This is a genomic window from Altererythrobacter xiamenensis (assembly GCF_900177715.1).
GTDB lineage: Bacteria > Pseudomonadota > Alphaproteobacteria > Sphingomonadales > Sphingomonadaceae > Erythrobacter > Erythrobacter xiamenensis.
In genome coordinates, this window is the sequence record NZ_FXWG01000003.1 from 506,764 (window position 1) to 844,154 (window position 337,391).

Below are 337,391 nucleotides of genomic sequence, written 5' to 3' on the forward strand. Positions count from 1 at the left end.
TGTTCATGCCGATGCCGAAACGCATGCGCAGCACGCGTTCTTCACGCGGCGTGAGCGAGGCAAGCACGCGGGTGACGGTTTCCTTGAGGTTCGCCTGGATCGCGGCATCGACCGGGATCACCGCGTTCTTGTCCTCGATGAAATCGCCGAGGTGCGAATCTTCCTCGTCACCGATCGGCGTTTCGAGGCTGATCGGCTCCTTGGCGATCTTCATCACCTTGCGAACCTTTTCGAGCGGCATCGAGAGACGCGCGGCCATTTCTTCCGGCGTCGGCTCACGGCCTTCCTCGTGGAGGAACTGGCGCGAAGTGCGGACCAGCTTGTTGATCGTCTCGATCATGTGGACCGGGATACGGATCGTGCGCGCCTGGTCGGCGATCGAGCGGGTGATCGCTTGCCGGATCCACCAGGTGGCGTAGGTGCTGAACTTGTAGCCGCGGCGGTATTCGAACTTGTCGACCGCCTTCATCAGGCCGATGTTGCCTTCCTGGATGAGGTCGAGGAACTGCAGGCCGCGGTTGGTGTATTTCTTGGCAATGGAAATCACGAGACGCAGGTTCGCCTCGACCATTTCCTTCTTGGCGATACGCGCTTCGCGCTCACCCTTCTGCACCATGTTGACGATGCGGCGGAACTCTTCGAGCGACATGCCGGTCTGGCTGGCAATGTCGGAAATCTCGGCACGGATGCGGTCGATCGCATCGGCTTCCTTCTCGGCGAAGGCAGCCCACTTCTTGTCCTTCTTGGCGTTTTCCTTGAGCCAAGCATCATCGAGTTCGTTGCCGACATAGGCATTGAGGAAATCGATCCGCTTGACCTTGTGGCGCTCCGCCAGACGCAGCATCTGGCCGCCAAGTGCGGTCAGGCGGCGGTTGAAGGCGTAGAGATTGTCGACCAGAAACTCGATCTTGGTCGCGTGGAACTGCATGCTTTCCACTTCGCTGGTCAGCTCTTCGCCCAGCTTTTCGTACTTGTTTTCCTTCGCCTTCGGGAATTCGTTGCCGGCAGCGAGCGTTTCGACACGCTCGGCCTGCAGCTTCTCGAAAGTCTTGAACAGTTTGGTGATGCGCGCAAAGCGCTCGATCGCGTCGGGCTTCAGAGCGGCTTCCATCTGCGCGAGGGACATGGTGTTGTCCTCATCGTCATCGTCGTCGCTTTTCTTGCTGCCGCCTTCGCCGTCTTCGTCTTCCTCATCGCCGTCTTCGTCGTCGACATCTTCGTCGTCGTCGCGGATCGAAGGGCCTGCGGTTTCTTCGGAAATTTCGCCGTCGTCGTCATCGTCTTCGGCACCTTCCGCGAGCTTGTCTGCCGGCGGTTCCTTCGAAAGCATGGCGTCGAGATCGAGGATCTCGCGCAGCTGCATGTCTTCGTTGTTGAGCGCTTCCGACCACTGGATGATCGCGTGGAAGGTGATCGGGCTTTCGCACAGGCCCATGATCATCATGTCGCGGCCTGCCTCGATCCGCTTGGCGATCGCGATTTCACCTTCGCGGCTGAGCAGCTCGACCGCGCCCATTTCGCGCAGGTACATGCGAACCGGGTCATCGGTACGTTCACCGGTGGCGGGCTTCTTGGCGGCAGCGGGCTTGGCTTCTTTCTTGGCGCCGGTCTTCTTGCCGTCGGCACCGACCTGTATTTCCGCGACTTCGGCTTCCTGCTCGGCCTCGGCTTCGGCTTCCTCGTCGTTCTCGACGATCTGGACGCCCATTTCCGACAGAGCGGTCTGGATATCCTCGATCTGGTCGGGACTCATCTCGCCCGAAGGAAGCGCGGCGTTGAGCTCATCATAGGTGATGTAGCCCTTCTTCTTCGCCTTGGTCATGAGCTTCTTGATCTGCGCCTCGTTGAGGTCGATCAGCGGAGCATCATCCTTGTCGCTTGATTTCGCTTTGGTTGCCATCTGTAACCGTTTCAGTCCGTTTCCAGGTCGGTCACCGGCTCTTCAACCGGTGCGAGATTAGTGTCCAAATCGGCCGCATTTGCGGCCTTCTTGCGTCCGAATGTCTTCAGCCGCTCTTCCAATACGCTGAGCCGTTCCCGCAGACGCGTCTGCTCGGCGAAAGCTTCTTCCGGATCTTCATCGAAACGAGCTCCGGCAGCAGCAAGCGCGGCTTTTAGTGCCGGTCTTTCGACCAGCAGAGATACGGCTTCAGCCAGTTCCTCGCGCGCATCTACCGGGTCTGTGCCCTCTCTGAGGAAGGCGTATCGATAAGGTTCCGGTGGGGCGGGAAGGCCTCGTTCGTCTGATATGGCTTCTTGTGCGCGCGAATCAAGCGTTTCCGCGTAATCGAAAAGCGATTCGACCATCTCTGTGGTTTTCGGGTCGAGCTGAGCGAGGCGACCGAGCGCTTCGGTATGCCGCTCGACTTCGTGCGGGAAGCGGGCGAGCCCTGCAAAAACTGCGCTGGTCAGCGCATCGCGCGCACCGCCCGACATGGCGCTGCGCAGTCGCGCGACGGCGTCGCTCGACAGCGACTTGGGAGCAGCCGTGCGCTGGGAAAATCCGTCCGGCTTCCATTCGCGCTGCGGGCGGGGCGGAAATGCAAAAGCAGAAAAGCGCTCGAGCAATTCGCGCTTGTAGAGCGCGCGAATGTCGGGATGCTCGATCGTTTCGACATGATCGACCAGCCGTGCCTTCAGGCCCGCCTTGTCCTCCGGCGTATTGAGCGGCTGTGCATCGCGCTCGAAACGCCACAGCGTATCGAGCAGGCTGGCGGGATCGGACAGCAGCTTCTCCATCGCGCCTGCGCCTTGCTGCTTTATCAGATCGTCGGGATCGAGCCCGGTGGGCAGACGCACGATCGACAGGCTCTTGCCCGGGCGCAGCATCGGAAGCGCACGAGAAATGGCGCGCATGGCGGCGCGCAGCCCGGCATTGTCACCGTCGAAACACAGCACGGGCACATCGACCATGCGCCACAGCATCTCGATCTGCGTTTCCGTGAGCGCGGTACCGAGCGGGGCAACGGCATCGCCGAAACCCGCATTGGCGAGCGCGATCACGTCCATGTAACCTTCGACCACCACCATGCGGTCGGTCTTGCGACTGGCCGGTCCGGCGCGGTGCAAATTGTAGAGCGTGCGGCCCTTGTCGAACAGCGGGGTGTCGGGCGAGTTGAGGTACTTCGCCACTCCGTCCCGGCTTTCGAGGATACGCCCACCAAACGCGATCACGCGACCGCGCGCATCCTGAATCGGCAGCATGAGCCGGTCGCGAAACCGGTCGTAGGGCGGCTTGTCGTCGACTTCGATGTGGAGCCCGCCCTCGACCAGCATCGGCGCTTCAAACTCGGACAGCGCGCCCTTCAGCGCGACCTTGCTGTCGAGCGCATAGCCGAAGCCGAACTCCTCGACGATGCGGCGGCTGAACCCACGTGAGCGCAAATAGTCTCGCGCGCGCTCGCCACCATCACCATAGAGGTTGGCGACATAGTGCTTCTGCGCCGCCTCCATCACGTCGACGAGGCTGGCGCGTTTTTCGGCACGCTGGGCTTCGCGCGGGTCGGGGCGGGGCACTTCCATCCCCGCCTCGCTCGCCAGCTCCTTGACCGCGTCCATGAAGGGCAGGCCGCGCTGGTCGGTCATCCAGCGGATGACATCGCCATGCGCCTGACAGCCGAAGCAGTGGTAGAAGCCCTTCTGGTCGTTGACGTAGAAGCTCGGCGTCTTCTCGTCATGGAAGGGGCAGCAGGCTTTCCACTCGCGCCCCGCACGCTGGAGCTTGGTCGTGCGCATGATGACACTCGAAAGCGTCACACGTGCACGCAATTCGTCCAGCCATTGCGGGGAAAGTGCCATACTGCCTTATCGCCCTAGAGCGGGCGCCATGTCGAGGGGGAGGGGGCCGGGAGAGCCTGACTCCACAACCTTGTCCCCGACTGGTTCAGCTGAAGCTGGATTTCACCAGTCCGCTGGCGAGGCCCATGTCGAGCGTAGCGCCGTGCCTGGCCTTAAGCTCCGCCATCACGCGCCCCATGTCCCTGATCGATTCGGCCCCGGTGCTCGCCTTGGCTTCCTCGATTGCGGCGCGGGTCTGCGCCTCGTCCATCATCTGCGGGAGGAACTCCTCGATCACCGCGAGCTCGGCCTTTTCCTGGTCGGCCAGTTCCTGACGACCGCCGTCTTCGTACATGGTGATCGATTCGCGGCGCTGCTTGGCCATCTTCTGCAGCACTTCGGTGACGAGCTCGTCGTCATTCTCCGGGGCCTTGCCGGTGCGCGCTTCGATATCGCGATCCTTGATCTTGGCCCCGATCAGGCGAAGCGTAGCGGTGCGTTCCTTGTCGCCTGCCTTCATCGAAGTGACGGTGGCGGTCTTGATATCGTCGCGAAGCATTGGTGGATCCCTTGAGATTCGTTTGAACGGGTAGATTGCCCCGCCAGATAGGGCTTATTCCGAAAAATGGAAATTGTGCCCCGATTAGTCGGTTTTTGGCGCGTATCGCAGTTGACGCGGCATGGCTGGATGGCTAGCGGCTGAGACTTAGCGACATTGCTGGAAAACCCCTTACTCGGAGCGCCCCATGGCCCTTTCCGCCACCACTCCTGCGCAACCCAAAGGTGCGACGGGAGTCCTCGTTCTGGCCGACGGAACCGTTATCTGGGGCAAGGGCTTCGGCGCTGTCGGCAGCGAAGTGGGCGAGGTCTGCTTCAACACCGCGATGACGGGCTATCAGGAGGTGATGACCGATCCCTCCTACGACAGCCAGATCGTCACCTTCACATTCCCGCATATCGGCAATGTCGGCGCGAACGAAGAAGACGTGGAAAGCCGCGGCCTCGGCGCCGTCGGCTGCATCGTGCGCGAGGAAGTGACCCCGCACTCCAATTTCCGCGCGCGTGACGAGTTCGTCGAATGGTGCGCGAAGCATGGCAAGGTCGGCCTCTCGGGCGTCGACACCCGCGCGCTGACCCGCCGCATCCGGCTGAACGGTGCGCCCAATGCGGTGATCGCGCATGATCCGCAGGGCAAGTTCGACATGGTGGCTCTGCTCAAGCAGGCGCGCGAGTTTTCCGGGCTGGAAGGGCTCGACCTCGTCCCGCGCGTCAGCCGTGAGGAAAACGAGGACTGGCGCGGCGCGCATTGGCAGCTCGGCCATGGCTATGGCGAAGGCAACGCCGTGAAGCCGCATGTCGTCGCGATCGATTACGGTGCGAAGGACAATATCTTCCGCAACCTCGTGAAGGCGGGCGCGAAGGTCACCGTGGTGCCCGCGCGCAGTTCGATCGAAGAGATCATGGCGCTACAGCCCGACGGCGTGTTCCTGTCGAACGGTCCGGGGGATCCGGCGGCGACGGGGGATTATGCGGTTCCGGTGATCAAGGAACTGCTGGAACGTGACGTGCCGTTGTTCGGCATCTGCCTCGGCCACCAGATGCTCGCGCTGGCGGCGGGTGCGAAGACGGCTAAGATGCACCAGGGCCACCGCGGCGCGAACCATCCGGTCCAGCGTGTCGGGGAGGGTTGGGGCGAAAGCACCGGCCTCGTCGAGATCACCAGCATGAACCACGGCTTCGCGGTCGATGCGGACACTCTGCCGGCAGGCGTCGAGCAGACCCATGTCTCGCTCTTCGATGGCAGTAACTGCGGGATCAGCATTGCCGGCAAGAAGGCGTTCGGCGTGCAATATCACCCCGAGGCATCTCCTGGCCCTCAGGACAGTTTTTACCTGTTCGAGAAATTCGTGGGGATGCTGGGGTGAACTTGGAGACTACCACTATCCCGAGATTGAAATTTGCCAAACGATGGCAAGTTCAAGCGCGTTGGATAATGTTTGGGGCCATGGGTTGCATTTTGCTGGCCGCGATTTTGGGTAAATTCTGGCTTGCTCTGCTTGCTGTGATGTTCGCAATGCCTGCGGCTTGGCTATTTAATCTTCAATGCCGAAAATGTTCTTGGCCTGTCTATCGAGCATTCGGGAGTGCGAAGCAGAAATATCAGCGGGACCAATTATTGGCGCCACTCAATTCGAAAATTCTTTGGAACCTGCCAGCCGCCTGCACAAAGTGCGGAACAGATTTTTCTGGCACTGATCCGGTGGAAAGTTTTTAATGCCCAAACGCACTGACATCTCCTCGATCCTCGTCATTGGCGCCGGTCCGATCATCATCGGGCAGGCCTGCGAGTTCGACTACTCCGGCACGCAGGCGATCAAGGCGCTGAAGGAAGACGGCTATCGCGTCATCCTGGTGAACTCGAACCCGGCCACGATCATGACCGATCCCGAGTTTGCCGATGCGACCTATATCGAGCCGATCACGCCCGAAATCGTCGCCAAGATCATCGAGAAGGAACGGCCCGACGCGGTGCTGCCGACGATGGGCGGGCAGACCGCGCTGAACTGCGCGCTCAAGCTCGACGAAATGGGCGTGCTCGAGAAGTTCGGCGTCGAGATGATCGGTGCCAAGGCCGACGCGATCGACAAGGCCGAAAACCGCCAGCGTTTCCGCGAGGCGATGGACAAGATCGGCCTCGAAAGCGCGCGCAGCGGCATCGCGAACACCGTGGAGCAGGCACACGCGGTGCTCGAAACCACCGGCCTGCCCGCGATCATCCGCCCCAGCTTCACGCTTGGCGGCACGGGTGGCGGCATTGCCTACAACAAGGCCGAGTTCGAGCGGATCGTGCGCGAAGGGCTCGACGCATCGCCCACCACCGAAGTGCTGATCGAGGAATCGCTGCTCGGCTGGAAGGAATACGAGATGGAGGTCGTGCGCGATCGCGCCGACAATGCCATCATCATCTGCTCGATCGAGAACGTCGATCCGATGGGCGTGCACACTGGGGATTCGATCACCGTCGCCCCGGCACTGACGCTGACCGACAAGGAATACCAGATCATGCGCACCGCCAGCATCGAAGTGCTGCGCGAGATCGGTGTCGAAACGGGCGGATCGAACGTGCAGTTCGCGGTCAATCCGGATGACGGCCGGTTGATCGTGATCGAGATGAACCCGCGCGTCTCGCGCTCCTCCGCGCTCGCGTCGAAGGCGACGGGTTTCCCCATTGCGCGCGTCGCGGCGAAACTCGCGGTCGGCTACACGCTGGACGAGATCACCAACGAGATTACCGGCGCGACGCCGGCCAGTTTCGAACCGACGATCGATTACGTGGTGACGAAGATCCCGCGCTTCGCCTTCGAGAAGTTCAAGGGCGCGAAATCGGAACTCGCCACCGCGATGAAGTCGGTCGGCGAAGTCATGGCGATCGGCCGCAACTTCCAGGAATCGATGCAGAAGGCGCTGCGCGGGCTCGAAACCGGGCTCGACGGCTTCAACCGCGTGACCGAGCTTGAAGGCGTGAGCCGCGAGGTTATCACCGCTGCCCTGTCGAAGCGTACGCCCGACCGGCTGCTCAATGTCGCGCAGGCATTCCGCGAGGGCATGAGCGTGGAGGACATCCACCAGGTGACGTCCTACGACAAGTGGTTCCTGCGCCAGATCGAGGCGATCATTCTTGCAGAAAAGCGGATCAGCGCCGATGGCCTGCCCAATGATGCGGCGGAGCTGCGCCGCCTCAAAGCCATGGGCTTTTCGGACAAGCGCCTCGCGACGCTCGCGGTGCGTTCGGTCGGTGTCGCAGGCGGTATGGCCGAGACACAGGCGCGCCGTTCCGGCCTGTTGCACGATGCGCTGAAGGTCATGGCCGGTGCCACCAGCGAGGACGAGGTGCGGGCGCTGCGCGAAAAGCTGGGCGTGCGCCCGGTGTTCAAGCGGATCGACAGCTGCGCCGCTGAGTTCGAGGCGATCACGCCCTACATGTACTCGACGTACGAAGCGCCGACCTTTGGCGAGCCGGAGAACGAGGCGGACCCGAGCGACCGGAAGAAGATCGTGATCTTGGGTGGCGGTCCGAACCGGATCGGGCAGGGCATCGAGTTCGACTATTGCTGCGTCCACGCCTGTTTCGCACTTGCCGAAGCAGGCTTCGAGACCATCATGGTCAACTGCAACCCGGAAACCGTCTCGACCGATTACGACACGTCCGATCGGCTCTATTTCGAGCCACTGACGGCGGAAGACGTGCTGGAAATCCTGCGCGTCGAACAGTCGAAGGGCGAGCTCGTGGGCGTGATCGTCCAGTTCGGTGGTCAGACTCCGCTGAAACTGGCGCAAGCTCTGGAGGACGCTGGCATCCCCATCCTCGGCACTTCGCCCGATGCGATCGACCTTGCCGAAGACCGCGAACGCTTCGCCAAGCTGGTCCACAAGCTGAAGCTGAAGCAGCCCGACAACGGCATCGCCTACAGCCGCGACGAAGCCGCCGCCGTGGCAGCGCGCATCGGTTATCCGGTGCTGCTGCGCCCGTCCTACGTGCTGGGTGGCCGCGCGATGGAGATCGTCGACAGCGAGGCGCAGCTCGATGACTACATCAAGACGGCGGTCAACGTCTCGGGCGATTCGCCCGTGCTGGTCGACCAGTATCTGCGCGATGCGATCGAATGCGATGTCGACGTCGTGTGCGATGGTCACGAAGTCCGCATCGCGGGCGTCATGCAGCATATCGAGGAAGCGGGCGTCCACTCGGGCGACAGCGCCTGCACGCTGCCGCCATACTCTCTCTCCGCCGATATCGTGGGCGAGATGGAGCGGCAGGCCGAAGCGCTGGCGAGGGCGCTCAACGTCATCGGCCTGATGAACGTGCAATTCGCGGTCAAGGACGGTGAAGTCTATCTGATCGAAGTGAACCCGCGTGCCAGCCGCACGGTGCCCTTTGTCGCCAAGGCGATCGGGCAGCCGGTCGCCAAGATCGCCAGCCGCGTGATGGCGGGCGAGCCGCTGTCGAACTTCGAACCGTTCAAGACCGATCTGCCCTATATGGCGGTGAAGGAAGCGGTGTTCCCGTTCAGCCGCTTCCCCGGCAGCGATCCGATCCTGACCCCGGAGATGAAATCGACCGGCGAAGTCATGGGGATCGATCGCAGTTTCGAAGCGGCTTTCCTCAAGTCGCAGATCGCTGCGGGCATGAATCTCCCTAGCGGCGGAACGCTGTTCGTTTCGGTCAAGAACAGTGACAAGGACCATATCGTGCCCGCAGTGAAGACGCTGATCGAGCAGGGCTTCTCGGTGATCGCCACGGGCGGGACCCAGGCGCATCTTGCCGAACAGGGTCTGCCGGTCGAACGGGTCAACAAGGTGGCGGAGGGGCAGCCGCATATCGTCGACCGGATCATCGATGGCGATGTCGACCTGATCTTCAACACGACCGAGGGCTGGCAGAGCCTGCTCGACTCGAAATCGATCCGCGCATCCGCACTGGAGGAGAAGGTGCCGTACTACACGACGGCCGCCGCTTCCGTTGCCGCGGCGAACGCAATTCGTGCGGTAAACGCAAGCCAGCTTGAAGTCCGCTCGCTCCAGGACTATTATAGCTGAACGAGTTTTAGCGTCCCTCCCGAAATTTCGACCAATCGGTGCCGCTCGGCAGATGCGGTGCTGGTGTCGAAATGTCCCGAATTCCGGGTCGAAAGGGCGGGGCGCGCTGAAGGAAGAACAGGATGGCTACGATGGAAAAGGTTCCGATGCTGGCAGAAGGCTACGAGCGGCTTACGGCCGATCTCAAGGCACTGCGCGCGGAACGCCCGAAGATCGTCGACGCGATCGAGGAAGCGCGCGCGCATGGAGACCTGTCGGAAAACGCGGAATACCACGCCGCGAAGGAACGTCAGGGCCAGGTCGAGGCGCAGATCTCCGAAATCGAGGATCGCGTAAGCCGCGCTCAAATCATCGATCCGGCTTCGCTTTCGGGCGACAAGATCGTGTTCGGCGCGACCGTCACCTTGCTCGACGAGGACGATAAGCCGGTGAAGTACCAGATCGTCGGCCAGACCGAGGCGGAAGCCAGTAAGGGCCGCATCTCCTACAACTCGCCCATCGGCCGCGCGCTGATCGGCAAGGAAGTGGGCGACGAGATCGAAGTCACCGTGCCGAGCGGCGACAAGTTCTACCTCGTCGACAAGATCGAGTTCATCTGACCCTGCAGCGAAGGCGCTCAGTCGAGCGTTTTCGTCATGGCGTAGTTGTGGATCGGTACGCTGCCACCGGCGTACTCGATCGTGAAGTCGCGCCTGTGCGAGACTCGGTAGCCAGCGCGTTGAAAGGCGGGTCGAGCGAGTTCGCTGGCCTCGGTATATAACTTCGAAATGCCCTGCCGCCTCGCGTTGAGGTCTGCCTCGGCCAGAAGCTGCCCGGCCAAGCCGCGCCGGGTATGGTCGGGATGACAATAAAGCATGTCGAGATGCCCGTCGGGTTCGAGCAAGGCGTAGGCAACGGGGCGGTCATTATCGTCAACGGCAATGAATATCAGCGCGCCCTTGGTTGCGCTCGATACGAACCTTTCCGCACCGGGATGCCGGGCCGCCCACGCCATGACTTGCGCGCGCGAGTAGGCGCGCGGCCCTATGGCGTGGATGGCAGCTCCGGTGATTTCGGCCAGTGCGCCGGCATCACCCTCGCGATATTGGCGAATGGCATAGGCCACCGGCTGTCGCGATCGTGCGTGTCAGGCTTCGGGATCGAGCAACTTGTGCAGATGCACGATCACATATTTCATTTCCGCATCGTCGACCGTCCGCTGGGCGTTTCCACGCCATGCTTCGACCGCGCGATCGTAATCGCCATAGACGCCGGCGACGTGCAGGCTTTCCGGATCCTGGAACTCAAGTTCACGCGGATCGGTCACTCGGCCGCCCATCACCAGATAGAGCTGCTGCTTTGTTTCTTTTTCTTCCATTGGAGAAATAATCCTGTCCTTGGGGAGGTATCGCCGCGCACATACGCAAAACGGCGCGACAGGCAAGCCCATCGCGCCGTTTAAAGCGGTGTGTTTAAGGATCAGTGGGTAATGCGCGAGCGCAGGTTACGTACTGTCCGGCCTGCCTTGCGCGAAGCCGATCGTGCTGCGACGCCGGTCCGGTCTGCGGCCTTGTCCGCGAAATACGCGGTGTCACGGCGCGCGCTACGAGCACTAGCGGCCATGCTCTCGCCAAGATCCTCCAGCTTGTCCTGACCGTCGCGAGCGAGGTCTCCGGCGCGGTCGATTGCATGCATCCCATAGGCGAGGGCGGCATCGGCGAACAAGGTGGCGAGCACTCCGCCACGGCGTGCCACGCGGCGGCCCGGCTTGGTCATCGCACCGATGGCGAGGCCGATGGCGATAGCGCCGCCAATGGTCGCAATAGGATGCGCCTTTACGAACTCTGTGGCGCTTTCTGCAGCATCGCGAGCGCGGTCGGCCAATGCACGTTCCTCATTGCGTTTCTCGCCTGCTTCGATCTTTTCGCGCAGTTCGGCGCGTTTCTCATCCGATGTCATCGTTATCTCCAATTATTTGTGCCTTGCTCAACCAATGCGGCGTCACAGGCTATTGTTCCGAAAGGCTTTCGGTCTCGGAACCGTCATCCTCATCTTCGTCGGAGAACAATTCCATGATGGGATTGCGCGCGAACCACAGGACTACCGCGCCGACCAACGCGGCCAGAACACCGCGGTTGTTGTCGGCAGCTTCGCCTGCTCGCTCGAGCACGTCCTTCGCGCCCTCACTAACGGGACCGAACATCCGATCCTTGAGACTTTTGCCCGACAGGTCCTGCTTCAGGTGAGCCATGTCGGCCTTGACCAGGGCACGCGCAGCATCCCGGATCGCCCGATCTTCGCGCAATTGCTGTTTCGAGCCTGCCATCAGTCGCCTTCCTCGAAAGCTTCGCCGATTTCACGCGTTGCGCTCTGTACGCGCAGCAGCATGATGACGGCGAGAAGAAGCAGAACACCGGCGACGATCAATGTCGCGCCCAGGGCGGTGACATAGGGCGTCAGCACGATGACTGCGCCCACCACGAGCGCGATCAGCGCCAGATGGACAAAGCCCAAGGCAAAAATGCCGAAAAGCGCAGCTGATTTCCCGCGATCTGCGGTAAACGCGAGCCGCGCCTTCTGGTAGGCAATCTCCGCCTCGGCGTAGGTCTTGCCGTCTTCAACGAAGGCCGCAATTTCATCAGAAAGTGAAGGTGAAGACGCTCTGGCCTCGCTCGGTTCATCGCCGAGCGAGGCTTCAGATTCATCTGCTCCCGGTTCCTGCCCTACTTGGGACAGGTCATCATCGCGCATGGATTTCCCCCGCGGTTTTCTTAATTATCCGCGGCGGCTGCCCGAGAACATACGTGCGAGAACGAAGCCGAAAATGGCTGCGATACCGACGGCGGTGCCAGGGCTCTTGCGAACGAACTCGCGGGCGTCTTCACCGATCTCGTCAACGCTCTTTGCGTCGAGCTTGGCCGAGGCTTCCTGCAGGCTGCGCGATGCCTTGCGGGCATAATCGCCATACTGTTCGCCGAAGCGGCCATCGATGTCGGTTGCGGTATCGCCCACGACCTTGCCCAGCGACGAAAGTCCGTCACTGACCTTGGTCTTGCCTTCGACGGCGAGTTCGCCCGCCTTGGTCTTGGCTTCGTTTCCGTAATTCTTGGCTTCGGTCATGAGATCACCACTCTTGGTCTTGGCTTGGGCGCGATAGGCGCCAGCACGTTCGCCAGCCTCTGCTCGTAGCGCTGCTGCACCAGCCTTCGCTTCGTCAAGCGCTGCGTTGAAGCGGCTCTTGGCTTCGGCGCGGTTATCGACGGTTTCGGTGGTCGCGGCCGGCACCTTTTTGGACGACGCCTTCTTGCTGGTCGACTTCTTCGGTTTGGTTGCGGTTTTCTTGGTTGTTGTCGCGTCGGACATGATGTGTTTCCCTCTTGCCATAGGTCGTAAAGTTATCTCTCACCGAAACGCGGTTTCGGCCCTCGGAATCACAACGCGGCTTGCGCCCGAGTGTTCCGAGGAATAGAGCGCGCGGCACATCCCATATGGGGGTGTGTTATCCGTTTACAACACCCAGACCATCGGAGCGACCCGAAATGACCGCGATTATCGACCTTCATGGCCGTGAGATTCTCGATAGCCGAGGCAACCCGACGGTTGAAGTCGATGTCCTCCTGGAAGACGGAAGCTTCGGACGCGCGGCGGTTCCCTCGGGCGCGTCGACGGGAGCGCACGAAGCGGTCGAGCTGCGCGACGGCGACAAGAGCCGCTATCTCGGGAAGGGCGTGCTCAACGCGGTCCTCGCAGTGAATACCGAGATCCGCGAACTGCTCGTCGATACCTATGATGCAGAAGATCAGCGCGACGTCGACATGGCGATGATCGCTCTTGACGGAACGCCCAACAAGGGACGCATCGGCGCGAACGCCATTCTCGGCACCAGCCTCGCAATTGCCAAGGCGGCGGCGAATGCACGCGGGCTGCCGCTCTATTCCTATGTCGGCGGCGTTTCGGCGCACGTCCTGCCGGTTCCGATGATGAACATCATCAATGGCGGCGAACATGCGGACAACCCGATCGACATCCAGGAGTTCATGATCATGCCGGTGGGCGCGGGCAGCCTCGCAGAAGCTGTCCGTTGGGGTGCGGAAATCTTCCACACGCTCAAGAAGGGTCTGTCGGACAAGGGGCTGGCGACGGCGGTCGGCGACGAGGGCGGTTTTGCGCCGGATCTCGCCAGCACGCGCGACGCGCTCGATTTCATCATGAAGTCGATCGAGCAGGCGGGCTTCAAGCCCGGTGAAGAGGTGGCCCTGGCGCTCGATTGCGCCTCGACCGAGTTCTTTTCCGAGGGGCGCTACGACATGGCGGGCGAGGGCACCTCGCTGTCGAGCGCAGAGATGGCGCAATACCTAGCCGATCTGTGCAACGACTATCCTATCCGTTCGATCGAGGACGGCATGGGTGAAGATGATTTCGAAGGCTGGAAAATCCTGACCGACCTGATCGGTAGCAAGGTCCAGCTTGTCGGCGACGACCTGTTCGTGACCAATCCCGAGCGCCTTGCGATGGGCATCGAGAAGGGGCTCGCGAACTCTCTCTTGGTAAAGGTCAACCAGATCGGCTCGCTCACCGAAACGCTCGCGGCGGTCGATATGGCGCACCGCGCTGGCTACACCTCGGTAATGAGCCACCGTTCGGGCGAGACCGAGGACGCAACGATCGCTGACCTCGCGGTCGCGACCAATTGCGGTCAGATCAAGACTGGCTCGTTGGCGCGTTCAGACCGGCTCGCCAAGTACAACCAGCTCATCCGGATCGAGGAAGAGCTGGGCGACAACGCGAAATATGCCGGTCGTGGCTGCTTCGGCGCGCTTTCCAGCTAAGGCAGGAACTTGCGCTGAAGATCGTATAGTGCGAGCGCGGCCTTTGCCGCCTCGCCGCCCTTGTCCTTCTGTGCCGGATCGGCGCGGACCAGCGCCTGCTCTTCGTTCTCTACTGTAAGGATGCCATTGCCGATGGCGATGCCGTCCATCGTCAGCGCCATGATCGCGCGCGCGCTCTCGCCCGCGACGATTTCGAAATGATAGGTTTCCCCGCGAATGACGACGCCGATGGCGACGAAGCCGTCATAGCCGCCTCCTTCGACTGCGAGCGCGATAGCGCCGGGGATTTCCAGCGCGCCCGGAACGGTCAGCACCTCTGCTTCGTGACCGGCTGCCTCGAGCGCACCGCGCGCGCCCTCGACCAGCATGTCATTGAGATGCCCGTAGAAACGGGCTTCGACGATCAGGAAACGGGCCATGGGGTCACTCCGGAATGGGATGGTGGTCGACGATGTTGAGGCCATAGCCTTCGATCGCGACGACATTGGGTTGCGAATTGCTGAGCAGGATCATGTCGTGGACGTTGAGATCGGCGAGGATCTGTGAACCGATGCCGACATTGCGAACCTCGTCCTCCGTGCTGTAATCGCCCGTTGCCGAGCGGCCGCGCAATATCACGATAACGCCCGATCCATGCTCGCCGATGGCCTTCATGGATCGTTGCAGGATGCGCTTGCGCGGGCTCTCCTGCCCCAGCACATCATCGAGGATCGAGATCGGGTGCACGCGTGCGAGGGTAGGTTCACCTGGCACCACGTGGCCCTTCTGCAGGACATAGGCTTCGCTGCCATCAACCTTGTTGCGATAGGTCAACAGCCGCCACTGGCCGCCGTAGGAGGATTCGAAGCTGCGCTCGTCGATGCGCTCGACGAGGTGATCGTTGCGCATGCGATATTCGATCAGGTCGCGGATCGTGCCGATCTTGAGATCGTGCTTGCGCGCGAAGGTCACCAAGTCGTCGAGCCGCGCCATCGAGCCGTCTTCGTTCATGATCTCGCAGATCACGCCCGAAGGGTTGAGGCCCGCGAGACGGGAAATATCGACGGCTGCTTCCGTGTGACCGGCGCGTACCAGCACACCGCCATCGCGGGCGGTCAGCGGGAAGACGTGGCCCGGGGTGACGATGTCGTCCGGCCCTTTGGTGGCGTCGATCGCGACAGAGACCGTGCGCGCGCGATCGGCGGCTGAAATGCCGGTGGTGACGCCTTCCTTGGCCTCGATCGAGGTGGTGAAGGCGGTTTGCATGCTCTCCGTATGATTACGGCTCATCGGTTCGAGGCCGAGAGCGTCGACCCGCTTGCGGTCGAGCGCAAGGCAGATCAGGCCGCGGCCATGCGTTGCCATGAAATTGACCGCCATGGGCGTTGCCATCTGCGCAGGGATAATGAGGTCGCCTTCGTTCTCGCGGTCCTCGTCATCGACGAGAATGTACATCTTGCCGTTGCGCGCTTCGTCGATGATCTCCTCGATCCCGACGAGCACGGGGCGTTCATCATTCTGCAGCAGAAACCTCTCGAGTTTAGCGAGAGTGTCTGCGGTGGGATTCCAACCGTCATCGCCGCAATCGCGCAGGGTGTTGGCATGTAGCCCGGCAGCGCGGGCAAGACCTGCCCGGGTAATTTCGCCCGAGGATACCAGGTCGCGAACCTTGTCTATGATCAATGTGCTCATGCGGCCCAACTATCACATCTGAATGTGATTGCAACCTGAGCATTAAGTCAGTGTAATGTGATTAGGTCGCGCTGGGAGAGGAGCAGCAGCGCTTAAAATCGTTGGCATTGGGAGGAAAATGGTGGACGCACTAGGGCTCGAACCTAGGACCCGCTGATTAAGAGTCAGCTGCTCTACCAACTGAGCTATGCGTCCACACGATGCCGGGCATCGGGGGCGTGGCGGCGGCTCCAAGAAGCCATCCGAATCACGCGAGGCGCTGCATATAGCGACTGTCCCGGCAAAGCCAAGGCCAGAAAGTCAGTCCCGCAAAAGAACTTCGTCGAGCACGCCGAATGCTTCCGGGGTCAGCACCACGAGCGAGCCCAGCGGATCGTGCAAATCGGGCTCTATCCGTGCCAGTCCGGCATTCTGCAATTGCCTCAGCAGACGCAGCGCGCGCGGTTGATCGACCCCCGATACCGCATGCAGCTGGCGCAGCGCGGTCGCCTTGCCACTACCCTGCCTTTTTCGCAGCAGGTCAACCAGTCTGAGCAGTTTGCTGGAGGAGTCTGCGGTGTCCTCGCCGTCTGGCCGGGACGAGGAACTCCTGTCCCACGGCATGGCAAAGCGAGGCCACGCCACCTTTCCGATTGCGACTGCGCGCATGCAAGACCCTTGTCATTCTCATGGCCGCGAGGCCCACGACAACTCGCCACGGGTTTCCTGGCAAGCCGACAATCGATCCATACATTCGGTGACTAGCGACCTTTGGAAGGTCGCAGGCAAGCGACCCGAATGAATGAGTTCCGGGTGCCTTGGTGCTGCTTGTGCAGCTTCGTTGGGCACCTTGGGCAAGCTTAGGCGGCGAAAGTTAAGAGGGTGTTGCGGGCGGGACCGGGCAGATTAGCTAGTCAGCCCAGCAGTCGACGTGGGGCTTCACGGTTCCAGCGATTGACCATCATCAAGATGCCCACGCAGATCATGTTGGTGAGCATCGAGGAGCCGCCGTGGCTCATGAATGGCAGGGGGATGCCGACGACGGGCGCAAGGCCCATAACCATCATCAGGTTGATCGAGACGTAGAAGAAGATTGTCGCGACCATCCCATAGGCCAGCAGGTGCGAGAAGCGGTCGGGCGCATCGGCGGCGACCTTCATCCCCCAGCGCAGGATAAGCGCGAAGGCGCCCAGAACGAACAATCCGCCGATCAGGCCCCATTCCTCGGCCATAGTCGCGAAGACGAAATCAGTGTGCGGTTCGGGCAGGTAATTGAGATGGCTCTGGGAACCCTCGTTGAACCCCTTGCCACCGATCCCGCCGGAACCGATCGCAATTTTCGACTGGGTGATGTGATAGCCCGCGCCCAGAGGGTCGCTTTCGGGGTCGAGAAAAGTGGTTACGCGGCGCTGCTGATATTCCTTGAGCGCGAAGAAGTAGGCGAGCGGGACTGCGACCGCTCCAACGCCCGCTCCGATCGCGAACCAGCGCATGGGGAGCCCGGCGAGAAGCATTATGACTGCTCCGCCAAATCCGATCGCGAGCGCCGTGCCCAGGTCGGGTTGCATCAGCACAAGCGCCATCGGCAGTCCGATAATGACCGAGGCCGGTACCAACGCGCGCCAGCTGTTGATCATGCCTGCGGGAAGGGTATCGTAGAAGCGCGCGAGCGTCAGGATCACCACTGGTTTCATCAGCTCGGAAGGCTGGATCCGGATCGGTCCGACCTCCAGCCAGCGCTGGCTACCGCCGCCCATTGCGCCCATCGCCTCCACGGCCATAAGCAGCAAAAGAACGCCGACATAGGCCGGGTAGGTCATAAACTTGACCAGGGGTTTCGGAAATACTGCGATGACCGATGCCATCACGAGGAATATGGCGAAGCGCAGCAGATGCGACGCTGCGAATGGCTGCATCGCACCGCCGGCAGCGGAATAGAGGACGGCCGCGCCGAACCCGACAAGCAGGAACAACGGGATCAGCATCTGCCAAGGCTGGCGTGCTACCGGCTCCGGAACGATGCTGTTCACTCAGCCGAAGCTCCGGCAGGGGTGGCGGAGTTTCCACGAGGCGCTCCGCGCGCCACGGGATCGGGACGTGGTGCAATCGCGTCTTCGGCAATATTTTCCGATTGGGTCGCGGCGATGCGCGCCTCGGCCTCGACCATGTCGAAGATTTCCTCGTCACGCCGGGGCTGCGCCACCACGGTTTCTCCTGCGGCTGCGGCATAGGCGGCGTATTTTGCGTTCAACCGTTCCTGCGCGGTGCCGCCCCACTGTTTTTCATAGGCGTGGAGCGCCTCCATGCCTTTTGCGGGATCGAACATGAAGGTCATCACGTCGCGCGCGATCGGATAGGCCGCACCCGAGCCGCCGCCGTGCTCAATCACGACTGCTCCTGCGTAGCGCGGCTTGTCGAAGGGAGCGAAAAAGATGAAGAGCCCGTGATCGCGGTATTTCCACGGTCCGCTCTTACCATCCGAGAGGTTGAGGCCCACGACCTGCGCCGTCCCCGTCTTCCCTGCCATCAGGACATCTTCCAGCGGCAGGCGGCCGCGGCCAGCGGTACCGGGGCCGTTTACGACATCGCTCATGGCCTGCCGCACATAGGCGACATGTTCGGGCGGAAAGTCGATCTCGTCAAAACCCTTGGGCTTGGTGTTCATGGTGAGCCGCGGCATGACATGCGCGCCGGTCGCGATGCGCGAGGCCATCACGGCCAGTTGCAGCGGGCTGGCCAGCATATAGCCTTGCCCGATGGTCGCGTTGACCGTGTCGAAGGCCTGCCATTCACGGTCGTATTTCTTCTGCTTCCACTCCGGGTCGGGCACGGTCCCGTAGAACTGGCTGGTAACGGGCAGCGGGAATTCCTGACCCATGCCGCAACGTCGCGCCATTGCCGCGATGGGGTCCATCCCGATGCGCTGGGCGAAGTAGTAATAATAGACGTCGCAGCTCTGGTAGATGCCCTTGGCCATGTTGACCGTGCCGTGCCCGCCACGCTTCCAGCAGCGGAAAACGCGATTACCCACGCGCAGCCCGCCGCCGCAAAAGACGGTCTCTTCGGGGTCGAGGCCTTCCTTGAGGAAAGCCATGGAGACCATCGGTTTGACCGTTGATCCGGGGGGATAAAGCCCTTTGAGCACCTTGTTGCGCAGGGGTACGCGCTCATCCTCGCGTAGCATCGAATATTCGACGCTGCCGATACCATCCGAGAAGCTGTTGGGGTCGAAACTCGGCATGGAGGCCATGCACATCAGGTCGCCGGTCTTGCAATCCATCACCACGACCGAGCCGCTCTCGAGGCCAATGCGGCGGGCCGCGTAATCCTGCAGGGGGCCGTCGATGGTAAGCCGGATCGGGTTGCCCTGAACATCCTCCCGGGTTTCGAGGTCGCGCACGATCCGGCCTGAGGCGGTGACTTCCACGCGGCGCGCGCCCGGCACACCGCGCAAGGTCTGTTCGAACTGCTTTTCCAGTCCGTCCTTGCCAATCTTGTAGCCCGGCGTGATGAGGAGCGGATTGCGATCCTCCTCGTATTCCTCGGCCGAGGCTGGTCCGACATAGCCGATCAGATGACCCACGGCAGGTCCGGTCGGATAGAAGCGCGAGAAGCCGCGCTGCGGCACGACACCCTGCATATCGGGCAAGCGAACGCTGATCGCGGCAAACTCCCGATAATTGAGGCCGCTGGCAACCTCGATCGGCTTGAAGCCGCGGGCATTCGCCAGTTCCTGCTTGATGTCCGAAATACGGCCCGCATCCAGGCCGAGCACCTTGCCAAGCTCATCGACGGTCTTTTCGGGATTCTTGAGCCGCTCGGGAATGATGTCGACGCGGAAGTCGGCCCTGTTCGATGCGAGCGGAGCGCCATTGCGGTCGAGGATCCAGCCGCGCCGCGGCGGGATCAGTGTAAGGTTGACCCGGTTGCTCTCGCTTTCCGTCCGATACTTCTCGTTCTCGGCGATGGCGAGATAGCCCAGCCGTGCCGCGAGCAGCACGCCGATACCGCCCATGCCGGCGCTGACCAGAAAGCTGCGCCGCTCGAACTCGTGTTTCAGGATGGAGGCATTGACGATTTGCCGCTTCTTCTTCCGCGGCATAGTCAGATTCTCCAGAAACGCGTCAGGCGCAAGGTATCGAGGGCAGCGACCATGCGCGAGATGATGGGGTAAAGGAGGACGGACAGCAACATTTGCGGCAGAATAGCGAAGAGGAGGTGGATGTTTGGCACAATCCCCGCGGCGGGAATCGCGAGCAGGAGATACAGGACGATGACTATACCTGCGCTGAACCAGTCCTGCCAGAATCCGCGCCACGGGAAGCGCGTTTCGACCAGTTCAAGCGCTATCATGGCGAGCGACCAGAGCAGGATTGCGCTGCCAAACGGCTGACCGCTGAAAAGATCGTCGAAAGCGCCGAGAGGCACTCCGATCCACAAGGGCATGAGACCGGGACGCATCGCTCTCCACGCCAGCAGCATGACAAAGCCGACCGGAGGAATGATCGGCATTCCGACCGCCAGCGGTAGGGCCGGCAGCAACGAGCCCAGCATTATCGACAGATAGGGCAGGGTATAGGCAAGCAGTGCGGACTGTTCGCGGTTCAGCCGTTTCCCATACTGATCGGCGCGCGCGCGAGGATTGATGCGCTCCATCAGCCTTCCGGTTCCTCGTCGCTGACTTCGACTTCAGCGGGTGTGGCGGCGCTTTCGACGGCCTCTTCCTGCCAGATCGGTTCGATCGAAACGAAGTCGGCCGCGGCGGGATCGGCGACGAGGCGCGCAATGGCACCGTCATCGGTAATCTCGGTTGCAATGGCGACCGCAACACCCGGGCGGTAGTAACCACCGGTGCCGCTCGTCACGAAGACGTCGCCTTTCTCGATCGGATTAATGCCGAGGTTGACGAGCCGGATGTTGAGCAAACCATCGCCGCGCCCCTGGGCAAAGGCAACAGTGTCGTCGATGGCGCGCCGAACCGGCAGCACGCTTTCACTATCGGTGAGGAGCAGCACACGGGCGTTGCTTGCAGAAACTTCGAGCACCCGGCCTACGACACCCTTGGGCGAGCGCACCGGCATGCCCGGCTCGACGCCCTTGTCGCGGCCCGCGCCGACATAAGCGAAGCGACGCGCGCTCGACGCGGTCGATCCGACCAGGCGTGAGACAGCGACGGCTTTGACCTCGGTTTCCTGCAGACCCAGAAGCGCGCGCAATCGAAGATTCTCTTGCTCGATCGCATCAGCCTCGGCGAGACGAACACGCGCAAGTTCGAGCTCTTCCTTCAACGCGGAATTCTGTCTGCCCGCTTTGAAATAGCCTGTGATAGTGTCGATCACACCAACGCGCGTATCGCGTGCCACAGCTGTCACCTGCCCCGCCGGCTCAACAACATCGCGGGCACCGCCGCGCAGGCCGTTGAAGGCCGAGGGCTGCCACAGCGATACCCCAAGCAGGACGGCACCGACGAGGGCACCCAGCGCCGCGACCACGTAGCCGGTGAAGATCGAATATTGCGCCCTGCGCGAATGGCCAGTGCGCCGGGATGAGGACGATGCCATGCTCCCGGACTCCTTCAGGTTCCGATCAAGCCGTCATCAGCACGCCGCGATAGATCGGGTCTTCCATGGCGCGGCCGGTGCCGATCGCAACGCAGGAAAGCGGATCTTCGGCGATGCTGACCGGAAGGCCGGTCTCTTCGCGAAGTTGTTCGTCGAGCCGACCGATGAGTGCGCCACCGCCGGTAAGAACGATGCCTTGATCCACGATGTCCGCAGCGAGTTCGGGCGCCGTATTTTCCAGCGCGATGCGGACGCCTTCGACGATTGCGCCGATGGGTTCGCTCAATGCTTCGGCGATATGCGCCTGGTTGATCGTAATTTCCTTGGGCACTCCGTTGACGAGATCACGACCCTTGATCGTGATCGTTTCGCCCACGCCGTCTTCAGGCATCCGGGCGATCCCGTAATCCTTCTTGATCCTCTCTGCAGTGGCTTCACCGATCAGCAGATTGTGGTGTCGGCGGACGTAGGAGACGATCGCCTCGTCCATCTTGTCACCGCCGGTGCGGACCGAGGTAGTGTAGGCGAGGCCGCGTAGCGAAAGCACCGCCACTTCGGTGGTGCCGCCGCCGATGTCGACCACCATCGAGCCAACCGGCTCGGTCACAGGCATGTCGGCACCGATGGCTGCGGCCATGGGTTCGAGGATCAGGTAAACTTCGGAAGCACCCGCGTTCGATGCAGCATCGCGAATGGCGCGCTTCTCGACCGAGGTCGCGCCCGAAGGCACACAGATAACAATCTCGGGATAACGGAACAGCGAACGCTTGCCATGCACCTTGCGGATGAAGTGCTTGATCATGTGTTCGGCGATTTCGATGTCGGCGATGACGCCATCGCGCAGCGGCCGGATCGCCTCGATGCTGTCCGGGGTCTTGCCCATCATCATCTTCGCATCGTCACCCACCGCCTTGACGCGCTTGAAGCCGTCAACGGTCTCGATTGCCACGACGGACGGTTCGTTGAGGATGATTCCCTGGTCTTGCACATAGACCAGCGTGTTGGCCGTACCGAGGTCGATGGCCATGTTTTGCGAACCGAATTTCAGGAGATTGGAAAAGAAGCTCATTTCTTGGTGCAAGTCCGTCGAATGGTGATGGTCAGAATCAAATTGGCGTTAGGGCGCCCGACTGATGACCGAGGTTGCGGGGTGTGCACGCTCTCTAACCAAAGGCGCGGGAAAAGGCCAAAATAATTGTTGAAGGTGAGGGGGATTTTCCACCGCTGGCCTCGATTCTATGCCGTCTGACCGCTAGCCTGCGCCACATGCCGCAAATTCGCCGCCTTCCCGAGAGCCTGGTCAACCGTATTGCCGCCGGTGAAGTGGTCGAACGTCCGGCCGCCGCGCTCAAGGAACTGGTCGAAAACGCGGTTGATGCCGGGGCAACGAGAATCGCGGTCAAGCTGGTCGAGGGCGGGCTCGGCCGGATCGAAGTGACCGACAATGGCTGCGGCATGACGCCGGACGAAATGACGCTCGCGCTCGAACGCCATGCAACCTCGAAACTGCCGGATGAGGCGATCGAGCAGGTCGCGACTCTGGGCTTCAGGGGCGAAGCGCTGCCAAGCATCGCCAGTGTTGCGCGCTTCACGCTCGAAAGCCGTCCGCAAGGTGCGGACACGGGCTGGAAGCGGGTGGTCGACCATGGCGTCGTGGTGGAAGAGGGCCCTGCGGCCTTGCCGCCTGGGACGCGTGTGCGGGTCGAGAACCTGTTTGCGAAAGTTCCTGCGCGCCGCAAGTTCCTGCGCACGCCGCGCAGCGAATATGCTGCCTGTCTCGACGTCGTGCGGCGGCTCGCCATGGCGCGTCCGGAGATCGCCTTCACCCTCGAACACGGGGACCGCAAGATTATCGGTACACAGGCGGACGAGGCTCTGGCCGACCGCGTCTCGGGTATCGTCGCACGCGAACTCAAGGACAATTCGGTCGCGATCGACATGGAGCGCCCCGGTCCGGGCGGCATGATGCGCCTGACGGGCATCGCGGGCCTCCCGACCTACAATCGCGGCGTGGCCGACCACCAGTATCTCTTCGTCAACGGACGCCCTGTGAAAGACCGCTTGCTGGTCGGCGCGGTGCGCGGGGCCTATTCGGACATGCTCGCGCGCGACCGTCACGCGGTGCTTGCGTTGTTCCTCGATCTGGCGCCCGAGGATGTCGATGTGAATGTCCATCCTGCCAAGACCGAGGTGCGGTTTCGCGATGCACGTGGCGTGCGCGGTTTTATCGTCTCTGGCCTGCGTGAGGCGCTTTCGACCGGCGACCGCCGCAGCGCGCAATCGCCCGATGCGGGGGCGATGAGCCGGTGGCAGCAGGAGCCGATGCGCGACGAACCCTCGCCGGCGCTGCATTCGATTTTCACCGGGCGCGACTGGACCGGGCCGAGAGCGGCAGTGAGCGAAGCGCGTTCCGCCTGGCGCGGAATGGAGGCGGGCGTGATGACCGCAGCCCCTGCTGCCGATTCCGCCGCGCCGATGGGCCGCGCGGAAGAGGCAGCGCCGCTGCCCGAGGATGCCGACTATCCGCTCGGCATCGCGCGCGGCCAGGTCGCCAACACTTATATCGTCGCCGAAGCCAAGGACGGGCTGGTGCTGGTCGATCAGCACGCCGCGCATGAGCGGCTTGTGCTTGAAAGGTTACGCGCTGCCGGTGCATCGGAAGCGGTCGCCCGCTCGCAGGCGTTGCTGGTGCCCGACGTGGTCGAGATGGACGAAACGGATTGCGATCGGCTCGAAGCGGCCATCGAGCAGATGGCTGGCCTCGGTCTGGTGATCGAACGTTTCGGTCCTGCGGCCATGCTGGTGCGCGCGCTCCCCCATGCGCTGGCCAAGGCGAACCCGCAAAAGCTGCTGCAGGATATCGCCGACGATATCGCCAATCACGGTGAGGCGTTGCTGTTGGGCGAAAAGCTGGAGTATGTGCTCGCTACCATGGCTTGCCACGGATCGGTCAGGGCAGGGCGGGTCTTGCGGGTCGAAGAGATGAACGCCTTGCTGCGCGAAATGGAAGCAACGCCGCGCTCGGGACAATGCAATCACGGTCGTCCGACCTGGGTGAAACTTTCGATGGAGGACGTCGAAAAGCTTTTCGGTCGCCACTAGTCGCCACAACAAGGAAAACGAGAATGAAACGGATCGCAACCGGTTTGATCAGTGCTGCCATGCTGGCGGCCATCCCAATGCCCGCCCTGGCCGAAAACCCCGACGAGACGGCGCAGATCATCGACGAGGGCCTGGGACAGTCGCAGGTCCAGCAGCTCGCGCATGAGTTGGTCGATCAGATCGGACCGCGTCTTACCAACTCGACCAACATGCGGAGGGCAGAGGCCTGGGCGGTCGAGAAGATGCGCGAACTTGGCCTGCAGAACGTGCGCAAGGAAGGCTTCGAGTTCGGTCGCGGGTGGGATTACATCGCGTCAGACGTGCGCATGATCGCGCCGCGCCCGCTCGAACTCGCCGCTCTGCCCGTCGCCTGGACCCCGGGCACCAACGGCACGATCGAGGCGGAGATCGTCGTCGCGCCAATCGCCAAGAAGGAGCATTTCGAAGCCTATCGCGGCAAGCTGGCAGGCAAGATCGTCCTGATAACCAAGCCGGGTACCGGGGATGAGCCGGGAACCGCGCCGTTCCGCCGGTTGGACAATGGCGAGATCGCCAAGCGCGACGCAATCGACCTGCCGAGCTTCGACCCCGACAGTCTCGAACGGCGTCGCGAGCAGTCGGACTATGCGCTCGAGCTGGACGAGTTCCTGCGCAGCGAAGGAGCGGTTGCCTGGGTCAAGAAGTCATACCGTGATGGCAAGCTGCTCCACGGCACAGGCTATACGTTCGAAAGCGGCAAGACGCCGAGCCTTCCCGGCTTCGAAATTGCCGCTGAAGATTACCGCCGCCTGACGCGTCTTGCCAAAACGGGGCCTGCTCCGCGCCTTTCGCTGATGGCCGAGACGCGCTTCGTCGATGACGACACGCAAGCCTACAACATCATCGGCGAGATTTCCGGCAGCGATCCCAAGGCGGGTTACGTCATGGCGGGCGCGCACTTCGACAGCTGGTTCGCCGCTGACGGGGCGGTCGATAATGGCGCAGGCAGTGTCACCGTGCTGGAGGCAGCGCGCATCCTCAAGGCAATCGGTGCGAAGCCCAAGCGGACGATCCGCTTCGCGCTTTGGGGTGCGGAAGAGCAGGGGCTTCACGGCTCGCTCGCCTATATTCGCCGCCACATGATGGAACGCGAAGGGGAAGAAGGCCTCAGCCCGCGAGAGCTGGGCCGCGAGTGGCGCTACCTCTATCCGGCGACTCCCAAGCCGGGCTATTCACAGATGAAAGCCTATTTCAACATGGACAATGGCTCGGGCAAGTTCCGCGGCATCCATGCAGAGGGGAATGTCGGGGCGGAGAAATTAATGCGCAGCTGGCTCTCACCTTTCGCAGATCTCGGCGCATCGCAGGTGGTTGCCGGCAATACCGGCGGTACCGACCACGTCTATTTTCAGGCGGTCGGACTGCCCGCCTTCCAGTTCGTGCAGGATCCACTCGACTACTTCGCACGGCTACATCACACCAATGCCGACACCTTCGATCACTTGAGGCCCGACGATCTGCGCCAGACCTCGACTGTGATGGCGGGCGTACTGCTGGCGGCGGCGAATGACGAGGATGCGCTGCCGCGCGAACCGATCCCGCAGGCCCCGCAGGATAGCGATCCGTTCGATTACAAATATCCGGACGAGGATTGAGGAGGAGCCATCGATGCGTCGCATAGTTTTTGCACTGTTCCTTCTCCCGGTGCTGGTCGCTTGCGGCGCATCCGAGGCTCCGGAAGAACCGATCGATATGGACAAGATCAACGAGGACGCGATGGGTCCGGTCGATCGCATCGAGCCGGAGCCTCTGACGTTTCGGAAGCTGTCCGAGCATGACCTTCTCGGAGCTGGCTGCAATTTCACGCCGGACGCCAGCGAGGAACCGGTGTTCGTCGTGGACCAAACGCGCGCACATTTCCTGCTCGAAAACCGCCTGGTCGGGATGTCCCCTGATGTGGGTTCAAGAGAACTGCCCTATGGCGTCCGGACCGAATATGACGGCCTGACCCATAGCGCCGAAATCTGGTTGGCGATGGATACCGCAAAGGCGCAGGATTCCGACCAGGCGGCGGACACCGAACAGGCGGCGGACACTGAACAGGCAGCGGACGCTGAACAGGCGCCGGACACTGAACAGGTTCAGTCACCCGAGGTGACCTATTATCGCGGCACGCTGGAAATCAGGGATCCGCGCGGCCGGTTTGCCTATTCGGCCACCGGGCAATGGCAATGCGGGGCCTGATCAATCCTCGATCGAAGCCTCGGGATTGCGCACGGCAATAAGCCCGTTGGACACCATCTCGAGCACGACCTCGTCGTTCTGGTTGAAGACCTGCGCTTTCGATTTGAATATGCCCATGTCGCGGCGTGACTGGCTGCGGCGCTTCTCGATCACTTCGCTTTCGACGCGCAGGGTGTCACCGGGATAGACCGGCTTCTTCCAGCGAAGATTGTCGATCCCGGGGGAACCGAGTCCCGCCTGCTTTGAAGTCTTCATGTTCTCGACCATCATCGCCATGGTCATCGCGCAGGTGTGCCAGCCACTCGCCGAAATGCGCCCGAAATGGGTTTTCGCTGCGGCTTCGTCATCGAGATGGAAGGCCTGCGGATCATACTTGTTGGCAAATTCGAGCACTTCTTCGCGCGTGACCTCGTAACGACCAAAGCTCTGGCGACGCCCGATCTCGATGTCCTCGTAGTAATTCAACGCAACCTCCCTGCGGTTCACAAGGTCGGGCGTATAAGCATCCAGACGGCCATCGCAATCATCGCGAGGTTCTCGCTGAGCGAAATAAAGCCAAGCGGCACGTCGCCGCTGCCGCCGACGCAGGCGCATTTGATGTCGCGCTTCTGCACATAGACCGCATAAAATACGCTGACGGCGCCGATCGTCCCGATCGTGAAGGCCACGGGGATCGATACGACTGGGAGGATGCGACCTGCCATCAGAACCGCGGCAAGGAGCTCGAGATAGGGATAGAGATAGGCGTAGGGCACCCAGCGCATGCCGAGCAGGTCATAGCCGACGAACATGGTCGAGAATTGCTCTACATCCTGCAGCTTGAGCATTGCCAGCATGGCCATCGAGAAGGCGACGAACCATTCGGCGGCGCGAATGGTGAAGGGCGATCCGAACGCAAACATGCTCAGCGACAGCGCCAGGAGAAGACCTGTGGCGAAAACCGCAAGGACGGGACGGTAGCTTTTGCCACCGTCATCCTTCGCTTTGCCGAAATGTTTTCTCAGCGCGTCATAGCCGCCGATTCGCTCGCCACCGATGAACGTCTGCGGCGTAGTTTGCACATCGTGCTTCGCCTTGAAGGCGTCGGTTTCCTCACGCGTGGTGAGGTGATGATCCTCTACCTCGTATCCCTCCTTTTCGAGGAGATATTTGGATTTCGTTCCATAGGGACAGACATGCTTGTCCATCACCATTCGATAGAGTTTTGCGGTTTCGGTCATCACCTCAATATATACCCCTGGGGGGTATGTTCAAGTCACGCGCGATATGCCGGCACGCGGCCTTCGCTGCCCATGTCGGGGATGATGCGATAGCGCGCGAGGATCAGGCTGAAGAGGCCGAAGATCAGCAAGCCGACCGCCACCAGCGTGAAGACGAACCCTTGTCCGGCCAGTGACGCCACGGCGTCGCCCAGCGTCTTGATCTGCCCGCTTCCGCCGGACATGAAACCGGCCTTGAAGAGCGACCAGCCAATGATGGCGAATACCACTGCGCGGGCAGAATAACCGATTCCGCCCAGCAGACGCGTTTGAGACGGGGCGCTGCCCGAAATGCGCGCCATGAAGCTGCCCGTCAGGCCCTTCTTCGCCTGATTGAACGCAGCGAGGAAGAAGGCGATGCCGAGGACGCCCAGGACAAATCCGCCGAACTCGACGGAAAGCACGCCCGCTGCAGCCTCCTGCGCGCCGCCGCCCGATCCGGCGCCTTCGCTGTTGTTGCCGGCAAACTTCCATGCCGAATAGGCGAGGGCGAAGTGGCCGATGGCGCTACCGGCATGGCCGAGGCGTTTGCCCCAGCCGACGGCGTCGCTGCCCTGGTTCTCGATATCGAACAGGAACGAGGAAAGGCGGAACAGGCCATAGGCGATGAGCCCCACGACCATGATCCAGAGGATCACTTCACCGAGGGGAAAATTCTCGATCGCGCGGAAAATGCCGTCAGTGCCCTGACTGATCTGACCCACGCTGGTGAGCGCGATGATGCCGAGCACCGAATACAGCATGGCGCGGCTGAAATAGCCCACGCGTACCAGCCAGCGAAACTTTTCCGATTTATCGACCATGGATGCCTTCCCCAAAGAGTGGTTTGGGGTGGCAACGGGCGAAACGCGCAAACGGTCCCTTAAATTGCGCCTAGACGTTGAACTTGAACAGCATCACGTCGCCATCCTGGACGAGATATTCCTTGCCCTCCTGACGCAATTTGCCCGCTTCGCGCGCGCCGCTTTCGCCGCCGAGCGAAACATAATCATCGTAGGCGATCGTCTCGGCGCGGATGAAGCCCTTTTCGAAATCGGTATGGATTTCGCCCGCGGCCTGCGGAGCCTTCGACCCTTTGGGGAAGGTCCAGGCGCGCGATTCCTTGGGGCCGGCGGTGAAGAAGGTCTGCAGGCCGAGCAGTTCGTAACCGGCGCGGATGACTCGGGCGAGGCCGCTTTCGGTGAGGCCGAGTTCGGCGAGATACTCGGCGCGATCTTCCTGCGGCATGGCCACGAGTTCGGCTTCGATCGCGGCAGAGACTACGACCGCCTGTGCGCCTTCTGCCTCGGCCTTGGCGAAGACCTGCGCCGACAGCGCGTTGCCTTCGGCGGCGTCTTCTTCCGCGACATTGCAAACATAGAGCACCGGCTTGGCGGTCAGCAGCTGGGCCTGCGCAAAGATGCGCGCCTCCTCGTCATCCTTGGGCTCGGTAAGGCGCGCGGGCTTGCCATCGCGCAGCAGGTCGAGCGCCTGGCCGAGCACGCTCGCCATGATTTTCGCTTCCTTGTCCCCGCCGGTCGCGCGCTTTGCCGCGGCGGGCACGCGCTTTTCGAGGCTTTCGAGATCGGCCAGCATCAGCTCGGTTTCGACCACTTCGGCGTCCGCGATTGGGTCGACCTTGTTCGAAACGTGCTGGATGTCGTCATCCTCGAAGCAACGTAGAACGTGGACGACCGCATCGACCTCGCGGATATTGCCGAGGAACTGGTTGCCAAGGCCTTCGCCCTTGCTCGCACCCTTCACGAGGCCCGCGATATCGACAAAGGCAAGCTGCGTCGGAATGATCTTGGCCGAACCTGCAATCGCCGCGATCTTGTCGAGGCGATCGTCAGGGACCGCGACCTGCCCGACATTGGGTTCGATCGTGCAGAAGGGATAGTTTGCAGCCTGCGCGGCCTGCGTTTCGGTCAATGCATTGAAGAGGGTGGACTTGCCGACATTGGGCAAGCCGACGATCCCGCAACGGAAACCCATCGTGAACTCCGGAAATATTGGCTTGGCGCGGCCCTTAGCGGGGAGGGCGGGCGAAAGCTAGAGCTTGTGCACCGCCATGATCAGCGGACCGTAGCCGGAATTGCCGAGCCAGTCGGTCTGCACGCGCGCCGTGACCTCGTTGATCGGGATCTGCGGCTTGTTGCCCGGATGGACAGGCAGGCGCAGCGGGCGCGTCCCCGCAGGCGCCGCAATGAGTCGAGCTATTGCGCGCGGCACGTCCATCGGATCTGCAGTGCGAGTGGTCCCGTCTTCCTTGCCCATGCGCGCGACCTGCTGCGGATAGCCTGCGGCATGAACGCCGGTCAGGCGCTCCTTCAACTGTTCGGAATAATGGTTGCGATTGACCCAGACCTCCGTCGGGTAGCCCCCCGGTTCGATGATCGTCACATCGATATTGTGCGGCACGAGCTCGTAGGCGAGTTGCTCGCTCATCGCCTCAAGCGCGAATTTCGTGGCGGAGTAATGCCCGGAATAGGGCACGATCACGCGTCCCAATTGCGATGATATCTGGAAGATCTGCCCCGAACCGCGTTCGCGCATTCCGGGCAGGACAGCGCGCGTCATGCGGTGCGCGCCAAAGACGTTGGTTTCGAAGATGAGGCGGGTCGCCTCCATGTCCTGCACTTCGACAGGCGAGGTAATCCCGATTCCGGCATTGTTGATCAGCACATCGACCTGCCCGCCGCCGAGGATGCGATCGACGGCAGCCATCGCGTCATCGATCTCGTGATCGAGCAGTACGTCGAGCCGCAGGACATGAATGTCGAGACCATCCCGTTCGGCGAGGGCTATCAGCTCTTCTGCTTCCGGACGCGGCGTGCTGCGCATGGTGGCGAAGACCTTGGCCCCGAGGCGCGCGTAATATTCCGCACCAAGCCTGCCGAAGCCCGACGAGCAGCCGGTAATGAGAATCGACTTGCCAGTGAGGTCGGGCGCGGCAGGCGCGACCATATCGCTCTGTGCGACGCTTGCGGTCGCTGCGAGCGCGCCGGTTGCGGCAGCCCCGGCAAGAAGTTGGCGGCGGTCGATCGATGGCATTGTTGCTCTCCTAAGCCGTGTCGGTTTCCGCAAAGAAATCCAGTTCATGGAGGCGTTTCTGCAGGTACCAAAGGGCAAAGATATCATAGATGGCGTGTGCCAGCATAACGGTCAAAAGGCTGCCCGTTTCCACGTAAACCACGCCGAACAACACGCCGATCGTGAAAATGATACCGGCGACGACCGGTTTCGCCATGTGAACCAGGGCAAAGATTGCCGAGCTTACGAGTATGGCAGCGACGGTCCCGATATAATCGCCGAGCAGTGTCTGAAGCCCGGCGCGGAACAGTGCTTCTTCGCTCACACCGGCGCAGATGGAAATCCACACGATCGCCCATAGTGGAAGCGGATTCTTGAGAAAGGCATAGGTCTTGCCCTGAAAGCGGACGAGCGTGTCGGTGATTTTCGGGAAGGCATAGAAGCTGAACGCTGCGCCCGCGCTCAGCAGGGCACCAAGTGCGATTCCGCGATACCATTCATGTGGGGCAGCGCTCAGAAACTGCGCGGGCTCCCTGCCTGAAAACCACCAGAGCGCAAATCCCAGCCCGGTAAAAAAGGCCGCTTGCAAACCGACAAGCGTGACGAGCTTGCCGAGCGGGATATCAGCCAGATGCACGTTTGAAGTTCGGGACCCGTCGCTCATTGCATCCGGAGCGCGACATCGCTCATGAAGCGGGGATCGTCTCCCTTGGCGAGCCATTCCGCCTCGGCCCCGATTGCCCCGAGCATCTGGACGAGATCGTCCTGCTCGGCCTTGGCGTAATTGCCCAGCACATAGCCCGAAACGCGGTCCTTGTGACCGGGGTGGCCGATACCGATCCGAACCCGCCGGAAGTCCGGGCCGAGATGCTTGTCGATGGAGCGCAACCCGTTGTGCCCCGCGGTTCCGCCGCCCTGCTTCACCTTCACCTTGAACGGGGCGAGGTCGAGCTCGTCATGGAAAACGGTCAGCGCGTCGGTCCCGAGCTTGTAGAAGCGCAGCGCTTCACCCACGCTCCGCCCGCTTTCGTTCATGAAGGTCGCGGGCTTCAACAGCAGGATCTTCTCGCTGCCGATCCGGCCTTCCTGGGCCCAGCCCTGGAACTTCTTCTGCGGCGGTGCGAAGTCGTACATGTCGGCGATGACGTCGCACGCCATGAAGCCGACATTGTGCCGGTGCATCGCATAGCGTGGTCCGGGATTTCCGAGGCCTACCCAAATCTGCATGGGAGGCCCCTAGCGTGGCCCCACGAAAATACAATTGCCGTGCACGATTCCGCTTTGTCCAAACTGAGAATTGGGAGTAATTATCGGGCGATAAATGCGAGCGGGGAACCATGGACTATTTCAAGTTTGCGTCGCTGCCGTTGATAGCACTGCTTTGCGCCTGTGCGACCTACGAGCCTGGCTGGTCCGGGCAGGGGGCAGAGCCGTTCGAAGAAGCTCTTGCAGACTGCCAGAAAACGGCAGCGGAAACTTCCGATCCCGACGCCAGAGATGCTGTCCTCGTGCGATGCATGGCCGAGAAGGGCTGGACGCGCGATTGACCAATGTCTGGGGCAAACAAAAACGCCGGAGTTCGTGAGAACCCCGGCGCCTTGGTGATTGCGTGAAGCAGACAGAGCTTAGTCTTCGCTCTTCTCTTCCTGTTCTTCGGCTGCGTCTGCATCCTCGCCCTGTTCGGTTGCGGGGACTGCATCTGCATCGACTTCTTCGTCCTCTTCGCCTTCAGCGCCTTCGCTCTTCTTGAGAGCGGACGGAGCGACGAGCGTAGCGATCGTGAAGTCGCGATCGGTGATCGCGCTCTCGCTGCCCTCGGGCAGGGTCACTTCGCTGACGTGGATCGAATCGCCGACTTCCTTGCCGGTTACGTCGATTTCGATCTCGTTCGGGATCTTGTCCGCGTCGCAGACCAGTTCGAGCTCGTGACGGACCACGTTGAGAACGCCGCCCTTCTTGAGACCCGGCGAAGCTTCTTCGTTGGCGAAGATAACCGGAACCGAGACTTCGACCTTCGCACCCTTGGCGAGGCGGAAGAAGTCGACGTGTTCGGGACGGTCGGTGACAGGGTGAAGCGCCACGTCCTTGGGCAGGGTGCGGACGGACTTGCCGTCCACTTCGATCGTCACGATGGAGTTCATGAAGTGTCCGGTGCCAAGCTGGCGGACTAGTTCCTTCGCTTCCACGTGGATCATCGTGGGTTCTTCCTTGCCGCCATAGATCACGGCGGGGACGCGGCCTTCGCGACGCAGTGCACGGGAGGCTCCCTTGCCAGCCCGTTCGCGCGTCTCGGCCGGCAGGGTCAGAGCGTCGCTCATGTCACTTACCTTTCGAATTGCATTGGTTTGTCATTCGGTCCGCCACGCCTCCAGGGATGACCATGGCGCCGAAGCGCGGGCCTTTAGTGCGATGCGGCCCGATTGGCAAGCCTGCAGTTGGGTGCGCGAGGTGGCGGGCCTGCTACTGGATTCGCGAGACGGTAAAGCCGCGCTCTTCCAGCATGGCCTTGAGCCCGTCAGGCCCGACCAGGTGCGCAGCACCAACCGCAACGAAGGGTAGCCGCCCCTGATCCATGACCCGCACGAGGTCATCCGTCCAACGCCTGTTGCGTCCGGTCAGAAGGGCTTCGCGCAATTCGGGATCGGCGAGAATTCCGCTTTCGCTGGCTTCGACCAGCGCCTCGACATCGCCCGCGAGCCAGGCGCGGCGCAGCTCTGCGGGATCGGCCGTGCGGTTTTCGACTTCTTCGACGACAGCGATAAGGAGGTCTTCCTGTTCGCTCTCGGGCAGTTGGTCGAAGATGCCCAGTTGCACCTCGGCTCCCTCGAACTCGCGAATTTCGCGTCCGGCGAATGCTGCGATCATCGCGCGATCGGCGCCGTTTTCGCTTTTGCCGCTTTCGACAAGGCGGGCGAGCATCAAAGCAGCCGCCCAGGTCTCGATCCGGTGAAAATCGGCCTCGCTGAAGTCGGAACGTTCGATCAGCCGGACGAGGTCGGGCCGGGCGGAGGGTTCGACCCGCAGGGAAAGATCGGGCTGCTCCCCACCGATCGCGAGCCTTGAAAACGTTTCGGCGAGGCCCGCGCTATCGGCAAGGTCTGCGATCTCCACCATCAGCAGGTCGGCCGCGTCGATCCTGTCTTCCAGCGTGCCGGTGCGCCAGCGCGTTCCGTCAGGCAGCGAATGGATCGTCCCGAACAGCCAACCGCGCACCGCGCCGCCGCGGTCCGAAACCTCGTACAGCAGCGGCGTCGGTGCAGCGCCATCTGACGCGGTTTCGGCCACATCCTCCCCGCAGGCACCGAGCATGGCCCCGAAGGCAAGGAGGAGCAGCCAGCGAAGCATCTACTGAACGCGTTGCGTCACGATGCCGAGATCTTCGAGAGCATCCTGGACGCTCTCTTCGCCCGCAAGGTGACCTGCGCCGACAGCGATGAATACGGTACCCGGAGTATCGAGCCGCTCGTCGATCCAGTTCGCCCAGTTGCGATTGCGCGCATAGAGCAGCTGTTCGGCGAGCGTCTTGTCGGTCATGCCTTCGTTCATGAGCTTTGCCAGATCATCGGCATCGCCCTCGAGCCACTCGGCTACCATCGCATCGAGCTGGCTCTTGATCTCGTCCACATTGTCGGCCGTCTCGACAAGAAAAGCGATCTGCGATTCCTGCGGCAACCCGTCGAACAGGCCGATCTGGAACTCGATGGTTTCGAGCGCGGCACGATCCTTCTCGCCTGCCTGATCGATCAGGATCTTCTCGACCCCTGCATCGGGCGAATAGCCCTGCTGCATCAGCGGCAGCATGGTCAGCACCATGCCGGCATACCACGGCTCGAACCGGTCGAAGGCGGCGGCGGGCATGCCGAGCTTGCCCAGCGCGGCTTCGTAGGTCGCTTTCTGCTCTTCATCGAGCAGCGAACGCAGGGTGGTATCGGCAGGCAGGATGCCCTTGGCGCCGACCAATTGGACCATCTTCGCCTCGACGCTGTCGTCCATCAGGATTTCGGTCACGATCGAATCCGAAGAGCCGAGCGCGTCGCTGATCGACGAGTTGAGCCAGTTCACCTCCTTGGGCAGCGCATGAACCGTGCCGAAGAGGTAGATCGTGGTGTCCTCGTCCGCGACTTTCCACATGGCGGGTGTGCCGGTTTGAGTTTCCCCGCCAACAGCAGCCTCGACCGCGTCTCCAGCAGCTTCGACATTGGCGGCAGCGTCGGCGGCGGCTTCGACCTCCGCGGCAGCGGCGGCCTCTTGCTCGGCATGGTGATCGGCGAGGGCCGGACCGGAGAACAGAACGGAGGACGCGCACAGCGCCGCAGCGAGCGATTTCGTGAATGTTTTCATGGAAGACAGTCCTTGGATCAATTGCTTTAATGCTAGCTGAAAAGGTCGCGCCTGTCGCCCTGCAATTTGCAAACTCCTACGTGCGACCGACCATAACCGACGGACAAGTGCTGCACTGCGGCATTGACCCTCTCGGGGCGTTGCGCCAAAGCGCGCGGCATGACAGCTGAGCCCGCCCGGAGAGATCCGACCAAGTCCTTCCAGGACATGATCCTGACGCTCCATGACTTCTGGAGCGCCCAAGGATGCGTCATCCTGCAGCCCTATGACATGCGCATGGGCGCGGGCACTTTTCATACCGCTACCACGCTGCGCGCGCTCGGGCCGGAGCCGTGGAATGCGGCCTTCGTCCAGCCGTGCCGCCGCCCGACCGATGGCCGATATGGCGAGAACCCGAACCGGCTGCAGCATTACTATCAGTATCAGGTAATCCTGAAGCCGAGCCCGCCCGACATTCAGGAGCTTTATCTCGAAAGCCTGCGCCAGATCGGGATCGACCCGCTCAAGCACGATATCCGCTTCGTCGAGGATGACTGGGAATCGCCCACGCTCGGCGCCTGGGGGCTGGGCTGGGAAGTCTGGTGTGACGGGATGGAAGTCACCCAGTTCACCTATTTCCAGCAGATGGGCGGGTTCGACTGCAAGCCGGTCGCGGGTGAGCTGACCTACGGGCTCGAACGCCTCGCCGTGTACATCCAGGGCGTCGACAATGTGTACGACCTCGCGTTCAACAAGCAGGGCGTGAGCTACGGTGATGTCTTTCTCGAAAACGAGAGGCAGATGTCGAAGTGGAACTTCGAAGTCGCCGAAACAGACGCGCTGTTCGACCTGTTCAACAAAGCAGAGGCCGAGTGCAAGAATGCGCTCGCGCATGACGTGCCGATCGCCGCCTACGAACAGGCGGTGGAGGCGAGCCACATCTTCAACCTGCTGCAAGCGCGCGGCGTGATCAGCGTGCAGGAACGCGCCAGCTACATGGGCCGCGTCCGTGACCTCGCTCGCGGATCGTGCGAAGCGTATATGGCGAAGGAAGCGCCCGTCTGGGCCGAGAAATATCCGGAGTGGTCGAAATGAGCGACTTCCTCCTCGAACTCCGCAGCGAAGAAATCCCCGCCCGGATGCAGGCGGGCGCCCGCGCAGAGCTGGAAAAGCTGTTCCGCCGCGAAATGGACGCTGCTGGTGTCGCGACAGGCGAGATCACCGTGTGGTCGACCCCGCGCCGCCTTGCGCTGATCGCGCGCGGCCTTCCCGAAGCGACCGAGGCCGTGCGCGAAGAAGCCAAGGGCCCGCCCGAGGGTGCGCCCGATCAGGCCATCGACGGTTTCTGCCGCAAGAACGGCGTCACACGCGACCAGCTGGAACTGCGCGACGTCAAAGGACGCAACACGTATTTTGCCGTGATCGAGAAACCGGGGCAGGCGACGAAAGACCTGCTGGCTGACGCCATTCCGGCAATCATCCGCGACTTCGCCTGGCCCAAGTCGATGCGCTGGGGCGCGGACTCGATCTCGACCGAAAGCTTACGCTGGGTGCGTCCGCTATCGGGCATCGTTGCGCTGCTCGGCGATGATGTGATCGAATGCGAAGTGCATGGCGTGACGAGCGGCGCTGTGACGCTCGGCCATCGCTTCCACCATTCGGGCGACATCACGATCGGCAATGCCGACGACTATGCGATGAAGCTGCGCGCGGGCCATGTGATCGTCGATCACGAGGAGCGGCAGGACGCGATACGTACCGGCGCGAAACAGGTTGCCGAAGTGGCTGGCCTCAAGCTGGTAGAAGATGAAGGTCTGGTGATCGAGAACGCGGGCCTGACCGAATGGCCAGTGCCGCTGCTCGGCCGATTCGATGAGGACTATCTCGATGTTCCGCCAGAGGTCATCCAGCTGACCGCGCGCGTGAACCAGAAGTATTTCGTGTGCGAAGACAGCGCCGGAAAACTGGCGAACGCCTTCATCTGCACCGCCAATATCGAGGCGGTCGATCCGGCTGTTGTGGTCGACGGCAATCGCAAGGTGCTCGCGGCGCGGCTGTCCGATGCGCGCTTCTTCTGGGAACTCGATCAGAAGACGACGCTCGCGGACCATGCGGAAGGCTTAAAGCGCATCACCTTCCACGAGAAGCTGGGCACCGTGGCCGACAAGGTCGAGCGCGTGGCCAAGCTTGCGCGCTGGCTCGCGGAAGAGAAGATCGTTGCAGCCGATCCCGACCTCGCCGAACAGGCGGCGCGGCTTTCCAAGGCCGACCTCGTCACAGAGATGGTCGGCGAGTTTCCCGAACTGCAGGGCCTGATGGGCGGATATTACGCCGAGAAGGAAGGTCTGCCGCAGGAAGTCAGCGACGCGATCCGCGATCACTACAAGCCGGTTGGGCAGGGCGACGAAGTGCCGACCGCACCGGTCACCGTGGCGGTGAGCCTCGCGGACAAGCTGGATACCTTGGTGGCATTCTTTTTATCTGGCGAACAACCAACTGGATCGAAAGATCCTTACGCGCTGCGACGGGCAGTCATTGCCGTTTTACGGATTATTTCTGAGAATAATCTGCGCTTCAGAATGCAAGGAGCCATTTATCAGGCGGCGCGGTGGCTGTTAGAACAGGGGCCAGGTGACGACGAGTATGCCATTCACTTTCTAATCTACGCACGCGATTTCGTGTGGACTTCGCGGATGATCATGGAAGCTGAGGATATCGGGGACAATATCGCCTCGAAGGGTCAAATTGGCTACACGCGGACCAATTGGTATCTCGGTCTTGCCTCACTTCCGACTTTCTTCGCCGACCGCCTCAAGGTTCAGCAGCGCGAAGCGGGCATCCGTCACGACCTGATCGACGCCGTGTTCGCACTAGGTGGTGAAGACGATCTCGTCCGTCTGCTCGCCCGCGTTCACGCGCTCCAGTCCTTCATGGAGACAGACGACGGCGCGAACCTGCTCGCGGGTTACAAGCGCGCGGCCAACATTCTCAAGAAAGAAGATTGGGACGGCCAAGCCTCTTCCGAACCCGAGCATACCGGTGAGGAAGATCCGCTGGCGCTCGCCGGCAAGCCCGAGTTCGACGAGGCGATGGCCAGCCACATGGGGAACGATGCTGGCGGCAACGGCCTTTCCTACTCGCCCGAACCGAGCGAAAAGGCGCTGATCGATGCGCTCGACAGCGCGGAACCCAAGGCCGCGGCAGCCGTAGAGGCAGAGGACTTCGCCGCGGCAATGTCCGCGCTGGCTTCCCTGCGCGCACCGATCGACCGGTTCTTTGAAGACGTGATTGTCAACGCCGAAGAAAAGCATGTGCGCGCAGCCCGGCTCGACCTGCTAGCGCGCTTCCGCGATGCGGTGCACCAGGTCGCGGATTTTGGAAGGATCGAGGGCTGAGAGCGGGTTTCTGTTGGTAAAGTGTCAAGCTGATCCAACAGACAAAATCTATGATCTTTCAGCGAGTTATAGAGAGTATTGAACTTGACGCGCTGTCAATTGTGTCAAGTTTGTAGGAGATAGAAGAGTGAAAACGGTCTACACCTTTGGCGGAAACGCCCCGCATGACGACCCGCGGCAGAAGGACAAGACCGTTACCGGCGGCAAGGGCGCGAACCTTGCCGAAATGGCCTCGATCGGCCTGCCGGTCCCTCCCGGTTTCACCATCACCACCGAAGTCAGCGTTCAGCACCTGAACGGGGAGGACATTCGCCCACAGCTTGAAGACAAGGTGGCGGACGCGCTCGCCCATATCGAGCAAACCGTCGGCAAGACATTCGGCGATGCCGCCGATCCGCTGCTCGTCTCGGTCCGCTCGGGTGCACGTGTCTCCATGCCCGGCATGATGGACACGGTGCTCAACCTCGGCCTCAATGACGAGACGGTGGCGGGGCTCGCGAAGGTGTCGGGCGATGAACGCTTTGCCTGGGACAGCTATCGCCGCTTTATCCAGATGTATGCGGATGTGGTGCTCGGGCTCGATCACGGGTTGTTCGAGGAAGCGCTCGAAATCGCGAAGGAAGACAAGGGCTTCTACGCCGATACCGAGATGGAAGCCGACGACTGGAAGACGCTGGTCGCGGAATACAAGCAGATCGTCCAGGACGAGCTTGGCGAGCCATTCCCCGCCGATCCGCTCGACCAGCTATGGGGCGCGATCATTGCCGTATTCGCAAGCTGGGACAGCGAGCGGGCCAAGATCTACCGCCGCCTGAATGACATCCCTGCCAATTGGGGCACGGCCGTCAACGTGCAGGCGATGGTGTTCGGCAACATGGGCGATACCTCCGCAACGGGCGTTGCCTTCACCCGCGATCCGGCGACCGGTGAGCGCGCCTATTACGGCGAGTATCTGATCAACGCGCAGGGCGAGGACGTGGTGGCGGGCATCCGCACGCCGCAATATCTGACCAGGGCTGCGCGCGAGGCTGCAGGCGCAAAGCCGCTGTCGATGGAAGAGGCTCTGCCTGATGCCTACGGCGAGCTCGCCCGCGTGTTCGACCTGCTCGAACGGCACTACAAGGATATGCAGGATATCGAGTTCACCGTGCAGCAGGGCACGCTGTGGATGCTGCAGACCCGCACTGGCAAGAGGACCGCCAAGGCCGCGCTCAAGATGGCGGTCGATATGGTGGAAGAAGGCCTCATCGACGAGGAAGCCGCCATCCGCCGCGTCGATCCGATGGCTCTGGACCAGCTGCTCCACCCGACGCTCGATCCCGATGCGGAGCGAGACGTGCTGACGAGCGGCCTGCCGGCTTCTCCCGGCGCGGCGAGCGGCAAGATCGTGCTCGATGCGGATACTGCCGAGACATGGGCGCAGCGCGGTGACAAGGTCATCCTGGTGCGGGTCGAGACCTCGCCCGAAGACATCCACGGCATGCATGCAGCGCAGGGCATCCTCACCGCGCGCGGCGGCATGACGTCGCATGCGGCGGTCGTGGCGCGCGGCATGGGGCGCCCATGCGTTTCGGGCGCCTCGGGCGTATCGATCGACGTGAAGGCGCGCACTCTGCGAATCGGCGGACGCGAGCTCAAGGAAGGCGATACGCTGACGCTCGACGGCGGCAACGGGCAGGTCATGGCCGGCGAAGTGCCGACCATCGAGCCGGAGCTTGCCGGCGATTTCGGCACGCTGATGGAATGGGCCGACAAGCACCGCCGGATGCGCGTTCGCACCAATGCCGAAACGCCTGAAGATTGCCGCATGGCGCGCCAGTTCGGGGCCGAGGGCATCGGGCTTTGCCGTACCGAGCACATGTTCTTCGATGCAGAGCGCATCAGCGCGGTGCGCCAGATGATCCTCGCCGAAGACGAGAAGGGCCGCCGCAAGGCGCTTGAGAAGCTCCTGCCCGAACAGCGCAAGGATTTCCATGAGATCTTCGAAGTCATGGTTGGCCTGCCTTGCACGATCCGTCTGCTCGACCCGCCGCTGCACGAGTTCCTGCCGCATGGCGATACAGAGTTCGAGGAACTGGCGGATGCCACGGGCTACGGCGTCGACCACCTCAAGCGCCGGGCCGAGGAATTGCACGAGTTCAACCCGATGCTGGGCCATCGCGGGTGCCGCCTCGGCATTACTTTCCCGGAAATCTACGAAATGCAGGCGCGCGCGATTTTCGAGGCCGCTTGTGATGTGAGGAAGGAAAGCGGCGAAGCGCCTCTGCCCGAAATCATGATCCCGCTTGTCGCGACGAAGCGCGAGCTCGAACTGCTCAAGGCGCTGGTCGACCGCACCGCGAAGACGGTGTTCGAGGAGAAGGGCCTCGAGGTTGACTACCTCGTCGGCACGATGATCGAACTGCCTCGCGCGGCTCTCATGGCCGGTGAAATCGCCGAGGAAGGCGCATTCTTCTCCTTCGGCACGAACGATCTGACGCAGACGACGCTGGGCGTTTCGCGCGATGACAGTGCGCGCTTCCTCGCTCCCTACGTCGAAAAGGGCATTTTCGCTCGCGATCCGTTCGTCAGCCTCGACATCGATGGTGTCGGCCAGCTGGTCGAAATGGCGGCTGAGCGGGGCAGGGCGACACGGCCCGACATCAAGCTCGGCATTTGCGGCGAGCACGGCGGCGACCCGGCGTCGATCGGGTTCTGCGAGAAGGTCGGGCTGGATTACGTTTCGGCCTCGCCATACCGCGTGCCGATCGCGCGGCTTGCAGCGGCTCAGGCTGCGCTCAAGGCTTAGCGCCAGCCAGTCAGGGTCAGGATTTCGAAGGTCTCGGTGACGCGGCCTTCGTCATCCTTGAGCGCATCGAAAGCCTCTTGCGCACGGGCAAGTCCGGATTTTCCGACAGGCGGCGCCTTGGTCTGGAGCACCGAGGTGAGCGCCTGTTCGCGTAGGTCGGCAATCATCCGGTCGAAGCTACGATAGCTCACTTTGAGATTACGCGAATCGACGACCTGGCGTTTGAACCCCGCCCGTTCGAGCAGCGCGGTCGCGGCGCGGTTGTCGATTTGCGGATGGATTCGCGGTGCCGGTCGATCGCCATCGGCAGCAAGCATGATCTTTCGAAGGGTGGGAAGGGAGCCTGCGCCTGTCATCTGGCCGATGAAAAGACCGTTATCGGCGAGTGCATTTCGGGCGTGGATCAACGCGCCCGGAAGGTCGTTGAGCGTGTCGAGCGTGCTCAGACTCACGACGAGGTCGCAAGGCTCGACAGGGTATGGTTGCTCCTCATCGAAATCGGCAATTCTTTGCATCTCGACTTCGAAGCCGCGACGCTCCAGCTCCCGCACAATTCCGCCGTTTAGCACCCCCAAGAGCAGCGCTCGCCCTTCACGCAGTCGCATGAAATCGAGACGTTCGAGAACCTCTTCCTGCATGTCCTCACGCAAGAAATCCGCGCTGTCTTCCGCATCGGACAGAGCCTCTGCCCGCTTCCACCGTGCGGCTCGGCGAACCTTGTCGAAGATTTGAGGGACTTTACGCTCTTCCATGCGAGCGCAGTGCCGCGCTTGCCATTCAAGTTCAACCCATGCGACGGAAGATCGCATGTCATTCGGGTCGCAGATTGCCGAGGGGCTCGCCCCTCTCGTGGACCTTGTCTATCCACCGCGTTGCCCGATTTGCGGAGAGGGCGTCGGCCGGCATGGCGGCCTTTGCCTGACCTGCTGGAGCGAGCTCGTCATACCGGGCGAGCCCAGCTGTTCGCGTTGCTCACGGCCCTTCGCCCCGGGCGCTCAAGAGGGGCAGGTTTGCGCCCCTTGCCTTGCCCAGCCGCCGCGTCACGACGGAGTATTTGCCGCCACGCTCTATAACGAGCCTTCTCGCAAGCTCGTGCTTGCCTTCAAGCATGGCGGAAAGATCGGTCTCGCACCGCTCTTGGCACGGCTGATCGCGGCGCGACTGCCGGAACCGACGGAGGATTCGCCGCTACTTGTGCCGGTTCCGCTGCACCGCTGGAGGCTTTGGAAGCGCGGATACAACCAGGCGGCATTGCTCGCCAGAGAGCTCGAAAAACTGGCGAAGGGGACATTCGTCCCCGACGCGCTTGTGCGGAGAAAAGCAACCCCGTCACTGGGAGGGCTTGGGCGGAAGGCTCGCGAACGCGCCCTGTCGGGTGCGATCGAGGTTCCCGCGAGACATCGTTCGACGGTGAAAGGCAGGGGCATCGTGCTCGTGGATGACGTTCTCACGAGCGGCACGACGGCCAGTACCTGTGTTTCGGCGCTGCTCAAGTCGGGCGCACGTTCGGTGCAGATCGCCTGTTTCGCCCGTGTGATGGAGGAGGCGCTGGATGTGGCGAGAATGCAGGACGGCCTGAAAAGCGAAACGCCCGAGGTCGCGAAGACCTCGGGCGCCACGTGACGAATGTCAACGAACCCGCTCTTCAGAGCTCAGCCGACCGCCCCCTAATTCGGTCGTCAGGGTCCTATCCCTCATCGTTCATACCGCAAGCGCCAGTACCCCCCGGTAGGCAACTTCCGGCCACCCCCTGAACCTGGCGCTCTGTTGGCACCGCTGTTCGGTGGACGAACCGTAAGGTCCGTAAGCCAAGGTTTCTCATTGGAAAGCCGTTCATTAAAGCGTCATCTTGATTTGTTTGTCATTTTGACCGTTTTCTGTGGTTATCCTGCAACAAATGGTCGTATGCAGGGCTCGATTTGTCCCCCATTTGCTAGAGAGAGCGCAATTGTCCCATTCAACCGATGCCAGCAAAGATCGGGAAACCGGTTCGAACTTCATGCCGAAATTCGACGATCGCGGTCTGCTTACCGCCGTCGTAACCGATTCGAGCAGCGGCGAAGTGCTGATGGTCGCGTTCATGAATGAGGAGGCGCTTGCCTTGACGCAGGAAACGGGCGTTGCGCATTTCTGGTCGCGGTCTCGGCAGGCGTTGTGGAAGAAGGGCGAGACCTCCGGCAATACCTTGCAGGTCGATGAAGTGCTGGTCGATTGCGACCAGGACGCGCTTGTTCTGCGCTGCACGCCTGCTGGTCCGACCTGCCATACCGGTGCGGTCAGTTGCTTCTATCGAAAACTGGAGGACGATGGGCTGACCCGCGTTCTCTCGTAAGGGTCAATTCTTGACGCTAACGTAAAGGTAAGCTACGACCCCGGTCATGGCTTCAGCACCAGCACAAGACTCGAACAAGGGTGAAGCGCGCAAGCACGGCGGCGCTCATCTCGATCGTCCCGACAAGCACGCGCGCGAGCAATTCTCGATCTCCGACCTTACCAGCGAGTTCGATTGTACCGCCCGCGCTCTGCGATTCTACGAGGACGAGGGCCTGATCTCGCCCTCTCGCGTCGGTCTGACCCGCGTCTATTCGAAGCGGGACCGTGCGCGACTTGCATGGATCATGCGCGCGAAGAATGTCGGTTTCAGCCTGACCGAAATCCGCGAGATGATCGATCTCTACGATCTCGATGACGGCCGGGTCGAACAGCGCCGTGTGACGGTGGAAAAATGCAAGGCGCATGTCGCCAAGCTGAAACGCCAGCGTGCCGATATCGATTCCTCGATCAAGGAGCTCAGCGAGTTCATCAAGATGATCGAAGATCTCGATTTCGATTGACCCGAAGCCGACACCACGACGAGTTTACAATACCCCCACTTCTTCCAAGGACACGCTAGATGCCCATCTACTCCGCTCCCACACGCGACACGCGCTTTATCGTCAACGAGGTCCTCGACCTTGCAAGCTACGGCAATTTGCCGGGCTTCGAGATGGCGACCGAGGATGTGACTGACGCCGTCATCAATGAAGGCGGCAAGTTCTGTTCTGAAGTGCTTGCCCCGATCAACCTGTCGGGTGACCAGCAGGGTTGCACCCGCCATCCCGATGGCAGCGTGACCACGCCGGACGGCTTCAAGGAAGCCTTCGACCAGTTCCGCGAGGCGGGCTGGGGCACGCTCTCCTCTCCCGAAGAGTTCGGCGGTCAGGGTATGCCCCACGTTCTCGGGATGGTGATGGAAGAGTTCATCTCCGGCGCCAACCAAGCCTTCGGGATGTATCCCGGCCTGACCAATGGCGCCGTTTCGGCCCTGATTGCCAAGGGCAGTCAGGAGCAGAAGGAGAAATATCTTCCGAAGATGATCTCCAACGAGTGGACCGGCACGATGAACCTGACTGAGCCGCATTGCGGCACGGATCTTGGCCTTATTCGTACCAAGGCGGAGCCCAATGGCGATGGCAGCTATGCCATCACCGGGACCAAGATCTTCATCTCCGCCGGTGAGCACGACATGGCGGAGAACATCATCCACCTCGTGCTCGCCAAGACGCCGGGCGCGCCGGATAGCACGAAGGGCATTTCGCTTTTCGTCGTTCCGAAGTTCATCGTGAACGACGACGGTTCGCTGGGCGAGCGCAACGGCGTTTCCTGTGGCTCGATCGAACACAAGATGGGCATCCATGCCAACGCCACCTGCGTGCTGAACTACGACGGGGCGACGGGCTGGCTCGTCGGCGAGGAGAACAAGGGACTCGCCGCCATGTTCATCATGATGAACGCAGCGCGTCTCGGCGTCGGCATCCAGGGTCTTTCGCAGGCAGAAGCCGCTTACCAGAACGCGGTCGCTTACGCGCTCGACCGTCGCCAAGGTCGCGCTCTCACCGGTCCTGAAGAGCCGGAGGAAAAGGCCGACCCGATTTTCGTCCATCCCGACGTCCGCCGTATGCTGATGGACGGCAAGGTGTTCACCGAGAGCATGCGTGCGCTGTGCCTGTGGGGCGCGCTTCTGGTGGACCTGAGTCACAAGGCAGCGACCGAAGAGGAACGCGCCGAGGCGGATGCTCTGATCGGCCTGCTGACCCCGGTCATAAAGGGCTACGGCACCGACAAGGGCTATGATGTTGCAACCAACATGCAGCAGGTCTTTGGCGGCCACGGCTATGTCGAGGAATGGGGCATGAGCCAGTTCGTGCGCGATGCCCGTATCGCCATGATCTATGAAGGGACCAATGGCGTGCAGGCGATGGACCTGTGCGGCCGCAAGCTGGCGCAGAACGGCGGCGCTGCGATCCAGGCCTTCTTCAAGCTTGTCGACGAGGAAATCGCTGCGGCGAAAGAAAACGAACAGCTTGCCGATCTTGCAACCCGCCTCGAAAAAGCACTGGGCGAGCAGAAGGCTGCGACCATGTGGTTCATGCAGAACGCGATGGCGAACCCGAACAACCTCGGCGCCGGGGCGCATCACTACATGCACATCATGGGGATCGTGGTGCTCGGCCTGATGTGGCTGCGGATGTCCAAGGTCGCGCTCGAAAAGCTCACCGGCGAGCCGGAAGACAAGGCTTTCTACGAAGCCAAGCTGGTTTCCGCGAAGTACTACGCCGATCGCTTCCTGCCCGATGCAGGCGCGCTGCGCCGCAAGATCGAGACCGGCAGCGAGAACATGATGGCTCTGGAAGAAGACGCTTTCCAAACCGCGGCCTGATTTCTTCGATCGTGATTTGAAAGGGGCGTTGGCGTGATGCCGGCGCCCTTTTCTATTGTCCCAGCACCTCGTCGAAGAAGCTCAGCAAGGAAGCCCAGCTCTGGCGGTCGGCGCTTTCGTTGTAGGCAGGGTGGGGGGAGCCATCGAAGGTGCGCTGGGTGGTGAAGCCGTGTTCGATCCCGGCATAGCTGTGAAAGTGCCAGTCGGCTTTCACGGCATCCATCTCTTCCCAGAATGCGAGAACCTGTTCGCGCGGGACGAGACTGTCGGCATCACCGTGACAGACGAGAATTCGCGCTGCGATAGGCTTGTCGGCGGGCAATCCCGTTTCGAGCAAGCCGTGAAAGCTGGCGACGGCAAGCAAGTCCTTCCCATCGCGTGCCATCTCTAGCACGGCCATTCCGCCGAGGCAGAACCCGATCGCCAGTTGCGGCAGATCGGGTTCCAGCTCGCGAAGCTTGGCGATCGTCGCGCGCAACCTTTTGCGCATCGCGGCAGGATCGGAACGTAGGGCCTTCATCGCGCCGAAGGCTTCGTCGGGATTGGACGGCGCATCGGGGCCGTAGAAGTCGCCGATGAAAACCGCATAGCCCTGATCGACCAGGCCCTGCGCCTTGGCCTCGACACCGGGCGTGGTGTTCATGAAGGTCGGGAAAACCGCCACGGCTGCGCGCACAGCTCCTTCGGGCTGGGCGTACAAGCCGGTGAGGGGTGTATCGCCGTCGCGGTATGCGATCTTCTCGAATTGCATCACTCGGGCAGGAAATCCGGCACCGAGAGGTAACGCTCGCCCGTATCGTAGTTGAACCCGAGCACCCGCGTGCCCGCATCGAGTTCGGGCAGCTTCTTCGCGATCGCGGCGAGAGTTGCGCCCGAAGAAATGCCGACGAGCATGCCTTCCTCGGCAGCAGCGCGGCGCGCCATTTCCTTGGCGTCTTCGGGCTCGACCTGGATGGCGCCGTCGATCGAGCTGGTATGAAGGTTGCCCGGGATGAAACCGGCACCGATCCCCTGGATCGGGTGAGGGCCGGGCTGGCCGCCGCTGATAACGGGCGAAGCCGTCGGCTCGACCGCATAGGCTTTCATATCACCCCAATGGCGCTTCAGCTCTTCCGCGCAGCCCGTCAGGTGTCCGCCGGTACCGACGCCGGTGATCATCACGTCGATCGGATCATCGGCGAAGTCGGCGAGGATTTCTTTCGCAGTCGTGCGGACGTGCACTTTCCAGTTGGCATCATTGTCGAACTGGCTCGGCATCCATGCGCCTTCGGTTTGCTCGACCAGTTCGGTCGCGCGTTCGATCGCGCCCTTCATGCCCTTTTCCTTCGGCGTAAGGTCGAAGGTTGCACCATAGGCCAGCATCAGGCGGCGCCGTTCGAGGCTCATGCTCTCCGGCATGACGAGCACCAGCTTGTAGCCCTTGACCGCTGCCACCATGGCAAGACCGATACCGGTGTTGCCGCTCGTCGGCTCGATGATGGTGCCGCCGGGCTTCAGCGCGCCGGATGCTTCGGCGTCCTCGACCATGGCAAGACCGATGCGGTCCTTGATCGATCCACCGGGGTTGGCGCGTTCCGATTTCACCCACACTTCGTGGTCGGGGAACAGGCGCGAGAGCCGGATGTGCGGTGTTCCGCCAATGGTTTCGAGAATATTTGCGGCTTTCATGTCAGGCCTCCTGGGATCGCGTGTCTGAATGGTGGTCTAGCAGTTCTTCGGGCGGATCGAAGGTTTTTGTGGTTCGCAGCACCGGGAAGATGCGGCTCCACAGCGCCACGGTGACGATTGCGCCCGCGCCTCCGGTCACAACCGCGGCGACAGGTCCTATCAGGAAAGCGAGGCTTCCGGAGAAGAAATCCCCGAACTCGTTCGAAGCGCTGATGGTGAGCAGACTGACCGAGGAAACGCGCCCACGCTTGTCGTCTGGCGTATGCAACTGGATAAGCGACTGGCGGATATAAACGCTGAACATGTCTGCCGCTCCGACAATGAACAGCATCGCGAGGCTGAGCGGCATTGAAGTCGAGAAACCGAAGATGATCGTGGCCAGCCCGAATACGAACACCGCCCAGAGCATTTTCGGGCCGACATTGCTCTTGAGCGGGCGAAAGCTGAAAATCAGCGCGGTGAGCGCAGCGCCTATGGCTGGCGCCATGGCGAGCTGGCTGAGGCCCGGCGCTCCGACATCGAGGATGTCGCGGGCATAGACCGGGAAGAGTGCCGTGGCTCCGGCCAAGAAAACGGCGAACAGATCGAGTGTGATCGCGCCAAGCACCATCTTGTTGCGCCACACATAGTGGAGCCCGTCGATGACCTGTCCGATGGGCCGCTGATCCTTGCGCACGGCGGGCTGCGGCACCTTTCCGATCAGGCTCAGCGAGATGATCGATACGAGAAATAGCGCGGCAGCAATCGCGTATGGCAGGGCTTGATCGACTACGTAGAAATACCCACCGAGAGCTGGGCCAACAATCATGCCGACTTGCCAGGCGATCGAGGACAGCGCGATCGCGTTGGGCAGAATTACCTTGGGCACCAGGTTGGGGGCGAGGGCGGACAGGGCGGGGCCCGCAAACGCGCGGGCAATCCCAAGTGCCACAGCTATCGAAAACAGCACGGGCAGGGTCATGGCGTCCTGCCATGTGACCCAGGCCAGCACGGCCGCGCAAGCAAGCTGCAGGAGAACGGTTATGCGGCCAGTGTTGCGCCGGTCGAAACGGTCGGCCGCCAGGCCGGCGAAGGGCGTAAGAAAAAATAGCGGCGCGAATTGCAGCAGCCCGATAAGGGCCAACTGGCCGGATGCCCCGCCAACCGACATCCCGCTGTCGCGCGCGATATTGTAGGTTTGCCAGCCGATGATGAGCAGCATGGCATACTGCGCCAGCGTCATCGAAAGGCGTGAAACCCAGTACGCGCGGAAATTCGCGACGTGAAACGGATGGCGCTCGGTTTGCTGTTCGTCGCTCACAAATGCGCAATGGCAGGCCGCAAAGGGCCTGCCAAGACGTCAAAATCTAGCCATGTCGGAAGCGGCGCTATTGCCGCCTTTCAAGCATTCCTTATCAGCGCGGGCGACGCAGGCGCGGATTGGGCTGCAGCGTATCGATGATCGCCATGAAATCGTCGAAACGGATAATCCGTTCGAACTGGAAGCCGGCGCGCTCGTCACGGGTCCAGATCACATAGGCCTCGATCCGGCCAACGACCGGAAGGCGGATGATTACGCGATCGCCGCGTTGCAATCTCTTCGCGTCGTCAACCATGAATCCATGGGCCGAAATGTTCGCGACATGGAGATCGATATCTCCGTGGGTGTTGTGTTCGACGATCACCGGAAAATCCACCGGATGACGCGCGGCACGGCGCAAGTCGGTTACACTCAGATTAGCTCCTGCCGTCACGGCGCATGACCCTCCGTTCTGTGTCGTTACGAACGGACTTAATGCGCCATAAAGCCTGACATTTAGTAAAGCCGCTTTTGTCTAAATTCGGGACATTTGGCCTTGTATTCTCGCCCTATTCGACGAGCAATCCGTGCTTTTTCTTGCCCAGGCTGAGGCGAATCGTTTCCCCGGCACCGGGTTGCACCAGCATTCCGGGATCGCTTACGGTCTGATCGTCCAGCTTGACCGCACCCTCCGCAATCTTGCGCTTGGCCTCGCCATTGGAGGCGGTGAAACCGATCGCGGTAAGCGCCGCACCGATCCGCATGCCCTCGGCACCGAGCGATAGCGTCGGCAGATCCTCGCCTGCGCCCGAGCCTGCAAAGGTCTCTTGCGCTGTCGCTTCTGCAGCCCGGGCGGCATCCCGTCCGCGCACCAGCGCAGTTACCTCGTTCGCGAGGATCACCTTGGCGTCGTTGATCTGGGCACCCTCGAGCGCTTCTAGCCGCGCGATCTCGTCCAGCGGCAGGTCGGTGAAGAGTTTGAGGAAACGCCCGACATCGCGGTCATCCACATTGCGCCAGTACTGCCAGAAGTCGTAACTCGGCAGCTGCGCTTCGTTAAGCCAGACCGCGCCTGCCGCGGTCTTGCCCATCTTTGCCCCGTCCGCAGTCGTCAGAAGCGGCGTGGTCAGGCCGAACAGCTCCATGCCGTCCATGCGCCGGCCAAGCTCCATACCGTTGACGATATTGCCCCATTGGTCGCTTCCGCCCATCTGCAGGCGAACGCCCATTTCCTTTGCCAGGTAACGGAAATCGTAGCCCTGAAGGATCATGTAGTTGAACTCGAGAAACGTCATCGGCTGCTCTCGTTCGAGGCGCAATTTGACCGAATCGAAGGTCAGCATGCGGTTCACCGTGAAATGCGTGCCGACTTCCTGTAGCAGTTCGATGTAACCCAGCTTGCCGAGCCAGTCGTTATTGTTGACCATTACCGCGTCGGTTGGGCCGTCGCCGAAAGTCAGAAGCTTTTCGAAAACCGTGCGTATGCCGGCGATGTTTTCTTCAATGGCTTCGTCGGTTAGCATCTTGCGACTCTCGTCGCGCCCGGTCGGATCGCCGATGCGCGTCGTTCCGCCACCCATTAGCACGATGGGCTTGTGGCGGGCCTGTTGAAGTCGGCGGAGCATCATGATCTGGACCAGGCTGCCGATGTGCAGCGAAGGTGCGGTCGCATCGAATCCGATATAGCCGGGAACGACCTGCTTGCTGGCAAGGGCATCGAGGCCCTCTGCATTGGTCATCTGGTGGATATACCCGCGCTCTTCGAGGACGCGCAGAAGATCGGACTGGTAGGTGGTCATCGTGTTCTCTTGCCTTGGGAGGGCGCGGTTAGCATGGAGAGGGGGTAATGCAAACGCATCAACTCATCGCGCACCCTTCGCATCCGCCGCTCGAGGTCTCGGGCATTGAAGCCCGCTTGCGCAGTGATGATCCGAACTGGCTGCGGATCCGCTGGCGAATAGATGGCGTCGGCGCGCTGATCCTGCCGAAGATCGGGACGAAAGCGCGCGCAGACGGATTGTGGCAGACGACGTGTTTCGAATTGTTCGTGAGACCCCAAGACGGCGGCGCCTATAGCGAATGGAACCTCTCCCCTTCCCGGCGCTGGAACGCTTACGACTTTGACAGCTATCGCGAGGGAATGCGCGAACGGGATGTTGCGCGCGAGCCAGATGGGCAACTCCACGCAGGATCGAGCTTCGTGCTGTTCGACGCTGCGATTCCGCGCGGCGCGCTGCCACGCCTGCCAGCGGATGTAGCCATAACCGCCGTGCTCGAGGAGGAGGGCGGCATAAAAAGCTACTGGTCGATCGTTCATCCTGAAGGGAAGCCCGATTTCCATCATACCGCTTGCTTCGCAGCGACAATTCCCGCAACCGACGCTCCATGAAATTCGGTATCGATCGTCTGCTGTCCGACCAAAAGCTCCTCGGTGAACTCGAGGGCAAGCGCGTCGCGCTAGTCGCCCATCCGGCGAGTGTGACCAAGGACCTTACCCATAGTCTCGACGCACTGATTGCGGCGGGCGTGAACGTGACGAGCGCGTTCGGGCCGCAGCACGGCCTCAAGGGCGACAAGCAGGACAATATGGTCGAGACCGCGGACGAGACCGATCCGCAATACGGCATTCCGGTCTTCTCGCTCTATGGCGAGGTGCGCCGACCGACCGGCCAGATGATGTCGAGTGCCGACGTCTTCCTGTTCGACCTGCAGGACCTCGGCTGCCGCATCTACACCTTTGTCACCACTTTACTCTATCTCCTTGAAGAGGCTTCGAAAACGGGAAAGAGCGTGTGGGTTCTGGACCGACCCAATCCTGCCGGCCGTCCGGTCGAGGGGACGCTGCTCGTACCCGGTAACGAAAGCTTCGTCGGCGCAGCACCGATGCCGATGCGGCACGGGCTTACGATGGGTGAAATGGGGCACTGGTTCATCGATCACTTCGGCCTCGACGTTGATTATCGCGTCGTCGCGATGGAGGGCTGGGAGCCGGACGGGCCGGGGCATGGCTGGCCGACCGATCGGATCTGGATCAATCCCTCGCCAAACGCTGCCAACGTCAACATGGCGCGTGCCTATGCCGGCACGGTCATGATCGAAGGCGCGACACTGAGTGAAGGGCGGGGGACCACCCGCCCGCTCGAAGTCCTGTTCGGCGCGCCCGATATCGATGCCAAGGCGGTGCTGGCGGAGATGTGGTCGCTGGCGCCCGACTGGATGGAAGGCTGCGCGATCCGCGAATGCTGGTTCGAGCCGACCTTCCACAAGCATGCAGGAACGCTCTGCAACGCGCTGATGATCCACGCAGAAGGGCCGTTTTACCAGCACGACAATTTCAAACCGTGGCGGATGCAGGCGCTCGCCTTCAAGGCGATCCGGACCCTTTATCCGGACTACCCTATCTGGCGCGGCACGGATTTCAAATACGAGTATACCGAAGACGTTCTCGCGATCGACGTCATCAACGGCGGGTCGTCACTGCGCGAATGGGTCGATGATCCCTCGGCCAGGCCATCCGATCTCGATGCCCTGGCGAGCAATGACGAGGCAAGCTGGATCGCGACCGTGCGCGATCACCTGCTCTACTGATCGGGCCGAGCGGATATGGACCACGAAAACCCTTCTCCGATCATGACCGAAAAGGAAGCCGAAGGCCTTCTTACGGCGAACAATCGCGATGCTGTCGCCATGCTGGCCAAGGCTGACCATCGAATGTTGGCAAGGGACCATCGCGCCGCCAGTGCCTATTATGGTCAGGTCGGTAAATTGGCTGCCACTGGCTCGGTAATCAGCGCCGATGAACTCGCACGAGCGAATAGCGCAGCACAATGGCTCGCGGTGCGATTTCGAGAACAGATCCTTTCATCCCTCGATGCCAGTGGCATGACGCAGAATGAGAGGCATCCGAGATTTCAGAAATCTCTGGAGATCATGTTCGGTCAAAGGCAGCGTGAGCCGGAATACGTCCCGTATCCGCAAATTCCGATGACCTATTTCTACCCGGATACAGAATATTGCGAGTTTTCCGACCGAACCAGTCATGCGTGGGTTTCCGAGCTCGAAGCGCAAACGGACGCCATTCGGAAAGAAGCCCTCAGCATGCTGGAAACAGCGGGGACATTCAGTGCATATGTCAAAGCAGACCAGTCCCGGCCGCAGGGCGACGTTCACGGGCTGATGGAAGACGACCGCTGGAGCACCTTCTATCTGACCGAAAAAGGCCGTGAATTACCTGAGCGGACCCGGCAATGTGCGAAGACCTGGGCAGCGATGCAGCGAGACGTTCCGCTGTGTGATGTTCCCAATCGTGCGCCGTCCGTGCTTTATTCGCTGCTCCGCGCAGGTTTTCGAATCCCTCCTCACACCGGGATGCTCAACACGAGGCTGATCTGCCACCTGCCACTGGTCATACCGGACAATTGCCGGTTTCGTGTCGGGAGCCAGACCAGGGAGTGGGTCGAAGGCGAATTGATGCTGTTCGACGATACGGTCGAGCACGAAGCGATCAACGACAGCGCGGAAGATCGGATCGTCCTGATTTTCGATGTGTGGAGGCCCGAAATCAGCGAGGCTGAGCGTAAACAGATCAGGGCGCTGTTTGACGCGGTCGATAGTTACTGATCGTCTGCCTCAGCCAGGTCGGGTCGATTGAATCTGATGTAATCCTGCGCGTCGCCATCCCATTGGAAGGCAACGCCCGGCTCTTCGTCGAGGAGGTGTATCCAGCGGTCGTCACGATTGAGGACCGCTCCCAGCGCAATGTATCGCGGTGCCGAGTCATTTGCCTGATCCGCCTCGACTTCGGCCTCGCTTCCGCGCAAACGCCAGCCGCTATCTTCGTATTCGTCACCTTCGCGCGTCATGTCGGGTGTTTCGCGGTAGAGATAATCGACGTGGCTTCGCCCTTCGACAATGCAGGCATCGACAAGACAACGCTCCCAATACTCGCGCCGTTCGGGCGTTTCAGGCCGCGGATTGTCCTTGTGAAAAGCGGTCGAAATCACGTGGGTGAGGGGGATTGCGACCGGATTGCCCGCCTCGATCAAGGACATGTCGGAAGGGTCATTGTCGAGCGTGCCATACACCACCCCATCCTCGATGCGCTCGATCAGCACCCACATACGTTCGGCATCGTATTTCGTTTCACCCTCGGTCTGGGTGAAAATCGCCTTTATACCATCGCCGGGCCTTAGAGCTTCGAGCTCTTGGGGATGCGGCATGAAAAAGGTGTAGGGCGCTTCGGCAGCGATCGGTCGCGGGTCGCGCAGCGCTATGCCAGGGGGCAATCCTCCCAGGCTCAATGCCCCTGTTTCCGGCTCAATTCGCGCATTGCATCGTCCAGACCATCGAGCGTGAGCGGATACATCCGGTCGTTGATCAGCTGCTTCATGATCTTGGTCGACTGCGAATAGCCCCACTGCTTTTCCGGCACTGGATTGAGCCAGACGGTCGCCGGATAGGTGTTGGCCACGCGCTGCATCCAGATCGCGCCGGCTTCTTCGTTCATGTGCTCGACGCTGCCGCCCGGATGGGTGATCTCATAGGGGCTCATCGCGGCATCGCCGACGAAGATCACCTTGTAGTCGTGGCCGTATTTGTGGAGGATGTCCCAGGTCTTGGTCCGCTCCTGCCAGCGCCTGCGGTTATCCTTCCATACCCCTTCGTAAAGGCAATTGTGGAAATAGAAAAACTCCAGGTTTTTGAACTCGGTAGTGGCTGCACTGAAGAGCTCTTCGCAAAGCTTGATGAACGGGTCCATCGAGCCGCCAACATCGAGAAAAAGCAACAGCTTCACCGCATTGCGGCGTTCGGGGCGCATGTGAATATCGAGCCAGCCCTGCTTCGCGGTGCCGTCGATCGTCGCGTCGAGGTCGAGCTGGTCTGCCGCACCCTCGCGCGCGAAACGGCGCAGGCGGCGCAGCGCCATCTTGATGTTGCGGGTGCCGAGCTCTTTCGTGTTGTCTAGGTTCTTGAACTCGCGCTTGTCCCACACCTTGATCGCGCGCTTGTGCTTGCTCTCTCCGCCGATGCGCACACCTTCGGGATTGTAGCCCGAATTGCCGAAGGGCGAGGTCCCGCCGGTGCCGACCCATTTGTTGCCACCCTGGTGCCGCTTTTCCTGTTCCTCCAGACGCTTCTTCAGCGTCTCCATGATCTCGTCCCAGTCACCCAGCGACTTGATCTTTTCCATCTCTTCTTCGGAAAGGAACTTCTCGGCCACAGCCTTGAGCCAGTCCTCCGGGATTTCCACCGGGTTCTGGCCGTAGTCGGTCAGGATACCCTTGAAGACCTTCTGGAAAACCTGGTCGAACCGGTCGAGCAGACCTTCGTCTTTCACGAAGGTGGCACGTGAGAGGTAATAGAACGCCTCGGGAGACTGTTCGATCACATCCTTGTCGAGCGCCTCCAGCAATGTGAGGTGCTCCTTGAAGCTCGCGGAGATGCCGGCTTCGCGCAATTCGTCGACAAAGTTGAAAAACATGGCCGGAACCTAGCCCGCAGAAACGGCGAGCGCCAGCATTTCGCGCAGGCCCTAACCAATTTAATGCTTCGATAACCAAGGTTCGTTACCGCTGTAATCAACGAACAGGGGTCGAAATTAATGAAGCCAGTAGAGATTGATCCGCAGGCCGGTACCGCACTCGATCAGATACCGGTCAAATGTGGCGATGTGACCATCGGCTGCACCGATGTCGCGGGTATTGTCGAAGCAGTCATCCAGTCCTCGAAAAATCTGCGTGCGGAACACGATGCGCTGCGCGGGACGGTGGGCGAACTCGAGGCAGACCAGGAGCGTGTCGCGCAAGCCAGCGACGAAGCGCGCTTGCTTTCGGAGCGTGCCATCGAGCGCCTGGGCGAGGGCACCGATCTCATCCAGTCCTCGCTTGGCAAGATCAACGGCGTCCTGACACTTGTCGAATCCCTGTCCCAGCACGTCACGAGTTTTGCAGCCGCGATGGAGCAGGTCCGGCGCAGCGCGCAGGACATCGACCAGATTGCCGAAACCACCAACATCCTCGCTCTCAATGCCACGATCGAAGCGATGCGCGCCGGTGACGCGGGCCGCACTTTCGCGGTTGTCGCCGGTGAGGTGAAGAGCCTCGCCAACGATACCCGCAAGGCTACAGAAGAGATTTCCGCGACCGTCGAGGCTCTCGGCATCGAGGCGAATACGGTGATCGAACGAATTGAGTCGGGCTCGAAAGCGAGCGACGAGGCGAAGGAATCGGTCGCACAGATCGAGTCCACCATGCTGAGCGTGAGCGACCTTGTGGAAGAGGTCGACAAGCAGAACGACCAGATCGCGCGTTCGACCAGCACGATCAGCGGCCATGTCACGCGTGTGCAGGACGTCCTCGACAGCTTCGACAAGGCAGCGATCGACAACGAATCCAAGCTGTCCGAAGCGCATCGACGGATGGAAGAACTCGAACTGACGGCGAGCGAGATGTTCGATCAGCTCGTCAAGGCCGGCCTTTCACCGCGCGACAGTCTGATGGTCGAAAAAGCGCAGGAAATTGCCGCGGAACTGGCCGAGGTTGCCGAGAAGGCGATCGAAAAGGGTGACCTGTCAATGAGCCAGCTTTTCGATCAGGACTACCGGGAAATTCCGGGGTCGAACCCCAAGCGCTATCGCACGAGCCTCTGTGACTGGGCAGACAAGAACTGGCGTCCGATCAACGACCGTACGGTGGCTGAGGGCGGTGACGTCATCATCTCGTCGCAGGCGGACATGAACGGTTTCCTGCCGACCCACGTCACCGCACATTCGAAAGCGCCGACGGGTGATCTTGCGCATGACACGCAATATTGCCGCAATGGCCGGATCATCCTGGAGGGGATCGACCTCGTCGCGAAGAAGACCAGCGATCCCTACACGATGGCGGTCTATCGCCAGGAAGGCGACGGCACCAATTACGTCATCGTGCGCAACATCTACGTTCCGCTCGTGATCAACGGACGCCGCTGGGGCGATTGCGAACTGGCCTACGCCTTCAACTGAGGAACAACCGGCACCTGAAGTGCCGGCTCCGATGGCCGCTGTCAGCTGGGGTTGCGGCGAGCCATGAAGGCAAGCCGTTCGAACATCATCACATCCTGCTCGTTCTTGAGCAGAGCGCCGTGGAGCGGCGGAATGGCGCTGTTCGGATTTGAATCCTGCAGAACCTCGACCGGCATATCCTCGTTCAGGAGCAGCTTGAGCCAGTCGATCAACTCGCTCGTCGAGGGTTTCTTCTTCAGGCCAGGGACTTCGCGCAGCTCGTAGAAGATATCCATCGCCTTGGTGACGAGGTTCTTCTGGATGCCGGGATGGTGCACCTCGATGATCTCGCGCATCGTGTCGCGGTCGGGGAACTTGATGTAGTGGAAGAAGCAGCGGCGCAGGAATGCGTCGGGCAGTTCCTTCTCGTTGTTCGAGGTAATGACTACGATCGGGCGCTCTTTCGCGGTGATGGTCTCATGCGTTTCATAAACGTCGAAGCTCATCCGATCGAGTTCTTGCAAGAGATCGTTCGGAAACTCGATATCGGCCTTGTCGATCTCGTCGATCAGCAGAACGGGCAGTTCAGGCGATGTGAACGCCTCCCACAGCTTGCCCTTCTTGATGTAGTTGGAGATATCGTGGACGCGTTCGTCGCCCAGCTGGCCGTCGCGCAGGCGCGCCACCGCGTCATACTCGTATAGACCCTGTTGAGCCTTGGTGGTCGACTTGACGTTCCACTCGATCAGGGGCGCGCCGATTGCCTTGGAGATTTCGTGCGCCAGCACGGTCTTGCCCGTGCCCGGCTCGCCCTTGACCAGCAGCGGGCGGCGCAAGGTAACGGCAGCATTCACCGCTACCTTGAGATCATCGGTCGCAATATAGCTTTCGGTGCCTTCGAAGCGCTGGTCGGTCATCGGTTTCCTAACTTGTGTTTCATTGGGCAATGGAACTTTACGTAAGCGTTAGGGACGGGCGAACCGCTGTGCAAGGGTGACGCTGCGTAAGCTATCCAATTGGCGAGCGCTGGCGGGCTATGCGGGTAACAATCGCGCGGCTGCTGCGTATAATCATGAAAGAGCCGCCACAAAGGGAGCGTCCATGCCGACAGAAGCCATCGCCATTTCGACCAGCGCCGGTCACGATCTTTCGGGCGCGTTGGAATTGCCCACAGGATTGGTGCGCGGTGCCGCACTGTTCGCGCATTGCTTTACCTGCACCAAGCAATCGAAGGCGGCCGTGGCGGTCTCTCGCGCGCTGGCAAAAGAGGGGATCGCCTGCCTGCGCTTCGATTTCACCGGTCTTGGGGGAAGCGGCGGCGATTTCGGTCGCGCCGGGTTTGCCACCGATGTCGCGGATCTCGTGGCGGCGGCGCAGCACATGGTCGAACGATTCGGCAAGCCTATCCTCATGGTCGGCCATAGCCTTGGCGGAGCCGCAGTACTCGCGGCGGCAGACGACCTCGGCTTCGAGCATATTGCGGCCATCGCGACCATCGGCGCGCCTTCGGACGTGCCGCACGTGCTCGAGCGGATCGAGGGCGACCTGAATGCGGTCGAGCAAGATGGAGAAGGAGCGGTTTCCATCGGTGGCCGCGACTTCGCATTGAGCCGCGAATTCATCGAGAAAACGAAAGCGATCGACCTGCTGGGCGAAGTCGCCCGTGTGCGCGTGCCCTTGCTGTTCCTCCACTCACCGACCGACAGCGTGGTTGGGGTCGAACATGCGACAGCCCTGTTCAGCGCGGCCAAGCACCCCAAGAGCTTCGTCAGCCTGATGGATGCCGATCACCTTCTGCTGGAAGAGCGAGATGCCAGCTTTGCGGCGCGAATGATTGCCACCTGGGGCGCACGCTATATCCCGATGAAGGATGACTGGCCGATGCCGGAAGAGGGCGTCGTGGTGCAGACCGGACACGGAAAGTTCGGTACGGAAGTGCATACGGTCAGCCATTCCTTCATCGCGGACGAACCGAGGAGTTACGGCGGGGACGATACCGGCCCCACACCCTACGATCTGCTGCTAGGCGCGCTCGGCACCTGCACTGCGATGACGATGAAGATGTATGCCGACCGCAAGAAGTGGCCGTTCGAGGGGACGCGGATATACCTCACCCACGAACGCGATCACGCCGAAGATTGTGAACATCCGCTCGAAGAGGGGGCTCAGGTCCAGGCCATCAAGCGAAAGATAGTGCTATTGGGCGACCGGCTGACCGAAGATCAGCGGGCAAGGATTATCGAAATCGCCGACAAGTGTCCGGTGCACCGCACGCTGGAGGGCCATCTGCACATCCATACGGAGCGCGGTTGAGCGCGCATTTCTACGCGTCGATCAGATCGCGATCGACGTCGCTTGCGTGGTTCTGGATGAAGTTGAACCGGTGTTCGGGGTTGCGGCCCATCAATTCGTCCACGAGGCGGGCGACACCGGCGCGATCTTCGAATTCCTGCGGCAGGGTGATGCGGATGAGCGAGCGCGTTTCGGGGTTCATCGTCGTCTCGCGCAATTGTGCGGGGTTCATTTCGCCCAGACCCTTGAAGCGCGCGACATCGACCTTCTTGCCCTTGAACACCGTTTCTTCCAGCTCTGCGCGATGCGCATCGTCGCGGGCGTAGCGGCTCTCCTTGCCTGCGGTGAGGCGATAGAGCGGGGGCTGGGCGAGGAACAGGTGCCCCTTGCGCACGACTTCGGGCATTTCCTGGAAGAAGAACGTCATCAACAGCGTCGCGATATGCGCGCCATCGACGTCCGCGTCGGTCATGATGATGATGCGATCGTAGCGCAGGTTTTCCGGGTCGCAGTCCTTTCGCGTGCCGCAACCCATGGCGAGCGTCAGGTCAGCGATTTCCGCATTTGCGCGGATCTTGTCGGCAGTGGCCGAGGCCACGTTGAGGATCTTGCCGCGGATCGGCAGGATCGCCTGCGTCTTGCGATTGCGGGCCTGCTTGGCGCTGCCGCCTGCCGAATCGCCTTCGACGATAAACAGCTCGGTCTCACCCTCGCCATCGCCCGAACAGTCGGTCAGCTTGCCGGGTAAGCGCAGCTTCTTCGCGTTGGTCGCGGTCTTGCGCTTGATCTCGCGTTCCTGCTTGCGCCGGAGCCGCTCGTCCATGCGCTCCATCACCTGGCCGAGCAGTGCCTTGCCGCGTTCCATATTGCCGGTGAGGAAATGGTCGAAGTGATCGCGGATGGCGTTTTCGACCAGGCGCGCAGCCTCGGGCGAGGTCAGCCGGTCCTTGGTCTGCGACTGGAACTGCGGATCGCGGATGAAGACGCTGAGCATGACCTCGCCACCGGTCATCACGTCGTCGGCGGTGATGTCCTTGGCCTTCTTGGTCTGCGTCAGCTCGCCGAAGGCGCGAAGCCCCTTGGTCAGCGCCGCGCGCAGGCCCTGCTCATGCGTGCCGCCATCGGGGGTCGGCACGGTGTTACAATACCAGCTGGTCGATCCGTCCGAGTAGAGCGGCCAAGCGACCGCCCATTCGACACGACCCTGCTCGTCCGGAAACTCCTGCGTCCCCGTGAAGGGCTGGGAGGTGACGCATTCACGTTCGCCGATCTGTTCGGCGAGGTGATCGGCAAGGCCGCCGGGAAACTTGAAGGTCGCTTCCTCGGGCACATCCTCGCTGGCGAGCGAAGGCGCGCATTTCCAGCGGATCTCGACCCCTGCGAACAGGTAAGCCTTGGAGCGGGCGAGCTTGAACAGGCGGGCCGGTTTGAACTGCCGATCGCTGAATATCTCGGTATCGGGCGTGAAGGTGACGGTGGTGCCGCGCCGGTTCGGGGTCGGGCCAAGCTCCTCGATCGGCCCGAGCGTCTGACCCTTGGAAAACTCCTGCGCATAAAGCTGCCGGTCGCGCGCGACCTCGACGCGGGTATGCTCGGACAGCGCATTGACGACGCTGACGCCGACGCCGTGGAGGCCGCCCGAGGTGGCGTAGGCCTTGCCCGAGAACTTGCCGCCCGAGTGCAGTGTCGAAAGGATCACCTCGAGCGTCGATTTGCCCGGAAACTTGGGATGTTCGTCGACCGGAATACCGCGCCCGTTGTCGGCAATGGAAAGCCGGTTTCCTTCTTCCAGCTTCACCTCGATCCGGCTTGCATGACCTGCGACGGCTTCGTCCATCGCGTTGTCCAGCACTTCGGCAGCGAGATGGTGCAGGGCGCGGTCATCGGTTCCGCCGATATACATGCCGGGGCGGCGGCGGACGGGCTCGAGCCCCTCCAGCACCTCGATAGAGGAGGAGTCGTAATCGCCGCTGGAAGCAGGCGTGCCATCAAACAGGTCTTCGGACATAGATCGAGCTATATGCCCTGCGTCTGTGCCCCCACAAGCGGGGCGCGCAGGTTATCTTCAGTCGCTGAAGCTGGTGGGTGCGTTAGCCACCACCGAAACTTCACCATTGCGAACCTCGCGAACTTCCCATGCGCGCTGGATCACGCCATTGCGGTTGAAGCGGAAGGCGCCGTCCACCCCCAGAAAGCCGCCATCGCTGTAGAGAATCCTCTTGGGAAAACGGTCACCCACGCGCCAGTCGCGCGCCACGCGCAGGGTCATCAGTACCGCGTCATAACCAAGCGTCGAAATCCGGTGCGGCGAGCCGCCGAAGCGATCCTGGTAGCTGTCGCGATAGCGCCGGAAGCGATTGTCGGAGACGGCAGAGAACAGTGCTCCGCGAAGCGCGGCGGCGCGGGTCACGGCGCTTTCGCCGCTCCACAGCTCGGTCCCGAGGATTTGCGTCCCCGCACCGTCGCCCGACTTGATCTCGCCCGCTGCCTGGGTCGCAAGCCGCGCCCCGTCGGCGATCAGGACGGTATCGTAGCCACCACGCGCCCTGAGGCGCTGTGCAGCGCTGACGATCGAGGTGTTGCCGCGCGCATAGTTTTCAGACGTAGCAAGTGAGCCGCCATATTCGCGCAGGGCATTTGTCAGGGCGCTCTCTGCACGCTGGCCATAATCGCCGGACGGCAGGAGCACTGCGAAATTGTTCGATCCGCGTTGACGGGCATAGGCTACGCTGCGCTCGATCGACTGCTCAGGGATGTGCCCCATCACGAAGACATCTTCGCTGGCGACACTGGTGTCGTTCGAGAAGGAAATGAGCGGCACGTTGTTGGGTGCTGCGACCGAGGAAACCTGCTGGACATTGTCGGCAAGCAGCGGGCCCAGAATCAGCCGGTTGCCATCGGCAACAGCCTTTTCGGCCGCGCTGCGTGCACCCTGTGTGGTGTCATAGGTGGTGATACGCAGGTTGCTCGCATTGGTATCGAGCAGCGCCATGGTCGTCGCATTGGCAATCGATTGGCCGACGCTCCCATTGGTGCCCGACATCGGAACGAGCAGAGCGATGCGATGACGCGTCTCGTCGGTCGGAAGTGCGGTGGCACTGGGTTCCGTCGTCGGTCCGGTGACCGGTCCGGTCGTATCGGGCCCCGTCTTGGGGATGATCTGACACGCCCCCAGCAGCATGGCAGTACCAGCCACCATCCAGTTGCGACGATTGAACAAATTCCGCTTCATGCTTGCCGACCCTATGCTGCTCGATCAAAAGGGAGGGGTGCAAAACACCACCAACTCTGAATCAAGCGTGTCTGAACCTCTCGAACCCGGGCTCTATATCGTTGCAACGCCGATTGGCAATCTCGGCGATGTAACGATGCGTGCTGTCGACGTGTTGAGCCGATGCGATGCAATTGCCTGCGAAGACACGCGCGTTACGGGCAAATTATTGAAGCATCTGGGGCTGTCGAAGCCGCTCTGGCGCTATGACGATCACGCCGGCGAGAACGACCGGGCAAGGCTTGTCGTGGCGATGCAAGAACAGGCCGTGGTGCTGGTGAGCGATGCGGGGACTCCGCTGGTGTCCGACCCGGGTTACCGGCTCGTCCGCGATGCAAGGGCTGCCGGTGTTTCGGTGACAAGCCTGCCCGGCGCTTGCGCTGCCATTGCGGGGCTGACGCTCTCGGGACTGCCTAACGATCGGTTCCTTTTCGCAGGGTTCCTGCCGGTCAAGGACAAGGCGCGGCGCGACATGCTGGAGGAACTGGCGGGCATCGACGCCACGCTGGTCTTCTACGAGACCGGGCCGCGCCTGGTGAAATCGCTGGAGACCATGGCGGAAATCTGGCCGTACCGTGAAGTGGCCGTGGCACGCGAGCTCACCAAGCTGCACGAGGAGTGCCGGACAGGGGCCGCCGGTGAACTTGCCGCGCATTATGGCGAGCGTCCGCCCAAGGGAGAGATCGTCCTTCTTGTGGGACCGCCAGCCGAAGAAGCAGGCGAGATCGATGCCGAGGCCTTGCTGCGCCAGGCGCTCGAAACGCTCAAGCCATCGCAGGCGGTCGCGCAAGTTGCCAAGGCAACCGGACGTGATCGCAAGGAGCTCTACACGCTGGCGATGGAAATCAAGGCGGAATGAAGCGGCAGCAGGCCGAAAGGCAGGGCCGGGAAAGCGAGCGCTGGGCGGCCACGTGGCTGCGCCTCAAGGGCGGGCAGGTCCTCGCAGAGCGGGTGAAGACGCCGCGCGGAGAGATCGACCTTATCGCGCGTAAACGCGGTCTCGTCGCGTTCATCGAAGTGAAGTGGCGCAAGAGGCGCGAAGAACTCGACCATGCGATAGACGCTTACCGCTTGCGAAGGGTGGCCGCCGCGGTGGAATGCGTCGCGCATGAATATGCTGGGGCGGGGGAAGATATCCGTGTCGACGTGATCCTCCTTGCGCCGGGCGCAATCCCTCGCCACATCGTCAACGCCTGGCAGCCATGAGGATAACACTATGAGCCTGCGTATCGCCGTCCAGATGGACCCGATCGAGAACATCAATATCGCGGGCGATTCCTCTTTCGCACTGATGCTGGCCGCGCAGGAGCGAGGGTATTCGGTCTACGAGTATCACGTGGAGAGCCTGTCGCTGGATTCCGAGGATCGCCTCTATGCGCAGTGCTATCCGGTAACGGTCCAGCGGGTCGAGGGTGATCACTTTACCAAGGGTGAGGCGCAGCGGCTCGACCTCGGGCGCGATATCGATGTCGTGCTGATGCGGCAGGACCCGCCGTTTCACATGGGTTATATCACCGCGACGCATTTGCTCGAGCGGATCCAGAACGAAACGCTGGTGGTCAATGATCCCGTCCATGTCCGCAATGCGCCTGAAAAGGTCATGGTGCTCAATTACCGGCGCTTCATGCCGCCGACGCTGGTCACGCGCTCGGTCGATGAGGCGCGGCGGTTCATGGAAGAGCATGGCGCAATCGTGATGAAACCGATCCACGGGAACGGCGGCAAGGCGATCTTCCGCATTCCGGCGGACGGCGACAATCTGACCGCGCTGTTCGAAGTCTTCAACCAGACCTGGCCCGAGCCGCACATGCTGCAGCCTTTCCTTCCCGAGGTGGCCAAGGGCGACAAGCGCATCGTCCTGGTCGATGGCGAGATCGCAGGCGCGATCAACCGTATTCCCGGCAAGGGCGAGTTCCGCTCGAACCTTGCCATGGGCGGCAGCGCGGAGGCGACCGAGCTGACCGATCGCGAGCGTGAGATCTGCGAGGCGATGGGGCCCGACCTCAAGCGTCTCGGCCTGACCTTCGTCGGGATTGACGTGATCGGCGGGAAATATCTCACGGAGATCAATGTCACGTCGCCGACCGGCATCGTCGCAATCGACCGGTTCAACGGGACCGATACGGCTGCGATGATCTGGGACGCGATCGAGCGCCGCCACGCGGCGCTGGCAGAAAGCTAACCTTTCTCGCGCGTGCCTTTACCGGCTCGGGGATGCGCATTGCGGTAATTGTCGAGCATCGTTGCGGCATCGACCTTCGTATAGATCTGGGTCGAGCCGAGCGAGGCGTGGCCGAGCAGCTCCTGCAAGCTCCTGAGGTCGGCGCCCGCACCCAGCAGATGCGTCGCGAAACTATGCCGCAAAGCGTGTGGTGTGGCGGTTTCCGGCAGGCCGAGCGCGATCCGCGCGCGCGCCATTGCCCGCTGCACCATTGCCTGGCTCAACGGACCGCCCTTGACCCCGCGAAAGAGCGCTTTGTCTGGAGAGAGCGGCCAGGGGCATCTGCGCGTGTAGTCCTCAACCGCCGCGCGCGTGATCGGAAGCGTGGGGACCATCCGTTGCTTGTTGCCCTTGCCGGTCACCTGCAGCACCTCGGCGAGAGGCGCGTCCTTGCCCTTGAGCGAGAGTGCTTCGGCTATGCGTAGGCCGGAACCATACATTAGCAGCAGCACGGCACGGTCGCGTGCGCCAACCCAGTCCTCGTTGGCGGTTCCGGCGACGAGATCTGCGATATTGACTGCATCGTCGGGCGTCACCGGGCGGGGCAGCCCTTTCTTGAGCCGCGGCCCGCGAAGGCGCGGGGCGGAAGCCTCGGTCTCACCCGCCTGCTCGCGGGCAAATTTGACGAAAGCCTTGAGCGCCGAGAGTTCGCGGGCGGCGCTCGCATTGCCGATGCCGGATTGGCGGCGGTCAGCGAGGTGGCGGCGCAGGTCGGGGCCTTCGATGCGTGAGACGGACGCCCAATCGCCGAGGTCACGTGCCTTGAGCAGGCGGTCGGCGCTGGCGAGGTAGGCGCGCACCGTATGCTCGCTTCGTCTGCGGGCATTGGCGAGGTGATCGCGCCACGCTTCGAGGAGATCAGCCGCGCTCATGCCGAGACAAGCTCGTCGGCAACCAGATCGCCCAGCAGGGCGTCGAGCAAGGGCATGCCTTCGCGGGTCAGGCCGATGCGCTCACCCTCACGCCAGACGAGGCCGAGGTTCTGGTGCAATTCGAGCTTCGCGGTATCGATCAAATTGCTGCTGGCAATGCCGAAGCGCTGCTCGATCCGAGCGAGGTCGATCCCCTCGACCAGCCGAAGACCGACCAGCAACGCCTCGGAGGCTTGCTCGGTCAGCGATAGTGCGCGCTCTTCCGCGATCCCGTGCTGCGACTTCGCGACCGCCGCGAGGAAATTCTCCGGTTTGCGGTGGCGCGTTGTCGCCATGCCGCAACGCCTGCCATGCGCGCCGGGGCCGATCCCGCAATAGTCCTCGTAACGCCAGTAGGTGAGATTGTGGCGGCTTTCCTCGCCCGGTTTGGCGTAGTTCGAGATTTCGTAGGGCGGCAAGCCCGCCGCCGCGGTCATGGCCTGCGTCAACGCATAGAGATCGGCCGCCGGATCATCGTCGAGCGGGGTGAACTTGCCGGTCCGCACATCGCTCGCAAACCGCGTGCTCGGCTCGATCGTCAATTGGTAGAGCGAGAGGTGGCCGGTGCCGTAGGCGAGTGCACGCTGAAGCTCTTCAGTCCATTGCGCTTCGGTTTGGCCGGGACGCGCATAAATCAGGTCGAAACTGACGCGATCGAACGCCTTCTGCGCCGTTTCCAGCGCTTTCTGCCCCTCTTCTGAGGAGTGCAGGCGGCCGAGAAATTGCAGCACATCGTCATCGAAGGACTGAATGCCGAGGGACATCCGGTTGACCCCGGCGCTAGCGAGCGACGTGAAATTGTTTGCTTCTACCGAGGACGGGTTGGCTTCCAGCGTGATCTCGATTTCCGGCTCGAAGCCCCACAGTTTCTCAGCCTCCGCCAGCAGTGCTCCAACGAGCGCGGGGGGCATCAGCGAAGGCGTGCCGCCGCCGAAAAAGATCGAGTGCAGTTTCTCGCCGCCTGCCAATTCCGCCTCGTGCCGCGTGTCGGCCAGAAGCGCCTCATGCCAAGCTTCCATCTCGACCGTCTCGCGGACATGGCTGTTGAAGTCGCAATAGGGGCATTTCTTCGCGCAGAAGGGCCAATGGATGTAGAGAGCGCGTGCCACGGTGGCGCGATCCTATGCTCTTTTTCGGGCCGGATTGCCAATCGTCATTGTCGAAAAACCCCACTCGTCCCAAATGTGTAACAGCCTGCGGCACCTGACCACCGTTTGGTAGCAAGTGGGTTTGACGCGGCCGCCGTTAACCTCTTTTCTAAGTTCGACGAAAGCCTTTCGGGATCAAGGGTAGGGTCATGAAAACGGGTCGAATACTGGCGCTCATGGGCGCATGCGCGGCTATTGCAGCCACGCCGAATATCTCTGCGCGCGATAACGCGCCCCGCAACAGCTTTGCGGCAGAATTGCTCGATGCGCACAATCTGGAGCGAGATCGCTTCGGCGCGCCGCGTGTTGCCTGGAGCGACAAGCTGGCGCGCGAGGCTCATGAATGGGCGCAACAGCTCGCACGGGAAGGCCGGATGCGCCATTCCACGCAAGCCGACCGGGGAGGCGCGGGTGAAAACCTCTGGATGGGGTCGGCCGGCAACTACTCGGCGAGCTTCATGGTCGAGGCTTTCGCAGCGGAAAAGCGCCACTTCAAACCGGGCAAGTTCCCGCACATATCGCGCACGGGCAACTGGCGTGACGTGGGCCACTACACGCAGGTTGTCTGGCACGACACGCGTCAGATCGGCTGCGCGGTTGTCCGCAACCAGCGCGATGATTTCCTTGTCTGTCGTTATTGGCCGGCCGGCAATACCTACGGCCACGAGATCCGCTGAGAGCTAGGTCCCGAACTGTTCGGCGGTCAGCTTTGCAAAGGCATCGGCGCGGTGGCTGATGCCGTGCTTTTCTGCCGGATCGATCTCGGCAAAGGTCTGCTCGCGGCCTTGAGGCACGAATACCGGATCATAGCCGAAGCCAAGGGTTCCGCGTGGTGGCCAGGTTAGCGAACCCGCGCATTTACCTTCGTAAACTTCGTATTCGCCATTGGGCCAGGCCAACGCCAGCACGCAATGGAAGGCGGCCGAGCGATCGACATCGGTGCCGAGTTGCTGGAGCATCCCCTCGACCTTGCCCATGGCCATATACCAGTCGCGGCCCGGATCGCCTTCGAACCACTGCCGCTCGGCCCAGTCTGCGGTATAGACGCCCGGCCTGCCATCGAGCGCATCGACCGACAGCCCGCTATCGTCGGCGAGCGCGGCGAGACCCGAAGCCTCGGCCGCCGCGCGCGCCTTGATTAGTGCGTTCTCGACGAAGGTCTTTCCTGTCTCGGCGGGCTCCGGCAGGCCCAGAGACCCTGCCGAAATGCACTTCACGCCATATGGCTCGAGCAGCGCCGAAATCTCTTTCAGCTTGCCCTCGTTATGCGTCGCGATGACGAGGCTGCCCGAACCGAGACGTCTTGTCATTTTACGGCGTCCCGCTGCGCTGCGAAGATTTCGTCGCAACCGATGCGTGCCAGGCGCAGAAGGCGAAGCAGGCCTTCTTCGTCATAGGTCGCGCCTTCGGCGGTGGCTTGTACTTCCGCAATCTGACCGCCTTCGATCAGCACGAAGTTCGCGTCCGCTTCAGCCGAGGAGTCCTCAGGGTAATCGAGGTCGAGCACCGGCGTGCCTTCGAAAATACCGCAGCTGATCGCCGCGACCTGGCCGGTGATTGGGTCTTCGGTCAGAGATCCGGCTTCGATCAGTCCGTTGACCGCGAGCCGCAGAGCTACCCAGGCGCCGGAGATCGACGCCGTGCGCGTGCCGCCGTCGGCCTGAATGACGTCGCAATCGAGCGTGATCTGACGCTCGCCCAGCTTCTTGAGGTCGACGACTGCGCGCAAACTGCGCCCGATCAAGCGCTGGATTTCCTGCGTCCGGCCCGACTGCTTGCCGCGTGCGGCTTCGCGTGAGCTACGCGTGTGAGTCGAGCGCGGGAGCATCGAATACTCACCCGTGACCCAGCCTTCACCCTTGCCGCGCAGCCACGGCGGAATGCGTTCTTCGATGCTGGCAGTGCACAGCACCCGCGTATCGCCGAAGCTGACGAGGCATGATCCCTCGGCATGTTTGGTGAAGCCGGTTTCGATAGTGATGGCGCGCATTTCATCGGGCGCGCGTCCTGAAGGTCGCATGAAATATCCTTGTACGATTCGCTTGGGCGCGGTTTGGCCGTGTAAGGCCTTGCCCGCAAGGCTTGAGGCTGGATGAGCAGTCGCTAGATAGAGATCATGTCGTCACCGCCGATTTCCGAACTGTCAGATCGCGCGAGGGATATCTTCCGCCTCGTGGTCGAAGGCTATCTGGAAAGCGGCCAGCCGGTCGGTTCGAAAACCCTGGCGAGCGATGCCTCCGTAAACCTCTCCCCAGCCTCTATCCGTTCGGTTCTGGCGGATCTGGAGCAAATCGGCTTGCTTGCCGCGCCGCATACGAGTGCAGGTCGCATGCCGACCGACAGCGGGCTACGCATGTTCGTCGATGGCATGATGCGGGTCGCAGCACCGACCGCCGAGGAGCGTGCCGCGATCGAAAAGAGGCTTGCCGAGCCCGGACCGATCGAACAGGCACTGGAACAGGCAAGCACCGTGCTGTCGGACCTTTCAGGTGCTGCCGGCATGGTCATGGTGCCTACCCGCGAAGCAAGGTTGGCGCAGTTTAGCCTCGTCAACCTCGGGCAGGGCAGGGCGCTCGCCGTGCTGGTGAGCGAGGATGGCGGTGTCGAAAACCGTGTGGTCGAACTGGGCGAGGCGATAGCACCTTCCGTGCTCGAGCAGGCGAGCAATTACATCACCGCTCGTCTCGCAGGACGGACGCTCGCCGACGCTGCCAGCGCAATGCGAGCAGAAATCAAGGCCGGAAAATCGCAACTCGATGTAGCGAGCAGGGATTTAGTCGAGCGCGGCCTAGCCGTATGGAGCGAGGATGCCGCTCAGCGGCCCGTGCTGATCATTCGCGGACAGGCCAAGCTGCTCGACGAGAGCGCGATGGGAGATATCGAGCGCATCCGGTCGTTGCTCGACGACCTCGAAAACAAGCAATCGGTGGCCGAATTGCTCGACAGCGCGCGCGATGCCGATGCGACGCGCATCTTCATCGGGAGCGAGAATCGGCTGTTTGCACTTTCGGGATCGTCGGTCATCGCTTCGCCCTATCGCGACCGCGAGGGACAGGTGGTCGGCGTGCTGGGCGTGATAGGCCCAACGCGGTTGAATTACGCGCGTGTCGTCCCCATGGTGGATCTCACAGCCCGGTCTCTGGGCAAGCTCATCGGATAGCTCTGGAAAACATACATCATGATCGACAATGACAAGCCGCACGACGAAGCGGTTGAAAAGGAACTGGAAGGCGTGCCGGAGGAAATGCTCGACGACGGCACGGAGGATGAGGATGGAAACTCGCTCGACGATGCCATCGCATCGCTTCGCGCGGATCTGGAGGCGGCCAAGCAGGACGCGCTCTACGCGCAGGCAGAAACGCAGAACGTCCGGCGTCGTCTCGAGAAGGATATGCAGGACGCGCGTGCCTATGCCGCAACCGGTTTTGCGCGCGATATCCTGAGCGTTGCCGACAATCTTGCACGCGCAATCGAGGCTATCCCCGAAAGCCTGCGCGAAGACGAAAGAATGCGCGGTCTCGTGACCGGTATCGAGGCGACCCAGCGCGAGCTCGAGAAAGTCTTCGGCCAGCACGGTATCACGCGGATCGCGGCTCAAGGCCTGCCGCTCGACCCCAACCAGCATCAGGCGATGATGGAAGTGCCGAGCGACGAGCATGAACCGGGCACGGTGGTGCAGGAAATGCAGTCGGGCTGGATGATCAAGGATCGCCTGCTGCGACCGGCGATGGTCGGCGTCGCAAAGAAGCCCGACTGAGTTTACCGGAACTTTTTGGAGAGCATGATGAGGACTGCAATCACACGGGTGGCGGTCCTCGCCTCCCTTTTCGCCGTGACGCCTGCGATGGCGGAGAGCGAGGGCGAGAAGCTCTCCGAACTGACCGAGCGCTATTACGATTACCAGGTCGAGCAATCGGGCCGGATCGAGGAAGCAAACGGGAGCACCAGTGCCGGTGCGCGGCTCTCGTCGGTGACGCCTGAGGCTCAGATTGCGCGCGCTCAGTATGCGAAAGAAATGCTTGAGGCGCTGGCCGCAATCGATCGCAATGCGCTCACCGAACGCGAGCGGATCGACGCGGCCGTATTCGAAACCCTGCTTCAGGAAGAGATCGGCGACGCGCGTTTCCGCGAGTGGGAAATGCCGTTCGATTCCGACAACAATTTCTGGAGTTATCTTGCCGCGACGCGGCCGCTCCAGACGGTCGAGGATTACGAGCGCTACATTTCGCGGATGCGCGATCTGCCGCGCTATTTCGACGAGAACATCGCCAATGCCCGCAGCGGGCTGGCGCGTGGATTTTCGGTACCCCGGGTGACGCTGGAAGGGCGCGACGCCTCTCTCGTGGCCTATGTCGTCGATGATCCTGAGGAGAGCCCGTTCTGGGGTGCATTCAAGAGGATGCCTGAGCGGTTTTCGCAGGCTGATGCCGATCGTCTGCAGGCCGCAGGCCGTGCTGCCATCGCTGACGCAGTGACGCCTGCCTATCGCGAGCTTCTCACCTTTTTCCGTGACGAGTATCTGCCGCAAACTCGCACATCGCTCGCCGCCAACGCCATGCCTGAGGGCCCGGCCTTCTACGCGCAGCAGATCAGACAATTTACGACGCTCGATATGACTGCCGAGGAAATCCACCAGATCGGCCTTGAGGAAGTCGCGCGCATTACCGCCGAGATGGAAAAGGTGAAGGCCGAAGCGGGTTTCGAAGGAACGCTGCCCGAGTTCGTCACCTTCCTGCGCACCGATCCGCAGTTTGTCGCCGACACGGGCGACGAGTTGATGGGTGTCTCCGCCTACACGGCCAAGCGCGTCGATGGAGAGCTGGCCAAGTATTTCGGCTTCCTGCCGCGCCACCGCTTTTCGATCAGGCCGGTCGATCCCGCCATCGCGCCGTTCTACACTGCCGGGCGCGGTGGCCTCGAATACTGCCAGATGAACACTTACGATCTGCCTTCCAGGCCGCTCTACAATATCCCGGCGCTGACACTGCACGAGTGCGCTCCGGGGCACAGTTTCCAGGCGGCGATCGCGCTCGAACAACCCGAAGCGCCGAAGTTCCGCCGTCAGACCTATTTCTCCGGCTTCGGGGAGGGTTGGGGACTCTACACTGAATATCTCGGCGAAGAGATGGGCATCTACCGCACGCCTTACGAGCGCTTCGGACGGCTGAGCTACGAAATGTGGCGCGCTGTCCGCCTCGTGATCGACACCGGTATTCACCACTATGGCTGGAGCCGCGAACAGGCGGTGGACTACCTCGCTACGCGCACGGCGCTTTCGGAGCATGAGGTCAATACAGAGGTCGATCGTTATATCAGCTGGCCGGGGCAGGCGCTTGCCTACAAGCTTGGCGAAATGACCATTCGCCGTGTTCGCGCGAAGGCCGAAGCGGAGCTTGGCAACGACTTCGACATTCGCAAATTCCACGATGTCATACTGTCGCTTGGCTCGGTTCCGCTCCCGGTCCTCGAGGAACGCATCGATGCCTTTATTGCCGATGGGGGGAAAGGACTTCCGGGGGTCGAATACGACTAATCTCGGAACAGGCAGGGGTTTCGTCCGTAAGTTCCGAGACAGGGACGCAAACGGAGAACTCCGATGAACAACAAGCTTTTACTCGCCCCCGCACTGGCTCTTTCCACCCTTGGCCTTGGCGCATGTGCACAGAATTACGCAGTGGAAGGTGCTGCTGCGGGTGCCGCTGCAGGCGCCGGACTTAGCGCTATTCTAGGCGAAGATATCGAGACCTATGCCCTCGCTGGCGCCGCGATCGGTGGCGTAGTCGGATATGCGACCGACAAGAACGACGAATGCGACGGCTATTATGGCGATGGTCGCTACGTCGATGACGATTGCCGCTACAACGATCGCTATGCGCGTTACTGGTAATTGAGCCAGCGAAGAGCGACGAAAGGGGCCACGCTGGCCCCCTTTTTTGTGATCAACCGCTCGAAGGCTTCAGAGCGCACCAATCGCAGCCTCATCGCTACAGAAGATAGAGGACGAGATAGCGCAAGTTGAGCGCCACGAGCAGCACGGACTGAACATGACGGTTCTTGAATATCAAGGTTGCGCCCATCATCGCGACAAGCATGACAGTCAGTCCTATGTTAAGCGGTGACAGCATTTGCGTCCTGATCTGCTCAAAGCTCAGGAGATAAAACCATTGCACGAAAACCAATCCGATGAGGATTGCCATTATCGTGCGATGGACGCGGAAATAGTGGTTGTTCAGATCTTTGAACCGGTCCGGATTTGTCGGGAAGACAAGCCTCGCCGCAAGGTAATACGCACCAGCGAACAGGATTACGCCAAGCAAGGTCGTGGGCGTGACTTCGAGTAGGGACCGGATAGTCCAGGCAAATATCCAGAACGACAGCAGATCGAGAATAACGAATAGCCCCAGCAGCGGCGTTAGCCAGCCGATTGAGAAGCGTTGCCCATCGGAAGCTGTTTCGAACTCACGCTCCAGCGTTCTGCCGAAGCCGGAAAGCAGCTCGACCAGAGACAGGCCAAGGAGCAGGGCGTAAAGCACGATGATATATTCGAAATCTGTCATGCGGCACCGGGAAAATTGACGATCAGATCGTATGCCTTGGCATCCGCGACCCCTGCTATCCGCATCCCGTTACGCAGCATGAAAGCATGGCGCACGATTTCCGCCTGCTGCTCGATACCGTAGCGGTTCAACGGCCAGCCAGGCTTGAGGCTGTAATCGTATCTGCGTGAAAAGGGCCGGACGAGTGGCAGATACCACCATCCGTGCGTCTGGGTCTGCCACACATGGGTCATTTCGTGGATGAAATGCGCCTGGCGTTGGATCTTCACCCTAGCGAAATCATCGCAATAGGCTTCGCCGCGGGGATGGAAGTGGAGGTGCCCCCAGGGCGCCATCGTGATGCGTCGTGGCTGGAACGGAAACCACTTGCGGCGGCGGATCGTGACTTTTTCGTAGTCGATCGCGTCGCCGAAGATTGTGCGGGCGAGAACAATCTCGCCGGGTGTCAGTGGCCGCTCGCCGCCAACCGGACAGCTGGGGGCGAGCGGTATTTCTTTTGATAGCGGTTCGATTGCGCTCAGCGATCTTCCCCGGCGGCGCGTACCTCTGCGGGGAAGCTGAACTTGTCACCGCCGGACACGGTCAGCGTCACTTCGGTGGTATCTCCCGGCTTGAGGTCGGGCGAGACGTTCATCGCCATCACATGCTTGGCGCCGGGCTCGAAACTGACCTTGTCGCCTTTCTTGATGCCGATCGGCAGCGCTTCCATCATCTGCACCTTGAAGTCGTACTCGCCATAGTCGTGCAGCATCGCGCTCTCGGCGTCTGCAACATCGGCACGGCGGATCGTGAGCCCGCGATCCCCTTCATACGACAGATCGAAATAGACTGCTGCCGGATTGCCCGCGACCGGTGCGAGGACCATACGCGCATTTTCGACAGACATGCCCGGAACGCCTTCAGGCTCGGCCTCGACCGGGGCTTCGTTACCCCCGCAAGCGGACACGGCAAGGCTCGCCCCTGCCAGAAGTGCGACTGCAAACCCGTTCATTTTCACTTGGATTTCTCCCCCTTTTGGATGGTGCGGAAACTAGTCCGCCTGATCCCTTGTGCCAAGCGAAACCGCACCTATATCACCCGGGTAACACACCTTTACCTAGAGCCGCCAACCGGTTTCGCCTTGGACGGGGATCCGATCGCGCGGTGTCCAACTATTGAAGAGAATGGGGAAATAATGGCCAAAGTTATCGGTATCGACCTCGGCACCACGAACTCTTGCGTAGCCGTCATGGATGGGGGTAAACCCAAGGTCATCGAGAATTCGGAAGGCGCACGCACGACGCCTTCGATCGTTGCCTTCACCAAGGACAACGAGCGTCTGATCGGTCAGCCGGCCAAGCGCCAGGCAGTGACCAATCCGGACAACACGCTGTTCGCGATCAAGCGCCTTATCGGTCGCCGGTTCGACGATCCGATGACCAAGAAGGACATGGAGATCGTTCCTTACGACATCGTCAAGGGCAAGAACGGCGATGCCTGGGTCGAAGCGGGCGGCGAAGAGTATTCGCCCAGCCAGATTTCCGCCTTCATCCTGCAGAAGATGAAGGAAACCGCCGAAAGCTATCTCGGTGAAGACGTCAAGCAGGCGGTCATCACCGTTCCGGCCTACTTCAACGACGCGCAGCGTCAGGCGACGAAGGACGCCGGCCAGATCGCCGGCCTCGAAGTCCTGCGTATCATCAACGAGCCGACTGCGGCCGCGCTCGCCTACGGTCTCGACAAGGAAGATGGCAAGACCATCGCTGTCTATGACCTTGGCGGCGGCACCTTCGACGTCTCCGTCCTCGAAATCGGCGACGGCGTCTTCGAAGTGAAGTCGACCAATGGCGACACCTTCCTCGGCGGTGAAGACTTCGACAATGAAATCGTCGAATATCTCGCAAGCCAGTTCCAGAAGAAGGAAAACATGGACCTGCGGCAGGACAAGCTTGCCCTGCAGCGCCTGAAGGAAGCGGCGGAAAAGGCCAAGATCGAGCTGTCGAGCTCGCAGACGACCGAGGTCAACCTGCCCTTCATCACCGCACGCATGGAAGGCGGCAGCTCCACCCCGCTGCACCTCGTCGAAACGATCAGCCGTTCGGACCTCGAAAAGCTGGTCGGTGACCTGATCAAGCGCACACTCGAGCCCTGCAAGAAGGCGCTCGAAGATGCGGGCGTTACCAAGGACGGCATCGACGAAGTGATCCTGGTCGGCGGTATGACCCGCATGCCCAAGGTTCGCGAAGTGGTCGAACAGTTCTTCGGTTCGAAGCCGCACACCGGCGTGAACCCCGATGAAGTCGTGGCCATGGGTGCTGCCATTCAAGCGGGCGTCCTTCAGGGCGACGTCAAGGATGTACTGCTGCTCGACGTCACCCCGCTATCGCTGGGTATCGAAACGCTGGGCGGTGTATTCACCCGCATGATCGATCGCAACACGACGATTCCGACCAAGAAGACGCAGACCTATTCGACCGCTGAAGACAACCAGAATGCGGTGACGATCCGGGTCTTCCAGGGTGAGCGTGAAATGGCGGCGGACAACAAGCTGCTCGGCCAGTTCGACCTCGTCGGCATCCCTCCGGCGCCGCGCGGCGTGCCGCAGATCGAAGTCACTTTCGACATCGACGCGAACGGCATCGTCAACGTGTCGGCCAAGGACAAGGGCACCGGCAAGGAGCAGCAGATCAAGATCCAGGCCTCGGGCGGTCTCAGCGAAAGCGATATCGACCAGATGGTCCAGGATGCCGAAAAGTTCGCTGACGAAGACAAGAAGCGTCGCGAATCCGCCGAAGCGCGTAACCAGGCCGAAAGCCTGGTCCATGCGACGGAGAAGCAGCTTGAAGAGCATGGCGACAAGATCGATGCCGATACCAAGTCGGCCGTAGAAAGCGCCTTGGCCGAAACCAAGGAAGCGCTCGAAGGCGACGATGTCGACGCGATCAATGCCAAGGCTCAGGCTCTCACCGATGCAGCCATGAAGATGGGCCAGCAGATCTACGAGAAGGAGCAGGCTTCTGCCGCTCCTGCAGGTGAAGCTGGTGAGGGCGAAGCTTCAGGCAGCTCATCGGAAGACGATGACGTTGTCGATGCCGAGTTCTCGGAAGTCGACGAAGACAACAAGGGCTGATGTCCTGATGAAAACGAAACCGCCACCGGTGCAATTCGCGCCGGTGGCGGTTAACGTTTGACGGACGGACGGGGTCGAAATGTCAGCTACTGAAATAGATTACTACCAACTGCTCGAAGTTTCCCGCGATGCCGACGGAGGAACGATCAAGAGCGCCTATCGCAAGCTCGCAATGAAGTATCACCCGGACAAGAATCCGGGATGCGGCGAGAGCGAAGCCAAGTTCAAGGCGATCAACGAGGCGTATGACTGCCTCAAGGATCCGCAGAAGCGCGCGGCATACGACCGTTTCGGCCATGCTGCCTTCCAGCAGGGCATGGGCGGCGGTGGTGGCCATCCGGGCGCCGACTTCGGCGATATCGGAGACATCTTCGAAACGATTTTCGGCAGCGCTTTCGGCGGCGGTGGCGGTGCTCGCCAGCAGCGGCGCCGCGGTGCCGACCTGCGCTACGACATGGAAATCTCGCTCGACGAGGCGTTCCACGGCAAATCGACCGAGATCGAGATCGAAGTCTCGCAAAGCTGCAAGACCTGTGACGGCTCGGGCGCGACACCAAGTACCGGCGAGCGCGAATGCAACCTGTGCAATGGCATGGGCAAGGTCCGCGCCAAGCAGGGTTTCTTCGTTGTCGAACGTCCGTGTCCGACCTGCCATGGCCGCGGAGCTGTGATCGAAGACCCGTGCAGTGATTGCCGCGGCGAAGGACGGGTGGATCGTCCGCAATCGCTTGCAGTCGAAATTCCCGCCGGCGTCGATACCGGCACACGTATCCGCCTTTCCGGCAAGGGTGAAGCAGGGCCGCGCGGTGCGCCGTCCGGCGACCTCTACATCTTCGTTCATGTGAAACCGCATGCGGTCTATCACCGCGAAGGGACGACGCTCGCTACGCGCGTTCCGATCAGCTTCACGACTGCCGCGCTCGGCGGCTCGGTCGATATTCCAGACCTGTCGGGCGAGACGAACACGGTGGACATCCCTGCTGGCATCCAGTCGGGCAAGCAATTGCGCGTTCGCGGTGCCGGTATGCCGGTCCTGCAAGGACGCGGCAGGGGTGACCTGGTGGTCGAAATCGCGGTCGAAACGCCGACCAGGCTTTCGAAGAAACAGAAGGAAATCCTTGTGGAGTTTCGGGAAACCGAAACCGGCGAGGAGTGCCCCGAAAGTCGCGGTTTCTTCGACAAGCTCAAGGACGCTTTCGGCGGTTGACGCGCTAGTCCCGTGACTCTCTCGGCGGCTGCGGATAGGCTGTGGAGAAACAGAGGAGGGGACTTTCCCATGAACCGTACTGCCGCATCGGGCTTCGCCGCCCTTTCAATCCTGCTTGCAACGCCGACGCTTGCTCAGGGTAACCTGAATGACGTGAAGATCACGGCAGAGGAGGTTGCGCCGGGCGTTGCCGTGCTGTTCGGCGCGGGTGGCAATATCGGTGTAAGTCACGGCGAAGATGCGACGATCCTCATCGACGATCAGTTTGCGCCGCTCACCGAGAAAATCGAAGCAGCTGTTGCTGGCCTCGGCGCAAGCCCGGCAGAATATGTCATCAACACCCATTGGCACTTCGATCACACCGGCGGAAACGAGAACTTCGGCAAGCGCGGCGCCAAGATCTTCGCGCATGACAATGTCCGCAAGCGCCTCAAGGTCGGTGATCCCGATGGCCGCTGGAAAATCCCACCAGCGCCTGCGGAGGCTCTCCCGGTCGTTACTTATGAGCGCGGCGTGACGCTCCACCTCAATGGCGACACGATCGACGTGATGTTTCTCGGCGGCGGTCATACCGATGGTGACAGCATCGTGCGCTGGCGCGAGAAGAACGTCGTCCACATGGGCGACCTGTATTTCAACTCGCCGGGCTGGCCTTTTATCGACGTGTCGTCTGGGGGCGGGATCGAAAAGGCGTTATACTCGATCGATAGCGCCATCGCGATGATGGACGAGGATACCAAGGTCATCCCGGGCCACGGCCCTATGTCGGACCGGGCCGGTCTCACGGCCTATCGCAATATCGTGGGCGAAGCCGTGACCCGAATCCGCGCGCTCAAGGACATTGGCGTTTCGCTCGAGGATGCGCAGGCGCGCCGTCCGCTCGACAGTTTCGAGCGGGGCGAGGGCTTCATCAGCGAGGATGAGTTCATCGCAGCGGTCTGGGACAGCCTCGACTAGTGAGCGGGGCCGAGGCGCTCCTCGACTTCCGCTCGCAACAGTTCAAGTGAGACTTCACGGCAGCGCCCGACACGCTCTTCTTCCTCGATGATGGCGATAAAGGCACGGCGTTTGAACTCGCGGCACTTGGCATCGTCGATGCCGCCGTCGACCGTCGAACAGACGAGGTCGATCATGCGCTCCGCCCCGTGCAGGCGTCCCCACAGGTAATCGTTTTCGCGATAGGCGCGGCTGAAAAATGCTCCGAAATTGTAGAACTCGGTGCCACGAAGGGTTGCACGTGTGCCCCCTTCCCGGATCGAGCGGGCATCATCCGGAGAGATGCGGTCGACCTTGATTGCATCATATTCGGACATGCCGCCTTCGCCCCTGAGCAAGGCGAGCGTCGCGACATCGTAGAACGGGAAGCCGAGGTAGGTCAGCAGCATTCGCCGCCTGAGGTTCTTGGGCATCGTCTCAAGCGCCTCGGCAAAGAGCACTTCGGCTTCCTCGTCGACTTCCGGCCGCAGCCTGTTGGCCGCGAAATAGTCGATCACTGCGCCGGGGTTCTCGAATATCTTCGCGGCGAGGGCAGGAAACTCCTTGCCGAGCGCATCGACTCCGTCGTGGCGGAAATAATGCCCGAGGATGTCGTAAATGGCCTCGCGGGCCCTATCGAGCGCCTCATCATCGATCTCCGGATCGATTTCCCAATCCCGGGCGAGCCTTCGGGCGAGCAACCGCAGGCGGCGTACGCGATAGCCCATGTCATGGATACGGAAAAAGTCGACCGCAGCATCGCTCGCACCGCCCGACGGCGCAGACAGCGTGTCCAGCCCGCGCCTCGCCAATTCAGCGCGCAGGGCATCCTCGATCGGAGCCGTATCGGGCAAAGCGAGCTGCGGGGCCGCCTCATGGACCAGTGTCGCGAGCCGCTCGATGATCGCTGCGAACTTTGTCTGCGCATAGGGCTGGAAAGCATAGCCGGCATCCTGCGCTGCCGCCTGCTGCGCCTTGGCTCGCCAGTTCTTGAGTCGCTTGGGCGTGGGGCTGTCGAGGAAAAAGGTTCTGCCGAACAGCTTCTCTACCGCGTATTCGACGTCTGGCCTTAGCCCCATAACGATCCGGCGGAGACGTTCGGCATCGCGCGATTGCTGTTCGAGAGCCTCGAGATTGTCGCGGATCGGTTGCTCGCGCGGGATGATCGAAATCGAACCGAAGATCGCGTTGAAGAAACCCACCGGACGCCCTGCTTCCTCGCGCATCGAACCAACGCGATCTGGTCTCGGATCGATATAGACGAACCGCCGGTCGACTTCGCGCTGCGCCGGACGTCCTTTCAGCGCGTCCATCGCCCCGCCGAACGGTTTGTTGATCAACACTGAGCCGTCAATCAGCGACACGGACATCTCATTGCCTCCCCGCAAGTGCGAGGGCATCACGCGGGCGAGAAAAGTTTCGCGGTTCGGCCAATGCGCGCCATTCTCCGCCGCGAGCTGGTCGATCTCTGCAACCTGAAGCGGCGGAAATGCGCCGGGGAAACTGGCCGTAGCGCGTGCTGCGAACGTCAATTCGAGTGGATCGGCAAGTGAGGATCCCGGCGCATTCTTCGCGCGGCAATGGAAGGAGATTGGCATGCGGTGCTCGGTCTCTTCCACGACTGGCGGGCTGTTCAATCGAAGATACTCGAGATGCCCGCGAAAATCGGTTGCGGTCACGAAGAGATCGACTGGGTGGCGCGGCGGCAGGAGCGAAGGCCCGCGCTCGGCCGCTTCCATTGCCATGAATGCGTCGTACAACATGTGCGAAAAGCCGATTCCCGAGAAGGGTGGCTCGAACCAGCGGCTCCGCACCAGCTGTGAAACCTTGCGCCTAACTTCCCGGCGGGTTTCGGGCGAGACACTCTCGCTGACGGCATTGCCGGGACGTTTGAGCAGCCAGTTGGCGATCGGTTGTGCCCAGAACTTTGCGTAGCGCCACATGGGCTGGGCTTCAGGATCGACCAATTCGTCGACATCGGCTTTCTTGAGCCACAGGTCGGTCAGCGGTTCGAGCGAATGACCCGAATAGACGGCTTGGGCGAGAAAGACTGCGTTGATCCCGCCCGCGCTCGCGCCCGAGAGAATATCCGGCAGGAAACGGAGCCTCAACGCATGCTTGTCTTCGATATATTCCAGTAGCTCTCGATAGACGGTATCGACCCCATGGGTGCGCCCGGCAAGGGGCGTTGCATCATGCGAATGAAACGCGCGGCTCGCGCGTGCCAGGTGCCAGATCTCCTTCGTGACGCCATGCATGTAAACGGCGAGACTGACGCCGCCATAGCAAACGAGAGCGATCCGGAGTTCCTTCTGACGCATGCCCTCCGTGTAAGGGGATAATTCAGGAAGGCAATTGCGTTCTATCTATGTTCCGGTTATCGGCGGTGCATGGCCAAGCCCAAGAAACGCTATGTCTGCCAGGCCTGTGGCAGTGTGACGCACCGCTGGCAGGGGCAATGCCCCGACTGCGCCGAATGGAACACGATGAGCGAAGAGGCCCCTGCGACGGTCTTCTCGCAGAAACACGACCTGTCGAGCGGGGGCAGGGCACTTGAATTTGTCGCGCTCAATGAGCCTGCTGAACTGCCGAAGCGTCGTCCTACCGGACTTGCCGAGTTCGACCGCGCGCTGGGCGGAGGGCTGGTGCCAGGCTCCGCCGTGCTGATGGGCGGCGATCCCGGTATCGGCAAATCGACCCTTCTGCTCCAGACTGCTGCGACCGTCGCGCGCTCTGGAGGCGAGGTGGTTTATGTGAGCGGCGAGGAAGCCTCAGGGCAGATCCGCATGCGGGCATCCCGACTGGGCCTTGCCGATGCGCCGATCCGCCTCGCTTCCGATACGTCCGTGCGCGACATTCTCACCACTCTGCACAGGATGGAGCCGCCCGCGCTGCTGGTGATCGATTCGATCCAGACGATGCATTCCGACACGATCGAAGGTGCGCCCGGCACCGTCAGCCAGGTGCGCGGCTGCGCCTTCGAACTGATCCGCTATGCCAAGGAAAATGGCGTCGCGCTCGTGCTCGTGGGCCATGTCACCAAGGATGGCAATATCGCCGGACCGCGCGTGCTCGAACACATGGTCGATGTGGTCATGAGTTTCGAGGGGGAGCGTAGTCACCAATACCGCATCCTGCGCGCACTCAAGAACCGCTTCGGCGCGGTAGACGAGATCGGTGTGTTCTCGATGGCGCAGGAGGGGTTGGAAGAAGTCTCCAATCCTTCGATGCTGTTTCTGTCTGGGCGCGATGAGCCGCTGGCAGGAAGCGCGGTCTTCCCGGCACTTGAGGGCACGCGTCCGGTGCTGGTCGAGATCCAGGCGTTGATCGTGCGGCTGCAATCGGGCGCGACCCCACGCCGTGCGGTCGTGGGCTGGGACAATGGTCGGCTCGCGATGTTGCTGGCGGTGCTGGAATCGCGCTGCGGGCTGAATTTCAGTTCCGCAGAGGTCTATCTCAATATCGCTGGCGGCTATCGCTTGTCCGATCCAGCGGCAGATCTCGCCGTGGCAGCCGCGCTGGTTTCGGCACTGGCGGACAAGCCCCTTCCCAATGGCAGCGTATGGTTTGGCGAGCTTTCGCTGGCGGGCGAAATCCGCCCTGTCTCGCACGCCAGTCTGCGCGTACGCGAAGCCGAGAAACTCGGCTTTTCAAAAGGGTTCGGCCCGAAGGATGCAAAGGCGAAGGGCGGGGCGTTAACCTACAATGGCTTGGGACAACTCGGTAATCTCGTTGACCGGGTGATGGGAACCGCATAATTCCGCCTGCCATGACGCTGTTCGACATCATCGTGCTCATCATTGTCGGCGTAGCCGCGATTGGCGGTTTCATGCGCGGGCTCGTGCAAGAAGTGTTGTCGCTGGCCGCCTGGATACTTGCGGCCTTCGCAATCTATTACCTCCACACGCCTTTGACCGAGGGGCTGCTGGAATATCTCGATACCGAGCCAACGACATCGATCCTCGCGTTCGCGTTGCTCTTGCTCATTCCCTATGCCGCAATGAAAGTTATTGCGACCAACGTCGGAGAGGCTTCTCGCAATTCGATCCTCGGCCCGATCGACCGGGTGCTTGGCTTCGGATTCGGAGCGATCAAGGGCGCGCTCATCACCGTGATCGCTTTCTCCGTTCTCGTGCTCGGTTACGACACGGTCTGGGGTTATGAGGGCCGGCCGGCGTGGATCAGCACGGCTCGGACCTATCCTGTCGTAGATGCGGGTTCACGGGAAATGGTCCAGGTGATCGCCGAGCGTCGCGAGCGCCTTCGACAAGAGGCGGATGAAGTCGAATGAACACCGGCCCTGCCGGCAAGCTCTATACGCCTGAACTGCTGGCTCTCGCGACCGAACTGGCGCATTTCCGGCTGACTGATGACCTCCCGCTACGCGGTGAAGGGCGTTCCCGCACCTGTGGCAGTACCGCCAGCCTTGGCCTCAGACTGACCGGTACGGGTTTGATCGATGCGGTCGGAATGAAGATTTCCGCCTGCGCCATCGGGCAGGCTTCTGCTGCCATCATGGCGCGCGGTCTTGGCGGAAAGACGAGTGTGGAATTGAGCGCAGTGCAGCAGCAGATCGCGCGCTGGCTGGAACATGGTGGGCCGCTCCCCGAATGGCCTGGGTTCGAAGCGATCGAGCCAGCAGGCGCGTATTCCGGTCGTCATGGCGCGATACTGCTGCCGTGGAACGCGGCGCTAGATGCGCTTTCCAAGGCAAATGTGACGGGCTAGGGCGTGAGACCAATTATCAGTCTGGCCTTTGGGGGAGGATGCTGCTGACATGACCGAGACAGCGAAACCAGCGCAACGCGAGCCAAGTGACAAGGAAATCCGGCTCGTCATCGGTGCGAGCAGCGCCGGCACCATCTTCGAGTGGTATGATTTCTTCATCTACGGCACGCTGGCCTACATTCTGAAAGATGCGTTTTACGACGTCGATAACGAGACTCTCGGATTGCTGCTGGTCTGGTCGACCTTTGCCGTTGGCTTCGCATTCCGGCCGATCGGCGCGATCCTGTTCGGCTTCCTCGGGGACAGGCTGGGACGGAAATATACGTTCCTCGTCACCGTAACCTTGATGGGCATCGCGACGGCCGGAGTAGGCCTAATTCCGACTGTTGCTACAATCGGCATAGCTGCACCCATTATCGTAATCCTGCTCCGCGTCATCCAGGGGCTGGCGTTGGGCGGGGAGTATGGCGGAGCAGCCATCTATGTCGCCGAACACGCACCGCCCGAGAAGCGCGGTTTCTACACCAGCTTCATTCAGGCGAGCGTTGCGGGCGGCTTCGTGCTGTCGATTGCAGTTGTACTTGCCTGCCGCTGGCTGATCCCGGCTGACGACTTTGTGGCATGGGGGTGGCGCGTCCCCTTCCTGCTTTCGATCATCCTGCTCGGCATTTCGCTGTGGATGCGTCTCAAGCTCTCTGAAAGCCCGGTTTTCCGGGCGATGAAGGAAGCGGGCGAAACGGCCAGGAACCCCTTTGTCGAAAGTTTCACCTACCCCGGCAACAAGAAGCGGATTTTCGTGGCACTGTTCGGCATCACCGGCATTCTGACCACGATCTGGTACACCGCGTTTTTTTCGGGGATGAGCTTCCTGCGCGGCCCGATGAATGTCGATGATCTGACGGTCGAGCTCTTGCTTTTCGTTTCCGGCCTCATCGCGATGTCGTTTTATGTGTTCGTCGGCAAATGGTCGGACCGTGTCGGACGCAAGAAGCCGATCATTATCGGCGCAGCGTTGACGCTAGTGCTGCTGTTCCCGGCTTTCTGGGGATTGGGCAGCCTCGCCAATCCGGGGCTGGAGCGCGCGGCGCAGGAAACCCCGATCACAGTTATTGGTCCGCAATGCGAGACCGATCCCTTCGCCGAATTGTTCAACCGCGAACAGACACAATGCGGCAAGGCACTGGAGACGCTCACCGCCTCGGGCGTGCCCTATACGCTGACAGAAGGCCCCAACCTCCAGCTAGCGGCGGGGGGCCAGCCCATCGCGCTTGATCCGGCGTGGTTCGAGGACGGGACGGCACGGCGCGACGGTATTCGCAGCGCTTTGAGCGAATACGGTTTCGACTTTTCCAAGCAACAACCAGATGCAGTCAATCTTCTTGGAATTGTAGGCTTGTTGCTCGGCCTGGGGATGCTCTCGGCGCTGACATACGGTTCGGTGGCGGCGCTCCTGTCGGAAATGTTCCCGCCGAAAATCCGCTACAGCTCCATGTCGATCCCCTACCACATCGGTGCGGGCTACCTCGGCGGCTTCCTGCCTTTGATCGCGGGCGTAATTGTGGCGAGCACCGGCAATATCTACTCCGGCCTGTGGTACACCTGGATCGTTGTCGCCTTTGGCCTGATCGTGGCGATCTGGGGCATTCCCGGCGGGCCGCCGCGCGACTTCGAAGATTCAGGCGATGCCCCGCCGGCATCGCCTGTCACGCCGTGAGAACGAATGGCTAACGCACCGCCGCCGACCCTGAGGCTGAAGCTCGATCGCGAGGCACTGGCGCACAACTGGACTGCGCTCGACCGCATGTCGGGCGAGGCACATGCCGGAGCGGCCGTGAAAGCCAATTGCTACGGCCTTGGCATCGACACATGCGTGCCCGTGCTGCGCGATGCGGGGGCGGAGCATTTCTTCGTCGCCCACTGGAGCGAGGTTGAGGCGATCGCGCTTCATGTTCCGGCAAAGCGTATCGCGGTGCTTCATGGTCCGCTTAATGCAGACGAAGCAACATATGCGCGCCAGACGGGTGCCGTACCGGTCATCGACTCGCTCAGACAGGCAAAGCTGTGGTCCGAAAGCGGGGGAGGGCGCTGTCACCTGATGGTCGATAGCGGCATCAACCGGCTCGGGATTTCACTCACCGAAATCAGCGATCCCCTGATCGATGCACTGGATATCGACGTTTTGATGTCGCACCTTGCCTGTGCCGACGAGGATGTGCCGATGAACGCGCGGCAGCTTGCCGATTTCCGCTCGGTCCTGCCCCGGATAAAGCACAAGAGCGCCAGTTTCGCCAATAGCGCAGGGATAGCGCTTGGCAGTGAGTACCACTTCGACCTGACCCGTCCCGGGCTCTCGCTTTATGGGGGTGTTCCTCGGGAAGAGCTGGCTGAGGACATTCGCCAGGTCGCCTATCCCGAAGCGGCGATCATCCAGACCCGCAACCTCTCTGCTGGCGAGACGGTCGGCTACAACGCGGTGTTCACTTCCGACCGTGACATGCGCGTGGGCGTGGTCTCGATTGGCTATGCCGATGGATATTTGCGTTGCTGGACCGGCAAGGGAAAGTTCGAGCACGAAGGACGAAACATTCCCGTGCTCGGAAAGGTCTCCATGGACATGGTCGTCGTGGACCTCACCGGGGCGCCCGACATTGGTGAGGGAGACTGGCTTTCGCTGCCCTATCACCTGCCTGATGCTGCGCAGCAAAGCACTCTATCGCAATATGAATTACTGACCCTGCTTGGGACACGATACGACCGCCAGTGACGGTAATGTTGCACTGCACATTGTGCAGGTGCTAAGCGATCCGAACACTGGGAGCTGCCTGAGCAGGAATTCAATGGCCAAGAAACCGAAATCCGACGGTGAACCGATCATCGTCAAGAAATACGCCAATCGCCGTCTCTACAACACAAGCTCGTCCAGCTATATCACGCTCGACGATCTGGCTGGCATGGTGCGCGAGAATATCGAGTTTCAGGTGCTCGACGCCAAGACGGGCGACGACATCACGCATTCGATCCTGACGCAGATCATCATGGATGAGGAAGCGCAGGGTGAACAGATGCTCCCCATCAGCTTTCTGCGGCAGCTGATCAGCATGTATGGCAATTCCATGCAGGCGATGATGCCGTCCTATCTCGAAGCGAGCATGCAGAACTTCCGCGAGAACCAGTCGAAGATTCGCGAGGCTTTCGAGAAGGGCATCAGCAACACACCGCTTGCCAAGATCCACGAAACCAACATGGCGATGATGCGCGGCGTTGCCGATGCATTCATGCCGAATGGTCCGGGGCGAGTAGCCGAAAAGCCGAAGGGCCAGTCGGAAGGTGACGAGATTGCTGCGCTGCGCGAGCAGATGGCCGCTATGCAAAAGAAGCTGGACGAATTGGGCAAGTGAGGCCATCGGCGTGATCTCGCCTCAAGGGGCGAGGAGCCAGTTACTACGTTCGAAGAAAGCCAGTTTACGTGTCCAATATCCGCCACGCACTCTCCGTTAAGCGCGAAGACGATTTTGCCGCCTGGTACCAGGCTGTCATTTCAGAGGCCGATCTGGCCGAGGACTCGGGCGTTCGCGGCTGCATGGTCATCAAGCCGTGGGGCTACGGTATCTGGGAGCGCATCCAGCGCCTGATGGACGACCGGATCAAGGCTGCCGGCGTTCAGAACTGCTACTTCCCGATCTTCATCCCGCTCAAGAATTTCGAGCGCGAGGCGCAGCATGTCGAGGGCTTTGCCAAGGAAATGGCGGTGGTCACGCACCATCGCCTTATTTCAGACGGCAAAGGCGGGTTGGTTCCCGATCCCGAAGCGAAGCTGGAAGAGCCACTCGTCGTGCGCCCGACATCGGAGACGATCATCGGCGATGCGATGGCACGCTGGGTCCAGAGCTGGCGTGATCTTCCGCTGCTGACCAACCAGTGGGCGAATGTCGTGCGCTGGGAAATGCGCACCCGGATGTTCCTGCGCACCAGCGAGTTCCTCTGGCAGGAAGGCCATACGGCGCATGAGAACCGTGAGCAGGCCCAGGAAGAGACAATGCGTGCTCTCGAGATGTACCGCGCCTGTGTCGAAGAAGATCTCGCTCTTCCGGTCATCACCGGCGAGAAGCCGGAGAACGAGCGCTTTCCTGGCGCTGTCGAAACCTGGTCGATCGAGGCGATGATGCAGGATGGCAAGGCGCTGCAGGCTGGCACCTCGCACTATCTCGGCACCAATTTCGCTCAGGCTGCGGGCATCAAATATCAGGACCGCGAAGGCACGGAGCAGCTCTGCCACACAACCAGCTGGGGCACCTCCACCCGCATGATCGGTGGCGTGATCATGACGCATGGCGATGATGACGGGTTGCGCGTTCCGCCGCGCATTGCGCCGCATCAGGTGGTCATTTTGCCGATGCTGCGCGACAAGCCCGAGGACGAAGCGCTGCTCGCCTATTGCGAGGAAGTGTGCGCCGGGCTCGCCAAGCAGTGGAGCATGGGCGAGCCCCTCCGTGTGCTGCTCGACAAGCGCCCGGGCAAGGCAGCCGGCAAGCGTTGGGACTGGGTACGCAAGGGCGCGCCGCTGATCGTCGAGGTCGGATCGCGCGACATGGAAGGCGGCAAGGTCGCGTTGATCCGTCGCAGCGACCTGTGGAACCTCGAGAACGGCAAGACCAATTTCGACTTCACCGACCGCGATGCGTTCATCGTAGAGGCGCCTGCCATGCTCGAACAGATCCAGCAGGACATGTTCGAAGAAGCGCGCGAGCGGCGCGATGCGAATATCAAGCGCGGCGTTACCTCGATGGAGGAGGTCGCTGCGTTCTACAGTGCGGAGACCAAGTATCCGGGCTGGCTCGAAGTGCAGTGGTCCAAGCCGACCGGCGATGCGCTCGAAAAGGTGGTCGAGACGCTCAAGGCGCACAAGCTGACGATCCGCAATGTTCCGATGAATGCGGAAGCCGTCGACGGTACCTGCATCTTCACCGGTGAACCAGCGGTTGAGCGGATCCTGATCGCCAAGGCGTACTAGTCGCCCACTACCGAGTACTTGAGTTTGCTGCGCGGGAAGCGCAACAGGGGGTCATGACAAAGCTCCTCCTTCTTGCCTCGCCCCTCGCCGTCGCCATTGCCGCCCCGCTGGCGGCGCAGGACCATCCCGCCGATAATGTCTCCGAAGAACGCCTGCGCGCCGATATCGACACGCTGGTCGGCTTCGGAACGCGTCACACCTTGTCCGAACAGGATAATCCGGAGCGCGGGATCGGGGCTGCGGTCGACTGGGGCCTTGCCGAGTTCGGACGTATCTCCGCGAGTTGCGGAGGCTGCCTCGAGGTGGTCGCGCCAGAAACGACTGTCGAAGGTCGCCGGATTCCCACACCGACCCGGCTGCGGAATGCGGTTGCCATTCAGCGCGGCACCGAGCGCCCGAGCGAGGTCGTGATCGTGCAGGGACATATCGACAGCCGCGTGAGCGATCCGCTCGACTGGCAGAGCGATGCGCCGGGCGCGAACGACGATGGCTCCGGTACGGCGCTCACGATCGAAGCGGCGCGCGTGCTGTCGCAAAAGCGCTATCCGACCACGATCATTTACGCGCTGCTGTCGGGCGAAGAGCAAGGTCTCTACGGCGGTCAGCTGATGGCCGACTGGATCGAGAGCCAGGGCTATACCGTCAAGGCGGTCTTGAACAACGACATCGTCGGTGGAAGCTGCGGCTCCGACGGCTATTGCGATCCCGACCATGTTCGGGTCTTCTCCGAAGGGCCACGCGCCGATTTGACCGACGAAGTGCGGGCAGCGCAGCGCCGTAACGGCGGCGAAAACGATGCGCCGGGACGCAACCTCTCACGCTGGCTCGATGGCCTCGCGGAGAGCACCGAGAACAGCATCGACGTGCGCCAGATCTGGCGAACGGACCGGATGGGACGCGGGGGCGACCAGATACCTTTCCTCGAGAAAGGCTATCCGGCTGTCCGTATCACCGTCGCGGTCGAGGATTACGAGCACCAGCACCAGGACCTGCGCACCGAAGATGGCACGGTCTATGGTGATACGTCGGACGAGATGGACTTCGCCTATCTTGCGAAGGTTACCCAATTGAACGTGCGCGCGCTGGACCGGCTCGCAGGTCTGCCGATGCCGCCCGCGCCAAAGGCCGAAGCGGCCGTGAGCACCTCCACAGAAGTGACTTGGGCGCCGGTCGAGGGTGCGGCAAGCTACAAGGTCTGGCTCCGCCGCACTGACGCAACCGGGTGGAACCCGGAGCCGGTTTCGACCATCGACGCGAATACTGGCCAGGCTGCTGCCGCGGCGCAAAGCAGCGGCTCGGATAGTGAGTTCGGGGTGGATGCAGTCGGCGTGGAGTTCATCGGTCTTCGCGGCGACGACTGGATCTTCGGGGTCAGCTCCTGCAACGCTGCGGGTGACTGCGGACCTGTGGCCAGCGCGGTTCCTGCAGGCGCCTTCGCACCTATTCCGCCGGCAGAGGATGACAGCAAGTAAGCGCGTCCCCATATGGCGCGCATGACAAAACAGAATAATCAGAACAAAACGAAGAAATCGCGACGTCCGCAAGGCCGCACGACCGGCATGCCGTCGAAAGAACAGATACTCGAATTCATCCAGACCTCCGACAAGCCCGCCGGAAAGCGGGAGATTGCGAAGGCGTTTGGCCTCAAGGGTCAGGAAAAGATCGCCCTCAAGCGTGTGCTCAAGGACATGGCCGAAGAGGGGATGATCGACGGGAAGAAGACTGCCTATCACCGGCTTGGCGGCCTGCCGAAGGTCACTGTACTCAAGGTCGTCGAGATCGAAGATGGCGAGGCGATTGCCGAACCGGAAAACTGGGCGCCCGATGCACCGGGCAAGCCGCCCCGCATCATCATGAAGGAGCAGCGCGGGAAGGGCGGCAAGAGCGGCAAACCCATGGCGGCGCTCAAGCGCGGCGACCGGGTGCTTTCGCGCACAGAGGAAACCGACAACGGGTGGATCGCCCATCCGATGAAGAAGCTGCCAGCCCGGACCGAAGGGCTGATGGGCGTGGTCGAGCTCGACGGCAGCGGCAAGGCCTGGCTCGCGCCGGTCGACAAGCGTATCCGCAATTCCTCTCCTATCGCCGATCTTGGCGGGGCTGAGGAAGGCCAGCTGGTCCTCGCCGAACGCGTCGGACGCTCCGAGCGATCGGGCGTGAAGGTCGTCGAAGTCGTGGGCGATCCGCTTGCCCCCAAGAGCTTCAGCCTCATCGCTATTGCCAAGCACGGCATTCCGCATGTCTTCCCGCAAGAAGCGATTGAAGAGGCGCAGAACGCCACCGAACTGACGCTGAGCGAGGACAAGCGCGAGGATCTGCGCAATGTCCCCATCGTTGCCATCGATCCCGCCGACGCGCGCGACCATGACGATGCGATCTGGGCCGAGCCCGACGGCAAGGGCGGCTTCAACGCGCTGATCGCGATCGCCGACGTGAGCTATTACGTCCGCCCCGGTGGCGCGCTCGACCGCGAGGCGCGCAAACGCGGAAACTCGGTCTATTTTCCCGACCGTGTCGTGCCGATGCTGCCCGAAGTTCTTTCGGCGGACGTTTGTTCGCTGCGAGAGGGCGAGGACCGCGCGGCGATGGCCTGCCACATCCATGTCTCGGCAGAGGGCAAGGTCACTAGCTGGCGCTTCACGCGAGCGATCGTGCGGATCCATCACAACATTGCCTATGAGGATGCGCAGGCGGCGATCGATGGCGATGAAACGCCCGATTACCTCACTCACCTCTGGGCATGCTGGAAAGCGCTCGCCAAGGCGCGGCACGAACGCGACCCGCTCGAACTGGAAATCCCCGAGCGGCGCGTCCAGCTCGATGACGAGGGCAGGATCGCAGAGATTGCCGTGCGCGAACGCCTCGACGCGCACCGGGTGGTCGAGGACTTCATGATTGCGGCCAATGTCGCGGCGGCCAAGGCGCTCGAGGCCAAGACCGCGCCGGTGGTCTACCGCGTCCATGAGCCGCCTAGCCGCGAGAAGCTGATCGCGCTTCGCGACTACCTCGCCACGATGGACCGCAAGATGGCGCTCGGCCAGGTTATCACGCCGAGCCTGTTCAACCGCATGCTAAAGGATGTCAGCGACGAGGCGGAAAAGGTCCAGGTCATGGAGGCCGTGCTGCGAACGCAATCGCAGGCCTATTACGGTCCAGCAAACGCTGGCCACTTCGGGCTTTCGCTTGGCTCATACGCGCATTTCACTTCGCCCATCCGGCGCTATTCGGACTTGCTGGTTCACCGTGCGCTGGTCGATGCCTACGGCCTGGAGCAACCAAAGCCGACTGCAAAACTCGACCTCCCGGAGGCGACCGGCCTTGCCGACCGCGACCGGCAGAACCTGCAAACCATTACCGACGCCATTAGCCAGACCGAGCGCCGCGCAATGGAGGCAGAGCGCGACACGATAGATCGCTATGTCGCTGCATGGCTTTCGGGCCGTGTCGGGGAGGTGTTCGACACCCGCATTACCGGTGTGCAGGCCTTCGGCTTCTTCGCGACGATCATGGGGCTGGGCGGGGACGGCCTTGTCCCAGTCTCGACGCTCGGCCGTGAATATTTCCGCTATGACGAGGCGGCGCAGGCGCTGATCGGTGAAGATAGCGGCACGCGCTTTGCTTCGGGTGACCGGCTGAAGCTCAAGCTGGCCGAATCCAACGCGCTTACAGGCGCTCTCAAGTTCGAGCCGGTCGATGCCGATGGCAATGCGATCGAACCGCGCGGCAACCGGCCAGCATCACGACGCGGCCCTCCCAAGGGAGGCGCGAAGGGCGGGCCGAAAACCGGCCCGAAAAAGGGCAAGTACCAGACCGGCAAGCGCGGTCGACCGGGCAACATCCGCCATCAGGGACGAAAGAAGCGATAGCGGCAGCAATCGGAACAGCGTCGCTCCTTCCTCATTGATTGGGAAAGGAGAATTTCATGCTCAAGCCCGGCCAGCCGGTACCCGATCTCGATCTGCCCCTCACTATCGATGCGCGCTTCGAATTGTCGAAGCAAAGCCCCGATGCGTTCACCATGCTAGTTTTCTATCGTGGCAAGCATTGCCCGATCTGCAAGTCATACCTGCAGGAACTGGGTGGACGGCTCGATGACTTCACCCAGCGCGGCGTCAATGTGTTCTCGATCTCAATGGACGAGGCCGACCGCGCACAGGTTGCCCATGAGGAGTGGGAGACGCACGACCTTCCTATCGCCCATTCCCTTAATGAGGAGACGGCCCGGAAATGGGGTCTCTATATTTCGGAAAAGCGTGCGGACAGCGATGAGCCCGACAAGTTCTCGGAACCCGGCCTCTTCCTGATCAAACCCGATATGACGCTGCACTTTGCGGTCGTCCAGAACGCGCCCTTCACGCGGCCCTCGCTCGACGAGCTGATCAAGGGCATCGATCACACGCTGAACAACGGATATCCGACGCGCGGAACGCTGACCTAGGAATGGTTTTCCGGCTCGTCGTAACCCTCGGGTACGATGTAGAGCGGACAGGGCAGGTTTCCGGCATTGTCGGAGAAGTGCTGAACCAGCGGCCCGGGGTGATTGCCTGAGGCCGCACCCAAGACCAGCGCTGCCACCTCCGAGTGATCGGAGAGGAATTGCGCGACCAGCTTCTGCCCACCGCCGACCATTACTGTTATCGACGGCATGATACCGCTCTCGCTGAACAGATTTCCGGCTGCGCTATGCGCCAGCATTTCGGCACGGTCGTGCGCTTCCTGCTCGATCGTCGCCTGGACGGCGCCAAACGCGCTGACGTTCTGTTGTGCGACCAGCGCGAGTATATGAACCGCACCGTCGACCGCAGCCGCCCGACGGGATGCGAAGCGCAAGGCGCTGCGCGCCTCCTTCGTCTCGTCCATGATCACCAAGAATGTGCGCATCGGGTCCCCTCGTCCATGACTATCATATCTGCTGAAATCGTATTCTTCGCAAGAACCTTGCCGCGCGCTTGTGTATAGGCCAGAGGCATGACGCTACGTAACGCTGCAAGGGGTATCGCCTGACAATGCCGATCGAAATCAAGATGCCAGCCCTCTCGCCGACCATGGATGAAGGCACGCTCGCCAAATGGCTGGTCAAGGAAGGAGACCAGGTTTCGGCAGGCGATATCATGGCCGAGATCGAGACCGACAAGGCGACGATGGAGTTCGAAGCGGTCGATGAAGGCACCATCGCGAAGATCCTTGTCGAAGAAGGCACGGAGAATGTCGCGGTCGGCGCAGTCATCGCAATGCTGGCCGAAGAGGGTGAGGACGTGAGCGACGTAAGCGCGCCTTCCGGTGATTCGGAAGCGGCTCCCGCTCCATCGCCAACTCCTTCGCCAGCGCCTGCTCCTGCAGCGAGCGATGGTCCGCCCGCCACACCGAGCGCGCGCAAGCTGGCTCAGGAGAAGGGTGTCGATCTCAATTCGATCGAAGGCACCGGCCCGGGCGGTAAGATCACCAAGGACGATGTCGAGAATGCGCCGGGTGGCTCTGCACCTGCGAGCCCCGCTGCATCGCCTGCACCGGCCCCGGCGGCCTCCGATGCCTCGTCGGGCGAGCGCATCATCGCCTCGCCGCTCGCCAAGCGGATTGCCGAGCAGAAGGGCCTCGACCTTTCGACCATCAAGGGCAGCGGGCCCAATGGCCGTATCGTCAAGGCTGACGTCGAAGACGCCGAACCGGGTGCGGCTCCAGCCAAGGAAGCTGCTGCGCCTGCACCAGAAGCGGCGCCTCCCACGCCTTCGGTCACGCCCGAGGATGGCGGTGCACCTTACGAGGAACAGAAGCTCAACAATGTCCGCAAGGTCATTGCGCGCCGCCTGACCGAAGCGAAGCAGCAGGTTCCGCATATCTACCTCACCGTGGACGTGCGGCTCGATGCGCTGCTCAAGCTGCGCAAGGAACTCAATGCCTCGCTCGAGGCGGATGGCGTCAAGCTTTCGGTCAACGACCTCATCATCAAGGCGCTCGCCCGCGCGCTGCAGCGTGAACCGCAGTGCAACGTCAGCTTCCAGGGCGATGTGATGCACCAGTATTCGCGTCAGGATATCTCCGTCGCGGTCGCTGCACCTTCGGGCCTGATTACTCCGATCATCAAGGATGCCGGGCGCAAGGGCCTCGCCGAAATCTCGACCGAGATGAAGGAGCTTGCGGGCAAGGCGCGCGACGGCAAGCTGCAGCCGCACGAGTACCAGGGCGGAACAGCCTCGCTCTCCAACCTCGGCATGTTCGGCACCAAGCAGTTCGACGCAGTCATCAACCCGCCGCAGGGCATGATCCTCGCGGTCGGTGCGGGCGAGCAGCGGCCCTATGTGGTCGACGGCGCGCTGCAGGTTGCGACGGTGATGAGTGTCACAGGCAGCTTCGACCACCGCGCGATCGACGGCGTGGACGGCGCGAAGCTGCTCGACCAGTTCCGCTCGCTGATCGAGAACCCGATGGGGCTGGTGGTCTAAGTCGCCGCCGCGAAAATAACTAGAATCCCACGAGGAAATAATGGCTGACAATTCCTACGACGTCATCGTTCTCGGCTCCGGCCCCGGCGGCTATGTCGCGGCGATCCGCTGTGCGCAGCTTGGCCTGAAGACCGCGATAGTCGAGCGCGAGCTGCTCGGCGGCATCTGCCTCAACTGGGGCTGTATCCCGACCAAGGCGCTGCTGCGCTCGGCCGAGATCAAGCACTACATGGACCACGCCAAGGATTACGGCCTCACGGTCGCGGGCGAGATCGAGGCGGACCTCGAAGCGGTGGTGAAGCGCAGCCGCGGCGTCGCCAAGCAGCTCAATCAGGGCGTCACGCATCTGATGAAGAAGAACGAGATCACGGTGCACATGGGGGAGGGGACGTTGACCGGCCCGACCAGCCTCGCCGTGAAGGGCGAGAAGGGCGAGGAGAAGCTCACCGCCAAGCACGTAATCGTCGCCACCGGCGCCCGCGCGCGCGACCTGCCGTTCGCTCCTGCCGACGGCAAGCGTATCTGGACCTATCGCACCGCGATGACCCCGCCCGAAATGCCCAAGAAGCTGCTCGTGATCGGCAGCGGCGCAATCGGCATCGAGTTCGCCAGCTTCTACAACGACATGGGCGCGGATGTGACCGTTGTAGAAATGCTCGACCGGGTGGTGCCGGTCGAGGACCACGAGGTTTCGGCGTTCCTCGAAAAGTCGCTGACCAAGCAGGGCATGACGATCATGACCGGTGCTGGCGTCGAGGATATCAAGGCCTCGGACAAGGTCGTGAAGGCAAAGATCAAGGGGAAGGACGGCAAGACCGCCGAACACGACTTCACTCATTGCATCGTCGCCATCGGCATTCAGCCCAATACCGAGAACATCGGTCTCGAGAAACTGGCCGAAATGGATCGCGGCTTCATCCAGATCGATCCCTATGGTCGCACGAAGTCGAAGGGCCTTTGGGCGATTGGCGACTGCACGCCGGGGCCTTGGCTGGCGCACAAGGCAAGTCACGAGGGCGTAACCGCTGCCGAGGCTATCGCGCAGGAACTCGGCAACACGGACGTCCACCCGCACCCGCTCGACCGCAACAACATCCCGGGTTGCACCTATAGCCATCCGCAGGTCGCCTCGGTCGGCATGACCGAGAAGGCGGCGAAGGAAGCGGGATACGAGCTCAAGGTCGGCAACTTCCCCTTCATCGGCAATGGCAAGGCCATCGCTCTGGGCGAGGCCGAAGGCTTCATCAAGACCGTGTTCGATGCGAAGACCGGCGAACTGCTCGGTGCTCATATGATCGGCGCCGAAGTGACAGAGCTGATCCAGGGCTATGTCGTTGGCAAGCAGCTGGAGACGACCGAGGCAGAGCTGATGCAGACGGTCTTCCCCCATCCCACGCTATCGGAGATGATGCACGAAAGCGTACTGGGGGCTTATGGCCGGGCTCTGCACATCTGATACACTCGAGGAGTGACCTGCGAAGCATGGGCTATCCTCGATCGCCAATAACGCGTAGCTGCTAGCGATGGCCGGTCTCCTCCTCCTTGCGTTCGTGCTGCTGGTCGCAATGGTCGTCGCAGTGCCGCTTGCCTCCCGTTTCGGTCTGGGATCGGTCCTGGGATACCTCCTCGCGGGAACCGCGCTGTCGCCCCTGCTCAGGACGCTTGGCGTCGATGTCGAGGGGCTACAGCGGTTTTCCGAGTTCGGCGTCGTGATGATGCTGTTCCTAATCGGGCTGGAGCTCGAACCCAAGAAGCTGTGGCAGATGCGCAAGCGGCTGGTCGGTTTGGGCGGCGGGCAGGTGCTTGTCACGACGCTGCTCTTTGCCGCTATTGCGTACTTTACCGAGTACAACTGGAAAACGGCGATCGCCATCGGGATGGTGCTGGCGCTGTCCTCGACCGCGATCGTCCTTCAGACCTTGCAGGAAAAAGGCTGGATGCGGACCGAGGGCGGAGAATCCGCGTTTTCGGTCCTGCTGGTTCAGGACATCGCGATCATCCCGATGCTCGCGCTTCTCCCGCTGCTCGCCATGCCGGAGCTGGCTTCCGCGGCTGGATCGGCGGGGGAGGGGCACGATGGCGGCCATGGCGGCCTCAACCTCGTTGAAGGCTATCCCGCCTGGATACAGGCGATCGTCACGCTTGCGGCAGTGGGGCTGATCGTTCTGGCGGGTACCTATCTTACGCATCCGGTCTTCCGGCACATCGCGGGTGCGAAGCTGCGGGAGTTGTTTACCGCCGCCGCGCTGATGTTCGTTATCGGTATCGCCTTGCTGATGCAGTTCGTCGGACTTTCACCGGCGCTGGGCACCTTCGTTGCGGGTGTGGTCCTCGCCAACAGCGAATATCGCCACGAGTTCGAAGCCGATATTGCGCCGTTCAAGGGCATCCTGCTTGGCCTGTTTTTCATCACCGTCGGCGCGGGTATAGATTTCGGTTTGGCGCAAGAGCAATTCGGCGAAGTCCTGTTCTGGACCGCAATCGTCATCGTCAGCAAAATCGCGATCCTATTCATCCTGGGCAGGATGTTCGACGTGCAGGGCGAAGATCGCTGGCTGTTCGCGCTTTCCCTCGCTCAGGCGGGCGAGTTCGGTTTCGTTCTGGTTGCGGCAGCGGTCGGCGCGTCAGTTTTCGGACGTGAATTGGCCGACTTGCTGCTGCTTGTCATTGCCTTTTCAATGTTGATCACGCCCCTGCTCTTCATCATTCACGAGAAGCTCGTGAGACCGCGTTACGAAGGCGCGCAACGGCGCAAGGCAGATGCAATCGAGGAAAAGAACGACATCATCCTGGCCGGCCGCGGGCGCGTCGGCGGGATCATCGACCGGATGCTCACGGCGGCCGGATACAACGCGACAGTGATCGACTACGACAGCCGCCAGATCGAGATCGTCCAGAAATTCGGCATGCAATCCTATTTCGGTGATGCCACGAGGCCGGACCTTCTGGAATCTGCGGGAATTGCCGAGGCCCGTTTGTTGATCGTGGCGCTGGACGACAAGGACCAGATCGACAAGCTCGTACGATATGCGCGCAAGAACTTTCCCGACCTGCATTTGATCGCGCGCGCCATCGACCGTGATCATGTCTATAAACTATGGTCGTTGGGCTGCCGCGATATCATTCGCGAGACCTACGACGCTTCACTCAGAATGGGTCGGTCTGCCTATGTGGCGCTGGGTCATGAGCCCAGCGAAGCGCAGGAAATGACCGATACCTGGGAGGAAACCGACCGCAAATCGATGCGCGAAGTTGCCGAGCTCTATGTCGAGGATCTGCCCGCCTGGGAGAATGAGGAATTGATGGAGCGGATCCGCGAGTTGCGCAAGGAATGGGATCCGAAACTTCGGGCGCAAATGGAAGAGATTATCGGTCGCGAGAGCAGCTGACGTATTCGCGGAAGGTCTTGCGGTTTCAGGCGACCTTGCGCTGTTCGGTCACTTCTACGGATTTCCGGAGACATTCCGAAGCCGTCTGCGGATATCCGAAGTGGAAGCCCTGAAACAGGGTAGAGCCAAGCTCTGCAAGCACGCTAGCCTGCTCTTCATATTCCATGCCCTCTGCAACGACATCGATCTTGAGCGATCGCGCGAGCGACACGATCGCAGTCACGATTGCCTTGCTCTTGATCGAACCAGCTGCAGCCGACTGGACGAAGTCACGATCGATCTTGATCATCGCGAAGTACATCCGCTCGATGTAATTGAGCGAGGAATAGCCGCGCCCGAAATCATCGAGGGCAAGCGATACCCCAAGCTCATGCAGGCTCATGAGGAGAGCTTCCAACTGCTCGTCCATTTCGAGCACGATCGACTCCGTCAATTCGAGCACGAGACGGTCGGCTGCCAGACCACTCGACGCCAGAGCCTCGACGACGGTAGCGAGGAACTCTCCTTGCGATAGTTGCAGGCTCGAGACATTGACCGTGAGCTTGATATCTTCGGGCCATTGCGCGGCATCGCTACAGGCCTTGCGCAGGATCCACGCACCCAGTTGTTCGATCAGCAGCGACTCTTCCGCGATTGGAATGAATACGCTCGGCGGTACCAGTCCGCGCTCGGGATGCTCCCAGCGCATCAGCGCTTCATAACAGGCGACTGACTGACCATCCGGTCGCACGATGGGCTGGTAGGAGATGGACATCTGGCCATTTTCCAGGGCGTTCGCCAAATCGCCGCGGAGGTTGGAGCGTTCTTCCAGCTTTGAGCGCATGGCTTCCCGGTAAACCGCATGCGTGCCGCGCCCCCGGTTCTTGGCTTCGTAGAGCGCGAGATCGGCGTTGGTCATGAGCGCGCTGGTGCTCGTCCCATCACCTGTGACTGCGGCAATCCCAACCGATGCGCCCACATTCATCTCGTGATTGTCGATGAAGTAGGACTCGCTGACCTTGTCGATAAGGCTGGTTGCGATTTCGCGAGCCATTTCAAGTATCGTTGGTGACGCCAAAAACGCCCTCCAGATGAGCCTCACATACGCACGAGCAATCGCCGTTCGGTTGATCCGATTGGTTAAGATATTAGGAATTGCGGGATCAGTAGAAAAAGCACCGATATCCGGCCATTCGAAGAGAAACAGCGCAGGAGACCGGTAGGGGAGGTAAAGTTTCGGTAAACGGCCCACACCCGAGCTGGCTCGGAAAAAAATAACTTTTGGGCAGGATTTACATCTTCGACCGTCAGCAAGGCCGCACGACAGCTTGATTCGTCGCGCTTCCGTTCAACTACCGGGTTTGCTGCGGTTTTCGGATATACGTGGCGGACAGGGTGGGATTCGAACCCACGAAGGGCTTGCACCCTTGCCGGTTTTCAAGACCGGTGCATTCAACCGCTCTGCCACCTGTCCGCTCGTCGCGCTCGCTAGCGCGGGAAGGCGCTATTGTCACCAGCCCAAACGGCCCTACAAATCGAAAAATGGGTAAGGGGACACATGAATACGCGGCCGATCCGCGTAACGAGACCATTCTGATCAACGTCAATGGCGAGCTGGTGCCACGCGCCGAGGCAGTCGTGTCGGTCTTCGATAGCGGCTTCATGCTGGGGGACGGCGTATGGGAAGGGCTGCGGCTTCACAGGGGCAAAGTTGCCTTCCTGGATGCCCATCTCGACCGGCTTTACGAAGGCGCCAAGACGATCGCGATGGACATAGGGCTTACCCGCGAAGAATTGAGGGCGCGGCTCGACGAAACGGTCGACGCCAATGGAATGCGCGGCGAAGAGGGCGTTCATATCCGTCTGATGGTGACGCGCGGAATCCGCTCGACCCCCTACCAGGATCCGCGAGTGGTTATCTCGCCTGCGACGATCGTCATGATCCCGGAGTACAAGGCACCGCTGCCCTCGGTCATCGAGGACGGAGTCCGGCTGTTTACGGTTCATGTACGTCGCGGTGACCCTGCGGTACAAGACCAGAAACTTAATTCCCATAGTAAGCTCAACTGCATAACGGCCTGTATTCAGGCAATTAATGCGGGCGCAGACGAAGCGTTGATGCTCGATCCGCAAGGGTTTGTGGCGACCTGCAATTCGACCCATTTTTTCATCGTGAGAAAAGGGGAAGTGTGGACCTCCAGCGGGGATTACTGCCTCGGCGGCATCACGCGCGCCAATGTCATCCGTGTCTGCCGCGAGGAGGGCATACCAGTGTTCGAAAAGAACTTCTCGCTCACCGATGTCTACGGCGCGGATGAGGCCTTCGTGACGGGCACTTTCGCAGGTGTCGTGCCGGCAACCGAAGTCGACGGCCGGAAGTTAACCGAGGGCAGGGGGCCGATGGTCGAGCGCTTGCAGGGGCTCTACAAGGCCCTGATGGACCGGGACGTCGCAGCGTGAGCGAAGCTATCCGGATTGCGATGTGGTCGGGGCCGCGCAACATCTCGACCGCGATGATGCGCAGTTTCGGCGCGCGACAGGACTGCGCGGTGTCGGACGAACCCTTTTATGGTGCATTCCTGAAGGCGAGCGGCGAAGCGCACCCGATGGCGGCAGAGACGATCGCCGACATGGATTGCGACTGGCATAGCGTGACGAAGACGCAATCGGGCCCTGTGCCGGGCGGTAAGCCGGTATGGTATCAGAAGCACATGCCTCACCATATGACCGGGCCGGTCAGCATTTCCGACTTCCCCGATCATCGGCACGCCTTCCTGATCCGTGCGCCCGAGCGTGTCGTCGCAAGCTATCGCGCAAAGAACGAGCTGCGAGAGCCCGAGATGCTCGGCTTTGCCAGGCTGCGCAGCTATTTCGAGGCGGAGCGCGAACGTTCCGGACGTACCCCACCGGTGGTCGATTCAGATGATATCTTGCGCGATCCTGCAGGTGTCTTGTCGAAACTGTGCGAGGCTCTGGGCATTCGATGGGATCCGGCCATGCTCGCATGGGAAAAGGGGCCTCACCCGGAAGACGGCATCTGGGGTGTGCACTGGTACGACAAGGTGAACGCTTCCACCGGATTTGGCGATCCGCCCGGTCCCTTACCCGAACTCGACGGCGTTTATCGCGACGTCGCGGAGGCATGCCGGTCCGATTACGAGGCGCTCAAGGCGCATGCGATCAGGAACTAGGTTGGCAAAAGAGGCATTTAATCGAAAAATCGCCAATCCAGTCATTGGAGTTTCATCCACGAGATGACACAATGCTTGCCATGACCTTGAAACGCCTTGCTCTTTCGCTTGCCGGTTTCGCCAGCGCAATCTCCGCCGCACCTGTCGCAGCGCAGGGGCAGGACATGTCCTTCGACGCCTATATGCAGCTGCTGATCGCGCGCGCTCGGGCAGAGGGTGTCAGCGAGACGACTATTCTCAGGATGACGAGCGATCTCACGCCGAATTATCGCGTCATCGAGCTGGACCGCGGCCAACCCGGCACACCCACGCAATCGGGTTATCCGCCGCTCGATAATTACATCTCGCGTCACGTCGACACTGCCCGGATCAGTGGTGGGCGCAGCGTCTATCGCGGCGAGCGTTCGACGCTTTCCCGCATCGAGAATGAATACGGCGTACCGGCTGAAATCATCGTTGCCATCTTCGGACACGAAACAGCTTATGGGCGAGTGAAGGGCGGGTTCGACCTCTCGCGCTCTCTTGCAACCCTTGCATGGGAAGGCCGCCGCCGGGAGCTTTTCTCCAGCGAATTCGTCAATCTGCTCAAGGTTGCTGACAAAGGCTATCCGCGCTCGATGCTGGTTGGCAGTTGGGCTGGCGCGTTCGGCAATCCGCAATTCCTGCCGAGCGTCTATCTGCGCCTCGCAAAGGACGGCGATGGTGACGGGCGCGCCAATATCTTCTCCAATAGCGCCGACACATTCGCGTCCATCGCCAACTATTTCCGCGACGCGGGTTGGCGTTCCGGGCAACCTTGGGGAGTACGGGCCTATGTACCCGCCGGTTTCGATGTCGATCGGTACAAGACGAAACTGAATGCGCAAGTCTGCCCGCGCGTCCACGAACGCCATAGCCAGTGGAAAACTGTGCGCGAGTGGCGTGAACTCGGGATTCAACCTCAGCGGCAGCTGGGCGACGACGTGATGGCAAGCCTGTTCCAGCCCGATGGGCCTGGCACTCCTGCCTGGCTGTTAACCGCAAATTATCGGGTCATCCTCGAATATAACTGCTCGAATTACTACGCGATGAGTGTGGGATTGCTTGCAGATGAGATTGCCCAATGAGTTCCTTCCACGCCTGTTTGCGCTCGCGCTGACAGCACCTCTCGCCGCCTGCGGCGTGCTGGGCGGGGGTGAGCGACCAAATTCCGCTATTTCCGTGAATGAGAACAATGCTGAGGGCCTGGCATCGACGGGTCCGGAAGCCGACTACCCCGTAGTGATCGGCGATCCCTTTACCGTTGACGGCGTGGAATATGTCCCCGCAGACAGCTGGAACTATGATGAGGTCGGCTATGCCGTGCTTGATGCTGGCAGTGGCGGGATTACCGCCGCTCACCGCACGCTGCCCCTGCCGAGCTATGTCGAGGTCACGGCGCTGGACTCGGGCAAGACCGCTCTGGTCCGCGTGGAGAGACGGGGCCCGATGTCAGGTCCGAGCCTCATGGCCCTTTCGCCCGATGCGCTTGTCCAGATCGGTGCGAAAGATGGTGACGCAGTCCGGGTGCGCCGGGTCAATCCGCCCGAGGTCGAGCGCGCCGCACTGCGCGCCGGCGAACGCGCGCCAGACCGGCTCGAAACACCGCAATCCCTGCTGGTCGTTCTGAAGCGCAAGTTGCCGGAAAGCGGGTCAGCCAGCCTCGCGCTGTCGAAGAAGCCTGTTCCAGCGCCGGCGGAGCCGGGTGTGAGTGACGCGGCGGAGGATGCGCCAGAGGCTGCTCCCGCCATCGCCGGCGCACTGCCGATTGATGCAGAGGTGGGCAAATCGGCTTTGGTGGCGGCGCCCACTGTGAATGAGCTTCCGAAACCGGAGCCAGCAAAAGATGCTCCGCCAAGGACAGAGCTCTCTGCGAAAAAGCTCGTGGTCCAGGCAGCAGCCTTTGCGAGTGAAGCCAATGCCAGGCGGGCAGCTGACGCACTTGGCGGTTTCGTTGTGCCGGGTGGCAAGTTTTATCGTGTGCAGACAGGGCCCTTTACAACCCGTGGACAGGCCAATGCCGCGCTCGCCAAGGTCAAGGCTGCCGGTTATAGCGATGCACGAGTCGCCAACGCGGGCTGACTGATTGCAGCTCCCCGCGCCTGAGGGAGCTTTCAATTGCGTTTTATCGGAGCATGTCTGGCAGCGGTATTCGCGGCAATTGCTCCTGCGTCCTTGGCTCAAACGCAGGCTTCGCAGGTTGACGAGGCTGCGCCTGCCCCACCGACGGCCGAGCAGGCGCCCATCGCGCTGCTGGTCGATGCGACGAGCGGGCAAGTCCTGCACGAACGCAATGCCGACCGGCGTTTTGTACCTGCTTCGATCACCAAGACGATGACCGCCTATGTCGCTTTCGAGCTGCTGGAAGAGGGCGCGCTCGATCCCCGTCAGACCTTCGCGGTTCGACCTGAAACTTTCCGCGAATGGAGCGGGAAGGGTTCGACCATGTTTCTCCCCGCCGATGCAAGACCCACAGTAGCGGAACTGCTGATGGCCATCATGAATATCTCGGCCAATGATGGCTCGATCGTGCTGGCTGAAGGCGCGGCGGGCTCGGTGCCGCAGTGGACCGGGATGATGAATGCCAAGGCGCGAGAGCTCGGCATGACAAACAGTCACTTCCACTCACCCAATGGCTGGATGGACGAGGGGAAGACATTCGTCAGCGCCCGGGACCTGGCGCGGTTGGCGAGGGCGCTGATATTGCGCCACCCCCAGCGCTATCGCACGTTTATCGGTAACGAGGGTTTCAGCTACAACGGGATCGCACAACCCAATCACGATCCGTTGATCGGACGGGTCGAAGGGGCCGACGGTATCAAGACCGGCTTCACGAACGAGGCGGGAAATGGCTTCCTCGGCTCGGTCGAGCGGAACGGTCGACGCCTGATAATGGTAATCGCCGCGGCCGACAGCGCGCGTGTTCGCAACAATGCGGCGCGTGATTATATCGAATGGGGCTTTGGCAATTTCAGTCACCGGACGCTCTTTGCTCGCGGCTCGACAGTCGGGACTGCACGCGTCCAGAATGGCGAAGCGCGCCATGTGGACTTGATTCCGCTTGCCCCCATTTCTGTGTCTGTTCCGAGAGGATCTGACCCGGAAGTCTCGCTCCGGATCCGTTATGAGGGGCCGCTCAAGGCGCCGATCGCGGAGGGTGACCGGGTGGCCATGCTAGAGCTGGAGGTCGAAGGAATGCCGACCTCGCAAATCCCGCTTGTGGCGGCAGAGGAAGTCGCCGAGGCGGGGATACTCGACCGGTTCTGGAACGGTATCGCGGGCTGGTTTTCATGAGCCGCGGGAAGTTCATTGCGCTTGAAGGCGGCGAGGGCGCGGGCAAATCGACGCAGGCCCGGCTGCTGGCCGACGCTCTTGAGGCGCGGGGCATCCCGGTTGTCTCCACGCGCGAGCCGGGCGGAACGCCGGGTGCAGAAGCGATCCGCTCTCTCCTTCTCGATCCTCCGGGGCAGGGATGGGGCGCCGAGGCTGAGGCGCTGCTCTTCGCTGCGGCCCGATCTGACCACGTGGCGAAGCTGATCCGCCCGGCCCTGGAACGCGGCGACTGGGTGCTGTCGGACAGGTTTGTCGATTCAAGCCGCGCATATCAGGGCGGGGCAGGTGCTTTAGGTGACGAGGCGATTGTCACTCTGCATGAAATCGGCAGCCAAGGCTTACGGCCAGACCTCACCCTTTTGATCGAGGCTGATGAAGCCCGAGTTGCCGAACGTTTGGCCGTTCGCGATGGTGACCAGTCCGACGCGATCGGCGGGCGCGACGGCGATTACCACCGCGCGGTTGCAGCCGCCTTCAGGCGCTATGCGGAAGCCGATCCGCAAGGGTTTGCCGTGATCGATGGTTCAGGCTCGCCGGAAGAGGTCCACCAACGCATCATGCAGGCGCTAAATCCGCTTTTGGGGTCGGCCTGATGGAATGGCCGAACCATACCGAGGCCTGGCGGGCGTGGCGCGAAGCTCTGTCGGGACACCGCATGCACCATGCCTGGCTGTTTGCTGGCAAGGCAGGTCTCGGAAAGCACGACTTTGCCCTGGCTGCCGCGCGCGAGCTCGTGAGCGAGGATGGAATTGCGCAGCCCGAAGGTGCCCATCCCGATATCCTCGTGCTGACCTACCTCCCCAAGGACGAGAAGGAGGAGAAAAAGCGTGAAGAGGGCAAGCCCTACGAGACCAAGCGCAGCATCTCGGTCGCACAAATTCGCCAGATGCAGCAGCGGCTTAACACGCGCCCGACGCTCGGATCGCGCCGCGCCGTCATCATCGATCCGGCGGACGACATGGAGCGGGGCGCATCCAACGCTTTGCTCAAGAGCCTTGAAGAGCCGCCGCAGGGCACGTTTTTCCTTCTGGTAACCCATCGCCCGGCGCGCCTGCTTCCGACGATCCGGTCGCGGTGTCGCCTGTTGCGCTTTCCGACGATTGGCGCTGACCAGATCGAGCGTCTCCTCGCGCAAGAGGCGCCGCAGGCGAGCGCGCCCGACCGTGCTGCTGCAATCGCCGCTGCAGGCGGGTCTTTCGGAAGCGCGCTCAATTTCCTCGAAATGGACCTGGGCGAGGTGGCGAATGCGCTGCGCAGTCTGCTTGCAGAGCCCGATACGACTTTCGAACAGCGCGGCCGACTGACGAAGGCCATCGGACCGCGCCCAGATCGCAACCGCATTCAGGCGATACTCGAACTGGCGAGGGCACTGGTGGCCGAGCAAGCAGCTACCGCGACGCCTCAAACGCGGCCCGGACTGGTCGAAACGCATGCCGCGCTGGTCGAACTTGCGGGCCAGGCCCCGACCTACAACTTTGACGCCGGTTTGCTGGTGGGCGAGATTGGCGGCTTGCTTGCACGCGCGACGGAGGCTAGCGAGCGCGCCAATGTCTGAGCCTTTCTATATCACCACCGCGATCAATTATCCCAATGGTCGTCCGCATATCGGCCATGCCTATGAGGGGATCGCCACCGACGCAATGGCGCGCTTCCAGCGCCAGATGGGGCGCGACGTGCGCTTCGTCACCGGAACCGACGAACACGGCCTGAAGATGGATCAGACCGCACGCAAGCTGGGTCGTAAGACAATTGACCTGGCCGACGAAATGTCGGGCTATTTCCGTGAGATGGCGGACAAGCTCAACCTGTCTTATGACGATTTCGTCCGCACGACAGAGCCACGCCATCATGCCGGGAGCCTAGAGCTGTGGCGCCGCATGGAGGCCAATGACGACCTCTATCTCGACCGCTATGAAGGCTGGTATTCGGTTCGCGACGAGGCTTTTTACGATGAGAGCGAACTGGTCGAAGGGGAAGGGGGCGAAAAGCTCTCGCCACAGGGCACGCCTGTCGATTGGACTGCCGAGGAAACCTGGTTCTTCCGGCTTTCCAAATATCAGGACAAGCTGCTCGCGCTCTACCGCGACAATCCCGATTTCATCCGGCCCGAAAGCCGCCGCAACGAAGTCATGCGTTTCGTCGAAGGCGGCCTCAAGGATCTGAGCGTTTCGCGCACCAGTTTCGACTGGGGTGTGCCCGTGCCCGATTCCGAAGGACACGTCATGTATGTCTGGGTCGATGCGCTCACGACCTACATGACCGGTGTCGGCTTTCCCGATACGCAAGGGGAGATGTTCCAGCGGTACTGGCCGGCGGACATCCACATGATCGGCAAGGATATCGTACGTTTCCACACGGTCTACTGGCCCGCATTCCTGATGAGCGCCGACTTGCCGCTCCCGAAGCAGGTTTTCGGACATGGTTTCCTGCTCGCTCGCGGCGGCGAGAAGATGAGCAAGAGCGCCGGTAACGTCGTCGATCCAATGGCCCTCGCCGAGCAGTTCGGCGTCGACAATTTGCGCTATTTCTTCATGCGCGAAATCGCCTTCGGCCAGGACGGCAGTTATTCGCCCGAAGCCATCGTGACGCGGGCCAATGCCGAGCTCGCCAACAGCTTCGGCAATCTCGCACAGCGCACGTTGTCGATGATCGCGAAGAACATGGACGGTGCGCTGGAGGATTTCGAACCTGCCGAGGAAGACAAGGCACTCCTGCAGACCGTGCTTAACGCGAGTTCCAAGGGGCTGCCGGAAGCATTTGAAAAGCTGGCTTTTTCAGTCGGGATCGAAGAATGGATCCGGGCGGTCTATGCCTGCAACCAGTATGTCGACGAACAAGCACCCTGGACGCTACGCAAGACCGACTTCGAACGGATGAAAGTCGTGCTGCAGACGCTGTTCCTCGCCCTGCGCGATCTGGCGATCGCGATCCGCCCGGTTGTGCCGGAAAAGGCGGACGCGTTGCTCGATCAGTTGGGTATCGCCGGCGATGCCCGCAATTACGCCGATCTCGCCGATGATGGCTGGTACAAGCGCCTGGTCGAGACAGGCTTTACCGTTGGCAAGCCCACGCCGATCTTCCCGCGGCTCGAACTCCCGGAGAATGAGGCTGCCTGATGCTTATCGATAGCCACTGCCATCTGGAGTACAAAGGGCTCGTCGATGATCAGGACGGCGTTCTGGCCCGGGCGCGCGAAGCCGGGGTAGGGGGTTTCCTCAATATCTCGACCCGCCAGAGCGAATGGGACCAGGTCGTGGGCACGGCCGAGCGCGAAAGCGATGTGTGGGCCAGTGTCGGCATCCATCCGCACGAGGCCGATGGTCATGCCGACCTCGGCGCAGAAGTGCTGCGCAAGGCGACAGAGAACCCCCGCGTCATAGCGATCGGGGAAACCGGGCTCGATTATTATTACGACAATTCGGAACGCGAGACGCAAAAGGATCTGTTCCGGATGCACATCGGTGTGGCGCGCGATACGCAGCTGCCGCTCATCATCCACACGCGCGATGCCGAGGATGACACCTTCGCAATTCTTGCGGACGAAATGGAGAAGGGCGCATTCCCGGCTCTGATCCATTGCTTCACGGCCTCCGAAGAGTTCGGGCGCAAGGTTCTCGATCTTGGCCTCACGATCTCGCTTTCCGGCATCGTGACGTTCAAGAACGCCAAGGAACTGCAGCAAGTGGCGAAGCAGGTTCCTGCCGAGCGATTGCTGGTCGAGACCGACAGTCCGTTTCTGGCACCGGTTCCGCACCGCGGGCGCCCTTGCGAGCCGGCTTTCGTGGCCGACACTGCGCAATTCGTGGCGGAGCTGCGCGACGAGCCGCTCGACAAACTGGCCGAGCAGACCACCGCCAATTTCTTCAAGCTGTTCAGCAAGGCATCGCTTTGAAGGTATTGCTTCTCGGATCTGGCACATCGACTGGCGTGCCGCGCATTGGAAACGATTGGGGCGATTGCGATCCGAACGAGCCGCGTAACCGCCGCACCCGCGTCTCGATCATCGTAGAGAGCGATGAAGGCAAGCGCCTGCTCGTCGACACGTCGACCGATCTGCGGCGTCAATTGCTCGATAATGATATCGGCAGTGTCGATGGCGTGTTCTGGACGCACGATCATGCCGATCATTGCCATGGCATCGATGATTTGCGGGTGATGCGCTATGGGCGCGGTGGACCCCTGCCGGGGTTCGCTTCGGAAGATGCCGCATATCGCCTTCGTCAGCGCTTCGGCTATGTCTTTGCTGGACAGCACGGATATCCGACCATCGTTTCGCTGGAAGTTCTTGATAGATTGCGGCTTTTTGCAGGGTTCGGGGTCGAATGGTGCCAGATGCCGCATGGTCCCGGTGAAACCACCGGATACCGTTTCGAGGCCGATGGCAAGTCTATCGCCTATGCCACTGATTATAGTGCGATAACCGATGAGATGGTCGAACTGTATGAAGGCGTCGACGTTCTTGTGAGCGACTGCCTTCGACGCGATCCGCATCCGACACATGCGCATTTGGCAATGGCGATGGAGCTTGCCGAGCGCTGCGGAGCCGGCAAGCTTGTTCTGAGCCATCTCGACAAGAGCATGGATTACGCGTCATTGTGCGAAGAGACGCCGGACAATGTCATTGTCGGCTATGACGGTTTGGAGGTTGTAGCATGAACAGCGAAACTCAATGGGTACAGATCATTGCGCTGCTTGGTTGGTTGATCCTCGTTGGCGGTGCGCTGGCTTCCTACAAACTGAGTTGGGGCAAGGCAGCCAAGCTGGCGCTGACCTGGCTGGCGATCTTTGTCGGGGTCTTCGTTTTGTTTGACCTCGTAAGAGGGGGCTGAAACCTCACTCGCGACCATACTCGTATTTAACATAATATAGATTATCATACTAAGGTTCGAGTTTCAGTGACCCAGCAAATTTCCCGCCTTCTCGCTATTATGGAGACCCTCCGTCATCCAGAGCGCGGCTGCGAATGGGACAAGGCGCAAACGCACGAGACCATCGTCCCCCATACGATCGAAGAAGCCTACGAGGTTGCCGATGCCGTTCAACGGCAGGATCACGAAGATCTGCTTGACGAGCTCGGCGATCTGCTCTTCCAGGTCGTATTCCAGGCCCGCATTGCCGAAGAAGCAGGTCGCTTCGACTTCGAGGCCGTGGCTGGCGCGATGTCGGACAAGCTTGAAGCCCGACACCCGCACATTTTCGGTGATGAAGTCATGCCCGGCGGTATGCGCGAGGAACGCTGGGAAGCTCTCAAGGCCGAAGAACGTGCTTCGAAAGGCGCACGAAGCGCGCTCGATGGCGTGGCCAATGCGCTTCCCGCACTGATGCGCGCACAAAAGCTACAGAAGCGCGCAGCACGGACCGGTTTCGATTGGCCCGATACGGACGGCCCAAGAGCGAAGGTTCACGAGGAGATCGAGGAACTTGCCGCGTGTTCTTCAGAGGCGGAACGCCATGAGGAAGCCGGAGATTTCTTGTTCGCTGCGGTCAACCTCGTCCGCGCCTATGGCATCAGCGCCGAAGATGCATTGCGCGACGCCAACGCGAAGTTCGAGCGGCGGTTCAAAGGCATGGAGAAACTGGCTGGTGAGGCCTTTGCCGACCTTACTCTCGATGAGCAGGAAGAACTGTGGCAGCAGGTAAAGTGCAGCGAACAAGCCACTGAAACTTCATAGAGTTTCGAACTGACCCAATTCCTTGGGATTGAGGCGCACGACCATTTCCCGCAGGGGCGCACCGTTCTCACCTGCCAGTTCCCGATCCGATACCACATCGCCGTGGGCATGGAGCCACGCGAGCCTGCGTCCATCGCTGACCGGGATTCGCAGGGTCACTTCCTTGGCGTGGCTGGTCAGCATCGCGCCGACTTTCTCAAGCAGCGCCTCCATCCCCTCGCCCGTCGCAGCCGAGACAAACACGACATCGTCCCGTTGTTCGGCTTGCGAAGCCAAATCTTCGCGTCGTTCCTCATCGACCAGGTCGAGCTTGTTCCAGACCTCGAGGATTGGAATGTTGCTCTCGCCATTGTCTCCGTCGATCACGCCCAGATCGGCGAGGACCGCCATGACCTGCTTGGCCTGCGCGGCATGCGCGGGGTTGGACAGGTCGCGGACATGGAGGATGATGTCGGCGGCCGTCACTTCCTCCAGTGTTGCTCGGAAGGCAGCGACGAGTTGCGTCGGCAAGTCCGAAATGAACCCGACAGTGTCAGAGAGGATCGCCTTTTCGACACCAGGCAAGGCAATGGCGCGCATCGTCGGGTCCAGCGTTGCGAAAAGTAAATCTTCCGCCATGACTTCGGCGCCCGTCACGCGATTGAAAAGCGTCGATTTTCCTGCATTGGTGTAGCCAACCAAGGCGACAACAGGCCATGGCGCGCGCTCGCGCCGTTCGCGGTGAAGGCCTCGGGTCTTGCGGACTTGCTCCAGTTCTCGGCGGAGGCGCCCCGTGCGCTGGCGGATCATCCGCCTGTCGGCCTCGATCTGGGTTTCACCCGGCCCGCCAAGGAAGCCGAAACCGCCGCGTTGCCGTTCGAGGTGGGTCCAGCTGCGTACGAGCCGGCTCTGCTGGTAGTCGAGATGCGCGAGTTCGACCTGCAGGCGGCCTTCCGCCGTCGCCGCGCGTTCGCCGAATATCTCCAGTATCAAACCCGTGCGATCGATGACCTTGCGTTTGAGCTTTTCTTCGAGATTGCGTTGCTGGATCGGGCTGAGCGCTCCGTCGACGATGACAAGCTCTGCCTCGTTCTGTTCGCAGGCGATCGCGATGTTGTCGACCTGCCCTGCCCCGAACAAGGTATTGGGGCGAACGTCGCGAACCCGTATGATCTGGCTATCGGCGATTTTCACGCCGATCGCGAGCGCGAGGCCGCACGCCTCTTCCAGTCGCTCTGCCGCGTCGAGGTCATAGCTCTGACCGGCGATGTCCGGGCACACCACCAGGGCCCGCGCACCGCGGGTTACTTCGCCCAGAAGGTCGTCATCGAAACTCAGTCTTCGTCGCCTTCCCATTCGTCGGTCAGGTCGACCGGCGCTGCAGGCTGGATCGTCGAGACCGCGTGCTTGTAAGCCAGCTGCACGAAACCGTCGCGCTCCAGCATCATGCAGAACAGATCATAGGCCGCGATACGGCCCTGCAGCATCACACCGTTCACGAGGAACATGGTCACCTGTACGCCCACATCGCTGACGCGAGAGAGGAAGACATCCTGCAGCAAACGCTGCTTCTTGTTGCCGGGCTGGCTGGCGAACTGGCTCGCATCGATTGGCTGTCCGGGCATGATCGTCGAGATCGCGTGCTTGTAAACCAGCTGTGACTGGCCGTCGCGGCGCAGCAGGATCGAGAAATTGTCGAACCAGGTGACAATACCCTGAAGCTTCACGCCCTTGACGAGGAACATCGTCACCGGTGTCTTGTTTTTGCGCAACAGGTTCAGGAATGCATCCTGCAGATTGCCCTGGCGGCTATCCTTGGCAGGGGGACTCTCGCGCTCTTCGCGCGGACGGGCAGAGAGGGTACGCCCTTCGGACATTGTGAAACTCCTTGTTTTATTGGCGGCCGCCCTTGCGGTCCGCAATCTGGCGAGAAAACCACCTTCTCGCCGTTATCACGAATCATGATGCCCCTATTTTACATCCACGGCAATCCAAGAATTGGACGGACGCGACGGGTCAGCTTTTCTGGTTTTCCTTGCGTTCGGTCATGCCGAGCAGCTTGAGCTTGCGGTGGAGGGCCGACCGCTCCATCCCGATGAAGGTCGCGGTCTTCGAGATATTGCCCGAAAAGCGGCGGATCTGGATATTGAGGTATTCGCGCTCAAAACTCTCCCGCGCCTCCCTCAGCGGCACGCCCATCATCTGCGTGAGGCCGGAGCTCGCTGCCGCCGTTTCACCGCCCGTTATCTCTGCAGGGAGCATGTCGGGCTCGACCTTTTCGAGCCGGTCCCGCGGAGCGAGGATGATCGTTCGTTCCACGACGTTACGCAGCTCGCGGACATTGCCCGGCCAATCGTAAGCCTGCAGCGCCGCCATCGCCTCCTCGGTTACTTCCGGCGGCGAAATGGCCTGCTCCATCGAATAGCGTGTGAAGAAATGCTCGGTGAGAGCCGGGATATCGTCCCGCCGCTCTGCCAGCGAGGGGATCGTCACCGGCACTACATTGAGCCTGTAGAAGAGGTCTTCACGGAAGCGCTTTTGCTCCATTTCGCCGGCCAGATCGCGCGATGTGGAGGACACGACGCGGACATCGACCCCGATCTGGCGCGAGCCCCCTACCCTCACGAAGCTCTGGTCGGTGAGAACGCGCAAGATGCGCGCCTGTGTCGATAGCGGCATGTCAGCGACCTCATCGAGGTAGAGCGTGCCGCCATCTGCAAGTTCGAGCAGGCCGGGACGCACCAGCTTGCCGTCGGCTTCTTCGCCGAACAGTTCCTGCTCGAACCGCTCGGGCGTTATGCGCGCCGAATTGACGATGACGAAAGCGCTCGTCGCACGGGGGCTCCAGCTGTGGAGCAGCCGCGCCGCCACCTCCTTGCCCGCCCCTGCCGGGCCCGAAATCAGCACACGGCTGCCGGTGTTAGCCACGCGCTTCAGGGTGGCGCGCACGGCGTTGATCGCGGTCGAATTGCCGGTGAACTCCTCACCGCGGGTAAATCCCTCGCGTAGCTGCGTGTTCTCGCGGCGCAGTCGCTCGGTCTCTGTCGCACGCTCGACGAGCAGCAGCAGGCGCTCGGCCTCGAATGGCTTTTCGATGAAGTCCATCGCTCCGCGACCGACGGCGGAAACAGCAGTGTCGATATTGCCGTGACCTGAAAAGATGATGACCGGCAATTCGGGCTCGCGCGCCTTGATAGCGTCGAGCACTTCAAGGCCATCCATCTCGCTCCCATGAAGCCAGACGTCGAGCAGGACGAGGCTCGGTCGACGTTCGTCGATTGCATTGAGCGCGCTCGTGCTATCTGCCGCCGTTCGGCAATTATAGCCTTCGTCGCTAAGCACACCTGCCACAAGGTCGCGAATATCTCGTTCGTCGTCGACGATCAGGATGTCGAGTGCCATGTCAGGTTGTTCCTTCGTATTCAGTCATCAGTTCTTGTCCTCGGCGCCGTGCTCCAGCGGGTCGCGGGCAAGCCGAAGCACGACGCGGGTTCCGCCGGCTTCATTGGTCGAAAAAGTCATGTCGCCGCCGTGCTCGTCGACGATCTTGTTGACGATTGCGAGGCCCAGGCCAGTGCCTTTCTCTCGCGTTGTCATGTATGGTTCGGTAATTCGCTCGCGTTCCTGCGGCAGCCCGACGCCGTTATCCTCGACCGTAACGGTAAGCATGGTATCGGAACTTTCCATCTTCACACCGATCCGCCCGCGATAGTCCGGCTCTTCCGTTTGTGCACGAGCTTCGACCGCCTCCACCGCATTTTTCAGAACATTGGTCATCGCCTGGCCGACCTGGTGGCGATCACAGCTGATGATCGGATCTTCGACCTCGTCGAGCGACAAGGCGAAATCGACTTGCGGATGCGCGACTTCCTGCAGGAAAAGTGCCTGCCGAAGGAGATCGACCGCGTCTTCCTGGCGAAAATTGGGCTTGGGCAAGCGGGCGAAGGAGCTGAACTCGTCGACCATTTTCCTAAGGTCGCCGACCTGGCGTATGATCGTGCCCGTCAACTCGTCGAAAAGCTCGCCGTCGATTTCGATCTGCTTGCGATAGCGGCGGTTGAGACGCTCGGTAGCCAGCTGGATTGGCGTGAGCGGATTCTTGATTTCATGGGCAATACGGCGAGCCACATCGGACCACGCGGCCTGCCTCTGGTCGAGCAACTGGCGCGTGATGTCTTCAAAGGTGATGACCTGGCCACCTTTCTCCGGTGCTAGTTTGACCGCCAGCGTGAGCAATTCCTCGCCGCGCTGGTGCGTGACGACACCGCTTGACACCCCGGATTCGGCCAACTGAGCGATCTGAGGGGAAAGACTCGCCAGATTTCGGCCGACTGGAGAGCCGCCCCCCTCCCCGATCAGGAGCGTCTGGGCAGAGCCGTTGATCAGCTGGACCCGCCCTTCCCCGTCCAGCGAGATGACCCCGGAGGTTACGGATTCCAGGACCGCTTCAGTGAATGCGCGCCGGTCATCGATCTGGCGATTGGCACTGACCAGCGCATCGGTCTGCTTTTCCAACTGCGCCGTCATCCGATTGAAAGCGCGGTTCAGAAGTCCGATCTCGTCGGCCCCTGTCCGGCCAGATACCCGAAGCGCGAAGTTCCCTGCGCCTACCTTGCGCGCAGCCCCGACCAGTTCGGTAAGCGGTTCCACCTGACGATCGGCGAACCGCAATGCAAACCACACGGCCAGTCCAACGAGCGCAAGGCTCACGACAAACAACGCCAGGTTGAAACGCAATTGCAGCGCTCGAGCCCTGCTCGCCAGCGTGTCATAGGCCGATGAAATGGACTTGGCGCGTTCCCAGGTGGTGAACAGGTCGGCTTCCGAATTGCGCGAGTTGTAGAGATAGATGCCTCCCTCGGGATCGATAGCGGCGAGCGCTTCGATACGGTTAGGGCTGGCGGAGATATTGACTGCTTCCCCGGCGGCGAGCGGTGCAAGCGAGGCACGCGCGAACCCGGTGGGATCGTTACCCTCAGTAACGTTGAAGGCTGCAGCAACGCGCATATCGTCGCCTTCCACACGCTGGAGAATGACCGTCTCGCTGAGGTCCCTCCCCTGCATCTGGAAAGCCACGACATCGACGAAGCGCTGGTCGGCAAGATCTGCCAGCGTCACCTCGTCGAGCTGGTCGAGATAATAGCGAAGGTCGCCCGCCATTGTGACGGTTTCCTGCGCCACCTCGAGCTGGTTCTGTTCGTAAAACGTATCGGCAAGCTGGCGGGTGTTTTCCATCAGACCGCGGGAATCGTCGGAAAACCAGAAATCGACGCCCGACTGGAACAGGAACGCCGCAAATGCAGCAACCAACAGGGTTGGAACGGCCGCGACCATCGAGAAGAAGAACACAAGCCTGACATGGAGGCGCGCCGTGCTGCCTGCTGCGCGTCTCAGCGCCAATCGCCGGCCCAGCAGCACGAGCAGTGCCATCGCCGGGATAAGCGTCCCGATCAGTAGTACCGCAACCTTTGCCGACGGAAGCAACTGCCCGTTGGGCGGAGCGGTGCTGAACGCGAACCAAGTGCTCCAGATGGCCAGCAACAGAGCCAGCGCGCAGAATATTTCGAGAACGAGAAATACATTGGCGCGGCGCGATGCGACTATGAAGCGTCGCCACCAGCGCGGAGAGCGCTGGGTTTCTGAAGTAGCCATGGCATCCATCGTTGCGCGTTTACAACGCTACTGTTGCAAGGATGCAAGCGAAATGTGTGGCTTTTGCGTTGAACCGGTATGTCAAAGCGGGCGCGCGAAACGGTCGGGGTCGATCGCAAGCTCTCCCAGCCTCTTGCGCAACGTATTCCGGTTGATCCCCAAGAGCCCTGCAGCGCGTAGTTGGTTACCGCCGGTCTTGCCAAGCGCGTGCTCGATCAGCGGCTTTTCGAAAGCGGCTAGAGCCGAATGATACAGCGCACCTGAAGGCGGGCTGTTGGCAGTAAGCCACTGTTCAAGCGCATGCCCAAACGCAGTTTCGGGTGAGCTGTCGGATGCGGCTTTCTCCGAACCGATGACCTCTTCGATCGTGCCGGGATCGATAACGTCTTTGCGGGACATCAGCGCGAGCCGGTACATCACATTGCGCAGTTCGCGAACGTTGCCGCGCCATTTCCGCTCGCGAAGCATCACCTTCGCTTCATCGCTGATGCTGCGGCGCGGAAGCCCCTCTTCGCTCGCGAGGTGCAGGAAATGACTGGCGAGAACGCCAATATCCTCGTTGCGCTCTCGCAGGGGCGGCACCTCGATGGGAACGACGTTGAGGCGATAAAACAGGTCTTCGCGGAAAGTGCCAGCAGCAATCATCGGTGCGAGATCGCGATTGGTAGCCGCGATAATGCGGACATCGACCGCGATTTCCTGCCGACCACCGACACGGCGGATGCGGCCCGATTGCAACGCGCGCAGGAGCCGCGTTTGCGCTTCGGCAGGCATGTCGCCAATTTCGTCAAGGAACAGCGTCCCGCCATTGGCCTGTTCGAACTTGCCGATCGCCTGGTTGGTCGCGCCGGTGAACGCGCCCTTCTCGTGTCCGAAGAGTTCGCTCTCGATCAATTCGGAGGGGATGGCCGCGGTATTGACCGCGACGAAAGGCCCGGACTTGCGAGCGCCTAGCTGATGGATGGCTTCAGCCACCAATTCCTTGCCGGTACCGGATTCGCCGGTGACAAGCACGGTCAAATCGTTGCGCAGAACGCGCGTGATCATCCGGTAGACGCCCTGCATCGCCGGACTGCGTCCGACGAGCGGCATGCCATCGCCTTCAGCCGCAGGCGAGGTGTCCGCTTCCTGCCGCTGGCCCACAGCCTGGCGAACGGCCTTGACCAGCTCATCGAGATCGAACGGCTTGGGAAAGTATTCGAATGCCTGGGTCTCGCTCGCCCTGACCGCCGTATCGAGCGTGTTCTGGGCAGACAGCACGATGACCGGCATGGTTGGATGCTGCTCGCGGACCTTGGGCAAGGCAGCGATACCGTCGCCATCTGTCAGCATGACGTCGGTCAGCATCGCGTCATAGCTGCCTTGGGACAGGAGCCTGTCGCGCGCCTCGATGCTCTCGCAATTGGCGACCGAAAAGCCCTCATCCTCGAGCGCGGCCATAATCACCGTCGCAATCGATTTGTCGTCTTCGACCAGAAGAATATCGCCGTTCGTCACGCTCCACCCTCCAGTGCACGAGGCAGGTGCAGGCGGAAATGGGTCAGGCCTTTTCCGCTATCGCGCTCATGTCCAATCCTCCCGTTCATGTCGCGCACCAGCTTGCGCACGAGAGCGAGGCCGAGGCCCTGACCCGATTTCTTGGAGCTGATGAACGGTTCGAACACATGATCGCGGATCTTCGGAGCGATACCGGCGCCATTGTCGGACACGGTAATCTCGATTGGCAGCTTGACCTTCTGGCCAAACCGTATCGCGCTGAACGCCAGGCCGCTGACGAAACGCGTGCGCACGACAACCTCCCCCTCGTCCATGGCGCTTGCTGCATCGCGCGCGTTCGAGATGAGATTGATCAGGACCTGCTCCAGAGCATCGCGATTGGCGAGGACGGGGGGAAGCGATGGATCGAACTCCTCGTCGATCCGCACCCCCTGGGTGCCCGCAGTCTGCACCGTCGCTATTGCCGACCGGATCGCTTCGTGAAGATTGACGGGCGCAACCGGTTCGGAGGCGGTGCTGCCCAATTGTTGCATCCGGTCGATCAGGCGTGCGATGCGATCCACCTCATCGGTGATCATCTGTGAAAGCCGCTTATCCTCGGGCTTCAGTTTGCGCGAGATGAGTTGCCCTGCCCCGCGGATCGCGGCGAGCGGGTTCTTGATCTCATGCGCGAGAATGCTCGGTGCGCCGAGCGATGTCGCGTCGAGTTTTTCCTCGCGGCCTTCTTCATCGCGGCGGGCATCGGAAATCGTGATGACGCGCCAACCGGGATAATTGGTCATCGGCGAAACGGTGAGATTGACCCTTCGTTCGTGTCCCGAAATCTCGAGGCCCACATTGCGCGCGACCAGGGCCCCTTCGGTATCCCGCATCCGCTCGACCACCCAGGGCTCGACCAGCTTGAGAACATCGAGCACCGGACGACCGATCATGCGCTTGGCACCGCGACCAAGCAGGTGTTCCGTCGCCTGATTGGCTTCGACGACGATCTCACGCTCATCCACCAGCATCAATGCAAAGATCAGGCTGCCGATCTGCGCCGCCGCATCGGGTCGAATGGACGCCGCTGCTTCCATCGCTTTCACGCAGCGCGCCGCCGCAGGAACGGCGTGTAGAAGCGCTCGATCTCACCCAGCACCTGATCGGGATCGTCGATGAAATTGGCGTGATTGCGGAACTCGGCCGAGCCGTGCATTCCCTTGGTGTACCAACCCAGATGCTTGCGCGCGATCTTGGTCCCGACATCGCGGCCATAGTGCTCGAGCATGGCGTTATAATGCTCGACCAGCACCTTGTACTGCTCGTCGAAGCTCGGGCTTTCGAGCATCTCGCCGGTGCGCCACCAATGCATGACCTGGCCCAGCAACCACGGTTTGCCATAGGCGCCGCGTCCGATCATCACGCCGTCCGCACCCGATTGTTCAAGTGCGGTTGCCGCATCCTCGATACCGCAGATGTCGCCATTGACGATGACCGGGATCGACACCGCGTCCTTGACCTTCTGGACGAAGGCCCAGTCGGCGCTGCCCTTGTACATCTGGTTCCGGGTGCGACCGTGGACGGTGATCATCTTGACCCCAACGTCCTCGGCGACCTTGGCAAGTTCGGGCGCGTTGAGGCTGGCATGGTCCCAGCCCATCCGCATCTTGACCGTCACCGGCACGTCGACCGCTTTGACCGTCGCTTCCATCAGCTTGGTCGCGAGCGGCACTTCACGCATCAGCGCACTGCCGGCAAAGCCGTTGACGATCTTGCGCACCGGGCAACCAAAATTGATGTCGATTATTGCCGCGCCATTGCCTTCCTGCAGCTTGGCAGCCTCGGCCATGCTTTCGGGATCACAACCTACCAGCTGCATCGAAACGGGCTCTTCGATTGCGTCCCATTCCGCCTTCTGGATCGACTGACGCGTCTCGCGAATGGCGGCCTGGCTCGCAATCATCTCGGTCACGTTGAGGCCCGAACCATAGCGCCGCACGAGCTTGCGGAACGGCAGGTCGGTTACGCCTGTCATGGGCGCGAGCACGACCGGATCGGCGATTTCGACCGGACCGATCCGGATGGGCTTGAGTGCCGGTGGAGAGGGTAGATTGCTCATAATTCGAGATGTGCCTAAAAATTGGGCAGCGCATAGTGGATTGCGCGGGGAGCGTCCAGTCCCTAAGCGCACCGGCGCGATGCAGGGCTCCACCACCCTTCCCCCTTTCGCGGCGATTGTCGTAGCCGCCGGACAAGGCCTGCGCGCGGGCAGCGAGATTCCGAAGCAGTTTCGCAAGTGGCGCGGTAAGCCGCTGGTTCGACATTCGGTCGAGGCGCTTCAGGTTCAAGGGGCCGGCCAAATCATCGTAGCGATCCCTGAAGGTGGCAAAGACCTCGCAGACCAGGCACTGAACGGGCTTGACGGATACACACTGGTAATAGGCGGCGAAACGCGCCAGCAATCGGTCCGCAATGCGCTTGAGGCCCTTGAGGACGGATCCTGCGCTCGCGTGCTGATCCATGATGCCGCGCGCCCTGACCTGCCCGATGAGGTCACTGCAAAGCTGCTCGAGGCACTTGATGATCATCCCGGCGCGATACCCGTACTACCAGTGGTCGACAGTATCGCCGTAGCCCAAGGGGGCCTGATGAGTGGCAAGGCAGACCGAGAGACGCTTCGCCGCGTGCAAACTCCGCAGGCCTTTCGCTTTATCGATATCCTCATGGCGCACCGCGCCTGGGCAGGCACGCCCGATGCCGGTGACGATGCACAAGTGCTCATGGCAAGCGGCGGCTCGGTAGCGTTGGTCGATGGCGACGAGCGATTGAAGAAAATTACCTTTGCGGAGGATTTCGTGGACAGCATTCCTGCAATCCGGGTCGGATCGGGCTTCGACGTGCACCGCCTCGTTACCGGCGAGGAATTGTGGCTCTGCGGCCTCAAGATCGAGCATGACAAGGGGCTTGCCGGACATTCGGATGCCGACGTCGCGCTGCACGCGGTGGTCGACGCGCTGCTCGGCGCGATCGGCAATGGCGACATCGGCACCCATTTCCCGCCGAGCGACCCGCAATGGAAAGGCGCGCCCTCCCCCATGTTCCTCGAGCATGCAGCCAAGCTGGTGGACGAGGCCGGATACGGTATCGGCAATGTCGATCTCACAATCATTTGCGAAGCGCCCAAGATCGGCCCACACCGGGACGCCATGCGTGGCAAGCTTGCCGAACTGCTGGGAATCGATCAGAGCCGCGTAAGCGTGAAGGCCACGACGACCGAAAGGCTCGGCTTCACCGGACGCGGCGAAGGTATAGCGGCGCAGGCCGTCGTCAGCCTCGAACGGCGCTGACAAGCGGAGTACGACAATGGATCAAGGCAGCCTCCTTCCCGCAGAGATCGACGAACTCGCCAAGCGCGTCGTCGAGGAAAATGCAGCCAAAGGTCGCAAGATCGTGCTGGCAGAGAGCTGCACCGGTGGTCTCGTTGCGGCAGCGATAACCGAGATTCCGGGATCCTCCGCAGTGCTCGACCGCGGCTTCGTGACTTATTCGAACGAGGCGAAAATGGAGAGCCTCGGCGTCGCACAGGACATTATCGAGACCTTTGGCGCCGTTTCGATCGCGTGCGTCTGGGCGATGGCACAGGGCGCGCTGGAGCGCAGCGACGCGGACGTAGCCGTTGCGATCAGCGGTGTCGCCGGGCCAGGTGGCGGATCCCAGCTCAAACCGGTTGGCACGGTGGTGTTTGCCAAGGTTGAACGCGGTGAAGAAGGTGATCCGAAGGGGGAACTCAAACAATATGGCGAGATCGGCCGTGCCGGGGTTCGCCGCGAAGCGACGATCTGCGCGCTCGAACTGCTTCTTCCTTAGCGGTTCGCTGGTGCGTTCTCGCGTCCGTAAAGTTCATCCGCACGCGCTTCGAATGCTTGAACCATCTTACGGAAAGCGCGGTCGAAATATTGCCCGGCGAGCGCTTCGAACACCGCGTTGCGGAAGGTGAACTCTACCGAAAACTCGATTTCGCACCCGCCATCTTCCAGGCAGTGGAAGAGCCACAGATTGTCGAGATTCTTGAGTGGTCCGTCGACGTAGAAAACCTCGATCCGGTCGGGCCGGCGCTTCTCCACGCGGGAGGTGAACTTCTCCCGCAGGGATTTGAACCCGACCACCATGTCGGCAACCATCTCTGTCTCTGTGTCCGACCGAACCCGCGTAGCAATGACCCACGGCAGAAACTCGCCATAGCGACCGACGTCGGCCACCAGGTCGAACATCTGCTCGCAGCTATAGGGCAGCCGCCGTGTTTCGCGGATGCCAGGCATCAGGCGTTCTTCTTGGCAGCCTGCTTTGCGAGTCTCTCGGCGCGCGCCGCTTTCATCTCGGCAAAATCATCGCCCGCGTGGTAGCTCGAACGCGTGAGCGGGCTCGATGCGACCTGCAGGAAGCCCTTGGCGCGGGCAATCGAGCCATAGGCGTCAAATGCCTTGGGGGTGACGAATTCGTCGACCTTGGCATGCTTGGGCGTAGGCTGGAGATATTGCCCCATGGTGATGAAATCGACTTCCGCGCTGCGCATGTCGTCCATCACCTGGTGCACTTCGAGGCGCTGCTCGCCGAGGCCCAGCATCACGCCCGACTTGGTGAAGATCATCGGATCGTGCCGCTTCACCTCTTCCAGCAGGCGCAGCGAGGCATAATAGCGCGCGCCCGGACGGATAGTCGGGTAGAGCCGCGGCACGGTCTCGAGATTGTGGTTGTAGACGTCGGGCCCGGCTTCGCAGATCGCTTCGACCGCTGCGCGCATCTTGCCGCGGAAATCGGGCGTCAGGATCTCGATCGTGGTGTCCGGCGTATTGCGGCGCAGCGCCTCGATCACCTTGACGAACTGCCCTGCCCCGCCATCGGGCAGGTCGTCACGATCGACGCTGGTGATGACGATGTGCTCAAGGCCCATCTTGGCTGCGGCAATCGCAGTATGCTCCGGCTCGAGCGGATCGACCGGACGCGGCATGCCGGTCTTGACGTTGCAAAACGCACAGGCGCGCGTGCAAACGTCGCCCAGGATCATCACCGTCGCGTGCTTTTTCGTCCAGCACTCTCCGATATTCGGACAGGCCGCTTCTTCGCACACGGTGTTGAGATTGAGCTCGCGCATCAGCTTGCGCGTTTCGTTATAGCCCTCGCTCACCGGCGCCCGGACTCGAATCCAGTCGGGCTTGCGCTGGCGCGGCGGGCGCGGTGCGTCGCCGTGGGACGGAGGGTTGGAGAGATCGTTCATGCGGCCCCATCTAGCGTTTGGACTTGCCAGAAACAATGGCCAGCGGCATGGCACCCGAGTGATTACCAACCAAACTCCCGAAATGAAGAGCCTGATCGAGGGCTATCACCGCTTCCGCGAACAAGGCTGGGCCGGTAGCCGCGCCCGATGGAGCGAACTGAAGGAGGGTCAGTCCCCACCTTTCATGGTCATTTCCTGTTCGGATAGCCGGGTCGATCCATCGCAGATCTTCGATGTCGATCCGGGCGAACTGTTTGTGGTCAGGAACGTGGCGGCGCTTGTCCCTCCATATGAGACGACACCGGGTCAGCACGGTGTGTCGGCCGCGCTCGAATTCGCGGTGCAGGTCCTGGAAGTCAGGGAAGTGCTGGTCATGGGGCACGGCCTGTGCGGCGGTTGCAAGGCGGCGCTGACCCAGATGATGGAAGGCGCGGATTACGGTGACGGCGCCTTTGTCCAGCAATGGATTTCGCTGCTCGACGAGGCGCGGATACCGGTCGCCAAAAAGCACGGCACCGAGAGCCGTCAGGCGGAGCTCGAGATGGAGCTCGCCGCGGTCAAGGTCAGTCTCGCCAATCTGATGACGTTTCCTTTCGTGCGCGAGAAGGTGGAAAGCGGCCAGCTCATGCTGCGCGGCGCGCATTTCGCCATCTCCGACGGTCTGCTGCATCTGCTCGACGAGGATAGCGGCAAGTTCCACGCCATCGTTTGATCTCTTGCGCTTGCCCACCAAGGGCTGCGCTGCGATAGGGCACGCATGTCTTCTACAGAACTCAAGAATATCGCGCTGCTGATCGACGCGGACAACACTACGCCACGCGGGATCGACCCGGTGCTCACCGTCATGGCCGAACTGGGCCAGGTGAACATCAAGCGGGCCTATGGCAATTTCGCAAAAAACAATCTCGCGAACTGGGGCACTATCACGCACAAGTTCGGCATTCGTCCGCAGCAGCAATTCGATCTGACAGCAGGCAAGAACGCCACCGACATGGCAATGACGATCGACGCGATCGACCTTCTCTATCAGGGCAAGGTCGATGGTTTCGGCATCATGAGCTCGGACAGCGATTTCACACCGCTCGCGACGCGGCTGCGGCAGGACGGGCTGATCGTCTATGGCTTCGGTAGCAAGAACAAGACGCCCGATGCCTTCAAGAGCGCGTGCACCCGCTTCATCGATATCGACGCCTTGATCGCAGGCGCGTCCGAAGAGGATGGGACGGCGAAGAAACCCAAGTCCGGCACCAAGGGTGCGGTGGATGAGGAACTCGTCGAATTGCTCGGCACGGCGTGGAAAGCCGCCAATCGCGACGAGGATGGATATGCCCAGCTGGGTGAGGTCGGCAGTCTCGCCGGAAACCGGTCCAGCTTCGACGTGCGCAACTATGGCTACAAGCGGTTGTCCGACCTGTTCGAAGCAATGGAGCAGTTCAAGGTCGAGCGCCGCGATAACACGCTCTACGTCAAGCGACTGCGCTGATCGCAAAATACGAGGCGCAAAACAAAACGCGCAAAGAAAAACGGCGCGGTTCCATCAGGAGCCGCGCCGCTTTCTTATAGATTGAGAAGTCGTTAGCCGCCCGTGACGGCTGCCGTCGTCGCCGGAGCCTGCTCACTTGCATATGCGGCCCAGAGACGTGCGACCGCCTGGCGGGCGCCCTGCACCTTGGTGAAGGTTTCCTGCGCTTCATCGTGCTTGCCAAGTTCGGTTTGCGCGATGCCGAGGCGAGTCAGCACCATCGGGGTATCTGCACCAGGCATGCCGAGAGCCTTCTGATAGAACTCTTCAGCCTTGGCGTACTGACCGTAGCTGAGGAAGGTGTCAGCCGCTGCCACGACGGTACGAAGGCTCGCAGAGCCGGCACGTGCGTCACGCTCGAGCGACGGCAGGTCGTTCTTGTCCATCTGGACACGGCCTGCGGCCAGTTCGCGGGCATCCTTCATGTAACCATCCGACCGATCAACCATGCCACTGGCATAGGCTTCATCGATCAGGGTCACGACTTCCTGCGGAAGCTTACGCGGATCCGCGCTATCGATATACTCGCCATACATCAGCGCATTCTGAAGCGCATCGGTCCGGCGTGCCAGACGCAGCAGGTCGAGCACGGCATCGGGCTGGAGGCCGCCACGGTTGTAGATGGTCGCCACCGCGTCACGCCAGGATGCTTCACCCGGGTACTCGGTCACGTAAAGCGTTGCATAACGATCCATTTCGCTATTGAGCGAATTGTTGATCGCAACCGACAGACCGCGACGGATCCAGGTATCGCTGACCTGCTGACCCGCAGCCTGACGTTCTGCAATTACGCCGTTGAGATAGTCGAAACCGGGCTGGATCTGGTTCTCGCTGATATAGCTTTCGAACATCATCAGGCGCAGGTCATCGGTCGTAAAGTTCTTCGTCGAACCATCCGACAGCTGGCCGGTGAAGGTGTAGTTGGCGTCGATCGCACCCTGAAGATAGGTACGCGCGCGATCGAACTGCGACTTCTGATTGGCGAGCTGGTAGGCGAAGAAGTTGTACTTGCCGACATCTTCAGCAGCCGTCTTTCCGCTTTCGAGCATGCTGGCAAGACCTGCGAGCTGCAGATCGGCGTCATTCAGCTTGCTGCCTGCATTGACTGCAACCTGCCCGGCAGTGAGCTTTTCGTCAGGGGTCGATGCCATCGCAATCAGGCCTTCGATCTGCGGCTTGAGCGCGGCGAGATCGCCTTCAGCGCTCATGGCTTCCTGGACGGGCTGGAACGCCGCGACATACTCCTTCGAGTACTCTGCCTGTGCCTGCTTCTTTTTCTTCTGAGCATAGGCAGGTTCGGCTACGCCCACCGCCGCAACAGCCGTGCCGGTCGCAAGAGCGATAGCAAGGGCGAAATGCGAGGTGCGCTTCGAACGCGTGCGCAGATTGCGATTGAAAATAGTCATCAATGGGTCTCCTGGAACTGAAAATGGCGCCCCTCTCCGGGCGCGCAAAACTGTGTCGGGGCCAATGGACCGCCTGCCAGCAATTTGCAATTCTTCCTAGCGATACGCGGCTGAATGGGCATTGAATGCGGCATTCAGACGCGGTCAGGTCCAATCGCGCAAAACCGGCCTTCTATATGTGGAAAACGACGCTTTTAGGGGGCTTTTGTTCCCTCCGTCGGTGGTGAAAGCGGCGCGCAATCCCTACATTGGCGACACGTTTTTACAACCATGGCAAAATATTAGATCGGTCCCGTTTTGAGCGACGAAAACGATACACTTACCCCGCCTTCTCCAATGGGTGACTACGAACGCATCGACATCGTCGATGAAATGAAGACAAGCTATCTCGATTACGCGATGAGCGTGATCGTAAGTCGTGCTCTGCCGGATGTGCGCGACGGCTTGAAACCGGTTCACCGCCGTATTCTGTTCGCCAGTCAGGAAGGCGGCTTCGTCGCCGGCCGGCCCTATCGCAAGAGCGCGAAAATCGTCGGCGACGTGATGGGTAACTATCACCCGCATGGCGATGCCGCGATTTACGATGCGCTGGCCCGCATGACTCAGCCCTGGTCGATGCGCGTACCATTGGTCGATGGTCAGGGGAACTTCGGTTCGATGGACCCCGATCCGCCTGCCAGCATGCGGTATACCGAGGCGCGGCTCGCCCGCGTCGCCAACAGCCTGCTCGACGATCTCGACAAGGATACGGTCGATTTCGCCGACAATTATGACGGCTCGCGCCGCGAACCGCAGGTATTGCCAGCGCGCTTCCCCAACCTGCTCGTCAATGGTGCTGGCGGGATTGCGGTCGGCATGGCGACCAATGTTCCGCCACACAACCTCGGCGAGGTGATTGATGGCTGTCTTGCCTTTATCGAAAATCCGGCGATTTCTTCGGAAGAGCTGATCGAGTACATACCCGGACCTGACTTCCCGACCGCACCGCTCATCCTCGGCCAATCGGGAGCGAGGGCGGCCTATACGACTGGTCGCGGCTCGATTCTCATGCGCGCACGCCATGAAATCGAGACCAGGAAAGGCGATCGCCAGTCGATCGTGCTCAGCTCGATTCCCTATCAGGTCGGCAAGTCCGGCCTCGTCGAGAAAATCGCCGAAGCCGCCAAGGAAAAGCGGATCGAAGGCATTTCGGACATCCGCGACGAAAGCTCCCGCGAAGGCGTCCGCGTTGTGGTCGATCTCAAGCGTGATGCTTCGCCCGAAGTCGTGCTCAACCAGATCTGGCGCTACACGCCTGCGCAGTCGAGCTTCCCGGCGAACATGCTGGCGATCCGCGGCGGACGACCGGAGGTCCTCACGCTACGCGATATCGTGCAGAGCTTCATCGGCTTCCGCGAGGAAGTCATCACCCGGCGCACCAAGTTCGAGCTCAACAAGGCGCGCGACCGTGCACATATCTTGCTCGGCCTCGTGGTGGCGGTCTCAAACCTCGATGAGGTGGTGGCGATCATTCGCGGGGCGGCCAACCCGGCCCAGGCCCGCGAACGCCTGCTGGCCCGCGAATGGCCTATCGGCGATATCGCGCAGTATATCCGCCTCGTTGAAGCGATCGAGCCGACAGCCGACGAAGCAGGTGGCACCTACCAGCTGAGCGAACGGCAGGTGAAGGCGATCCTCGAACTTCGCCTCCACCGTCTGACGGCGCTCGGCCGTGACGAGATCGGGGACGAGCTCAAGGAACTGGCGCTGGCGATTGAGGAATATCTCTCGATCCTCGCCGACCGCGTGAAGCTGTACCGCGTCATGCGCGAGGAACTGGAAGAGATCCGCTCGACCTATGCCACGCCGCGCGTGTCCGAGATCGCTCCTGCGTGGGACGGGCTCGAAGACGAAGATCTCATCGAACGCGATGACATGGTCGTGACCGTCACGCATAGCGGTTACATCAAGCGAACTCCGCTGGGGACATTCCGGGCGCAGGCACGTGGCGGCAAGGGTCGCAGCGGCATGGCGACCAAGGACGAAGACGCCGTGGTCGAAATGTTCGTCACCTCGACCCACAATCCGGTCCTGTTCTTCACCAATACCGGACGCGTCTATCGCCTCAAGGTTTGGAAACTGCCCGAGGGTGGCCCACAAACCAAGGGCCGGCCGATGGTGAACCTGCTGCCGCTCGGCGATGACGAGCGCGTCACGAATGTCCTTTCGCTGCCCGAAGACGAAAGCGAGTGGGAAGCGCTCAACATCGTCTTCGCTACCGAGCAGGGCATGGTGCGCCGCAATTCGATGGACGCTTTCACCAACGTCCCCTCGAATGGCAAATACGCGATGGGCTTCGTCGAAGGCAGCGGAGACCGGCTGATCGGCGTCGAACTTCTGACTGAGGATCAGGAAATCTTCCTTGCCTCGGATTCGGGCAAGGCGATCCGCTTCTCGGCCACCGATGCCCGTGAAACCAAGAGCCGTACCGGCATCGGTGTTCGCGGCATGAAGCTGAAGGATGGGCAGAAGGTCGTTTCGATGGCGGTGCTCGATGCGGGCGAGCGCGATACCGAGGTGCGCGACGCCTACTTGCGCGCTGCTGCCTGGAAGAACAACGATGCGGAACCGACGCTTGACGCGGAAAAGGTTGCCCAGATGGCCGAGGATGAGGAGTTTATCCTCACGCTGACGTCGCGCGGATACGGCAAGATTTCGTCTGCTTACGAATATCGCACGATCGGGCGCGGCGGTCAGGGACTTACAAATATCGGCGAACCCTCCGACAAGGATCGCAATGGTTCGGTCGTGGCGAGCTTCCCGGTCAAGCACGGTTCGCAGCTGATGCTCGTTACCGACCAGGCCAAGCTCATCCGTCTGCCGATCGCATTCCGTCACGAGGTCGAGGGCGGATTCGAGAACCATGTTGGCTTCTCGATTTCCGGACGTGGCTCTTCGGGTGTTCGGATTTTTAACGTCGCGAAGAACGAGCAGATCGTCGGCGCGGCTCTGATCGACGAAACCGAAGAACCCGAGAACGAAGCCGAGGAAGCTGTCGTCGAAGAAATGGTCGAGCGGCGCGGTGGCGGCGATGAAACTTCGCCCGACACCACTGCCCATTCAGACAAGAACATCGAAGACGAGCCAGGAGGCTAGGCATGAAGATCACACCATCGGGATCGAGCTGCGGCGCGCGCGTCGACGGGGTCGATCTCGCGGGTGATCTGTCGCCTGAACTGATAGGCAAGATTCGCACTGCCTGGCTCGAACATCGCGTGCTCGCCTTCGCCGGACAGCGCATGGATGACGATGCGCTCGAACGCTTTACTCTGGCGATGGGCGGCTTTGGCGAAGACCCCTTCTTCGCGCCGATCGCAGGGCGCGAGCACATCGCCGCAATACTACGCGAGGCTGGCGAAACCGCGCCGCTGTTCGCCGAGAACTGGCACAGCGACTGGAGTTTCCTCGATAGGCCGCCGGCCGGAACCTGCCTGCTCGCCATCGACATTCCGCCGAGCGGTGGCGATACGCTGTTCGCGAATCAGATCGCGGCCTTTGCCGCCCTCCCCGATGATCGCAAGGACGCGCTACGCAGTCTCATCGCGATCCATAGCGCCAGGCTCGCCTATGCGCCCGACGGCACTTATGGCGAGAAGGACGAGGGGCGATCCATGGCGATCCGGCCCGATGAAAGCGCCAATGCGACGCAGTTGCACCCGTTGATCCAGCCACATCCCGAAACGGGAGAAGAGGCAATCTTCTCGACGCTCGGTTACATCATCGGGATCGAGGGGATGGAGCAGCCAGAGGCCATCGCGCTGCTATCCGAACTCGCGCAGTGGCAGGTGCGAGACGAGTTCGTCTATCGCCACCGCTGGGAGCCGGACATGCTGGTCATCTGGGACAATCGCAGCGTGCTGCACAAGGCGACCGGCGGCTACGAGGGCCACCGGCGCGAACTGCACCGCACCACTATTGCTGCAGCCGCCTAGTCGTCCTCTTCGGCAAGTTCGTGCCTGAGCGTCTGCACGACGCCGGTCGCGATCATGAACTGCCCGATGTAATAGAGCGGCCAGATCGCCAGATCAGGGATCGGACTATCTGCCAGCAGGCTTTCTCGCGAGAAAATCAGCCAGTCCGACACGACAAAAAGCACCGCGCCCAACCCCACACGGTAGCGAGGGAAGTGGCTCATCCAGGCGGTTGATGCCATTCCGCCCAAGGCCAAACCGTAAAGCGCAACCGCCCAGCTCCCGCTCAGCATATAGCTGATCAGCGGCGTCCCCAGTAGCAGGACGACCGCGAGTGCCTTCTGACTGGCGCTGGTGTGTTCGCGGCGATTGCGCAGATAGAGCGTCATCGCGACCAGATGCGACAGGAAGAACAGCCCGCCACCGAGCTCGAACGACAGCTCGATACCCATGTCGCCCAGCGCCGAGAAGAACATGACAAGAGCGATCAGCGTAGCGCCCTCGCCCACGCCTCGCCGCACGGCATAGATGCCGAGCAGCGCCACACCGGTGCCCTTCAGCAGCATCAACCAGATCCCGCCGATGGGATTGTCGCGCAGGAAATAGAAGGCGATCGCGGCAGCCAGGCTGACAAGCAACCATGGTCTATGATCGACCAGAGCACGTTTCGGCATTTGCCCTCCCGTTTGATTGCGGCGACTATTGGACTTGAAGACCATGGGGGGCAAGCACTAGGTGCGGCGCATGACGCATGATGTACACATTATCGGCGGCGGGCTCGCCGGCAGCGAAGCCGCATGGCAATTGGCCCGGCGCGGCTATACAGTCCGCCTGTCCGAAATGCGCGGTTCGGGGGAAATGACCCCGGCGCACCAGACGGATGGACTGGCCGAACTCGTCTGCTCGAACAGTTTTCGGTCGGACGATGACACGAAGAACGCCGTCGGCCTGCTCCATCACGAAATGCGCCAGTTCGACAGTCTGGTGATGCGGGCCGGGGAAGTGGCTCGTGTGCCAGCGGGTAGCGCAATGGCGGTCGATCGCGATGTCTTCTCTGCCGAAGTCGAAAAGACGCTCAGTGAGCATCCAAACGTCACGATCGTCCGCGAACGGGTCGACCAGCTGCCCGAAGCCGGCATGACGATTGTCGCGACGGGGCCGTTAACCGCACAGTCGCTTGCCGAAAGCATCGTCACGGCGACTGGGCAGGAGCGCCTCGCCTTCTTCGACGCGATTGCGCCCATCGTGCACCGCGAAAGCATCGACATGTCGAAGTGCTGGATCCAGTCGCGCTGGAACAAGCGCACCGAGGCCTCGAACGAAGACGGTGATTACATCAATTGCCCGATGACGAAGGAGCAATATCTCGCTTTCCATCAGGGGCTGATCGACGGCGAGAAGACCGAGTTTCGCGAGTGGGAGAAGGACACGCCCTATTTCGACGGGTGCATGCCGATCGAGGTCATGGCCGAACGCGGTGTCGAAACCCTGCGCTACGGACCAATGAAGGGTGTCGGGCTCGATAACCCTTATGACACGAGCGAGGAACATCCGCAGGGTCGCTGGCCCTACGCCGTCGTCCAGCTGAGGCAAGACAACAAGCTTGGTACACTTTGGAACATGGTCGGTTTTCAGACCAAGCTTAAGTATGGCGCCCAGATCGAGCTGTTTCGAACCATTCCCGGGCTGGAGAATGCCGAGTTCGCGCGTCTGGGCGGCCTGCATCGCAACACGTTCCTGAACTCTCCGCTGGTACTCGACCGCCAGCTTCGGTTGCGCAACGCGCCGCATATCCGCTTTGCCGGGCAGGTGACGGGGTGCGAGGGTTATGTCGAGAGCGCCGCTGTGGGCCTGATGGCGGGTATGATGGCAGCGAGCGAATTGGCCGGGCGCGACTGGCCCGCCCTGCCGCGCTCAACCGCGATGGGGGCGCTGCTCAGCCACATTACCGGGGACGCAGAAGCAGCCACATTCCAGCCCATGAACGTCAATTTCGGACTCTTTCCGCCACTGCACGAAGTGAAGAAGAAACAGCGCAAGGAGGCCTATACCGACCGGGCCAAGCGCGACCTTGTCGAGTGGATTGCGGCGAGCGAGCCGCTACCCGCCTAACAGCGGCAACTTGGCTTCTTGGGCTTTGAGCGTTTGGGCGCCGTGGTCGCGAACTCGCGCTGCGTGAGCTTGCCATTGCCGTCTGCATCGGCTCCTTCGAAGCGATCTGCCGTGGTTACCGCCCATTCCTCGAAGGTCAGCAGGTTGTTGCCGTCGACGTCGAGCCTGCGGAAACCGTCGCTGCGGGTCGAAAGCATTTCGTTGCGGGTGATGGTGAGATCGCGATTGCGATCATAGCGGAAGAAGCGGCGCTGTTCGCGGGTCAGCTCACTCGCTTCGGGCGGTTCCGGGCCGGTCATGTCGGTGGGATCGGTCACCGGCAGTTCTTCCGGGTCGGGCGCAGCGTCCTCCACCTCGGGCGGCGGCGGCGCTTTTTCCTCGACCTGCGCGCGACTTTCCCACCAGTAGAGCCCGACACTTGAAACGATAAGGCCGAGGAACAATCCGAGTATCACTCGCCCCAATATTGCCCCCCTGAGATTGTCGTCGCCTAGTTGCCAGTCACCCCTGCTCGCAAGGCGATGAGCGCCGCAGTCCGCCCCTCCATCAGCGGGCGACCGCCGCGTTCCACAGAGCGACGGGCCAGCGCATCAAGCACGGCAAACCCGCGAAAACCGCGAGCAAAGCGTTTAGGAGAGCTACCTTGGGAACTTGCCAGACGCAGCATTAAAAGCCTTTCATCGCCCTGCGCTGTATTGGCAGCTGCATCCGCCAACGCCCAGCGGCGCAACGCCGCTCCCGCATCCGTGGGGGACGCCTCGTTCAGAGGAGCAACCAGGGTCAACATTGGAGCTATCCGCCCGTTGGCGAAATTCAGCAGCGAGCTTTCGCTGAGGGGCGGCTCTACCAGCATATGCTCCCAGCCATCGACGAGAGCCGAAAGCGCCTCCTCCTGCCCTTCCCAATGGTTGCCGATTGCATCGAGCACGGCATCACCTGTGGGACGCATAGCGACAGGGTTGGCAAACATGTCGCGCCACCAGGCGAGCCGCATCTGCCCGAGCATGGGTTCGGTAGTCTTTGCGACGATCCTGCCGAGCCGCTGATCGAGCGCAAAGTAAACCGACATTGGCGCGCGCAGGTTGCGGGCCATGTAACCGATCGCAATGCGATGCTCGGCGGCGAGCGGTTCACCTTCGATTTCTGGTAAATCCATGGCGCCGCACGGACCATCCCCAAGCTCGGCTGTCAACCAGGTTCGAAGCCCCTAAGCCCCCCGCCCAGCTACGTAAAATCCAGTATATTAGACGAAAGTTAACCGTCATCTGCAACTAGACCTATTGAGTCTCGCGATAGAGAGATCGCAGGTAATATGGACGAGGCAACCGATGGGATTTCGTAGTTTCCTGCGCAATTTACGCAGTGACAAGTCCGGCAACGCCGCGCTGATCGTGGCTTTGGGTATGCCGGCACTGATCGGCGGAACAGGATATGCCGTCGACACCGCGCAATGGTACACCTGGAAGCAGGAATTGCAGTTTGCGACCGACCAGGCCGCAATTGCGGGGGCTTATGCGCAGTCCAAGGAGATCACACAGCAGGATTACGCGACGCGTGCCGAGCAGGAGTTCGAAGCCAATCTCGCGATCACTGCGGATATTGCGTCGGAGCCGGACATTTCTCTGGCGAGCTACAATGGCGGCACCGATAACAGCGTGATCGTCCGCGCCTCGGCTACCGCCACTCTTCCCTTCAGCAGCTTCCTGACCGGCAAAGGCACGACCGTCAGCGTATTCAGCCAGGCCCGCTTTCAGCAGGGCGCCAGCTACACAAGCTGCGTGATTGCAACCGATGACGATGATGACGGCGCTATCACGATCCGTGGCAACGCGACGCTAACAGCAGGTTGCGGCATGGCTGCACTTTCCAATTCCGATCAGGCAATTATCGTTGACGGGAACCCTCAAGTCGACGCCGGTTACATCATGTCGGCAGGCGGGATCGACGATGCGCTGACCAGCCTCGGCGACAACCAGCTCCTCGAATATGTTGAGGGGCTCGAAGATCCCTATGACGACTTGACCCCGCCAGACAATCCGACGCCGCGCGAATACAAATGCCAGAACAACAGGGGCAGCAAGTTCGCCAGTCTCCAACCCGGCACCTATTCCGATCTCACGATCCAGTGCGACACGATTCTTGCCGGCGGTATCTATGTGATCGAAGGCGGATCGCTCGACATCAATGCTCAGGACGACCTGACCGGAAACGGCGTGATGTTCGTTCTGAAAGACGGCGCCAACATCAAGATCAACGGCGGATCCTCGGTAAACCTTACCGCGATGACCATCGGTGAGTTGATAGCGGCCGGCGTTTCTGCCGAAGATGCCGAAAAACTGGCAGGTATGCTGATATTCGAAGATCCGAACGGCGACGAAGCAAGCAAGGATCACGTCATCAACGGCAATGCCTCGACCGTCCTGAATGGAATCGTTTACCTGCCGAAGAGCCATGTGAGGTTCAACGGCACGGCCAGCGTGACCAGCCAGTGCTTCATGCTTGCCGCCAGCACCATCGACATAGGTGGAACTGCGGATATGACGAGCTTCTGTCCGCCCGATGAGGTGATCGACGAAACCGTTCTGACGACGAAATCGCTGGTGAGGTTGGTCGCATGATGCAGCGGCTCAGAAACTTCGGACGCGATACGCGTGGCACCATGGCTATCGAAACGGCGTTTCTCGCGCCCGTCCTCGTGACCTTGAGTATAGGCGGGTTCGAAGCCAGTCAGATGATCGCGCGACACGGTGAATTGCAGAGCGCTGCTGCAGAGGCTTCCAGCATCGTGCAGGCAAGTCCGCCCGAAACCGACGAGGAACGCGCAGTAGTCGAAGATGTGATCGAGGCATCTACAGGCCTTGCGGACAACAAGGTGACGCTCGAGTTCGCCTATCGCTGCGGTGTCGAGGAAAACTATACAAACTCGCGGCTTATCTGTCTTGGCGACGACGCGACCGATGGTGACGATATCGACGAGGGCGGCTACTCGACCGAGGAAATCAGCACCTTCATCCGTATTCGCGTGAAGGACACATACACGCCGCAATGGGTGGAGTTCGGGATCGGCGAGCCGGTCGAATACGATGTCGAGCGCACGGTGCAGGTGTCATGATGCGGGCCGCCGAGAGATTGCTCCGACTTCGTCGTGACAATGACGGTGCCGTGATCGTGGAGTTCGCCCTGATCGGGCCGGTATTTCTCGCTATGCTTCTCGGCGTGGTGCAGGTCGGCATGGGGATGCAGTCCTACAATGCGATCCGCAATGTCGCATCGGACGTGTCGCGCGACGTGATGATAGAGTACCTCACCAACAACAAGCTATCCGCCAACCAGATCAAGCAGACAGCGCTCGCGACATCGGTTTCCGCGCCCTATCTACTCGACGGTGAGAGCCTTGAGGTCGAGGTAACCGAGCCCGATACACAGCGCATTGACGGCGCAAAAGAGTTCGCGTTCACGATCAGGTACGACATCCCCTCTGTGCTCAGCTTCATGGGCTTTGAGGCGCCGACGATCGAACACAAGCGCCCGATCTTCGTGATAAAGGAAGATGCCGGTGGTGGCTCTTCGGAAGGCGAAGGCGAGGCGGAAGAATAGCTGACAAGGCGGGCCCGCTCGGCCCGCCCCATCATCGGATCAATCCTTGTAGCACACCTTCTTTGCTGCCTTCACGATGCGAGGCGCATCGATCAGCGCGAGCTTTTCGAGGTTGGCGGCGTAGGGCAGCGGCACATCCTCGTTGCAGACGCGCAGGACCGGCGCATCGAGATGGTCGAACCCTTCCTCCATGCAGATCGCAATCACTTCAGACGCGATGGAGCAGGTCGGCCAACCCTCTTCGGCAATCACCAGACGGTTGGTCTTGGCAAGCGAGGTCAGGATCGTTTCGCGGTCGAGCGGACGCAGCGTGCGCAGGTCGATCACCTCCGCATCTATGCCCTCGCCCGCCAGCGCCTCAGCCGCTTCGAGAGCAAAACCGACACCGATCGAATAGCTGACGATCGTGACGTCGGAGCCTTCGCGCATGATCCGCGCCTTGCCGATCGGCAGGACATGGTCGTCGAGGTCGGGAACGTCGAAGCTCCGCCCATAGACGAGCTCATTCTCGAGAAAGACTACGGGGTCTTCGCAGCGGATCGCAGCTTTCATCAGACCCTTTGCATCGGCCGAATCGTAAGGTGCGATCACGATCAGCCCGGGGACCGAGGCGTACCATGGCCCGTAGTTCTGGCTGTGCTGCGCGCCGACGCGTGAGGCCGCGCCATTGGGGCCGCGGAACACGACCGGGCAGCGCATCTGGCCGCCCGACATGTAGTTGGTCTTGGCCGCCGAGTTGATGATATGGTCGATCGCCTGCATGGCGAAATTAAACGTCATGAACTCGACAATCGGGCGTAGGCCGCCCATCGCCGCGCCCGTTCCGATACCGGCAAATCCGTATTCGGTGATCGGCGTGTCGATCACGCGCTTGGCGCCGAACTCGTCGAGCAGGCCTTGAGTGACCTTGTAGGCACCCTGGTACTCGGCGACCTCTTCGCCCATCACGAAGACCCGGTCGTCGCGGCGCATTTCTTCCGCCATAGCGTCACGCAACGCCTCGCGAACCGAGGTGCTGGTAAAGCTGGTGCCTTCGGGAATGTCGGGATCGTTCTTCGGTTCGGTCCTCGGCTTTTCCGGAGTCATCGAGCCATCGTCGTCCTCGCGGCCGACGTCCTTGCCCTCGCCCGGAACATCGTCGACTTCCGCCGCATCATCGGCGGTATCGCTCGATGGCGCCTCCACATCGCCAGCGTCCTCGCCTTCTTCGGCGAGCATGGCGATGACAGTGCCGACCTTCACCTCCTCGGTGCCCTCAGCAATGAGTATCTTGGCGAGCGTGCCTTCATCGACCGCTTCGAATTCCATCGTCGCCTTGTCGGTTTCGATTTCAGCGATGATGTCGCCGGAAGAAATGGTGTCGCCTTCCTGCTTCAGCCATTTCGCGAGAGTGCCTTCCTCCATTGTCGGGGAGAGCGCGGGCATCTTGAGCTCGATCGCCATCAGTATTCTCCCACCAGAACATCGGTGTAGAGTTCGGACGGATCCGGCTCAGGCGAGCTCTCTGCGAAATCGGCACTTTCGGCGACGCGCGAACGGATCGACTTGTCGATTGCCTTCAGGTCGTCCTCGGTCTTGCCCTTTTCCATCAGGATCTTCTTGATGCCTTCGATCGGGTCCTTGTGTTCGCGAACATCCTGGACTTCCTCACGGCTGCGATATTTAGCAGGATCGGACATCGAGTGACCGCGATAGCGATAGGTATTGCACTCCATCAGCACCGGGCCCTTGCCCTCGCGAACGTGCTTGAAGGCAATTTCGGCCGCACCGCGCACTTCGAGCACGTCCATACCGTTCACATCCATGCCCGGAATGCGGAAGGCGGTGCCGCGCCGGTGGAACTCGGTCTCGGCGCTGGAACGCGCCGTGCTTGTTCCCATCGCGTACTGGTTGTTCTCGACCACGAACACGATGGGCAGGTTCCAGAGGGCAGCCATGTTGAAGGTCTCGTAAACCTGCCCCTGGTTGGCTGCGCCGTCCCCGAAGTAGGCGAGGCACAGCCCGCCATCGTCGCGGTACTTGTGTGCGAGAGCGAGACCGCCGCCGAGCGAAACCTGCGCTCCGACGATGCCGTGGCCGCCGTAAAACTTATGCTCGGTCGAGAACATGTGCATCGACCCGCCCTTGCCCTTCGAAATACCGGCCTGGCGCCCTGTCAGTTCTGCCATGATGACATTGGGATCGATGCCATAGGCGAGCATGTGGCCGTGATCGCGGTATCCGGTGATCACGCTGTCGCGATCGTTGTCGAGCGCGCTTTGCAGGCCGATCGCGACCGCTTCCTGCCCGATGTAGAGGTGGCAGAAGCCTCCGATCAGGCCCAGGCCGTAAAGCTGGCCTGCCTTTTCCTCGAACCGGCGAATGAGCAGCATCTGCTCGTAGAAGGTGAGCATCTCCTCTTCGCTCGCATCATAGCGCGGGTTTTTCTCGTGCGCTTCCTGCAGGCTGTGAAGGATGAAATCGGGATTGTCGGCGGGCGCCTTCGCGCTCTTCGCTGCCGCTTTCTCAGACGCTTTGGCCAAGCTGTTTTCCTTGCGTTGCGTTAGGCCCTGGGGAGGAATAAGGCCGTCGCGGCTATAGTCACAAGCGATCGGGTTACGCAACGTCAAGCGCGTCTCTGCATACGAAAAACCGGACTGTATCGGAAGTTCGCGCTCAATCCTCGAGCGTAATCACGACCTCGTCCGGATGGACGACGTTGAGATCAGACCGCAGCAACTCGCCCACCAGGTCGGGATCGGCGGCAGCAGGGTCGAGCAGAGCCACGCGATTGCGGAGCTCGTCACGCTTTGCGGTGAGCGTATTGATCCGCGCCTCGCGCTGTTCGAGCAGCGAAGCCTGTTCGCTCCACGACAGAAGGCCGGTCGGTCCGGCGATAGCGAGAACCGTCAGGCACAACAGTCCGGCCAGAGCCAAGCCCTGCCTCACCTGCTCCCGCGGCAGCCGCTGAAAGATTCCCCCACGCTTCATATGCTCACAGAATCACAGTTAACGCCCCGAAACAAGCGTATTCTACGCGAAGTTGGCGCAATCGGGTAATTAATAAGACCAAGAGAGCCCGTTCGCATTGGGGATAGCGAGTTGCACCAGTTCGGCGGAAATGGAACCCAGCGCGCCAAAATCCGTTAACTCGCCAAAGACGGGGGTTTTAATGTTCGATATCATCAACAATCAGCTCAACATCATGTGGACCAGCTTCGTTCAGCTGATCCCGCAGATGATGATCGCCTTTGCGATCCTGCTGATTACGGGGTTGGTTGCCAGCTTTGCTGCAAAGATCGCTGACAAAATCGTCGGCAAGACCGACATTCGTCCTTCGCTGCGTAATCTGATCGAAACGCTGGTCAAACTCGGTGTCTGGCTCACCGGCATATTCGTCGCCGCCATCGTGGTCTTCCCCGGCCTGACCGTCGGAAGCCTCATCGCAGGCCTTGGTATCGGCGCGGTCGCCATCGGCTTCGCCTTCCAGGACATCTTCGAAAACTTCCTCGCAGGTGTGCTCATCATGCTGCGCGAGAAAATGCGCATCGGCGACGTGATCGAGGCAGAGGGCATTACCGGCAAGGTCGAGCATATTACCCTGCGCGAAACGCATGTGCGCAAGCTCTCGGGCGAACTTACCGTCGTGCCCAACTCGATACTGTTCAAGAACCCTGTCGAGATCTTCACCGACGAGACCAAGCGTCGTCATGAAGTCGATGCAGGGGTGTCCTACGATACCGATCTCGACGAGGCGGCCGAGGTAATCCGCAAGGCAGTCGAAAGCTGCAGCAACGTCGATACCGAAAAAGGCATCGACGTCTTCGCCTATGAGTTCGGGGCAAGCTCGGTGAACTACAAGGTGCGCTGGTGGTCAGGCTCCAAGCCGCGCGATGGGCATGAAAGCCGCGACCAGGTCGTTCGCGCGATCAAGCGGGCTCTCGATAATGCGGGGATCGAAATTCCCTTCCCCTATGTTACGCATACCTTCAAGGAGAGGGTGCCATTGGGCAAGGAACCGGGCGAACCAAACGCATAGAGCCCTTCCTTCCGCCCTCCGCTGCAAGGAGACGATGCGATGGAAGTGCTCTCATACGATCCCGCACGGTTTAATGACCTGCCCGACTACGCTTTTGCCGAGAACTGGATCGAAATCGATCTTGGCGATGGGCATACGGGCCGAATGCATTATCTCGACGAGGGGTCGAAAGCTGCGCCGCCCGTGCTTTTGTTTCACGGCGAGCCGAGCTGGAGCTTTCTCTATCGCAAGATGATCCCGGTCCTGCTCGATGCCGGTTTCAGATGCCTGGCACCTGATCTCATTGGGTTTGGGAAAAGCGACAAGCCTGATGACCAGGCCTTTTATACTTATGACAGGCATATCAGTTGGCTCAAGCATTGGCGCGAAGCGGTGGTGCCGCAGAAAGCGGCGCTCTTCTGCCAGGATTGGGGCGGATTGCTCGGTTTGCGGATGGTGGGAGAAGAACCCGACCGTTTTGCATGCGTTGTCGCAAGCAACACCTTCCTGCCTGTCGGGGGAACGCCGTCTCAAGCTTTCCTAGCCTGGCGGGAATTCGCCAAATCCTCGCCCGAGTTCAAGATAGGCGAGCTTCTGCAACGTGCGACCCAAACAGAGCGAAGCGCGGCGGAGATCGCAGCCTATGATGCGCCCTTCCCCGACGAACCCAGCAAGGCTGGCGCACGCGCGTTCCCCGCTCTCGTTCCGGTCGAGGACGGGATGGACGGAATAGCGCAGAACAAGGCAGCATGGACTGGTCTTTCCCAATACGACAAGCCATTTCTGACCCTGTTCGGTGAAGACGATCCGGTGACAGGCGGGCTTGGCGAGCAGCTTTCGAAGCGCATCAGGGGAGCCGAGGGTCAACCCCATGCCATGCTGAGCCAATGCGGACATTTCTGCCAGGAAGATCGGCCGCTGGAGCTTTCACAAGGCATCATCGACATGGCGCGCAAAGCCGGATTTCTCGCTTGAGCGAGTCACATTATCTCAGCCGCGCGCAGGAATACGGGCTCGCGGCGACCACCGCGGTCGTGACGGCCAACGCCTACTACATTCACCCGATCATCAGCGAAGTGGCTGACAGCTTTTCGGTGGGGCAAGCCGAGATCGGCATTGTCCCGGCGCTCAATCAGCTTGCGCTGGCGCTCGGCATTTTGCTGCTCCTCCCGCTCGGCGATCGCTATTCGAACCGCAGGCTCTGCATCCTGTTCGTATCGCTGCAGAGCCTCGCGATGCTGGGCATGGCACTCGCCACACAGTTTCTGGTGTTCACGGCCGCATCCACGATCCTCGGTTTCGTGACTGTCGCGCCGTATCTGCTGCCTGCATTCGCCTCGAAGCGGGTCGCACCGGAGCGGCTCGGTCAGGTCACCGCTTTCCTCACCGCAGGTGTCATCTTCGGTATTCTCGTCGCTCGCGTCGGGGCAGGTATCGTTGCCGAGCAGTTTGGCTGGCGCACAGTCTACTGGATCGCCGTCGCGCTGATGTTCGCGGTGACCTTGATGCTGCCCGTTTCGATGAGAAGTGAGACCAGCGCGGACAAGACGCCCACCGGCTCCTATCACGAGCTTGTCCTCTCAGTATTCCGCTTGACCCGCACCTACCCCGAGGTTCTCTGGTCCGCAGCAATTCAGGCGCTCAACTTCGCCATGTTCACCGCAACCTGGCTGGCCCTGGCCCTACACCTCACCAGTCCCTCGCTCGGATATGGCGTCGATACGGTGGGCTATCTCGCCGGTATCGCTGTCGTCAGCATCTTTGCGACGCCCAGGCTGGGCAGATTGGCGGACAAGATCGGCGCCCGCCGCGCGCGGGTCTACGCAGCCCTGCTCCAGCTTTTCGGTGTCGCCCTGCTCTATCCCCTGGGTTTCAGCGCATGGGCCCTGATCGTGCCGCTGGTGCTGATCAATCTCGTCGGGCCAAGCGTGGATGTAGCGGGGAGGATGACATTCCTGTCGCTCGATCCGTCGATCCGTACGCGCCTGACCACTATCTACATAGTTATCATGTTCGTTGGCGGAGGAATCGGGAGTATCCTGGGAACCTGGAGCTTCGATACCTACGGTTGGGCCGGCACTTGCGCCGCAATCTTGATGGCATCCATAGTGGTGACGGCAATGTCCATAATGGCGGAACGGAGCTGGCGCGCACGACAGGCGTAAGCCGAACCCGGCGGCCCGGTGCCTTCAGGCCAATTCGCCATGTCGGTGGATGGTGCGCCCGACAGGATTCGAACCTGTGGCCCCCAGATTAGGAATCTGGTGCTCTATCCTGCTGAGCTACGGGCGCCCGCTGCGCTCTCTATCGCCACGCCAAGCCTACCGCAATCGGAACATTGAAACCTCCGCGTCATTGGTCTTGCATGGATCAAGCACAAGACGTCATCGGGTGGTTCGAAAGCTGGGACAGGATGCAGAATGTCGCGATTGGCGCGATATTCTTTTACGCCTTCATCGTTCTCCTGGTGAGGATACTCGGCAAGCGCACGACCAGTCAGATGAACAATTTCGACTGGATTATCACCATCGCCGTGGGGAGCCTTGCTGCGAGCGGCATTCTGTTGCGCGACATCGCCATTATCGAGGCGGTTGCGGCGATAATCATTCTGGCAGCGGCACAATGGTTCACGACGTGGCTCGTCCTTCACAGCAAGCTATTTTCGCGGGTCGTGAAAGCCGAACCCACTCTGCTCACTCACAAGGGTGAGTATCTCGAAGACGCGATGAAGCGTATGCGGATATCGAAGGAAGAGATTGCGAGTGCCCTGCGTCAGCACGGCATGACCCAGCTCTCCGACGCCAACTGGGTCATTCTCGAAACCAATGGCGAAATGACCGTCATTCCGCAAAAGGACACCACGATCGAGGACGTTCAGACGATGGCCGATGTGGGTCGTCCGCAAAGCCTGCCGAACTGAACGGTTACTTCTTCAGTTGAGCTTGTCGGGCGGCGCGACCGGAAACGGCAGCGGAGCGACAGCGATCCCTTCATCGATGAGCCCCTTGGCCTCCTCGGCGCTCGCCTGACCATGGATGGGGGTCTCGTCCGCCTCGCCATAGTGCATGGCGCGAGACTTCTCAGCGAACTTGTCGCCCACCCAGGTGCTCTTCTCGAGCGCTTTGGCCTGAGCCTTGGCCAGAGCGGCAAGCGCCTTCTTGACCTCGGCCGGCATAGGCGTGTTCGAAACCGGATGCTGGTCGCTTTCGGCAACCTCGACAGGTGCCGCTTCGGATCGCGAGTTACCTTTGGCAGGGACTGCCGGCGCCATGGGAGCCTTCTCCACTTCGGCCGAGCCGCATTCCGGACACGCGAGCAGTCCACTCTCGCGCTGTTCGGCGAAATCGCCTGAAGAGCCGAACCAGCCTTCGAAGCGATGGCCGTGGTCACATATGAGGTCGTATACGATCATGTCGTTCAGATAATACGCTTACATTCTTAACTTGAGGTCTCTGACTTAGGGATTGGACGGCGATTGGCAAGGCTCGGAACTTGCGCTCTGACCTGAGCAATCCGTTCGAGGTCGATGTCGGCAAAGCCAAGTCCCGGTCCTTCCCCGGCCATATCGAGCAGGACCTCGCCCCAAGGATCGACTACCAGGCTGTGGCCATAGGTCGAACGTCCGTCCTGATGCTCGCCGACCTGCGCTGCAGCGATCACGAAAGCGCTGGCTTCGACTGCGCGCGCTCGCAACATGAGATGCCAATGCGCTTCGCCCGTGGGTACGGTGAAAGCGGCCGGTACGGAGATCGCATCGCAGCGGCGCTGCCCCAGTTCTTCGAACAGGGCGGGAAAGCGTACGTCGTAGCAGACGGTGAGGCCGAGTTTTCCGATCGGCGTATCGTCGACGGTGACGACCTCTTGGCCGGGCTCATACGCGTTGCTCTCGCGCCAGCTTTCTCCGCCTGCAAGTTCGACATCGAACATATGGATCTTGTCGTACTGGACCGGGTCGCCCCCACCTGATCGGAAGTAGACCGAGCGGTTTGCCCAGCGGTTGCCGCTTCCCTTGGTCGGCATAGACCCCAAGGCGATGTCGATGCCGATATCTTGCGCGGTCTTCGCGAGTTTCTCGGCCATCTCTGCGGGCCCGCTACTCTCGATCCAGGCGGCCGCCCGTGACCGGTCGCGGTCGAGGAGGAGCGCCATTTCCGGCGTAAACAGTATATCCGCCCCGCCCTCGCGAGCGTTCTTCGCGGCGCTGACGATGGTCTCGCAGTTTGCCTCGGGATCGATACCCGAGTTCATCTGAAGCAGAGCGATGCGGGTCACGGCGGAACGTCTCAGCCTGCCAGCAACGTGTCGAGCTTGCCATCACGTTCGAGCGCGGCAAGTTCGTCCGACCCGCCAACATAGGTGTCGCCGATGAAGATCTGCGGGACGGTGCGCGCATTGGGCGCGCGCTCCAGCATTTCCTCGCGTTTCGGCCCGCCCATGGTGATGTCGAACTCGTTGTATTCCGCCCCCTTGCTGTCGAGCAGGCTTTTCGCGCGATAGCAGAAGCCGCAGCCGAACTTTGTGTAGATGTCGATTACCGGAGTGCTCATTGTGGACCCTTGCCTGTTATTGCTCAGTTCGCGCAGCCGGATGTCTTGAAAGACCATGGGCGCAAACCTATCTTTCCTGCGTCGCCACTCGCCACAATCGGGAGCGGACGACGCAATTGCAGGATGCTCGATTAGCAGGTCCTGCACAGTGTTCAAATTGCTCAAGAGAGGATTTGTTTCTATGTCACGTATCGACCTTACCCCATATCGCCGTTCGACTGTCGGTTTCGACCGCCTTTTTGACCTCCTCGAAGGTCAGGCGCGAGCCAATTCCGGCGATAACTATCCCCCTTTCAACATTGAGCGCCGCGGTGAGGATGTTTACCGCATCACGCTCGCCGTCGCCGGATTCCGCCCGCAGGATATCGACATCACTGCCCAGCAGAACCTGCTGGTGATCCAGGGCAAGAAGCGCGAAGACGATCCGACAGGCGAAATGCTGCATGTCGGCATTGCCAACCGCGGTTTCGAACGTCGCTTCGAACTCGCAGACTATGTGCGTGTCGAAAATGCCGATCTGGCTGATGGCCTGCTCTCAGTCGACCTCGTGCGCGAAGTGCCCGAGGCGATGAAGCCGAAGAAGATCGCCGTGAATGGTATCAAGACCATTGAGAGCGAGAAGAGTGACGAGAGCGACGCCTGAGGCGCGCTGATCCGCTCTACACATACCTGGCTGAAAAGCATGGGGGCGAGCCGTAAGGCCCGCCCCCGCGACCAATAAAGTCGCCTCGTCTGGATCTGACCGTCCGGGTCGCAGAAGACGGTCAGCCCCAGATCGAGCTCATGCGCGGAAAACCGTTGTGAATGCCCCCCGCAATTTCAAACGGACAAATTGCTGTCCTCCCCCTTCATAAAACATGAAGGTCCGGCTCTTGGGGTGCGCGAAAAATGCTGATGGCGCAAGGTTTTTCTCGTCGGCTTGTACAAACACGACAGACTATTTCGCGAGAGCGTAATTTGCCCCCGTCGTGTACCTTGCGAACTGCAGCAAACCCCGGTCAGACCAATCGAGATTGCTCCACCGCAGCTTCGATAAATCGAGCGAACAACGGGTGCGGAGCGAACGGCTTCGACTTGAGCTCAGGGTGGAATTGCACACCGACGAACCAGGGATGGTCGGGGCGCTCGACGATTTCAGGCAGAAGCCCATCCGGCGACATGCCGGAAAAGACGAGGCCCTGCTTCTGAAGCGGTTCGATGTATTTCCCGTTGACCTCGTAGCGGTGGCGGTGACGCTCCGAAATTTCGGTCGCCCCTCCATAAATTCGCGAGACGTGACTGTTGCCCGCGAGCTTCGCGTCATAAGCGCCGAGACGCATGGTGCCGCCGAGATCGCCACCCGCTTCTCGGGTCTGCAATCCTTCTTCACTCATCCATTCGGTAATGATGCCGACAACCGGTTCGCTGGTTTCGCCGAACTCGGTCGAGCTCGCCGTCTCGAAACCCGCTGCGCGCGCGCCTTCGATGCAGGCCATCTGCATGCCCAGGCAAATCCCGAAAAAAGGCACCTTGCGCTCGCGTGCGAAGCGGACGCTGGCGATCTTGCCCTCGCTACCGCGCTCGCCGAAGCCCCCGGGCACAAGGATACCATGTAACGGTTCGAGCTTCGCAGCGATATCGGCATCATCGCCTTCGAACACCTCGGCATCGATCCAGCGGATGTTGACCTTGACGCGGTTGGCGAGGCCACCGTGCACCAGCGCCTCGTTCAATGACTTATAGGCATCGGGCAGGCCGACATACTTGCCGACGACGCCGATGGTCACTTCGCCTTCGGGGTGGAAGTAGCGGTCGGTGACGTCTTCCCAGGCAGAAAGATCGGGCGCGGGCGCATCATTTATCCCGAAGGCGCGCAGGACTTCGGTATCGAGACCTTCGTCGTGATACTGCTGCGGCACCGAGTAGATCGAAGGTGCGTCGAGCGCGGGAATGACCGATTCCGCGCGCACGTTGCAGAACTGCGCAATCTTGCGGCGCTCGCTGTCCGGGATGGGATGCTCTGCACGGCAAAGCAGCACGTCGGGCTTGATGCCGAGGCTCGCCAGTTCGCGGACCGAGTGCTGGGTCGGCTTGGTCTTCAACTCGCCTGCTGCCGCGATGTAGGGCACAAGCGTGACGTGGACCGAAACCGTCTGATCGGGCTCGAGCTCGTTTCGCAGCTGGCGGATCGCTTCCATGAACGGGAGCGATTCAATGTCGCCCACGGTACCGCCGATCTCGCACAGGATGAAATCGTGATCGTCCTGATCGTCGAGCGCGAAGGCCTTGATCGCGTCAGTGACGTGCGGGATCACCTGCACCGTCGCGCCGAGATAATCGCCGCGACGCTCCTTCGCGATAATATCGCGATAGACGCGGCCCGAGGTTATGTTGTCGCTCTGGCGCGCTGAAACACCCGTGAAGCGTTCGTAGTGCCCCAGGTCGAGGTCGGTCTCGGCCCCGTCGTCGGTCACATAGACCTCGCCGTGCTGATAGGGGCTCATCGTCCCTGGATCGACGTTGAGATAGGGATCGAACTTGCGAATCCGGACCTTGTAGCCACGCGCCTGCAAGAGCGCCGCGAGGCTAGCTGCCATAAGACCTTTACCGAGCGAGGAGACCACGCCGCCGGTGATGAAAATATACCGCGCCATGGGAGTCGGGCCTTAAGCGTTCAATGGGATTCGGCGCAAGCAAATTGCGATTGCGGGAGCGCCGCAATCCACAGTCACGACTGCTTGCGATGGATTATTCGGTCTGGCCGGCGAGCGGATCGTCGCTCGCAGGAGCAGGTTCGCCTGCCGGTTCTGCCGGAGCGGCCAGCGGGTCTGCCGCGCCGCCCAGCGGATCGGCCGGTGCGACATTGCGGTCGATAGTCGAGGTAATCTCGTCCGCACCGGTGGTTTCGACGGCCACCGCAGCGAGCGCGATCGACAGCGCGACAAAGGCGACTGCCAGCCACTTGGTCGTGCGGGTAAGGAAGTCTGCCGCGCCGCGCGCACCCATCAGGCCGCCCGGGCTTCCGCCGATACCGAGGCCGCCGCCTTCCGAGCGCTGCATCAGGATGACCCCGACAAGGGCTGCGGCGACGATCGTCTGGACCACGGTGAGAAAGATGAAGAGCGACATATCGATGACTTCCGGAAATAGGTTTGCGCGGCGCATTTAGGCGCCGCAGGCCATTGCGACAAGGGCGAGGCGCGCCTTATCAGCCTTCGGAGGTTTCCCCGGCGGCGAGCGCAATGCCCATGAAACTGTCTGCAGTGAGGCTTGCTCCGCCCACCAGAGCCCCGCCAACTTCGTCAGCAGCGAGGATTTCGCGCGCATTGTCGGGCTTGACCGAACCACCATAAAGAATGCGGATTTCCGCCCCCTTTTCCGCACCGTAGAGCTCGACCAGCAAGGCGCGAATGGCGCGATGCATTTCCTCGATATCTGCGACCGTCGCGGTGTTTCCGGTACCGATCGCCCAGATCGGCTCGTACGCGACCGTGAGGAGGTTGTCCGGATCCTCGATCTCGGGCAGCGAGGCACGCAACTGGTCGGTGACGAACTTCACCGCCTTGCCGGCATCGCGCGTGCTGGCGCTTTCGCCGCAGCACATGATGACCCGCATACCGGCCTTGAGCGCGGCCTCTGCCTTGGAACGGACGAGCTCGTTGCTCTCGCCGTGGCATTCGCGCCTTTCGCTGTGTCCGAGGATCACGAACTTGGCGCCCGCATCGGCCAGCATCGGAGCGGAAATATCGCCCGTAAAGGCGCCATCCTCGCCGGGATGGCAATCCTGCGCGCCAATGCCGATCTGTTCCGCTTCACGGTGAGCGGCATGGATCAGAGTGTATGGCGGCGCGATTGCCACCTCTACTTTCATGTGGCGTTGGGCTGCACGGTCGATCGCGCGTGCTTCGGAAAGCATCGCGCGTGTCCCGTTCATTTTCCAATTTCCGACTATGTAGGGCCTGAGGGCCATGCGTATTTCCTGAAATGTAAACGAATCTTGCCCTGATATAGGGCGTGGGGGGCCGCGTCCGCTAGCCGACCTTCACGATCCAGTCAAAACCGTTTGTCACCTGTTGCGGGGAGGTCGCAGGGCGGATAAAGCGCTGGACCTGTTCGGGCCATTCGCCCGCCTCTATCCACTACTTGAGTCAAGTTAGCCCCTCATGATCCAGCTTTTCCGCAGATTCTTCTCTTCCAAGATCGGTCTTGGCATCACGCTCGCCTTTCTCGGGCTGATCGCGCTGGCCTTCGCCAGCATGGACGTGTCGGGCACGGCCACGTTCGGAGGTGTATCGGGTGGCGACCGCGTGGCGGTTGTCGGCGACGAGAAAATCGGGACGGCCGATCTCAACCGCCGTGCGCAGAATGCGTTGCAAGGGATTCGTCAGGAAAACCCGACGCTCTCGATGCAGGCCTTTGTCGAACAGGGCGGTCTTGATGGCGTGCTTGAGCGAATGATCGATCGTTTTGCAATTACAGGATATGCGGACGAGTACGGTATTCGCGCGGGCGATAATCTCGTGAATAGCGAGATCCTCCAGATCCCTGCATTCCGAGGCCCTGACGGCAGTTTCAGTCAGGAGGTCTATCAGGCGGCGTTGAACCAGCAGAGCCTGACAGACGCCATGCTGCGCGATGATCTGCGCACCTCGCTGATCGAAAGGCAGATCATGCAGAGCGCCACTGCAGGCACGGCCATCCCGACCAAGCTGGCACGCAATTACGCCGCGCTGCTGCGTGAGCGCCGCGAAGGCTCGATCGCTCTGATCCCCAGCGCTGTGTTCGCGCCCGAGGGCGATCCGAGCAACGCGCAGCTGCAGGCATTCTACGAAGAGAACCGGAGCCGCTATATCCGCCCCGAACGCCGCACCATCCGCTATGCGAGCTTCGGCATCGGAGCGATCGATGCAAGCGTTGCCCCCACCCCGGCCGATATCGCAGCACGCTATGAGCGAGATGCAGAGCAGTATGCGGCAAAGGAAAGCCGGACGATTACGCAGTTGATCGTCCCGACCGAAGATGCAGCCAATGCCATCCGGCAGCGCGTGAGTGGCGGCGCTTCGCTGGAAGCGGTCGCTCGCGAAGCAGGGTTCAGCACCAGCTCTGTCGGTCCTGTCGAGCGTGGTGAACTGGCCGATAGCGCCAGCCCTCAGGTTGCCGCAGCGGCCTTCGCGGCTCCTCGTGGAAGCATTGCCACGCCGGCCCGCAGCGGTCTCGGCTGGCATGTTGTCCGCGTGGACGGGATCGAAAGCACGCCTGCGCAGACACTGGCCCAGGCGACGCCTTCGATCCGTGAGGCCTTGCTCGTCGAAAAGCGCAACGAAGCCCTCGCCGACCTGAGCTCGCGAGTCGAGGAGCAGATCGACGGCGGCGCCCCGCTCAGCGAAGTGGCCGAAGAACTCGGGATCGAGGTCAACACTTCGCCACCTTTGACAGCAGATGGCCGCGTCTATGGAGAGCAGGGCCGCGGAGCACCCGAGCAATTGCAGGATGCGGTGAGCGTCGCATTCCAGATGGATGAAGGCGAACCGCAACTCGCCGAGATCGTGCGTGGCGAAACCTTCCTCATCTTCGAAGCGGCAGACATCACGCCCTCTGCAACCGCTCCACTGAACGAGATACGGGAGCAGGTGATAACGCAGTGGCGCCTTGCAGAAGGTGCGCGTCTGGCTCGCGAAGCTGCCGATCGGGTAATGGAGCGGTTGGGCGAGGATACCACCCTTGCCGCCGCCGTTCGCCAGGAAGAAGAGCGCCTTCCGCCGGTCGATTCTATCAACCTCACCCGCGAACAGCTTGCCCAGCGTCAGCAGCGGGTGCCCGCACCGCTCGCGCTGCTCTTCAGCATGGCGCAGGGCACGGCCAAGCGCCTCGAGGCTCCGAACGATCTGGGCTGGTTCGTGGTCGATCTCGACGAGATATCGACCGATGAGGTTGCAGCGGACGATCCGATCGTTGTCGCGACGCGGCAGCAGCTCGGCGATACGCTCGCACAGGAGTATTCGTCTCAGCTGGTGGCCGCAATGCGCGAAGAACTTGGCGTCGAGAAGAACGAGAGCGCAATCGAGGCTGTCCGCAAGCAGCTGCTCGGCGAAAGCTGACCGGAGCCGGTGACCCAGTCCTTTCTGCCAGCGAATGCAGCCAATGCGACGGATGAGCTAGCGGCAGGTCGCCCTGCCCTAGTCTGGCGCAAGGTCATTGCCGACACTGAAACGCCGGTAGGCGCGGCGGTAAAACTGATCGAGGAAGGCCGCGGCGATTTCCTGCTTGAATCCGTCGAAGGCGGCGAAGTCCGCGGGCGCTACAGCCTGCTCGGCCTCGATCCGGACCTGGTTTTTCGCGCTTCCGGAGCGAACGCCGAGATCAACTGGACTTGGCAACATGATCGCGATGCGTTCGAGCCGTGCGATGGCGATGCGCTGGCCGAACTGCGCGCGCTCGCTTCGGCATGCCGGATCGAAACGCCTGAAGAATTGCCACCAGCTCTCGCCTGCCTCGTCGGCTATTTCGGATACGAAACGATAGGTCTCGTCGAAAAGCTGCCGCGTGCGCCGAAAAGCGAGCTCGACCTTCCCGACATGCTGTTCGTCCGTCCGCAGGTCATCCTCGTGTTCGATGGCCTGACCGACGAGCTTTTCTGCATCGCGCCGATCTGGTCGGTGGAGCAAGCGGATGGCGCTATCGAACGCGCGATTGAGCGCGCAGGCGAGCAGATCGACGAGGTTCTGCGTCAACTGTCGAGCGCGAGCGCACCTGACGAACGCCGCAGCGATCTACCGGACATGTCGCTAGATCCGGTGATGCCAGCAAGCGATTACAAGGCCATGGTTGCGCGGGCGAAGGATTACATCACCGCAGGCGACATTTTCCAGGTGGTGCTGGCGCAGCGTTTCACCTGCCCGTTCCTGTTGCCGCCACTGGCGCTTTATCGCGCCCTCCGCAGGGTCAACCCCTCTCCCTTCCTCTATTTCCTCGACCTGCCCGGCTTTGCGGTGGTCGGATCAAGCCCGGAAATCCTCGTCCGCGTGCGCGATGGCGAAGTCACGATCAGGCCGATTGCCGGAACGCGCCCTCGCGGCAGCGATGCGCGGGAGGATGTGGCAAACGAGCAAAGCCTGCTCGCCGACGCCAAGGAACGCGCCGAACATCTCATGCTGCTCGACCTCGGGCGCAATGATGTCGGCCGTGTGGCCGAGCGTGGCAGCGTGGAAGTCACCGACAGCTTCACGATCGAACGTTACAGCCATGTCATGCACATCGTCAGCAATGTGGTGGGACGGCTCGATGCCAGCCACGACGCTCTCGACGCGCTGTTTGCGGGCTTTCCCGCCGGAACGGTTTCCGGCGCGCCCAAGGTTCGCGCCTGCGAAATCATCGCGGAGCTGGAGCCGGAAACGCGCGGCGCCTATGCCGGCGGTGTCGGGTACTTCGCGCCGGACGGTTCGGTCGACAGCTGCATTGTCCTGCGCACCGCGGTGGTGAAAGACGGCACCATGCATGTACAGGCGGGTGCGGGAATCGTCGCCGACAGCGATCCCGACTATGAACTCGATGAATGCAAGGCCAAGGCCGGTGCGCTGATCGCTGCAGCGCGCGAAGCGGCAAGGGTCGCCAGTGAAGCGGAATACGGTCAATGAAGACAGCCCTCCCTCTCTTCGCGTTCTCCCTCGCCCTCGTTGGCTGCGACCAGCAGGGCGGAGAGCCGGTGATGCGAACCGAGATTGGCAAGGGTTCGCAGGAGATGACGACCGCGCGCCGCTCGCTATCGCCGTGCGAAGTGGTGATCTTCGAAACCGTGCCGCTGACGCATTGCGTCGCCGATCCGGCCAAGCACACCATCACCACCGTCCTCGCGAATGACGAGGGCCAGCCCTATCGCTCGCTGCGCGCTTACGGCGAAGCGCTGGGTGACGATGCGGTAAACATCGCCTTCGCCGTCAACGGCGGGATGTACGACGGCGACGGCGAGCCGATCGGTTATTACGTCGAGGATGGCGAGAGGCTGAAGGAACTGAACCGCGCGGATGGCCCAGGTAATTTCCATCTCAAGCCAAACGGCGTCTTCTTCGGAACCGATGGCAAGTGGGAAGTGCGGACCAGCGACAATTTCTACGCCAATGTCGGCGATCGCCCCCAATTCGGCACGCAGTCCGGCCCAATGCTGGTGATCGGCGGCAGGCTTCACCCTGAAATACAGGATGACGGGCCGTCAAAGGCAATCCGCAACGGCGTGGGCGTCGACGAAGAAGGCCGCGCGCATTTCGTCATCGCGGATGCGCCGCTCAGCTTCGGCCAGCTGGCGCGGTTTTATCGTGACGAACTCAAGGTATCAGACGCGCTGTTCCTCGACGGGAACGTCTCCGCCTTGTGGGACCCGCTCGCAGAGCGGCTCGATACCGGCGCCCAGATCGGCCCGTTGATCGCAGTGAAAAATCGCGAGGATTGAGGCGATGGAATACGAAAGAGCGCTGTATCCCGAGATCGAGCCGTACGAGACCGGCATGCTCGACGTGGGCGAAGGTCACAGCCTTTACTGGGAGCGTTGCGGCACGCCCGGCGCGAAACCCGCCGTCTTCCTCCACGGCGGACCGGGTGGCGGCATGTCTCCGGCACACCGTCGCCAGTGGAACCCCGAACTCTACGACGTGCTGCTGTTCGACCAGCGCGGCTGCGGCAAGTCGACGCCCTTCGCCGAGATCGAGAACAACGATACCTGGCGCATTGTCGAGGACATCGAGCGCCTTCGCAAAATGTGCGGGCACGAGAAATGGCAGGTCTTCGGCGGAAGCTGGGGCGCGACCCTCGCGCTCGCCTATGCCGAAAGCTATCCCGAACGCACCAGCGAGATCGTCCTGCGTGGTGTTTTCCTTGCTCGCGCGCAAGAGAAGAGCTGGCTCTACGAATACGGCGCGAGCGAGATCATGGCTGAGCAATGGGATCAGTTTACTGGCCTCATTCCCGAAGGGGAGCGCGGCGACCTCGTGCGCGCCTATCACAAGAGACTGACCAGCGATGACGAGGCAACGCGTCTTGCCGCTGCGCGTGAATGGTCGCTGTGGGAAGGCTCGGTCGCGACGCTGCTCCCCAATGAAGACCTGATGAGCGATTTCGAAGACCCAGCCAAGGCCGTGCCCTTCGCGCGGATCTGCGCGCGGTTCTTCCTCGAAGATTTTTTCCTCGAAGAGAACCAGCTGCTGCGCGGCATCGACAAGATCAGGGACATCCCGGGCATTATCGTCCAGGGTCGCCACGATATCTGCACCCCGCCTGCCGCCGCCTGGGCGGTGAAGAAGGCATGGCCCGAATGCGATCTCAGGATTGTCCATGATGCCGGACACAGTGCGGGCGAGCCGGGTATTATCGACGGTCTCGTGCGGGCGACCGACGAACTGGCGGGGAAGACATGATCCTCGTCATAGACAATTACGACAGCTTCACCTTCAACCTCGTTCACTACCTGATGGAACTGGGCGCAGATGTCCGCGTGGAGCGCAATGACGCGCTGACGGCGCAGGAGGCTCTGGCGACCAATGCAGCGGGCTTTCTGATTTCGCCCGGCCCCTGCACGCCGAACGAGGCGGGCGTGAGCCTCGATCTCGTCGCGGCCTGTGCGGGTGCTGGAAAGCCCCTGCTCGGCGTGTGCCTAGGCCACCAGGCGATCGGCCAGCATTTCGGCGCCCGGGTCGAGCGCGGCGGGCTGATGCATGGCAAGACTTCAGCCGTCACTCATGACAATAGCGGGCTGTTCGCAGGGATCCCCTCCCCCTATCAGGCGACGCGCTATCACAGCCTCGTCGTGCAGGATCAGCCGGACGAACTGATCGTCAATGCAACATCGGAGGATGGTTACACCATGGGATTCCGGCACCAGACGCTGCCCATACACGGCGTGCAATTCCATCCTGAGAGCATCGCCACACAACACGGCCACGCCCTGCTCGCCAATTTCATGCGGATTTGCGGCATCGAGCCCGAGGAACGATCATGAAGCGCCTGCCATCAGCCAGCGAACATCTTACCGAGAAAGAGGCCGAAGAAGCCTTCGGATGGATCCTCGACGGGGAAACCAGCGAGGAAGAGATCGCGCGCTACCTGATCGAGATGACCGAGCGCAGCGAAACCGCCGAGGAAATCGCGGGGGCAGCGCGTGCACTGCGGGCGCGCCTAATCCCGGTCGATGCGCCCGAGAATGCCATCGATTGCTGCGGCACCGGTGGCGACGGGCATCACACGCTCAACGTCTCCACTGCAGTGAGCCTGGTCGTCGCGGCCAACGGCGTACCCGTCGCGAAACACGGCAACCGCGCAGCCTCGTCAAAGTCAGGGGCAGCCGACACACTGGAGGCGCTGGGCCTCGACATGGAGGCTGCAGGCCGCACGGCCGAGAAAACGCTGGCCGAGATCGGCATCTGTTTCCTCTTTGCCAAGAATCACCACCCGGCGATGGGGCGGATTCAGCCCATCCGCCAGCGCATCGGCAAGCGCACGATCTTCAACCTGATGGGCCCGCTTTCCAATCCCGCAGGCGTGAAGCGCCAACTGATCGGCATCGCGCGCCCGGGATACGTCCCGATCTATGCCGATGCCAAGGCGCGGCTCGGGACGGAGCGCACCATGATCGTTTCGGGCGATGAAGGCCTCGACGAACTCAGCCTCGCTGGCGGCAATGAAGTTGCCGATGTTACGGGAAACGCGTTCGAAATGCGCCGTGTCGATGCTGATATCATAGGATTGCCCCATTCTCCGGTCGAAGCCATCCGCGGCGGTGATGCGACCCACAATGCGAAGGCTCTGAAGTCTCTTCTCGACGGAACACCCGGCCCCTACCGTGACGCGGTCATCTTCAACGCTGCAGCAACGCTGGTTGTCTCGGGCGAAGCGGAGAACTGGCTGGCGGGTGCTGGCATGGCAAAACGCGCACTCGACAGCGGAGCGGCATCGCGACTGCTCTCGCAATGGATCGAGATGGCGCGCTAGGACTCACGGATGAACAAGCTAGAGGAAATCTGCGCGAACAAGCGCGTCGAAGTCGGCCAGAGGCGTGCCGAACGGTCTGTCACGGCTCTCGACCACCGCGCCGCAGGCCGATCCGCGCCGCGCGGCTTCGAAAATGCCCTGCGCAAGCGCGCAAATGACGGATTCGCCCTGATCGCCGAGATCAAGAAGGCTTCCCCTTCGAAGGGACTGATCCGCGCGGATTTCCAGCCTGCGGATCACGCGCGCGCCTACGAGGCGGGCGGCGCCACTTGCCTTTCCGTGCTCACCGATGCGCCCTACTTTCAGGGTCACGAGGACTATCTGGTCGAGGCGCGAGAGGCCTGTAGCCTCCCCGTCCTTCGCAAGGATTTCATGGTCGACCCCTGGCAGGTGGCCGAAGCGCGCAGCATCGGTGCAGATGCGATCCTCATCATCGTCGCCGCGCTGGAAGATAGCGTGATGGCCGAGATCGAAGCCGCAGCGAGAGAGCGCAAGATGGACGTGCTCGTCGAAGTTCACGACGAGGCGGAAATGGAGCGTGCAGCGCGGCTCAACTCTCGCCTGATCGGCGTGAACAACCGCGACCTGAAAACATTCACCACCGATCTCGCCACGACCGAAAGGCTGGTTTCACTCGCGCCCGAGGGAACGCTGCTCGTCGGTGAAAGCGGTATCAACACGCACGCCGATTGCGAGCGTCTGGCCGCCGCCGGAGTGCGCACTTTTCTGGTAGGCGAGAGCCTGATGCGGCAGGAGGATGTCGCGGCAGCAACGCGCAATCTGCTGCAGGGTTGAGCTGTCACATTCGGGGGCTGTCCTACGCCGCGCAAAACTGGCAGAAACGCGCCATGTCCGATCGCAAACTCCCGCCACTCCGCTTCGATCTCTCACAGTCTTGCTTGGTTGAATTTCCTTCGCCAGGACAGTGTTCCATGTGTTCAATCCAGTTGGATTTGAAGGCGCGCGCATGAGCAAGCGGATGAGCAAACTCACCCATCTCGATGAGAGCGGGACGGCACGTATGGTTGATGTCGGGGCCAAGCCCGATACGGCACGTCGCGCAGTCGCTGGTGGGTTCATCCGGATGAGCGCCGAAGCTCGGGCGGCGATCGAGAGTGGCGATGCGCCCAAGGGCGATGTGCTCGGCACCGCGCGGATCGCGGCGATCATGGCCGCGAAGCGCACGGCGGAGATCATACCGCTGTGCCATCCACTCGGGCTCGACGCGGTAGACGTCGACTTCAGCCTGGAGGAAGCTGGTGTGCGCGTCACGGCAATCGCGTCGCTGACCGGCAGGACCGGGGTCGAGATGGAGGCTATGGTTGCCGCCTCGACTGCGCTGCTCACGATTTATGACATGGCCAAGGCGCTCGACAAGGGCATGGTGATCGAAGAGGTTCGCCTGCTCGAGAAGAGCGGCGGCAAGTCCGGGCACTGGGTAGCGCCCGCGTTGTGAGCGCGATGCTCACCCTCGAAGAAGCGCAATCACGCCTGCTTGCTCTGGCACCTAAGCCAGAGACGGAAACGTGCGCTATCGAAGCTTCGCTGGGACGCTATCTCGCCGGTCCGCTCAAGGCGGCCCGGACGCAACCTCCGGCGGATCTCTCGGCGATGGATGGCTATGCGATTTGCGGTCACGGCCCGTGGGTGCTTGTCGGGGAGAGCCGCGCAGGCGCGCCCTTCGACGGCGCGCTTGAACCGGGGCAATGCGTCCGCATCTCGACCGGCGCGCATATGCCTTCTGGCGCCGACCGCGTTCTCATCCAGGAAAATGCGGCGGTGGAGTTGGATGAGGTTCGCTGTACGCAGGACATGCCAGATGCTGGAAAGCACGTGCGACGTCGTGGTTTCGACTTCGCGGACGGCGACCGGCTGCTGGACACCGGGACGCGGCTCGGGCCTGCACAGATCGCGCTGGCGATGGCTGGCGGTCATGCTCATCTTGGCGTGGCGCGCCGACCGCTTGTGGCGATACTCGATAGCGGTGACGAGCTTTGCGCCGATCCGGGAGATTGTGGACCCGACCAGATACCTGCTTCGAACGGAGCGATGCTGGCCGCAATGTTGGCCCAGCAGGGCTGCGAGACACGGCGCATCGGCCCTGTCGCCGATGATATGGACGCGCTCGCTGCGGCATTGCGAGAGAGCGAAACCGCCGACATCCTCGTAACCAGCGGTGGCGCTTCGGTTGGTGATCATGACCTCATGCGCCCCGCGCTCGAACGATGGGGCGCCACGCTCGATTTCTGGAAAGTCGCCATCAAACCCGGCAAGCCGCTGATGGTGGCTACTCGCGGTAAGCAGGTCATTGTCGGCCTGCCAGGCAATCCGGTCTCGAGCTTTGTTACCGCTTTCCTCTTCGTCCTGCCCCTTGTGAGAGCCGCGATGGGCGCTGGAAAACCCTTGCCCTCGCAATGTCGCGTCGATTCAGGAGATCACCTGCCTGAAGGCGGATCGCGGCGGGAGTTCCTCCGCGCCTACTGGGACGGACAAGTGGCGCGCTGTGTCGATTCGCAGGATTCCTCGGCCTTGGCGGCATTGGCGAGTGCCAATTGCCTCATAGACCGCCCTGCCGAGGCGGCATCGGTCGAGACTGGCGAGGCAGTTGTAGCCTTCCTGCTCGAAAATGGCGGAATTGCTTGACTTAGCGAATCGCGTTTCCTACTTGTTCCACATTCGTTCACCTTATTGGTGCGCGGTTTAATGGGCGACCAAGGGAGGTTTTCGCCATGCTGACGGCAAAGCAGCACGAATTGATCCAGTTCATCCAGCAACGCCTCGAAGAGACTGGCATCTCGCCTTCTTTCGAGGAAATGAAGGAGGCTCTGGACCTCAAGAGCAAGTCCGGTGTCCATCGCCTGATTTCGGCCTTGGAGGAGCGCGGTTTCATCCGTCGCCTGCCGAACCGCGCCCGGGCGCTTGAAGTGATCAAGATGCCGGAAGATTCGACACCGGTGGGTCGCAGCCGACCGGCGAACGATGTGGTGGCGGCAGCAACGACCGTGGCTTCATCTAGGCCTGAACCGGCGAACGACGTGATCGAAATCCCACTGCATGGGCGGATCGCGGCGGGCGCGCCGATCGAAGCTCTCGAAGGTCAATCCCACCTACCGGTTCCGGCCGCATTACTCGGCCCGGGCGAACACTATGCGCTCGAGGTGTCAGGCGATTCGATGATAGAGGCTGGCATCTTCGACGGCGACTTCGCGCTTGTCCGCCGCACAGACAGCGCACGTGATGGCGAGATCGTGGTTGCCCTTGTGCGGGGCGAGGAAGCAACGCTTAAATATCTTCACAAGGACGGCGGAATGATCCGGCTCGATCCGGCCAACGGCATGTATGACCCGCAGGTCTATCGACCGGAGGAAGTGGTCGTGCAGGGCAAGCTGGCAGGACTTCTGAGGCGCTATCACTGATTTGAATGGCGTGGCGCGGGTGGCCGGGCGGTTCTCTTCAACGGGCCCCCCGCCACCACCCGTGCTCGCCCTGATGGTCAGCCACGCTGTCAATCCGTCTGTCGGCGAGGACAAGGGCTAGCCCGCCGGTCTGGTCGAGCAACTTTTCGTCAGCTTTCAACCAGCGTGGACGACATGACGCTGGCAGCCAGCGGTCGGCTATGACGATATCGGCGCGTTCACAGGCTGCCGCCAGGGCGCGTTCTTCCACACGCAGATTGCCTCGCGCCATCAACAGTTGCCAATCACGCCCTCCTGCCTCGACAGTAACGCTGCAAAACTCTCCGCTGCACCTGCTGTTCGCAAAGTCCTCCATCGCCACTGGCTCACCTTGCGCGCCTGCAAGTTCAAGCAAATTGTCCAGAGCGTAATCCGACCGACTTTCGCGTAAGCTCACAAGTTCCCCACCTTGTGAAACTATCCCCACGTGCCGACCATCTGATGAAATGAGGATGTCCGGGACTGGCGTGGTGATTAACAAGACGGTTGCAACAGTTGCCGGCACAAATCCGAATAATCTTGCCCTCCCCTTCCAAAGCGCCAGCCAGAGTCCGCCAACAACGAATAGCGCGAAGGTCAGGCCGCTCATTTGCGGCAAGAGTTTAACCGCCCCAGGCTGCTCGGCCGTGGTGTGGGCAATCCAAAGCAGAGCATCGAGGGATCGCCCGACAAGCCACCAGACGGGGCCGCCCAGGCCAGCCAGATCGAGAAACAGAGCAAGGGCAATCAGGGGCATCGACACGAATGTCACCAGCGGAATGGCGACAACATTGGCGAACGCGCCGTAAACTCCGGCACGATGGAAATGGAAAAGGACGATCGGCATCAAGGCGATCTCGATTACGAATCCGGTCGCCAGCAGCATGAGAGCTCTTCGCCCTGCCCAACGCAACCAGCCTTCCTCCCGCGGCGCCAGAAAGGCGCGCACCCTTTCGGTGTTGTGCAGCGCCACGATCGCGAGGACAGCCGAGAAGCTCATCTGGAAACTGGGGCCGATCAGCGATTCCGGCCAGAGCAGCAGCACACAGAATGCGGCAACCGCCACCATCCGCAGGGAAAGCGCATCCCGTCCCAGCGCAAGAGCGCCAAGGACCAGCAGCGCACCGATGCAGCTGCGAACCGTCGGCACTTCGGCACCGGTCAGCAATGTGTATCCTATTCCCACAAGCGCCCCGACGCCCGCTGCCACCAGCGGCAGACGTATTCGCAAGACCAGCCAAGGCCAAAGTCCCAGGAGCTTGAGAGCGAGCGCATAGGCGGCCGCGATCACCGCACTCACGTGAAGGCCGCTGATGGACAGCAGATGGGTAAGCCCCGCGTCGCGCATTGCATCCTCATCCGCCTCGCCAATGCCGCCCCTGTCGCCACTGGCAAAGGCGGCCGCAATCGACCCGGCTGCTCCGTCCAGCTCGGATTTGACGTGGGCCGAGAGGGCTCGTTGAACTGGCGCTATTCGTGCCGCCTTCGCCGACGGCTGCACAACCTCGATGTCTCCAATTACGCTCCCGGTAGCTGAAAGCCCCTTGAACCATGCCGCTCGCGCGAAGTCATAGCTCCCCGGAAGCATCGGAGATGCTGGCGGCATCAGCCGCGCCCGAAACTTGAGAATAGCGCCTTCCGCCATGGAATTGCGCGCCTTCTCGAGCGGCACATTGACCCTGATCCTGCGCGCCGAGCCGGTCTCTGCATCGCGAATTGCCAATTCCAGACGGATCCGGCCGCGCGCCGGTTGATCCTCGCGCGTCAAAACGTAGCCTTGCACTGGCATGACGCTTGGACGCTCGATCGCTTCGGCCCCGACCGTTTCCGAGCGCACCCAGATGACAAGCACACCGACGGCAAAAGCCAATCCCAGCGCCACGCACGCATTGCGCAGTCGGGCGTAATCGGAGGAGATGCCGGGTAAAGTGTGAGCTGAAAGCGCTATGAGAATGCTGGCGAACAATGCAGCGAGCCACTGCCACGGTTCGGCGAGCGCAAACCAGGCGGCGATTCCACCGGCAAACGCGACAACCAACCAGGGCCCGCGATCGAACCCAGCCCGTTCGAGGAAACGTTCCGCCAGCGCACCGACGCTGGACAAGCGCGGCGCAGTGCGCCAAGGGCGCTGCACTGCAGCATTTCCCGCGCTGGCGCCGCCCCCCAAGGGGACGCGCGGCGGATGATGCGTCGCCATGCTGCGATTGAAAGGATTGAGGATTTTATGGCAAGCGATGCTGGATTAAAAGACGGCAAGGTGGTCACGCGCTTCGCGCCATCGCCGACCGGCTTTCTCCATATCGGCGGTGCGCGTACGGCGCTTTTCAACTGGCTGTTCTCCCGTCACCACGGCGGCAAGGCCCTGCTGCGGATCGAAGATACGGACCGCAAGCGCTCCACTCAGGAAGCGATCGATGCGATCCTCGACGGCCTCGACTGGCTCGGCCTCGAATATGACGAAGCGCCGGTATTCCAGTCCGAACGCGGATCGCGCCATGTCGAGGTCGCTGAAAAGCTGCTCGAAGCGGGACACGCGTATAAATGCTTCGCCACGCCCGAAGAACTCGAAGAGATGCGCGCGGCCCAACGCGCGGCGAAAGAGCCCCAGCGCTATGACGGCCGCTGGCGTCACCGCGACCCCTCGGAAGCGCCGCTTGGCGCGCCGTTCGTGGTCCGGTTGAAGGCTCCCGAAGACGGCGAAGCAAGCATCGAGGACAAGGTCCAGGGCAAGGTCACTGTCCGCAACGCGGAACTCGACGATTACGTCATTCTGCGGGCGGACGGAACGCCGACTTACATGCTTGCGGCGGTTGTGGACGACCACGATATGGGCGTGACCCATGTCATCCGCGGCGACGATCACCTCAACAACGCTTTCCGCCAGCTTCCGATCTATCGCGCGATGAACGAGATCGAGGGCGACTGGCCGGACCCTGTCTATGCCCATGTCCCGCTCATCCACGGTCAGGATGGCGCGAAACTATCCAAGCGCCATGGTGCCCTGGGCGTTGATACCTACCGCGACGAGATGGGCATCCTGCCCGAAGCGCTCTTCAACTACCTCCTTCGCCTTGGTTGGGGACACGGCGACAAGGAAGAGATTACGCGCGAAGAAGCAATTGAGCTCTTCGGCCTGGACCACGTGGGTAAGAGCCCTTCGCGGTTCGACATCAAGAAGCTGGAAAATCTCAACGGCCATTACATCCGTGAAGCGGACGACGCTCGGCTAGCCGGCCTTGTGGCGCAGCGGATCGAGGGCGAAGTCGACGAGAAATTGCTCACCGAGGCCATGCCGGTCCTCAAGACCCGCGCGAAGAATCTCGACGAACTGGCCGAAGGTGCAGCCTTCCTTTTCGCCAAGCGCCCCCTCCAAATGACGGAGAAGGCGGGCCAGCTGCTCGACGACGACGGAAAAGCGCGGCTTGCCGTCATTTCCGAGCGTCTTGCAGCGCAAAATGACTGGACAATCGAGGCTCTCGAAGCCACTACGAAAGCAACCGCCGAGGAACTGGAACTGGGCCTCGGCAAGCTCGCGCAGCCCATGCGCGCAGCCCTTACCGGGACGACGACCTCGCCCGGTATTTTCGACGTTCTGGTCCTGCTGGGGCGGGAAGAAGCACTTGCGCGGATCGATGCGCAGGCTGCGTCGGCAGGCTGAGCGCGAATACACGAATTGAGGAGAAGAATATTGTCGGACAAACAGGCGAAACTCGATTTCGGTGGTCAGACTCACGATTTCCCTGTGCTGGAAGGTAGCACCGGACCGGATGTCATCGATATCAGGAAACTTTACGGCCAGACCGGCGCTTTCACTTTTGACCCGGGCTACAAGTCGACGGCCAGCTGCGAAAGCGCGCTGACGTATATCGATGGCGACGAAGGCGTCCTGCTGCACCGCGGTTATCCGATCGGCCAGTTGGCAGAGCAGTCGAGCTTCATGGAAGTCTCCTACCTGCTTCTCAACGGCGAACTGCCGAGCCAGGATGAACTGGACGACTTCACCTACACGATCACGCGCCACACGATGCTGCATGATCAGCTACGGCAATTCTATCAGGGCTTCCGCCGTGACGCGCACCCGATGGCTATCATGTGCGGCGTGGTTGGCGCCTTGTCCGCCTTCTACCACGACAGCACGGATATTTCTGATCCCGAGCACCGCAAGATCAGCTCGCATCGCTTGATCGCAAAGATGCCGACCATCGCCGCCTGGGCTTACAAATACGCGATCGGCCAGCCTTTCATGCAGCCGGACAACAATCTCAGCTATACAGGCAACTTCCTGCGCATGACCTTCGGTGTTCCTGCAGAGGAATATGAGGTCATCCCGGCGGTCGAGAAGGCGATGGACCGGATCTTCATCCTCCACGCCGACCACGAACAGAACGCTTCGACTTCCACCGTGCGTCTTGCCGGATCTTCGGGTGCCAATCCGTTTGCCTGCATTGCTGCCGGTATCGCATGTCTTTGGGGCCCGGCACATGGCGGCGCCAATGAAGCGGCGCTCAACATGCTTCAGGAAATCGGCACGCCCGACAAGATCCCGCACTATATCGAGCGGGCCAAGGACAAGAACGATCCGTTCCGCCTGATGGGCTTCGGCCACCGGGTCTACAAGAATTATGACCCGCGTGCGACGGTCATGCAGCAGACGCTGCGTGAGGTCTTCGAAGCATTGAACGTCACAGACCCGGTCTTCGAAGTTGCGCTGCGGCTTGAAGAAATCGCGCTCAATGACGATTACTTCAAGGAGAAGAAGCTCTTCCCCAATGTTGACTTCTATTCGGGTATCATCCTCAATTCGATCGGTTTCCCGACCACCATGTTCACGGCCCTTTTCGCTCTCGCCCGCACCGTGGGCTGGGTGGCACAGTGGAACGAGATGATTTCCGACCCCGGCCAGGTCATCGGTCGCCCGCGCCAGCTTTACACCGGCCCCACACAGCGCGACTATGTACCGATGGACAAGCGCTAAGCGCATCAAAGGGAGATCAGGGCAATGGGACGAACAATTCTGCGCTTCTTGCTGATGGTGTTCGGCGTTGCCCTGATCCTTTCCGGCGGGCTCTGGACATTGCAGGGGCTCGGGCTGGTCATGTGGCCCGCTGAAAGCTTCATGCTCGCTGACCGCAGCTGGGCATTCTACGGCATCATCACCGTTATCGTCGGCGTACTACTGATCTGGGTATCACGCCGCCTCAAACTCTGAGGAACGGCGGCATACCTCAGCTGAGGCGAGCTAGTCCGCTTTCGGTAGCAGCAAGGTAAACCGGGCGCCCTGCCCCGGCGTGCTTTCGACCGTGAGGTCGCCATCCATTGCGAGAGCAAGCCTGCGCGAGATGTAGAGCCCCAATCCCGAGCCTCCATCACCGTCGCGGCCGAGGCGCTCGAACTTGGCGAAGACCCGTCGCTGCTGGTCCTCACTGAGGCCGGGTCCATTGTCGCTCACCGACACCCCGACGATATGGTCCGCAGCCTCGAAAGCCTCGACATGGATCGAACTCGCTTCCGGTGAATAGTTGATCGCGTTGCCGATCAGATTGAGCAGGATCTGCAAGACCCGGCGAAACTCTCCGATGGCCGGAACCTCGATATCCCTGGAAGGGAGGGCGATCGCGATATCCTTGCCCGAGGCCTTCACGCCCTGAATACCGCCCGCGCGCCGGGCAGCATCGGCGAGGTCCACCAGTTCACGCGAGGTGGAGAAATCGGGCGCTTCAACGACTTCAAGATCCGCCAGATCGTCAAGCAAATCGGAAAGCAACTCGCCCGAGTAGGAGATATTGCCAGCGTAATCGGCATACTCCTTGCGCAAGGGGCCGGCGAGCTTGGCCTTGATCGTCTCCGCATTGGCAATGATCCGCTTGATCGGTTGGCGCAAGGCGGGCGTCAGAGCCTCCCCGACGAAGCGGTTCGGCTTGGACCTGTTGGCAGTGACCTCTTCGATCAGGCCGGTCGGGAGCGGATGATTAGCCACCAGCAATAGCTCGAAACCGACCGGGTCGCTGCCTGATCCACCCACAGGCAAAAGCCGCACTTGCCATTCGCGCGCGGAACCGCCGATCTTGCAGCGTGCACCATCCAGCAGCCGCCAATGCATCGGCTGTTGATGCTCGATCCCTATGAGATCGAGATATTCGGGCCAGGGTTTGCCGGGATTGAGGCGCATTGTCTCGACCAATTGTTCAAGATCGACAGCCCGCGCTTCGACCGTCAGCACGCGTTGTGATGCGTCGAGATTGGCGACAAGTTCGGCAGTGCTGCGATCGATTGCGTCGATACGTGCGAAAGTCTCGCGCTCTTCCTCGCTCGGTCCCGACTCCCGGTGCCAATTTTCCACCAGCAACTCGCAAACCGCCCCGTCATCCTCACCGCTGAGCGGATTGATGCGCACGAAGCCTGTTACGATGCTTTCCCCGTCGAAAGCGGAGAACTCCCGCGCCAGCCTGAGGCCCATTTCCCGCCCCTGCCGGACCAGGTCGAGCAATTCGGGTATGGCGAGCTTGCCGGGAATCTGACCGCCGCATCGCTCCTGCAGTTCAGCCAGCGGGAGGTCGGCGCTCAACAGGCGGTCTTCCTCATCGGTCAGGCCGCGGGCAGCAAGGATCGGATCACTTGCCATTCTAGGACCCGCTTCCGGGCATAGTAGAGGCAAGGAGTTCAGCGGCCTGTTCCTGATTGAGAGACTTGATGCCCCGAGGCGGGGAATAGTCGGGATGCAGCTGCATGAAGGTATGCGCAATCTCATCTGGCTCGAAACCGGATGCAAGAAGACCCAGAGCAAGGCGTGCCAGCTGCGATGTATGGCAGGAAAGCACCGCCATCTCGCGAGGCTGATACGAGAGGCGGGCAAGTGCCGTCGCAAACAATGCGAGCCCGCTGTGTCCGATCACGAGGCCGGCGCGTGCGCCCGAGTTCATTGTCGATACGAGGCGGCCGAGCATCCCTGTTCTACTGCCGCTTTCGTCATAGGCCGCTCGAAGCAGGCCTTCGACCTGCGTTTTCGACGCAGGGCTGACGTCCTTGGCGAAATGCGACCAGCTCCGCAGGATCTCATGGAAAAGTTCGGCAGGCAGTTCGCCCAGCGGCAGGCTCATCCGGCGATGCGCCTGAATGAAACGTGCCTGAGCAGCCAGAGTCGCCATGGCGAGTTCCGCCACCGATTCGTCATCGGACGCGATCAATTCCTGCATCATGGGCGTCAGGACCTGATCGATACCGGTCCGCTCCTGAAGCTCTTCGGCAAGCTGCCCTTCGACTGCCAGAGCGAAGGAAAAGCTCAGCAGAGCGCTACTTGCCGCCAGATGGTTGGAAAGCCGATCGACCCGATCCTGTATTTCTTCAGGATTGCGATCAGAATGCAGTGCGGCTGTCTCCGCACGTATGAGTTGGCGCGAGATATCGCCGAGCATTCCTCGGATATGCGCAAGTATGTCATCGCTGACGAGCGAAGGAGCTGTGCTGGCGAGCATATGCCCGAGCACGGGAGGCACGCCGGCGAGGGCCCTGTCGCCCTGCACCAGTTCACGGCGCAACATCTCGCCGAACTGCGTTTCTCCAGAACTGTCTATCACAGTTTCGCTCATTCTCCGCTCTTAGCGTCTCGTGGTTAACCCGCCGTTATGGAGGCTTTGGGCTTGAAAAACAGGCAGAACGCAAGTGCCATGAGCGACAATACAGCCATCGTTTCCGGTAAAACGCCAAGCCACGCGCCGGCCGCGAGAATCACGGCCAAGGTAATTCGATCGCCCCACAATGCCTGGAAGCGCGGCGCAGTTATGCGCTCGGCCAATCGCAGGAGTCCGAAGAGCACCAATGGCAGGAATATCCGCCCGCCCAACATGGGCAGGCTGGTGGGAACGGCCAGTGAAGCAATCGCAACAATATCCAGCAAGTCCTTGCCATACCTGTCGAAAGTCGGTCGCATCTCGCGGCCGAACAAGCCGTTCTTGAAACGCCCGAGCGCACGCGCAGTGGCAAGGCAAAACCCGGAGAAAGCCAGCAGAAGCATGGCAACAAGGGGATAATCTTGGCTCGCCGCGCCAATTGCGCCGAGGCCGCCCAATATGAAAGCCCCTCCGAATATCGCAGGGCCGCGCTGCAATTGCCCAGGGGAAAGCCGCCGCGCCAGCTTGGCCGCGATTGCGCGTCCGGGGCCGGTCCAGTGCACTTGAGTCGCATGAGCATCGAGCAAGGCATTTTCCCGCGCCGACACCTGTGCCGCGTCGCTCATCAGCATCCACTGGCCCGAATTCAGCCAGGCTGTGTCGAGCGCCACAGTTCTCGTTCCCGACTGTAACGCCAGCCTCAAGATCAGGGATACGCAATCGCTGTCCGGAGGCATGTCCGCCAGTTTCTCGACAATACTGCCTCGCGCGACAGTCACCCCGCCCCAGGAATTTGCCGCGTCGATCCGTTCGAAGCCGGCTGCAATGCCCGCCTCTGCCGGTAGTGTCGCGACACCGCGACCCTCGCTGAACAGGCGCTCCGCAATCGCGCGATCAGGCACAAGTCCGTCTGCAAGAACAAGAAGTTCCTGATCTGCCGACACGAGCCCCACCAGTTGCAAGGGCCCGCGAATCAGGTTGATCCGCACGCCATCTGCCTCCGCAGCCTGCTGGAGGGCCAGCAATTCCGGCGTCGGTCCATCACACAGACAAATAATCCGATTGCAACCGAGTTCGCGGACAAGATCCGCCTGCCAGGCAATGACCGGCCGCCCGCCAAGCTCGAGGAAAGCTCGCGGGACACCCGTTTCCGTACGTTCAAGTGCAGATAGCAATGCGGTGCGCAAAGCCGCTCGGTCCCCCAATATTGGAAAACCCGCTTCTTAATAGGTTCTGGGAGGCTGTGCCAAGCGGCGAAAGCGGTGTGCGCGGCTTAATTCGACTCTATTTCGCCGATTGCGTTTTCGATCTTGCGAATGACCGTCGGCTCGCCCGGAGCGCAAAGCAGCGCTTCCTCGCTCACACGGCTCAATTCGCCGGCATGGAAGCTGGCAGCAAGCCCCTTGAGGCGCATGGCAGCGATCGTCCAGTTCCCGTCGCAGCGCGACCGCTTGAGCAAATCCAGTTGCCGACGCGCGCTTTCGACGAAAGCTGTGCGCAGCTCAGCCATCAGCGCGGCATCATCGCCGGCTGCGGCTGCAAGGGTTGCATTTAGGGCTCCGCTTTCAAGGACCATTCGAGCTTCATACACCGCCCAGGGTTAAAGCGGGGTTTAACATGGCGAAAATTGCGCTAGAATCCCGATCATGTCCGGGGGATCACATATCAGGGCCGTGGGTCCAGATGCCGCGCCAGAGGCGCAGTCGCAAACACCTGAGAATACTCAGGAAGAACCGCTCAGCCTTGATGAAAGCTGGGAGGAAGACTGGGTCGAGGAAACCGTCGAGCGCCCCCGTTACGACTGGGTCATCCCGGCGATTGCTGCCGCACTGGTCCTTGCATGGACGGCGTTTTTCGGGTGGACCTTCCGCGAACCTATGCTGGCAGGCGGCACGCCTGCCGACTGGGTAATCTGGATCGTGAACTGGTCGGTGCCGGTTCTCCTGATCGGCGTTGCCTATCTTCTGGCGATGCGAAACAGCAGGCGCGAATCGAACCGTTTTGCGGATACTGCGGCTTTGCTTTCGCAAGAGGCAGGTGAGCTCGAGACGAGGCTGCAAGTGGTGAACCGCGAACTCAGCCTCGCACGCGAGTTTCTCGGGTCGCAATCGCGCGATCTCGAATCGCTCGGGAGGATCGCCAGTGAACGCATCTCGACCCATGCCGACAAGCTGCAGTCGCTTATTCATTCCAATGGCGAACAGGTCGAATCGATCGCAAGTGTCAGCGATACTGCTCTCGCGAATATGCAGAAATTGCGCGATGACCTTCCCGTAATCGCCACCTCGGCGCGCGATGTGTCGAACCAGGTCGGCAATGCCGGACGGACCGCGCATGAACAGCTCGACAAGCTCGTGGCCGGTTTTCAGCGCCTCAACGAGTTCGGGGTGGCAAGCGAGCGACAGGTCACAGCCCTTGGCAAACACGTGGGAACGACGCTCGATACGTTCGAGGCACAAGTCGCGCGACTCGATGAGTTGGCCGAGGAGCGGTTTGGCGCTCTCAAGGCGCAAAGCGAAGACTTCCGCGCCGATCTCGATAACAGGGAGGTCGATGCACTCGCAGCCATGCGCACCCGGGTCGAGGCTCTGCGCGAAGGCGCCGCAAGCCTGCGGGACGAGATAGCGGCAAACGAGGAGCGTAGCCTTGCGTCTCTGCGCCATTCGAAAGCTCAGCTTGAGGAAGAAATCACTGCCCTCGCCACTTCGCTGCGTGCACTGGACGAAGAGGCTACTGCAGCCGCTAGCGATCGGCTCTCCGCCCTTCAAAGCGCGGCGGATTCTTTCGACGAGACGCTTTCAGCGCGGGCGCTGCGGTTCAGCGATGGCATGGCGAAGCGTCAGGATGCTTTCGAAGCGCGAGAGGCGCAGGCATCCGAACTGCTTGCCCAGCGTTTGGCGGAACTGGACGATGCGCTCGACGCGCGCCGCGAAGCGCAACTGGCGGAGACAGAGAAGCTCGTGGCAAAGAGCGAACAACTTGTCGGCCGGGTTAGCGAGCTGAACGCGCTGTTCGACAGCATCGCCGCCCAGTCCGAGAATGCCGAGAAGGTGCTTGGTGGGGGGCTTGAGGACATGTCGTCGAAGCTCGACGAGAGCAGGCGCAACCTGACCGAGACGGGCAAGGCGCTGGACACCCTGACCGAGTCGGGCATCCGCATGCTCGAGATCATCCAGTCGGGAGCCAAGCAGAGCCGCGAAGACCTTCCAGCCTCGATCGAGCACGCCATATCTGCACTCGCCCGTATCGAGGAGCGCTCCATGATGCTGCGTGATACGATGGATGAGACAGCCCAGCGCGGAACGGCGATCTCCGACTACCTGGTCACCACGCGGTCGAATGCGGAAGACGCCGGCGAAAGCGTCGATGCGCTTGCCAGTAAGCTTGCCGAGAATGCTCGCCAGAGCGGCGCGCACCTAGACGAATTGCGCAAGAAGTTCGGTGAGATCGAAAGCGATGGCGAGCGTGTCCTCGCCATGTCACGCGGAGAACTGCAGTCTGCGATCGGTGAACTGGTGGAGGCATCGCGCAAGGCCTTCGAGACTATCGAGAACGACTCCGAAGAAGCGGTTGCCAGGACCGCAGACAGGATCGGCGGAATCGCCAGCGAGGCGATAGGACGCGCGATGGAAGACCAGAGCAAGGCCGCCGTCGAAGACCTCGAAATGGCGGCCTCGCGCGCATCGCAGATGGGTCGCGAAACCGCGAAGCAACTGCGCGATCAGCTGGCAAAGGTGAACGAGCTCGCGGGCAATCTCGAATTGCGGGTCAACCGAACGCGGGAACTGGCGGAAGAGCGTGTCGACAATGACTTCTCTCGCCGCATGGCGCTCATCACCGAGAGTCTCAATTCCAATGCGATCGACATCGCCAAGGCATTCTCTGCCGACATAACCGACACCGCGTGGGCGTCATATCTCAAGGGTGATCGCGGGATCTTCACGCGTCGCGCGGTCAGCTTGATCGACAACAGCGAGGCGCGCGAAATCGTGGAGCTCTATGAGAGCGACGGAGAGTTTCGCGAGCACGTGTCGCGCTACATCCACGACTTCGAAGCGATGCTGCGCTCGGTGCTTTCCACCCGGGACGGCAATGCGCTGGGTGTGACCGTGCTGGGGTCCGATATGGGCAAGCTCTACGTAGCGCTCGCTCAAGCTATCGAACGTCTGCGCAACTAGTCCCGATCGCCGAGCTGGTCTTCGAGCGGCGGCGGATCGGGGAAGAAGTTGATGTCGTCGACACCGATCCAGCCATATTCGTAATTGAGGACGTATAGCGCCGTCAGGACAATCGCTATTCCCGTCGCGCGCAAGACAAGACGGCCGGGACGGAAGTTGGCAGGTGCGCTATCCGCTTGCCCCGGCACCTTCTCCACGCCCAGTTCCTCATGCGTTTTCACCCCGAAAGGTAGCATGACGAAGGCACTCATCACCCAGAACAGGGCAAAAATCGCGAGGATCGAAGTCCAGGCCATCTCAGTCTGCTCCGCCGACCGAAATCACGCGCACCTGAGGCCGCTTGCCAGACCAGCGCTGCGCCGCACGGCGGGTCGCCAGCCTGGCAGCTTCCTCGATATCGTCGCGCGTTGCGCCGCGCTTCGACGCGAGTTTGCCAATCGCCTTGACGACATCCGTAGCCGCCTCGGAAAGAAACTCGGTCATGTCTTCATCAAGAGGCACGCCGATCGCTTCGATCGTTGGGCGATTGCGTTGATCGAGCACGACCATGATGAACCCGTCGCGAGACAGCCTGCGCCGCATGGTGATGGCCTCGCCATCGGCAGGCGCGATAATGTCGCCATCGAGCACGAGCCGCCCCGCCCGAACCTCTGCAACCTTGCCTGGCTCCCCGGGGGCGAGGCGCACAATGTCGCCATTGGATTGCGTCACCGCATGATCGATACCATTGCTTTTCCCGACGCGGGCCTGCTCGAGCATGTGTCGCATTTCGCCATGCACGGGGACGAGGATGTCCGGACGGAGCCAGCTATACAGCGCCTCGAGCTCCGGCCGGCCGGGATGACCCGACACGTGGATGAAGCTCTGGCGGTCGGTCACCATGGTGATGCCGCGCGCGGCGAGCTGGTTCTGCACCTTGCCAATCGACAACTCGTTGCCGGGAATCTGGCGGCTTGAGAAGAGCACGACGTCACCTCTGACAAGTTCGATCGGATGGCTGTTATCGGCAATACGAGCGAGCGCAGCACGTGGCTCCCCTTGCCCGCCTGTCGCAAGGATCAGGACTTCTCCGCGCGGCAGCCCCATCGCGGTGTCGAAATCGACCGTTTCGGGGAAATCCTGCAAATAGCCATTGTCCTGCGCCACTGCGATGATGCGATCGAGCGAACGCCCTGCAACACAAAGCTGGCGGCCGGTTTCGCGCGCCACTTCGCCCAGCGTCTGCAGCCGTGCGACATTGGAGGCGAAAGTGGTGACCAGCACCCGCTTGCCGGCATGTTTCGCTACTTCTTCCATCAATCCGCGATGGACCGCACCTTCCGAACCGCTTGGCTCGGGGTTGAAGACATTGGTGCTATCGCAAACCAGCGCCAGCACGCCTTCGTCCCCAATCGCGGTCAATTCTTCTTCAGTAGTGGGCTCACCGATGATCGGCTCTTCATCGAGCTTCCAGTCGCCGGTGTGAAAAACCCGCCCGTATGGCGTCTCGATCAGCAGGGCATTGCCCTCGGCAATCGAGTGCGCCAGCGGAATGTAGGTCACGTTGAAATGACCAATGTCGAAGCTGCCGTGATCCTCCTCGATCACATTGACCTCCACCTCGTCGGCGAGACCTGCCTCTTCCAGCTTGCGTATGACGAGGTCGGCCGTGAACGGGGTCGCGTATAGCGGCACGCCGAGTTCGCCCGCGAAATAGGGGACGGCCCCGATGTGGTCCTCATGCGCGTGGGTGAGCACGATCCCGAGCAGATCGTCCACGCGATCCTCGATGAACTCAAGGTCTGCAAAAACCAGATCGACGCCCGGATACTCATTGCCGGAAAAGGTCATGCCGAGATCGACCATCAGCCATTTCCCGTCGCAACCGTAAAGGTTGACGTTCATGCCGATTTCGCCCGATCCGCCAAGGGCAAGGAACAGCAGCTCTTTTTCGGGGGTGTAATTCTTCTTCATTCGCTGTCCGTTATCCGCCGACTTTCTCGGCCAGGATCGCAAGGCCCTCGATTGTCAGGTCGGCATCGACATAGTCGAAAATGTCGGTCTTCTGGTCGAAGAGGATTGCTAGCCCGCCGGTAGCAACGACCTTTGCCGGGCGCCCGATTTCCTCTCGCATCCGGGCAATCAGTCCTTCCATCATGGCGACGTGGGCCCAGAACACACCAATCAGCATCTGATCTTCGGTATTGCGACCAATCACGCTTGTGTCGTCCGGCGCCCGGATGGCAATGCGCGGCAGCTTCGCGGTCTTGCCTACCAGTGCGTCGAGCGAGAGATTGATGCCGGGCGCGATGATGCCGCCCTTATAGGTCCCGTTGAAATCGATCGCCTCGAACTTGGTCGCAGTGCCGAAATCGACGACGATCAGGTCGCCACCGTATTTCTCATGCGCTGCGAGGATATTGAGGGCACGGTCCGCGCCCAGAGAACTGGGCTGATCGACATCGATCGCAAAGGGCCAGGCCGCATCACCCTGCCCAGCGATGATCGGGGTCTTGCCGAAATACTTCTCCGCAAGCACAGTGAGGTTGTGATTGGCGCGCGGCACGACCGAAGCGAATATGAGCTGAGTGATATCTTCGCGCGCGACGCCTTCGATCTGCAAGAGCTGGAGCAGCCAGACCGCATATTCATCGCCCGTCCGGCGCGGATCGGTGGCAATACGCCAGCGCGCGCGTATCTCGCGACCTTCGAACAGGGCGAAGACGACATTTGTGTTTCCGACATCGGCGGCGAGCAGCATGGCGACCTATTCCTCTGAAGCGAGCATCACGTCGCCCGCGTGGATGGCACGGACAGTGCCATCTTCCAAGCGCAGTTGAAGGTTTCCCTGGGGGTCGAGCCCGGTAAAACGTCCCTCGGCAACCGATCCATCGGGTTCGTGAACACGCAGCGGCGTGCCATCAGGCGTCGCGACGCTGCTCCAGCGACGGATCAGAGGTTCGAGCCCATAGGTGCGCCATCGTTCGAGCTCTGTCGCGAACGCGTCAGCTAGCCGCTCGGCAAAGGTCTCGGGAGCGGGCGGAGAAGTGACATCGGCCAATGCGATAGTCGGCCGATCCGGAAGGTCCGGCTTAGCTGCGAGATTGACGCCGATACCAACGACCACTGCATCGCTCTGCGCTTCGAGCAGGATACCGCATAATTTTGCAGCATGAAGCAGGATGTCATTGGGCCATTTGAGCATCAGCTGCTGCGGATCGGGACAATAGGGCAGCAGAGCTTCGTATACCGCAAGTCCGGCCACGAGCGCCAAGGACGGTGCTGGCGGATCGCGGTCGGACACCCGAACGACGGTCGAGCCCATGAAGTTGCCCGCACCGTCGAACCATTGGCGGCCCTGCCGCCCTCGCCCCGCAGTCTGCCGCCTGGTTACGATCCAGTCGCCTTCGCCGACATGCTCGCGATTACGCAGGAGCGCCAGCAAATCGGCGTTGGTGGAGCCGGTCTCTTCGACGAAACGGATCAAATCGCGAAGAACAGCGCCGAGGCGGCCTTGTCGGCAAGGTCGGTCAGCGATGGCGTCAGCAGATAGCCGAGCGGCGAAACGATGAGGACGCAGATCCCCAGCACCGCCCAATGACCTGCACCACTCGAACCGGTGACCTTGCCCGCCGGCTCGTCGAAGAACATGACCTTCACGAACTTGATGTAATAGAATGCGCCAATCACGCTGGCCGCGATGGCGATCGCGCCGAACGCGACGAGCCCTGCTTCGACAGCTGCCTGGAACACGACGAACTTGCTGTAGAAGCCGAGGAGCGGCGGAATACCGGCAAGGCTGAACATCAGCAGCAGCAGGCTCCACGCAATCAAGGGTTTCGTTACCGATAGCCCGCTGATGTCGGCAAAAGTTTCGTAAAGATTGCCGTCCTCGTCACGCAGCATCAGCAGCGCGACAAAGCTGCCTAGCGCCATCGCCACATAGACGAAGAGATAAACCAGCATCGAACTTGCGCCCGCTGTCGTCGCCACGGCGAGGCCCAGAAGGATGAAGCCCACATTGTTGATCGAGCTGTAAGCGAGCAGGCGCTTGAGATTTTCCTGACCGATGGCACCGAGCGCGCCGATGATGATCGAGGCAAGCGCTGCGAACAACACGATCTGCCGCCAAGCATCCGCTTGCGAGCCGAACACCTCGAGAGCGACGCGCGCCGTCAGGGCGACCGCCGCAACCTTTGGGGCGGTGGCGAAGAAGGCCGTGACCGGCGTCGGCGCGCCCTCGTAAACGTCCGGGGTCCACATATGAAACGGCACGGCAGCGATCTTGAACGCGAGGCCCGAGAGAACGAAGATCAGGCCGAACAAAGCGCCGGTCGACAGTTCGCCAACGAGTGCTGCATTCACAGCGCCGAAACTGGTCGCTCCGGTGAAGCCGTAAAGCAGGCTGATACCGTAAAGCAGAATGCCCGAAGCAAGCGCGCCCAAGACAAAATATTTGAGACCCGCTTCGGCCGACTTGCGGTCATTGCGCAGGATCGATGCAAGCACATAGGCGGCCAGGCTGTTCAGCTCCAACCCGACGTATAGCGTCAGAAAATCGCTCGCCGAAACCATGATGCTCATGCCCAGCGTCGCGAAGATTATGAGCACCGGGTATTCGGCCCTCATTGCATTGAGCCGAGAGAAATAGGCCGGCGCGACGATTAGACAGCCGATCGAGGCCAGATAGATCAGCGCCTTGGCGAAGGCGGCAAAGCTATCGGCGACGAAAAGCGTGCCGAATGCCGCCGCATCCGGGCCGATCAAACCATCATGCAAGGTGGGCACAAGCAGGAAGCCTGCGCCAAACAGGGCCGCGGCCGCAACGATCGCAATCGGGCGCGCAATCTTGTCGCCACCCCAGGCGGCGGCAAGGAGCAGGGCCAGACCGGAAACGGCGAGAAGGATCTCGGGCGCTATCAGCGCGAAGGAGGCTGCAAAATCCATCAGTGGGCCTCCTCGCCCGCAGTCTCGTGAGCTAGTTCATTGGCGAAATGTCCAGTCGGCTCGCCCACGATGAGATTGCTGTCGTTTGCGGGTGTTGCGCGTGCGATCCGCGCATCGAGCGCAGCGATATCGGCGCGCATCGGGGCGAGGAAACTCTCAGGGTAGACGCCCATCCAGAGAACCGCTGCGGCAAGCGGTGCCAGCATCGCCCATTCGCGCGCGTTGAGATCGGGCATGGCCGCAGCATCTGCATTCTTCTGCTCGCCAAACGCGACCCGGCGATAAAGATAGAGCATATAGCCGGCACCCAGGATGATACCGGTGGTGCAGACCAGCGTCACCAGGGTCGAGACCTGGTAGATACCGGCCAGCGCGAGGAACTCGCCGACGAAGTTGCTGGTACCCGGCAGACCGACAGCCGCCATCGTGAAGAGCATGAAGAACAGCGCGTATTTCGGCATGTTGGTGCTGAGGCCGCCGTAGCGGTCGATTTCGCGCGTGTGCAGACGGTCGTAGATAACGCCGACGCACAGGAAGAGCGCTCCCGATACCAAGCCGTGACCGAGCATCACCATCATTGCGCCCTCAAGCCCTTGCACGTTGAAGGCGAACAGGCCGACCGTCACGATCGCCATATGGGCGACCGATGAATAGGCGATCAGCTTCTTCATATCGTGCTGAACCAGCGCGACGAGCGATGTGTAAACCACAGCGATCATCGAGAGGATGAATACGAGCCAGGCGAACTGCGCGCTCGCTTCCGGGAACATCGGCAGGCTGAAGCGGATGAAGCCGTAGCCTCCGAGCTTCAACAGCACGCCCGCGAGGATTACCGAGCCTGCGGTGGGCGCCTGAACGTGGGCATCAGGCAGCCATGTGTGCACCGGCCACATCGGCATTTTCACGGCGAAGCTGGCGAAGAACGCCAGCCAGAGCCATGTCTGAGCCGCTGGCGGGAAGTCGTATTGCATCAGCGTCGGGATGTCGCTGGTGCCGGCTTCTGCCACCACCCAGAACATCGCGATCAGCATCAGCACCGATCCGAGCAGCGTGTAGAGGAAGAATTTGTAGCTTGCGTAGATGCGGTTGTCGCCGCCCCACACGCCGATGATCAGGTACATCGGGATGAGGCCGGCTTCGAAGAAGATGTAGAACAGGAAGAGGTCCTGCGCTGCAAAGACGCCGATCATCAGCGTTTCCATGATCAGGAACGCGGCCATGTATTCGCCGACGCGGTTCTTGATCCCGTCCATGCTGGCGAGGATGCAGATCGGCATCAGGAAAACGCTGAGCATGATCAGCATCAGCGCGATGCCATCGATCCCGAGCGCATAGGAGAAGCCTGCAAAAAGCTCGGCCCGTTCGACGAATTGCCACTGCGCGCCGCCGATCTCGTAATTCGCCCACAGCAGTATGCCGAGAACGAAATTGACCAGCGTTGCCGCAAGCGCGGTCACCCGCGAGGCGCCCGCATCGAGGAAGAAGCATGCGATCCCCGCAACGAGCGGGACGAGAAGCATCAGCGAGAGGATGGGAAAGCCTTCCATCAGAAGAGGACCCAGGTAATCGCGGCGATCAGCCCGAGCAGCATGATCAGCGCATAGCTATAGAGGTATCCGGACTGCACCTTCTTCGCGCCGAGCGCACCGCGCTGTACAATCCAGGCGACGCCGTTAGGTCCGAAGCGATCGATCGTGCCGACGTCACCAAGTTTCCAGAACTGACGACCGAGCCAGAACGCAGGCTTCACGAATACGGCGTTGTAGAGCTCGTCGAAGTACCACTTGTTGTAGACGAAATTGTGTACGTAGCGGAACTGCTCGACGAACTTGCCGGGAATCGAGGTGTCCTTGATGTAGGCGAGCCAGGCGCCGAACAGGCCGAGCAGCATCACGAAGAAGGCCGAGTACTTTACCCAATAGGGCACGGCATGCATCGCATGGATCAGCGGTTCGTTATAGAAGATCGACCCGTTCCAGAACTCCGGACTGTCGAGGAAGGCAGGCGCGAAAAGCTGACCTGCGACGATCGCGCCGAGCGAAAGCACTCCAAGCGGAATGAGCATCGAGAGCGGGCTTTCGTGCGGATGATAGCCAGCGGTGCCATCGTACTCGTCTGGCGATGGAACATGGTGCTTCACGTCCTCACCGGAATTTTCCTGGATCGGCGGATTGTCCGGATGCGGTTCATCATGGCCATGCGCAACAGCGTGCTGGATATGCTCGCTATCCGCCCAGCGCGGCTTGCCCCAGAAGGTAAGGAACATCAGGCGCCAGCTGTAGAAGCTGGTCAGCAGCGCGGCGAAAACGCCCATCCAGAAAGCGAAGGTGGCAACATCGGTGCCGCGCGCAAAGGCGACTTCGATGATTGCATCCTTCGACCAGAAACCGGCGAAACCTGCCCCGAGGTGATAGATACCGACGCCGGTGATCGCGAGCGTGCCGAACATCATCGCCCAGAAGGTGAACGGGATCTCCTTACGCAGGCCGCCATAGTAGCGCATGTCCTGCTCGTGGTGCATCGCGTGGATCACCGAGCCAGCGCCAAGGAACAGCAGCGCCTTGAAGAAGGCGTGCGTGAACAGGTGGAACATCGCCGCGCCATAAGCGCCGACGCCCGCAGCGAAGAACATGTAGCCGAGCTGCGAACAGGTCGAATAGGCGATGACGCGCTTGATGTCCCACTGCGTCGTGCCGATGGTTGCAGCGAAGATACAGGTTGCCGCACCGATGAAAGTGACGAAGCCGAGTGCAATCGGCGCGGTTTCGAACATCGGCGACAGACGGCAAACCATGAAGACGCCGGCGGTGACCATCGTCGCGGCGTGGATCAGTGCGGAGACCGGAGTCGGACCTTCCATCGCGTCGGGAAGCCAGGTGTGCAGGCCAAGCTGCGCCGACTTACCCATCGCGCCGATGAACAAGAGGATGCACAGGATATCCATCGTGTGCATGCGGTAGCCGAGGAAGCCGATGGTCGATCCGGTCATGCCCGGTGCCGCCTCGAGGATCTCGGGGATCGAGGTCGTCTGGAACACCAGATAGGTACCGAAGATACCTAGCATGAAGCCGAGGTCGCCCACGCGGTTGACCACGAATGCCTTGATTGCAGCAGCGTTGGCGCTCGGCTTCTTGTACCAGAAACCGATCAGCAGGTAGCTGGCGAGGCCCACTCCTTCCCATCCGAAGAACATCTGGACGAGGTTGTTGGCGGTCACCAGCATTAGCATGGCGAAAGTGAAGAGCGAGAGGTAGGCGAAGAAGCGCGGTTGATCCGGATCCTCCTCCATATAGCCCCAGCTATACAGGTGGACGAGCGCCGAAACGGTGGTGATCACCACCAGCATGACGGCGGTCAGCGTGTCCACGCGCAGCGCCCAGTCGAAGGTCAGCGTGCCGCTTTCGACCCATTTGAGCACGGGTACGACGGTCGCTTCCACGTCGCCGCCGAGGAAACCGATGAAGATAGGCCAGCTCAGCGCGCTGGAAATGAACAGCGCGCCGGTCGTCAGCGATTTGACGACGGTGTTGCCAAGCGCCCGATTGCCCAGGCCGCCGACAATCGCAGCGAGCAGGGGCAGGAAGACGATGAGGAGGATGGAGGTCTGCACTTTTCAGCTTATCCCTTCATCTGGTTCGCATCGTCGACCGCGATGGTGCCGCGGTTGCGGAAGTAGATCACCAGGATCGCCAGGCCGATGGCGGCTTCTGCCGCGGCGACGGTCAGGACCATCATCGCAAAAATCTGGCCTACGAGATCGTTCATGAAGGCGCTGAAGCCGACGAGATTGATATTCACCGCAAGCAGAATCAGCTCGATCGCCATGAGGATCACGATCACGTTCTTACGGTTGAGGAAAATGCCGAGCACGCCCAGCACGAACAGCGCCGCGCTGACCGTGACATAGTGCTCGATGCCGATGCCTGATTCCATCATAGCTCGACTCCCTTGCCCACTTCGGGCTGTTTCATGACGGTCGCATCTTCCGGACGGCGGCGGTTCTGCTTGCCGATATCCTGGCTGCTGCGGGTCCCCTCCGGACGCTGGCGATGGGTAAGGACGATGGCCCCGATCATCGCGACGAGCAGGATGATACCGGCAACTTCGAACAGCAGGACGTAGCGACTATAGAGCAGCGCGCCGACCGCCTCGATATTGCTTTCACCCATCGGCGTGGCAGATGCCCCGTCAGCCGTTGCGAGTTCCAGCCCGCCTGCATTGTATGCGGCAAGGCCGACGAACAGTTCGACGAACAGGATCACCGCGATCGCGATGCCGAGCGGGAAGTTCTTGATGAAACCCGCCCGCATTTCGGCGAAATCGATGTCGAGCATCATCACCACGAACAGGAACAGCACAGCGACCGCGCCGACGTAAACGATCACCAGCAGCATCGCAATGAACTCTGCGCCGACGAGCACCATGAGGCCCGCACCGTTAAAGAATGCGAGGATGAGCCACAGCACGCTGTGCACCGGGTTGCGGGCCATGATGACCATGACCGCGCTTGCCAGCACGAGGGCAGCGAACAGGTAAAAGGCGAGTGTCTGAATCATGAACCCCGTTTCCAGTTCCGGCGCCGCCTAGCGATAGGGCGCGTCGGCTTCAAGGTTCGCGGCAATCGCCCGCTCCCACTTGTCCCCGTTGGCCAGCAATTTCGCCTTGTCGTAAAGCAGTTCTTCGCGAGTTTCGGTCGCGTATTCGAAATTCGGACCCTCGACGATGGCATCGACCGGGCAGGCTTCCTGGCAGAAGCCGCAGTAGATGCACTTCGTCATATCGATGTCGTATCGCGTGGTGCGGCGGCTGCCGTCATCGCGCGGTTCGCTCTCGATCGTGATCGCCTGCGCCGGGCAGATCGCCTCGCACAGCTTGCAGGCGATGCAGCGTTCCTCGCCATTGGGATAGCGACGCAGCGCATGCTCCCCGCGGAAACGCGGCGACAGCGGGTTCTTTTCGAACGGATAGTTGATCGTCACCTTGGGCTTGAAGAAGTACTTCAGCGTGAGGGCATGCGCCTTCACGAACTCCCAGAGGGTGAATGACTTGATGAGGTGAGAGACGGTGCTCATCCGTAGTGTCCAGTTGCCATGAGGTAGCCGGAAATGACGGCGACGAAGATAAGGCTCATCGGCAGGAATACCTTCCAGCCAAGGCGCATCAGCTGATCGTAGCGGTAGCGCGGAACTGTCGCCATGACCCAGCTGAACATCAAGAAGAAGAAGAACGTCTTGAGCAGGAACCAGATGATTCCCGGCACGGCGTAAAGCGGTGCCCAGTCGATCGGCGGCAGCCAGCCACCGAAGAACAGGATCGTGTTGAGCGAACACATCAGCAGGATGTTGGCATACTCACCCAACCAGAAGAGCGCGAAGCTCATCGAGCTGTATTCGGTCTGGTAACCCGCGACGAGTTCGGACTCCGCCTCGGTCAGGTCGAACGGAACGCGTGCCGTTTCTGCGAGGCTGGAGATGAAGAACACCACCCACATCGGGAACAGCAGCAGGTTGAAATAATATCCGTTGATGATCCCGAATCCGTGGCCCCGCTGGCCTTCGACGATCTCGGTCAGGTTGAAGGTACCTGCCCACAGCACGACGCAAACGAGGATGAAGCCAATCGAGACTTCATAGCTGATCATCTGAGCGGCGGCGCGCATGGCCGAGAAGAACGGGTATTTGGAATTCGACGCCCAACCGCTCATCACCACGCCGTAAACCGACAGCGAGCTGATCGCGAGGATGTAGAGCAGGCCGACATTGATATCCGCCAGCACCACGCCTGCATCGAACGGCACCACCGCCCAGGCGGCGAGCGCCACGGTGAAGGTGATGATCGGTGCGAGGAGGAAAATGCCCTTGTTGGAAGCGGTCGGGATGATGGTTTCCTGGAGGAACACCTTCAAACCGTCGGCGAAACTTTGCAGGATGCCGAAGGGACCGACCACGTTCGGACCGCGGCGCAGGTTGATTGCCGCCCAGACCTTGCGATCGACATAGATGACCATCGCAACTGCGAGCATGAGCGGCAGTGCGATCAGCAGGATACCGCTGATCGTGGCGATGAACCACGCCCATTCGTAGGACATGCCGAGGGATTGGAAGAACTCGGTCATTCCGCAGCCTCCTTCAGCTCATCGCCGTGGAGGAGTTCTGCCGAACACTGCTGCATCACCGCGCTGGCGCGGGCGATCGGGTTGGTCAGGTAGAAATCCTTGATCGGATAGCTTTCCATGACGCCTTCCGCTTTGGCATTCGCGTCGGCTTTCGGAAGGTCGCCGTAATCCGCTAGCCCTTCTTCGCCCAATGCGGGCACTTCTGCGATCATCGCGTCCTGCAACTCGCCGAAGCTGTCGAAGCCGACCTCGACCTTCAGCGCATCGGCGAGCGCGCGCAGGATCGTCCAGTCTTCCCGCGCGTCACCCGGCGCAAATACGGCCTTTTCGGCGAATTGCACGCGACCTTCAGTGTTGACGTAAGTCCCGTCCTTTTCAGCATAGCTGGCCGCCGGAAGGATGATATCTGCCGCATGCGCGCCCTTGTCGCCGTGATGGCCGATATAGACCTTGAGGCTGTCCGCGTAGGGTTCGAAATCCATCTCGTCCGCGCCAAGCGCCAGCAGCACCTTGGGCGATGCCTTGGCGATGTCGGCCATGCCGCCCTTCTGCGCGAAGCCGAGCATCAGCCCGCCCATGCGCGCAGCCGAGAAATGCAGTACGTTGAAATCAGCGCCCCAACCCTGCGCCAACGCAAGCGCCTTGCCATGCGCACCCTTGAGCGCGCCGCCACCAACGATCACCGCGCTGCGATCGGCATTCCCGAAAGTTTCGGTCACTTCCGAAGGCAGATCGTTGAGTACACCAAGGTCGCTGCCGAGGAAGGTCGCCGGGAAAGTCGTTTCCCACTCGGGACCGACTACGAAGACCTTGGCACCGCGCTTCACCGCCTTGCGCAGGCGAACGTTCAAGAGCGGCGCTTCCCAGCGGATGTGGCTGCCGACGATCAGGATCGCTTCGGCTTCCTCGATACCGGCAAGCGTCGAGTTGAAATTGACGGCGGCGAGGTTCGACACGTCGTAATCCATGCCGGTCTGACGGCCTTCGATCAGCGTCGAACCGCAGGCCTTGAGGAGCGACTTCGCCGCGAACATCGTCTCACAATCGAGCATGTCGCCGGCTACAGCCGCGATGGATTTCTTGTCCGATTTGAGCTGCTTGGCGATCGCCTTGAACGCCTCTTCCCAGCTCGATTCAGTCAGCTTGCCGCGCTTGCGCATGTAGACCTTGTCGAGACGGCGTTTGGATAGCCCGTCAACCTGGTAGCGCGCCTTGTCGCTGATCCATTCCTCGTTGACCTCGTCATTGACGCGCGGGAGCGCGCGCATGACTTCGCGGCCACGGCTGTCGAGACGGATATTCGCACCGATCGCGTCGGAGACATCGATGCTGAGCGTGCGCTTCAGCTCCCAGGGGCGAGCCTCGAACGCATAGGGGCGCGAAGTCAGCGCACCGACCGGGCAGAGATCGATCACATTGGCGCTCAATTCATGCTCGGCAGCATGCTCGAGATAGGTCGTGATCTGCATGTCCTCGCCGCGATAGAGTGCGCCGATTTCGTCCACGCCTGCGATCTCTTCGGAGAAACGCACGCAGCGGGTACAGTGGATGCAGCGGGTCATGATCGTCTTGATCAGCGGGCCCATGTATTTCTCGGTGACGGCGCGCTTGTTTTCCTCATAGCGCGAACCGCCGCGGCCATAGGCCACCGCCTGGTCCTGCAGGTCGCATTCACCGCCCTGGTCGCAGATCGGGCAATCGAGCGGGTGGTTGATGAGGAGAAACTCCATCACCCCTTCGCGCGCGGTCTTCACCATTTCGGTGTCGGTGCGGATTTCCTGCCCCTCGGTCGCTGGCAGCGCGCAGCTCGCTTGTGGCTTGGGCGGCCCGGGCTTCACTTCGACCAGGCACATGCGGCAGTTGCCGGCGATGCTCAGCCGCTCATGATAGCAGAAGCGCGGAATCTCCTTGCCGGCCATTTCGCAGGCCTGAAGAACCGTTGCGCCATCGGGGGCGTCGATTTCCTGTCCGTCTACGGTGACTTTAGGCATAATTCAGCTTTCAGGTTCCATACGCCGTAGGCGATGATAAACGGGCTCGTTCAACGCGATCTGCAACGCCTTGTGGGAAAGTTCGAGCTCCTGACCGGCAGCGACACATGGTGACAAGGCTGGCATAAGCTTCTGGATCGCCATACCCTCCTCCTTGCTGTCTTGTTCGGTCCTTAAATAATCGATCGTTGCCTGCGGACTCTTGAGGAACACACAATCTCCGAACTCCATGTAGGCCAAATATGCCGCGTCGGAACGTTCTCCTTCCGGTAGTCCGCCAAGCGAAACCAGATACCAGGGATCCGGTGCAGCAATCTGAGAAAGATCGATTTCTCGAGCCAGCTGCAACTTCACCATTTCGGCAGCGAGCGCACGCCTGAATGGTCTTTGCGTAAAGGTCATCTTTATTCCGCCAACGGGCGTATCTGAACCGCCCATGCAAACTTCAATGTCGCCCGCATTCTTTCTAATAAGTCGGAATTCTGCATCCGAACCCGGAACGGTTTCAAGGACTTTGGCCGCATAAGCTGGACCACGTTCGGCGATGCACTCGACCGTCAATTGCATCAGTTCGACGCTGTCGGTCTTGCGGATATTGCCGCCGAGACGCGTGCCGGTCCACTGCGCAGAGACGCTGGTTGCGGCCAAGACCAACACAGAAAAGCCGGCAAGATATTTGCCAAGCATCACTCCGCAGCCTCCGCGAATTTCGCGTTGTGTTCTTCGATCCGGCGCTCCAGCTCCGGGCGGAAGTGGCGAAGCAGGCCCTGGATCGGCCAGGCTGCCGCATCGCCGAGCGCGCAGATCGTGTGGCCTTCGACCTGCTTGGTGACCTGGTACAGCATGTCGATCTCTTCGATCGCGGCGTCGCCGGTGCGCAGGCGCTCCATCACGCGCCACATCCAGCCCGTGCCTTCGCGACAGGGCGTGCACTGGCCGCAGCTCTCGTGCTTGTAGAAATAGCTGAGACGCGAAATCGCGCGGACGATGTCGGTCGACTTGTCCATCACGATAACCGCTGCAGTACCGAGGCCCGAGCCGACTTCCTTGAGCCCGTCGAAATCCATCGGCGCGTCCATGATTTCCTTGGCAGGGACCAGTGGGACAGACGAACCACCCGGGATCACGGCGAGGAGATTGTCCCATCCGCCGGTGACGCCGCCGCAATGCTTCTCGATCAGTTCGCGGAAGGGGATGCTCATCGCTTCCTCGACCACGCAGGGCTGTTCGACATGGCCGGAGATCTGGAAGAGCTTGGTCCCGTGGTTGTTCTCGCGGCCAAAGCTCGCGAACCACGAAGCGCCGCGCCGCAGGATCGTCGGTACGACCGCGATGCTTTCGACATTGTTGACCGTTGTGGGGCAGCCGTAGAGGCCTGCACCTGCCGGAAACGGCGGCTTGAGGCGCGGCTGGCCCTTCTTGCCTTCGAGGCTTTCGATCATCGCGGTCTCTTCGCCGCAGATGTAAGCGCCCGCACCGCGGTGCATGAACACGTCGAAGTCGTAACCCGAGCCGCTTGCATTCTTGCCGATCAGACCCGCGTCATACGCCTCGTCGATCGCCGCCTGCAGCGTTTCGGCCTCGCGGATGTACTCGCCGCGAATGTAGATATAGGCCGCCCGCGCGCGCATGGCGAAGCCTGCGACCAGCGCGCCTTCGACCAGCTTGTGCGGATCATGACGGATGATCTCGCGATCCTTGCAGGAACCGGGTTCGGATTCGTCGGCATTGATAACGAGGAAGCTGGGACGCCCGTCGGCGCTTTCCTTGGGCATGAACGACCACTTGAGGCCGGTGGGGAAGCCCGCCCCGCCCCGTCCGCGCAATCCCGAGGCCTTGATCTCCTCGATAATGGTGTCCTGACCCTTCTCGATCAGCGCCTTGGTATTGTCCCAGTCACCGCGTTGCTGCGCAGCCTTCAGCCCCCAATCCTGGAAGCCATAGACATTGGTGAAGATGCGGTCCTTGTCAGCGAGCATCACTCAGGGTTCCCATCGAGATAGTCATCCATGTCCGTGTCACCGGTCGGCGTCTGGGCGAGCAGGATCACGCCGATGATGAACAGCACGATCCCGGCGATCAGTACGCCGTCGCCAAAGTTCATCTCGCCATGCACCATGATTCCGGCCCCGGCGAGGATGCCGAGACTGCCGACCATCATGATCTGGCGAGCATGCCTGCGCAAGGAAACGAGGTTGATCATAGATCCCCCCGCTCGCCTTGGCCGGCACCGGCGAGTTCGTCCCGCGACGGCGCATTATTTCTGAGAGCACGCAATTGCTTGAGCGCAAGCGCCTGCCCCATCAGTCCGCCGATCATCAGCGCGATGCCGAGACCGCGATCGCCACCTCCGGCAAAGGCAACGCCGGCGAGGAACAGACCGAGGCCTGCAACAGCAAGAGCGAAAACGCCGACCATTACCAGTCACCCCGATAATCGTGGTTGGCTTCGACCATTTCCTTGAGCGTGGTCGGGCCATCCTTCGGCTCCGACGTATGGCGGCCGGGCTCTTGCGTTCCGGTCTTGGGGCTTTCCCCCTTGGCCAGCGCATCGAGCACGGCGTCGAGTCGCTCGGGCGTCAAATCTTCGTAGTTGTCGTCATTGATCTGGACCATCGGCGCGGTCGCGCAATTGCCCATGCACTCAACCTCGGTAAGGGTCCAGAGGCCATCTTCCGACACATGGCCCTTCTCCATCCCGCGCTTCTTGCAGGTTTCGAACAGTCCGTCCGAACCGCGTAGCATGCAGGGCGTAGTGCCGCAGACCTGCACGTGATATTTCCCGACCGGCTTCATGTTGTACATGAAGTAGAAGGTCGCGACTTCGAGAACGCGGATCACCGGCATGTCGAGATAGGCGGCGACATATTCGATTACCGGCAGAGGCAGCCAGCCTTGCGTATCCGTTTCCTCACCGACCTGGCGCTGGGCAAGGTCGAGCAGCGGCATCACCGCAGACTTCTGACGACCCTCGGGATACTTCGCGATGTGCTTGTCCGCCGCAGCCTTGTTGGCCTCGGTGAAAGCGAAATTGCCCCAGCGCTCGCGCAGCTCGGGCGTATCGGGTGCAGGTGTACGGTCAGCCATTGCTATTCTCACTGGCACGGTAGCGGCGAGACCAAAGACCGAATCCGAAAAGGACGAATCCAGTCAGAGCAAGAAATCCACCCGCAAACCTTAGCGCGTCGAAAAGTTCCGTTCCGATCAGCATAAGAACCGCAAGGATGCCAAGCGACAGCAAGCTAAGCGCAGCATAGTACCGCCGAAATTGCATATCTGTCATACGCGTCACCGGTCACACTCCCCGAAGACGACGTCGATCGCGCCGAGAATGGCGGTCGCGTCTGGCAGCATGTGGCCCTTGCTCATGAAATCCATTGCCTGAAGATGCGAAAAGGCCGTCGGGCGGATCTTGCAGCGATAGGGCTTGTTGGTGCCGTCGCTCACGAGATAGACGCCGAACTCACCCTTGGGGCTTTCGGTTGCGACGTAAACTTCGCCCGCGGGCACGTGGAAGCCCTCGGTATAGAGCTTGAAGTGATGGATCAGCGCTTCCATCGACTGCTTCATCTTCCCGCGGCTAGGCGGCGAAACCTTATTGGCCGTGCTGGCAACCGGCCCTTGCGGCATTTGCGCGATGCACTGCTTGATGATCTTGGCGCTTTCGTAAACTTCCTTCACGCGCACCACGAAGCGGTCGTAGCAGTCCGAATTGGTGCCGACGGGAATGTCGAACTCCATCCGGTCGTAAACGTCATAAGGCTGCGACTTGCGCAAATCCCACGGGATACCGGCAGCGCGGATCATTGGGCCGGAGAAGCCCCACTTGATCGCATCTTCGCGGTTCACCACCGCGATATCGACATTGCGCTGCTTGAAGATGCGGTTGTCGAGCACGAGGCTCATCGCGTCGCCGAACAGCTCCGGCAGGCGCGTATCGACCCATTCTCCGATATCGACCAGCAGCTTCTCGGGCACGTCCTGATGGACACCGCCAGGGCGATACCAGGCCGCGTGCATACGCGCGCCGGAAGCCCGTTCGAAGAAGTTCATGCAGTCTTCGCGCAGTTCGAACACCCAGAGGTTCGGCGTCATCGCGCCGACGTCCATCACGTGGGCGCCGATGTTGAGCATGTGGTTGCAGATGCGCGTCAGCTCGGCGAACAGCACGCGGAGGTATTGGGCACGCTCGGGAACTTCGAGATTGAGCAGCTTCTCGATCGCGAGGACATAGCTGTGCTCCATGCAGAGCGGCGAGCAGTAGTCGAGGCGGTCGAAATAGGGCAGCGCCTGCAGATAGGTCTTGTGCTCGATCAGCTTTTCGGTGCCGCGGTGGAGCAGGCCGACGTGCGGGTCGATCCGTTCGATGACCTCGCCGTCAAGCTCCATCACCATGCGCAGCACGCCGTGTGCCGCAGGGTGCTGGGGCCCGAAGTTGATCGTGTAGTTGGTGATGACGTCGTCGCCGGTGGTGGGCGACTCTTCGAGCTGCATGCCGTGGCTCATGCGTCGTCCTCCTTCTCGTCCTTCTCATCCATTGCGGGCGGATCGGCCGGAGTGTCCTCGGCAGCCTTTTCATCGGCCTTGGCGCCAGCGCCGGTCTGCGCGGGGCTTCCGGTCGTTTGCGGTTCATCCACCGGCGGAATTTCGGCCTTCTCGTCACCCGGAAGCGGCGGTGTCATGCCCTCCCATGGCGACAGGAAGTCGAACTGGCGAAGGTCCTGGGCCAACTCGACCGGTTCGTAAACGACGCGCTTTTCCTCTTCGGAATAGCGCAGCTCGGTATAGCCGGTGAGCGGGAAATCCTTGCGGAACGGATGCCCCTCGAAACCGTAATCGGTCAGGATTCGGCGCAGGTCGTTATTGCCTGCGAACAGCACGCCATACATGTCGAACACTTCGCGTTCGAGCCAACCCGCATTGGGCCACAGCGTGGTCACCGTCGGCACCGGCGTCGCTTCGTCGGTCGAGACCTTCACCATTACACGGTGGTTCTTGGTCACCGAAAGCAGCATGTAGACGACTTCGAAACGCTCGGCGCGCGACGGATAGTCGACCCCGGCGATTTCCATCAGCTGCTGGTAATCATGCTCGTCGCGGAGAGTGCGCAGCACAACTTCGATCGCGTCACGCTTGACCGTGATGACGATCTCGCCGTGCTCTTCCTTGGACGTGACGACATGATCGCCAAGCGCCTTTACCAGCGTTTCGCGAACACCTTCGTTCGAGGCGAATTTCGGAGCGGAGTGAACAACAGCCATATCAGCGCGCAATCGTCCCTTCGCGGCGGATCTTCCGCTGCAGCTGCATCACGCCATAAAGGAGTGCTTCTGCAGTCGGAGGACAGCCGGGGATGTAGATATCGACCGGGACAATCCGGTCGCAGCCGCGAACGACCGAGTAGCTATAGTGGTAATAGCCGCCGCCGTTGGCGCAGCTGCCCATCGAGATGACGTATTTCGGGTCCGACATCTGGTCGTAGACCTTGCGCAGCGCAGGCGCCATCTTGTTGCAGAGCGTCCCCGCAACGATCATCACGTCCGACTGGCGCGGCGAGGCGCGCGGGGCAACGCCAAACCGCTCCATGTCGTAGCGCGGCATGTTCACGTGGATCATCTCGACCGCGCAGCATGCAAGACCGAAGGTCATCCACCACAGGCTGCCGGTGCGCGCCCACTGGAACAGCTCCTCGGTCGAAGTGACGAGGAAACCCTTGTCATTCACCTCGGTCTGCAGCGCGTTGAAGTAGTCCGCGTCAGGCTGGCGGACTTCGCCGCCCTTCGCGGTCGGTACGGCGGCATCACGCATCCGCTGCCCGTCGAGCGCGGGATTGAGTGCGGTTTCGCCGGCGAAAGCTGGGTCTTTGTCAGGGTTGATGCTCATTCCCAGTCCAGAGCTCCCTTCTTCCATTCATAGGCGAGACCGATGGCGAGGATCCCCAGGAACGTCATCATCGCGCCCCAGCCAACCCATCCGGTCTCGTCGAGGCTGACTGCCCAAGGAAACAGGAACGCCGCTTCCAGATCGAAGATGATGAAACTGATCGCGACGAGGTAGAACCGCACGTCGAACTGGCTGCGCGAATCTTCGAACGCGGGAAACCCGCACTCATATTCGCTGAGCTTCTCGGCATCGGGATTGTGCGTGCCGGTGAGGTAGGAAACACCCATCGGCAGGAACACGAAGAGGCTCGACAGCGCGAGCGCGATGAAGAGGAAGATCAGAATTGGAAGATATTGGCTGAGATCGACCACGCGGGAATCCTAGGGGCTAAAACTGCCGTGCCTCTAGGCCCCTCGCCCACGCTTCGCAAGGGCGCGAATCGTGTATTCCCTGTCGGTTATGTTGCACAAAGAGCGACACAAGCCGCTCAATCGAGGGGAAGTCGCCTGATCTGGGTGGAAAGTGCCTCCTTGCCCTGGGCCAGTTCGCCATCGACATATCGGTCCCACTGGCCATTACCGATGTAAATCAGTGCATCGCCGTCGATGCTGCCCGACAGCGGTTCGGTCCATTCCGGATTGGATTGTTCGAGAATGCGATGGCCGACGACGCGCATGCCATCCTCCGACAATTCGAATGCCGCGATGCGCATCGGACTGGTTCCGTTCTGTACCGCGATGAGCTCGTTCTTGTACCGCCACATGCCGTCGACCCCGTCGAGGATCAGCGGAAGGTCGCTGGCGAGCCGCGAGACTTTGCGGGTGGCGAGATCGACAATGGCAATTCCGTAGCGATAGTCGGAGACGTATAGCTTCGTTCCATCGGCGCTGGTGGCGAGCCCCTGAGGCGAACGGAATGTGCCGGGCGCGACAAGTTGTTCCATTTCGATCGCATCAGGACTGGCTCGGTATACTCCGCCGCCGAGCGGGTCGCTGGCATATATTCTTCCATCATCCGCGACGGTGATGTCAGAAATTGAAGCGTTGTCCGGTGTCGGGATACGAAACTCTTGGAGTCCCACACGGCCAAGCCCGATCAATCCGTGGAATTCATCCTCCGCATCGGAGCCATCGATCCGCCCGGAAGCCATCCAGATCACCTGGCCATCGGGCTGCGAAAGTCCGATTCCGCTGATGTTCGAAGCGTTTCTGGGTCGATAGCCTTCCCAAGTCTCAGTCCATTTGTGCCCGAAGACGGCCTTGTCGATCACGCTGCTTACGATCAGCCGGTCGTCGATCGGATCGTGCAGAACGCTTTCCACAAGCCGCGCATCGGAGATGACAAAATCGATAACCTCGCTTGCCGCGATGACTTCGGCTTCTGCGCGCAGACGCTCGGCCACCCTGCCCGGCGCGACCGAGCCGACCAGCTTCTCGATCTGGGTTTGCGCCACGTCGCTGAAGACGTAGCCGCGGTCATAGAGCCACTCGAGCGTCTCGAGCACCTTGTCGATCTCGCCTGCATCGATAAGCGGCTGAAGCATACGAAGCCGTACGCTGCCGCTATCGGGAAAATCGCGTGCGAGCTGTTCGAGCCCTTCGACATCGCCAATTTTCCCGGTCTCGGCATCGACCGCACGCCAAGCGGCGACAGAGGTTGCCTCTTCGGCGTCCTTCGCGACTACCGGTGCCGATAGCGCAAGCGCAAAACCTGCGATGAAAGGCCTTGCAAGACCTCTCATCACTTCATCATGGTCGCAATCGCCTTGTCCGTCGCCTTGCCATAGGGCGGCTTGAACCCGCCTAGCTTGGCGATGTCGATCTTGGGCTGGTGATAGACCGAGCGCGCATGGCTGAACTCGCGGAAGCCTTCGACCGCATGATAGGAACCGATGCCCGACGGCCCGACCCCGCCGAACGGCAGGTCTTCCATCGATACGTGGAAGATCACGTCATTGGTGGTCACGCCGCCGGAAATCGTGCGGGTCAGCACCTGCTCCTGCTCGCCCTTGTCCTCACCGAAATAATAAAGGCCGAGCGGACGGTCGTTCCGGTTCACATAGTCGATCGCTTCGTCGATCTGCTTGTAGGTCTTGACCGGCAGGACAGGCCCGAAGATTTCCTCCTGCATTACCTTCATGTCATCGGTCGCCCCGCGAATGATGTTGAGCGGCATCTTGCGCTGGTTGGCGTTCGCGAAGTCCTCGCCGCCGGGATTGACCTCGATGACCTCCGCACCCTTCTCGCGCGCATCTTCCACGAGACCGTGGAGCCGCTCGAAATGGCGGTCGCTGACGACCGAGGCGTAGTCGTCATTGTCGAGCAATGTCGGATACATATTGGCGACGCCCTGGGTGACGCCGGCGATCGCTTCGTCCTCCTTGTCGGCGGGCACATACATGTAATCGGGCGCAAGACAGATCTGGCCCGCGTTCATCATCTTGCCTAGGGCGATACGCTCGCCAGCCTTGGCGAAGTCGGCGCTGCGGCCCATGAAAACGGGGCTCTTGCCGCCCAGTTCGAGCGTTACGGGCACGAGGTTCGCAGAAGCTGCCTCCATGACGCGCCTCCCCGTTGCGGTCGAACCCGTGAACACGAGATGGTCGAACGGCAGCGAGGAGAAGGCAGCGGCGACTTCCGGGCCACCGGTAATCACTGCCAGTTCGTCGGGCGTGAAGTATTGATCGACGAGATTCTTCATCAGCAGGCTTGTTTTCTCGGTGAACTCGGACGGCTTGATCATCGCGCGGTTGCCCGCAGCGAAGACCTGCATCAGCGGCCCGAAAGCGAGATTCACCGGAAAGTTCCACGGCGACAGGATGCCAATCACACCCTTGGGCTCATAGCGTAGCTCGGCCTTCGCGCCGAGCAGGCCGAGAGGAAACTGCACCTTGCGCTTTTCGGTCCTCGCCCACTTGTCCATCCGCTTGAGCGCATCCTTGCCCGCCCCCACGGTGGAGGCGATGTCGGTAATCATCGACTGCTGCATGCTGCGATTGCCGAAATCAGCGCTCATCGTCTTGGCAAGATCCTCGCCGTGATCGCTGAGCAGCGCGATGGCGCGCTTGATCCGGTCCTTGCGCTTCGACATCGGCTCGGGCCGCTGGTCGGTGAAGGTGTCGCGTTGCAGCTTGAGGATTCGCTCCATCTCTGCACGTTTGTCGTTTGCCACGGGGACTTCCTCTCTTTTTGGTTTCAATTTGCGATGGTTCTTGCCCATGCGCGGCGCTGTGACAAGGCCATACCTCACGGCCGAGGCCGTAACGCGGCGAACCGATTGCGTTTGCCGCATTGCAGCATTAGAGCCTTGCCGCACAAACTCATAACTCAAGCAGGAATAGCCCCATGCCGCAGTTCTCCCAAGCCGATCCGATCGTCATCCTGTCTTATGCCCGCACCCCCATGGGTGGCATGCAGGGCGCACTGGCCGACGCTTCGGCGACCGAACTCGGCGCAACTGCGGTGAAGGCCGCTGTCGAGCGGGCCGGTGTGAGCGGCGACAAATTCGACCGGATCTACATGGGCTGCGTTCTACCCGCCGGCCTCGGTCAGGCCCCTGCCCGCCAGGCTGCAATCAAGGCAGGTCTGCCCAAGTCGGTTCAGGCCACCACGGTCAACAAGGTCTGCGGCAGCGGAATGCAGACCGTCATCATGGGCGCCGAAGCCCTCGCCTCCGGCACGATCGACTACGTTATCTCGGGTGGGATGGAGAGCATGACCAATGCGCCGTACCTCCTGAAGAAGCATCGTTCGGGCGCGCGGATCGGCCACGATACGGCCTACGACCACATGTTCTTGGACGGGCTGGAAGATGCCTACGAAGAAGGTCGCGCCATGGGTACCTTCGCGCAGGAAACGGCCGACGAATATCAGATGACGCGCGAGGAAATGGACGAATACTCCATCGAATCGCTGCGCCGCGCCAATGCCGCTATCGAAAGCGGCGCTTTCGCGGGCGAAGTCGTTCCGGTTACTATCTCCAGTCGCAAGGGCGATGTCACCGTCGAGCATGACGAGCAGCCCGGTCGTGGCCGTCCGGACAAGATCCCGACGCTTCGGCCGGCTTTCGCCAAGGACGGCACGATTACGGCCGCTACTTCGAGCTCGATCTCCGACGGCGCGGCGGCACTCGTGCTGACCCGCGAAAGCGTGGCGAAGGCAGAGGGCAAGGAGCCGGTGGCAAAGATTGTCGCGATGGCAGCCCACGCCCACGAGCCGGCAAAGTTCACCACCGCCCCCATCGGCGCAATCGAGAAAGTCCTCGAGCGCGCGGGCTGGGACAAGGACGAGGTCGATCTCTGGGAAGTCAACGAGGCTTTCGCCTGCGTCGCGATGTTCGCCATGCGCGACATCGGCATCCCGCACGAGAAGATCAACGTTAACGGAGGCGGTACTGCGCTCGGCCACCCGATCGGCGCGAGCGGCACCCGCATCATCGTGACCCTGCTCAACGCGCTGAAGGAACAGGGCAAGACAAAGGGTGTCGCCAGCCTCTGCATCGGCGGCGGCGAAGCGACTGCAGTTGCGGTCGAACTGACCTAGCAATTTCCGGAATGCCCCGGCCAAGGGGCTGCGTGCAAAAATCCCTCGACAATCGGCCTGCGAAAGCTGAAAATGTCCGCTTCGCGCCAGCTATGGCACAGCGGAACGGGTCGCATTGAAGAGGGGAAATGCGATGAAGAAGCTGATTGCGATTGCCTCCATTGCGGCACTGGCTGCCTGCCAGTCTGAGCCGGCTGAAGAGCCAGTCGTCGAGGAAACTGTCACCGAAGCACCCGAAGCGGTCACCGTTGCTAACGGTTCGGCTCCCGGCACCTACGAGGCAACCGCAGCCGATGGCACGGTGATGACCACCGTGATCAACGAGGACGGCACCTATACGGACAGCGATGCCGAGGGGAATGTCGTTGCGGAAGGCAGCTGGGCCGTTGTCGACGGGAAGACCTGCTTCACGCCTACGACAGAAGGCGTTGAGGCGATGTGCTTTACCGAAAGCGAGCCTGCCGAAGACGGGTCATTTACGGCAACCCCCGACGAAGGCGATCCGGTTACCGTCAGACCTGCAGCAGCAGCGGTTGAAGAAGTCGCGGCGGAATAAGCAGCCTTTAATATCAAAGCGGGCGGCCAGTTTGGCCGTCCGTCTTTGTTTAGGGATCAAGGCTCGCCCGCGCCCCACAAGCGGTCGGCCTGTACCCATCCCTTGTGTCCATCGGTGTTGAACTGGCAGAAGCCGTTCTCGCATTTTCCGAGATAGCCCACCACACCCGGTTCCGCATTCCATTTGAGCTTGGATCCCGGATCGGGTTCGGCGCGAATCGCCGCCAATCCATCACCGATGATGATGGCCGAACGTTCCGGGCTCAACAGGCTTGCGCTGACCCAGCCTTGCGCGCCATCGGGGTCTTCGACGAACCGCCAGGCCTCGACGCGACGGATGACCCTGAGCGGCAGTCCCTTGCGCTTATAGACCCACTCTATGCGATAGTCCTGGCTCGGCCCGACACGCATGTTCAGTACATCTGCCCGGATCGAGGCCCAGTAAGGCACATCGCGGTCCTGCCCATGCGCAGGAAGGCTGGCCATGGCGCAAAGGCCGGCGACAAGGAGCATGAGGAAGCGATACATCGCCATGCAGTTACTTGCCCACGGCAATTCCTTCAAGACACGTGACAGATAGCTTGACCGCCCCGCCCTACCCGTCCTAGCCCGCAGAAATGGCAGGCCACGAAGCGCATTCGAGAAAACCGATCGACGGCAAACCCAAGGTAATCGTCACGCGCCATCTCATGCCATCGGTCGAGCTACGCATGTGCGAGCTCTTCGACACGACCCTCAACACCGATGATGCGCCGATGTCTCGCGAAGAATTGATCGCGGCGATGCAGTCTGCCGACGTGCTGGTCCCGACCGTTACCGACACGATCGATGCCGATATGATCGAGGCGGCCGGAGACAAGCTCAAGCTGATCGCAAGCTTTGGAGCGGGCACCGAACATATCGATCTCACCGCCGCCGCTCGGCGCAAGATCATGGTCACCAACACCCCCGGTGTTTTTACCGATGACACCGCCGACATCGCGATGGAGATGGTGATCGGCGTCCCGCGCCGTGTTCGCGAAGGCGTGGCGTTGGTGCGTCGCGGAGAATGGACCGGATGGGCACCCTCTGGCCTGCTGGGGCGCAAGCTGGGTGGCAAGGTCCTCGGCATCATCGGGATGGGCCGGATCGGACAAGCCGTTGCACACCGTGCGAAGGCCTTCGGGCTGGAGATCATTTATCACAATCGCAAGCCCCTGCCAGAAGCGCTCGAGCAGATGTTCGGCGCGCGTCATGTGGACAGCCTGGAAGATTTGCTCGGGCAAGCGGACATCGTTTCCCTCCATTGTCCTTTGACCGAACAAACGCGCGGCATGATCGATTCCCGTCGGATCGGGCTGATGAAACGGGGTTCGTGCATCATCAACACCGCGCGCGGCGAATTGATCGATCAGGAAGCATTGATCGAGGCTCTAGCCAGTGGCCATCTCGTCGGAGCGGGGCTCGACGTCTATCCAGACGAGCCGAACGTGGACAAGCGCCTGCTCGAACATCCCAACGTCATGACCTTGCCTCATATCGGCAGTGCGACGGCAGAGGGACGCGAAGCTTCGGGCGAGAAGGTCATTGCCAACATCCGTTTCTGGATGGACGGCCACAGACCACCCGACCAGGTTCTCGAAGGGCTGGTTTAAGCCTCGGAGACGAATTTCCGCACGATCCTTGCGCGGACACTTGTGCCAGCCTCAGATTCTGTCCAATGGCCTTCAACCATTATAACGGGGTGGGGGAAGACACGTGCTTGCAAGATGGATCGCCGGGTTTGGCGCGCTGTTGACGATCGCGACTGCGGCTAGCGCACAAGACACAGTGCAGGTGGCGGTAAGCGACAGCGGCGATACCGCCTGGATCCTCACTTCCTCGGCGCTCGTCCTGATGATGACGCTCCCTGGCCTGGCGCTGTTTTACGGCGGGCTGGTCCGCACGAAGAACGTGCTGTCCGTCGTGCTGCAATGCGGAGCCATCGCTGCGGTCGCCTCGGTACTCTGGATCGTGGTCGGCTACACGCTCGCCTTCGGCGGGTTGACCAATGGATGGCTCGGTGCAGGCAATGCATGGATGATGATCGAGATGGGCGCGCTGCGCGAAGGCACGACCATGCCGGAAAGCACTTTCGGCCTGTTTCAGATGACCTTCGCCGTGATTACCCCCGCCCTGATGGTCGGCGCCTGGGTGGAGCGGGCACGGTTCGGCTGGGTAATCGGCTTTTGCGCGCTGTGGGGCCTTATCGTTTACGCACCTGTCGCGCATTGGATCTGGGGCGGCGGCTGGATGGCGCAACAATTCGGCGTGCTCGATTTCGCTGGCGGCATCGTGGTCCATACGACTGCGGGTGTCTCGGCACTGGTCATCGCCCTGCTGCTCGGCCGCAGGGAAGGTTTCCCCGAAAAACCGCTGCTGCCGCATGCGCCAACGCTCACCATGATGGGTGCGGCGATGCTGTGGGTCGGCTGGTTCGGCTTCAACGGCGGCTCTGCTTTCGCCGCGACCGACGATGCTTCGACCGCGATAATCAACACCCATGTCGCAGCAAGTGCGGCAGCGCTGACCTGGCTGCTGGTCGAGAAGTTCATGATCGGGAAGCCGACAGGTATCGGCTGGGCAACAGGCGCAATTGCCGGCCTTGCCACCGTCACTCCTGCGGCAGGCTTTATCTCCCCCGGCGCGGCAATTCTCTTCGGCATTCTGGCCGGTGTGATCTGCTACGGCGCGATCCAGCTCGTGAAGCACCGCATGAATATCGACGACTCGCTCGATGTCTTCGCGGTCCACGGCGTCGGAGGAATCCTCGGCACCTTGCTGCTCGGCATCTTCCTCGCGCCGGAGTTTGGCGGCACCGGTTACGCCGAGGGCATGGGAATGGGCAGCCAGCTTGGCGGCCAGGCGATCTCGGTCGTCATCGTCGCGATCTGGAGCGCGATTGCGAGCGCGATCATCGCGCTGATGGTAAGCCTCGTGTTTCCGATGCGTGTTTCGAGCGATGCGGAACGCGAAGGCCTCGACATCACCAGCCACGGCGAACGCGGCTGGGAGTTCGATTGAGCCCGGCCCGCGTTCGCACGTTGCGGGTGATCAGTCGCCGGTCAGGATACGCTCGACCAGTTCCTTCACCGTCGGGGTGAAATTGTTCGAGTAGAACGGGTCCTGCTTGAAGCGGTATGCGGCATGACCGGCGAAAGCGAGGTTGTCATCCGGATCACCGCCATGGGCGATGTCCTGCAGTGTCTTCTGGATGCAGAAGCTGCGCGGATCGGCGAGGCGACCGGTGGTGTGGTCGTCATGATCCTTCCAGCTTGAGAACTGGCAGTGCGACAGGCAGCCCATGCAACCCTGCTGGTCCGCGCGGATCTGCTCGGCGCTTTCGGGCGTGGTGAATACGACCGTATTGTCAGGCGTCTTGAGCGCTTCGGTGAAGCCTTCCTGCATCCACGACTGAGCCTTGCGCTGGTCGCCGGGATGGACCCAGAAATACTTCGCCTTGCCGTGATCGGAGAGTGGGATCGTGCCCTCCTCCTCGTCACGCTTGAAGATCGGGATCTGGCGCTCCGAGCGGTGCATAAGGTCGTAGAGGAACGGCGTTTTCACAGCTGACGAGTAGAACCCGGTCGGCGAGAACTTGTGCAGCAGCACATCGCCCGGCTCGACCGTCCGCAGCATGTCCTTCCAGACCTGCGGGATCGGGCTCTCCTTCGTCAGCAGAGGCCGCGTACCGAACTGGAAAGCGATCTTGCCAAGCTCGGGATTGTCGATCCAGTCGTTCCATTCGCGCAGGAACCAGACACCGCCTGCCATGACGATGGCGGTATCTTCCGAAACGCCCTCGTTGCGCATGGTTTCGCGCAGCGCCTTGACGCGCGGATAGGGATCTTCGGGCTTGGTCGGATCCTCTGCATTGGAGAGGCCATTGTGACCGCCTGCAAGCCAGGGGTCCTCATAGACCACCGCCGCCATCAGGTCAGGCACCTTCGAATAGCTGCGCTTCCACAGCGCGCGGAAAGCGCGCGCCGAGCTGATGATTGGGAGATAGTTGACGTTGTAGCGCGCGGCGATCTCGGCGAGCTTGTAAGGCATGCCCGCACCGCAGGTAACGCCTGTGACGAGGCCGGGGCAATTCTCGAGAATGCCTTCGAGAACCTGCTGCGCGCCGCCCATTTCCCACAGCACATTGATGTTGATGGCGCCCTGGCCATTGGCAATCTCATGAGCGCGCTTGACCTGTTCGGTCCCGCCTTCGATGCCATAGCGTACGAGCTGCTCGAACCGCTCCTTGCGGGTTGCCTGCGGATAGACCTGCGGGATCGGATTGCCGTCTTCGTCATAGCTGTCGGCGTTGACCGCACTGACTGTGCCGATGCCGCCTGCAGCGGCCCATGCACCCGAACTCATGTGATTGGTCGCCGATACGCCCTTGCCGCCTTCTACTATCGGCCATACCTCACGGCCGCCATAGTTGATCGGCTGAAGTCCCTTGAACAATGAAAAGCTCCCTTAACTGCCGCGCTCCGGTGGCTGCGGCTGAATATCGGCCCCGCCCTAGCTGACTGATCGCCCGAAGCGTAGGAAAAACTGGCGCACGCTTGTGGACATGCGCCCGGAGGTATCACCCCTGAAGGGCGCAGGCTTCGATTTGTTCCGGCTCCGGTCTTTCATCCGCGCGTTCGAACCGCGCGAAATAGCCGCGGATGTCCGGTTTCTCGACGAACTCGACCAGTCGGTAGCCGACGGCCTTGAACTCGCAAGTTAGCAGAAGCGGCGGAATTCCATGCTGATCGGTGGGCCGATCCGTGTCGACAACGATTACCTGTCCACCCTGCGTCAGCGCGGGCCAGAGATGCCAGAGGAACGAATAGGGTTCGGCCACTTCGTGATACATGTGAACGAGGAAAATCCGGTCGAAACTGTCGACCGGCAATTGCGGATCGGCCGGCTTGCCGAGCTTGATCGAGACATTATCGAACCGCTCGCGTTCGATCCTCTCGCCAAGCCGCCCCAGCGCATCCCGGTCGATATCCTGAGCAAGGACGCGACCGCCCTCGCCCACCCGCTCCGCCAGGCGAACGGTATAATAGCCTTCGCCCGCCCCGATATCGGCAACGGTCATGCCGGCACTGATATCGGCGAGGTCCATTACCTTTTGCGCTTCGCCACGGCTGTCGCGCACATCCTCGGTCTGGAACTGGTTCGCGGTTATTTCGGATACCGGACGGTCCGGCATTGGAAACCGCGATGCGCTGTCGGAACGGACGATGTCCGGCACGGACGGCTCACAGGCGCTCAGCGCGAACAGGACAGCAAGGATTGCCGCCGCCCTCACTATTCGACGTCCTCCACCTCGACCTTCTCGCCGGTCACGCGCTGGGCGAGCGAAGCCGCGATAAACTCGTCAAGTGCGCCGTCGAGCACATTGTCAGGTGAGGTCGAGGTCACGCCCGTGCGGAGGTCCTTCACCATCTGATAGGGCTGGAGAACATAGCTGCGGATCTGGTGGCCCCAGCCAATATCGCTCTTTTCCTGGTACTCACCCGAGGCTGCTGCCTCGCGCTCTGCCATCTCGCGCTCGAACAGTCGCGCCTTCAGCATGTTCATGGCGGTGGCGCGGTTCTTGTGCTGGCTGCGGTCGTTCTGGCTCGCAACGACGATGCCGGTCGGCTGGTGGGTAATGCGCACAGCACTGTCGGTCGTGTTGACGTGCTGACCGCCTGCGCCGCTAGCGCGGTAGGTATCGATCTTGAGGTCGCTCTCGTTGATCTCGATCTCGATGTTGTCATCGATTACGGGATAGACCCAGACCGAGCTGAAACTGGTGTGTCGCCGCGCAGAGCTGTCATAGGGGCTTATGCGGACGAGGCGGTGAACACCGCTTTCGGTCTTGGCATAGCCGTAGGCGTTCTCGCCCTTGACCAGCAGCGTAGCCGACTTGATCCCCGCCTGATCGCCGGCCTGGTATTCGACCGTCTCGACCTTGAAGCCTTTCCGCTCGGCCCAGCGGCCATACATCCGGAAAAGCATTTCGGCCCAGTCCTGGCTTTCGGTCCCGCCTGCGCCTGCGTGGATCTCGATATAGGTGTCATTGCCGTCGGCCTCACCGGAAAGCAGCGCCTGAACCTTGTCGGCATCGGCACGTTCGGCCAATCTTTCGAGGCTCTTGAGGCCATCCTCGACAACGCTTTCCTCGCCTTCAGCCTCGCCCATCTCCACGAACTCGATCGCATCGCCCATTTCGGCGGAAATCTCGTTCACGGTGTTGATCGCGCTTTCGAGCTGTTTCTGTTCACGGCTGACCGCCTGTGCCTCCTTGGGATTGTCCCAAAGAGTTGGATCCTGCACGCGCGCATTCAACTCGTCGAGGCGGCGCAGCGCCACTTCCCAGTCAAGCGACTGGCGCACCAGCGCAAGTGCGGCTTCGATACGATCAATCTGGGCCTGCCCTTCGGCACGCATAAATTATCCTTCAGTCAATTTCGCTGCCCGCTTAGCGGACAGCATGCGATTGTAAAGAAACGAGGGCGATCGTCCCGCGGATAGCTCAGTCGGCCAGCGCCTTTACCGCCGCCAGCGTCTTGGAGACATGATCGCGATAATCCATGTCCGAATGGACCATCACGATCCGGCCATCTTGCGCGATGACATAGCTTGTTCGGCTGGTGACCCCGGTGTCCTTGCCGTCACGAACAAGCGCCACGTCATAAGCCTCGATGAGCTTGGGATTGGCGACGCCCACTGCGAAGGCATCGCGGCATTCTTCGCGGCTGAACCGCTTGAGCGTTTCGATGTCGTCATTCGACATGCCGACAACGCTTGCCCCCGCCTTGCGAAACTCGGGCATTGCCTCGGCAAAGGCGTTTGCCTCCAGCGTGCACCCCTTGGTGAAAGCCTTGGGATAGAAATAGAGCACGACCGGCCCCTTCGCGAGCGCGGTACGCAGGTTGAAGCCGAAGCTTTGCCCGGCGAGCGCCGCCTGCGTCGAAAAGACAGGTGCCTTGGCTCCTTTGGGCAGCTCGGCCCAAGCGGGTGCGGCAAACATCGAGGATGCTGCCAGTGCCAGCGCGATACTCTTGAATGTCCTGCTCATATCAACCTCTCTTTCGCACGGGATTGCGCGCGTCAGTAAATGCCGCCCTGATCTTCGACGAAATCGGCGGGTTCGCCATCGCCATCGGTCACGACGACCTGCTGCTCGCCTGCGCCCTGCCTGCCGGACCGAATGAGAGCGAGGATTTCTTCTCGCTTTGCCGCAATCGCATCCTGACGCGTGGCGCGCGGTGGCTCGGTATCGGGTTTGAATGCCTCCCATATGATCGAGGCCCGGGGATCATCGCTCGGCGTTCCGTCAAACACGCGCTTGCCGGAGAGGCGATCGATCCGGACCATCCGCACGCCCGGAGGCGCGACGGCGGGCTCATCAGCCCACTTATCCTTGGTCGCCTGGACGAACTCCTTAAAAATCGGCGCGGCGGTATTGCCGCCCTGCACCCATCCGCCGAGATTGCGCGGCTGATCGTGCCCGACATAGACACCGGCGACAATCTCGGGAGAGCCACCCACGAACCATGCGTTGGTCGGACCCGAAGTCGTACCGGTCTTGCCGAACAGCGGCAATTCCAGATCGCGCAGACGGGTTGCGGTTCCGCGGGTTACCACGCCTTCGAGCATATGGACGACCTGATAGGCCGTACGGGGGTCGAGCACCTGTTTGCCCATCGGGCCGAAGCGCGGCATCGGCTGGCCGTCCCATTGCGGCATGTTGCAGCCGTCGCATTTACGCTTGTCGGCGCGCCAGATGACCTTGCCCCGGCGATCCTGCACATAATCGATGACGGTCGGTTGATGCAGCCGGCCGTGGTTGGCTAGCGCAGCATAGGCATTCACCATTTTCTCTACCGTTGTATCGCCTGCGCCCAGCGCAAAGGCGGGATAGGGCTGGTATGATCCGATGCCGACCTTCTCGAAGGTTTCGATTACGGCGGGCATTCCGGCGTCCATCGCGACGTGAACGGTCATGAGGTTGCGAGACTGTTCGAGACCCCAGCGCATGGTGTGCGTGCCGCCTCCCCCGCCGCCAAAGTTGCGGAAGCATTTTTCGCCCAGGTTCGCACCTTGGTAATAGCAGAATGTCTGGTCGGGAACTTCGCTGGCCGGGGTCATGCCATTGTCGAGACCCGTTGCGTAAACGAAGGGCTTGATGGTCGACCCGGGCTGCCGCTGCGCCTGCGTGGCGCGATTGAAATCGCTCAGCCGATGATCGAAACCGCCCTGCATCGCAAGGATGCGACCGGTTTGCACGGACTCGGCAAGGAAGCCTCCCGAGACCTCGGGGATGGTCCGCACGCGGTAACCCGAACCACTTGGAGATACGGCAATGACATCGCCTACCTTGAGCGCATCGGGAAGGCCGCTGAGCGGTGCCTCGTCACCGTTGGAAAAACCGATCGTCGCGCTTGAGCCGGAACGCTGCGTCACGACGCCAACGCGCCAATCCTTGTAGCGCACACCAAGATAGGAGCTGGCAAGCTGGCTCGCCCAGTTCCCCTCGCTGACGTCGATCGTGGCGATCGGGCCGGTCCAGCCCCTGTTGCCGTGATAGCGGAGCAGGCCGGCGCGCAAGGCTTCGCGTCCCGCTTCCTGCAGTTCGGTGTCGAGCGAAGTGCGAACCCACAGACCGCCGGCGTAGACGCTATTGGGGCTTTCTTCCGCGGTTTCGCCGAACTGGTCGATCAATTGGCGGCGCACTTCTTCGAGAAAGTAGCCGGCATCGGCCGAGCGTTCCTGCCGCTGGGTGACGAGACCAAGCGGCTTTGCCTGCGCAGCGCGCATCTGCTGTTCGTTGATGAAGCCATTGTCTTCCATCTGGCGCAGCGCAAAATTGCGGCGCTCGATCGCCAGCGCCTCGTTCGCCTTGCGGCCGTAACGCTCTGGCGCCTTGGGCAGGATGGAGAGGAACGCCATCTCATGCAGGTCGAGATCGGCGACGTCCTTGTCGAAATAGGCACGCGCAGCTGCCTGGACACCGAAGCTGCGGCGACCCAGTGGGATTTCGTTGAGATAGAGTTCGAGGATTTCCTGCTTGTCGAGCACACCCTCGATACGCCGTGCGAGGATCATTTCCTTGAGCTTGCGCGTGACCGAATACTCGTCGCCCAACAGGAGGTTCTTTGCCACCTGTTGGGTGATCGTCGAGCCACCAACTGCGCGCTCGCCGGAACCGAACTTGCTGACATAGTCGACCACGGCATTTGCGGTGCCGGTCAGATCGACCCCGCCATGGCTGAAGAACGTCTCATCCTCGACCGCGAGGAAGGCTTCGATCAATTGCTCGGGAAAATCACGATATTGCAGCTGCACGCGCCGTTCGCGAGCGTAGGAATGGACGATTTCGCCATCGATCCCGCGCACGACGGACGGAAGCGGTGTCTCGTATTCGAGCAGCGATTCAGCATCCGGCAAGCCTCGCGCAAGCAGCGCCCACGCAATGATCCAGACGAGCAGCGACACACCCACCAGCGCTGCGCCCCAGCGGAACAGGCGGCGCTCGCGCCAATTGTCGCGGAACCACGCGAGGGCCCGGGAGCTGTCACGCTTCACGCGATAGCGCACATATTCGATTGTCGATTGGTCTTCCATGATCTGGGTGGGGCCTTAGCACGGGGATTTGTCGCTACGCTAGCGCGATTGCGCTGAACGGTTTCCGAACGATCAGCCCTGCGACCGGCGCGCGAAATAGATGCGGATGGCTCGCGCCATCGTTTCGGCAAATTCTTGACGCCATTCCTCGGAAGTAAGCCGCTGCGCCTCTTCGGGATTGGTCACGAAGCCCGATTCGAACAGGACCGATGGCATGTCGGGCGCGCGCAACACGGCAAGAGCCGCGGAGCGCTTCGGACTGGGATGAAACGCCAATCGCCCCTCCCCCTCGCGCAAGATGAGCGAGGCGAACTCGTTGGATTGTTCCTGCGACCTGCGCTGCGACAATTCCACGAGGATCGAGCTTACTTCCTCGCTCTGCCCCTCGATCGATATGCCGTTGAGGCGGTCCGCATCGTTCTCGCGCGCTGCAAATCTTGCCGCTGCCTGCGACGATGCCCTGTTCGAAAGAGTGTAGATGCTCGCCCCGCCGACGTCGCTCTTCTCGCCAGCTGAATCCGCGTGAATGGAGAGGAAGAGATCGGCATCCATTCGCCGCGCTATCTCGGGCCGCTCTCCAAGCACCAGAAGCCGATCGTCGCTGCGGGTCAGTGCGATGCGCGTACCGCCCTGTTCGAGCAGTTCGTCACGCAGCGCGAGAGCTAACGCCAAGGTAATATCCTTCTCGCGCACACCCTGGCCCACTGCACCCGGATCGCGGCCGCCGTGCCCGGCATCGATTACGACGAGCGGGCGCGACGGATCATCGGGGCCCAGCACATTGGGCAGCGCAACGCGTTCTGCGGTGTCGGGCATTAACAGCCGCAGCACATATTCTCGCCCCAAAGCCGGCACCGATAGCTTCGTCCCTGTAGCGGCAAGCCCGGCGAACAGCAGCACCGGCAGCAGCACGATCAGCAGGATATGTGCGCGAAGCGTCATGACCGCATTTGGTTACGTTGTTGCGCAGGACAAACGCAATATGGTTGCGAGGCGTAATACACGATGCTAGCAGGACAAACCGGTAACGAGTTTGCCCGTTTGCACAGTTTTTACTTGCTGCGGCTATTCCTACCGAAGCCTCGGGAAACAATTTCCCAGGGCCCCGTAACAGGTTGATGCAGTGACGCGACGTTCCTCCCCGCAATTCCAGCAGCAGCGCTTGTCGCGCGCGGCGGATTACGCGGGCCGGACGGCACAATGGATGTGCAGTCTCGCCCCTGCAGACACGAAGCTTTCCTCCCCGTCGTTAATCTTCGGGGATATCCTCACATCAAAATATGCCGCGGGCGCAACGCTCCCGCCAGGCAATCATATAGACGCGCCGCCCACTCGGGATGAAACTCCCTTGCGAAGCGGCGCCTGGAGACAATTACATGGCAACGCGCATGCTAATCGACGCGCGCCACTCGGAAGAGACCCGGGTAGCGGTGCTCAAAGGCAACCGGATCGACGAATTTGATTTCGAATCTGCTGAACACAAGCAGATCAAAGGAAATATCTACCTCGCCAAGGTAACCCGAGTAGAACCATCGCTGCAGGCGGCATTCGTCGATTTTGGCGGCAATCGCCACGGCTTCCTCGCCTTCAACGAAATCCACCCCGATTACTACCAGATCCCTCATGAGGATCGCGCAAGACTGCTCGCCGAAGAGGCAGAAGCGGCTGAAGAAGAAGCGCGTCTGCGCGCCGAAGAAGAAGATCGCGGCGAAATTCCCGGCGATGAATACGATGCCGATGATGAAGAATCGGCCGAGGCGCTGGCAGAAGACCTCGCCGAGGACGGGGTCGAGGAAATCGACACCAGCGAGAAGGACAAGGTCGCAACCATCGAAGACGGACATGTCGATGGGAATGGCGATGAAGATGATGACGACGAAGATGATGATGATTCTGACTCCTCGGACGATGACAACAATCAAGGTCGTGGCCGGCGTGGGCGCGGTCGCCGGCGCCAAGGCGCCAAGAACAAGGGCGGTCGTTCGCGCTCCAAGGAAGTCGACGAAGTCCGCGCAAAGCGCATGGCGCTGCGTCGCCGCTACAAGATTCAGGACGTTATTCAGCGCCGCCAGGTACTGCTCGTCCAGGTCGTGAAGGAAGAACGCGGCAACAAGGGTGCCGCGCTGACCACTTATCTCAGCCTCGCCGGGCGTTACACCGTGCTCATGCCGAACTCGTCGCATGGCGGCGGGATCAGTCGCAAGATCAACTCCGCCAGCGACCGCAAGCGGTTGAAGCAGGTCGTCTCCGACCTCAAGCTGCCCAAGACGATGGGCCTGATCGTTCGTACGGCGGGCCTCAGCCGCACCAAGACCGAGATCAAGCGCGATTTCGATTACCTTGCGCGGCTGTGGGACGAAATACGCGAGAAGACTCTGTCCTCCACCGCCCCTGCACTGATCCACTCGGACAGCGACCTGATCAAACGTGCGATCCGCGACATCTACAATCGCGACATCGAGGAAGTCGTGGTCGAGGGTGAGGAAGGTTATAAGTCTGCCAAGCAGTTCATGAAGCTGCTGATGCCGAGCCATGCCCGAAGGGTGAAAGCCTATTCGGACCCGGTTCCGCTGTTCCAGCGGTATGGCGCGGAGGACCAGTTGCGGGCCATGTATGACCCGATGGTCCAGCTCAAATCGGGCGGCTATCTGATCATTAACCCGACCGAGGCGTTGGTTTCGATCGACATCAACTCCGGCCGTTCGACCAAGGAACACGGGATCGAGCAGACCGCGCTCCACACCAATCTCGAAGCAGCGCGAGAAATTGCACGCCAGCTGCGCCTGCGCGACATGGCGGGCCTCGTGGTGATCGACTTCATCGACATGGAATACAATTCCAACGTCCGGAAGGTCGAGCGCGCGATGAAGGACGCGCTCAAGACCGACCGCGCGCGGATCCAGGTCGGCCGCATTTCGGGCTTCGGCCTCATGGAAATGAGCCGCCAGCGTCTGCGCACGGGCGTGCTCGAAGCGACGACACGCGAATGTCCTCACTGCGACGGGACCGGTCTCGTCCGCACCGCCTCCTCGGCCGGACTTTCGGCCCTGCGTCTTATCGAGGACGAGGCGGCCAAGGGCAAAGGCACGATCATCAAGCTGGGTGCGAGCACCGAAGCGGCGATCTATCTGCTCAACGAAAAGCGCAACGATCTCGTGGAGATCGAGCAGCGCTATGGCGTCACCGTGGAAGTATGCCCGGAAGGCGAAGACGAAGGCGCCAAGATGAGCGTTTCGAGTGCGGGGCCCCGCCCCTCCGAAGCGCCGAAGTTCGATCCGATTGTCGATGATGATGACGATGACGACATCCTCGACGACGAGGATGAGAATGAGACCGACGCCGACACAGACAATGATGACGACGATGCACCGAAGAAGAAGCGTCGCCGCCGCCGTCGTGGCGGCCGAGGTCGCGGGAAGAAGCGCCAGGACGATCAATCGCAGGAAGGAGAGGACAACGACAGCAACCAGTCAACGGAGGACTCCGAGGAATCTCCCGGTGATGGTGATGACGATCAGCCGAAGAAAAAACGCCGCAGCCGCGGTGGACGCCGCCGGAAGAAGAAAGACGACGGCGAAGCGGTGAGCAAGTCCGACGCCGAGAACCTCGAAGAGGTTTCGGAACAGGTGGTCGAGGACATGCCGGTCGTCGCCGGTCCCGATGACGCACCGGAAACCGCCGAAGAGATGGCTGAGGAGAAGCCGAAGAAGAAGCGCGCTCCCCGCAAGAAAAAGGCTGACGCGACTTCGGAAGCCGATGCCGATGCCGATGCCGATGCGGATAAAACTGCGGAGGAAAAGCCGAAGAAAAAGCGCGCGCCGCGGAAAAAGAAATCCGATGATGCGACCGACGAGGTCGCCAAGCAGGATGCGGCAGCACCATCTGAAGAGCCAAAGCCGAAGCGCAAATCGCCGGCCAAGTCGAAACCCAAGGAATCTCCCGCGGAAGAAACCAAAGCAGCGGAAGCATCCAACGACGACGGTTCAGGCGACGCATCCCCCACGACAGCGGATGACGGCAAACCACGCCGCGGTTGGTGGCAGCGTACGTTTGGTGAGTAATGCGCCGGTTATGTGAGTCGATGGCGCGCGGCGCAGTGTGGCTTCAGGCCCCTGCTCTGCGCGCCACACCCCACTCGTTCCAACTGGCAAACCTGGGCGCCTTCGGGAGATAGCCCTGCCCCAGCGGTTCCACATCGAAACCCGCGCTGCGAAGCGCGGCCCCGATCGGACGCGTCAGGTGGCAGCCGCCAGCCATGCGCTTCCAGATCGGCTCGATCCGATCCTGCCATTTTGCAACATCGGTGTCGGGTGCACGCCCGTGCTCGAGAAAGAGGAGCTTTCCACCCGGCTTCAAAATGCGGCGCATTTCCTTCATTACCCTCGCCGGGTCTTCCACCGAGCACAGCGTAAAAGTGCACACAACCGTGTCGAAGCGGCTGTCGGCAAAGGGAATATCCTCCCCTGCTCCCTGCTTGATGTCGGCACGCAGCCCCTTGGCGCGGGCGCGTTCGCGTGCGGCATCGAGCAACCCGCCATGCGGATCGATACCGGAAAAGCTGGAAACCAGACTGGTCTGGTAAAATTGCTGATTGAGTCCGCCGCCACAGCCAAGCTCGAAAACATCGCCTGAAGCCAGCGGCACCAATTGCGAGCGCCGCTTCATGATCTGACCCTGACTACAAGCCATGGTGACCAGTTTCGGCATCACATGCGCGTCATACCAACTCTGTAATCCCATCGGGCATCCTCTGCCAGATCAACCATCCTGCAACTTTCTAGCGCGAAAATGCCCTCTGGGAACGCCAAAAAGGATCAGGGTCGGTAAGAGCTGATCGCTTTGGCGATCTGAGCCATGTCCGTTGAAAGCCGGTCGGCAAGCGCATCATCGTCAAGCATGGCGAAACTCGCGAACTGTGGCATCGACATACCGATACGCAATGTGCCGCCCCATTCGCCATCCTTGCGTACACTTTTGACCGGTTGACCCAGACGCAGGCCACTCAAAGCCAACTCGCGGTGGCACTTTTGTGCATCGGCAAAGGTCGCAAGGCCTGGCAGGCTGCTGACATCCACCGTCGCCAGGGTTTGCATTTCTATCGGGTGTTCGGCGGGCTCGCCAATCTCACCGGCCGCATGCGGTGCCACCAGCGACAGGCCGAGCGGTGCGAGGATCTGATCCTCGAGCGCTTGCGAGAACGCCGCGATGATCCGTTCGATCTGCGCCAAGGGCAGCTTCTGAAATCGCTCGAGCTCGAAAACGGAGGCTTCGTAGCGAAGCGCAAGCGAGATGTTCTCGCTATCGTTCAGGCTCTCGCAGCCAGCCCAGTGCGCCGGAAACTCCGCTCTCCGGAAAATGCGCGCAAATCCCTCAGGTAGCTTAGCCGCGTTTTGTACCGCCTCCCTGCGCATCAGGGCAAAGCCGTTGAACGGAGGGCCGCCCATGAACTTCGATCCGGTCAGGAATACTATGGCATCGCGATCGAGATAGTCATGCAAGGCTTCTGTCGTGATCCGTGCCTGGCAGGCATCGATCACGAAGGTCGTATTATCGGAATAGCGCTGTTGCAGAGCATCCATCTGCACGATGTCAGGCAAAATCAGTCCGGTCTTGGAGCCATGCACGACATGGATGAGCGCATGCCTTCCCGCCATTTGCGCGATCGTGATTTCCTGCTCGATCGCCTGCGCAATCTGTACACTCGATCTGGCGAGCCCGTAGCCGCAACGCACCGGGACATCGGCAAGGCTGATCGAGGCGAAACCTTCGACTTCCTGTCCCACCTCGCTTGCGAGGCCCAGCGCGGTCTCGCTGGCGAAATAGCAACCGTGGGCCGAATGGATGCAGCCGCTACCGACCTCGTCCGCACCCAAAAGGATATTGTGCACGCCGCCCGATGCTTTTTCCTGCACTGCGGCAAGCGCTACATATTCGAGATCGGTTCCGGATGGCGCGAATACCACCTCAATGTCGGAGCCGAGTCGATAAGCTGCACGGATTCGCGCGCGTATCTGTTCGAGCCAAGCAGAATATTCTGGAAAACCCTCTGCCTGCATCGCCAAGAGATGCGCAAAGGCGTCAGGCGACAAGTCGTTGGCGGTCGACGATGCATATGCCAGCGTCTTGCGCGGATAAGGCGCTGAGAAATAACGGTTGAGCCCCGACACCGGATCGAGCGTGATGCGTGCATCCCCACCGCATGAGAGAGCCTCGATCAGCTCAACCGCCTCGACAGATGCATCGACACTCCCCGCTAAATCGGGGAATATTGCGATTCTGGTGCTCATTACGTCTCGTTTCTCTTGGCGACCTTCGCGCGCCGCTTTATGGGCCTGCGCCAATTATGGAAAGGCCCAACCTCGTGCAATTCACCCATTCGCCCCTGGTGCTCGACGAAGCGACCAAGCGCGACACCCACATCCTGTTTATCGCAAAGAACGCGCTGTGGGACGGCACGGGCAGCCCTGAAGACGGCAATCACGCCAAATACCATCGCGAAATGCGCCAGGTGCTGGAGGGGCTCGGCCTGAACCTCACCATCGGCAACCGGTTCGAACATCTGCTCGAAGATCCGAATTTCGATTTCGTCTTCCCGCTCCTCAATCGCGCCGGCTTCTTCAATTCGGAGATGTTCGGCCCCCTGCTGTGCGAACGCGCGGGCATTCCCTATCTCGGCGCAAGTCCGATCCTGCGCGGCCTGTCGGACGATAAACACCTCGCCAAGCATATGGTGCGCGAGGCCGGGGTGCCGACGGCCCCTTGGGCAATATACCGCAAGGGCGCGCCGATCGATCCGGCGAAGTGCCCGCAGGGCGAGCGCTACGTGGTCAAGCCAAACGCATCCTCAGCCAGTTGGGGCGTCAACGATGCGACTGATTGGGACAGCGTTCTCGAAGCGGTGAACAGCGTCCATGCGCTCGGTCACGATGCATTGGTCGAGCCCTTCATCGATGGCAGCGATGTCGAGGTTCCGGTCGTCACCATCAATGGCGAACCCATGATCCTTCCGATGATGATCTTCCGCCAGGCCGATCCGTCGCACCTGCGGACATACCAGGAGAAGCGCGACCTGGTGGACCGCAGCCAGAAATACTCGCTCGACCCGTTCGAGAACGAGGACATGATCGCGACCATTGCCGAATACACGCGCAAGGCGATGCAGGAGTATCGCCCGTTCGATTACGGTCGCTTCGAGTTCCGGGTCAACGAAGAGACCGGCGAGGTGACCTTCCTCGAGCTCAATCTGAACTGCAATCTGTGGTCGGAAAAGGTCTTCGGTCGTGCCGCTAAACTGGCTGGCTGGACGCAAGATCAGTTGATCGAGACGATCCTCGCCGAGAGCCTGCGCCGCAACGGCCTGACGAAGGGCTAGTGGGTCTCGACCGGCGGTTTCGTCGAACCGAGAAGTGTTAGCAGCGCTGCGATAACGTCATCGGCAGGGCGCGGCTTGGCTATCACGGGAGCATCGATAGCACGAAGCGACTCGCCGACCCTATCGAGGTCGCCCGTGTGCAGGATGAACGGGATTTTCCGTTCCGACAGGCAATCTGCCGTCTTCCTGCAGGTTTCCCCGCCGCCAAGGCTCACATCGAGGATAGCACCTTCGATGTTCGATTGTTCGATGCATGAAATTGCTTCGGAATTGTCGATGGTCGTTACAGCGGCATAGCCTGCGTCTTCGAAAGCCATCTTGAGATCCATCGCGATCAATGGCTCGTCTTCGAGAATTAGAAATGTCTGCATTAGGTGGCCTATCTACTGCCGATCGGCACGGTAATTACCGCGCGCAATCCGGCCGGATTCCATTCTCGCTCCAAGGTGCCTCGCGAATGGGACAAGAGGGTATCGGCAATGTCGAAACCTGTACCACCGGGATCCGGCTCGCCCTTGATCGGCGGTCCGCCATTCTCAACCCATTCGATCTCCAGTGAATTGCGATCGAATTTGTCTTTGCGGTGGACCCAGGAAACTTCGACCACCCCGTTTTCATTGGACAGCGCGCCGTATTTGGTAGCGTTGGCCGCAAGCTCGTGCAGGGCCAATCCGATCGCCGAGATAGCGTTTGGCTCTGTACGTACGCCATTGCCGTTGAACTTTATGCGATCGCCTTCCGGATCGTAGGGTGCGAGCACAGCGCGAATCGCCTGGCCGACCTGGATCGTCCCGAGCACGGCATCATCAAGCGTCGGCTCGTAAGAACGCCCCAGCGCCTGGACCCGGTCGTTGATCTTGTTGGCAACGTTTTTCGCATCCATCGAGCGGCCGGTGATGTTCACGATGCCGCCGATAACGGCGAAGACGTTTTTCATGCGGTGCGAAATTTCACGTGCCAGCGCCTTCGCATGGCGTTCCTCTGCACGGGATTGGTGAATGTCGGTGACGTCCCATTGGCTACCGAAGAAGTAAGTGAGGTTGCCTTCTGCATCATAAATCGGGCCGAGGTGAAGCGTGTTCCAGAAGCTGGAACCGTCTTTCCGATAATTCAGAATTTCGACCACGACGACGTCTTCCTCCTGGATCGCCTCGCGGATCTTGGTGACTTGTCGTTGGTCGGTATCCGGACCCTGCAGGAAGCGGCAGTTTCGACCGATGATTTCTTCGCGGCGATACCCGGTGAGTTGCTCGAACGCCTCGTTGCAGAAGATGATGGGGTCGTCAGGCAGCCGTGGATCCGTCAGACAGACCGCCATGCGCGTCTGCGCCATGGCCTGCTCGAAAAGCAGACCACTCGCGCCTTCGAAGCCCATTCTCGTGCCCTGATTGGGGTGTATGGGACGATGGGCCTGGCCCGATCCTCTCAGACCACCCCTGCTGTCGTCGCTGCTACTCATCGAACTCTGTTTCCTGACCGACCCTTTTTTTGGACCTTCACAAAACGCCCAATTCGCAATCTGGGTCCCGGGATTTCCAAAAATCACTCCTTCAGGGCGTCCGCGAAAAAAGGTCACTTGGGCGAGCCAAGCGACCTTAGATTATTTTCGATTACGGCCACATCGGGACAATAAAAATGTGCGAACGCTCAGGCGGGAATTTCCTCGCCTTTCCAATCGAAGCACTTGCCGCTGTCTGTCGGGGTCAAGGCTGAAATAACATCGAGCAAATGGTTGGCAGACCGTTCGGGCGTGAAGAGCTGGCTTTCGGGGACGTTGCCCTGAAATGGCTCCGAGAGCCGCGTGTCTACGGTCCCCGGATGGAGACCCACCACTGTGGCTTGCTCATGGGTACGGCCCAACTCGATCGCATAGTTGCGGATGAGCATATTCAGCGCCGCCTTCGAGGCGCGATAGCTATGCCAACCGCCAAGACGGTTGTCGGAGATCGAACCGACGCGGGCGGAGAGAGCTGCAAAAACACTGCGTCGGTTGCGCGGGAAAAGCGGTAGCATGTGCTTTGCGACCAGCGCAGGTCCGACCGTGTTGAGCATGAGCGTGCGAGCCATGACCTCAGGCTCGATCTGCTTGAAGCTCTTTTCCGGCCCGCTGCCGTCGTCCAGCGTCAGAACGCCAGTCGCCACGATCACCAGAGCTGGAGGGTTCTCACCCATGCCCTCTACGGCATCGGCGATGCTGGCGGGATCATCATAATCGAAGCGGAAAGGAATGATCCCATCGCTTTCCAGCGCAGCCCCGCTACGCGATCCGGCATGGATTTTCGACACGCCGCCGGCGGCCAGCCCTTCGACCAGTGCTTTGCCAATGCCGCCGCTTGCCCCGAAGACCGCCGCGCAGCTGAAATCCTGTCCTATATCGCCCATCACCGGTAGAGCGCCGGACATGGCCAACAGGTTCCCGCTCGCTCTTTCCTTGCCGCGCTTCGCATATGCTCCTCATTTCTTTTGCCAGAACTGCGTTCCATGTGTTCCATCCAGTAGGACTTGTGTTGCACAATTGGCCACAAACACACGCTTTCCCGCCCTTGTGCCATGCGGCGAAATCGTTAGATAGGCACCAGCAATTTACCCGGGAAACCAAGCGATATGGCCACTTTCACCCTCCCCAAGAACTCGAAGATCACGGGCAAGACCCGCGAGCATAGGGCGGAAGGCGCTGGCCGCATAAAGAAGTTCAAGATCTATCGCTTTGATCCCGACAGCGGAGAGAATCCGCGGTACGACACGTTCGAGCTCGACCTCGATAATTGCGGGCCGATGGTTCTCGACGCACTGTTCAAGATCAAGAACGAAGTCGATCCGACGCTGACCTTCCGTCGTTCTTGCCGCGAGGGGATCTGCGGATCCTGCGCGATGAACATGAACGGCAAGAACGGTCTCGCCTGCACCACGGCGATCGAAGATCTAAAGGGCGAGATTCGCATCACGCCGCTTCCGCATATGGACGTGATCAAGGATCTCGTGCCCGACTTCACGCATTTCTACGCGCAATACGCCTCGATCCGTCCCTGGCTGCAGACCGTCAGCCCGACGCCGAGCGGCAAGGAACGGCTGCAGTCGCCCGAACAGCGCGAGAAGCTCGACGGGCTGTATGAGTGCATCCTGTGCGCCTGCTGCTCGACCAGTTGCCCGAGCTATTGGTGGAATAGCGACAAGTTTCTTGGCCCGGCGATCCTGCTTCAGGCCTATCGCTGGCTGGCCGACAGCCGCGACGAAATGACCGGCGAACGGCTCGACCAGCTGGAAGACCCCTTCCGCCTCTATCGTTGCCACACGATCATGAACTGCGCGAATGTCTGCCCGAAGGGTCTCTCGCCCGCCAAGGCGATCGCCGAGACGAAGAAGATGATGGCCGAGCGTCAGATCTGATCCCTTGATGGCGCTGAAAGACGACGTATTCGAGCACGGGCCCGATCCGGACAACCCCGGCTGGAATCACTGGAACCTGAAGGACGACACGCTGTTTAATGGCGCGGTGATGGGTAAGCTCATCACCCGGCGTGAAGGTGACAAGTGTCGCTTGCGGATGTTCCCGGAACGCAAGCATGAGAACCTTCAGGGCATCATTCATGGCGCGATCTCGCTCGCGTTGATCGACATATCGCTCTTCACGACCATGCATGTGGTCGGGAGCGGTAATGCCGGACCTTCTGTCACGCTGGAGCTTTCGACGCAGTTCATCGGCGGGGGTGACCCGAAGAAGCCGCTCGATGCGGTGACCGAGATCACGCGCGAGACCGGCAAGCTCGTGTTCGTGCGCGGCGAAGTGGTGCAGGAAGACGAAACGATCTGCGCCTACAGCGGCATCATCCGCAAGTTTCCGCCGCGCCCGCTCAACGCATGAGCGGAGTGCTGGCCCGCTACGAGCGGCTGGTCGAAGCCGGTGAGCTACGGCCCGATCCCGACCAGCGCAAAGCGGCCGAACGTCTCAACCAGCTGCAGAAAGAACTGGAAGCCGAAACATCGGGAGGGCTTCTCTCGCAGCTCTTCGCGCGCAAGCAATCGAACCCGCGCGGGGTCTACATGTGGGGCGGCGTCGGTCGCGGCAAATCGATGCTAATGGACCTGTTCGTCGAGACCTTGGGGATCGACGAGAAGCGGCGCGTCCATTTTCACGAATTCATGCTCGAGGTGGACCAGCGCATGCGCGCCTGGCGCGAAGCCGATCCGGGCGATCCCATCGCCAAGACGGCGCGCGACATTGCAGAGGGCGTCCGCTGCCTCGCCTTTGACGAGATGGTTGTCACCAATACGGCCGACGCAGCGATCATGGCGCGGCTTTTCACCGCACTCATGGTCGATCATTCGGTGACCGTGGTCACCACCAGCAACCGGCCACCGAAGGACCTCTACAAGGACGGTCTCAATCGCTCGCTATTCCTGCCATTCATCGATCTGGTCGAAGCCGAACTCGACGTCCTCGCGCTCGATGGGCCGGTTGACTACAGGCTCGACCGGTTGGGTGATATCGAAAGCTGGCACACCCCGCTCGGTGATGCGGCAACCCGGCAGGTGCGCGAAGCGTTCTTCCGTCTGACCGACTACAAGCCCGAGGACGCCGACCATGTGCCGAGCGGGGAATTGGAGCTAGGCGGGGGACGAACGCTCTTCGTGCCCAAGAGCCTCAAAGGCGTGGCAGTCTTCAGCTTCAAGCGCCTCTGCGGTCAGAACCGGGGATCGTCCGACTACCTCGCGATCGCCCGCAGCTATCACACCGTGATCCTCGTAGGCATCCCGCAGATGGGCCCCGACATGCGCAATGAAGCAATCCGCTTTACCAAGCTGATCGATGCGCTCTACGAGATGAAGGTCAAGCTTTTCGCGACCGCCGATGCCGAGCCCGAAGAGCTGTATCAGGCGGGCGACGGAAGTTTCGAGTTCGAACGCACCGCAAGCCGCCTCAGGGAAATGCAGAGCGACGAGTACATGGCGCGCGGCCACGGCGCGGGTTAACTGGCCGCAAGCGCTTCAGGCAGCAGCCATTCTCTCGGCCAGGCGCGCCTGGGCGGAAACAAGACGGTTCATCACCTTGAGATCCTGCTCACGCAGTTGCAGCGCGGTATCGGCCCACAGTTCCGTGATGCGATTGAGTTCTTCCAGTTCCAGCCCCCAGACATGCTTCATCGCCTTGCGCGAGCCGACCAGGCCGGCATGGCGGCGCTCGGATTTCTTGATGAAGTCGCGGCAGGCATTCACACCGTCGCCAGGTTCGGCGAGATGGTGAACGATGCCGAGGTCGTACATTTGTTCGGCGGTGAAGGTCTCGTTCGACACGATCAGACGATCAGCCATCGCGCTGCCGATCTTCCGCGAAAGCAGAGCATGTGCCCCCATCCCCGGGAAAAGACCGAACATCACTTCAGGCAATCCGAAAGTCGCAGTGCGTTCGGCGACGATGTAATCGAACGAAAGCAGCGCTTCGAAGCCGCCACCGAGCGCCGCGCCCTGCACCAGACCGATGGTCAGCATCGGAATGCCGAGCGTGTTGATGTTGCGATGGAGAATAGCGCAGCACCGATGGCCGTACTCGACCAGCGAATCGCGATCGCCCTTGCGAATGAGGGACTGGAACAAGTCCAGATCGCCGCCGAAACAGAACACATCCTGCGCCCTGCTGCCCAGGACGAGGTACCGCAAGGGCACACCACCCTCTCCGAAGCCTTGCGTTATGATGCTCTGCCAGCTTTCGAAATCGTGCAGCATGGACGGCGTAAAGCTCGGCCGGCCTTCCGGATTCATGAAAGTCCACAAGGTATTCGAAGCGTCCTCGTACAGGACGTCGAGCTCCTTGAGCTGAAATAGTTCTGCCGGAATTGTCGCGTGCAGCGCACTTTCCGCGAAGATTTCTTCCTCGCTCGACAAGGGAATGGCTCTGCTTACCGCACCATCCATTACTAGCGCCCCCAGGTCACTGAACCGGCTAGCTGATTACTAGTCAGGGTCAGAAAATCTCAAAAACCAATTCCCGCTGAACCGAATCTTGGCCTTCAGGCGCTTGCTTTGCAAATATAATTTTACATTTTAACGATAGCCGAGTCCCTGATCGGGACATCGCAGGGCCCTGTTGTGGCTAATCTACCACAGGCCATTCATTCACTGATTGCGAGACCCGACAGGGATTTTTCGAGCATGATCAATTGCCACAAGGTTCTGGAATTGTCCTGCTTTCCGGCAATATGCGCCTCGGCCAGATCGCTTATCCGGCGCGCGTCGAACCAGCCGGTTTGCGCCACCATTTCGCTTTTCGCGATGGCACGGGCACTATTTGCGAGCGGCCCGCGCAACCATTGCGCGATTGGCGTAACAAAGCCCTGTTTCGGTCGATAGAGTATGTCGTCGGGCAGATATCGCTCCATGCTCTTCTTGAGCAGATACTTGCCTGTGCTTCTCCTCACCCGCATCCGGTCGGGCAGGCTCGCCGCGAACTCGATCAAGCGATGGTCGAGCAGCGGTTCGCGTGCTTCGAGGCTGACGGCCATGCTCGTGCGATCGACCTTGGTCAGGATATCTCCGGGCAGCCAGAACATGAGATCGGCATATTGCGCACGGTCCAAGCCGCTGCGAGCTGGCGCTTCGCGCATTAGCCGGGTCAGGGCATCCTCCGCGCGATAGTTCCCGAGCACATGGCGCGCGCGATCACCATACAGGCGCTGACGCTGCGGAGCGGTGAGCACCGAAAGTCCCCGCGCGTACCCCTCCTCGCCGCTTTCCGCGAGTGCGAGCAGGGTTGCCTTGGCTCGCAATGACCGCGGCGCCCAGTCCGCCTTGGGCCAAGCGCGCCCAAGCGTACCGAAGATTGAACTGCGCAATCCGGGGGGCATGAGCGCTCTCGCCCGCTCCTCATGCGCATGGAAGACCTGCCGGCGATACCCGGCAAAGGCCTCGTCCGCCCCGTCGCCCGACAAGGCCACGGTGACGTTTTCGCGCGCAAGCTGGCATACACGCCAAGTCGGCAAGGCAGAGGCATCGGCGAAGGGTTCATCGAACATCGCCGCAATCCGGTCGATCTCGGCGAAGTCATCCTGCCCGACCGTGCGGCTGCGATGCTCCGTCGCATAGCGCTGCGCGATGGTCTCGGCATAGGATGTCTCGTCTACCGAGGCGACGTCGAAACCGATCGAGCATGTCTTTACCGGTGAGTTGCTCGCTTCGCTCATCAGCGCCACGACCGAAGAGGAATCGACCCCGCCCGATAGAAACGCGCCGAGCGGAACATCGGCGACCATCCGGCTTCTCACCGCTTCGCGCAGCAAGTGGACCAGTTCCGCCGACAGGTCAGCTTCGGAACCCTTGCGGCGCTCGGCAAAGCTGACGTCCCACCAACGCCTCGGTTCGCTCACGCGCTTGCCCTGCTCGAGCAGCATGAAATGGCCGGCGGGAAGCTTGTGCACCCCTTCGAGGATGGAGCGCGTATCGGGGACATAGCCCCAGGCGAGGAAGTCATCGACGGCCGCGAGATCGACGCGGCGGCGTAATAGCGGGTGGGCCAGCAACCCCTTTAGCTCGGAGGCGAAGGCGATGCTGCCATCGCTCAGCCGCGTGTAGAACAGCGGCTTCACGCCTAGCCTGTCGCGGGCGAGGAACAGCGTGCGCTTCTCTGTATCCCAGATGGCGAAGGCGAACATTCCGTCGAGCCGCGAAAGGCAATTGACACCCCAGCGCTGCCACGCGGCGAGGATCACCTCGCTGTCGCCATCGGTTTTGAAGCGCGCGCCCTCACGCTCGAGCTCGCGGCGCAGCTCTCGGAAGTTATAGATCTCGCCGTTGAAGCTGAGCACTGCGCGCCCGTCTGCCGAGTGCATCGGCTGGGGCGATCCTGCGAGGTCGATGATCGACAGGCGGCGATGGCCGAGGCCTATACCCGGCGCTGTCCAGACGCCTGAACCATCGGGGCCGCGATGGACCATGGCATCGCACATGCGCTCGACCCGGACGGGATCGACCGGCTTCACCGTCTCAGGATGGAATATTCCCGCAATCCCGCACATTTGGGCGGCCTAGATCAGCGCATCGGTGGCGTAAATCGCGACGAGCGCGAAAATGAGGACAAGTGCGAGAACTGCGGCAAGTGCTGTCGTGGCGCGGATGGGACGTTCCTCGGCTTTGCCCACCAGTACCTGGGCGTCGATCTGGTCGAGTGACCACCCTGCATCCTCCGGCTCACGCTCGATGAAACGCCACGCAGCGCCGAGCAGGATCGCCACGACGATGGCGAAGAAGATCCAGCCATAGAAAATGTGGTCGAAACCCTCTGCAAACTCCACCCCCTGGCTTTGCGCGATGTAGATCGTGCCCCATGCGCGCACGCCATTGGCGAGGATCGGGACGATGACGCAGGCAAGCATGAACAGCGCCCGCTTCATCCAGCTTTCGAAGGCCGTGAAGCAGACGAGCGTCCCCAAAGCGACCATGGCGACAAGGAATTTCACACCCGAACAGGCTTCGGCAACGATAAACAGGCCGACTGGAGTATCGATGAAAATGCCGTCGATGGCAGCAGGGACGCCGCTCCAATGCGTGAGCGTGATGGCGATATCTGCGGTGATCATCTGGAGCGTGGGAACGAGCTCGTCGCCGAAGGGCACGAGGAAGACCATGAAGGTGAGTGGCAAAAACAGCAAAGCGCTGGTGCGCAGACCGAGGACCGCAATCACCGCAGCCTGAAGCGCCGCAACAGCGCCCGCATGGGCAATCAGGTTGATGCCGGTGGCGCGTCCGATCAGCCACAGCGTGAGCGCGCCAAGAACCAGAGCCAGCCCGGGCAACCATGCCTTCGGTTCGATCCGAACCAATTCGTCGCGGCGCAGCGCCACGAGCCATGCGATGATCGGCGGGATCAGCAGTATGTGATTATAGGTATCGATGTTCCACCACTGGTGGAGAATCTCGCCCCATTCGCGCGCGGCAAGACCAATCAGGGCTAGCCACGCGATCGCGAGCGAGCCGAGGGGCACACGCCAACCATCGGGCAAACGCCCGGCCAGTCCGCGCTCGCGCCAGTCGTTCGAGATCACCTCAGGCTGCATCGCGCGCCTCTGCGGATGCCGCGACCATCGCATCGAGCGGGGCCAGCATGGCCGGCCAGCTGTGATGCTCCAGCACGAAGCGCCGGGCGGCTTTGCCCATGGTATGATGCGCCGTCCGGTCGGACCACAGCGCTCCGAACCGCTCCACCATCGCGTCAGCGTCGGCAGGCGCGACCAGCCAGTCCTGACCGTCCTGCGCGGCGATGCCGGTCGCGGCCTGCTCGGTCAGCAGGACCGGCAGTTCCATCGCCATCGCCTCAAGCACCTTGTTCTGCACCCCGCGCGCGATGGTGAGCGGCGTGAGTGCAATATCGGCGGCGGCGAGGAAAGGCCGGACATCGGGCACCTCCCCCCATACCGTCACACCCGGCGCGTTCGCTATCGTCAGCAAGGCAGCGGTCGGATTGCGGCCGACCACATGGTACTCGGCTTGCGGATAGCGTGTGTGCACCGCCGGCATGAAATGCTCGATCGTCCAGAGCGCCGCAGCCTCGTTCGGGCGGTAATCCATCTGCCCGGTGAAGACGAAATGCGGTCCTGGCCGCGAGGCAATCTCGCCATGCGGCTCGACAACCGAAGGATCGAAGAAGCCTGCGTCGATACCATTGCCAATCGCTGCAATGCGCGCACCTGCCGCATTACCGAGACGGGTTTGAAACACCGCCTTCTCATTCTCGCTGATCAGGAGCGTCGTATCGGCGCGGTGCGCGAGGCGTTCCTCTTCCTGCCGCAGCAAGCGCCCTTCACGGCGGTTGAGCCAGACACGCTCGCCAGCCTCGGCATAATCCTCGAACTTGACTGAATCCACGTCGCACAAGTCGACGATCACCTGTCCGGCAAAATCTTGCGGGATGTACTGCCCCATCTGACCCGAAAAGACGAAGATCGTCGTGATGTCGCGTTCGGCAATTGTGCGTGTGACCCATTCGGCGATTGTGCGATGATGAAATGCGGTCAGGCTGACCGGACGCGCCGAAAGCACCGCCTCGACACCCGCCAGGGCTAGCGGCTTCGCCCGCCGGAGGAGGCAATGGCTCGCCGCGACCTGAGCCAGATCGCCCTCGGCCTCGCGGTCTTTCTCGGTTTCCCAGAAACAGCCGACGTGCACCGGCGCGAAGCCGGCAAGGTGCTTGAGCAGATGATGTGCGCGGATCTTGTCGCCGCGGTCGGGCGGGAACGGAATGCGGTGCGCAAGGAAGAGGATATCGCCCATCACGCCAATCCGCGGGCGATATGGGGTCCGATCAGATTGGCGACGCGCAGGGGAAGCTTCTTCCACAGCGCGATCTTGGCAGCATAGGAGGCATCGGTCGGGTCGAGATCGCGCGGCTCGCTTCCGGGCGCACTCCACAGGCCATAGGTCAGTGCTTCGGGTTCAAAGCCCCAGTTCTTCTTGTATTTGAACGGACCGCTGCCGGTTTTCGAACGTCCGAAATCGAAGCGGGTCATGCCCCGCCTGCGTGCATGGAGCATCAGTTCGTAATACATCCGCTCATTGGCCTTGAGCGCGCGCGCGGCAAACACACCGCCGCCCCAGAACGGCATGACGGTTTCGCGATGATAGAAGGACAGCACGCTCGCGATCGGCTCGCCTGCATGGTGGACGGTCAGGATATCGGCATTATCGCCAAACGCGTCGAGCATCGCGTCGAACAGCGAACGGGGAAAAACAGGCGTGCCGAGATTGTGCACGCTGGCCGCATAGATCGCATAATGCGCGGCGCGATGCGGCTCGTCGCTTCCGGTCGTAACCGTCAGATCGGTATCGAGGCTCTTGCGAATGTCGGCGCGCTGTTTGCGCGGCACCCACAGCAGTTGCGCCTCTTCATCATCAGCCAAATCGGCAGCAAAATTGGCATGGCGATCGTCCCAACTATCCCAATCAGCCGGTATCGCCCCGCCCCGCAGTTCGATCGAGGCATGCGACGTGCGCACCGCATATTCCTGAACGGCGCGGCAAAGCGCCTCGCCCGTGTCCGGACCAACGGCCAGCACGCCGCCGCCAACGCCGAACCCGCTCGACACCAGCGCGCGCCCAAACAGCGGCGACTGCACAGATGACAGCGGCAACCACCCCGTCACTGTGCCGAGTTTTTCCGCCACAAGCCCCGTTGCAGCCTGCCCCGTTCCACGCTCCACCGCTTGTAGCCAGAGCGGGCGCTGGAACAGCGATCCGCCGTTATCGCGCACGAAGCCCTCGATCCGCGACGTTTCGTTCGGATCGCTCAGATCGATGGCGCGAATGCGGGTAGAATGGCGGAGCGGCGCATTCACTCGGCAGGCTCCAATTCGTCGGAGACATTGAAGCGCGTAGCGCGAGTGGCTTCCAACGTCGCGATCTCATCCATCCGGCCCCAGGCGAACTCGTTCGTGAGCGCGCGCAGCTTGCCGGCCATCCGGTTCAGATTGGTGTAGTGCCGGAAGCGCGACCGCAGCGGCGCATTCTCGACGCGCGGCTGATCGGGATCGACTTCCCAAGGATGAAAATAGAACACCGCCGGACGCCCTGCGACGCGGTTGACCTGACGGATCGCCCAGCGCGAAAAACCGTAGGGCAGGACGCGGAAGAAGCCCCCTCCCCCGGCTGCAAGGCGGCGATTGCGAAACAGGGCGGTCGTGACCGGAATCTCGATCAGCTTCGCATGCGCGATCGGCTTGAAAGCAAATCGCGGGGCCTCGGGCCAGCCATAATGGTCATGGACCACAGGCGCGACGCTGGAAGAGTAGGCATAGCCATGCTCGGCCAGCACATCGAAGGCCCAGGGGGTGCGCTGGTCGATCGAAAAGCTCGGCGCGCGGTAGCCGGTGACAGCTTGCCCCGTGGTCTCCTGCAGAATGTCGCGGGCGAGCTGGATGTCCTCGGCAAACTGCTTGGGGTCGAAGGTGAACACGCGCGCATGGTCGTAACCATGGCTCGCGACCTCGTGACCAGCTGCGACGATGCGGCGCATCATCGCCGGATGGCGCTTCGCCACCCAACCCAGCGTGAAGAAGGTCGCTTTCACATCGGCCTCGGCAAACAGGTCGATGATTGCATCGACATTGCTCTCGACGCGGGTCGCAATCGAGTCCCAGTCGTCGCGGTCGATGACGTTTTCGAATGCGCCGACCTGGAACCAGTCCTCGACATCGACCGACAGGCCGTTGACGACGGGTCGCGGCGCGTCGGACGCGGGAAAGCCGCTCATGTCGTTCATCAGGCAGCCTCGCGCGTGATTCCGTCCTCGAACCACTCGATCAGCATGGTCAGCACATGACGCAGCGATTGCTCCTGGTCTTCGAAACGCGATGCAAGCTCCGCAATCGCAGCCTTGCTCTCGTCATCGATCGGGGCGGGCTCGGTTGCCTTCGAGCGGGCAAGCTGCGCCACCGTCTGTTCGAGCTGGAGGATTCGATCGTCACGCTGTTTCAGAAGCGCAGCGATCTCGGCGCGGTTGTCAGTCTGGGGCTGAGCACTGGCGGACGCCAGCTGCGCCTTCGCGGGTGCCACGGCGCGGACAGGTGCGTTTTGAGAACCGTGCTGCGTATCGCCCGCCATTTCGGCGATGACAGCTGCAAGCATGTCGGGCGTGAACTCGGTCCGTTCTTCGACGGCGCCGAACAGCAGCATGCGGTTCATCACCTGGTTGACGCGGCGCGGAATGCCGGCACTCGCCTTGTAGAGCGCGGCGAAGAAATCAGCGTCGAGCGCCGGATTGCCCTGCCACCCGACCTGCGTCATGCGGTGTTCGACATAGGCCTGCAGCTCGCCCTGCTTCAGCGCATCGAGATGATGCGAAGCGATGATGCGCTGGCGCAGTTGTTCAAGCTCCGGATGATTGGCTACGAGTGCACGGAACTCCGGCTGACCCAGCAGCAGGCTCTGCAGCAGCGGATGCGAACCAAGCTGGAAGTTCGAGAGCATGCGCAGCTCTTCCAGCGCCTCGATATCGAGGTTCTGGCATTCGTCGACGACCAGCAGGCAGCGGCGGCCTGCGCGCGCCTCATCCTGCAGGAATCGTTCGATTACGCCGAGCGCCGTCGCCTTGTCGTGGCCCTGGACCTGGAGACCGAAGCTCTGCGCGACGACGTGGATCAGTTCCTCGCCGTCGAGCGCGCTGGTCACCACGTGAGCGATGGTCAGCTCCGCCGGATTGATGCGCCCCATCAGGTGCGCGACCAGCGTGGATTTGCCCGCCCCGATTTCGCCCGTGATGACGATGAAGCCCTCACCCTGCGCAAGGCCATAGCCGAGGTAGGACAGCGCCTTCCGGTGGGTTGCGCTTTCGAAGTAGAAATCGGGATCGGGCGTCAGCTGGAACGGGCGTCCGCTCAGGCCATAGAAATGCTCGTACACTGCAAAGCCCCTTTAGAAGTCGTAGCGAAGACCAAGCAGCCCGCTCGCTGCCTTGATGTCTTCGGGCGAAAGATCGGAATCGAGATAATCGAGCGACACTGCGGCGCGCGCCGAGAGGTTCGGTGTCAGCGTGCGGCGATACGAAGCCGACGAACCCATCGCGACGACATCGCCGCCATCGGCAAAGCCGCTCTCGAACCAGTTTACATAGCTGCCGACGGTGAAACCTGCGTTGGCACCGAGCTCGCCCGAAACCGATGTCGTGATGTAATAGCTTTCATCGGTCACGCCGTTTGCCGCAGCGAGGATCGTGCCCGGCGCAGCGATGAACTTGCGGCGGTCATAACCGGCGGCGACAGCGGCGCTGTACCTGCCGACCTGTCGCGAATAACTCGCCTGCACGCCGCGACCACGGAAGGTCGAGCTGCGGATCGAACCGAATACGCCGAGGCAGTTTGCGCCGGTTTCCCCCGCGACACATCCGCTGAAGTCGCCGGTCAGCGCGTTGCGCGTCGCTTCGAACTTCGTCGGCAGAGCGGCCAGCGAGTTGGTCAGCACGCCGCCGAAGCCGGTGACGCCGTCATAGACCGAGAGGTTGAAGGCGCTGCGCGGGCTCGGCGCCCAGGCGAAGCTGCCGTAATATGTGGTCGAGCCATAGCGGCGGCCGACATGCGCCTCGAGCGAAGTGCGGCGGCTCGGGCGCCAGATGACACCGGCATCCCAGATCAGGCCGTCGACGTCGAAGGCAATCCGGCGCGGGGCGGATGTGTCGGTTACGAAACGTCCATCGCTGCCGACAACCGGTGTACCATTGGCATCGCGCAGCACGTCGCGGCTCGATATCTCGACATCCTCGTAACCGACGCCGCCGACCACGGCGAGCGTCGGGGACACCGGCACGGTTACATCGGAGCGCCAGTGGATATCACGCACGCGCTGGTCGAGGTTTGAGATGTCTTCCTGGAAGATCCCCCCGCCTACGGCAATTCCGACAGGCAGCGGTTCACCCGGCTTGGTCGCCAGGTGCACTTCACCGCGATAGGTCACGCTGTCATCGAACACGTCGAGCGGTTCTGCGCCCGCTGTCGTCACGATCGCATCGGGCGATTCGACGCGAGTGTAACCCACGCGGCCCAGCGCGTTGACGTGAACGTCGCCCGCACGGGTGGTCACGTTGGGCCCGGCATAGGCCGAATAGATGCGGCTTTCCTGGTCTTGCACGACGAGCGGATTGGCAGAGGTGCCGCCGCTGCCGTCGACCGTGGTGCGGCTCGCCAGAGCGCCGGCCTCCAGCGTGACCGTATTGGGCACGATCGACATGTAGCCGCGCGCAACGCCGCTGATCGTGTCGGAATCGAGCTGATCGTCGCCGTAGCTGATATTTCGTTCGTAACGCAGCGAGACCGAACCGCCGCTGTTGCGACCGGTGAGGACCGCGTCGACGCCGGCCGCGACCTGGGTGTAGGTGAGCACGTCGTCGCCCGGCGAAAGCTCGGCGAGAACCACCTGCGAGACCTCGATATAGGGCGACAGCTCCACCGCACGGCCCGACTGGCCTCGTTGCGGCGCTCCGGCATTGTCCTGCGCAAGGGCGGGCGAGGCGATCATCGCCAGGGCCGTCATTGCAGCGCCGAATGAGTGAGTGAGACGCATCGGTTAGCTCCCGAAACCCTCGTAGGTGCCGAAACTGCGGCCCGAGGGAGAGAAGTGGGTTGCGTTGAGAAGAAGCTTGATGTCCGGACAGGCCGAGAGCAGCTGGTGCGCGTCTTCGAGCGCGCTTTGCCCGGTGGAATCCGCCCGTGCGACAAGCAGGGCCTGGCCGACATGCTTGGCCAGCTCTGCGGCAGGAGAAGCAGCCAGTGCAGGCGGCGTGTCGAACACGAGGAAACGGTTGGGCGCGCCCTGCGTCAGACGCCTCAGCACTTCGCTGGTGCGCTCGCTCGCGAGATACTCTGCATCGCTCGTCGTGCGAGAGCCCGAGGGCAGGACGAAAAGCCCCTCGATATCGGTCTCGAGGACGAGACTTTCGGGCGCGATCGAGGGATCGGCCAGCGTATCCATAAACCCTGCCTGCGACTCGAATCCGAGCACGCGCGGAACGGACGGCTTGTGGAAATCGGCATCGACCAGAACGACTTCAATGTCGCGCTCTGCCGCCATCGCGATTGCGAGATTGGTCGCGCAATAGGTCTTGCCCTCGCCCGAATGCGGCGAACATACGAGAATGCAGCGCGCAGCATCGGTGCCGGTTTCGCGCGCATCGCCCAGGATCTCGCGCTTCACGATGCGGAATTCCTCAAGCAGCGCGGTAACCGGGCCGTCGGGCACGATCATGCCTCCGGCGCGCAGATGCTCTCGGTCGATCGCGACATGCCCGCCAGAAAGCGCCACGCGCTGCGCTTGCGGTTTTACCGGCGCATCCGGTGTAACCGGTGCTTCTGCGACGCCTGCGAAGGGCGTTTGCCGAGCGACAGGCTGAGGAGCCTGCCTCGGCACCGGGGCTACGTTGTGCGCGGGCGGCAGATTGCGCGGCGGCGCGTTCGGGCGCAGCGAATCGAAGCCGTAAATGCCGTTGGCCCGCTCGTAGAGCGAACCGGCGGCGTCTACGGGCTTGGCACCCTTGGTGGGGATCTTGCTCTGATCGGTCATCGTCTATCCCCTCACGCCACGCTGCCGACCTGGACGAACTCGATCGCGAGCAGGATCACGAAGACCCCGCCCAGCGCCGCAGTTGCGCCCACGAATTGCTTGAACCGCTTGGCCTGGAGCGCTTTCGCGCCCTCCTTCACCGTGTGCGAAATCGATCCCACGACCGGCAGTTTGAGCGTGCGTTCGAGCTTGCTCGCAGTGCTGAAGGTCGAGCGCAGTTGGCCCATGGCGTAGGCGACACCGGCCCCTGCACCGAGGCCCGCCAGCAGCACGCCTAGCAGCAGCAGCGGACGGTTGGGCGCAGCGGGTTTGCGCGGCACCACCGGCGGATCGATCACGTCGAATTTGAGCGAGGACCGCTCGTTTTCGACCTGGCCGCGCAGGCGGATTTCCTCTCGGTCCTGCAGAAGCTCGTCATACTTGGTCTTGAGAACCTCGTAATCGCGGCTGATCCGGTTGGCTTCGGCAGCGACTTCGGGTTCGGTTGCCTGACTGCCGAGCAGTGCGGCAATGTCCGACTGAAGCGCGGCGCGGCGCGCCTGCATGGCTTCGACATTGGCCTGGCGTTCCGCGCGGATCGAAATGAGCGATGTATAGGCCGGATTGGGTGTGCCGGACGCGCTGTTCGGCCCTTCGGCCTGGACCTGGCGGCGCAGCAGCTCGATCTGGCGCGTGGTGGCCACGATATCGGGATGTTCGTCGGTCAGCCCGCGCCCGCGCAACTGGGCAAGCTGCGACTGCGCCTGCATCAGCGCTCCGCGTGCCCCGCCCGCATCGCTAGAGGTCACGATGGTGCGCGGCGTACCGGCGATCTGGCCGTTGATGGCCGCAAGCGCACTCTGCGCAGCGGCGAGGTCACCTTCGACCCCGCGCAACTCGGTGCGGACCTGCTGGATCTTGGTGGCGAGCGTGCTCGAACCGCCGATCAACTCGGGATATTGCGCTTCGAAAGCAAGGCGGCGCTGTTCGGCCGCTTCAAGCTCGCGTTTGCGATCTTCGAGCTGCTGGTCGAGGAATACCATGGTGCCCGCGACTTCGCTGCGGTTGCCGGCGATGTTCTCCTCGCGGAAAATATCGATCAGTTTCTGGACGACGTCGCGTGCGAGCACCGCGTTCTCGGCGTCGGAGAAGTCGCTCTTGCCGACGGTCGCGTTGAGTTCGAAGAGGTTGTCCTCTTCGCTCTTGATCTCGACCTTCTTCGTTAGGTCGGCGATTGCCGCGTCCATCTGGCCGCGATCCTGTATCTCTTCGCCGAGGCGCGTCGAACGGATCACCTTCTCGAGATTGACCGAACTGGCGAGCGTCTGGCGCACGCGCATGATTTCCTGCTTGCCGTCCCCGGCAATGCCGATCTGCTCGGACAGCACATCGTCGAGGTCGACATAGATACGCGCCCGCGACTGGTAGCTGTTCGGGATCATTGCCACTACGAGCCATCCGAGCAGGCACACGCTCCAGGCGACGCCAAGCGCCAGCCAGCGGCGGTGCCACACCGAATAGAGCGCGGCGCGCAATTCTTCGAAGACTTCGCTCATGCCCCCGTCAGCCCCCTCAGAACGTGCTTTCCGGGATGATGATCACATCCCCGGGCTTGAGCATGACGTTGGCCTTGCTGTCGCCGCGCTTAAGCAGGTCGGTCAGGCGCAGGCCGAACTCTTCCTGTTTGCCGCTCTGCTTGTCGAAGCGGATCAGCTTGGCGCGGTTGCCAGCGGCAAACTCGCTGAGGCCGCCCACCGCGATCATCGCATCGAGCACGGTCATGTTCGCGCGGTAGGGCAGCGAGGCCGGCTTCTCGGTCGAACCGACGATCCGAACCTGCTGGCTGAAGGTGCCGGCGAACTCGTTCACGATCACCGAAACGATCGGCTCCTGGATGTATTGCGACAGCTGGAGGCGGATATCCTCCTGCAGCATGGTCGGCGTCTTGCCGACGGCCGGCATATCGCGGACCAGCGGGATGGTGATCCGCCCATCGGGGCGAACCTGGATTTTCTCCGCGCTCAGTTCGGGATTGCGCCACACGTGGATCGTCAGCTCGTCGAGCGGACCGATCACATATTCTTCGCCCGGACCCTCTTGCAGGGCGACGAAAGAAGCGGGCGGAAGCTCCTGACCGCTACCCCCGGCACAGCCGGTGAGAGCGAGCACGGCCAGCGCGCAGCCAGCGTGAAGCGAGCGGAGTTTGAAACCTTGCATCAATGCACATCCTTGCCTTGGCATGCGGGATCGATGCGTCCGGCAGGAGCGACCTGCCTGCTCCGAACCCGCGGAACAGGCACTTTCCCTCGCTTAAAAGGGTGAACATCTCGTTAGTGATGCTAGGTCTTTGTTGTAACATTCCCGTTTCGGGACAGGGTCTTAACGCTTTCTAAACAAGCAACTCGGCAGCCGGACCCTGGCCGAGGAATTGCGCAGGACTTGCTGTCGCGCCATATGCTCCGGCGCAGAACACCGCGACGATATCGCCGACGTCGGCTCGCGGCAGGTGCGCCGCATCGGCAAGCCGGTCGAGCGGGGTGCACAGGCAGCCAATAACGTTTGCTTCCTCCTCCGGTTCGGCGGTGAATTTCGAAGCGATCGCGACAGGATAGTTGCGGCGGACGACCGTGCCGAAATTGCCCGATGCGGCAAGCTGATGGTGGAGCCCGCCGTCGGTCACCAGATAGGTCGTCCCGTGGCTTTCCTTCCGATCGACGATGCGCGTGAGGTAAACTCCGGCTTCGCCTACGAGGTAGCGACCGAGTTCGATACAGAACTCCGCTTCCCCAAGCTCGGCAGGCAAATGCGCGAGTTTCTCCCCCAGTTCTGAGCCGATTGCAGCGATATCTAGCGGCTCATCGCCCGGGAAATAGGGGATGCCGAAACCACCGCCCATGTTCAGCTTCGGCAGGGGATTTCCAACAGCGTGTGCGATTTTTCCGGCCAATTCCAAAGTCTTGGCCTGCGTTTCTACCAGTGCCTCTGCCGAAAGCGCCTGCGATCCGGCGAAGATATGCAGCCCGCGCCATTCGGCACCGTTCACGAGCGCGCGCGCGATCATTTCAGGGACCAAATCGACATCGCTGCCGAAGGGCTTGGCGCCGCCCCCCATCTTCATGCCCGAGCCCTTGATCTCGAAACTTGGGTTTACGCGGAAGGCGATGCGCGGGGTCGTCCCCATGCGCTTTGCCAGGTCCAGCGTGCGGTCGAGTTCGCCCGGGGATTCGCAATTCAGCGTCACGCCCGCCGCAATCGCAGCCTGCAATTCCTCGTCGCGCTTGCCGGGCCCTGCAAAACTGACCTTGGCAGGGTCGATACCAGCCTTGCGTACAATCTCGAGCTCGCCGCCCGAGGCAATGTCGAATCCGTCCACCAACGTCGCCATGTGCTCGAGCACCGGGCCATAGGGATTGGCCTTCACTGCGTAGTTGATGCCGAGCCGTTCGGGCATCGCGGCGCGCAATTCGGCGACACGCTGGCTCAGGCGCTCGCGCGAATAGACAAACAGCGGCGTCGAGCCCGCCTCCTCGACCAGCGCGCTGACCGGCTTGCCGCCCACGGCAAGTTCGCCGCCGATCGCCTCGAAACCTTTAGGTATGGGACCAAGCGGCTTCATTGCGAAAGCTCCTTAAGCAAGGCTGTGCGGTCGATTTTGCCATTGGGGTTGAGCGGCATGGCTTCGCGCCAGTGAATTTCCTGAGGGTTCATGAAGTTAGGCAGCTCTTTTGATAGAAGTTTTGGCAATTGCACTTCTGCATCCTGTGCACCTGGCTCTGCCCGCACCACCAGATGCACCGCATGGCCAACCCGCTCGTCGGGAATGCCGAGCGCGACCGCTTCGGCGACAAATCCGGTGGCCAGCGCCGCTTCTTCGACTTCCTGTGGGCTTATGCGATTGCCCGCGCTCTTGATCATCGCATCTCGCCGCCCGACGAAATACAGCAACCCGTCCGCTTCGCGCTTCACGCGATCCCCGGACCAGACCGCCGTTCCGCCATAGGTGCTTGCCGTCGGCGCGGGCCTGAACCTTTGGGCCGTCGGCTCGGCATCCTGCCAATAGCCATGAGCCACCAGCGGACCGCAATGGACCAGCTCACCCTCCTCACCCGGCGCGGCAACATCGCCAGCGTCATTGATCACGAGAATCTCTGCGAAGGGTATCGCGTTACCCATTGAAGTTGGATGTGAATCCACCAGTTTCGGGTCAAGGAAGGTCGAGCGGAAAGCCTCCGTCAGGCCATACATCGGAAACAGCCGCGCATCGGGAAAGATACCCCGCAAATCGCGCACCAGATCGACGGTCAACGCGCCGCCACTATTGGTCAGCCGCCGCATGGTCTGCGTCGCATCATCGCTCCACTCGAGCTCGGTCAATTGCACCCAGAGAGGCGGCACCGCTGCAAGCGTCGTCACACCATGCTTCGCACAGGCTTTCATCACGTCGCGCGGAAACAGGTAATCGAGCGGAACCACGCTGCCGCCAGCATACCAGGTCGAAAGCAGCTGGTTCTGGCCATAGTCGAACGACAGCGGCAGAACGCCGAGCGTTACGTCATCGCTTTCCATGCCGAGATAATGCGCCACGCTCACCGCACCGAGCCACATGTTCGCATGGCTGAGCATCACGCCCTTGGGCCGCCCCGTGGATCCGCTGGTATAGAGTATCGCAGCGAGATCGTCCGTGTCGGCCTCGCTCGGACCAAGGCTGCCATCATGCGCGGCGACAGCATCGAGCGCCTCCTGCTCCTCGAGCACGCGGCACCCCTCGGGAACATTGCCATCCTCCAGCGTCGCGAGCCGCGCCTTGGTCCCGATCAGCATCACCGCGCCGCTGTCAGCCAGGATATGCGCCACCTGCGCGTGCTTGAGCAGCGGATTGATCGGCACATGGACCAGCCCTGCGCGAGCCGCTGCCAGAGGCATAAGACAAGTCAGCTCGCCCTTGGCAGCCCAGGTCGCGACCCGCGCGCCCCTCTCGGGCACTTCGCTCACCAGCCACGAAGCAAGCCGCGCGACACGATGCCTTAACTCCTCATGGTTAAGGGTCTCGTGTTTGAGAACCAGCGCAGGGTCGTTTTCCCGGCCACGTTCGGCAAGATGGTCGAGCGGCAAGGGAACGGGATCAGGCGCAGATTTCATTGGGTTTCCAGGAGCGGTATCACGTGACGGCGATGAGCTACCATAAGACGGTTAACGTCTTGCAAGGCGTGTGTCAGCCTGCGCCCTCACCTTTTGAACGTTCCGAGTGGTTCGCATTGCTTGCCGACGCGGGGCTCGATCCGCTGGTGGTTCTGGCGAGTGACGACGAGGGCTCCGCCGCGCTCGCCCTCACTGAAACAGGTCACCGGATCGAGCCGCTTCGCCACTGGTACAGCTTTACCTGGCGGCAATTGGCACCGGAAGGCCCCGGCGGGGATGCGATGCTGACGGAGATTGCGCGACAGCTGCGGTCGCGTTCGCACCGCGTAACGCTGTGGCCCGTGCCGGATGAAGATGGCTCGGCGACGAGGCTCGATGCCGCATTCCGCAAGGCCGGATGGTCGGTCACACGCAAGCAGTGCGACTACAACCACGTTCTGCCCGTGAAGGGACGCAGCTTCGCCCAATATTGGGAATCGCGGGCCGGCCGGATGCGCACCACGCTCAAACGTAAGGCCAAGAAGGTAGATGTCGAAATTCTGACGCGATTCGATGCAGATGTCTGGGCAAGCTACGAGGAAATCTACTCGGAGAGCTGGAAGCCTGCGGAAGACCGCCCGGATCTGTTGCGACGCTTCGCCGAAGAAGAAGGCGCTGCCGGTCGCATCCGGCTCGGCATAGCGCGTCACGAGGGCGTCCCCGTCGCCGCGCAGTTCTGGACCGTCGAGAACGGCCAAGCCTATATTCACAAGCTCGCCCATCTCGAAAGTCACAAGCCGCTTTCGGCCGGAACGACGCTGACCGCAGCGCTTTTCGAGCATGTCATCGACGTCGATCGCGTCGACCTGGTCGACTTTGGCACCGGTAACGATCCGTACAAGGCGGACTGGATGGAAGAGGTCCGCCCGCGCTTCGAGATCGACTGCCTCGATCTGCGCCAGACCCGCAGCTGGCCTGAGTTAGCCAAGCGTAAACTGCGCCCGCTTGCACAGCGCTTTCGCCAAGGCTAAGGCGAGCGCCCGTTGACGCAGGGGATTGGCTTCAGAATGACCGGCGATACCGCAAGGAGCACTGACGAGAACGCGGAAGGCGCGAATGCCGCCGATTCCGCTGTTGGACCGAGCCGCGCCCAGATAGATCGCGAGCTCAAGTCCGTCCTGTGCGACGTGCTCGGCCTCGAACCTTCGGTCGTTGCCGAATTCGACAATGAAACCGGCCTGTTCGGACATATTCCTGAACTCGATTCGATGGCCGTCGCGGGGCTTCTCACGGAAATGGAAGATCGGCTCGACATCCTGATCGAAGATGACGACGTCGATGGTGAAATGCTCGAGACTTATGGCGGATTGCTCGCCTTTGCCGAGGCCAAGGTGATCGAGGGCTAGAGCCTTTGCTGGTCACCAGCTGGACCTGCGCGCTGCCCAATGGGCAGACAAGCGAGGAATTGGCGGTCCAGATCGATGAGAGCCGCGATGCGCGAGTGCTCGTACTCCCGGCCCTGTTCGATGAAGCCAACAAACTCAGGCGACAGGCCGTCGAAGTGATGCGTAGGCTCGATCTGGCGGGCATCGACACATTCCTGCCCGGCTTGCCGGGAATGAACGAGAGCCTCGTTCCTCTCGATAGCCTTTCCCTCACCCATTGGACCGCAGCCGCCGATGCCGCTGGCCAGCACTGCAATGCGACCCATGTGCTTACATGGCGTGGCGGTGCCATCCTCGCGCCGGCAAATCTCCCGGGTTGGCAATATGCGCCAGTGGGCGGCGCGAAACTGCTCCGCAGCATGCTCAGGGCGCGCACGATTTCCGCACGCGAGGCTGGCCGCGAGGAGACACTGGCCGAATTGCAGGAACTGGGTCGCACACAGGGCATCGAACTGGCCGGATGGCAGCTTTCGGCGGCGATGTTTTCCGCCCTTGAGACCGCCGAGCCTGTGTCTACGCCCCAGCAATTGACAATTGCTCAGTCGGATTTGGGCGGAACGGGCCTTTGGCTACGCGCAGAACCCGACGAGAACCTTGAACAGGCCGATGCGCTCGCCGAAATCATCGCACGCTCGCTAGGTGTGGGCGAGGCAGACGCATGAGCCGCCTCCATCTCCAGTTCGGCTGTGGCACGCACAAGCTTGCTGGCACGCTCGATACAGCACCCGGCACGAGCGGCTTGCTCATTGTGACGGGCGGGAATGAACTCCGGTCGGGGGCGTTCTCCGGTCAGGCCATGCTCGCGCAGCAGGTCGCAAAGGCGGGATTTCCCGTCTTCCGCTTCGACCGGCGCGGCATAGGCGACAGCGAGGGCGAGAACCGCGGCTTCCGCAAGTCGAAAAAGGATATGCGCGCTGCAATCGAAGCATTCCGCGCGATCGCTCCACAGGTGGATCGGGTCGTCGGCTTCGGCAATTGCGATGCAGCCTCGGCTCTGATGCTTGCCTCAGGGTCCGAATGCGACGCGCTGGTGCTATCGAATCCCTGGACCATCGAGGACGAAGCCGAGGGGAGCGACCTGCCCCCGCCCGATGCGATCCGTTCGCGCTATCTCGACAAGCTGCGTAATCCGGCGGAGCTGAAGCGCCTCGTCACCGGCGGCGTCGACCTCCGCAAGCTGGCGCGCGGACTGGCGTCCTCGGTTGTGTCCAGAACAGCGCCGACCGGTCTCGCCGAAGAAATGCGCGTTGGACTCGAGGCATTCGTCGGCGATACCCGTATTCTTCTCGCGAGTTCAGATCGCACCGCTCAGCTGTTCGACAACGCGTGGGACAAAGCAGACCCGCGTATTGCCCGCTGCGAAGGGGGCAGCCACGCCTATGTCGAGCCGGAAGCGCGCAAATGGCTGCTTGAGCAGATACTGGCTGCGTTGCGCAGCTAGCGCGTGAAATAGCTGGTTAGTTCCACGTGGGTCGACCAGCGGAACTGGCCGACAGGGCGTAATTTCTTGAGCGTGAATCCTGCTTCGACCAGGCGCTTGGCATCGCGTGCCCAGCTTGACGGATTGCAGCTGACATAGACCACCCGCTCCAGCGTGCTTTCCGCTATCCGGTCGATCTGATCCTTGGCCCCGGCACGAGGCGGATCGAGCAACACGGCTCCGAACCGGTTCAGTTCGTCGGGCTGCAACGGATTGCGAAACAGGTCGCGGTGAAGAGCATGGACGGGTTTCCCGCTGCGCCCGGCGGCGCTCTTGCATGCCAGAAAAGCATCGCGCGCCGCCTCCACCGCCAGCAACTTGGCCGGGTCCGCCAGCGAATATGCAAAAGTTCCGAGACCCGAAAAGAGGTCCGCAATCGGCGAGGCCCCTTGCAGCCACTCGCGCGTATCTGCGATCATCACCGCTTCTGCATCTTGCGTCGCTTGCAGGAACGAGCCGGATGGAAAGCCGACCGGCACACCGCCCAGTGTGATGGTGACCGGCTCCGGCTCCCACATCGCCTCCGGCCCGAAGCCCATGTCGAGAGTGAGACGCGCAAATCCGTTGCGCTGTGCCAGTTCGAGCGCCGCCTCCGTCGCCTCCAGCCCCTCGACCGTCAGATTTTTGAGGCCGCAGTCCACACCCTGATCGGTGAGTGTGAGTTCGACATCGACAGCGCCTTTCCCGCCATGCTTGCCGACGAAATCGCGAATAGGCGCAATCGTATCGAACAATTCGGGCGCGATGACATGACATTCTGCCAGATCGACGATGCGGTGCGAACCGCTTTCGCGAAAACCCAGCACCGCGCCGTCGGCGATGCGCATGGCATGAAGCGTTGCACGGCGCCGACTGCGCGGCGGCGAGAGATGCGTCTCCAGCACCTCTTCTGGCGTTATCTCCTGCCCCTCAGCAGCGTTCAACACCCTGTCGGTGACGAACTGCCGAAGGGTCACCTCGTCCGCGTGTTGCAGTTGGCAACCACCACACGTGCCGAAGTGACGGCAGGGCGGCGAAACGTGGTGCGGTCCGAGATCGAGCGAACCGTCAGAGCGCAGGACATCACCCGGGACCGCGCCCGAAACATGCTTTCCGTCCGCCGTGACGCCATCCCCCTTCGCGGCGATGCGGATAATTTCGGAAGTGTCGCTCAAGTGGTGCGCCTCATAGTGCGGCGGCGATAGCACCCGATACCGCATCCGCAAGCTCGTCTGCCGTAAACGCCGGTCCGCATTGCCGAGCCGCCTCGCCATGGAGCCATACCGCTTCGCGGGCAGCCTCGAATGGATCGCGTCCCGTCGCCATGCGGCTCGCTGCAATTCCCGCCAGAACATCGCCGGTTCCGGCGGTTGAAAGCCAGCTTGGAGAAGGTGTTGCGAGAGCCAATCTGCCGTCGGGCGCTGCGATAATGGTGTCAGGGCCCTTGGCGCAGACCACCATGCCGCTGACCTTGGCAAGCGCCTGCGCCCGTTCCTGCCTACCAGTAGCGACGACCGCAAATGTGCGGCAGAGTGTTTCAAGTTCCCCGTCATGCGGCGTCGCAAGAAAGCCCGCCGCTTCTCCCAGCATGTCCGGATCAAGGAGCACCAGCGCATCGGCATCAAGCACCGCCGGCCGATCATGCTTCAACACCGCGCGCAGTCGATCAGCCGCGTCGGCGTCCCGGCCCAGACCGGGGCCGGCAAGCACGGCATCAATCCGCTCATCAGCCAGATTCTGGTCGAGCGAGCCCTCGTCGATCACCAGCCCTGCAGGCGCCGCCGGATGGGAATGCGGAGCGAACAACTTCACATAGCCTGCCCCGCCCCGCATCGCGGCCTTGCTCGCCAGCAGCGCTGCGCCGGCCATTGCACCTCCCACGACCGCGCAGAGCCCGCGCTTGTATTTGTGTGCGTCATCGGCGGGTGGATTGAGCGCAGGCTTCTCGATCAGTTCCGCGGCACCGGGCGTAGCCGGGACTCCGATTTCTACGAGCCGCAATTCGCCCATGTTCGTTCTGGCGGGCAGACGCCAATGCGCAAACTTCCACGCGCCGAGAGCCAGTGTGAGATGGTAAGTGGGCAGGCGTTCGTTCAACTGGTTACCGCTATCGCTTTCGACACCGGAAGGCAGGTCGATCGCGATACGGGTGCCATGCCGCGCAGCGAGATCGCGCAGCAACAGGTGGTGCTCGGGAGAAAGCTCGCGCGTCAGGCCCGAACCGAACAGGCAATCAACCAGAACCTGACCCTTGGCATCCTTGCCCGAGCTCAGCGTATTGCCGCGAAAGGCACGGTGCGCGTTCCGCGCGGCATCGGTTTTTGGAGCGATCGGCGCGACAACCTGCACTGGAAGCCCGCGCTTGCGCAGAGTTTCCGCTATAACATAGCCATCGCCGCCATTGTTTCCGGGGCCGCACAGGACAGTGACAGAACGACTCGCCGCGACGCGCCAAACCCATTCGGCCGCGCCGGTCCCGGCAATGCGCATAAGTTCGTCGACGCTGGTGCCTTCGTCGAAGATCGCCTGCTCGGCGGCCTGCATCTGCGAAACCGTGAGAACCTGAGAGTTACTCACGGGTCGCTGTCTCCATCGGCTTCGCTGGCAGGCGGTAGCGATCTCCATCGATTGAAACTTCAAGACGGTTGCCGGAAAGATTTTGCGCCAGGGCACCAGCGCCATCGGCAGGCTCGACACCCTTGCCATCCGGAAGAAGTGTCAGCCTGCGAAAACCGCCATCGGGATGGTGAAGAATTATCTGCTGCGCGCCATCTTCGCTCGCGCGCTCCATGGTGCACACCGCTTCGAATTCTGCACCCTGCCCGAGCGCACATTCGATCGCGTCACCAGGTGTGGGCGCGCTTTCCGCGGCACATGCAACCGCACCGAACGTGGCAAAGCAGGCAAACGCAGTGCGCATATGTCAGCGCCGTTTGAGCTGCGAGATATCCCGCACCGCTCCGCGGGCCGCGCTTGTCGTCATCATCGCATAGGCCTGCAGCGCCTCGCTGACCTTGCGTTCGCGCTGTTCGGCTGGCTGGAATGCTTCGTCGCCCTTCGCCTCCATGGCTTCGCGACGCTGCGCCAGCACATCGTCCGAAACCTCGAGCATGATTGTGCGACCCGGAATATCGATCGCTATGGTGTCACCGTTCTCGACCAGAGCAATTTCACCACCTTCGGCCGCCTCGGGCGACACATGGCCGATCGACAGGCCCGACGTTCCACCCGAGAAGCGTCCGTCTGTCAGCAGAGCGCAGGCAGCACCCAGCCCCTTCGATTTGAGATAGCTGGTGGGATAGAGCATTTCCTGCATACCCGGTCCGCCACGCGGTCCTTCGTAGCGAATGACGACCACGTCGCCTTCAACCACCTGACCGGTGAGGATCGCGGTCACAGCATCGTCCTGGCTCTCGTATACCTTGGCGGGACCTGAGAACTTGAGGATGCTTTCATCCACGCCCGCGGTCTTCACGATGCAACCGTCGCGCGCGATATTTCCGTAAAGCACCGCAAGACCGCCATCCTTGCTGAAGGCATGCTCGGCGCTGCGGATCACGCCATTCTCGCGGTCGAGATCGAGTTCCGCCCAGCGACGATCCTGGCTGAAGGCGGTCTGTGTCGGCACGCCGCCCGGCGCTGCGGAATAGAGTTCGCGCACGTTGTTGTTCTTCGTACGCCCGATGTCCCAATCGTCGAGCGCATCGCCCATCGTCGGACTGTGCACGGTAGGCACGGCGGTGTGCAGCAACCCGGCTTTCTCGAGCTCCCCTAGGATCGCCATGATCCCGCCCGCCCGGTGAACGTCTTCCATGTGCACGTCCGACTTTGCCGGAGCGACTTTCGACAGGCACGGCACCTTGCGGCTCAGCCGGTCGATGTCGCGCATGGTGAAATCGATGCCCGCTTCGTGCGCAGCGGCGAGCAGGTGCAGCACGGTGTTGGTCGAACCGCCCATGGCGATGTCGAGGCTCATCGCATTCTCGAAAGCCTCGAACGTGGCGATCTTGCGCGGCAGGACGGTATCGTCATCCTCCTCGTAATACCGCTTGGCGAGCGCGACGACGAGGCGCCCTGCCCGCTCGAACAATTGCTTGCGGTCGGCGTGCGTTGCGAGAGTGGAGCCATTGCCGGGTAGCGAGAGGCCAAGCGCCTCGGTCAGGCAGTTCATCGAGTTGGCGGTAAACATGCCCGAACAAGAGCCACAGGTCGGGCAGGCATTCTGCTCGATCGCGGTGACCTCATCGTCCGAATAGGAATCGTCGGCGGCGGCAACCATGGCGTCGACGAGGTCGAGGGCGACCTCCTTGCCCTTCACCACGACCTTGCCCGCTTCCATCGGGCCGCCCGAGACGAAGACCACCGGGATGTTAAGCCGCATTGCCGCCATCAGCATCCCCGGCGTAATCTTGTCGCAGTTCGAGATGCACACCAGCGCATCGGCGCAATGGGCGTTCGTCATGTATTCGACGCTGTCCGCGATCAGGTCGCGGCTCGGCAGCGAATAGAGCATCCCGTCATGGCCCATCGCGATGCCATCATCGACAGCGATGGTGTTGAACTCCTTGGCAACGCCGCCCGCCGCCTCGACCTGCCGCGCGACCAGCTGGCCGAGATCCTTCAGATGCACATGCCCCGGCACGAACTGCGTGAAGCTGTTGGCGATGGCGATGATCGGTTTGCCGAAATCATCGTCCTTCATCCCCGTTGCGCGCCACAATCCGCGCGCGCCGGCCATGTTGCGGCCGTGGGTGGTGGTGCGGGAACGATAGGCAGGCATGCGATACTCCATTACGCTTTGGCGGCTTGCAAGGCTTTCGCAGGCCGCAATGGCAGTAAATCTATCGCAGCAACAGCCCTGCGCGAAACAGAATTTCTTGAAAGCGCCGCGTCAGCGCTTGTTTCGGGCTTTCTGGATCAGGCCCACTGCCTCAGGCCTGCGCCTTGAGCGCGAGCAGCACCCGGCCCGCAACATCGGCGACCATCGCCGCCCAGCGCGACTGCTCGGCGCGCGTTGCAATCAGGTCCTGCCTTATCTCGAGCGCGAGGTAATAGCGGCCATGCGCCTCGGCATGGCGGTTCATCGTCGCGTTCAACTGCTTGCCCGAATAGGGCTCGTTATCGCCGACATTGAGGCCGAGCTCCGAGAACAATCGGATCGCGTGACGCGCCGCGCGATCGTCTTCATTGTAGAGCAGCGCGCATTCCCACGGACGCTCCTCGTCGCTCGTCGCCAGTTCGGGCGTGAAGCTGTGCAACGAGACGATCAGTTCGGGCTGAATCTGATCGAGCCATTTGCCGAGAGCCTCATGATAGGGGCGATGATACAGCTCGAGCCGCTTCTCGATATCCGCACCGATGTTACCGGGGATGAGGTGACCGTCACTCTCGGTCGGGACGACCTTGGGATGGTCCTCCTCCCGGTGGAGATCGCAGACGAGACGGCTGACGCAGGCGATATGTGCCGCAACGCCGTGACGACGGGCGAGCCTTTCGGCGATGCCTTCGACCCCGATGTCGAGCGCGACATGCTCGTTCAGCAATTCGGCCGGTATGCCGAGGTCGATATCGTCAGGCACGAAGTTGGAGGCATGGTCGGCCACGCAGACGATTCCGCCGCGCTTGACTTCGCCGACCTGGCGATAGGGATTGTCGTCAAGGATCATCTCAAAAGACCTACCATTTGCCACCAATGCGGTTCCAGTTCCGCTAGCACCCGCGCCGCCCTGTCACGGTGCTCCACGGATTCATAGAGCGCAAAGCAGGTCGCCCCGGAACCGGACATTTCATGCATCCACGGCTCGGTATGGCCCAGCTTGGCGAGCACGTCACCGATGGCCGGGCAAATGCCGATCGCCGGCTCGCGCAGATCGTTGCGGCCTGTCTCGGCGATTTTGCGAGCCGAGCCCTTGAGGAGCGGCCCCAGATCCTCGCCGCCATTTTCGGACCAGGCCTTGAAGACCGGACCCGTGGGGAGTGGAATGCGCGGATTGACCAGCAAAACCGCCATGCCCGCCATATCGTTCTTGACCGGTTCGAGATCGGTGCCGGTGCCGCGCCCGACCGCCATTTCGCTGCGGACACAGGCGGGTACGTCTGCACCGAGGCGCGTCGCACGCTCCTCCCAGTCGTCTGGCAGTCCATGCAGATGCTCGACGATGCGGAACACCGCGCCCGCATCGGCCGAGCCGCCGCCCAGCCCCGCCGCGACGGGTAGGTTCTTTTCGAGCGTGATGTGCAGGCCCTGCGGACGCGGGAGCGAAGTCAGCGCGCGAGAGACGAGGTTGTCGAACGGATTGTCGAGCGTTCCGGCAAACTCGCCCAACGTCTCGAGCCGGTCCGCCTCGGCAGGTCGCGCGGTGAGCGTATCGCCCGCATCGACGAAGGCGAACAGCGTTTCGAGCTCGTGATAGCCGTCGTCCCGCTTGCCCCGCACATGCAGGGCAAGATTGATCTTGGCGAATGCGGTTTCGGTGAGTGTCACGCAATTGGCTTAGCGGGCGGAATGGCGCTTGTCTGCCATTCCCAACAAACTTGACACAATTGACACCCTGTCAAGCAGCCGATTTGCGCATTTCCTGTTTGAACACAGGGGCTTAATGACAAAAGGTCAACTTGACACTTTGCCTACACAAATCGCGCATTCTGGAAAACGCACAAGGAATCCGACGATGCGAAAGAGCAGCCTGTCGGATGCCAGCTTCGCGTGAAGTAGGAAAGTGATCCTCCCCGCTCGAAAAGAGGAGGATCGCCACAATCACATATTCGGATAGTTCGGTCCGCCGCCGCCTTCGGGCGTGGTCCACTCGATGTTCTGGTTCGGATCCTTGATGTCGCAGGTCTTGCAGTGGACGCAGTTCTGCGAGTTGATCTGGAACTTCATCTCGCCCGTATCTTCGTCCTCCAGCCATTCATAGACCCCGGCGGGGCAATAGCGGGCCGAAGGACCGGCGAAGACTTCCAGTTCGCTTTCCTTCTGCAATTCGAGATCGCACACCTTGAGATGGTTGCGCTGATCTTCGGCATGGTTGGTGAAGGAGAAGGCGACGTTCGTAAGCCGGTCGAAGGTGATTTCGTTATCCGGCTTGGGATAGTCGATCGGCTCGTAGAGATCGGCGCGCTGAAGCTGCTCGTAGTCGCGGTGGTGGCCCATCGAAATCGGCAGGCCGATCTTGAGCGTGCGCATCCACATGTCGATACCGCCGATGATCGTGCCCAATTCGCCGCCGAACTTGGCGACGGCAGGCTCTGCGTTCTGCACCTTCTTCAATTCGTCCGCGATCCAGCTTTCGCGCAGGGTCGCCTCGTAATCGCCGACCTCGGTGTGCTCGCTACCCGCAGCGATCGCCGCAGCGATGCTGTCTGCTGCCAGCATGCCGCTCTTCATCGCGGTATGGCTGCCCTTGATGCGCGGCACGTTGACGAAGCCCGCAGCGCAGCCGATCAGCGCGCCGCCGGGGAAGGCGAGCTTGGGCACCGACTGCCAGCCACCTTCGTTGATGGCGCGCGCGCCATAGGCCACGCGCTTGCCGCCTTCGAGATATTCGCGGATCGCCGGGTGCTGCTTCCAGCGCTGGAATTCCTGATAGGGCGAAACGTAAGGGTTCTTGTAATCGAGCGCGGTCACGAAACCGAGCGCCACCTGACCGTTTGCCTGATGATAGAGGAAGCCCCCGCCCCAGCTATCGCTTTCCGAAAGCGGCCAGCCCTGCGTGTGGATGACGCGGCCCGGCACGTGCTTGTCGGGATCGATGTCCCACAATTCCTTGATGCCGAGGCCATAGACCTGCGGCTCGCAATTCGCCTCGAGGTCGAACTTCGCCTTCATCTTCTTGGTGAGGTTGCCGCGCGCACCCTCTGCGAAGAGCGTGTATTTCGCTTCGATCTCCATGCCGGGCTGGTAATCGCCCTTGTGCGATCCATCCGCAGCGACGCCCATGTCCTGCGTGATGACGCCGGTGACAGCGCCCGCTTCATTGAACATGACTTCCGAAGCCGGGAAACCCGGGAAGACCATGACGCCCAGCGCCTCTGCCTGTTCGCCCAGCCAGCGGGTAAGATTGCCGAGCGAGCCGGTATAGCAGCCGTGATTGCTCATCAGCGGCGGCATCATAGCGTGTGGCAGCGAGTATTTCTTACCCTTCGAGAGGACCCAGTGCCAGTTGTCGGTCACCGGCGTTTCCGCCATCGGACAGTCCATCTCGCGCCATTCTGGGAAGAGCTCGTCGAGCGCCTTGGGATCGACGACCGCGCCCGAGAGGATATGCGCCCCGATTTCGCTGCCCTTTTCGAGCACGACGACCTCGAGTTCCTCGTTGATCTGTTTCAGCCGGATCGCGGCGGAGAGGCCGGCAACGCCTCCACCCACGATGACAACATCACAGGGCATCGATTCACGTTCGATATCTTCGGCGGTCGTTTCGTCTGTCATGGCGCTTTCGTCCTTGGCAAAATTCGGTGTCCAATCTTTACGCAACGCCTTGATTGCTGGGCTCTTGAAGGTCAAGACCTGCAATAGTGAGTATGACCCAGGCAAACCCCCTCGATCCGCGCGATTTTGCAGCAGCGCTCGACTGGTGGCGCGATGCCGGGGTCGATTGCGACTTCGCCGATGACGCTACGGATTGGCTGGCAGAGCCGGAGGCGGAAAAGACGCCTGAGACTGCAGCGCAATCTGGAGGTGCAGCCGCACCTGTCGCGAAACCCGCGGCACCTGAAAAAATCGATCTTTTCGCTGGCAGTCGGCCGTCAGACCTTGCCGCGTTTCACGAATGGTGGCTGACCGCGCCCGGCCTCGATCCAATCGGACCGCGTGGCCGGGTGGCACCGCGCGGGAACCCCGATGCCGATTTGATGGTCCTCGTCACCGATCCGGAAGAAAACGACGCAGAAAAACTCCTGTCCGGCCCGCAGGGGCGCTTGCTCGACCGGATGCTGACAGCAATGGGTTTTGGCGAGCAGGATTTCTACCTCGCATCGGCCCTGCCCCGCCACATGCCCCTCGCCGAAGGCAGCGCGATGGCCGACGCCGGCTATCACGAAGTGCTGATGCATCACATCGCGCTGAAAGCTCCGCACAAGATTATTGCCTTCGGCGCAAACATTTTGCCGCTTTTGGGGCACAATGCGGCGCAGGGGACTAAACCTTTACGCGAAATCAACCATGAGAGAGGCAGGGTGCCGCTTCTCGTTAGCGAGGGACTCGACAGCCTGATGGCGATGCCGCGGCTGAAGGCTCGCTTCTGGCGAAGATGGCTTGAATGGACGGACGATTGAAGATGGTACATTTGCGCGGGCGTAGAACACGTGCAGCCACAGCTTTCATGGCTCTTGCGGCCGGAATCGCCACATTCTCACCCGTTGCAGCCTCCGCCAATACCAGCGCCGAGTATTTCCGCGCCCGCATCACGGACAGCACCGTCCCCGCCCTGCTGAGCCAGGACGAGAAGGAATATTACACCAACCTCTTCCGCGCGATCGACCGCGAGCAATGGGACGAGGTCGAAACGCTGCTCCAGAACCGCAGCGAAGGGCCGCTCCACACCGTCGCCCGCGCCGAATATTACACACACGCCAATAGCCCCAAGGTGAGCGCGGAGCAGATCGCCGCCTGGCTCGAGGAAGGGACCTTGCTGCCCCAGGCCGAACAGCTCGTTCGCCTCGGCGAGAAGCGCGGGCTCGAATACGCCCCGCCCCTGCCGCAGGAACAGCGACTGGTGCGCCAGCCTTATTCGTCCAAGCGCCTCCTCCCGCGCACGGTCGAAGACGGTACGATGCCGAGCGATTTGCGCAGCGCAATCCTCGACCGGATCAAGAATGACGATCCTGACGGGGCACGCATGCTGCTCGACGGGATCGACGCGATGCTCAGTCCGCAGGCCCGCGCCGAATGGCGGCAGCGGGTCGCCTGGAGCTATTACATCGAGAACCAGGACACCGCATCGCTGAACATGGCGCAGACTGTATCAGACGGGTCTGGCGAATGGGTGGCCGAAGGCGATTGGGTCGCCGGGCTTGCGGCATGGCGCTTGGGCGATTGCGAGACCTCTGCTCGCGCCTTTGCCCGGTCGGCGAGCGGTGCGGCCAATGTGGAGCTTCGCTCAGCCGCGCATTTCTGGGCCAATCGCGCCTACACTCGCTGTCGCCAGCCCGGCGAAGCCGAGCGCCATCTCGCCTCTGCCGCGCAGTTCGACGAGACGCTCTACGGCATGCTCGCGATCGAGGCGCGAGGTCAGGACATCCCGGCGGGGCACACCACGCCCGACTTCAACAGCGCGGACTGGCAGGAGCTCCGTAGCGTGCCCAATGTGCGCACCGCGGTTTCGCTGGCGGAAATCGGGCGCACTTCGCTCGCCGATGAAGTCCTGCGCCACCAGGCACGCATCGGCGATCCTTCGCAATATGACTCGCTCTCTCGCCTCGCGCGCGATCTCGGTATGCCGCAGACGCAGCTTTGGATGGCCTATAACGCGCCATATGGCACCCGCTCCGAGCCTTCGCTGCGCTATCCGACCGCGAAGTGGAGCCCGAGCAATGGCTGGCAGGTCGACCCCGCCCTCGCCTTCGCCCATGCTCTGCAGGAATCGAACTTCCGCACCGCAGCCGTGAGCCCGGCCAACGCACGCGGGCTGATGCAGATTACACCGATCACCGTGCGACAGCACGCCGGCCGGCTGAACATGAGTGCGAGCTACGTCAATCTGAACGATCCGGAGGTCAATCTCGCCTTCGGTCAGGAAAATCTCGAGATGCTGCGCGACAGCGGCGCGACGCAGGGCCTGCTGCCGAAGATCATGGCTGCCTATAACGCTGGCCTGACGCCGGTGACCCGCTGGAACAGCGAAATCAACGATCAGGGCGATCCGCTGCTCTACATGGAATCGATCCCCTATTGGGAAACGCGCAGCTACGTTGCGATCGTAATGCGCAATTACTGGATGTACGAGCGGCAGGCGGGCGTGAAATCCTTCTCTCGTGCCGCTCTCGCTCAGGGGATGTGGCCGACCTTCCCCTATGCTAGTGGCGGGCGTGGAATACGCCTGACACGGAGCAATTGATGGCCATCGACGAAGCCCGCGAATTCAAACCCATCAACATCGCGGTACTGACGGTTTCCGACACGCGGACCGCGGAGAACGATACCTCGGGCGATATCCTCGCAGCGCGGGCGGAAAGCGCAGGTCACACGGTCGCCGCTCGGCTGATCCTGCGTGACGATGCCAGTGTCATCGCCGAGCAGCTGGATATGTGGATCGCCGATCCGAATGTCGATGCGGTGGTCTCCACCGGTGGCACCGGTCTGACCGGGCGCGACGTGACGCCCGAGGCGCTCGACCGGGTGCGTGAAGCGCACCAGGGTCGCGACATTCCGGGTTTCGGCGAGGTGTTCCGCTATCTCAGCCTGCAAACCATCGGGACCAGCACCGTCCAGTCGCGCGCCTGCGCGGTGGTGGCGGGCGGCACTTACATCTTCGCCTTGCCCGGTTCGAACGGCGCGGTGAAGGACGGTTGGGACGGCATTCTCGCCGAACAGCTCGACAGCCGAAACCGGCCCTGCAATTTCGTCGAGCTCATGCCGCGCCTCAAGGAAATCTGAGATAGACTGATGCATTTGTTCTTTGTATGTTCCGTTCATGCAAAGAGAGTCGGTCAAAGGACGCGGGGCGCAATCCGCTGAGGTTTCCACGCGGTTCGGCCTGTCCGAACGCGAGGCGGATGGCGACTGGCGCGACTGGGTGGAGACGCTGGACGGCACCCCTCCCCCGCTGCGCACCCATGTGACAGAAGAACGCCCGCGCACGATCCTCAGCTTCAACCAGTCACCCGACATCGGCTTCGACCGTTCGATCAATGCCTATCGCGGCTGCGAGCACGGCTGCGTCTATTGCTTTGCGCGCCCGACCCACGCCTATCACGACCTTTCGCCCGGACTGGACTTCGAGTCCCAGCTTTTCGTCAAGCCCAATGCGGCGGAACTGCTGCGCGAAACGCTGGCAAAGCCGAAGTACAGGCCCAAACCGATCGCCATGGGGACCAATACGGATCCCTACCAACCGATCGAGCGGCGCTACCGCATCACGCGCTCCGTGCTGGAGGTGTGCCTCGATGCGCGCCATCCGGTGACGATCACGACCAAGTCGGACAGGGTGGTGGACGATATCGACCTGCTCGCCGAAATGGCAAAGCAGCGGCTGGTGGCGGTGGCGATTTCGGTAACGAGCCTCGACCCGAAGCTTTCGGGTAAGCTCGAACCGCGCGCAGCTGCGCCTGCCAAGCGACTCATTGCGCTGGGAAAACTGGCCGAGGCGGGCATACCCACCCATTGCTCGGTCGCGCCGGTCATCCCCGCCATAACAGACGAGTTCATGGAGGAGATCGTCCAGCGCGCAGCAGCGCTGGGCGTTGATAGCTGCGGGTGGATACCCTTGCGCCTGCCGCATGAAGTCTCGCCATTATTTCGCGAGTGGCTGGAAGTTCACTTTCCCGACCGCGCGGGCAAGGTGATGAGCATCGTGCAATCGATCCGGAGCGGCAAGGACAACGACCCCAATTTCTTCTCCCGCCTCAGGCCGACGGGCGTGTGGGCGGACCTGTTCCGCTCGCGGTTTAGGGTGGCGTGCAAACGGGCGGGGCTGGGAAAGGCGAAGTTCGAGCTCGATTGCACGAAGTTCAGACCGCCTGAGGTCGGCGGCCAGATGCGCTTGCTGTAATGTCCGAATGTGGGGGTGGAAAGCCGACGCTCACACTTGTCTAGAATGAGCCTTCTGCGGCTAAAAACGTCATACAATCACGAGACTGCGCTGCGTTGGCCAATAAGGTTTATGACTAGAGCAGTGCGCCTGCCTTTCTTGCCGGGAAAGCTAGTTAATTTGCCTGCATGGGCGGGCAGTCTTTGGGCATCCAGTCGTAGCCTGCATTGATATTGAACCCTTCTTTTCTCCCCACCTTTTCAATGGGACCGCCGAAAGGGGTGACAGCCAGAGACGCACCACCGCTACCAGTTTCTAGGTGGAATAAAGTGTCGCCTCTGCAGTTGAATGTGAAATTGTAACCGAACCCAGCAAAGGGTATGTCGACCTTCTGGCCATCGATAAGACTGTAAAAGCTAGGCTGCGCGCCTTCACTTTGAACGAACAGAGGAGGATAGCCGCCTTGTGCCCGGCCAGCGTCGCCAACGCCATCAACTGACTGTGTGACCGCCGGTCCTGGAGCATTTTGACTGCCAAGGGTGTGAATATAAACTCCCTCCGTGATGACACCCTGCGGACTACCGAATATGACGACTTTGTCGTTATCCTCCGGGTGAAAAGTGACAGTCCGCAATGTCCAACCAAGGAGTGCTGGTTCCGACTGAAAAGCTTCACACGCAAGCTCTGTCGGGTGAATGATGCAAACGCTCAGAACCGGATCTCCGGCACTATCCGCTTCGAGGTAGGCCATGCGCGTCCCGTCTGGAGAGAAGGACGGCGGCCCGAGACCAAGCGAGTTCGAGTGAACTGGTTGGGGCGCAGTTATGGAAAAGCCGTTCTCAGCAGACCAAGACTGGAGCATTATCGTGTCGAAGCCGACGAGAGTTGCAATAAGGCCGGCACTGTCGACCGAGAGCTGAGGAGACCGGATTTCGTCGGCCTCATAAGCGATGACTTCGGCGGAAAAGTCTCTGTTTTTAAGCACGAGCTGATCAGGTTTATTGCGGCCGCCGAGCCTAATTCCCGCAAACTCAGGATCGAAAGCTGCCGGAGGATCGTCTCCTCCATTGCCACCACCATTACCCTTGTCCGGCGGAGGTTTGGCGAATGCGGTTGCAGAGAGAGCTGCACACAGCAGCAATGCGAGTGGTCGGGAAGTTTTCATCGACGTGCCTCACCAGTAAAGATCAGTAGATCTCTTGTCGCTGGCGACCCGAATGACCACGTTTTAGCATGAATTGTCGCAAACCCAAAATTGGCCGCCCAGCCGCGAGGACTGCTTCATTTGAGCGAAAGTTATCGTTCGTCCGAATGTCTGCTTTCGGGTCGTTAGCGGACCTAACCAAACCCGTCCCCGCCCTCGCCCGGCTTGAAACGGATCAGCCGGCTGTCGACCAGCGCGGCAGTGCGGTTGACCACCGCCTTCTGATAGTCCGGGTCCTTGATCATCTCGAAGAATGCGCCCGAGTTCGGATATTGCGCCACAAAACCATCGTGCCACTGGCGGTCATCCGGCCCCGTCACCATCGTCTGGAACGCGCCGCGCCACACGATGCTGCCGCCCACGCGGCGGAAGATCGGACCGCTGGTCTTGCCATATTCCTCATAAGCGCGCCGACCGCTCCAGCCATTGCCGTGATGCTCATGTCCTTCGGGGTATTCGGCTAGGTCGCGGTAGAGCAGCAGGTTGAGCATATGGATCGGCTCGTCACGCGGGAGGTCCTTGAACGCCTGGAAGTTTACCGGCGATGGGTCGATGTAGACGTCGCTCATGAAGCATCCTCCAGCTTGTAATCGGCGAACTGGTCGCGCAGATCCTTCTTCGAAATCTTGCCCGTCGCGGTGTGTGGAATCTCGTCGATGAACTCGACCGCGTCGGGCAGCCACCACTTGGCTACCTTGTCCGCGAGGAACTCGATAACCTCGCCCGAGGTCACTTCCGCACCTTCTTTCTTTACGACGAAGAGTACCGGGCGTTCGTCCCACTTCGGGTGGTACATGCCAACGGCAGCAGCTTCCGCCACAGCGGGATGGCCAACAGCTGCGTTTTCGAGCTCGACCGAGCTGATCCATTCACCGCCGGACTTGATCACGTCCTTCGTGCGGTCGGTCAGTTGCAGAGTCCCGTCGGGATGGATGATGCCGACGTCGCCGGTGTCGAACCAACCGTCATTGTTCACCGCGTCCTTCTCCGCCTTGAAGTAACGCTTGATGATCCACGGACCGCGGATCTGCAGCGCGCCCGAGCTTTCGCCATCGCGCGGCAGCTCGGTCATCATGTCGTCCAGATCCACCGTGCGCAGCTCCACGCCGAAGATCGGGCGGCCCTGCATCGCGGTCTTGGCGACTTTCTCTTCGAAACTGAGCTCGTCCCAGTTCCAGGTCGGTCCGCCAACGGTTCCGATGGGGCTGGTCTCGGTCATGCCCCAGGCATGCTGGACGCGCGTGCCGTTCTTCATCAGCCGCTCGATCATGAACTTCGGGCAGGCCGAGCCACCGATGGTCGCGGCCTTCAAGGGCGGCAGGTCGAGGCCTTCCTTGTCGCAATACTGGAAATGCGCGAGCCAGACGGTCGGCACACCGGCGCTATCGGTCACACCTTCGCGGATCATCAGTTCATGCAGCACCGCCGGATCGTTGACCGCGCTGAACACGAACTTGATGCCCGCCATCGCGCCGGCATAGGGCAGCCCCCAGCTGGCCGCGTGGAACATCGGGACGACCGGCAACATGACGGACGAAGCGCTGAAGTTGAACGCCGAGGGCTGCAAGCCAGCGAGAGCATGCATCATCGTCGAACGGTGCTCGTATTGCACGCCCTTGGGATTGCCCGTGGTGCCAGAGGTGTAGCAGATCATGCAGGGATCGGTTTCCGCGCCGCCGACCCATTCGAAGTCGCCGTCCTGCTCCCCGATCCAGTCTTCGAAGGCGGGCGCATGCTCGCCGCTGTCATAGCAGATGTAATGTTCGACCGTGGTCCAGCGGGACTTCATCCGGTCGACGATCGGCTGGAACGCGGCGTCGTAGCACAGCACCTTGTCCTCGGCGTGGTTGACGATGTACTCGAGCTGGTCGTCGAACAGGCGCGGGTTCACCGTGTGGAGCACGCCGCCCATGCCAGCGACACCGTACCAGCTGACGAGGTGGCGCGAGTGGTTCATGGCGAGGCTTGCCACGCGGTCGCCCTTCTTGATCCCCAGCGCCAGAAGCGCCTGCGCCATCTTCTTCGCATCGCGTTTGATTTCAGCCCAGTTGGTGCGGGTCTCGCTGCCATCTGCCCAGCGGGTCACGATCTCGCGCTCACCCGCCTCGCGTGCGGCGTGATCGATCACGTGCGTGATCCGCATGGTCCAGTCCTGCATCGCTCCCAAAGGTGCTGTGGCCATTGCTCGTCCTCTCCTTGATACGTTTGCGCTTTTCATGCCCATAGACACGCCGATTGGCAATCGTTCAGGTTGAGAGGATTTCGCAAGCTGAAAGGGGGGCGGTAACTCGCCCCCCTTTCGCGGTATTCATCTGAGTTAAGGAATGGTCGGGTCAGGCGCCGGGCCGAACGAAGTATCCCACCACTTCCCAGCCATCGTCGCCCATCAGCATGACGACGGTCTCGATCGCAGGCTTCTCCACCGCGGCAAACTTGGTCGTGAACTGCAGCACCTCGTATTCGCCTTCGGGCGCACCCGGAAGCGTGGAGGCACGGTTCACGTTCGAAAGTTCACGAGAGGTGACTGCACCAAGCGGCTGCCGCACCGGCTTCCCTTGCGCGGCCCATTGATCGGCGCTGATCTGCGACTGGAAATAGGGGCCGGCCCTGTCCCAGCTTTCCTGCCAATTGCCCTGATCGACCGCTGCGAGGAAATACTCTGCGCGAGGCAGAGAGGCGGGATCTTCAACAGCGCTCTTTTCGGCTGCGACTTCGGTTTTTGCGGCGGCAGGCGCCTGGTCGCCGGATGTGTACATGAGGCCAAGGACGGCGGCAGCAATCAGTATCGACATGATGAGCATTCCTCCTGCGAGCCAAGTGAGGCCGAAAGGCCCCGCTCGCTTCGTGTTGATGAGGCCTGCATTGTCACCGCTGTCCGCTTGCGGCGCGATCCCAATTGATGTGTGTGCAGGATTTTGGGGTGCCTTTTCCTCGGCATCCCCCAAGATTCTTGCGGCCTCGCGGCTGCTCGACACATTCAATTTGCGGCGCGCATTGCGGAGGCGATCGTTGACCGTGTGGACCGAAATATCGAGTTCATTCGCGCTCGATTTGGCGTCGTGGCCGGCGAGGAGCAGGCGCAGCGCTTCCTTCTCCTTGTCGGTGAGGTCGGCCAGCCCCTCGTTCATTACGCGACGAGACGCAGCCGCGCCTTACTGCGAAGCGGCTTGAGCTCGACCTTGTCGATGCCTTCGATCGCCGAAAGCCGCTCTGCGAGACCTCCATCGAGATGGAAATTACGGCCGAGCCGCAATTGCGGGCTGGCACCATCGGGCAACAGGAGGCTGACGATCACTTCGCCCTGCCCTTCATCGTCCTGGCCTTCCGCGCTCGCCACAAGCTCGAGCTTGAGGTCGGTCAGTGCCTCGACACTGAGCACGTCGAGCGTCAGCTGCATCCGGGTGCCGCCCTTGACCTCATCGAGCGGGCGCGCGCCGCGCACGGTTATGCGCGGGGCATCGCCGGGATTGGGAGCGTCGAGTTCGACTGTCAGCAACAGGCAGGCACCGTCTTTCGCCCATTGTTCGAATGCGGGGACGAGGCTTTCCTCGAAACACGCCGCTGAAAATTGCCCGGTGGTATCGGAGAAATCCGCGCGCACATAGTCCGCGCCGCGCTTGGTCCGAAGCTTGGCATAACCTTCGACCATGGCCGCCATGACAGCCGAGGAGCGTCCGCCCGGTGTCGCGCCCCCTTCCATCAGGCTCTGATAGGTGCGCGCGCCGTTAGCCGAGGCAACCGGCCAGAATTGCTGCACGGGGTGGGCAGAGAAATAGAAACCGAAGTTCTCACGTTCCTTCGCCATCCGGTCGGTGCGGCTCCACGGCTCGACCTCCTTGAGGCGGAGCGTATCCTCTGCTTCTCCCTCGCCACCGAACAGCCCCGCCTGCCCGCTCGAACGCTCGCGCTCTGCCGCATCCGCGACGGCAAGCAGCATGTCGGCATTCTCGAAGACCTTCGCCCGGTCCGGTTCAAGCGCATCAAGTGCTCCGGCAGCGGCCAAGCCTTCAAGCTGGCGCGAGTTCATCGCACCCTTGGGCATCCGCTCGAAGAGATCCTGCAGGCTGGTGTACGGCCCGCTCCCCTGACGCTCGGCAACCACCGCCTCCATCGCCTTCTCACCGACATTGCGGATACCGGCCAGCGCATAGCGCACGGCATAGCCAGTGTCGGTTGCCTCGACCGTGAAACGCGCTTCGGACGCGTTCACGCAAGGTGGCAACACCTCAATCCCGCCGCTTGTGCCGGGATAGCGCCGCGCATCGTCGACGAAAATCGCGAGCTTTTCCGACTGATGGATGTCGAAGCACATCGAGGCGGCGTAGAACTCTTCCGGATAATGCGCCTTCAACCACGCGGTCTGGTAGGCGAGCAAGGCGTAGGCCGCGGCGTGCGATTTGTTGAAGCCGTAGCCTGCAAACTTGTCGATCAAGTCGAACAGCTCGTTCGCGCGCTTCGGCTCGATTCCGGATACTCTCTTGCAGCCTTCGACGAAGCGCTCGCGCTGCGCGTCCATTTCCGCCTGGACTTTCTTGCCCATCGCGCGGCGCAGCAAGTCAGCATCGCCGAGCGAATATCCGGCGAGGATCTGAGCGGCCTGCATGACCTGTTCCTGATAGACGAAAATCCCGTAGGTCTCGGCCAGAATGCCTTCGAGTTTCGGATGCGGGTACTCGATCGGCACTTCGCCAGCCTTGCGCTGGCCGAACAGCGGGATGTTGTCCATCGGCCCCGGGCGATAGAGCGAGACGAGCGCGATGATGTCGCCGAAATTGGTCGGCTTCACCGCCGTCAGCGTGCGCCGCATTCCTTCCGATTCCAGCTGGAAGACGCCGACCGTGTTTCCCGACTGCATAAGGTCGTAAACCGCGGTATCGTCGAGCGGCAGCGTCGAGAGGTCGAGCTCGATCCCGCGCTTCTCGAGCAGCTTCACCGCCTTCTGCAACACCGAGAGCGTCTTCAGCCCGAGGAAGTCGAACTTTACGAGGCCCGAGCTCTCGACATTCTTCATGTCGTATTGCGTCACCGGCATGTCCGAACGCGGATCGCGGTAGAGCGGCACGAGCTGCGCCAGCGGACGGTCGCCGATCACCACACCGGCGGCGTGGGTCGAGCTGTTGCGCGGTAGACCTTCGAGCTGGAGCGCCAGATCGACGAGGCGCTTCACTTCGTTGTCATTGTCATATTCGTGCTTGAAATCGGCGGCCCCATTGAGCGCGCGCGGCAGCGTCCACGGATCGGTCGGATGGTTGGGCACCATCTTGCAGAGCCGGTCGACGTGGCCATAGCTCATCTGCAGGATGCGCCCGCAGTCGCGCAGCACGGCGCGCGCCTTCATCTTGCCGAAGGTGATGATCTGCGCGACGTGATCGTGGCCGTACTTGCGCTGCACATAGCGGATCACTTCGCCCCGCCGCGTTTCGCAGAAGTCGATGTCGAAGTCGGGCATCGACACACGTTCGGGATTGAGGAAGCGCTCGAACAGCAGGCCGAGCTTGATCGGGTCGAGATCGGTGATGGTCAGCGCCCATGCGACCAGCGAGCCTGCACCCGAACCACGGCCCGGCCCAACCGGAATGTCGTGATCCTTGGCCCATTTGATGAAGTCGGCAACGATCAGGAAGTAGCCGGGAAAGCCCATCTCGTTGATGATCCCGACCTCGAAATCGAGCCGGTCGAAATAGACCTTGCGCTCTTCCTCCGACATCTCGCCATAGGGTTCGAGCCGCGCCTCCAGCCCCTTGCGCGCGTCCTCGGCCAGCATTCTGGCCTCGCCTTCGAGGTCGCCTGCAAGGCTCGGCAGGATGGGATCGCGATAGGGCGGCGCATAGGCGCAACGCTGCGCGATCACGAGCGTGTTGGCGGTCGCTTCCGGCAGGTCGGCAAAGGCCTCCTCCATCATCGGCGCCGATTTCACGAAGGCCTGTCGGTTCGAATGCGGACGCTCCTCCGCCTCGATATGGGTCGAGTTCGCTATGCACAGCATGGCGTCATGCGCCTTGTACATATGCGGCTCGGCGAAATTGGCGGGATTTGTGGCAACCAGCGGCAGATCGCGCGCATAGGCGAGGTCGATCAGAGCCTCTTCGGCGCGCTCGGCGGCCGGATCGCCGTTGCGGGCAAGCTCGATGTAGAGCCGCTCCGGGAAGAGCGCATGCAAGCGGTCGCACAGCGCCTCGCCATGGTTCATCTGCCCTTCTGCAAGGAGCTGCGTCAGCGCGCCGTCCCCCGCTCCCGTCAGCGCGATCAGGCCATCGGTATGGCCGTTGAGGTCTTCCAGCTGGACATGCGGTTCGAACTCGAGCGGGCGCTCGAGATGCGCCTTCGACACGAGGTGGCAGAGATTGTCATAACCCGCCTCGTCCTGCGCATAGAGCGGCAGATAGTCGACCTGGCGGCCTTCCTCGTCGCGCGCCACGCCCAGCAGCGTGCCGATGATCGGCTGGATGCCCTCGGCCTTGCAGGCGCCCGCAAACATGACCGCGCCATACAGGCCGTTGCGGTCGCAGATCGCGATGGCGGGAAAGCCGCGCTCCTTCGCCAGCTTGGCAATCGCCTTGGGATCGATGGCTCCTTCGAGCATCGAATAGGACGAGAGCACACGCAGCGGGACAAAGGGGGCGAAAGGCATCGGTCGAATATGAGAAGTTCGCGCGTGATTCTCCAGCGCTTTGGCGCTTCAATTCTCCACAGGTTGAGGATAATTCTGCTGGAGCCATTGGAGACGTCGGCGATGCTCTCTCCATGGGCTGATCGAAAAGGCCTCTGCGATGGCCTGAAGGGTCGAAGCCATGGCATCCTCGCTTTCATCGCCGGTCTGATTCCGGTCGAGCAATCGGATCATTCCATCGAAGTCGTAAGCGAGCTGTTCGAGCACGAAGTATCCAACCTTCAACCCTAAACCGAGAAACTCGGGAAGATTGGCGCCGACGACGAGGTTAGGTCGATCAAACTGCATCGGCACGGTCATCACCACAGGCCAATTTTCCGGCGCAGTCATCTCGTTTGGGATCAGGCTGAAATGAACGCCATCTCCTCCGGTCGACGCAAACACGAGGGCGCTGCGCGGCTTCGCTTCATAAGGAGTTTGGTATCCCGAAGGCGCGAGCAACAGGCCCACTGCCTCTTGTGCGTCATCTTTCAGCCCCTTCAAAAGTACCCTCAGCCGCTCCAACCCTTCGTGTGCTGCGCTCTCCATTCGCCTTTGCTCGTCTAGCCGGACTTACAGCAGCTTCTCGATATCCTTCGCGATACTGGCCGGCTTGTCGGTCGAGCCGTAGCGCTTCACGACATTGCCATCTCGGTCGATCAGGAACTTGGTGAAGTTCCATTTGATCGCGGTGGTACCCAGGATGCCCTTGGCTTCCCCCTTCATCCAGTCGAACAGCGGCGAGGCATCGGGGCCGTTGACGTCGATTTTCTCCATCAGCGGGAAGGTGACGCCGAAATTGACCTTGCAGAACTCGTCGATCTCTTCGGCACTCCCCGGCTCCTGCGCCCCGAACTGGTTGCAGGGGAAGCCGAGCACTTCGAAGCCCTTGTCCTTGTATTTCTGGTAGAGCGCCTCGAGCCCGTCATACTGCGGTGTAAAGCCGCATTTGCTGGCGGTGTTGACCACCAGCAGGACGTTGCCCTTCTTGGTGGCGAGGTCGAGCTTTTCACCGCGATTGGTGGTGACGGTGAAATCGGCGATATCGGTCATTTGGCGGCATCCTGTTTCGGCTTGTAGATGAAGTCGAAACTCGTTTGCCACGAAAGGCCATGGTCCGTCGAGGCTTCTCCGTGCTGGCGCACGCTGTCATCCTCCCTCCTCTTGTAGGACATGCGGGTCAAAGCGTCTTGCCCGGCCCCCGCGCCATTGGGCCAATAGCCGGTCAGCACCATGGTGCCATCGACCACGCCGCCTTCGAAATAGACCGCGCCCGGCGCCTGTCCGACCCACTTCTGGTGCCAGCGCTGCGTCGCGACGTCATAGTGGTTAAGGCTGGTGCCGCCCTGCCCGCGCAGCGGCATCCAGCTTTCGATCACCGCGCAGCCATTGTGCTTGCGCTCGATCCGGCTGTCGGCGACCTTGGTTTCGAGATCGCGCGCGGCATAGACGTCCCACTCGCCGACCCAGAAATCGAAGCCCGCGTGCCCTTCGGTGTCGCATGCCGGTGGTGGGCTGGACGGCGGCGTAGGCGGCTGCGTTTGTACGGAAGCCGCCTGAAATATGGCAATGATAGCAGCAAGCGTGGTCGACATGGTCCCCCTCCTGATCTGAGGGGGACAAGGACTGGCCGACCAGCGCCCCGGATCAACTGCGCATCGGCCAATGCGCGATCAGCTTCGCCGAAATGCCCTTAGCTTTCGGCCTCGGCGGGGAAATCGTCACGCGTCGCAAGCATCGCGGCCTCGCTGGACGTATATTGGCGATCGCCTGCTTTCTGGATCACATATTTGCCGCGCTCTTCCTCAGGCAGGCGCGTCAAGTGACGGATCATCTCTGCGAAGGTGCCGCGGTTCAGCGCATTGGCACCATCGAAAACGCCCTGGCCGTCGTCTGCCCGGTGCAGTGAAGCACGGTCGTCCCAGGCCATGGGGCCCGATTTTTCAGGTGTGCCGTCGTAAGTACTTGGATGGTCGCTCATGATTTTCCTCCTTTGAAGAAGAAACGCAGGAGCGACCCGAAAGGTCCGCTATTCGAGCAAACCTTCGTGGAGCCGCACCACGCGGTCCATCTTGTTGGCGAGCCGCTCGTTATGCGTAGCGACAAGCGCCGCGCTGCCCTCGCCCCGGACAAGGTCGAGGAACTGGTTCAGCACCTTTTCGGAGGTTGCCTCGTCGAGGTTACCGGTCGGCTCGTCCGCCAGCACCAGAGTCGGCCGGTTGGCGAGAGCTCGGGCGACAGCGACGCGCTGCTGCTCGCCGCCCGAAAGCTGGCTGGGACGATGTTCGAGACGGTGCGCCAGGCCCAGCGCCCCGAGCAGATGCTCTGCCCGCTGATCGGCGATGGCGCGATCAACGCCGGCCACCATCTGCGGCATGACGACATTCTCGCGCGCGTTGAAATCGGGCAGCAAGTGGTGGAACTGGTAGACGAAGCCGAGATGTTCGCGGCGCACGCGCGTGCGCTCGTCCGATTCCATGTCCTCTGCCTGATTGCCCGCAATGGCGATCGAGCCTTCGAAACCGCCCTCAAGCAGGCCGACCGCTTGCAGCATGGTCGATTTGCCAGTGCCGGAAGGGCCGAGCAGCGCGACGATCTCGCCCGGCATGATGTCCAGATCGACCCCGCGCAGGACTTCGATCACGGTATCGCCCTGCTTGAAGCTGCGCTTCAATCCGCGGAGGCGCACGACCGGCGGCACGCCGGGAGTTGCAACAGCATCACTCATAGCGAAGCACCTGTACCGGATCGGTACTCGAAGCCTTGAAGGCGGGATACAGCGTGGCGAGGAAACTCAGCACCAGCGCCAGCAGCACGATCCCGATGATTTCGACCGGATCGACCCGGGCCGGCAGTTGCGAGAGGAAGCGAACCTCCGGATCCCACAGCTGCTGGCCTGTCACCGCCGCGATGATCTTTACGATCCCCTCGCGGAAATAAAGCACGATGAAGCCGAAGATCAGGCCCGCGACAGTGCCGATGGCTCCGACCGTGAAGCCGGTCGTAACGAAGATCTTGAGCAGGCTGCGCCGCGTCGCGCCCATGGTTCGCATGATGGCGATGTCGCGCGTCTTGGCGCGTACCAGCATGACGAGGCTGGAAAGGATATTGAAGGCGGCCACCAATACCATGAAGCTCAGCGCGAAGAACATTGCCACGCGTTCGACCTGCAAGGCCTCGAACAGCGAGGAATTGATCGTCTTCCAGTCGGCCACCACCGCCCTTCCCGCCACGGCTGCCTCGACAGGCGCGAGGATTTCGCCGACGTTGTCGGGATCGTCGACCGTGATCTCGATCATGGAAACCTTGTCGCCAAGGAGCAGCAGCGTCTGGGCATCCTCCATCGGCATGACAATGAACTTCTGGTCATAATCATAGATTCCGACCTCGAAAATCGCGGCGACCTGATATCCGACTTGTCGCATCGATGTGCCGAAAGGCGTTGAGCGCCCCTGCGGATTGATGATTGTTATGGTATCGCCGACCCTAGCGCCGATATTCTGCGCCAGGCGAGATCCGATCGCGACCGTGCCCGATCGCGGCTGGAGCTCGCCGATATTGCCCAGCAACACCTTGTCCGAAAGCGCGGCAATGTCGTCAGACGTGTTGCCCCGCACGAGGATACCCTCGACCCGGCCGTTGAAGGTGACGAGCAGCGGCTGTTCGATCAACGGTGAGGCATCGACTACACCCGGTGTCTGTTCGATCTCGGCAAGCACACTTTCCCAATCGTCGAGCCGTCCGCCATAAGCCTGGACGATCGCGTGACCGTTGAGTCCCACGATCTTGTCGAGCAGCTCCGCGCGAAAACCGTTCATCACGCTCATCACCACGACCAGCATGGCGACCGACAGCATGACGACGCCCACACTGATCCCCGCGACGAGCGCTATGAATGCCTCCCCCTTCCCGGGAAGGAGGTAGCGTTTCGCAATCATGCTTTCGAATGGAGAGAGGATCAAAACCCGGCTTCTTTGCTCATGCTATCCTGAACCCGCGCTGTAGGCAGCGCCCGTTGCCCGCGCAATCGCAAAACCCGCGCTATTCACGAAACAATTGTCCCGAAACATTGTGACAGCTGCCGGTTCGCCCCTTGTAATCGAGCCGTAACATCGCCATTGACCCCGGCAGGCACGGGGGCGAGCAGCGGACAGGCTTTGCCATGAATTCTAGCGATCATTTTCTGGACCTCGACGGCGACAAGCTGCGCGAGGAATGCGGCGTGTTTGGCGCGATCAACGCATCCGATGCGGCTGCGGCGACCGCACTGGGGCTACATGCGCTGCAACACCGAGGACAAGAGGCGGCGGGTATTACGAGCTTCGACGGCAAGGAGTTCTTCTCGCGCCGCGGGCTCGGCCATGTCGCGGAAAATTTCTCAACCTCCGAAGCGATTGCCGAACTGCCAGGTTTCATGGCGGCCGGCCACGTTCGATATTCGACAACGGGCGGTTCGGGCCTGAGGAACGTGCAGCCGCTCTTCGCTGATCTCGCATCCGGCGGATTCGCGGTCGCGCATAACGGCAATATCTCTAACGCACGCACCTTGCGGCATGAACTCGTCAACAAGGGTGCGATCTTCCAGTCGACCTCCGATACCGAGGTGATCATCCACCTCGTAGCGACGAGCCGCTATCCGACCATGATCGACCGGCTGGTCGATGCCCTGCGCCTCGTCGAGGGTGCCTACGCGCTGATCGTGATGACGCCGGAGGGAATGATCGGCTGCCGCGATCCGCTCGGCATTCGTCCGCTCGTCATGGGTCGAATGGGCGATGCAGTGGTCTTCGCCAGCGAGACAGTTGCATTCGATGTCGTAGGCGCTGAATTTGTGCGCGAAGTGGAGCCGGGCGAACTGATCCGCGTCGGCTTCGATGGAGAAATCGAGTCGATCCATCCCTTCGGCCAGCACAAGTCACGTCCCTGCATCTTTGAGCACGTCTATTTCAGCCGACCCGATTCGGTTTTCACGGGACGCCCCGTTTACGAGGCGCGCAAGGCGATCGGCGAACAGCTCGCTATCGAAAACCCTTGCGACGTCGACCTGGTCGTGCCTGTACCCGACAGCGGTGTCCCCGCGGCAATCGGATTCGCCCAGCAATCGGGTCTGCCCTTCGAGCTCGGCATCATCCGATCGCACTATGTCGGGCGCACTTTCATCCAGCCTTCGGACGGCGCACGCCATTCGAGCGTGAAGCGCAAGCACAACGCCAATCGCGGGCTCGTCGCCGGCAAACGGATCGTGTTGATCGACGATTCGATCGTGCGCGGAACCACTTCGATGAAGATCGTCGAGATGATGCGAGAAGCGGGCGCGAGCGAAGTGCACTTCCGCGTCGCGAGCCCGCCGACCGCCAACAGCTGCTATTACGGGGTCGACACGCCGGAACGCGCCAAGCTGCTCGCCGCGAGGATGGACGTTGAACCGATGCGTGAGTTCATCAAGGCCGACAGCCTTGCCTTCGTATCGATCGACGGGCTCTATCGCGCTGTCGGCGCCGAGGCGCGCAACAATTCCTGCCCGCAATTCTGCGACGCATGCTTCACCGGCGACTATCCGACGCGCCTGACCGATTTGACAGGCAGCCAAAACAAGGCCGCGCAGCTATCCTTTGCCGATCACAAGGCCGCCTGATTCATGACCGATAACAACAAACCACTCGAAGGGCGCCTTGCGCTCGTGACCGGCGCCAGCAAGGGGATTGGCGCTGCGACGGCAGAAGCTCTGGCGTCAGCGGGCGCACATGTCGTTCTGACGGCACGCGACGTCAAGAAACTGGAAGCCGTCGAAGATCGCATCCATGCCGCCGGCGGCAGTTCCACGATCGCTCCGCTCGATCTCGCCGAGGCCGATGGAGTCGCGCGCCTCGCATCGGCTGTTTCGGGGCGTTGGGACAAGCTCGATATCCTCGTTCTATCAGCAGCTTATTTGCCAAGCCTTACACCCGTTACACAGATCGACCCGAAGCAGTTCGGGCAGGCTCTGACGACCAATGTCATGGCGACACAGTCTCTGCTTGCAGGTTTCGATCCGATGCTGAAGCGTGCCGAGGCTGCGCGGATCATCGGTCTTACCAGCAGCGTCGGCGCTGGCCCGCGCGCCTATTGGGCGGCTTACGGCTCGACCAAGGCAGCCTTCGAAAATATTCTCGACAGTTACGCGCAAGAGGTTGAAAAACTTAGCGGTATCCGCGTCGCGATCGTCGATCCTGGCGCCACACGCACCGATATGCGTGCTCGCGCCTATCCGGGCGAAGATCCCGCGACGGTCAAGCCCGCCGAGGACGTCGCCAACCGCCTCGTCGCACTCGTCCAGGAGGACTTCCCGACCCGCCATCGCGAGCGTGTCGAAGCCGCGGATGGTTAACACCGCGCTAATTCTAATTCCTACCAATTTGGAAACGCGTTGACGCCAGAGTGGCTGATGACCGCGCAGGCGCGAAGCCTGCCGGCCTTGTTCGAGGGCAAGGTTCACACGATCGCACCATTCGGGAAAGACGCCATGCAGACAACCGACGACCGCTATCACATTGCTGCGCAGGAAGATCGCTGCGCACCGCGGACGAAGCTGACCATCCCGGCGTCGCTGCGCGCGTCTGGCGGACGCGCGTTCCAGAGCGTGGTGCATGACCTTTCGATCTCGGGCTTTTCGGCCGCGTCGATCAACCGCATGCACGAAGGCCAGCTCTGCTGGCTGACGTTGCCTGGGCTTGAATCGCTGCAGGCTCAGGTCGTGTGGTGGGACAACTGCATCGTCGGCTGCGCGTTTTCGGAGCTACTCAGCCCGATCGTGCATGACAACATCCTGCAGCGTTACAGCAGCACCGGAATCTATCGCAGCGCAATCTGATTGCGCCCTTCGGGTCGAAAAAGGCGCGTCAGTCGGCGAGTGCGATCGCTCCGACGAGTTCACCCCATTTCTGGCGGAAGTCGCTGCTGGTCGCTTTCGGCCAGTTGCTGACCACGGCCACCACGACGTTCTCTGCGGGGACGACCGTAATTGCTTGACCAAAGATACCCTGCGCGCCGTAATTGCCGCCGGGATAGGTCCACCACTGGTAGCCATAGCCGTAACCGGGCGCGCGCTCGCCAAAGCTCACTTGCGGCGCGGTTGCCTCGGCGAACCAGCCTTCGGGCACAACGTCACCGCCACCTTCCAGCGCGAACTGCCCCATGCGGGCATAGTCGGACAAGCGGATCGACAAACAGCACCCGCCGATGCTTCCGCCACGCGGGTCGCTCATCCAGAAGAGATCGCCTTCGAAACCGGCGGCATCGACGATCTTTTCCTTGGCATAGGTCGCGAGCGGTAGACCCACCGCGTTTTCGACTACCATGCCGATGAGATTGGTTTCGCCCGTCTTGTAAACCCATTTTTCGCCAGGTGCCGTCTCGCGATCGAGTTCCTTGAGTTGCGCCACCATCGCGTCGGCACCGTAGGAATTGATGAACTCCTGCATCTGCGCGACATCGCTGTTCGGATCGGTGTAATCCTCGTTCCAGGCAACGCCCGACGTCATCGTGGCAATCTGGCGCACCGTGACGCCATCATAGGCCGACCCTGCCAGGTCCGGCACGTATTTCGTCACCGGATCGTCGAGGCTGGTGATGAAACCGTCCTTCACCGCCGCGCCGAGCAGCGTCGAGGTGAAACTCTTGGCGACCGAGAAGCTGGTCCAGCGCTGTTCCGGCCCGAAGCCGAGCGCATATTCCTCGAAGCGGACCTTGCCATCCTCTAGCACCATTAGTCCGGCTACATTGCTGTCCGCCATAAACTCGCGGATCGCGGCGGTGACGCGTGGCGGGAGGCGCTCGCCTTCGGGAAGCGCGCGGGGATCGGCGGATGCCTTGACTTCGTGCCCGGCAAACCAGCTTTCCATGTCGCGGAAACGCGTGTTGCGCTGCTCGTCATTCCAGAACAGGACCTGCAGTTCGGACGGATCGCGCTCCGGCGGCGTCACAACTGTCACCGCGTTCGCGGCAGGAAGCGTCTCTACCGGTCCGGAGTAACTCGCCGTACATCCTGCCAGAGCCAGCGCCGCGACGGCGCATCCAAAAAACTGCCGCATTTTCATTCCTCTCTCAAACTTTCTTCACCAGCGTTACCTGGTGGACATCGATCGTACCGGCGCGAAACCCGCCTTCGCAATAATCGAGATAGTAGCGCCACAGCCGGACAAAGCGCTGGTCGAATCCCTCGGGCAGTTCGCCATTCTCGACAGTGCGGTCGAAGTTGGCGCGCCACTGGTTGAGCGTCCGGGCATAGTCGCGCCCGAAATCATGCTGGTCGTGCCATTCGAGGCCGCGATCTTCGGCCAGCTTGCGAAACTCGCTGGTGCGGATCAGCAGCCCGCCCGGGAAGATATAGGCCTGAATGAAGTCGGCGCTCTCGGCATATGCATCGAACAGGTCATCGGCCATCGAGATATACTGGATAGCCGCGCGCCCGCCGCTTTTGAGGTTACGCGCGACGCAATCCATGAAAGTCGGCCAGTATTCGCGCCCCAGCGCTTCGACCATTTCGACGCTGACGATGGCATCGAACTGGCCGGATGTGTCGCGATAGTCCTGCTTGAGAAAGGTAATCTGCGGGTCATGCTGCGCGCGTGCCCAGGCAAGTTGCTCGTCGGAGAGGCTGATCGCGGTGACCTGCGCCCCTCCCTCCTCGCTAAGATGATTGGCGAGCGATCCCCAACCGCATCCGATCTCCAGCACGGTCGCCGCATTACCGATCCGATCGGACAGCGACTGCCACTTGGCATGTTGCGCCTCCTCGAGGTCATCCGTTCCCTCGAACAGCGCCGAGGAATAGGTCATCGTCGGATCGAGCCATTCGGCGTAGAAATCATTGCCGAGGTCGTAATGCGCCTCGATATTGCGCTGCGAGCCAGCCTTGCTGTTGCGGTTGAAGCGATGGGCGAAATGCGCCGCCCAGCGAAATGGCCCTTTCGCGCGCCCTGTCTGACCTAGCGTGCGCGCATTATCGGCAAAGATCGCGAAGACCGGGACGAGATCGGGCGACGTCCACTCACCCGCTTCCCATGCCTGGTACCATCCGATCGAGCCGTTGGAGGCGAGGCGGAGCAGACCGCGCCAGTCCTTCAGATGCACCTCCGCCTCGAAACCGGGCGCGCGCCCGCCGAGCAACCGCGTCGTCCCGTCTGGCAGATGTCCAAGGATCGCGCCGCGCTCCAGTCCCTTGTCGACGAGGTCGAGTACTTTCTGGAAACCGGGGGCGACCATTCGCGCGAGCAGCCCGGGCGAGGACGCAAACCGCTCCCCCCCGCTGAGCAATTGATCGCCGCGATTTAGCCCCTGAGCAGTCATGCGCCCCCTCATACCCCCATCAGCAGAGGGGGCAAGCCGAGCGCTAGGATTTCATGGCGCGATAGGTTTCGAGGGCACGCTCGCGCGCTTCCTTGTGACCGATGATCTTCGAGGGGTAATCCTCGGGCTTGCAGCCGTGTTCCTCGGGGTCGTGGATCTTGTCATCCGGCAAGTTGGCAAGCTCGGGCACGTAGGTCCGGATATAGCCTGCCGCATCGAACTTCTCCGACTGGGTGAGCGGCGCCATGATCCGGCTGAACATGTTCGAATCGACGCCGGTACCCGCGACCCACTGCCAGTTCGTGCCGTTGGAGCCGTAATCGGCGTCAACGAGACAATCCCAGAACCAGCGTTCGCCATGTTTCCAGTCGATCAGCAGGTGCTTGATGAGGAAGCTCGCCGTGATCATCCGCACGCGGTTGTGCATCCAACCGGTCTGCCACAGCTGCCGCATTCCGGCATCGACGATCGGATAGCCGGTGCGGCCCTGCTGCCAGGCCTCGAGCTCTTCCTGGATCACGTGTCCGCGATTGGGATTGCGCCAGCCCATGTCGCTGTCCCACCCCTCGCGATAGCTTTCCTTGGCATAGGAAGGAAACTGGCAGATCACGTTCTGCGCGTAGTCGCGCCAGATCAGCTCTTTCTCGTAAGTCTTCCACCCCTCGCTGCGCTTGTCCTTGAACCGGTGCCAGATCTGGATCGGCGAGATTTCGCCCCAGTGGAGATGCGGCGACATCTGGCTGGTTTCATCGACCGAGGGGAGATTGCGGCCGTCCTCATATCTGTCGACTTCATCGTCCCACCAGTCGAGCCGTTCGTGCGCGGCGGCCTCGCCAACTTCCCAGAAGTCCGCAATGCCGGTCGCCCAGTTTGGCTTCGTCGGGAGAAGGTCCCAGTCTTCGAGACTGTCGCTCGCCGGCCATTCTTCAGGGGATGAGAGCGTTTCGGGCTCAGGCAGCTCGTCACGCGGCGGGAACTGCTCCTTCGTCGCCTTCGAAAACGGGGTGTAGATCTTGTAAGGGTCGCCCGAACCCGTGGTGATGTAACCCGGCGGGAAGAGGTAATTCCCGTCATAAAGCTGCAGGTCGAGTTCTTTGGCGAGCTTACCCTGTGCCTTGCGCCACCACGGCTCGTAATGGCGATTGGCGTGGACAGTCTCGGCCCCGACGGCGTTTGCCACCTTGGTGACCTCCTCAACAGCATCGCCGCGTCGCAGGACGATCCGCGAGTTGCGCGCGCCGAAACTCTTGGACAGGCTTTCGAGCGAGTGGTGCAGCCACCAGCGCGACGCGCCGCCATATTTGTGATCGCCCGCCGCCTCGTCATCGAGGACATAGACCGCGACCACCGGACCCTGTTGGGCGGCGGCATAGAGCGCGGGATTGTCGGCCATGCGCAGGTCGCGCCGCAGCCAAACGATTTGTGGTTTGGTCATTCGCCCCTCTTCGAAGTCATGCCAGACCAACGCCGTCATGCTGAACTTGTTTCAGCATAGCATCTCCACGCCATGCATGACGGTGGCGGAGCGAGTTATCCTGAAAAGAATTCAGGATGACGGTTCCGCTAGTGGTTCACATTTCACATTAGGCAGCGCGACGGAGAAGCGGTCCCGGGCGCGAGGGTCATAGAACCGCGCGTCGTGGAGTAACACTTCGCCATTTTCAGATCGCTCTAGAAGCGGCGTACGCGACCAGAACAGAAATGCTCGGGCCTGCGAATTGAGGTTGGCGATATCTTCGAGATTGCAGAAATAGGACAACTCAGGGTCGCCAAGTGTATACGCCTCCCCCGGCTCTTCAGACGGCCCGGAGTACTCCGGGACTATACGATAACGACCGTTATCCAATGGGATAATGATCTCGCGTTGCCAAAACGCGAAAGGCAACGGGCTTGCGATGGTCGGACCCACCGCACTCATATCCGTCATCCGCTCATGTGAATGGGTAATCGCCCCGTTCACCCCGATATACGCCAGCGCCACCGCGAGCGCGCTGCGTGCAGGTCGCCGCCACTCACCGCCCCGTTTCTCCCGACGCAGCGAGAACCACGTCGCAAGGCCCAACAGCGCCCACAGCCATACATCGATGATGAAGAGCGTGTCGCCGTAGAACCATTGCGACGAAAACGGCTCCAGCAGGCGGATGCCATAGACATTGAGCCAGTCGAGCGCCGGGTGCGTCAGGCAGCCGATAAAACTCAGCAGGTAAAGCCATTTGAAGTTCACCGGCAGGCGCGCCTCGGGCCGCTTGCCCCGTTTCGTCTGCCAACGGTCGAAGCCCCACAGCAGCCCGGCCAATATAAGCGGCAGCAGCACCAGCGCGGGCGGACCATGCGTGATCCCGCGGCGAAAGCCGAGATGCTCCACCCCGTCGAGCCAGAAGAAGCACGCCGCATCGACATCGGGGAGGTTCGCCCCGATGATCAGCGCCGGCATCGCCAGCCCTGTCTTCTTCTTGAGCCCCGCCTGCCCGATCAGCGCGCCGACAAGGCTGTGTGTCAGATTGTCCATTGATCGCGGGCTTTACCGCCTTTGCAGGCAAAGAAAAGGGCGACGCTGAAAACGCAGCCCGTCTCTTGCCTGATGACTGAACCTAGCCGGTGGTTTCCTGCGGGTCGAAGTTCTCGCCCCGACGCGCTGCGGTGAACTCGCGGCGGTCAAGATAGCTGTCGCCATCGATATCGTAATAGAAGAAGCTGTCTGCCGCCTTGTTGATTTCCTCGGTCTCAACATAGGGTGGCTTGGCATCGTTGGGCTCCGGCTCCGTCGGATCGAGCGGGATGGCCCAAATGGCGTATTCGGCCACCGAAAGGCGATTGCTGTCGTCGCGATCGAGGTAGCTCCATGTCATCGAAGCGCGCGTACGCATGTTGGTTTCGGAATCGCGCTCTGGCATGTCGTTGCTGGACGCTTCACCAGACGAAGCCATCGTATCGGTCGAGCTTCCCGACGCGCTGTCGCTGCCGCCGTCCGAAGGGGCCATCGCGCTGGCATTATCTTCGCGCTCGGAAGCCATGCTTTCCGCCGTATCCTGCTCGGCCATGATTTCGTCGCGATACTGACCGTATTCCTCGGCAGTCGCTTCCTCGTCAAACTGGTCGCGGCGGGCCTGTGCTTCTTCCGACAAGGTATAATCCCTGGTCATCGGATCATACTCGGTATCGTTGTCGACGATTTCGTCGATGTCATCGACAGGGGTATTCTCGACATCTTCCGAACCACATGCCGTAAGGGCGATGGCGGCACTCGAGGCGAGAATTAGCTTGGCAAATCTCATTGTAATATCTCCGTTTTCCTGCGCCACTTCGGGCGCATCAATTCATCCGATCAATGCATCGGAACGGAGATCGTTCAAAAAAAGGCGAGATCAGGCGGGCTGCAAAGCCCGCCCGAACTCCGTTACACGGGGTCCTGCGCGGTGCCGCTGACCGTCCAGGTCTGCCCGGTGCCGAGCAGCTTGGCGAGGTTCGCCTCCTTGCCCTTGGTCGCGCGCTCGCGTTCCTCGGCAACGGCGGTCTCGAAGGTCGGGCGCGGATCGTCGTAAAGCACGCCAAGCGCCATCGGGAACGGACCGAAGGGCATTTCGACCAGCATATGCGCGATTACGCGGTTGGTCGCATCGTGAACAAGCACGCCGGCCTCTTCCCAATTGTCCTCGGTCGCCTCGACAACCTTGAGGTTGAGCCCGTTACGGTCGAGCGCGATGCCCTTGTCCATGCCGGTCTTCGGATCGCCGAACAGCATCGGCTTGCCATGTTCGAGCCAGAGCTGGCGGTCGCCTGCACCCTTGGGCGCGGCGAAATCGTCGAACACGTCCTTGTTGTAGACGATGCAGTTCTGAAAAATCTCGATGAAGGCCGCGCCTTCATGCGCGTGGGCCGCCTTGAGCACATCGGGCAGGTTTTTCGACACGTCGAAGCCGCGGCCGACGAAACGCGCGCCTGCGCCCAAAGCGAAGGCTGCCGGATTGGCGGGACGGTCGAACGAACCGACCGGGGTCGATGGACTCTTCGTGCCTTCACGACTGGTGGGCGAGAACTGCCCCTTGGTCAGGCCGTAGATCTCGTTGTTGAACAGCATGATCTGCATGTTCACATTGCGGCGCAGCACATGCATCAGATGGTTGCCGCCGATCGAAAGACCGTCACCGTCGCCAGTCACCAGCCAGATATCGAGCTCGGGATTGGCGAGCTTTGCGCCCGTGGCGAAGGCAGGCGCACGACCGTGGATCGTGTGGAAGCCGTAGCTTTCGACGTAATAGGGAAAGCGGCTCGAACAGCCGATCCCGCTGATGAAGCAGGTCTTTGCCGGGTCCGCGCCGAGCTGGGGCAGCGTGCGCTGCACGGCCTTCAGGATCGCGTAGTCGCCGCAACCCGGGCACCAGCGTACTTCCTGGTCGGTTTCCCAATCCTTCAGCGTGGTTTCGATTTTTGTCATCTCGTTCATGACAGCGCCTCCTCGATGGCGGCTTCAAGCTCGTGAATGTAGAACGGCTGGCCGCTCGTCTTGGTGTAGGGCTGCGCATCGACCAGGAATTGATCACGCAGCAGCGTCTTGAACTGGCCGGTGTTCATTTCGGGCACCAGCACCTTGTCATAGCTCTTCAGCAGATCGCCGAGATTGCCGGGCATCGGCCAGATGTGGCGCACGTGGATCTGGCTGACGTCCAGCCCCTTGGCGCGGGCGCGGTTCACCGCCTGGTGAATCGGGCCATAGGTCGAGCCCCACCCGACGACCACGAGCTTGCCGCCCGCCTCGCCAACCGCGATCTCCTGATCGGGCACGGCGACGCCATCGACCTTGCCCTTGCGCAGGTCGGTCATCGTCTGGTGGTTCTCGGGTTCGTAACTGATGTTGCCGGTGAGCGAGTCTTTCTCGATCCCGCCGATGCGGTGCATCAATTCGGGCGTGCCCGGCTTGATCCAGGGTCGCGCGCCCTTGTCATCGCGCTTGTAGGGAAGCAGCGTCTCGCCATCGTCGCTGTTCTTGCTCTCAAGGAACGTGGCCGGGAACGGCTCGAAGCTTGCCGGGTCGGGCACTTTCCAAGGCTCGGCAGCATTGGCGATATAGCCATCGGTGAGCAGCATGACCGGGGTCATATACTGCGTCGCAATACGGCAGGCCTCGATCGCAACTTCGAATGCGTCGCCCGGGCTGCGCGCGGCGATGACCGGCATCGGCGCATCGCCGTTGCGGCCAAATACGGCCTGATAAAGGTCGGACTGCTCGGTCTTCGTCGGTAGGCCCGTCGACGGGCCACCGCGCTGCGAATTGACGATGACGAGCGGAAGCTCGGTCATGATCGCGAGGCCCATCGCCTCGCCCTTCAGCGCGATACCGGGGCCAGACGACGAGGTGACGCCAAGGCTGCCGGCATAGCTCGCACCGATGGCGGCGCAGATCGCGGCAATCTCGTCTTCAGCCTGGAAAGTCGTGACGTCATATTCCTTGAGCCGCGCGAGGTGGTGCAGGATCGCCGACGCAGGCGTGATCGGATAGCCGCCGAAGAACATTGGCAGTTCGGCCAGCTGCGCGCCCGCGACGAGCCCGAGCGAGACCGCTTCGGCGCCAGTGATCGTGCGGTAGAGGCCGGGTTCGCTCTCGACCGGCGGCAGGCTCGGTTGCTTGATCGGGGTCGAAAGTTCGGCAGTCTCGCCATAGGCATGGCCTGCGTTGAGCGCGGCAATGTTGGCTTCTGCGATTTCGGGCTTCGACTTGAACTTCGCCTTGAGCCAGTCCTGGATAGGCTCGCGCGGACGGTCGAACATCCACAGCGCAAGGCCCAGCGTCCACATGTTCTTGGAACGCAGCGCATCCTTGTTGCCGAGACCGAATGGCTTCACCGCCTCGATCGTCAGCGCGCTGATGTCGAAGGCGAGCAGGTCGTATTTTGCGAGGCTGCCGTCCTCGAGCGGATTGGTCTCGTATTTCGCCTTGTCGAGGTTGCGCTTGGTGAACTCACCCGTGTCGGCGATGATCAGCCCGCCCGGCTTCAAGGCAGACAGGTTCACCTTGAGCGCCGCCGGGTTCATCGCGACGAGCACATCGGGCGCGTCGCCCGCTGTATTGATCTCGCGACTGCCGAAATTGATCTGGAAAGCCGACACCCCGAAAAGCGTGCCTTGGGGAGCGCGAATTTCCGCCGGGAAATCGGGGAAAGTCGCCAGATCATTGCCGGCAAGCGCTGTCGAGAGCGTGAATTGCCCGCCTGTCAGCTGCATGCCGTCGCCACTGTCGCCCGCAAAGCGGACCACAACGGCATCGGGTTCTTGGGGGGATGCCTGTTCGGGCGTGTTGTCCACGGCTTGAGTAGCCATTCGCATTCCTTTTCGCGGCCCGGTCTTGTCCGGTGCCAGTCCATCAGAGATGCGCACCTATGCAGCGTCGCCCTCTCCCGCAATGAAGTTTTTCTCCTCATGGGCCAAATTGTCGAGTGGAAATACGGTTTAACCCTGCCTACCCTGTGCAAATAAATAGCATTTGAGAGGAAATTGCATGGCTGAAGGGCAATCTGGCGCGCAGGAACCTTATGTGCGCGAGGACGTAAAAGCGTTCCTGGCGGTTCTTGAGGCTGCGGATGGACCGGCGATCGCCGACATGACGCTGGACGAAGCGCGGCAAAGCTACGTTGCGCTGCACCAGATGGCCGATGCCCCGGCCCGCGAACTGGCAGTGATCCGCGATCTCGCCTGCCCCGGCCCCGCCGGAGACATCCCCCTCAGGCTTTATGACACGCGCAAGGAGCGCGATCCCTCACCCGTGATCGTTTTCTACCACGGTGGCGGGTTCGTGATCGGGGACCTCGATACCCACCACAATCTGTGCACCGAAATCGCGCACCAGATGGACCTTCCGGTGGTCGCGGTCGATTACCGCCGTGCGCCCGAACACCCCTTCCCCGCCGCGATCGAGGATTGCGAAGCGGCGAGCCGCTGGATTGCAAGTTCACCCGAAGCGCTCGAACGGAAGGCCACGGGCATTGTCACCATCGGTGACAGCGCAGGCGGCAACGCGACGATCGTGGTGACGCAAGCCCTGACTGAATCCGCCGCAGACGTTCCAGTGCTCCTGCAGGTTCCCATTTTCCCCTTGGCCAGCGATGCCATGGGATCGAAAAGCCTGGACGAGTTTGCCGAAGGCTTCATCCTTACAAAGGCGGCGATCGAGTTCTTCGACGCGGCCTATGCGCCGGTACGCGATGACAAGCGCGCCATGCCGATCCTTGGCGAGCACGCGGGCACGCCGCCGACCGTGCTGGTCACGGCCAGCCTCGACCCGATCCGCGATTCCGGGCGCGACTATGGCGCGGCGCTCAGTCAAGCTGGGGTCGATCACGTTTTCATCGAAGTCAAAGGCGGCACCCACAGCTTCACCAATTTGCGCCAGGGCATTCCGAGCTATCAGGCTGAACTCGAGCGCGTCTTCGCAGCGATGAAACTGATGCTGGAGCATTCGGAATGAGCGAGCTTGCTTACCGGCCCTGCGCCGGGTTCATGCTGGCCAACCGGCAGGGCGAAGTCTTCGTCGGCCAGCGGATCGATTCCAAGAACCTTGGCGCCTGGCAAATGCCGCAGGGCGGTGTCGACCCCGGCGAACATCTCGAGGAAGCGGCTCTGCGCGAACTGCATGAGGAAACCGGCGTAGGCTCTCACCTCGTCGATATCATCGGACGCATGCCCTATCCCGTCCGCTACGACTTGCCGCCCGAGCTCATTGGAAAGCTATGGGGCGGGAAATATCGCGGACAGGAACAGAACTGGTTTCTCGGCCGGTTCAAGGGCGAGGATTCGGACATCGACCTCAATGCCCATGAGCCGCCAGAGTTCTGCGAATGGCAATGGGTCAAGCCGAACGAATTGCCCGACTTGATCGTGCCGTTCAAACGCGACGTCTATCGAGCGGTGGTGAAGGAATTCATCGCGATGATCTGATCGCGACCCTTGGCTTACTGCGCCATCTCTTCCTGCCCGTTGGTCTCCGCCGCCATGCGCGGTGTGTTCGCGGTCGAAATGGTCGAAGCAAGACGGCTGGTTTCGGGGCAGGAAGATCCGCACATGCTTTCCAGCTTGGCGAGGTTCCGCTTCGCCTTTTCCAGTGCGCCCTTCTCGACCAGCGCAGCACCCTCACCCGAAATGGCGGCAAGATTGCCCGGGTCACGGTCAAGCAGCTCGCGGTAATACCGAATTGCCTTGCCCTGCAGTCCGTCACGGCGGGCCGCTTCGGCGAGATCGAGGAATAGCGGCGAATAGCCGGGATCGACCGCCAGGGCGGCCTCATACGCATCGATTGCAGCCTGCGTTTCCCCCGCAGACAGCGCAGCGCGCCCTTCTGCAATCAGCATTGCCGCACGCGCGCTCGGCTTCGGCGCATCGGCCAGACCGACACTCGACGTGACGGCGAGAGCGAGCGAAAGGGCGGCGGCGGCGGGCGCAAAACGCATGAACAACTCCTTCGGGGCAGCCATTCGGTTGGATGAAGGCCTTTCCATAACGCTTAAGCCTAACAGGCTGAATGGAGCATTGCGACAAAAAACCCGTCCGTGCCATCGTGGAACGGTGTCAGGCGTGTTCCCTTGCCATATTGCCGGCCTAACGGAAGCGCAGGCGCTTCGGCGCTCCATCCGGCATGCCGAGCAAGGAATGCATCGATCCTCGCCGCGCCTTCCTCGTCGAGCAGGGAGCAGGTCACGAAGCCGATCCGGCCGCCCGGCTTGACCAGTTGCGCCGCGATATCGAGCAGGTTGTCCTGCGTTTGCGCAAATTTCGCGAGCCGTTCGGGCGTCAGCCGCCACTTGGCCTCGGGCTTGCGCCGCCAGGTGCCGGTGCCAGAACACGGCGCATCGACAAGAACGAGATCGGCGGCGCCCGCGACATCAGACAGCGCCTCGAGCTCCTTACCTGGATCGAGCAGCAACGGTTCGATCACCGCTGCACCTGCTCGCTCGGCGCGCGGCGGCAAATTACCCAAGCGGCGCTTGTCGACATCGCTGGCAATGATCCGGCCTCGATTGTCCATTGCCGCTGCGAGTGCGAGCGACTTCCCGCCAGCCCCCGCGCACAAATCGATGACCGTTTCGCCGGGAGACGCGCCGAGCGCCTGACAGACCAGCTGGCTACCGTGGTCCTGCACCTCGATCAGCCCATCGCGCCAGGCGGGCCATTGCTCGACCTGCGTACCGCCGTCGAACCGCAGCGCTTGCGGCGCGGCAAGCGTTTCCCCGGCTTCAGGCAGATCAACAGTCGATCGATCGGATTTGAGCGCGTTCACGCGCACATCCAGCGGAGCACGACCCATCAACGCGGCAAGCTCATCTCCTGCAATGCTTGCTGCAACCAATCGCTCGACCAGCCAATCCGGAGCGACGCCGGGCTTTGCCGCTTGTTCGCTCTTACCGATCGGCGCGGGCGCGTGGGTCGAACCATCGAACAATGCGGGCAAGCTGGCGTCCTGCTCGGCGAAAGCAAGCATCGCTGCCCGGCCGCACTGGGGCATCTCACCACAAATGCGGATCGCGGAATAGACCAGTTCGCGCACCGCGCGCCGGTCTTTCGATCCGGCATAGCGGCGCTGCTTGAAATAGTCCGCGATGATCCTGTCGGCAGGCGCACCTTCGCGCTTCGCCGCCTCGATTACCTCGTCGAGGATCTCGATCGCAGCCTGGACCCGCGCGGCGGGCGTCATTGCCTTGCGCTCCCGATATCAGCGCGTCGGATAGTTCGGTGCCTCGCGGGTGATCGCAACGTCGTGGACGTGGCTTTCGGAAAGCCCTGCATTGGTGATGCGAACGAATTGCGCGCGGTTCTGCAGCTCTTCGATGGTGGCCGAACCGGTGTAGCCCATGGCCGCCTTCACACCGCCAACGAGCTGGTGGATGACGTCTGCCGCGGGGCCCTTGAAAGGTACCTGCCCCTCGATACCTTCCGGTACGAGTTTCATCGCCGAGACGTCCTGCTGGAAATAACGGTCTGCACTGCCGCGCGCCATCGCACTGACGCTGCCCATACCGCGATAGGCCTTGTAGCTGCGCCCCTGGTAGAGGAAGGTCTCGCCCGGGCTTTCCGCCGTACCCGCCAGCATCGAACCGATCATCACGGTCGAAGCGCCGGCGGCAAGCGCCTTGGCGGCGTCGCCAGAGGTACGCAGGCCGCCATCGGCGATCACGGGAACGCCCGACTTGGCGGCTTCCTCGGCGCTCTCCATTACTGCGGTCAGCTGCGGTACGCCAACACCTGCGACGACGCGCGTGGTGCAGATCGAGCCCGGACCGATACCGACCTTGACCGCATCCGCGCCCGCGTCGATCAGCGCGCGTGTAGCTTCGGCGGTAGCGACATTGCCCGCGATAACCTGGACGGAATTGGAGAGTTTCTTCGCCGCTTCGACAGCGCGCGCAACGTCCTTGTTATGGCCGTGCGCGGTATCGATGATGACCACGTCGACTTCGGCATCGACAAGCGCCTGTGTCCGTTCGAAACCCTTGTCGCCCACCGTTGTTGCCGCAGCGACGCGGAGCCTGCCCGTCACATCCTTGGTCGCCGTGGGATAGGTAACCGCCTTCTCGATATCCTTGACCGTGATCAGCCCGACGCAATGCCCGTCGTCATCGACCACAAGCAGCTTCTCGATACGCCGCTGATGCAGCATCCGGCGCGCTTCCTCCTGCCCGGTGCCGAGCGGCACGGTCGCGAGGTTTTCGGTCGTCATCAGCTCGCGCACGGGCTGGTTGGGATTTTCGGCAAAGCGCACGTCGCGGTTGGTGAGGATGCCCACCAGCTTGCCCGAACGATCGGTAACCGGAATTCCGCTGATGCGGTTGGTAGTCATCACCGCCTGCGCTTCGCCAAGCGTCGCGTCAGGGCCAATGGTGATCGGGTTGACGACCATGCCGCTTTCGAAGCGCTTGACCGCGCGCACCGCCGCGCACTGTTCCTCGATGTCGAGATTGCGGTGCAGAACGCCGATCCCACCGAGCTGCGCCATCACGATCGCCATGTCGGCTTCGGTCACCGTGTCCATCGCGGCGGAAAGGATAGGAATGTTAAGCCCGATTTCGCGCGTCAGCCGCGTCGCCGTCTGAGCCATGGAAGGCAAAACTTCGCTTTCGGCCGGACGCAGAAGCACGTCGTCGAAGGTTAAGCCGAGAGGGATGTCCATGATTGCCACTTTCTAATCGCGTAAATTCTTATCTGGGGAGATTCGTGGCGGCCCATGTAACCGCACATCGTGACAATCGCCAGAGGCTAAACGCGGCTTATTCCCCGACGGCGGGATAACGGGCGGTATCGGCAATCCGCTTCACGAGTTCCTCGTGCAGCAGCAGGTCCTCGATCGCACCGCCCAGCTCGACCATTTCCGCTTCATCACCCGCCTGGTGGTAGCGCGCGGCGAGATACGCGTTGAGCGTCTCCTCATTACCGAACGCGCTCGAAATCACCACGCTGGGAACATCGCGCTGGAGCAGCGCCCAGCCATCCTGCCTCTGCAGGAATTGCTCGGCGAGGATAGGGCTGCCGAAACCGCGCCCGCTCTCGTTCACGACCTCGCGGACAATGGTGTCGAGCGCGGTCCTGCCCTCCCCCACGAAGCCGACTGCGGTGCCGCGCGGAGCAATCGCCACTGTGTCGAAATTGAAGGCTGCGACGATATCCTCAAGCGGGACCGGCGGATTTTCGGCGAAAGCCTGCGCGCCCAGCAGTCCCCATTCTTCTGCGGTGGTCGCAAGAACATAGATATCGCGGTCATATGGACCCTGCGCGGCAAGGCGCTTGCCGAGTTCGAGCATGACGGCGAGACCGCTCGCATTATCCGCTGCGCCGTTGCACAGCCGGTCTTCGTCACCCTCGACACCGCAATTGCCGAAATGGTCCCAATGCGCGAGCAGCAGCACGGCGCCCGACTCCGGATCGGTGCCGGGCAACATGCCGATGAGGTTGGAGGATGGCACTTCGCGGCGCCGCGAGGCGGCTTCGATCACGGCCTTGGGTTGGAGCGCGACGGGAGTGAAACCGTCCTCGGATGCCTTTGTCTCGAGCTCTGACCATCGCTCCTGCCCCAAAGCCTTGGACATCGCGGCTGCGGTGGTGAAGACGCTCAATTCGTCCACGTCGAACCCGTCGAGCTGAAACCGCTCGGTGCTGCGCGCAATGCGCAGAGCCTCGACGTCTTCCTCGTCATTGACAACCGTTATGACGGCGCCGGCGCCCTTTGTGAAAAAATCGTCACGACGCGAAGCACTTTGGCCGGGATCCGCCAACAAGACGATGACCTTGCCGCGTACCTCGGCCTCCGAAACCTCGTCACCGAGCCGCCCGACGAAGAGCATGTCCGATCCGTTGACGAGGCTACGCTGCCAATTGGTCAAGACAAGCGTGTCTTCGGTATCGAGCACAACCTCGCGCCTACCGAAACGCAACCGCGCCGAGCCGTCTTCAGGTAGAGTGCTGATCAGCGGCACAGGTGCGCGCCAGGGATTGCCCGGATCATTGGTGCCCGAAACGAAACCTGCCGCTTCGAGCTCGCGCTGGAGATAGTCGAGCGTGAGCGCCTCACCCTCGGTTCCCGGGCGGCGTCCGAGATACTCGTCGCTGGCGAGCGTGGTGATATGGCCTGCAATTGCGGTTTCGAGCGCGGCAAACTCCGACTTGGGCACCTGCCCCGTCGGCACAGTGGCGCAAGCACTGGCGAGGAAGGCCAGTGCTGCGAGTATCAAGGATGAGCAAATGCCCTTGCGCATCAATGCGTCGTCCAGCCCCCGTCGATGCTCCAGTTCGCACCCGTCACATTGCCCGCTTCCTCGCGGCACAGGAACACGGCGAGCGCTCCGATTTCGGCGGGCTGCACGAACTTCTTGCTCGGCGTGGTGGCGAGCAGCACATCGTTGATTACCTCGTCGCGCGTCATGCCGCGCGCCTTCATCGTATCGGGGATCTGCCCCTCGATCAGCGGAGTCCAGACATAGCCGGGGCTGATGCAATTGGCGGTAATACCCGCCTGCGCCACTTCAAGCGCAACCGTCTTGGTAAAACCGACGATGCCGTGCTTGGAGGCATTGTAGGCGCTCTTGAATGGCGAGGCGACCTTCGAGTGGGCGCTGGCGGTATTGATGATCCGCCCCCACCCCTTCTCCTTCATAGCGGGCAGGGCGAGCCGAGTAGTGTGGAAGGCCGCGGTCAGGTTGAGCCCGATGATCGCGTCCCATTTCTCGACCGGAAACTCATCGACCGGCGAGACATGCTGCATCCCGGCATTGTTGACGAGAATGTCGAACGGCCCGTGCTCTGCCATCATCGTCTCGATCTCGCCCACGTCGAGCAAATTGGCCGCCGAATGCTGTGCCGACATCTCTTCGCAAAGCTTGGCGATCTCGGTCTCGTCTCCGAACCCGTTGAGTACGACATCCGCCCCCTCGGCATGAAGCGCACGCGCAACCGCGAGGCCGATGCCCGAAGTAGAACCGGTCACAAGCGCACGCTTACCTTTGAGGAACATTCGAAACTCCAGCCTGTTTTATTGAAAGTCCGCAGGAAAGCCTTTGCCTTCGCATTCGCTGCTGTCCAGAGTTAAAGCGTAACACGCCCAATTTCGAGGGGGGACCCGAAGTGCGATTGAATCCATTCAATACCGACAAGATCCGTGTGCGTTCCGGCGGCGGCGGAGGCGGAATGCGCCGCGCGGGAGGTGTCGGTTGCGGAACCCTCGTCATTGCGCTGATCGGCGCGGTCGTCTTCGGGCTCGATCCGATGCAGACCATCGGCGTGGTCGAAGGCGTTCAGCAGAGCGCGCCGAGCCAACCTAGAGCCGATGTCAGCGAGCAGGAACTGTGCACGAGCGGCCCCTACGCGACCGAAGCCTGCAACGCGCTCACTTCTCTCAACGAGACGTGGGCGCCCGAATTCCAGCGCGCCGGTATCGAATTTCAGGATCCGCTACTGACTTTCTACAGCGGCGGTGTGACGACCGAGGGGTGTGGCAGCGCTAGTTCGGCGGCCGGACCATTCTACTGTCCTGCGGACAGCGGAATCTACATCGACACCAATTTCTATGACGTGATGGCCCGCCAGCTGGGCGCCAGCGGCGATTTCGCGCGCTATTACGTGATGGCGCATGAATACGGCCACCATATCCAGAACCTGACCGGGCTCGCCGCGCAGGTGCGCAGCGTCCAGCAGCAGAACCCGCGTCAGGCCAACCAGCTGCAAGTGCGGATGGAACTGCAGGCCGATTGCTATGCCGGCGTTTGGGCGGGCAAGAACCGCAATCTGATCGAACCGGGCGACATGCAGGAAGGGCTGCGCGCCGCCAGCGCGATCGGAGACGATACACTGCAACGCAACTCGACCGGACGCGTAAATCCGGAAAGCTTCACCCATGGAACAAGTGCCCAACGCGTCGAAGCGCTGCGATTGGGCCTGGAGAGTGCAGATGACACGCAGTGTGACCGCTATTTCGACTTCAACTAAGTCGGTCCTCGCCGCGGCCCTGCTGCTGATCTCGGGCGCGGCTGCGGCACAGGATGACGATGAGAACGTCCGCGACCGCGAGCCCGACATGGGCGATGTCGCGACCACGCCGATTTCGGATCTCAACATCGCCAAGGACGATATTCCCGAAGTGCTGCTGACCGCCGCGAGGGGGCCCTATGCTCCCGCGAATGCGCCAGGCTGCGATGGCATCGAAAAGGCAATAGCCGATCTCGATCGCGTGCTCGGCCCCGATTACGATCTGGAAGACCATGAAGGCGACCGGTTGAGCGAAGGGCGCATCGCCCAGAGCATCGTAGGGTCCTTCATCCCCTTCCGCAGCATAATCCGCGAAGTTTCGGGAGCCGCCGATCATCAGCGCGATTTCCAGGCCGCAATCATGGCCGGGATGGTGCGCCGTGCCTTCCTGAAGGGGCTCGGCCAGGCCAGCGGTTGCCCCTACCCCGCCCGCCCTGCCTTCACCCGCATCGCAATCGATGAGGAGACCGTGATCGAGCTGGAAGAGCCGGAAGACGACAAGGCCGGAAAGCAAGAGCCCGAAGCGACCAAAGGTTAGTCGCCCCGGGCTCTCCCAAGCCGGTCAATTCGAGCGGAGGCTCAGCTTGCGGCGTAGCCTTCCGCCTCGGCCTCCTCGCGCCGGTTGACGCTAGACCAGTCGATCTTGCGCGTCGCGTACATCACGGCTGCCAGCGCAACGAAAAGCAGGATCGATCCGATCACCAGGGACCAAGCCTCGAGGTTGAGCAGGACGTAGAGCAATGCATATAGTCCGACCAGCAATCCGCCGATCACCTGCGCACGCTTCCAGCTGCCCAGCACGGCAGCACTGTAGCTCGTCAGCAGCCCGATGATCGCGGCGCTGGCGACTAGATAGGCCAGCACGAAGCCGATCATCTCGGCAAAGGCAAGCAGCATCACGAAGAACAGCACCAGACCCGCGCCGGTCAGCAGGTATTCCGCCGCCGCGACCCTTGCCCCGCCTACCACGTCAAACATCAGGAAGGCGAGAAAGGTGAAGCCGATGAAGAGGAAGCCGTATTTTACCGCGCGATCGACCCGGCTGTAGAGATCGACCGGATCGACCAGACGGATGGTCGCCGCCATGCTTTGCGGCGCTGCACCGCGCTCAGCAACTGCCTCAGGGTAAATCATCGGCGCTCCGTCCTCCTCGATGAAGGGCGCGCGTGGATCTTCTTCCATGACCATGGCCTGCCCCAATGCGAGGTTGGAGATCGACCATTTCGCCTCGAAACCGTCGCCCCCGATCGTGCGGTCATCGTCACCGGGCAGGAAGCTTCCGGCAAAGCTGGGGTGCGGCCAGCTCGAACTTGCGGTCCATTGCGTATCCTTGCCGCGCGGGACGAGGCTGAACGAGCGGCTGCCACGAAGGGTGTAGGACCATTGTACGGCAACAGGCTCAGCCGCCGACCAATCGTAGAATGCGTGGACGCCGGCACCGCCACTCGCAGCGACGCCATTGCCGGGTTTCAATGCCAGCGCCTCTCCGCCAACCGCCAGCCTGGCGTCGGTCTGCAGGCCGCGCGGGTCCGACATGCCGAGGCGGATTTCCGCTTCGTCGAGCAACAGTTGATCGCGTTCGACACCGAAGCGCGCCAGATCGTCGGGCAGGCTGAACTCGGCAGAACCCGTGAGCCCGACCGAATAGATCACCGACTTGTAGATCGCGCGTTCCTTCACGTCGGGATCGATCTTCGTATCGACCTGCTGGCGTTCGGGAGAAAGATAGAGCTCGTCGCGCACCCTGACTGTACGCGTCACCGTGCGACCGTCGACGACCTCACTCGTCACGCGCTCGTCATTATAAGGGATAACGAGCACGGGACCGGAGACGACTTGCGGCCCGGCCCAGCCTGCAGCAATCGAGTCCTGCGCCACTCTGGCCTGGTGCTGGCGATCACTGACGAGACCGTAGACCATCAGCAGCGGTATAATGAGGGCCGCGCCGACCAGCGCGGCAAACAGCAATTTCATTCCGGGGGAACGTTCGCGCGCCATGTCATCCTCCTATCGGCTGCGATGAAGCGTTGCCTATGGGCGACGAAATGAATTGCCTATGAACCTGCCGCTTGCTTGCTTCTCGCGAGAAAAAGGGCGCGGACCTCAACGATCCGCGCCCCTTAGGTTCCCGTTTGCTGCAGGGGAACTGCTTGTCCGGGCTTAGCCCTGCTTCTTGTTCCAGTTGGCGATCTGCTCGTCGAGCGCCCGGAGAACTTCCGCCTTCATGTCGGCAGTCATCTCGCTGTCCTTGGCGATGGCCTTGCGTGCTTCCTTCAGGCCGGTGAGCGCATTGGCCATGATCTCGCTGGTGCACAGCATCACGGTCTTGTGACCCTTGTCGTCGATGAACTCGCCGCCCTTGCCGTTCTTGCACTCCATGTTGATCGAGGTCACACCATGCTCGCCATTCCGGACTTCGAGAAGTGCGACGCGCGCTTCTTCCATCGCTTCCTTGATCTCCATGTCAGCTTCGGCAAGCTCCTGGCGAAGTTCTCGGCGAAGCTCTGCACGCTCTTCCGCCGTCATCTTGTGGTCACCGTCCTTGATGACGACCTTGTGCCGCTTGTGGATTTCCTTGCGCTTGCCGTCCTTGTCGACGATCACTTCGCGCACTTCCCAATTGTCGACGTCTTTATCGACATCGACATCCGCATCGGCGCTCGACTGGAATGCTATGGGCGCTAGCGGTGGCAGCGGCGCATCGGGAGCAGCGGGCGGAACCGGCGGTGCGGGCGGCACCGGAGCATTGGGGGCAGCGGGTGCGGCAGGTGGTGCCGGCGGTGCAGGCATCGCATCGCTGGCAGCGTAGCTGATCGAGGCGGTAAGCGGCAGGGCGACGAGCGCGGCCGCCATCAGGCCGCGGCCGGCAAGGCGCCGACGCGCAGAAAGATCGTTCATATTGAGGCTCCTCAAGCGTTGGATTATCGATTTATCCCCCAACACCGGACAGGCCATGGGCGCGGCGAGCGCTGCATCGGGTCCGGCTGCGAAACTGGCAATGACTGTGGCATAGGTCGCGCGGGTCGCGGCCCCGCGCCCTTCAACGACGCGCGCGTCGCAGGCGGCCTCCTGGTCGCGCCGCAGCGCAAGCCAGCCAAGCCGGCCGAGCGGATTGAACCAGTGCATTGCGAAGAGCGGCTGCGCGAGGAAGTTGACGAGCAGGTCATGCCCCTCGTGGTGGGCCAGCTCGTGCGCCAGCGCGAGATCGCGCGCCTCGCGGTCGTGATGTGCGAGAAACCCCTTCGGCAGCGCGATGACCTTGTCGCTCACTCCGAACGCAAGCGGTGAGTTGGTCGCGGGCGTTTCGATAAAGCGGACCTTGCCCTGCCGCCCCACTTCGCGCCCATTCGCGAGCATTTCGGCGCGCATCCGCGCATATCCGTTGAGCCGCGAATAAAGGAATATGGCTGCACCGATCAGCCATGCTCCGACCGCAATTTCGGTCAGCGGTAGTGAGGCGAACCAGCTTTCGGAAGCAGTGGCGACCGGCTCGGCGCCCAGCGTCAGGACGAATTGCTCTCCCTCGCTGGCGCTGGCGGCTGCAAGCGGCGTGGCAGGCAAAGCGTCCTGCGTCGGTGCCATCCATGCCGGCAGCTCGATCGGCGGCAGGACGACCCGCAGGATGGGCAGGAGCCACAGTGAATAGGCGACTTGCGGGCCAAACCAGCGCGCCACCGGGCGACGCAGGACGAGGACGAGCGCGATCAGCGCGGCGGTCCAGACGATCGTATCAAGCAGCCAGTCCATCATTGCTTGAGCTCCTTCAACAGGGCTTCGATCTCGGCAACGTCAGCGGCGCTCAGCGCCTCCTGCTCGGCGAGATGGGCGAAGAGAGTTGCAGGCTTCCCCCCGAACAGGCGTTCGACCAGGCGACGCGACTCCCCACCGACATAGTCGGCGCGGGCAATCTGCGGGGTGTAGAGAAAGCGGCGGCCATCAGGCTCTGCCGCGATGGCCTGCTTGGCCGCAAGGCGGCTGAGCAGCGTCTTGACTGTCGCGAGACTCCATCCACGCGCCTCGCAGACCGCATCGCAGACTTCGGTGGCGGAAAGCGGGCTCTTGTCCCACAGCACTTCCATCACCGCATGCTCGGCTTCGCTGATGCGCTCTGGCTTGCTTTCGTCGCTCATCGTGAAAGCGTCCTCCCGGCCCTCTGGACCATCTGAAACGGTGTTATTGATTACACCTGTAGTCATTTCGACTACGTCTGTAAACATGAAGCCTATGTGAATGGCTGTTCATCTCGCTTGCTTCTCTGCGAACGACATATCAGGATGGATCAATGACATGGATCGCAAGCCTCCTCGCCCTTCCGCTGCTTTTTCAGGCGCAAACACAGGTCGAAACGCCTGCCGAAGCCCCGCAAGAGCCAGAGCGCACGTATGAAACCACGCGCGTGGTAATCGAGACGACAATGGGCGAGATCACCGTCGATCTCGAGACCGAGAGGGCGCCGATCACTGCCGCCAATTTCCTGCGCTATGTCGATGAGGACCGTTTCGGCGGGACGAAGTGCTACCGCGCCATGCACCTCAAATGGGGCGAGCCGCCCAACGGCCTGCTCCAGTGCGGAACGCAGATGGACCCGAAGCGCGTGCTCGACGGTATCGCGCATGAACCGACCAATGAAACGGGCTTGAGCCATACGGACGGGGCGCTTTCCATGGCGCGTTACGACCCCGGCACCGCGACCGGCGATTTCTCGATCATGATCAAGGATCAGATCGGGCTCGACGCCAAGCCATCCGCCGAAGATCCCGCCCAGCGCCCCGGTTTTGCAGTGTTCGGATATGTGGTCGAAGGCATGGACGTGGTCCACGCGATCCACGCTGCGAAGATCGATCCCGACAAGGGGGAAGGCTTTCTGAAGGGGCAGCTGCTGGCCAGTCCGGTCGAGATCGTCGATATGCGCCGGGTGGAGGTGGACGCCAGCAAATAGGCGCTATTCGCCCACCGCAGGCCTGCCGACAGGTTCGGTTGCTGTCTGCGGCATACGGGCCTCGAGCGCGGCGAGCCAGCTGGCGACCCCTTCGCCGATCCGCGTTTGCGGAAGCGAAGCAGGCAAGCGGCTTTTCGCCTCCCACGAAGCGATGTCGCGATGCGCTGCCGCAGAAGCCTCATCCAGGCTCACAGGCTGGCGTAGCGCGCGATTGATCAGCGCATCGCCGAAGAACGTCCAGTCGTTCTCCGCCGCGCAGCCGAAGCTGGTGCGGCTCTCGTAGGATGCGGTCAGGATTGCAGTGTCAGGACTAGCCAGCGGCTCCACGAAAATCCCTGAATAGCATGCGCTGAGCATGAGAATTCGCCGCCTCATCCCAAGCGCCTCGAGCTCGCTCTTGAAGCGCTCGGGCGAGAGCAAGCCGTATCCGGTATCGCCATAGTGGTAAGTCAGGCCCTGCGGCACGCCGTGGCTGGTCGAGTATAGCACCAGCACATCCTCGCCCTCGTTCATGACCTCCGCGATATGCGCGAGCGAGACGAACAGCGCGCTGATCGAACCCTTTGGTAGCCCGTCGCTGCGCCCGTCGGGACCGGCGAGCACCAGCGTGCGGTTCGCGGCGTTGTATCTGCGGCCCAGCACCTTGCCCGCCTCGCGCGCTTCACGGGCGAAAACCGGATCGCTATCTAGCGCTATCGCGATAACGAATGCCTCGACCACGCCCTTCTTCGCGGGCGCGAGCTTGCGCAGCGCGGCATCGAGGACGCGCCGCTCGCGCAGCATGTCTGCGGCCGAGACATTGCGGTGAAGTTCGGGCCCGAGCTTGAGGCTCTCGCCGATTTCCTGCTGGTTGGCGCCCGAGCCGAGGCCCGGCCACGGTGCGGAATGCTCCGGCGGTTGCGCGGCGTGGCTTGCGGACACGGCCACCAGCGACACCGCCGCCGCGAGCGCGCTTGCCAATACTCCCGATGCCCTGCCCCGTCCCATGCAACCCAAGCTGCCGCGATTGGGGGCGCGGGGTCAAGAGTGAGAAGGTTCCCTTAGACTACATACCAAAGCCGATCGGGCAGACTCGGTAAGATACAGAGAGATAAGTGCAGCTGGTGTCCCCAGGAATGTCGAGCGATATGCCCCATCTAGCCCCAGCAAAATAATCACGATGCCGATAAGAAAAAATGGTAGCGAGACCATCCAGCTTTTTGCGGGAATGTCTTGGCGCCATGCAAACAGCGAAACCGGTAGATTCTGAAACTTTACAGCAAGCAATCCGCCAGCAGCGCAGCAGAGAATCAGCAATCCCGCGTAAAAGATAGATAGCTCTGCCATCGGGATGAAGATTGTGTCGGCACACCAAGGAAAGTCGCCTCGCCCCAGATCGATATCCAGGCTGATCATTTGCGAGAACCAGCTTAACCCTACGGCGCTGCAGCCAAGCAAAAAGAAGACTGGTATGGATGCAGGCGTAGCCAAGATTTGTGGGCGCTGACGGTTTCCAAAGACCCCAAGGAGAGCAGCAATTGTAGCTGCCGCAAGGATCAAACTCATGCCACTCTGTATGAGCGGATATCTCAACGTTTCTAGGGAGTAGAGTTCGTCGAACCATCCCGGGATCACGCCATTCTCATCGCAGGCATGGATCCCTTTTAGTTCATTCGCCCGGTCGAGATCGAGATATTCTGGCAAACTGTGCCCATAGGCGATGAATGCGAATCCAATCGAAACCATTGCACCCAAAGACAGTGCAGTTGCACGGCCCTTGAGGCGATCAAGCATCCGATCAATACACCCGCTTCTTCGGCTTGATGTATTCGATGTCGTCGGTCAGCGTGTAGTCGTGCACTGGGCGGTAATCGATCTTCACCGCGCCACCATTGCCGCCCCAGCCTTCGAACCACGCCACGGTGTGCTTCATCCATTCGGCATCATTGCGGTCGGGGAAGTCCTCATGCGCATGCGCGCCGCGGCTTTCCTTGCGGTTTTCCGCAGAGGCCATGGTGACATTCGCCTGCGCCATGAGGTTGTCGAGCTCGAGCGTTTCGATGAGGTCGCTGTTCCAGATCAGCGAGCGGTCGGAGACGTGAACGTCTTCCATCCGCTTGTTGACCGCCTTGAGCGCATCGACGCCTTCCGACAACAGCTTGCTGTCGCGGAAGACCGCAGCATGCTTCTGCATGGCCTTCTGCATTTCCTCGCGCACCTTCGCAGTCGGCGTGCCGCCATCGGCATAGCGGAAGTGATCGAGGCGGGTCAGTGAAAGCTCGGCGCTGTCAGCCGGCAGTTCCGGCTGGCTCGCCCCGCCGGTCAGCAATTCGTTGAGGCGGTGGCCGGTCGCACGTCCGAACACCACGAGGTCGATCAGCGAGTTCGAGCCGAGGCGGTTTGCGCCATGGACCGAAACGCAGGCTGCTTCGCCCACTGCAAACAGGCCAGGCACGACGTGGTCGGGATTGCCGTCCGGACCGATCGTCACGACTTCGCCGTGATAGTTACAAGGGATGCCGCCCATGTTGTAGTGCACCGTGGGGGTAACCGGCAGCGGTTCCTTCGTCAGGTCGACGCCTGCAAAGATCTTGCCGCTTTCGGTGATGCCCGGCAGGCGCTCCGCCAGCACCTTGGGATCGATATGATCGAGGTGCAGGTAGATGTGGTCGCCATCGGGGCCAACACCGCGCCCTTCGCGCATTTCGAGCGCCATCGAGCGCGAGACGACATCGCGCGATGCGAGGTCCTTAGCGCTAGGCGCATAACGCTCCATGAAGCGCTCGCCTTCGGAATTGGTGAGGTAGCCGCCCTCGCCGCGCGCACCTTCGGTGATGAGTACGCCCGCGCCGTAAATGCCGGTCGGATGGAATTGCACGAACTCCATGTCCTGCAGGGGCAGGCCTGCGCGCAGCACCATGCCGCCGCCGTCGCCCGTACAGGTGTGGGCGCTGGTCGCGGTGTAGTAGCAACGGCCATAGCCGCCGGTTGCAAGAACAACGGCCTGCGCGCGGAAGCGGTGGATCGTCCCGTCGTCGAGGCACATGGCGATCACGCCGACACATTTGCGGTCGGCGCCCTCGCCCGTCATGATCAGGTCGAGCGCGAAATACTCGATGAAGAAGTCCGCGTCATACTTCAGGCTCTGCTGGTAGAGCGCGTGGAGCATGGCGTGGCCGGTGCGGTCGGCCGCTGCGGCGGTGCGCTGAACCGGCGGACCTTCACCCATGTTCTGCATGTGGCCGCCGAACGGCCGCTGATAGATCGTGCCGTCGGCATTGCGGCTGAAGGGCACGCCGGCATGCTCCAGCTCGTAAACAGCTGCCGGGGCTTCGCGCGCGAGATATTCGATCGCGTCCTGGTCGCCGAGCCAGTCGGCACCCTTCACCGTGTCGTACATGTGCCAGGACCAGTGGTCGGGCGAATTGTTGCCGAGCGAAGCGGCGATGCCGCCCTGGGCCGCGACGGTGTGCGAACGGGTCGGGAAAACCTTGGAGATATTCGCTGTACGCAGGCCGCTTTCGGCAGCGCCCATGGTGGCGCGCAGACCCGAACCGCCTGCGCCAACGACGACCACGTCATAGGTGTGATCAACGATGGTGTATTTGCTGGTGTCGACCATTATGCGGCTCCTCCGACAACCGGGGTGAGCGCGAGGCGTGCCACGCTGAAGACGGCGAATGCGCCGCCGCCGATCACGGCGAGATTGAGCAAGGTGATGACTCCGAACTTGGTGCCGCTGTTGTGGACGTAATCTTCGATCAGGACCTGGAGACCCAGCCGCGCGTGCCAGAACGTGCTGATGATCAGCAGGATCATGGCGGTCGCCGGAATGGGCGCGGCGAGCCATTTGCTTACCGTTCCATAGCTCATGTCCGGCAACAGGACGAAGCTTGTGACCAGCCACAGCGCCAGCACCAGATTGCCGACCGCAGTAAAGCGCTGCAGCAACCAGTGATGCGCGCCTTCGTGCGCCGAGCCAAGCCCGCGCACCTTCCCGATGGAGGTTCCGTTACCCATGCGATTATGCCTTACTTGATCAGGATCAGGGCCCAGAAGGCCACTGTAAGAAGAATGGCGATGATCGGCGAAGCGATCGACCACATCTTGTTGGTGTCGAGCTCGTAACCTGCGCCAATGTCGAGAACGAAGTGGCGAAGGCCGCTCATCAAGTGATTGAAGAATGCCCAGCTGAGGCCGACCAGCACGATATAGCCCGGTATACTGGTCGCCACTGCCTGGAACTGGCCATAGGCCTCCGGCCCGCTTGCAAGCGCGCCCAGCCACCAGACCAGCACGCCCAGACCGACCAGCGCCAATCCATCTCCGCTGACGCGGTGGAGGATCGAGACCAGCATGTGCGGTCCCCATTTCCAGATCGATAGGTGCGGTGAAAGCGGTCTGTTGGCCATGACGTTATTTCCGGTAAATCCCTGTGTGCCCTCCCCTTAGCGGTCTCACAGCACGGTGCAAGCGGTGGACGCTCGACTCCGCATGCAAAGTTTTGGATAGGGGTTGTATGACAAGCATCTTGCTAACCGGATCGAGCCGCGGAATCGGAGCGGCAGCCAAGACTTCTCTCGAAGCGCGCGGCGCGAAAGTGATCGGCCACGCTACCGCGCAACTGGACCAAACCACGATTCCCGCCGACTTCACCGCTCCAGCCGCCCCGCAGATGTTGTGGGAAGAAGCGCTCGACCGTGCCGATGGCCAGATCGATGTGCTTATCAACAATGCCGGGCTGTTCTCCGCCAGCGAGCTCGATGCTTCCGACATCGAATGGCTCGACCGCTGGGAAGAAACCTTGCGGATAAACCTCACCGCCGCTGCTCAATTGAGCCGTTTCGCGGTCAGGCACTGGCAGGAGCGCGGCGTGAAGGGGCGCATCGTTCACGTCGCGAGCCGCGCGGCCTATCGCGGCGATTCGCCGCAGCACTGGCACTATGCGGCGGCCAAGGGCGGCATGGTCGCGATGCACAAGACCATCGCGCGGCAATATGCCTCTCAAGGCATCCTGAGCTTCGCCGTCACTCCCGGCTTCACCGATACCGCAATGGCGGGAGACTATCTCGAAAGCCGCGGCGGTGCGGAGCTGCTCAAGGATATTCCTCTGGGCCGCGTTGCAGAACCTGAAGAGATCGCCTCGATTATCACCTATTGCGCGCTCGACGCCCCCGAAAGCATGACCGGCGCGGTGATCGATGCGAACGGAGCAAGCTTTGTTCGTTAGGCCGATTTTTCCGCTGGCACTGGTAGCCGCTCTTGTCTCCTGTGCTCCACCGATCCAGCGGCCCGATCCGCTGCCCGAGCCCCAACGGATAACTCCGCAGGAATGGGCCGCGACTTGTACCGAATGGGACGAATGGGACAAACCCGCCCCGCCCTATCTGATCCATGGCTCGACCTATTATGTCGGGACCTGCGGCATCTCCGCGATCCTCATCGCTGGCGATCGGGGAAACCTACTGATAGATTCGGGGACCAGAGCGGGCGCTGCCATCGTGCTCGAAAACATCGGCAAGCTCGGCTTTCGGCCCAACGAGATTGCCAGCCTTCTTCACAGTCATGAGCACTTCGACCACGTGGGCGGACACGCCCTCGTCAAGGAGGCAAGCGGTGCGCATGTGGTTGCATCGCGCCGCGCTGCCGAGGCCCTCAGAACTGGCGAGGCCGACCCGCAGGATCCGCAACTCGGTATGCACGAGGCGATGGAGCCCGTCGGTGTCGACGTGATTGTCGACGATGGCGAGACGGTGCGCACCGAAACCGCCATGCTGATGGCCATTGCCACGCCGGGGCACACTCCCGGCGCACTAAGCTGGCAATGGAAATCCTGTGAGCGTGGCGGCGAATGTCTCTCGATCGTCTACGCTGACAGCCTCTCGCCCGTCAGCCGAGTCGATTACCGCTTCTCAGACCATCCCGAGTACATCGCGGAATATCGCGCGGGGCTGCAACGCCTGCGCGAGGTCAAATGCGACATTCTCCTCACCCCGCATCCCTCGGCAAGCAACATGGTCGAACGCGCTGCTTCCGGCTCGCTCGAAGGCGGGATGAACTGCATCCAATATGCCGATGCGGTCGAAAAGCGTCTCGATGCGCGGCTTGCCAAAGAGGCCGAATCCGAATGAGCAGCTGGAAGCTTTCCGGTTTCGCGCCCAAGCCAGTGATCCAGGCTGCGCTGCTCGCGCATGACGCAAGCGAGGAGTGGGACTTCGACATTGTCGTTTCGGGCCGCGAGGTGGCGGAGGACCGGCCGCAGGACTGGGTGATCGAGGCGTGGTATCCCAAAAAGCCAACAAAGGCGCAGCAGACAGAAATCGCGGCGCTATTCGATGGCGATGCACCGCCGTTCGCAGTCGAGAAACTGCCCGACGAGGATTGGCTGACGCTCAGCCAGCAAGGCGTCGAACCGATCCGCGCCGGGCGTTTCTATGTCCACACGCCCGAGTTTGAACCTGAAGCTGATGCGGAGAACCTCTGCGTTCCCGCCAGCCAGGCATTCGGGACGGGTCAGCATGAAACCACCGCGGGGTGCCTTGTCATGCTCGACGCGATGAAGCGTCAGGGCATCGCCGCGCGTAATATCGCCGACATCGGAACGGGAACGGGTCTGCTTGCATTCGCCGCATTACGCCTGTGGCCGCGCGCGCTCGCCACCGCCTCTGACATCGACGCGGTGTGCGCAGGCGTGGTGGCCCACAATGCCGAGCTCAATGCGGTTCCCATGGGCGCTCGTCGCGGCGAACTCACCATGGTCGTCGCTGACGGCATGCAGGACCCACTGCTGCAGGCGCGCGGACCCTATGACCTGCTGATCGCCAATATCCTTGCCGGGCCATTGGTCGAACTTGCCCCCGATTTTGGCAGAGAGGTCACTCCCGGTGGCCATGTCCTGCTGGCGGGCCTGCTGACCGAACAGGAGCCGCGTGTACGCCGCGCCTATCGCAAGGCCGGCTTCCGCCTCGCGTCGCGCCTCGTCAACGGCGACTGGTCGATCCTGTGGCTGCGCAAGCGAACCCCGCGCTGAACCTCGCCAAACGCCTCGCATTGCGGGCGCTGGCGGGGCTCGCGATTCTTGTCCTGCTGTTTTTCCTTGCCGCATGGATCGGCTCCTCCATCCCGCGCAACGGCAATTGGGAAGAGCCTGCGGACGGTGTGGAGATCATGGTCGAGACCAATGGCGTCCACACCGCGATCGTCATGCCGCTCGTCACGCCGCAGAAGGATTGGCGCATCGACTTTCCCGCGAGCGACCTCGTCGATCCGACGCGGCCCTACACGCACGTTTCGGTAAGCTGGGGCGAGCGCGAGGTCTTTCTCAATACGCCGAGCTGGGCCGACCTCACGCTGCCGACCGCTGTCGGAGCGATGATCGGTGGCGACGGACTGCTGCACGTGTCGCATTACGTACGCCCCGCGCCTTCGGAAGATGCGCGTCCGCTTACCATCACGCAGGCGCAATACGCCCGGCTCATCGCCGCGATCGAGCGCGAGATCGTTCCACCCCCGGCGCGCACATCCTACCCCGGCTACGAAAGCTACGATGTGTTCTACGACGCGCCGGGCACCTATCATCTTGGGCAGACCTGTAACCAGTGGACCAGCGATACGCTGGCCGAGGCCGGTATCGAAACCGGCTGGTGGACGCCGATGGCAGGCGGCGTGATGAAGTGGGTGCCCGCGAACCAATAGTTTTCCAGGCCTGGCGGAACCGCGCGCACATCGGGTCCATTGTCTTTGAGAACCCCCAATTTTCAAAGGACATCCCCCATGACCAAGACTCTTTTCATAACCGGCGCCTCGACCGGTATCGGAGAAGCAACCGCACGCGTCGCCGCAGAAGCCGGATGGAATGTCGCTCTGGTGGCACGCTCCGAGGATAAGCTGGAGAAGCTCGCAGGCGAGATCGGCGATGCAGCGCTGGCGATCCCCGGCGATGCGACCGATCGCGATTTCATCAAGACCGCGCTCGACAGAACCGCGTCAAAGTTCGGCCAGCTCGACGCCGTTTTCGCCAATGCGGGAATGGGCGTTGAAAAGCCGGGCGTGGAGAATGGCGACCCGCAGCAATGGCACGACATGATCCACCTCAACATTCTCGCGGTGCTCTACGCCGCGCATGAGGCGATTCCGCATCTCAAGAAGACCAAGGGCCATTTCGTCGTCACCGGGTCCAAGGCCGGGCGCGACCACATGAAGGGATCGATCTACAGCGCGACCAAGTGGTTCGTGCATGGCTTTGCCGGGAACCTTGCCGAAGAAATGCGCGAATGGGGCGGCCGCTGCACGGTCATTTCGCCCGGGATGGTCGACACCGCCTTCTTCGACGAGCCCAAGCCGACCAAAATCCAGCCCGAGGATGTCGCGAATGCCGTGGTTTTCGCGCTCGATCAGCCCGAAACGGCTTCGGTCCGCGAAATCCACATCATGCCCAATGACTAGGGTGCTTCCCCTGTAACAGGGGGTAGAAACGTGCGCGCTTCGTGAAACCGCACGGTGGCGCGCACGACCTCCTGCATCATTTCCATCCGTTCGGGCGTGGGCACCCGCGTCCGTCCGATCATGACGGCCATGGCATAGGTCCTGCCATCAGGCGCTGTCAGCAATCCGATATCGTTATAACCCGATTGCTCGCCTTCCAGGAACTGGCCGGTCCCCGTCTTGTGGCCGAAACTCCAGTCTGGCGGAACTCCGCCCTTCAATCGGTTCGGGCCGCTCTTTGTCTGGCTCAGCAGGTCGAGCAGAAACGCGGTGGATCCTGGCGACAACAGCTCGCCGCGTGACAGCATCGCCAGCGCCCTGGCTATCCCGAGAGGGCTGGCACCGTCGATCGGATCCGCAAGATAGCGCTCGAACGCCAACCTTCGCTGCCCAATCGGCACGTCATCGCGCGCATCGAAGAAGGTGTTCTCGTACGAATAGCTTTGTTTCCATTCGAGACCAGCGATTGCGCTTTGTTTGGTGCGCTCGTCGGTTCCGAACCTGACATTCTCGATGCCCCGCGCATCGAGGTAAGCCTGCACCTTTTCCGGTCCGCCTACCCGCCGCAGCAGCAGATCGTTGGCAGTGTTGTCGCTCCGCGTGATCGCCCGCCGCATCAGATCGCCATAATCCGTCGTAACGCTTCCCCGCGCTCTCACCAGATCACGGATCGGCTGGTAGAAGACGGTGAGGTCCTCGCGCCGGACGGTCACGCGTTCCGACAGGTCCAGCGTTCCTCGATCGACCGCGTCGAGCGCCGCCATGGTGACCCAGAGCTTGCTCACGCTTTGCTGGGGCAGAATCTCCTCTCCGTCAAAGTCGTAGCTGTATCCCGTTTTCGCATCGACGACCGCGATGCCGACTTCGCCGGGGAGCCCCGCGCCCAGTTCCTCGAGCTCTTGTTCGAAAGTGCGTTCCTGCTCGCTTTTGATGCGCGGTAAAGAAGACTTTTCGCTGCTGGTAACAGTGCGTGCCCCTGGCACGTCCGGTTTCCAGGTGGCCATTGCGAACACCGTGCCCAGGAAGGCGAGAAGCCCCAGAAAGAGAAGCGAAAAGCGGATTGTTTGCCCCATGTCGCTTCAACGGACGCAGCGAAGCAAGTTTCCGCAATCGCTGCAGAAACTGCGGTGCGCCGTCGCTTTCACTAACCGATCTCGAAGAGCGCGGATTCCAGCGCAGTCAATGCCGCTCGGGTAAACGCCTCCATATTCGCGATCCGCTCGTCGCTGCCGGTCTCGGTCACACGTGTGAACTCGAAGCCTTCGGGACCGACCACCGCCGCGACACTACGCCCCGCCGGCGCGCCCGAGGGGTGAGAAGACCCGCCCACCGAGCCACTTTCGGCGATACCCCATTCCGAGCCGAAGTTGTCGCGGATCGCCCTCGCCTGAAGCAGCGCATAGTCTTCGCTCGCCCCGCGCATGCCCTTGTACGCCTCGCGTGGCAGGTCGAAGAGCACGTCACGGGCGCGGAACGAATAAACCACCCCGCCTCCCACGAAAAAATCGAGCGCACCGGGTACCGTCAGCAGCGAGGCTGCGATCATTCCCCCCGTCGCACCATCGGCCACAGCGATCTTTTCTCCCCGCTCGCGCAAGAATTCCGCGATGCGCAAAGCTTGCGGGTGAAGTTCGGCAAGGATCATTGGGCGATCACCTCGACTTCGATGTTGCCCAAGAGATTGGAGTCATGCCGGACGACATCTCCCGGCTGGAGAAAATGACCGGAGCGCAGCTCATTGGCGATGAAGCGTTGCTTGATCGAATCAACGATGCCGGTTCCGGAGAACGGTCCGCCATTACCCAGATATTGCACAGCGCCCTCAATGTAATCCGCGCGCGCGGGCGGCGCGAAAATCACGCCCTCGGATGTGCCTGACATCACAGTCATATCCTCCGGGATTCGCCGATTATCGGACAATTTGTAGAAATCGCCCCCATAGTAGAACCTTGCCTCGTTCATGTCGGCGAGACTGGCTTCGACCAGCTGCCGAAAATCCTGCGTCATCTCTTCCCCTCGCGCGTCCTGGCGCGGCTCTCCATTGACGCTGGTCGTCATCCGGAGCTGATCGACAAAGCTCTTCCAGTCCTGTGGAACGACGACGAATGGACCGGAGGGGTAGAAATCGAGGCCGCTCTTCGCATCCGAGAAGCCGAAGCCGGAATCGAGATTGTCCGGGTCCGCAAGCTCGACCAGTGCATTGCGATTGGTGAAGTCGCCGCAAAGGAAAACGCCTTTGATCGCGTCGTCGAAATCCCCAAGCGAGGCGATGTCACGGTCGAACCGCATGCAAAGCTCTACCTCGTAATCGAGAAGAATGCCCGGTTGGGCGCGGACAGTCGTCCTTGCCGGAGTAGCACGCCCGAACTTTGGAAAGCGAAAGACTGCATCGCTGCTCGCTTCTTCCGCGTGCTCCGGGAAATTGGTTCCGGTTCCGATGTGGCGCTCCCCACCGGGCGCAGACGGCAGAAGGTCGGAGATCTTGAGAGAAACGCGCTCGCGGCCTTCAAGCATGGCATTATAGATCCGTTTCCAGGCGATGCTGCCCAGATCGCGCAATGGATTGCCTGTGCGGTCGGCACCAAGCGTTGCAAGGTCAACACCAGTTACCGTGTCGCCGACCAGCTCGCTCACCAGCACGGTGGCGACCTGACCATCGGGAGTGCGATAACTGGCCAGCGTCACCGCATCGGAAAGCGGCGCAATGGCCGGTTCCAGGGGAGAGTCTTCAAGGCTCGCTGGGTTACCCTTGGGATCGGGCGAAGTTGCCCAGGCGATCAACAGCCCAGCCGCCAGAAGAACCGCCCCTGCGATCAGCCATTTCGATATGCGCCTGGCCATGCCCCTCCCCTTTTATTCCCCTATCCCGCAGCCGCCACGATCTCCGCCCAGCCTGCCTCGTCGATAACTTCGATACCGAGCTCGGTCGCTTTCTTGAGCTTGCTGCCTGCACCCGGGCCAGCGACAAGCAGGTCGGTCTTGGCGCTGACCGATCCAGCAGCCTTCGCGCCCAGCCTCTCTGCTTGCGCCTTGGCCTCGTCCCGGCTCATCGTCTCCAGCTTGCCGGTGAATACGACGGTCTTGCCCGCGACCGGTGAATCCAGTGTTTCGACGATGTAAGGCGGCGGTGAAAGCTCGGAAAGCAGGTCTTCCCACACCGCCAGATTGTGCGGCTCGTGGAAGAAATCGCCGAGAGCCTCGACCACTGTCGGGCCGACGCCATCGATCGAAGTCAGGTCCTGCGCTGCATCCTCGTCACCTGCACGCGCTTTTTCTGCAGTCTCGCGCAATGCGGCAAGCTCGTGGAAGTTCTTCATCAGATCGCGCGCGGTCACCTCTCCCACATGACGGATCCCGAGCCCGAACAGCAGCCTTGCGGCATCGGGCTCCCTTTTGGCCTCGATGGAAGCCAACAGGTTATCCACAGACTTGTCCTGCCATCCTTCGAGCGCGAGAATATCCTCTCGGCGCTTCCTCAATCTGAAGATATCGGCGGGGCTTTCGAGCCATCCGAGGCCAAAGAACTGGGCGATGGTTTTCTCCCCCAATCCTTCGATATCCAGCGCCTTGCGGCTGACGAAATGTTCAAGCCTTTGAGTGCGTTGTGCGGGACAAATGAGACCGCCCGTGCAGCGCACATCGACCTCACCCTCTTCCGAAACCGCCTCCGATCCGCATTCGGGGCAGTGATCGGGGAACAAATAGGGGTCGCGCTCGACCTCTCGGGTCAGGTTATCCACAAGCTGTGGAATAACGTCACCCGCGCGCTGGACCACCACGCGGTCACCCGGACGTACGCCGAGCCGCGCAATCTCGTCGCGATTGTGGAGCGTCACATTGGTTACGGTGACACCGCCCACCATGACGGGAGCAAGCCGCCCGACCGGAGTGAGCTTTCCAGTGCGACCCACCTGGATGTCGATCGATTCGAGCGTGGTCTCAGCCTGCTCCGCAGGGAACTTGTGCGCCAGAGCCCAGCGCGGTGCCTTGGCGACGAAACCGAGCCGTTGCTGGAAGTCCAACCGGTCGACCTTGTAGACAACGCCGTCGATTTCATAGGGAAGTTGCGGACGCTGCCGCCCGATTTCGGCATAATGCTCAAGCATTTCGTCGAGCGTTTCGGTGCGCGTAAGGAAAGGCGAGACGGGGAAGCCCCAGCTTTCGATCAGCCGCATCATTGCATATTGCGTCGGCTCGGGGACTTCTGATGCTGCACCCCAGCCATAGGCCCAGAACCGCAGCGGACGCTTGGCGGTGACGCTCGCATCCTTTTGCCGGAGCGAGCCTGCCGCTGCATTGCGGGGATTGGCGAAGAGCTTGCCGCCCGCCTCTTCCTGCGCCTTGTTGAGCGCGAGGAAATCCGCTTTCGCCATGTAAACCTCGCCGCGCACCTCGAACACTTCGGGCACGCCGCCCGGCAGTTCCTGCGGGATATCCCCGATCGATGCGACATTGGGCGTTACATCCTCGCCCACCTGCCCGTCTCCGCGGGTCGCCGCGACCTTGAGTTTGCCGTTCTCGTAGCGCAGCGAGCAGGAAAGGCCGTCGATCTTGTCCTCTGCGGTGATCGCGACCATCTCCCCCTCGTCCAGCGAGAGGAACCGCCGCACGCGCGCCACCCATTCTCCGACCTCTTCGCCATTGAAGGCGTTGTCGAGGCTCATCATGCGAACTTCGTGCGTCACCTTGCTCAACGGCGAGGAGGCAACGGCATGGCCGACATTCTTCGACGGGCTGTCGTCACGCACCAGCTGCGGAAATTGCGCCTCCAGTGCAGCATTCCGGCGCACCAGCGCGTCATATTCCTGGTCGGTGATCTCCGGGGAATCTTCGGCGTGATAGAGCCGGTCGTGTTTGGCGATAGCCTTCGCGAGCCGCATCAGCTCATTGGCCGCCTCGGCCTCTGTCATGTCCACAGGGTCAGCGCCCGGGGTTTGCTCGATTCCCATGCGTCACGCTATGCATCAGCAAGGGCATCTGGGAAAGACGCCTGCATACGGGTCGCGGCTTCAATTGGGGGAGAAGACGATGACGGACCGTTATCTCAAATCACTGTTCATGGTGCTGCTGGGCCTGATGGCGCTGTTTTACGTCGGCCACAACATCATCAACCTGTCGATCGCTCACCAGAACATCGGCTACGTCCTGTCGCAGAAGGACCACGCAATCTACCCGGCGAATATCATGCCTGCCGTCGGTGATGGCCCGGCCTGGATAGTCCTTGCGGTGATCTTCGTCAGCGAGATCGCAGCGGGCGTCGTCTGTCTGTGGGGCGGATGGAAGTTATGGTCGGGGCGTAGCGACACCGCTGCCTACGCATCGGCGCTCAACACGGCGAAAATCGGCTGCGGACTTGTGATCTTCACCTGGTTCGGCCTCTTCAACGTGTTCGGCGGCGCGGCTTACAACATGTGGCAAACTCAGATCGGCCACGGCTCGATGAGCGATGCGTTCACCTTCGCTGCATTCGGATTTTTCGTGCTGATCTATCTCGGCCAGCGAGAGGCAGAGGCCTAGGCACCTTCCAGCAAGCGATCGGCTTGCGCGCGTGCTTCCGGCGTCACTTCGGCGCCGGACAGCATCCGTGCGATTTCCTCCTGACGCCCGGTCTCGTCCAGCAGCGCGACGCTGGTTTTCGTCACCGTGCCGGTGGAGCTTTTCGCGATCATATAATGGACCCGCCCGCGCGCCGCGACTTGCGGGCTGTGCGTTACCGCGAGCAATTGTCCGTCCTGAGCGAGCCGCGCCAGGCGCTCGCCAATTGCCGAAGCGACCGCCCCGCCTACGCCGCGATCGATCTCGTCGAAGATGACAGTCGCCGCGCCACCCTTCTCTGCCAGCGCGACCTTCAATGCGAGGATGAAGCGCGATAGTTCGCCGCCCGATGCGATCTTGGCGAGCGGCGCGAAATCGGCACCGGGATTGGTAGCGATGAGGAACTCGACGCTGTCGATGCCCTGCGGTCCCCATTTCTCCTCCGGCAGCTTGCCGATGGCGGTCAGGAAACTCGCTGCATCGAGCTTGAGTGGCGCGAGTTCCGCAGCCACCGCCTTGTCGAGTTTCTTCGCCGCCTTGAGCCGTGCGGCATGCACCGCTTCCGCCTTCCTGGCGTAGCGTTCGCTCGCCTCGCGTGCGGCAACCTCGAGCGCGTCGAGCTCCGCCTCCCCGCCTTCGATCGCGTCGAGCGCCTTGCGCATCTCGCGCATCTTGTGGGGCAGTTCGTCAACCTCGCAGCGATGCTTGCGGGCGATAGCGCGCAATTCGAACAGCCGGGTCTCGGCGGCGTCGAGAGCCGCGGGATCATGCACCAGCGCCTCGGCCGCGGCAGCGAGCTTGTCTTCCGCCTCGCCCGCCTCGATCACCGCGCGGTCGAGCGCCGCCAGTGCCTCGGCAAGCAGGGCGTGTTCGGGCGCAATCCGGTCGAGCCGGCGCGCTGCGACGCGCAAGGCCGCGAGCGGCGAATCCGACCCTTCCCAAAGGTGCCGCAGCTCCTCCAGATCGCCCGAAAGCTTCTCGCCCTTCTGCATCGAGGCGCGCTGTTCGGCGAGCCGAGCTTCCTCACCCGCCTGCGGTTCGAGCGCGGTCAGCTCGGTCAGATGCGCGAGGAGCAAGTCCTGATCGGCTTTGGCCTGCTCGACTTCGTCGCGCGCAGCCGTCAACCGTGCTTCCGCATCGCGCTTCGCCTCCCAGGCTTTCGCAAGGCCGATTGTATCGGTGTCGGCAAAGCGGTCGAGCAACGCGCGGTGGCCGCGCGGATTGACCAAACCGCGATCGTCATGCTGGCCGTGCAGTTCGACCAGCGCCGGGGCAATAGTGCGCAGCAGCGCAACGCCCACCGGCTGATCGTTGATGAACGCCTTGGAGCCGCCATCGGCCTTGACCTGACGGCGGATGATCAACCCCTCGCCCGGCTCGATCTCGATATCCGCGTCATCGAGCGCATCGGCCACGCTCTCGGGCAGCTTGGCAAAGTCGAAACTGGCGGTCACGCTGGCTTTCGCCTCGCCGCTGCGCACCAGCGCAGTTTCCGCCCTGTCGCCCAGCACGAGGCCCAGCGCATCGAGCAGGATCGACTTGCCCGCACCGGTTTCGCCGGTGAGCACGCCCAGCCCGCGCCCGAAGTCGAGATCGAGCGCTTCGATCAGCACGATATTGCGAATGGAAAGCCGGGTGAGCATTTCCGTCATGCTCTAGCGCAGCGCAGAGCGCGCGTCACCGCTCCGCAGCGGCCTTATATGTGGAATTTTCGGCCATGCCGGAGCAATCAACGCTTTCAATGGCCTCGTATGCTTCCCACATCGAGAGTGTGATGGCACATTCGTTGAGCCCCGACAGCACCCCGATCGCGCCCGTTGATCCCTCCCGGACAGCAATCATCGAAGCATGCGGAGGCGAGATTTTGCCTCTGGATCCGATCGGCGCCGAAGTGCGCGGCATCGACCTTGCTGCACCGAAACCACCACCGACAGAAGTGATCGAGGCGCTCGAAGCGGAAATGGCCTCGCGAGGCTTTCTGGTCTTCAAGAGCGACGAGCCGCTGCACGTAGACGATTTCCTTCGCGCGAGCTGCTGGTGGGGCGGCAGGGAATTGCACAGCACACATGGCGTGCACCCGGCCACACCGGGCGGCAATCGCCACATTTTCCGCCTCTCCAACGATCGCAGGCACGGCATCCCCGGCGTCGGTCCGCAGTGGCACAATGACGGCAGTTTTCTGGCCGAAACCTTCTCGCACTCCGGCTACCATATCGTCAGGCCTGCCGAACACGGTGGTGGCACGCATTTCGCGCATCTCGGCGCGGCGTATGACGCTCTGTCCGCCCGCGAGAAGGACTTCTGGAGCAGGCTGTCTTCGGTGAACTCCAATTCCGGCGTGGTGCATCCCTTGGTCCACAGACACGAGGTATCTGGCCAGAACTGCGTGTGGCTTCACCTAGGTATGACTGGTGCGGTGATCGAAAAGATTGCGGAAGCGGAAGACGCCTTCCGCCTGCTCGGCGCCAACGAGATGCGCGACCTGTGCGTGCGCTACAACCAGCTTCTGACCGAGGGCCTCGAACGCGGATATGCGATTGCATTCGAGTACGAGCAGAACGACTGTGTTTTCATCGACAATCTGGCAGTCGCCCACCGTGCCGCGCCCGAAGCGCATGCTTCGGTAGAGCAGCAGGGTCTGCGGATCATGCATCGCAGCACGGTGCGCGGGACTCACCCGCTGGCGCCGCTCGACGGGTTGCCGCAATTTGTCGACATTCACGGCCCCAGCCCATTTCCATCAGACGGCGTCTGGCAAGGCGGTGGGATCGGATTCCGGTGGGACGAAGCCGTCCCCATGCAGAACTGAAGCAGAGCGCCGCAGCAGCACCTGTCTTTCACGTTATTCGGCGGCGAGACCCGGTGAAGATTTTCGGCCCTCGGGGCGAACATCGGAAGCAAGCCAGGCCTGCGCCGGTGTGGGTGAGCCGATCCAGCTGACAAGAGAAAAATCATCCAGTCCGACCGGAAGGTTCGTGCCCTGATCATCCTCCCAAACGATCCGGATAATCGGGCGGAACGGTTTTGCCATCGCATCCCTGCCTTCTTCGTCCACAGTGCGACGGAAGTCGAAAGCGACCTCCTGCCAACTATCGCTCGCTGGCAATCCTTTCGACCCGAGCAATTCGCCGCGCCAGCGCGCGCTTGATTTGGCTCCGCGAGCCGGTCGTTCCTTGGCAAGAAACTCTATGCGGGCTGCTCTCGGCAAACGAAGGCGCGCCTTGAGAGTATAATCTCCGGCGGGCACGTCGCGAAGATAGCCTTGCGTGTAGAAGGCGATTGCGCCATCCGCACGCTCGGGGCGCAACATCGCGTGTTCTCCGCCTGGCTCTCCAGCGAAATCGATGGCGGCATTGGCAGCACCGAACAGGCGCTCCCATGCGCCAAAGCTCGTGGCCTGATCGAAGCTCCCCCTCGCAATAATATCACGGCCCGTGCTCGTGCTTTCACCTGAGAGGCAGGCGGGTCCAAATTGGCGCAAGCGAAACTCTTCTGCCGGGGTGCGACATGCCATCTCGGTGCTCCACTCACCTGGCCGCACGACGGCATGACCGCCGCTCAACGCCAATCTGGTGCCGCGTTCGGCGGAAAGGCCGAAAAGGCGACGCAGCGATGCTTCGCGCGCACGCCCCATTGCCGGTACGGGACGATAGTCGAGGACAGAGATCGGCACGATCTCGGCACGGATGAACCGCCCTTTCTCCAGCCACGCCTTCACGACATAGCTTACCTGCGTCCGCGCAAACTTCTGATCGAACATGAAATTGCCGATCGAAGGCGCGATCAGGCTGTCGCGATAGATCTCGATCCCCTGCACGAGGTGCGGATGGTGGCCGATGGCGAGAGGCGCCCCCTGATCGACCGCCTCACGCAACCGGCCAGTCGTGGTTGCACTGGGCCGGTCGATATATTCCGCTCCGCCGTGATACTGGATGACGGGAACGCGTTTGGCCTTTGAAACGGCTTGAACGCTGCGCCTGATCTTGCCCCGCGTAGCCAATGCCGCGCCGCCCTTCCCCGGGGTTGCAACCTGATGCGCCCCGCCAGAACCCTCCCAACCGACGAAACCGAGCAGCGAGAGTGGGTTCTTTTCGAAATCGATATTCGCAGGACGCTCCGCCTCCTCGGCATTATGGCCCGCGCCAGAGTGGGCCAGCCCGGCAGCTTCGATGGCCGCAATCGTGCTGGCAACGCCAGCCTCTCCGTAGTCGTAGATATGGTTGTTGCCGAGCGTGACGAAATCGACCCCTGCCCTTTTGAGGGCTTTGGCGTAAGCCGTTGGCGAGAAGAAGGTGATCCGCTTATTCTCCAGCGGCGGTCCCGGCGCGAAGTCGGCGATCACGGTTTCGAGATTGATCGAGGCGAGATCGGCGCTCTCGATATAAGGCTTCATCGGCGCGAGCAGAGCATCGAGATCGGCATCGAGCGACGCCTGGCGAAGCAGAACGCGCTCGCCCTTGCGCGGCTCGAAAAAGCGGCGCCCGGCCATGCTGTCTCCGCCGAAGAACAGTTCGATACGCCCCTTCTTGCGCGCGACAAGCTCGATCGCGGGAAACGAGAGGCAATCGCATGAGGAGTCGCGGATTTCGGCATTGCCGAAGGTCTGCACCATGTCGAAGATGCGTTCGCCGGTGACGTCCACACGGTAGTAGGGGGCGATGGGGACGCTGGCCGCAAAATGGCCGTCTTGCGCAAGTTCCGCAGCGGTCCCGTTGATGGTGACCAATACACCGTTGAGCTTCACGCGGTCGCGCCGCCCGTCGAGGAGTCCTGCGATGCGCACCTCTCCCGGACCGGCCTGCGCTCCACCGACCAGAGCGTCAGCCGGATGCGCGCGCAGCGTTGCCGGCATGGCAGGCAACGCCAGCATTGCGGCCAGCACGGCGAGAATGGTTAAGCGAAGCCCCCCGAACATGGGGCTGCGCCTACGGGATATTCCGTGAAATCAGGTTAACCCAGCGCAAGTTTTTCGCGCTCACGCACGCTGGCTAGTTCGCCTAGCTGGCGCTTACGCCCGCCGCGTGGTCCTGAACCAGCTCGTAGGCCTTGTCATACCATTTGCTGCCCGGATAGTTCGCGCCCAGGACAGAGGCGTATTTGACCGCCTCGCTCGGGACACCAAGCGCCAGGCTGGTTTCGGTCAGGCGGTAGAGCGCCTCTGCCGCATGGCTGGTTGTCTGGTAATCTTCGACCACGTTCTGGAAACGGAGCTGCGCGGAGAGCCAGCGACCGGACTTGGCGTAGAAGCGGCCGATTTCCATTTCCTTGCCCGCAAGGTGATCCTCGACCAGGTCGAGTTTGAGACGCGCGTCGGCGGCATATTCGGTGCCGGGGAAGCGACGATTGACCTCGGTCAGCGCGGTACGCGCCTGTTCGGTGATCTTCTGGTCGCGCTGAACGTCGCTGATCTGCTCGTAATAGGAAAGCGCGATCAAGTAATAGGCATAAGGCGCGTCCTTGTTACCCGGGTGGATCGACAGGAAGCGCTGCGCGCTCGCGATCGCCTTGTTATAGTCCTGCGTGACGTAATAGCTGAACGCGCTCATCAGCTGCGCACGGCGGGCCCAGGGCGAATAGGGGTGCTGACGCTCGACCTCGTCGAACAAGGCGGCAGCCAGGCGAGCATTACCGCGATCGAGCCGGCGACGTGCCTCGCCATAGAGCGATTCGACATCGCGCGCGACGTAAGCGACGTCTTCATTCCCGCTCCCGCCGCCTGCGCAGGCACCGAGGAACAGGGTCGAACCGACTGCAAAGGCAGCAAGGGCGGGCTTGAGCGGCAGGCGCAAATCTCTCTTCATGGCCAGCGCCTATAGCCAGCACGCGAATGAACGCCAAGTGAAGTTGCGCCCTGTTTCCCCGTTCGCGCGGCCACGTGAATGCTGCCCCGGGGCATCATCCCTAATTCCGGGTTAACTGCGAGGCTTGGCCCGATGGCAAGGTCTCGCATGCTTAATGTACAGCGGAGACCACAGGAGACCGACCGTGTTGAAACTTTTCGCCCGCGACGAAACGGGCGCCACAGCAATCGAATATGCGCTGATCGCAAGCTTGATTGCGGTAGCTGCAATCGTATCGATGAACAGCCTGGGCAACGAGATCACCTCTTCGTTCAGCAATGCCTCGAACGAGATGAGCGAAGCGAACGCCGGTATCTGACCGGCCGGGCCGAAACCGGCCCGCATCCAAGTTTAGCCTGATCAAGGCCGCCGCCCCGCGCCGGGGTGGGCGGCCTTTTTGATGCCTGAATCCGGTCGCGAACCCCGTTATGGTTAACGTGGCTTTACGTGTTTCCAACGAGTGCACGGGGGCAGGACAATCGCAAATTTCATCTGTTCTTAACTACTTATCCCTAACAGCCCGGTAAGGATTAGATCCTAGAACATGTCTCAACAGGCGGTGCCGAAATGGGCCGCCGAAGACCATAAGAGAGACATGACCATGCTGCGGAAATTCTGGGAAGACGAAAGCGGCGCGACCGCTATCGAATACGGCCTCCTCGCTGCCCTGATCGCGGTTGCCGCGATCGTAGCGCTGGAAAGCGTGGGCAACGAGCTCACCACGACCTTCTCGACCGTCTCGACCACGATGAGCGATTCCAACACGGTCTGATTTTCGACCAACGACCCCTCGCCATGACCCTTCCAGGCGAGAAAGCGGCCCGTAGCTCCCGACCCGAGCTGCGGGCCGTTTGCTTTGCCGAGGTAATTTACTCCTCCCCCATCCTCAGCGCAGCGATAAAGGCCTCCTGCGGGATCGATACGTTCCCGTACTCCCGCATCTTGGCCTTGCCCTTTTTCTGTTTTTCCAACAGCTTTTTCTTACGGGTAATGTCGCCGCCATAGCATTTCGCGGTCACGTCCTTGCGCAGCGCCGAAATGGTTTCGCGGGCGATGATCTTGCCACCAATCGCGGCCTGGATCGGGATCTTGAACAGGTGGCGCGGGATGAGGTCTTTCAGCCGCTCGCACATTCCGCGGCCGCGTTCTTCCGCAACACTCGCGTGGACGATCAGCGAGAGCGCGTCGACCGGCTCGTTATTGACGAGGATGTTCATCTTCACGAGGTCGCCTTCGCGAAGGCCGATCTGTTCATAGTCGAAGCTGGCATAGCCGCGGCTGATGCTCTTCAACCGGTCGTAGAAGTCGAACACCACTTCGTTGAGAGGCAGCTCGTAGGTGACCTGCGCACGGCCGCCGACATAGGTCAGGTCGGTCTGGATGCCGCGCCTGTCCTGGCACAGCTTCAGGATCGCACCAAGATAGTCGTCGGGCGTGTAGATCACCGCCTTGATCCACGGTTCTTCGATGGTCTCGATCCGGTTGATGTCGGGCCAGTCGGCGGGGTTGTGGAGCAGGATCTCCTTCGCATCTTCCGTCTTCGACTTGCTGAGTTGCAGGCGATAGACGACAGAAGGCGCCGTCGTGATGAGGTCGAGATCGTACTCGCGGCTCAGGCGCTCCTGAATGATCTCGAGGTGCAGCAGGCCGAGGAAGCCGCAGCGGAAGCCGAAGCCCAATGCCGCGCTCGTTTCCATCTCGTAGGAAAAGCTCGCGTCGTTGAGGCGCAGTTTGCCGATGCTCTCGCGCAGCTTCTCGAAGTCGGCGGCATCAACCGGGAACAGCCCGCAGAAGACCACCGGCTGCACTTCCTTGTAGCCGGGCAGAGGCTTGTCCGCCCCGCCCTTAACCGTGGTGATGGTGTCGCCGACGCGGGCCTGTTCGACCTCCTTGATCTGCGCGGTGATGAAGCCGATTTCGCCCGGGCCGATCTCCGGCAGGTCGGTGCGCTTGGGCGTGAAGCAGCCGACGCGGTCGACGAGGTGCTGGGTGCCGCCCTGCATGAAGCGGACGTTGAGCCCCTTGGTCAGGACGCCGTCGATCACGCGCACGAGGATGACCACGCCGAGATAGGGGTCGTACCATGAGTCGACGAGGCTCGCCTTGAGCGGTGCGTCGCGGTCGCCTGTGGGCGGTGGGATCTTCGCCACGATCGCTTCGAGCGTCTCCTCGATCCCGATGCCCGATTTCGCGCTGGTGAGCACGGCTTCGGATGCGTCGAGGCCGATGATATCCTCGATTTCAGCCTTCACCTTTTCAGGTTCAGCGGCCGGCAGGTCGATCTTGTTGATGACGGGGACGATCTCGTGATCGTGCTCGATCGACTGGTAGACGTTGGCGAGGGTCTGCGCCTCCACGCCCTGCGCCGCGTCGACGACCAGAAGCGCACCTTCGCAGGCGGCAAGGCTGCGGCTGACCTCGTAGGCGAAGTCGACGTGGCCGGGCGTGTCCATGAGGTTGAGCTCGTAGGTCTCGCCATCCTTCGCGGTATAGTTCAACCGCACGGTCTGCGCCTTGATGGTGATGCCACGCTCGCGCTCGATATCCATGTTGTCGAGCACCTGCTCGCTCATCTCGCGTTCGGTCAGGCCGCCGCATTGCTGGATAAGGCGATCGGCGAGCGTCGACTTGCCGTGATCGATGTGGGCAATAATCGAAAAATTGCGGATTTTGGAAAGGTCGGTCATTTCGCTCGCGCCATTAGCGCCAAGCGAAACGCGTGTCAGCACGAATATCGATCCGCCGCCGGGTCAGACCCCGATTTTCAGGCGCTCAGGCGGCATTGTTGGTCGGCTGGATCGCATAGGCGAACTGCGGAATGCTCTTCGTCGGATCAAGCAAGCCGCCACGCATGCCCTTGTAATCTCCCGTCGAGAGAGCCTCGAGCGGCGCACCGGCTGCAGCGAGCTCGTAAGGCGACACGCGGTGACGGGTACACAGCCCCCCTGCCCCGTCGTCGATCAACGGCAATTCGAATTCGAGACCCTGGGTGTCTCCGTTGGAGCGGATCACCGTCGCGACTGCCAACTGTCCGCCGCCCAGGTCGACAACGAACTGGGTATCGACTGGAACGTCGATCAGGCCTTCGATCAGCGCGCCCGACTTGGACAGGTTGCGCAAGGTCACCTCATAGGAGTGATCATCATGTATCACCTGGATCTTGCGATAGACCGTCCGGCGTTTGGCACGCTTGGTGCGTTTGCCCGGCTCGAGCGTCCAGGTACCCTGCGCGATCTCTTCCTTGACGTCCTCGCCCGATACCGGGTCGGAGTAGATCGCGCCCTGCAGACATTTGACCCCTGCTTCCTTGAGCAAGGCAACAAAATCCATCGTCTCGATACCGGTCGCGGTGGTCTCCATGCCCAGCGCTTCAGCCAGCGCGACAATCGCCTTGATCAGGCCGAATTCGCGGCTGTTGGGATTGGTGGCAATCGCAGTGAAGTTGTCACCGATCTTGATGTTGTTGAACGGTGCGCGGCGCAGATAGCCAAGCGAAGAGTAGCCTGTGCCAAACTCGTCAAGCGTCAGCCGCGCGCCAAGTTTGAACAGCGCGGCGAGACTCTTGTCGACCACGTTGTTGTCGCCAAGGAAGACGGTTTCCTTGACCTCCAGTTCAAGCCGGCTCGGATCGAGATCGGTATCCTGGAGAGCTTTCGAAACCGAGCTGACAAATCCCTCGGCCATGAACTGACTGGATGGAACGTTTACGGCAACGCGCAATGAAGCGGGCCACGCGGCGGCTTCCTGGCAGGCTTGACGGATAGTCCATTCGCCCACGTCGACGAGCAGGCTGCTCCCCTCGACAATGGTTTGGAATTCGTCCTCGTCGATTTCGCCGCGCTGCGGATGGTTCCAGCAAACGAGCGCTTCGAGAGTGGTGACGTTCTCGGTTTTCGAAGAAACGACAGGTTGGTATTTCAGGAACAGCTGACCTTCGCGGATCGCCTCGAGCAGATCGCCTTCAAGACGTTTGCGGAAAATCGTCTCGTTCTCGAGGTCACCGGTATAGAAACGATACTGCCCCCGCCCACCGTTCTTGGCGGCATAGAGAGCAAGGTCTGCTGAACGGACAACGGCATCGCCAGTCACGCCGTCATGCGGCGCGATCGCAATCCCGACCGAAGCGCCGATGACGCAGCGTCCTTCCTCAAGCGAATAGGGCTGTGTCAGCATCGCAATGATCTTCGATGCGATTTCACCAAGCTCGCCGCGGTCATCGCAATCGGGAACCATGATCTGGAATTCATCGCCGCCGAGACGGCCGATCTCGCAATCTCTCTCGACCGCGCGATTGAGCCGTGCTGCAACCTCCTTGAGCAATTCGTCGCCGGCGGCGTGACCAAGCGTGTCGTTGACCTGTTTGAACCGGTCGAGGTCCATCATCATGATCGCGCAATTGCGCTTGGCCTGACGGAACGCAGTCAAGGTGCTGTCGATGATCTGCGCCATGCGATGGCGATTTGACAATCCGGTCAGCGAATCGAACTTGGCGAGACGCTCGGTTTCTTCCTCGCGGCGATATTCCTCGGTGATATCCGTGCCGGTTCCGCGGAACCCTTCGAAGCGGCCATCCTTGCCCAGTAGGGGTCGGCCCGAGAGCCTGATGACCACATCGCCGCGACTGCTTTCGGGGCACACGGGAAAACCGGTGAACGCCTTGCGCGCACCCAGCTTCAGCGCAAGCGACTTGGTACGGCCGTCACCGTCGATTGCGCGGAATTGAGACTGGAGCGGCTTGCCGACCAGTTCATCGATCGAGCAGCCCATGCGATCGGCAATGGCGTCGCTTAGATAGGTGAGCGTCCCTTCGGCGTCTGTAGCCCAGAACCATCCGAGCCCCGAGCTCTCAAGTTCCTCGAGCATGGCGAGCTTGTCCGCGTCGGTCAGCGTCCCGCGGACACGACCGTTCGCCGCTTTGACAGCAGCGTTTCTTGCACCAGACAAGAGAGCCTTGAGAGGCACCCGAGAAGTCTCCTAACTCACAGCCATTCCCGTTGGGAACGGCACCTGAGTGAGGGGTAAACCCGGTTGGTTATTTTTATCCTAATTTGCTGAGTTAAATCAGTTTAGGATCTGCAAGACAGACCCGCCGCAAGCAAATAATGTGAATTGCCGGAGTTATGCTGCGCGAGCGCTCGAAGCGATCCCTGCCACCTGGCGAAAAGCACGGGGCTTGATCTGCATGGTCGCATCATCCCCGTTGCCTCTTAAGACCGCATACGGATCGTCAGGCAGCGAGGCGAGCGGTCGGCCGGCCGCTTCGATCTGATAGGGCGAGACACGGTGGCGGGTGCATAGTCCCTCTGCACCGTCGCTGATCAGCGGCGTTTCAAACTCGACGCCCTGGCTGATGCCCATGGAACGTCGCACCGTTGCAACGGCCAACTGACCTCCACCAAGGTCGAGAACGACATCAGTGCCTACCGGTACGTCCATCAGCCCTTCAATGAGCGCGCCCGTCTTGGAGAGATTTCGCAAGACCACGCTGTAGCGGTGGTCGTCATGAACCAGACCAATCCTGCGATATTCGGTCCGCCGGTCTGCGCGGTAGCGGTCAGGACCTTGCGCCTCGTAAGTCAGATCACCGCCGGCAATGCGCTCCATAAGCTCTTCATGCGTGATCGCGAAGGAGAACAACCGTCCCTGGAGAGAGGATGCGCCGAGCTTCGTGACAAGCTCGAGCTCGTCCTTGGTCTCCACACCTTCTGCAACGGTTTCCATCTTGAGCGCCGCTGCGAGACTTACGATCGAGGCGATGATCGCCGAATTGTTGTTGTCAGCGTCGGTCGAACCCCGCACGAAGCTCTGGTCGATCTTGATCTTGTCGAAAGGCGCATTGCGAAGATAGCTTAGCGAGCTGTAACCGGTGCCGAAATCGTCGAGCGCCAGCCGCACGCCCAGCGCCTTCAGTTCGGCAAACGTCCGTTGAGCCTGGGTCTGGTCGCCCATGAAGACACTTTCGGTGATCTCGAGTTCGACCCGCCGGGGCGCGATGCCTGTATTCAACAAGGCGCGTTCGACCTTCTGCGGGAAGTCCTCGTCCATGAACTGGATCGCCGAAACGTTGACGGCAACGCGCAGTTCCTGCGGCCATTCGAGAGCCTGGCGACAGGCCTCCTCGAGCGCCCATTCGCCCATCTGCTTGATCAGTCCGATATCTTCTGCAACCGGAATGAACAGCGCGGGCGATACCATTCCGCGCTCCGGATGCTCCCAGCGCATGAGCGCTTCGAGGCACTTGAGCTTCTTCGTTTCCGCGTCGACGATCGGCTGATAGTGCATCTGCAACTGACCGTGGACGAGTGCATCGCGCAGGTCTTCCTCGATCTGGCGGCGGCGTTTGACACCATCCTTGAGCTCGGAAGAATAGAAGCGATAGCTGGCTCGAACATCCTTTGCGGCATTAAGCGCCAGATCGGCCGCCTTGATGATTTCGTCGGTGTCGACGCCGTCATAGGGTGCTGAGGCGATACCAACCGACACGCCTACGATCGCGCGCATCCCGTTGACCGAATAGGGCTGTGAAAGCATCTGGATGATCTGGTTGGCCAGATCTGCCAGTTCGCCGCGGTCATCCATATCGGGGAGGATGACGAGAAACTCGTCGCTGCCGAGCCGCGCGACCTCGCCCTTGTCATCGACCAAGCGGGACAGCCGCTTGGCCACCTGCTTGAGCAATTCGTCGCCGGCCTGGTGACCGAGCGTGTCGTTTACGTGTTTGAAGCGGTCGAGACCGAGCATGATCAGCGAACAGCTTCGTTTCGTATTACGATAACTGCTCAGCTTGGCGGTAAGACGGCTCTTGATCCGCAGGCGATTGGAAAGGCCGGTCAGCGGATCATATTGCGCCAGTCGCGATGCCTCGCGCTCTCGTTCACGCGCCTCGGTATGATCCTTGGCGCTACCACGATATCCGCAGAAACGCCCCTTCGCGTCGAATTGCGGTTTTCCCGCTATCTGCCACCAGACAGGCTCTTCGGCATCGGTGATGCGTACCGTAAGTTTTGAAATCGAATTGCGCGAGCGAAGTAGAAAGGCGATCGGCCTCGGCTTGCGCCCGTCATCGCTCTCGTCGCCTTCATCGGGTTCGCACAGGTCACTGAAGTCGCAGCCGATGATTTCTTCGCTCTTGCGACCGATCTGCCTGATGGCATTTTCGGAAAGATAGGTCAGCTTGCCATCCGCGTCGGTCGACCAGAACCAGCCGAGACCGGATGTCTCAAAACTGTCGAGCATTTCCGCCTTATGGCGGTTGCGCCCTTTGGAAAAAAGACGAGAGAGACCGCCGGGCGAGTTCACGCCGCGGTTTTCAGTCCCGTTCTTTTTGCCCAAAAATCCTGGCATTCATGCTTCCCGATCGCAGACACCCGAATAGCCTGCGAGACTTCTTTTTTGTTACGGTGGGCGTGCCTAGCCAACAAACATTGCGAAAGCTCTAATGCGACCTGCGCTCTCCGGCAGGTGCGCCGTCTTTATACATACCTCGGTTTCAGATTCGGCTTAACCATAAGGGCAACTTGCATTGCGGCGGAGCCCGCGCCATTTTCGCCTGAATCGAAAAACATAATAAATCGTGAGAGGACCTGATGGCTCAAGAAACCAGGCTAGAAAACGAAGCTGCGCAATCGACCAATGCGCTGGGCCCCCTGATCGGGGTAGCTCGCGAGGATTTCGTCGGAGCAGTAGCGCTCTTGCTGCGTGAAACCGCATCCGATCCGAAACGCCTGATGCGCCATGCGAAGGAAATGGGCGAGGACATGGTCAAGATCATGACCGGGAAGTCCGAACTCGCCCCCGATCCCAAGGACAAGCGGTTCATGGATCCGGCCTGGCAATACAATCCGTTCTTCCGCGCCGGTGCGCAATATTACCTCGCTGTGCAGAAGGGCATGCGGAACTGGCTCGAAGAACTCGAACTCGACGAACTGGAGCGCAACCGGGCCAATTTCATCGCAAACATCATCATCGACGGCCTTGCTCCGACCAACACTCTCGCCGGCAATCCGGTGGCGCAGAAACAGCTGATCAATTCAGGCGGCCTGTCGCTCATCAAGGGGCTGCAAAACGCCTATAACGACATGGTCCATAACAAGGGGATGGTCAGTCAGGTCGACAAGCGTCCGTTCAAGCTGGGCGAAAATATCGCAACGTCGAAGGGTTCGGTGGTCCTGCGTACCGAGATGATGGAACTGGTGCATTATGCCCCGACAACCGACGAAGTTTACGAGATACCGCAGCTGACCATCCCGCCGCAGATCAACAAGATGTACATCAACGATCTGTCGCCCGATAAATCGGTGGTCAAATACCAGCTCGACAATGGCATCCAGACCTTCGTCATTTCCTGGCGTAATCCTTCGAAGGAACAGGGTGTGTGGGGAATGGATGACTACATCCGCTCCTGCGAAGAAGCGATAGAGGCGGTCAGCAAGATTACCGGTTCGAAGAAGGTCAACGTCTCGGCCGGCTGCTCTGGCGGGCAAACCGCCAGCGTGCTCGCATCGAAACTGGCCGCGGAGAAAAGCGACTTGCTTGGCACGCTTACCCTGATGGTGTGCGTGCTTCACCCGAAGCCTACGGATATCGAAGCAGCCTCGCTCGTTTCGGAAAACGGCATGGCTCTCGCCCGCAAGCGCGCCGAAAAGGCGGGGGTTATCAAGGCCGACGACCTGGCGCGCGGCTTCGCGTGGCTGCGACCCAACGACCTCATCTGGAACTATGTCATCAACAACTACCTGCTCGGCATGGACCCGCCGGCCTTCGACGTGCTGTTCTGGAATGCCGATGCAACCAACCTGTCTGCCAGCCTGATGGGTGATTTCCTCACCCTGTTCGAAACGCTCGCCTTCACCAAGAAGGGCGAGGTCGAGATGGCGGGTCACAAGATCGACCTGTCCAAGGTCAAATCCGACATGTTTATCCTGGGCGGCGTGACCGATCACATAACTCCGTGGAAGGCGACATATCGCTCCACCGAATTGTTCGGTTCGAAGGACATCACCTATGTCCTCAGCCAGTCGGGCCACATGCAGGCTATCCTCAACCCGCCCGGCAATCCCAAGGCGAAGTATTACGTCCAGAAAAAGAAGGGCAAGCTGCCCGCAACTGCCGACGAATGGCTCCAGGGAACCGAGGAAGTCGCCGGAAGCTGGTGGCCATTCTGGATCGAATGGATGCAAAAACGCTCGGGCGACAAGAAGCCTGCGCCCAAGGAAGTGGGGAACGCTGAGTATGAACCTCTGGACCCGGCGCCCGGTTTGTACGTAGTGGAAGAGAGATAATCAGCCCCGCGTGGCGGGTCGCAACCAAGGAATTCGTGTTTGACCGATAAAGTCGACGAAGCGCTCGAAGGAGCTCTCGACGAGGCGATGCGAGATGCGCACATCTCGATCATGCCCGTGGGCGGCCGCCAGCTGAGGGTCGCCACATGGCGGCTCGATCAGCCGAGCGAGCATTTGCCGCTGCTGTTTTTCAACGGCATCGGGGCCAATATCGAGGCGGTTGCTCCGCTGGCAGAGGCACTACCCGAACGGCCCTTCATCATGTTCGACATGCCGGGGATCGGCGGATCGCCGCAACCGGTCGTCCCCTATAATCCGGTCACGATGTCGTGGACGACGACCCAGCTGCTCGACAAGCTGGGCGTAGACACGGTCGATGTCATGGGCGTCAGCTGGGGCGGCGCAATGGCGCAACATTTCGCGATCCAGCATCCGGGCCGTACCCGCAAGCTCATCCTGGCGGCGACAACGCCCGGCATGATCATGGTTCCCGGCAATCCCTCGTCGCTCAGCAAGATGGCCGATCCGCGTCGCTACATCGACGCCGCCTTCATGGAAGAACACTTCCAGACGCTCTACGGCGGTGCGCTGGGCAAGGCGGTAAACAAGATGGAGCATATCCATCGGCTGAAGCCCCCTTCCCCGCGTGGTTACTTCTACCAGTTGCTTGCGATGATCGGCTGGACCAGTGCGCCTGTGCTGCCCTTCATGCGCAAGGAGACGCTCATCCTGATGGGCGATGAGGACCACATCGTGCCGCTGACCAATGGTTGGTTGCTCGACAAGCTCATTCCGAACAGCGAACTGGTGGTGCTGAGAGGCGGAGGACATCTCTTCCTGCTCAGCCACAGCGATGAATGCGTGGCGGAGATACACCGTTTCCTGGACGAGTCGGAACAAAGCGGCCTTTCGGAAGCGGCATAAAGCAAGGCCGAGTAAACAGGGAGAGGAACCAGGACAATGCGGCATATCGCGATCATCGGTTCCGGCCCTGCCGGCTACTACACCGCAGAAGCTGCCCAAAAGCATTGGGGTGACGACGTTCGCGTCGATATCTTCGACATGCTGCCCGTGCCCTATGGGCTGATCCGTTTCGGCGTCGCGCCCGACCATCAGTCGATCAAGGGCGTCTCGCGGCGCTACGAGAAAACCGCGCTCAACGAAAACGTGCGGTTCGTCGGAAATGTAAAAGTCGGCTCGGACATCACGATCCCCGAGCTGCAAGAACTGTATGACGCAGTCATCCTTGCGACAGGCGCACCCAACGACCGCGAGCTTGGCATTCCGGGGGAAGACCTTGGCAATGTTTTCGGCAGCGCTGCCTTCGTGGGCTGGTACAACGGCCACCCGCAATTCGCAGCGCTGGACCCCGATCTGAAGGTCAAGCATGCCGCCGTCATCGGGATGGGCAATGTCGCGCTGGATGTTGCGCGCATTCTCGCCAAGACCGAGGAAGAATTCGCCGGGTCCGACATCGTCGCGCATGCGCTCCAAGACTTGCTCGGATCGGATCTCCAGACGGTCACCATCGTGGGTCGGCGCGGCCCGCACCAGATCATGATGACGCCCAAGGAGCTGGGCGAACTCGGCTCTCTCGAGCGCGCCTCGCCAAGGGTCGACCGCGAAGATCTACCCGATGAATCCGAGGATGCGATCCTCGAGCCGGGCCTGCGCAAATCGGTCGCCCATCTGCGCAGCTTTGCGGCCATTCCCGAAGACCAGCACGCCGAAAAGCCGATTGAAATCCACTTCGACATGTTCGCAAGTCCCGTCGAGTTCGTCGGCGATGGCAAGGTTTCGGCTGTGCGCGTCGAGCGGACCAGAGTCGAAGCAGGCCGTGCTGTAGGTACCGGCGAGCAATACGACATCCCGGCAGACCTCGTCATTGCCTGCATTGGCTATCGCACGTCGCCCATCCCCGACGTGCCCTTTGACGAACGCGCGGGACGTTTTGCCAATGACGAAGGACGGATCCTGCCCGGCCTCTATTGCGTCGGATGGGCGCGGCGCGGACCGTCCGGAACGATCGGGACCAATCGGCCCGACGGGTACAGCGTCGTCGAAAAGATTGCCGAAGACCTGGAAAGCGGATCGCTCGGACGCAAAGGCAAGAAGGGCCGCGAAGGCTTCGATGCACTGGCGAACGAGCGCGGGCTCGATGTCGTGACTTTCCGCGACTGGAAAAAGATCGAGGAAGCCGAGGAAAAAGCCGCGCGCGAAGGCGCCCCGCGCGAAAAATTCGTCGATGTCGAAGCGATGATCAAGGCACGCGACTAGGTCTGATCGCTTGGCCAGCCTTCCCCCTCAGGCCGCGGTGCAACTGGAGAGCGTGACGCCGGGCGTGGGAGGCCCGATGGGTCGCACAGGCTTTGCCTGGGCCGTCTTCGAATGGGCGCGCAATCCCTATTACATCCTGATCGTGATCTATATTTTCGCGCCGTATTTCGCGCGCGATATCATCGGCGCGGATTTGCTCGCGAGTGGCGCGCTCGACGGGATGGAGGCGGAGCAAGCGCGTGCGACAGCCAATGCGCGCGGACAGGCCACGATCGCATCGGTGACGAAATGGGCCGGCATGATCGCCGCCCTTACCGCGCCCTTCCTCGGGGCGGCGCTCGATCGCGGGGGTCGGCTCAAGCCGATACTTGCCGTGATGCTGGGCGCCATCTGCATCAGTTCCGCGCTCTTGTGGTTTGCGATACCGGGCGGTCAAGGCTTGCCCGTACCGGTAATCATGGCACTGCTCGTCATCGCCTACGTCGCCTTCACCTATTCCGAAGTGACGCATAACGCGATGCTTTCCGTCGCGGGCGCTCCCGACCGATTGTCTATGATTTCGGGTCTTGGTCTCGGACTGGGAAACCTTGCAGCGACGATGATCTTCATCGCGCTCGTCCTCTTCTTCGTCCTGCCCGGCATGATCGGTTGGCCATTTGCCGTCCCGCAATTCGGTTTCGATCTCGCCAAGTTCGAACACTTGCGCATCGCGGGGCCGATCTGCGCGGTCTGGCTGGCGCTCTTCTCGATCCCCTTCTTCCGCAATGCGCGCGATCCGGGCAGGCCCGGCGCAAGCTGGAAAGCGGCGATATCGGATGGCGCGCGGAGCGTACTGCAGACCCTGCGCGAGGCCGCGCATTACCGCGAACTAATACGCTTCCTCATCGCTCGCATGTTCTACGCCGATGCCATGGCCGCGCTGCTGGCACTGGGCGCGGTCTATGTCGCATTATTCCTCGGCTGGGGTGTGCTCGAAATGCTCTGCTACGCCATCTTCGCCAGCGCATGCGCCTTTGCCGGCGGGCTGTTTGGCGGCTGGCTCGATGGCAAGGTCGGCGTGAAATATGCCCTGGTGATCGAGATCGTGGCGATGGTCGCCACTCTGGTTTTCCAGCTTTCCATCACGCGGGACAGCCTGCTTTTCGGCGCGGTCGAGAATTACCAGGTCTGGGACGGACTGGTCTTCAGGACGCTGTCCGATCTGGTCTATCTCGCGTCGATCAGCGTGGTCGCGATAGCGGCAACGGCGAGCATTTCTTCCAGTCGCGCAATGCTCGTCACCCTCGCCCCTCCCGGGCGCAGCGGCGAGTTTTTCGGGCTCTATGCCATTGCCGGGACGATCACCGTGTGGATGGGGCCGCTGCTGGTCGAATATTTTACGCTTTGGTCGAACAGCCAGCGGGTCGGCATGGCATCCATCTCGCTGCTGTTCCTGATCGGTCTTGCGATCCTGCTGTTCGTCAGGATGCCGCAGAGGCACGCGGCAGCCATTCCATAAGAGCGGCATTCACCTTGTCAGGCACGTCCTGCTGAACCCAATGCGAGGCATCGGGGAAGCGGCGAATGGTGAGGTTGTCGACGTAGTCCCCGGTCCCGTCGAGCGTGTGGATGTCGATGGCTACATCCTGCTCGCCCCAGAGCATCAGGGTCGGCACATGAACCTTGCCATCGCCGAGCTTTCGAGCGTCCGGTGTCTGGAGCAACGCGCGGTAGTAGTTGAACATGGCGGTCAGTGCGCCGTCCTGCGCAGCGGCACTCCGGTAAACTTCCGATTCCTCGCGCCCGAACTGCTCCTCGTTGACGGCGGTGCGGCGAAACAGGCTGCCAACGCGTGATGCGTTGTCGCGCCCCAGCATCATTTCCGGGAGGCCGGGCAATTGGAAGAAGAAAATGTACCAGCTCTTCTTCAACTGCCGCCAATGCTTGAGCTCACGCTGAGCACACTTGGGGTGCGGCACGTTCATGATCACGAGCCGGGTCAGCGGCCTGATCTGCTGGATCGCGAATTGCCAGGCCACGATCGCGCCCCAGTCATGCGCGATCAGCGTCACTTCCTTCGCGCCGCGCGCATCGATCAGTGCTGCGACATCCGCAGTGAGATTGTCGAGACGATAGGCCTTCATTCCATTGGGCCGATTCGTGCCGCCATAGCCACGCATGTTCGGCGCCCAGACCCGGTAGCCCATCTGTGCAAGCAACGGCATCTGGTGCCGCCAGCTGTAGTGCAGTTCCGGAAAGCCATGCAGGCATAGCGCCAGTCTTTCGTTCTTCCGGTCGCCTGCGGTCGCAACCTCAAACGTAAGTCCGTTGGCGTCGATCCACTCGATATCGATTCCGCTGTCCGGATCGGGGTTCCAGCTTGCCTGCCTGTCCATACTATCAGCTTAGCAAGACCAGACCCGCTGTGCTATGTCGGTTGCAAATAGAAATGGGAGAGAGACCATGCCTGCATTTGACCTCATCATTCGTGGCGGAACCATCGTCGATGGTACCGGAGCGGAACGCTTCACCGGAGACATCGCCGTCAAGGACGGGCTAATCGCGCAAGTCGGCGAAGTATCGGGCGACGCGGCAGAAGAAATCGACGCCAGCGGCAAGATCGTCGCGCCCGGCTTCGTCGACATTCATACGCACTATGACGGCCAGGCAACCTGGGACCAGGAAATGGCCCCGTCGAGCTGGCACGGCGTCACCACGGTGGTGATGGGCAATTGCGGCGTCGGCTTTGCGCCCGCCAAGCCCGACCGACACGAGTGGCTGATCCAGTTGATGGAGGGCGTGGAGGACATTCCCGGCACAGCGCTCGCCGAAGGAATCACATGGGAGTGGGAGACCTTCCCCGAATATCTCGACGCGCTCGAGAAGATGCCTCGCACCGTCGATATCGGCACACACGTCCCGCATGGCGCGGTGCGCGCCTATGTGCTTGGCGATCGCGAGGAACCGGGCGCTGTCCCGACTGACGAGGACATTCGTCAGATGGCGCAGATCGTGGAAGACGGCGTGCGCGCCGGGGCGCTGGGCTTCTCGACCAGTCGCACTGTGCTGCACAAGGACGTGAACGGCGTCCTCGTTCCCGGAACGACCGCCACGGCAGACGAACTGGTCGAGCTTGGCCGCGCGATGGGCCGCGCAGGCCACGGCGTGTTCGAGATGGCCAGCGACCTGCGCCGCGAGTGGAACGAGTTTCAGTGGATGGGCGATCTCAGCCGCGAAACTGGCCTCCCCGTCACCTTCGCAGCGCTGCAATCGATCGCCAAGGAACAGCCGCTCGACGAGCAGATCAGCAACATGCGCGCCGAGAATGACAATGGCGCCAACATCGTCGCGCAGATCGCACTGCGCGGCAACGGAATCATCATGGCGTGGCAGGGCACGGTGAACCCCTTCGTTCTGCGGCCCAGCTGGCAGGCGATGGCCGACCTTTCCTGGGAAGAGAAGAAGGCCAAACTGCTCGATCCCGAGTTCAAGCAAGGGCTCCTTGCCGAAGCCAACGACTATTCGGAAGTTGCAGAGGACGTAAAGGAAGTGATCTTCGCCCTCACCAATGGCTGGGGCCTGATGTTCGAGATGGACGAGGATTTCGACTACGAACCGCCACAGGATGCGACCGTGCAGGCGCGTGCCGAGGCCGCCGGTGTCGACCCGCAGGAATATGCCTACGACATGCTTTGCCGGGACGATGCGAAGGGCTTCATCTACTTCCCGATCCTCAACTATGCCGACGGCAATCTCGAGTTCCTCCACCCGCTGCAGCACAGCGACGACACGGTGAACTCGCTATCGGACGGTGGCGCGCATTGCGGCACGATCTGCGATGCGGCTTCGCCCACCTTCATGCTCCAGCACTGGGTCCGCGACCGTAAGCGCGGCGACCGCATCAGCCTGGAAAACGCCATCAAGCGGCAGTGCTGGGACACGGCGAAGCTATATGGCCTCGAGGATCGCGGCATCATTGCGCCCGGCTATCTTGCCGATCTCAACGTGATCGACATGGACAAGCTGAAGCTTGGCAAGCCCTGGCTCGCTTTCGACCTGCCAGCGGGCGGCAAGCGCCTGCTGCAGAAGGCCGATGGCTATGCCGCGACGATCAAGAACGGAACCGTTACCTTCCGCGACGGTAAATGGACGGGGGCCACGCCAGGTGGCCTGATCCGCGGACCGCAACGCATAGAAATGGCAGAGGCAGCAGAATGAAGGCAATCAAGACGGGCGCGACGCCCTCCACCCTCGATGCACTGGAATATGTAGATGTCGAGGACGCGCCCGCTCCGGGACCCGGCGAAATAACCGTCCGGGTCGGGGCAAGCTCGCTCAACTTCCACGACTATGCCGTAGTCTCCGGCATGATTCCCGCGCCCCTCGGTCGCATTCCCATGTCCGATGGTGCGGGCGAAGTGACCGCGGTGGGCGAAGGCGTCAGCGAATATGCAGTGGGCGATTCCGTCGTATCCACCTTCTTCCCCGACTGGCTCGACGGTGCGCCGCCGACGACGGCTTTCACGGGCGTCCCGGGTGACGGGATCGACGGTTTTGCCTGCGAAGCGGTCACCGCCCCGACAACTGCCTTCACCCGCATACCGAAGGGTTATTCACCCGCTCAGGCAGCAACGCTGACCTGCGCCGGCCTGACCGCATGGCGCGCGCTGTTCGTCGACAATGCGATCAAACCGGGTGACATCGTCCTGACGCAAGGGACCGGCGGCGTATCCATATTTGCGCTGCAGTTCGCCAAGATGGCGGGCGCGACTGTGATTTCGACCAGTTCATCGGGCGAAAAACTCGACCGATTGAAGGAGCTCGGCGCAGATCACCTCATCAATTACAAGGAAGTGGAGGCCTGGGGTGCCAAGGCGCTCGAACTGACGGGCGGCCGCGGTGTAGATTGCGTTGTCGAGATCGGCGGACCGGGCACGCTCGACCAGTCGATCGTCGCCACCCGCGTCGGTGGCCATATCGCGCTGATCGGCGTGCTTACCGGCTTTGCGGGCAACGTCCAGACCGGGGTGTTAATGGGCAAGAACCAACGCTTGCAGGGTCTGACCGTCGGTAGTCGCGCCCAGCAGCTCGACATGATTGCAGCGATCGAGGCCAATGGCATCGAGCCTGTGATCTCCGACACCTTCCCGCTCGAGAATCTGGCCGACGCCTTCCGTCACCAGATCGCGAACAAGCATTTCGGCAAGATCGCGGTCGAAATCTGAAGCACTTTGATCCGGCCTAGGGCTCGATCACGATGCCCTGCGCCGGATCGACGTCGCCGCCCACCATCGCGAGATAGGTCTCACGCGCTGCGTCGAGACCCTTGCGATGCTGGATCGTGACCGACCCTTCTGCGGTTTGCAGGAATCCCTGCCAAGCGGCAGCCAGGCGCTTGCCCGCTTCTTCGGGGCCGAGTTCCTTGAAAAGCTCTATGGCGTGATCCGGCGCGAAGAACAGCGTCGGCGTCGGACCTGGAAGACCCTCGGCGGAACCTGCCGGGCCGCTGCGCTCGTCGATATGGGTCACGCCGACAAGGCATGAGTATTTGAGATTGTCGCCGAGGTGCTGGTGAATCTGCACCAGCAATGCGCCGTTTCCAGCGAAATCGACCGAAACGCTAGGCTCCTGCGCCAGCGAGCCGACATCGCCATAAGCGAGCACCTCGTCATAGAGCCCGGTCGCTGTCACGAAATCGACATTGCCCGCTGACGTAAGCCCGATCCGCGTCACCTCGGGCGAGTTCTGTTTTGCGACGCTCGCAAGGCTCATCGCCGTCTTGGATGAGGCGCTGGTCAGGATCACCCGCCCTGCCCCGAACCAGTCGTTTGCGGTCATGAAATATTCGATCAAAAAGCCGGTCTTGAACAGCGGACCGAAAATCATCCGCTCGTCTTCGCGCGCAGGGTCGTGCTCGGGGTCGGCAGCGAGCCGCGAATACTGGTTATAGATCGGCGGCAACGGCGCGCGATAGTCGGTCGTGTCGACGAAGCCGCTCGCGGAAACCTTGCCCGGCATGACATCGAGATGCGTGGCCATCGGGAGATAGCCATAGACCCGCTCGCCCACGGTAATATCGGCGCAATTGCTTTCGATCACCTTCGCGTGACCCCACATGGGCACGATGCCGAAACCCTCGGGCGCAGGAAAGAAGTTCCAGTAGCCGATTTGCTCGCCCACCACCGCATAGGTGATGTTGTTAGAGGTGACCGAGAAGCTTTCGACCTCAAGCCGCACAGCCCCGTCGGCGAGCGGCGGCAGATGAACCTCGACTAGCGAAGCCTGATCCAGCGCTTTGCGGCGGACATGAACTTGAGTTGCGGTTGCAGGCGTGGTCATCGGCAAGTCTCCCTTTGAAACCTGCCTAACACCACATGCTGACTTGCGCCATTTTCTTCAGAAAATGATCAGACCCGCATCGGCATGAGGACATAGAGCGACGGACTCTTGTCGCTCTCACGGATCAGCGTCGGCGCGCCAGCATCGGCGAGATGCAGTTCGACCGTGTCGCTATCGATCTGGCTCAGGATATCCTTTAGGTAATTGGCGTTGAAGCCGATCTCGAGACTGTCCGAACCGTAGTCCGCCGCCACTTCCTCAGTAGCGGTGCCGTTGTCCGGCGATGTCACCGAGAGGATGACCTTGTCATTCTCGAGGCCCATCTTGACCGCGCGGGTCTTCTCCGTGGCGATGGTCGCAACGCGGTCGACGCCGGCGTAAAAACTCTTGGGGTCGACCTTGAGCAGCTTGTCGTTGCCCGTCGGGATGACGCGGCTGTAATCGGGGAACGTGCCGTCGATCAGCTTGCTGGTGAGCACTACGCCGCCTTCGCCGCCAAGCGTGAAGCGAATCTTGCTGGCCGAAAGATCGATCTGGACGTTTCCGTCGAGCGATTCCTCGAGCAGCTTGCGCAGTTCGGCCACCGCTTTGCGCGGCACGATGACGTCGGGCATGCCCTCGGCGCCTTCGGGGCGCGCAAGAGTGAAACGAGCGAGACGGTGACCGTCGGTCGCTGCGGCTTTCAGCACCGGCTCGTCATCATCGGTGACGTGGAAGAAGATGCCGTTGAGGTAATAACGGGTTTCTTCGGTCGAGATCGCGAAGCGCGTGCGGTCGATGATCTCGGCCAGTGTCTTGGCAGGGATTTCGAAGCTCGTCGGAAGGTCGCCTTCGACGATCACGGGGAAATCGTCCTTCGGCAGCGTCGGCAATTTGAACCGGCTGCGCCCTGCCTTGATTTCCATCCGGTTATCGGCGGTCTCCAGGCTGACCTGGCTTCCCTCGGGGAGCTTGCGCGCGATATCGAAGAGCAGGTGCGCGGAAACGGTGATCGCGCCCGGGCTTTCGACCGAAGCCGCACTCATGTTCTCGACCACTTGAAGGTCGAGGTCGGTCGCCATGACCTTGAGCGAACCGCCATCGGAGGCTTCTATCAACACGTTGGAAAGGATCGGAATGGTGTTACGGCGTTCCACCACCGATTGCACGTGAGAAAGACAACGCAGCAGCGTCGCGCGTTCGATTGTGGCCTTCATCTCTACCTTCTCATGTCCCAGATGACGCCTCGGGGCCGGAATCGCCCCTTCGCGCCGGATAGTTCGCCATCGACCTTAGCGCGCATGGCTAGAGCGGCAAGTTCACCGGGGCCAGATTGGCCTTTGTTGAGCGATTCCTTGGGGAAAAAGGAGAAATCCGGGCGACCTGCGCGGCCCAGCGCCCAACCCGGCCCTTAGCCCAGCATGGCCATCCCGCCGTTCACATGCAGCGTTTCGCCGGTGATGTACCCGGCTTCGCGGCTGGCGAGGAAAGCGACTGCTGCGCCAATATCGGCCCCCTCGCCCATCCGGCCCATCGGAATGCGCGCATTAAGCGCTTCCTTCTGCGCATCGGGCAATTGGTCGGTCATGGCGGTGCGGATGAAGCCCGGCGCGACGCAATTGGCGGTAATTCCGCGACTGGCGACCTCCTGCGCGAAGCTCTTGGTCATGCCGGTCAGGCCGGCCTTTGCAGCGGCGTAGTTCATCTGACCCGGATTGCCGGTGGCGCCCACGACGCTGGTGATGGTTATGATGCGGCCGAACCGGCCCTTCATCATCGGGCGTGCAGAAGCGCGCATCAGGCGGAAAGCCGCTTCGAGATTGATGCGGATAACCTCGTCCCACTCCTCGTCCTTCATCCGCATCGCGAGGTTGTCTCGCGTGATACCGGCATTGTTCACGAGGATGTCGATTCCGCCCAGCGTGTCGAGCGTTGCCGGAATCAGCTCCTCGACCTGCTCGGTGTTGGAGAGGTTGCAGGTGATTTCGACGTGTTCGCCGTGGTCGTGCTCGTACTTGTCATTGAGTTCGTCACGAAAGGCACGAAGCTTGGCCGCATTGGATCCAGAGATCGCGAGGCGCGCGCCCTGCGCGGCAAGCGCACGGCAGATGGACGAGCCGATCCCGCCGCTGGCACCAGTGACGAGGGCGTTCATTCCGTCGAGGCTGAACATTACGCGATCTCCTTCGCAAAACCTTCGAGGTCTTCCATGGTGATGAGGCTGGTGGTCGCAGCCTCCTTGTCGATCCTGCCGATCATCGGGCAGAGCACCTTGCCGCCCAGTTCGACGAACTGTTCTATACCATCGGCGCGCATCGCCAGAACGCTTTCGCGCCAGCGCACGCGGCCCGTCACCTGCTCGACCAGCAAGCGCTGCTCTTCGGCGGGATCAGCGACCTTGGCGGCGGTAACATTGGCATAGACCGGGAGCGCGAGCGCGCTTGGCGATGTCGCGGCCAAGGCCTCTTCCATCCGGTCGGCGGCGGGCTGCATCAGCGAGCAGTGAAACGGAGCGGATACAGGCAGCAGTATGCCGCGCTTGATCCCATGCTCCTTGGCCAGCTCGATTGCACGTTCGATCGCGCCCTTATGGCCGGAAATGACCACCTGCGTCGGATCATTGTCATTGGCGACTTCGCAAACTTCGCCCTGCGCGGCGGCTTCGGCGAGCGCCTGCGCCTTTTCGATATCCGCGCCGAGCAGAGCCGCCATCGCGCCCTCACCCACGGGAACGGCTGCCTGCATCGCCTGTCCGCGGAGCTTGAGCAGCCGAGCCGTATCCGCGAGCGAAAACGCGCCGACCGCACACAGTGCCGAGTACTCGCCAAGCGAGTGACCGGCGAGGCAGGCGCCCTTGTCCGCCAGCGAGATCCCGAAATCCTTCTCCAGCACGCGCAAGGTGGCGATGGCATTGGCCATGATCGCCGGCTGTGCATTCTCGGTCAGCGTCAGCTGGTCTTCTGGGCCGTCACGCATGATGCCCGAGAGCTTCTGCGACAGTGCTTCGTCGACTTCCTCGAACACCTCGCGGGCGGTCGCGCTTGCATCTGCCAGTTCGGCACCCATGCCGACCTTCTGGCTGCCCTGCCCCGGAAAAACGAAAGCTCTCATGTTAATTCCTATTTAATTGGCCTTGCCACCCGCGCCCTCCACCCTTCCGCCCGGATGATGTCCCGGTAGGATCCGGGCGGAAGGGTGGAGGGAGCGGGTGGACCTGCTCCCAGATCAATCACAGCCGCGGTTAGCCAGCGGTCGAGGGACTCGCAAGGCCGAAGGGCACGATCCTGTTGGCAGCGGTATGGCCGATCTCCGCCCGGCCGAGATACGGTATACCGGCGCGATTACACCAGAACTTCGCGATATCCTCAGCCTCCTGACCGAATTCGACATAGTTCTCGGGGACGTCGGTGACCTGACCCAGCCGCAAACCAGCGAGGCGGGGCAAGGTGTTGGCCAGGTGAAAAAACAGTCGGTCGACCGAGTAGAGGTGCTCGCTGACTTCTTCCACCATTACCACGTGTCCGGTGAGGTCGGGCATCATCGGCGTGTTCGTCAGCATGGCGAGCGTGATGAGGTTGAAAGCGACCGCCGGTGTCTTCCCATCGAGGCTTGGCTCCAACCCGCTGCCATCGCCGCTGAACCATTTGAGCACGCGACGCACCGCCTCGCGGCCGCGTTCGCTCCGCGCGCTGACCGGCATGGAGCCATGCACCGGCTGGCCGATATTGTAGCGGTAGAGCGCGGCGAGCAGATAGCCCATATCGGAGAAACCGACATAGGTCTTGGAGCGCGCCGCCCCATTCATTCGGGTCACCGCCGCTTCCGCAATGCGATTCGACCCGTAGCCCCCCTTGGCGAACCAGACGGCGTCATATTCGGGATCGTTGGCAAGCTCGACCAGCGCCTCCAACCGTTCAAGATCGGTCCCTGCGAAATGCCCGGCGCTTTTGAAACACTGTTCGTGGAAATAGATCGAGTGTTCGGGAAACTCTTGCGCGACGAGCGCCTCGGCAGCCTCGGCATGATCGCGGGTGATGGGCGTTGCGGGGGCGCAGACGGCAATTCGTGTCATACCGGCATCCTGCCCGCTTGTGTTGCCTCGCACAACTCAATACCGGTCCGCGCATGAGTGAATTCCCCACCTATGACGAACTTCTGGCCCGCCCCTTCTTCTTCTGCGGCATCGGCGGTTCTGGTATGTTGCCGCTGGCGCAGATCCTCAAAGGCCGCGGCGTGGACGTCGCCGGATCGGACCGCAGTTTCGACCAGGGCCGCACGCCGGAGAAGTTCGCCGCGCTCGAGCGGCAGGGCTACGAACTGCATCCGCAGGACGGGAGCGGCATCACGGCGAAGGATCAGGTGCTGGTCGCCTCTGCCGCGGTCGAGGACACGGTGCCCGAGATGGTTCGTGCGAAGGAGCTGGGCAATCTCAAGCTGACGCGCGCCGAGCTCAATTCGATCCTGTTCAACACCAGCGGCGCAGGCATCGCGGTGGCCGGGACGAGCGGCAAGTCGACCGTCACCGCCATGCTCGGCTGGATAATGCAATATGCCGGGCGAGAGCCGACCATCATGAACGGCGCGGTGATGAAGAACTTCGTCAGCGAGGATCGCCCCTATGCCAGCGCGGTCGTCGGCGGGCGCAGCATCTATGTCAGCGAAGTCGATGAAAGCGACGGCTCGATCGCGCTCTATCGCCCGGCGGTCGGCGTGCTCCTGAACGTCAGCCTCGATCACAAGAGCATGGAAGAACTGCGCCAGCTGTTCGGCGATTATCTCGAGCGCAGCCGGATTGCAGCGATCAATGCCGACGATGCAGAAGCGCTCGCCCTGCTCCCCCGCGCGAAAGAGGTCGTGACCTTCGGGATCGAGCAGGACAAGGCGCAGATCGGGATCGTGCCTGGCAGCATTGCCGACGGTCCGGTGCGTCAGGCCGCGACGGTCATCGACCGGCACGATGACAGCGAACATGCGCTGGTGCTCGGCATGCCCGGATGGCACAATCTTTCAAACGCGCTCGCCGCGATTGCGGGTGCCGCTTGCGCCGGTGTGCCGGTGGCGCTTGCGGTCGAGGCTTTGGGCAGTTTTGCCGGACTTGCGCGGCGGTTCGACGTGATCGGCGCTTCGCCCAGCGGCGTGACGGTGATCGACGATTTCGGTCACAATCCGGAAAAATGCGCCGCGACGCTCCGCACGGTCAAAAGCTCGCCCGGCCGCGTCATCGCCTTCTTCCAGCCGCATGGTTACGGCCCGCTGCGGCAGATGGGCGCGGAACTCGCCGAGACTTTCGCACGCGAGCTCGATGCGGACGATATCACCATCATGTGCGACCCGGTCTATTTCGGCGGGACGGTCGACCGGAGCGAAGGCACCGAGCGGATTATCGCCATGATCGAGGAGCACGGCGGTAAGGCGGAACACGTCCCCTCCCGCGAGGATTGCGGCACGCGGATGGTCGAACTCGCGCAGCCGGGAGACCGGATCGTCATCATGGGCGCACGCGACGACACGCTCACCACCTTCGCAAAATCGATATTGGAGCAAATCTCCGCACGCCGCTAAGCCTGCTTGCATGCACCCACGCGATTTCTCCCTCGACACCATGCTTCGCGCCAATGCGCTGCGCCTGGCGGACCGTGAAGCAAGCCTGGATGGCACTCAGCGACTCACCTGGAGCGAACTTGATCAACGCGTCGAGAACCTCGCGCGCTGGCTGCTGGCGAAGGGCATCGGCCCGGGCGACCGTGTTGCGCTGCTGCTCACCGATGGCGCGCCATTCGTTACCGCCCTGCTCGCCTGCGGACGGATCGGCGCGATCGCGGTGCTGCTCAACTGGCGGCTCGCGCCTGCAGAGATCGCGTGGATCATGGGCAACGCCGAGCCGAGCCTGACCTTCGCCAATCCGCGCTTCGAACACTTGCTTGCCGAAGGCGAGGCAGGCGAAGTGATACTGGTGGACGAGAAGCACGATCCGCAGGGCGCATTCGAGAGCATCGTCAACACCGATCAGCCTCAGCAGATCGCACCTACCCTCGCCCCCGACCGCCCGCTCTACATGATGTACACCAGCGGCACGACCGGACGGCCGAAGGGCTGCCTGCAGGCGGGCAGCGCGGTCGCGACAGCGGCGCTGGGCATGTGCACGCGGCGCGGCTGGACGCATGAGGAGCGGCTGCTCTCGGTCAATCCGCTTTTCCATGTCGTCGGCATGCAGCAGGTTGCGGCGATGATTGCTTGCGGGGGCACATTGGTTTTCGCACAGCGTGACGACGACCCGGCGGCCATGCTCGACCTGCTCCATGCCGAGCAATGCACCACCACCAGCGCCTTCCCGCAGATCCTGATGCCCTGGCGCGAGCACGAGCCTGTTCGTGACGGCCAGATGCCGCTCACCAACTACACAGGCGGTGCGGGGCCGGGTTTCGACAAGCTATACACGTTTATCGAGAGCGAGTGGGACGCACGCGTCGTCGGCGGTTACGGTCAGACCGAGATCTGCGGCTTCGCTACCGCAATCGACTATGCCGATATGCGCGAGCATCCGCGCTCGATCGGCTGGGCCATGCCGCATGTGGAGTTCGCTATCCTCGATCCTGACGGCAACGTCCTGCCCCCTGGCGAAGAGGGCGAAATCTGCATGCGCGGGCCGACTGTCATGCTCGGCTACTGGCGCAACGAGGACGCGACCGAAGCGGCGCTCGGCCACGGCTGGCTGCGCAGCGGGGATCTTGGGACGATGGACGAAAAGGGCCTCGTCTACCTGCTCGGCCGTTCGAAAGAGCTGATCAAGACCGGCGGCGAAAACGTCTATCCCGCAGAGGTGGATGCGGTCTTCGCCGCCATGCCCGAAGTTGCCGACGCGGGCTGCTGCGGCGTGCCGGACAAGCAATGGGGCGAGGCGGTAAAGGCCTTCGTCGTGCTAAAACCGGGCGAAACATTGACCCGCGAGGAGATCACCGCTCGTTTCAAGGGCCAGATCGCGGGATACAAGCGCCCTCGCTATATCGAGTTCGTCGACCAATTACCGCGCGACATGCTCGGGAAATTGCAGAGAATGGAACTGGCACAACGCCCGGTCACGGAAGACCAGGCGGCCTAGTTTGATACTTGCGGGATTATGAAGCGATGCCGCTTTGCCCGGAGAAGAGCGGACCGATCGCTAACGAGCCGAATGAGGACGTTCAGCCAGTGAAGTCTCCATTGACAGCCATCAGACTTAATAGTGAAACTGCCGTGCGCCGCGCGTCCGGCCATGACACGCTGGCAAGCGTCGCCGGACCCGCTTCAACGAGCCTCGCTTGATCCACGGTCTTCTTAAGTTTTTCGCCGAGAGCCCTTGCAAGGTGGAGTTCGTTATCGAAGAGCCAAGAACCGCGTCCCTGCATTGGATCGTCGTAAAGTTCGAGGTCGTTGAGGATTGTGTCGAGGCTCAAGCCAATCCCGTCCGGATTGGGCGTGTCCGACGCGATGACTTCTAGCGACCGAAAGAGGTCGCGTCGGTCTTCATTCCACCACTTATCGGCAAGACTTCTCATTTCTTTGGCGATGCGCTGCTTGAACAAGTCGCGCAATACACAATGTCCGCTTTCCACCCAGCTTTTGACCACTTCAATCGGTTGGCACTCCGTTACAAGCGGACGAAGTGGCGGGAGGTGACCGCCAAGCATCAAGCGGACTAGCATTCGGCCAAGGGTCATGGCATTCGTTTCCGTGGGACAGTTGGGTTCAATTGGGGGGAACACATCTCATGCTACGTTTCGTAAGTGCCGCAGCACTCGCAATAAGCCTTGCCTCGGCTGCCACGACGGCAGCTGCGCAAGAAGAAACCCTGTTGCTCAGATCCCCTGATCTATCGGCCACAAATCTCGTTTTTGCCTATGCTGGCGACATATGGATCGCCAATCGTGACGGCACCGCACCGCGCCGATTGACCTCCCATCCGGCCGATGCTCGCAATCCGCTTTTCTCGGCCGATGGATCCATGATCACCTATTCGGCGAACCATGACGGCAACTACGATGTATTCGTCGTCCCTGCCGCAGGTGGACAGCCCGCGCGCCTTACCTGGCATCCCGGTGACGACGATGTGGTCGGCTTCTCGCCGGACGGCCGGCATGTCTACTTCACGAGCGCTCGCGAGCGCCGCCACGGGCGTGCAGGTCAGCTCTATCGCGTGGCCTTGAGCGGGGGACTACCCGAAAAGGTTTCTGAAGCCCGGACCTTTGCCGGGGCCTGGTCCGAGGATGGTGAAACATACGCAAATGTGCCGGTGCGCCCAGCTTATAACGGTCTGGCTGGCGGTTCGGCCGGTTGGCGCGGTTATCGCGGCGGCGCGGCGCCGAGCATCCAGCTCATCGATTTCGATGCAGACACGGTAAGCGAGATTCCGGGAGACCGCACGACGGAGTGGGATCCCCACTGGATAGACGGCACCCTCTACGTCATCTCGGATCGCGATGACGCGCGGCTCAATGTATTTCGGCACGATGGCGGCGGTGCTCTCACCAGGCTGACCGATGAAACCGAATTCGATGTTCGCGCAATCGGGGGAGAAGGCGGCACGCTCGTCTACGAAGCCGGAGGACGCATCCATTCTTTCGATCTGGCGAGCGGCACCAAGACCACCCTCTCCATTCGTCTGCCGGCAGATCTGCCCGCGCGCCAGCCCCAATGGCACGACGTTTCGGGGCAAATCGAAAGCGTCAGCATTTCGCCCACCGGGCAACGCGTTTCCGTCACCGCCCGCGGCGAAGTATTTACCGTGCCGATCGATCAGGGAAGCATTCGCAATATCACAGCGACGCCGGGAGATCGCGATTACAGCGGCATCTGGTCGGATAAGGGCACGCAACTGGCCTATGTCGAGGACAACGGCACGCAGCAAATGCTCGTTATCGAAGACCAGACGGGGATAGGCGACAGGCGCCGCTTCCCGCTCGGAGAGCATTTCAATTCGCTCGTCGACTGGCACGGCAACCATGTGCTCTTCACCGACAACAAGTTGCGCCTGCGTGCGATCGACATTTCCAGCGGCCAGTTGTGGACGATTGCCACGGCAGCGCGGCGCGGGATCGGAGGGGTGGATATTTCACCCCAGGGCCGTTGGGTCGCCTTCACCCTCACCCAGCCAAATTACAATTCTGCGCTCTTCCTGTATGATCTGCAGCAGCGAAGCCTTCATGAAGTGACGGGCGCATGGGCAGACATTGGCTCACCCACCTTCAGCCGGGACGGAGCGCTTCTCTTCTTCACCGCATCGACCAATGCTGGCCCGACGCAGATGGGGCTCGATATGTCGACGCAGCAGCAGCCGTATCGCGCCGGCATTTATGCCGCGATCCTTGCAGCAGACGGCGAAAATCCACTGGCGCCTCAGCTTGGTGACGAAAAGCCGGATGCTGACGACAAGGATGGCGAAGACGGCAAGGAGGAGAAGAAGAAGGCAACGGTGATCGTGGATCCCGCCGGGATTTCCGACCGCATCATATCGCTTCCGGTCAACGAGGAGTTCTATTCCGACCTCGCCACCGCAGAAGATGGCTCGATTTACTACGTCAGCCTGGTGCAGCCCGGCGGCGCGACACAAGCACCAGACAATTCCGCACAATCGGGCGCTGTGCTGGGTCGTTTCGATTTCAAGGAACGAACCGCAAGCGAGCTGGCAACGGGCGTCACCAGCCTCGAGATCGATCGGGCTGGCAAGACCCTGCTCGTGGGCAAGCACGACAACAGCTACGCGACCGCCAAGGCTGGCGAGAAAATCGAACTCGAGAATCTGAGCCTGTCCGATTTGCGGATGCTGATCGATCCCGCTGTCGAATGGGCTCAGATCTTCAATGATGTATGGCGCTTTGAAAAGGCATACTTCTACGATCCCAATATGCACGGTCTCGACTGGGACGCTGTGCGCGATCGCTATGTCCGGTTCCTGCCACATGTCGGGCGGCGTGAAGATCTGAACGCGCTGATGGTCGAGATGATTGCAGAGCTTCACGTCGGCCACAATCGCGTGGGCGGCGGCGATGTCTATGACAACAGCTCGGCCAGGCCCGGACTGCTCGGTGCAGACCTCGAAGTGGCCAATGGCAGGTATCGGATCGCCAGAATCTTCGACGGCGTGCGGTGGAACCCGTTCCTCGATGCTCCGCTGGCGGAGCCGGGTGTGAACGCGCGGGAAGGCGAGTATATCCTCGCCATAAACGGCCAAGAACTGACCGGAGGTGACAACATCTTCCGCCATCTGTCGGGGTCGAAAGGCAGGCAGATCACGCTGACCCTGGGATCCAGCCCGACAGGTACGGACAGCCGCGAAGTAGTGGTCGAACCGACAGCGAGCGAATATGATCTTCGTCTTTGGGACTGGATCGAGACCAACCGCGCGCGGGTCGACGAAGCTACAAACGGCCGGGTCGCATATGTTTACATGCCGGACACCGCGGGCGGCGGCTTTACCTCGTTCAACCGGATGTTCTTTGCTCAGGCAGGTCGCGACGCGCTGATCATGGACGACAGGTCGAACAACGGCGGTCAGGCGGCAAATTATGTCATAGAATTGCTCAACCGCCCGCTGCTGGCCGGCTGGCGCGATCGTGAAGGACTTCCCTGGACCACCCCGGGCGCAGTCATGACAGGTCCCAAGGCGATGCTGATCGACCAGGATGCGGGTTCGGGCGGCGATTTCATGCCATACGCCTTCCGCTATACCGGCCTTGGCCCATTGATCGGCACCCGCACATGGGGCGGCCTTATCGGTATTTCCGCAAACCCCGGCCTGGTGGACGGCGGCGGTGTGGTCGTGCCGTTCTTCCGCTTCTACACACCGGAAGGTGAATATCGGATCGAGAATGAAGGCGTGGCACCAGACTACCGTGTCGAGCTTGATCAAATGGCGCTGGATCAAGGACGCGACACCCAGTTGGAAGCGGCCATCAGCTACATCATGGAGCAGATCGGAAACACGCCCCCACGCAATGCGGACAATGCACCGCCACCACCCACCAGGCTCGGACAATGACCTTTTCAGGGGTTGGATGCGGCGAGCGACACGCCGGCATTCCAACCCCCTTCGTGATCGGATGGGCGAACTAGAGACTTGCTAGCAACCGGACAGTCTGCAACCGACCCGATTGCGGACACACAAGAATTGAATGGGCGGAAAAGGGGCGAACGGGAAGTGAGACGCCCGTGCATGGAGTCCGAGCTGAGGGTATGTCGGAACGCCGCGCAGGGGATGCCGTTCATTAGTCATGAGAAACCTTCTTCTAGCATCAATCGCCGCATCGACCGTAACCCTCGCATCCTGCGGCGATGCACCAAGCGCAGAGGCCGATGACACGGCGACAACCCAAACCGCTTCACAGAACGACCCTTCGTCAGCCGCCGATGGCGCAGCAAATGAGCAGGACTTCGCCGCCAATTTCACGGACAGGCAAGGATATGACGACGAGGAATCGGCCAGCAAGGCGGAAGCCAGCCAAAAGGACGGCCGGCTTTCGCTTAGTCTCCCGGAAAACGTCACATCCTCCATGCTCGGCGATCGCTCTAAGAAGCTGATCGCGGTCCAGGTCATGCTCGACAAGAGCCGCCACTCGCCGGGTGTGATCGACGGCAGGATGGGCGGCAACACAGAGCGCGCAATCGAATATTACCGCGAAGCGCACAGCTTGCCCGCCGGTACGGCGGTCGACAGTGAATTGCTTGCCTCGTTGATGGACAATTATGGTGGCGACATCTTCCGGTCCTACACGATCACCGAGAAGGACGTCTCGCACCAGTTCTACGAAATCCCGGAAGAATTTCCCGCGATGGCTGAGATGGAAAAGCTGGGATACCGCGATGCCAAGGAGATGCTGGCCGAGCGGTTCCACATGGATCAGGACTTTCTGAGCGCGCTTAACCCCGATGCCGATTTTTCCAAGGCCGGGACCAAGCTGGTCATAGTCAGCCATGGCGACAACGCGCTCGATGCAGACATCGCCAGGATCGAGGTGCGCAAAGGCGAGAGCACGGTGGTGGGTCTCGATGGGGCGGGCGGGATCGTGGTCAGCTATCCCGCGACCATCGGCAGTTCGGACTTTCCGAGCCCCAGCGGGCAAATGGAAGTCGCCGCCATTGCACCTGCGCCCAATTACACCTTCGATCCCGAGGACCAGGAGTGGGGTCCGGACAAGACTTTCATAATTCCCCCCGGGCCCAACAATCCCGTCGGCGGCACCTGGATTGATCTCGGCAAGGACGGTTACGGCATTCACGGATCGCCCGATCCGCAAATGGTAGCCAAGCGTGCCAGCCATGGTTGCGTGCGGCTCACCAACTGGGATGCCGCCGCCTTCGCCAAGGCCGTGAAAACTGGCACTCCGGTCGAGTTCGTCTGACCCGACCCATTTGGGGCGGCTTGCTCACTTCAGCTGATCGCGCATAATGACCCCTTGGCATTCGCCGTGGTGGTCTTCCTCATTCTTCGAGTTCCAGTCTCTGCTCTGCGTGGGCCGCGAATGCCTGCCGCGCTTGCCAAATGCCTCCTTTTTATCTCTAGAGACTTGAGGGAAAAACGCGTTTCAAAAACAGGCGCTTGGGCTGGCCGACGCGGGAGAGGAGAATTAATGCCGGAGCGGCTCAATCGGCTTGAGGCCATACTTTCTGGGCAGCGGTGGGACTTCGCCTTCCGCCTTCATTCGTATCTCCCCCAGCGCAAGTCTGTCTGGGCAGCTTTAATTGCACTAGCGCTTCTCGGCGGCGCGACGGTGCTGAAGTTCGCTGTTGATGATGTCGCGGGCGGCCGCTTGCCACCGTTCATTTTCCTCTATCCTGCTGTTGTGCTGGCCGCCTTGATCGTGGGCGCCAGAAGGGGTTTGTTGATCACTCTGCTCAGCATTTTGATCGCCTGGCTATGGTTTCTCCCACCTCACTCAAGCTTCACCATTGAAGCGCCAACCGGCCTGCTCTCCCTTGAGATTTACGGCGTGAGCGCACTCTTCCTCACGCTGACGGTTGGGTTCGCCCGTCACGCACTGGATCTGGCCATCGCAAGCGAAGAACTCCGCGACTACGATGCGCAGGAAGCGATACACCGCATCAAGAATCTGATCGCTGTCGTTCAATCCATCGCCATGGGGACTATGAACGACACCAACGATTTGGAAGAATATCGAGAACTCCTGTCGAAACGGCTGGGTGCCTTGGCCACGGCGCAGGATGTATTGCGAAAGCGCGGCGAGGTGGCTGCTACCGTTGAAGATCTGGCGCAAGCTGCTCTAAACCCATTTCTTCCCAATCCGCGCATCAGCATCGAATGTCATGACAGCGTCACGGTCCCTGCGCGATACGTTCATGGGCTCACTTTGGCTCTGTTCGAGCTTGCAACCAATTCATCGAAATATGGCGTTCTCGCTCAGCAGTATGGTGCGATCTCGCTGACCTGTGAAAAACGCGAAGCGGAAGTCCTGCTGAAGTGGGAAGAGAGCACCGCCAGGGGCAGCGAATTGTCCACGGACGAGCCGGATAGCGGATTTGGCTGCAGGCTGATCCAAGTAGCTTTGCGCAACGATCAGGGAACGTCTGTTACGCACGAATCAGACGATCACGGCGTCCGGGCCACCTTCATTTGGCGCTGCGCCAAGAACATCTGATTCTGTTGCAGGGCCTACAGTTCCAGTGCCAGTTAATCCTGCAACTCTTTCTGCGCGCAGTTTGGAGGAGTGAAACTGATCTCGGCCAGGCGCCAGTTCGGATCATCGCCCATGAGCTCCGAGAGGGACGGGACAGACTTAGGCGGTTCGATGCCACGCACGTTGGCCAACATGTAACGACCGGACTTGCGGATGCGCACTTGAGCAGGGGCCAAAGTTTGCAACCGATAGGTTCAGGCCTCGAAGAATTCCTGCTTTGGCGGTCTCGTTTGTCAATCTTTGAATGTCAGCTGCCGGCCCAGAGCGGCTTGTTCAATAGAAGTTCTCGGATTTCCGCTTTCCACCCAATCCCCGCCGTTGGCTAAGGTCAAAAATTCGGCCGGTACCGGACTGTCCGATTCTGTTCGGAAATGCGCCGAAAGCAGATATTCTACTGCCGACCCGAAAACGGACAACCCTGCCTATGAGATCCTTGTGTTCTTTCGCTGCGAATGGAACAATGAGCCGATCGCGCAAGCAACCGCGTTTTCCGCGCTGCGCGGATTTCGCAATGGTCCGGTCAGCACGATCTCGAGGCGATATTTGCCGATCTCGCTTGTTCCGAAGTTGATGTCGCAACGCGAAGCCTGTCCTTCGATGGGGCCTGTGCATTCCTCATTTCCGCTATTTTGAGCCAGCGCCTCTTCGGCAGCTTGCATGAGCTGTTGACGCAAGGCGAACACGTCCACGTCGGGTTCGAAGGTCATTTCAAAGGCGTGCTCAATAGCCCTTCCACCGTGGGGAAGAACTTTCGCCGGGGAGCTGAACAGCAGGCTGTATGGCAGCGTAACGACCCGACCAGTGGGCACGATCGATCCCTCCCGGCTTTCGAATTCTTGCAATCGTGTAGCCAACAGATTGAGGTCCAGAACCTCGCCTTTGGTCGTGCCGATCTCGATCATGTCCCCGACCGAGAAAGCTCTGGTGAAGGTGCGCAGAGCAGCGCCTGAAAGACAGAGAATGAGTTCCTTCGTCGCTACGACGATCGCGACTGCTACCGCCGTGAGCGAAAGGGCGAAGGTTCTCAATTGCGGCGCCCAGATCATGACCAGACCTATGACTGCGATCAAGAGGAGCAAATTACGGAAGTTCGCCGTCCAACGCCGCGCTACCTGCTCGGTGAGATCATCGCGCCGCCGTAACGTCCGACCCGCGATCAGCCTTGCGGCGAGCAGGACCAGAAGAAGCGAAGCCGACGCAAACGCATCGGATGTGTAGAAGGCGGAAGGAATCTCGAAGTTCATCTTTTCTCCGTTGGGCTCGCTTTTTAGCGCAATTTTGGATCTATCCGATGACGGCCTGACTGATCGACACGGCAACACTTGTAAACCTGTGCCGTTTGCATATTTGACGGGGGTTACCGGGCCCCTCTGGCGATAGCTCTTCGTGCAATCGCGATGTCGGAACAAATGGTTTTTCAGGATCGTTTGATCGGAC

311 protein-coding genes and 3 tRNA genes (1 of these 314 running past the window's edge) are annotated in these 337,391 nt (G+C 61.5%); 132 read left to right on the top strand and 182 right to left on the bottom strand.

Annotated features, from left to right (window positions below; translation table 11 throughout):
• The 3 genes from rpoD to CCE89_RS13080 form a co-directional block, all read right to left on the bottom strand.
• On the bottom strand, positions 1-1,900 hold the 5' portion of the coding sequence (gene rpoD, locus CCE89_RS13070) for an RNA polymerase sigma factor RpoD (RefSeq protein ID WP_086438488.1). 137 nt of this gene lie to the left of the window's left edge; the window shows 1,900 of its 2,037 coding nt (coding positions 1-1,900); the start codon lies at positions 1,898-1,900; its stop codon lies beyond the left edge, outside the window.
• Positions 1,901-1,911: 11 nt separating this feature from the next.
• Positions 1,912-3,798, bottom strand: coding sequence for a DNA primase (dnaG, locus tag CCE89_RS13075; protein WP_086438489.1), 1,887 nt, complete (start codon positions 3,796-3,798; stop codon positions 1,912-1,914).
• A gap of 85 nt (positions 3,799-3,883) precedes the next feature.
• The gene (locus CCE89_RS13080; protein ID WP_086438490.1) at positions 3,884-4,336 is read right to left on the bottom strand and encodes a GatB/YqeY domain-containing protein; all 453 of its coding nucleotides are present in this window, start codon (positions 4,334-4,336) and stop codon (positions 3,884-3,886) included.
• A gap of 187 nt (positions 4,337-4,523) precedes the next feature.
• Between CCE89_RS13080 and carA the strand changes: the two genes are divergently transcribed.
• From carA to greA, 4 genes are all read left to right on the top strand, one after another.
• The gene (gene carA, locus CCE89_RS13085) at positions 4,524-5,702 is read left to right on the top strand and encodes a glutamine-hydrolyzing carbamoyl-phosphate synthase small subunit (RefSeq protein WP_086438491.1); all 1,179 of its coding nucleotides are present in this window, start codon (positions 4,524-4,526) and stop codon (positions 5,700-5,702) included.
• 68 nt (positions 5,703-5,770) lie between these two features.
• Positions 5,771-6,052, top strand: a complete 282-nt coding sequence (locus tag CCE89_RS15490; protein WP_143256048.1) for a hypothetical protein — start codon at positions 5,771-5,773, stop codon at positions 6,050-6,052.
• Positions 6,052-9,375, top strand: a complete 3,324-nt coding sequence (gene carB, locus CCE89_RS13090; protein WP_086438492.1) for a carbamoyl-phosphate synthase large subunit — start codon at positions 6,052-6,054, stop codon at positions 9,373-9,375. Before CCE89_RS15490 ends, carB begins: the two co-directional genes overlap by 1 nt.
• Before the next feature lie 122 nt (positions 9,376-9,497).
• The gene (greA, locus tag CCE89_RS13095) at positions 9,498-9,974 is read left to right on the top strand and encodes a transcription elongation factor GreA (RefSeq protein ID WP_086438493.1); all 477 of its coding nucleotides are present in this window, start codon (positions 9,498-9,500) and stop codon (positions 9,972-9,974) included.
• 17 nt (positions 9,975-9,991) lie between these two features.
• Here the strand turns inward: greA and CCE89_RS13100 are convergent, their stop codons facing one another.
• The 6 genes from CCE89_RS13100 to CCE89_RS13125 form a co-directional block, all read right to left on the bottom strand.
• A complete protein-coding gene (locus CCE89_RS13100; protein ID WP_086438494.1) occupies positions 9,992-10,480 on the bottom strand; it encodes a GNAT family N-acetyltransferase in 489 nt (162 codons plus the stop codon).
• A gap of 21 nt (positions 10,481-10,501) precedes the next feature.
• A complete protein-coding gene (locus tag CCE89_RS13105; protein WP_086438495.1) occupies positions 10,502-10,732 on the bottom strand; it encodes a DUF4170 domain-containing protein in 231 nt (76 codons plus the stop codon).
• A gap of 101 nt (positions 10,733-10,833) precedes the next feature.
• On the bottom strand, positions 10,834-11,313 hold the full coding sequence (locus CCE89_RS13110; RefSeq protein WP_086438496.1) for a hypothetical protein: 480 nt from the start codon (positions 11,311-11,313) through the stop codon (positions 10,834-10,836).
• 49 nt (positions 11,314-11,362) lie between these two features.
• On the bottom strand, positions 11,363-11,680 hold the full coding sequence (locus CCE89_RS13115) for a hypothetical protein (RefSeq protein ID WP_086438497.1): 318 nt from the start codon (positions 11,678-11,680) through the stop codon (positions 11,363-11,365).
• The gene (locus CCE89_RS13120) at positions 11,680-12,105 is read right to left on the bottom strand and encodes a phage holin family protein (protein ID WP_086438498.1); all 426 of its coding nucleotides are present in this window, start codon (positions 12,103-12,105) and stop codon (positions 11,680-11,682) included. The genes CCE89_RS13115 and CCE89_RS13120 overlap by 1 nt, the downstream gene beginning before the upstream one ends.
• A 24-nt stretch (positions 12,106-12,129) precedes the next feature.
• A complete protein-coding gene (locus CCE89_RS13125) occupies positions 12,130-12,717 on the bottom strand; it encodes a hypothetical protein (RefSeq protein WP_234990081.1) in 588 nt (195 codons plus the stop codon).
• Positions 12,718-12,893: 176 nt separating this feature from the next.
• On the opposite strand from CCE89_RS13125, the gene eno reads away from it, so the two are divergent.
• Positions 12,894-14,183 carry a phosphopyruvate hydratase gene (gene eno, locus CCE89_RS13130; RefSeq protein ID WP_086438499.1) on the top strand — a complete coding sequence of 430 codons (1,290 nt, stop codon included), beginning with the start codon at positions 12,894-12,896 and terminating at the stop codon, positions 14,181-14,183.
• Here eno and ribH read toward each other — a convergent pair.
• From ribH to CCE89_RS13175, 9 genes are all read right to left on the bottom strand, one after another.
• The gene (gene ribH, locus CCE89_RS13135) at positions 14,180-14,602 is read right to left on the bottom strand and encodes a 6,7-dimethyl-8-ribityllumazine synthase (protein WP_086438500.1); all 423 of its coding nucleotides are present in this window, start codon (positions 14,600-14,602) and stop codon (positions 14,180-14,182) included. The genes eno and ribH overlap by 4 nt on opposite strands.
• A gap of 4 nt (positions 14,603-14,606) precedes the next feature.
• Positions 14,607-15,854 carry a 3,4-dihydroxy-2-butanone-4-phosphate synthase gene (ribB, locus tag CCE89_RS13140; protein WP_086438501.1) on the bottom strand — a complete coding sequence of 416 codons (1,248 nt, stop codon included), beginning with the start codon at positions 15,852-15,854 and terminating at the stop codon, positions 14,607-14,609.
• A 119-nt stretch (positions 15,855-15,973) separates the two neighbouring features.
• Positions 15,974-16,049, bottom strand: a tRNA-Lys gene (locus tag CCE89_RS13145).
• 105 nt (positions 16,050-16,154) lie between these two features.
• Entirely contained in the window at positions 16,155-16,502 is a 348-nt protein-coding gene (locus CCE89_RS13150; RefSeq protein ID WP_086438502.1) for a hypothetical protein, read from the bottom strand.
• A gap of 245 nt (positions 16,503-16,747) precedes the next feature.
• Positions 16,748-17,818, bottom strand: a complete 1,071-nt coding sequence (gene rodA / locus CCE89_RS13155; protein ID WP_200810361.1) for a rod shape-determining protein RodA — start codon at positions 17,816-17,818, stop codon at positions 16,748-16,750.
• A gap of 41 nt (positions 17,819-17,859) precedes the next feature.
• Complete coding sequence (gene mrdA, locus CCE89_RS13160) at positions 17,860-19,935, bottom strand: penicillin-binding protein 2 (RefSeq protein ID WP_086438504.1); 2,076 nt, start codon at positions 19,933-19,935, stop codon at positions 17,860-17,862.
• A 2-nt stretch (positions 19,936-19,937) separates the two neighbouring features.
• Positions 19,938-20,489 carry a rod shape-determining protein MreD gene (locus tag CCE89_RS13165; RefSeq protein ID WP_086438505.1) on the bottom strand — a complete coding sequence of 184 codons (552 nt, stop codon included), beginning with the start codon at positions 20,487-20,489 and terminating at the stop codon, positions 19,938-19,940.
• On the bottom strand, positions 20,489-21,394 hold the full coding sequence (mreC, locus tag CCE89_RS13170; protein ID WP_086438506.1) for a rod shape-determining protein MreC: 906 nt from the start codon (positions 21,392-21,394) through the stop codon (positions 20,489-20,491). Before mreC ends, CCE89_RS13165 begins: the two co-directional genes overlap by 1 nt.
• Before the next feature lie 25 nt (positions 21,395-21,419).
• Positions 21,420-22,463 carry a rod shape-determining protein gene (locus CCE89_RS13175; RefSeq protein WP_086438507.1) on the bottom strand — a complete coding sequence of 348 codons (1,044 nt, stop codon included), beginning with the start codon at positions 22,461-22,463 and terminating at the stop codon, positions 21,420-21,422.
• A 197-nt stretch (positions 22,464-22,660) separates the two neighbouring features.
• On the opposite strand from CCE89_RS13175, the gene mutL reads away from it, so the two are divergent.
• From mutL to CCE89_RS13190, 3 genes are read left to right on the top strand one after another with little or no spacing between them, the layout of a single operon-like run.
• Positions 22,661-24,496, top strand: a complete 1,836-nt coding sequence (gene mutL / locus CCE89_RS13180; RefSeq protein WP_086438508.1) for a DNA mismatch repair endonuclease MutL — start codon at positions 22,661-22,663, stop codon at positions 24,494-24,496.
• A gap of 23 nt (positions 24,497-24,519) precedes the next feature.
• On the top strand, positions 24,520-26,130 hold the full coding sequence (locus tag CCE89_RS13185; RefSeq protein ID WP_086438509.1) for a M20/M25/M40 family metallo-hydrolase: 1,611 nt from the start codon (positions 24,520-24,522) through the stop codon (positions 26,128-26,130).
• Positions 26,131-26,143: 13 nt separating this feature from the next.
• Positions 26,144-26,719: a hypothetical protein gene (locus tag CCE89_RS13190; protein ID WP_086438510.1), complete on the top strand. Its 576-nt coding sequence runs from the start codon at positions 26,144-26,146 to the stop codon at positions 26,717-26,719.
• Here the strand turns inward: CCE89_RS13190 and CCE89_RS13195 are convergent, their stop codons facing one another.
• The 7 genes from CCE89_RS13195 to pth form a co-directional block, all read right to left on the bottom strand.
• Positions 26,720-27,184, bottom strand: a complete 465-nt coding sequence (locus CCE89_RS13195; protein WP_086438817.1) for a MaoC family dehydratase — start codon at positions 27,182-27,184, stop codon at positions 26,720-26,722.
• Between the two features lie 17 nt (positions 27,185-27,201).
• On the bottom strand, positions 27,202-27,939 hold the full coding sequence (locus tag CCE89_RS13200; RefSeq protein WP_086438511.1) for a glutaredoxin family protein: 738 nt from the start codon (positions 27,937-27,939) through the stop codon (positions 27,202-27,204).
• Between the two features lie 35 nt (positions 27,940-27,974).
• A complete protein-coding gene (locus tag CCE89_RS13205; protein ID WP_086438512.1) occupies positions 27,975-28,781 on the bottom strand; it encodes a DUF1206 domain-containing protein in 807 nt (268 codons plus the stop codon).
• 70 nt (positions 28,782-28,851) lie between these two features.
• Positions 28,852-29,952, bottom strand: a complete 1,101-nt coding sequence (gene ychF, locus CCE89_RS13210) for a redox-regulated ATPase YchF (RefSeq protein ID WP_086438513.1) — start codon at positions 29,950-29,952, stop codon at positions 28,852-28,854.
• 57 nt (positions 29,953-30,009) lie between these two features.
• A complete protein-coding gene (locus CCE89_RS13215) occupies positions 30,010-31,011 on the bottom strand; it encodes an SDR family oxidoreductase (RefSeq protein WP_086438514.1) in 1,002 nt (333 codons plus the stop codon).
• Positions 31,012-31,021: 10 nt separating this feature from the next.
• The gene (locus tag CCE89_RS13220; protein WP_086438515.1) at positions 31,022-31,654 is read right to left on the bottom strand and encodes a CPBP family intramembrane glutamic endopeptidase; all 633 of its coding nucleotides are present in this window, start codon (positions 31,652-31,654) and stop codon (positions 31,022-31,024) included.
• On the bottom strand, positions 31,651-32,217 hold the full coding sequence (gene pth, locus CCE89_RS13225) for an aminoacyl-tRNA hydrolase (protein WP_086438516.1): 567 nt from the start codon (positions 32,215-32,217) through the stop codon (positions 31,651-31,653). The genes CCE89_RS13220 and pth overlap by 4 nt, the downstream gene beginning before the upstream one ends.
• A gap of 110 nt (positions 32,218-32,327) precedes the next feature.
• Here pth and CCE89_RS13230 point away from each other — a divergent pair, with 110 nt between their 5' ends.
• Positions 32,328-32,537 (top strand): hypothetical protein, encoded by a 210-nt coding sequence (locus tag CCE89_RS13230; RefSeq protein ID WP_086438517.1) that lies wholly within the window; start codon positions 32,328-32,330, stop codon positions 32,535-32,537.
• Between the two features lie 78 nt (positions 32,538-32,615).
• Here CCE89_RS13230 and CCE89_RS13235 read toward each other — a convergent pair whose 3' ends face one another.
• The 3 genes from CCE89_RS13235 to CCE89_RS13245 all read right to left on the bottom strand — a co-directional run bounded on the left by CCE89_RS13235 (position 32,616) and on the right by CCE89_RS13245 (position 35,331).
• Positions 32,616-33,308, bottom strand: coding sequence for a 50S ribosomal protein L25/general stress protein Ctc (locus tag CCE89_RS13235; protein WP_086438518.1), 693 nt, complete (start codon positions 33,306-33,308; stop codon positions 32,616-32,618).
• 142 nt (positions 33,309-33,450) lie between these two features.
• Positions 33,451-34,335, bottom strand: coding sequence for a TraB/GumN family protein (locus CCE89_RS13240; RefSeq protein ID WP_086438519.1), 885 nt, complete (start codon positions 34,333-34,335; stop codon positions 33,451-33,453).
• A complete protein-coding gene (locus CCE89_RS13245) occupies positions 34,336-35,331 on the bottom strand; it encodes a TraB/GumN family protein (RefSeq protein ID WP_086438520.1) in 996 nt (331 codons plus the stop codon). It abuts the gene before it with no gap.
• Between the two features lie 159 nt (positions 35,332-35,490).
• Between CCE89_RS13245 and CCE89_RS13250 the strand changes: the two genes are divergently transcribed.
• The 3 genes from CCE89_RS13250 (at position 35,491) to ppdK (ending at position 41,493) form a co-directional block, all read left to right on the top strand.
• Positions 35,491-36,405: a glycine--tRNA ligase subunit alpha gene (locus CCE89_RS13250; protein ID WP_086438521.1), complete on the top strand. Its 915-nt coding sequence runs from the start codon at positions 35,491-35,493 to the stop codon at positions 36,403-36,405.
• Entirely contained in the window at positions 36,402-38,705 is a 2,304-nt protein-coding gene (glyS, locus tag CCE89_RS13255) for a glycine--tRNA ligase subunit beta (RefSeq protein WP_086438522.1), read from the top strand. Before CCE89_RS13250 ends, glyS begins: the two co-directional genes overlap by 4 nt.
• Positions 38,706-38,832: 127 nt before the next feature.
• Positions 38,833-41,493: a pyruvate, phosphate dikinase gene (gene ppdK / locus CCE89_RS13260; RefSeq protein WP_086438523.1), complete on the top strand. Its 2,661-nt coding sequence runs from the start codon at positions 38,833-38,835 to the stop codon at positions 41,491-41,493.
• Here ppdK and CCE89_RS13265 read toward each other — a convergent pair.
• On the bottom strand, positions 41,490-42,245 hold the full coding sequence (locus tag CCE89_RS13265; protein ID WP_086438524.1) for a methyltransferase domain-containing protein: 756 nt from the start codon (positions 42,243-42,245) through the stop codon (positions 41,490-41,492). The two genes, ppdK and CCE89_RS13265, sit on opposite strands and share 4 nt — an antisense overlap.
• Before the next feature lie 55 nt (positions 42,246-42,300).
• Between CCE89_RS13265 and CCE89_RS13270 the strand changes: the two genes are divergently transcribed.
• The 4 genes from CCE89_RS13270 to CCE89_RS13285 all read left to right on the top strand — a co-directional run bounded on the left by CCE89_RS13270 (position 42,301) and on the right by CCE89_RS13285 (position 46,192).
• The gene (locus tag CCE89_RS13270; protein WP_086438525.1) at positions 42,301-43,116 is read left to right on the top strand and encodes a ComF family protein; all 816 of its coding nucleotides are present in this window, start codon (positions 42,301-42,303) and stop codon (positions 43,114-43,116) included.
• A gap of 325 nt (positions 43,117-43,441) precedes the next feature.
• Entirely contained in the window at positions 43,442-43,825 is a 384-nt protein-coding gene (gene hisI, locus CCE89_RS13275) for a phosphoribosyl-AMP cyclohydrolase (protein WP_268762253.1), read from the top strand.
• Between the two features lie 46 nt (positions 43,826-43,871).
• Positions 43,872-44,327 (top strand): MerR family transcriptional regulator, encoded by a 456-nt coding sequence (locus tag CCE89_RS13280; protein ID WP_086438527.1) that lies wholly within the window; start codon positions 43,872-43,874, stop codon positions 44,325-44,327.
• Between the two features lie 59 nt (positions 44,328-44,386).
• Positions 44,387-46,192, top strand: coding sequence for an acyl-CoA dehydrogenase C-terminal domain-containing protein (locus tag CCE89_RS13285; RefSeq protein WP_086438528.1), 1,806 nt, complete (start codon positions 44,387-44,389; stop codon positions 46,190-46,192).
• A 52-nt stretch (positions 46,193-46,244) separates the two neighbouring features.
• On the opposite strand, the gene CCE89_RS13290 is transcribed toward CCE89_RS13285, so the two are convergent.
• The 5 genes from CCE89_RS13290 to tyrS all read right to left on the bottom strand — a co-directional run bounded on the left by CCE89_RS13290 (position 46,245) and on the right by tyrS (position 50,938).
• A complete protein-coding gene (locus tag CCE89_RS13290; RefSeq protein WP_086438529.1) occupies positions 46,245-46,943 on the bottom strand; it encodes a dienelactone hydrolase family protein in 699 nt (232 codons plus the stop codon).
• Positions 46,943-47,860, bottom strand: a complete 918-nt coding sequence (gene cysK, locus CCE89_RS13295; RefSeq protein WP_086438530.1) for a cysteine synthase A — start codon at positions 47,858-47,860, stop codon at positions 46,943-46,945. Before cysK ends, CCE89_RS13290 begins: the two co-directional genes overlap by 1 nt.
• A gap of 1 nt (position 47,861) precedes the next feature.
• A complete protein-coding gene (locus tag CCE89_RS13300) occupies positions 47,862-49,160 on the bottom strand; it encodes an MFS transporter (RefSeq protein WP_086438531.1) in 1,299 nt (432 codons plus the stop codon).
• A 94-nt stretch (positions 49,161-49,254) separates the two neighbouring features.
• On the bottom strand, positions 49,255-49,593 hold the full coding sequence (locus CCE89_RS13305) for a PilZ domain-containing protein (RefSeq protein ID WP_086438532.1): 339 nt from the start codon (positions 49,591-49,593) through the stop codon (positions 49,255-49,257).
• 115 nt (positions 49,594-49,708) lie between these two features.
• On the bottom strand, positions 49,709-50,938 hold the full coding sequence (tyrS, locus tag CCE89_RS13310) for a tyrosine--tRNA ligase (protein WP_086438533.1): 1,230 nt from the start codon (positions 50,936-50,938) through the stop codon (positions 49,709-49,711).
• A 47-nt stretch (positions 50,939-50,985) separates the two neighbouring features.
• Between tyrS and CCE89_RS13315 the strand changes: the two genes are divergently transcribed.
• Genes CCE89_RS13315 through CCE89_RS13325 form a run of 3 tightly spaced genes read left to right on the top strand, consistent with a single transcriptional unit; the run spans position 50,986 to position 53,759 of the window.
• Complete coding sequence (locus CCE89_RS13315; RefSeq protein ID WP_086438534.1) at positions 50,986-51,528, top strand: DOMON-like domain-containing protein; 543 nt, start codon at positions 50,986-50,988, stop codon at positions 51,526-51,528.
• Positions 51,525-52,727 (top strand): exo-beta-N-acetylmuramidase NamZ family protein, encoded by a 1,203-nt coding sequence (locus CCE89_RS13320; RefSeq protein ID WP_086438535.1) that lies wholly within the window; start codon positions 51,525-51,527, stop codon positions 52,725-52,727. The genes CCE89_RS13315 and CCE89_RS13320 overlap by 4 nt, the downstream gene beginning before the upstream one ends.
• Before the next feature lie 42 nt (positions 52,728-52,769).
• On the top strand, positions 52,770-53,759 hold the full coding sequence (locus tag CCE89_RS13325) for an aspartyl/asparaginyl beta-hydroxylase domain-containing protein (protein WP_234990082.1): 990 nt from the start codon (positions 52,770-52,772) through the stop codon (positions 53,757-53,759).
• On the opposite strand, the gene CCE89_RS13330 is transcribed toward CCE89_RS13325, so the two are convergent.
• Together CCE89_RS13330 and CCE89_RS13335 are read right to left on the bottom strand one after the other, a co-directional pair.
• Entirely contained in the window at positions 53,753-54,424 is a 672-nt protein-coding gene (locus tag CCE89_RS13330; RefSeq protein WP_086438537.1) for an immunity protein Imm33 domain-containing protein, read from the bottom strand. The genes CCE89_RS13325 and CCE89_RS13330 overlap by 7 nt on opposite strands.
• An 11-nt stretch (positions 54,425-54,435) precedes the next feature.
• Positions 54,436-55,620 carry a vWA domain-containing protein gene (locus CCE89_RS13335; protein ID WP_086438538.1) on the bottom strand — a complete coding sequence of 395 codons (1,185 nt, stop codon included), beginning with the start codon at positions 55,618-55,620 and terminating at the stop codon, positions 54,436-54,438.
• Between the two features lie 120 nt (positions 55,621-55,740).
• On the opposite strand from CCE89_RS13335, the gene CCE89_RS13340 reads away from it, so the two are divergent.
• The gene (locus CCE89_RS13340; protein WP_086438539.1) at positions 55,741-57,141 is read left to right on the top strand and encodes a methyl-accepting chemotaxis protein; all 1,401 of its coding nucleotides are present in this window, start codon (positions 55,741-55,743) and stop codon (positions 57,139-57,141) included.
• A 41-nt stretch (positions 57,142-57,182) separates the two neighbouring features.
• On the opposite strand, the gene CCE89_RS13345 is transcribed toward CCE89_RS13340, so the two are convergent.
• Positions 57,183-58,037 carry an AAA family ATPase gene (locus tag CCE89_RS13345; protein WP_086438540.1) on the bottom strand — a complete coding sequence of 285 codons (855 nt, stop codon included), beginning with the start codon at positions 58,035-58,037 and terminating at the stop codon, positions 57,183-57,185.
• Positions 58,038-58,221: 184 nt separating this feature from the next.
• Here CCE89_RS13345 and CCE89_RS13350 point away from each other — a divergent pair, with 184 nt between their 5' ends.
• Positions 58,222-59,433 carry a bifunctional alpha/beta hydrolase/OsmC family protein gene (locus CCE89_RS13350; RefSeq protein ID WP_086438541.1) on the top strand — a complete coding sequence of 404 codons (1,212 nt, stop codon included), beginning with the start codon at positions 58,222-58,224 and terminating at the stop codon, positions 59,431-59,433.
• A gap of 10 nt (positions 59,434-59,443) precedes the next feature.
• Here CCE89_RS13350 and parE read toward each other — a convergent pair whose 3' ends face one another.
• Both parE and CCE89_RS13360 read right to left on the bottom strand, forming a co-directional pair.
• The gene (parE, locus tag CCE89_RS13355; RefSeq protein ID WP_086438542.1) at positions 59,444-61,420 is read right to left on the bottom strand and encodes a DNA topoisomerase IV subunit B; all 1,977 of its coding nucleotides are present in this window, start codon (positions 61,418-61,420) and stop codon (positions 59,444-59,446) included.
• 57 nt (positions 61,421-61,477) lie between these two features.
• Positions 61,478-62,644, bottom strand: a complete 1,167-nt coding sequence (locus tag CCE89_RS13360) for a penicillin-binding protein activator (protein WP_086438543.1) — start codon at positions 62,642-62,644, stop codon at positions 61,478-61,480.
• A 67-nt stretch (positions 62,645-62,711) separates the two neighbouring features.
• Between CCE89_RS13360 and rsmI the strand changes: the two genes are divergently transcribed.
• From rsmI to gshB, 3 genes are read left to right on the top strand one after another with little or no spacing between them, the layout of a single operon-like run.
• On the top strand, positions 62,712-63,542 hold the full coding sequence (gene rsmI / locus CCE89_RS13365) for a 16S rRNA (cytidine(1402)-2'-O)-methyltransferase (RefSeq protein WP_234990083.1): 831 nt from the start codon (positions 62,712-62,714) through the stop codon (positions 63,540-63,542).
• Complete coding sequence (locus CCE89_RS13370; protein ID WP_086438544.1) at positions 63,539-63,889, top strand: YraN family protein; 351 nt, start codon at positions 63,539-63,541, stop codon at positions 63,887-63,889. The genes rsmI and CCE89_RS13370 overlap by 4 nt, the downstream gene beginning before the upstream one ends.
• A 10-nt stretch (positions 63,890-63,899) precedes the next feature.
• Entirely contained in the window at positions 63,900-64,865 is a 966-nt protein-coding gene (gshB, locus tag CCE89_RS13375; RefSeq protein WP_086438545.1) for a glutathione synthase, read from the top strand.
• On the opposite strand, the gene CCE89_RS13380 is transcribed toward gshB, so the two are convergent.
• Positions 64,862-65,776 carry a tyrosine recombinase XerC gene (locus CCE89_RS13380; protein WP_086438546.1) on the bottom strand — a complete coding sequence of 305 codons (915 nt, stop codon included), beginning with the start codon at positions 65,774-65,776 and terminating at the stop codon, positions 64,862-64,864. The two genes, gshB and CCE89_RS13380, sit on opposite strands and share 4 nt — an antisense overlap.
• Positions 65,773-66,924, bottom strand: coding sequence for a radical SAM family heme chaperone HemW (gene hemW, locus CCE89_RS13385; protein WP_086438547.1), 1,152 nt, complete (start codon positions 66,922-66,924; stop codon positions 65,773-65,775). Before hemW ends, CCE89_RS13380 begins: the two co-directional genes overlap by 4 nt.
• A 188-nt stretch (positions 66,925-67,112) precedes the next feature.
• Between hemW and CCE89_RS13390 the strand changes: the two genes are divergently transcribed.
• Complete coding sequence (locus tag CCE89_RS13390; protein WP_234990084.1) at positions 67,113-67,640, top strand: CAP domain-containing protein; 528 nt, start codon at positions 67,113-67,115, stop codon at positions 67,638-67,640.
• A gap of 3 nt (positions 67,641-67,643) precedes the next feature.
• Here the strand turns inward: CCE89_RS13390 and rdgB are convergent, their stop codons facing one another.
• On the bottom strand, positions 67,644-68,273 hold the full coding sequence (rdgB, locus tag CCE89_RS13395) for an RdgB/HAM1 family non-canonical purine NTP pyrophosphatase (protein WP_086438549.1): 630 nt from the start codon (positions 68,271-68,273) through the stop codon (positions 67,644-67,646).
• Entirely contained in the window at positions 68,270-68,983 is a 714-nt protein-coding gene (gene rph, locus CCE89_RS13400; RefSeq protein ID WP_086438550.1) for a ribonuclease PH, read from the bottom strand. The genes rdgB and rph overlap by 4 nt, the downstream gene beginning before the upstream one ends.
• 96 nt (positions 68,984-69,079) lie before the next feature.
• Here rph and hrcA point away from each other — a divergent pair, with 96 nt between their 5' ends.
• From hrcA to CCE89_RS13420, 4 genes are all read left to right on the top strand, one after another.
• Positions 69,080-70,123, top strand: coding sequence for a heat-inducible transcriptional repressor HrcA (gene hrcA / locus CCE89_RS13405; RefSeq protein WP_086438551.1), 1,044 nt, complete (start codon positions 69,080-69,082; stop codon positions 70,121-70,123).
• Between the two features lie 18 nt (positions 70,124-70,141).
• Complete coding sequence (grpE, locus tag CCE89_RS13410; RefSeq protein WP_086438552.1) at positions 70,142-70,720, top strand: nucleotide exchange factor GrpE; 579 nt, start codon at positions 70,142-70,144, stop codon at positions 70,718-70,720.
• A 27-nt stretch (positions 70,721-70,747) separates the two neighbouring features.
• On the top strand, positions 70,748-72,496 hold the full coding sequence (locus CCE89_RS13415) for a DUF885 domain-containing protein (protein ID WP_234990085.1): 1,749 nt from the start codon (positions 70,748-70,750) through the stop codon (positions 72,494-72,496).
• Between the two features lie 63 nt (positions 72,497-72,559).
• Positions 72,560-72,850 (top strand): glycine zipper domain-containing protein, encoded by a 291-nt coding sequence (locus CCE89_RS13420; protein ID WP_086438554.1) that lies wholly within the window; start codon positions 72,560-72,562, stop codon positions 72,848-72,850.
• Between the two features lie 97 nt (positions 72,851-72,947).
• On the opposite strand, the gene CCE89_RS13425 is transcribed toward CCE89_RS13420, so the two are convergent.
• Together CCE89_RS13425 and CCE89_RS15600 are read right to left on the bottom strand one after the other, a co-directional pair.
• Positions 72,948-73,520 (bottom strand): hypothetical protein, encoded by a 573-nt coding sequence (locus CCE89_RS13425; protein ID WP_086438555.1) that lies wholly within the window; start codon positions 73,518-73,520, stop codon positions 72,948-72,950.
• Entirely contained in the window at positions 73,517-73,753 is a 237-nt protein-coding gene (locus CCE89_RS15600) for a hypothetical protein (RefSeq protein WP_407640404.1), read from the bottom strand. The genes CCE89_RS13425 and CCE89_RS15600 overlap by 4 nt, the downstream gene beginning before the upstream one ends.
• Here CCE89_RS15600 and CCE89_RS15605 point away from each other — a divergent pair.
• Entirely contained in the window at positions 73,745-74,020 is a 276-nt protein-coding gene (locus tag CCE89_RS15605) for a hypothetical protein (RefSeq protein WP_407640405.1), read from the top strand. The genes CCE89_RS15600 and CCE89_RS15605 overlap by 9 nt on opposite strands.
• A 17-nt stretch (positions 74,021-74,037) precedes the next feature.
• Here CCE89_RS15605 and CCE89_RS13435 read toward each other — a convergent pair whose 3' ends face one another.
• The gene (locus CCE89_RS13435) at positions 74,038-74,511 is read right to left on the bottom strand and encodes a copper chaperone PCu(A)C (RefSeq protein WP_086438557.1); all 474 of its coding nucleotides are present in this window, start codon (positions 74,509-74,511) and stop codon (positions 74,038-74,040) included.
• A 183-nt stretch (positions 74,512-74,694) separates the two neighbouring features.
• On the opposite strand from CCE89_RS13435, the gene dnaK reads away from it, so the two are divergent.
• From dnaK to CCE89_RS13450, 3 genes are all read left to right on the top strand, one after another.
• Positions 74,695-76,629: a molecular chaperone DnaK gene (gene dnaK / locus CCE89_RS13440; RefSeq protein WP_086438558.1), complete on the top strand. Its 1,935-nt coding sequence runs from the start codon at positions 74,695-74,697 to the stop codon at positions 76,627-76,629.
• 79 nt (positions 76,630-76,708) lie between these two features.
• The gene (dnaJ, locus tag CCE89_RS13445; RefSeq protein WP_086438559.1) at positions 76,709-77,836 is read left to right on the top strand and encodes a molecular chaperone DnaJ; all 1,128 of its coding nucleotides are present in this window, start codon (positions 76,709-76,711) and stop codon (positions 77,834-77,836) included.
• Between the two features lie 69 nt (positions 77,837-77,905).
• Complete coding sequence (locus CCE89_RS13450) at positions 77,906-78,793, top strand: MBL fold metallo-hydrolase (RefSeq protein WP_086438560.1); 888 nt, start codon at positions 77,906-77,908, stop codon at positions 78,791-78,793.
• On the opposite strand, the gene CCE89_RS13455 is transcribed toward CCE89_RS13450, so the two are convergent.
• Entirely contained in the window at positions 78,790-81,132 is a 2,343-nt protein-coding gene (locus CCE89_RS13455) for a patatin-like protein (RefSeq protein ID WP_086438561.1), read from the bottom strand. The two genes, CCE89_RS13450 and CCE89_RS13455, sit on opposite strands and share 4 nt — an antisense overlap.
• Positions 81,133-81,201: 69 nt before the next feature.
• Between CCE89_RS13455 and radA the strand changes: the two genes are divergently transcribed.
• From radA to CCE89_RS13505, 10 genes are all read left to right on the top strand, one after another.
• The gene (radA, locus tag CCE89_RS13460; protein WP_086438562.1) at positions 81,202-82,569 is read left to right on the top strand and encodes a DNA repair protein RadA; all 1,368 of its coding nucleotides are present in this window, start codon (positions 81,202-81,204) and stop codon (positions 82,567-82,569) included.
• Positions 82,570-82,580: 11 nt separating this feature from the next.
• Positions 82,581-83,102: a CvpA family protein gene (locus tag CCE89_RS13465; RefSeq protein ID WP_086438563.1), complete on the top strand. Its 522-nt coding sequence runs from the start codon at positions 82,581-82,583 to the stop codon at positions 83,100-83,102.
• Positions 83,099-83,539 carry an iron-sulfur cluster assembly scaffold protein gene (locus CCE89_RS13470; protein WP_200810353.1) on the top strand — a complete coding sequence of 147 codons (441 nt, stop codon included), beginning with the start codon at positions 83,099-83,101 and terminating at the stop codon, positions 83,537-83,539. The genes CCE89_RS13465 and CCE89_RS13470 overlap by 4 nt, the downstream gene beginning before the upstream one ends.
• A gap of 49 nt (positions 83,540-83,588) precedes the next feature.
• The gene (locus CCE89_RS13475; RefSeq protein WP_086438564.1) at positions 83,589-85,253 is read left to right on the top strand and encodes an MFS transporter; all 1,665 of its coding nucleotides are present in this window, start codon (positions 83,589-83,591) and stop codon (positions 85,251-85,253) included.
• Positions 85,254-85,259: 6 nt separating this feature from the next.
• Positions 85,260-86,303 (top strand): alanine racemase, encoded by a 1,044-nt coding sequence (alr, locus tag CCE89_RS13480; protein WP_086438565.1) that lies wholly within the window; start codon positions 85,260-85,262, stop codon positions 86,301-86,303.
• A 73-nt stretch (positions 86,304-86,376) separates the two neighbouring features.
• Positions 86,377-86,937: a polyhydroxyalkanoate synthesis repressor PhaR gene (gene phaR, locus CCE89_RS13485; RefSeq protein ID WP_086438566.1), complete on the top strand. Its 561-nt coding sequence runs from the start codon at positions 86,377-86,379 to the stop codon at positions 86,935-86,937.
• Positions 86,938-87,005: 68 nt separating this feature from the next.
• Positions 87,006-88,550 (top strand): proline--tRNA ligase, encoded by a 1,545-nt coding sequence (gene proS, locus CCE89_RS13490; protein WP_086438567.1) that lies wholly within the window; start codon positions 87,006-87,008, stop codon positions 88,548-88,550.
• 53 nt (positions 88,551-88,603) lie between these two features.
• Positions 88,604-90,022 carry a M28 family peptidase gene (locus CCE89_RS13495; RefSeq protein WP_086438568.1) on the top strand — a complete coding sequence of 473 codons (1,419 nt, stop codon included), beginning with the start codon at positions 88,604-88,606 and terminating at the stop codon, positions 90,020-90,022.
• 87 nt (positions 90,023-90,109) lie between these two features.
• A complete protein-coding gene (gene rnr / locus CCE89_RS13500; protein ID WP_086438820.1) occupies positions 90,110-92,416 on the top strand; it encodes a ribonuclease R in 2,307 nt (768 codons plus the stop codon).
• Positions 92,417-92,472: 56 nt separating this feature from the next.
• Positions 92,473-92,988 carry a peroxiredoxin-like family protein gene (locus CCE89_RS13505; RefSeq protein ID WP_086438821.1) on the top strand — a complete coding sequence of 172 codons (516 nt, stop codon included), beginning with the start codon at positions 92,473-92,475 and terminating at the stop codon, positions 92,986-92,988.
• On the opposite strand, the gene CCE89_RS13510 is transcribed toward CCE89_RS13505, so the two are convergent.
• Positions 92,985-93,431, bottom strand: coding sequence for a universal stress protein (locus CCE89_RS13510; RefSeq protein ID WP_086438569.1), 447 nt, complete (start codon positions 93,429-93,431; stop codon positions 92,985-92,987). The genes CCE89_RS13505 and CCE89_RS13510 overlap by 4 nt on opposite strands.
• 125 nt (positions 93,432-93,556) lie before the next feature.
• Here CCE89_RS13510 and CCE89_RS13515 point away from each other — a divergent pair, with 125 nt between their 5' ends.
• From CCE89_RS13515 to CCE89_RS13525, 3 genes are all read left to right on the top strand, one after another.
• Positions 93,557-94,990 (top strand): 2-oxo acid dehydrogenase subunit E2, encoded by a 1,434-nt coding sequence (locus CCE89_RS13515; protein ID WP_086438570.1) that lies wholly within the window; start codon positions 93,557-93,559, stop codon positions 94,988-94,990.
• A gap of 40 nt (positions 94,991-95,030) precedes the next feature.
• Positions 95,031-96,446, top strand: coding sequence for a dihydrolipoyl dehydrogenase (gene lpdA / locus CCE89_RS13520; protein WP_086438571.1), 1,416 nt, complete (start codon positions 95,031-95,033; stop codon positions 96,444-96,446).
• A gap of 67 nt (positions 96,447-96,513) precedes the next feature.
• Positions 96,514-98,379 (top strand): cation:proton antiporter domain-containing protein, encoded by a 1,866-nt coding sequence (locus CCE89_RS13525; protein WP_086438572.1) that lies wholly within the window; start codon positions 96,514-96,516, stop codon positions 98,377-98,379.
• 25 nt (positions 98,380-98,404) lie between these two features.
• On the opposite strand, the gene CCE89_RS13530 is transcribed toward CCE89_RS13525, so the two are convergent.
• Positions 98,405-99,412: a putative bifunctional diguanylate cyclase/phosphodiesterase gene (locus CCE89_RS13530; RefSeq protein WP_086438573.1), complete on the bottom strand. Its 1,008-nt coding sequence runs from the start codon at positions 99,410-99,412 to the stop codon at positions 98,405-98,407.
• A 330-nt stretch (positions 99,413-99,742) separates the two neighbouring features.
• A tRNA-Ser gene (locus tag CCE89_RS13535) sits at positions 99,743-99,832 on the bottom strand.
• 68 nt (positions 99,833-99,900) lie between these two features.
• Here CCE89_RS13535 and CCE89_RS13540 point away from each other — a divergent pair.
• From CCE89_RS13540 to mazG, 12 genes are all read left to right on the top strand, one after another.
• Positions 99,901-100,818: an aminotransferase class IV gene (locus tag CCE89_RS13540; RefSeq protein WP_086438574.1), complete on the top strand. Its 918-nt coding sequence runs from the start codon at positions 99,901-99,903 to the stop codon at positions 100,816-100,818.
• Complete coding sequence (locus CCE89_RS13545) at positions 100,815-101,549, top strand: sulfotransferase-like domain-containing protein (RefSeq protein WP_234990086.1); 735 nt, start codon at positions 100,815-100,817, stop codon at positions 101,547-101,549. Before CCE89_RS13540 ends, CCE89_RS13545 begins: the two co-directional genes overlap by 4 nt.
• An 80-nt stretch (positions 101,550-101,629) precedes the next feature.
• Positions 101,630-102,655 carry a lytic murein transglycosylase gene (locus CCE89_RS13550; RefSeq protein ID WP_200810354.1) on the top strand — a complete coding sequence of 342 codons (1,026 nt, stop codon included), beginning with the start codon at positions 101,630-101,632 and terminating at the stop codon, positions 102,653-102,655.
• Complete coding sequence (locus tag CCE89_RS15550) at positions 102,639-103,649, top strand: SPOR domain-containing protein (RefSeq protein ID WP_086438577.1); 1,011 nt, start codon at positions 102,639-102,641, stop codon at positions 103,647-103,649. The genes CCE89_RS13550 and CCE89_RS15550 overlap by 17 nt, the downstream gene beginning before the upstream one ends.
• A gap of 36 nt (positions 103,650-103,685) precedes the next feature.
• On the top strand, positions 103,686-104,861 hold the full coding sequence (locus tag CCE89_RS13560) for a D-alanyl-D-alanine carboxypeptidase family protein (RefSeq protein ID WP_234990087.1): 1,176 nt from the start codon (positions 103,686-103,688) through the stop codon (positions 104,859-104,861).
• The gene (gene tmk / locus CCE89_RS13565; protein WP_086438578.1) at positions 104,858-105,493 is read left to right on the top strand and encodes a dTMP kinase; all 636 of its coding nucleotides are present in this window, start codon (positions 104,858-104,860) and stop codon (positions 105,491-105,493) included. The genes CCE89_RS13560 and tmk overlap by 4 nt, the downstream gene beginning before the upstream one ends.
• On the top strand, positions 105,493-106,455 hold the full coding sequence (locus CCE89_RS13570; RefSeq protein WP_086438579.1) for a DNA polymerase III subunit delta': 963 nt from the start codon (positions 105,493-105,495) through the stop codon (positions 106,453-106,455). Before tmk ends, CCE89_RS13570 begins: the two co-directional genes overlap by 1 nt.
• Complete coding sequence (metG, locus tag CCE89_RS13575) at positions 106,448-108,016, top strand: methionine--tRNA ligase (protein ID WP_086438580.1); 1,569 nt, start codon at positions 106,448-106,450, stop codon at positions 108,014-108,016. Before CCE89_RS13570 ends, metG begins: the two co-directional genes overlap by 8 nt.
• On the top strand, positions 108,016-108,792 hold the full coding sequence (locus tag CCE89_RS13580) for a TatD family hydrolase (protein WP_086438581.1): 777 nt from the start codon (positions 108,016-108,018) through the stop codon (positions 108,790-108,792). The genes metG and CCE89_RS13580 overlap by 1 nt, the downstream gene beginning before the upstream one ends.
• Positions 108,789-109,556, top strand: coding sequence for an MBL fold metallo-hydrolase (locus CCE89_RS13585; protein WP_086438582.1), 768 nt, complete (start codon positions 108,789-108,791; stop codon positions 109,554-109,556). The genes CCE89_RS13580 and CCE89_RS13585 overlap by 4 nt, the downstream gene beginning before the upstream one ends.
• Positions 109,553-109,729 carry a hypothetical protein gene (locus CCE89_RS15355; protein WP_200810355.1) on the top strand — a complete coding sequence of 59 codons (177 nt, stop codon included), beginning with the start codon at positions 109,553-109,555 and terminating at the stop codon, positions 109,727-109,729. The genes CCE89_RS13585 and CCE89_RS15355 overlap by 4 nt, the downstream gene beginning before the upstream one ends.
• Positions 109,730-109,795: 66 nt before the next feature.
• A complete protein-coding gene (gene mazG, locus CCE89_RS13590; RefSeq protein ID WP_086438583.1) occupies positions 109,796-110,572 on the top strand; it encodes a nucleoside triphosphate pyrophosphohydrolase in 777 nt (258 codons plus the stop codon).
• On the opposite strand, the gene hflX is transcribed toward mazG, so the two are convergent.
• From hflX to dusB, 7 genes are all read right to left on the bottom strand, one after another.
• Positions 110,567-111,907: a GTPase HflX gene (gene hflX / locus CCE89_RS13595; RefSeq protein WP_086438584.1), complete on the bottom strand. Its 1,341-nt coding sequence runs from the start codon at positions 111,905-111,907 to the stop codon at positions 110,567-110,569. The two genes, mazG and hflX, sit on opposite strands and share 6 nt — an antisense overlap.
• Positions 111,886-112,428: an RNA chaperone Hfq gene (gene hfq / locus CCE89_RS13600; protein WP_086438585.1), complete on the bottom strand. Its 543-nt coding sequence runs from the start codon at positions 112,426-112,428 to the stop codon at positions 111,886-111,888. Before hfq ends, hflX begins: the two co-directional genes overlap by 22 nt.
• A 139-nt stretch (positions 112,429-112,567) precedes the next feature.
• Positions 112,568-113,953, bottom strand: coding sequence for a nitrogen assimilation response regulator NtrX (ntrX, locus tag CCE89_RS13605; RefSeq protein ID WP_086438586.1), 1,386 nt, complete (start codon positions 113,951-113,953; stop codon positions 112,568-112,570).
• A 27-nt stretch (positions 113,954-113,980) separates the two neighbouring features.
• Positions 113,981-116,212, bottom strand: a complete 2,232-nt coding sequence (locus CCE89_RS13610) for a sensor histidine kinase (RefSeq protein WP_086438587.1) — start codon at positions 116,210-116,212, stop codon at positions 113,981-113,983.
• Between the two features lie 72 nt (positions 116,213-116,284).
• On the bottom strand, positions 116,285-117,643 hold the full coding sequence (locus CCE89_RS13615) for a sigma 54-interacting transcriptional regulator (RefSeq protein WP_086438823.1): 1,359 nt from the start codon (positions 117,641-117,643) through the stop codon (positions 116,285-116,287).
• Positions 117,644-117,696: 53 nt separating this feature from the next.
• The gene (locus CCE89_RS13620; protein WP_086438588.1) at positions 117,697-118,776 is read right to left on the bottom strand and encodes a two-component system sensor histidine kinase NtrB; all 1,080 of its coding nucleotides are present in this window, start codon (positions 118,774-118,776) and stop codon (positions 117,697-117,699) included.
• Positions 118,777-118,781: 5 nt separating this feature from the next.
• A complete protein-coding gene (gene dusB / locus CCE89_RS13625; RefSeq protein WP_086438589.1) occupies positions 118,782-119,798 on the bottom strand; it encodes a tRNA dihydrouridine synthase DusB in 1,017 nt (338 codons plus the stop codon).
• Between the two features lie 79 nt (positions 119,799-119,877).
• On the opposite strand from dusB, the gene CCE89_RS13630 reads away from it, so the two are divergent.
• Both CCE89_RS13630 and CCE89_RS13635 read left to right on the top strand, forming a co-directional pair.
• Positions 119,878-121,026, top strand: coding sequence for a bifunctional 2-C-methyl-D-erythritol 4-phosphate cytidylyltransferase/2-C-methyl-D-erythritol 2,4-cyclodiphosphate synthase (locus CCE89_RS13630; RefSeq protein WP_086438590.1), 1,149 nt, complete (start codon positions 119,878-119,880; stop codon positions 121,024-121,026).
• Positions 121,027-121,042: 16 nt separating this feature from the next.
• On the top strand, positions 121,043-121,546 hold the full coding sequence (locus CCE89_RS13635) for a CinA family protein (RefSeq protein WP_086438591.1): 504 nt from the start codon (positions 121,043-121,045) through the stop codon (positions 121,544-121,546).
• Here CCE89_RS13635 and CCE89_RS13640 read toward each other — a convergent pair.
• Positions 121,543-121,998, bottom strand: a complete 456-nt coding sequence (locus tag CCE89_RS13640; RefSeq protein ID WP_086438592.1) for a type II toxin-antitoxin system RatA family toxin — start codon at positions 121,996-121,998, stop codon at positions 121,543-121,545. The genes CCE89_RS13635 and CCE89_RS13640 overlap by 4 nt on opposite strands.
• Positions 121,998-122,954, bottom strand: coding sequence for a lipoyl synthase (gene lipA / locus CCE89_RS13645; RefSeq protein WP_086438593.1), 957 nt, complete (start codon positions 122,952-122,954; stop codon positions 121,998-122,000). Before lipA ends, CCE89_RS13640 begins: the two co-directional genes overlap by 1 nt.
• An 82-nt stretch (positions 122,955-123,036) precedes the next feature.
• Here lipA and CCE89_RS13650 point away from each other — a divergent pair, with 82 nt between their 5' ends.
• Both CCE89_RS13650 and CCE89_RS13655 read left to right on the top strand, forming a co-directional pair.
• Complete coding sequence (locus CCE89_RS13650; RefSeq protein ID WP_086438594.1) at positions 123,037-123,666, top strand: carbonic anhydrase; 630 nt, start codon at positions 123,037-123,039, stop codon at positions 123,664-123,666.
• A gap of 45 nt (positions 123,667-123,711) precedes the next feature.
• Positions 123,712-124,437: an NYN domain-containing protein gene (locus CCE89_RS13655; protein ID WP_086438595.1), complete on the top strand. Its 726-nt coding sequence runs from the start codon at positions 123,712-123,714 to the stop codon at positions 124,435-124,437.
• 92 nt (positions 124,438-124,529) lie between these two features.
• On the opposite strand, the gene CCE89_RS13660 is transcribed toward CCE89_RS13655, so the two are convergent.
• Positions 124,530-125,882: a hypothetical protein gene (locus tag CCE89_RS13660; RefSeq protein ID WP_086438596.1), complete on the bottom strand. Its 1,353-nt coding sequence runs from the start codon at positions 125,880-125,882 to the stop codon at positions 124,530-124,532.
• A 297-nt stretch (positions 125,883-126,179) separates the two neighbouring features.
• Here CCE89_RS13660 and gyrA point away from each other — a divergent pair, with 297 nt between their 5' ends.
• Both gyrA and CCE89_RS13670 read left to right on the top strand, forming a co-directional pair.
• Complete coding sequence (gene gyrA / locus CCE89_RS13665) at positions 126,180-129,017, top strand: DNA gyrase subunit A (protein WP_086438597.1); 2,838 nt, start codon at positions 126,180-126,182, stop codon at positions 129,015-129,017.
• Between the two features lie 2 nt (positions 129,018-129,019).
• Positions 129,020-129,853: a TauD/TfdA dioxygenase family protein gene (locus CCE89_RS13670; RefSeq protein WP_086438598.1), complete on the top strand. Its 834-nt coding sequence runs from the start codon at positions 129,020-129,022 to the stop codon at positions 129,851-129,853.
• Here the strand turns inward: CCE89_RS13670 and CCE89_RS13675 are convergent.
• The gene (locus tag CCE89_RS13675; RefSeq protein WP_086438599.1) at positions 129,850-130,506 is read right to left on the bottom strand and encodes a lysoplasmalogenase; all 657 of its coding nucleotides are present in this window, start codon (positions 130,504-130,506) and stop codon (positions 129,850-129,852) included. The genes CCE89_RS13670 and CCE89_RS13675 overlap by 4 nt on opposite strands.
• Before the next feature lie 70 nt (positions 130,507-130,576).
• On the opposite strand from CCE89_RS13675, the gene trmFO reads away from it, so the two are divergent.
• Positions 130,577-131,944 (top strand): methylenetetrahydrofolate--tRNA-(uracil(54)-C(5))-methyltransferase (FADH(2)-oxidizing) TrmFO, encoded by a 1,368-nt coding sequence (gene trmFO, locus CCE89_RS13680; RefSeq protein WP_086438600.1) that lies wholly within the window; start codon positions 130,577-130,579, stop codon positions 131,942-131,944.
• Here trmFO and CCE89_RS13685 read toward each other — a convergent pair.
• Together CCE89_RS13685 and CCE89_RS13690 are read right to left on the bottom strand one after the other, a co-directional pair.
• Positions 131,941-132,408, bottom strand: coding sequence for an EF-hand domain-containing protein (locus tag CCE89_RS13685; RefSeq protein ID WP_086438601.1), 468 nt, complete (start codon positions 132,406-132,408; stop codon positions 131,941-131,943). The two genes, trmFO and CCE89_RS13685, sit on opposite strands and share 4 nt — an antisense overlap.
• Positions 132,409-132,434: 26 nt before the next feature.
• The gene (locus CCE89_RS13690; RefSeq protein ID WP_086438602.1) at positions 132,435-133,100 is read right to left on the bottom strand and encodes a hypothetical protein; all 666 of its coding nucleotides are present in this window, start codon (positions 133,098-133,100) and stop codon (positions 132,435-132,437) included.
• A gap of 172 nt (positions 133,101-133,272) precedes the next feature.
• On the opposite strand from CCE89_RS13690, the gene CCE89_RS13695 reads away from it, so the two are divergent.
• From CCE89_RS13695 to CCE89_RS13705, 3 genes are read left to right on the top strand one after another with little or no spacing between them, the layout of a single operon-like run.
• On the top strand, positions 133,273-134,562 hold the full coding sequence (locus tag CCE89_RS13695) for a TadE/TadG family type IV pilus assembly protein (protein WP_086438603.1): 1,290 nt from the start codon (positions 133,273-133,275) through the stop codon (positions 134,560-134,562).
• The gene (locus CCE89_RS13700; RefSeq protein ID WP_086438604.1) at positions 134,559-135,056 is read left to right on the top strand and encodes a TadE/TadG family type IV pilus assembly protein; all 498 of its coding nucleotides are present in this window, start codon (positions 134,559-134,561) and stop codon (positions 135,054-135,056) included. Before CCE89_RS13695 ends, CCE89_RS13700 begins: the two co-directional genes overlap by 4 nt.
• A complete protein-coding gene (locus tag CCE89_RS13705) occupies positions 135,053-135,541 on the top strand; it encodes a TadE/TadG family type IV pilus assembly protein (RefSeq protein ID WP_159456660.1) in 489 nt (162 codons plus the stop codon). Before CCE89_RS13700 ends, CCE89_RS13705 begins: the two co-directional genes overlap by 4 nt.
• Before the next feature lie 39 nt (positions 135,542-135,580).
• Here the strand turns inward: CCE89_RS13705 and CCE89_RS13710 are convergent, their stop codons facing one another.
• From CCE89_RS13710 to CCE89_RS13720, 3 genes are all read right to left on the bottom strand, one after another.
• A complete protein-coding gene (locus CCE89_RS13710; RefSeq protein ID WP_086438606.1) occupies positions 135,581-136,984 on the bottom strand; it encodes a pyruvate dehydrogenase complex E1 component subunit beta in 1,404 nt (467 codons plus the stop codon).
• Positions 136,984-138,063: a pyruvate dehydrogenase (acetyl-transferring) E1 component subunit alpha gene (gene pdhA, locus CCE89_RS13715; protein WP_086438607.1), complete on the bottom strand. Its 1,080-nt coding sequence runs from the start codon at positions 138,061-138,063 to the stop codon at positions 136,984-136,986. Before pdhA ends, CCE89_RS13710 begins: the two co-directional genes overlap by 1 nt.
• A 133-nt stretch (positions 138,064-138,196) precedes the next feature.
• Positions 138,197-138,457: an FtsB family cell division protein gene (locus CCE89_RS13720; protein WP_327078649.1), complete on the bottom strand. Its 261-nt coding sequence runs from the start codon at positions 138,455-138,457 to the stop codon at positions 138,197-138,199.
• A 235-nt stretch (positions 138,458-138,692) separates the two neighbouring features.
• Here CCE89_RS13720 and CCE89_RS13725 point away from each other — a divergent pair, with 235 nt between their 5' ends.
• The 3 genes from CCE89_RS13725 to CCE89_RS13735 are packed head-to-tail and all read left to right on the top strand — an operon-like array spanning position 138,693 to position 141,703.
• Positions 138,693-139,559, top strand: a complete 867-nt coding sequence (locus tag CCE89_RS13725) for a mechanosensitive ion channel family protein (protein ID WP_234990090.1) — start codon at positions 138,693-138,695, stop codon at positions 139,557-139,559.
• A gap of 39 nt (positions 139,560-139,598) precedes the next feature.
• Complete coding sequence (locus CCE89_RS13730) at positions 139,599-140,513, top strand: haloalkane dehalogenase (protein ID WP_086438610.1); 915 nt, start codon at positions 139,599-139,601, stop codon at positions 140,511-140,513.
• A complete protein-coding gene (locus CCE89_RS13735; RefSeq protein ID WP_234990091.1) occupies positions 140,510-141,703 on the top strand; it encodes an MFS transporter in 1,194 nt (397 codons plus the stop codon). The genes CCE89_RS13730 and CCE89_RS13735 overlap by 4 nt, the downstream gene beginning before the upstream one ends.
• Positions 141,704-141,753: 50 nt before the next feature.
• On the opposite strand, the gene CCE89_RS13740 is transcribed toward CCE89_RS13735, so the two are convergent.
• Positions 141,754-141,830, bottom strand: a tRNA-Arg gene (locus tag CCE89_RS13740).
• A gap of 73 nt (positions 141,831-141,903) precedes the next feature.
• Between CCE89_RS13740 and CCE89_RS13745 the strand changes: the two genes are divergently transcribed.
• The gene (locus CCE89_RS13745; RefSeq protein ID WP_086438612.1) at positions 141,904-142,458 is read left to right on the top strand and encodes a DUF421 domain-containing protein; all 555 of its coding nucleotides are present in this window, start codon (positions 141,904-141,906) and stop codon (positions 142,456-142,458) included.
• A 12-nt stretch (positions 142,459-142,470) separates the two neighbouring features.
• Here CCE89_RS13745 and CCE89_RS13750 read toward each other — a convergent pair whose 3' ends face one another.
• The 3 genes from CCE89_RS13750 to grxC are packed head-to-tail and all read right to left on the bottom strand — an operon-like array spanning position 142,471 to position 144,085.
• The gene (locus CCE89_RS13750; RefSeq protein ID WP_086438613.1) at positions 142,471-142,950 is read right to left on the bottom strand and encodes a DUF1178 family protein; all 480 of its coding nucleotides are present in this window, start codon (positions 142,948-142,950) and stop codon (positions 142,471-142,473) included.
• Between the two features lie 26 nt (positions 142,951-142,976).
• Positions 142,977-143,810, bottom strand: coding sequence for a carbon-nitrogen hydrolase family protein (locus CCE89_RS13755; protein WP_086438614.1), 834 nt, complete (start codon positions 143,808-143,810; stop codon positions 142,977-142,979).
• Positions 143,811-143,821: 11 nt separating this feature from the next.
• Positions 143,822-144,085 carry a glutaredoxin 3 gene (gene grxC / locus CCE89_RS13760; protein WP_086438615.1) on the bottom strand — a complete coding sequence of 88 codons (264 nt, stop codon included), beginning with the start codon at positions 144,083-144,085 and terminating at the stop codon, positions 143,822-143,824.
• A 181-nt stretch (positions 144,086-144,266) separates the two neighbouring features.
• On the opposite strand from grxC, the gene CCE89_RS13765 reads away from it, so the two are divergent.
• Positions 144,267-144,728, top strand: a complete 462-nt coding sequence (locus CCE89_RS13765; RefSeq protein ID WP_086438616.1) for an Hsp20 family protein — start codon at positions 144,267-144,269, stop codon at positions 144,726-144,728.
• Positions 144,729-145,083: 355 nt separating this feature from the next.
• Here the strand turns inward: CCE89_RS13765 and CCE89_RS13770 are convergent, their stop codons facing one another.
• The 3 genes from CCE89_RS13770 to tpiA form a co-directional block, all read right to left on the bottom strand.
• Positions 145,084-146,718 carry a CTP synthase gene (locus CCE89_RS13770; RefSeq protein WP_086438617.1) on the bottom strand — a complete coding sequence of 545 codons (1,635 nt, stop codon included), beginning with the start codon at positions 146,716-146,718 and terminating at the stop codon, positions 145,084-145,086.
• A gap of 94 nt (positions 146,719-146,812) precedes the next feature.
• Positions 146,813-147,229, bottom strand: coding sequence for a preprotein translocase subunit SecG (secG, locus tag CCE89_RS13775; RefSeq protein ID WP_234990092.1), 417 nt, complete (start codon positions 147,227-147,229; stop codon positions 146,813-146,815).
• 43 nt (positions 147,230-147,272) lie between these two features.
• The gene (gene tpiA, locus CCE89_RS13780) at positions 147,273-148,034 is read right to left on the bottom strand and encodes a triose-phosphate isomerase (protein WP_086438618.1); all 762 of its coding nucleotides are present in this window, start codon (positions 148,032-148,034) and stop codon (positions 147,273-147,275) included.
• Positions 148,035-148,227: 193 nt separating this feature from the next.
• Here tpiA and CCE89_RS13785 point away from each other — a divergent pair, with 193 nt between their 5' ends.
• The 10 genes from CCE89_RS13785 to lexA all read left to right on the top strand — a co-directional run bounded on the left by CCE89_RS13785 (position 148,228) and on the right by lexA (position 158,454).
• Entirely contained in the window at positions 148,228-150,162 is a 1,935-nt protein-coding gene (locus CCE89_RS13785) for a peptidylprolyl isomerase (protein WP_086438619.1), read from the top strand.
• 9 nt (positions 150,163-150,171) lie between these two features.
• Positions 150,172-151,698, top strand: coding sequence for an anthranilate synthase component I (trpE, locus tag CCE89_RS13790; RefSeq protein WP_234990093.1), 1,527 nt, complete (start codon positions 150,172-150,174; stop codon positions 151,696-151,698).
• Positions 151,695-152,507, top strand: a complete 813-nt coding sequence (locus tag CCE89_RS13795) for a phosphodiester glycosidase family protein (RefSeq protein WP_086438620.1) — start codon at positions 151,695-151,697, stop codon at positions 152,505-152,507. The genes trpE and CCE89_RS13795 overlap by 4 nt, the downstream gene beginning before the upstream one ends.
• Positions 152,508-152,511: 4 nt before the next feature.
• Positions 152,512-153,468 carry a prolyl aminopeptidase gene (pip, locus tag CCE89_RS13800; protein WP_086438621.1) on the top strand — a complete coding sequence of 319 codons (957 nt, stop codon included), beginning with the start codon at positions 152,512-152,514 and terminating at the stop codon, positions 153,466-153,468.
• Complete coding sequence (locus tag CCE89_RS13805) at positions 153,465-154,049, top strand: anthranilate synthase component II (RefSeq protein ID WP_086438622.1); 585 nt, start codon at positions 153,465-153,467, stop codon at positions 154,047-154,049. The genes pip and CCE89_RS13805 overlap by 4 nt, the downstream gene beginning before the upstream one ends.
• Entirely contained in the window at positions 154,046-155,038 is a 993-nt protein-coding gene (trpD, locus tag CCE89_RS13810; protein ID WP_086438623.1) for an anthranilate phosphoribosyltransferase, read from the top strand. Before CCE89_RS13805 ends, trpD begins: the two co-directional genes overlap by 4 nt.
• A gap of 9 nt (positions 155,039-155,047) precedes the next feature.
• A complete protein-coding gene (gene trpC, locus CCE89_RS13815) occupies positions 155,048-155,833 on the top strand; it encodes an indole-3-glycerol phosphate synthase TrpC (RefSeq protein ID WP_086438624.1) in 786 nt (261 codons plus the stop codon).
• 184 nt (positions 155,834-156,017) lie between these two features.
• Positions 156,018-156,494 carry a cyclic pyranopterin monophosphate synthase MoaC gene (gene moaC, locus CCE89_RS13820; RefSeq protein WP_086438826.1) on the top strand — a complete coding sequence of 159 codons (477 nt, stop codon included), beginning with the start codon at positions 156,018-156,020 and terminating at the stop codon, positions 156,492-156,494.
• Between the two features lie 5 nt (positions 156,495-156,499).
• Entirely contained in the window at positions 156,500-157,681 is a 1,182-nt protein-coding gene (locus CCE89_RS13825; protein WP_086438827.1) for a molybdopterin molybdotransferase MoeA, read from the top strand.
• A gap of 86 nt (positions 157,682-157,767) precedes the next feature.
• A complete protein-coding gene (gene lexA / locus CCE89_RS13830; RefSeq protein WP_086438625.1) occupies positions 157,768-158,454 on the top strand; it encodes a transcriptional repressor LexA in 687 nt (228 codons plus the stop codon).
• Between the two features lie 37 nt (positions 158,455-158,491).
• On the opposite strand, the gene CCE89_RS13835 is transcribed toward lexA, so the two are convergent.
• Positions 158,492-160,669, bottom strand: coding sequence for a ComEC/Rec2 family competence protein (locus tag CCE89_RS13835; RefSeq protein ID WP_086438626.1), 2,178 nt, complete (start codon positions 160,667-160,669; stop codon positions 158,492-158,494).
• A 27-nt stretch (positions 160,670-160,696) separates the two neighbouring features.
• On the opposite strand from CCE89_RS13835, the gene gltX reads away from it, so the two are divergent.
• The 3 genes from gltX to CCE89_RS13850 are packed head-to-tail and all read left to right on the top strand — an operon-like array spanning position 160,697 to position 163,681.
• The gene (gene gltX, locus CCE89_RS13840; protein ID WP_086438627.1) at positions 160,697-162,130 is read left to right on the top strand and encodes a glutamate--tRNA ligase; all 1,434 of its coding nucleotides are present in this window, start codon (positions 160,697-160,699) and stop codon (positions 162,128-162,130) included.
• A 30-nt stretch (positions 162,131-162,160) separates the two neighbouring features.
• Positions 162,161-163,447: a citrate synthase gene (locus CCE89_RS13845; RefSeq protein WP_086438628.1), complete on the top strand. Its 1,287-nt coding sequence runs from the start codon at positions 162,161-162,163 to the stop codon at positions 163,445-163,447.
• A gap of 24 nt (positions 163,448-163,471) precedes the next feature.
• Positions 163,472-163,681, top strand: coding sequence for a hypothetical protein (locus CCE89_RS13850; protein WP_086438629.1), 210 nt, complete (start codon positions 163,472-163,474; stop codon positions 163,679-163,681).
• A gap of 30 nt (positions 163,682-163,711) precedes the next feature.
• Here CCE89_RS13850 and CCE89_RS13855 read toward each other — a convergent pair whose 3' ends face one another.
• From CCE89_RS13855 to CCE89_RS13870, 4 genes are all read right to left on the bottom strand, one after another.
• Complete coding sequence (locus tag CCE89_RS13855) at positions 163,712-165,094, bottom strand: sensor histidine kinase (RefSeq protein WP_086438630.1); 1,383 nt, start codon at positions 165,092-165,094, stop codon at positions 163,712-163,714.
• A gap of 1 nt (position 165,095) precedes the next feature.
• Positions 165,096-166,058: a hypothetical protein gene (locus CCE89_RS13860; RefSeq protein ID WP_086438631.1), complete on the bottom strand. Its 963-nt coding sequence runs from the start codon at positions 166,056-166,058 to the stop codon at positions 165,096-165,098.
• Between the two features lie 23 nt (positions 166,059-166,081).
• Positions 166,082-167,254: a hypothetical protein gene (locus tag CCE89_RS15505; RefSeq protein WP_234990094.1), complete on the bottom strand. Its 1,173-nt coding sequence runs from the start codon at positions 167,252-167,254 to the stop codon at positions 166,082-166,084.
• 98 nt (positions 167,255-167,352) lie between these two features.
• Positions 167,353-167,589 carry an Hpt domain-containing protein gene (locus CCE89_RS13870; RefSeq protein WP_407640406.1) on the bottom strand — a complete coding sequence of 79 codons (237 nt, stop codon included), beginning with the start codon at positions 167,587-167,589 and terminating at the stop codon, positions 167,353-167,355.
• A gap of 136 nt (positions 167,590-167,725) precedes the next feature.
• Here CCE89_RS13870 and CCE89_RS13875 point away from each other — a divergent pair, with 136 nt between their 5' ends.
• Positions 167,726-170,257 carry a coiled-coil domain-containing protein gene (locus CCE89_RS13875; protein ID WP_143256050.1) on the top strand — a complete coding sequence of 844 codons (2,532 nt, stop codon included), beginning with the start codon at positions 167,726-167,728 and terminating at the stop codon, positions 170,255-170,257.
• On the opposite strand, the gene CCE89_RS13880 is transcribed toward CCE89_RS13875, so the two are convergent.
• The 23 genes from CCE89_RS13880 to CCE89_RS13990 all read right to left on the bottom strand — a co-directional run bounded on the left by CCE89_RS13880 (position 170,254) and on the right by CCE89_RS13990 (position 192,342).
• Positions 170,254-170,553: a DUF1467 family protein gene (locus tag CCE89_RS13880; RefSeq protein ID WP_086438635.1), complete on the bottom strand. Its 300-nt coding sequence runs from the start codon at positions 170,551-170,553 to the stop codon at positions 170,254-170,256. The genes CCE89_RS13875 and CCE89_RS13880 overlap by 4 nt on opposite strands.
• A 1-nt stretch (position 170,554) precedes the next feature.
• Positions 170,555-172,210, bottom strand: coding sequence for a ribonuclease J (locus tag CCE89_RS13885; protein ID WP_086438636.1), 1,656 nt, complete (start codon positions 172,208-172,210; stop codon positions 170,555-170,557).
• Positions 172,211-172,220: 10 nt separating this feature from the next.
• Positions 172,221-172,997: a type III pantothenate kinase gene (locus CCE89_RS13890; protein WP_086438637.1), complete on the bottom strand. Its 777-nt coding sequence runs from the start codon at positions 172,995-172,997 to the stop codon at positions 172,221-172,223.
• Between the two features lie 6 nt (positions 172,998-173,003).
• Positions 173,004-173,723 (bottom strand): biotin--[acetyl-CoA-carboxylase] ligase, encoded by a 720-nt coding sequence (locus CCE89_RS13895; RefSeq protein WP_086438638.1) that lies wholly within the window; start codon positions 173,721-173,723, stop codon positions 173,004-173,006.
• Positions 173,720-175,183: an NADH-quinone oxidoreductase subunit NuoN gene (gene nuoN / locus CCE89_RS13900; protein ID WP_086438639.1), complete on the bottom strand. Its 1,464-nt coding sequence runs from the start codon at positions 175,181-175,183 to the stop codon at positions 173,720-173,722. The genes CCE89_RS13895 and nuoN overlap by 4 nt, the downstream gene beginning before the upstream one ends.
• Positions 175,183-176,730, bottom strand: a complete 1,548-nt coding sequence (locus CCE89_RS13905) for an NADH-quinone oxidoreductase subunit M (protein WP_086438640.1) — start codon at positions 176,728-176,730, stop codon at positions 175,183-175,185. The genes nuoN and CCE89_RS13905 overlap by 1 nt, the downstream gene beginning before the upstream one ends.
• Positions 176,730-178,793: an NADH-quinone oxidoreductase subunit L gene (gene nuoL, locus CCE89_RS13910; protein ID WP_086438641.1), complete on the bottom strand. Its 2,064-nt coding sequence runs from the start codon at positions 178,791-178,793 to the stop codon at positions 176,730-176,732. Before nuoL ends, CCE89_RS13905 begins: the two co-directional genes overlap by 1 nt.
• Before the next feature lie 8 nt (positions 178,794-178,801).
• Complete coding sequence (gene nuoK, locus CCE89_RS13915; RefSeq protein ID WP_086438642.1) at positions 178,802-179,116, bottom strand: NADH-quinone oxidoreductase subunit NuoK; 315 nt, start codon at positions 179,114-179,116, stop codon at positions 178,802-178,804.
• Positions 179,116-179,739, bottom strand: coding sequence for an NADH-quinone oxidoreductase subunit J (locus CCE89_RS13920; RefSeq protein WP_086438643.1), 624 nt, complete (start codon positions 179,737-179,739; stop codon positions 179,116-179,118). The genes nuoK and CCE89_RS13920 overlap by 1 nt, the downstream gene beginning before the upstream one ends.
• Before the next feature lie 27 nt (positions 179,740-179,766).
• Complete coding sequence (gene nuoI / locus CCE89_RS13925; RefSeq protein WP_086438644.1) at positions 179,767-180,255, bottom strand: NADH-quinone oxidoreductase subunit NuoI; 489 nt, start codon at positions 180,253-180,255, stop codon at positions 179,767-179,769.
• Positions 180,252-181,298 (bottom strand): NADH-quinone oxidoreductase subunit NuoH, encoded by a 1,047-nt coding sequence (gene nuoH, locus CCE89_RS13930; RefSeq protein WP_086438645.1) that lies wholly within the window; start codon positions 181,296-181,298, stop codon positions 180,252-180,254. Before nuoH ends, nuoI begins: the two co-directional genes overlap by 4 nt.
• Complete coding sequence (nuoG, locus tag CCE89_RS13935) at positions 181,295-183,289, bottom strand: NADH-quinone oxidoreductase subunit NuoG (protein ID WP_086438646.1); 1,995 nt, start codon at positions 183,287-183,289, stop codon at positions 181,295-181,297. The genes nuoH and nuoG overlap by 4 nt, the downstream gene beginning before the upstream one ends.
• 3 nt (positions 183,290-183,292) lie before the next feature.
• Positions 183,293-183,976, bottom strand: a complete 684-nt coding sequence (locus CCE89_RS13940; protein ID WP_086438647.1) for a hypothetical protein — start codon at positions 183,974-183,976, stop codon at positions 183,293-183,295.
• The gene (nuoF, locus tag CCE89_RS13945) at positions 183,976-185,268 is read right to left on the bottom strand and encodes an NADH-quinone oxidoreductase subunit NuoF (protein WP_086438648.1); all 1,293 of its coding nucleotides are present in this window, start codon (positions 185,266-185,268) and stop codon (positions 183,976-183,978) included. Before nuoF ends, CCE89_RS13940 begins: the two co-directional genes overlap by 1 nt.
• On the bottom strand, positions 185,268-185,492 hold the full coding sequence (locus tag CCE89_RS13950) for a hypothetical protein (protein WP_086438649.1): 225 nt from the start codon (positions 185,490-185,492) through the stop codon (positions 185,268-185,270). Before CCE89_RS13950 ends, nuoF begins: the two co-directional genes overlap by 1 nt.
• Positions 185,489-185,707, bottom strand: a complete 219-nt coding sequence (locus CCE89_RS13955; RefSeq protein ID WP_086438650.1) for a hypothetical protein — start codon at positions 185,705-185,707, stop codon at positions 185,489-185,491. Before CCE89_RS13955 ends, CCE89_RS13950 begins: the two co-directional genes overlap by 4 nt.
• Complete coding sequence (gene nuoE, locus CCE89_RS13960; protein WP_086438651.1) at positions 185,707-186,375, bottom strand: NADH-quinone oxidoreductase subunit NuoE; 669 nt, start codon at positions 186,373-186,375, stop codon at positions 185,707-185,709. Before nuoE ends, CCE89_RS13955 begins: the two co-directional genes overlap by 1 nt.
• Before the next feature lie 201 nt (positions 186,376-186,576).
• A complete protein-coding gene (locus CCE89_RS13965) occupies positions 186,577-187,794 on the bottom strand; it encodes an NADH-quinone oxidoreductase subunit D (protein WP_200810357.1) in 1,218 nt (405 codons plus the stop codon).
• On the bottom strand, positions 187,791-188,549 hold the full coding sequence (locus CCE89_RS13970; RefSeq protein ID WP_086438652.1) for an NADH-quinone oxidoreductase subunit C: 759 nt from the start codon (positions 188,547-188,549) through the stop codon (positions 187,791-187,793). Before CCE89_RS13970 ends, CCE89_RS13965 begins: the two co-directional genes overlap by 4 nt.
• Before the next feature lies 1 nt (position 188,550).
• The gene (locus CCE89_RS13975) at positions 188,551-189,096 is read right to left on the bottom strand and encodes a NuoB/complex I 20 kDa subunit family protein (protein WP_086438829.1); all 546 of its coding nucleotides are present in this window, start codon (positions 189,094-189,096) and stop codon (positions 188,551-188,553) included.
• A gap of 71 nt (positions 189,097-189,167) precedes the next feature.
• Positions 189,168-189,542: an NADH-quinone oxidoreductase subunit A gene (locus CCE89_RS13980; protein WP_086438653.1), complete on the bottom strand. Its 375-nt coding sequence runs from the start codon at positions 189,540-189,542 to the stop codon at positions 189,168-189,170.
• A 116-nt stretch (positions 189,543-189,658) separates the two neighbouring features.
• A complete protein-coding gene (locus tag CCE89_RS13985; RefSeq protein WP_086438654.1) occupies positions 189,659-190,912 on the bottom strand; it encodes an SMP-30/gluconolactonase/LRE family protein in 1,254 nt (417 codons plus the stop codon).
• Positions 190,912-192,342, bottom strand: a complete 1,431-nt coding sequence (locus CCE89_RS13990) for a coniferyl aldehyde dehydrogenase (protein ID WP_407640407.1) — start codon at positions 192,340-192,342, stop codon at positions 190,912-190,914. The genes CCE89_RS13985 and CCE89_RS13990 overlap by 1 nt, the downstream gene beginning before the upstream one ends.
• A gap of 173 nt (positions 192,343-192,515) precedes the next feature.
• On the opposite strand from CCE89_RS13990, the gene CCE89_RS13995 reads away from it, so the two are divergent.
• Complete coding sequence (locus CCE89_RS13995; RefSeq protein WP_086438656.1) at positions 192,516-193,712, top strand: thiolase family protein; 1,197 nt, start codon at positions 192,516-192,518, stop codon at positions 193,710-193,712.
• 133 nt (positions 193,713-193,845) lie between these two features.
• Positions 193,846-194,268, top strand: coding sequence for a hypothetical protein (locus CCE89_RS14000; protein ID WP_086438657.1), 423 nt, complete (start codon positions 193,846-193,848; stop codon positions 194,266-194,268).
• 56 nt (positions 194,269-194,324) lie between these two features.
• Here the strand turns inward: CCE89_RS14000 and CCE89_RS14005 are convergent, their stop codons facing one another.
• Positions 194,325-194,801, bottom strand: a complete 477-nt coding sequence (locus CCE89_RS14005) for an SH3 domain-containing protein (protein ID WP_086438658.1) — start codon at positions 194,799-194,801, stop codon at positions 194,325-194,327.
• An 83-nt stretch (positions 194,802-194,884) separates the two neighbouring features.
• On the opposite strand from CCE89_RS14005, the gene CCE89_RS14010 reads away from it, so the two are divergent.
• On the top strand, positions 194,885-195,901 hold the full coding sequence (locus CCE89_RS14010) for a 2-hydroxyacid dehydrogenase (protein ID WP_086438659.1): 1,017 nt from the start codon (positions 194,885-194,887) through the stop codon (positions 195,899-195,901).
• A 139-nt stretch (positions 195,902-196,040) separates the two neighbouring features.
• Positions 196,041-197,309 (top strand): ammonium transporter, encoded by a 1,269-nt coding sequence (locus CCE89_RS14015; protein WP_234990095.1) that lies wholly within the window; start codon positions 196,041-196,043, stop codon positions 197,307-197,309.
• Between the two features lie 30 nt (positions 197,310-197,339).
• Here CCE89_RS14015 and CCE89_RS14020 read toward each other — a convergent pair whose 3' ends face one another.
• The 6 genes from CCE89_RS14020 to CCE89_RS14045 form a co-directional block, all read right to left on the bottom strand.
• A complete protein-coding gene (locus CCE89_RS14020; protein ID WP_086438660.1) occupies positions 197,340-198,743 on the bottom strand; it encodes an NAD(P)H-dependent flavin oxidoreductase in 1,404 nt (467 codons plus the stop codon).
• 124 nt (positions 198,744-198,867) lie between these two features.
• Positions 198,868-199,584: a class I SAM-dependent methyltransferase gene (locus CCE89_RS14025; protein ID WP_234990116.1), complete on the bottom strand. Its 717-nt coding sequence runs from the start codon at positions 199,582-199,584 to the stop codon at positions 198,868-198,870.
• On the bottom strand, positions 199,581-200,708 hold the full coding sequence (prfB, locus tag CCE89_RS14030; RefSeq protein ID WP_086438661.1) for a peptide chain release factor 2: 1,128 nt from the start codon (positions 200,706-200,708) through the stop codon (positions 199,581-199,583). Before prfB ends, CCE89_RS14025 begins: the two co-directional genes overlap by 4 nt.
• Positions 200,709-200,793: 85 nt before the next feature.
• Positions 200,794-201,339 carry a peroxiredoxin gene (locus CCE89_RS14035; RefSeq protein WP_086438662.1) on the bottom strand — a complete coding sequence of 182 codons (546 nt, stop codon included), beginning with the start codon at positions 201,337-201,339 and terminating at the stop codon, positions 200,794-200,796.
• Positions 201,340-201,371: 32 nt separating this feature from the next.
• Positions 201,372-203,888 carry a penicillin-binding protein 1A gene (locus CCE89_RS14040; protein ID WP_086438663.1) on the bottom strand — a complete coding sequence of 839 codons (2,517 nt, stop codon included), beginning with the start codon at positions 203,886-203,888 and terminating at the stop codon, positions 201,372-201,374.
• A gap of 72 nt (positions 203,889-203,960) precedes the next feature.
• On the bottom strand, positions 203,961-204,830 hold the full coding sequence (locus tag CCE89_RS14045) for an N-acetylmuramoyl-L-alanine amidase family protein (protein WP_086438664.1): 870 nt from the start codon (positions 204,828-204,830) through the stop codon (positions 203,961-203,963).
• A gap of 434 nt (positions 204,831-205,264) precedes the next feature.
• Here CCE89_RS14045 and CCE89_RS14050 point away from each other — a divergent pair, with 434 nt between their 5' ends.
• Entirely contained in the window at positions 205,265-207,949 is a 2,685-nt protein-coding gene (locus CCE89_RS14050; RefSeq protein ID WP_086438832.1) for an Rne/Rng family ribonuclease, read from the top strand.
• Between the two features lie 43 nt (positions 207,950-207,992).
• Here CCE89_RS14050 and CCE89_RS14055 read toward each other — a convergent pair whose 3' ends face one another.
• Both CCE89_RS14055 and CCE89_RS14060 read right to left on the bottom strand, forming a co-directional pair.
• Positions 207,993-208,628, bottom strand: a complete 636-nt coding sequence (locus tag CCE89_RS14055; protein ID WP_086438665.1) for a class I SAM-dependent methyltransferase — start codon at positions 208,626-208,628, stop codon at positions 207,993-207,995.
• 74 nt (positions 208,629-208,702) lie between these two features.
• Positions 208,703-210,175 (bottom strand): hypothetical protein, encoded by a 1,473-nt coding sequence (locus CCE89_RS14060; protein ID WP_143256051.1) that lies wholly within the window; start codon positions 210,173-210,175, stop codon positions 208,703-208,705.
• A 56-nt stretch (positions 210,176-210,231) separates the two neighbouring features.
• Between CCE89_RS14060 and CCE89_RS14065 the strand changes: the two genes are divergently transcribed.
• Complete coding sequence (locus CCE89_RS14065; protein WP_086438667.1) at positions 210,232-211,260, top strand: D-alanine--D-alanine ligase family protein; 1,029 nt, start codon at positions 210,232-210,234, stop codon at positions 211,258-211,260.
• Here CCE89_RS14065 and CCE89_RS14070 read toward each other — a convergent pair.
• The 3 genes from CCE89_RS14070 to CCE89_RS14080 all read right to left on the bottom strand — a co-directional run bounded on the left by CCE89_RS14070 (position 211,257) and on the right by CCE89_RS14080 (position 213,663).
• The gene (locus CCE89_RS14070) at positions 211,257-211,631 is read right to left on the bottom strand and encodes a response regulator (RefSeq protein WP_086438668.1); all 375 of its coding nucleotides are present in this window, start codon (positions 211,629-211,631) and stop codon (positions 211,257-211,259) included. The genes CCE89_RS14065 and CCE89_RS14070 overlap by 4 nt on opposite strands.
• A gap of 8 nt (positions 211,632-211,639) precedes the next feature.
• Positions 211,640-212,836 (bottom strand): PAS domain-containing protein, encoded by a 1,197-nt coding sequence (locus CCE89_RS14075; protein ID WP_327078650.1) that lies wholly within the window; start codon positions 212,834-212,836, stop codon positions 211,640-211,642.
• Between the two features lie 71 nt (positions 212,837-212,907).
• Positions 212,908-213,663: an SDR family NAD(P)-dependent oxidoreductase gene (locus tag CCE89_RS14080; protein ID WP_234990096.1), complete on the bottom strand. Its 756-nt coding sequence runs from the start codon at positions 213,661-213,663 to the stop codon at positions 212,908-212,910.
• Positions 213,664-213,864: 201 nt separating this feature from the next.
• Between CCE89_RS14080 and CCE89_RS14085 the strand changes: the two genes are divergently transcribed.
• The 3 genes from CCE89_RS14085 to zapE are packed head-to-tail and all read left to right on the top strand — an operon-like array spanning position 213,865 to position 216,231.
• The gene (locus CCE89_RS14085) at positions 213,865-214,647 is read left to right on the top strand and encodes a succinate dehydrogenase iron-sulfur subunit (RefSeq protein ID WP_086438671.1); all 783 of its coding nucleotides are present in this window, start codon (positions 213,865-213,867) and stop codon (positions 214,645-214,647) included.
• A 7-nt stretch (positions 214,648-214,654) separates the two neighbouring features.
• Positions 214,655-215,122, top strand: coding sequence for a PaaI family thioesterase (locus tag CCE89_RS14090; RefSeq protein WP_086438672.1), 468 nt, complete (start codon positions 214,655-214,657; stop codon positions 215,120-215,122).
• Positions 215,119-216,231 carry a cell division protein ZapE gene (gene zapE / locus CCE89_RS14095; RefSeq protein ID WP_086438673.1) on the top strand — a complete coding sequence of 371 codons (1,113 nt, stop codon included), beginning with the start codon at positions 215,119-215,121 and terminating at the stop codon, positions 216,229-216,231. The genes CCE89_RS14090 and zapE overlap by 4 nt, the downstream gene beginning before the upstream one ends.
• 15 nt (positions 216,232-216,246) lie before the next feature.
• Here the strand turns inward: zapE and CCE89_RS14100 are convergent, their stop codons facing one another.
• The 13 genes from CCE89_RS14100 to CCE89_RS14160 all read right to left on the bottom strand — a co-directional run bounded on the left by CCE89_RS14100 (position 216,247) and on the right by CCE89_RS14160 (position 232,407).
• The gene (locus CCE89_RS14100) at positions 216,247-217,170 is read right to left on the bottom strand and encodes a crotonase/enoyl-CoA hydratase family protein (RefSeq protein WP_086438674.1); all 924 of its coding nucleotides are present in this window, start codon (positions 217,168-217,170) and stop codon (positions 216,247-216,249) included.
• Positions 217,171-217,367: 197 nt separating this feature from the next.
• Positions 217,368-219,266 (bottom strand): XrtA/PEP-CTERM system amidotransferase, encoded by a 1,899-nt coding sequence (locus CCE89_RS14105; protein ID WP_086438675.1) that lies wholly within the window; start codon positions 219,264-219,266, stop codon positions 217,368-217,370.
• Positions 219,267-219,275: 9 nt separating this feature from the next.
• On the bottom strand, positions 219,276-220,304 hold the full coding sequence (xrtA, locus tag CCE89_RS14110; RefSeq protein ID WP_086438676.1) for an exosortase A: 1,029 nt from the start codon (positions 220,302-220,304) through the stop codon (positions 219,276-219,278).
• Complete coding sequence (locus CCE89_RS14115) at positions 220,294-221,517, bottom strand: TIGR03087 family PEP-CTERM/XrtA system glycosyltransferase (RefSeq protein WP_086438677.1); 1,224 nt, start codon at positions 221,515-221,517, stop codon at positions 220,294-220,296. Before CCE89_RS14115 ends, xrtA begins: the two co-directional genes overlap by 11 nt.
• The gene (locus tag CCE89_RS14120; protein WP_086438678.1) at positions 221,517-222,578 is read right to left on the bottom strand and encodes a FemAB family XrtA/PEP-CTERM system-associated protein; all 1,062 of its coding nucleotides are present in this window, start codon (positions 222,576-222,578) and stop codon (positions 221,517-221,519) included. The genes CCE89_RS14115 and CCE89_RS14120 overlap by 1 nt, the downstream gene beginning before the upstream one ends.
• Complete coding sequence (locus CCE89_RS14125) at positions 222,575-223,501, bottom strand: XrtA system polysaccharide deacetylase (RefSeq protein WP_086438679.1); 927 nt, start codon at positions 223,499-223,501, stop codon at positions 222,575-222,577. Before CCE89_RS14125 ends, CCE89_RS14120 begins: the two co-directional genes overlap by 4 nt.
• On the bottom strand, positions 223,501-224,640 hold the full coding sequence (locus CCE89_RS14130; RefSeq protein ID WP_086438680.1) for an XrtA/PEP-CTERM system-associated ATPase: 1,140 nt from the start codon (positions 224,638-224,640) through the stop codon (positions 223,501-223,503). The genes CCE89_RS14125 and CCE89_RS14130 overlap by 1 nt, the downstream gene beginning before the upstream one ends.
• Positions 224,641-224,652: 12 nt before the next feature.
• Positions 224,653-226,293 (bottom strand): preprotein translocase subunit YajC, encoded by a 1,641-nt coding sequence (locus tag CCE89_RS14135; RefSeq protein WP_086438681.1) that lies wholly within the window; start codon positions 226,291-226,293, stop codon positions 224,653-224,655.
• A 3-nt stretch (positions 226,294-226,296) separates the two neighbouring features.
• A complete protein-coding gene (locus CCE89_RS14140) occupies positions 226,297-227,289 on the bottom strand; it encodes a P-loop NTPase (RefSeq protein WP_086438682.1) in 993 nt (330 codons plus the stop codon).
• A gap of 11 nt (positions 227,290-227,300) precedes the next feature.
• A complete protein-coding gene (locus CCE89_RS14145) occupies positions 227,301-228,824 on the bottom strand; it encodes an XrtA system polysaccharide chain length determinant (RefSeq protein WP_086438683.1) in 1,524 nt (507 codons plus the stop codon).
• A gap of 16 nt (positions 228,825-228,840) precedes the next feature.
• The gene (locus tag CCE89_RS14150) at positions 228,841-229,485 is read right to left on the bottom strand and encodes an XrtA/PEP-CTERM system exopolysaccharide export protein (protein WP_086438684.1); all 645 of its coding nucleotides are present in this window, start codon (positions 229,483-229,485) and stop codon (positions 228,841-228,843) included.
• Between the two features lie 172 nt (positions 229,486-229,657).
• Positions 229,658-230,884, bottom strand: coding sequence for a pyridoxal-dependent decarboxylase, exosortase A system-associated (locus tag CCE89_RS14155; protein ID WP_086438685.1), 1,227 nt, complete (start codon positions 230,882-230,884; stop codon positions 229,658-229,660).
• A complete protein-coding gene (locus tag CCE89_RS14160; RefSeq protein ID WP_086438686.1) occupies positions 230,881-232,407 on the bottom strand; it encodes an acyl-CoA ligase (AMP-forming), exosortase A system-associated in 1,527 nt (508 codons plus the stop codon). The genes CCE89_RS14155 and CCE89_RS14160 overlap by 4 nt, the downstream gene beginning before the upstream one ends.
• A gap of 32 nt (positions 232,408-232,439) precedes the next feature.
• On the opposite strand from CCE89_RS14160, the gene CCE89_RS14165 reads away from it, so the two are divergent.
• Genes CCE89_RS14165 through CCE89_RS14180 form a run of 4 tightly spaced genes read left to right on the top strand, consistent with a single transcriptional unit; the run spans position 232,440 to position 235,272 of the window.
• Positions 232,440-233,417, top strand: coding sequence for a GNAT family N-acetyltransferase (locus CCE89_RS14165; protein WP_086438687.1), 978 nt, complete (start codon positions 232,440-232,442; stop codon positions 233,415-233,417).
• A gap of 36 nt (positions 233,418-233,453) precedes the next feature.
• Positions 233,454-233,792 (top strand): acyl carrier protein, encoded by a 339-nt coding sequence (locus CCE89_RS14170; RefSeq protein WP_143256052.1) that lies wholly within the window; start codon positions 233,454-233,456, stop codon positions 233,790-233,792.
• Positions 233,793-233,797: 5 nt separating this feature from the next.
• The gene (locus CCE89_RS14175; protein ID WP_086438688.1) at positions 233,798-234,493 is read left to right on the top strand and encodes a hypothetical protein; all 696 of its coding nucleotides are present in this window, start codon (positions 233,798-233,800) and stop codon (positions 234,491-234,493) included.
• Positions 234,490-235,272, top strand: a complete 783-nt coding sequence (locus CCE89_RS14180) for a hydrolase 1, exosortase A system-associated (RefSeq protein ID WP_086438689.1) — start codon at positions 234,490-234,492, stop codon at positions 235,270-235,272. Before CCE89_RS14175 ends, CCE89_RS14180 begins: the two co-directional genes overlap by 4 nt.
• On the opposite strand, the gene CCE89_RS14185 is transcribed toward CCE89_RS14180, so the two are convergent.
• The 7 genes from CCE89_RS14185 to CCE89_RS14215 all read right to left on the bottom strand — a co-directional run bounded on the left by CCE89_RS14185 (position 235,269) and on the right by CCE89_RS14215 (position 243,721).
• Complete coding sequence (locus CCE89_RS14185; RefSeq protein WP_086438690.1) at positions 235,269-236,465, bottom strand: class I SAM-dependent RNA methyltransferase; 1,197 nt, start codon at positions 236,463-236,465, stop codon at positions 235,269-235,271. The two genes, CCE89_RS14180 and CCE89_RS14185, sit on opposite strands and share 4 nt — an antisense overlap.
• A gap of 10 nt (positions 236,466-236,475) precedes the next feature.
• Entirely contained in the window at positions 236,476-237,867 is a 1,392-nt protein-coding gene (locus tag CCE89_RS14190; protein WP_234990097.1) for an NAD(P)H-hydrate dehydratase, read from the bottom strand.
• Positions 237,860-238,210 carry a hypothetical protein gene (locus CCE89_RS14195; protein WP_086438692.1) on the bottom strand — a complete coding sequence of 117 codons (351 nt, stop codon included), beginning with the start codon at positions 238,208-238,210 and terminating at the stop codon, positions 237,860-237,862. Before CCE89_RS14195 ends, CCE89_RS14190 begins: the two co-directional genes overlap by 8 nt.
• Positions 238,211-238,213: 3 nt before the next feature.
• A complete protein-coding gene (gene ilvD / locus CCE89_RS14200) occupies positions 238,214-240,070 on the bottom strand; it encodes a dihydroxy-acid dehydratase (RefSeq protein WP_086438834.1) in 1,857 nt (618 codons plus the stop codon).
• Between the two features lie 151 nt (positions 240,071-240,221).
• Complete coding sequence (locus CCE89_RS14205) at positions 240,222-240,956, bottom strand: N-formylglutamate amidohydrolase (RefSeq protein ID WP_086438693.1); 735 nt, start codon at positions 240,954-240,956, stop codon at positions 240,222-240,224.
• A complete protein-coding gene (locus CCE89_RS14210) occupies positions 240,953-241,774 on the bottom strand; it encodes a 4-(cytidine 5'-diphospho)-2-C-methyl-D-erythritol kinase (protein WP_086438694.1) in 822 nt (273 codons plus the stop codon). The genes CCE89_RS14205 and CCE89_RS14210 overlap by 4 nt, the downstream gene beginning before the upstream one ends.
• Positions 241,775-242,047: 273 nt before the next feature.
• Complete coding sequence (locus tag CCE89_RS14215) at positions 242,048-243,721, bottom strand: electron transfer flavoprotein-ubiquinone oxidoreductase (RefSeq protein WP_234990098.1); 1,674 nt, start codon at positions 243,719-243,721, stop codon at positions 242,048-242,050.
• A gap of 92 nt (positions 243,722-243,813) precedes the next feature.
• Here CCE89_RS14215 and CCE89_RS14220 point away from each other — a divergent pair, with 92 nt between their 5' ends.
• The 4 genes from CCE89_RS14220 to CCE89_RS14235 are packed head-to-tail and all read left to right on the top strand — an operon-like array spanning position 243,814 to position 248,000.
• A complete protein-coding gene (locus CCE89_RS14220; RefSeq protein ID WP_086438695.1) occupies positions 243,814-244,566 on the top strand; it encodes a uracil-DNA glycosylase family protein in 753 nt (250 codons plus the stop codon).
• A gap of 47 nt (positions 244,567-244,613) precedes the next feature.
• Positions 244,614-246,347 carry a lytic transglycosylase domain-containing protein gene (locus CCE89_RS14225; protein WP_200810362.1) on the top strand — a complete coding sequence of 578 codons (1,734 nt, stop codon included), beginning with the start codon at positions 244,614-244,616 and terminating at the stop codon, positions 246,345-246,347.
• Positions 246,347-246,886 (top strand): molybdenum cofactor biosynthesis protein B, encoded by a 540-nt coding sequence (gene moaB / locus CCE89_RS14230; RefSeq protein WP_086438697.1) that lies wholly within the window; start codon positions 246,347-246,349, stop codon positions 246,884-246,886. Before CCE89_RS14225 ends, moaB begins: the two co-directional genes overlap by 1 nt.
• A 37-nt stretch (positions 246,887-246,923) precedes the next feature.
• Positions 246,924-248,000 carry a PA0069 family radical SAM protein gene (locus tag CCE89_RS14235; RefSeq protein WP_086438698.1) on the top strand — a complete coding sequence of 359 codons (1,077 nt, stop codon included), beginning with the start codon at positions 246,924-246,926 and terminating at the stop codon, positions 247,998-248,000.
• Between the two features lie 154 nt (positions 248,001-248,154).
• On the opposite strand, the gene CCE89_RS14240 is transcribed toward CCE89_RS14235, so the two are convergent.
• The 11 genes from CCE89_RS14240 to CCE89_RS14290 form a co-directional block, all read right to left on the bottom strand.
• Positions 248,155-249,144, bottom strand: a complete 990-nt coding sequence (locus CCE89_RS14240; protein ID WP_143256054.1) for a hypothetical protein — start codon at positions 249,142-249,144, stop codon at positions 248,155-248,157.
• Between the two features lie 173 nt (positions 249,145-249,317).
• Positions 249,318-249,752: a DUF1330 domain-containing protein gene (locus CCE89_RS14245; RefSeq protein ID WP_086438700.1), complete on the bottom strand. Its 435-nt coding sequence runs from the start codon at positions 249,750-249,752 to the stop codon at positions 249,318-249,320.
• Positions 249,749-251,365 (bottom strand): long-chain fatty acid--CoA ligase, encoded by a 1,617-nt coding sequence (locus tag CCE89_RS14250; protein WP_234990099.1) that lies wholly within the window; start codon positions 251,363-251,365, stop codon positions 249,749-249,751. The genes CCE89_RS14245 and CCE89_RS14250 overlap by 4 nt, the downstream gene beginning before the upstream one ends.
• Before the next feature lie 151 nt (positions 251,366-251,516).
• Positions 251,517-252,311, bottom strand: a complete 795-nt coding sequence (locus tag CCE89_RS14255; RefSeq protein ID WP_086438702.1) for a helix-turn-helix domain-containing protein — start codon at positions 252,309-252,311, stop codon at positions 251,517-251,519.
• The gene (gene dnaE, locus CCE89_RS14260) at positions 252,311-255,814 is read right to left on the bottom strand and encodes a DNA polymerase III subunit alpha (protein ID WP_086438703.1); all 3,504 of its coding nucleotides are present in this window, start codon (positions 255,812-255,814) and stop codon (positions 252,311-252,313) included. The genes CCE89_RS14255 and dnaE overlap by 1 nt, the downstream gene beginning before the upstream one ends.
• Positions 255,815-255,862: 48 nt before the next feature.
• A complete protein-coding gene (locus tag CCE89_RS14265; protein ID WP_086438704.1) occupies positions 255,863-256,381 on the bottom strand; it encodes a hypothetical protein in 519 nt (172 codons plus the stop codon).
• 24 nt (positions 256,382-256,405) lie between these two features.
• Positions 256,406-256,885: a glutathione peroxidase gene (locus tag CCE89_RS14270; protein WP_086438705.1), complete on the bottom strand. Its 480-nt coding sequence runs from the start codon at positions 256,883-256,885 to the stop codon at positions 256,406-256,408.
• Complete coding sequence (locus CCE89_RS14275; protein WP_086438706.1) at positions 256,882-257,427, bottom strand: hypothetical protein; 546 nt, start codon at positions 257,425-257,427, stop codon at positions 256,882-256,884. The genes CCE89_RS14270 and CCE89_RS14275 overlap by 4 nt, the downstream gene beginning before the upstream one ends.
• A gap of 98 nt (positions 257,428-257,525) precedes the next feature.
• A complete protein-coding gene (locus tag CCE89_RS14280) occupies positions 257,526-257,813 on the bottom strand; it encodes a hypothetical protein (RefSeq protein ID WP_086438707.1) in 288 nt (95 codons plus the stop codon).
• Positions 257,814-257,861: 48 nt separating this feature from the next.
• Complete coding sequence (locus tag CCE89_RS14285; protein ID WP_086438708.1) at positions 257,862-258,560, bottom strand: ABC transporter ATP-binding protein; 699 nt, start codon at positions 258,558-258,560, stop codon at positions 257,862-257,864.
• Positions 258,553-259,794, bottom strand: coding sequence for a lipoprotein-releasing ABC transporter permease subunit (locus CCE89_RS14290; RefSeq protein ID WP_086438709.1), 1,242 nt, complete (start codon positions 259,792-259,794; stop codon positions 258,553-258,555). The genes CCE89_RS14285 and CCE89_RS14290 overlap by 8 nt, the downstream gene beginning before the upstream one ends.
• A 200-nt stretch (positions 259,795-259,994) precedes the next feature.
• Between CCE89_RS14290 and purF the strand changes: the two genes are divergently transcribed.
• The 3 genes from purF (at position 259,995) to CCE89_RS14305 (ending at position 262,682) form a co-directional block, all read left to right on the top strand.
• Positions 259,995-261,467, top strand: coding sequence for an amidophosphoribosyltransferase (purF, locus tag CCE89_RS14295; protein ID WP_086438710.1), 1,473 nt, complete (start codon positions 259,995-259,997; stop codon positions 261,465-261,467).
• Between the two features lie 3 nt (positions 261,468-261,470).
• On the top strand, positions 261,471-262,199 hold the full coding sequence (locus CCE89_RS14300) for an SDR family NAD(P)-dependent oxidoreductase (protein ID WP_086438711.1): 729 nt from the start codon (positions 261,471-261,473) through the stop codon (positions 262,197-262,199).
• 135 nt (positions 262,200-262,334) lie between these two features.
• On the top strand, positions 262,335-262,682 hold the full coding sequence (locus tag CCE89_RS14305) for a PilZ domain-containing protein (protein ID WP_086438836.1): 348 nt from the start codon (positions 262,335-262,337) through the stop codon (positions 262,680-262,682).
• A 28-nt stretch (positions 262,683-262,710) separates the two neighbouring features.
• On the opposite strand, the gene CCE89_RS14310 is transcribed toward CCE89_RS14305, so the two are convergent.
• The 7 genes from CCE89_RS14310 to CCE89_RS14340 all read right to left on the bottom strand — a co-directional run bounded on the left by CCE89_RS14310 (position 262,711) and on the right by CCE89_RS14340 (position 271,474).
• Positions 262,711-263,901 (bottom strand): serine hydrolase domain-containing protein, encoded by a 1,191-nt coding sequence (locus CCE89_RS14310; protein ID WP_086438837.1) that lies wholly within the window; start codon positions 263,899-263,901, stop codon positions 262,711-262,713.
• A 13-nt stretch (positions 263,902-263,914) separates the two neighbouring features.
• Positions 263,915-265,159, bottom strand: a complete 1,245-nt coding sequence (locus CCE89_RS14315) for an SAM-dependent methyltransferase (RefSeq protein ID WP_086438712.1) — start codon at positions 265,157-265,159, stop codon at positions 263,915-263,917.
• A 43-nt stretch (positions 265,160-265,202) separates the two neighbouring features.
• Positions 265,203-266,594: a cryptochrome/photolyase family protein gene (locus CCE89_RS14320; RefSeq protein ID WP_086438838.1), complete on the bottom strand. Its 1,392-nt coding sequence runs from the start codon at positions 266,592-266,594 to the stop codon at positions 265,203-265,205.
• A 111-nt stretch (positions 266,595-266,705) separates the two neighbouring features.
• Positions 266,706-267,668: a metal-dependent hydrolase gene (locus tag CCE89_RS14325; protein ID WP_086438713.1), complete on the bottom strand. Its 963-nt coding sequence runs from the start codon at positions 267,666-267,668 to the stop codon at positions 266,706-266,708.
• 82 nt (positions 267,669-267,750) lie between these two features.
• Complete coding sequence (locus CCE89_RS14330; RefSeq protein ID WP_086438714.1) at positions 267,751-268,434, bottom strand: hypothetical protein; 684 nt, start codon at positions 268,432-268,434, stop codon at positions 267,751-267,753.
• Between the two features lie 122 nt (positions 268,435-268,556).
• Positions 268,557-269,603 (bottom strand): 2-oxoacid:ferredoxin oxidoreductase subunit beta, encoded by a 1,047-nt coding sequence (locus CCE89_RS14335; RefSeq protein WP_086438715.1) that lies wholly within the window; start codon positions 269,601-269,603, stop codon positions 268,557-268,559.
• Entirely contained in the window at positions 269,600-271,474 is a 1,875-nt protein-coding gene (locus CCE89_RS14340; protein WP_086438716.1) for a 2-oxoacid:acceptor oxidoreductase subunit alpha, read from the bottom strand. The genes CCE89_RS14335 and CCE89_RS14340 overlap by 4 nt, the downstream gene beginning before the upstream one ends.
• A gap of 178 nt (positions 271,475-271,652) precedes the next feature.
• Here CCE89_RS14340 and CCE89_RS14345 point away from each other — a divergent pair, with 178 nt between their 5' ends.
• Positions 271,653-272,618, top strand: coding sequence for an alpha/beta hydrolase (locus CCE89_RS14345; protein ID WP_086438717.1), 966 nt, complete (start codon positions 271,653-271,655; stop codon positions 272,616-272,618).
• Positions 272,615-273,088 carry an RNA pyrophosphohydrolase gene (locus CCE89_RS14350; protein ID WP_086438718.1) on the top strand — a complete coding sequence of 158 codons (474 nt, stop codon included), beginning with the start codon at positions 272,615-272,617 and terminating at the stop codon, positions 273,086-273,088. The genes CCE89_RS14345 and CCE89_RS14350 overlap by 4 nt, the downstream gene beginning before the upstream one ends.
• A 14-nt stretch (positions 273,089-273,102) precedes the next feature.
• Here the strand turns inward: CCE89_RS14350 and CCE89_RS14355 are convergent, their stop codons facing one another.
• From CCE89_RS14355 to CCE89_RS14375, 5 genes are all read right to left on the bottom strand, one after another.
• A complete protein-coding gene (locus tag CCE89_RS14355; protein ID WP_086438839.1) occupies positions 273,103-273,597 on the bottom strand; it encodes a tetratricopeptide repeat protein in 495 nt (164 codons plus the stop codon).
• 59 nt (positions 273,598-273,656) lie between these two features.
• Positions 273,657-274,838: an RsmB/NOP family class I SAM-dependent RNA methyltransferase gene (locus tag CCE89_RS14360; protein WP_086438719.1), complete on the bottom strand. Its 1,182-nt coding sequence runs from the start codon at positions 274,836-274,838 to the stop codon at positions 273,657-273,659.
• A gap of 18 nt (positions 274,839-274,856) precedes the next feature.
• On the bottom strand, positions 274,857-276,311 hold the full coding sequence (guaB, locus tag CCE89_RS14365; protein ID WP_086438720.1) for an IMP dehydrogenase: 1,455 nt from the start codon (positions 276,309-276,311) through the stop codon (positions 274,857-274,859).
• Positions 276,312-276,408: 97 nt separating this feature from the next.
• Positions 276,409-277,866 (bottom strand): M28 family peptidase, encoded by a 1,458-nt coding sequence (locus tag CCE89_RS14370; RefSeq protein WP_159456661.1) that lies wholly within the window; start codon positions 277,864-277,866, stop codon positions 276,409-276,411.
• A 23-nt stretch (positions 277,867-277,889) separates the two neighbouring features.
• A complete protein-coding gene (locus CCE89_RS14375; protein ID WP_086438722.1) occupies positions 277,890-278,645 on the bottom strand; it encodes a 3-hydroxybutyrate dehydrogenase in 756 nt (251 codons plus the stop codon).
• Positions 278,646-278,755: 110 nt separating this feature from the next.
• Between CCE89_RS14375 and ypfJ the strand changes: the two genes are divergently transcribed.
• Together ypfJ and CCE89_RS14385 are read left to right on the top strand one after the other, a co-directional pair.
• Complete coding sequence (gene ypfJ, locus CCE89_RS14380; RefSeq protein ID WP_086438723.1) at positions 278,756-279,616, top strand: KPN_02809 family neutral zinc metallopeptidase; 861 nt, start codon at positions 278,756-278,758, stop codon at positions 279,614-279,616.
• Entirely contained in the window at positions 279,579-280,193 is a 615-nt protein-coding gene (locus CCE89_RS14385) for a hypothetical protein (RefSeq protein WP_200810358.1), read from the top strand. The genes ypfJ and CCE89_RS14385 overlap by 38 nt, the downstream gene beginning before the upstream one ends.
• 41 nt (positions 280,194-280,234) lie before the next feature.
• Here the strand turns inward: CCE89_RS14385 and creD are convergent, their stop codons facing one another.
• The 3 genes from creD to CCE89_RS14400 all read right to left on the bottom strand — a co-directional run bounded on the left by creD (position 280,235) and on the right by CCE89_RS14400 (position 283,785).
• Entirely contained in the window at positions 280,235-281,653 is a 1,419-nt protein-coding gene (gene creD / locus CCE89_RS14390; protein WP_086438724.1) for a cell envelope integrity protein CreD, read from the bottom strand.
• Between the two features lie 162 nt (positions 281,654-281,815).
• On the bottom strand, positions 281,816-283,405 hold the full coding sequence (locus CCE89_RS14395; RefSeq protein ID WP_086438725.1) for a M56 family metallopeptidase: 1,590 nt from the start codon (positions 283,403-283,405) through the stop codon (positions 281,816-281,818).
• Positions 283,402-283,785: a BlaI/MecI/CopY family transcriptional regulator gene (locus CCE89_RS14400; RefSeq protein WP_086438726.1), complete on the bottom strand. Its 384-nt coding sequence runs from the start codon at positions 283,783-283,785 to the stop codon at positions 283,402-283,404. The genes CCE89_RS14395 and CCE89_RS14400 overlap by 4 nt, the downstream gene beginning before the upstream one ends.
• Before the next feature lie 152 nt (positions 283,786-283,937).
• Here CCE89_RS14400 and CCE89_RS14405 point away from each other — a divergent pair, with 152 nt between their 5' ends.
• Positions 283,938-284,594, top strand: a complete 657-nt coding sequence (locus tag CCE89_RS14405; RefSeq protein ID WP_086438727.1) for a peptidylprolyl isomerase — start codon at positions 283,938-283,940, stop codon at positions 284,592-284,594.
• Positions 284,595-284,597: 3 nt separating this feature from the next.
• On the opposite strand, the gene CCE89_RS14410 is transcribed toward CCE89_RS14405, so the two are convergent.
• From CCE89_RS14410 to sdhC, 5 genes are read right to left on the bottom strand one after another with little or no spacing between them, the layout of a single operon-like run.
• A complete protein-coding gene (locus tag CCE89_RS14410) occupies positions 284,598-285,581 on the bottom strand; it encodes a C13 family peptidase (RefSeq protein WP_086438728.1) in 984 nt (327 codons plus the stop codon).
• A gap of 33 nt (positions 285,582-285,614) precedes the next feature.
• Complete coding sequence (locus CCE89_RS14415; RefSeq protein ID WP_086438729.1) at positions 285,615-286,367, bottom strand: hypothetical protein; 753 nt, start codon at positions 286,365-286,367, stop codon at positions 285,615-285,617.
• Positions 286,368-286,371: 4 nt separating this feature from the next.
• Positions 286,372-288,195: a succinate dehydrogenase flavoprotein subunit gene (gene sdhA / locus CCE89_RS14420; RefSeq protein ID WP_086438730.1), complete on the bottom strand. Its 1,824-nt coding sequence runs from the start codon at positions 288,193-288,195 to the stop codon at positions 286,372-286,374.
• The gene (gene sdhD, locus CCE89_RS14425) at positions 288,195-288,593 is read right to left on the bottom strand and encodes a succinate dehydrogenase, hydrophobic membrane anchor protein (RefSeq protein WP_086438731.1); all 399 of its coding nucleotides are present in this window, start codon (positions 288,591-288,593) and stop codon (positions 288,195-288,197) included. Before sdhD ends, sdhA begins: the two co-directional genes overlap by 1 nt.
• A gap of 11 nt (positions 288,594-288,604) precedes the next feature.
• On the bottom strand, positions 288,605-288,985 hold the full coding sequence (gene sdhC / locus CCE89_RS14430) for a succinate dehydrogenase, cytochrome b556 subunit (RefSeq protein ID WP_086438732.1): 381 nt from the start codon (positions 288,983-288,985) through the stop codon (positions 288,605-288,607).
• 107 nt (positions 288,986-289,092) lie between these two features.
• Here sdhC and CCE89_RS14435 point away from each other — a divergent pair, with 107 nt between their 5' ends.
• The 5 genes from CCE89_RS14435 (at position 289,093) to CCE89_RS14455 (ending at position 293,018) form a co-directional block, all read left to right on the top strand.
• Positions 289,093-289,803 (top strand): SDR family NAD(P)-dependent oxidoreductase, encoded by a 711-nt coding sequence (locus CCE89_RS14435; protein WP_086438733.1) that lies wholly within the window; start codon positions 289,093-289,095, stop codon positions 289,801-289,803.
• A complete protein-coding gene (gene bla / locus CCE89_RS14440) occupies positions 289,793-290,704 on the top strand; it encodes a subclass B3 metallo-beta-lactamase (RefSeq protein WP_159456662.1) in 912 nt (303 codons plus the stop codon). Before CCE89_RS14435 ends, bla begins: the two co-directional genes overlap by 11 nt.
• Positions 290,701-291,603 carry a 50S ribosomal protein L11 methyltransferase gene (locus CCE89_RS14445; protein ID WP_086438735.1) on the top strand — a complete coding sequence of 301 codons (903 nt, stop codon included), beginning with the start codon at positions 290,701-290,703 and terminating at the stop codon, positions 291,601-291,603. Before bla ends, CCE89_RS14445 begins: the two co-directional genes overlap by 4 nt.
• The gene (locus CCE89_RS14450) at positions 291,576-292,268 is read left to right on the top strand and encodes a DUF2459 domain-containing protein (RefSeq protein WP_234990100.1); all 693 of its coding nucleotides are present in this window, start codon (positions 291,576-291,578) and stop codon (positions 292,266-292,268) included. Before CCE89_RS14445 ends, CCE89_RS14450 begins: the two co-directional genes overlap by 28 nt.
• Positions 292,269-292,346: 78 nt before the next feature.
• Positions 292,347-293,018 carry an SDR family oxidoreductase gene (locus CCE89_RS14455; RefSeq protein ID WP_086438736.1) on the top strand — a complete coding sequence of 224 codons (672 nt, stop codon included), beginning with the start codon at positions 292,347-292,349 and terminating at the stop codon, positions 293,016-293,018.
• Here CCE89_RS14455 and CCE89_RS14460 read toward each other — a convergent pair.
• From CCE89_RS14460 to ligA, 4 genes are all read right to left on the bottom strand, one after another.
• Positions 293,015-294,130 (bottom strand): serine hydrolase, encoded by a 1,116-nt coding sequence (locus CCE89_RS14460; RefSeq protein WP_086438737.1) that lies wholly within the window; start codon positions 294,128-294,130, stop codon positions 293,015-293,017. The genes CCE89_RS14455 and CCE89_RS14460 overlap by 4 nt on opposite strands.
• 71 nt (positions 294,131-294,201) lie before the next feature.
• Positions 294,202-294,702, bottom strand: coding sequence for a CinA family protein (locus CCE89_RS14465; RefSeq protein WP_086438738.1), 501 nt, complete (start codon positions 294,700-294,702; stop codon positions 294,202-294,204).
• Positions 294,699-295,898 carry a fumarylacetoacetate hydrolase family protein gene (locus CCE89_RS14470; protein ID WP_086438739.1) on the bottom strand — a complete coding sequence of 400 codons (1,200 nt, stop codon included), beginning with the start codon at positions 295,896-295,898 and terminating at the stop codon, positions 294,699-294,701. The genes CCE89_RS14465 and CCE89_RS14470 overlap by 4 nt, the downstream gene beginning before the upstream one ends.
• Before the next feature lie 20 nt (positions 295,899-295,918).
• Positions 295,919-298,006, bottom strand: a complete 2,088-nt coding sequence (gene ligA, locus CCE89_RS14475) for an NAD-dependent DNA ligase LigA (RefSeq protein ID WP_086438740.1) — start codon at positions 298,004-298,006, stop codon at positions 295,919-295,921.
• A gap of 79 nt (positions 298,007-298,085) precedes the next feature.
• On the opposite strand from ligA, the gene CCE89_RS14480 reads away from it, so the two are divergent.
• The gene (locus CCE89_RS14480) at positions 298,086-298,574 is read left to right on the top strand and encodes a DUF2165 family protein (RefSeq protein WP_159456663.1); all 489 of its coding nucleotides are present in this window, start codon (positions 298,086-298,088) and stop codon (positions 298,572-298,574) included.
• Here the strand turns inward: CCE89_RS14480 and recN are convergent.
• Entirely contained in the window at positions 298,571-300,235 is a 1,665-nt protein-coding gene (recN, locus tag CCE89_RS14485) for a DNA repair protein RecN (RefSeq protein WP_086438841.1), read from the bottom strand. The genes CCE89_RS14480 and recN overlap by 4 nt on opposite strands.
• Before the next feature lie 131 nt (positions 300,236-300,366).
• Here recN and CCE89_RS14490 point away from each other — a divergent pair, with 131 nt between their 5' ends.
• Entirely contained in the window at positions 300,367-301,401 is a 1,035-nt protein-coding gene (locus tag CCE89_RS14490) for a TauD/TfdA dioxygenase family protein (protein WP_086438742.1), read from the top strand.
• 33 nt (positions 301,402-301,434) lie between these two features.
• Here the strand turns inward: CCE89_RS14490 and CCE89_RS14495 are convergent, their stop codons facing one another.
• Both CCE89_RS14495 and CCE89_RS14500 read right to left on the bottom strand, forming a co-directional pair.
• Complete coding sequence (locus tag CCE89_RS14495; protein WP_086438743.1) at positions 301,435-303,507, bottom strand: CapA family protein; 2,073 nt, start codon at positions 303,505-303,507, stop codon at positions 301,435-301,437.
• Between the two features lie 82 nt (positions 303,508-303,589).
• Positions 303,590-304,393: an outer membrane protein assembly factor BamD gene (locus CCE89_RS14500; RefSeq protein WP_086438744.1), complete on the bottom strand. Its 804-nt coding sequence runs from the start codon at positions 304,391-304,393 to the stop codon at positions 303,590-303,592.
• Between the two features lie 184 nt (positions 304,394-304,577).
• Between CCE89_RS14500 and CCE89_RS14505 the strand changes: the two genes are divergently transcribed.
• The gene (locus CCE89_RS14505; protein WP_407640408.1) at positions 304,578-304,751 is read left to right on the top strand and encodes a Flp family type IVb pilin; all 174 of its coding nucleotides are present in this window, start codon (positions 304,578-304,580) and stop codon (positions 304,749-304,751) included.
• Between the two features lie 276 nt (positions 304,752-305,027).
• Positions 305,028-305,204 (top strand): Flp family type IVb pilin, encoded by a 177-nt coding sequence (locus CCE89_RS14510; RefSeq protein ID WP_086438746.1) that lies wholly within the window; start codon positions 305,028-305,030, stop codon positions 305,202-305,204.
• A 97-nt stretch (positions 305,205-305,301) separates the two neighbouring features.
• Here CCE89_RS14510 and lepA read toward each other — a convergent pair whose 3' ends face one another.
• The 3 genes from lepA to CCE89_RS14525 all read right to left on the bottom strand — a co-directional run bounded on the left by lepA (position 305,302) and on the right by CCE89_RS14525 (position 311,668).
• Positions 305,302-307,119 carry a translation elongation factor 4 gene (gene lepA, locus CCE89_RS14515; RefSeq protein WP_086438842.1) on the bottom strand — a complete coding sequence of 606 codons (1,818 nt, stop codon included), beginning with the start codon at positions 307,117-307,119 and terminating at the stop codon, positions 305,302-305,304.
• Between the two features lie 85 nt (positions 307,120-307,204).
• Entirely contained in the window at positions 307,205-309,394 is a 2,190-nt protein-coding gene (locus CCE89_RS14520) for a sensor domain-containing protein (RefSeq protein WP_234990101.1), read from the bottom strand.
• A gap of 156 nt (positions 309,395-309,550) precedes the next feature.
• Positions 309,551-311,668: a sensor domain-containing protein gene (locus CCE89_RS14525; RefSeq protein WP_234990102.1), complete on the bottom strand. Its 2,118-nt coding sequence runs from the start codon at positions 311,666-311,668 to the stop codon at positions 309,551-309,553.
• 350 nt (positions 311,669-312,018) lie between these two features.
• On the opposite strand from CCE89_RS14525, the gene CCE89_RS14530 reads away from it, so the two are divergent.
• The 4 genes from CCE89_RS14530 to CCE89_RS14545 are packed head-to-tail and all read left to right on the top strand — an operon-like array spanning position 312,019 to position 317,488.
• Complete coding sequence (locus CCE89_RS14530) at positions 312,019-313,713, top strand: PHA/PHB synthase family protein (protein ID WP_086438748.1); 1,695 nt, start codon at positions 312,019-312,021, stop codon at positions 313,711-313,713.
• A 39-nt stretch (positions 313,714-313,752) separates the two neighbouring features.
• Entirely contained in the window at positions 313,753-314,637 is an 885-nt protein-coding gene (locus CCE89_RS14535) for an alpha/beta fold hydrolase (protein WP_234990103.1), read from the top strand.
• A 36-nt stretch (positions 314,638-314,673) separates the two neighbouring features.
• Positions 314,674-315,990 carry an FAD-dependent oxidoreductase gene (locus tag CCE89_RS14540; protein WP_086438749.1) on the top strand — a complete coding sequence of 439 codons (1,317 nt, stop codon included), beginning with the start codon at positions 314,674-314,676 and terminating at the stop codon, positions 315,988-315,990.
• 10 nt (positions 315,991-316,000) lie between these two features.
• The gene (locus CCE89_RS14545) at positions 316,001-317,488 is read left to right on the top strand and encodes an MFS transporter (RefSeq protein ID WP_234990104.1); all 1,488 of its coding nucleotides are present in this window, start codon (positions 316,001-316,003) and stop codon (positions 317,486-317,488) included.
• Here the strand turns inward: CCE89_RS14545 and CCE89_RS14550 are convergent.
• The gene (locus tag CCE89_RS14550; protein ID WP_086438751.1) at positions 317,451-318,365 is read right to left on the bottom strand and encodes an alpha/beta fold hydrolase; all 915 of its coding nucleotides are present in this window, start codon (positions 318,363-318,365) and stop codon (positions 317,451-317,453) included. The genes CCE89_RS14545 and CCE89_RS14550 overlap by 38 nt on opposite strands.
• A 67-nt stretch (positions 318,366-318,432) precedes the next feature.
• Between CCE89_RS14550 and CCE89_RS14555 the strand changes: the two genes are divergently transcribed.
• Together CCE89_RS14555 and CCE89_RS14560 are read left to right on the top strand one after the other, a co-directional pair.
• Positions 318,433-320,187: an N-acyl-D-amino-acid deacylase family protein gene (locus CCE89_RS14555; RefSeq protein ID WP_086438752.1), complete on the top strand. Its 1,755-nt coding sequence runs from the start codon at positions 318,433-318,435 to the stop codon at positions 320,185-320,187.
• Positions 320,184-321,194, top strand: coding sequence for a zinc-dependent alcohol dehydrogenase family protein (locus CCE89_RS14560; protein WP_086438753.1), 1,011 nt, complete (start codon positions 320,184-320,186; stop codon positions 321,192-321,194). The genes CCE89_RS14555 and CCE89_RS14560 overlap by 4 nt, the downstream gene beginning before the upstream one ends.
• Positions 321,195-321,210: 16 nt before the next feature.
• Here CCE89_RS14560 and CCE89_RS14565 read toward each other — a convergent pair whose 3' ends face one another.
• From CCE89_RS14565 to CCE89_RS14585, 5 genes are all read right to left on the bottom strand, one after another.
• The gene (locus CCE89_RS14565; RefSeq protein ID WP_086438754.1) at positions 321,211-322,308 is read right to left on the bottom strand and encodes a DUF2855 family protein; all 1,098 of its coding nucleotides are present in this window, start codon (positions 322,306-322,308) and stop codon (positions 321,211-321,213) included.
• Between the two features lie 68 nt (positions 322,309-322,376).
• Entirely contained in the window at positions 322,377-323,504 is a 1,128-nt protein-coding gene (dnaN, locus tag CCE89_RS14570) for a DNA polymerase III subunit beta (RefSeq protein ID WP_086438755.1), read from the bottom strand.
• Positions 323,505-323,698: 194 nt separating this feature from the next.
• A complete protein-coding gene (gene fabG, locus CCE89_RS14575; protein ID WP_086438756.1) occupies positions 323,699-324,460 on the bottom strand; it encodes a 3-oxoacyl-[acyl-carrier-protein] reductase in 762 nt (253 codons plus the stop codon).
• Positions 324,460-325,398: an ACP S-malonyltransferase gene (gene fabD, locus CCE89_RS14580; protein ID WP_086438757.1), complete on the bottom strand. Its 939-nt coding sequence runs from the start codon at positions 325,396-325,398 to the stop codon at positions 324,460-324,462. Before fabD ends, fabG begins: the two co-directional genes overlap by 1 nt.
• Positions 325,399-325,528: 130 nt before the next feature.
• Positions 325,529-326,359, bottom strand: coding sequence for an LD-carboxypeptidase (locus tag CCE89_RS14585; RefSeq protein WP_086438845.1), 831 nt, complete (start codon positions 326,357-326,359; stop codon positions 325,529-325,531).
• Positions 326,360-326,412: 53 nt separating this feature from the next.
• Between CCE89_RS14585 and CCE89_RS14590 the strand changes: the two genes are divergently transcribed.
• Both CCE89_RS14590 and CCE89_RS14595 read left to right on the top strand, forming a co-directional pair.
• Positions 326,413-327,849, top strand: coding sequence for a glutamate ligase domain-containing protein (locus CCE89_RS14590; RefSeq protein WP_086438758.1), 1,437 nt, complete (start codon positions 326,413-326,415; stop codon positions 327,847-327,849).
• A 10-nt stretch (positions 327,850-327,859) separates the two neighbouring features.
• Positions 327,860-329,386 (top strand): class I adenylate-forming enzyme family protein, encoded by a 1,527-nt coding sequence (locus CCE89_RS14595; RefSeq protein ID WP_086438759.1) that lies wholly within the window; start codon positions 327,860-327,862, stop codon positions 329,384-329,386.
• Positions 329,387-329,468: 82 nt separating this feature from the next.
• Here the strand turns inward: CCE89_RS14595 and CCE89_RS14600 are convergent, their stop codons facing one another.
• Complete coding sequence (locus tag CCE89_RS14600; protein WP_143256056.1) at positions 329,469-329,858, bottom strand: hypothetical protein; 390 nt, start codon at positions 329,856-329,858, stop codon at positions 329,469-329,471.
• 260 nt (positions 329,859-330,118) lie between these two features.
• On the opposite strand from CCE89_RS14600, the gene CCE89_RS14605 reads away from it, so the two are divergent.
• The 3 genes from CCE89_RS14605 to CCE89_RS14615 all read left to right on the top strand — a co-directional run bounded on the left by CCE89_RS14605 (position 330,119) and on the right by CCE89_RS14615 (position 335,915).
• On the top strand, positions 330,119-333,301 hold the full coding sequence (locus tag CCE89_RS14605; protein WP_159456664.1) for a S41 family peptidase: 3,183 nt from the start codon (positions 330,119-330,121) through the stop codon (positions 333,299-333,301).
• A gap of 232 nt (positions 333,302-333,533) precedes the next feature.
• Positions 333,534-334,661: a L,D-transpeptidase family protein gene (locus tag CCE89_RS14610; RefSeq protein ID WP_086438762.1), complete on the top strand. Its 1,128-nt coding sequence runs from the start codon at positions 333,534-333,536 to the stop codon at positions 334,659-334,661.
• 228 nt (positions 334,662-334,889) lie between these two features.
• Positions 334,890-335,915 (top strand): HWE histidine kinase domain-containing protein, encoded by a 1,026-nt coding sequence (locus tag CCE89_RS14615; protein ID WP_159456665.1) that lies wholly within the window; start codon positions 334,890-334,892, stop codon positions 335,913-335,915.
• Positions 335,916-336,376: 461 nt separating this feature from the next.
• On the opposite strand, the gene CCE89_RS14625 is transcribed toward CCE89_RS14615, so the two are convergent.
• A partial coding sequence (locus CCE89_RS14625; protein WP_234990105.1) for a mechanosensitive ion channel domain-containing protein occupies positions 336,377-337,391 on the bottom strand: 1,015 nt, incomplete at its 5' end.

Coding starts and splice junctions, on each gene's coding strand:
- dnaG (WP_086438489.1), bottom strand. CDS start 3,798: ATGGCACTTTCCCCGCAATGGCTGGACGAATTGCGTGCACGTGTGACG.
- CCE89_RS13080 (WP_086438490.1), bottom strand. CDS start 4,336: ATGCTTCGCGACGATATCAAGACCGCCACCGTCACTTCGATGAAGGCA.
- carA (WP_086438491.1), top strand. CDS start 4,524: ATGGCCCTTTCCGCCACCACTCCTGCGCAACCCAAAGGTGCGACGGGA.
- CCE89_RS15490 (WP_143256048.1), top strand. CDS start 5,771: ATGTTTGGGGCCATGGGTTGCATTTTGCTGGCCGCGATTTTGGGTAAA.
- carB (WP_086438492.1), top strand. CDS start 6,052: ATGCCCAAACGCACTGACATCTCCTCGATCCTCGTCATTGGCGCCGGT.
- greA (WP_086438493.1), top strand. CDS start 9,498: ATGGCTACGATGGAAAAGGTTCCGATGCTGGCAGAAGGCTACGAGCGG.
- CCE89_RS13105 (WP_086438495.1), bottom strand. CDS start 10,732: ATGGAAGAAAAAGAAACAAAGCAGCAGCTCTATCTGGTGATGGGCGGC.
- CCE89_RS13110 (WP_086438496.1), bottom strand. CDS start 11,313: ATGACATCGGATGAGAAACGCGCCGAACTGCGCGAAAAGATCGAAGCA.
- CCE89_RS13115 (WP_086438497.1), bottom strand. CDS start 11,680: ATGGCAGGCTCGAAACAGCAATTGCGCGAAGATCGGGCGATCCGGGAT.
- CCE89_RS13120 (WP_086438498.1), bottom strand. CDS start 12,105: ATGCGCGATGATGACCTGTCCCAAGTAGGGCAGGAACCGGGAGCAGAT.
- CCE89_RS13125 (WP_234990081.1), bottom strand. CDS start 12,717: ATGTCCGACGCGACAACAACCAAGAAAACCGCAACCAAACCGAAGAAG.
- eno (WP_086438499.1), top strand. CDS start 12,894: ATGACCGCGATTATCGACCTTCATGGCCGTGAGATTCTCGATAGCCGA.
- ribH (WP_086438500.1), bottom strand. CDS start 14,602: ATGGCCCGTTTCCTGATCGTCGAAGCCCGTTTCTACGGGCATCTCAAT.
- ribB (WP_086438501.1), bottom strand. CDS start 15,854: ATGAGCACATTGATCATAGACAAGGTTCGCGACCTGGTATCCTCGGGC.
- CCE89_RS13150 (WP_086438502.1), bottom strand. CDS start 16,502: ATGCGCGCAGTCGCAATCGGAAAGGTGGCGTGGCCTCGCTTTGCCATG.
- rodA (WP_200810361.1), bottom strand. CDS start 17,818: ATGCTGATCCCGTTGTTCCTGCTTGTCGGGTTCGGCGCGGCCGTCCTC.
- mrdA (WP_086438504.1), bottom strand. CDS start 19,935: ATGCCGCGGAAGAAGAAGCGGCAAATCGTCAATGCCTCCATCCTGAAA.
- CCE89_RS13165 (WP_086438505.1), bottom strand. CDS start 20,489: ATGGAGCGCATCAATCCTCGCGCGCGCGCCGATCAGTATGGGAAACGG.
- mreC (WP_086438506.1), bottom strand. CDS start 21,394: ATGGCATCGTCCTCATCCCGGCGCACTGGCCATTCGCGCAGGGCGCAA.
- CCE89_RS13175 (WP_086438507.1), bottom strand. CDS start 22,463: ATGAGCTTCTTTTCCAATCTCCTGAAATTCGGTTCGCAAAACATGGCC.
- mutL (WP_086438508.1), top strand. CDS start 22,661: ATGCCGCAAATTCGCCGCCTTCCCGAGAGCCTGGTCAACCGTATTGCC.
- CCE89_RS13185 (WP_086438509.1), top strand. CDS start 24,520: ATGAAACGGATCGCAACCGGTTTGATCAGTGCTGCCATGCTGGCGGCC.
- CCE89_RS13190 (WP_086438510.1), top strand. CDS start 26,144: ATGCGTCGCATAGTTTTTGCACTGTTCCTTCTCCCGGTGCTGGTCGCT.
- CCE89_RS13200 (WP_086438511.1), bottom strand. CDS start 27,939: ATGACCGAAACCGCAAAACTCTATCGAATGGTGATGGACAAGCATGTC.
- CCE89_RS13205 (WP_086438512.1), bottom strand. CDS start 28,781: ATGGTCGATAAATCGGAAAAGTTTCGCTGGCTGGTACGCGTGGGCTAT.
- ychF (WP_086438513.1), bottom strand. CDS start 29,952: ATGGGTTTCCGTTGCGGGATCGTCGGCTTGCCCAATGTCGGCAAGTCC.
- CCE89_RS13215 (WP_086438514.1), bottom strand. CDS start 31,011: ATGCCATCGATCGACCGCCGCCAACTTCTTGCCGGGGCTGCCGCAACC.
- CCE89_RS13220 (WP_086438515.1), bottom strand. CDS start 31,654: ATGAGCGACGGGTCCCGAACTTCAAACGTGCATCTGGCTGATATCCCG.
- pth (WP_086438516.1), bottom strand. CDS start 32,217: ATGCAGATTTGGGTAGGCCTCGGAAATCCCGGACCACGCTATGCGATG.
- CCE89_RS13230 (WP_086438517.1), top strand. CDS start 32,328: ATGGACTATTTCAAGTTTGCGTCGCTGCCGTTGATAGCACTGCTTTGC.
- CCE89_RS13235 (WP_086438518.1), bottom strand. CDS start 33,308: ATGAGCGACGCTCTGACCCTGCCGGCCGAGACGCGCGAACGGGCTGGC.
- CCE89_RS13240 (WP_086438519.1), bottom strand. CDS start 34,335: ATGCTTCGCTGGCTGCTCCTCCTTGCCTTCGGGGCCATGCTCGGTGCC.
- CCE89_RS13245 (WP_086438520.1), bottom strand. CDS start 35,331: ATGAAAACATTCACGAAATCGCTCGCTGCGGCGCTGTGCGCGTCCTCC.
- CCE89_RS13250 (WP_086438521.1), top strand. CDS start 35,491: ATGACAGCTGAGCCCGCCCGGAGAGATCCGACCAAGTCCTTCCAGGAC.
- glyS (WP_086438522.1), top strand. CDS start 36,402: ATGAGCGACTTCCTCCTCGAACTCCGCAGCGAAGAAATCCCCGCCCGG.
- CCE89_RS13265 (WP_086438524.1), bottom strand. CDS start 42,245: ATGGAAGAGCGTAAAGTCCCTCAAATCTTCGACAAGGTTCGCCGAGCC.
- CCE89_RS13270 (WP_086438525.1), top strand. CDS start 42,301: ATGTCATTCGGGTCGCAGATTGCCGAGGGGCTCGCCCCTCTCGTGGAC.
- CCE89_RS13280 (WP_086438527.1), top strand. CDS start 43,872: ATGGCTTCAGCACCAGCACAAGACTCGAACAAGGGTGAAGCGCGCAAG.
- CCE89_RS13285 (WP_086438528.1), top strand. CDS start 44,387: ATGCCCATCTACTCCGCTCCCACACGCGACACGCGCTTTATCGTCAAC.
- CCE89_RS13290 (WP_086438529.1), bottom strand. CDS start 46,943: ATGCAATTCGAGAAGATCGCATACCGCGACGGCGATACACCCCTCACC.
- cysK (WP_086438530.1), bottom strand. CDS start 47,860: ATGAAAGCCGCAAATATTCTCGAAACCATTGGCGGAACACCGCACATC.
- tyrS (WP_086438533.1), bottom strand. CDS start 50,938: ATGACCACCTACCAGTCCGATCTTCTGCGCGTCCTCGAAGAGCGCGGG.
- CCE89_RS13315 (WP_086438534.1), top strand. CDS start 50,986: ATGCAAACGCATCAACTCATCGCGCACCCTTCGCATCCGCCGCTCGAG.
- CCE89_RS13320 (WP_086438535.1), top strand. CDS start 51,525: ATGAAATTCGGTATCGATCGTCTGCTGTCCGACCAAAAGCTCCTCGGT.
- CCE89_RS13325 (WP_234990082.1), top strand. CDS start 52,770: ATGACCGAAAAGGAAGCCGAAGGCCTTCTTACGGCGAACAATCGCGAT.
- CCE89_RS13335 (WP_086438538.1), bottom strand. CDS start 55,620: ATGTTTTTCAACTTTGTCGACGAATTGCGCGAAGCCGGCATCTCCGCG.
- CCE89_RS13340 (WP_086438539.1), top strand. CDS start 55,741: ATGAAGCCAGTAGAGATTGATCCGCAGGCCGGTACCGCACTCGATCAG.
- CCE89_RS13345 (WP_086438540.1), bottom strand. CDS start 58,037: ATGACCGACCAGCGCTTCGAAGGCACCGAAAGCTATATTGCGACCGAT.
- CCE89_RS13350 (WP_086438541.1), top strand. CDS start 58,222: ATGCCGACAGAAGCCATCGCCATTTCGACCAGCGCCGGTCACGATCTT.
- parE (WP_086438542.1), bottom strand. CDS start 61,420: ATGTCCGAAGACCTGTTTGATGGCACGCCTGCTTCCAGCGGCGATTAC.
- CCE89_RS13360 (WP_086438543.1), bottom strand. CDS start 62,644: ATGAAGCGGAATTTGTTCAATCGTCGCAACTGGATGGTGGCTGGTACT.
- CCE89_RS13370 (WP_086438544.1), top strand. CDS start 63,539: ATGAAGCGGCAGCAGGCCGAAAGGCAGGGCCGGGAAAGCGAGCGCTGG.
- gshB (WP_086438545.1), top strand. CDS start 63,900: ATGAGCCTGCGTATCGCCGTCCAGATGGACCCGATCGAGAACATCAAT.
- CCE89_RS13380 (WP_086438546.1), bottom strand. CDS start 65,776: ATGAGCGCGGCTGATCTCCTCGAAGCGTGGCGCGATCACCTCGCCAAT.
- CCE89_RS13390 (WP_234990084.1), top strand. CDS start 67,113: ATGAAAACGGGTCGAATACTGGCGCTCATGGGCGCATGCGCGGCTATT.
- rdgB (WP_086438549.1), bottom strand. CDS start 68,273: ATGACAAGACGTCTCGGTTCGGGCAGCCTCGTCATCGCGACGCATAAC.
- rph (WP_086438550.1), bottom strand. CDS start 68,983: ATGCGACCTTCAGGACGCGCGCCCGATGAAATGCGCGCCATCACTATC.
- hrcA (WP_086438551.1), top strand. CDS start 69,080: ATGTCGTCACCGCCGATTTCCGAACTGTCAGATCGCGCGAGGGATATC.
- grpE (WP_086438552.1), top strand. CDS start 70,142: ATGATCGACAATGACAAGCCGCACGACGAAGCGGTTGAAAAGGAACTG.
- CCE89_RS13415 (WP_234990085.1), top strand. CDS start 70,748: ATGAGGACTGCAATCACACGGGTGGCGGTCCTCGCCTCCCTTTTCGCC.
- CCE89_RS13420 (WP_086438554.1), top strand. CDS start 72,560: ATGAACAACAAGCTTTTACTCGCCCCCGCACTGGCTCTTTCCACCCTT.
- CCE89_RS13425 (WP_086438555.1), bottom strand. CDS start 73,520: ATGACAGATTTCGAATATATCATCGTGCTTTACGCCCTGCTCCTTGGC.
- CCE89_RS15605 (WP_407640405.1), top strand. CDS start 73,745: ATGGGTCATTTCGTGGATGAAATGCGCCTGGCGTTGGATCTTCACCCT.
- CCE89_RS15600 (WP_407640404.1), bottom strand. CDS start 73,753: ATGACCCATGTGTGGCAGACCCAGACGCACGGATGGTGGTATCTGCCA.
- CCE89_RS13435 (WP_086438557.1), bottom strand. CDS start 74,511: ATGAACGGGTTTGCAGTCGCACTTCTGGCAGGGGCGAGCCTTGCCGTG.
- dnaK (WP_086438558.1), top strand. CDS start 74,695: ATGGCCAAAGTTATCGGTATCGACCTCGGCACCACGAACTCTTGCGTA.
- dnaJ (WP_086438559.1), top strand. CDS start 76,709: ATGTCAGCTACTGAAATAGATTACTACCAACTGCTCGAAGTTTCCCGC.
- CCE89_RS13450 (WP_086438560.1), top strand. CDS start 77,906: ATGAACCGTACTGCCGCATCGGGCTTCGCCGCCCTTTCAATCCTGCTT.
- CCE89_RS13455 (WP_086438561.1), bottom strand. CDS start 81,132: ATGCGTCAGAAGGAACTCCGGATCGCTCTCGTTTGCTATGGCGGCGTC.
- radA (WP_086438562.1), top strand. CDS start 81,202: ATGGCCAAGCCCAAGAAACGCTATGTCTGCCAGGCCTGTGGCAGTGTG.
- CCE89_RS13465 (WP_086438563.1), top strand. CDS start 82,581: ATGACGCTGTTCGACATCATCGTGCTCATCATTGTCGGCGTAGCCGCG.
- CCE89_RS13470 (WP_200810353.1), top strand. CDS start 83,099: ATGAACACCGGCCCTGCCGGCAAGCTCTATACGCCTGAACTGCTGGCT.
- CCE89_RS13475 (WP_086438564.1), top strand. CDS start 83,589: ATGACCGAGACAGCGAAACCAGCGCAACGCGAGCCAAGTGACAAGGAA.
- alr (WP_086438565.1), top strand. CDS start 85,260: ATGGCTAACGCACCGCCGCCGACCCTGAGGCTGAAGCTCGATCGCGAG.
- phaR (WP_086438566.1), top strand. CDS start 86,377: ATGGCCAAGAAACCGAAATCCGACGGTGAACCGATCATCGTCAAGAAA.
- CCE89_RS13495 (WP_086438568.1), top strand. CDS start 88,604: ATGACAAAGCTCCTCCTTCTTGCCTCGCCCCTCGCCGTCGCCATTGCC.
- rnr (WP_086438820.1), top strand. CDS start 90,110: ATGCCGTCGAAAGAACAGATACTCGAATTCATCCAGACCTCCGACAAG.
- CCE89_RS13505 (WP_086438821.1), top strand. CDS start 92,473: ATGCTCAAGCCCGGCCAGCCGGTACCCGATCTCGATCTGCCCCTCACT.
- CCE89_RS13510 (WP_086438569.1), bottom strand. CDS start 93,431: ATGCGCACATTCTTGGTGATCATGGACGAGACGAAGGAGGCGCGCAGC.
- CCE89_RS13515 (WP_086438570.1), top strand. CDS start 93,557: ATGCCGATCGAAATCAAGATGCCAGCCCTCTCGCCGACCATGGATGAA.
- lpdA (WP_086438571.1), top strand. CDS start 95,031: ATGGCTGACAATTCCTACGACGTCATCGTTCTCGGCTCCGGCCCCGGC.
- CCE89_RS13525 (WP_086438572.1), top strand. CDS start 96,514: ATGGCCGGTCTCCTCCTCCTTGCGTTCGTGCTGCTGGTCGCAATGGTC.
- CCE89_RS13530 (WP_086438573.1), bottom strand. CDS start 99,412: ATGGCTCGCGAAATCGCAACCAGCCTTATCGACAAGGTCAGCGAGTCC.
- CCE89_RS13540 (WP_086438574.1), top strand. CDS start 99,901: ATGGGTAAGGGGACACATGAATACGCGGCCGATCCGCGTAACGAGACC.
- CCE89_RS13550 (WP_200810354.1), top strand. CDS start 101,630: ATGACCTTGAAACGCCTTGCTCTTTCGCTTGCCGGTTTCGCCAGCGCA.
- CCE89_RS15550 (WP_086438577.1), top strand. CDS start 102,639: ATGAGATTGCCCAATGAGTTCCTTCCACGCCTGTTTGCGCTCGCGCTG.
- tmk (WP_086438578.1), top strand. CDS start 104,858: ATGAGCCGCGGGAAGTTCATTGCGCTTGAAGGCGGCGAGGGCGCGGGC.
- CCE89_RS13570 (WP_086438579.1), top strand. CDS start 105,493: ATGGAATGGCCGAACCATACCGAGGCCTGGCGGGCGTGGCGCGAAGCT.
- metG (WP_086438580.1), top strand. CDS start 106,448: ATGTCTGAGCCTTTCTATATCACCACCGCGATCAATTATCCCAATGGT.
- CCE89_RS13580 (WP_086438581.1), top strand. CDS start 108,016: ATGCTTATCGATAGCCACTGCCATCTGGAGTACAAAGGGCTCGTCGAT.
- CCE89_RS15355 (WP_200810355.1), top strand. CDS start 109,553: ATGAACAGCGAAACTCAATGGGTACAGATCATTGCGCTGCTTGGTTGG.
- hflX (WP_086438584.1), bottom strand. CDS start 111,907: ATGGGAAGGCGACGAAGACTGAGTTTCGATGACGACCTTCTGGGCGAA.
- hfq (WP_086438585.1), bottom strand. CDS start 112,428: ATGTCCGAAGGGCGTACCCTCTCTGCCCGTCCGCGCGAAGAGCGCGAG.
- ntrX (WP_086438586.1), bottom strand. CDS start 113,953: ATGGCACTCGACATCCTGATCGTCGACGACGAACGAGATATTCGCGAC.
- CCE89_RS13610 (WP_086438587.1), bottom strand. CDS start 116,212: ATGGATGCCATGGCTACTTCAGAAACCCAGCGCTCTCCGCGCTGGTGG.
- CCE89_RS13615 (WP_086438823.1), bottom strand. CDS start 117,643: ATGGCCGCGCTCGAGGATGAGGGCTTTTCGGTCGCCAATTGCGAGAGC.
- CCE89_RS13620 (WP_086438588.1), bottom strand. CDS start 118,776: ATGGAAGCAGCGGCGTCCATTCGACCCGATGCGGCGGCGCAGATCGGC.
- dusB (WP_086438589.1), bottom strand. CDS start 119,798: ATGAGCAATCTACCCTCTCCACCGGCACTCAAGCCCATCCGGATCGGT.
- CCE89_RS13630 (WP_086438590.1), top strand. CDS start 119,878: ATGCAGGGCTCCACCACCCTTCCCCCTTTCGCGGCGATTGTCGTAGCC.
- CCE89_RS13635 (WP_086438591.1), top strand. CDS start 121,043: ATGGATCAAGGCAGCCTCCTTCCCGCAGAGATCGACGAACTCGCCAAG.
- CCE89_RS13640 (WP_086438592.1), bottom strand. CDS start 121,998: ATGCCTGGCATCCGCGAAACACGGCGGCTGCCCTATAGCTGCGAGCAG.
- lipA (WP_086438593.1), bottom strand. CDS start 122,954: ATGAACGATCTCTCCAACCCTCCGTCCCACGGCGACGCACCGCGCCCG.
- CCE89_RS13650 (WP_086438594.1), top strand. CDS start 123,037: ATGAAGAGCCTGATCGAGGGCTATCACCGCTTCCGCGAACAAGGCTGG.
- CCE89_RS13655 (WP_086438595.1), top strand. CDS start 123,712: ATGTCTTCTACAGAACTCAAGAATATCGCGCTGCTGATCGACGCGGAC.
- CCE89_RS13660 (WP_086438596.1), bottom strand. CDS start 125,882: ATGACTATTTTCAATCGCAATCTGCGCACGCGTTCGAAGCGCACCTCG.
- CCE89_RS13670 (WP_086438598.1), top strand. CDS start 129,020: ATGAAGATCACACCATCGGGATCGAGCTGCGGCGCGCGCGTCGACGGG.
- CCE89_RS13675 (WP_086438599.1), bottom strand. CDS start 130,506: ATGCCGAAACGTGCTCTGGTCGATCATAGACCATGGTTGCTTGTCAGC.
- trmFO (WP_086438600.1), top strand. CDS start 130,577: ATGACGCATGATGTACACATTATCGGCGGCGGGCTCGCCGGCAGCGAA.
- CCE89_RS13690 (WP_086438602.1), bottom strand. CDS start 133,100: ATGGATTTACCAGAAATCGAAGGTGAACCGCTCGCCGCCGAGCATCGC.
- CCE89_RS13695 (WP_086438603.1), top strand. CDS start 133,273: ATGGGATTTCGTAGTTTCCTGCGCAATTTACGCAGTGACAAGTCCGGC.
- CCE89_RS13700 (WP_086438604.1), top strand. CDS start 134,559: ATGATGCAGCGGCTCAGAAACTTCGGACGCGATACGCGTGGCACCATG.
- CCE89_RS13705 (WP_159456660.1), top strand. CDS start 135,053: ATGATGCGGGCCGCCGAGAGATTGCTCCGACTTCGTCGTGACAATGAC.
- CCE89_RS13710 (WP_086438606.1), bottom strand. CDS start 136,984: ATGGCGATCGAGCTCAAGATGCCCGCGCTCTCCCCGACAATGGAGGAA.
- CCE89_RS13725 (WP_234990090.1), top strand. CDS start 138,693: ATGTTCGATATCATCAACAATCAGCTCAACATCATGTGGACCAGCTTC.
- CCE89_RS13730 (WP_086438610.1), top strand. CDS start 139,599: ATGGAAGTGCTCTCATACGATCCCGCACGGTTTAATGACCTGCCCGAC.
- CCE89_RS13745 (WP_086438612.1), top strand. CDS start 141,904: ATGGATCAAGCACAAGACGTCATCGGGTGGTTCGAAAGCTGGGACAGG.
- CCE89_RS13750 (WP_086438613.1), bottom strand. CDS start 142,950: ATGATCGTATACGACCTCATATGTGACCACGGCCATCGCTTCGAAGGC.
- grxC (WP_086438615.1), bottom strand. CDS start 144,085: ATGAGCACTCCGGTAATCGACATCTACACAAAGTTCGGCTGCGGCTTC.
- CCE89_RS13765 (WP_086438616.1), top strand. CDS start 144,267: ATGTCACGTATCGACCTTACCCCATATCGCCGTTCGACTGTCGGTTTC.
- CCE89_RS13770 (WP_086438617.1), bottom strand. CDS start 146,718: ATGGCGCGGTATATTTTCATCACCGGCGGCGTGGTCTCCTCGCTCGGT.
- secG (WP_234990092.1), bottom strand. CDS start 147,229: ATGCGCCGCGCAAACCTATTTCCGGAAGTCATCGATATGTCGCTCTTC.
- tpiA (WP_086438618.1), bottom strand. CDS start 148,034: ATGGCCCTCAGGCCCTACATAGTCGGAAATTGGAAAATGAACGGGACA.
- CCE89_RS13785 (WP_086438619.1), top strand. CDS start 148,228: ATGATCCAGCTTTTCCGCAGATTCTTCTCTTCCAAGATCGGTCTTGGC.
- CCE89_RS13795 (WP_086438620.1), top strand. CDS start 151,695: ATGAAGACAGCCCTCCCTCTCTTCGCGTTCTCCCTCGCCCTCGTTGGC.
- pip (WP_086438621.1), top strand. CDS start 152,512: ATGGAATACGAAAGAGCGCTGTATCCCGAGATCGAGCCGTACGAGACC.
- CCE89_RS13805 (WP_086438622.1), top strand. CDS start 153,465: ATGATCCTCGTCATAGACAATTACGACAGCTTCACCTTCAACCTCGTT.
- trpD (WP_086438623.1), top strand. CDS start 154,046: ATGAAGCGCCTGCCATCAGCCAGCGAACATCTTACCGAGAAAGAGGCC.
- trpC (WP_086438624.1), top strand. CDS start 155,048: ATGAACAAGCTAGAGGAAATCTGCGCGAACAAGCGCGTCGAAGTCGGC.
- moaC (WP_086438826.1), top strand. CDS start 156,018: ATGAGCAAACTCACCCATCTCGATGAGAGCGGGACGGCACGTATGGTT.
- CCE89_RS13825 (WP_086438827.1), top strand. CDS start 156,500: ATGCTCACCCTCGAAGAAGCGCAATCACGCCTGCTTGCTCTGGCACCT.
- lexA (WP_086438625.1), top strand. CDS start 157,768: ATGCTGACGGCAAAGCAGCACGAATTGATCCAGTTCATCCAGCAACGC.
- CCE89_RS13835 (WP_086438626.1), bottom strand. CDS start 160,669: ATGGCGACGCATCATCCGCCGCGCGTCCCCTTGGGGGGCGGCGCCAGC.
- gltX (WP_086438627.1), top strand. CDS start 160,697: ATGGCAAGCGATGCTGGATTAAAAGACGGCAAGGTGGTCACGCGCTTC.
- CCE89_RS13850 (WP_086438629.1), top strand. CDS start 163,472: ATGGGACGAACAATTCTGCGCTTCTTGCTGATGGTGTTCGGCGTTGCC.
- CCE89_RS13855 (WP_086438630.1), bottom strand. CDS start 165,094: ATGGCAAGTGATCCGATCCTTGCTGCCCGCGGCCTGACCGATGAGGAA.
- CCE89_RS13860 (WP_086438631.1), bottom strand. CDS start 166,058: ATGAGCGAAACTGTGATAGACAGTTCTGGAGAAACGCAGTTCGGCGAG.
- CCE89_RS13870 (WP_407640406.1), bottom strand. CDS start 167,589: ATGGCTGAGCTGCGCACAGCTTTCGTCGAAAGCGCGCGTCGGCAACTG.
- CCE89_RS13875 (WP_143256050.1), top strand. CDS start 167,726: ATGTCCGGGGGATCACATATCAGGGCCGTGGGTCCAGATGCCGCGCCA.
- CCE89_RS13880 (WP_086438635.1), bottom strand. CDS start 170,553: ATGGCCTGGACTTCGATCCTCGCGATTTTTGCCCTGTTCTGGGTGATG.
- CCE89_RS13885 (WP_086438636.1), bottom strand. CDS start 172,210: ATGAAGAAGAATTACACCCCCGAAAAAGAGCTGCTGTTCCTTGCCCTT.
- CCE89_RS13890 (WP_086438637.1), bottom strand. CDS start 172,997: ATGCTGCTCGCCGCCGATGTCGGAAACACAAATGTCGTCTTCGCCCTG.
- nuoN (WP_086438639.1), bottom strand. CDS start 175,183: ATGGATTTTGCAGCCTCCTTCGCGCTGATAGCGCCCGAGATCCTTCTC.
- CCE89_RS13905 (WP_086438640.1), bottom strand. CDS start 176,730: ATGGAAGGCTTTCCCATCCTCTCGCTGATGCTTCTCGTCCCGCTCGTT.
- nuoK (WP_086438642.1), bottom strand. CDS start 179,116: ATGGAATCAGGCATCGGCATCGAGCACTATGTCACGGTCAGCGCGGCG.
- CCE89_RS13920 (WP_086438643.1), bottom strand. CDS start 179,739: ATGATTCAGACACTCGCCTTTTACCTGTTCGCTGCCCTCGTGCTGGCA.
- nuoI (WP_086438644.1), bottom strand. CDS start 180,255: ATGAGCACCGTCTCTCACCTCATCAAGTCATTCACCCTCTGGGAGTTC.
- nuoH (WP_086438645.1), bottom strand. CDS start 181,298: ATGACCGAGTTCTTCCAATCCCTCGGCATGTCCTACGAATGGGCGTGG.
- nuoG (WP_086438646.1), bottom strand. CDS start 183,289: ATGCCTAAAGTCACCGTAGACGGACAGGAAATCGACGCCCCCGATGGC.
- CCE89_RS13940 (WP_086438647.1), bottom strand. CDS start 183,976: ATGCTTGGCAAATATCTTGCCGGCTTTTCTGTGTTGGTCTTGGCCGCA.
- nuoF (WP_086438648.1), bottom strand. CDS start 185,268: ATGCTCGCTGACAAGGACCGCATCTTCACCAATGTCTATGGCTTCCAG.
- CCE89_RS13950 (WP_086438649.1), bottom strand. CDS start 185,492: ATGATCAACCTCGTTTCCTTGCGCAGGCATGCTCGCCAGATCATGATG.
- CCE89_RS13955 (WP_086438650.1), bottom strand. CDS start 185,707: ATGGTCGGCGTTTTCGCTCTTGCTGTTGCAGGCCTCGGTCTGTTCCTC.
- nuoE (WP_086438651.1), bottom strand. CDS start 186,375: ATGGCTGACCGTACACCTGCACCCGATACGCCCGAGCTGCGCGAGCGC.
- CCE89_RS13965 (WP_200810357.1), bottom strand. CDS start 187,794: ATGAGCCACGGCATGCAGCTCGAAGAGTCGCCCACCACCGGCGACGAC.
- CCE89_RS13970 (WP_086438652.1), bottom strand. CDS start 188,549: ATGGCTGTTGTTCACTCCGCTCCGAAATTCGCCTCGAACGAAGGTGTT.
- CCE89_RS13975 (WP_086438829.1), bottom strand. CDS start 189,096: ATGCGTGATGCCGCCGTACCGACCGCGAAGGGCGGCGAAGTCCGCCAG.
- CCE89_RS13985 (WP_086438654.1), bottom strand. CDS start 190,912: ATGAGAGGTCTTGCAAGGCCTTTCATCGCAGGTTTTGCGCTTGCGCTA.
- CCE89_RS13995 (WP_086438656.1), top strand. CDS start 192,516: ATGCCGCAGTTCTCCCAAGCCGATCCGATCGTCATCCTGTCTTATGCC.
- CCE89_RS14000 (WP_086438657.1), top strand. CDS start 193,846: ATGAAGAAGCTGATTGCGATTGCCTCCATTGCGGCACTGGCTGCCTGC.
- CCE89_RS14005 (WP_086438658.1), bottom strand. CDS start 194,801: ATGGCGATGTATCGCTTCCTCATGCTCCTTGTCGCCGGCCTTTGCGCC.
- CCE89_RS14010 (WP_086438659.1), top strand. CDS start 194,885: ATGGCAGGCCACGAAGCGCATTCGAGAAAACCGATCGACGGCAAACCC.
- prfB (WP_086438661.1), bottom strand. CDS start 200,708: ATGCGTGCCGAAGGGCAGGCCCAGATTGATCGTATCGAAGCCGCACTT.
- CCE89_RS14035 (WP_086438662.1), bottom strand. CDS start 201,339: ATGAGCAGGACATTCAAGAGTATCGCGCTGGCACTGGCAGCATCCTCG.
- CCE89_RS14040 (WP_086438663.1), bottom strand. CDS start 203,888: ATGGAAGACCAATCGACAATCGAATATGTGCGCTATCGCGTGAAGCGT.
- CCE89_RS14045 (WP_086438664.1), bottom strand. CDS start 204,830: ATGACGCTTCGCGCACATATCCTGCTGATCGTGCTGCTGCCGGTGCTG.
- CCE89_RS14050 (WP_086438832.1), top strand. CDS start 205,265: ATGGCAACGCGCATGCTAATCGACGCGCGCCACTCGGAAGAGACCCGG.
- CCE89_RS14055 (WP_086438665.1), bottom strand. CDS start 208,628: ATGGGATTACAGAGTTGGTATGACGCGCATGTGATGCCGAAACTGGTC.
- CCE89_RS14060 (WP_143256051.1), bottom strand. CDS start 210,175: ATGAGCACCAGAATCGCAATATTCCCCGATTTAGCGGGGAGTGTCGAT.
- CCE89_RS14065 (WP_086438667.1), top strand. CDS start 210,232: ATGGAAAGGCCCAACCTCGTGCAATTCACCCATTCGCCCCTGGTGCTC.
- CCE89_RS14070 (WP_086438668.1), bottom strand. CDS start 211,631: ATGCAGACATTTCTAATTCTCGAAGACGAGCCATTGATCGCGATGGAT.
- CCE89_RS14080 (WP_234990096.1), bottom strand. CDS start 213,663: ATGTCCGGCGCTCTACCGGTGATGGGCGATATAGGACAGGATTTCAGC.
- CCE89_RS14085 (WP_086438671.1), top strand. CDS start 213,865: ATGGCCACTTTCACCCTCCCCAAGAACTCGAAGATCACGGGCAAGACC.
- CCE89_RS14090 (WP_086438672.1), top strand. CDS start 214,655: ATGGCGCTGAAAGACGACGTATTCGAGCACGGGCCCGATCCGGACAAC.
- zapE (WP_086438673.1), top strand. CDS start 215,119: ATGAGCGGAGTGCTGGCCCGCTACGAGCGGCTGGTCGAAGCCGGTGAG.
- CCE89_RS14100 (WP_086438674.1), bottom strand. CDS start 217,170: ATGGATGGTGCGGTAAGCAGAGCCATTCCCTTGTCGAGCGAGGAAGAA.
- CCE89_RS14105 (WP_086438675.1), bottom strand. CDS start 219,266: ATGTGCGGGATTGCGGGAATATTCCATCCTGAGACGGTGAAGCCGGTC.
- xrtA (WP_086438676.1), bottom strand. CDS start 220,304: ATGCAGCCTGAGGTGATCTCGAACGACTGGCGCGAGCGCGGACTGGCC.
- CCE89_RS14115 (WP_086438677.1), bottom strand. CDS start 221,517: ATGGGCGATATCCTCTTCCTTGCGCACCGCATTCCGTTCCCGCCCGAC.
- CCE89_RS14125 (WP_086438679.1), bottom strand. CDS start 223,501: ATGAACGACATGAGCGGCTTTCCCGCGTCCGACGCGCCGCGACCCGTC.
- CCE89_RS14135 (WP_086438681.1), bottom strand. CDS start 226,293: ATGCGTCTCACTCACTCATTCGGCGCTGCAATGACGGCCCTGGCGATG.
- CCE89_RS14140 (WP_086438682.1), bottom strand. CDS start 227,289: ATGACCGATCAGAGCAAGATCCCCACCAAGGGTGCCAAGCCCGTAGAC.
- CCE89_RS14145 (WP_086438683.1), bottom strand. CDS start 228,824: ATGAGCGAAGTCTTCGAAGAATTGCGCGCCGCGCTCTATTCGGTGTGG.
- CCE89_RS14150 (WP_086438684.1), bottom strand. CDS start 229,485: ATGCAAGGTTTCAAACTCCGCTCGCTTCACGCTGGCTGCGCGCTGGCC.
- CCE89_RS14155 (WP_086438685.1), bottom strand. CDS start 230,884: ATGAAGCCGCTTGGTCCCATACCTAAAGGTTTCGAGGCGATCGGCGGC.
- CCE89_RS14160 (WP_086438686.1), bottom strand. CDS start 232,407: ATGAAATCTGCGCCTGATCCCGTTCCCTTGCCGCTCGACCATCTTGCC.
- CCE89_RS14165 (WP_086438687.1), top strand. CDS start 232,440: ATGAGCTACCATAAGACGGTTAACGTCTTGCAAGGCGTGTGTCAGCCT.
- CCE89_RS14170 (WP_143256052.1), top strand. CDS start 233,454: ATGACCGGCGATACCGCAAGGAGCACTGACGAGAACGCGGAAGGCGCG.
- CCE89_RS14180 (WP_086438689.1), top strand. CDS start 234,490: ATGAGCCGCCTCCATCTCCAGTTCGGCTGTGGCACGCACAAGCTTGCT.
- CCE89_RS14195 (WP_086438692.1), bottom strand. CDS start 238,210: ATGCGCACTGCGTTTGCCTGCTTTGCCACGTTCGGTGCGGTTGCATGT.
- ilvD (WP_086438834.1), bottom strand. CDS start 240,070: ATGCCTGCCTATCGTTCCCGCACCACCACCCACGGCCGCAACATGGCC.
- CCE89_RS14205 (WP_086438693.1), bottom strand. CDS start 240,956: ATGATCCTTGACGACAATCCCTATCGCCAGGTCGGCGAAGTCAAGCGC.
- CCE89_RS14215 (WP_234990098.1), bottom strand. CDS start 243,721: ATGACAGACGAAACGACCGCCGAAGATATCGAACGTGAATCGATGCCC.
- CCE89_RS14220 (WP_086438695.1), top strand. CDS start 243,814: ATGACCCAGGCAAACCCCCTCGATCCGCGCGATTTTGCAGCAGCGCTC.
- CCE89_RS14225 (WP_200810362.1), top strand. CDS start 244,614: ATGGCTCTTGCGGCCGGAATCGCCACATTCTCACCCGTTGCAGCCTCC.
- moaB (WP_086438697.1), top strand. CDS start 246,347: ATGGCCATCGACGAAGCCCGCGAATTCAAACCCATCAACATCGCGGTA.
- CCE89_RS14235 (WP_086438698.1), top strand. CDS start 246,924: ATGCAAAGAGAGTCGGTCAAAGGACGCGGGGCGCAATCCGCTGAGGTT.
- CCE89_RS14240 (WP_143256054.1), bottom strand. CDS start 249,144: ATGAAAACTTCCCGACCACTCGCATTGCTGCTGTGTGCAGCTCTCTCT.
- CCE89_RS14245 (WP_086438700.1), bottom strand. CDS start 249,752: ATGAGCGACGTCTACATCGACCCATCGCCGGTAAACTTCCAGGCGTTC.
- CCE89_RS14250 (WP_234990099.1), bottom strand. CDS start 251,365: ATGGCCACAGCACCTTTGGGAGCGATGCAGGACTGGACCATGCGGATC.
- CCE89_RS14255 (WP_086438702.1), bottom strand. CDS start 252,311: ATGAACGAGGGGCTGGCCGACCTCACCGACAAGGAGAAGGAAGCGCTG.
- dnaE (WP_086438703.1), bottom strand. CDS start 255,814: ATGCCTTTCGCCCCCTTTGTCCCGCTGCGTGTGCTCTCGTCCTATTCG.
- CCE89_RS14265 (WP_086438704.1), bottom strand. CDS start 256,381: ATGGAGAGCGCAGCACACGAAGGGTTGGAGCGGCTGAGGGTACTTTTG.
- CCE89_RS14270 (WP_086438705.1), bottom strand. CDS start 256,885: ATGACCGATATCGCCGATTTCACCGTCACCACCAATCGCGGTGAAAAG.
- CCE89_RS14275 (WP_086438706.1), bottom strand. CDS start 257,427: ATGTCGACCACGCTTGCTGCTATCATTGCCATATTTCAGGCGGCTTCC.
- CCE89_RS14280 (WP_086438707.1), bottom strand. CDS start 257,813: ATGAGCGACCATCCAAGTACTTACGACGGCACACCTGAAAAATCGGGC.
- CCE89_RS14285 (WP_086438708.1), bottom strand. CDS start 258,560: ATGAGTGATGCTGTTGCAACTCCCGGCGTGCCGCCGGTCGTGCGCCTC.
- purF (WP_086438710.1), top strand. CDS start 259,995: ATGAATTCTAGCGATCATTTTCTGGACCTCGACGGCGACAAGCTGCGC.
- CCE89_RS14300 (WP_086438711.1), top strand. CDS start 261,471: ATGACCGATAACAACAAACCACTCGAAGGGCGCCTTGCGCTCGTGACC.
- CCE89_RS14305 (WP_086438836.1), top strand. CDS start 262,335: ATGCAGACAACCGACGACCGCTATCACATTGCTGCGCAGGAAGATCGC.
- CCE89_RS14310 (WP_086438837.1), bottom strand. CDS start 263,901: ATGCGGCAGTTTTTTGGATGCGCCGTCGCGGCGCTGGCTCTGGCAGGA.
- CCE89_RS14315 (WP_086438712.1), bottom strand. CDS start 265,159: ATGACTGCTCAGGGGCTAAATCGCGGCGATCAATTGCTCAGCGGGGGG.
- CCE89_RS14320 (WP_086438838.1), bottom strand. CDS start 266,594: ATGACCAAACCACAAATCGTTTGGCTGCGGCGCGACCTGCGCATGGCC.
- CCE89_RS14325 (WP_086438713.1), bottom strand. CDS start 267,668: ATGGACAATCTGACACACAGCCTTGTCGGCGCGCTGATCGGGCAGGCG.
- CCE89_RS14330 (WP_086438714.1), bottom strand. CDS start 268,434: ATGAGATTTGCCAAGCTAATTCTCGCCTCGAGTGCCGCCATCGCCCTT.
- CCE89_RS14335 (WP_086438715.1), bottom strand. CDS start 269,603: ATGAACGAGATGACAAAAATCGAAACCACGCTGAAGGATTGGGAAACC.
- CCE89_RS14340 (WP_086438716.1), bottom strand. CDS start 271,474: ATGGCTACTCAAGCCGTGGACAACACGCCCGAACAGGCATCCCCCCAA.
- CCE89_RS14345 (WP_086438717.1), top strand. CDS start 271,653: ATGGCTGAAGGGCAATCTGGCGCGCAGGAACCTTATGTGCGCGAGGAC.
- CCE89_RS14350 (WP_086438718.1), top strand. CDS start 272,615: ATGAGCGAGCTTGCTTACCGGCCCTGCGCCGGGTTCATGCTGGCCAAC.
- CCE89_RS14355 (WP_086438839.1), bottom strand. CDS start 273,597: ATGCGTTTTGCGCCCGCCGCCGCCGCCCTTTCGCTCGCTCTCGCCGTC.
- CCE89_RS14360 (WP_086438719.1), bottom strand. CDS start 274,838: ATGACGCCCGCCGCGCGGGTCCAGGCTGCGATCGAGATCCTCGACGAG.
- guaB (WP_086438720.1), bottom strand. CDS start 276,311: ATGGACATCCCTCTCGGCTTAACCTTCGACGACGTGCTTCTGCGTCCG.
- CCE89_RS14375 (WP_086438722.1), bottom strand. CDS start 278,645: ATGTTCCTCAAAGGTAAGCGTGCGCTTGTGACCGGTTCTACTTCGGGC.
- CCE89_RS14385 (WP_200810358.1), top strand. CDS start 279,579: ATGACACGCAGTGTGACCGCTATTTCGACTTCAACTAAGTCGGTCCTC.
- creD (WP_086438724.1), bottom strand. CDS start 281,653: ATGGCGCGCGAACGTTCCCCCGGAATGAAATTGCTGTTTGCCGCGCTG.
- CCE89_RS14395 (WP_086438725.1), bottom strand. CDS start 283,405: ATGATGGACTGGCTGCTTGATACGATCGTCTGGACCGCCGCGCTGATC.
- CCE89_RS14400 (WP_086438726.1), bottom strand. CDS start 283,785: ATGAGCGACGAAAGCAAGCCAGAGCGCATCAGCGAAGCCGAGCATGCG.
- CCE89_RS14405 (WP_086438727.1), top strand. CDS start 283,938: ATGACATGGATCGCAAGCCTCCTCGCCCTTCCGCTGCTTTTTCAGGCG.
- CCE89_RS14410 (WP_086438728.1), bottom strand. CDS start 285,581: ATGGGACGGGGCAGGGCATCGGGAGTATTGGCAAGCGCGCTCGCGGCG.
- CCE89_RS14415 (WP_086438729.1), bottom strand. CDS start 286,367: ATGCTTGATCGCCTCAAGGGCCGTGCAACTGCACTGTCTTTGGGTGCA.
- sdhA (WP_086438730.1), bottom strand. CDS start 288,195: ATGGTCGACACCAGCAAATACACCATCGTTGATCACACCTATGACGTG.
- sdhD (WP_086438731.1), bottom strand. CDS start 288,593: ATGGGTAACGGAACCTCCATCGGGAAGGTGCGCGGGCTTGGCTCGGCG.
- sdhC (WP_086438732.1), bottom strand. CDS start 288,985: ATGGCCAACAGACCGCTTTCACCGCACCTATCGATCTGGAAATGGGGA.
- CCE89_RS14435 (WP_086438733.1), top strand. CDS start 289,093: ATGACAAGCATCTTGCTAACCGGATCGAGCCGCGGAATCGGAGCGGCA.
- CCE89_RS14445 (WP_086438735.1), top strand. CDS start 290,701: ATGAGCAGCTGGAAGCTTTCCGGTTTCGCGCCCAAGCCAGTGATCCAG.
- CCE89_RS14455 (WP_086438736.1), top strand. CDS start 292,347: ATGACCAAGACTCTTTTCATAACCGGCGCCTCGACCGGTATCGGAGAA.
- CCE89_RS14460 (WP_086438737.1), bottom strand. CDS start 294,130: ATGGGGCAAACAATCCGCTTTTCGCTTCTCTTTCTGGGGCTTCTCGCC.
- CCE89_RS14465 (WP_086438738.1), bottom strand. CDS start 294,702: ATGATCCTTGCCGAACTTCACCCGCAAGCTTTGCGCATCGCGGAATTC.
- CCE89_RS14470 (WP_086438739.1), bottom strand. CDS start 295,898: ATGGCCAGGCGCATATCGAAATGGCTGATCGCAGGGGCGGTTCTTCTG.
- ligA (WP_086438740.1), bottom strand. CDS start 298,006: ATGGGAATCGAGCAAACCCCGGGCGCTGACCCTGTGGACATGACAGAG.
- CCE89_RS14480 (WP_159456663.1), top strand. CDS start 298,086: ATGACGGACCGTTATCTCAAATCACTGTTCATGGTGCTGCTGGGCCTG.
- recN (WP_086438841.1), bottom strand. CDS start 300,235: ATGCTCACCCGGCTTTCCATTCGCAATATCGTGCTGATCGAAGCGCTC.
- CCE89_RS14490 (WP_086438742.1), top strand. CDS start 300,367: ATGGCACATTCGTTGAGCCCCGACAGCACCCCGATCGCGCCCGTTGAT.
- CCE89_RS14495 (WP_086438743.1), bottom strand. CDS start 303,507: ATGTTCGGGGGGCTTCGCTTAACCATTCTCGCCGTGCTGGCCGCAATG.
- CCE89_RS14500 (WP_086438744.1), bottom strand. CDS start 304,393: ATGAAGAGAGATTTGCGCCTGCCGCTCAAGCCCGCCCTTGCTGCCTTT.
- CCE89_RS14510 (WP_086438746.1), top strand. CDS start 305,028: ATGACCATGCTGCGGAAATTCTGGGAAGACGAAAGCGGCGCGACCGCT.
- lepA (WP_086438842.1), bottom strand. CDS start 307,119: ATGACCGACCTTTCCAAAATCCGCAATTTTTCGATTATTGCCCACATC.
- CCE89_RS14525 (WP_234990102.1), bottom strand. CDS start 311,668: ATGCTCGACAGTTTTGAGACATCCGGTCTCGGCTGGTTCTGGTCGACC.
- CCE89_RS14530 (WP_086438748.1), top strand. CDS start 312,019: ATGGCTCAAGAAACCAGGCTAGAAAACGAAGCTGCGCAATCGACCAAT.
- CCE89_RS14540 (WP_086438749.1), top strand. CDS start 314,674: ATGCGGCATATCGCGATCATCGGTTCCGGCCCTGCCGGCTACTACACC.
- CCE89_RS14550 (WP_086438751.1), bottom strand. CDS start 318,365: ATGGACAGGCAGGCAAGCTGGAACCCCGATCCGGACAGCGGAATCGAT.
- CCE89_RS14555 (WP_086438752.1), top strand. CDS start 318,433: ATGCCTGCATTTGACCTCATCATTCGTGGCGGAACCATCGTCGATGGT.
- CCE89_RS14560 (WP_086438753.1), top strand. CDS start 320,184: ATGAAGGCAATCAAGACGGGCGCGACGCCCTCCACCCTCGATGCACTG.
- CCE89_RS14565 (WP_086438754.1), bottom strand. CDS start 322,308: ATGACCACGCCTGCAACCGCAACTCAAGTTCATGTCCGCCGCAAAGCG.
- dnaN (WP_086438755.1), bottom strand. CDS start 323,504: ATGAAGGCCACAATCGAACGCGCGACGCTGCTGCGTTGTCTTTCTCAC.
- fabG (WP_086438756.1), bottom strand. CDS start 324,460: ATGTTCAGCCTCGACGGAATGAACGCCCTCGTCACTGGTGCCAGCGGC.
- fabD (WP_086438757.1), bottom strand. CDS start 325,398: ATGAGAGCTTTCGTTTTTCCGGGGCAGGGCAGCCAGAAGGTCGGCATG.
- CCE89_RS14585 (WP_086438845.1), bottom strand. CDS start 326,359: ATGACACGAATTGCCGTCTGCGCCCCCGCAACGCCCATCACCCGCGAT.
- CCE89_RS14590 (WP_086438758.1), top strand. CDS start 326,413: ATGAGTGAATTCCCCACCTATGACGAACTTCTGGCCCGCCCCTTCTTC.
- CCE89_RS14595 (WP_086438759.1), top strand. CDS start 327,860: ATGCACCCACGCGATTTCTCCCTCGACACCATGCTTCGCGCCAATGCG.
- CCE89_RS14610 (WP_086438762.1), top strand. CDS start 333,534: ATGAGAAACCTTCTTCTAGCATCAATCGCCGCATCGACCGTAACCCTC.
- CCE89_RS14615 (WP_159456665.1), top strand. CDS start 334,890: ATGCCGGAGCGGCTCAATCGGCTTGAGGCCATACTTTCTGGGCAGCGG.